The sequence below is a fragment of the Nocardioides sp. Root140 genome, assembly GCF_001426745.1.
In the GTDB taxonomy this organism is placed as follows: domain Bacteria; phylum Actinomycetota; class Actinomycetes; order Propionibacteriales; family Nocardioidaceae; genus Nocardioides.
Map to the genome: position 1 here is coordinate 854,323 of NZ_LMFI01000010.1, position 445,109 is coordinate 1,299,431.

The window sequence follows — 445,109 nt, forward strand, 5'->3', positions numbered from 1 at the left end:
CCGTCCATGTCGAGCCAGTCCTGATAGAGCACGACGGCCTTGTAGCCGGCCTTCTCGATGGTCTTGGTCCGCTGATCGAAGTGGACGTCGTCGTCGAACAGGAACCTCGGGCTGAAGTAGTCATAGGTGTAGCCGTTGTCCTGCAGTTCCGTCGAGCGATAGTGGATGCCTTGGTGCGCACGCTGCCAGTTCATCGCCTGGTTGTTGCTCCCGGTGCCTCCACCAAATGCCAAGCCGTGAACGAACTTCTGCGTCACGAAACCGACGTCGGCGCGAGACTTGCCCGTCTGCATGAGCTGCTGGACGCGCCCAAGGTGCGCATTGAGCTCGTCGTAGTTCGCCGACGACGGCGCCCGTGTCGACACCAGGGTGAAGTCGCCACGAGTCACGTAGCCCGGCCACTGGTAGTTGCCGTACCCGAAACCGGAAGTCCAGATGTGCCAGATGGTCCGCTGCATGCCAGCGGCGAACTGCGAGTAGGCATCCTCGAGACGCAGCTGATGCGTGCCGTTCCACGCGAACTGCAGGGCAGTGGTCTCCGACGAGAGCACCTTGTTCTCCAACTTGGCGCCGCCCGTCCAATAGCGGAACATGTCGACCTGGTTGTACTGGTTCCGGTTCTCAGCCTCGGGATAGTCCACATCCATCGCCGGCTCTGACATCTCGATCGGCTGGCCGTACGAGATCTGCGCTCGGGTCTCGATGCCCACCGAGTTCAGCCACTCCTTCATGGGCTGCAGCATCCGCTCGCGGTAGAGCTGGGTCATGACGTCCTGCCAGTCGTTGATGATCCGCTGGCGGCGGTCTTCGTCGCCGTCCAGCTTGTAGGTTCCAGCGGTCGCGACCCGGTGGTAGGGGTTGCTCCAGACATTGCCCACACCGTTGACGAGGAACAGGTAGGGCGTGATGTCGTAACCCTTACGTTCCTTGAACTCCGCGGCCATGTCCTCGGCCCACCAGGTGAACCCGTCGCCCGTGCTCATCTCGAGCGAGTCCATGAACAGCTGCACGTCGCCGTCCAGGATCTTGCGCCGCAGTGCGGGGTCGGCGAGATAGGGCTCTTCCCAGAACCTCCGCAGGGCATCCACCCCTCGCTCGTCGAAGTAGTTGGTGGCATAACTGGGCTCCGCGGACGGGCTGGAGGACTGGTAGGTCCCCTGGGTCCACAGGCCGAAGACCCGGTAGGTGCCGTCGGGGGGAGCGGTCCAGTCGAGATTCTGCGTCCACACATCGGCGCCCTGGGTGAGCTCGGGCACCAGGTCGATGAAGCTGTCCGGGTCGACAGTGTTTCCGTTCACGACCTTGTATGCGTAGGCACTGACGAACGTGGCGCCGGCCTTTCGCGCGTTCTGCCCCGGCGCCGGTAGCGCCGTCAACTTCTGGCCGGGGGCGACCGTGCCGGTTCCGAGGGTCAGGTTCTGCATGGCCGACTGGCTGGCCGGGTCCATCCCGGGCACGTTCGAGGTTGACCAGTTCGTGCCGGACGTGAGGTAGACACCCATGCCCAGGTCGAGGAGCTTGTTCATCATCAAGTTCCACTTGTGGGTCCACATCTCGGTGCCGTACGCATACACGTCGTTCGGCGCGGCGGTGTCGTCCTGCATGCACAGTTCGACACCCCTGAACCCCGCGTCATAGAGGGCCTGGATCTCTTCGAGCAGGGTCTCGTCGGTGGCCGAGGCGTCGCCCAACCACCAGCGCACGTCGGTGCTGAACACCCGGTCAGGGTCGACGTACTTGCCCTCGAGTTGCTGCTCGAACGAACGGTCCCCGGCGGCTACCGAGGCACCCGCTGGTTGTCCACCATACGGCTGCGACACCGCCGCGGACGTTCGCTGCGGTTCCAGGGCGGTGGCAGTCAGGGGCGTCACCACCGTCAGCGCCAGTGCGGCGGCGAGGAGCCACCTGGACGCTGATGCCGGCCTCGTGTCGGGTGTCCTCATGATGGCTGACCACTGACCCTTCTTCTGCTGGTGGAATGTCTACGAAATGATTCGTTTCAATTCACCGGCACAGTAGGCACTGGTGGATGTCGACCACAAGCAGTTGGCCGACATCGGTCACCTACGTCGATCGTTTCAAGACCGACGACCACGCCTGACCCGGCGCCGTCACGGACAGGCGGAGGAGGAGGCCCGTGGCAGCGCCGGTCGGTCAGACGAGAACTTCCACCGGCGCGACCGACAGCGCGTGGCCGAACCCGTCTATCACCGCGGTGAGGCCGGGGAGTGCCTCGCCGCTGATCGTGGTCACGCCGTCGCGGTCGGCCTCGATGAACGAGTCGACCACCAGGAACCCTTGTACGACGTGGCGGGCGCCCATCGACTGGAGCACCGGCCGCAGCGCGTAGTCGAGGGCGAGGGCGTGCGCCAGCGAGCCACCGGTGGCCAGCGGCAGCACCACCTTGCCGGCCAGTGCGAACTGCGGGAGCAGGTCCAGCCAGGCCTTGAGCAGACCCGTGTAGGCCGCCTTGTAGACCGGCGTCGCGATCACCACGCCGTCCGCCCAGGCCAGCTGCGCGATCGACTCGGCGATCTCCGGGTCCTCGGTGTTGCCGGCCAGCAGGGCATCCGCCGGCAGGTCGAGGACGCGCAGGTCACGAAGCTCGTGGCCGTCCTCCTCGACGGCAGCCGCGACGTGCGAGAGCAGCCGGGCCGACCGCGAGACCACCTTGGGTGAGCCGCTGACGGTGAGGATGCGGCTCATCGGGCTCCCCGCCCTTCCGGCCGGCGCCGCAAGGAGGCATCGGTGATCGCCGGGTGCTGCCAACCCTCGTCGGCCACGTTGTACGTCGTACCCGGCGGGACGATCTCGTCGATCCGGTCGAGGATGTCGTCGGTCAGCGTGATCTTGTCGGCGCCGAGCGCGGCCTCGAGGTGCTCGTGGGTGCGCGGTCCGATGATCGCCGACGTGACCGCCGGGTGCTGCAGCACGAAGGCGAGTGCCAGGTGGATCAACGTCAGTCCGTTCTCCTCCGCCAGGTCGGTCAGGTCGAGCACCGTCTCGAGCTTGCGGGCGTTGTCTGCCCGCGTCGGGTCGTGGCGGGCCGGCTGGCGACCGGCGCGCGTCGAGGTGGGTGCGGTGATCGCGTCGCGGTTGTAGCGGCCAGACAACCAGCCACCGGCCAGCGGGCTCCACGGCAGCACGCCCAGGCCGTACTGCTCGGCGACCGGCAGCACCTCGCGCTCGACGTGTCGCACCAGCAGGGAGTACGGCGGCTGCTCGGTCACGGGACGTTCCCTGCCCCGGGCGTGTGCGACGTGCTGCGCCTCGACGATCTGGGACGGCTGGAAGGTCGACGTACCGACGTAGCGGATCTTGCCCTGGTGCACGAGGTCGCTCAGCGCCCCGAGCGTCTCGTCGATGTCAGTGTCGGGCTCCGGGCGGTGCACCTGGTAGAGGTCGATCCAGTCCGTCTGCAGCCGGCGCAGGCTGTTCTCCACCTCACGGATGATCCAACGGCGCGAGTTGCCGAACTCGTTGACGTCCTCCCCCAGCCGGCCGTGGAACTTGGTGGCGAGGACGACGTTGTCGCGGCGACCCTTCAGCGCCTTGCCGACGATCTCCTCGGACTCGCCCTGGGAGTAGACGTCGGCGGTGTCGACGAGATTGATGCCCGAGTCCAGGGCCCGGTGGATGATCGCGATCGAGTCGTCGTGGTCGGGATTGCCGTGGCCGCCGAACATCATGGTTCCCAGCGTCAGCGGGCTGACCTTGAGGCCGGTGCGGCCCAGCGGTCGGTAGTCGGTCATGCGAGGTTCCTCTCGAGTGCTGTCTCAGCGGTGTAGAGGCTGTCCGGTCGGGACAGCCCGTAGTGGTCGCGCAGGGTGGTGCCGGCGTACTCACTGCGGAACAGGCCACGCTCGACCAGGATCGGCACGACGTGGTCGACGAAGGCCTCCAGCCCGGAGGGCAGGACGGCCGGCATGATGTTGAAGCCGTCGGCGGCGCCGGCGTCGAACCAGCCCTGGATCGCGTCGGCGACCTGCTCGGGAGTGCCGGTGAAGGTGCGGTGTCCGCGGCCTCCGCCGAGTCGCCCGATCAGCTGCCGCACGGTGAGGTTCTCACTGCGGGCCAGGGTGACGATCAGCGTGTAGCGGCTCTTCGCGCCCTCGATCTCGTCCTCGCCGGGGAGGTCGGCGGGCAACGGCCTGTCGAGCTGCAGTTGCTCCGGTGAGACGCGGAGGGTGCGGGCCAGCTGCGCGACGGCGTACTCGGGCACGATCAGCTCGTCGAGCTGCAACTCCTGGGCCAGCGCCTCGGCCTCGGTGGACCCGATCACCGGCACGATGCCGGGCAGGATCTTGATCGTGTCGGGGTCTCGGCCGGCGGCGGTGGTGCGCTGCTTGAGGTCGGCGTAGAACGCCTGCGCCTCCGAAAGGGACTGTTGCGCGGTGAAGACCGCTTCGGCGTACTTCGCGGCCAGCCCCTTGCCGTCCTCCGACGACCCGGCCTGCACGATCAGCGGGTGGCCCTGCGGGGAACGCGGGGTGTTCAGCGGCCCGCGCACCTTGAAGAACCGCCCCTCGTGGTCGATCGGGCGCACCTTCGCCTGGTCGCCCCAGACACCGGCCGCCTTGTCGAGCACGGCCGCGTCGTCGTCCCAGCTGTCCCACAGCTTGCGGGCGACGTCCAGGAACTCCGCGGCCCTTTCGTAGCGCTCGCTGTGCACCGGCTGGTCGTCGAGACCGAAGTTCTTCGCCGCCTCCGGCCCCGCGGTGGTCACCACGTTCCACCCGGCCCGGCCACCACTGGCGTGGTCGACCGAGGCGAAGCGACGGGCCAGGTTGTAGGGGTCGTTGTACGTCGTGGAGGCGGTGGCGATCAGGCCGATCCGCTCGGTGGCCGCAGCGATGGCGGTCAGCAGGACGGTCGGCTCGAGGGTGCCGCTCGGTCGTCGTCCGACCTGACCCCAGAGCACCGGTGAGTCGGCGAAGAAGATCGAGTCGAGCTTGCCGCGCTCGGCGATCTGCGCCAGCCGCTGGAAGTGCGCGATGTCGGTGTTGGACGTCGGGTCGCTCTCCGGCAGCCGCCATGACGCCTCGTGGTGGCCGGTGCTCATCAGGAAGGCGTTGAGGTGGAGCTGTCTTCTGGTCTGGCGGGTCATGCCGATTCCCTTCTCAGGTCGGACGCGGTGGTCTCGCCGACCCCGAGGGTGGCGAGCAGTTCCTTGCGGATCGCGGCGAACCGCGGGTCGGACGGGTCCCGGTCGCCGTCGAGGTCGATGACCTGCTCGACGGCGATGCGTCCGTGGTCGAGGACGACGACCCGGTCGGCGAGCTTGATCGCCTCGTCGACGTCGTGGGTGACCAGCAGCACGGAGGGCTGGTGGGCGCGGTGCAGCTTGCGCAGCAGCTCGTGCATCTTCAACCTGGTAAGGGCATCGAGGGCGCCGAACGGCTCGTCGGCGAGCAACAGCTTGGGGTCGCGCACCAGGGACCTGGCCAGTGCCGCGCGTTGCTGCTCGCCTCCGGAGAGCTCGTGAGGCCAGGCCCCCTCCCGCCCTTCCAGGCCGACCTCGCGGAGCGCCGTTCGACCGGCGTCACGGGCCGCCTTGCCGCGTTGGCCGAGGGTAGTGTTGTCGAGCACCCGGGCCCACGGCAGCAGACGGGAGTCCTGGAAGACCACGGCCCGCTCCGCCGGCACGACGATCCGGCCGCTGCCGGAGACCGCGCGGTCGAGGCCGGCCAGGGCTCGCAGCAACGTGCTCTTGCCGCAGCCGCTGGGGCCGAGGAGCGCGACGAACTCGCCCTCCTCGATGGTCAGGTCGACGCCGTTGAGCACGCCCTTCGGGCCGAAGCCGCGGACCAGGCTCTCGACGACCACGGGTGCGGTGGTGGGCCTCAGCCCAGAGTGCGCTGCCATCGCAGGGCCCTCCTCTCGATCAGGCGGACGGCGCCGTCGGAGAGCAGGCCCAGCAGTCCGTAGACGACGAGACCGACGACGATGATCTCGGTCTGTCCGTAGGTGCGGGCGAGCTCCATCATGTAGCCGATGCCGCTGGTGGCGTTGATCTGTTCGACGACGACCAGGGAGATCCAGGCGCCGGTGACCGCGAAGCGAAGGCCGAGCAGGAAGCCGGGCAGCGCACCGGGCAGGACCACACGTCGCAGGAAGTCGGTCCGCGACAGGTCCACGGTCTGGGCCAGCTCGACGTACCGCAGGTCGATCTTGCGCAACGCAGAGTGGGTCTGGAGATAGATCGGCACGAAGGCGCCGAGGGCGATCGTGTAGATCTTCATGTTCTCGCCGATGCCGAACCACAGGACCAGCAAGGGGATCAGGGCCAGCGACGGAATGGCTCGCTTGATCTGCACGGGCCCGTCGATGACCGCCTCGCCGAACCGGCTGAGCCCGCTCACGAGGGCGAGCAGCAGTCCGACGACCACCCCGAGGGCGAGGCCGTACGTCGCCCGCTCGGCCGAGACCTTGAGGTTGTCCTGGAGCCGGCCGTCGGCGATCAGCTCGCGAGCCGTCGACCAGACCGTCCACGGCTCGGAGAGGATGCGCGGGTCGAGGACGCCGGACCACGAGGCCAGGAACCACGCGCCCAGGAGGAGCAGCGGGCCGATCAGGCCCGAGAGCCTGATCGGAGCGCCGGGGCCCAGCTTGCGGGCGAGTGGCCGCTGGTCGACGGTGAGCTCGACCGGCTTGCCCTCGGGTGGCGCCACCTCGGGCGGGGTGATCACCGCGGTCACGAGATCTTGCCCGTCTCGTAGGCGGTGCCGCCGAGCTTCTCGAAGCGCCGGTCCCAGAGCACGGCGGCGTCGAACTCCTTCTGGTCGGTCTCGCGGGCCAGGAGGTCGACGGTGGCCTGGTGGTCCGTGATGTGCTGGCTCCAGTCCGTCGGGATCTCCGGGTGGCCGGTCGCCTTGATGAGGTACTCGCCGTCCTCCTTCGACAGGCCCTGGTCCTTCTCGTAGTAGCCCTCGAGCCATTCCTTGGGGTGCTCGTCGATCCACTTCTGCGCAATCGCCCACCGCTGCACGTACTCACGGATCGCGGCGGCCTTGTACTCGTCCTCGAGCGAGCTCTTCAGGACGTAGAGGTGGCTGGGATCGTCGCGCAGGCCATGGCGGATCGTGGTCGCGCCGTCCTTGCCGTAGTTGGCCAGGTAGCGCTTGATCTGGGTGCTGCCGAGCGGTGCCACGTCGACCTCGCCGGCGGCCAGCGCGGTCGCGTAGACGTCACCGGTGCTGGGCAGCTCGACGAGCTTCACGTCGTCCTGCTCGAGACCGGCCTTCTCCAGGACCCGCAGGATGAGCGCGCCCTGGGCCTGGCCCGGGCTGTAGGCGATCTTCTTGCCGCGCAGGTCCTCCAGCGTCTTCACGTCGGCGCCGGGCTTGATGCCGAGCTCGTAGATCGGGTGCTCGATGGGGTCCTGGCGGTACTTCGCGGCCACGATCTTCACGTCGAGGCCGGTCCAGTGGGCGTGGATCGGCGGGATGTCGGCCACCGCGCCGACGTCGAGCGCCTTGGCCCGGAAGGCCTCCGTGGTCTGCGGCCCGCCACTGATCTGGGCGAACTCGATGTCGAAGCTGAACTTGTCCTTCTGCCCGGACAGCTCGAAGGCGACCTCCGTGGTCGGGTCTCCGACGACCAGCTTGGTCTCCTTCGGCGCGCTGGTCGGCAGCGGCTCGTCGAGCCCGAGGTGCGGGCCGGCGGCGGCTTCGTCGCAGGCCCCGGTCAGTGCGAGCAGGGGGAAGAGTGCGGCCACGGCGATGAGGCGCCACGGGCGGATGGGTCGGGACATGGGTGTTCCTTTGCAGGTGCGTGCGGGAGAGGCGCCGTACGACGCCGGCGCGGGCGCCCTGCGTGAGTTCGCCCGTCGCCGGCGTACGGCGGAGAGAGGCCTGCGCCGCGACGGGTGCAGGCGGCCGGCTGACCAGTCGGAGTTGATGGTCAGCGGCGAGAGTGGACCGAGGGGTCAGCGACAGACCGCGCTGGCGACACCCATGAGGTCGACCGCGCGGCGCTGGGTGAGGAGAGCGCTGCGGTTCATGCCTCCATACAACAGTAAATTAGTAGTCTTTGTCGAGTTAAAGACCGGATCATGAGATCGACGTCCGGCATCCGACCCGGAATCCGTGCCGGACGGCGTACGTTGCACCGACATGACCACCCTCGCAGTGACCGGCTCGACCGGCGCCCTCGGCGGAACCGTCGCCCGCCTCCTCACCGATCTCGCACCGCGCCTGATCGTCCGCGACGCCTCACGGGCACCGACCCTCCCGGGCAGCACCGTCGCCGTGGCGTCGTACGACGACGCAGTGGCGGCCGAGACTGCGCTGCGCGGTGTCGACGTGCTCTTCATGGTCTCGGCGGCCGAGTCGTCCACTCGGCGCGCGGAGCACCGCACGTTCATCGCGGCGGCCGCAGCCGCCGGGGTGCGCCACATCGTCTACACGTCGTTCGCGGGTGCGGCAGCGGACGCCACGTTCACCCTGGGCCGCGACCACCACGACGCCGAGGCCGCGATTCGCGAGTCCGGCATGGACTTCACGCTGCTGCGCGACAACTTCTACCTCGACGTACTGCCATTCTTCGCCGACGATTCGGGCGCGATCCGCGGGCCCGCGGGGAACGGTCGAGTCGCCGCGGTGGCCCGCGCCGACGTGGCCGACGTCGCGGCCGTCGTGCTCCGCGCACCACACGAGCACCGCAACGTCGCGTACGAGCTGACCGGCCCGGAGGCGCTCACCCTCGACGAGGTCGCGGCCCGCGCCGGCATCGTGCTCGGCCGCGAGCTGCGTTACGAGGAGGAGACCCTCGGGGAGGCCTATGCCTCGCGGCGCGCGGCGTACGACGTCGGGCAGTGGCAGCTCGACGCCTGGGTGAGCACCTACACCGCGATCGCCGACGGCTCCACCTCACGTGTCACCGGCGATGTCGAACGGCTCACCGGCCACCCGGCCCGCACCCTCGAACAGGCACTCTCCTAGAGGTCCTCGCCGTCGGCGCGGCGCACGTAGCTGTGGCCGTCGGGCAGGAACTTCGCCATGTGTCCCTCGAGCATGCGGTGCGCGGCCTCGGTGTAGATGCGGTCGTGGATGGCCAGGTTGAGCGGCGCATCCACCGCGCGGGTGAAGTCGATCGCCTCGGACACCTTCAGCCACGGGGCACTCGACGGCACCAGCAGCACGTCGACCCGCTGGTCGGGCAGGGTCAGCGCGTCACCGGGGTGGTAGACCGACTGCCCCTCGGACTCCACGACGTAGCCCGAGTTGAAGAACCGCGGGAACTCCGGGTGGATCACCGCGTGCAGCTCCCCCACGGCGCGCACCGGCAGGCCGGCGTCGAACGACTGGCCGGGCTCCACCACGGTGACCCGCTCGGCGACATCGGGCGCGTGCTCACGGATCTGCGCGGCCACGGCCTCGATGGTGAAGATCGGCGCGTCGGTGGCCCTGAGCCGACTCGCGTCGTAGTGGTCGGCATGCTCGTGGGTGATCAGCACGGCGGTGGCTCCGTCGACCGCCGAGGGTTCGGTGAACATTCCGGGGTCGAACACCAGGGCCTGGCCGCCGGCCTCGAGACGGACGCAGGCATGACCGAACTTCGTGATGCGCATGGCCCCACATTACGACCGGCGGCGGCACGCTGACGGCCGAATCAATTTCGGCCCAGTGTCGATTTGCGCCGGGTTCGCGCGTCATCACGGTGACAGACTGACCAGCGGAGAGAGGATCACACCATGACCAGGTACGTCGTACTCCTGCCCGGCGACGAGGCCAGTTGGGAGAACGCCACCGAAGAGGCGCGCCAACAGGTCTACGGACTTCACGAGGAGTTCGCGAGGCAGCTGGCCGAGCGCGGGCACACGATCGTCTCCGGCGCCGAGCTGACGCACTCGCGGGAGGCCAAGGTCGTCCGCCGCAGCGGCGAGCAGGTCGAGATCACCGACGGTCCGTACGCCGAGAGCGTGGAGCAGCTGACCGGGTTCTACATGATCGACAGCGACGACCTCGACGACCTGCTCCAGGTGGTCGCAGTTCTCGCCCCGACCGGCGGCGACGAACCGGTCGACATGGCCCACGCGCCCATCGAGGTGCGGGCCACGACGCATGAGGCGTCGGAGTGAAGATCCTCGTGCTGCTCGCCGAGCGTGATCCCGATGCGTGGCTGACCGCCTCGGAGGCCGACCGCACGGCCGGCTTCGACGCGCATCGGGCGTTCGACAAGGCGATCAAGGAACGCGGCGAGATCGTCGCCGCGGCGGCACTCGACGCGACGTCCACGGCCCGCACACTGCGCGCCGGCGTGCTCACCGAGGGGCCGTACGCCGAGAGCGTGGAGCAGCTGACCGGCTTCTACCTGATCGACGTCCCGTCCGTGGAAGACGCCCTCGAGCTGACCCGCATCCTGCCGGAGAACTACACGATCGAGGTGCGGCCCGCCGTCAAGATCGAGGGCTACGACGAGGAGTGAACGACGTCCTGGCGCAGGTCTGGCGCGACGAGTGGGGCCGGTTGCTGGCCCTGCTCGTCACCCAGTACCGACGCCTCGACCTGGCCGAGGACGGTCTCGGCGACGCCTTCGAGGCCGCGGCACGCACCTGGCCGGGCGACGGCGTACCGACGAATCCGCCTGCCTGGCTGTTGACCGCAGCCCGTCGACGCATCCTCGACCGGCTGCGTGCGGAGGCCGTCGCGGCGCGCAAGCTGCCACTGCTGGCGGTCGATTCCGACGCGGAGGAGTTGGTGGACATGGACGAGGTGCCCGACGAGCGCCTGCGCCTCGTGTTGCTGTGCGCCCACCCCTCCCTGCCGCGCGAGGCGGCCGCCGCGCTGACCCTGCGGCTGGTGCTGGGCGTGTCGACCGCCGACATCGCCCGCCTCTTCCTGGTGAGTACGCCGACCATGGCCGCACGTCTCACGCGGGCAAGGAAACGGCTCGCGAACGAACGCTTCGAGGTGCCCGACGACCTGGCCGAGCGGGTCGGGGTCGTGGCCGACGTGGCCTACCTGGCGTTCACCGCCGGCTACGCGCCCGGGTCCGGCGCCGACGTGCTGCGCGCGGATGTGTCGGGTGAGGCGATCCGACTGGTGCGCGTGTTGCGCTCCCTGCTGCCGGGCTCGGGCGACTGGTCCGACCTCGACGCACTGCTGGCACTGATGCTGATCCAGCACTCGCGGCGCGACGCCCGGGTGGCCGACGGGGAGTTGGTGCTCCTGCCCGACCAGGACCGCACCCGATGGCACCGGGACGAGATCGCGGAGGCCCTGCAGCTGTTGCTCCCGTTGGCCATGCGGCCCGCCACCTCCTACCTGCTCCAGGGGTTGATCGCCGCCGAGCATGCGGTGGCGGCGACCGCGGCCGACACCGACTGGTCGCGGATCGCCGGCCACTACGCCGAGCTCGAGCACCTGACCGGGTCCCCCGTCGTACGCCTCAACCGGGCGATCGCCGTGGCCGAGGCGGACGGGCCGCTGGCCGGGTTGGCCGTGCTCGACGGGCTCGAGCTGCCCGGTCACCGCCTGCCGGGCGCGCGGGCCGAGCTGCTGTCCCGCGCGGGGCGGACCGAGGAGGCCCGCCAGGAGTTCGACCGGGCGATCGACCTGTGCGACAACGACGCCGAGCGCTCCCACCTCGTCGCACGTCGCGCAATGTCCGATACTCCCTGACGTTCCGGTCCACCGATCGGGATACTCCCTGACGTTTCGGTCCTCGCGTCAGGTGTGTCAGGCGGTGAGGCCACCGTCGACGACCAGCACCTGGCCGGTGATGTAGGTGTTGGCCGGGTCGGTCAGGAACAGCACGGCCCGCGCCACGTCGGAGGGCTCGCCGAGGCGGCCGGCCGGCGTACGACGCGTGATCTGGGTCAGCTGCGTCTCATCGAGGCCGTGGCTCATCTCGGTGCGCAGGTAGCCCGGCGCGACGCTGTTCACCGTGATGCCGCGCGAACCCAGCTCGCGGGCCAGGCCCCGGGTCATGCCGTCGAGGGCGGCCTTGGTCGCGCTGTACATCGAGAGCCCTCGGTAGCCCGACATCCCGACCACCGAGGACACGTTGACGATCGAGCCGGAGCGGCGGGCCAGCATCACGCGCGAGGCGGCGCGGGTGACGTACGCCGTGCCCTTGATGTTGAGGTCGACGACCTGGTCGATCTGGTCGTCGCTGAACAACGCGATCACGCCCTCGGGGGCGACACCGGCGTTGTTGACGAGCACGTCGATGCGCCCGCGGCGACGCGCGACGTCCTTCACCCAGGCGTCGGCGGCCGCGGAGTCGGAGACGTCGACCGAGGCGAAGCCGAAGTGGTCGGGGAACTCCTTGGCCCACAGGTCGACCTGGTCGGTGGCGGACCGCGAGCAGGTCTCGACGACGTACCCGGCGGCGAGGTAGGCCTCGACCAGCCCGGCGCCGAGGCCCTTGCTGCCGCCGGTGATCAGGGCGACGCGGGTCTCTTCGGGTGCGGTCACGGTTCCATCCTTCTCACTGTTTTCTGGCCCTGCGTGGCGATGGCCTCGACAAGGGTGATGCTGCGCGGGTGCCACGCGCGGGGCAGGTCGGCGACGGCGGCCTTGACCTGCCGTCGCAGTTCTTCCTCGTCGGTGCCGTTCACGGCGACGACCTCGGCCGCCACGATCGCACCGGTGAGCTTGTTGGCGCGACCGAACACCCGCGCCGCCGCCACCGAGGGCAGCGCGATGATCGCGTTCTCCACAGGCAGCGGGTGCACCTTGACCCCGCCGACGTTGATCACGTCGGAGTCGCGGCCACGGAACTCGACGCGGTCGCCGACGATCTCCACGAGGTCGCCGGTGGGCTTCCACGCGTCGTCGGCCGGGACGTCGGGGCGCCCCGCGTAGCCGAGCATTCCGGCCGTACGCCGGACGTGCAGCTCGCCGTCGACGATCTTCAGGTGGGCCTCGGGATTCTCGACGGAGACGAGCTTGTCGACGCCGAACCCGGCCCGGCCGTCACCGACCGAGACAATCGAGCCGAACTCGGTCGAGGCATAGACCTGCGAGATGCGCGCGGTCGGGAAGGTGCGCTCGAGGTCGGCCAGGAGGTCCGGTGGGATCGCCTCGCCGCCGAGGGTGATCTGCTCCAGCTCCGGGAGCTCGACGCCGCGGCTGCGAGCCTCGGTCAGCAGGAACCGCCAGTATGTCGGGGTGGCGCTCACACAGGTCACGTCGTGCTGCAGCAGCGCGTCGAGCCCGTCGCGCGGTTGACGCGGGAACGGCGCGACCAGGGTCGCCTGCGCGGCCACGACGTGCTGGAGCACCTGGATGCCGGCGAACTGCTGGGGCCCGTAGGCCAGCAGCCAGCGCTGGTGCGGTCGCGGGGCCACGGCCTCGACGGTGCGGGCCAGGATCTCCCAGTCGTGCCGGGCCGCCTTGGGCTCGCCGGTCGTGCCGGTCGTCCTGATCAACACCCGACCCGTCGCTTGTTTCGGTCGACCCGTCGCTTGTTCTGAAACTGGCGACGGGTCGATGAGAACTGGCGACGGGTCGATGAAGACTGGCGACGGGTCGGCGAGTTCGAGGAGGTCCGGGCGGCGGGTCACGACGAGCGTGTGGTCGAACGCGGCCAACTGGGGCAGGAGCTCACCGACAGGGGTGTCGGGCTGGTACTGGCAGGCCTCGACGCCGGCCAGCGCCGCGCCGGCCAGCAGCCGCAGGACCCACGCGGCGTCCGGCTCCACGATCGCGACCCGACGCACGCCTGCCAGACGAACTGGCGACGGGTCACCAACAACTGGCGACGGGTCGACACGAACTGGCGACGGGTCGGCGAAGGCGGCGGCCACGGCGTGGGCGTCACGCAGGAGCTCGGCATACGTCAGGGAACCCTCGGGCGTGACCACCGCGACCTGGTCGGGCGCGGCAGCCGCGGCACGCGAGAGGAGTCGGATCATGCGGGCGCAGCGACCTCGTAGAACGCCAGGATGTCGCCGACGGTCTGCGGCAGCTCATCACCGGAGGAGAACGGGTCGTTGCCGAACTCGTCCTCGAGCATGGCGGACAGCTCGGCCGCCTCGAGGGAGTCGAGCTCGAGCCCGTCGCCGTACAGGCCGGTGGTCGGGGAGACGTCGTCGGTGCTCTTGTCGGCACGCGTGAGGAACTGCGTGATCACCGCGAGGGTCTTGTCCTGATCGGTCACGGTCGGGCCTTCCTTCTGAGGGTCAAGTGTGTGGGTCACTGCGACGCCTTTGTCGCGGCGAGTATTCCGTAGCCGAGGGTGCCGTCGTTCCAGAACGCCTCGAGCACGTGCGTGGCCTGCACGAAGTCGGTGACGCCCTGTTCGCCGAGGAGGCCGGTGAGGGTGTCGGTGTGAGCGTCGACATTGGCACGCCACGCGGCGAAGGTGGGCAGGGTCTCGGCGGAGACGTCGGTCGCCTCCAGCACGGTCATGCCGAGCGCCTCGAGACGCGAGGCGTAGTCCTCGAGTGGCTCCATGTGCGCGTCGCCGAACGCGGCACGCAGGGTCGCGAAGTCGTGGCGCCGGTCGCGCACCTCGAGGAACGGGATCTCGCGCTTGCGGATGATGTCGCACAGCACCAGCCGACCCTCAGGGGCCAGCACGCGCACCGACTCCGACAGCAGGCCGGCCCGGTCACGCATCAGGTGCGAGGACTCCAGCGCCCACACCACGTCGTACGACGAGTCGGGCAGCCCGTTCGACGTCCCGTCACGCTGCTCGAAGCGGGCGTCGACACCGCGGGAGCGGGCCAGCGCGGTGGCCGCTGCGACTCCGCTGGCCGACGTCGTGATGCCGAGGACCTTCGCCCCGAGCTGCTCCGCCAGGTCGCACGACTGGCGGCCGGTGCCGCACCCGATGTCGAGCACGCGGTCGCCCTCGCCGATTCCGGCCAGCTCGAGCATCTCGGAGGTCAGCGCACCGGTCGCCACGTCGAGCGCGGTGGTCGGCGTCGCGAAGTGCCCGTAGTGGAACTCCTCGCCCATGATCAGCGTCCACGCCTCGTGCACGCGGTCATAGTGCGCGGCGGGCTGGGTGCTCATGCGGGTGCTCCTTGGCTGGTCGTGAGGCGGACTCTGGTTTCGAGATGGTCGCAGAACGACCTCCTCAACCAGCGGGGGTTTGTGGATATGGTGTCGCGGTGCGCCTCGCCCTTGCCGTCCTGATGATCGTGCTGCCCCAGCGCCTCAAGCACCTGCTGGCCCGTCATGTGCTGAAGTGGGACGTCGACCCCACGGCGTACATCGGGCGCAGCCTGGTCATGGTCCGCAAGGTCACCCTCGGGCCGGGCTCCAGCATCGGCCCGATGAACATCATCCGCGACCTCGAGGAGCTGCGGCTCGGGGAGGGCGCGAGCATCGCGACCCGCAACCGGATCGCCGGGATCCCGCTGGCCTCCACGGTGTTCAAGAAGCCGAACCGCAACCCGAGCCTGGTCCTCGGCGACTACGCGATGATCACGGTGGCCCACGAGCTCGACTGCTCCGACCTCATCGAGCTCAAGGAGTACGCCGTGGTGGCGGGCTTCCGCTGTTCGATCCTGACCCACAACCTGAACCTCGTGAAGGACCGCTTCGAGAGCAAGCCGGTGGTGCTCGGCGCGCGCAGCGTGGTGATGTCGAACTGCACCCTGCTCAGCAGCAGCGTGCCGGACCGCTCGATCATCTCGGCCGGCTCGGTCGTCACGACTCCGTTGACCACGAACCTGACGCTCTACCGCGGCAACCCGGCCGAGGCAGTCCGTTCGCTGCCGGAGAGCCTGAAGTTCTTCCACCGCGTGGGCCTGCAGGCGCAGATCGCCGACGAGGTCGCGGCGCTGAAGAAGGAGACGCTGCAGGGAGAGGTGTGAGTCAGCGGACAGCAAGCTGCAGGATCTCCTCGAACTTGTCGGCGCAGCCGTCGAGCGCGAACTCCTGCTCGGCCAGGAAGCGCGACTTCTCCCCGAGCTCGTCGCGCAGCTCCCGATCGGCGATGACCTCGCGCACCCACTCCGCAGCGGCCGGCAGCGACTCGGCATCGGGCGGCAGGACGCAGCCGTCGACCGACGCGATCATGCCGGCGGCCAGGTTCTCCGAGGGCATCAGGCCGAGCACCGGGCGTCCCGCACACAGGTAGGACAGCGTCTTGGAGGGTACCGAGAACGCGCCGGCGTCCTGCTCGAGCAGCACCACCAGAAGGTCGCCCGAGCCGAGCACCTCCGGCAGCCGGTCGTAGGGCTGGAACGGCAGCAGGGTCAGGGGGACGTCGAGGCGCGCCGCGGCGTCACGGAGCACGTCGACCGCGGGGCCCTCGTTGACCACCACGAGGCGCACCGGCTGGCCGCCGTCGATGACCTCACGGGCCAGGCCGACCAGCAACGCCGGGTTGTGCTTGAGGCCGAGCGTGCCGGAGTAGAGCAGCGTCTTCACGTCGTCGAGCTCGTGGTCGACGGCCCAGTCGTTCTTGCGGTCGACCGGGTAGATCTCGTCGAGCGGCGCCCAGTTGGGGATCACCGTCGTCTTGTCGGAGGTGCCCCACTGGCGGTGCACGTCGAGGAACGACTCGGCGATCACGACCACGGCTGCCGCGCGCCGGGAGCACCACTTCTCCCCGGCCTCAATCGCCTTGCCCACAAGGGCAAACCCACGCGAGAGCTGCTTGCCGGCGAACGACTTGATGGCCACCGCCTGCACGTCCTGGTGCCACAGCACCCACGGCGTGCGGCGTACGAGGAGGAACGCCGCGAAGACCACCAGGGTCGGGATGGGGGCGTTGGCCACCATCACCGTGTCGGGACGTTCGGCGCGGGCCAGCCGGGCCAGCTCGAGGCCGAACCGCAGCTCCTGGACGAGGCGGCGGGCGAAGGCGAGCTTCTCGATCTTCTCGCCCTGGCCGATCGGCCGGAACCGGAGCGTCTCCCCCGCCTCCGCGGCCAGGTGGCCCTTGCCCGAGCTGTAGGCGTCGCACCACGAGTGGGTCACGTCGTGGCCGCGCCCGGCCAGCTCGCGGCTGAGCTCGACCTGGAAGGGGTGTCCGGCGTAGTCGTGGACGAGGACGCGCATGATCAGCCGATCGAACGCTTCACCTGGTCGAAGACCCAGGCGTACGTCGAGGCGAGGCCGTCGGCCAGCGAGATCGACGGCGCCCAGCCGTAGGTCTCCTGGATCTGGGTGTTGTCACTGTTGCGGCCACGCACACCCTGCGGTGCGTCGAGCTTGTGGTTGCGCTCGCACCGGATGCCGGCGATGCCCTCGACGATGTCGACCAGCTGGTTGATCGAGACGAGCTCGTCGGAGCCGAGGTTGACCGGGGCGTTCGAGTCGCCGGCCAGGATCATCTGCGAGCCCTTGAGACAGTCGTCGATGTACATGAACGAGCGGGTCTGCTCGCCGTCGCCCCAGATCTCGATCTGGTGCTCGCCGGTGATCGCGGCGGTGGCGATCTTGCGGCACACGGCGGCCGGAGCCTTCTCGCGACCGCCCTCCCACGTGCCCTCGGGGCCGTAGACGTTGTGGTAGCGCGCGATCCGGGTGGTGAGCCCGAAGTCCTCTTCGAAGTGGCGGCACATCCGCTCGGTGAAGAGCTTCTCCCAGCCGTAGCCGTCCTCCGGCATGGCCGGGTAGGCGTCGGCCTCCTTGAGGGCGGTGATGTCGGTGTCGGTCTGCTTGTCCGCGGCGTACACGCAGGCGGACGACGAGTAGAAGTAGCGTTGCACGTCGTGCTCGCGGGCGGCCTGCAGCATGTGCGTGCTGGTCAGCACCGTCAGCATGCAGAGGGCCTTGTTGTTCTCGATGAAGCCCATGCCACCCATGTCGGCGGCCAGCATGTAGACCTCCTCGGCGCCCGCAGTCTGCGTCATCGCGGTGTCGAGCAGGGAGAGGTCGCCGACGACGTTCTCGGCGTCGGGGTGCACCTGGTACCACTCGGACTGCGGCTTCACGTCGACCGAGCGAACGGTCTTTCCCTGTCGCAACAGGTCGGCCACGAGGTGGCCTCCGATGAACCCGCCGCCACCGGCGACCAGGACATCCACGGGTTTCGACACGACAGCCCTCCAAGCGACTGGACAACGGTATGGAGAGGCCCCCGGCCCTCACGGAAGACTTCAACGACCCGGTTACCGGATGGTTATGCTTCTCGGGTTCACGAACCGGAAGGCTCCGTTCCCTGATGGCTGTCCAGACCTGCCCCGCCTGCCACTCGCGCGGACTGCACCCCTATCCGGTGTCCCGGCGCACCGGGCGACGCAACTTCCGCTGCACCTCCTGCGGCCTGGTCGGCTGGGGGCAGCGCGACGAGCTGGCGCCGGTCGAGACCGTCGGGCTCGACACGATCTCGGTCGAGCAACGCGAGGCGTGGTTCCAGCTCAAGCGCGACGGCGTCACCGCCGCCGCATGGGCCGAGACCCTCGACGAGCTGTCATCCCGCCTTGGTCTCGAGACAGGCGCCGGCCAGCCGAAGATCTACGACATCGGCGCCGGCGACGGAGCGTTCCTCGACTTCGCCAGGTCACGCGGGTACGACGTCGGGGGCAACGAGCTGCTCGAGGCGGCCATCGAGATCGCGCGTTCGAAGTTCGACATCGACCTCGACCTCGGCGACCTCTCGGCCCTCGACCTGCCTGCAGCGAACGACGCCGTGACCCTGTGGTGCGTGCTGGCCCACGTGCCCTCCCCCGACGAGCTCCTCGACGAGTGCTTCTCGCTGCTGAAGCCCGGCGGCGTGCTCTTCCTGCAGACGCCGTACCGCTGCACGATCGACGCGATGGCACTCGGCGCGCTCCGGGCCTCGCGCGGACGGGTCAGCCGCTGGGTCGACCGCCGCATCGCGCAGCACCACTGGCTCCTGCACACCCGCCGCAGCATGACCGTCGCGTTGGAACGCGCGGGCTTCGTCGACGTACAGGTCACGCCGCAGGCGCGCTACTCGCTGCAGGCCGCGCCCTACCTCGCCTCGCTCGGCCTCAAGGGACGCGGCGGCGAAGTCGTCTCCAAGGGCGTGGATCGCCTGCTGGACAAGGGATTGGCGCCACGCATCGTGCTCGACGTCTATGCCCGACGCCCGCTCGCGGCCACTCCCGGCCAGGCGCTGACCGCATGAAGCGGGCCTTCATCACCGGGATCACCGGCCAGGACGGCTCCTACCTCGCCGAGCTGCTCCTCGAGAAGGGGTACGACGTCCACGGGCTGGTGCGGCGCGCCTCGACGCTGAACCGCAGCCGCATCGACCACCTGCACGACAACCCGCACCTGACGCTGCACTACGGCGACCTGACCGACGGGGTCAGCCTGGTCAACCTGATCCACAAGATCGAGCCGCACGAGGTCTACAACCTGGGCGCGCAGAGCCACGTGAAGGTGTCCTTCGAGATGCCCGAGTACACCGCCTCGACCGACGCCGTCGGCACCCTCCGGTTGCTCGAGGCGATCCGCGCCGCCGGCATCGACTGTCGCTTCTACCAGGCCTCCACCTCAGAGATGTTCGGCGCGACGCCGCCTCCGCAGAGGGAGTCGTCGGCGTTCTACCCGCGGTCGCCGTACGGCGCGGCGAAGCTCTACTCGCACTGGGTGACGGTGAACTACCGCGAGGCCTACGACCTGTTCGCGGTCTCGGGAATCCTCTTCAACCACGAGTCCCCGCGGCGCGGTGAGTCCTTCGTGACCCGCAAGATCACGCTCGGCGCGGCCGCCATCAAGCTCGGCGTCAAGGACCGGCTCGACCTCGGCAACCTCGACGCGGTGCGCGACTGGGGCTACGCGCCGGAGTACGTCGAGGGCATGTGGCGGATGCTCCAGCGCGACGTGCCCGACGACTACGTCCTGGCCACGGGCGTCGGCACCTCGGTGCGCGAATTCTGCGCCGCCGCCTTCGCCCACGTCGGGCTCGACTGGGAGGAGCACGTCACCCACGACTCCCGCTACGAGCGCCCGACCGAGGTCGACGCGCTCATCGGCGACGCGTCGAAGGCCCAGTCGCTGTTGGGCTGGAAGGCCGCGACCCTGCCCGACGAGCTGGCGCGCATCATGGTTGACGCCGACCTGGAGAAGATGGCGCGGCTGATCGAGCGATGACCGGCCGCACGCACCTGGTCACCGGGGTCGGCGGGCAGGACGGCATCCTGCTGGCCCGGCACCTCCTTGCCGCGGGCGACCGGGTGATCGGCACGGTCACGACCCACGACGACCCTCGGCTGGCGGTCTACCTGCCCGGCGTCACCCTCGAGGAGCTCGACGTGCGATCGACCGCGTCCTTCGAGTCGCTGGTCCGCCAGCACCGCCCCGACGCCGTCCACAACCTGGCCGCACTGTCGTCGGTCGGCGCGTCCTGGGACTCCCCCGAGCTGACCGATGCGGTCAACCACCGGGCGGTGCTCGGGATGCTGTCGGTGATCAGCTCGTCCGGCATGGACTTCATCCAGGCCTCGTCGTCCGAGATCTTCGGCCCGGTCGAGGCCGGAGCCGTCACCGAGGACACTCCGCTCAACCCGGTCAGCCCGTACGGCGAGGCGAAGACACACGCCCACGTGGCCGTGGCCGAGGCGCGCACCGCCGGCGCCCGGGCCAGCAACCTGGTGCTCTTCGGGCACACCAGTCCCCTGCACGACGCGGGTTTCGTGCTGCCCACCATCGCCCGCCAGGCCGCCGAGGTCGCTCTGGGCCGGGCCGACGGGATCGCCCTGCGCGACCCGTCGGTGACCCGCGACTGGGGTGCCGCCGCCGACCACGTCCGGGCGTTCGCGCTGGCGGTGGGTGCGCCGTACGGCGAGTACGTGATCGCGACTGGTCGGACGCACCGCCTCGCCGACGTCGCGGCGTGGGCCCTCGAGGCAGCCCGCGCCGACCCGTCGCCAGTTCCGGACGACCCGTCGCCAGTTCCGGACGACCCGCAAAACTCACGACGGGTCGATCAGAACTCACGACGGGTCGTCCGGGCGTCGGGTGAACAGGCGCGACGAAACGACTTCGGCGGCGCGTACGGCGACTCGACGCGCGCCGCGACCAACCTGGGCTGGTGGCCGACGATCACCCTGCGCGAGACGATCGAGCAGATGGTGCGCGCCGAGCTGGCCAGACTCCGCACCGGAGTGGCCGACGCGGTGACCTACCTCGATCCGGTCTGACCGCCGAGCCATGCAACGAGGACGGCCGGTGGCTGGGTCAGGGGCGGTGGTTGGTGGCCTGGATCCCGAAGTCCGAGCGCAGGGCGCTCCTCTCGAGGAGGCGCTGCCACACGGGCCCCTGTGTCGACCAGTAGGTGAACACCTCGACGTGGAAACGCTCGGACAGCAGGTCCCGGATGGCTTCCTCGTCAACGCCCTGTCGCACGACGTGGTACTCGACCAGGTCGGACTCGACAGTCTCGTCGTACACCCCACGGAGCCGGCGGATCCGGGTGGCGAGGCCACGCGCGTAGTTGCCCTGCCCGAGCCGCCAGGCGAAGTAGGTGCCGCGGCTGGCCAGGTGGGAGGCGCGCGAGCGGCGCGGGTAGAACAGCGGGTCCTGGACGGAGAAGATCGCCCCGTCTGGAGCGATGAGGTCCTGGAGACGGTGGAAGAACTTGAGGTACTCGGGGATGTGGTGCACGACGCTGATCATCACCGCGAGGTCCCAGGTCTCGTCCTGGTCGAGCACGAACTCGCCGGTCTCGTCGTGGAACACCGACACCCGGTCATCGCCGGCGTACGACCTGCGCAGGTGGTCGGCGCTCGCCTCGCTGGCCTCGGTGACGGTCACCGTGGCACCGGCCGCCACGAGCACGTCGGTGAACGTGCCGTGCCCGGCACCGATCTCGAGCACCCGGCAGGCACCCGTGCGCGAGATGGCGTCGTGGACCAGGCCGGTCAGCCGTCCTTCGATGTCCTCGCGCAGCCGACGGTGCCGCAGGTGCGGCGATCCCTTGACGTAGTCATGCCCTGCCGCGTGCCCCGAATCCTGCGCACGAACGACACTGTCCCCGTTGTTCACGCCGTCAACAATTGCACATGCCAACCGCCGGGTACGCGGGAACCTGGAAACTCATACCCGTGAGTAGTCTTCCGCCATGAAGGAGCGCACCGCATGAGGGTCCTGGTCGACGCGCTGGCCGCCGACTTCGGTGGCATCCGGACCTACGTCGAGAACCTGCTGGCCAGCTGGGACGAACAGGCCGATGACTTGGGCGACCACCTGCTGGTGATGGTCCGGGAAGGCTCCGACCTCGACACCGGTCGGCACAGTCGTCACGAGGTGAGGATCCCGCGGCCCGGTCCGGTGGGCCGCCCGTTCAAGCAGTCCGTGGTCACCAGGAGACTGGTCACCGACTTCGGCGCGGACGCCGTCCTGGCGACGATGCCGTCCACCAGCCTCGTGCGCGTCGGCGTGCCCCTCGGCGTGGTCGTCCACGACCTCCGCCACGAGCTGCGCCCCGAGCAGTTCTCCCGCCCGCGCCGGCTGTTGCGCCGGGTCGCGTACGACCGGGCCTACGACCTGGCCGACGTGATCGTCTCGGTGTCGCAGCGGAGCCTCGACGACCTGTTCCGTCTGCACCCCGACCTGCGTACGACGACCGCGGCCGTCGTGCACCACGGAGCCGACCACGTGCTGGCGTGGCCCAGGCCCGAGCAGACGGGCCCCGCAGTCACGTTCGCGCACCACTCCAACAAGAACCCCGGCCTGGTCCTCGACGCCTGGGCCGACGGGCGACGTCGAGGGATGGCGATGCCGCCGCTGACCGTGCTCGGCACCGGCGGCCAGCGCACCGCCCTGGCCGCCCGGGTCGCCGAGCTGCGCCTGACCGACCTGGTCACCCTCGCGCCGTACCTGCCCGAGCCCGAGTTCCGCGCCACCATGGCCGGCGCGTCGATGATCGTCTTCCCCTCCGACTTCGAGGGCTTCGGACTACCGGTCGTCGAGGGCATGCTGCTCGGCATCCCGGTCGTGATCGGACCCGAGCCGGCCAGCCTCGAGGTCGCCGGCGGTCACGCCTCGGTGATGACGTCGTTCTCCGCACCTGCACTGGCCAATGCCGTCGTACGCGCCGCGGGCTTCGACGCCGACCGCCTCGAGGCGGCCCGCGCCCACGCCGCGGAGTTCACCTGGCGCCGCACCGTCCAGCAGACCCGCGCCGCCCTCCTAGCGTGCGGCGGCAGGTGACCCGGGCGTCGGGAACCAGCGCCACACCACGGCCGACTGGCCGCAGGTCCACATCGCGTTGACCACCCAGTAGACGAGCAGCGCCACCGGCACGACCCCGCCCGCGACGACCATGCCGACCGCGGACAACAGCGGCATCCACTGCTGCGCCTTGAGCATCGCCTCGGGCGCATCGGTCAGCACCGTGTTGGGCGCGACGAGGAACTTCTGGGTCACGAACGACAGGGCCGCCGCGGTGGCCGCGAGGCCAGCCACGACCAGCAGGTGCGTCGGCCCGCCACCGAGGTAGCCCCGGTCGGCCAGCGGCACGCCGACCAGCGTGGCCGCGCCCAGCGAGGCGACCAGACCGGAGCTCATCGCACCGACCGGCACACCGGCCGCGACGTCCGAGACGACCCGGTAGAGCGCGAACCAGATCGGCAGCTGCACCAGCAACGGCAGGCAGCCGAGACGTGAGACGCCGTGCTCGGCCGAGATCCGGCGCCGCTCGTCCAGGTAGGCCCGCATTCGTTCAGGGTCCTTGAGGTGGTCGCGATGCTGCTTGGCGAGCTCCTGCAGCTGAGGCCGGGCCCGCGCACCGGCGTGGGCCGTGCGCACGCCGTGCACCACCAGCGGCAGCAGGGCAAGGCGTACGACGACCACGACGGCGGCCAGGCAGACCAGCCAGGTGAGGCTGGACGTGGGTGCTGCGCCGAGGTGGGTGAGTGTGGTGTGGGCAGCGGCAACCACCGCTGCGAGGGCATGGGTCAACGGGTCGAGAAGAGACATGGAGTGCTCCAGGAGTTGGGATGGACGGACCTGACGGCTCGCGCGAGTGGCGAGGGTCAGGCGAGTCCGGGAGCACGTGGACGGATCGGGTGGTGGACGGGGTCGGTGACCCGGCCCAACGGCACGGGCGCGGCGTCACGACCGCGCGACGGCGAGGCGGCCAGCGCCCGGGCGGTGTGCCCGGCCATCGAGCTGCCGACGTGCGCGAGCGCCCCGACTGCGAGGGCGATGATGGCGAGCGCGACCGCCGCCAGGCCACCGTTCGACTCCGGCGTCGGGGCGAGCACGACAGGCGCCAGCAGGGCCAGGGCGGTGGCGACCAGCGACCCGATCAGCACGGAGGCACGCGCCCTGGCGTCGTCCTCCCGGTGGTTCATGCCGTCGAGCGTACGCCGGGGCGCAATCAGCCCCAGATGCCCGACTTGCCGACCAGCTTGCCCTTCATCGAGCTGGCCAGCTTCGGGAAGCGGCTGCGCAGCCGGCCGTACTCCTCCGGCAGGGCCAGCCGGGCACTCTTTGCCGCATCGCCCAGGAGCTCGCGGCTCTTCTTCTTCCACGACCTCCGTCGCCAGGCCGCAAAGGCCTCCGCGTCCGACGCGGCGAAGGCCGACGGCAGCGCCGAATCCTCGAGGCCCGCACTCGAGAGCCGGTAGGCCCGACGCAGCTGGCGAGAGATGCGCCTGCCCGACGAGTCGGTCCAGTAGGGGTACGCCGGCGCACCGCCGAGCGCCGAACGGTGCCGCAGCACCCGGTCGGCGTACTCACGGCACAGTGCGTCGACGGCCTCGCTCGAGCTGCGCAGCTCCGAGGTCGACCCGGTCTGGCGGGTCGACAGCTCGGTCGGGTTGTCAGGGTCGAACGCGTGGAAGTGGAAGAGCCGCAGCGGCTCGCCCGTGGTCAGCATGACGAGGCCGGACGAGTCGGCGCCGATCGGACGCTCGTGGAGGTTCACCACCGACACGTTGTAGCCGTAGTGGCGCAGGCTGCGGGCCTGGTAGAGCACGCTGCCGATGTCCATCCACTTCTGGTCGACGAACAGTCCCGAGAGGTAGTCGAAGAGGCACTCCTCCTTGAGGCGAGCCCACCACCAGTCGAGGAACTCCAGGGCCCGCCGGTCCCATGCGCCGAAGCCGAGGTTGTAGACGCCGACGGTGAGCAGGTGGCCCTGTGCGACCGGTCCCCCCTCGGGCAGCGGCTCGAGGAAGTGCGGGGTGAGCAGGATACCGCCGTCGCTGGCGTCGAGCTCCTTCGAGAGCTCCTCCATCGGCGCGGTGACGTAGGTGTCGGGATCGAGGTAGGCGACCTGCTCGGCCGTCTCGAGCACCCGCTTGAAGGCCAGCGGCTTGATCGCGGTGGCGAACTCGACGAGGTCGTAGATCATCGCCAGGTGGTCGACCTGCGCCTGGGGAAGGCCCAGGAACGCCGTGGAGACGAGGCGTACGCCGGGCAGGTCGGCGTGACTGATGTCGGGGAGCTCGGAGTCGTTCGCGCAGTCGATCAGCAGCACGACGAGCTCGGCGTCCGGGTGATGCTCGGCAAGGCTCTCGGCCAGCGACAACGCCTTCGGAAGGTAGTTGGTGGCGAGGATCGTGCAGTAGGTCAGGTCCGACATCGTGGCCTTCGCAGAAGAGTGGCGGTCGGCAGGTTCAACGACTGAGTCGAGGCCGGGATACGGGCATTTCGTGCGGCGTTCAACACGGTGATCCGGGCCACGTATGGGTGTTATGTTCCTGCGCGTGTCCACATCTGATGCAGTCCTCCGCGATCTCTACCTCGACCTCGTCAAGCGCAGCCTGACCGGCGCCCTGGCCGAGGACAACGACACGATTCTCGGTGGCGCACGCAGCGTCGGCACCGGCACTCTCGGTGAGCCGGGCCTCAACCGGGCAACCGCCACGCAGGTGCTCAAGCGTGGCGCGCACGCGGCCGGAAGGCTCGCGAACAGGTTCAACCTGGAAATCGCCTACAAGCGCCCGTACTCCCCCGAGCTGCGCGAGGTGGGGCAGGACTGGCCCTCGCGCTCGGAGTCGATGATCGGCCTGAAGCGGATGGACAACATCCAGGAGGCGATCGCCACGATCGAGGCCGAGGGTGTCCCCGGCGACCTGATCGAGACCGGCGTGTGGCGGGGCGGCGCGACGATCTTCATGCGCGCCAACCTCAAGGCGTGGGGCGACACCGCGCGCAAGGTGTGGGTGGCCGACTCGTTCCAGGGACTGCCCGAGCCGGATGCCGACCGGTATGCCGCGGACGCGGGCGACACCCACTACAAGTGGAGTGGTCTCGCGGTCGGCACCAAGATCGTCGAGCACAACTTCCGCAGGTACGACCTGCTCGACGACCAGGTCGAGTTCCTCGTCGGCTGGTTCAAGGACACCCTGCCGACCGCCCCGATCGACCAGCTCTCGCTCATGCGCCTCGACGGCGACATGTACGAGTCGACGATCCAGGCACTCGAGCCGCTCTACCCCAAGCTCGCCCCCGGCGGCTTCTGCATCATCGACGACTTCGGCAGCCACGCCTCCCAGGCCGGCCAGGCGGTGCTCGACTACCGCGCCCAGCACGGCATCACCGACGAGATCATCCAGATCGACGACTTCGGGGCCTACTGGCGCAAGAGCTGACTCCGGTCAGCCGCGACCGAGCCGCCGGTCGCGCTCTGCGGCGTGGGCGATGAACGCGTCGACGTCCTTGCCGGCGATCAGCGGGACGGCCTCGCGGACGTCCTCGTCGGGCCAGTCCCACCAGGCGATGTCGAGGAGCGCCTTGCGCTGCTCCTCGGGGAACCGGTAGGAGATCACCTTCGCCGGGTTGCCCCCGACGATCGCGTAGTCGGGCACGTCCTTGGTCACTACGGCGCCCGCGCCGATGATCGCGCCGTGGCCGATGCGGATGCCGGTGAGCACGATGGCGTTGTCGCACAGCCACACGTCCGAGCCGATCGACGAGTCCTCCGAAGGCATCGGGAAACCGTCCTTGCCGGCCCCCTCCATCTTCCAGAGGATGCGGTGCGGGTAGGTCGTCAACGCGTCCGTGGCGTGCCGTCCACCGAGCAGGATCAGCGCGTCACCGGAGATCGAGCAGTACTTCCCGATCGTCAGCTTCGTGTTGTCGTGGTCGAAGACCTTGATCATCGGCGGGCCGCCGTACGTGTGCTCCCCGACGGTCACCCGGCCGGCCTTGACCAGGCGGTTCAGGTTGGCGATGTTCTTGCCGATCACGGCGTCGCGGCCACGCAGCAGGGCGTATTTCACGAAGCGGAGGAAGTTCAGCACAGGTGGGGCCCCTTCACAGGTCGGTGTCTGTCTGGCCAACGAAGGCGGCCGGGGTGAGGTCACGCGTGCGTCGGGCGTGCCGCCCGCCCCGGGCACGACCCGTGTGGCCCCAGAAGACGGACCACCAGATTGCGGCGATCACGCCCTGACCGATCGCGCAGCCCCAGAACGCACCGACTGCCCCGTCGACCGCGGCGCCGGCCACCGTCAGCACCAGCAGGATCACTGTGCTGGCCACGTCGATCACCACGGTCTTCTGGATCGCGCGTACGCCGAGCAACCCGGAGCGCGGACCGGTGACCAGCGCCAGGAACACGATCTGCAGACCGGCCGGCAGCATCAACGGCTCGGTCACCTCCCAGGTCTCGCCGAGCACCGCACGACCCAGCCAGGTCGGCAGGAACAGCAGCACGAGCAGGTTCAGCACCGCCACCAGCACGGTGAGCACCGTCGTACGACGGGCATGGCGACGCAGCACGGCCCGACCGGCGTCGAGGTGCGCGATCTCGGCGATGCCGGCGGCCACCGACGCGGTCTGGAAGGTCATGAACGGCCGCACCAGCAGCAACGCGCCTCGCACGCCACCCAAGGCACGCGCTCCGGCGACGGCGGCGATCGCGACGGTCGTGGCCAGCGAGGCGCCGTACGTCGCGACGAACGAGAGCATGTAGCGCCAGGAGAAGCTCCACTTCGACCGGAGCCACGACAGGTTCGGGGTGATCCGGTGGTGGCGGTACTGCCAGAGGACCAGGAGCGCCGCGACGGCTCCGGTGCCGGCCCACGCCACCATGAACCAGGTGAGCGTCTGCCGGTCGAGCGCGAAGAGGGCCACGATCGCGGCGACGAGCAGGACCAGCCAGACCAGGTCGAGGGCCAGCGAGCGGGTCGGTCGGTGGGTCGCGAAGCCGAGATAGCGGCCGAGGTCGTGCAGCACGAGGAACGGCAGGCTCACCGCCAGGACCAGCAGGCCGTTGCGCAGGTCGGCGTCGAAGAAGTGCGCCACGAGGCCGCTGGCCAGCACCACCAGCGCGATCAAAGATCCGACCACGCTGGCCGACCCGATCACCGCTCCCGGACGCTCCACGGCCTCCTCGGGGTGCACCAGGACGGGCTCGCAGACCATCGCCCGGGCCAGCCCCTGGGCGGTCACGTAGACCATGAAGATGATGCCGAAGAGCCCGAAGGACGCGACGCCGAGGAAGCGTGCAGCCAGCACGGCGATCAGCAGGTTCGAGGCGCCCGAGACGACCTGGTCGATCGTGATCACGCTCAGTCGACGGCCCGCCGACCCCACCGACTGCTTGCTCTGACTCAAGCCATCCCTCGTTGTCCTCGGCCCCTGGCTGCGATCCTCCGGCAACGGACGGCCGCGGGTAGCGTAACCGAACACGTCTCCCGGACGTTTCCCTTACAACGCGCCTGATGCGGCGCGGCTACGCCCTTCACCATCGAGCACTGCCACCCGGAGGTTTCGCTTGTCGCCGTCAACACCCGAGGCGCGTGCCCACGACGGCGCAGTCCGCGAGTGGGCCACCCGGGCCGTCCAGTGGGATCCCGCCCGCAACACCATCAAGCGCGGCGTGCACCTTGCCGCCCGGGCGCGCGGCGTACGTCTGGAGCGCTCCGGCCGGGTGCCGGCGATCGCGAACCTCTACGCCGCCGGGTCGCCCAAGGCCGGCAGCCAGTGGATGAAGGCGCTCCTCGACCACCCCGTCGTACGCCGCCACACGGGGCTGTTCACGTTGCCCCAGCTCGACTACCAGCTGAAGCCCTCCAAGCCGTTCCCGGCGGGGACGTTCGTCCCGGGCCTCTACTTCAGCCACGACGAGTACCTCGCGATGACGCACCGCCACCCCTACCGCCTGATCTACATGTTCCGCGACCCGCGCGACCTCTTCGTCTCCGGCTACTTCTCCGCGATCGGCACGCATCGGCCGGTCGCCGGCTACGAGGACTTCCGTGAGGACCTGCGGTCGAAGCCGATCGAGGAGGGGCTGCTCGAGGTGATCCGCCTCGGCGGCTCGCGACTGCTCGAGATGGCCACCTGGCTCGATGTCGACGACCCGAATGTCGCGACGTTCAAGCTCGAGGAGGTCTCGGCCGATGCCCGCACCAACCTGTCCGCGATCTTCAAGCACTGCGAGATCGACCTCACGCCCGACGAGTTCGAGACCGTGCTGTCCGACGTCTCCCGCGAGGCGTTGCAGGTCAAGGACCTGGCCCAGCGCGACGCCGGGTCCGAGTCGCACTACCGCCTCGACCGCAAGACCTTCCGCGACCTGTTCAACGAGGAGCACTACGCGGCCGTCGAGGCCCTCTCGCCGGGCCTCGCCGAGCGACTGGGGTATCCCGCATGAACGGCCCCGGCATGACGACGTCCGAGCCCGCGGCGCCGCCCACGGCCGCGACCGGTGACGACCACTTCCAGCCCGGTGAGACGCTGGCCCGCCTCTATCCCGAGGCTGCGGTCGGCGGCTTCACCCGGCACGACGGCTTCGTCGACTTCTACACGCGGGTCAACGCCCTGCTGACGCCCGAGTCGGAGGTGCTCGACTTCGGCGCCGGCCGTGGCCAGTGGGCCCACGACCCGATGCCGGCCACCCATCTGGCGCTGCGGTCCTTCCACGAGCGGGTGCGCCGAGTGGTCGGCATCGACGTCGACACCGCCGTCATCTCCAACCCCACGCTCGAGGACGCCCTGGTCGTGCCCCCGGGCTCACCGATTCCGTACCCCGACCAGAGCTTCGACCTGGTGCTGGCCGACTACGTGCTCGAGCACGTCACCGAGGCCGACGCACCCGGTGTCGCCGCCGAGGTGCTGCGCGTGCTGAGGCCCGGCGGCTGGTTCGCCGCGCGTACGCCGAACAAGTGGGGACTGATCGGACTCGGCGCCCGGTCCGTGCCGAACCACCTGCACACCCGGGTGCTCTCCAGGCTCCAGCCCGGCCGCAAGGCGGAGGACGTGTTCCCGGTGGAGTACCACATGAACACCCGACGACACCTCGCACGGCTCTTCCCCGAGCCGAACCGGCTGGTCGTCTACGGCCACAGCTCCGAGCCGACCTACATGGGCAACTCCGTGCCGGCCTGGCGGGCCGCGCAGTTCCTCGACCGGCTCACCCCGCCCCGTCTGGCCTCCACCCTGATGGTGTTCGTCCAGAAGGCCTGACGCCGACAGGAGCGTGCTCCTAGAGCCGGGCCAGCGCCGCCAGCACCTGTTCCTTGCGCGGCGCCCCGGTCGCCCGGGTGACCTCCCGGCCGTGCGGGTCGAGGACCAGCGTGGTCGGCGTACGCAGGATGCCCACGCGGCGGACCAGCTCGAGGTGGTGCTCGGCGTCGACCTCGATGTGCTCCACCCCGGGGACGATACCGGCGATGTCGGACAGCACCCGCCGGGTGGCGCGGCACGGGGCGCAGAACGCGCTGGAGAACTGCAGGAGCGTGGCCTTCTCCCCCAGCGTGTGCTCGATGTCGGTGGCGTCGAGGATGCTCTCGACCCGCTCCTCCTCGACCTCGGGCGCGCCGTGCACCTTGTGCGTGCCGCGGAACCGGCCGTCGGCGTACGCCCGCCACACCCCGAACGCCAGGGCGAGGGGTACGACGACGAGCAGGACGATCTGGCCGGTGGTCACGTGAGCCTCAACCGACGTGCGCCGCCGGGTGTTCCCGGCTCAGCCACCGGCGAACGGCGGTAGGAACTCCACCGACTGGCCGGGTCGCACCCGCACGGTGTCCGGATCCTGCCTCCCCGCGGGCTCGTCGTCGACCAGCACCGAGCACACCCCGATGACCCGCTCGAGGGTGTCGGAATCGGGGTGCAGGGCCAGCGCGCGGGCCCGGACCTCGGTCAGCGTGAGCGGCCCTTCGACCGCGAGCACGTCCTCGTTCACGCCCGACGCAGCCCGCGCGGAGGCCCAGTAGCGCACGATGATCTGCGTCTCTCTCTGCGGCGACGCAGCGGAATCAGGGGTCATGACCGATATCCTTCCTTATCTGCGTCTGCGGATCACCACGTGGAAGGAGCGCCCGTGAGCACACTTCTCCTACTGACCAGCGCCCTCCAACCGTCAGCCGACGTGCTTCCGGGGTTGGCCCTGCTCAACCACCAGGTCCGCATCCTCCCCTCCGAGGGCAGCGCCCTGCTCGAGGCGCCCGACGCCGACCTGCTCCTGGTCGACGGGCGCCAGGAGCTGGCCCACGCGCGTGACCTCTGTCGCCTGATCCGCACGACCGGCTCCGACGCCCCTGTCCTGCTGATCACCACCGAGGGTGGCCTCGCGGTGGTCGCAGCCGACTGGGGCATGGACGACGTCGTGCTGCACACCTGCGGACCGGCCGAGCTCGAGGCCCGGATCAAGCTCGCCATCGGCAGGCTGGCCCAGCAGCGCGAGGCCGACGATCCCGACGCCCACGTGATCCGCAGCGGCGAGGTGGTCGTCGACGACGCGACGTACACCGCCAAGCTCGGCGGCCGCACGCTCGACCTGACGTTCAAGGAGTTCGAGCTGCTGAAGTTCCTGGCCCAGCACCCGGGTCGGGTCTTCTCGCGCCAGCAGCTGCTCCAGGAGGTCTGGGGCTACGACTACTTCGGCGGTACCCGCACCGTCGACGTGCACGTACGCCGCCTCCGCGCCAAGCTCGGACCGGAGCACGAGACGCTGATCGGCACCGTCCGCAACGTCGGCTACCGCTTCATGGTGCCGACCAAGGAGAAGGAAGACGCCGCACAATCGGCCCAGGAGTCCGCCGACTCCTGACCCGGGGTGGCTAGGGTCGCCCCATGACCTCCGCACTGCTGACCGAGATCACCGCGCTCGACGACGAGGTCCTGACCGCCCTGCAACGGATCCGCGCGGCGTGCGCGACCGGCGACCGGCAGGACCCGCTCGACGAGTCGGCCACCCTGCGCCTCAAGAACCGCGGACTCGAGGGCTCGCGCCTGTGGCTGATCGGCGACTCCGGCTTCGCCCTGCTGCACGACGAGGGCGTCGACCTCGCGGTGGCGCCCTCCGCACGCGGTGCCGGCTTCGGTACGACGCTCGCGGCCGAGGCCGCACCCCTGACACATTCGGCGTGGTCCCACGGCGACCACCCGGCGGCCGCCGTGCTCGCGAAGCGTCACGGCTTCGACCGCGCCCGCGAGCTGTGGGTGATGCGTCGTCCCGTCTCCAGCGAGCTGCCCGCATCCTCAAGCACGGTTGAGATCCGCGGGTTCCAGCCGGGCGACGAGGCCGAGCTCCTGCGGGTCAATGCGGCGGCCTTCGCGCACCACCCCGAGCAGGGTTCGATGGACGCCGAGAACCTCGCGGAGCGGATGGCCGAGCCGTGGTTCGACCCGGCCGGCCTGCTCGTCAGCTTCGACGGCGACCACATGCTGGGGTTCCACTGGACCAAGCGGCACTCCGCCTCCACCGGCGAGGTGTACGTCGTCGGCATCGCCCCGGAGGCGCAGGGGCGCGGCCTCGGGAAGGCGCTGACCCTGGCCGGCCTGGAGCACCTGGCCGACCGGCTCACGTCCGACGGAGAGGTCATCCTCTACGTCGAGTCCGACAACCTGCCTGCGCGGGCGGTCTACGAGGGGCTGGGCTTCACCCACGCGCCGAGCGACACGCACGTGCAGTACCGCCACCCGCACTAACGGAGGGCGATCGCCAGGCGCGAGGCGATGTCGGCGACCGCGGCCGGACCCGACGTACCGACCCCGACGGTGTTGAAGAACCCGTGCATCAGGCCCGGTTCGCGTCGGTGCGTGACCGCCACTCCTGCTGAGCGCAGGTGCTCGGCGTACGCCTCACCCTCGTCGCGCAGCGGGTCGAAGCCGGCGGTCACCACGTGGGCCGGGGCCACCCCGGCCGGGATCGTGCCGAGCAGCGGCGAGACCCGCGGGTCCTTGCGGTCCTCGTGGTCAGGCACGTAGCTCTCGAGCGCGAGCTCGATGAACTCGTCGGTGAGGAAGAACCCCTGGCCGAACATCCGCCGGCTCTCCGTGGTGCCGACACAGTCGGTCATCGGATAGACCAGCAGCTGCCACACGGGCGGAACGTCGTCGTCGACCGTGGCCAGTGCCACCGTCGCGGCCAGGTTGCCGCCGGCCGAGTCACCGCCGACCGCGATCCGGTCGAGGTCGACCTTGAGCGAGGACGCCCGCGAGACCACGGTGCGGAACGCGGCCACCGCGTCGTCGTACGCCGCGGGGAACGGCGCCTCGGGCGCCAGCCGGTAGTCGACGGAGATGAGCTGTACGCCGGACCGCTCGGCCAGGAAGCGGCAGGCCTGCTCGTGCGTGCTGTGCCCGCCGCCGTAGATGAAGCCTCCGCCGTGGAGGAAGACCAGCGTCGGTCGCTGCTCGGAGCCCAGCAGCGTCGTCGGGACGTAGACCCGCGCGGGGATCCCGGCGAGAGAGATGTGCGCGGTCGACCCGATCGGCTGGTTGCCGCCGACCAGGACGCTCTGCGCGGCCAGCCGCTCGCGGCCGTCGGGGATCGGCAGGGTCTCGGCGGCCGTCTCACGAGCCACCTTCTGCAGCCGCAGCAGCAGCTGCGTGTCGACGTCGAGGGTCGCTCCGTCGAGCACGACCGGCTTGCCGGCGAGCCGGCGCTTGACCCCTGCGGGGAGGCTCAGCGCACCGGCCACGGTCAGCTTCTTGAGGCGATCTTCCAGAGACATGTCGAGAAACCTACCCGCGGTACGCCGGATCCGTGCGTGACGCACACCACGCGGGACGTCCCCAGCCATTCCAGTCGCTCGTGGGTGGCTGGTGGCTCTTCATCGCGCTGCGAACAGCCACCAGCCACCAACCAAGCCCACCCCCGCTGGCCCTTCCTCCGTTCGGCCCTGTCCATCAGATCGGCGGAGGTCGCCGGTCCAGAATCTCATCAAGAGTCAGTTCGGGCGTGAGATGAAGCGGACGAACGAGGGTCCAGGCGCGCGGCATACGCGACGTTGCTGCCCGCGCACGGGCGGCATGCATGCGCGGCACCATGATCTTGGCCGCCAGTTCGCCCCGCACCGCGGCGAAGTACTCGAGTCCATGGTTGCGCAGTCGCTGCTCTCGCGTGTTGTCCCTTCCTCGCTGAGGATCCGCGTCGTGATGGATCCCGTCGTACTCCCCGACCACTCCGGCCACGCGGTCGAGCAGGTCGGGGCGGGCCAGGAATCTGCCGCTCGAGCTGTAGAGGGTCGGGTTGCACAGCGGCCGCGGCAACCCCGCGTCCACCTCCCAGATGAGACGCATCTGCACCTCTTGGCGCGATTGGGCACCCTCTGATGCCAGCTCCAGCGCGGCGCGGAGAGTCGGCATCCCCACTCGTCGGGGCGCGGCATCGACATAGACGCCGAAGCGGGCGAGCGAGGTGAACTGCGCGTGGCACGCCATGTCGATCACCTCGACCGCCAGGCGTACGTCGTCGCTGTGCCGCATCTCGTCCTGGATCGCTCGGTCAACGCTGGTGCAGCGGGCGCCCAGCCGGTGGACGATCTCATCTGGCCTGAATCCCTCGCGATGTACGCGCGCTCCTTCCAGCTCACGGCGATGGCGCCCGCGGGCAGCTACCACCGGTACAGGGAGTTCCCGCATGCGGTGGTCACGGCCGTCGAAGTACGGAGCACCGGCCAGGCGCAGGCTGGCCCATCCGGTGATCGCGGCGTCCGGGGGCAGCGCCGCCGCAACCTCGACGATGCGTTGGGTCGTCTCGTCGTAGATCGCGTCCGAGGGGACGAACCGGTTCGGCGACGTACGCCGCCAGTGCGGGCCACGCGACTGGCCGTATGTCGGGCCCCGCTGCCCCGACGGGTCCACGGCCACGGGTACGACGAATTGCGGGCGCGCGATCCGGGGCGGTGGATCGAGCATCCATGCGCCTTCGAGGGGATCCTTCGGCAAAGCCATGACGACGAGCATCTCCGAAGTCACGGGGTCGCGGGCCCGTCCTCCACAGGCCACGGTGGGCTGAGACTGCTCCACCGACAGATCCACCCCTTCGTTGGTGGCTGGTGGCTGTTCGCGGCGCCATGAAGAGCCACCAACCACCAACGAAGCCCGCGATCGCCCGACCGGGCGCTCGCCGACTGCCCGAGTGCGCGGGAATCCTTCGTCACCTGCCGTTCACCATGCGGTGCCACACTCGGTGGCATGACGCACGACAGCCTCCCCTCGCACACGGCCGGATCACTCGACGAGGGGCCTGTCGACGCCGGGCTCCGCGTGGTGGGAGGCAGTGAGACCTTTGACGTCGAGCCGCCGTACGTCCCCGGCAAGGGTGAGCTGCCCCTCGAGGACTTCCCCGACCGGTTCCTCGACCGCGAGCTCAGCTGGCTGCACTTCAACCAGCGGGTGCTGGAGCTCGCCGAGGACGAGGAGCAGCCGCTCCTCGAGCGGGCCCGGTTCCTGGCCATCTTCGCCAGCAACCTCGACGAGTTCTTCATGGTGCGGGTGGCCGGCCTCAAGCGCCGGATCGCCGCTGGAGTCGCCGTACGCGCGGCCAGCGGACACCTGCCGCGCGAGGTCCTCGACACCATCTGGGTCGGGACCAAGGAGCTGATGGCACGCCACGCGGCCGTCTTCGGCGACCAGATCGTGCCGGCGCTCAAGAACGAGGGCATCGAGCTGGTCCGCTGGGACGACCTCGACAAGGACGAGCAGAAGCAGTGCAAGCGGCTGTTCAAGGAGCGGGTCTTCCCGGTCCTGACGCCGCTGGCCGTCGACCCGGCCCACCCGTTCCCCTACATCTCGGGGCTCTCCCTCAACATCGCCGTGCTGGTGCGCAACCCGAAGACCAAGAAGGAGCACTTCGCCCGGGTCAAGGTGCCGCCGATCTTCAGCCGGTTCGTGCCCGTCGGCAACCAGCGGTTCGTGCCGCTCGAGGACGTCATCGGCGAGCACCTCAAGCGCCTCTTCCCCGGCATGGAGGTGCTCGAGGCGCACACCTTCCGGGTCACCCGCAACGAGGACCTCGAGGTCGAGGAGGACGACGCCGAGAACCTGCTCGCCGCCCTCGAGAAGGAGCTGCTGCGTCGCAAGTTCGGCCCGTCGGTGCGCCTCGAGGTCGAGGAATCGATCAACCCGCGAATCCTCGACCTGCTGATCTCCGAGCTCGGCGTCACCCCCGAGGAGGTCGTGCAGCTGCCCGGCCCGCTCGACCTGCGCGGACTCCACGACATCGCCGACCTCCCCCGCGAGGAGCTCAAGTACGCCGCGTTCGTGCCGAGCACCCACGAGCTGCTGGCCGAGGTCGAGTCCGCGAGCCCGGTCGACGTGTTCAAGGCCGCGCGCCGACACGACGTGCTCCTCCACCATCCCTACGACTCGTTCTCGACGTCGGTCCAGAGGTTCATCGAGCAGGCTGCCGCCGACCCGCACGTGCTGGCGATCAAGCAGACGCTCTACCGCACCTCAGGTGACTCGCCGATCATCGACGCCCTCGTCGACGCGGCCGAGTCCGGCAAGCAGGTGCTGGTGATCGTGGAGATCAAGGCCCGCTTCGACGAGTCCAACAACATCCGCTGGGCCCGCAAGCTCGAGCACGCCGGCTGCCACGTGGTCTACGGACTGGTCGGCCTCAAGACCCACTGCAAGCTGTCGATGGTGGTGCGCGACGAACCCGAGGGCATCCGCCGCTACACCCACATCGGCACCGGCAACTACAACCCGAAGACCGCCCGCCTCTACGAGGACTTCGGCCTGATCACCGCTGACCAGGCGATCGGCGAGGACGTCGCGCACCTGTTCAACAACCTGAGCGGCTTCTCGCGCAACGCGTCCTACGACCAGCTGCTGGTCGCGCCCGACAGCGTCCGCGAGGGCCTGATCGAGCAGATCCACGCCGAGATCGAGCACCACCTGGCCGGGCGCCCCGCGCGGATCCGGCTCAAGGCGAACTCGATCGTCGACGAGGCCACCATCGACGCGCTCTACCTGGCCTCGCAGGCCGGCGTACCCGTGCATCTCCTCGTGCGCGGCATCTGCGCCGCGCGCCCCGGCGTACCCGGCCTGTCGGAGACGATGGAGGTCCGTTCGATCCTCGGCCGGTTCCTCGAGCACAGCCGGGTCTTCGAGTTCGCCGGCGGCGGTACGCCGGTCGCCTGGATCGGCTCCGCCGACCTCATGCACCGCAACCTCGACCGACGGGTCGAGGTGCTGGTCAAGCTGCCCACCGAAGACCTGGTCACCCGCGTCGCCAACGTGCTCGACCTGGCGTTCGACGCCGACACGGCCGCCTGGACGCTCGGCTCCGACGCCGACTGGACCCGCACCGAGGGCACCCAGTCGCTGCACCAGATGCTGATCGCCCGCCAGCGCCGCAACAAGCGCTGAGCGTCTAGCAGGTGGCGAGCAGCACCGGCCCGGCGGCGAGGTTCGCCATCGGGTAGCCGTCGCGCAACGCCGTGGCGGTGAGTACGACGTCCGCGTCGTCGGCCTCCGTCGTGGGGTCGGAGAACACGTCGGAGTAGGCCACCATCTGACCTGGGTCCTCGGCCGTGGCCAGCGAGCCGCGTGAGGAAGCGTTGCGCTCGGCCTGGTCGTCGTCGGCGAATCGGAACACCACGGAGAGCTGCTCGTCGGCCGACAGCGCGACCAGGTAGCCCTTCAGTGGCGACACCCCGCCGGCGTCGTCGACCAGACCGTCGGCGACCGTCTGGGTCGCCTCGTCGGCCTGGCTCATCGAAAGCGCCTCGCAGGCGTAGTCCTCCAGGAACACTGTCGCGTCGAGCGGGTCGTCCTCGAGCGGGTCGGTGAGCGGGGTGACGTCGAGGCCGTCCTCGTCGCCCGTGACGGTCTTCATCGCGCTGCGCAGGTAGGTGGCCGAGTCGGAACCGACCAGGAGGCCCTCCTCCTCCACGAAGGCCACGCTCTGCAGCTCGTTGTTGGTGAGCCCGAGCGACGCGAGCACGTCGGGCCCGCCCTCCCACACGGCGCCGTCCATGCGCTTCGACGACGGCTCGGTGTAGCCGGCCCCCTTGAACGCGGAGGCGACGTCATCGAGATCACCGGGCAGCTTGACGACCACGACCATGCCCTCGCGGGAGTGGCCCAACAGCTCCCAGTCGGCGTCGAGCGGGTCGAAGCCGAGCTGTGCCTCGATGTCATCGGCCGACCCGGCGAGCGAGGAGACCGACAGGTCGCGGTCCGTGGCGGCGGTGTAGACGTCGGAGTCACCCACCTCGTCGCGCACCCGCTCCCAGTCGGTCCAGGTCACCCGCAGCGTGTCGTCCGGCAGCAGCGCGGCCGCCTTCTCGAAGTCGCTGTCCCGCGGCCACACGAACCAGCCGACCGCCGCCGCAACTGCGGCGATGACGACCACCACCACGGTGAACAGGGCGACACGTCGACGGGACATCCGGGAGAAACCACCTCACGCCTGGGCAACGGACGCGGACCGGTCCGCGCACAAGGACATACGCTAGCGGCATGCCGCAGGCCGACATCATTGCCGCCGGTGCCGTGATCGTCCGCAAGGGCGGGGACGTGCTCATGGTGCACCGCCCGAAGTACGACGACTGGTCCTTCGCCAAGGGGAAGGTCGACCGCGGGGAACACGTCACGGCGTGCGCCGTCCGCGAGGTGCGCGAGGAGACCGGACTCGACGTACGCCTGGGCCGGCCGCTGCCCGACCAGCACTACCGAGTCGGGACCCGCGACAAGGTCGTGCACTACTGGGTCGGCCGGGTCGTGGGCAGCGACGACGTGTCCGGCTACGCGCCGAACGACGAGATCGACGAGGTCCGCTGGGTCCCCGCCGACAAGGCCGAGCAGCTGCTGACCTATCCCCGCGACCGGGAGACGCTCGCGCTGGCCCGTGCCGCCAGGGGCCGTACGACGACCCTGGTGGTGCTGCGCCACGCCAAGGCCCGGGCTCGCTCCTACTGGCGCACCGACGACCGCCTGCGCCCGCTGCTCAAGGTGGGCGCGGCCCAGGCGGAGCGCATCGTGCCCGTGCTGGCGGCGTACGACGTCCGCAGGCTGGTGTCCTCCTCCTCCAACCGGTGCGTGCAGACGCTGCTGCCGTACGCCGACGCGACCGCACGCGACATCGACACCCGTGACGCCCTGAGCGAGGAGGACGCCACCGCCGAGGGCGTGCTCGACGTGGTCGACGCGCTCGTCGAGGGCGGCAAGCGCACGGTGCTGTGCACCCACCGACCGGTGCTGCCCGACGTCTTCTTCACCCTCGGCCTGGCCGATCCCGGGCTCGAACCCGGCCAGATGTTCGTCGTTCACCTGCGCGACGGCTCGGTGGTCGCCACCGAGTGTCATCTGGTGCGCTGAATCCGGGCTGAGTCAAGAGGCCCACGGGGCAGTTCACGTGATGGCCGTCTCTTCTCCGCCCACCGGCGACCAAAGGGCCGACCAGCGTTCACCGCTCGTTCACCGAGGCCGAGCAATCCGGTCACTTGGAGGGCTTTCACTCACTGGTGTCATCAACATCAAAACATCAGGAGCACTGAAGTGAAGCGCACTTCTTTCCGTAGCATCGCGGCACCCGCAATCGCGACGATCGCCGTCTTCTCCCTTGCTGCCTGCGGTGGGGGAAATGACAGCAACACCGACCTCGAGGGCGACGCCGGCGACACCTCCGTCTACGAAGGCCTGTCCGGCACCCTCGCCGGTGGTGGCGCTTCGTCCCAGGGCTCGGCCCAGGACGCCTGGATCGCTGGTTTCTCCACGGTCGCCAGCGGCGTGACGGTCACCTACGACCCGCAGGGCTCCGGCGCCGGCCGCGAGAACTTCATCTCCGGCGGCTACAAGTTCGCGGGCACCGACGCCTACCTCAGCGACGAGGAGGGCGAGCTGACCGAAGCCACCAAGACCTGCGGCACAGCGCCGATCCAGATCCCCAACTACGTCTCGCCGATCGCGGTCATCTTCAACGTCGACGGCGTCGAGAACCTCAACCTCGCGCCCGACGTGCTGGCCGACATCTTCGCCGGCAAGATCAAGAAGTGGAACGACCCGCGCATCGTCGCTGACAACAAGGACGAGAAGCTCCCGAACGCGGACATCCGCCCCGTGCACCGCTCCGACGAGTCGGGCACCACGGAGAACTTCACCGACTACCTCGACGCGGTCGCCAAGAAGAACTGGACGGCCGGTGTCGTCGAGACGTGGCCCAAGCAGTTCGGTGGCGAGGGTGCCAAGGGCACCGACGGTGTCGTGAAGTCCGTGACCGACGGTGAGAAGAACGCCATCGGCTACGCCGACGCCAGCAAGGCCGGCGACCTGGGCGTGGCCAAGATCAAGGTCGGCGACGCGTTCGTCGAGCCGTCCGCCGACGCTGCCGCCAAGATCCTCGAGGTCTCCCCCGAGGCCGAGGGCGCCGGCGACACCGCGATGATCTACGACCTCGACCACACCACCACCGAGGACGGCGTCTACCCGATCGTGCTCACGTCGTACCTCCTGGCCTGCCAGAAGTACGACGACGAGGCGACCGCCAAGCAGGTCAAGGGCTACCTGACCTACATCCTCTCCGACCAGGGCCAGACCATCGGCTCCGAAGAGGCCGGTTCGGCCCCGCTCTCCGACGACCTGCGCACCCGCGCCCAGGAAATCGTCGCCAAGATCGGATCCTGATCGCTCAACAGGCTCAGGGGGTCGGGCCCGAAGTCGGGTCCGGCCCCCAGTTTTGATTCCACCCCCCGTCCTGCAGTTCTTGGAGGTTCAGTGAGCACCATGGTCGACCCGGGCCCCGAGGCCCCCGAGGCCCCGCCGGTAGAGGCGAAACCGCCGACCCGCCTCGGCGACCTGCTGTTCAGCAAGGTCTCGCTGGTCTCCGGTCTCATCGTGATCCTCTTCCTGGCCGGGGTGGGCACCTTCCTGCTCATCCAGGGCCTACCCGCCCTCGACGCCTCCGGTGAGGCGACGTACGGCGAACCCGACATCTGGAAGTTCGTCGGGATGCTGCTCTACGGCACGATCTACGCGTCGTTGATCGCGATCGTGATCGTGACCCCGTTGGCCGTCGGCCTGGCGCTGGTCATCTCGCACTACGCACCCAAGGCGCTGGCCAAGCCGGTCGGCTACCTGGTCGACCTGCTGGCCGCCGTACCCTCGGTCGTCTTCGGCCTCTGGGGGCTCGAGGTGCTCGCCCCCAAGCTGCTCCCGGCGTACAAGTGGCTCAACGAGCACTTCAGCTGGATCCCGCTCTTCGACGGCTCGGTGAACTCGCGTTCGCTGCTGACCGCGTCGATCGTGCTGGCGCTGATGGCGCTGCCGATCGTGACCGCGCTGCTGCGTGAGATCTTCGCCCAGACCCCGCGGGCCCACGAGGAGGCCGCACTGGCCCTCGGCGCCACGCGGTGGGAGATGATCCGCCTCGCGGTCTTCCCCTACGCCCGCTCCGGCATGGTCGCCGCGATCCTGCTCGGCCTGGGCCGTGCCCTCGGCGAGACGATGGCGGTGGCCATGGTGCTCTCCGCGACCGGCACCGGCTACCTCACGCTGAGCATCATCTCGGCGGAGAACCCGAACACCATCGCCGCCTTCATCGCCAACAACTACGCGAACGCCTCGGGCGACAAGATCAACACGATGATCTTCGCCGGCCTCGCCCTGTTCCTCCTCACTTTCGTCGTCAACTTCGCGGGCCGCTGGATCGCCACCCGCGGCCAGAACAAGGGGTGAGGTCATGACCCACACCGAAATCGCCGCACCGCAGGAGATGGCCATCCGGGCCGGCCAGCTGCCGCGCGCCGCGACGCTGCTGACCGTGGTCTTCGCGGTCGCCATCGGTGGCGTCGCCGGAATGTTGCTCGGCTCCGGATTCGCCGTCATGGTGCTGCTGGCCTGGCTGGTGTTCCTGGTCAGCCTGACCGCCTGGTCCACGGCCGTCGAGGGACGCCGCAAGGCCACCGACCGCCTGGTCAACGCCCTGGTCTGGTCGACCTTCGCGGTCGCCATGATGCCGCTGCTCAGCCTGCTCTACACGGTGATCGTGAAGGGCGGCCCGGTGCTCACGCCGAGCTTCCTGCAGAGCGACATGACGGGCTTCGCCTCGCTCGGCCAGGGCGGTGGCATCTACCACGCGATCATGGGCACGATCATGGTCACCGCGATCGCCGCGATCATCGCGATCCCCGTTGGCCTGTTCACCGCGATCTACCTGGTCGAGTACAGCGCGGGCTCCCGCCTGGCGAAGGTGATCACCTTCCTGGTCGACGTGATGACCGGCATCCCCTCGATCGTGGCGGGCCTGTTCGCCCTGTCGCTGTTCATCGTGCTGACCGGCGACCCGCTGCCCCGCCTCGGGCTCGGTGGCGGTGTCGCCCTGTCGCTCCTGATGATCCCGACCGTGGTCCGCTCCGTCGAGGAGATGCTGAAGCTGGTGCCCGACGACCTGCGCGAGGCGTCGTACGCCCTGGGTGTGCCGAAGTGGCGCACCATCGTCAAGGTCGTGCTGCCCACCGCGGTGGCCGGCATCGTCACCGGCATCACCCTGGCCATCGCCCGCGTGGCCGGTGAGACCGCGCCGCTGCTGCTGATCTGCGGCACGTTCCCCGAGGCGAACTGGAACCCGTTCAGTGGTGCGGTCCAGACCCTGCCCGTCTACATCTACAGCTCGCTGAACGGCACCACCGACGCCAAGTACGGCGACATCTGGACCGACCGGGTCTGGGGCGCCGCCCTGGTCCTGATCATCATCGTGATGGCGCTCAACCTCATTGCCCGCATCATCGGCAACATCTTCGCCCCCAAGACCGGGCGCTGAACGTAAGGAATCTGCACACCATGGCCAAGAGCATCGACGTCAAGGACCTCGACATCTACTACGGCGACTTCCTCGCCGTACAAGGCGTCAACGTCCACATCAAGGCACGGTCGGTGACCGCGTTCATCGGACCGTCCGGTTGTGGCAAGTCCACCGTGCTGCGGTCGCTGAACCGCATGCACGAGGTGATCCCGGGCGCCCGGGTCGAGGGCAAGGTCGTCGTCGACGGCCAGTCCTTGTACGGCGCCGGGGTCGACCCGGTCGCCGTACGCCGGCAGATCGGCATGGTCTTCCAGCGGCCGAACCCGTTCCCGACGATGTCGATCTACGAGAACGTCCTCGCCGGCAACCGGCTCAACGCCCGCAAGCTGAAGAAGCCCGAGGCCGACACGATCGTCGAGAAGTCGCTGCGTGGCGCGAACCTCTGGAACGAGGTGAAGGACCGCCTCGCCAAGCCCGGCATGGGCCTCTCCGGCGGCCAGCAGCAGCGCCTGTGCATCGCCCGCGCGATCGCCGTCGAGCCCGAGGTGCTGCTGATGGACGAGCCGTGCTCGGCCCTCGACCCGATCTCGACCGCGGCCGTGGAGGACCTGATCCACGAGCTCAAGTCCGACTACACGATCGTGATCGTCACCCACAACATGCAGCAGGCCGCCCGCGTCTCCGACGACACCGGCTTCTTCAACCTGAAGGCGGTCGGCGAGCCCGGTCACCTGGTGGAGTTCAACCCCACCACCAAGGTGTTCTCCAACCCCGACGAGTCCGCCACCGAGGCCTACATCTCCGGCCGCTTCGGATAGTCCCTGACGTTTCGGCCCTTCCGTCGCGATACTCCCTGACGTTTCGGCCCTTCCGCCGCGATACTCCCTGACGTTTCGGCCCTTCCGCCGCGATACTCCCTGACGTTTCGGCCCTTCCGCCGCGATACTCCCTGACGTTTCGGCGCTTCCCTGAACGCTTGTCTCACGAGATCTTGCGCCGAAGGCGCAACAGGGCAACGCGCTCGGACTCGCCAAGGTTCCGTCGCTCTTCGACCGTGAAGGTCGGGATCCACCACCTCGGCAGCTCGGTCGTCCAGTGCCGACGGGACGGCGCCGCGAACTGCGCCCGTTCTCGCGTCGCCCGCATCCGACCGGCCAACGACTCGCGAAAAGTGGTCTCACCGCGACGCACCGTCAAGCATTCGAGCCCCACGTTGCGAAATCGCTCAAGCCGGGTAGCGTCGATGACCTCTCTGCCCGGTGCCAGATGGACGCCCCCGTCGTACTCCATGACCACTCCGGCGACCTCGTCCAGCAGGTCGGGCGTGCCGAGGTGATTGCCGTACCTGTCGAAGATGGGTCGATTGGCCATCGGCTTCGGAAGCTCTGCGTCGATCTGCCAGACCAGGCTTGTCCGCTGCTCCCAGGGCGACCATGAGTTTTCTTCCAGGAACGCGCTGGCCTCGCGCAGCTGGGGCGCCCCCGTCCATCCCGGATGCTCGAGCCCATGCGCGCAGATCTCGTGTGCCGTGACCAGGTCGGAGTACGCCGCCATACTGAACGCCACGGACGCTTCCCGCATGCTGGTCGCATATCGCATCTCGTGCGTCAGGGACCGCACCGGATCGGTCGTGACCACACCGTCGACGACCGTGAGATCTGTCGGCAAGAGCCGCTCCTCGACCACCACGAATCCTGGCTGGCTCCGGATGTTGCGGTCACCAGTCAATATCCGGATGGGCAGCTGGGTCGCACCGTCAGGTGCGTACCCGTCGAACCACACCGCGCCATACCAGCGCAGACTCGCCCACCCGGTGATGCCCGCCCCGAGCGGCATGACCACGCTCGCTTCCACGATGCGCTGCTCGGCCCGATCCCCGTCGACGTACGCAGGCACGTAGAAGCCACGCGATGAGCGACGCCAGCCCGGACCACGCGCTGCCTTCGCCGAAGGCCCACCCGGCCGCCCTACTCGGACCGGGAGGACCAGGCCATCCCGGTGAGCAGCCGGCCAGGGACACGTCAGATCACCACCGTGGGAGACGGCGTACGGCGGCCCTCCCCGCGCACCGATCGAGGGATGTGCTTCCTGTTCGCGCATGCACGGATGGTGCACCGAACCGGCAATCTCTCGCTCGCGTCATCCACAGGTACGCCGGCCGCACTGCGAGAACAACCTTGGTCGAGGGCCGAAACGTCAGGGAGTATCCCGAAGCTGGGGCCGAAACGTCAGGGAGTATCCCGAAGCTGGGGCCGAAACGTCAGGGAGTATCGAGAAGGGGGAAGCAGGTCAGCCGATGAAGATCTCGAGGGGGAAGTGGAGCAGGTAGTAGCAGATCACGGCGGCGAGGCCGGCCATCGGGAAGGTGAGCACCCAGGCCGTCACGATCGACTTTGCCACGCCCCAGCGCACGGCCGAGAAGCGCTTGGTGGCGCCGGCGCCCATGATCGCGGAGGTGATCGTGTGGGTCGTCGAGATCGGCGCGTGGAACGCGAACGCGGTCGTGTAGAGCACACCCGCACCGACCATCTCGGCGGAGAAGCCGCGCGGCGGGTCGAGGTGGATGATCCGGCGGCCGAGGGTGCGCATGATGCGCCAGCCACCGGAGTAGGTGCCGGCCGAGATCGCACCGGCGGCCGCGATGACCACCCAGAGCGGCAGCTCGTCACCGGCCGCGGCATGCCCGCTGGTGACCAGGGCCAGGAAGATCACGCCCATCGTCTTCTGCGCGTCCTGGAGGCCGTGGCCCAGGGCCAGGCCGGCCGCCGAGACGGTCTGCATCAGGCGGAAGCCGCGGTTGACCTTGTGGGGGTTGGCGCGACGGAAGAGCCACATGATCAGCAGCATCACCAGGAACGCGGCGACGAAGCCGAACAGCGGCGAGAGCACCATCGGTATGAGCACCTTGTCGATGATCGTCTTCCACGAGACCGTGGCGCCGCCCACGAGCGCGGCGCCGACGAGGCCGCCGATCAGGGCGTGGGAGGACGACGAGGGCAGCCCGAAGTACCACGTGACGAGGTTCCACACGATCGCCCCGAGCAGGCCGGCCATCACGATGACCAGCCCGTGTTCGACGTCGAACCCACTGGTGTCGATCACGTCGCTGACCGTGTGCGCGACCTCCTGGCCGAGCAGCGCGCCGACGAAGTTCATCACCGCGGCGAGGATCAGGGCGACGCGTGGGGTCAGCGCACGGGTCGAGACCGACGTGGCGATCGCGTTCGCCGCGTCGTGGAAGCCATTGGTGTAGTCGAACGCGAGGGCGACGACGACCACCGCGATGACAATCGCGAGTTCCATCCGGTCAGGACTCCTTGACCGCGATCTGCTCCACGATGTTGGCCACCGTCTCGAAGGCGTCGATCGCCTGTTCGAGCGACTCCACGATGTCCTTCAGCTTGATCACCTCGAGGGCTTCGTACTTGCCGCTGAAGAGGCTCGCGAGGGTACGGCGGTAGTTCTTGTCGCCGGCGTTCTCGAGGCGGTTGATCTCGATCCAGTACTCGTCGAGGTCCTTCATCGCCTGGAGACGCGGCATCGCGTCGGCGGTGAGCTCGGCGCAGCGCTGGAGCACCTCGACCTGCTTGGACAGCTCGGAGGGCAGGTGCTCCACCTCGTAGAGCAGGATGAGGTCGACGGCCTCGTCCATCTCGTCCATCACGTCGTCGAGCCCGGAGGCCAGCGAGTAGATGTCCTCGCGGTCGAACGGCGTCACGAACGTGCTGTTCACCCGCCGCACGATGGCGTGGGTGGTCTCGTCGCACGCGTGCTCGGCGGCACGCATGCGCTCGGCAACCTCTTCGCGGTTGCTGTCGGCACCGAGCATCTCGGCGAGGAGCGCGGCACCCCCGACGAGGTGCTGGGCTTGTTCGGAGAAGAGGTCGTAGAAGGAAGAATCGACCGGACGAAAGCGGAAAGCCACGGAAAACTCCTGATGAGGAGGACCTGAACGCTGAACATGCTAGGGCCAACGTCGGCGCGTCGCGCAACTTGACCCTTCAACGGCCCGGCGTGAACCCCCGCAGACGGAGGCTGTTCGTGACGACAAACACGGAGCTGAAGGCCATCGCGGCCCCCGCGAGCATGGGGTTGAGCAGCCCCGCAGCGGCCAGTGGGAGACCCGCGACGTTGTAGCCGAACGCCCAGAAGAGGTTCCCCTTGATGGTCCGGAGCGTACGGCGGGAGAGGCCGATCGCGTCCGCAGCGAGACCCAGGTCCTCCCGGACCAGGGTCAGGTCGCTGGCCTCGATCGCGACGTCCGAGCCGGAGCCCATCGCGATGCCGAGGTCGGCCCGGGCCAGCGCGGCGGCGTCGTTCACGCCGTCGCCGACCATCGCCACGACCCGGCCCTCGTCCTGCAGGCGGCGCACCTCGGCCACCTTGTCGGCGGGCATCACCTCGGCGACGACTCGGTCGATGCCGACCTGGGCCGCGACGGCGGAGGCCGACCGCGCGTTGTCGCCGGTGAGCAGGACCGGCTCCAGCCCGAGCTCACGGAAGCGGCGTACGGCGTCCGCGGACGTCGACCGCACGGTGTCGGCCACGACCACGACACCGCGGACCCGGTCGTCGACGGTGACGACCACCGCGGTGTGTCCCTTGGACTCGGCCTCGTCGAGGGCCGTCGCGAGTGCGCCGTCGACCGAAACCTTGCGCCCCACCGAGACGGCGCGGCCGTCCACGGTGCCGGAGACGCCGATGCCGGGCTGGTTGGCGAACCCGTCGACGGCGGGGAGCACGCCGTCGTACCCGGCGACGATCGCGCGGCCGACCGGGTGCTCGGAGCCGTCCTCGACGGCGGCGGCGAGCCGCAACACGGTGTCCTCGGACTCACCGGGGGCGGCCACGACCGACACCAGGGACATGCGCCCGTGGGTGACGGTGCCGGTCTTGTCGAGCACGACGGTGTCGACGCGACGGGTCGACTCGAGCACCTCCGGGCCGCGGATCAGGATACCGAGCTGGGCGCCTCGGCCGGTGCCGACCATCAGGGCGGTCGGCGTGGCCAGGCCCAGTGCACACGGGCAGGCGATGATGAGCACGGCGACCGCGGAGGTCAGTGCGAACGACAGGGGCGCGTCGGCGCCGATCCAGAAGCCGAGGGTGGCCGCGGCGATGGCGATCACGATGGGCACGAAGATCCCGGAGACCCGGTCGGCCAGTCGCTGCACGGGCGCCTTGCCGTTCTGGGCGTCCTCGACGAGGGTCGCCATGCGGGCCAGCTGGGTGTCGGCGCCGACCCTCGTGGCGCGCACGACGAGCCGGCCGCCGGCGTTGACGGTGGCCCCGGTGACCGCGTCACCCGGCCCGACCTCGACCGGCACCGACTCACCGGTGAGCAGGGAAGCGTCGACGGCCGACGTGCCGCTCTCGACCACGCCGTCGGTGGCCAGCCGCTCCCCCGGTCGTACGACGAACGCGTCGCCGACCACGAGCTGTGCGACGGGGATGCGGGTCTCGACGCCGTCGCGCAACAGCGAGACTTCCTTGGCGCCGAGCTCGAGCAGTGTGCGCAGCGCCGAGCCGGCACGGCGCTTGGCACGGTCCTCGAACCAGCGGCCGACCAGCAGGAACGTGGTCACGCCTGCGGCGACCTCGAGGTAGATGTTGCCGGTGCCCGACTCGCGGCGGGGCCGCAGGTCGAACGGGTGCACCATGCCGGGCGTGCCGGCGGTGCCGAGGAACAACGCGTAGAGCGACCAGCCGAACGCGGCGATCGTGCCGACGGAGACCAGCGTGTCCATCGTCGTGGTGCCGTGGCGCAGGTTGCGCCACGCGGCGAGGTGGAACGGCCAGCCGCCCCAGACCACGACCGGCGCGGCCAGGGTGAGCGAGGCCCACTGCCAGTACTCGAACTGGAACCGCGGCACCATCGCCACCACGATCACCGGGATGGTGAGGGCGGCGCTGATCAGCAGGCGCTGCAGGGAGGCCCGCGCCGCAGCGTCGGCGGCGTCCCCAGCGGCATCCTCAGCGGCATCCTCAGACACGGCAGGAGCCTCGTCGAGCGAGGTCGAGACCACGCCGTAGCCGGCGGCCTCCACCGTGGCCACGAGGTCGTCACGCGTGATCGTGTCGGCGAAGGTCACCTTGGCCTTCTCAGTGGCGTAGTTGACGCTCGCCTCGACCCCGGCGACCTTGTTGAGCTTGCGCTCGATGCGGTTGGCGCAGGACGCGCAGGTCATCCCCGAGATGAGGATCTCGGCCTCGGTCTGGGTCGACTCAGTGCTCATGGCCGTCTCCTTCCTCGGCGTGGTCGTCCTCGGCGGCACCGGCGCCCTGAACGGCGCCGACCGTGAACGCGACGCGGCGGACCGCGCCGTCGTGCTTGAACTCCAGGAACAGCCGGTGCGCACCAGAGGAGTCGGCGACCTCGAACGAGACCTGCGGGCCGGCCGGTCCCGCGAGCGGGTGCGCGTGGAGGTACTCGAACTTCCGGGCCTCGATGACGACCAGGTGGCCGTTGGCTCCGAGGTAGGGCTCGATGTCGGTGACCGGCTTGCCGTGGCGCGAGATCGTGAAGGTGACCTGGTCGTCGACCCGGGTCATCGCGACGGCGTACGGGCCGGTGCGTTGGAGCACGGTCGCGGCGGGCACGGACTCGGGCCGCGGGTGGTGGCCGCGTACGACCAGGGGCGCGGTGGCCACGAAGTTCTCGCCGGCGGTGGTGGCGTCGGCGTACACCTCGTAGGTGCCGGGAGCCAGGTCGAGGCGCGCGGTCCAACGACCGTCGGCGGACATCGTGGGGTGCACGTGCTGGAAGCTGGTCAACGCCGGCGTGCCCACCACGATCAGGTGCAGGCGCTTCTCGTGCACGACGTCGTAGTCGCGCAGCGGTTCGCCGTCAGCACCCACGAGGGTGAAGGCCACCCTCTTGTCGTCACCCGGGTCGACCTCGGGCCGCGCGAGCTCGAGCGTGTACGCCGGCTCGTGGCCGGCGTGCTCGCCGTCCCCCTCGTGGCTGTCCGAACCGCCCATGCCCTCGTGCTCCTCGGCCGCCACCTCGTCGGTGACGTCGGGGCCGGCGGCGCGGCCGACGTACACCGCAAGGCCGAAGACGACCGCCAGGCCGACCACGAAGGTCGCGATCCTCGTTCCGGTGCTCATGACAGCTGGTAGCCGGCTTCGGTCACGGCTGCCTCGACGGTCGAGCGGTCGAGCGGTTGGGCACTGGTGATGGTGACCTGCCCGGTCTCGAGGGTCACGTCGACGGCGTCGATGCCGGGGACCTCGAGCAGCTCTTCGGTGACGGACGCGACGCAGTGGCCGCAGGTCATGCCGGTGACGGTCCAGGTGCTGGTGCTGGTGCCTGTGGTGGACACGGTGCTCTCCTTCGACGGGACGGGGTCAGGAACGGACGAGGCGGGAGATGGCGTCGGTGGCCTCGCGGATCTTCTCCTGGGCCTCCCGGTCACCGACTCGGGCCGCGTCGACGACGCAGTGGCTCATGTGCTCCTCGAGCAGACCGATCGAGACGGCGTGGAGCGCCTTGGTCATCGCGGAGACCTGCGTGAGGATGTCGATGCAGTATTTCTCCTCCTCGACCATGCGCTGCAGGCCGCGGGCCTGCCCCTCGATCCTCTTGAGACGCTTGAGGTAGTCATCCTTGCGGTGGATGTAGCCGTGCTGGTGTTCGCTCATGAGAATAGGGTACCCCCCTAGGGTAAGCATCGCAAGAGCCGAAAAGAGCCGACTCCGTCGGGAGTCGGCTCGGGTCGGTGAACGACGGCAGGTCAGTCGGAGGGCGCAGGCGATTCCGGGGAGGAGGGCTCCGGCTCCGCCTCGACCGGAGTGACCCCGAGGATCAGGTCGATCTGCTCCTGGGTCAGTGACTCGTCGGACTCGCTGGCCGCGATGATCAGGCTGGTGGTGAGTTCAACCTCATCCAACAGCTCCTGGTCCTCGAGCGTGACGTCGAACTGGTCGTGCACGCGCAGCCCTCTCTCGTCCGAAGCGCCCCCGAGCCCGACTCTGGGCATGCCTCATGGACCATCGTGCCCTGTGTGGGGTGCTACGAAACGTAGGTGGCCAGCAAATGACCCAAAAATGACCCGAAGGCCCCACCCCCGCAGGGGGATGGGGCCTCCAGATGGAAGTCAGGTCAGGTGACCAGCTCCGTGTCGTGCTCGATCGATTCGATCAGAGCGGGCGAACGTTCTCCGCCTGCGGGCCCTTGGGACCCTGCGTGACGTCGAACTCGACCTTCTGGTTCTCGTCCAGCGACTTGTAGCCGTTGGTCTGGATGGCCGAGTAGTGCACGAAGACGTCGTCGCCGCCGTCCTCCTGGGCGATGAAGCCGAAGCCCTTCTCAGCGTTGAACCACTTGACGGTGCCCTGAGCCATTGCTCGTTACTCCTTTGTCGGGGCGAGAGGTCATCACTGCGACAACCCCGCATCAACTGCGGTGACACGTCGCTCCGACTCGTGGAGGCAGGCCCACGAAGAAGAAACGCCGTTGGATCACAAACTCCGCGGGCGTCAGCCATACTGGAACTTGCACCTGATGCAGACACGACACTACCAATCACGTACGGAAAAGAAACCGTCAAACCACACCGATTTCTCCGGATCCGGTGAACTCTTCGCAACAGCGGTGTAACGGGTCCCTCTGCGCTCAGGCCAGTGCCGGTGCGGCGTACGACGCAGGCGGCGGGCGATCGATCGTCGTACGCCGGGGTGCAGACGATCGCATGGCGCGGGATATCGTGTGCCACCGCGGAACAGGAATCGCCGAACGCTCGCGCGACGTCCTGACCCGAGGGCCCTTAGCTCAATTGGCAGAGCTCCGGACTTTTAATCCGTTGGTTGTGGGTTCGAGTCCCACAGGGCCTACCCGGGCACTGACCCGTCGTGAATTGTCCCGTCCGGAACAATTCACGACGGGTCAGTGCGTCTCACATACGCGTCCGTGCGGCATAACGTGTCGCCGAGTGACTAGTTTTGCCTGATATGGCCCCCTTTTCGCGAGAAGAGCCGGGCGAGACCGACTCGGGCGAGACCGTGGAGGCCTCCGTACCGGCCACCCTGGATCCGTTGACCGCACCCCTCGCGGAGGTACTCGGCGAGGCGCCGCACGCATCCACCGACACACATCTCTCGATCTTCGCCGAAGAGGCGGACCACGCCGAGGACGCAGAGGACGCCGACGAGGCGGACCACGCCGAGGCGGACGAGCCCGACGAGGCCGCGTCTGACGACGTCGAGCCGAACTCCGACTCCATGGTTGCCCCGCGCCCGACCGTCGCGGACCTGCCGATCGGCGTGGTCGACGTCGAGGACTTCAGTCCGTCGGCTCGCGTCGACGTCTTCGCGGCCCTGCGTGGTGACAGCGAACCAGTCGAGCCCGAGCCTGGATCACCCGAGCCCACGCCCGAGCCGGAGCCTGCGAGCGCCGGGCGTTTCGAGACCCTCGAGGAACTCCTGGCCTCGGCCACCCGGCGGTCCCACAGCCCGCAACCCGAGCCGGTCCGGGCCGCGGCCGAGGTCCAGCCCGACCCCGAACCCGAGCCGGTATCTGTCCCACCCGTACCCGAACCCGAGCCGGTGCCCGTCCTGCCCGAACCCGAGCCCGAACCCGAGCCGGAGCCCGTGCAGACCGCCGTGCTGCCCGCCGTGGTGGCTACCCCGTCGGAGAGCCCCACGGCGAGCATGCCCGTCGAGCAGAACGTCAAGCCGACCGTCGAGCCGGACCAGGAGAACGTCGACCTCTCACCACGAGGCAGCTCGAGAGCCCTCCTGCTGGCGCTGCTCGGGCTCGCAGCCGTGGCCACCGCGGCCCTGGCCTGGTGGGCCTCGCAGCACCCGTCGACGACCACGCTCGTGCTCGCCGGAGTGGCAGTCGTGGTCACGTTGGCGCTCTGGAGGGCGCACGGCCGGTCGGCGCCGTCGACGGTGATGATCGAGCGGGGCAACCTCGACATCCGGACCCGGGACAGCCATCACCGCTTCGACCTGGCCAGTCCGACGACGAAGTACGAGACCGTCGGCACACCCGGAGGTCGCGGCTGGAAGGTGCTGATCCACCGCACCGGCATGCCGCCGTACGTCGTCGACGCGAGCCTGGTCGACGCCGCCGAGTTCACCCGGGTGCTCGAGCGACTCCAGCGTCAGGAGACCGGGATCCAGTAGCGGCGCTTGCCGTTGCGGACGTCCTCGAACTCGCCACCGTTGCCCTCGATGGTGCGACGCGACCCGACGTTCGACTCGTCGCAGGTGACCAGCACGCGGTCGATGCCCAAGGACACGGCGATCGGCAGGGACAGCGCCAGGGCGCGCGACGCGTGGCCCTGACGGCGTCGGGACGGGCGTACGGAGTACCCGATGTGGCCTCCCTCCTCGAGCAGGAACGGGGTCAACGCGTGCCGGATGGCGAGGTAGCCGACGAACTCGTCCCCCTCGACAATCCACAGGAACGTGCAGTGCACCCGGTCCTCGGGCAGCACGGTCGCGGGGTCGGCCTGGGCCAGGCGGTCCGCGACCATCTGCTCGAACGAGGCCCGGTCGGTCGCCGGCCGCGGCCCGAAGAATCCGGACCCGTCACGGTGCGTGTCGCCGAACTCGTCCTCGGCGGTGCACCAGGAGGCGTAGTGGCGGTCTTCGGGCTGGACCAGTTCGATCATGGTGCGGATCAGATCACAGGCCATCCGTCGGGACAAAACCAATATTTGCCGAGACCAACCTCTACTGTGCAGCCATGTTCGACTACCGCACCGACGACCGCACGCCCGAGGAGATCGAGCGAGAGATCGAGGCGGCTGGCGGTCTGGCGCAGAGCACCCGCGAGCTGATCGATGCGGTGATCCGCAGCACCGTGCCCGACGACGAGCTGATCGCGGTCCGCAAGGAGATCGACGCGCTCACCGCCCGGTTGCGGACCAGCCAGCTGGCCGGCCCGTACGGCATCGCGGTCACGCCCGACGCCGTCGCACACAACCACGGCAACAGCGTGGTCGGGCTCCGCAACGCGATCGCCCCGCCCCTGACGATGCAGCGCTCCAGCGAGGGGCGGGCCTGGGCCGACTTCACCCTCGGCGCCGCCTACGAGGGGCCACCCGGACTCGTCCACGGCGGCGTCAGCGCCCTGATCCTCGACCAGGTCTGCGGAGAGACGGCCGCGGCCGGCGGGGCGCCCGGCATGACCGGGCGACTGACCCTGAGCTACCGACGCGGCACGCCACTGGGCGACCTGCACGCCGAGGGACGCATCGTGAAGGTCGAGGGCATCAAGACGTACGTCGAGGCGCACATCTCCGACGCCGAGGGACCCACGGTGTACGCCGAGGGCCTGTTCATCCTCCCGCGCTGGGCACGGGAGCTGACCGACCAGCCGAAGCCGTCGACGTTCGAGTAGCGCTCAGCCCGCGTCGACGTGGACGCCGCGCTTGCCCTGGTCGGTGAGACGCGCTTCCTCGGCGGCCACCTGCTCCAGCTCGGCACGACGCGCCTCGAGCATGGCGTCGAACTCGCCCGGCTCGCTGACGAGGTCCTTGGCGCCGCCACCGAGCCGCTCCAGCGCCACGCGGGCGAAGATCTGCTGCTCGGTGACCGTGCGCTCGGACCGGTCGTTGCCGATGAACGTGATCGCCCAGCTCAACAGGGCACCGATGCGGTTCTTGAAGCCGGTCAGGTAGATCAGGTGCACGGCCAGCCACATCAGCCAGGCGATCACGCCGTTCAGCTTCAGCTTGCCGACGCTGGCGACCGCGCGGAACTTGCTGATGATCGCCATCGAGCCCTTGTCGAAGTACTTGAACGGCGCCTGCGGGGCCTTGCCCTTGAGTCGGTGGTCGATCTCCTTGGCGGCGTACTTGGCGCCCTGGATGGCCACCTGGGCGACGCCGGGGAGGTTGTCGAGCGAGATCATGTCGCCGAGCACGAACACCTCGGGGTGGCCCGGCAGCGTCAGGTCGGGGTTGACCGCGATGCGACCGGCCCGGTCGAGCGGGGCTCCGCTCTGCTCCGACAGCGTCTTGCCGAGCGGGTTCGCCTGCACACCGGCGGCCCAGATCTTGGCGACCGAGTCGATGCGACGGGTGGTGCCGTCCTTGTCCTTCAGCTCGAGCCCGCGCTCGTCGACGCTGGTGACCATGGCGCCGAGCTGGACCTCGACGCCGATCTTCTCCAGCTCGCCCTTGGCCTTGGTGCCGAGCTTGGCACCGAACGGCGGCAGCACCTGGGGCGCGGCGTCGACGAGGATGATGCGGGCCTGCTTGGTGTCGATGCTGCGGAAGTCGCGCTTGAGGGTCTTGTGGGCCAGCTCGGCGATCTGGCCGGCCATCTCGACACCGGTGGGGCCGGCGCCGACGACCACGAAGGTCAGCAGGTGGTCGTAGGGCTCACCGCGGCTGGCGGCGTTCTCGGCCATCTCGAAGGCACCGAAGATGCGGCCACGCAGCTCGAGCGCGTCGTCGATGCTCTTCATGCCGGGGGCGAACTCGGCGAAGTGGTCGTTGCCGAAGTAGGACTGGCTCGCGCCCGCCGCCACGATCAGCGAGTCGTAGTGGGAGACCGTCTCGCGACCCAGCACGTGGTGGGTGACGGTGCGCGCCTCGAGGTCGATGCCGGTGACCGTGCCGAGAAGGACCTGCGCGTTGTCCTGCTTGGCCAGCACCTCACGGGTCGGCGGCGCGATCTCGCCCTGGGACAGGATGCCCGTGGCGACCTGGTAGAGCAGCGGCTGGAAGAGGTGGTGCGTGGTCTTGGCGACCATGGTGACCTCGACGTCGGACCGCTTGAGGGCCTTGGTGCCGAACAGCCCGCCGAACCCGGAGCCGATCACGACCACCTGGTGCTTGCCGTTGTTGCTTGCCATTCCCTACGGGCCTCTCTGTTTAACGCACGACGTCGATTGCTTGCCGTACCCCATGATCCCATCCGTCGGTCAATTCTCCGAACCGGGCCTGCACCGGAAAATTCGGCCAAGAAGATTGGTCGTTCAGGTTTCAACCGCCGAGATGCTGGGCAAGGGGAGGTCATGTGCCCCAATATGGGTGCGATCCCGAAATCGACGCTAGGTGCGCCATTGCCGTGAGCAGAGGTGAACTGACCCTCGAGTCCAGCCCGCGATCCGTGTCGGACGCGCGCCGCTGGGTCGCTTCGGCGTGCCATGACCTCGAACGGGAGGACCTCGTCGAGGCCGCCCAGCTGGGCGTCTCCGAGCTGGTCACCAACGCCCTGCTGCACGGCGCGCCCCCGATTCACGTGCGGGTGCGCGGCACCCATCGGCACCCGCGCATCGAGGTGCTCGACGGCTCGCGCACGCCACCCTCCCCGAACCACCGGATGACCCACGACGACGAGCTGCTGGCCACGATCGGCCGAGGCCTCGGCATGGTGGCGATGTCCTCTCATGCCTGGGGCGCCGAGCTGCTCGACGACGGCAAGGTGGTCTGGTTCGAGCCGGCCGTCGACCCCGTGGACGAGCCCGACCTCGAGGGCCAGGTCTATCCCTCGAACAGTCCCGCCACCGGCCAGCCGTCCATGATCCGGAGCGATGACGGTCTACGCATCGACTACCCGACCTTCCCGGTGCAGCTGTTCGTCGACTGGCGACGCCGGTTCCGGGACCTGCACCGCGAGCTGCGGCTCCTCTCACTGGCGCACGAGGACGACTACCCGGTCGCCAAGACCCTCACCGACCTGTTCGACCGGTTCTACGAGGAGGTGCAGCACACACTCGGCGTCGACGACATCCAGCGGGCGGTCGAGTCCGGGGTCACCACGGCGTCCATCCTCCTGGTCATCGCCCCCGAAGCACCGGCCGTCGTCGAGCAGATGATCGACGTCCTCGAGCTCGCCGACTCCTTCTGCCGCACCGAGCGCCTGCTCTCGCTCGCCTCCACCCACCAGCAGCGCGACTTCCAGAGGTGGTTCCTCGGCGAGCTGATCAGGCAGGCCAACGGCGAACCACCGGTGATCTGGACCGGCGACGACTCCGTCCACCTGCCGCAGCCACGCATCTCGTGAGGGGACAGCAGATCACCCCGTCGCAGCTGGCGGTGGTGTCGCTCGGGGGCGCGCTCGGCGCATGCGCGCGCTGGGCACTGTCGACCCGGTTCCCGGTGGGCGACGACTTCCCGTGGGTCACCCTCTGCATCAACGTCGGCGGCTCCCTGCTGCTGGCGCTGCTCCCCGCCCTGCTCGTCGTACGCCGCCACCAGCTGCTGCCACTCTTCCTCGGCACCGGGGTGCTCGGCGGGTTCACCACGCTGAGCACCTTCTCGGAGGAGACCCGGGCGCTGCTCGCGAGTGGCTCGTTCCTGGCCGTGCCCTACGTGCTCGTCACGGTGCTGGCCGCGGCGTTCGCCGTCGAGCTCGCCCACCACTGGTCGACGCCCGCGGCCCAGCAGCTGTTCGACGACGAGGAGGGCGACGAATGACCATGCTGCTCGTCGCACTCGGTGCGGCCGTCGGCGCACCCCTGCGATTCGTGGCCGGCCACCACCTCGACCGCGACGTGCCTCGCGGCACCCTGCTGGTCAACGTGGCCGGATCGTTCCTGCTCGGCCTGTTCAGCGGCCTCGCGCTGTCGGACCACGCCTGGGCGCTGCTCGGCGTGGGCTTCTGCGGCGGGCTCACCACGTACTCCTCGTTCGCCGTACAGACCTCGCGCCTCGGCGTCCGGCGCGGTACGGCGTACTCCGCCGCCACGCTGCTGGCGTCGCTGGCCGTGTGCGCCCTCGGCTACTGGAGTGTCCGGCCGTGACGCATCGGCCGTGAGGGCTCAGGCGTAGCCGAGGCCGTGCAGCTCGGCCTCGCCGATGCCGAAGTGGTGCGCGATCTCGTGGACCACGGTGATCCGCACCTCGTCGACCAGCTCCTCCTCGGTCTCGCACATCTCCTGCAGCGGGTTCCGGAAGATGAAGATGCGGTCGGGCAGCGCCGCCGAGTGGTTGGCCGTGCGCTCGGTCAGCGCGACGCCGTCGTAGAGCCCCAGGAGGTCGGGGTCGTCGGCGGGCGGCTCGTCCTCGACGAGCACGACGAGGTTGTCCACGAGCGCGGCGATCTCGTCGGGGATGTCGTCCAGCGCCCGGTCGACGAGCGCCTCGAAGGCGGTCCGGTCGAGCTCGATCATGCTGCCGGGTTGGTGGCCGTGACCACCCAGGTGTGGGCGACGGGGCGCACGGCGCCGTCCAAGAGGTGACGGCGCAGCTCGGCCCGGACCTCGTCGACCAGGGAGGCCCAGCCGTCGGGTCCGAGCGTGGGCTCGAGCTCGGCGCGAGCGGACTGTCCGGTGGTGGTCGCCAGGATCACCGAGAGTCGTTCCTCGACACCGTCGGTGCCGTCGAACCCGTAGTCCAGCGGGGCGTCCTGGGCGACGAGGTCGACGTCGGCCCAGCCGGCCCCGGTCAGGATCTCGCGCACCCGCTCGGGCTCGCCGAACGCCTGCGGTCCGGGGGCGCCTGCGTCCTCGCCCTCGCCCTCGTCCGGCGCCATCCGTGCGGTGAGCACCTCGGTGCCCAGGGTGAAGATCTCGTTCTCCCCCGAACGCCAGCAGACGAAGGCCAGTCGGGCTCCCGGAACACAGGCGCGGCGGATGTTGGCGAAGGCCGCCACCGGATCCGCGAAGAACATCACCCCGAAGCGCGAGACGACCCGTTCGAACCCGCCGGCCCCGCCTTGGAGCAGGTCCTCGGTCTGGGCGTCTGCCAGGAGCACCTCGGCCGCAGGCACCCGGCGCCGTGCGGCCTCGACCATCGAGTCGGAGATGTCGACGCCGACCGGCGTCGTGCCTGCCGCGTCCGCCAGTTCGAGCAACGTGCCGAAGCCGCAGCCGACGTCGAGGACCCGCTGGCCCGGAACGAGCTCCGCGGCCGCGATGACGGCGTCGGCCATCGGCGCCATGGTGGCGTCGAAGATCCGCGCGTTGGCCACCCATCCGACGCCCGTGCTGGACCAGCCCTGCCGCATCTCTTCGTTGTCCACGGTGACCAACCTAGGGGAACGAAAAAAGCGAGGCCCACGCTTTCGCGTGGACCTCGCACTCTGCGACCCCGACGGGACTCGAACCCGCGGCCTCCGCCGTGACAGGGCGGCGCGCTAACCAACTGCGCTACGGGGCCAGGTTGTGCTTCCCAGTTTCTCACTGCGAAGCCGCTGAACAATAACCCATGGTTGCCGGTGCCGCACAATCGGGCGGAAACCGCTGTTCAGCTGGTACCCCCAACGGGATTCGAACCCGTGCTACCGCCGTGAAAGGGCGACGTCCTAGGCCACTAGACGATGGGGGCTGGGACTGTGCCGCCCCCACGTCGTACGACGCACGGGCAGGCCGATACAGCATAGGGGCAGGCCCGGGAAGTCACCAAAGCGAGCGCGTTTTCACCGATCCCCCGGGTCTGGGGTAATCTTCTCCGCGGCCCGGCCAGGTAGCTCAGTTGGTACGAGCGACCGACTGAAAATCGGTAGGTCGGCGGTTCGACCCCGCCCCTGGCCACCACCTGAAGGCCGCAGCCCGGACTCCTCCGGACTGCGGCCTTCTTGCAGGTCCGGAGGCGTGAGCACGACCGCGCTGAGTGCGCGTACTCACCACGGTTGAGCCGCGCGGACGACGCGCGAACCGGCGCCGAGGCGCGACGATCAGGACATGTTCCGATACGCCGACCCCGAGGCCTGCCCGGCCTGCCGCGCCCCGATCCCCAGCGGGTGCCTGCAGTGCCCGCAGTGCGACACGCAGCTCACCGGCACGATCGCCCAGCGGCTCTTCCGCACGCTGACCCACGCCGACTCCCTCGTCGCCGAGCTCGCCGCACTCTCGGCGAACTCCACGGCAGCGCGTACGGCGGCGTACGCACCGCTCGGTCCAGATCCGGTGGGGGTCGGCGCGCTCCTCTCCGCACCTGCTGCTGCACCGGCGGGCTCGATGCTGCCGCCTGACCTGCCGACGTTCCCGAGCGCGATGCCGGGTCTGCCCGGGCGCCGGCAGCCGGGCACCGGTCTGAGCGGCCCGTCGGTCCCGAAGATCCTGCTCGGCCTGGGTGCGACCTGCCTGCTGGTCGCGGCGCTGGTCTTCCTCGCCGTGGCCTGGTCGGCCCTCGGGGTCGGCGGCCGCACCGGCGTCCTCGTGCTGCTCACCGCGACCGCCGGCGCCCTGACCTGGCTGATGGCCCGCAAGTCCCTGTCCGCGGGCGCGGAGGCGTTCATGGCGCTGGCCCTGGGTCTGCTCACCCTCGACGTCTTCGGCGCGCGCAGCGCCGGGTGGCTCGGCGACCTCGGCAGCCAGGGCTTCACTCTCGTGCTCGGTGTCGTGCTCGCGGCGGCCGGACTCGGCGGCGCGCTCGCCCTGCGCAGGAGCCCGGTCGGTGCCCTGATCACCGGTCAGGTCGTCGGTGCCCTCGGCGTGGGCCTGGTCGCCTCGGGCCTCCCGGAGGTCAATCCCGACGTCAACGCCCTGCAGGCGACCGTCAGCCTGGTTGCCGTCGGTGCGCTGGCACACGTCGTCCACCGACTGCACCTGCAGATCGCAGCGATCCTGCTGGCCGTCGGTGCCTCCATGATCTGGGTCTCGCTCGCCCTGCTCGGCCTCTCCCGTCTCGACTTCACGCCGACCTTCGCCGAGGTGTGGGGCGGCCTCGCGATCTGGCCGACCCTCGTGGCCGCCGCGATCGCCGCCGCACCCGTTGTCAGGCACCCAGCGATCGTCCGGATCCCAGTGGCCATGCGGGTCCTGAGCCTCGGCGTGGCCGTCGCACTCTTCTCCCTGGTCGTCACCCTGCCGTCCTTCGACGAATCCGCGACCCTGGTCTCGCTGGTCGAGCTGGCCATGGTCGCGGCCGCGTGCGCCGGAAGCTTCGTCGTCGCCCGACCCTGGCGCGCGGCACTGGCCGCGCCACCGGTGGTCGCCGCAGCGGGCCTGCTCGGTGCGGTCAGCGTGCTGGTCGGCACCGCGCTGAACGCTCTCCTGTCCGTCGGATTCGACGGGGCCGCAGCGACCGTCGCGCTGGAGCGACCCGACCTCGCCTGGCACTGGCCGCTGCTGCTGCCCGCCGGCACCCTCGGTGTCCTGCTGGCCGCCTGGTTCGTCGCCGGCCTCGTGCGTGATGTCCCGATCAAGCGGGTCGCCGTGCCGATCGCGCTGACGGTCGCAGCCTCGGCCGCCCTCGTCCCCGCCTTCTACGGCGTGCCGCTCGCCGTCGCGGTCGGGGTGCTCCTCGCGGGCGCGGCGGTGCTGGTCGGCCTCGGCGTCGCGGTCCACGGCGAGCTGCGCGTCGTCGCGCTGGTCCTGGCCACTCCTGTTGCCGGCCTGGCGCTGATGGCGTCGTTCCAGAGCGACGTGCTGACCGCCGTGACCACCGGGCTGCTCGGGCTGGCGGCCGTCGCCCTGTCGCTGAGCGCTTCGGCCGTGCTGCGCACCGTGGGTGACGTGCTGTTCGTGCCCGCTGCGGCCGTGTGCGCCTGGACCGTTCTCGACCTGGGCGGCACGGCACCGGAGTGGCGTTCACTGGCCGTGCTGCTCATCGCCGGCGCCTGGGCGATCCTCGGTGCCCGCATCGAGCGGGAGGTGCCGGCGGCGGCCACGGCACTGGTCGGCGTGGCCCTCGGACTCGGCGCCACGGGCAGCATCGACCAGACCTGGTTGGCGATCGACCTCACCGTCGCCGGTGTGCTGACCCACGTCTCCGCACTCGCCAACACGCACCGCCGGTTCCTCGGTTGGGCGGGCCTGGGGTTCATGGTGCTCGCCCAGTGGGTGCGGATGGCCGATGTCGGCGTCGAGACGCCCGAGGCCTACACGCTGCCGCTGGCGTCGGTGCTGGTCGCCGTCGGCGTCATCGGGATGCTGCGGACTCCGTCGTTGCGCAGCACGCGCGCCCTGGTGCCCGGCCTGGTGCTGGCCCTGGTGCCCTCGCTCCTGCTGTCGCTCTCCGACCCGGTCTCGCTGCGTGCGCTTCTCCTCGGCCTGGGCTGCCTCGCGGCCGTGGTGGCGGGCGTGGGCCTGCGCTGGTCGGCGCCGCTCGTGGTGGGCGCCTCCGTCGGGCTCGCGCTGGTGCTGCGGGAGGCGTCCTACGCCAACGACCTGCCGCAGTGGGTGATCATCGGCGGGATCGGTCTGGTGCTCACCGCGGTCGGCATCACCTGGGAGAGCCGTCTGCGTGACGTACGGCGGGCCAGCGCCTACCTGCGTCGCCTGCGCTGACCGCTCCCCCGGCGGACGGGCGGGACCGCCTAGGCTGCTGCGGGTGTGGTCGACATTCTCGGAGGTGCACCGGGCCCGTCCGGTCCGGGTCGTCGGGCGCGAGCGCCGCAGCGACTTCCTGTCCCCGTTCGTCGCGGTCGAGGTGGAGCTCGGCACCCATGACGTCCCCGGCCGCGTCGTGGCCGGCCTCACCGTCGGCGGCCACACCCTCGACGGCTGGTACGACGGCGGACGGAGACTGGCCGGCATCGACCTGGTCGACCCGCAGGGCAAGGTCACCCACCACCGCAGCCGCAGGCACGGGCGCCCACCGACGCCTCCGGACGCCCTCGGAGTGATGCTGACCGGACGCCAGCTGACCGTCCTGACCCGGATCGACGGCGTGTGGACGGCGCGGGCCCGGGTGGAGCTCGAGCACGATGTCGACCCGGCCGACGTGGCCCCGCACGTGGCGTGGCAGCCGCGCGCAGGAGACGCCCCCTCCCCGGTCGCGAGCTGGCGCTCGGGCACCACCGGGCAGCTCGGCCTGCGCGACGTGCACTTCGTGGCGAATGCGGACGGGTCGGCGTACCTGCGTGAGGGGCTGGCCTTCCTGACGATGACGCACGCCGGTCCCGGGTTCTTCGGCACGGCCCGCTGCGGCGTGTGGTCGTTCGACCCGACGACGTACGCGATCGAGCACTGCAGCGACCTGTGGTTCCGGCGGGACGGTGTGGTGCGCGGCGACCACGCCACCCACGTGGTCCGCGACGCCGACCGCTGGCTGGTGGCCACCAGCAGCTGGGCCACCTTCGACCACGCACCCGAGGCAGGTCGGAGCGTCGACATCGGGCTGGCCACCAGCGAGGCGAACCTGCTGACGGGAGAGCACGTGCTCGACACCGCACCCCTCGGCGTACCGACCGGGGAGCTGCCGGCCCCGGTGGTCGGCACCTGGGACCCGCACCTGACCCGGATCGACGGGCACTGGCACCTCGCCTTCGTGGCGGCGCGCAGGTTCTTCGACTTCTACCCGGCGCTGGCCCGCGCCGAGGTCGCCGGGAGCCTCGACGGGTGGCGCCTCCTCGGCGCCGCCAGCGACCGGCGGGCCACGGAGGGCACCGTGATCGCCCGAGTCGACGACCAGTGGCGGGTGCTGGCAAGCGACGGGCCGGAGGGCCGCTCCGGACAGCGCCGGCGGTTCCCGGTCTTCGATCTCGCGATGGACGAGGTCGGTGCACTGCCCGCCGAGCACCCGACCAACATCCCGTGGCCGTCGGTCCTTCCGCTCGACGACGGCGGGGCGCTGATGGTCACCTTCGACGGCACTCCGGCAGGTGGCGACCTCTGCGGCTACGGCACGCACGGCGACCTGGTCGTCCTGCGCGCCCCCGCGGCGCGAACCACGGCGCGAACCAATGGCGCCTCCGGTGCATCACACCTCGTGCAACCGCCTGAGAGACAGGAACGACCATGAACCGCATTGCCGCGATGGCCATCGCCTCGGCCGCCGTGATCGGCATCGTCGGCGGCACGTACGCCGCGACCTCGGGTGTCCTCGAGAGCGACGACGGGAACGGTTCCGCCGGCACCACCGGCACGGAGTCCTCCACCCCCGGCGACACCCAGAATCCCCCGGCCACGGACCAGCCGTCGGGGACCGCGTCGACCGAGACGCCCGGCACGGACGACGAGCCACTGCTCTACATGGTGGGCGGCACGATCCACGACGGTGACACCAGCGTGCAGGTCTCCGGGTTCCGGATCGGCGAGGTGTCCTCGCTCCAACGGGTGGCCGGTGGGTGGCTGGTCGTCTCGCGCACCTCCTCCCAGGACGCCCAGTTCAGGGCGGCCTTCGTGGACCCCTCCGGCGAGACCACACCGATCGGCGGCACGTTCGTCGGCACCTGGGACCTCAACGACAACCGCGACTCGTTCGTCGCGATGTACGACGGCGCCTACCAGGTCCGTGACGCCCGCTCGGGCAAGGTGCTGCAGACCATCACCGTCGACGGCGAGGGCGAACCGTCGGGCGAGGCCGCGTTCAGCGAGGACACCCTGGTGACGGCGTGGTTCGGCGACGACGGCCCCACCCTCTACGGCGTCGACTCCTACTCGGGTCGCCAGTTCAAGATCGTCGGCGACGTCTACCAGATCCGAACCGGGCCGGTCGAGGACCTGATGACCGCCTCTCGCACCGACGGCAAGGAGTGCCTGACCGGCGGCTCGATCGTCGACCCCGACGGGTGGTGGTCGCAGTGCAGGTTCCGCGGCTACGGCACCCAGGCCGACTACAGCCCCGACGGGACCCGCCTGCTCGCCGTACCGGCGGACACCGAGGGCATGGGCCCCGGCCGGTACGCCGTGCTCGACGCGAGGACCGGCAAGAAGATGACCACGTTCACCACCCCCGAACTCGGCCAGGAGGCCTACTGGGCCGGTGACGACGAGGTCTTCGTGCACGCCTTCAAGGACGCCGACTTCAACGGTGGCGTGATCTACCGGTGCTCGCTGTCCGGCTCCTGCGAGGTCGAGGTCAGCTCCGACCAGACGCTCGTCGTCGGCACCACCGCGTAACCCCCACCGGCTGATCTACCCGCCTCCCCACCGGCCCATCTACCCGCCTCCCACCGGCTGATCTACCCGCCTCCCCACCGGCTGATCTACCCGCCTCCCCACCGGCCCATCTACCCGCCACCCACCCCGACCAGACAGGGACGACCATGAACCGCACCGCCGCAATGGCCATCGCCTCGGCCGCCGTGATCGGCATCGTCGGCGGCACGTACGCCGCCACCGGACCCCTCGACGGCAAGGGCACCGGCGGGGCCGCCGACGACAGCACCGGCGAGCCGACCTCGCCGTCGACCGGCTCGACCGGCAAGCCGACGAAGGAGCCGTCCACGAAGCCTTCCTCCACGGCGACCGACAGCCCGAACGACCAGCCGGCGACCGGGCAGGGCGACCTGCTCTACATGCAGGGCGGGACCATCCACGACGGTGACACCGAAGTGCTGGTCTCGGGGTTCAGGCTGGGCGACGTGGCCGGCCTGCACCGGGTCGCCGGCGGATGGCTGGTCGTCGAGGGGACCAGCGACCAGGAGCCGTCGTACGACGCCACGTTCGTCGACCCGGACGGCGAGACCACCGAGATCGGCTCGTTCTTCGGTGCGTACGACGTCAACACGGACGGCGACTCGATCGTCGCCCAGTTCGACGAGTCCTCGCGCTACGAGGTCCGGGACGCCCGGTCCGGCAAGATCATCCAGGCGATGGACATGAAGGTCGACGGGACCCCCGACGGTGGCGCGTCTTTCGGCGTCGGCGACCTCGTGGTGACCGCCTGGCGCAACACCGACCAGTCGGTCAAGCTCGTCGGCTGGAACCTCTACGAGAACGCCAAGCTGGACCTCATGGACGGCATGCACGCCGTCGGGACGGCGCCACAGCGCAACATCGTGGCCGGGTTCGACGACCGGGACCCCGCCTGCCTCAAGGGCGGCTCGCTCTTCTCCGAGGCGCCGCTGTGGCGCAACTGCGACGTCCGTCCCTGGGGCATGCTGCCGCTGTTCAGCCCGGACGGACTGAGGATCCTGGGGATCCCGGACGACACCGAGGGCTTCGGACCCACCCGGTTCGAGATCCTCGACGCCCGCAACGGCAGGAAGAGCGGGTCTGTCAAGGCGCCCGAGTTCGCTGAACACGCCGAGTGGGCCACCAACGACAGCCTCTTCGTCACCGGCTACCAGGACACTGACATGAACGGTGGCGTGATCTACCGGTGCTCCCTCAGCGGCGGCTGCGAGACCGAGGTCGACTCCGACCAGGCCGTCGTGCTCGGCTCACCCGGCTGATCACTCGTGGGTGCGCAACAAGGGACGGACCGCGTTGCGGGCGGCGTGGATGCGTGACTTGATCGTGCCCAGCGGGGTGTCGAGCAGGCGCGCGATCTCGTTGTAGTCGAGCTCCTGCACGTCGCGCAGCACCAGCGGCTCGACCAGCTCGGGGTGGGTCGAACCGAGCACCTCGAGCGCCTCGAGCAGGTCGAGCCGGCTGCCGGCGATCACGCTGGTGGTGCGCGGGTCGGCGTGCACCGGCATCTCGTCGGTGGGCCGTTCGGAGGCCCGGCGCTTGAGGCTGCGGTACGTCGACCGCGCACTGTTCGAGGCCACCGCGTGCAGCCAGGTGGTGAACTTGCTGCGCCCGCCGAACGTGCTGATCTTGGTGGCGACCAGCATCAGGACGTCCTGGGCTGCCTCCTCGGCGTCCTCCGGATAGAGCAGCATGCGGCCGCAGATGCGGCGTACCCGCGGCTGGATCGCGGCCAGCAGGTCCTCGAGTGCCTCGCGGTCACCGGCCGCCGCACTGGCGGCCAGCTCCTCGAGGTCGGGCGGTTCGGTCGTGACACTGGACATGCGTTCCCCCTGAAGGCTCCCGGATGCTTCGTGCGGCACAATACCCATCGTGTCCCTGCCAGAGCTTCTCGGTCGACTCCAGCGGGTGGACCGCATCGGGGTCGGTGGGTTCGCCACCGTCTGGCTCTACCACGACGACGAGCTCGACTCCGACGTCGCCGTCAAGGCACTCGCCGAGAACTGGGCACAACGCTACGACGTACGCGACCGCTTCCTCGAGGAGGCGCGCATCCTGCGCCGCGCCGACTCCGACCACGTGGTGCGGGTCTACGACATCGGCGAGGCCGACGGCACGCCCTACTTCGTGATGTCGTACGCCGACCGCGGCTCGCTGGCCACCCTGCTCGAGCCCGGGCGCCCCCTGCCGGTCGACCAGACCGTCGACCTCGTCGACCAGGCCGCCGCCGGGTTGTCCGTGCTGCACGGACACGGCGTGATCCACCGCGACATCAAGCCGCACAACCTGCTGCTCAGCTCACGCGGCACTCCCCTGTCCTCGTCGGGGGGCACGAAGCTCCTGGTCGCCGACCTGGGCGTGGCCAAGGCGATGCTGCACGCCAGCGGACTGACCCAGGTGGTCGGCACCCCGGCGTACATGGCGCCCGAACAGGCCACCGGCGCCCCGCTCGACACCCGCGCCGACGTGCACGCCCTGGGCGCCGTGGCCTACCAGATGCTCACCGGGAAGCTGGCCCGCGAAGGCGGCATCGGGTCGCTGATCGACGCCAAGCCGCCGGTGGCGGCCTCGACCCTCGCGCCCCTGCCGCCAGCGGTCGACAGCGTGCTGTCCCGGGCCCTGGCCACGGAGCCCGACGACCGGTGGCCCGACGTCGGCACGTTCGCCACGGCCCTGCGCACGGCGCTCTCGGACCAGACCACGGTCCGGCGTACGCCGTTCGTGCCCGCGGCAGCCCCGCTGCCCGCCCGGTCGGCCGCATCGACGCCGGAACCGCTGCCCCAGCCACCAGACGCCTACCGTGCGGGCTCGTCGATGCGCGGCTGGGTGTTGGTCGTGACGTGCCTGATCGTGCTGGTGGCCACGTTCGGCGTGGCCTACGGTCTCACCCGACTGGTGGAGTGAGGCTCAGCCGTCGTTGTCGGCGCCGAGAAGCTCCATGACCTCGGACTCGCGGAAGCGGCGGTGACCGCCCAGGGTGCGGATCGAGCCGATCTTGCCGGCCTTCGCCCACCGGGTCACGGTCTTGGGGTCCACACGGAACAGGGCAGCGACCTCGGACGGCGTGAGCAGGTTCTCAGCGTCCGACTGGGGGGAGTTCATGAATCCTCTTTCGATGTGAAATGTCCGGGTTCTCCCCAGAGTTTGCCATAGCCAAGCGTCTGCCCCAAGCGGACGGCGCGCCCCGTGGTTTCCCCGTGGGGTGCGGCATTCAATACAGTGGAACGAGACCAGCGTCACCCTCGCCGGTCACGACACCCACGGCACCGCACCACCCCCGCGGAGCCACGCACAGAAAGGTCGCCATCCGTGACCCCCACACCCGACGTGTTCGAGACCGAGCACGAGCAAGTCGTCTTCTGCCACGACGAGCCCAGCGGACTCAAGGCCATCATCGCCGTCCACTCGACCGCCCTCGGCCCGGCCCTCGGCGGCACCCGTTTCTACCCCTACGCCACCACCGCGGACGCCCTCTCCGACGTGCTGAACCTCTCCCGCGGGATGTCCTACAAGGCCGCCCTGGCCGGGCTCGACCTCGGCGGCGGCAAGGCCGTCATCATCGGCGACCCGAACGCGATCAAGGGCGAGGCCCTGCTGCGCGCCTACGGCCGGTTCGTGGAGTCGCTCAACGGCCGCTACTACACGGCCTGCGACGTCGGCACGTTCAGCGTCGACATGGACGAGATCGCCCGCGAGTGCTCCTACGTCACGGGTCGCACCGTCGCCCACGGCGGTGCCGGCGACTCCTCCGTGCTCACGGCGTACGGCGTCTTCCAGGGCATGCGGGCAGCGGCCGAGGCGACGTGGGGCGAGCCCACCCTCGGCGGGCGCACCGTCGGCATCGCCGGTGTCGGCAAGGTCGGCCACCACCTGGCCCGCCACCTGGTCGACGACGGGGCCTCGGTGGTCGTCACCGACGTGTGGCAGCCCGCGATCGAGCGGATCCGCGACGAGCTGCCCGCGGTCAGCGTGGTCGACTCCACCGAGGCTTTGGTCGCCTCACAGCTCGACGTCTACGCACCGTGCGCACTGGGTGGCGCGATCACCGACGAGGTCGTCGAGACGCTGTCGGCGAAGGTGATCTGCGGCGCCGCGAACAACCAGCTCGCCCACTCAGGGGTCGAGAAGGCGCTCGCCGACCGCGGGATCCTCTACGCCCCCGACTACTGCGTGAACGCCGGCGGACTGATCCAGGTCGCCGACGAGCTCGAGGGCTTCGTCTTCGAGCGCGCCCAACAGCGCGCCAGCGGCATCCTCGACACCACCCGCGCGGTCTTCGAGACCGCGAAGGCCGACGGCGTGCCGCCCGCCATCGCGGCGGACCGGCTCGCCGAACGGCGCATGCGCGACGTGGGCCGCCTGCGCGGCCTCTGGCTGAACTGAACGCAACGGTTGAGTGCTCAGGTGGTTGCCAGGGCGGCCACCTGAGCACTCAACCCAAGGCGATCGCGTCAGTCGGGTCGCGAGTCGGACGACCAGTCGTCGTACTCGTCGTCCTGCTTCGAGTCCGGCTTCTGCTGGTCACTCTCGGCAGTGCTTCCGTGCAGTTCCTGGGCGAGCGCCCCGAAGTCCGTCTCGTGAGTGCGGTACTTCAGGTCGCGTGCGACCTTGGTCTGCTTGGCCTTGGCCCGGCCGCGTCCCATAGGATCGACCCCTTCGCGCGCTTGGCCGGGAATGCACGGCGGGCTACGCCGAGACTCCCGGACTATCTGGTCTATTTCTCGTGAGGACAACGCTACCTGAGCGATGGGTGTTCCCGCACATGCAGGTCCGCTAAATCGTCACGAACCCGCGGAAATCACCAGCCGGAGTGCTGACCGACCAGCTCGACGGACCCATTTCCGGCGCTCACCGAGCCGGCCACCCAGGCCCGGATGCCGAACCTGCCCAGCACCTCGATGGCCTTGTCGGCGTCATCGGGGGCGGTCAGCGAGACCATCCCGACGCCGCAGTTCAGGGTCTGCTCGAGGTCGGCCTGCGGCACGTTGCCCACCCGGCGTACGACGTCGAAGATCGGCTGCGGGGTCCACGTGGAGCGGTCGAGCGTGGCGTTGAGCTCTTCGGGCATGACCCGGGCCAGGTTGGCGGCCAGGCCGCCACCGGTGACGTGCGACATCGCGTGGGTCTCGGTCTCGTCGGCGAGCGCGAGGCACGCCTTGGCGTAGATGCGGGTGGGCTCGAGGAGCTCCTCGCCCAGCGCCCGGCCGAGCTCGTCGACGTGGCGGTCGAGCTGCCATCCGGCAGTGTTGAGCAGGACGTGGCGCACCAGCGAGTAGCCGTTGGAGTGCAGGCCTGAGGCCTCCATCGCGATGACCGCGTCACCGGGACGCACGCGTCCGGGGCCGAGCAGCCTGTCGGCCTCGACCACGCCGGTGGTCGCTCCGGCGACGTCGTACTCGTCGGGGGCCAGCAGGCCGGGGTGCTCGGCGGTCTCGCCGCCGACCAGCGCGCAGCCGGCCTCCACACAGGCCTCGGCGATGCCCTTGACGATGGCCGCGATGCGCTCGGGGACGACACGGCCGGTGGCGATGTAGTCGGTCATGAACAAGGGCTCGGCACCGCAGACGACCAGGTCGTCGACGACCATGCCGACCAGGTCGAAGCCGATCGTGTCGTGCTTGTCCATGGCCTGGGCGATGGCGACCTTGGTGCCGACACCGTCGGTGGAGGTGGCCAGCAGCGGACGCTCGTAGTTCTTGAGTGCGGAGGCGTCGAAGAGCCCGGCGAAGCCACCGAGGCCGCCGATCATCTCGGGACGACGGGCCTTCTCGACCCAGCCCTTCATGAGGTCGATCGCACGGTCAGCCGCTTCGATGGAGACGCCGGCCTGGGCGTAGGCGTTGCCGGCGGGCGACTCGACAGGTGACTCGGTGGGGGGCTGGGTCACTTCGGTTCCTTGTTCTCGTGGTCTGGTCGGTCAGGGACGGTCGAGGGCGTCCGCGGCCCCGCCACCGGCGAGCGAGGTGGCCAGGCCGTCGGCCTCGATCAGGCGTCCCTGGGCAGTGATCGGCAGCGTTGACGGCTCGAGCAGGCCCTTGCCGAGGTGTTCGGGGTCGGGCAGGGCCACCGGGTAGACGCCGTCGAAGCAGGCCCGGCACAGGTGGTCCATCGGCACCTGGGTTGCCTCGACGAGCTCGTCGAGCCCGATGTAGGCCAGGGAGTCGGCGTCGATGGAGCGGCGGATCTCGTCGGTCGAGAGGCCGTTGGCGATCAGCTCCGCGCGGGTGGCGAAGTCGATGCCGTAGAAGCACGGCCACTTCACCGGCGGACTGGAGATGCGGACGTGCACCTCCTTGGCCCCGGCCTCTCGCAGCATCCGCACCAGCGCACGCTGGGTGTTGCCGCGCACGATCGAGTCGTCGACCACCACGAGCCGCTTGCCCTCGATGATGTCGCGCAGGGGGTTCAGCTTGAGCCGGATGCCGAGCTGCCGGATGGTCTGGCTGGGCTGGATGAACGTGCGGCCGACGTAGGAGTTCTTGACCAGGCCGACGCCGTAGGGGATGCCGGACTCCTCGGCGAACCCGATCGCCGACGGGGTTCCGGACTCGGGTACGGGAATGACCAGGTCGGCCTCGGCCGGGAACTCCCGGGCCAGGCGGCGGCCGATCTCGACGCGCACACTGTGCACCCGGCGGCCGGTCATCAAGGTGTCGGGGCGGGCGAGGTAGACGAACTCGAAGAGGCAGTGCTTGGGCGCCGGCTCGGCGAACTGTCGCGAACGCAGGCCGTCCTCGTCGATGATCACCATCTCGCCGGGCTCGACCTCCCGGATGAACGAGGCACCGACGATGTCGAGCGCCGCGGTCTCGGAGGCGACCACCCAGCCGCGCTCGAGCCGTCCCAGCACCAACGGGCGGATGCCCTGCGGGTCGCGGGCGGCGTAGAGGGTGTTCTCGTCCATCCAGACGAAGCAGAACGCGCCGCGCACCTGCGGCAGCAGCTCCATCGCCTTCTCCTCGACGGTGCTGTCGGGGTGGTGGGCCAGGAGTGCGGTGACCACGCTGGTGTCGTTGGTGGAGGCCTCGGACTTGTGCACGTGCAGGTCGAGCTCACCGTCGAGCGCGGCGAGGTCGCCGACCTGGCGGGCCAGGTCGGCGGTGTTGGTCAGGTTGCCGTTGTGGGCCAGGGCGATCGAGCCGTGGGCGGTCGGCTGGAAGGTCGGCTGCGCGTTGGTCCAGGTGCTCGCGCCGGTGGTCGAGTAGCGGCAGTGGCCGATCGCGAGGAAGCCCTTGAGCGCCTCGAGCGTCGACTCGTCGAACACCTGCGAGACCAGGCCCATGTCCTTGTAGACCAGGATCTGGCGCCCGTTGCTGACCGCGATGCCGGCCGACTCCTGGCCGCGGTGCTGGAGCGCGAAGATGCCGTAGTAGGTGAGCTTCGCGACGTCTTCACCTGGGGCCCAGACTCCGAAGACGCCGCAGGCGTCCTGGGGACCTTGGTCCTGGGGGTCGAGGGCCATGGTGAGACGACCGTCGCCACCCTTGCGCATGTTGCTGTGCTGGGCCACGGCCCCCAGTCTAGGTGCCGACCGGCACGCGCGCAGAATCGCCCGGAGTGTGGCGGCGTCGGAGTTCGTGCGGGCGACGCGACCCGAATATGGTGGCTGCAGGGGGACCCCATGCCAGAGAACATCGAAGAGACCGACGAAGATGCCGCGTTCCTGCACGGCTTCGACCGGATTCTGTCCGGCGCCTGGTCGGCCCAGCTGCTCGCCGACTCGCTCCGGGTGCTCGCCGACGGGGTCTGCGAGGTGGCCGGCTTCGGCGTCGCGGCCCTCTCCGTGCTGAGGGACGCCGGACACCTCGAGATCGTGGCCGTCGCCGGCAACTCCGAGGCCGAACGCGAGCTCCTGGGCCTGACCCGGCCGATCTCCGAGCTCGAGAAGGACATCGCCGACTCGGTGGCGTGGGGCACCCTGCGCTTCGTGCCCCACGAGTACGTCCTCGGCCGCGAGGACGACATGGGGTGGGTGCCGACCTTCACGCCGCTGGAGCACGAGGACGCCTGGCATCCCCTTGACATGCTCTTCGCCCCGCTGCTCGACGAGGACGGTGAGGTGCGCGGCGTACTCACCGTCGACCTGCCGGTCGGCGGGCTGCGCCCGGGGCCGCGGCAGCAGTCGCTCCTGAGGCGGTACGTCGACGTGTCCTCGCGCGTGGTGGGCGCCCTGCTCGAACGCGAACGTGCCGCGGAGGAGCTGCGCCTGGCCGCCGCCGCACGCAACATCGTGCGCGTCGCGAGCGGGCAGCTCTCGCTCGACCAGCTCATCGAGACCTCGCAACCCGAGATCATCGACGGGTTCCGCGCGGAGGGCATGTGGCTGCACGCCTTCGACAACTTCGGGAGGGGCGCCGACGCGATCTACTCCACCGACGACCGTGAGGTCGTGCTGCCGCCCGAGCTCGTCGATGCCGCACACAGCGCCGCCCGGGCAGCCTGGGCGGCACAGCGGGTCATCGTCATCTCCCGGGAACGCCCGGCCGCCACGGGCATCGACCCGGCCGTCTTCGAGAGCACCCTGCGCTACTTCGAGTCGATCAACGTGGCCACCGCCCTTCTGGTCCCCCTCGGCGCCGGGGAGGAGTGCCTCGGCCTGCTGGTGCTGGTCCGCAACCCGGGATCCCGCGAGTGGCGACGCTCCGACGCCCGCTGGGCCCGTGAGATCAGCCAGGACCTTGGGCGAGCCATGTTCAATGCCCGCACCTTCGAGCGCGAGCGCAAGGTGCTCGAGGAGGTCCGGGCCCTCGACAGCTACAAGAGCCGCCTGATCGCGACGGTCTCGCACGAGCTGCGCACGCCGCTGACCGGGATCCTCGGCTACCTCGAGCTGCTCGAGGACGCGCAGGTCGGGCCCGACACGAGGCGCCAGCTCAACGTCGTCGAACGCAACGCCCGGCGGCTCGAGGGCCTCGTCGTCGACCTGCTCACGCTGTCGAGGGTGGGCGACCCGGCCCGACCGGTCTCGCCGCTGCCGGTCGACCTGCGCACGCTGGTCGCCAGTGCGGTCGAGCTGGTCGGCCTCGAGGCGGCCCGCCGGAACCTCAGGATCGACGTGGTGGCGCAGGAGCACGTGGTCGCCGCCGGGGAGTCCGCCGAGCTCGACCGGTTGTGCAGCAACCTGGTCAGCAACGCGGTGAAGTACTCCCACGACGGCGGCTCGGTCAGGATCACCCTCGGCGCGGACGCCGACTCGGTGACGCTCGCGGTGAGCGACGACGGGCTCGGCATCTCCGAGGCCGACCAGGCCAACCTGTTCGGCGAGTTCTTCCGCTCGACCAACCCCGAGGCACTCGCCCAGCCCGGAACCGGCCTCGGCCTGGCCATCGTGCAACGCATCGTGCAACGCCACCGCGGCCGCATCGAGGTCGACTCGGTGCTCGGCGAAGGCAGCACGTTCACGGTGACGCTGCCCCGCGCCTGAGCCCGTGGCCGTGCCCTACATCTGCTGTTCACCCGCGCGGATCGCCTCGCGGATGCGGGTGTAGGTGCCGCACCGGCAGATGTTGCGGATGCCGTCGAGATCGGCGTCGGTGACCGCCCGGTCCTCCCGGCGGGCCCGGTTCACCACAGCCACCGCGGCCATGATCTGGCCGGGCTGGCAGTAGCCGCACTGCGCGACGTCCCGCTCCAGCCACGCCTCCTGCATCGGGTGCAGGCCGTGCTCGCCGCGCTGGTCCTCGGCCGCGGTCGCCGGCAACCCCTCGATGGTGGTCACCTCATCGGTCTCCTTGACCGCTCCGACCGGCACCGAGCACGGGTTGAACGCGCGGCCGTTGATGTGCGACGTACAGGCCTTGCACACGTTGATGCCGCAGCCGTACTTCGGGCCGGTGACACCGAGCAGGTCGCGCAGCACCCACAGGAGGCGTACGTCGTCCTCGACCTCGACCGTGACCGATTCGCCGTTGAGGATGAAGGTCTGTTCAGGCATGACAGCTCCTCGTTTCAGTAGGTGTGGTCGAGGCCGTCGACGGGCGACTCGGGCACGGGTGGGATGCGGGTCTTCTCCTCGAAGGAGATCTGGTGGTGGTTGATCGGGAACTCCTTCGGCACGGTGCCTGTCGCGCGGGCATAGGCGCAGGCGACCGCCGCGAACGTGGCCGCGACCCCTGCCTCGCCGGCACCGCCGGGCTCCTCGGACGTCGAGGGCATCACGATCACCTCCACCTCGGGCGGGGTGTTCCACTGCCGCGTGTAGAAGTAGTTGTCCCAGCTGGCCTCCATGAAGTGCCCGTCGCGCAGGTGCAGGCTGGAGGTGAGGGCCAGGGCGATGCCGTCGTTGATGCAGCCCTGCATCTGGGCCTCGAGGCCGCGCGGGTTGATCGCCAGCCCGACATCGATGGCGAAGGTCACCTTGGTCACCCGCGGCCCGGTCACCGCGTCGCGCACCTCGCGGTTCACGGTCTCGGGGCGGGCGTCGATCTCGACCAGGCAGGCGCTGGCGCCCTTGTACTCCTTGTGGATGGCGATGCCCTGGGCGGTGCCGGCCGGCATGCTGCGTCCCCACTGGCCAACCTCGGCGACCTTGTCGAGCACGGCGCGCACCCGGTTGTTGCGCAGCAGCTTGCGCCGGAACGCGTAGGGGTCCTTGCCGACCTCCTTGGCCAGCATGTCGACCATCAGCTCGTTGGCGCAGCGCACGTCGGGCGAGTAGATGTTGCGCATGCTGCCGGTGTTGAAGCGCTGGTCGGTCTCGGCCAGCGTCTGCAGCACGACACCGAAGTTGTAGGGCACCTCCTGGGTGAGCACGAAGATCGTCTCGGCGAAGCCGAGGTTGCCCAGGTTGGTCGGCAGGGCGGCCAGGTTGGCGGTGATCAGCTCGCCGAGCCCGTGCCGGTAGTCGGTCTCGACACTCGTGTGCGACTGGTGGAAGGCGAGCACCTCGTTGCCGAGCAGGCTGGCCCGCACCCGCGACGTGCACAGCGGGTGGGCGCGGCCGGCGCGGGCGTCGTCGGCGCGGTGCCACATCAGCTTGACCGGCTTGCCCATCGCCTTCGAGATCTTCGCGGCCTCCATGGCCGCGTCGAAGAACAGGCGTCGGCCGAAGGAGCCGCCGGACTGCACGACGTTGACGGTCACCTTGTCCTGGGGCAGGCCGAGCTCCTCGGCGATGGCCTGCTGGGCGATCACCGGCGACTTCAGGCCGGCCCAGATCGTCGCTCCGTCGGGTCGTACGTCGGCGACCGCAGAGTTGGTGTCCATCGCGGAGTTGCTGCGGAACCAGAAGGTGAAGTCGGCCGAGACCGTCCGCGCCAACGGGTTCTTCGGCAGTGCCGGCATCGGCAGCTCCGCCTTCTTCATGTGGGCCAGCGCGTCGGCGTCGGACTGACCGGCGGCCGGCCCGTCGAGCCAGCGCACGTCGAGCGCACGCACCCCGTCGATGCACTGGCCGAACGTCTCTGCCCGCACGGCCACACCGGTGTCGATCATCACCACGTCTGTGACCCCCGGCAGCGCCAGCACGTCGGCCTTGTTGCGCACTGCGAGCGGCGTGCCGTTCAGGGTGGGCGCCCGGCAGACCATGGTCGGCAGGGCGTCGGCGACCTGGAGGTCCGTCGTGTACTCCTTGGTGCCGGTGACCGCGGCCAGGGCGTCGACGCGGTTCTGCGGGGTGCCGACCACCGCGAACTCGGCGTCGGCCTTGAGCGTGACGCTCACCTTCTTCGTGGTGGGACTGGCCGCCTTCGTGGCCAGCTCGCCGTACGTCGCCGTACTGCCGTCGGGGGCCTCGATGACGCCGGCCTTGGCGACCAGGCTGCCCACGGTCGAGCCGAGCAGGATCGCGGCCGCCTCGAGGAGCTGCTTCTTCGCGATCGCGGCGGCGACCCGGATCGGGGTGTACGTCGAGATGGTGGTGTTCGAACCGCCGGTGAGCTGGTTGAAGAGGAGCTCGGGCCGGGCCGGCGCGAGGGTCACGTGCACCTTGTCGACCGGGAGGTCGAGCTCCTCGGCGATGATCATCGCGGTCGACGTGGTGATGCCCTGGCCGACCTCGGCGCGAGGCAGCGCGAACGACGCCGTTCCGTCCTCGTTCATCGTGACGGTGATGAGGTTCGCGGTCGGCATGGCCGCATGTGTGAGCAGGTCGTTGAGGTCGTACAACTCGGCCGGCTGCGGCAGGGTCGGGATGTCGGCCCGGGCCGGGTCAGCGAGCAGGCCGAGGTCGACAGCCGCCATCAGCGTGGTGCCACCGATGACGTAACCGAGGAATCGACGCCGGCCGACGTCGTGACGGGCAAGTGCCGGGGCAGGCAGGGACTGGGGGTCGAGCACGTTGAGCCACCTCCGAGAGCTGTCCCGATTGCGCTGGGACCACACGCTCCCTCTCCGCACTCGACAGTGCCCGAGTGCGGCGGCTGGCGCCACCCCCCATCTCAGACTCTGACAGGGCGTGACACCAGGTCACTTCTCGTGTAACAAATGTGCCCGACCAAACGTGGCCCGGGGGCTCGGCCGGGTCAGCCTCCGAGGTTGCCCAGCAGCAGCGCCTCGGCCACGCAGACCCGCTCGAACTCGGCCAGGTGCAAGCCCTCGTTGGCGCCGTGGGCCCGGGTGTCGGGGTCCTCGACGCCGGTCACCAGCACGCTGGCCTGCGGGAAAGCCTCGAGGAACGCGGCGATGAACGGGATCGACCCGCCGACGCCCATGTCGACCGGGGCGGTGCCGTCCCAGGCCTGCTGGAACGCGTCGCGGGCCACGTCGTACGCCGGGCCGGTGGCATCGATCTGGGTGGCCTCGCCGGTGTCGACGACGGTGAAGGTGAGCTCGGCGCCCCACGGCACGTTCTTCTCGACGTGCGCGCGCAGGCACTCCAGCGCATTGGTCGTGGTGTCGCCGGGTGCGACGCGCAGCGAGATCTTCGCGCGGGCGGCGGCGACGAGTGTGTTGCTGGCACCGTCGACCTTGGGCGCGTCGAGTCCGGTGATGCTCAGCGCGGGCTTGGTCCAGAGGCGCTCGACGGCGCTGCCGCTGCCGATCCACTCGATGCCGGGCACCGCGCCCGACTCGGCACGCAGGCGGTCCTCGGGGTAGTCGACGTCGGCCGCCGGGCCGGCGTACAGGCCCTCGACGGCGACGTTGCCCTCGTCGTCGTGCAGGGAGGCGATCACCCGGCTGAGCGCGATCAGGGAGTCGGGGACCAGCCCGCCCCACATGCCGGAGTGTACGGCGTGGGTGAGGGTGCGGATCTCGATGTCGACGCGGACCAGGCCGCGCAGGCTGGTGGTCAGCGCCGGCACGCCGATGTCCCAGTTGCCGGAGTCGGCGATCACGATGACGTCCGCCTCGAGGCGGTGCTTGTACTCCTCGAGGAAGGCCGGCAGCGAGTCGGAGCCGACCTCCTCCTCGCCCTCGACGAAGACGACGACGTTGACCGGCAGCTCGTCACCGAGCACGCGCAGCGCGGCCAGGTGTGCGGCAATGCCGGCCTTGTCGTCGGCTGCACCGCGACCGTAGAGGCGGTCGCCCACCTCGGTCGGCTCGAACGGCGGGGTGTTCCACTCGGCGTGGTCGTTCTCCGGTTGTACGTCGTGGTGGGCGTAGAGCAGCACGGTCTTCGCGGCGGCGGCGTCACCGGTCTGCGCGGCCTTGGTGGCCACGACTGCAGGAGCCCCTCCGTCGGCGCTGAGGATCTCGGCCTCGAAGCCCTCGGCGGCGAACAGGTCGCGGGTCTTCTCCGCGCTGCGCTGCACCTCGGCAGCACGGGCCGGGTCGGCGCTCACGGACTCGATGCGGACGAGGTCTTCGAGATCGGCCCGGATCGCGGGCATCAACTCGGTGAGACGGGTACGAATGGTGTCGATCGTGGTCATGCCGAGCACCTTAGCGGCGCGGCCGACCAGGCGTCGCGGCGCAGGTCGCGATGGTCGGGCAGCCGCTCAGAGTCCGAACGCCGCGCGCATGTCCGGAGCGCCACGACCCTCGCCGAGGGGCTCGACACCGATGACCTCCGCCATGAACCGGGTCAGGGAGTAGTGCGTCAGGGGTGTGTCGACCACCTTGTGGGTCAGGCCGACGTGCAGCACCGCGGTGAGCACCGTGTTGTCCTGCAAGCGGTCGTCCTCGTCGGCGGTCACCACGACGGCGAGCCGGCCGCTCCTGAAGTCGTCACCGGCGAGCACCGGGGCCAGCTGTCGCTCCAGCCAGGCGTCCGCCTCGGTCAGGGACGCATCGTGGGCGTCGTGGGTCAGGTCGGGGATCAGGAGTCCGATGTCGGGGAGGGTGTCACTCGCGGCGTCGGCAGCGAAGGTGCTCAGGTCGGTGTCATCCTCCAGACACTGCGCGCGCTCCGCGGTGAAGTAGACCCACGGGTTGTGCCGCGCGGCGTACGACGGTTTCCCGACGGACTTCTCCGGGTGGTCCCACTGATGACAGTTCTCGGGCATCGACTCGGCGTACGTGTGCGCCGACTTCCCGGCTGCCAGGGCCTGCCCGAAGATCGACTGCGCCTGCCCCACCCTGCGGGCGTTGACGGACGGGGTTGCGTCGTCGGTGACTCCGAACGTCGACCCGCCGACGATGGCGAGGTAGTTGGGCTCGCTCGGATGCGCCCGGGCCCTCCAATGAGTGGCGTAGCCGTACTGGTCGGCCAGTGAGGCCAGGTAGGGCATTCCGGCGTGCATCTGGTCCAGGGTGTGGTTCTCCTCGATCACGACGAGGACCTTGGTCACCGGCGCGCTCACGGCCCCGTCCTGCGACGCAGGGGGGCGTGGCGGGCCCCCGTCGACCGGGGTCCCGGCCTCGTCCGCGCACCCCGCCAGGACCCCCATGGTCAGGCAGGCGGCGATCAGGGCCTTGGTGTGTCGGGAGCACGACCTCATGCGGACGCCGCCCTTCAGGTCGTTCGAGTGCTGGCTCCCACGGTATGCCCGGTCGACGAACCAGGTGCGGGAATCGGCACGGTCGGGACCCGCCGCTGGGCGCGCCGGACACGACGGGCGGACTCCACGAGGGGCTTGGTGGCGGAGTGGTACGTCACCCCGACCGCGAGCGAGGCGAAGAGCGCCAGCCACGGGTGGTCGACCTCGAGGTGGGGGTAGACCTGCCAGTGCGTCAGGTAGACCGCGAGCGAGCTGGTGGCCAGCACGCCGACCAGCCAGGCCACGGCCCGTGGCAACCGCACTGCCGGGATCCACAGTGCGATCAGCAGACCGACCCAGATCACGCGTTCTCGTGAGGGTTCACCGAAGAAGTCGACCACCGCGATCACGCCGAGCAGGCTGACCAGCAGCCGCTGCTGCAGCGTCGTGGCCCGGGCGGCCAACCAGCCGAGGGCGAAGAGCCAGAGCAGGTACGGCGTCAGGTAGTGGTCGATGTCGTCGGCGGTCCAGCCGGTGAGCATGAGGCGCAGCGCCATGGCCGCAGCGAAGACGCCCAGTGCGAAGCCGAAGGGGCTCCGGGCCTCGAGTCGGCGTACTCGCGGAGACGCGAAGAGAACCGCCACCCCCGCGAGGATCCACACCAGGCACTCGAGGAACCAGAACCGCCACCGGTCGTCCCACGTGTCGGAGCCGAACGCCCAGTTCAGGAACGTCACCGTGCTCAGGTCGTAGTCGCCGAAGAGCAACGTCACGGCGCCGATCCACAGCACGCTGGGCACCAGGACTGCCACCATCGCCCACCACATGCGGGCGGATGTCGTGGCGCTCGCACCGGCGCCGAGGTGGAAGCGGGCCAGGTTGTAGCCGGCCAGGATCAGCAGCAGGTGGGCGCCGCCGGTCAGGTCGAAGAGCTCGACGTGCGAGCCGACGATCAACACGGTCGAGACGGCCCGCAGCAGGACGGTGGTGTCGAGCGAGGTGCCCCAGCGACTCCGGTGCGCGGCGCCGGCGGCGATCTCACGAATCGGCAGGGTGTGCCAGTCGGACGGCAGCGGGTCGACCCGCTCCCCCAGGCGCACCGACATCTCGACGAACGACAGGGAGTCGGCGCCCAGGCCCGCGAAGCTGTCGTTGGCGGTCACGTCGTCGCGGTCCAGCACGCGGGCATAGAGGTCGCACAGGTCGGCGACGTCCACCCCCTGCGGGGCCGGCTCGTGGCCACGGGACACCGCGGCCAGCGCGCCGAGGCGCGGGTAGTCGGGCTTGCCACTGGGCGTGCGGGGCAGCTCCGCGAGCCGGTGCGCGCTCACCACCCAGGTCGGTACGGCGCACAGGCCCGCGGCCAGCTCGCGGGCCGGCCGCAGGTCGCGGCGACGGGTGACGAACACGTCGATGCTGCCCTCGACCCCCACGCAACGCGCGGTGATGCCGTGGCCCGCGAGGTGCGCCTCGACGTCGTCGAGGTTGACCCGGAGTCCGAAGACCTTGGTGAAGCGACTGCTGCGACCGACCACCTCGAACAGGCCGTGCGGCAGCTCGCGGGCCAGGTCGCCGGTGCGCAGCTCACCGGGCATCGCGTCGAGGGCCAGGTCGCGGGGGTGCTCGGCGTACCCCATCATCACGTTGGGTCCGGCGTAGACCAGCTCGCCGACGTCGCCGCCCGCGCCCTCGACGGGTTCGAGCCGGAGCGAGCCACCCGGGACGGCACGGCCCATCGCCTGCGGCCACTCCTCGGCGAGGTCCGGGGGCAGGTAGGCCATGCGCGCGGTGGCCTCGGTCTGGCCGTACATCACGTAGAAGTCCCAGCCGGAGCGACGGCCCGTGCGGTGGTAGCCGCGCACCCGCTCGGCCGCCAGCTTGCCGCCGGCCTGGGTGACGTAGCGCAGGCGGGGCAGGGGCCGGTCGGCGAAGCCGGTGTGGTCGAGCAGGTCGAAGGTGTGCGGCACCCCGGAGAGTCCGGTGACACCGGCCTGCTCGAACAGCTCCCAGAAGCAGCGGTCGACCACCGAGGTCTCGGTGAGCGCGACGGCTGCCCCGACGCTGAGGTGGCTGTGCAGGACCGAGAGGCCGTAGCAGTAGTGCAACGGCAGGCTGGTGATGCCGCAGTCGGCGTCGGTGAGGCCCAGGTAGTCGGCGATGCTCGCCGCGTTGCTGGTCAGGTTGTCCTGCGAGAGGCGCACCAGCTTCGGCGAGCCGGTCGACCCGGAGGTCGAGAGCAGCAGGGCCAGGTCGGGGTGCAGGTGGTGCGTGCTGCCGGCTCGGCGTACGTCGTCGACCGCCCCGCCCTCAGGCGCGCAGCGCACGACGATGTCGGGGTCCCACGCGCGGATCACCGCGGCGAGGTGGCCCTCGGCCCCCGGGACGACGGCCACCGGGCAGCCGGCAGCGAGCGCCGCGAGGTAGGACACCACGAAGTCGACGGTGTTGGCGCCGCTGAGCAGCACCAGCCGTCGGCAGTCGAGCCAGGCCTCCGCCCGCACGGCCACCCGGTCCGCCAGCTCGGTGTAGGTGACCTGCCCGTCGGCGGTGACCAGGGCGGCCCGGTCGCGGAACCGGGCGAGGTCGCCGAACGGATGACGCAGAGGGGACGGGCCGGAGCCGGTGATCGTCACGTCGCACGCTCGAAGACCGTGGCCGCGCCGTCGACGCTGATCCGGACCCGCTGCCCCTCGCCCGGCACGCGATCACCCCTGACCCGACAGAGCACCTCGTGGTGGTCGCCGACCGACAGGTGGAGGCAGGCGTCGTGACCGTAGAAGTCGAACCCGGCGACCGTCGCCTCGACCTCGCCGGCCTCGTCGAGGCGCACCTGCTCCGGGCGCACGAAGAGGTCGACGTCGCCGGCGGCCTGCCCCGACACCGGGAAGCGGCCGATCACGGAGTCGGCCACGCCGTCGGTGATCGTGGCCGGGAGGACCGACCCGCTGCCGACGAAGGAGGCCACGAACGGCGTGGCCGGGCGGCCGTAGACCTCCAGGGGTGCGCCCACCTGGACCACGCGCCCCGCGGACATGACGGCGACCACGTCGGCCAGCGACAAGGCCTCGTTCTGGTCGTGCGTGACCAGCAGGGCGGCCGCCCCGGTGGCCCGGACGGCGCGGACGACGGCGCGACCGGTGGCCTCACGCAGTGACGCGTCGAGGGAGGAGAACGGCTCGTCGAGGAGCAGCAGGGAGGGCTTGCGGGCCAGGGCGCGGGCCACCGCGACGCGCTGCTGCTGGCCGCCGGAGAGCTCGTGCGGCGAGCGCCGGGCGAGCGACGGGTCGAGGTCGAGCAGCTCGAGCAGCTCCCCGATGTCGGCCCTGCGGCGTTCAGGGCGGTCCAGCCCGAAGGTGATGTTGGCGGCCACGTCGAGGTGCGGGAAGAGCGCCCCCTCCTGCGGGACGTAGCCGACGTTGCGGTGGCGGGTCGCGACCTTCGACCTGCCGTCGACCAGCACCGGTCGATCGTCGAGGATGACCTCGCCGGTGTCACCCGGCATGAACCCGGCGATGGTGCGCAACAGGGTGGTCTTGCCGCAGCCCGAGGGGCCGAGCACGGCCAGCACCTCGCCGTCCGCGATGGTCAGGTCGACCCCGTCCAGGGCCCGGACGGGTCCGAAGCTGCGGGTGAGCCCGCGTACGTCGAGGACGCTCATGGCAGGACCGACCTTCCGGGGCGCTGCCCCTGCGTCGTACGGCTCAGGAGGTAGACCGCCGGCATCGAGATCACGATCATCAGCAGGGCGTACGGCGCCGCGGCGCCGTACGCGAGGGCCGAGGACTGCGACCAGAACTCGGTGGCCAGGGTCTTGGTCTCCAGCGGCGCGAGGAGCAGTGTGGCGGTCAGCTCGGTGGAGATGGCGATGAAGACCAGGGCGGCGCCGGCGCCGATGCCGGGCATCACGATCGGGACGGTGACCCGCCACGTGGTGGCCAGCCCGCTCACGCCGAGGGACCGGGCGACGCTCTCCAGGACCGGCGGCGCCTGCTCCAGCGAGGCGCGCACACTGACCACGGCCCGCGACATGAACATGATGAGGTAGGCCGCCACGAGCACGATCGCGGTCTGGTAGAGGCCTGTGGCGTATTCGATGGTGACCGTGATCAACGCCAGTGCGACCACGATTCCGGGAAGCGCGTTGGCGGTGTAGGTGCTGCGCTCGACCAGGGTGCCGGCCAGCGACGGGTGGCGTACGACGAGCAGGCCGACGGGCAGCGCCAGGACGACCGACAGCAGCGCACCCGCGGCGGCGTACGACACGGTCGTCACCGCGGTGGGCACCAGCTGGTCGAGCCCGTTGCCGGTCGAGGAGCCGACCTGCATCCAGTGGACGAGGCTGTAGATCGGCACGCCCAGGGCGAGGCAGGTCACCGCGGCGGGCACCGCCAGGGCCGGCCACCGCAGCCGACCGAGACCTGCCCGGTCGGCGGTGCGCGGGCTGCCGCTGCTCGTGCGCGCATAGCGCCGTCGGCCGCGAAGCCGCAGCTCGACCAGCAGCACGACGAGGCACAGCAGCACCAGCAGGGCGGACGACAGGTGGGCGGCGGGGCCGTTGAACGTGGTGTTGAACTGGTCGTAGATCGCGGTGGTGAAGGTCGGGAACCGAAGCGTCTTCAGGGCGCCGAACTCGGAGAACATGTGCAGTGCCACCAGGAGCGAGCCACCCAGGATCGCCGGGCGCAGCTGCGGCATCACGACCCGCAGGAACGTGGCAGCCCGGGTCAGGCCCACGGAGGCGGCGATCTCCTCGTGGGAGGGATCGAGGCCGCGCAGCGCAGCGCAGACCGGCAGGTAGACGAAGGGGAAGTAGGACAGCGTCACGATCATCACTGCGCCGCCGAAGCCCTCGACCGAGTGGGTCAGCGAGACCCAGCCGAAGCCGTTGACGAAGGCGGGTACGGCGAGTGGCGCGGTCAGGAGCACGTGCCACAGGCCGGCCAGCGGAAGATCGGTCCGGACCACGAGCCAGGCGCAGGCGACGGAGACCACGACGCTGGTCGCGACGCAGGCGACCATCAGGCCGAGGGTGTTGCGCAGCAACATGCCGATCCGTGGGCGGAACAGCTGCTCCCTGGCTGTGTCGGGGTCCACCGTGGCGGCGTACTGCACGACGTGGAGAAGCGGGATCAGCGCGAACAGTGCGACGGCGACTCCGATGAGCAGGAGCGCCACGGGTGCCCCGTCATGCACCCGCCGCGACGTGCGCGGCGGATCGACGGTGGTGGTCATCAGATCAGCCCGGCGCCCTGCATCAGCTCGATGACCTTGGGCCCATTGAGCTTCGAGACCTCGACCGTGGGCGGCTCCAGCTCGCCGAACGGCTTGACCAGGGGCTCGAGCTCCGCCGCCGGGTTGAGCGGGTACTCCAGCGCGTAGCTGTCGGCCAGGGCCTGCTGGCCGGTCTTGTCGACCAGGAACTTCACGAACTCCTGGGCGTCCTCCTGCTTGTCGCTGGACTTCAGGACGCCGGCGCCGGAGACGCTCACGAAGGCGCCCGGGTCCTGGTTGCCGAAGAAGTAGAGCTCGGTGTTGGCGCTGTTCTCGCCGGACTCCTTCTGGTCGCGGTACCAGTAGTAGTGGTAGGCGATGCCGGTCGGCGTCTCGCCGTCGTTGACCGACTGCATCACGATGTTGTTGCCGTCGTAGACCTCGCCGTTCTCGGCCAGGCCCACGAGCCATTCCTTGGTGGCGTCCTCGCCCTTGAGCTCGAGCACTGCGGAGACGATGGCCTGGAAGTCGGCACCGGTCGGCGAGAAGGAGACCTTGCCCTTCCACTTCGGGTCGGCGAAGTCGAGGATGCTCGTCGGCAGGTCCTCGGGAGCGATGTCGTCCTTGTTGTACATCACCACGGTGGAACGGGCCGCGAAGCCGGTCCAGTTGCCGCTGACCGGGCGGAACTGCTTCGGGGTCAGGGCGAGGGTGTCGGCCGGAAGGGGCGAGAACAGGCCTTCGGACTCGACCAGCGACATCGCCGGGGAGTTCTCGGTGAGGAACACGTCGGCCGGCGAGGCCTCCCCCTCGGTCACGATCTGGTTGGCCAGCTCGAAGTCCTTGCCGTTGCGCAGCTTCACGTCGATGCCGGTCTCCTTCTCGAAGATCGGCACGAGCTCCTCGAGGAGCTCCTCGTGCTGCGCGTTGTAGACGGTGATCGAGGGTCCGTCGTCCTCGCTGCAGGCGCTGAGCAGGCCGCTCAGCAGGAGCAGGGGTACGGCGGCGGCGACGAGGCGGGGCGACATGGCGTTCCAATCGACTAAGGTTCGGCTTACCTTATTGTAGGGAATCGCTTTGTCCGCAATGTGATGTGTTCGTCTCGTGGCGTGCGTAGGGTCGGGCCCGTGGCACCGATGATCCGGGCGGCCAGCCTGCGCGGCTTCGCTGCCCTCGTGACCGGACTCGGTGGCGACCCCGACGAGCTCCTCGATCGCTTCGACATCCCGCGCGAGGCCCTGGCCTCCGACGACGGCCTCGTCCCGATCACCGCGCACGACCTGATGCTCGACGTCGCGGCCCGCGAGCTCCGCTGCCCCGACCTGGGACTGCGCCTGGTCGACCACCAGGACCTGAGCATCCTCGGACCGCTGGCCGTGGCCATCGAGGCCTCCTCGACGGTCGCCGAGGCCCTGGACTGCGCCTCGCGGTTCCTGTTCGTGCACAGCCCCGCCCTGCGGATCGGCATCGAGCCCGACCCCCGCGGTCGTCGGGAGGTGATCGCGCTGACCTATCGCAAGGACCTGCGGGACTCGCCGTACTCGCCGCAGGCCATGGAGCTCGGCCTGGGCCTCTTCCACCACGTCGCACTCGCCCTGATCGGCTCGAGCGCCGGGGTGCGTTCGGTCGAGCTGCCGCACGCGCCGCAGTCGCCCGTGCAGCGTTACCTCGACTTCTTCGGGACGGACGTGAAGTTCGGCGCTGCCCAAGGGGCCATCCGGGTCGAGCGGAGGCTGCTGGACCGGCAGTTCGAGGGCGCCAACGAGGCGATCCGCCAACTCGCCCTCGACCACCTGACCAGCCGGCACACCGATCCCGAGCAACGGGTCACCACACACGTGCGACGAGCGCTCGCCGAGACCATCGGCACCACGCGGCCCGCGCTCGGCAACGTCGCCCGACTGCTCGCCGTCCACCCGCGCACGCTGCAGCGCCGGCTGGCCGACGAGTCCACCACGTTCGAGGAGGTGCTCGACGAGGTGCGTCGCGACCTGGCCCTGCGCCACGTCACCACCACCGACCTCCCCCTGGCCCAGATCGCGGCGATGTCCGGCTTCGCCTCACAGACCGGCCTGAGCCACGCCGTACGCCGTTGGGCGGGCACCAGTCCGCGCGAGCTGCGCCGGGCAGCTCGGGCCGCCTCGGGCAAACCGTCGAAGTTGTCGCGCTGAGGCAAGTTTTCCTCCGTCGCGGGACCCATCCTGTTCGGCGTACCGAAGAGGAGGCCATCCATGGCAACAGTCCAGCAGCAGTCCGACCGGCTCACCGGGATCGGCGCCCGCACCATCCCGGAGTTCGACGGGGTCCACGACGTGTGGCCCCGCGGCGAGCGCCTGCGTGCCGTGCGCGAGGCGGCCACGGCGTACAAGGCACGGTTCAAGGCCCAGGGCCAGGTCCGCGCGGTGAAGTCCGTCGACATCGCGGCCGCGCCGTACCCGGTCAACTACGCCTTCCACGACGCCGTGTCCGTGCCGACCCTCCCGCTCATCTCGATGATCAACCGGATGATCGTGGTGCAGTACGACGACTGGAACGACGTGCCGCGCACACTCGTCTTCGAGCCCACCGTGCCCGACGGATCGGCCGAGGCGCCGTTCTACCGCAACCTGCAGAAGATGATGGACAAGGTGCCCGGCGGCCGGCTGGCCGAGAAGCTCGTCCTCAAGTACTACAACGAGCCCGGCGACGTTCTCGCCAAGCTCGGTCTCGAGCCCACCGACATCGACTTCTGCACCTTCGACCACCTGCACGTGCAGGACCCCCGCATGATCCTCGGCTCCACCGAGGTCATCGAGGACGAGACCGCCCCGCGGCAGCCGCTGTTCGGTGACGCGAAGATGCTGGTCCACTCGCGCGAGCTGGCCACCCTGCAGTCGCTGCACCCGATGCAGTGGGCCTGGTACGTCGACGGCGGCCTGGGCGGCGTCGACCCCGACAAGTTCGTCACCTTCGACGGCGACGTCGAGCTGGGCCACGGCATCGCGCTGCTGTGGACCCCCGGTCACACCGACGGGAACCACTCCCTGGTGATCAACACCCCCGACGGTGTCTGGGTCTCCTCGGAGAACGGCATCTCGCTCGACAACTGGCAGCCCGAGCTGTCGAAGATCCCGGGCGTGCGTCGCTACCACGAGCAGCTCGGCCGGGAGATCTGCCCGAACGCCAACACGCTCGAGGACTCCCTCGACCAGTACGACTCCATGGTCAAGGAGAAGACGTTGGCCGACCCGTGCAAGGACGACCCGCGCTGGCTGCAGATCCTGCCGTCCACCGAGCTGGCGCCGTGGAAGCGGTTCTGGCCGGTGGTGCCCACCTACCTGCACGGCGGCATCGAGTACGGCGTGATCACCGCGGGTCACCGATGAGTGGCACCGGCGCGGTCGTCACCGGCGCGGGACGCGGGCTCGGCAAGCAGATCGCCCGCCTGCTGGTGGAGCGTGGCCACACCGTCCTGGTCACCGACGTGGACGAGGCCACCGCCCGGGCCACGGCCGAGGAGATCGGTGGCGGTGCGATCGCGATGGCCGTCGACGTGCGCGACGATGCGCAGGTCGCGGCGGCCCGCGACGCGATCGTGGCCCGGGCAGGGCGACTGGAGATCTGGGTCAACAACGCCGGGGTCCTGGTCACCGGGCCGGCGTGGGAGCAGAGCGCCGACACCCGCCGGCTGATGCTCGAGGTCAACGCGCTGGGCACCATCAACGGCACGGTCGCCGCGATCGACGCGATGCGCGACGAGGGCGGCCACATCGTCAACATCGTCTCGCTGGCCGGCCTCACCGCCGTACCGGGCGAGGCGGTCTACGCGGCGTCCAAGCACGCCGCCATCGGGTTCAGCCTCAGCACCCTCTCCGACCTGCGCCTGGCCGGCATCAAGGAGGTCGCGATCTCCTGCATCTGTCCCGACGGGATCTGGACGCCGATGCTGCACGACAAGCTCGACGACCCCGCCTCGGCGCTGTCGTTCTCCGGCAAGCTGCTCCGGCCCGAGGAGGTGGTGGCCGCGGTCGCCAAGGTGCTCGACAAGCCACACCCCGTCACCACGATCCCGCTGTGGCGCGGCCTGGTGGCGCGCCTCGCCGATGCCGTGCCGGCCGTGGGCCTGCTCTCGGCACCGCTGGTGGTCAAGCAGGGCCGACGGGCGCAGAGGAGGTTCCAGCGCAAGGGGCTCCCGATCGACGACTGACCCGCTGCCGCAGGGCTCAGGAGCCGGCGCGCACCTCGGCCAGGAACTCCGCGATCCGGCCGATCGCCTCCTCGAGCATCTGTACGTCGGGGAGCGTGACCAGCCGGAAGTGGTCCGGTGTCGGCCAGTTGAAGCCGGTGCCGTGGGTGACCAGGATGTGCTTGGCGCGGAGCAGCTCGATGACGAACTGCTCGTCGTCCTTGATCGGGTAGACCTCGGGGTCGAGCTTCGGGAAGCAGTAGAGCGCCCCCTTCGGCTCGACCGAGCTGACACCGGGGATCTCGTTGAGCAGCTTGTGGGCCAGCATGCTCTGCTCGAAGAAACGGCCGCCGGGTCCGATGAACTCCTCGATCGACTGGTAGCCACCCAGCGCCGTCTGGATCGCGTGCTGGGCCGGCACGTTGGCGCACATGCGCATGTTGGCGACCAGGGTCAGCCCCTCGAGGAAGTCCTCGGCGAGGTGCTTGGGACCCGAGACCATCAACCAGCCGGCCCGGTAGCCACAGACCCGGTAGGCCTTGGACAGACCGCTGAAGGTCAGGCACAGCACGTCGTCGCCGGTGTAGGCCGCGGTGTGGTGGTGGGTGGCCCCGTTGAACAGGATCTTCTCGTAGATCTCGTCGCTGAAGATGACGAGGTCGTGGCGCCGCGCGATGTCGACCAGCGCCTTGACGGTCTCCTCGCTGTAGACCGCCCCGGTCGGGTTGTTGGGATTGATGATCACCAGGCCGTGGGTGTTCTCGGTGATCTTCGACTCGATGTCCTCCAGGTCGGGCATCCAGTCGTTCTCCTCGTCGCACAGGTAGTGCACGGGAGTGCCGCCGGAGAGCGAGACCGCACCGGTCCACAGCGGGTAGTCGGGCGCCGGCACCAGGATCTCGTTGCCGTCGTCGATGAACGCCTGCAGCACCATCGAGATCAGCTCGGAGACGCCGTTGCCGATGAAGATGTCGTCGACGTGGGCGTGCTGGAGGCCGCGGCTCTGGTAGTACTGCGCGACGGCGGTGCGGGCCGAGAAGATGCCGCGCGAGTCGGAGTAGCCCTGCGCGTCGGGCAGGTGGTGCACCATGTCGGCCACGATGGCCTGCGGAGCCTCGAACCCGAACGGTGCCGGGTTGCCGATGTTGAGCTTGAGGATCCGGTGGCCCTGGGCCTCCAGCCGCTGTGCCTCGACGAGGATCGGCCCGCGGACGTCGTACCGGACGTTCTTCAGCTTCTGACTCTGCCTGATGGTGCGCATGCGGCATTCTCGCAGGCGACCCGTGTCGAGGTCGCGGGGGTTTCGCGTTGCGGGCTCGGTCGAGCCTCAGCCCAGGGGAAGGTACGGCGACAGGTCGGCACGCTCACCGCTGGCGCGGACCCGGCCCTCGTGCTCGGCGGCCGCGAACTCGAGCTCACCGGTGGCCAGGGCGATCCACGTCTCGGCGTCGAGCTCGACCACGGCGGGCGGCGTACCGCGGGTGTGGCGGACGCCGGGGATCACCTGCACCGCGGCGTACGGCGGCACGCGGACCTCGACGGAGTTGCCCGGCGCGCGTTCCTGCAGCAGCGCCATGAAGTGCTTGGTGAGCAGCCGGAGGTCGGAACCCTGGCGACCGGCGAGGGCGGCACGGACGGCGTCGGGGTCGGCCGGTGCGAAACGGTGAGCCACGTCGTCCAGTATCCGCCACCGGCCTCGCGGAGGTGTCGACAGGCATGGGCCATTCCCGGCAGGGTGATCCACGGCACACGGAAATCCCGTTCGTGCCTTCTCGGAAGGATCGCTCGTGACCCACCATTCCCGCTGGCTACGCACCACCGCGTTGCTCGGCGGCGCGGCACTCCTCGCGGCCACCGCCGCCCAAGCGCCCGCCACCGCCGACCCCGACGACGCCAACAACACCGACCGGAACAACAACAGCTCCCGCAAGCTCCGGGCCGCAGTCACCCCCGAGCACGTGATGGAGCGCATCGAGGCACTCTCCGACATCGCCGCCGCGCACGACGGCAACCGCGCCTCCGGGACGCCGGGCTTCGCCGCGTCGCGGGACTACGTGGTCGACACCCTCGAGGCGGCGGGCTACTCCCCCGTCGTCCAGGAGTTCGACTTCCCCTACTTCGCGCAGGTCACCCCGTCGACATTCGAGCGGGTCACCCCCGAGGCGACGACGTACGTCGAGGACACCGACTTCGGCCTGATGGACTACTCGGGCTCCGGCGACGTCACCGCGACCGTGCAGTCGGTCGACCTGAACCTGGGCGACCTGTCCGGCTCCACGAGCGGCTGCGAGGCCGAGGACTTCGCCGGCTTCACGGCCGGCAACATCGCGCTGATCCGCCGCGGCGGCTGCACCTTCGGGGTGAAGGTGCTCAACGCCGAGGCCGCCGGTGCGACCGGCGTCATCATCATGAACACCGGCACCGACCGCGCCACCGACGCGTTCAGCGGAACCCTCGGCGGGCCCGACGTGACGGTGCCCGCGGTCGGCACCAGCTTCGCGATCGGCCAGTCGCTCGACGTGGCCGGTACCAGCGTGCACCTGGCCACCTCGACGGAGTCGGAGATCAGGCCGACGTGGAACATCACCGCCGACACCAACCGCGGCAACGACGCCAACGTGGTGATGGCCGGTGCGCACCTCGACAGCGTGACCGACGGCGCCGGCATGAACGACAACGCCAGCGGCAGCGCCACGCTCCTCGAGGTGGCCGTGCAGATGAAGAAGGTGAAGCCGAGGAACACGGTGCGGTTCGCCTGGTGGGGCGCGGAGGAGGCCGGGCTGCTCGGCTCGACGCACTACGTCGCCGACCTCGCCGAGAACGACCCGGAGGCGCTGGACAGCGTGGCGGCGTACCTCAACTTCGACATGATCGGCTCACCCAACTACGGGCTCTTCGTGCTGGACGGCGACAACTCGCGCTTCCCGCCGCCCGACGCGGCCGAGGGCCCCGAGGGTTCGGGGGCCATCGAGGCGTTGTTCCACGGGTACTTCGACTCCCAGGGCCTGGTCTCCGAGGAGGCGGCCTTCACCGGCCGCAGTGACTACGGCCCCTTCATCGAGGCCGGAATTCCCTCCGGAGGTCTCTTCACCGGCCACGAGGCGGTCAAGACCGAGGCCCAGGCGGAGGCATGGGGCGGCACGGTGGGCGAGGAGTTCGACCCGTGCTACCACGCCGCGTGCGACGGCGTCGGCAACGTGAGCGTCGAGGCGATCGACCACAACTCCGATGCGATGGCGCACGTGATCATCACGCTGGCCGGGTCGACCCGAGGGGTGAACTAGGAGGTGCCCCCCGAGCGCCGGGCGACCACTCGGTAGAGGTGGGGATCCTCGTCCTGGTAGGGCGAGAGCCCGATGCCTTCCTGCTCCTCCAGCACCTCGAACGCATGCTGCTGTGCCAGGGCGGCCCCGAACGCCGGGCCGTCCTGGTAGCGGCGGTAGTGATGGCGGTGGACCTTCGGGTTCGCCTTGTCGTCTGCGGTCCGGAACTCGGCAGCGAGGACGTCGCCGGGCCGGGACAGCGCGTCGAGGCTCGACAGCAGGGCGTCCTGCGTCTCCTCCTCGAGGGAGTGCAGGAAGAACCGCAGGTAGAACATGACAGGTTCGTCGCCCGCCTCGGCGCGCGCCCTCCCCACGACGGATGCCAGCGCCTCGGTGTCGGCGACGTCGCACTCGTGGAAGCTCAGTCGGTCCTCGAGTCCGAGCTCGGCCGCCTTCGCCTCGGCACGACGGATGCCGCGCTGCGAGCGGTCGATCCCGAACACGCGACGACCGGCTTCGGCGTGCGCGACCGAGTCGCGCCCTTCACCACAGCCGAGGTCCACCACGATCCGGGGCACGTCGGCTCGTGCACTGACCGCCTCGAAGAAGGCCGACGGCGTCGAGAACCCGGTGTGCTCGTAGAAGTCGGCCCAGTAGATCTGCTGGGTCCATGCGCGGGGCATGAGGGCGTCCGCGGCGCGGGTCCGGCGGTCCCGGTCCCAGTTGAAGCCGGGCTGTGGTTCCCGCCAGCCCGTCCCGTAGAGCGCCTCGGCCACCCGCTCCGCACAGTTGGGCAAGAGGCCCGTGCTGCCGGCGAAGTCGATCTCGTGCACGCCGGTCCAGTCCGACGCGCGTACGTCGACCACACCCGAGACCCCGTAGGGAAAGCCGAGGACGTCGTGTTCGTCGAAGTAGGTGTGGAAGAGATCGACGTGGGCGTCCTTGTCACCTTCGATCTCGTTGGCGATCCGCAGGTGCGTGCCGTAGGCGAGCACCCGGAAGCCGGAATCGATCAGGGCGAACGCGATGTCGTGGAGCTCGCGGGCAGCATCGGCGCCGTTCCGGTGCCCGGAGACGTAGGCGAGGTCGATGTCGGAGTCGTGGCCGATCACACCGTTCTCGCGGACCGCCCCGAGCAGGGTCCCGTAGATGAAGAAGGCGTCGAGCCCGAACCTCTCGGAGACGAAGTCGCGCACTCGCCCGGCCTGCGTCATGGTGCGTCGCTGCCAGGCCGTGTCGAGGTTCTTCGCGACCTGGAGTGCTCCGGAACGTGAGAAGACGTGGTCTCCCGCCAGCTTGTCCTTGAGCTCCTGCAGTCGGTGGGGCCCGTTGCTGCGCGGCCGGTAGACCGTGCCGTGAGCGGCGATGGGCAGCGGGCGGCCGTCCACGACGACGGCGAGCCGGTCGTGGGTGCCGATGTAGTCCCAGAGCTCCTTGACCCGGAAGCGGAACCGCCGCACCTCGGCCCCCGGGACGCGGCGCTTCGCCGGGTCGGCCACCAGCGTGGTGACGAGGTCGGTCCTGTTCACGCGCAGGGTCACGGTCACCGCCGGCGTGCCCGGGGCCACGGCGATCCAGCCCTCGATCCAGCGCGGCTCGAAGTCCTCCACCATGCCGGTACGGACCACGGGCGCGGGTGGCGCCGGCTGCACGCGCTGGACGCCGAGGCGGCGGGCCGCACTCCCCAGCCGTCGACGGACCTGCCTGCGGATGCCGAGGTCACGCGAACGACGAGGTGATGCGGTCATGGATCTCCCAAGGACGGTGGTGGAGCGGACGCACGACAGGATAGGTGACGGCTCCGGTCCCTCGTTCGGCTCACGCGGGGCGCGCCGCGAACCTGGTGGCCACCGCGGCCACCCGCTCCCGCAGCTCGTCGGGCCCCTCGACCTCGAACGGAGCGTCGACCGAGGCGAGCACGGCCAGCGGCCAGAACAGGTCGTCGGCGTGCATGCGCATCAGGGTGGTCTCGCCGTCGTCGGACAGCTCGGCCCACCGACCCACGACCTGCTCGACCTCCTTGCGCGTGGCCGCGAACCGCACACGCACGTCGTACCTCCTGGGCACCTGCTTGAACCCGGCCTGCACGAACGCGAGCTCATCGGCGGCGGGGAGCTCGCGGGACAGGAAGCGGGCGCCGGTCAGCTCGACCGCGCCGATGCGGTCGACGCGGAAGCTGCGCCAGTCGTCACGGCCGCGGTCCCACGCGACGAGGTACCACCGCCGTCCGATCGAGACGAGGCGGCGCGGCTCGACGTGGCGCTGGGTCAGGTCGGCGTCCTTGGCGGTGTAGGCGAACCGCACCGTCTCGGAGTCGCGACACCCCTGCGCGAGCGAGGTGAGGGTCGTGGCATCGATGCTCGGGCCGTACGACGGGGCAGGCACGGTCTGGGTCTTGAGCGCATCCATGCGCCGACGCAGCCGTGGCGGCATCAGCGAGATGACCTTGGTCAGGGCCTGGAGGGACGTCTCCTCCAGCCCACCGACGGCACCGGCGGCCGCAGTGCGCAGCCCGACCGCGATGGCGACCGCCTCCTCGTCCTCGAGCAGGAGGGGCGGCAGCGTCGTCCCGACCTGGAGCTGGTAGCCGCCGGCCACCCCTCGGGACGCGTCGACCGGGTAGCCGAGCTCGCGCAGCCGGTCGATGTCGCGGCGCAGCGTCCTGGCGCTGACCTCGAGCCGGCCGGCCAGCTCGCCGCCGGGCCAGTAGCGGTGGGTCTGCAGGAGCGAGAGGAGGCGCAGCATCCGGGCACTGGTGTTCATGTCCTCCAGACTAATTCTGATAGCGGTCAGGAAGTGGCCTGAATGGTCGGAAGAGTGCTCCTCATGACGACAACAGACGCAGCACCCGTGATCGTGACCCGAGGCCTGACCCGGCACTTCACGGCACGCAAGCAGACGGTCGAGGCGGTTCGTGGCCTCGATCTGGAGATCGGCCAGGGCGAGCTGGTCGCCTTCCTCGGACCCAACGGCGCCGGCAAGTCCACGACCCTGCGCATGCTCACCACACTGATCCCGCCGACGTCGGGCACCGCCTCCGTCGCCGGGCACGACGTGGTCACCGAGCAGCACGAGGTGCGCCGCGCGATCGGCTTCGTCGGCCAGGGCAACGGCGCCGGCCACGTCCAGCGCGGTCGTGACGAGCTGGTCAGCCAAGGACGCGCCCACGGCCTGTCGCGGGCGCAGGCCCGCTCCCGCGCCGACGAGCTGGTCGAGGACCTCGACCTCTCCGCCGTCGCGGACCGCAAGGTCTCCACGCTCTCCGGCGGGCAGCGGCGACGCCTCGACATCGCGATGGGCCTCGTGCACCTGCCCCGGGTGCTTTTCCTCGACGAGCCCTCGACCGGGCTCGACCCGCAGAACCGGGCGAACCTGCAGGGGCTGGTCGAGAGGCTGCACGCCTCGACCGGTTCGACGATCGTGCTGACCACGCACTACCTCGAGGAGGCCGACGCGCTGGCCGAGCGGGTGATCGTGATCGACCACGGCACCGTGATCGCCGACGACACGGCGCACTCGCTCAAGTCCGGGCTGGGTGACCTCGTGACCCTCGGCCTGGTCGACGAGATCGACGCGACGGTGGCCGCCGAGCACGCAGCGCTCCTCGACGGCGCGGTCGTCGAGCGCACCGGCCGCATGGTCACGGTGCGCGTGGCCGGCGGCCACGAGCTGGCGCCCGGGCTGCTCGCCTCGCTCGAACGGCGCGGCATGGCGCCGCGCAGCATCGAGGTCACCCGCCCCACCCTCGACGACGTCTTCCTGGACCTGACCGGGCGCAGCCTCCGCGAGGCCCAGGAGAACGCCGATGCATCGACCCCGACCGACCACTCGAACGAGAAGGTGGAAGCAGCATAAGCACCGCAGTCCTGAACCCCACCCGCGTCCGGCAGGCGACGCCGGACAGTCCCGCCAACGGGTTCCTCGCCGACACGTGGAACGTGATGACCCGCGAGCTGAAGCCGGTGCTGCGGGAGCCGGCGTCCGTGCTCTTCGCGATGGTGCAGCCGCTGGTCTTCCTCGGCCTCTTCGCCCCGTTGCTGCCCGACACGCCCGACGGCTCGGCGCTGCAGTGGTTCGTGCCCGGCATCGTGGCGATGACCTGCTTGATGGGCGCCTCGTTCACCGGCGCGAACCTGACCAACGAGATGCTCACCGGCTCGCACGAGCGACTGCTGGTCTCGCCGCTGAGCCGGTCGTCACTGCTGGTCGGGCGAGCCCTGAAGGAGGTCGTGCCGATGCTGATGCAGACCGCGATCATCCTGCTGGTCGTGACGCCGTTCAGCTTCGACCTGCACCTGGGCGGCGTACTCATCGGAGTGGCGATCCTGTCGCTGTTCAGCGTCGGGGTCGGCGCGTTGTCCTTCGCGCTGGCGCTGGCCTCGAAGGACAACGAGTGGATCTTCTGGACCGTGCAGCAGACGCTGATCTTCCCGGTGCTGCTGCTGGCCGGCATCCTGCTGCCCCTCGACGGCGCACCGCGCTGGCTGGAGATCGCCTCGAACCTCAACCCGCTGACGTACGTCGTGGAGGCGGTGCGGGAGCTGTTCGCCGGCAGCTACCCGGTCGACTCGATCGCCGCCGGGTTCGCCGGCTCCGCGCTGATGGCCGCCTTCGGAATCGCGATCGGCCTGAAGGCGATGCGCAACTCGTCCTGAGCCCGGGCCGGTCAGCGAGAGACGAACAGGAGCTCGCGCTGCTGCAGGGCCTGGTAGAGGAAGCTCGTCCGGCCCTGCTCAGCGGGAGTGACTGTCACCGTCACCACGGGGCCGTCGGCGTCGACGTCCTCGACGTCGAGGTAGTCGCTGTACGGCGTCCGTGACACCGAGCTGGTCCCCTCGCGGTAGGTCTTCTCCAGCACCTCTGCACCGTCTCGTGCGGCGTCGGTCGAGTCGAAGTGGTAGGCCACGTGCACCTCGGCCTCACCGTCGTCGACCGACCAGCCGATGCCGACCGCGTCGAACGGGTCCTCCGGCACGGAACCCTCGAGCTGCTCGTTCAGCGCCTCCAGCTGTTCCGGTGAGGCCTGCGACCCGAGGACGGCGGAGGCGGGGTCCGCCCCACCCTCGACGCGGGTCAGCACCGCCGAGATCGCGCCCTCGTCGTCGAGGGCGTCGGCGACCGCGGCAAGGGAGTCGTCGTCGGCCAGGCTGTCGCCGCCCTCGAGCCAGGACTCGACCGCAGGGGTCGACGGGCTGAGCGCGATGTGGTCACCCTGCCTGGCCAGCCGGGTCGGGACGCCGAGCCGGTTCGCGGCGTTGACCGCATCGAGGTGGTTCTCGAAATCCTCCCCCTCGACGTCGGTCACGACGCCGTCGCCGACCTCGGTCAGGTCGCTGGAGAGAGTGTCGTCGTCGAAGTCACCGGTGACCACGGCGAAGCGGCCGGGCGGCACGCTGAGCTCCACGAAGCTGTCGACGTCGAGCACCGACCACCCGAGCAGCTCGGCGAACTCCTCCGGCGCGGCCGCCTGGAGGTTGAACGACTCCCCGAACGGCACGAACACCGGCGTGGGCGACTCGGAGGAGGCATCGGTGAGCCCGCTCAGCCACGGCGACGTCGCCTCACGGCTGCCGTCGGTGGGGACGTCGAGCCCGGCCGCCTCGGTGGCCGCCCGCAGGTCCGCGGTCTGCACCAGGACGTCGTCGTCCACGGCAGAGGCAGGGATCTCGGCCAACGCACCGCGGACGCTGTAGCCCTCGCTGAGGGACTGCGGCGACCGGTGCTTCTCGTCGCCATCGTTGCTCCCGTCATCGTCGGAGCAGCCTGCGACGAGCACCGTCGCGGCCACTGCCAGGACGGCCAGTCGCGCCGTCGTACGCCGGTTTCCCACGTGCTGCACCTCCGTGTCGGGTCCCGTTCGGGGTGTGCCCGGAACCGGACCGCTGGAAACCTCTCAGCCCAGGGCAGCGGGCAGGGTGGCGGCCCAGGCGGTGCGGATCTCGTCGACAGGCACCTCGAAACGTGCTTCCGGGTTCGGACCCTCGACCGAGAGCGTGGAGCCGCCGGTGCGACCGATCGGAGTCACCGGCACACCGTGCTTCTCGGCCAGGGCGACCAACGCGTCGGCGGACGCCTCGGGCACCGTGACGATCGCGCGGGCCGCGGACTCGGCGTACAGGTTGACGAACGCGTCACCCTGCACGGCGACCGCGGCTCCGATGCCGTTGCGCAGTGCCGACTCGGCCAACGCGATCGCGAGGCCGCCGTCGGAGAGGTCGTGGGCACTGGTGACCACGCCCACTGCCTCGACCAGGAGCGCACCGAGCGCCTTCTCTGCGGCGAGGTCGACGACCGGCGGGCGACCGCCGAGGTGGTCGTGCACGACGTGGGCCCACTCGGAACCGGAGAGCTCCTCACGGGTGGAGCCGAGCTGGAAGATGCGCTCGCCCTCGGCCACGAAGCCGGTCGGCGTACGACGGGTGACGTCCTCGATCACGCCGAGCACGGCGACCACCGGGGTCGGCAGGATCGCGGTCTCGCCGGTCTGGTTGTAGAGGCTGACGTTGCCGCCGGTGACCGGGATGCCGAGCTCGAGGCAGGCGTCCTTGAGGCCGCGGCAGGCCTCGGCGAACTGCCACATCACGTCGGGGTCCTCGGGCGAGCCGAAGTTGAGGCAGTCGCTGATCGCCATCGGCGTCGCGCCACCGGTCGACACGTTGCGGTAGGACTCGACCAGCGCCAGCTGCGCGCCGAAATACGGGTCGAGCTTGGCGAAACGGCCGTTGCAGTCGGTGGAGACCGCGACGCCGAGGTTGGTCGCGTCGTCGACGCGGATCATGCCGGAGTCGGACGGCTGCGCGAGCACGGTGTTGCCCTGCACGTAGCGGTCGTACTGGTCGGTGACCCAGGACTTGTCGCACAGGTTCGGCGAGGCGATCAGCTGCAGCAGAGTGGCCCTGAGCTCGTCGCCGGTCGTCGGACGGGCCAGCTTCTCGGCGCCGTCGGCCTGGAGGGCGTCCTGCCACTCGGGGCGGGCGAACGGCCGGTTGTACGTCGGTCCGTCGTGCGCCACCGACCGCGGCGGCACGTCGACGACGCGCTCGCCGTGCCAGTCGATCTCGAGGCGACCGGTGTCGGTGACCTCGCCGATCGCCACGGCCTCGACGTCCCACTTCTCGCAGATCGCCATGAACGCCTCGACATCGCCGGGCTCGACGACCGCCATCATGCGCTCCTGCGACTCGCTCATCAGGATCTCTTCGGGCGAGAGCGTGGAGTCGCGCAGCGGCACCCGGTCCAGCGAGCAGCGCATGCCGCCGTCACCGGCGGAGGCCAGCTCGGAGGTGGCGCACGAGAGTCCGGCTCCACCGAGGTCCTGGATGCCGGCGACCACGCGGGCCTGGAACAGCTCGAGGGTGCACTCGATGAGCAGCTTCTCCATGAAGGGGTCGCCCACCTGGACGCTGGGCCGCTTGGCCGGGCCGGTCGACTCGAAGGTCTCGGAGGCCAGGATCGAGACGCCACCGATGCCGTCGCCCCCGGTGCGGGCGCCGTAGAGGATCACCTGGTTGCCGACGCCCGAAGCCTTGGCGAGGTGGAGGTCCTCGTGGCGGAGCACGCCGATGGAGAGCGCGTTGACCAGCGGGTTGCCGGCGTACGTCGCGTCGAAGACGACCTCGCCGCCGATGTTGGGCAGGCCCAGGCAGTTGCCGTAGCCGCCGACGCCGGCCACGATGCCGGGCAGCACCCGGTGGGTGTCATCGGCGTCGAGCGGGCCGAAGCGAAGCGGGTCCATCACGGCGACCGGGCGGGCGCCCATGGCGAGGATGTCGCGGACGATGCCACCGACGCCGGTCGCCGCGCCCTGGTAGGGCTCGACGTACGACGGGTGGTTGTGCGACTCGACCTTGAACGTCACCGCGTAGCCCTGGCCGATGTCGATGACGCCGGCGTTCTCCCCGATGCCGGCGAGCATCTTGCCGACCGGCGTCTCCTGGGGAATCTCGGAGAACTGCTTGAGGTGCACCTTGCTCGACTTGTAGGAGCAGTGCTCGGACCACATCACCGAGTACATCGCCAGCTCGGAGCTGGTCGGACGGCGGCCGAGGATCTCGCGGATCCGGGCGTACTCGTCGGCCTTCAGACCGAGATCGGCCCACGGCTGTTCGCGGGTGGGGTCGGCGGCGGCTACGTCGACGGTGTCGAGGACAGGGCGGGGAGTCTCAGGCACGAGGCACATCCTAGGGCGCGTGGTTCGCACGTCACGCCCCGCACTCCGCGATGGTCGCCGCGACTCGCCCACACCCCGTCTGACCTGCATGAATTACAGATTTGTAGTTCAACCGAACCACTGTTACTGGTGTTACTTGTGTGGTTAGGGTGACGCAGTTCCTTCCCCATTGGAGACCAAGATGAGCCCCCTTTCCCAGCCTCGCAAGCGACTGCGGACCCTCTTCGTCAGTGGCCTCGTCGCGACCCTCGCCGGCTTCGGCCTGACCTCCGTCGCCGCGCCCGCACATGCCGACAACCGGGTCACCCCCGGCGACTTCACCGGCTACGGGTTCGACCAGTGCCTCACCCCGACGCAGTCCAAGATGGACGCCTGGATGGAGCACTCGCCGTTCTCGGCGGTCGGCATCTACATCTCTGGTGACTCACGCGCCTGCCGCACCCAGCCCAACCTGACCCCGAGCTGGGTCACGCGCCAGCTGGCCAACCGGTGGGTGCTGCTGCCGATCACACTCGGACCCCAGGCCGACTGCCTCGACCGCTTCCCGCGGTACGGCGACGACGAGACCATCAAGCCGAGCAGCTACCGGAGCTACCAGGCGGCGCGTGGCCAGGGCCGCCGCGAGGCGGACAAGGCGGTCGCCGCGGCGAAGCGCCTGGGCATCGTGCCGGGCAGCACGCTCTGGTACGACCTCGAGGGCTTCAACCACAACATCACGTCGTGCCGCGAGTCGGCGATCTACTTCCTGCACGCCTGGACCGGACGCCTGCACACGCTCGGCTACGTCTCGGGCGTCTACTCCAGCGCCGGCTCGGGCATCAAGATGCTCGACGACGCGCGGGTGAACCGGCCCGGCCGCTTCACCCTCCCGGACCGCATCTGGATCGCCCGCTGGGACGGCGTGGCCAACACCTCGACCGACTACATCCGCGAGGACGGCTGGCAGCCGCACCGCCGCGTCAAGCAGTACCGCGGCGGCCACAACGAGACGTGGGGCGGCACGACCATCAACATCGACAGCAACTTCCTCGACGTGGGCAAGGGCTCCTGGGCCAGTCGCCAGGGCCTGAGCTGCGGGGGCAAGGCAAACATCAACCTGTCGTCGTTCCCGGCGCTCAACAAGCGCCTCGCACCGTCGAACGTGGCTGCGGTGAAGGCGCTGCAGTGCCAGCTGACGCACGTGAAGCTGTACGCCGGGGCGATCAACGGAAGGTATGACACGCCGACCATCAAGGCGATCAACGCCTTCCAGCGCCAGCGTGGACTTCGCGTCGCGGTGACCTGGACCAAGCGCAGCTGGGTGATGCTCAACAGCACCGGCGCCTACCGCACGGTCAAGCGCGGCCACACCGGCCCTCCGGTGCGGCTGGCCCAGCGCGCACTGACCGCGGCCACCGGTCGCTACGTGCCCGTCACCGGCGTCTTCGACGCCCGGACCGAGGCGGTCACCAAGCTGTGGCAGCGCAACCTGGGCGGCGCCGACACCGGCGTGATGAACCGGACGGCCTGGTCCCGGCTGCGCGACGGACGCTACTGAGCACCGCTCCGCTGAAGGACCGGGCACGCTCGGACGTCGGCTGCGGGCAGTCAGCGAACGACGTGTCGGCCACCCGGGCCAAGGCGCTCATTTCAACCTGCAGTTCGCTCGCCGCGACGCTCCGGTCACGCTCAACGGACGCACCCGAGGCGTGAACTGTAGGTCGAAATGAGCAGACGACGCGTCACTCGGTGTCGTCCGGCGGCATCACGGGATTGTTCGTCTCAGAGGTTCAGCTCGCCGGGGGTCCGACGGTGAGGGCCACGGCGGTGAGTACGCCGACGGCGGCGACACCGGCCACGGCCCCGGCGAGCGGGTTGCGCAGCAGCCAGGCGGTGGGCTTCTCGAGGACCCCCGAGGGTCGTTCGCCACGCAGGCGCCACGTCGAGTCGAGGGCACCGGCCTTCTCGGCGTGACGGTCGAACCACACCGTCATGAAGGGCGGCACCGCACTCAACAGGCCGAGCACCAGCCGACCGAACGACCACTTCTGGTCGATCCAGACGACGACGGTGGTCAGGCAGTACGCGACGAAGACGATGCCGTGGACCATGCCGAAGATGCGGACGCCGAGTTCGGTGGTCTCCGTGACGTACTTGAGGAACATCCCGGTGAGCAGCAGCGCCCAGGTGATCGCCTCGGCGATCGCGACCCGGCGGAACAGGGTCAACGGGCTCACGCGAAGGCCCTCTCGACCAGGCCGGTGAAGAAGCCGAGCCCCTCGGTGCCGGGTCCGCACAGGTCCTCGACAGCGTGCTCGGGGTGCGGCATCAGGCCGACCACGTTGCCCGCCTCGTTGGTGATGCCGGCGATGTCGCGCAGCGAGCCGTTCGGGTTGCCGTCGAGGTAGCGGGCGACGACGCGCCCCTCCCCCTCGAGACGGTCGAGCGTCTCGGCGTCGGCGACGTAGGAGCCCTCGCCGTTCTTGAGCACGACGGTGACCTCCGCACCCTCGGCGTAGGACGAGGTCCAGGGGGTGCGGTTGTTCTCGATGCGCAGCCGCTGGTCCCTGCAGACGAACTTGCGGTGGTCGTTGCGGATCAACGCGCCGGGCAGCAGGTGGGACTCGCACAGGATCTGGAAGCCGTTGCAGATGCCGAGCACGGGCAGGCCCTTGCCGGCAGCGGCGACGACCTCGGTCATCACCGGGGAGAAACGTGAGATCGCGCCGCAGCGCAGGTAGTCGCCGTAGGAGAAGCCGCCGGGGAGCACGACCGCGTCGACGCCCTGGAGGTCGTGGTCGCGGTGCCACAGCGCGACGGCCTCATTGCCACCCAGGCGTACGGCGCGGCGCGCGTCGACGTCGTCGAGGGAACCGGGGAAGGTGACCACTCCGACCTTCATCAGGCGCGGCGCTTCCCGGGAGCGGCGTCACCCTCGATGTGGATGGCGTAGTCCTCGATCACGGGGTTGGAGAGCAGCGTCTCGGCGAGCTTGTGCACCTCGGCGAGCCTCTCCTCGGTGAGCTCACCCTCGAGCTCGAGCTCGAAGCGCTTGCCCTGGCGGACGTCGGCAACGCCGTCGAAGCCGAGACGGGGCAGGGCACCGTGCACGGCCTTGCCCTGGGGATCGAGGATTTCAGGCTTGAGCATGACGTCGACGACGACACGGGCCACGGGAGGCTCCTTGGTGCAAGGGGTTCGCGAACGGGGCCCAGTCTAGGGCCGCCCTGCCCCCGGCCCGACGGCGGCTCAGATCCGGGTTCGGCGGGGCAGGCATGATGGAGGCATGCCAGCACCCACCCCGGACCACGCGAACGCCATGGCTCTCGAGTTCCCGCAGTCACTCGCCGTCTACGACAAGTACGCCGACGCCCAGCGGGCCGTCGACTTCCTCTCCGACGAGGAGTTCCCGGTCCAGAACTGCATGATCGTCGGCACCGACCTCAAGCAGGTGGAGCGCATCACCGGCCGGCTCACCACCGGCAAGGTCGCGCTGGCCGGCGCGCTGTCGGGCGCCTGGCTGGGCCTCTTCGTCGGCCTGATCTTCTCGCTCTTCGGCGACGGCAACATACTCGCCATGATCGTGTCGACCGCCCTGATGGGTGCCGTGTTCGGCCTGGTCTGGGGTCTGGTCGGCTTCGCAGGCACCCGCGGCCGCCGTGACTTCTCCTCGGTCAGCGCGGTCGTCGCCACGAAGTACGAGGTGCTCGTCGAGCACAAGCACCTGCAGACCGCGCAGCAGATCCTTGCCCGCCTGCCCGGCGCGCTGCCCAATCCATTCGAGTGACCTGACCCGAGTGACCTGACCGGCCGCCCGGGTCAGTCGTCCTCGAGGAACGGGTCGCCGTACCACGGTGTCTGGGACGTCGAGTCGGCATCGTCGGCCCCGCTGTTCTCCGCCTGGGCGCCGAACACGGTCGCCGCGATCACGCTGGCGCTGGCGGTGAGGCCGGCAGTCATCAGGACCGTACGCCGACGCTTGCGCGGCGGCGGACCAGTGGGCGGCGGCTGAGCGGGGGTCGGTTCAGTCATGCCAGAGAGAGTTGCTCGCATTCCTTGGCGGAACCTGAGCAACAGGTGAGCGGAGCGCATGAAAAGTCGCCGGCCCGGGCAGACTGCGCGCGTGAACACCGTCAGCCGCTCTGTCACGGCACTCGCCCTGGTCGCCGTACTCCTCGGTTTCTCGTCTGCCTGTTCGGACCCCGAGACGGCTGCCGGCCGCAGCAGCGGGACGGGTGCGTCGGCGCCACCTGTCCCTGCGATCGGCGACACCGCCCGTTTCCTTGCCACCACCGCCGCTGAGGAGGCTGTGGTCGGAGTGCTCGCCTACGACCACCAGGACTTCGACGCCGCCTACACGGCAGCCGAGCACCTGCTGACCGAGCGGATGGCCACGGAGATCGAGAAGACTCGGACGACCTTGCGACCGATGGTCAGGAAGCAGCGAGCCAGCCAGGACGTCAGGGTCGTCGAGAGCGGCACGATCACCGGGCAGAACGACACCATCAAGGTGGTCCTGTTCATCGACCAGACGGTGCGCCGCGCCGGAGGCTCCACGAACCGCCAGTCGGCGACCGTGGTGGCCAGCATGGTTCACGACCACGGCGACACGTGGCTGGTCGACGAGCTGGACACGAACGCTTCTGATGCCTCCGGCATCCAGGACCCCGAACCCGGGCGGGCGGCCGCCGTCGACGCGGCCATCGAACTGGCGTCCGCGTTCACGAACCTGGACCACCGCACTCTCGACGCCGACACCCAGGCCGTGCTGGACCTGTCCACGGGCACCTTTCACGACCAGTTCAAGGGAAGTCTGCCCAGCATGAAGAAGACGGTCTCGACCGCCCGTTCCGTGTTCACGAGCGAGGTGACCGTTGCCGCTCTCGACAAGTTCACCGGCGAAGCACCCGGTGACACCGCGACGGTGCTGGTCGCCACCGAGGGAACCGTCACCAACACGAACGCGCCACAAGGTGTCGACCGCGACCAGCGCCTCCTCATCTCGTTGGTCAACGAGGACGGCGAGTGGCTGGCCGACGACGTGACGTTCGTCAGCTGAGCTCGCGCTTGAGGATCTTGCCGGTCGCGGTCATCGGCAGCGCGTCGACGTACTCCACGATGCGGGGGTACTTGTAGGTCGCCATCTGCTCCTTGGCCCATGCGATCAGCTCGTCCTCGCTGGTCGTCGCGCCCTCGTTGCGGATCACGAACGCCTTGATCTCCTCGCCGTGGCTCTCGTGGGGCACGCCGATGACCGCCGCGAGCGAAACCGCGTCGTGGGTCATCAGCACCTCCTCGATCTCGCGCGGGTAGACGTTGAAGCCACCGCGGATGATCATGTCCTTCGAGCGGTCGACGATGTAGTAGTAGCCGTCGGCATCCTTGCGGCCCAGGTCGCCGGTGCGGAACCAGCCGTCGTGGATCGCCTCGGCGGTGGCCTCGGGCCGGGCGTAGTAGCCCTTCATGATGTTGGGCCCCTTGACCGCGATCTCGCCGATCACGTCGTCGCCCGACCCGAGGTCGTTCCACTCGGGGTCGATCAGCTTCATCTCGACACCGGGGATGGGTACGCCGATCGAGCCGACGCGCACCTCACGACCCCACGGCGAGAAGCTCGCCACCGGCGAGGTCTCCGAGAGCCCGTAGCCCTCGAGGATCGTGACGCCGAACTTCGCCGCGAAGTCCTTGTGCACCTCGACCGGGAGCGCGGAGCCACCCGACGCGGCGACGCGCAGGTTGGCGGCGACGGCCGAGACGTCGACGCCCTCCTGGAGTGCACCGAGCAGGCCCCAGTACATCGTCGGGACGCCGGCGAAGAAGGTCACCTTCTCCTTCAGCATGAGCCCGAGGGCTGCCTGTGCCTCGAAGCGCGGCAGCATCACGACGGTGCCGCCGAACGCGAAGGCGCCGTTCTGGATCACGGTCTGGCCGAAGGAGTGGAAGAGCGGCAGCACGCACAGGTAGGTGTCGGGGTTGCCCGCGTCTGCGTTGAAGAGGTCGGCCGAGGCCATCGCGTTGGAGTGCATGTTGCGGTGCATCAGCTCAGCGCCCTTGGGCTGGCCGGTGGTGCCGGAGGTGTAGAGGATCACGGCCGTGTCGTCGGCGTCGGTGGCATGCGTCTCGAAGGCCGGGGACTTGCCGGCGAGTGCCTGGCCCAGGGTCTCGGCGCCCTCGATCGGCGAGGCCGCGGCAGGGTCGGCGGTGATCACGAAGAACCGCGTGCATCCGGGCGTCTGCTCGAAGCCGACCGATCCTTCCTGCGCCATCGGCAGGTCGGGGGTGCCCTCGAAACAGAAGTAGGCGACGGCGTCGGAGTCGTCGAGGTGGTAGGCGATCTCGCGGCCCTTGAGCAGCACGTTGAGGGGAACGACGGTCGCGCCGGACTTGAGGATGCCGTAGTAGACGATCGAGAAGTAGGGCAGGTTCGGGCAGCTGAGCGCGACCTTGTCGCCGGGCTTCACCCCGCGCTCGACCAGCAGGTTGGCCACCTGGCTGGCCGCGCCGTTGACCTGCGCGTAGGTCAGGCGGGTGTCACCGAGGATGATCGCGTCGCGATCCGGGTAGTCGCGCGCGGAGTCGTCGAGGAGCGAGGCGAGGTTCATGCCGCAGAACCTACCCGCCGGTTGTGCGCCCCGTCACAGGGTCGTCCACATGGTGTGCGGGTCAGCCCGCGCGCACCAGGTCGACACCCTTGTTGGCCAGCTCGTCGGCCCGCTCGTTGCCGGGATCGCCGGAGTGTCCCTTCACCCACACCCAGTGGATGGTGTGGCGGTTCACCTCGGCATCCAGGGCCTGCCACAGCTCGACGTTCTTGACCGGCTTCTTCGCCGACGTCTTCCAGCCGTTGCGCTTCCAGCCGTGGATCCACGACTTCATGCCGTTCATGACATACGACGAGTCGACGTGCAGCGTCACCTCGCAGGGCTGGGTCAGCGCCTTGAGGCCCGCGATGACCGCCTGCAGCTCCATCTGGTTGTTCGTGGTCAGTGGCTCGCCGCCGAACAGCTCGCGCTCGTGGCCGCCCGAACGCATCCACGCGCCCCAGCCGCCGATGCCGGGGTTGCCCTTGCACGCGCCATCGGTCCACATCTCCACCACGGGCCGTGCTTGCGTCGAAGGGGCGTCAGTCATGACGCAAACCCTATCCAGCGGCCTCCCCGGTTGAACCGGAGCCCGAGTGGGTAGGCAGCCGTCGCACTGCACGAGGACTCGACGGGGGACCACACATGAACGACGCAACAGGCCGACTGGCCGCTCTCTACTCGGACCCGGCGCGGGAGCGCAGGCTCGGCATCCGCTTCATGCTCGCGGCGATCGTCATGTTCGCGATCGCGGCGCTGGGTGTCTTCTCACTGGTCCAGGGCTCTTCCGTGGCGCGAGCCCTGGTCTGGATCGTGATCGGCGGTCTGGTCGGAGCACTGTGCGCCCTGCTGGCGCTCAACAACTTCATGCTCAGCCGCCGCACGGGCGAGGGCCTGCTGACCGTGGCGGTCGGGCAGGACGGCCTCGTCGGGCCCGAGCTGATCGGACTGCCGTGGTCCCAGATCACGCAGGTGACGGACACGGTGCACGGTGAGTCGAAGCGCGGCCGCACGCCCCGTTCCCTGACTGTCCGTGTCCGTGACCACGACGCACTCCTGGCGACCGTGCCGGAGAAGGTGCGCTGGCTGGTCGACCGCGGGGAGAACGGGGCGGCCCACGTCACCACCGGCCTGGGCGCCGTCACCGACGACGAGTACCGGGGGTTCCTGGACGTGCTCCGGACCGAGCTCGACCGTCGCCAGATCCCGCTCGTCGACGCCCGCGACTGAGCCGAGCCCTGAGGCCGACCCGGAGACCAGCCACTCACAGTGAGGCGAGCAGGCACCTGAGGATGCCGAGGGCACCCAGCGAGAGGCGAGCGTTGGACCCGCGGTAGTACGTCCAGGCGCTGATCGCCGGCGCCAGGGCCTGGCCGCGGGACCGGCGGTACGCCGCTTCGTCCAGGCCGACCGCGTCCCGGTAGACCTCGGACACCGAGACCGGGACGTAGCCCCACATGGCGTTCAGCTCGATCGCCGGGTCGCCCCGCCCGGCCGCACCCCAGTCGATGACGGCCGCGAGTCGTCCGTCACGGACCAGCAGGTTGCCCTCGTGCAGGTCACCGTGGAACCACGTCGGCTCGCCGTCCCACGCCGGGGCGTCCAGCGCGTCGGCCCACAGCGCCAGCACCGCCGACGGGTCGATCTCGGAGGTGTCGGCACGCGCCGTCCAGGTGCGCACCCACTCGTCGAGGGCCGACAGCGGACCACCACGGCCGAGGGTCTTCACCGGGCCACCCATCGCCGGCACGGCGCGGGTGGCCCGGGCGAAGGCGCCGAGACTGGTGGCCCACTCCTCGGGGTCGAAGGAGTCCTCGGTCGGGGTCTCCCCCTCGATCCACGGGACCACGGTCCAGTGCCAGGCGAAGCCGTCGCCCGGCTCCCCGAGCGCCACCGGTGCCGGGATCGGCAATGGCAGGTGCTCCGCGAGCCGGGGCAGCCAGGTGTGCTCCCACTCGCCCGAGCCGGCCACCCAATCGACCCGGGGCATCCGGACCAGCAGGTCGTCACCGAGGCGGAACAGCTGGTTGTTGGTGCCCACCGGGGGCAGACGTCGGAGCGGAAGGGCCGACCATTCCGGGAACTGGTCGGCCACCAGGCCGCGCACCAGCTCGTCACTGATCGTGATCTCGTTGTCGTGCATCCGGCCGGCCATCGCGGCACGAGACTAGCCGCACACCTCGAGCCCGGCACTCACAGCGAGGCGATCAGCGACCGCACCGTCGCCAGGGACTCCTCCGAGATGCGTGGACTGCTGTCGCGGTAGTACGTCCAGCCGCTGATCGACGGCGCCAGGGCATAGCCCCTGGCCCGGCGGTACGCCGCCTCGTCGAGGCCGACTTCTGCCCGGTACAGCTGCGCCACCGACGCGGGGAGGTAGCCCCACATGGCGTTCAGCTCGATCGCCGGGTCGCCTCGCCCGGCCGCACCCCAGTCGATGACGGCCGCGAGTCGACCGTCACGGACCAGCAGGTTGCCCTCGTGCAGGTCACCGTGGAACCACGTCGGCTCGCCGTCCCACGCCGGGGCCTCCAGCGCGTCGGCCCACACCGCCAGCACCGCCGACGGATCGATCTCGGAGGTGTCGGCACGCGCCGTCCATGTGCGCACCCACTCGTCCAGCCCGGACAACGGAGCACCACGCCCCTCGGTCTTCACCGGCGCACCCATCGCGGGCACCTCACGGGTGGCACGGACGAACCTGCCGAGGCTCACCGCCCATTCGTCGGGGTCGAAGGTCTCGGGGGTCGGGGTCTCCCCCTCGATCCACGGCACGACGGTCCAGTGCCACGGGTAGCCCTCCCCAGGCCGTCCGAGCCCGACGGGTGCCGGGATCCGCAACGTCAGGTGCGGCGCCAGCCGGGGCAGCCACCTGTGCTCCCACTCGGCCGACTCGGCCGCCCAGTCGATCCGCGGCATCCGCACGAGCAGGTCGTCACCGAGCCGGAAGAGCTGGTTGTCGGTGCCCTCCGGAGGGAGCCGACGCAGCGGGCGGCCCGCCCACTCGGGGAACTGGCCGGCGACCAGGCTCCGCACCAGGTCGTCGCCGATCTCGATCTCGTTCTCGTGCATGCGGCTCATGGCGGCCTACCCGAGCAGCCGCGCCGCCCGGCGCAGGTCGTCGCGCGCGGCCACCGGACCGAGCAGGCCCAGGCCCCAGCCGAGCGGACGACGCCAGCCCGGGGCGTACGTCGAGGCAGTCGCGCGCACCGTCGTACCGGCGCCGTTCGCGACGAAGTCGAGGGTGAGGTCGACGACGAGGCCGTGCCAGGTGCCACGCTCGGCCCAGCGCACGCCCGGCTCGAACACGGTGATCTCCATGCGCGGGCGCACTCCCGGCCAGGTGACGTCGTGCCAGGCCGTGCCCACTCCGGTCGGCCCGTCGGTGAGCAGCTCGACCGTGCGCAGGCTGGCCTGCCAGGCGGCCCGTCGTGCGGGGTCGCCGAGGTAGGCGAAGACGGCGTCCGGGGCCTGCGCGAAGTCGACCGAGACTGTGAACGTCACCAGGTCGTGCCGGTCAGCCGCTCGAAGGCCTCGACGTACTTCGAGCGGGTCAGCTCGACGACGTCGGCGGGCAGCACCGGGGGCTCCTCACCCGACGTACGGTCCCAGCCGGAGGCCGGGGAGGTCAGCCAGTTGCGGATGACGTCCTTGTCGAACGAGGGCTGCGCCTGCCCGGGCTGCCACTGGTCGGCCGGCCAGAAGCGCGACGAGTCGGGGGTGAGCACCTCGTCGGCGAGCACGATGGCGCCGTCGGCACGACGTCCGAACTCGAACTTGGTGTCGGCCAGGATGATGCCGCGGTCGCGGGCGATGGCCTCGGCGCGGCCGTAGATGTCGAGGGTCCTCTCGCGGAGCGCCGTCGCGTCGTCGGCGCCGATCGTGGCCACCACCGCGTCGAACGAGACGTTCTCGTCGTGGTCGCCGACCTCGGCCTTGGTGGCCGGCGTGAAGATCGCCTCGGGCAGACGGCTGCCGTCCTCGAGACCGGCAGGCAGCGCGATGCCGCACACCTCGCCGGAGCCGGCGTACTCCCGCAGGCCGGAGCCGGTCAGGTAGCCGCGCGCGACGCATTCGACCGGGAACATCTCGAGGGACTCGCAGATCACCGCGCGGCCCTTCACCTCGTCGGGCACGTCGGTCGAGACCACGTGGTGGTCGGCGCCGAGCTGGTCGAACCACCACAGCGACATGCGGGTCAGGATCTCGCCCTTGTCGGGGATGGTGGAGCTGAGCACGAAGTCGTAGGCACTGATCCGGTCGCTGGCCACCATCAGCAGGTTGCCGGCGAACTGGCCCTCGTCGATGCGGTAGAGGTCGCGGACCTTGCCGGAGTGGAGGTGCGTCGTTCCGGCGATGACGGGTGCGTCCGGGATGTTCAGCATGACCCGAGCCTATCCGCGCTCACCGGTGCAGCCACCACGACATCCGTCGGGTGATCCATGGCAGGAAGACGTAGGTCATCAGCGGCGTCATCACCATCACGGACGCGAGTACCCGCGGCACCAGCGGCCAGTCCGCGATCGAGTGGCCGACCACCCAGTTGGCGGCCAGGCTCAGCGGGAAGAAGACCAGGAAGATCGTCACCATCTGCTTCCAGCGAGGAGGCGCCGGCGGGGGCGGCTCTGAGTCTGCACCGTCGGAGACGTCGTACGTCGTGGGCTCGTCGAACCAGCCTTCGATACCGGTTCGGCGCTCGACGTGCGACTCACCGATCCGGCCCTGCGCGGCGGCGAGCCACCAACGGCGTTGCGCCGAGGCCTCCCACACCGCGAGGGCCGCCGCGTCCGCGAACCGGTAGAGCATGTGCCACTCGTCGGAGTCGATCGCCGGGCGGACCCAGCCGACCCCGAGGAATCCGTCGAACCGCTCGGCGAGCGAGGCGCCGGCCTCCACCCACGCGAGCATCTCCGCGTTGTGCTCGGGATCGATGTGGCGGGTGATGGAGACGGTGACGGCAGTCATGCCCCCAGAATGTCAGTCGTCGACCATCGTGCCGTCGTTGCAGCCGTAGAGCCGCATGAGTCGGGTGGCGTCGCGACCCGCGGCCATCGCGTCGCCCTGCTCCCAGATCTGCTCCGGCCACGCGCCCGTCGTGGCCATCTCGTCGAGAATCGCCCATGAGTGGCTCGCCTTCATGGCGTTCGCGGCCCGGTCGACCAGGGTGTCGTCGCCGCGGGCCTGGCCGGCCGCGTACTTGTCGAGCCACACGCAGGCCACCGTGCCGGTGAGCTTCGCGCCGAGCTGGTAGCGGTTGGTGGCGCCGTCGATCCGCACGGTCGTGGGGTCGAACCCGACGGGCGTCTTGACGTCGGAGAGCATCTCCGTGACCACCTCGGCCTGCTCGCCGGGAGTCACCACCTCCGGCGGCAGGCCGGCCGCGAACGCCTTCACGTCGACCGGCTGAAGGTCGTCGAGGAGGGCGCGGAACGCCTGCTCGTCCATGCCCGAACCTCGGATCTCGAGGAAGCCGTCGCCGTCGACCCCACGGATCACGGTGTGGTCGGTGGTGCCATACGCGAACATCAGGGCCGGCTCGCCCCACAGCCGGAGCTCATCGGGGTCACCGGCGTCGCCGCGGTCATCGACCCGGTCGTCGTGCTCGCTGGCCTTGCTCCAATAGACGTCCAGCTGCTGGCCGCCGTTCGCGAAGACGATCTCGCCGTCGGTGCCGTCGACCATGTTGATGACCCGCCAGCCCTCGAGGCCCAGCAGTGCCCGGTCGACCGGCCCCGGCACGGCGGCAGCGAACGCCGGGGCGTCACCGGAGGCGCCGTCGTCGTGAAGGAGGTACGCCGGCACGCCGGCGATCACCGCGATCGACGCGGCCGCTGCGGCCACCGTGATCCAGCGCGGACGGGGTCGCTTCAGGTGGCTCGGTGTGTCGATGACGTCCAGGACGGGCGTGGCCATGATTTCCTCCAGCAGCTCGGCCCGACCCTCGTGAAGCGGGAGCCCGCCGATCGTCTCGTCACTCAGCTTGTGGTTCATGCCCCCTCCTTCCGGGTGGGTTGTGGGTGTCTACTGGGGGAATGTCCGGGCGGCAGCGGATCGTTGCCGAGGATCTCGCGCAACCTCGACCTGGCCCGCGAGAGTCTCGGTCTGACCACCACCGTGGTGAGCCCCAGGACCTCTGCGATCTCGCGCGGTTCGAGCCCCTCCCAGAGATGGAGCTGGAGGACCTCCTGGTCGCGGCCGCTGAGCCGGGAGATGGCCGCGTTGACGTCGGTGCCCTGAACGACCCCGTCGGCGATGTCGGGCACCACCGTGGCCACCTGCTGACGGAGCCGCGTGCCGAGCTGGTGCCGCCGCCCCTCGCCGCGCCGGTGGTTGGCCAGCACCCGGCGTGCCACGCCGTACAACCAGGGGCGGGACTCGCCGCCGGTCGGCATGTGGGAGAGCCGGCGCCAGGCCACCAGGAACGTCTCGGCGGTGACGTCGGCGGCGTCCTCGGCTCGGTCCGCGCGACGCAGCGCGAACCCGAGCACGGCGTCGAAGTGCTCGGCGTACAACGCCCGGAACGTCTCGTCGCGGCCCTGCGAGAACTGGCTCATGACTCCCTCATGTCCGGGCAGGGCCACATCGTTGCACGCGCTCCGGGCCGCTAGTGTCTTGAGCATGCCCGTCGTGAAGATCAACGCAATCAACGTTCCCCCGCAGGCCCACGCCGAACTGGAGCGCCGGTTCGCCGCACGCGCCGGCACGGTCGAGAACTCCCCCGGCTTCCTGGGGTTCCAGCTCCTGCGGCCCACTGCCGGGGAGGAGCGCTACTTCGTGGTGACGCAGTGGACCGACGAGGAGTCCTTCGCTGCCTGGCGTGACGGCGACGCGCGCAGCGCGCACTCCGGCGAGCACGGAAAGCCCGTGGCGCAGGGCGCCGAGCTGCTGGAGTTCGACGTCGTGCTCGACGTCAAGCCCTCCACCTGACCCACACGCCCGGCCCGGATCACACGAGAAGGGGCCGCGACACACCGATCATCCGGTGAGTCGCGGCCCCTTCTGTGCCTGACCAGAGCCCTACTGGGTCTTGTCGGTCGGGGTCGTGTCGGCCGACTCCTCGTCCTCGGACCCCTCCGCCGGCTCGGTCTCCTCGATCGCGATCACGAAGTCGTCACCGTGCTCGGTGACACCCGCGACGACCGCGTCGTGGACCGCCTGGCGGGCGTACGCCGACCGCACGATCAGGGGATCCTGGGAGAGGTCCTTGACCAACGAGACGCACAGGCCGACCATCACGAACACGAACGGCACGGCCGCCACGATCGTGATGTTCTTCAACCCGTTCAAGGCCGTGTCGCCGCCGATCAGCAGCATCACCGCCGCGACCGCTCCGGTGGCCACACCCCAGAAGATGACCGGGGCCCGCTTCGGCTCGAGGGCGCCGTGCTGGGACAGCGAGCCCATCACGATCGACGCCGCATCGGCACCGGAGACGAAGAAGATGCCGACGAGGATGATCACCAGCACCGTGGCGATCGTCGAGAACGGCAACTGGTCGAGGGTGTTGAACAGCTGGGCCTCGGCCCCGCCCTCGAACACCTTCTTGCCGTCCATCTGGAACTTGATCGCGGCACCGCCGAAGACCGCGAACCAGACCAGGCTGACCAGGCTCGGCACCAGAAGCACGCCGGTCACGAACTGGCGGATGGTGCGGCCCTTCGAGATGCGGGCGATGAACATGCCCACGAAGGGGGTCCACGAGATCCACCAGGCCCAGTAGAAGACCGTGTAGTAGGTCAGCCAGGACTCGGTGTAGGCGCCCTGGCCGTTGACCCGGCCGGTCATCTCGGGCATCAGCCCGACGTACTCGGCCATCGCGCTGGGCACGAAGTTCAGGATGAACATGGTCGGGCCGACCACGAAGACGAAGACCGCGAGCACCAGGGCCAGCACCATGTTGATGTTGGAGAGGTACTGGATGCCCTTGGAGACACCGGAGACGGCAGACAGGATGAAGCAGATGGTCAGGAAGACGATGATGCCGACCAGCACCGCGTTGCCGACGTTGTTGATGCCGCCGACGACCTTGACGCCCTCCTTGATCTGGAGGGCACCGAGACCGAGGGACGCGGCGGAGCCGAACAGCGTGGCGAAGATCGCCAGCATGTCGATGACCTTGCCGATCGGGCCGTGCACGCGCTTGCCGAGCAGCGGCTCGAAGGCCGAGCTGATCAGCTGGAGGCGGCCCTTGCGGAACACGCCGTACGAGATGGCCAGGCCGACCACCGCATAGATCGCCCACGGGTGGAGCGTCCAGTGGAACAGGGTCTGCGCCATCGCCTGACGGGCCAGCTCGACCTGGGTGTCGCCGTCGGTGCCGGGGATGCCGGCGGGTGCCGCCGGGTCGGTCGCGTCGCCCGCGAAGAAGGTGAGCGGCTCACTGACGCCGTAGAACATCAGGCCGATGCCCATGCCGGCGGAGAACATCATCGCGATCCACGACGAGGTGCGGAACTCGGGCTCCTCGTCGTCGCGGCCGAGCGGGATGTGGCCGTACTTCCCGAGCGCCAGCCAGATCGCGAAGATCACGAAGCCCGAGGCGGTCAGCACGAAGAACCAGCCGAGGGTCTCCATGGTCCAGCTGAGGGCGTTCGTGGAGGCGGAGCTCAACGAGGCGGTGCTGACGAAGCCCCAGACCAGGAACCCGATCGCGATCGCCGCGGTGACGCCGAAGACCACCTTGTCGAGCTTCGAGGTGTCCTGGGCTTCCTCCAGGACGGGCGGGAAGTCGAGCGCCGGGTGGGACTGACCGCCGGCCGGGCCGGTGTCGGTCAACGACCGGGCCCGGTCGGTTGTCTTCTTCTGTTCCGGTGGATCTTGCTTCGTGGTCACGAGTGGGGCGCCTCCTCGGCGGTCAGGGGTACAGCCCTACGACCGTTTCAGTTCACACCCGATGTCGCAAGCCGGGATGTGCCCCGGGTCACATCGTCACAGGATGTCGCCGGGGGTGTACGCCGCCGCTTCGGGGTGCCGCTCCACGACCTCGGCCACACGTCGTACGACGGCCTCGGTCTGCGCCACTGCCGCACCCGTGAACGTGATCGGCTCCGCCACCAGGGCGGCGATCTGGTCCTTCGTGAGGCCCAGGCGCGGGTCGGCCGCGAGCCGGTCGAAGAGGTCGTTGACGGCGAGTCCTTGGCGCATCTCGAGCGCCACGGCGACGGCGTTCTCCTTGATCGCTTCGTGAGCCGTTTCACGCCCGACGCCGTTGCGCACGGCGCTCATCAGCACCTTCGTGGTGGCCAGGAACGGCAGGTAGCGGTCGAGCTCGCGCTGGATCACGGCCGGGAACGCGCCGAACTCGTCCAGCACGGTGAGGAAGGTCTGGAACAGCCCGTCTGCGGCGAAGAACGCGTCGGGCAGCGCCACCCGGCGTACGACCGAGCAGGACACGTCGCCCTCGTTCCACTGGTCGCCGGCGAGCTCGCCGACCATGGAGAGGTGGCCGCGGAGGATGACCGCGAGGCCGTTGACCCGCTCGCAGGAGCGGGTGTTCATCTTGTGGGGCATCGCCGAGGAGCCGACCTGGCCCTCCTTGAAGCCCTCGGTGACCAGCTCGATGCCGGCCATCAGGCGAATCGTCGTGGCCAGGTTGGACGGGCCGGCGACCAGCTGCACCAGGGCCGAGACCGCCTCGAAGTCGAGGGAGCGCGGGTAGACCTGGCCGACCGAGGTCAGCACGTTGTCGAAGCCGAGGTGGGAGGCCACCCGGGACTCGAGGTCGGCCAGCTTGGCGGCGTCACCGTCGAGCAGGTCGAGCATGTCCTGGGCGGTGCCCATCGGGCCCTTGATGCCGCGCAGCGGGTAGCGGGCCAGCAGCTCGTCGATGCGGGTGATCGCGACCAGCATCTCGTCGGCGATGGTCGCGAAGCGCTTGCCGAGCGTGGTGGCCTGGGCGGCGACGTTGTGGGAGCGGCCGGCCATCACGGTGGTCTCGTGCTCGGTGGCCAGGCGAGCCAGCCGGGCCACGGTGGCGACACCGCGGTCGCGCAGCGTCTCGAGGGACTGGCGCACCTGGAGCTGCTCGACGTTCTCGGTCAGGTCGCGAGACGTCATTCCCTTGTGGATGTGCTCGTGGCCGGCCAGCGCACAGAACTCCTCGATGCGGGCCTTCACGTCGTGCCGGGTGATCCGCTCGCGCTCCGCGATGGAGGCGAGATCGACCTGGTCCACGACCTTCTCGTAGGCCTCGACGACGCCGTCGGGGACGTCGATGCCGAGGTCCTTCTGGGCCTTGAGCACGGCGATCCAGAGCTGCCGCTCGAGCACGATCTTGTGCTCGGGCGACCAGATCGCGGCGAGGTCGGCGGCGGCGTAGCGGGTGGCGAGGACGTTGGGAACGGTCACGAGTCGACATTCTCCCACGTGAGCCGGAGCCTCCCGAATCACGTGCCTGCGGGAGAGACGGGCGTCGGGGCCGTTCCCTCAGTCGCGGGCGGAGGCGCCTTCGACGACACCGAGGGGCTCGGCGGCGATGTCGGAGCGCCGCTGCTGGCCGTCGAAGGTGATCAGGTCGGCAGCGGCGTAGGCGCGGGAGCGGGCGTCGTCGACGTCGTAGCCGAGAGCGCGTACGGCGAGCACCCGGCCGCCCGCCGTGACCAGCTGGTCGTCGACGATCGCGGTGCCGGCGTGGATCACGTCGACGTCGTTGACCCCGTTGGCCGCTCCGACCCCGGTGATCACGTCGCCCTTGGACGACGACTCGGGGTAGCCGGCCGAGGCCAGGACCACGGTCACCGACGCCTGGTCGCTGAAGCGGGGCGCCTCCACCTCGGACAGCCGGCCCTCGGCGGCGGCCATCAGCAGCGTGCCCAGCGGCGACTCGAGGGTGGCCAGCACGGGCTGGATGTCGGGGTCGCCGAAGCGCACGTTGAACTCGATCACCCGGGGGCCGGAGTCGGTCAGCGCCAGGCCGACGTACAGGCAGCCACGGAACGGGTCGCCGCGTCGCGCCATCTCGTCGAGCGTCGGCTGCACGACCGTGTCGATGACGGTGGTGGCCAGGTCGTCGGGCGCCCAGGTCAGGGGTGTGTAGGAGCCCATGCCGCCGGTGTTGGCGCCGCGGCCACCGTCGAAGATCCGCTTGAAGTCCTGGGCCGGGCGCAGCGGGTGGGCCGTCGCACCGTCGCAGACCGCGAAGAGCGAGACCTCGGGGCCGTCGAGGAACTCCTCGACCACCACGGTGCCGCAGGTGGCCGCGTGGGCCAGGGCCTCGTCACGGTCACTGGTGACGACCACGCCCTTGCCGGCGGCCAACGCGTCGTCCTTCACGACGTACGGCGCACCGAAGGCGTCGAGCGCGGCGGCGACCTCGTCGGCGTCGGCGCAGGTGAAGGAGCGGGCGGTCGGCACCTCGGCGGCCGCCATCACCTCCTTGCTGAACGCCTTGGAACCCTCGAGCTGCGCGGCCGCGGCCGACGGGCCGAAGCAGGCGATGCCCCGACCGGTCACGGCGTCGGCGACCCCGGCGACCAACGGTGCCTCGGGCCCGACCACGACCAGGTCGGCGCCGAGGCGTACGGCGAGGTCGGCCACGGCAGGCCCGTCCATTGGGTCGACCTCGTGCAGGGTGGCCGAGGCCGCCATGCCGGGATTGCCGGGAGCCGCGTGCACCTCGGTGACGGCGGGGTCCCGGTCGAGCGCGAGAACCAGGGCGTGTTCGCGGCCGCCGGTGCCGATGACGAGAGTCTTCACGGAGATCGATCCTAGGATGGCGCCACCATGTCGCTGCACTCACCCACACCCGGCACCCGCTTCGGGCGCTATTTGATCGAGGAGCGCATCGGCATGGGCGGCATGGGCGTGGTCTTCCGGGCCACCGACACCCGGCTGAACCGCACTGTCGCGCTGAAGGTGATGGCCGGCCGGCTGCAGGGGGCCGACGAGTTCACCCAGCGGTTCGAGCGCGAGGCCGACATCATGGCCCGCCTCGACTCGCCGCACGTCATCACGATCCACGACCACGGCGTCGAGGACGGCATCCCCTGGATCTCCACCCAGTTCGTGCGGGGCGGCGACCTCAGCGACCTGCTGCGCGCCACCGGGAGGCTGCCGCTCGACCGGGCCGCACAGATCTGCGCGCAGGTCGCCGGCGCCCTCGACGACGCGCACGCGGCCGGTGTGGTGCACCGCGACGTGAAGCCGAGCAACGTGCTGCTCCGCGACCGCGGCACCGAGCCGTTCGCCTATCTCTGCGACTTCGGCATCGCCCACGCCGGCACCACGGGCCTGACCCAGACCGGAGGCGTGGCCGGCAGCTGGGCCTGGCTGGCTCCGGAGCGGACGAAGGGCGACCCTGGCGCGCCGGCCTCCGACATCTACTCCCTCGGGTGCGTCCTGTGGGCCACGCTCACCGGGCACGCGCCGTACGGCGGCTCGGACGTCGAGGTCGCCCTGGCCCAGGTGCAGCAGCCGGTGCCGCAGTTCGTCGGCGACGATCCGGCGACCCGACGGGTCAACGCCGTCCTGTCGCGGGCGCTGGCCAAGGACCCGGCCCGCCGCTACGCGTCGGCCGCCGACTTCCGCACCGACCTGCTGTCGCTCACCCGGTTCGGCGACCGCACCCTCGTGGAGCCCACACCGTCGACACCGCACCGCGAGGACACCGGCACCGCCGTACGCTCCGGCACCGCAGGGGCTCCCCCGCGTCGACACGGCCGGCGACGGTGGATCCCGGTCGCGGTCGCCGTGGCCGTGCTGGCCGGCACGGGTACGGCGTACGCCGTGTGGCGCGACGACGCCCCACAGGACGACGAGAATGACCCCGCCGCGATCCTCGGCGACGTCGACGGAGACGGCAAGGGCGACCTCCTCGTCCGTTGGTACAACTACGGCGACTCCTACAAGGAGGGTCGCAACTTCCTGGTGCGCTCAACCGGAACGGGATTCACCGACCCCGAGCGGCAGCTGCAGCCGGAGGGCTATCTCGTGCGCGGCGACGTCGACGGGGACGGCCTCGACGACGTCCTGGGCATCAACGACAACCTGGAGACCAAGGGGCTCGACGTCGAGGTCATCACCGGCACCGACGACCGGTTCGACGCGGGGTTCCCCAGGCGGGGCAGACGCGACGACGCCTTCCCGCTGCTGGCCGACATCGACGGCGATGGCTTGGACGACCTCGTGCTCACCTGGGCACGAGACTCCTCATCGAGGGACTCCGTGCTGGAGATCGAGGTGGCGCTGAGCAGCGGCGACGACTTCGCCGACCCGGAGCCGGTGGCCACCCTGGAGAACTGGACCTCCTACGGCGAGCAGATCGTCGCCGGCGATGTCGACGGCGACGATCGAGACGACCTCGTGGTGCGCCGGGACGGGGTTCGGCCGGGGACCGACGCCGCGCCTCAGCTGCAGGTGTTGCTCTCCGACGGGTCCGGCTTCCAGACACCGTCGAATCCACGCAACACCCCGAAGAACGGCGTCGTCGCGACCCCTCTCGACGTGGCTGACGTGGACGGTGACGGTGCCGACGAGATCGTCACCCACCTGCGCGGCGCCCCCGGCACGATCCGGGTCCACGAGTTCGAGGACGACACCATCTCGGCCGGCGAGGACTGGGTGGTCGACCTCGTCGACGACCCCGACGACCCCTTGGACACCGCCATGATCGATGTGAACGGGGACGGCAGGGCAGACGTCGTGGTCCAACGTGCCATGACCGACACCGGCGTCCCCTTCGATGTCGCCCTCTCCACCGGGCAGTCCTTCGACTCACCCCTCCGCTGGGGCGAGATCGCCTGTCTCAACAAGGGCTGCGACGAGACCTTCTCGATGCTGACGAACAACATCACATGATCGCGTCGCTGCGGACCGCGAGCTCGGCGGCCGTATGGTTCAGTCCTGTGACCAGGACAATGGTTCTGGCGCCGTCGGCCGGGCATAGTGTCCCCGTGCTCGACGACACGTCTGGAAGACCGCGATGACCTCCGTGCCCCGCGTCGGGCAGAACTTCGGCCGCTATCGCCTCGAGCGCCTGCTCGGGCAGGGCGGTATGGGCATGGTGTTCCTGGCCACCGACACCCTCCTCCAGCGCCAGGTCGCCCTGAAGGTGATGTCGGGCAACATCGCCGGCCAGGAGGAGTTCCTCCAGCGATTCCATCGCGAGGCCAACGTGCTGGCCCGGCTGAACTCGCCGCACATCACCCAGATCTTCGACCACGGGGAGCACGACGGCGTCCCGTTCATCGCCACCCAGTACCTGCCCGGGGGCGACCTCGGCGAGCTGGTCCGGAAGCGCGGGCCGATGCCGGTCGCGATCGCCGTCGACCTCTGCGCCCAGGTCGCCGCGGCGCTCCACGACGCGCACCGCGCCGGCGTCGTGCACCGCGACGTCAAGCCGGCCAACGTGCTGGTCCGCGACCCCGACACGAACCAGCCCCGGGCCTACCTCTGCGACTTCGGCATCGCCCAGACCGAGCAGGAGGGGCTCACCGTCGCGGGTGGGGTGGCCGGCACGTGGGCCTACCTCGCACCCGAACGCTCCCTCGGCGCTCCGGCCACCCCGGCCAGTGACATCTATGCCCTCGGCTGCCTGTTCTGGGCAGCGTTGACGGGGCGCCCGCCGTACGGCGGCACGGACGTGCAGATCGCCCTCGCGCATCGCAACGCCCCGGTGCCGCGGTTCAACGGCACCGACGAGACCGCGGCGGCGGTCAACCGGTTCCTCGACCGGGCGATGGCCAAGGACCCGGCCCAGCGGTTTCCCACCGCGGAGGCGATGGGTCGGGCAATGACCGCGCTCGGCGGCTCCGCACGCACCGGGTTCGATCCTGCCGACGTCGACGAGTACGTCGCCAGGGTCGAGGCGCCCCGACGCACCCGGCGTCGTCGTACGCCGCTGGTGGTCGGCGCGCTCGCGCTCGCCGTACTGGCCGGCGGCGGCATCTGGTGGGCGCAGGCCGGCCCCGGAACCGACGGGGGCGGCGACGAGCCGACGGCCGAACCTGAACCGACGGTGGAGCCGGAACCCGCGCCGGTCGTGGGCGACCTCGACGGTGACGGCTACGGCGACCTCGAGCTCGAGAACGACGACTCCGCGGACATCCTCGGCCTCCGGTTCTCCGGCACCGCAGACGCCACGAAGATGCGCAGCGCGAAGGTCAGCCCGATCGACTCCCGGCAGATCCTGGCCGACTTCGACGGCAACGGCCTGCCCGACATCGGCAAGCAGGCTTCGGAGACCCTCACCGTCACCTTCGACTCCGGTCGCACGGCGGCGTTCCGGCTCACGACCGGTGAGGGCGACGACAGCGCGAGCCTGGTCGTGGCCGGCGACTACGACGGCGACGGCACCGACGACCTGGCGCTGGTCTTCGACGACCTCGACGACGGCCCTGCCCGCATCACGGTGCTGCTCAACCGCGGCAACCGCTTCGCCAAGGGCACGGTGTGGGCGGAGGTGCCGATCTCGACCTTCGACACGGACTTCGCGGTGGGCGACTTCGACGGGGACGGTGACGACGACCTGGCCGCGACCGTCGAGTCCGGGGTCCGCTTCCTCGGCACGACCTCCGACTACGACGCGCGCCTCACCCTGCTGCGCGCCGAGGGCACCCGCTTCGTGCCGGCCGCACGTGCACCCGAGTCGCCCGACCCGTACGACGTCACCCTCGGCGCCGCCGACGTCGACGGCGACGGCTCGTCCGAGCTGCTCGTCTACACCTCGGGGTTCGACGCCGATCGACTGCGCACCTGGCAGGCCGGGGACGAAGGCTTCACACCCGGCAGCATCACCCTCGACGCGGGCACGCAGTCGCAGTCCGTCCTGCTGGCCACCTCCGACGTCGACGGCAACGGGCACCCCGACGTGCTCCTCGTCCCGAAGGGCATGGGACGCCGCAAGGAGATCAGCGTGGCACTGTCCGACGGCACGACCTTCGGCTCCTTCTCCCGTTGGGCAGCGTGCACGCAGTGCGGCTACAGTCCATCACCCCTCGACTCCATCCGATGACGCGCGAAAGGGAGACCCGTGCCCCTGCCTCGCACCGGTGACCTCTTCGGCCGGTACCGGATCGACGCCCAGCTCGGAACCGGCGGCATGGGCGTGGTGCACCGGGCCCACGACACCGAGCTCGGCCGCACCGTCGCGCTGAAGGTGATGTGGCCGCACCTGGCCACCGACGAGGGCTTCCGCACCCGGTTCCTGAACGAGGCCACCACCCTGGCCAAGGTCGACTCGACCCACATCGTCGCGATCTACGACCACGGTGTGCACGACGACGTCCTCTACATCACCACCCAGTACGTCGAGGGCGGCGACCTCGGCGCCGTGCTCGAGCAACGCGGTTCGCTCCCGCGTGCCCTGGCCGCGAGGGTCTGCGTCCAGATCGCCGGGGCCCTGCACGACGCCCACCGGGCCGGCGTCGTGCATCGGGACGTGAAGCCGGCGAACGTGCTCCTCCGCTCCGCCGACTCGTCCGACACCACCGAACCGCAGGCATATCTCTGCGACTTCGGGGTGGCGCAGACCCAGTGGAGCCGGGGACTGACCATGACCGGGACGGTCGCCGGCACGTGGTCATGGCTGGCTCCCGAACGCGCCCAAGGCTCCCCGGGCACACCGGCCAGCGACATCTACTCCCTCGGCTGCGTGCTGTGGGCCTGCCTGAACGCCGGCGCAGCGCCGTACACCGGGCCCGACGTCGAGGTGGCCGCCGCCCACCTGACCGAGCCGATCCCGCAGCTGCCCGGCGACGACCCGCTCACCCGGCGCTTCAACGACCTCCTGGACCGCTCACTGGCCAAGCACCCGAAGGACCGGTTCCGGACCGCGGCGGCGTTCCGCGACCAGTTGCTGGCGGTGGCGCGTGCCGCAGACCAGTCCGGCGCCGCGACGACCACGACCGCACCGCGGAGACGGCGTGGCCGTCTGGTCGCCGCCGTGACCGCTGGCGCGCTGGTGCTGGGCGGCGCAGGGTTCGGCGTCCAGAGGCTGCTGGCGGCCGAGGACGAGCCGACCGCCGACCCCGGCCGCAGCTCCGCGGGCGGTGCCGACCGCCGACCCCTGGTCACGGGCGACGTCGACGGCGACCGGCTGGGCGACCTGATGTTCGACCGGGACCGGCCGGGCAGGACCTCGCTCGAGACCACCATGACCAGCACCGCCGACGGGTTCTCCCGGCCCCGGGGCAGGAAGGCCTCCAAGGGGTCGGTCTACCTGGGCGACGTCGACGGCGACCAGCGCCTCGACCTCGTCGACATCACCCGACTCGGCAAGGTCCAGGACCGCACGGACGTGCCGCTCTCGATCAAGGTCCGGCACGGGGGCAGTGAGACCACCACCCACAGGGTCACCGTGCCGAACACCGGGAAGTACGTCTGGGAGATGCTCGGCGACTTCGACGGTGACGGGCGCGACGACATCGGCCTCTCCACCGACCGGTCCCCGGGAGTGATCGAGCTCTGGGTCGTCCCGGCCACCGACGACGGCTTCGGCGAGCCCGTGTCCTGGGCCCGGATCCGGGGGCTGGGCAAGTCGGTCAGCAACGCGATGCTGCCCGGAGACTTCGACGGCGACGGAAAGTCGGACCTGGCCGTGGAGAGGTCCTACGGTTCGAAGGTCGCCAAGAGCGGCCTGCTGCTGATCCGGTCGAGCGGCACCGCCTTCGGCCAGCCCGGTCCGGCGCGGGTCACCCCCGAGAACACCTTCACCACCGGCAGCGTCGCGCCCGGCGACTTCGACGGCGACGGCACCGACGAGCTGTCACTCCTGGTGGACACGCAGGGCGACCAGGAGGTCCGCGTCTTCCGTGCGTCGGGCGACCGCTTCGACGCCGGCGAGTCATGGGTCGTCACGCCGCCCGGGATCGTCAACGGATCCTTCACCGACACCGTCGCCTCCGACGTGGACGGCAACGGTCGCGACGACCTGGTCCGGTTGGACCGGTGGAACACCGAGCCCTGGCAGATCGACGTGCTCATCTCCGAGGGCACCAACTTCGCGCAGCCGTCACACGCCACGGCGTTCGACTGCGCGAAGACCTGCGAGTGGTACAACGGCTCGATCATCGGGCCGTTCGCCCTGCAGTGACCCGGCCGGCCGGAGCCCGGGTCGTGGTCAGCTGTCGTGGACCACGATCGTCTGCTCGCGACCCGGACCGACCCCGACGCCCCAGAACGGTGCGCCGCTGAGCTCCTCGAGCGCCTTCACGTAGGCCTGCGCGTTCTTCGGCAACTCCTCGAAGGTGCGGCAGCCGGAGATGTCGCTCTTCCAGCCGTCGAAGTACTCGAAGACCGGCTTGGCATGGTGGAACTCGGTCTGCGTCATCGGCATCTCGTCGACCCGCTGGCCGTCGATCTCGTAGGCCACGCAGACCGGGATCTGCTCCCAGTCACCGAGGATGTCGAGCTTGGTCAGGAAGAACTCGGTCAGCCCGTTGACCCGGGTCGCGTAGCGCGCGATCACCGCGTCGTACCAGCCGCAGCGACGGGTGCGGCCGGTGCTCACGCCGATCTCGCCGCCGAGGCGCTGGAGCCGCTCGCCGTTCTCGTCGAACAGCTCGGTCGGGAACGGGCCCGAGCCGACCCGCGTCGTGTAGGCCTTGATCACACCGATCACCCGGTCGATGCGGGTCGGGCCGACACCGGCTCCGACGCACACGCCGCCGGCGACCGGGTTGCTGCTGGTGACGAACGGGTAGGTGCCGTGGTCGACGTCGAGCATCGTGGCCTGGGCGCCCTCGAAGAGCACGGTCTTGCCGTCGTCGAGCGCGTCGTTGAGGAGCAGTGTCGTGTCGGCCACCATCGGACGCAGCCGGTCGACGTACGACAGCAGCTCCTCGACGACGGCCTCCGCCTCGATGGCGCGGCGGTTGTAGACCTTGGTCAGCAGGTGGTTGCGCACGTCGAGCGCGGCTTCGACCTTCTGGGCGAGGATGCCTTCGTCGAACAGGTCGGCGACCCGGATGCCGCAGCGGTTGACCTTGTCGGAGTAGGCCGGCCCGATGCCGCGCCCCGTCGTACCGATCAGGTTCTTGCCGAGGAAGCGCTCGGAGACCTTGTCGATCGTCGAGTGGTACGACGCGATGACGTGGGCGTTCGCGCTGACCTTGAGGTCGGCGACCTCGACGCCGCGCTCGATCAGGCCGTCGAGCTCGCGGAAGAGCGCCTCGGGCGAGACCACGACCCCGTTGGCGATCACGCTGGTGGCGCCGGGGGTCAGGATGCCGCTGGGCAGCAGGTGGGTGGCGAACTTCTCGCCGTTGACCACGATGGTGTGGCCGGCGTTGTGTCCGCCGCTGGTGCGGACCACGAAGTCGATGCTCGTGTCCTGCGCCAACAGGTCGGTCGCCTTGCCCTTGCCTTCGTCGCCCCACTGGGCTCCGAGCACGATGATCGCGGGCACTTGGTTCTCCTTCGGTCGTTCGGACCTTGCGTCCCCGGCGCCGGGGTCCGGATCGCCAGGGAATGCAAAAGGCCCCGGCAACAGCGCACCGGGGCTCTTGCGCACACACGTTACCAAAGGCCGGAGGGGACCACGGGTAGTGTCGCCGACCGTGGACCCACTCCTTGTCATCACCAACGCCGACGCCGGATCCGGCGACCAGGACGCGCTCGAGACCGCCCTGGAGGTGCTGCGCGCCCGGGCGAGCGTCGAAGTTGCGGCCACCTCGAACCCCGGCGAGCTCGACGGGGTCCTCCACCGGGCCGGCTCCCGGCGCATCGTGGTGGCCGGCGGCGACGGCAGCATGCACGCCGTGGTCGCCGCACTGCACCGCCGCAACGAGCTGGCCGGCACGGTGATCGGCCTGATCCCGCTGGGCACCGGCAACGACTTCGCCCGCGGCAACGGCCTTCCCGTCGAGCCGGACGAGGCCGCACGCGTCGTGCTCACCGGCACACCCACGCCCACCGACCTGCTGGTCGACGAGTTCGGCGACATCGTCGTCAACAACGTCCACGTCGGGGCGTCCGCGCAGGCCGGGCGACTCGGCGCCGGCGTGAAGTCCGTGCTCGGCAAGGTGCGGATCGGTCCGATCGGCCTGGGCAAGCTGGGCTATCCGATCGGCGCCCTGATGGCCGCCGTACGACCCCACGTGCTGCACCTCAAGGTCGAGGTGGACGGCGTCGTGGTCAACGACCTCGACCAGCAGGTGCTGATGGTCGCGCTGGGCAACGGGTCCGACGTGGGCGGCGGCACGTCACTCAACCCCGACGCCGACCCGGCCGACGGCAAGGTCGACGTGATGGTCTCGCGGGCGGTCGGCCGCCTCGACCGGATCGCGTACGTCGCCCACCTCAGCCGCGGCGAGCACGAGGGACGCGACGACGTGGTCAGCCTGCGCGGCAGCCAGGTGACCGTGGCCGGCGACGAGTTCTGGGCCAGCGCCGACGGCGAGATCCACGGCCCCGAACGCCGCCGCACCTGGCGCGTGGTGCCCGGCGCCTACTCGTTGCTGCGGCCCGCGAAGTCGCTGGACTAGATCCAGCCGCGGCGTACCGCCTCGACGCCGGCCTGGAAGCGGGTGTCGACCCCGAGCTCGGTCATCAGGTCCGCCACCCGTCGGCGCGTGGTGCGAAGGCTGATGCCGAGGTTCCGGGAGATCTGCTCGTCCTTCGCGCCCAGCGCCAGCTGCTCGAGGAGGAAGCGCCGCAGGTCCGGTCGCGCGTGGCCCAGGTCGAGCTCCGGCACCGGGCTGGCCTGCTCCCACAACGACTGGAACCACAGTCCGAGCGCGGCGACCAGTGCCGACTGCCTGACCAGCAGCCGGGGCTCGTCGGCCACCCCGAGGGGCTCGGGCAGCACCGCGTGGGTCGTGCCGATCACGATCATCCGGGTCGGCAGGTCGGAGATCAGCCGGACCTGTTCTCCGGCCCGGGCCCGGGCGAGGAGGGCGTCGGGCGCCTCCTGCAGCGCGCGGGCGGGATAGATCGCACGTGACCGCCTGCCGGCCGCGACCGCGGACGCGATCACCCGCGCCATCGAGGACTCCCGAGGCAGCTGCCAGGCATCGGGGCGTAGCCACATCAGGTCGCCGCGACTGTTCGCGACCAGCGCCGAGAGCAGTGCCAGGGGGTTGCCCCCGGAGCTGACCTCGCCGTCGATGCGGTCGATGTCGGCGACCTCGTCGTCGGCGGGCCTGCTGGCGGCCGCGGCCAGGAAGGGGACGGCCGCCAGGAGTCCGTCGAGGCTCTCGCCCACTGCGGTCACGGTCGCGGCCTGTCGCTCGAGGACCTTGACGACGGCCTCGGCAGGACGGCGGACCAGCACCACGCCGCCGTCGAGGGCGACCAGCTCCGCGGCGATCAGGGGCTCGAGGCGCCGGCGCAGTTCCTCACCCGACAGGGCGAGTGCCGGACCCACCTCGTCGAGTGGCCGCCGGGAGAAGGGCTGCACCAGCCGGTACAGACGCTCCTCCTGACGGGTCAGGCCCAGCGCAGAGGGAACCGAAGTGGCGAGCGGTCGCGGCATGGTGGCAGTTTAGTGACAGCGGCATGCGTTAGCCACGTGGCAGGGACCGGCCACTGTCATCCTTGCTCTGGAATCTCTGTGTGGGGTCCCGACGTCGGCACCATCCAGGGTCACATCGCGGGGGATGTGATCATGGATGGCACCGCTGTGCCTGCGGACCCGCTCCGGTAGCGTTGGCGGCTCAGTCCAGCGCAGGAACCAGGAGCACACGCAGATGGCACGAGGCGGACCACAGAACCCGAGCGACTGGGTGACCCGCGCTGCCGACGACGCCGTGCGCCACGCCGGACCGGACGCCGAACTGATCACGGTGGCCTCCGGCATCAGCCCGTCGGGGCCCATCCACCTGGGCAACCTGCGCGAGTTCCTGACCGTCCACTTCGTCGCCGAGGAGCTGCGCGGCCGGGGCCTGGCCGTGCGCCACCTGCACAGCTGGGACGACTACGACCGGTTCCGCAAGGTTCCGGCAGGCGTCGACGAGGCCTGGAACGAGCACATCGGCCGCCCCCTGTCCGCCGTACCCGACCCCTGGGACTGCCACCCCAGCTGGGCCGAGCACTTCAAGGAGCCGCTCCGGGAGGCGCTCGCGGCGATGGGCTGCGAGATGGACGAGGTCAGCCAGACCGAGATGTACAACGCCGGCACCTACCGCGAGCAGATCCAGCTGGCTGCCCGCCGTCGTGGCGACATCGAGGCCGTGCTCGCGCGCTACCGCACCAAGGCCGCACCGGTCGCCGAGTCCGAGCAGGAGGCCGCCGCCCTGGCCGACTCCGTGACCGCCGACGACTCCGATGAGGCAGACGGCGCCACCGGCACCGCCGACGACCTGGCCCGCTTCCCGTTCAAGCCCTACTGCCGCGACTGTGGCCGCGACACCACCACCGTCACGTCGTACGACGACGACACCGCCGACCTCGCGTACACGTGCAGCGTGTGCTCGTTCTCGGGCGTCACCAACCTGGCCACCCAGGACGAGGGCAAGCTGGTCTGGAAGGTCGACTGGCCGATGCGCTGGGCCTACGAAGGCGTGAACTTCGAGCCCGCCGGGGTCGACCATGCCTCCCCCGGTTCCTCACACACCGTCGGCAAGGAGCTGGTGAAGACCATCTTCGGCGGGCGCGCCCCGTCGTTCTTCGGCTACTCGTTCGTCGGCGTGGCCGGCATGGCCAAGATGTCGTCGTCCAGGGGCGGCGTGCCCACCGCGGCCGACGCGCTCAAGGTGCTCGAGGCGCCGATCCTGCGTTGGCTCTACGTGCGCCGCCAGCCCAAGCAGGCCTTCAACGTCGAGTTCGGCGACGAGGTCCTGCGGCTGTACGACGAGTGGGACGCGCTGGGACGCAAGGCTGCCGACCCGGCCAAGCGGGACGCCCAGGTGCTCGCCTTCGAGCGCGCCTCGGCCACGACCACCGCCGGACGCCTGACCACACCGCCTGTGGTCGTGCCGTTCCGCACACTGGCCTCCGTGGCCGACGTGACCGCCGGGTCGGCCGACCTGATCAGCGACATCATCAGCAACGTCGGCCACGCGCACGACTCGGTCGACGACCTGCAGCCCCGTCTCGACCGGGCCATGGCCTGGACCGCCGGACGCGACCCCGAGGACCGCACCACGGTGCGCACCGCACCTGACGCCGACCGCCTGGCCGCACTGACCGCCGACGAGGCGCAGTGGATCTCGTTGCTCCTCGAGAACCTGCCGGCCTCACTCGACCTCGACGAGGTGACCTCGGTGGTCTACGGCGTGCCCAAGCTGGCCCACGGGCTGGCGGTCGACGACGCCCCGACCGACGAGGTCAAGGCCGACCAGAAGGCGTTCTTCAAGCTGCTCTACAACCTGCTGGTCGACAAGGACCGCGGCCCGCGGCTGCCCACGCTGATCGTGGCGCTGGGCCTCGACAAGGTGCGCACGCTCCTCGCCCCCTGACCCCGACCTGCACGTGTAACGCGGGGTTATGGTCGCTCCGCACGCGTCGTACGACGTGCGAAGCGTCAACACCACCGCTCAAGAGCCGCCGAGCGGGCGCGTTCAGCTCACCAGGAACACGGCCGGCAGCGCGATGAGCGCGACCAGCACGGAGGCCCCGGCGGCCATGGCGACCTCGCGGCCGCGCAGCGCCGAGAGGCACTTGCGGTCCAGGGCGTGGCCGAGCGCGAACATCGCGGCGGCCAGGGCGAGGGACTGCACCACGCCGGCGACGTCGAGCAGCTGGTCGGGCAGCGGCAGCCAGGTGCGGGCCACGGTGCCGAGGATGAAGACGGCCACGAAGGCGGGCATCAGCGGTGGGCGGACGGCGCCCTCGACCTCGGCGCCCCGTCGGCGGTCGGCCCACGTCAGCGCGGTGAGGACGGGTGCGAGCATCAGGACCCGGCCGAGCTTGACCACCACGGCCACCTGCAGCGCGGCCCCACCCAGCAGGCCACCGGCGACGACGACCTGGCCGACCTCGTGGATCGAGCCACCGGCCCAGGCTCCGGCTCCCACGACGTTCATCCCCAGCGCGGTGGCGATCGCCGGGAGCACCAGCATCGCCGTACTCCCGAACGCCACCACGAGGGCGACCGCCGAGGCGACGTCCCTCTCCTCCGAGCGGCGTACGCCGGCCACGGCGGCGACCGCGGCCGCACCGCAGATCGAGAAGCCGCAGGCGATCAGCAGCCGACGGCCGGGCGGTACGCCGAGCGCCCGCCCCAGGCACAGGCTGCCGGCGATGCCGCCGACCACCACGGCGACGATGACCAGCACCATCGCCCACCCGAGGGCGAACACGTCGGAGAGCACGAGCTGCAGGCCGAGCAGCGCGACGCCGATCCGCAGCACCCGGCGCGAGGCCACGGCGAGACCGGGGGCCGTGGCCGCCGAGGGCTGACGGAGGTTGCCGACCACGACACCGAGCACGATCGCGACGAGCACGGGGCTGAGCTGCGGGACGAGCCGGTGGCCGAGCAGCCCGGCCGCGCCACCCGCCGCCGCCAGCAGCAGACCGGGCCAGATCGTCGCGGGCCGCTGCGCGGTCGTCGACGGCGGGCTGGTCACGATGGCGTCGTTGAGGGAGGTCACCCTTCGAGGGTCGCGCCGGACGGTCGTTCCCGGTAGCCGTCATTTCGACATGGACTCATGCGCTGTTGATATGGCTCTGGGGCAGGTCATATCCTTCTTGCATGCCCACGGACCGTCCCGACCTCACCGCGCTCGAGCTGTTGGTGCGCGTCGGTGAGCTCGGGTCACTCGGTGGGGCGGCCCGAGCCCTCGACATGGCCCAACCCAACGCCAGCCGCGCCATCGCCCGCCTGGAGCGCCAGCTGCGCGTGGTGCTGGTGCACCGTTCGGCCACGGGATCCCGGCTCACCACCGAGGGGAGCGTGGTGGCCGAGTGGGCCCGCGAGGCCCTGGCCGGGGTCGATCGGGTCGTGGTCGGAGCCCGGTCGCTCGCCGACGACCACAAGCCGCACCTGACCGTGGCGGCCAGCCTGACCATCGCGGAGTACCTCGCTCCCAACTGGCTGGCCAGGCTGCGCCGGCACCACTCCGAGCTCCAGGTGAGCCTCGACGTCGGCAACTCCCACGACGTGCTCGACGCGGTGCTCGCCGCCCGGGTGCCCCTGGGTTTCGTCGAGTCGCCGTACGTGCCACGCACCGTCGGGTCGACGATCATCCGGCACGACCGACTGGTGGTGATCGTGGCGCCCGACCACCCGTGGGCGCGGCGGCGCCGGCCGGTCACCGCGGCCGAGCTGTCCGCGACCCACCTGATCCTGCGCGAGGCCGGGTCCGGCACCCGCGACACCCTCGAGGCGGCACTGGCCCGGGCAGGTCACCGGGTCAGCGAACTGGAGATGGAGCTGGCCAGCACCGCCGCGGTGAAGGCCAGCGTCGCTGCCGGCACGGCCCCGGCGGTGCTCAGTGAGCTCGCGGTCGCCTCGGAGGTGTCCAGCGGGTCCCTGGTCTCGGTGCCCCTCGACGAGGAGCTCGACCTCGGACGCCCCTTGCGGGCGGTGTGGCCGCGGTCGAGCCGGCCGACCGGCGTGGCCGCGGACGTCGTACGCATCGCCCGCAGCCGGCGCTGAAGGTCAGCCCAGCAGCTCGTCGTACGCCGTCGGGCTCGAGTCGCGCAGGAACTCCGAGCAGCGGTCCCACTCGGCCTGCTCGCCGATCGCCCGGGCGCTCTTGGCGAGGAGCGCCAGCGAGCGCAGGAAGCCGCGGTTCGGCTCGTGCTCCCACGGCACCGGGCCGTGGCCCTTCCAGCCGTTGCGGCGCAGCATGTCGAGGCTCCGGTGGTAGCCGACCCGCGAGTAGGCGTAGACGGTGACGTCGTCGGCGCCCTGCTCGACGGCCTGCTCGGCCATCGCGGCCCAGGCGAACGGCGACTCCGGGTGGGCGCGTACGACGGTCGCGGGCGGCGTGCCACCGACGAGGTCTGCGGCGGCGGGGTCTTCAGGGAGGTGGGTGGGCGGGGGTCCCGCCATCAGGTCCATGTGGCTCATGCGGCCAGCCTGTCACGCCCGCTCCCGGGACTCTGCCTCAGGACTGGAGGTCGAGGCTCTCGGTCAGGCGACGCAGCTCGGCCACGTGGGCGACGAAGGCGCGCCGGCCCTCCTTGGTGATGCCGGCCCAGGTGCGCACCCGCCCACCACCCGTGGGCTTGTCGAGCTTCACGTAGCCGGCATCGGCGAGCACCTTGAGGTGCTTGCTGACCACGGAGTCGGCCACGCCGAGACTGTCTCGAATCGTGGCGAACTCGGCCTTCTCCACGTTGACCAGCAGCGCGCAGATCTGCAGCCGGTTGGGCGCATGGATGACCTCGTTGAACTCAGGCCCGCCTGTCATCGCGCGACTCTGTCTGCCCGCAGGTCCGTGCGCAGGTCCGTGCGCAGGTCGGCGCGCAGCGCGGCGTCGTACGACCGGCCGGCGACGACGGTGAAGACGAAGACGAACCCGGCCACGCCGAGGACCACGCCCTGGGCCGGCTCGGCGATGATCAGCCACAGCAGGGAGCCGACGAGGCCGACGCCGAGAATCGTCAGCATCAGCTTGCTGCGCGGACCGACCGGGCTGCTGATCGAGATGCCGGTCATGTGCGCGTAGAGCCTGGCCAGGCCGAGGCTGGCGGCGATCACGACCAGTGCGAACGGCACCCGGAACCACGAGTCGCGGAGCTGCTCGAGGCCGTGGACCAGCACCATTCCGGTCATCAGCACCGCGAGCACCGGGTGGTGGAACCACGGCGTGACGAGCCGGTCGGCGAGGTCGGCGCGAGTGTCGCCGATGGCGTCCAGGGCCTCCGAGGCCTGCATCCGCTCATTGTTTTCCATGTTGGAAAGCCAATCACTTTCCGCAACGGAAAGCAATGGAGCACTATTCAAGGAATGGTTTGTGGGTGCAAGGGTGTTGAATCGAGTCGTGACCGACACCAACACCACTCCGGCCCAGGTCTCCGACGACGTCAGCCCGTGGCCGGCGCTCTTCGCCCTCTGCCTCGGCTTCTTCATGATCCTGGTCGACATGACGATCGTGAGCGTCGCGACGCCCGACATCATGAGCGACCTCGACGCCGAGGTGAACTCGGTGGTCTGGGTGACCAGTGCCTACCTGCTGGCCTACGCCGTACCCGTGCTGATCACCGGCCGGCTCGGCGACCGGTTCGGCCCCAAGCGGCTCTACCTGGCCGGGCTCACGGTGTTCACGATCGCGTCGCTGTGGTGCGGGTTGACCGGCACCGTCGAGATGCTGATCGGGGCCCGCGTCCTCCAGGGCTTCGGCGCCGCGATGATGGCCCCGCAGACGATGGCGATCATCACCCGCATCTTCCCGGCCGCCCGTCGCGGCCAGGCGATGTCGCTGTGGGGAGCCACCGCCGGTGTCGCCACCCTGGTCGGCCCACTGCTCGGCGGCGTACTGGTCGGCTCCCTCGGCTGGGAGTGGGTGTTCTTCGTCAACATCCCGGTCGGCATCGTCGCCTTCGTCCTCGCCCAGCGCCTCGTGCCCAATCTCGACACCCACCAGCACTCCTTCGACTGGCTCGGCGTCGCGCTCTCCGGCGTCGGCATGTTCTGCCTGGTCTTCGGCATCCAGGAGGGCCACCAGTACGACTGGTCCGGGATCACCGGCGTGATCACCGTGTGGCGGCTGATCATCGCCGGCCTCGTCGTGCTGGCCGTCTTCGTGTTCTGGCAGTCGCGCAACCGGCGCGAGCCGCTGGTGCCGCTGCGCCTCTTCCGCGACCGCAACTTCTCGGTCTCCAACCTGGCCATCTCGACGATGTCGTTCGCGATCACCTCGATCGGCTTCCCGTTCATGCTCTACGCCCAGCTGGTGCGCGACCTCTCGCCCACCCGGTCCGCACTCCTGCTGGTGCCGATGGCGCTGGTCAGCATCGTGCTCGCCCCCGGGGTCGGCAAGCTCATCGACCGGATCCACCCGCGCACCATCACCGCCCTCGGCTTCCTCGGCGCCTCGGCCTCGCTGTTCTGGCTCTCCCGCGTGATGACGCCCGACTCCTCGACGTGGGAGTTCATCGCACCGATGGCCCTCCTCGGCGCCGGCAGCGCCTGCGTCTGGGCCCCGCTGACCGCCACCGCCACGCGCAACCTGCCGATGAACCTGGCCGGTGCCGGTGCCGGCGTCTACAACGCCACGCGCCAGGTCGGCGCCGTGCTGGGCTCGGCGGCGATCGCCGTACTCATGGATGCCCGGCTCGCCTCTCACCTGCCCGGCGTCGACGCCGGCCCGGAGGCCTCCCTGTCGGGGTCACTGCCCGAGCAGGTGCACGCGCCGTTCAGCCAGGCGATGGCCGACGCGATGCTGTTGCCCCCGGCCGTCCTGCTGGTCGGCTTCGCCGCCGTCCTGTTCTTCGCCAAGCCCAGCCACGAACGCTGACCCCGCCCTCCCCCGTGTAACGCGGGGTTACCGTCGCTCCACACGCGTTCTGACACGGGCGAACCGTCAAGAGCACCGCCCAAGTGCCAGCGTTGACGGATCAGCCCGCCGTACGTTCCAGCCGCTTTCTGTCCACACGCAGGACTGTGCAGCGTTCATCCACAGGTCGCGCGTTCTCCTCAGCACGCACGGCGAGACACGTGGACGCTCACTGCATGCGCCCTGACCTCGCCATCCATGCAAACCTGCAACACGGACTCGTGACTCGCATCCAGGCAATGGCGGCCGGCTACACAGAACGCGAGCTGCGCACACTCACCGGTCACGGCGGCGCGTGGGTGACGGTTCGGCGCGGCGTCTATGTCGCCCGGAACACCTGGGAGTCGCTCGATGATCGTGAAGGGAAGCCCCGACTTCGAGTGCTCGCGGCGCACCTGACCATGAACCGACCGCACGCCGTCAGTCACAGGTCGGCCGGCTTGCTCCACGGGCTGCCGATGCTCGAGGTCCACGACACGTTGGTGCACGTCACTCGCCCGGGTGTCACCGGGTCCCGCACCGAACACGGCGTCAAGCATCACCTCGCCCACTTCGCCCCCGACCAGGTCGTCGACCTCAACGGCGTCCACGTGCTCGATCTCGCGCGCACGGCCGTCGACATCGGGCGAGAGCACGGCTATCGCCACGGCCTGGTCGCCTGTGACTCAGCCATGCAGCTGGGTGCCACCAAGAACGAACTCTGGACGGCAGTGGACGCGATGGAGCACTGGCCCCACGTCGTGCGATCCCGCAGCGCCGTCCAGGACTCCGACTCCGGAGCCGAGTCGGTCGGCGAAACGCTGGCTCGCGAACTCGTCCAGAGTCTTGGTGTCGGCCCCGTCCAGACCCAGTTCTCGGTGGTCACGAACGGGCACGTGTATTGGGTGGACATGCGAGTGGGTCGTCACCTGATCGAGTTCGACGGCAGAGTCAAGTACCGAGGCCGAGCGGAGGGCGGGGTGGCCAACCTGTCCGCGGGTGAGGTGGTGTGGGCCGAGAAGAAGCGCCAGGAATCGGTCTGCGCGGAGGGCTACGGCATGTCGCGCCTCATCTGGGCCGATTTCTGGGGAGATCAGCGCGCATCGGCCGCGGCGCGGGTGCGTCGCGAATTCGCGATCACGACGACCCGGTTCGGCACCGATCTGCCTCCCGGGTACGTGCCGATCCCTCGCCACCCCGTTCAGCGGTCTGCCTGAATTCGACCGGCGTCCGATGGAATGCGCCGTACACCGGCACTTGCGCGGTGCTGTCGACGGTTCGCCCGTGGCACAACGCGTGTGGAGCGACCGTAACCCCGCGTTACTTGCGGGGAGCGGGGGTCAGGAGAGGGAGGTGCCGGCGGAGCGCAGGTTCTCGCAGGCCTCGACCACGCGGGCGGCCATGCCGGCCTCGGCGGCCTTGCCCCAGGCGCGGGGGTCGTAGGCCTTCTTGTTGCCGACCTCGCCGTCGACCTTCAGCACGCCGTCGTAGTGCGCGAACATGTGCGCGGCGGCCGGGCGGGTGAAGGCGTACTGGGTGTCGGTGTCGACGTTCATCTTGATGACACCGAAGTCGACCGCGGCCGCGATCTCCTCGGGCGACGAACCGGACCCACCGTGGAAGACCAGGTCGAACGGCTTGGCACCGGGCTCGAGGCCGAGCTCGTCGACGACCGCCTTCTGGGCGATGTCGAGGATCTCCGGGCGCAGCTTGACGTTGCCGGGCTTGTAGACGCCGTGCACGTTGCCGAAGGTCAGCGCGGTCAGGTAGCGGCCCTTCTCGCCGATGCCGAGCGCCTTCACGGTGGCCAGCGCGTCGGAGGGCGTCGTGTAGAGCTTGTCGTCGATGGCGCCAACCACGCCGTCCTCCTCGCCGCCGACCACGCCGACCTCGATCTCGAGGATGATGCGCGCGGCGACACAGGCCTCGAGCAGCTCCTCGGCGATGACGAGGTTCTCGTCGAGGTCGATCGCCGAGCCGTCCCACATGTGGGACTGGAACAGCGGCTGCTCGCCACGCGCCACCCGCTCCGCGGAGAGCGCGACCAGCGGCCGGACGAAGCCGTCGAGCTTGTCCTTGGGGCAGTGGTCGGTGTGCAGCGCGACGTTGACCGGGTAGTTCTTGGCCACCTCGGCGGCGTACACCGCGAAGGCGACGGAGCCGGTGACCATGTTCTTCACCGACGGGCCGGAGAGATATTCCGCGCCACCGGTCGAGACCTGGATGATGCCGTCGGAGCCCGCGTCGGCGAAGCCCTGGAGCGCAGCGTTGAGCGTCTGCGACGACGAGACGTTGATGGCCGGGTAGGCGAAGCCGTCGGCCTTGGCCCGGTCGATCATCTCGGCGTAGACCTCGGGGGTGGCGATGGGCATCTCTGAGCTCCTCGATTGCGCTGCGGCGGTCGGCCGCCAGCCTAGCCTGCGACGAACGTGCGGTGACCTAAACCCCGAGCGGGGTGCCATGCGTCCTAGGAAGTGACAGGGTCGAAGAAACGAGAGGACCACCTCATGCGCAAGGCCGAACGCGACGCGGCGTTCAGTGAGTACGTCGCCGCACGCCAGGGCTACCTGCGCAGGTTCGCCTACACCCTGACCAGTGACTGGGGTCGAGCCGAGGACCTGCTGCAGACCGCGCTCACCAAGATGTACGTCGCGTGGCCGCGACTGCGCGACGACCGGGCCCACGACGCCTACGCGCGTCGGGTGATCCTCAACGCCCACATCGACGACCACCGAAGACCCGCGCGACAACGCGAGTCGCCGGGCCTCGACGGACTCGATGCACCCGCCCCGCCAGGCAGTGACCCCGACGACCGGTCCAGCCTGCTGGCGGCGCTCGACACCCTGCCGCCGATGCAGCGCAAGGTGGTCGTGCTGCGCCACTGGCTCGACTTCTCCGTCGAGCAGACCGCCCACGAGCTCTCGATCGCGCCCGGCACGGTCAAGGCCCACACCCACCATGCCCTGAACAGCCTGCGCGCCGCCCTGGGTGAAGAACTCCCCGAGATGACGAGGAACTGACATGCCTGACCTCCACGACCGCTTCGACACGCTCTTCGACGACGAGCCGCAGCACCGGCCCCTCGACGTACACCTCACCAACGGCCACAGGGCGCTGCGCCGGCGGCGCCTCTCGACGGGCGCGGCCGCCCTGGCCGTGATGACCGTGATCGGCGGCGGCGCGTACGCCGTCCAGGGTGACCCGGACAAGGGAAACGACCGCGACACCACCACCGTGGCGAGCCAGACCCCCGACACCACACCGCCCGACCCGAACCAGCAGATCGTCGAGACCTGCCACGAGGCCGACGGTCGCAACGGCGGCACCAAGTACCTCTGGCGCGGAGGTGCCCCCGAGGTGATGGCCTCGATCGTCACGTACGACGGCAACACCCGCGCCTACCTGCGCTCGGGCAACCAGAAGTTCTGGGGCGAGTGCTACATCGACAGGGGCAGCTCCGAGGCCTTCGTGATGCCCGCCTATCGGATCGCCCCCGACCCGCAGATCTCGAACCTCGGCTACGGATACGGCGTCGGCCAGGCCTGCGACCCGGACCGTGACGTGGTGCCCGGCTGCGGCAAGTTCGTCGCCACCCATGAGGGTCGACGTGACCCGGCCGTGGCGCGGGTCGAAGTGCGGTTCTTCGACGGCAAGTGGGAGAAGGTCGACGCCAACGAGGGCTACTACTACGTCGAGCACGTCGGCACCCTGCCCGACGACATCACCTGGGCCAAGGACGGCATGCCCCTGCGCAACGGCCAGAACATCGACGACGTGATCAACCGGATCAAGCTGTTCGACGCGGACGGCACGCTGATCGCCTACTGGGACGCCAGCCAGAACCGCAACGGCATCAACGCACCCAACGACGCGGGCGTCGGTGAGCTCGAGGACTACCCGATGATCCAGTCCAAGCTGGCCGGCCCCGACGGCGACCGCAACTTCCCTGGCTGATCCGGAGATTTCCCAACGCTCGTTGACAACCGTCGCCGACATCGCGCCGTACTCCTTGATGAACCACAAGGACCACGGACGGGGAGAGCACCATGGACGACCACCACGACATCTTGGACCGGCTCGAGGACGCCATCGGCGACGGCCCGGCCCATCGCCCGATCGACGCACGACTCTCCGCGGGGCGCGCGGCGCTGCGACGCCGGCGTGCTGCGGTCGGCGTGGGCGCCCTGGCCATGGCCGCGGTGCTCGGCGGCACGGCCTGGGTGGCCCTGCCCGGCAGTGACCCCCAGGTGACCAACCGCGACGACGCACCCGCGTTCGCCGGTGACCCGGAGGCCGACGCCGACACCGCCAAGCCGGTCCTCACTCCCGACCGGGTGATCTACCGGACCCCGGCACCGACGCCCCAGCAACGCGCGGAACTCCTCGGCGGGGGCAGCTTCCTGGCCTTCGCCTGGGAAGGCACGGACCTGCTGGTGCGGCCCGGCTGGACCTTCGTGCGCCGCCTCGACGGCTTCGCGAAGGGACAGGTGTCCGTCGCAGCGACCATGAGGTCGCCGCAGGGCGAGCTCAGCAACATCTTGATGCTCGCGCCCGGCAACGGCATCTGGTCACCCGCCAGGTCGGCCGACCGCCTCGAACCCTGGGCGAGACACCAGCTCAAGCGGCTGCGCGACGACGCCGCCGCGAACACCGACGACTCCGACATGCCCGGCACGGTCGACGGCTCGGGACTCGTCAAGATCACCGGAGAATCCCTTGCCCCGGTTGGGGAAACCACGATCCTCGACCAGCGGACCCAGCCCGACCTCCCAAACAACTTCGCGAAGGCGGACGACCCGAGCTGGGTGGCCCAGGTCCGCGACGACAGCGGCGCGGAGTGGTTCGTTCTGGTCCGCACTGTCGACGGTTCCGACGACTACATGGCGGTCCCGGCCGCCGACGCCGGCAACCCCTCGACCCTCGACGCCTTCCTCGACTGGGCCCGACCCCGCTACGAGTCCGAGGTCGGCGTGCGATGAGCCTGCTCACCGGGCTGACCGCTCGGCGTACCCGCCGCGAGGCGGAGTACGTCGAGTACGTCGCCGCACGTCAGGGCCAGCTGCGCCGCATCGCCTATGCGATCTGCGGCGACTGGCACCAGGCCGACGACCTGCTGCAGGTCGCGCTCACCAAGCTGTACGTCGTGTGGCCGCAGGTGCGCATGAACGAGAACCCGGACGCCTACGTGCGACAGATCCTGGTGCGCACCAACATCGACGAGCACCGGACCCGGCTGAGGCGGCCACAGACCGTCGAGCTGGACGAGGGCATGGACGCCACGGCCCCGACGGGCATCGGGCCCGAGGAACGCTCGGAGCTGTTCGACGCCTTGCAAGGCATGCCGGAGATGCAGCGCAAGGTCGTCGTCCTGCGGCACTGGCTGGGCCTCGACGTGCAGGAGACCGCCGACGAGCTGGGCATCTCGACGGGCACGGTCAAGAGTCACACGTCGCGCGGGCTCGAGGCGCTGCGCGCCCTGTTGGAGCAGACGACCTAGGGCATGCCCTAGCCGCGCCAGGCGGCGTCGCCGGAGAGGTCGGCGTACTCCCGGACCCAGGTGTGCATGGCGATCGCCGCCGCGGCCGAGGCGTTGATCGACCGGGTGGAACCGAACTGCGCGATCGAGAAGGTGCCGTCGACCACCTCGCGCGCGCTCTCGGAGAGGCCGGGGCCCTCCTGGCCGAAGAGGAAGCACACCTCACGCGGCAGCTCCATCGTCTCGAGGTGTGCGGAACCCGGCAGGTTGTCGATGCCCAGGAGCCGCACCGACCTCTCGTGCAGGTAGGCCGCCAGGTCAGCGGGCGTCGCGTGGTGCCTGACGTGTTGGTAGCGGTCGGTCACCATCGCGCCGCGACGGTTCCACCGCTTCCGGCCGACGATGTGCACCTCGGCGGCCAGGAACGCGTTGGCGGTGCGCACGATCGTGCCGATGTTGAAGTCGTGCTGCCAGTTCTCGATCGCGACGTGGAAGCCGTGCCGCCGGGTGTCGAGGTCGGCGACGATCGCCTCCATCGTCCAGTAGCGATAGCGGTCGACGACGTTGCGCCGGTCGCCGTGCTCCAGCAGCTCGGGATCGAGACGGTCGTCGTCGGGCCACTCCCCCTGCCACGGCCCGAGCCCCACCTCCTCGGGCCCGTGCGGCATCGGGTCGTACGGCGCCCGCGCCGGTTCCTCTTCAGCCTCGGGCTGCGCACTGTGATCGGCGTGTTCCACAGCCGAACGGTAGCCGCCCGCGCCGTACGACGGACCTGGCACCACTGGACGATTCACGCACCACTGGCCGCCTCACGCCCCAAAACTCCAAAAGTTACGCCCACGGACGGGTGTTCGTCCCGCGCAACCGGGTGGTTCGTACATGGTCCATTCGAGCCATCTTGACCCGGATCACGGAGATTGCACCTTCAACTGTCTGAGGGGTCCCCTACGGTTGCGGCCAGTGACATCGCCGGGATCGGGAAATCCGGGTGATGTCCGGCGACTTACATCACGACAGTGACGCGCCGGCGCAGCCGGGGGGACCGCAGATCAGTCTGAGCACGAGACACGTCCGGGGCACCTGCCACGGACACACTTGACCGTTGCGCACCCAGTGGGGGACCGCGCTGCGTGTCGGTCTCTTCGCGACCAGCACACTCGGGGCTCGACCGGACGACCACACGGCACCGCATACGTTCTTCAGTGACGCGTGCACACGGAACTGATCCTGGGGGGATCCCGTGGCAAGCTCTTCGGCGCTTCATCGCGCCCACATCGTTCGACGACTCCTGGCCCATCTGGCCGTCGTCCTCCTGATCACGCTGGCCGCCGTGGCCGGCCTGACCGCTCCGGCCTCCGCCGACGACGAGGGCGGCGCGGGCACCGGCGCAGACGGCACCGCCGCTGTCGACGCCGCCGCCGGCGAGACCGCCGCCGGCGAGGCCGCTGCCGACACGTCCACCGAGACGCCTGCCACCGAGGCCTCCGCGCCCGAAGAGGCTGTTGCGGAAGAGGCCGCGCCGGAGCCCGCCAAGGCCGACGCAGAAGACCCCGGACAGGCCGAGCCACAGCAGGCCGAGCCCGCCACCACTCCCAAGAAGTCCGCGCCGACCGCCCGCACCACCACGACGGTGTCGGCGCCCACGACGATCGAGACCACCGACTCCAAGGTCTGGGTGTGCAAGTACTCCCGCACACCCAGCGACAACGAGAAGGCGCAGACCGTCAACTCGGTGGCCTACAACGAGAACCGCGAGCCCGGCACCTGGGGCTTCGAGGACGCCCAGGGGTCCAGCTACGTCTACGGCTTCGACACCGGTGCGGCCTCGAAGCCGACCACGAACGACTGCCCGATCCTGATCGTCCCGCCGGCCGCTCCCACGTGGGGTGAGCCGACCTGTGCCAGCCCGCTCGGAACCTACGTCCTGGCGACGTACCCCTCGACGCGGGCCACCGTCTCGACGTCGGGCAGCCTGTCCCCGGGCGGCACCTTCACCGTCACCTACACCGTGATCCCGCCGTACCGCTTCCTGGTCACCGGCTCGACGCCCGAGACGACGGTGACCTTCAGTCACACGTTCACCACGCCGAAGAACTGTCCCGTGGTGATCGACGACCTTCCGACCGTCGACCCTGCCGACCCCTGCGGTACGGCGAACGACACCGTGACGCTCTCGACGTCGCCGAAGTACACCGGCATCGACAACGGAGACGGCACCGCGACCTTCACAGCCGTCGCGCCGAACGTGTTCCCCGGCAACGCCGCGACCTACACGGTCCACTACACAGAGAACACGGACGTCCCGTGCGTCACCGTGATCCACCCGGCCGCCCCGGTGGCCCAGCCGAGCACCTCGTGTGACGTGCCCTGGTCGATCTCGGTGGCCGACACCGACCACGTCGGCTACGTGATCTCGCCCGCCTCCAGCGGCACCGAGGCCACGACCGTCACGATCACCGCCACACCCGATGCGACGTACGCCTTCGGCCCGACAGCGGGCTGGACGGTGAACCAGGACGGCACGGCGACCTACCAGCACACGTTCGCCGCAGCAACGTCCTGCCTCGAGGTTCCGGCCGCACCCGTGCCGACCGCCCCGACCTGCTTCGACGACGGCTCCCTCAGCGTGACCGTCCCCGCCCACACCGCGGTGACGGTCAACGGGGAGCAGATCACGGACACGACCGTCTACGGCCCCGGCTCGTACGACGTGGTGTACACCGCCGAAGACGGCTACGTCTTCTCGGCCTCGTTCGTCGAGCTGTCGTCCAAGACGTACGACGGCATCACGGTGCTCGCGCAGACCGGTGACTGTGTCATCGACGTCCCGGCCCAGCCGGCCTCGCTCGATGCCTGCAACCCGGCCGGCACCACCACCAACGTCGCCTGGGACACCTTCCCGACGCTGGCCAACATCGAGTGGTCCGTCGACCAGGCCACCGGCCTTCGCCGGCGGCGCCACCGAGAAGCGCTACCCGCTGCCCGCCGACAACGGCATCATCTGCGCCGCACCCGTCGACCCCGACGTCCAGCAGTCCACGGGCTGCGACGTCCAGGGAACCCTGACCGTCCCGGCCACCGAAGGCGTCGTCTACGCCCTCGACGGCAAGACGATCACGGCCGGCACGCACACCGGTCCGATCTCCGGCACCCTGACCGCCACGGTCGAGACCGGCTACGAGAACACCGACGCCTACTGGGAGTTCGAGGTCGGCATCCCCGCCGCCCTCACCTGCCTCCAGGTGCCGCTGTCACCGGCGCCGGCCCCGCCGACCTGCTTCGACGACGGCTCCCTCACGGTGACCGTCCCCGCCCACACCACGGTCACCGTGGACGGCGAGGCAATCACGGGGACCACGGTCTTCGGGCCGGGCACCCACGAGGTGACCTACACCGCCGAGACCGGGCACGTGTTCAGCGACGGGGTCTCCGAGACCACGGCGCTGACCTACTCCGACCTCACCGTGGCGGCGGCGACCGGCAAGTGTGTCATCGACGTCCCGGCACAGCCGGTCTCCCTCGATGCCTGCAACCCGGCCGGCACCACCACCAACGTCGCCTGGGACACCTTCCCGACGCTGGCCAACATCGAGTGGTCCGTCGACCAGGCCACCGGCCGAGAAGCGCTACCCGCTGCCCACGGACAACGGCATCATCTGCGCCGCACCGGTGGACCCGGAGGTCACGCAGTCCACGGGCTGCGAGGTCGAGGGCACCCTGACCGTCCCGGCCACCGAGGGCGTCGTCTACGCCCTCGACGGCAAGACGGTCGCACCGGGGACGTACGCCGGTCCGCTGTCCGGCACCCTGACCGCCACGGTCCTCGCCGGCTACGAGAACACCGACGCCTACTGGACCTTCGAGGTCGACATCCCCGCAGCCCCGAGCTGCCTGGAGGTCCCGGCACAGCCGGCCGAGCTCGACGTGTGCAACCCGGGCAACGTGACGAACAACGTCAAGTGGGACACCTTCCCGACGCTCGAGAACGTCGCGTGGTCCGTCGACGAGGTCACCGGTGAGGCGGTCGCCACTGCGATCAACGGCGCGGCCTTCGGCCCCGGCGTCACCGAGGTGCGGTTCCAGCCCTCCGCCGACTCCGGCGAGGAGTGCACGCTCGAGCCGGGTGCGATCGAGTCGACGTGTGTCGACGCCGTGCCCTACCTCAGCTACGCACTGATCCTCGAGGAGGGCTACGTGGGACCGACCGACGTGACCATCACGTTCGTCAACCCCAGCGGCAAGGACTACGTCGTCACCGGGCAGCCGCTGTCGGGCAAGCTCCTGTGGCCGGGTGCCTCGGTGGATCCCGCCGGCTGGCCCGGCTGGGTGCGCAACCCGGACGGCAGCTACACGGAGACGACCGGCAACTACGCCTGGACCCGAGACGGAGTGAAGGTGACCTTCGAGGTCAACCCGCACTACGAGCTGGTCGTCGCGTACCCGCAGGCGACGACGGCGTGCGCCAACCCGCAGCAGCCCGAGACCGGGCCGGAGACGCACGACGGGCCCAAGACCGACGGACCCAAGACCCACGCGGCACCGAAGACCCACGACGGCGTCCTGCCCAACACTGGCGCACCTTCGGGTAGCGGCCTGTACGGCGTGGTCGGCGGACTGTTCGTGGTCCTCGGGGCCTGGCTGATGATGCGCGAGCGGAGGCGCCGCGCCTGATCCAGCCCGCACAAGCCCAGCGGCCCGTGTCCAAATGTCCCCCATTGGACACGGGCCGCTGTTTTCCCTGCGCATGAGTGCGCCCGGCCCGCGCTTGAGTGCGCCCGGCTAGGGTTGCGCGCGTGATCCCCGACCTCCTGCATCCGTTGCTGCTCGGCATCAGCTGGATGGACCCCGAGTGGCTGCTCGACAAGTTCGGCCAGGAGATGTTCTGGGTCAGCATCGCCATCGTCTTCGTCGAGTGCGGACTGCTCTTCCCGATCCTGCCCGGCGACTCGCTGCTGTTCAGCGTGGGCCTGTTCATCCACCGCTCCGGCGCCGGCGAGGCCGGCATCGACGTCAACATCGTGGTGGCCTGCGTCCTGCTCTCGGCCGCGGCCCTGCTCGGCAACATCACCGGCTACGAGATCGGCCGGGCGATCGGCCCGAAGATCTACGAGCACCGCGGCCGCTTCCTCAAGCAGGAGCACTTCACCAAGACCGAGGCGTTCTTCGACCGGCACGGTGCGAAGGCGCTGGTCCTGGGGCGCTTCGTGCCGATCGTGCGCACGTTCATCACGCTGGTGGCCGGTGTCGGCAAGATGGACCGACGACACTTCTTCCTCTGGTCGGCCGTCGGTGCCGTCCTCTGGGCCACCGGCATCACCGTGCTCGGCTACTTCCTCGGTGGCGTCGAGTTCCTGCAGCACAACATCGAGGCGGCGATCCTGGTGATCGTGGCGATCTCGGTGCTCCCGATGCTCTTCGAGTGGTGGCGTCACCGGAGTTCCAAGGATCCCGTCTAGCGCGGCGTGCGTTCCTTGAGCACGCCGAACGCCACCAGTCGTTCGTCGGTGTGGAAGAGCTCGGCACAGGTGGTCAGCGTGATCAGCTTCTGGCCCTGGCGCTGGTCGGGCTGGACGCCGCCCTTCTCGGGGTTCTTCGGGAGCGCATCGAGCACCCACCCGTCCTCGAACGACACCGTGAGGTCGTCGCCGCCGGTGGTCAGCACATAGGTGTACGTCGCGTCGCGGGTCTCGACGACGACCTCGTCGCCGGCCTCGAGATTGGGCATGTCACGCAGCGGTTCGCCGTGCGTGATGCGGTGGGCGGCCAGCGCGAAGTTGCCCGCCTCCCCCGGCCCTGCCGTGTCGTCGAAGTGCCCGAAACCCGACGACAGCACGTCGTCCGAGGTGCCCTCGAGCACCGGGATCACGTAGTCGTCACCGAACTCCGGGATGCGGATCAGCGCGCTGACGTTCCCCTCGGGCACCTCGACGACGTCGACGCTGTCGGCCTCCCACTTCTTCTCGACCTGCTTGACGATGCGGTCCTGGGCGCGGTGCGAGACCCAGTTGGTGCCCCAGAACTGCCAGGCCACCCAGCCGAGGACGGCCAGCCCACCGACGAGCAGCACGAGCCCGGCCCACCAGGTTCGGGAACGGCCGCGCGGCAGGGTCGTCGAGGTCATGCCGCGATTGTGCCCGACTACCCTGAAACGCATGGCACGCCCAGCGAAACGACTCGACGGCATTCCGACCACGATCTTCACCGAGATGTCCGCGCTGGCGGTCGCGACCGGTGCGATCAACCTCGGCCAAGGCTTCCCGGACGTCGACGGCCCGGCCTCGGTGGTCGAACGCGCGGTGACCGCCCTGCGCGCGGGAGAGAACCAGTACGCCCCCGGCAGCGGCATCCTCCCGTTGCGCGAGGCGATCGCCGCCCACCAGGCGCGGCACTACGGCCTCGAGCTCGACCCCGGCCACGACGTGGTCGTCACGACCGGCGCCACCGAGGGCATCGCCGCCGCGCTGCTGGCCTTCGTCGACCCGGGCGACGAGGTCGTCGTCCTCGAGCCCTACTACGACTCCTACCTGGCGATGATCGCCTTCGCCGGCGGCGTACGACGCCCGGTCACCCTGCGTGCTCCGGACTTCCGGCTCGACGTAGACGCGCTCCGGGCCGCGGTCACCGACCGCACCAAGCTCCTGCTGGTCAACACTCCGCACAACCCGACCGGCACCGTGCTGAACCGCGACGAGCTGCAGGCGATCGCCGACGTGGCGGTCGAGCACGACCTGCTGGTGGTCACCGACGAGGTCTACGAGCACCTGGTCTTCGACGACCACGAACACATCCCGTTGGCCACCCTGCCCGGCATGTTCGAGCGCACGGTCACGCTCTCCAGCGCCGGCAAGATGTTCTCCTTCACCGGCTGGAAGATCGGCTGGGCCACCGGTCCGCGCGATCTCGTGCAGGCGGTGCTGGGGGCGAAGCAGTGGCTGTCGTTCTCGAGCGGCACGCCGCTCCAGCCCGCGGTCGCCCACGCACTCGACCACGAGTCCGACTTCTATGTCGGGTTGACCCGCTCGCTCCAGGACCGGCGCGACCAGCTGTGCGCGGGGCTCGACAAGCTTGACGTCGACGTACGCGTCCCGGAGGGCACCTACTTCGTGACCACCGACGTACGCCGACTCGGCTGGGCCGACGGCGACGCCTTCTGCCGGGCCCTCCCCGAGCGCGCCGGAGTGGTGGCCATTCCGGGCCAGGCGTTCTACGACGACCTCGAGGAGGGACGGCACCTGATCCGCTGGGCGTTCTGCAAGGAGCCCGACGTCATCGCGGAGGGGATCGACCGGCTGTCCGCGGCGGACCTGCGCGCCTAGGTGCCCTGCTAGCGCTTGCAGAACTGCGTCGACGGCGGCCTCAGCAGGAGCACGACAGTGGCCACGCAGGCCGCCGTGACCACGAGCAGCACCGGCGAGCTGATCACCAGCACCAGGCTGAGCAAGCCGGCCACGGAGCCGGAGACGACGAGAGTGATCCGCGCCCAGTTGTGGCCGTTGAAGACGAACAACGCCAGCACGATCGCGACGGCCGACCATGCGGAGAAGACCAACGCCATCACGATCGAGGCGACCTTCAGCTGGCTGACGCTGACGCCGGACTCGCCGAAGCGGGAGTCACTCTCGTAGACGTCCTTGAGCAGATCGGGCGTCGTGAGCAGGCCGATCACGACGATCGCCATGCCGAGCAGCACGACACCGCTCATGATCCAGGTGATGATGCACGCCTGCAGCAGCTCACCCGGTCGCACCGGCCGGGCAGCCGGGAACGGCGGCATCGACTGCATCGACACCGGTTGCGTCGGATCGCTGGGACGGGTCGGCTGTGACTGGCCGAAGCCCTCGAAGGCGCGCGGTTCCTCCGGGGGCGGCGGTGGTGTCACCGACGAGGAAGGCTGCTCGGGTTTCCGGGCCGGTGGCTCCGGAGTGACGCCGTTGAACCAGTCGCGGGCCGGACGGGCCCACAGCAGCACGACCGAGACGGCGATCATCGACGAGAGGAACGGGCTGGCCACCAGGCCGGTGAAGAAGAGGGGCAGCACGAGCACGCTCAGCGCGATACGGGCGTGGTGGTTGCGCTGCAGGGCGAACCAGCCGAGGATCGCCGTGGCCGCCGCACAGGCGCCGGCCACGAGGGACGCGCCGTGCAGCATGGAGAGCGCCTGCTCGAGGTCGATGCCCATGCCCTTGAGCGGGTCCCGGGAGAGCGTCTTCGCGACGGCTTCGCGGTTCTCGATGGTGCGCAGCTGGGACACGTAGGTGAAGACGTTGACCAGCATGAAGAGCGATGCACCGACCGTCATCCATCCGGCCATGGTCACCTGGGGCGGTCTCGCGGGGGCGCTGCTCTGCGTCATGCGGCCCAGTCTCTCAGGGCGACCAACACGCACCTTCCGGCGGGCGTCAGACGATCCCGTGGTCGAGGGCGAAGCGGACGAGCTCGGGCCTGCGCCGGCAGCCGGTCTTGTCCCGGATCCTGTCCAGGTGCGAGTGCACGGTCTTCACACTCAGAAAGAGTCGTTCCGCGACCTGCTGGTCCGTGCATCCTGCCGCCACCAGGCCCAGCACCTCGATCTCGCGTGCGGACAGGCCGGTCTCCATGCGCACCCGGGAGGCCGCCGGCCCACCGGCCTCGACCGTCTCCTGCTGGTCGTCGCCGTCGCCCACGAGGCTGAGCACGAACGGACCGATCCGCACCCGGTCCGCGGCGGTGAGCAGTGCGCTCCCTTCGACTCTCTGACCGTTGAGGAAGGTGCCGTTGCGGCTGCCGGCGTCCTGGATCTCGAGCCCGTGCTCGGTGGACACGACGAACGCGTGCACGCGCGACACCGTGGCGTCGCCGGGCAGCCGTACGTCGCACTCGGCTGAGCGGCCGATACGGGCCGGGAGTCGCTCCACCTCCAGCAGATGGTGCTGGGTGCCGTCCTGGAGGCTCAACCGGATCATCGTTCCGATCCTGTCACACGCGACCCCGCCGACTACCCACATGTTTGGGGTCGATCCGCCCATGGCCGGGACCGGGCCGATGACCGAGGATGTGGTCCATGGAACGCATCGGCAGATACCGGATCAGCGGGATCCTCGGCGCGGGCGGATTCGGCACCGTCTACCGTGGCTCCGCCCCCGGCACCGGCGAGACCGTCGCGATCAAGGTGCTCAACCTGCCCGGTGACGGGCGGCTGCGGGCGATGTTCCGTTCCGAGGCCGCGGCGATGCTCCGGGTCGACCACCCGAACGTGGTGCGGGTGCGCGACGTGATCGACGATCCCGGGCTGGCCGCGATAGTCACCGACTACGTCGAAGGCGCCTCGTTGCGACAGGTGCTCAGGCAGCGCGGTCGGCTCGACGGACCCCAGTCCCTCGGCGTGCTGTACGGCGCCCTGCACGGCCTGGCCGCCGTACACGCCGCCGGCCTCGTGCACGCCGACCTCAAGCCGGACAACATCCTCGTGGACTCCAGCGGCACGTCCCGGCTGATCGACTTCGGGCTCGCCGGCCCACCGCGCCGCCTCGACGGGCCGGGCACGTGGTCGGGGACGCCGGCCTACATCAGCCCCGAACAGGTGGCCGGCAGCCACGTCGACGCGCGCAGCGACATCTACTCCACGGCCGTGGTCCTCTTCGAGCTGCTCTGCGGACGGCAGCCCTACAAGGGCGAGACGGCCGACCTCACGGCCCAGCTGCACCTCACCCAGCCGGTCCCGGATCCCCGGGCGACCGTGCCCGACCTCGGCGAGGACCTGGCCGGCATCTGCCTGCAGGACCTCGCCAAGGACCCGTCGGTGCGGCACCAGAACGCGACGGCCTTCCACAACAGCCTCGAGCACGCGGCCCGTGCGAAGTACGGCCCCGCGTGGCTGGCCGGTGCGAGCCTGGGCAGCGTGATCGGTGCCGTGATCGCGGCCCTGCCCGCCGGTGCCGGCATGCTCGGCACGGCGGCCGTGGTGGGTGGAGCGGCCGGTGCCGCCGGGGTCGCCGGGTCGGCAGGTGGAGCAATCGGCGTGGCGGGAACCGCAGGCGGCACGGCGGGTGGAGCTGCAGGTGGAGCCGCGGGTGGAGCGGCTGGCGGAGCGGCGGGTGGAGCCGCGGGTGGAGCGGCCGGCGGAGCTGCAGGTGGAGCTGCAGGTGCCGGTGGCGCCAGCGCCACGATCGGCGGCATCGGCGTCGCGAAGGTCGCCGCGATCGGCGTCGCCTCCGTGGTCGCCGCCAGCACCGCGGCCGGCGTCTACGTGGCCAACCGAGACGAGGACGGCCCGGCGACCCAGCAGGTCGCCGTGACGCCCGACGTGTTCGCCTACGCGACCGCCGACCAGATCGTGGTCATGAAGGACGGCAAGCGGGTCACCGCGGTGAAGACCGCCGCCATGCAGGCGTGGGAGGAGCCCGCGATGGCGTGGAGCGACGACGGCAGCCGACTGGCGGTGGCAGACGGCGCGACACTGACCCTGGTCGACGTCGACAAGGGCACCACGACACGGACCCCGTGCGCCGAGTGCGCGCCGACGGCCGCACTGCCCTGGGACGACAAGGTCATCACCGTGAACCAGGGCGTGACCTATCCGGCGCTCCAGCCGATGCAGTGGCGCCGGCTCGGAGCCCTCGACACCACGGAGACGTTCACACCGAGGGATTCGCTCGGGGTCAGTTGGTACACCGTCGCCGCCGCCGGCGACCAGGTGCTGGCCTCCGGCAACAACGAGGAGGAGGCAGGAGCCCACGGCGCGGCGGACCTCTACCTGTTCGACGAGGACGGCATCGCCACCCAGGTCGGCGACACCCTGGTCGGCAGCTCGGTGGGTGACATGGCGTACGCCGGCGAGACGGCGTACGGCGGTCCGCGCGCGGCCGTGGTGGCCTACGGCAGCGGCGGCGCCTGCACGCAGGGCGCCGAGGTGCTCCTGGTCGATCCCGCCAACCCTGCGAAACCTCTGGAGACGGACACCTCCGCGATGTTCCCCGAGTCCGCCCAGGACTTCATGTACATCGAGACCATCGACGACGTGTGGTTCGGGGACGACGGAGTGCTGCGCGCCAGCTCCCACCGCCTCGACTGCGACTGGGAGGCCGGCACGACGCCCGAGATCCCGATCCAGCAGTGGCGCCTCAACGGTGACACGTGGGTGCTCGACGACGGGCGGCCCGTGCTGGGTGCCCGCGACCTGCCCTCAGGTGCACACGTGGAGCTGGTCGCCGACTCCGGCGCCCCGCCGTCCGGCCAGTCCCAGGGTCAGCGGGCCACCGGAACGCTGACCCTGGTCGGTGACGACGGGAGCACCGAGGTGGCCGACGGCGTCATCGCAGTCTCGGCGCCCGCGCCGACACGGTGACAATCAGCCCGGACTCAGCCCGCTGTCAGCACAAGGCCGTCGTCGCCGACCGACACCGTCACCGAGCCGCCGTCGGCGACCTGGCCACCGATCAGCAGCCGGGCCAGCGGGTCTCCGATCGTGGTCTGGATCAGCCGGCGCAGCGGACGGGCGCCGTACGCCGGGTCGTAGCCCTGGTCGGCCAGCCAGGTCCTCGCCTCGTCGGTGACCGAGATCGTGATCCGGCGGACCGCCAGCCGCTTCTCGAGCAGCGCGAGCTGGAGGTCGACGATGTGGGTCAACGCCTCCTTGCTGAGCGACTCGAACATGACGATCTCGTCGAGCCGGTTGAGGAACTCCGGCTTGAAGTGGCCGCGTACGACGCCCATCACCGACTCGTGCTTCGCCTCCGGGGACAGCGACGGGTCGACCAGGAAGTTCGAGCCCAGGTTGCTGGTCAGGATCAGCAGGGTATTGCGGAAGTCGACGGTGCGACCCTGCCCGTCGGTCAGCCGACCGTCGTCGAGCACCTGCAGCAGGACGTCGAAGACCTCGGGGTGCGCCTTCTCCACCTCGTCGAGGAGCACGACGGAGTAGGGCCGACGCCGCACCGCCTCGGTGAGCTGGCCGCCCTCGTCGTACCCGACGTAGCCGGGAGGGGCACCGACCAGGCGCGAGACCGAGTGCTTCTCGGCGTACTCGCTCATGTCGATGCGCACCATCGCGCGCTCGTCGTCGAAGAGGAAGTCGGCCAGCGACTTGGCCAGCTCGGTCTTGCCGGTGCCGGTCGGGCCGAGGAACAGGAACGACCCGGTGGGCCGGTTGGGGTCGGAGACGCCAGCACGCGACCGGCGTACGGCGTCGCTCACGGCGTTGACGGCGGCCTCCTGGCCGATCAACCGCTGGCCGATCTCGGCCTCCATGTCGAGCAGGCGTGAGGTCTCTCCCTGGAGCATCTTGCCGGTGGGGATGCCGGTCCAGGCCTCGACGACGTCGGCGATCTGCTCGGCGCCGACCTCCTCACCGACCAGCGGCTCGATCTCGGCGGTCTCGGCAGCCTCCTCGGACTCGGCGGTACGGATCTGCTCCTCCAGTGCCGGGATCCGGCCGTAGAGGATCTCGCTGGCCTTGTCGAGGTCACCCTCGCGCTGGAGCTTCTCGGCCTCGCTGCGCAGCTGGTCGAGCTGGCGACGCAGCTCGCCCTCCCCCTCGCGTGAGGTCTTCTCGCGCTCCCAACGGGCCTCGAGCCCGCGGAGCTGCTCCTCGGAGTCGGCGAGGTCGGCGCGCAGCTTCTCGAGCCGCTCGACACTGGCCGGGTCGCTCTCCTTCTCGAGGGCGAACTGCTCCATCTTGAGCCGGTCGACCGAACGCCGCAGCTGGTCGATCTCCTCGGGCGACGACTCGATCTCCATGCGCAGCCGCGAGCTGGCCTCGTCGATCAGGTCGATCGCTTTGTCCGGCAGCTGGCGCCCGGTGATGTAGCGGTCGCTCAGGGTGGCCGCGGCGACCAGGGCGGCGTCGGTGATGCGGACGCCGTGGTGGGCTTCGTACTTCTCCTGGATGCCGCGCAGGATCTGGATGGTGTCCTCGACCGACGGCTCGCCGACGAAGACCTGCTGGAAGCGCCGTTCCAGGGCCGGGTCCTTCTCGATGTTCTCGCGGTACTCGTCGAGCGTGGTGGCACCGATCATGTGCAACTCGCCGCGGGCCAGCATGGGCTTGAGCATGTTGCCGGCGTCCATCGATCCGTCGCCGGTTCCGCCGGCACCGACGACCGTGTGCAGCTCGTCGATGAAGGTGACCACCTGGCCACCGGCGTCCTTGATCTCCTCGAGGACGGCCTTGAGCCGCTCCTCGAACTCGCCGCGGTACTTCGCGCCGGCCACCATCGCGGCCAGGTCGAGGCTGAGCACGCGCCGACCCTTGAGCGAGTCGGGCACGTCGCCGGCGACCACGCGCTGGGCCAGGCCCTCGACGACGGCGGTCTTGCCGACGCCGGGCTCGCCGATCAGGACGGGGTTGTTCTTGGTGCGCCGCGAGAGCACCTGGATGACCCGGCGGATCTCGGCGTCACGGCCGATGACGGGGTCCATCTTGCCGTCGCGGGCATCTGCGGTGAGGTCGACGGAGTACTTCTCCAACGACTCGTACGTCGACTCCGCGTCCTGGCTGGTCACCCGACGGTTGCCGCGTACGGCGGTCAGGCCCTCACGCAGTCCGTCCTCGGTGAGGCCGGCGTCGGTCAGGAGGGTACGGGCCTGGCTCTCGACGGTGGCCAGGCTGATCAGCAGGTGCTCGGTGGCGACGAAGTCGTCCTTCATCGACGACGCCAGGTCGATCGCGCCGGCCAGCACCCGGGTCAGCGCGGCGGAGGCGCCGGCCTGCTGCACGGTCGCACCGCTCGCGCTGGGCAAGGCGGCCATCGCCTGCTCGACCTTCAGGGTGAGTGTGTTGACGTCGGCGCCCGCCTTGGTGACCAGGTTGCGCGCGGTGCCCTCCTGGTCGCGCAGCAGCGCGACGAGCAGGTGCAACGGGTCGGTCTGGGAGTTGCCGGCCGTGGTCGCCGACACTTGCGCGGCCTCGATCGCCGCGCGGCTCCGGGTGGTGAACTTCTCGGCACCGAAAGTGCTCATAGGTCGAGGGCCCCCTCATGCGTGAGTGTGACGGCACCCAGTGTGTCCGTCATTCATCTCAACGCGCCAGAAGTTGAGTCTGTTCCACTCAACTTTGCCCTTCTCCAAATATTTTGACGTGTCTCAGGCGAGCACGGACGCCTCGTGATCCCCCTGCACCCCGGCCAGGGCGAGCACGCCGTCGAGCTCGGCGTTCACCACGTCGGGCGCCTCCTGGGCGACCATGTGGCCGATCCCTTCGAGGCCGACCACGCGGGCGTCCCCGACGAGGCGGGCCAGTTCGAGCTGGTCGGCGTACGGCACCAGGCGGTCGGCCTTCCCGGAGACGACGACCACGCGGGTCGGGTCGAGCGACGGCACGGCGTCGCGCTCGTCGTGGGTCATCACGGCCTTGAGCATCCGCCCGGCGACCGGCAGCGGCGTGTCCCACAGGCCCTGCGCGGTGACCTGCTTCGCCGACTCCGAGCGGCTGCCGACGGCGAGCAGGTTGCCGAAGAACAGGTAGGGCCCGACGCCGAGCAGGCGGGCCATCGGCCGCGGCATGAAGCCGAGCAGGGTCAGCATCGACACCGCGTGCCGGCGCACCAGGTGGTGCAGGGGCCGCATGGATTCCGGCAGGCCCAGGGCCATCGACTCCGAGAGCGGCCCCGCGGCGGTGCCGCAGAACAGCACGCCGTCGACCCGCGACGCGACGACCTCCGGGTGCCGTTGCGCCGAGGCCATGATCGTCATGCCGCCCATGGAGTGGCCGACCAGGACCAGACGACCCGTCGGCGCGGTCGCCGCCACCACTGCGTCCAGGTCGTCGGCCAGATGGCGCACGCCGCGCTCCCCCTCGCCCATGCCGATCCAGTCCGAGCGGCCGTGGCCACGCTGGTCGTAGTAGACCGAACGCACCGGCCTGCCGGCCAGGTGGCGACGCTGGTGACGCCACGCGCTGAGCTGGCAGGTCCACCCGTGCACGAACACGACGGTCACCTCGGCGTCGTCCGGCCCGTCGACCTCGACATGGAGCCGGGTGCCGTCACGCGAGACCACGGACACCTCCCGGCCGCCGTGCCCGGACGTGTCGGTGTGCGCGACGCGACCGTTGCCCGTGAAGTGTGCCCACACCAGCAGTGCGCCGACGCACACCAGTCCGAGTCCGCCCCCGGTCAGGCCGACGGCCGCGACCGTGCGGCCGTCGTACACCTGCGCCAGGGCGAACCCGACACCGACCACGATCATCGCCACCCACAGGGCGCCGATGGCCAACAACGCCACCAGCTCGACCAGTCGACGCCTCTGCGTCCGGACGTGCTCGCGTACAGACATGTGCTTGCTCCCTCGATCCGTCCGGCCCTCCCAGACACGGACTCCCACATTGCTTCGCAGTTCTGCTGCTGCCGCCGCTACTCCAGGTCGTTCGGCGCCTGGTGCACGGGCAGGTCCTCGGGCGGCACCTCTTCCTCCAGCAGGCAGGTGCGGCAGAAGTCCTCGCCGAACGGGGTCAGGTGGATGCTGCGGCGGACCAGCTTCGCCGAACGCACCGAGTGCATCGCAGCCAGGACGTCGGGCTGCGCCTCGACGACCTGGTAGTCGAGCGGGTCCTTCAGCTGCTCCTTCGAGAACCACACGAGGCCGAGCCGGAACAGGTTGTTGAGGTAGGACGGCACCTGGTCGACGTAGCGGGTGCCGGCCCGCGGACCGATCATGTTCAGGCCCGGCGCGATCAGCGTCGAGCTGACCATGCCCACCGCACCGCCCGTGCGTACGTCGACCATCGGCTGCGGACCGCTGCGCAGGAGCAACATCAGGATGCGGCCCTCGTCGGGGGCCAGCTCGGTCAGGATCCGGGCGTACGCCGGGTGGCCGGTGTCGTTGCTCCACACGTCGCGGGAGCGCTCGAGCAGCTTGGCGCCCTGTTCGCGCAACGAGCTGCGCAGGTCGGTGCTCTCGACATCGCGGTCACGCCCGTTGTGGAGCTCGACGGCCCTGCGGTCCGACGTACCACCGAGCGAGGCGGCGACCTGCTGGATGGCCTGGGGCACGGACTCGCCGGAGCTGACCGCCTTGGCGATGTCGGCGACGATGCCCGAGGCAGCGGCGGCGCCCTGGGCCAGCTCGACCGCGGTGTGCGGGTCGGTGGCCGCCTTGAGCATGCGACGCCCGGTGCGCAGCCCGGCGACCACGCTCCACTCCGCGGTGCGCACCCACGACGACGCGGCGATCCGGATCAGCCCGGGAATCGCGTCGAGCGCCGGCGACTGCTCATGGTCGGCCCGCTCCAGGCCCTTCTCGTCCGTCATCCTCCACCTACTCCGAAGATCGCGAGGTGGATGAACCCACCCGCCAGTCCCATGATCGCGCCGTGTGCGTAGAGCATCCACTCGTCTTCCTTGATGGCCGAGCGCATCATCTCGACGAAGTCGTCAGGGTGCAGCTCCTTGGTGCGCTGCGAGACCATCGCCCGGATCTTGTTGGACTGCTGCCTGCTGAACTCGGGGTCCTTGAACGGCGTCAGGGTACGCCCGACCGCCTCCTTGGCGAACGACTCCCGGATCCGGCGATAGTTGCCGCGCCCGATGACCACCTTGGCCGCGCCGAGGGTCGGTCCGGCGGCGCGGTCGATGGCCGGGCCGAGGGCCACCGCGAGCATCTGCCGGGTCCGGTCGCCGCGCGGTCCGTCGAGCAGGAAGTCGCCGATGCGCTCGAGGGTGATCACGTCGTCGGCGATGATCTTGGCGTAGACCTCGGCGGCCTCGTTCTGACGTCGCAGGAACAGTCCCTGGAACGTGATGCCGAACTTCTTCGTCGGCACGGTCGGCTCGAAGATCAGCCACATGCCCAGGGCGTTGGTGATCCAGCCGACCCCGATGCCGAGCACCGGGAGCAGCCACCACTGGTGGAACCAGTGGTCGGCGAACGCGACCGGGATGCCGAGCAGGAAGCCGAACAGCAACCCGAAGGTCACCATCATGTTCAGCTCCTTCTGCCCCACGTCCTTGAAGACGCGGACCACGAGCTCGGGGTGCGTGCGGAAGTGGTCGATGACCATGATCTTCGGGTCGAGGAGCTGGTCGATGTGCGTGCCGATCTCGTCGGTCACGGTCTTCACGACGGCGGGCAGCTGCGCCTGGACCCGTGCGATCACGGCCTTCTTCGCCGCGTTGGGCAGGTCGCGCCACAGGGCCGGGTGGCTCTCTCGCATGACCTCGTCGACCAGGGAGGGAATCTCCGGGGTGAAGATCTTCACGATGTGCTCGGCGATCTGGTCCGGCTCGAGCTGCTGGTAGAACTCGCCGGGCGTGCCGAGCTTGGCGATCGCCTTGTCGACCGCGATGCTGCCCATCTTCGCGGCACGCGCGGGCACGATGCCCTGCCAGCCCACCCCGCCCTGCAGGACGCCCGGCACCTCCTGGAGCTTTCGAGGGGCCAGGCGGGCCAGCTCGGCCATGCCCGGGATCTTGAAGCCGTGGAAGTGGATCGGGTAGAAGAGCATGATCAGGCCGGTCCAGTTGATCAGCCAGCCGATGACGGCCGTGAAGAGCGGGATCGAGACGAGCGCGACCCACTCCATGGGCTCGTCGACGTCCTGGAAGAACCAGTCGACGTGACTGAAGTAGTCACCCAGTGCGTCCAGCGAGTTCCTCACACCCTTACTCAGTCACCCGTCCCTGACGCGTGAGCCTATCCATGTGCAACAGTTCTTGTAACGATGTATCACGCACCGGGTTCCGGTCAGCAGCTCAACTCTTTTGCAGACGTGCGTACGCCGAGCGAGCTGAGGCGCAGTCCGCCGTCCAGAACGATCCCGTGGGTCTCGAGGTCGAGATCGCCGAGGGTGATCGCGTCCGGCCCCGGTTCGGTGCGCGCCTCGAACCCGGCGCCGAGTCCCATCGTGGTCCGTGGCGTGTGCAGTCCGCCGAGCCTGGCCCCCGAAGCAGCCAGCGTGACGTCGCCGAGGGTCACCGGCGCGGCGCTCCTGATGCGGATGCTCAGCAGGTCACCCACGAGGGGCAACTCCACGCGTGGCACCAGGCAGAGGTCGTCGAGGTGCGTCGTACCCATGCGCACCATCGCGGCCGCCGAGTCGCCGGCCAGCGCGTCGTCGTCCTCGACGATCGTGCCGACGGTGCCCACGCCGAGCACCATGCTGTCCGACGTGCCGCCGGAGCTGGCCATCGCGATCGGCTGGGTGCTGGTGATCACCACCGAGACATAGCCGAGCACGGCCAACGCTCCGATGCCCAGGCTGATCACTGTGGCCGGCCCGGTGACCAACAGGAAGCGCCACAGGCCGACGCCGCCGGCGCCTCTCACGTTCGTCATCAGTCGGTCCACGGCCATCAGTCAGTACACGATCGGGATGTTCTTGCAGCCCGCGGTGGCGGCGCTGGCGTGGAGCACCTCGATCTTCAGGTTCTTCAGGCTGAGCGGTCCCTCGATGACGGCGTCGTACAGCTCACCCTTGACGTTGTAGAGGTCACCCACGTCGGAGTCGATGCCGAAGAGTCGTCCGTTCGTCCCGGCATAGGTCTCCGGCGCGTCGAGCGGGTTGACCGCATCGACACCTCCCGCGTCCTTCCAGGTGGTGATGGTCTGCGGCGTCACCCCGAGCGCGACGTTCCCGCGGAGGACGATGCCGTTGCCGCTCGTGTTCGGAGCGCTCGACGAGGTCACGTTGCTCACGTCGAACTGCACGTTCTTCCCGCTGACGTCATTGACGTTGAGCTGGTTGTCGCGTGCGGTCAGGCGGATGGTCCAGTCCTGGCCGAGGATCGACTCGGTCTGCGAGACACAGAACCCGTCGAGGGTTCCGCCGGCGAACCCCATCCTCAGGGCGTACTTCGAGGCAGTCTGGGACGCGGCGTCGCGCAGCTGGACGGGCACGACGCCGATGCCGACGTTGGTGGTGCTCAGCTTCGCACTGCTGAACTGCGACTGCTTGCCCGAGAAGACCAGGCCGGCACCGAGGCCCATCACGGTTCCGGTCCACAGCTGGCTCACCATGTAGGCGAGCAGGCCCATGCCGACCAGGTTCATCCCGGCCGCCCGGCGCCAGCGCACCCCCATGCGGGGGGCCTCCTCCACGTCGTCGCTCACGGCGTGACCTGGATGTTCGTGTTGGGCAGGTTGAGCGTGGTGGGCGTGCCGGTGCAGTCGCCGCCCTTGTTGGTGTTCATGTAGTAGACCCACGCATCGAGCTCGAGGCCGGGGATGTCGTCGCCACTCGCGATGGACGCCAGGATGCTGCCCCACAGGCTGTCGTCTCCGGCCAGGGACCCCACGGAGGTGTTGATGCCGAAGATGTTGACCTTGATGTGCGTGTCGGCCCGCAGCCACAGATCGGTGTAGACACAGCCGTCGCCGATGTTCCAGCCGGCGCTGCCCTGGTTGGCCGGGTTGAAGGTGAGCTTGTACTCACCGGTGCCCGCGGCCGAGGGGTTGTCGGGCGTCGCCTGCGGCACCACCGTCATGTAGGCGTTCCGGTTGATCTGCAGGTTCTTCAACCGCATGTGCACGAGCATCGCGTTGTCATTCTTCGCGAACGAGGTCGACCAGCCGTTGTCCTGGTAGAGGGTGCGGTCGAACGGGCACGTGCCGAACGCGCCCCACTTCGAGCTGGTGGCGACGTTGCTCGGTCCGGCCGACTGCGTGCCGTCGGCAAACTTCAGGATCGTGGGCTTGGCGATGGTCGAGTCGTTGCGCTGGAAGGCTCCGCAGCTCGTGTACTTGCGGGTGAACTTGCCGTCGGGGAAGGTGATTCCGTCCGTGGTGAACGCGGTGCTGCTGCCAGTGGCGCCGCCGGTGCCGCCGTCGCTGTAGCCGATCCGCATGTGGATGGGCGCGTTGGGGATGCACGGCTTGACGGTGGTGCCGTTGCCGAGAGTGAGCGTGTTCCCCGTGACCAGGCCCGCGAGCGCCTGCGCGTCCCTGCCGCAGTCCGCCACGGCGGCGTGTGCCGCCTCAGGACCGCCCGAGCCGATCGGTTGCGTCCCGATCGCCTGCACGAAGCCGAACAGGGCCAGTCCCACGAGGAGCCGTTGCTTGCTCTTCGTCAGGTTCATCGATCGTCGGTGCCTTCGGCTGTCTCGGCAACCTCGGCGATCTCGCGCTTGCGAGTCCGGTCAGCCCTGGACTTGCGCGGCTTCTTCTCGCCCCAGGCCCAGATCATCGAGCCACCGAAGATCGCCAGGAGGGTGCCGATCAGGAAGCCACCCAGGTTGGCGGCGATGAAGGCAGCCAGGCCGAGCAGCACGCCGACGATTCCGACCAGGCTGCGGTAGAGCGGCGCGAACAGCGCGACCAGGGCGAACATGACCATGCCGCCACCGAGGATGTAGCCGGCCGAGGAGTTCCAGCCGCCACCGATCACCATCGTGATCGGCGAGCGGGCGAAGTGGATGATCACCAGGCCGCCCAGGGCGAGCCAGAGCGCACCCCAGAACGGACGAGTACGCCGGAACGCGCGGAACCAGCGGCGGGCCAGCCCGATCCCGCGCCACGTCCTGGTCGACAAGCTCGTCTTCGCAGTCGACTCCGTCATCTTCATCGCCTCAACGCTCATGATGCACAGTCCGCCTTCGTCAGCTCACGGGGCAGGACCCGGATCTTGAGGTCGGGCAGGTTGATGTTGCCCTTGAGGTCGATGCCGTAGGAGTCGCCGTCCAGGTTGGCGATCTGCATCAGCTCGGCCTGGAGACCGAAGGCTCCGGGCGTGCCGGGGTTGGGGTTGCCCTCGCCCATCGTGAGGGTGTCCGCCGACTGGCCCAGGGTCATCTTGGAGATGTTCTCGCCGTTGCCTGTCAGGGTGTTGCTGGCCATGAACAGCTGGTTCGCGGTGATCTTCTTGCTCGGGTCGGTGACCGTCCCGTTGACCGGCTCGCCGCCGGTGACGAGCAGCGAGACCGGCACCCCGCCGATGGTCTGCTTGGCGATCGCACAGAAGCCGAAGAGGTCGGCCTGCTGGAACCCGATCTGCGCCACGGCTGTCGACCCGCTCTGCTGGGCCTGCGAGCTGAGGTAGCCGGCGGCGTACTGGCCGACGACCCGGTCCGTGTAGATCTTGTAGGACTGGTTGGCCGACGTGAAGTTCACCGCCAGCACACCGCTGCCGACCATGCTGAACATGGCAGCGAGCGCAGCCACCCCGCCGAACAGCGGCGCAAGGGCGCGCCGCCGGGTGCCTCGACGCGTCGATTCGGCCTGCTCGACCATCGCATCGATGTTGCTACGCGCCGAGTCGAGTCTCCCTCCCAGGACCTCACCGACGCGCGACCGCACACTGCGGGCATTCTTGTGGCTGCTGCTCACTGCCATTCCCTCCCCAGGAAAAGATTGATCAGGCGCTCGCGGCGCTGCCGGACGTGCTGGCCGATGAGCTGCCGGACTTGCGCAGGGCCTTGCGCTCGGCGCGACGTTCCGCGCGGGCCGCGAACTTCGCGAGCTGCTTGTCGCTGTACGGCGCCCAGGCGAAGACCATGCCGGCCCCGACGATGCCGAGGAACATGCCGATCAGCCAGCCGCCGAGGTTGGCCAGTGGCAGCGAGGCCACCGACAGCATGGTCGCGATCAGGGCCGGGAAGTGACGCTGGGCGGGCAGCACGAAGGCGATCAGGGCCGCGGCGATCATGCCGCCGCCGAGGATGTAGCCGGACACCCCACCCACGCCGAGCTCGAGGGTCATCGCAGCCGAGCCGATCACCGGCTTGAGCACGAACCAGCCGCCGAGGGCCAGGATGATGCACCCCCAGAACGGGCGGGTACGCCGGAAGCGGTTGACGGAGTGGACGATCGAGCCGAGACGCGAACGCTCTGGGTCGGTGCCGGCGTGGTTCTGGTCGATCTCACGGTGGTTCGGGTCAGTGTCCGTGTGGTTCGGGTCGATCTCGTTCGCGACGCTCATGTGCTTCTCCAAAGTCATGCGGGGTGCTGCGACTGGTGCATTCGGGGGCCGCAGGTGGAGCGGGCGGGCCGGGGTCACCGGCCCGCCCGCTCCCTCAAGCGGTCATCGGGGCGTTGCCTGCAATCAGCAGGTGGCCGTGCTCCGCGAGACGCCGATCTCCAGCGAGCCGACGTCCAGCCCGTTGTTGAGCGTCAGCTGGTAGGCCGTTGCGTTGAGGTCGGCGAGCTTGACGGCCGACGCGGCCGCCTCGTCCGTGCCCTCGACACCGGTGGTGTCGTTCGTCTTCAGGCCGAAACCACCGACGTTGCTGGCGGCGACGTTCTGTCCGGTCTCGCCCGCGGCCACACCGATGGTGGTGGAGGGCAGGTTGGCGGTTCCGGTGTTGACCTGCGAGGCGTTGAGGTCGATGGTGCCGACTCCGACGGTGCCGGTGGGCACGCCGAGGGTCAGGCTCACCTGGCCGATGACCGGCAGGCTCTGGTTGACGGCCAGGCACATGCCGTCGAGGTAACCGTCCTCCAGCGTGACCAGTGCGGCCTCGGAGGCCTGACCGGTCGCGTCTGCCTCGTTCTGGGCGACGTCGGTGCTCGCCAGCGACATCTTCATGCCGTCTGCCCGAGCCGCGTCACCGCCGACCTGGAAGCCGCCGGCCGACGACACGGACGCCGACACCATGCCGGTGACGATGGCGAAACCGAGACCCAGGCTTGCTGCCGTGGCGGGGACCGTCACTGCTGCGAAGCGGCCGAGGCGCGTACGCCCCATACCCTTTTCCTTCATGCTTCCCTCCCAGGAAGAACACGACGATGGCACGCTCGCACCATCGGATGTCCCAACTCCCCTTGCACCCGGCGACATCGATCGCCGACCCCGAGAACGCTCCGCACCGGGCCTCCCAACCCTGCATGCGAAGTGGGCGACAAGCGCCCCGGTTCGTCATGACGTGGGACACCATATGTCCGAAACAACACCTTGTCGACAGATACCGTCCAAGGTCTTCCTGCTTTACGTTGGCCAGTTCATGTAAACCCGGCCACCCGGGAGTAGATTTCGCTCGACCCCTTGCCCCACCACCGAAATCAGGCACCCTCATGGCACTCCGCGACCGCGACTTCGGACGGGCAGGCAGATTCCTCGGCTTTGTGTTGATCGCCCTTGTGCTGTTGGCGATTCTCGTTCCCGTGGGAGCGTTCACCTTCTCCGTGAAGGTGCAGGGGCACAGCATGGAACCGACCCTCGAGCCGGGCGATCGCCTCTTCACCAACATCCTCGGACGCGGCGACATCGACCGCTTCGATGTGATCGAGGCCACAGTCGACGGCAACAAGGTGGTCAAGCGGGTGATCGGAGTTCCCGGCGACCGCATCGTCGTACGCCAGCGCGACCGCAAGCCCGTCGTACTCCTGCGGCCCGCGGGAGAGAAGGCCTGGCAGGAGGTCGTCAGCGACGCCTGGGCCAGCCAGTACGGCGACCGCGTCGGCCAGAAGTGCTGCTCGGCCGACGGCGTGATGGAGAACCGTGCGAAGGCGTTCACCGTGCCCGACGACCACTACTGGCTGATCGGCGACAACTGGGGAGGGTCCGACGACTCCCGGGTCTTCGGTGTCGTCGCCGCCGACGACATCGGAGCGATCATGAACCGCCGCATCCAGCCGTTCAGCCGGATGGGCACGGTCGACAACCCCGCGTCACTGGAGCCGGTCGACGAATAGGGTCGCTCAGCCCGGAGCGCTCACTCCGGGCAGGCGCTGGTGTCGCGCGGACACCTGACCACCTCACCGACGTAGCGGCGGATCGCCTGGGAGTAGTCGGCCGTGCCGACCGGCGCGTAGTAGAAGATCAGCGCGCCCGCCTGGTAGGTCACGCGCGTCTTCTCCATGGCGTCGTCGGCGAAGATGCGGTGGTCCTCGCGCAGCCAGGTCTCGGCCGGTGCCTGTCGGGACAGCGCGACCATGTAGAACGCGCCGTTGGTGCGCACTGACTTCGGCGAGTCGAGGTTGCTGACCACGCCGAGGAGCTCGAACTGCTCCGCGTCGGGGACGGTCACCGACTTCTCGAGCGCCTTGAGGGCGGCGGGGGTGAGCGTCGACCTGCGGGAGACGACCGTGGAGCGCTCCAGCAGGGTGGCCCGCCAGTCGACGTCGGTGCTCAGGTCGAGGCGCTTGGCGACCGCGGAGAGCCTCGGCGAGATGGGTGCCGTCGGGTCGACGACAGTCACGTAGTCGAGCGGGTCGTCGGAGTCGGGGACCAAACCACTGATCTTGCTGATCACGATCGGCAGCAGGAGTGCGAGCACGACGCCGGCGACGAGGCCGGCAGCGAAGACGCCGACCTCGCGGGTGCGGTCCCTCATCTCGCGGATGCCGGGATCTGGATGTGCTTGGCCATGGTGACCATCGCGTCGACCATCGCGACGCGGTCGAGATCGGTGGGGGTGATGATCTGGCTGAGGATGAACCGGACATACATGTCCGACACCACCTCGACGGCGGACGCGTCGGCCTCGGGCCAGCGCTCCATCGCGATGCGGGTGAGGGTGGCGCGCACCGGGGTGATGATCATGTCGGAACGGACGGTCAGCACCGGGACCAGCCCGTCGCCGCCGCCGGACCTGGCGTCGGTCACCATGCGACCGAGAAGGGCGTGGTCAGTGACCTCGTCGAGCATCCAGAGAAGCGCCCGGCGGATGCCTTCCTCGAACCTCTCCGAAGAGGCCAGACGGGTCTCGAGCTCGGCGAGGACGCGCTGGAGCTCCCTGTCGAAGAGGGCCAGGGAGAGCTGGTCCTTGGTGCCGAACTCGTTGTAGATCGTCTGTCGGCTCACGCCGACGTCCTCGGCGATGTCGGCGATGCGGACCTGCCCCCACGACGTGTGGGTGGCGCGCGCCCAGGCCGCGTCGAGGATCGACCCACGCAGCAACCCGTGCACCTTGTCCTTGAAGGACCCGGCACCCTTGGTGGGACCGCTCGACTCACTCATACGGCAACTTTACATGACCGCGCGAACGTCAAAGACTTCGACGCCCGAATGTCGGGGTCGCCGTGGTGCTCACGGCTTGTTGCGGCGCCACACCACGACCTGGCCGGTCGAGGGCGACCGGAGGACCGGCAGGTTGCCGGCCGCCGCGGCGCGAGAGCTGCCGAGGAGCCCGCGCAGGGTCTCGCGCAGACCCATGACCTCAGCGGCGAGCTCTTCGTTGCGCGCCGAGAGGGCGAGCACCTGGTTCTCCAGGTCGAGGATGCGGCGGACCCCCTCGATGCCGATGCCGTGGGAGGTCAGGTCGGCGATCACCCGCAGCATCTCGATGTCGTGGTGCGAGTAGCGACGCCCGCCGCCACCGGTGCGGCCAGGAGTGATCAGGCCCATCCGCTCGTAGGTGCGCAGCGTCTGGGGGTGCAGCCCGGCCAGCTCGGCGGCCACGCTGATCACGTAGACACCGACTGTGGGGTCGGGGGTGACCATGCTCAGACTTCCTCGAAGAGGCCGCCACGCAGCGGCTTGCCGACCATCGCGGCGCGGTAGGCCTCGACGGCCTCACGGGCCGCCGTGTCGAGTACGGCGGGCACCTGGACCTCAAGGGTGACCAGGAGGTCGCCGTTGGTGCCGTCGGCCTTGCGCGCACCCTTGCCGCGGACCCGGAACGTGCGGCCGTTCGGCGTACCGGCCGGCACCTTCAACGTCACCGGCCCGTGCTTGAGGGTGGGCACCTTGATCTCGGCACCGAGCGCGGCCTCGTCGAACCCGACCGGCACGTCGAGGGTGAGGTTGTCACCCTTGCGCCCGAACAGCCGGTGCGACGTGACCTTGACGTGCACGTAGAGGTCACCGGCCGGGCCGCCGTTCTCGCCCGGGGCACCCTTGCCGCGAAGGCGGATCTTCTGCCCGTCCTTGACCCCGGCCGGGATGCGGGCCTGGATCGAGCGCGCGGAACTGCCGCGGCCGGACCCGTGGCACGTGGGGCACGGCTCGTCGTACACGAGCTGGCGACCGCCGCAGGCCGGGCAGGTCTCGTTGAGCGTGAACGCACCGCCCGCGGTCGAGGCGACCATGCCGGCGCCCTCGCAGACCATGCAGATGTGGGGCTTCGTGCCCGGCTTGCCGCCGGTGCCCGAACAGCTCGGACAGGGCGCGTCACTGGTCAGCCGCAGGCTGATCGTGACGCCCTCCATGGCGTCCTCGAAGCTGATCGTCGCCGAGCTCTCGACGTCGGCGCCGCGCTGCGGCCGGGCCTGGCGTGGGCGCCCGCCGCCGAAGAGGTCACCGAACATGTCACCGATGCCTCCGCCGCCACCGCCTCCACCGCGCTGGCCGAAGAGGTCGCTGACGTCGAAGCCCCCACCGCCGCCACCGGTCGGGAACCGGGGCGCGCTGCGGATCTCGTCGTACTCCTTGCGCTTCTCGGGGTCGCCGACGACGTCGTAGGCCTCGGCCACCGACTTGAACTTCTCGTGCTTGGCACTGTCACCCGGGTTGGAGTCGGGGTGGTTGGCGCGCGCGAGACGACGGTAGGCCTTCTTGATCTCGTCGGCACCTGCGTCCTTCGAGACCCCGAGCTCCTTGTAGTAGTCCTTGCTCGCCCAGTCAGCCTTGCCGCTCACGCGCGCCTCCCTTCGTCAGTTCTCGATGTGTTCAGTGGTGGGTCAGCTGTCGGTGGCGTCGGACGCCGGGTCAACGACCAGCACCTGGGCCGCGCGCACGACGCGGTCACCGATCTTGTAGCCCGCCTTGGCCACCACCTTGACCGTGGTGACCTCGACCTCGGCGTCTTCTCCCATGTGGGAGAGGGCGTCGTGGAGCGACGGGTCGAAGGCCTCGCCCGGGGCGCCGTAGCGCACCAGGCCCTGGCCCGCGACGACCCGCTCGAGCTGGTCGGCGACGGCCCGGAAGCCTTCGTCGAGCGGCCCGTGCGCGCGGGCCCGGTCGATGTTGTCGAGGACCTCGGTGATCGGGGCCAACGCGGAGAACGTGGCATTCTCCTTGATCAGCTCACGGTCGCGGTCGACCCGTCGCTTGTAGTTGAGGAACTCCGCCTGCAGGCGCTGGAGGTCGAGCGTGCGCTCCTCCAGCTCCATGCGGGCGACGGCCAGCTCGTCGTCGGCCGGGTCGGGGCGCTCCCCCGACTGCTGGGGCTCCTCGACCTCCGACTCGTTGGCCATCTCGGCGGCCGCCTCGCCGAAGGAGTGGCCCGCGATGGGCTGCTCCTCGGGCGCGGCGGACTGCTCGGAGCGCTCCTCAGCAGCCGGGTCCTCGGGGGACTCGTCACCAGGGCCTTGGGTCACTTGGACTCACCCTCGGCGCCCTCGGCAGGCTCCTCGTCCACGATCTCGGCGTCGACGACGTCGTCGTCGGCCTCGCCGGTCGCGCCGGTGGTTCCACCGGCGGCGGCCTGGTCGGCCTCGGCGGCGGCGTACATCGCGGCACCCATCTTCTGGCTGGACTCACCGAGCTTGGAGACACCGGCCTCGAGCTCCTCGGCGGTGGCCTCGGCGTTCTCGAGGGTCGCCTTGAGCGCGTCGACGTCAGCCTGGACCTCGGTCTTCACGTCGTCGGGCACCTTGTCGCCGTTGTCGGCCAGGAACTTCTCGGTCGTGTAGACGAGACCGTCGGCCTGGTTGCGGGCCTCGACGGCTTCCTTGCGCTTGCGGTCCTCGTCGGCGTACTGCTCGGCCTCCTTGACCATGCGGTCGATCTCGTCCTTGGACAGGGCCGAACCACCGGAGATCGTCATCGACTGCTCGCGGCCGGACGCGTGGTCCTTGGCGGAGACGTGCACGATGCCGTTGGCGTCGATGTCGAAGGTGACCTCGATCTTCGGCACGCCACGCGGGGCCGGCGGAAGGCCGGTCAGCTCGAAGTTGCCGAGGCCCTGGTTCTGGGCCCACATCTGGCGCTCGCCCTGGGCGACCTTGATCTCGACCGACGGCTGGTTGTCGTCAGCGGTCGTGAAGATCTCGGAGCGCTTGGTCGGGATCGTGGTGTTGCGCTCGATGAGCGTGGTCATCACGCCGCCCTTGGTCTCGATGCCCAGCGACAGCGGGGTCACGTCGAGGAGCAGGACGTCCTTGACCTCACCCTTGAGCACGCCGGCCTGGAGCGCGGCACCCACGGCGACGACCTCGTCGGGGTTGACGCCCTTGTTGGGCTGCTTGCCGCCGAGCAGGTCGGTGACGACCTCGGTCACGGCGGGCATGCGGGTCGAGCCACCGACGAGGACCACGTGGTCGATGTTGGCGATCGCGACGCCGCCGTCCTTGAGCACCGACTGGAACGGCGCCTTGGTGCGCTCGAGCAGGTCGGCGGTGAGCTTCTGGAACTCGCTGCGGGTCAGCTTCTCCTCGAAGTGGAGCGGGCCGGACTCGCCGTGGGTGATGTAGGGCAGGTGGATCTGGGTCTCGCTCGAGCTGGACAGCTCGATCTTGGCCTTCTCCGCGGCCTCCTGGAGGCGCTGCTTGGCGATCTTGTCGGCACCGAGGTCGACGCCGTTGTTGGCCTTGAACTTCGCGATCATCCACTCGACGATCTTGTTGTCCCAGTCGTCGCCACCGAGGTGGTTGTCGCCCGAGGTCGCCTTGACCTCGACGACGCCCTCACCGATCTCGAGCAGGGACACGTCGAACGTGCCGCCACCGAGGTCGAAGACGAGGATGGTCTGGTCGTCGCCCTTGTCGAGGCCGTAGGCCAGCGCGGCCGCGGTCGGCTCGTTGACGATGCGGCTCACGTTGAGGCCGGCGATCTCGCCGGCTTCCTTGGTGGCCTGGCGCTGCGCGTCGGAGAAGTACGCCGGGACGGTGATGACCGCGTCGGTGACGGGCTCGCCCAGGTAGGCCTCGGCGTCGCGCTTCAGCTTCTGCAGGATGAAGGCGCTGATCTGCTGCGGGGTGAAGGACTTGTCGTCGATCTGGGTCGTCCAGCTCTCGCCCATGTGGCGCTTGACCGAGCGGATCGTGCGGTCGACGTTGGTGACCGCCTGACGCTTGGCGACCTCGCCGACGAGGACCTCGCCGGACTTGGCGAACGCGACCACCGACGGGGTGGTGCGGGCGCCTTCTGCGTTTGCGATGACGGTGGGTTCGCCACCTTCGAGGACGGCGACGACGGAGTTCGTCGTGCCGAGGTCGATGCCGACCGCTCGTGCCATGGGGAGTACCTCCGGTGTGTTTTTCTGGATTGGACTGTGTGTTTCTGGTGGTCCCGGGCGTCCTGGTCGGACCGTCCGGGGAGTCTGAGTGGGGCCCATCCTGCGCCGCCGCAGGAAGTGTGGCAAATAAGTTGAGTCGAATCAACTCAAGTTTGCTCACTGGGCCCAACACAGGACTTCGGGGGTTCATTCCCGACGCTTCAGGGAAGGAGCGTTCGGGAAGGCCGTCGCAATGTCCTAGGGTCGTCCGCATCTGATCGCACGAGGGGGAGGGTGCATGTTCACGTCGCTGCGCCCCGGCACCCTGGTCGGCGGGCGCTACCGCATCGAGGCCGTCGTGGGCTCCGGCGGGATGGGCGTCGTCCATTCCGCACGTGACGAGCACCTCAACCGTCGGGTCGCCCTGAAGGTGATGACCGGACACCTGGCCGAGGACCCGACGTTTCGCGAGCGCTTCGTCCGCGAGGCGGCCGTGCTCGGCCGTCTCGACTCCCCGCACATCGTGCAGGTCTTCGACCACGGAGACATGGACGGCCATCTGTGGATCGCGACCCAGCTCGTCGAAGGGGGCGACCTCGCCCGGCTCGTCGCAGAGCGGGGGCCACTGTCGCCGCGACTTGCCCGCCACATCTGCGCCCAGGTGGCGGACGCACTCCAGGACGCCCACGCGCGTGGCGTCGTCCACCGCGACGTCAAGCCCGAGAACATCCTGCTCGCGAATCCCGGGGCCGCCGAGCCCCATGTCTTCCTGACCGACTTCGGTCTGGCCCGCGAGATCGGCGACGACGTCACCGCCGTGCGCAGCACCGCCGGCACGTGGGACTACCTCGCCCCGGAGTGCGGCACCGGCCGGCCGGCCACCGCCGCCAGCGACGTGTACGCCGTCGGGTGCCTGCTGTGGACCTGCCTGACCGGGCGTCCGCCCTACGCCGGCACCATGGCGCAGGTCGCCCTGGCCCACGCCCGGAACGCGCCTCCGACACTGGTCGCCGGTCCGTCGGTCACCGCGGCCGACGCCAGTGAGCTGAACACCGTCATCACCAAGGCGATGAGCAAGGACCCCCAGCGGCGGCAGGCGTCCGCGGGCGAACTTGCCGCCGACGTGCGAGGCCGGGTCACCGGGCGGGCTCCCGGAGCGCGCCGGAGGCGTCGGAGCACGTTGTTGGCCGTGGCGGCAGTCGCAGCCACGATTCTCGGGGTCGGTCTGGCTCTCAACCTGCCCGATCCCGGCAACCCGCCTCCCCAGGCCGATGCCACACCACCGACCGATGAGCAGAGCGAGGCTGAGTCCGCGAACCCGGTCAAGGTGACCGGCCGCCCGATCACCGGCGACCAGGACGACGACGGCTTCGGAGACGTCTTCATGACCAGCGACGACTCGGTCAAGTCCGCGCGACTGATGGTCTCGGACGGGAAGTCGCTGTCCTCGGCGGAGACCTGGGCGCGAGGCGCCGACCTGCTGATGCAGGCCGATGTCGACGGCGACCGCACGTCGGACCTCCTGTCGATCGTCACCACGGGCTTCAACGACGCCTTTCGCGTCACGGTCACCCACGGCGGCACGAAGAAGGTCGAGAAGTCGGTCCTGAGAGCTCCCGGCGAGGCCCTCGACGTCAAGTCGGCACTCGGCGACTACGACGGTGACGGTCGCGACGACCTTGCGGTGGTCACGCAGAACGTCCGCTCCGGCGAGCGGGCACGGATCTGGGTCAGCCGCAGCACCGAGAGTGGGTTCGGCAGGCTCCGCACCTGGCGCGAGTTCGAGGCCGAGGAGGTCCGGCCGGTGCCGGGTGACTTCGACGGCGACGGCGACGACGACCTCGCGCTGGTGGCCGCCACCAGCATCAAGCTGCTGGAGTCCGACGGATCGTCCTTCGCCAGCGTCGGCGTCCAGGAGATGCCCCAGGAGCTCGGCCCGCTCGCGGCCGGCGACTTCGACGGCGACGGCACGGACGAGCTCGTCGGAGACAGCCAGGCCGGAGGAGCAATCATCGTGTGGCGACATGTCCGCAACCAGTGGAACGCCCGGGTGAGCAGCTCGGACGAGAGGGACCCCGGCGTTCATCAGAACGCGGCACCGGCGGTGGCCGATGTCAACGGGGACGGCCGGGACGACGCCCTCTTCCTGGCGGGCGAGCTCAACGATGCACCGAATCTCCTCGTCGCAGTCTCCAAGGGAAGCGCGTTCGCGAATCGGGAGACCTGGCTGCATCCTGCCTGGGACCGTGACCTGGCGTTCGTGGGAAGGACAGGCCAGTGAACGACCAACCAGGAGCGGGTTCGCAAGTGTTCGGACGTTTCGAGGTCGGCCGACGACTCGGCGCCGGTGGCATGGGAGCGGTCTACGTCGCCACCGACACACGCTTCGACCGCCTCGTCGCGCTCAAGGTGATGTCCGAAGACCTCGCGGGCGGCATCGAGTTCCGCAAGCGCTTCCGGCGGGAGGCCGACGTCCTCGCGCGTCTGGACTCCCCCCACGTCACCGCCATCTACGAGCACGGGGAGGACGACGGCACGCTCTGGATCGCCACCCAGCTGGTCCGGGGCGGCGAGCTGGGCAACCTTCTCCGGCTCCGTGGCCCACTCCCACCGCGCAAGGCCGTGCGCGTGTGCGGGCAGGTGGCCGAGGCATTGCGCGCCAGTCACTCGGCAGGGGTGTTGCACCGCGACGTCAAGCCCAGCAACGTGTTGCTCCGGGACCCCGACGCCGCCAACCTGCACGCCTACCTGTGCGACTTCGGCATCGCCGACACGAGCAACGACCGGTTGACGGCTGCTGGCGGGCTCGCCGGCACGTGGCAGTACCTCGCACCCGAGCGGGGTGGCGGCGCTCCCGCCACCCCGGCCACCGACATCTATGCCGTCGGCTGCCTGTTGTGGGCCTGCCTGACAGGCCATCCTCCCTACTCCGGCTCGGGAGTCGAGATCCTCGTCGGACACCTCGAAGGAGACATCCGACAGCTTCCGGGGGACGGACCCGAGCAGGCCGGGCTCAACGAGGTCCTGCGGCGCGCCATGGCGAAGGACCCGGCCGACCGATACTCCTCGGCGGCCGACCTTCGGGACGCCCTGGCCCGGCTCGAGGCCGAGCTGCCGGCGTCGATGCCCCCGCTGCGCCCCTCCGCTCCGTCCGAGCCCACAGCGCGACCCCGACGCCGTGGCCGCATGATCGGGGCCGCAGTCCTGGCGCTGTTGCTGGTAGGCGGTGGCATCGGCGCTGCATGGGCACTGCGTGATGACGACGGGGACCGCTCCGACGGCTCCGCCTCCCCCAGCGCGTCCGGCAGCCCGTCCGCCAGTCCGTCCGACGGGGGAACGTCGCCGTCAGCCGAGCCCTCCGCGTCCGCATCCGCGAAACCGGCCCCGCCGGTCCGCGATCCGTCCACCAAACAGGCGGTCACCTTCGACCTCAACGGCGACGGGAGAGGTGACCTGGCATTCCACGATGCGTTCGACGCGACGCCCGCTGTCATGATGGCGAACGGCGGCGGCTTCTTCGCCGCACCGGCACCTGTGCTCAGGAAGGGCCTGACGATGGTGGTGCGGGGCGACCTCGACGGTGACGGAGCCGAAGAGATCGTCGGCGTCGAGAAGGGTTCGGAATACTCTGCTGACGGCACCAAGGGAAACACGACGATGACCGTCACGGTCGGTTCGGCATCCGGTACGCCGCAGGTCCTGAAGGCGAGAAGCGCAATGGGTGTCCAGTCGGACTGGTCGGGCGGCGCGATGCTTGCCGATCTCGACGGCGACGGGCGCGACGACCTGGTGCTGGCCACCGCCAATGCGGAGTACGCCGAGAGCTTCGACGTCTGGGCCGCGATCAGCACGGGCGACGGGTTCGAGCGACTCAAGAGGTTGTACAGCGGGCCGGAGGTCGTCTCGCACGTCGAACCTGCCGATGTCGACGGGGATGGAGACGACGACCTGGTCCTGGCCGACGAGAGCGAAGGGAGCCTGGCCGTCCTCGAGTCGGGCGGAGGAACCTTCACGCCGACCGACTTCGAACAGACCCTCACCACCGTCGACGAGTTCATGATCGGCGACTTCAACGGCGACGGTGCCGACGACGTGCTGACCCTCGACGGCGTCGACAGCAAGGCCGTCGTCCTGCAGCGCAAGCGCGGTGCCTGGGATGCGCAGGTGTGGCTGACCGACAAGTCCGGGGCGTTCGGGGTCGGGTGGTCGCAACCGCGAGCCGCGATCAGTGACGTGAACGGAGACGGCAAGGACGACCTGGTGCAGTTCGCGGGCACGACCGATCCTCAGTCGCGCACGATCCGGGTGTTCGTCGCCTCACGCAAGAAGTTCGCGCCGCCGGTCGACTGGGGGAGCTACACCTGCGGGTGCGAGGACTACACGGCTCCCATCGCTCCGCGAGAGAACATGTGACCGATCCCTGCCCGATCGGTTGTCTGGACCAGCCCTTTCGGATGGTTCGCTGATCAGATCCCCCGCTTCGCCTGCTGTCGGGGCGAGCCCGGGGCAGGATCGCGAACATCCCTCCCGAAGCGAGGGCACTGTGCGAGTCCCCGGGGGGTCCCGGGGCGGGGACCACGCCAGGGGGTTCCAGCAGGAAGAGGGCTCCGCATGCGAGTCTCCGAGAATCACCGCCCCGCCCGGAAGCAGCTCGCCCGGGCCTCGACACTCACCGCGCTCACCATGTCGGCGGCACTGGCCTTGAGCGGGGTCGCCGTCGCCGACGACATCACCAACGACCTCGACCTGACCGTCGACACCGCCGCCGAGGTGCTGCCGCTCAACGTCGGCGGCGCGAACGGCACCACGTCGCTCTACGTGAAGCCACAGGGGGGCGACGGGAAGAACGGCTGCAACCTGACCGGCGGCACCGCACTGACCCTCGCCGTCTCGTCCTCGGACACCGCGGTCGCCACGGTCAGTCCGGCGTCGGTGACCTTCACCTCGTGCGGCACCGTCCAGCAGTTGACCGTGACGCCGGTGGCCGAGGGGTCGGCAACCGTGTCGGCCACCCAGGTGACCAACACCAGCCAGGGCTCGTTCAACATGTCGCCCGCGACCTTCACGGTCACGGTGGCTCCGCCCGCCAACTCCGCACCGTCCCTCTCGGCCTCCGGCATCGAAGGCGGCGCAAGCTACGCGAAGGGCGCCGTACCGGACGCCACCTGCGAGGTCGCCGACAACGAGGACGGCCCGTCGTCGTTCCCGGCCACACTCAGCGCGGTCACCGGCCCCTATGCCGTCGATGGCATCGGCACGCAGACCGCCAGCTGCACCTACACCGACGGCGGCGGACTGACAGCCTCCGCGTCAGAGACCTACTCGATCGTCGACCAGAGTGCTCCGGTCATCACCTACACGCTGGACCCGGCCACGCCGGACGGCGACAATGACTGGTACCGCTCCGACGTCTCGCTGACCTGGCACGTGTCCGAGCCCGAGTCGCCGGGCTCGGTGGCTCTCACTGGCTGCGTCGACCAGCTGGTCACCACCGACCAGTCGCTGACCGGCTACACGTGCTCCGCGACAAGTGCCGGTGGTTCTGCTGCCGAGCAGACCGTCAGCCTCAAGCGCGACGCCACAGCACCGGTCGTCGACAACGACGTCACGGTGTCAGGCACCGCGGGACACAACGGGTGGTACACCTCCGACGTGGCCGTGACGTTCACCGCGACCGACGTACTCTCCGGTCCGGCCAGCGCCAGCACGACGGCGACCTCCTCCGGCGAGGGCGCAGCGATCGAGGTGGCCAGCCCGGCCTTCACCGACGCCGCAGGCAACACCACGCCCACCGGCGCGGTCACGAAGTCCTACAAGGTCGACAAGACCGCGCCGACCACGCCGACCCTCGTCGGCGGGCCGGACGGCAGCTACTACTACGGCGACGACCCGTCCGCCCCGACGTGTGAGTCCACGGACGCCACGTCGGGCCTGGTCGACTGCGTGGTCACGGGAGGCGGGACGAGCGTCGGCACGCACAGCTACACCGCCACCGCCACCGACGTGGCCGGCAACTCGTCGACCTCGACACTCACCTACACGGTGCTGGCGTGGACCCTCACCGGCTTCAGGCAGCCGGTCGACATGGGCAGCGTCTGGAACACCGTCAAGGGCGGCAGCACCGTGCCCCTGAAGTTCGAGGTGTTCGCCGGGCCGACCGAGCTGACCGACACCGCGGTCGTCGCCAGCTTCCGCACCGCCAAGGTGAGCTGCACCTCCGGCACCGGCACCGAGGACCCGATCGAGATCCTGTCCACCGGTGGCACGTCCCTGCGCTACGACACCACCGGCGGCCAGTTCATCCAGAACTGGAAGACCCCGACCGGCGCCGGCACCTGCTACACCGCCACCATGACCACCCAGGACGGATCCTCGATCAGCGCCCGCTTCAAGCTCAAGTGAGCTAGGCGTCGACCTGGGCGACCACGGCGCCTCGATCGGTCCCCGCACCTTCTAGGGTGTGGGGACCGATCGAGACGACGTGCCAAGGGGGACGCTGCATGTTCGAGTCGCTGACACCGGGCTCCGTGGTCGGGCGCTACCGGGTCGAGGGAGTCATCGGCTCGGGAGGCATGGGTGTCGTGCACGCCGCGCGCGACGAACACCTCAATCGTCGGGTCGCGCTGAAGGTGATGTCCGGCCACCTTGCCGAGGACCCGACGTTCCGGGCCCGCTTCCTGCGCGAGGCGACGGTGCTGGGGCGGCTCGACTCCCCGCACATCGTCGAGGTCTACGACCACGGCGAGCAGAACGGTCACCTGTGGATCGCCACCCAGCTCGTCGAGGGCGGCGACCTCGGCCAGCTCATCGCGCACAACGGGCCGCTGCCCGCCGCCCTGGCGATCCGGCTGTGCACCCAGGTGGCCGACGCGCTCCAGGACGCCCACTCGCGGGGAGTCGTCCACCGCGACGTCAAGCCCGCCAACATCCTCGTCTCCTCCCCGGGCTCCGCGGAGCAGCACGCCTACCTCACCGACTTCGGCCTGGCCCGTGAGATCGGCGCCGACCTGACCGCCGTACGCGGCGCCACCGGCACGTGGGACTACCTGGCCCCCGAGTGCGGCTCCGGGCAGCAGGCGACCCCCGCGAGCGACGTGTACGCAGTCGGCTGCCTGTTGTGGACCTGCCTCACCGGGCACCCGCCGTACGACGGCACCGAGATCGAGGTCGCCCTGGCCCATGCCCGGCAGGCGCCACCCACCCTTCGCCCGGGACGAGGTCTGACGGCCCCGCTGGCGCGCCGGCTGAACGCCGTCATCGGACGGGCGATGAGCAAGGACCCCCTGCAGCGACAGGGATCCGCGGCCGAACTCGCTTCCGAGCTGCGCGCCGCCGGGACGGGTCTGCTGGCTGCTGCTGGCCAGCCCGGGCGTACGCCGGGCAGGCGCCGCGGCCTCCTGATCGGAGGCGTGGTCGCCCTGGTCGCGGTCCTCGGTGCGGCCATCGGGATCAAGGCGCTGACCTCGGACGACGCCCCGGCCGACGCAACCTCAGACGAGCGGAGCACCGCTCCCCCGGCCGACGAAGCCGCCGAACCGGTCGACAGGCCGATCACCGGCGACGTGGACGGCGACGGGTTCGGCGACCTCATCGTCAGCCACCTCGCCGACGTGGGACAGGACGTCGAGCTGTTGCGTTCATCGGACGGCACCACCCTCGGCGAGCCGCAGCCCTGGGCCGAGGAGGTCGGCGTCCCACTGCGCGGTGATGTCGACGGGGACGAGAAGTTCGACCTCCTCTCTGTCGAGACGGCCCCGGGGGCCGACCTGGAGTACCGCATCTCCGTGCTCCGGGACAGGGTCGACGGTGTCCAGAGCACCGACCTGGCAGCCCCGCGGGGGTCCAGCTCCCTCTATCCGGCGCTGGGCGACTTCGACGGGGACGGCAACGACGACCTGGCCTTGGCCAGCGACGGAAGCGTCACGGGCTCACAGGGCATCTGGGTGAGCCTCAGCACCGGTGACGGGTTCGCCGAGTTCACGCAGTGGTACACCTCCGACACCGAGGTGCCCCGACCGCTGCCCGGAGACTTCGACGGCGACGGCGACGACGACCTGGCCCTGCTCGACGGGGCCGACTCGCTGGGGTTGCTGGTCTCGAACGGCTCGCAGCTCACGGCCACGACGCCCCAGGGGCTGGCCCAGGCCTCCGGCCTCCTGGCGCCCGGCGACTTCGACGGCGACGGCACCGACGAGCTCGTCGGCGTCCCCTCGACCGGCACGGGAAGCGGGCTGGTGGTGTGGACCTACGCCGACGAGCAGTGGGAGGACGACGTGCGGGGAACCCTGCAGGCCGACACATTCGTCTCCAGCATCAAGGCCCCGTCGGTCGCGGACTTCGACGGCGATCGGCGCGACGACGTCCTCCTCTTCAGCGGCGAGTACGACGCGCCGTCGTACGACTTCAAGGTGGCCCTCTCGAGCGGCCTCGCCTTCGAGACCGAGGAGTCGTGGCGCGAGTACGCCCACGGCGTGGAGGACTACCCACACTCCGTCGGCCCTGCGCCGACCGAGTGAGCTTTCGCCGAACGGCCTGAGAGTTTCCGGTGAGGCGGCGTAGGGCAGTGTGGGCGCGTGCCTGAACAACCACAGCGCTTCGTCGTCGGCCAGCGTCTGGGCGCCGGCGGCATGGGAGCCGTCCACATCGCCACCGACACCCGGTTCGACCGCCTCGTCGCATTGAAGGTGATGTCGGACCACCTCGCGAGCGGGGAGGAGTTCCGGGAGCGCTTCCGCCGCGAAGCCGACGTGCTGACCCGACTGGACTCCCCGCACGTCACGACGATCTACGACCACGGGGAGAGCGACGGGCACCTGTGGATCGCCACGCAGTTGATCCGCGGGGGCGAACTCGGCGACCTGCTCCGGGCGCGTGGCCCGCTCCCGCCACACCGCGCCGTGCAGGTCTGCGGGCAGGTCGCGGAGGCGCTCCGGGCGACCCACGCGGTCGGCGTACTGCACCGTGACGTCAAGCCCAGCAACGTGCTGCTGCGCGATCCGGATGCGACCAACCTGCACGCCTACCTGTGCGACTTCGGCATCGCCGACACCGGGAACCGGCTCACCGTGGCCGGCGGTGTTGCCGGGACGTGGCAATACCTCGCACCCGAACGCGCCTCGGGCAGTCCGGCTGCTCCGACCACCGACATCTACGCGGTCGGGTGCCTGCTCTGGGCGTGCCTGGCCGGCCAGCCGCCGTACACGGGCTCCGACGTCGACGTGGCGATCGGCCACCTCGAGGGTGAGCTGCCCCAGGTGCCGGAGACCGGTCCCGGGCTTGCCGCCCTCAACCGCGTGCTGCGGCGCACGATGGCGAAGAACCCGGCCGACCGGTTCCAGACCGCGGCCGAGCTGCGGGCCGCGCTGGCCGCGCTCGAGGCCGAGATCCCTGCTGCCATGCCACCTCTGCGGCCGGATCCGCCCACTGCACCGCGCCCACCCGGGATGGATCCGAGCGGTCGGCGCGGTCGACTGATGGGCGTGCCGGCGCTGGTCGGCGTACTGGCGCTGGTCGGGGTGCTGGTCGCCGGTGGCATCGTGGCTGCACTGGCACTGCGCGGCGACGACTCCGGCAACAGCGAGTCCGCGACCCCCGGGGGCTCGACGAAGAAGGCAGTGACCGGCGACCTGACCGGCGACGGCCGGGGTGACCTGACCCTCCACGACTGGGACGGCGAGGCGATGCGGGCCGTCGTCATGGCCAGCACCGGCTCCGCGTTCGGTCCGACCGAACAGGTCATGTCGGGGGCCTTCTCGGTGATCAAGGGCGACATCGACGGCGATGGAACGCAGGAGCTGGTGGCCGTCGCACCCGGCTCGGGTGGCGGCGAGGTCACGGTCGCGTCCGTCGGCGGCAAGCAGCGCACGATGGAGGTGGGGGTCGACGACGCCGACCAGCCCGACTTCACCGAGGGCGCCATGATGGGCGACCTGACCGGCGACGGGCGCGACGACCTCGTGATCGCACCCGCGAACAACGCCACGGGTGACGACTTCGTGGTCTGGCTGGCGGTGAGCACGGGTGACGGGTTCGAGGACCTGCAGCGGGTGCACAGCTCCTCGGACGCCGTCGCGCAGGCGGTTCCCGCAGACGTCGACGGTGACGGCGACGACGACCTCGTGCTGGCCGAGCCCGATGCGGAACAGCTGGGGGTCCTGGAGTCCGACGGGAAGGCGCTGACCTCGACCGGGTTCGTGGCCACCAACACCACGGCCTACGACATCGTCGTCGGCGACTTCGACGGTGACGGTGCCGACGAGGTGGTCGAGGTCGACGGCGTCTCGCAGAAGATCGTCGTGCTCCGCCGCGAAGGCGACGCCTGGGACTCCGAGATCTGGCTCGACGACACGAAGGACGCGTTCAACCTGCTCGACTCGAACCCCAACACGTCGGTCTCCGACGTGAACGGTGACGGCAAGGACGACCTCGTGCGCTTCTCGGCCGGCGAGGGCCCCGTCGAGCGCCGGACGATGGTGTTCGTGTCGTCGGGCAAGGACTTCGCCGCACCCGCCGACTGGGGCAGCTACACGTGCGAGTGCGACGAGTACTTCGACCCGGTCGAGAGCTTCAAGAACTGATTCGACGGTCCGACCCCACTAGTGTCGGGCCATGCATGATCGCGGCAAGGAGATCGAGGACCGGCTCGGGCGTGTCATGGAGGAGCGGGTCAGACCCGCCATCCATCACGGGATCGCGGACCTCCGGGTCGAGGTGTGGCACGTGCCGCCTTCCCCCGACGGCACGGTCGGCGAGCCGGTCGCGTTCGACGTGGCGCGCGCGGCGACGTACGCCCCGGCTTCCGTCGGCGACCGGTGGGGACCGGCCTGGGGCACCAGCTGGTTCCACCTGGCCGGCACCGTGCCTGCCGATCCCGCGACCACTGACGTGGCGACGCCGGAGATCGTCTTCGACCTGGGCTGGTCGACCCGGCGCCCGGGCATGCAGGCCGAAGCGCTGGTCCACCGACCCGACGGCAGCGTCGTGAAGGGCCTCAACCCGCAGAACTCCTGGATCGCGGTGACGCCCGGCGAAGAGATCGACCTGTACGTCGAGGCGGCGGCGAACCCGACCATCGGCCCGGGCTACACGCCAACCAGGGAAGGCGATCGCGACACCTCGACCCGCGAACCGCTCTACCGCATCAGCCGGGCCGAGATCTGCACCCGCAACGTCGACGTCTTCGAGCTGAACGCCGACGTCGACGTGCTCGACGGACTCCAACGCTCTCTCGGTGAGGGCGATGCCCGCCGCTGGGAGATCCGCTACGCCCTGGAGCGTGCGGCCGAGGCCCTCGATCCCCACGACGTGGTCGGCACTGCTGCCGCGGCGCGTGCGGAACTGGCCGACGTGCTCGCGCGGCCGGCACACGCCAGCGCGCACCGCATCACCGCGATCGGGCACGCGCACATCGACTCGGCCTGGCTGTGGCCCGTGCGAGAGACCGTGCGCAAGGTGTCGCGGACCGTCGCGAACGTGACCCACCTGCTCGACACCACCGACGACCTGCGGCACTGCATGAGCTCGGCGCAGCAGTGGGAGTGGCTCGAGGAGAGTCGCCCCGAGCTCTTCGAGCGGGTCCGTGGCCATGTCGAGACGGGCCGGTTCATCCCGGTCGGCGGCATGTGGGTCGAGTCCGACACCAACATGGTCGGCGGCGAGGCGATGGCGCGACAGTTCGTGATGGGCAAGCAGTGGTTCATCGACAAGCTCGGCGTCGACTGCGAGGAGGTGTGGCTGCCCGACTCGTTCGGCTACACCGCCGCGCTGCCGCAGATCGTGAAGCTGGCCGGCTTCCGCTGGTTCCTCACCCAGAAGATCTCGTGGAACACGGTCAACAAGTTCCCCCACCACACGTTCTGGTGGGAGGGCATCGACGGCACCCGCGTCTTCACGCACTTCCCGCCGGCCGACACCTACAACGGCACCCTGGCCGCCAGCCAGCTCGCGCACACCGCGTCGAACTTCCGCGACAAGGGCATCGCCACGCGGTCGCTGATCCCGTTCGGCCACGGCGACGGCGGTGGCGGCCCCACCCGCGACATGCTCTCGCGCGCTCGTCGTACGGCCTCGCTCGAGGGCTCACCGCAGGTCGCCATCGAGTCGCCCGCCGAGTTCTTCACCGCCGCCGAGGGCGAGTACGGCGCCGCCGCGCCGGTGTGGTCAGGCGAGCTCTACCTCGAGATCCACCGGGGCACGTACACCTCGCAGGCCCGCACCAAACAAGGGAATCGACGCTCCGAGCACCTGCTGCGCGAGGCCGAGCTGTGGTCGACGTACGCCGACCTGCTCGGCCTGGTCGACTACCCCTACGACGAGCTCCGGGCGATCTGGAAGACCGTCCTGTTGCAGCAGTTCCACGACATCCTGCCCGGGTCGTCGATCGCCTGGGTGCATCGCGAGGCCGAGCTCGAGTACGCACGGGTCGCCGGTGAGCTCGAGGCGATCATCGAGCGTGCGATCTCCGCGTTGGCGGGTGCTGAGGCTGGTTCCGAGACTGGTTCTGGCGCTGGATCTGACGGGGCTGTGTTCGATGCTTCGCCGGTCGCCTTCCTGGGACGGGGTCTCGACACGCTCGCTGGCGCTCGCTACTCGACCAACGAGAGGAAACGCTCGACCACCGAGCCCGAAGGTTCGGTGCTGGAGAACGAGCACCTGCGGGTCGAGGTCGACGAGAGCGGCGTCATCAGGTCGATCCGCGACCTCGACGTCGGGCGCGAGGTGCTGCCGCCCGGCGGCGCGGCCAACCTGCTGCAGATCCATCCCGACTTCCCGAACAAGTGGGACGCCTGGGACCTCGACCGCTTCTACCGCAACCAGGTCACCGACCTGGCCGGGTCGGTGTCAGCAGGAACGGACGGGTCGCTCGAGGTGCACGGCGCATTCGGCGAATCGACGTACACGCAGGTGATCACGCTCGTCGGCGGCCGCGTCGACATCGAGACCACCGTCGACTGGCACGAGCGCGAGAAGGTGCTCAAGCTCGCCTTCGACACCGACGTGCACACCGACCGTGCGCGCTACGAGACGCAGTTCGGCCACGTCACTCGTCCCACGCACGAGAACACCACGTGGGACGCCGCCCGGTTCGAGGTCTGCGCGCACCGATGGGTGCAGGTCGAGGACGGCGGGTACGGCGTCGCGGTGGCCAACGACTCGACGTACGGACACGACGTCACCCGTCATCCCCGCACCGGTGGTGGCACCTTCTCCACGGTGCGCCAGACGCTGCTGCGGGCGCCTCGCTACCCGGACCCGGAGACCGACCAGGGCAGGCACACGTTCCGCTCGTCGCTCGTGCCGGGCGCGGGGGTCGCCGAGGCCGCGGCAGCCGGCTACGCGTTGAACCTTCCGGTGCGCCGGGTCGTCGGTGCGTCGGTGCCACCACTGGTCACCGTCAGTGGCGGGACGGCGTACGTCGAGTGCGTGAAGCTGGCCGAGGACCGGTCGGGCGACGTCGTCGTGCGCCTCTATGAGCCGCTGGGCGCACGGACCACGGTCACGCTGACGCCTGCCTTCGAGGCGTCAGCGGTGACCGAGGTCGACCTGCTTGAGCGACCGCTGCAGAACGATGCGCTGGCCGCGACAGAGCCGATCACGCTGACCCTGCGGCCGTTCCAGATCGTCACCTTGCGGTTGGCGCGCTCAACCGGATAGTCCGCGCAACGCCGAGAGGGCCGCGTTGTGCCCGCCCATGCCGTGCACGCCGCCGCCCGGAGGCGTGGACGCCGAGCAGATGAAGACGCCCGGAACCCCGGTGGAATAAGGGTTTCGCGCGATCCTGGGCCGCATCACGAGCTGGAGTCCGCCGTTGGCCCCGGCAGAGATGTCTCCGCCGACGTAGTTCGCGTTGTGCGCCTCGAGCCCGGCCGTGTCACGCACGTGCACGTGCCGGACCCGGTCGCGGAACCCCGGAGCGAACCGCTCGATCTGCGCCGTGATCGCCTCGGTGGCATCCCCGGTCCAGGCGTTCGGGACGTGCGCGTAGGCATAGATCGGGTTGAGACCGGAGTCGCCGCCGGAGCGCAGCGGGTCGACGAGGTACTGCTGGCCGAGCAGCACGAACGGCAGGTCGGGCATCTCACCGCGACCGACCTTCGCCTCACCGGCGACGATCTCCTCCAGGGTGCCGCCGAGGTGGACCGTCCCGGCCCTGAGCACGTCGGGGTTGGCCCAGGGGATGTCGCCCTCGATGGCGTAGTCGACCTTGAAGGCGGCCGGGCCGAATCGATAGCGCTGGTAGGCCTTCCGGGGGCCTGACGGGAGGTGGTCGCCCATGATCCGGGCGACCGCGTCGGGCGCCGTGTCGAAGATGAGGATGTCGGGGCCGCCCAGTTCGTCGTACGACGTGACGCGGACGCCGGTCTCGATGCGGGCGCCGGCGCGCTCGAGCTTGGCGACGAGGGCACGCGTGATCGACTCCGTGCCACCCTCGGCGACCGGCCACCCGTAGGCATGGGCGGCGGCACCGAGCATCAGGCCGACGGACGCGGAGAGCGGAGTCGTGAGCGAACCGAACTTGTGAGCCGCCATTCCTCCGAAGAGGGCCCGCGCTTCCTCGGTCTTCCAGCGTCGGACCGCCCACGGCGCCGGCAGCAGCGAGTGGAGGCCGAAGTGGGCGAGCTTGAAGGGGTGCTTCGGCACGTGCGCGATGGGCCGGAACACGTCGGTGGCGAGGGCGTCGAAGTTGCGGGAGATGCGGCCGAAGAGCCGCTGCCAGGCCGGACCGTCGACGCCGAGCCCGGCCGCCGTACGCCCCACGTCGCGCCAGAGCAGCCCGGCTCCGCCGCCGTCGAGGGGATGGGCGAGCTGGATCTCGGGCCACAGCCAGCGGAGCCCGAGCTCCTCCAGGCCCAGCTGCTGGAAGTACGGCGAGCCGACGCCGGTCGGATGGAATGCCGCGCACTCGTCGTGCAGCAGTCCGGGAACGGTCAGCTCGGAGGTGAGCGTGCCGCCGCCGACCCGATCCCTGGCCTCGAGCACGCGCACGTCGACGCCCCGTTCGGCGAGGGTCAGCGCGGCGGCGAGTCCGTTGGGCCCGCTGCCGACCACGACTGCATTGGTCACCCGAACAGCCTGTCACGTGGTTGGCTGTTCCCCATGAAGAAGCGCCTCGGGCCTGCCCTCGCCGTACTCCTGCTCATCACGCTGGCCGGGTGCGGGGGCCGACCATCCGAGGACGACCTGGCTGACGCGCTGCAGGACAAGGACAACAACTTCTTCGGATACCTGGGTGCGCGGTCGTTCGCAGAGGCCGACGACGAGGTCATCGACTGCATGGCGAAGGTCCTGCACGACTCCGACATCTCCGACGAGGGCCTGGAGCTGATCGCCGACGACAAGCTCGACAAGCCGCGCATCGCGGGCTCGATCTCGGCCGCTGACGACGGCGAGTTCTCCGACGACGACGTCAAAGCGCTCGCGAGGGTCCTGCCCGAGGTCATGGACTGCGCCGTCTGACGGCTCGAGCGATCGCACCCTGACCACGCGGAACAATTGCACGCGCGTGGTTGTCTAGTAGGCATGACTGTTCCCTCCCTGACGCTCAACGACGGCCACTCCATCCCGCAGCTCGGCTTCGGCGTGTTCCTGGTGCCGCCGGACGAGACCGCCGAGACCGTGACCTCGGCGCTGGAGATCGGCTACCGCCACATCGACACGGCGCAGATGTACGGCAACGAGAAGGGCGTCGGCGAGGCGCTGGCCGCATCGGGCATCGAGCGCGACGAGCTCTTCATCACCACCAAGCTCGGCAACCCGAACCACAAGCCCGACGACGTACGCCGCACCTTCGACCAGTCGCTGACCGATCTGGGGCTCGACCACGTCGACCTGTTCCTGATCCACTGGCCGCTGCCCACGCAGTACGACGGCGACTTCGTCTCCACCTGGAAGGCGATGACCGAGCTCACCAGCGACGGGCGGGCCAAGTCGGTGGGCGTCTCCAACTTCGAGCCCGACCACCTGGCGAAGATCATCGACGAGTCCGGCGTACTGCCGGCGGTGAACCAGATCGAGGTGCACCCACAGTTCGCCAACACGGCCGCCCGGACGGCCGGCCTCGACCGCGGCATCCTCACCGAGGCCTGGTCCCCGATCGGTCGCGGCGCCGTCCTCGACGACCCGATCATCGGCGAGATCGCAACCCGCCTGGGCAAGACCCCGGCGCAGGTGACGTTGCGCTGGCACATCGAACGCGGCGACATCATCTTCCCGAAGTCGATGCACGTGTCGCGCATGCAGGAGAACTTCGAGATCTTCGACTTCTCGCTCACGCCCGACGACGTGAACGCGATCAGCGCGCTCGATCGTGGCGACGAAGGACGGATCGGACCGGACCCGAAGGTCTTCGACCGGATCTGAGCTGTCTGGATCTGGTCACTCCAGCTCGAGCAGCTCGCCCCACGCCTGGAGGATGCGGGCCAACCGGGCCCGGTCGATGTCGGGCAGACCCTCCAAGAGCTGCTTCTCGTTGGCGTAGTGCGCCTCGACCGCGCGGTCGATGACCTTCCTGCCGGCCGGGCTCAGGACGATCGTCCTGGCTCGGCCGTCGTGCTCCTGCTTGCGGCGTACGACGAGGCCGCGGGCCTCGAGCCGGTCGACCCGCTTGGTGATCGCGCCCGACGTGACCATGGTGGAGGCGGCGAGGTTGCTCGGACTGAGCTCGTACGGCGACCCGCTGCGACGCAGTGCGGCCAGCAGGTCGAACTCGCCTTCACTGAGCCCGAACTCGGCGTACACCTCGATGAGACGCTCACGGACGGCGTCGGCCACGCGGTGCAGTCGGCCGATGACGCCCATCGGGGCGGTGTCGAGGTCGGGGCGTTCGACCGACCACTGCTCGATGATGCGACCGACGTGATCAGGTTCATTCGCCATGCCGGGAATATACCTTCCTTGGAAGCGATTATACTTTCCATGGAAACAATGTGGCGCACCGTGATGCTCACCGCAATCGCTCCCCTCGCGTGGGGGTCGACGTACTACGTGACCGGAGCCTTCCTTCCTCCGGATCGACCGCTGTTCGCCGCGCTCATGCGGGCGCTGCCGGTCGGACTCCTGCTGCTCGCACTGCGACCGACCCTGCCGACGGGGTCCTGGTGGTGGCGCAGCCTTGTGCTCGGCACCCTCAACATCGGCGCGTTCTTCGTGCTGATCTTCATCGCCGCCTACCGCCTGCCCAGCGGCATGGCCGCCACCCTGACCGCCACCGCTCCCATCGCGATGATGGCCGTCGCCTGGCTGTTGATCGGCGAGCGTCCGCGCTTCGCCTCCGTGCTCGGGGCAGTCGTCGGCGTGCTCGGCGTCTCCCTGCTGGTGCTCCGCGCCGGGTTCTCGGTCGACATGATCGGCGTCCTGGCGTCATTGTCCGCGGTGGCGATGTCGTCGGTCGGCTATGTGCTCCTGAAGCGCTGGAAGGCCCCGGTGGACCTGCTCACCCTGACCGCCTGGCAGCTCGTGGCCGGCGGGCTGCTGCTCCTGCCGGTGGCCCTCCTGGTGGAGGGTGCACCGCCCCGCGTGGACGGCCCCGCAGTGCTGGGCTTCCTCTACATCGGCCTGATCGGCACCGCGCTGGCCAACTACGTCTGGTTTCGCGGCCTGCAGCGGATGCCGGCCGCGTCGGTCTCGCTGATCGGCCTGCTCAACCCGGTGGCCGGAACCCTGCTCGGCGTCGCGCTGGCGCACGAGATCTTCGGCCCCGTGCAGGCGGCGGGCATGGCCCTGGTGTTGCTGGGCGTCCTGCTCGGACAGCCGGCGGTCGTGTCCGCCGTGCTCCGCAAGGTAGGTGGCGCGCGCCTTGATCCTGTGGCTGCCGTGCCCGTGACTGACCTGTCCGTGAGTGCCCTGCCGGTGACTGACCTGCCGGTGACTGACCTGCCGGTGACTGACTTGCCGGTGACTGACTTGCCCGCGACGGGCCAACCGCAGCCGGAGTCTTCCAGGCCCCCGCTGGCCGAGCCGGCCTACCGGTAGCCGAGCGTCAGATGACGGGAACCCGGTTGGCGTGCTCGGCAACCGTGAGCGCGAAGCCCTTCTCCACCGATGTGCCCTCGATGAGGGCGTCACCGATCGCCTCGTCGAGTCGGTGGGTGCCGTTCGTGTCGACAAGTCGGAAGAGGTTGTTCGGGGTCCGCCAGACATGGGTGCCTGGCCCGGGTTGTCGGACCTGGTAGCGCAGGTGGGTCTTGGCTCGATGGTGGAATCGGCCCAGTGGAGCGCAGTTGTGGGTGCCTGACTGGCCCGGCGGCGCGTCCTTGCCCAACTGCCCGTGCTGGAACGGCACCGGATGGTCGATGTCGACGTTGCGGCTGATCGTGGTGGCGTGCGGGAACGCATCGCGGGGACTGATCAGGTGGATGCGTTCACGCAACCACTGCGGGGTCTCATAGGCGTTCAGGGCGACCTTCTTGTTGAGGTCGATGACCGGACTGACCTTCACCTGGGCGTTGCCGAGCAGCTCGGCAAGGTGCTCGAAGAGGCGGGGACCTCCGCCGGCCTCGACGCGCGCGACTCCGTTGCCGACGCCAGCCAGGGCGGCGGCGTGCAGGTGGACGTAGACCACGGCCCGGGGGCGGGTCTTGGTCAGGTCGGCGCTGCGAAGGAGTTCGAGCAGGCGCTCGTTGATCCCGCGCAGCAGATCAGGGGCGGAGTGCTGGTCGCCGTGACCTGCGTCGTCGCCCTCGCTCCCCGGGGCACTGTCAGCGTGCGTGCTGCCGGACGCCGACTTGCTGTCGCCGTCTTCCGCGCCGTCCCCGTCGCCTTCGCTGTCACTGCCGGCAGGTTTCGCATCATCGACCGGCGTTTCTCCCTTGTCTCCCTCGTCGCCCTTGTCGCCGCCGAGGTCGCCCTGGTTCTCAAGCAGCAGCCTCAACAGTTCGGCGGGACGGGCCAGCCACCCAAAGGCATCGGAGCGAAGCCGGTCTCGGTCACGGTCGGTGCGCCCGGCCGCCTCGTCCTGGGCGGCGAGGATCGCAGCGATCCGGTCGATCATCGCGTCGACCCAGACCGCGTCACCGTGCTCGACCCGGGCGATCACATGCCGCAGACCGGCCTCGTCGACACGACCGACGCTCACGTAACGGCGGGCCCGTTCGGCACTGATCTTGTCGGCGTGTGCCTTCGGGTTGGCCTCGATCACCTTCGCCTCGAGCAGGTCGAGCACCCGGGCCGGCTGCTCCCCGGTCAGCGCCGCCGCGAGCGCTGCGTCGACGTACGCCGCCTCGGACGGGCTCAGGTCACGCGTGGCGCGAGCGATGCGGCGCGCCAGCCAGACCTCGGCCCGGCCGGTGTGGAGCGCCGCCCAGCACAACGGCAGCCGGTGCCGCAGGTCGAGGGCATCGGCAAGAAGCCAGCGCGTGGCGAGGTGGTGGGCCTGTCGACTGATCGCCAGCTCCGCGATGGAGAGGTCCTGCACCCGCGGTGTGCCCGCCCCACCGACGGTGACCAGGTGCGGCATGCCACGGTGTTGCCGATGCTCCGGCCACTCCTTCGGGTCGTCGGCGTGCAGGTCGGCCCACCGCAGGGCCAGCTCCAGGTCATGGACCTCGCACTCGCGGCGCTTGAGCAGCGTCTCCTCGACGAACAGCAACGTGCCGCCCGCATCGAGATCACTGAAGTCCGCCATGAACCCATTGAAGCCGTCACCACCGACAGTCCACCCGACTCCCTGACAGGATGGCGTGGTGCCAGCGATCCCGGACTACGTCACGCACTACCACCTGCCGGATCGTGGGCCCTTCCTCAATCTCTCCGAGCTCGACGAGCCGGCTCTGGCCGACGTACTCACGGAACTGGCAGCCGTGCCCGGTTCGGAACGGCGTTTCGGACCGCGCTACATGGCGCTGCGGCGCGCCACCGAGGAGCGCCTGTGGGCTCGGTTCGTCGAACGCGGCGGACGTCCCGAACGGCTGAGTCCGCACTACTTCGTGCTGGGTGAGTCCGCGTGGTTCAGGGGGTTGTACGCCGACGCGCGCGAGGTGCGCCTGCGACTCGACGAGCTGCCGCGCGAGCAGACCAGCTTCACCGTCCCGGACAGCGTCACGTCCATGGGCCTGCTTGCTGACTTCGGCATCGAGGTCACCCCGCGGGCCCACCACGGCGAGGTCTTCCTGCTCGACGAGCTCGAGAGCGTCGCAGCGCGGCACGGACTTCCCGACAGCCCCAGCCCCGAGGACTACGCGGGGCACCAGCACGGGGACTTCGAGCACTACGTCGAGGTGCAGGTCTGGACCGACAGGATCAGGGAGTGACGACGAGCGACTTCAAGCTGCGCTCGGTCGCCTTCGAGGCCTTCGGTCCCACGATCGTGAGCTCGATCGGACACGGCGCCGTACTGCCCGTCCTGGCCCTGCAGGCTAGGGACCTCGGCGCGGACGTGGGTACGGCGGCACTGGTGGTCGCACTACTGGGCGTGGGGTCGCTGCTGACCAGCCTGCCCGCCGGAGCGGTCGTCGCGCGGATCGGCGAACGCCGGACGCTGATCGCCTGCGGGCTGCTCGACTGCGTCGTCATGCTGATCGCCTGGCAGGCTTCGTCGGTGCTCCTGCTGTCGGTCGCGATGGTGCTCTCGGGGGCGTCCTGGACGGGGTTCCTGCTGGCCAGGCAAGGGTTCCTGATCGAGGCGGTTCCGATCACGCACCGGGCCCGGGCGATGTCCAGCCTCGGCGCCAGCCACCGGGTCGGCATGCTGGTCGGTCCGCTGATCGGCGCCGGAGTCATCGCCTGGCTCGGGCTCTCCGCGGTCTTCGTGCTGGCCGCGGTCATGTCGCTCGCCTCCGCGGTGATGGCCTCACTGATGCGCGACCTTGGCCACGAGTCGCGCGCCGAGCAGGGCGTCTCCGGTCACGCCAGCGTCGCGTCCGTGCTGCTCGCCCACCGCCACACCCTGCTGACCCTGGGCCTCGGGGTCATCGTGATCGGCGCCTCGCGCTCGATCCGCGGCACCCTGCTCCCCCTGTGGGCGGACCACATCGGGATGACCGGCTCCGAGACGTCACTGGTCTTCGCGGTGGCCGCCGCTGTCGACATCGTCTGCTTCATACCGGGTGGATGGCTGATGGACCATCGCGGCCGTTCGGTCGTCGCCGTGCCCGTCGTACTGGCGGTCGCGATCGGCGCCCTGGTGCTGCCGCTGGCCACGAACGAACCGGCGGTGCTGGCGGTCGCCGTACTCATCGCGGCCGGCAACGGCCTCGGCTCGGGCATCGTGATGACGCTGGGCGCGGACACCGCGCCTGCGGCCGGGCGCTCGCAGTACCTCGGCGGCTGGCGGCTTTGCGGAGACCTCGGCGGCACGTCGGGGCCCCTGTTGATCAGCGCAGTGACGCTGGTCGCGCCACTCGCGACGGCATCGGTCGTGTTCGGTCTGGCTGCCCTGGCCGGCACCGGTTGGGTCGGCTACTGGACCCGCCGACTCGACCAGAGGCGAGGGACCGGGATCAGCCCCCGTAGGTGACCTTGATGGCGTTCGACTTGAGCTTGCGGTCGCTGTCGACCACCCGCCACTCGATCTCGCCGGTCTGTGAGGTGTTGACGTAGGTGCTGAAGGTCGCGTCTGACACGTTGACGTCGACCGGGAAGTCGGCCCAGGCCCCGTCGTTGACCCGGATCTGTACGTCGAGCACGGCGCCCTCGCCCTGCGGATAGATGCCGGAGAGGTAGAGGTCCTCGCCCGGCGAGACCTGGAACGCCCCCTGGCTGAGGGTGATCTCCGCCTTCGGCTTCCTGGGCTTCTTGGTCGTCTCTTCGCTGGCCGTTTCGGAGGCCGCCGCGGACTCGGACTCCTCATCGTCGCTGGGCTCCAGCGTGATCAGGGGGTCGGACGCCCGCGTGGTGCGCTCAGGGTCGGGCATCACGAGGGAGTCACCGGCAGCCGGGTCGTCAGAGCCTCCGCCACCGCCTCCGACCCCGAGCACCTTCGTGCCGATGATCGCCGCGATCCCGGCGAGCAGGCCCACCACGACGGCAACGGCAACGAGAGCCACCAGGCCGTTGACGACCGGCTTGTCTTCGGAATCGCTCACGGGCTCGCTCTCTCGGGTCGAGGGGGACGGTGCCCATTGTTACAGGCCGATGTTGGATCCACAGATTTGAAAGCGACTCAGCCAAGGCCGCGTCTCCCAGGGCCCGCTCAGGCAGTGCCGTTCTAGAAGCCACGCCTCCACTGCACGTCGTCGACGATCTTCGTCGAGCGCCAGCCGCTCGGCGTGCGCGCGACGTCGTGGTGGTAGTAGCCACCCACCTCCCACAGCGACTCGTTCCCGTCCGGGTCGATCACCACCATCGGGTTGGTGAAGTACGCCGTCACGGCCGCCCGGTCCGGTCCCTCGAAGGCGCAGGAGATCTGGCCGAGCACGTGCTGGGTGCGCACGAAACCGGCCAGGCCCTTGGCGATCCACGGCACCACCTCGTCCGGCGGGCCGACCGGGCCGCCGGCACCGGAGTAGTCGAGGACGGCGTCCTCGGTGAACACCGTGTCCAGGTCGTCGAAGGACTTCGTGTCCACGGCACGGGTGTAGCGGGTCAGCAGGTCGGTGATCTCCTGGCGGTCGCTGAGCTCCTGAAGGTCCATGACCAGACTCTGGCACAGCGCCAGTGGGACTCGCTCTGGCATGAAACAAGAACACGTTCTAGTGTGGGGTCCATGCGATTCACCTACGCCGAGGCGATGACCCGCGCCGAGTACTACGCGCCCCTGGCGCAGGCCGCAGAGCAGGCCGGCTTCACGAGCATGACCGTGGCCGACAGCCTGATCTACCCGAAGGAGTCGGACTCGAAGTACCCCTACACCGACACCGGCGACCGGGAGTTCCTCGAGGACAAGGAGTTCATCGAGACGATGATCCTCTGCGCCCACCTCTTCGCGGTCACCTCGACCCTGCGGCTGACGCCGTTCGTGCTCAAGCTGCCGATCCGGCCGCCGGTGCTGGTCGCCAAGCAGGCGTCGTCGCTCGCATTCCTCTCCGGCAACCGGCTCGGCCTGGGCGTCGGACTGTCGCCGTGGCCGGAGGACTTCGACGTGATGGGCGTGCCCTGGGCCAGGCGCGGCAAGCGGATGGACGAGTGCATGGACGTCCTGCGTGGCCTGACCTCAGGTGAGTTCTTCGGGTACGACGGCGAGTTCTTCTCCTTCGACCCGCTCAAGCAGTGCCCGGCCCCCACCGAGAAGATCCCGCTGCTGGTCGGCGGACACAGCGACGCCGCGCTGCGCCGCGCCGCACGCTTGGGCGACGGGTGGATGCACGCCGGCGGCGACGGAGAGGAGCTGGAGCGGTTGCTGGGCCGACTGGCAGAGATCCGGAAGGAGGAGGGCGACACCCGCGACGACTTCGAGGTGCACGTGATCTCGTACGACGCCTACGACCCCGACGGCATCAAGCGGCTCGAGGACAAGGGCGTGACGGACTGCATCGTCGGCTTCCGGGTGCCCTACATCAAGGGACCAGACACCGAGCCGCTGGAGAAGAAGGTCCGGCACCTCCAGGGCTACGCAGAGAACGTGATCGGCAAGCTGTGAGCACAGACGCGTTCCAGCGGGCCATCGCCGAGGCCGAGCAGCTGATCCGCAACCCACCGTTCCCGATCAGCGAGCAGGACCTCGCCGAGGGCCTCGACTACCTCGCCGGCTCGATCCGGTCGTCGTTGCAGATGGCCTTCGACTACGACCTCGAGCACCCGGTGCTGATCAACCCGACGCACCAGTACGCCCGCCAGGGTCTCGACAATCCCGACGCGATCTACTTCAACGCCTACCTCGACTCCGGGGCGTCGTACGTCGTGTCCGGGGTGCGCGGCACGACCACCGACCTGTCCTTCCAGGTAATGGACGGCAGCTACTCGGACGCGGGTTTCCCCGCAAGCGTTGCGGCCTTTGACGACCGTGAGCTCGAGATCGGCGACGACGGGTCGTTCGAGTGGCGCTTCGGTCCGGAGCTCGGAGTCGGTAAGGGCGCGACGCTGATCGTGCGCGAGGTCTACGACGACTGGAACACCGAGGAGCGCGGCACCCTGCGCATCCAGCGGCTCGACACCGCCGGTGTGCCGCGCGGAGCACTGACGACCGACCGTGTCGACAAGCGGTACGGCGTCGCGGCGAAGATGCTGGTCGGCCGGATCAAGACGTGGTTCGCGTTTCCCGAGTGGTTCACCTACAAGGAGCCGGTCAACACGCTGACCGTCCCGGCCTCGACGCCGGGCGGCCTGGCCTCGCAGTTCTCCTCGATCGGCCACTACTCGCTGGCTGACGACGAGGCGATGGTGGTGACCGTGCCGGCCTGCGCCGATGCGCCGTACCAGGCGATCCAGATTGGCTCGCGGTGGTACGTCTCGACCGACTACGAGCACCACCAGACCTCACTGACCCGCGCCCAGTCGTACGTCAGGCAGGACGGGTTGCTGCGCTACGTGATCAGTGAGCGCAACCCGGGCGTCGCCAACTGGCTCGAGGCCTGTGGGCACCCGGAGGGCGTGATGATGCTGCGCTGGCAGCGGGTCGCGCGTCCGCTGGGCGCCGACGACGGACCACGGGTCGAGGTCGTGCCGTTCGACTCGTTGGCGACCCGCGGTGACCTCGAGGACCAACGCGTCACTCCCGACGACTACACAGCCCGCATCGAGGCCCGCCAGGTCGGCATCGCGCGCAGGATGATCAGCTGATCACTCCCGGTAGACCTGCACGATGCCGGGCCGTGGCTGGCCGTCGCCCAGGTAGGGGAAGTTGCTGACCACGTTCTCCGGGCTGGCGCCGCTGACCTCGCCCGGGTGCTGCACGGCGACCAGGACGGTGCGCTCGTCACCACTGATCACCGGACCGCAGCACTCGGCGCCTACCGGCACGGAGAGGAACTGCTTCAGCCTGCCGCGCTCCCGGCCCTCGAGCGGCAGCATGTAGAGGCCGTCGGCGAAGCCGAGCGTGCCGGGCATGCCGTCGGTGGAGATCCACAGGTTGCCGGCCTTGTCGAAGGTGACGTTGTCCGGGCAGCTGATCGGGCTGACCTGGTTGCGGTCGTAGCCGGCGAAGTACGTCGACGGGTCGGTCGGGTCGCCGGCGATCAACACGAGCTGCCACGTGAACGTGAGGGCGCCCGCGTCGTTGCGACGCTCGGTGATCTCGATGACGTGGCCGTGCTTGTTCGGTCCGCGTGGGTTGGCCTCGTCGACCTGGCCGGGCTGGCGGGCCGTGTTGTTGGTCAGGGCCGCGTAGACCTTGCCGGTCACCGGGTTGGCTTCGACGTCCTCGGGGCGGTCCATCTTGGTGGGGCCGACCAGGTCGGCCGCCTGGCGTGTCCAGACCAGCACCTCCTCGACTGTCCATCCGGGCACGTGGGAGGTGCCGTTCACCACCAGCGGGAGCCACACGCCGCTGCCGTCGTGCAGGCCGTCGTCCGAGCCGTCGCCGGTGAACTTCGCGACGTACAGGTCGCCCTCGGAGAGCAGCGTCAGGTTGTGCCGCAGGTTCCCGGGCTTGTACTTCTTGCGAGAGATGAACTTGTAGATGTAGTCGTTGCGCTCGTCGTCACCCATGTAGGCGACCGCACGACCGTCGTCGGCCAACCGGATCGTCGCGCCCTCGTGCTTGAAGCGGCCGAGCGCGGTGTGCTTGACCGGGGTCGAGGTGGGGTCCTGGGGATCCACCTCGACGATCCAGCCGAAGCGGTTGACCTCGTTGGGCTCGGTCGCCACCGAGAAGCGGGGGTCGACGCGCTCCCAACCGCGACCGGTCGAGGTGATCCCGTAGCGCTTGAGGTGCTGGTCGGGGTCGAGTGCGCCGGTGGTGTCGAAGTACTGGTTGAAGTTCTCCTCACCCGACAGCACGGTGCCCCATGGCGTGACGCCTCCGGCGCAGTTGTTCAACGTGCCGAGGACCTTCGTGCCGGTCGGGTCGGCGGAGGTCTTCAGGGCGTCGTGCCCCGCGGCGGGGCCGTCGACGGCGAACTCGGTCTCGCTGTGCAGCCGGCGGTTGCGGCGACCGTCCTGCTGGTAGCTCCACGGTGCACCGGCGCGCTCACGCCGCACCTCCACGATGGTCATGCCGTGGGCGGCCATCACGATCCGCAGCTGGTCGTCGGAGAGGTCGGCGGAACCGGCCACCCCGCGGAACATCAGCTCGTCGTTGGTGTACTCGTTGTTGAAGGCGAGGACGCCGCTGCGGCCGCCGCGCCCACGACCGTCGAGCAGCAACGCCGTGAAGTCGCAGTTGTAGCCGGCCTGGTTGCGCTGCGCCTCGACGTCCTGGTTGTCGAAGTCGAAGGCCGGGGCCTGACTCGTGATCGGGTCTCCCCAGGAGATGACGGGCGCCCAGGCGAATCCGCCCGGGACCACGAGTTCGTCGGTGGTGGCGGGGGTCGGCGCGATGCCGGTGAACCGCGAGAGGGGTCCACTGCCAGCCGCCGCCGCGCGCGCGGCCGGAGTGGCTGCCGCCGGGGAGATCGCGCCCCACCCAGTGGTGCCGAGTACGCCGGCCGCGGCCGCGCCCACCGCCCCCGCACGAAGGACGGAGCGACGTGACACCGCACGGGCCACGACCTGCTCGAAGTGCTCGTTGCCGGACTCGTTCGGCACGGGGTGGGCGCATGCGTCTCCGCAGCGGTAGAGACAGGTCATCGAGCTGCGACCGCCGGCGTGGGCCTGGTCGACGAAGGGCAGGAGCTTGCGAGGGGCCATGCGTGCACGATGGTGGCGGCGGTTGACGGCCAACCGGCACCCCGGTGGCGCAGAGGTGACCAGTTGGCGAATCACTCGACTAAAACTGAAACACGTTCTACTCTGGTCCGCATGAATCTCCTCCAGGACTCCGCATGAATCTCCTCCAGGACTCCGCATGAATCTCCTCCAGGACAAGGTGATCGTGCTCTCCGGCGTCGGGCCCGGCCTCGGCCGCGCGCTCGGCGAGGAGGCCGCGAAGATGGGCGCCGACCTCGTGCTCGCCTCACGCACCGAGAAGCGGCTGGAGAAGATGGCCGCGGTGGTGCACGAGCTCGGTCGCCGGGCGCTCGTCGTACCCACCGACATCACGGACGAGTCGCAGCGTGCGGCACTGGTCGAGGCGGCGCTGGAGGAGTTCGGGCGCGTGGACTGCCTGATCAACAACGCGTTCGGCATCCCGCCGATGGACCCGATCAGCACACTCTCGCTGGAGAGCCTGCGGGCCGCGCAGGAGACCAACGTGTTCGCGCCGCTACGTCTCTCGTCGCTCTTCGCGGACGCCCTTGCCGAGACTCCCACCAAGCCGGGCGGCTCGATCATCATGGTCAACTCGTGTGTCGTGCACAGCTCGCAGCCGGAGTACTCCGGCTACAAGCTCAGCAAGGGCACGCTCAAGCACCTCGCCTCGTCACTCGCGACCGAGCTCGGGCCGCGTGGCATCAGGGTCAACAGCGTCGCGCCGTCGTACATCTATGAGGACGTGAACAAGGCCTACTTCGACTGGCTGGCCTCCGAGGCCGGGGTGACGCACCAGGACATCTACGATGAGAAGGCCGCGCCCACCGACCTGAAGCGCCTGGCCACGCCCGACGAGGTGGCGAAGGCGACGCTGTTCTTCGCCAGCGACCTGGCCACGGCGGTGACCGGCACGATGCTCAACGTCGACTGCGGCGAGTTCCATGACAACTAGGGTCCGCGACGACGTCGGGTCGTACGACGACATCGCGGCCGCCGCGGTGCGCACGACGGGGCTCTCCGACTTCGGCGGCACCGACCACGAAGAGGGTCTGCGGATCCTCGTGGACGACCTGAACGCGCCCGCCGCCGGCCTCACCGGCGAGGGCAACTACATGCAGCGCTCGATGGTGAAGAGCGCGCTGGTGGGTCGACTGCTCTCGCAGCTCGGGTTCACGCAGAACCCGTCGTACGCCGAGGTGCCGGTCGAGCGGCCGGTCTTCGTGGTGGGCCTGCCGCGCACCGGCACGACCGCGCTGCACCGACTGCTCGCCGCAGACCCGCGACACCAGGGACTGGAGCTGTGGCTGACCGAGTTCCCCCAGCCACGGCCACCGCGCGCGACCTGGGCCGACAACCCGGTGTTCAACGGCATCAACGCGGCGTACGCCGAGCACCACGTCGAGAACCCCGAGTTCATGGGCATCCACTACATGGATGCCGCATCGGTCGAGGAGTGCTGGCGCCTGCTGCGACAGGCCGGGATGTCGATCGGCTACGAGTCGCTGGCCCATGTGCGGACGTACTCGTCCTGGCTGGCGAAGCAGGACTGGACGCCCGCCTACGAACGCCACAAGGCGAACCTGCAGCTGATCGGTCTCAACGACCCCGACCGGCGCTGGGTGCTGAAGAACCCGTCGCACCTGGTGGCGCTCGACGCGATCATGGCCGTCTACCCCGACGCGCTGATCGTGCAGACGCACCGTGACCCGGTGGTCTCGATCGCGTCGTCGTGCTCCCTGTCGGCCGAGGCTACGGCCGGATGGTCGACCACGTTCGTCGGCGACACCATCGGCCGCACCCAGCTCGAGATGCTGTCCCGCTCGTGGCACACCTTCGCGTCGGCGCGGACCAGCTACGACCCAGCGCAGTTCATCGACGTCGAGTACGCCGACTTCGTGGCCGACCCGGTGGCGACCACCCGACGGATCTACGAGGGCTTCGACCTGGGCTGGACGCCGTCGGTCGCGGCGGCCGTCGAGGCGATCGACGCCGAGTCCCGGCAGGGCGGCAAGCGACCCTCGCACCGCTACTCGCTGGACGACTACGGGCTGACCGAGGAGCAGGTTCGCGCCGCGTTCTGAGAGGGTGAACTTGGCCTGCGTGCATCTGGCTGCACGGAATTCACGCTCGTTTCCACAGGTCGCCGTACGACGCGTTGCCGGGGTGTTGACCGGTTCCTAGCGTCGTGGCCATGAGCGGATTCGAGATCGACCTCGACGAGATCGAGGCACTGCCCGGGCCGATGCGCACGCATCAGGACCTGCTGACGGGCGGCAGCAGCGTGCCGTCGCCGGACACCGGCGTCAACACCACCAACACCCGAGACGCCATCGACCGTGTCGTCGTCACCGTCGGCCTGTTCGCGGCCGATCTCGGGGTCTGCGCCGACGGCCTGGACGGCGTGGTCGACGTCGTGAAGGACGCCGACGGCCAGGTCAACTGGGTCCTGGACCAGTACGCGGCGGTGGCGTTCCGATGAGCATCAACCTGGTCGTCGACGGGTCGCCCGCCTCGTGCCGGCAGGCCGCCCACGACCTGCGCGAGCTGGGTGGCCGGGTCACCGCCGCCTCCGACATGCTCGCCCGCGCGATGGGTACTGCTGCCGGCTGCTGGACCGGCGAGAGCTCCGACGCGTTCACCGACTTCGTGAAGGAGCGCATCCACCGCGCCGACGGGGTGGCCGACGAGATCAACCTCTTCGCCGGCGCACTCGAGGGGTTCGGAGCCGGGCTGGCCGACGTGAAGGCCGAGATGAAGAGAGCCCGGGCGATCGCCGTGGCGGCCGACCTTCCGGTCAGCACCTCGCTGCCGGAGGTCGGCGAGGTCGCCCTCAAGCCCGGGCAGGAGGGAGCGCTCGACCATGCGGTCGGTGTGGCCACCCGGGCCCACGAGCACGAACACCGACTGCACGAGGCCCTGCTGCTCGCCCTGGGCCAGGTGAACACTCTGGTCTGGCAGGAGTTCGACTACAGCACCCTCGGCAAGGCCGCGTCCGGCGGTTCCGGCAGCAAGCTCGGTGACCTGATCCCCGACCTGCCTGATCTGTCCAAGGTCCCGGTGCCCGTGGGTCCGATCTCGCAGCCGACCATCGGTCTCCTCCAAGGTGGGTTCACCGTCGGCAAGGAAGTGCTCACCCGAACCTTCGACGCAGGCATGAACGAGCTGGAGCGGCGCTACGCCGACGGCTCCCTCGAGCGCGACATTCGCACGCTCTACCGCTACCACGGGGAAATCGTCGGCATAGGCGCCGGGCTCTACTTCTGCCGGGCCGCAAAGGACCGCCTCGCCTATGCACGATGCGTGAAAGCGACCCAGGATGCCGGGAAGGTGTACGGCAAGGCTGAGGGCGACTTCCTGTTCTGGGCGGCTGAACGTGCTGCCCGTTGACGTCCCCCGCGGGTGGCGGTCGACCAATCTGCCGGGGCCCGGCATCCTGCTCACCGTGTCGCCGGAGACCATGCCGCCGAGCGGGTTCAAGCCGGTGATCACGTTGACCTCGCGGGCCACGGACCTCCGGATGCGCGAGCACCAGGCCACCCTGCGCGAGCTCGTCGCGAGCACCTTCGACCGCGTCGACATCGAGGACTCGGACATCTACGACTTCCAGGGCGCCGACGTGGGCTACCTCCGGTTCTTCCACCGCACTCCGCGCCACGACGTGATCGTCGAGGTCTGGAGCTGGCTGCGCGAGAGCCGGGTCTGGTCGCTGGCCTGCAGCGCGGACCACCGCGACCATCCCGACTTCAGTGATCTCTTCGACGACGTGGCGGCCACGTTCGACCTCGACGGTGCATCGAGCGCTCGCACGGAGCCGTTACGAGGAAGGCGGACCGCATGACCAGTCCCCAGCTCACCGCCCGGTCGCGGTCACCCTGATCGTCGCGCCCTCGCGGGGCACGCTGGTGATGTTGCGGACCTTCGGTTCGTCCTCGCCCACCGCCTCCACGTCGAACGCCGCGAACACCTCACGCAGCACCGCCACGCCCTCCATCAACGAGAACCCGGCGCCGATGCAGCGCCGTACGCCTCCACCGAACGGGATCCAGGTGTTGGCCGCCGGGCCGACCCGGTTGCCGTGCGGTTCGAGGAAGCGGTCCGGGTGGAAGCGGCCGGCCTCGGCGTGGTTCTCCTCGCGGGCGTGGGCCAGGATGATCGACGGCCCGACCGTGACGCCCGCAGGAAGGTCGACCCCGCCGATCGTGGCCGGCCTCATCAACGTCCGGACCACCATCGGGATCACCGGGTGCAGGCGCATCGACTCCTTCAGCACCGCCTCCAACCAGGTGGTGTCGCCCTCACGGGCAGCGGTGCGGGTGCGGTCCAGCAGCTGCGGGTCGCGACCGACTTCGTGGAGCGCCCAGGCCAGGGCGGTCGCAGTGGTCTCGTGGCCGGCGAGCAGCAGTGTGACCAGCTGGTCGCGCAGCTCCTCGTCGCTGAGCCGGTCGCCCGCGTCATCGATGCGGATCAGCCTTGACAGCACGTCGGTGCGCTCGGCCAGGTCGGGTGCTTCGCGTCGTTCGGCGATCTCGGTGTAGAGCAGCCGGTCGAGGGCACGTTGGTTCTCGACCTGCGCCTTCCACGGCCCGTACTTCTGCAGCCTCGGCCATCCCCAGCCGAGCAGGATCACCGGGCTGATGTTGACGATCTGGTTCACCCGGGGGCGCATCGCGTCGAGCCGTTCGCCGTCGGTGACGCCGAAGACCACCCGCAGGATCACCTCGAGCGTGAGGGCGTTCATCCGGTCGAGGGAGCGGAAGGTCTCGCCGTCACGCCAGGTCGAGACCTCGTCGCGTGCGACGTCGGCGACCAGTGACTCGTAGGAGTGGAGCGCGGCACCATTGAACGCCGGCATCAACAGCTTGCGGGCCCGCTTGTGGTCGGCACCGTCGACCAGCAGCAGCGAGTGGTCCCCCATGATCGGGCCGAGCACCGCGTTTCCCTTGCCGGCATGGAAGAACTCCGGGTTCCCGGCGAAGATCTCGCGGGCCGCCTCGGGCCGCGCGAAGAGCACCAGTGGCTGGCTCCCCGGGATCAACCGCACCGTGAAGACGTCACCGAACTTGCGGTGCATCCAGGGCACGAACCGGTGCCGGAAGCGGAGCAGGCCGACACTCTGCGCGAGAGCCGGCCACGGCAGGCTGGGCGGCAGCTCGTCGCGGCGGAACTTCCTGCGACTGCCGGAGCGGAGCGTGGTGCGCGCCAGTCGCTCGTCGGTCAGCCTGGACACCTGCTGGTCGGTGAGAGCCATCCTTGGATGCTACAAGCGCGTTGCTACAAGCGCCCGATCTCGACCCGGAACGCCTTCGTGGGCTTCGTCTTCGCATCGGCACAGCTCGCCCGCACCGGATCGCCCGGGGTCTCGGTCACGGTCACCCGGTGCAGGGTCGTCGATCCGGCGACACGGTGCCGGAACACCACGCTGCTGGTCGTGGCCCGCGCCGAGCTCGCCTGGGCCGGCGGGCTGACCTCGACCAGCTCGAGACCGTCGACCCGGGTCTCCCCGAGGGCCTCCAGGAGGGCGATCTCCGCGGCCTGCACCGGCGGGTCGTAGGCCGTCCGGCCGCGCATGAGCGACGGCACGAGGCGGCCGGCGAGAGTCTCCGAGGCCACCCGTTCGGCCGACTCGACGTCGAGGCGACCGTAGGAGATGCCGTGCGGCAGGGTGAGCATGGCGCCGGCGAACCGGTGCCCGCCCAGGTGCGTGGTCTCCCAGGTCTCCTGGGGGTGCTCGGCACTCAACGCGGCCACGACGGGCCGGCCGAACTCCGCGCAGCACGCGTCGCGGCGTCCGTTGGTGCAGACCAGGAGCAGCGGGTGCTCGACTGGTTCGAGGCCCGACGACCGGCCCTCGGCGAGCCCGTCGAGATCGAGGTCGAGCAGGTCGTCGGCCACCTCGAACACGGTGGTCTCGAGCCACGCGCGACCCGGTGCGGCGTACCCGAGGTACACCCGGAAGGCCTCGGTCGTCGAGGAGCGACCGTGCCGCCTGATCAGCTGGACGCGTACGCCGGCCTCGGCGGCGGTCTCGGCGAGACCTGTCCGCACGTGCTCGGGCAGGCCGCTCTCGGCGAGGGCCTTGTTGCCCCAGGGGCCGGTCTGCTCGACCAGGAGGTACGCCGCGTCGACGGCCGCCGATCCGGCCAACTGCTCGTCGAGTGCACCGACCGAGCACCGGAACCGGTCGGAGGAGGCGTTCGCGGGGTCCGTCATGCGCCGAACACCCCGAGCCAGCAGTCGGCGAGCACGTCGAACCCTTGGGGCGTCGGGTGCACGCCGTCGCTGACCAGCGCGCGAGCCCCGTCCGACGACGCGGCCTGCGCCATCGGCCCGTCGGTGGCCACCAGGTCCGCGTCGAACTCCTGCGCCAGTCGGCGCACCATGGCGATCTTCTCGTCGAGGTCGGCCCGCCACGACCACTGCTCGTCGCGCACCGGCAGCAGGAACGGCTCGAGCACGATGATGCGCTCGACGCCGGCAGCGCGGGTGCGGACCAGCAGGTCGCGATATCCGGTCTCGAACCGGGACACCGGCGTCGGCTCCTGACGGGTGTAGCGGCGCCACATGTCGTTGACGCCGACCATGACGGAGACGACGTCCGGGGCGTGCGCGAGCACGTCGCGCCCCCAGCGCTGCTGCAGGTCAGGGACCCGGTGGCCGTTGATGCCGGTGTTCAGCACCTCGTGAGCGGGCAGGGCCGCGGCGACGCGGGCGACGTACCCGGTGCCGAGGTCGGTCGGGTCGGTGAGGTCGCGGCCGGCCGCCGTGATCGAGTCGCCGGTGAGAAGGAGCCTCACGCGTCGGCCCTGATCTCCATGGCAAGGTCGATGTCGATGACCTCTGACTTGGCGCCGACGGTGAGCTTGCGGGAGGCGGCCCTGCCCGAGTCGGCCCCGGCCGCGCTGACGATGTAGATGCCCGCCAGCGGCAAGGGCACGGTGAACTCGCCCTCGTCGTCGGCGTGGTCGGAGAGCACGAAGTCGCCGCCGCCCTGGTGCAGCGTGACCAGGGCTCCGGGGACGACCGCGCCACCGTCGGTGACCGTGCCCGACAGAGTCAGCTGTCGCTCCAGCGCGACGTCGTGCTGCAGCGAGCCACCACGGAAGTCGAGCACCTGTGCCTGCGGCGCCCAGCCACCGGCGTTGCCGATCAGGAGGTACTGCCCGGCGCCGGGCAGCGCCACCGAGAAGCGGCCTTCGTTGTCGCAGCGGGCCCAGTCGACCGGCCGGCCGTCCATGCGGGTGACCGTGACGATGGTGTGAGTCTGGCGGGGCACGTCGCCGCCGGGCAGGATCCGGCCGCGCACGACGGTCTCGCTGCGGTCTCCGGCGACCGCCACCGCCGGGACGCCCTCGCGTCCGGCAGCCACCGTCGAGGGCACCGGGATGCGGAGGATGACCAGGCAGGCGACGAAGCAGGCCAGCACGGAGAGCCAGAACATCAGCGTGAACGCGTGCTCGGCGGGAATCTGCCGCCCGGCGAAGCCGACCGTCATCGAGGTCAGGATCGCGGCGAGCACGGCACTGGACGTCGACCCGCCGACCGCCCGCATCAGCGAGTTGAGGCCGTTCGCGGAGGCGGTCTCGGTGATCGGCACCGAGGCCATGATCAGCGTCGGCATGGCCGCGAAGGCGAACGCCGTGCCGATGCCGACGAGCGTCGCCCCGATGATGATCTGGAGCACCGACTCGTGCACGAAGATGCGGAACACGTAGCCGCTGGCCATGATCGCGGAGCCGAGGAACATGGTGCTGCGCCCGCCGTACCGGGCGAGCAGGATGCCGGAGACCGGGGACAGCAGCACCATCACGAGTCCCGAGGGCACCATCGCCAGCCCGGCGGCACTGACGTCGAGGCCGAAGCCGTAGCCGGTGGCCTTGGGCAGCTCGAGCTGCTGCACGGTGAGCAGCATGTTGACGTACATCGAGAAGGCGATCAGCACCGACGCGACGTTGGTCAGCAGCACCGGCTTGCGTGCCGACGTACGCAGGTCGACCAGGGGCTCGCCGACCCGCAGCTCGTAGGGGAACCAGCCCGCCATCACGACGGCGGACAACGCGAGGCAGCCGAGCACTTCGGGGCTGGTCCAGCCCCACTGTCCGCCGTTGGTGACCGCGAGCAGGAACGAGGTGAGCGCGACCGAGAGGAGGACGGCGCCGCGGTAGTCGAAGCGCCCCGGAGAACGGACGTCGGACTCGTCGACGAGCAGGTAGACGCCGGCCGTGACCAGCACCCCGAACGACGCCGACACCCAGAACAGCGAGTGCCAGCCGAAGTGCTCGAAGAGTACGCCGGACAACGGGAGCCCGAGCGCACTGCCGATGCCGAGGGTGGCGCTCATCAGCGCGACACCGAAGCCGACCCGGGCGGGCGGCAGCTCGTCGCGCATGATGCTGATGCCGACCGGGATCATCGCCGCGGCGAAGCCCTGCAGCGCCCGGCCGATCAGGGCGGTCAGGAACACCGTGCCGATGGCCAGCATGAGCGAGCCCAGCACCATGCAGACCAGCGCGGTCAGGATCATCCGCTTCTTGCCGAACATGTCGGCCAGCCTGGAGACGATCGGGGTGGCCACCGCGCCCGTGAGCAGCGTGATCGTCACCATCCACGAGGCGTTCGCCTCGGAGACGTCCAGGATCTGCGGGATCTCGGGGGTGAGCGGGACGACCAGGGTCTGCTGCAGCGCGGCGAGCATGCCGGCCAGCGAGAGCACCGTGATGACCGCCCACGTGGGTGCCCGACGCGCGGCTGTGGTCAAACCCGGCTCCTGACGGTGGTGGTGGACACCCCGCAGTCTGCCAGCACCCGTCAGCCCCCGGCGATCAGTCCCGGAAGAGCCCAGGATCAGTCCCGGATGAGCCCGCGTCTGCGCCCGATCGCCGCGGCCTCGGTGCGCCCGGACGCGCCGAGCTTGCCGAGGATGTTGGACACGTGGACGCTGACCGTCTTCACACTGATGAACAGCTGCTTGGCGATCTCGCCGTTGGTGCGCCCGACCGCGACCAGGGTCAGGATCTCGGTCTCGCGGGGGGTCAGCGTGGTCGAGGCCGCCGACTCGGCCCGCACCGGCGTGGTGCCGAGCGACTTCAACGCGTCGAGGACAGGTTTGGCGCCGAGCGTCTGCGCGGACTCGCGGGCCAGGTCGGCCAGCTCGCGGGCTCCGGCCACGTCACCCGACGCCCGCAGCACCGACGCCAGGTGGGTGCGCGCCCAGGCCAGCTCGAGGGCGTGCCCGAAGTCCTCGAAGAGGATCACCGTCTCGCGCCAGATCTCGATGAGGTCGTCGACCGGCGGGGTGTCGATGCCGGCCAGCCAGCGGAAACGCAGGATCTCGGCGTCGAGCCGTTTGCCCCAGGCCCGCCCCTCGGGACCCCACAGCACCGCGGACTCCGCGGCCGCGTCGAGGACGCGGTGCCCGACGGCGAGCAGCTTCTCGGCGGTGGCGGCGTACGTCGCCCGTTCGTCGGTGCTCATCACCGGCACCGACGCCGAGAGGGCGGCGATGGTGACCGTGGACAAGCGCACCCGGGCCTGGAAGAGCTCGGGCCAGTTGGGGGTGAGCGTGTCGATGACCAGGTCGTGGGTGTCGACCACGGCCTGCGGCTTGGCGGCCCGTCCGAGCGCCTCGATCTCGACCGGCGCCGAGATGATCGCCAGCACCCCGTCGCGCGCCCAGTGCTTGCGCAGCCTGCGCAGCTCGGTCGCGTGCGCCCCACCGCGGGCGGTGAGGACGGCCAGCCGCAGCGCGACCAGCATGTCCTCGGCCATCGTCGGCGGCGACTGCCCGGTCATGTCGGTGAGCGCGAGCACCGACTCCCACATGCCGACCACGTAGGCGATCTGGGCGTGCTGGAACCGGCAGTCGAAGGCGTACGGCGCCCACGGCACGCCGGCCTCCTTGGCCCGTGCGGTGCCCCGGGCGAACGCCTCGCAGGCCTCGGTGAACCGGCCACGGTCCTGATAGGCGCGGCCGAGCAGATAGAGGGCGCGCAGCTCGGAGTTGATCGCACCGGTCTCGAGGCCGCGGCGTACGGCGTCCTCGAGGGCGACCTCGAGCTCTTCCATCGGCACTCGTTTGTCGAGGCCGACCATGGTCACCGTCACGTCGGCCGCGGTCTTCGACAGGCTGTGCGTCTCGGAGAGCGCGAGCGCCTCCATCGCGGCCTCGCGGGCGCGCTCCTTGGTGTCGCTGCCGAGCATCACCCGGGCGAAGATGGCCAGCAGCTTGGCCCGTCCGCGAGTCGGCTCGGTGGGGATGAGGGCATAGCCCTGCTCGGCATGCGCCTCCCAGTTGGCGTCGTTGTCGAACAGCTGGGCGGTCTGGGCAGCGGCCAGGTGCAGGTGGGCCAGCGCCTCGGGGTCGGTGTCGTCGGACAGGGAGGCCAGGTGTCGCTCGAGCAACGTCAGCCCGCGGTGGGGCTGGCCGACGGCGAGCAGGGCGTCGCTGGCCTTGACCACCAGGTCGGTCACGTCGATGTCGGCGGCGAGCTTCGGGTCGCTGGCGATCTCGAGGGCGTGCTCGTAGTGACGCGAGGCCTCTTGAGGCCCACCGACGGCCATCGCCTCGTCACCGGCACGGATGCTGGCATCAAGTGCGGTGGCGAAGTCGCGGGCCGCCCGGGCGTGGTGCGCGAGCTCGGCCGCCGTACCGCCGGCGCGACCGTCGCGCAGGGCCCCGGCGTACGACGCGTGCAGCCGGACCCGTTCGCCGGGGAGCAGGTCGTCGTAGATCGCCTCGGCCAGCAGGGCGTGGCGGAAGGCGTAGGCGTCGTCGCGCGAGGTGACCAGGACGTGGGAGTCGACCGCGGAGCGCAGGGCGCGGTCGAGGTCGCCCTCGGACACGCCACTGGCCTCGACGAGGAGGCGGTGGGAGACCCGGCGTCCGGCGACGGAGATGGCGCGCACCACCTGGCGGCCGACGTCGTCGAGCCGGTCGAGCCGGACCAGCAGCAGGTCGGCGAGGTCCTCGGGGACACGGGAGGCCCAGGTCGCGCCGACCAGCTCCTCGACGAAGAAGGCGTTGCCCTCGGCGCGGTCGACGATGTCGGAGACACCGGACTCGGTGAGGGTGTCGGGGTGCAGCTCGCGGATCAGCTCGCGCACGGCTGCCGGGCCGAGGGGGCTGAGCATGAGGCGCTCGACGCCGCGGATGCGGGACCACTCGGCAACCTGGGCACGCAGGGGGTGGCGGCGGTGCAGGTCTTCGGCGCGGTAGCTGACCACCATCGCGACCGGCTCGAGGAAGGGCCGGCTGCACAGGAAGCTGATCAGGTCGCGGGTGGACTGGTCGGCCCAGTGGGCGTCTTCGATCACCAGCAGCGTCGGGGCCTTCGCGGCGGCGGCCTCGAGCAGGGCGTGCACGGCCTCGAAGATGTCGGAGCGGTCGACCGAGCCCTCTCCGGCGTCGCCGCTGAGCATGCGGCGGCCGGGTTGGAGGCGGCCGAGGCCCGGGTGCATGCCGGCGACGGTGTCGACCACGTCGGGCAGGTCGGTGGCCAGGCGGCCCATCACCTCGGAGAACGGGAGGTAGGGCAGGGCGCTGTCGCCGAAGTCGAGGCAGTGGCCGGCGACGACCTGCCAGCCCTCGGCGAAGGCGACGTCGCGCAGCTCGGTCAGCAGGCGGGTCTTGCCGACCCCGGCGTCACCGGCCAGGAGCACGACATTCGGTTGGGCATTGGACTGGGCAGTGGGCTGGGCGTTCTGGCGCGCCTCGACCCTCGGCGGACGGACTCCGAGCATTTCGCTGAGCTCAGCGAGTTCGGTGTCGCGTCCGACGAGGGCCTGTTGAGTTCCGAGAGACGCCACGTCCCCCATGATGCCGGGTTCGTGGGTGGTTTCGCTCGCGGGTTTCACCCGCACGGTGCTCAACTCGCGATGTCGTCGTCCAGTGGGCGGCGTACTGAAGGGATTCGGTCCGCGTCGCGCAGCTTGCGACGACGGCGGACGGGCTTCCACAGCTCACGGTTCCGGTTGTTGCGGTAGTCGATCTCGGCGTTGGCGTAGTAGATGCTGTTCGTGTCCATGCCACAGAGACTGCGCGCCTGAGGTAGGCCACCACATGGGGCGTGAGCCCTAGGTGGGCTCCTGGGTGCCTCAGATCCGGGGGGTCAGATTCGCCGACCCGCCACCCATGTCTCCTGCACAAGTGGTACGCCGGGCCGGTAGGCCAGGTGCAGGTGGTTCGGGGCGTCGAGGACGGCGAAGTCGGCCCGGCTCCCGACCGTCAGCGTGCCGACGTCGTCGCGGGCCAGGGCCCCGGCTCCACCGCGCGTGGCGGCGTCGAGCGCCTGAGTCGGGGTCAGCCCCATCTCGCGTACGGCGAGGGCGATGCAGAACGGCATGGAGCTGGTGAAGCACGACCCGGGGTTGCAGTCGGTGGCGATCGCGATCGACACCCCGGCCGCCAGCAGGGCACGCGCATCGGGGAACGGGTGCTTCGTGGAGAACTCGACCCCGGGGAGCAGGGTGGCGATCGTGCCGCTCTGGGCCAGCGCGTCGACGTCGGCGCGACTGAGGTAGGTGCAGTGGTCGACCGCGGTGAGCCCGAGCTCGCAGGCGAGCTGCACGCCGGGGCCCTCTCCGAGCTGGTTGGCGTGCATGCGGCCCCGCAGTCCGGCGGCGATCCCGGCCCCGAGGACGGTGCGGGCCTGGTCGGCGTCGAAGGCGCCGGTCTCGCAGAACACGTCGACCCATCTGGCGTGTGGTGCCGCCGCGGCCAGCATCGGGCCGGTGACCAGGTCGACGTACTCCTCGGGAGTGGTGCCGTCGGGCACGACGTGGGCGCCGAGGAACGTGGTCTCGTCGGTGAACTGTCGCGCGACGGCCAGCGACCTGGCCTCGTCGAGGACGCTGAGTCCGTAGCCGCTCTTGATCTCGAGGGTGGTGGTGCCCTGCCGGCGCATCTCCTGCACCAGCCGGCCCACGTGGGAGGTGAGCTGTTCGTCGGTGGCGGCGCGCGTCGCACGCACCGTCGTACGGATGCCGCCGGCGGCGTAGGCCTCGCCGGCCATCCGCGCGGTGAACTCCTTGGCCCGGTCGCCGGCGAAGACGAGGTGGCTGTGGCTGTCGACGAAGCCCGGGATGACGGCCCGGCCGCCGACGTCGTACGTCGCGTCGGCTTCCGGTGCGTCGATCGCCGGGCCCACCCAGGCCACCTTGCCGTGCTCGACGACCATCGCCGCCCGGTCGAGGGTGGGCCGGTCGTGCTGCCAGGTGACCAGCTCGCCGATGTTGGTGACCAGGGTGCTCATCGGACTGCTCATCGGACTCCTTCGATCGCGGCCTGCAGTTCGTGGCCGATCTCGTGACGGGTGGCTGCGGTCTCGTGGAGCACGCCGTCGACCATCACCGAGCGGACGTCCTCGGCGACGGCTGCGAAGACCGCCGTCTCGGGGCCGGCGCCGGTGCCGGCGGTGCGCGGGCTGGTCAGGTCGAGGGTGACCAGGTCGGCGCGCTGCCCGACCGCGATGCGGCCGGCGTCGGGGAAGCCCAGGCTGGCGTGGCCCTCGTGGGTGGCGGCGTGCAGCAGGTCGATCGCCGTCCAGTGGCCGCGCTTCTGGGTGGCCAGGCGCTCGTCGAGCTCGACCGCGCGCATCTCCTCGAACGGGTCGATCACCGCGTGGCTGTCGGACCCGAGGGTCAGCCGGGCGCCGTGGTCGGCCAGGGCGCGGGCCGGTCCGACGCCGTCGCCGAGGTCCCGTTCGGTGGTCGGGCAGAAGCAGGCGCGGGCCTGTGACCCGCCGAGCAGGGCCAGGTCGTGGTCGGTGAGGTGGGTGGCGTGGACCGCGCTGGTCATCTCGCCCAGGGCGCCGGCACCCTCGAGCAGCTCGGTCGGCGTGCAACCGTGGGCGGCCAGGCACTGCTCGTTCTCGGCGACCTGCTCGCTGAGGTGCACGTGGAGGGGTTTGCCTCGTGCTTGGTGGGAAACGGTCGGGATCTGGTCCTTCGGGACGGCGCGCACGGAGTGGATCGCGGCACCGATGACGGTCGAGTCATCGCCCTTCAGTGCGTCCACACGCTCCGCCCAGCGGTCCGCGTCACCGTCGGAGTAGCGCACCTGCACGCCCTCGGGCTCCTTGCCGATACCGGACGCGAGGTAGCACGTGTCGAGCAGCGCGATCCGGATCCCGGCGTCCCTCGCCGCGGCGATCAGCGCGTGGCCCATCTCGTTCGGGTCGGCGTACGCCGTGCCGTCGGGCTGGTGGTGCAGGTAGTGGAACTCACCCACCGCGGTGATGCCCGCGGCGAGCATCTCGCGGTAGGTGGCCCGGGCCAGTTCGTAGTACGTCTCCGGGGTCAGGCGCTCGGCGACGGCGTACATCTGCTCGCGCCAGGTCCAGAAGCTGCCCAGGCCGCCCCGCGTGTGACTGCCCTGCGTGTGGCCGCGCAGGGCCCGGTGGAACGCGTGTGAGTGGCAGTTCGCCAGCCCCGGGAGGCTCAGCCCGGCCAGCCGGATCGGCCGCGCGTCCCCGTCGCCCGTGTGCCGGGGGAGTACGTCGACGAAGCGGCCGTCCTCGACCGTCACGACGACGTCGTCCTCGACCCGATCGCCGACCAGTGCCTTCTCCAGCAGGTAGGACGTGCTCACCCGGCCGCACCCTCTCCAGCCAGTCTTTCCAGCGTCGTGGCGAGTGCCTCGACGCCGACCAGGCAGTCGGCGGTCTCGGCGAACTCGGCAGGCGAGTGGGAGACCCCGGTGGGGTTGCGGACGAAGAGCATCGCGGTCGGGATGCCCGCGGCGGAGAGGACGCCGGCGTCGTGGCCGGCCTGGGTCGGGATGATCGGCCAGTCACCGACAGCGTGGCCGGTCGCGAGCCGCCTGGCCAGGTCGTCGTCGAAGTGCACCGCCCCGGAGACCGACTCCGCGGTCACCGCCAGCACTGTGCCGTCGAGTCCGGCCCGGTCGTGGCCCATCCGCTCGATCTCGGCCATCAGCGCCGCCAACGAGTCGTCGGTGGCGCAGCGCGCGTCGAGCCAGGCGGTGACCCTCGAGGGCACGGCGTTGGTGCCGTTGGGGACGGCCTCGATGCGGCCGAACGTGGCCCGCTCCCCCGACAGCCTGGCCTGCTTGTTGGCCGCCAGGGCGGTCATCGCGTAGGTCAGCATCGGGTCGTGCCGGTCCTCCATGCGGGTGGTGCCGGCGTGGTTGGCCTCGCCGGTGAAGTCGAAGCGGTAGCGCCCGTGGGGCCAGATCTCGCTGGCCACACCCACGGCCGCGCCACGGTCGACGAGGTCGCGGCCCTGCTCGACGTGCAGCTCGACGAAGACCCCGACGTTCTCGAGCAGGTGACCGGTGCCGAGCTCGGGCTCCAGACCGGCCGCCGACATCGCGTCGAGCAACGGGACGCCGGCGCGGTCACGCAGCTCCCGGGCCTGCTCGGGAGTGGTGGCACCGGTCATCAGGCGCGAGCCGAGACAGGCGAGCCCGAAGCGTGAGCCCTCCTCCTCGACGAAGGCGCCGATGCCGATGGGACGCGCGGGCACGAAGCCACGGTCGCGCAGGTGATCGATCGCCGCGAACGACGAGACCACGCCCAGCGGACCGTCGTACGCCCCGCCGTCGAGCACGGAGTCGAGGTGGGAGCCGGTGAGGACGCCCGGACCCCCCGCCGACGCGGCGCGCCACCAGCCGATCGTGTTGCCGTTGCCGTCGGACTCGACCTCGAGCCCGCGGGTCGCACACTGCTCGAGGAACCAGGCGTGGCACTCGCGCTCTGCGGATCCGAAGGGTTGTCGGAAGTAGCCGCCGCTGCTCGCCGAGCGTCCGATCGGGTCGAGGTCACGCCACAGCTGCTCGAAGGTCACCCCGACAGTCCACCGGTCGCGGGTCCCCGGGTCAACGCGGCCCGCCCGCGACGCGTCTCGGATCCGAGACGTGGGATGCTCCCGCCCATGGAGTTCAGTGAGGTCGTCCGACGACGGCGCATGGTTCGGCGGTACGACGACCGCCCGGTCGACCCGGCCGTGCTGGACCGGATGCTCGAGCACGCCACCCGCGCACCGAGCGCCGGATTCACCCAGGGCTGGGCGTTCCTGCGTCTGGACACCCCCGAGTCGGTGGCGCGGTTCTGGCGCGCCACCAGCCCCGACGAGGGCGCGAGCAACGACTGGCTGGACGGCATGCGCACGGCGCCGGTGGTGATCGTGCCGCTGTCCCACAAGGACGCCTACCTGACCCGCTACGCCGAGGAGGACAAGGAGTCCTCCCACCAGCGCTGGCCGGTGCCCTACTGGCACATCGACACCGGCATGGCGGCCATGCTGATCCTGCAGACCGCGGTCGACGAGGGCCTCGGTGCGTGCTTCTTCGGCATCCCCGACGGGTGCACGCAGTCGTTCCGCGACGAGTTCGGCGTACCGCCGGAGTTCAAGCCGATCGGCGCGATCACCGTCGGCCACCGGCTCCCCGACACCGGCTCGAAGGGATCGCCCTCGCGGCGCAGGCGAAGGGCAGTGGACGAAGTCGTGCACCGCAACGGCTGGTAGCGCATAGGGTCGCGCCATGGGAGACCCCAGCACGCCGATCGGGCGGCTCCAGGCACTGATCCGCATACCGACGGTGTCGTACGCCGACCGCGCGCGCACCGACACGACGGCGTTCGAGGAGTTCGCCCGGCAGCTGGCCGAGAGCTTCCCCCTGCTGCACGCGAAACTCGACAGGACCGTCGTGCTCGACCACGGCCTGCTCTTCCACTGGCGAGGCGCCAGCGACGCCAGGCCCGTCGTACTCATGGCGCACATCGACGTCGTCCCCGTCGAGGAGTCCGACACCTGGCAGCACCCGGCATTCGGCGCCGAGATCCACGACGGCGTGCTCTGGGGCCGGGGCACCCTCGACGACAAGGGCTGCCTGGCCGGCATCTGCGAGGCGGTCGAATCCCTGCTGGGGCAGGGATTCACGCCCGCGCAGGACGTCTGGCTCAGCTTCGGCTGCGACGAGGAGGTGATGGGCAAGGCCGCCCCCGAGGCGGTCCGCATCCTCACCGAACGTGGCGTCGAGCCGTGGTTCGTGCTCGACGAGGGCGGCGCCGTCGCCTACGACGCCTTCCCAGGTGTCTCGAAGCCACTGGCCGTCATCGGCGTCACCGAGAAGGGCATCACCAACGTCCGGCTCACCGTCGAGGGCCGCGGCGGGCACGCCAGCATGCCGACGAGGATGGACACCACGGCCCGTCTGGCCCGGGCCATCCTCCGGCTCGACCAGAGCCCGTTCCCCAGCTCGGTGCCCGAGCCCACGGTGGAGATGTTCCGACGCCTGGCGGCGCACCTGCCGCTGCCCCTGCGGCCGATCGCCCGCAACGTCGACCGGCTCAGGCCCGCGCTGGCCCGGGCACTGGTGGCGGCCGGCCCCGAGTCCGCCGCCATGACGCGTACGACGACCGTGGTCACCACGCTGAGCGGATCGCCGGCCAACAACGTGATCGCCTCGCGGGCCACCGCAGGCATCAACGTGCGGATCATGGTCGGCGACACCGTGGCCGGGGTGGTCGACCGGATCCGCACGGTGGTCAACGACAAACGGGTCAAGGTCGACATCGTCGAGAGCAACGAGCCGAGCCCGCTCTCCCCGACCGACGACGACGCGTTCCGGCTGCTCGAGGCCACCATCGCGACCACGTTCCCCGACGCGGTCGCGACGCCGTACGTGATGATGGGCGCGACAGACTCCCGCTTCTTCACCGCGATCTGCCCGCGGGTCTATCGGTTCGCGCCGTTCCGGATGACCAAGGCGCAACGCGAGTCGATCCACAGCTACGACGAACGCATCGGGGTGGACGACTACCTCGAGGGTGTCGGCTTCTACCGGCGCCTGGTCAAGGGAATCCGATGACGCAGCCGATGGCACCGGCGCAGCAGAAGGGCCCGGTCGTCCCCGGGCTGTGGGCGATCGTCGGCTTCCTGGTCTGCGTCGAGCTGGCCAGCGGCGTGCTGCAGGGCTACTACACGCCGATCTTCAGTGACATCGCCGACCACCTCGGCATCCGTGACGCCGACGTCAACTGGTTCGAGGCCGCCCAGCTGATCCTCTCCGCCCTCGTCGTACCGCTGCTGGCCCGCCTGGGCGACCTGATCGGCCACCGCAACGTGCTGCTCATCTCGACCGCGGTGACCGCGTTCGGCTCGTGGATGCTCGCTTTCTCGCCGTCGTTCACCACGTTCCTGATCGGCTGGGCGCTCCAGGGCGCGTACGTCGTGTGGTTGCCGCTCGAGGTCGCGATCATCCACCGCCGCACCGCCGCGTCGGGCCAGCAGACGGTGCTCACCCGTCGGGCCGCGGCGTTCCTCGTCGCGGCGCTCGAGACCGGCGTGATCATCGGCGCGCTGACCAGCGGCGCACTGGTCGAGGCGACGTCCATGACGTTCCTGCTGTCGCTGCCGGCGATCGTGGTCACCGCGTGCTTCTTCGTGATCTGGTTCGGCATCGAGGACGTCCGCGGCGTCTCGTCCGGCGGCGTCGACCTGCCCGGCCTCGGCCTGATCACACTCACCCTCGGGCTGGTGATGGGCGGCCTGATCGTGGTCCGCCTCCAGGGCGTCGACAGCCTGCTCGCGTGGGGCCTGATCGTTCTCGGTGCACTGAGTCTCGTGCCGTTCATCCGCTACGAGGCAGGCCAGTCCGAGCCGTTGATCGACGTACGCCTCTTCGCCCGGCCGGACCAGTGGCCGATCCAGCTCACCGCGTTCCTGTTCGGCATGTCGGTGCTCGGCGCGCAGATCCCGCTGTCGACGTTCGCCCGCACCGAACCCGCGGAGGCCGGCTACGGCCTCCGCGCCGACGCCGGCTTCGTGTCCACCCTGATCGGGTTGTACGTCGTCGCACTGGTGATCGGCGCGCTCACCCTGCCGCTCGTGGCGCGCGTGGTGGGTGCCCGCGGCGCGATGATCGTCGGCTGCCTGCTGGTGGCCCTCGGCTACGCCCTGTTCCTGCCGTTCCACGACTCCACCGCACAGGCGCTGATCAACATGGCGGTGGCCGGCATCGGCTCCGGCGCACTCGTGGCGGCGCTGCCCGCTGCGGCCGCGGCGGCCGCACCACCCGAGCGCACCGGCTTCGCCACCGGCATGACGAATGCCACCAAGACTGTCGGCGGGGCCATCGCTTCGGCGGTCTTCGCGATCGCGCTCTCGGCGACCGGATCCCTCGAAGGGCCTGAGGAGGGGCATGCCGCGCTCGGCGGCTACCTCACCGTATGGTCGGTGTGCGCCGCAGCCGCCCTGATCGCGGCACTGGCGCTCTTCGTCATCCCCAAGGAGCCCCAGGAGCCAGAGTGACCGATGAACGACGCCGGACCCACGTCCCTCGCCTTCCCGGCCCGCTCACCTTCCTGCTGGTCCTGATCGCCGCACTGCTGCTCCCCCTCGCCCTGGTGAGCAGCTGGACCGCAGCGGTGGTCACCGACACCGACGAGTACGTCGAGACGGTGACGCCGCTGGCCGAGGACCCGCACGTGCTGGCCGGCGTACGCCGCGAGCTCGAGATCGCAGCCGTCCGGGCGATGGCGCGAACTCCCGCGGCTGGCCAGCAGACCACCCAGGTCAACCGGGTGATCAAGCAGGTCACCTCCGACAGGCGCTTCCGCACCGTCTGGGCCAGCGCCAACCGCACCGTGCACCAGCAGGCGATCGCCGTCCTGGAGAACGACAACAGCAACGTCGACACCTCGGGCAGCTACGTCACCATCGACCTCGAGCCGCTGGTCACCTACCTCGAGCGCGACCTCGACCGGTCGGGCATCCCGACGCCGCGGGTGGCGGGCGCGACGTTCATCAACGTCATGAAGACCTCCGACCTGGAGAAGTTCCGCAGCGGCTACGTCGCGATCGACCGGCTCGGCTACTGGCTGCCGATCGCCTGGGTGGTGCTGGTGATCGTGCTGCTGCTGACCGCGCGCCGCCGCCTGGCGACGCTCGGCCGCCTGGCCGTCGGGTCGATCATCACGCTGTTGCTGCTCGCCGCCGTACTGTCCGTCGCGCGCGACCGGGTCGTCGAACGCTCGCCGGACGAGGACCTGCTCGGCGCGGTGTGGGACACGTTGGCGTCGTCGCTCTGGACCAGCCTGTGGACGCTGGTGATCGTCGCGGCCGCGACGCTGCTGGTGCGCATCGTGGTCGGTGTCGTGCTGAGGACGCGGAACCGGGGCCACGCGCTGCCCCGGTGACGCCCGAGAGGCCACCGGGGTTGCGCAGCACGCACCTCTTGCCCCCTCGGTCGCGCCCCAAACCCACGTAGTCTGGAGCCGGAGCTCCCGTCGACGAGGAGGTGGCGACGTGTCCGCGAGTGAGAACCAGCCCGAGGACCGACCCGAGAGAAGTACGCCTGAGGGCAGTGCCGCCGCGGCTGCCCGCATGCGCCAACCGCACCTGTGGGTCGACCTGCAGGTCAAGCAGGCGATGGAGCGCGGCGAGTTCGACGACCTGCCCGGCGCGGGCAAGCCGATCGACGACCTCGGCGAGCACCACGACCCCGACTGGTGGCTCAAGAAGCTGGTCGAGCGCGAGAAGATCAGCATCCTGCCGCCCGCCCTGGCGCTGCGCAAGGAAGACCTCGAGCTCGAGTCCGTGCTCGACAAGCAGGCCGGCGAGAAGCAGGTCCGCTCGACGCTCGAGGACTTCAACCGCCGCATCGTCAACGCCCGCCGGCAGCTCGAGGGTGGCCCCCCGGTGGTCACGGCCCTGCGTGACGTCGAGGCCGAGGTGGAGGCGTGGCGCACTCGTCGTACGGCGAAGCGCGAAGCTGCCGCGGCCCGTCAACGCGAGACGGACGAGGGTCGACGACGCTGGTGGCGCAGGGGCTGACCTACGACCCGTCGTCGGCGAGCCGGTCGATCGCCACTGCGCGTGCGAGGTCGTCGGCGGGCAGCCTGACCTCGCGGACGATCTCGGCGCCCTCGCGACGCCACACTTCGGCGGCACCGACCCCGCGCAACGCGGGCTTCTCCCAGTCGGCGTTGTCGATCACGACGTCGGCCAGCCCGACCGGATCGCACGTCTCGCGGTAGATCTCCTGGGCGCGCAGGTAGCGCTGCTGGTCCGGGTGCGCGAGGTCGGCCGGCGTGCCGTCACGCTCCGACATCCGGGCCACCGTCACCTCGGGCGGCACGTCGAGGTAGACCGCGAGGTCCCACCGGCCCACCAGCTCGGGACGCTGCAGGAATACCCCGTCGACCACGAGGATCCCCTGCGCAGGAACGCTGGCCGGCTGCGGCTCGACGTACGCATCGGTGTCGACGTCGTGCCAGACCGGGGTGTACGTCGACCCCGCGCCGGCACGCCACGGGTCGAGCAGCTCGCGGTGCATCGCGCGGTAGTCGAAGTGCCGGCCCCACACCGCTTCCGGCGTCCGCCCGAGCGCGTGGCGGTGCTCGCGGGGGTGGTGGAAGTGGTCGACCGACGAGCGCGCCACGGGCCGGCCGCGAGCCGCGAGCTCGTCGACCAGTGCCCGGGCGAAGTGCGTCTTGCCGGAGCCGTCCGGGCCGTCGATGCCGACCAGCACCGGCCGGCGTACGTCGGCGACGAGGTCGGCGACCGCTGCCACGACCTCCCGGGACTCACTCATCCCGTCATCCTGCCAGCAGTGCTGGCAGTGTTTCTGGAAGCGGTCAGGACTCCTGCATCGGGATGCGTACGTCGCGTTCGGCCGCGACCTCGGCGGCCAGCTCGTAGCCGGCGTCGACGTGGCGGATCACGCCCATGCCGGGGTCGTTGGTCAGCACCCGCTCGATCTTCTGCGCGGCCAGGTCGGTGCCGTCGGCGACGCAGACCTGCCCGGCGTGGATCGAACGGCCCATGCCGACGCCGCCACCGTGGTGGATCGAGACCCAGCTCGCGCCGGACGCGGTGTTGACCAGTGCGTTGAGCAGCGCCCAGTCGGCGATCGCGTCGGAGCCGTCCTTCATCGCCTCGGTTTCCCGGTAGGGCGAGGCGACGGAGCCGCAGTCGAGGTGGTCGCGTCCGATCACGATCGGCGCCTTGAGCTCGCCGGAGGCGACCATCTCGTTGAACTTCAGGCCGGCGCGGTGGCGGTCGCCGTACCCGAGCCAGCAGATGCGGGCGGGCAGGCCCTGGAACGCGACCCGCTCGCCGGCCATGTCGATCCACTTGTGCAGGCGGGCGTACTCCGGCTTCTCGTCGGCCGGGAAGAGCTCCTTGATCGCCCGGTCGGTGGCCGCGATGTCGGCCGGGTCGCCGGAGAGTGCGGCCCAGCGGAACGGGCCCTTGCCCTCGCAGAACAGCGGGCGGATGTAGGCCGGCACGAAGCCTGGGAACTCGAACGCCCGGTCGTAGCCGCCCTTGCGGGCCTCGTCGCGGATCGAGTTGCCGTAGTCGAAGACCTCGGCACCGGCGTCCTGGAACTCCACCATCGCCCGCACGTGCGTGGCCATCGAGGCCTGGGCCTCCTTGGTGAAGCCCTCGGGGTCTGCCTCGCGCCGGGCCTGCCACTCCTCGAACGGCACACCCACCGGAAGGTAGAACAGCGGGTCGTGGGCGGAGGTCTGGTCGGTGACGATGTCGATGGGGGCGCCCTGCTCGAGCAGCCGGGGCAGCAGCTCGGCCGCGTTGCCGAGCACGCCGATCGACAGCGGCTTGCGGGCGTCGCGGGCCTCGACGGCCAGCTCCAGGGCGTGGTCGAGGTCGCGGGCCTGCACGTCGAGGAAGCGGTGCTCGATGCGGCGGGTGATGCGGGACTGGTCGCACTCGATGCAGATCGCGACGCCGTCGTTCATGGTGACCGCCAGCGGCTGCGCGCCACCCATGCCGCCGAGTCCGGCGGTCAGCGTGATGGTCCCGGCCAGCGTGCCGCCCTCTCCGGCGATCGAGCTCGTCGAGATCTTGTCCGCCACCGCGGCGAAGGTCTCGAACGTGCCCTGCAGGATGCCCTGGGTGCCGATGTAGATCCACGAGCCCGCGGTCATCTGGCCGTACATCGTCAGCCCGAGGTCCTCGAGTCGACGGAACTCCTCCCAGTTGGCCCAGTCGCCGACCAGGTTGGAGTTGGCGATCAGCACCCGCGGCGCCCACTCGTGGGTGCGCATGACGCCGACCGGCTTGCCGCTCTGGACGAGCATCGTCTCGTCGTCCTCGAGGGTGCGCAGCGTGCGCACCAGGGCGTCGTACGCCTCCCAGTTGCGGGCCGCCTTGCCGGTGCCGCCGTAGACCACGAGGTCCTCGGGGCGCTCGGCGTTCTCGGGGTCGAGGTTGTTCATCAGCATCCGCAGCGGGGCTTCGGTCTGCCACGACTTCGCGGTCAGCTCGGTGCCGTGCGGCGCGTGGATCGGCAGGCGCGGGTTCTGCTCAGTCACTTGAGTTCTCCGATCACTGATTCGGCGGCGGCCAGCACCGCTCCGGACTGGACGAGCGAGACGGCGGTCTCGATCTCGGGCGAAAGATGGCGGTCGGGGCCGGGGCCCTGCACCCCCGCGTCGCGGAGGAGTCGTACGACGGCACCGGTGGCCGGCGACGGTTCGAGCGGGGCCCGCATGTCGAGCGCACGGGCGGCGGTGAGCACCTCGATGGCGACGACCCGGGTGAGCCCGTCGACGGATCGGCGCAGCTTGCGGGCGGCCGACCAGCCCATGGAGACGTGGTCCTCCTGCATGGCGCTCGACGGGATGGAGTCGACCGATGCCGGGTTGGCCAGGCGCTTGAGCTCGGAGACGATCGCGGCCTGGGTGTACTGCGCGATCATGTGGCCGCTGTCGACGCCCGGGTCGTCGGCCAGGAACGGGTTCAGCCCGTGGTTGCGCGCCTTGTCGAGGAACCGGTCGGTACGGCGTTCGCTGATCGAGGCGACGTCGGCGGCGATGATCGCCAGGAAGTCGAGCACGTAGGCGACCGGGGCACCGTGGAAGTTCCCGTTGGACTCGACCCTCGCGCCCTGGCCGTCGCTGGCCGCGAGCACGACGGGGTTGTCGACGGCACTGGCCAGCTCGCGGCCGGCCACCTGCGCGGCGTACTCGACGGTGTCACGGGCCGCGCCGTGCACCTGCGGCGAGCAGCGCAGCGAGTAGGCGTCCTGAACCCGGTTGCACTGTGTCCCATCTTCTGGGGAGCCGCGGTGCGAGGCGACGATGCCGGACTCGGCCATCAGCGAGGTCAGGTTGGCCGCCGACAGCGCCTGCCCGGGGTGCGGGCGGATCGCCTGCAGCTCGGGGGCGAAGACCCGGTCGGTGCCGAGCTGGCCCTCGACGGACATGGCGGCCGCGATGTCCGCCGTACGCAGGAGCATGCGCAGATCGGCGATCGCCATCACCAGCATGCCGAGCATGCCGTCGGTGCCGTTGATCAGCGCGAGGCCCTCCTTGGCCGCCAGCTCGACCGGCTTCAGCCCGGCGGCGGCGAGCGCGTCGGCGGCGGGCATCAGGGTGCCGGCGGCGTCGCGGACCTCGCCCTCGCCCATCAGCGCGAGTGCGCAGTGGCTCAGCGGTGCCAGGTCGCCGGAGCAGCCGAGGGAGCCGTACTCGTGCACGACCGGGGTGATGCCGTGGGTGAGCAGGTCGGCCATCAGCTGCGCGGTCTCGAGGCGGATGCCGGTGTGCCCGGTGGCCAGGGTCGAGAGCCGGAGCAGCATCAGCCCGCGGGTCACCTCGCGCTCGACCTCGGGGCCGGAGCCCGCGGCGTGCGAGCGCACGAGCGACTTCTGCAGCTGGGCCCGCATCTCGGTGGGGACGTGGCGGGTGGCCAGGGCGCCGAACCCTGTCGAGATGCCGTACGTCGGGGTCTCGCCGGCGGCCAGCTCCTCGATCACCTCGCGGGCCTGGTTGATCGCGGCCTGCGCGTCCTCGCCGAGGGTGACCGCGGCGCCGTCGCGGGTGACGGCGACGAGCTCTTCGAACGAAACCGGGCCGGTGCCCACGGTGATACCAACTGCGACGGTGTCCATGCCGACCATCCAACTCCGGTCCGGCACCCCCGACCAGTGCCTACCGCCGCCCACAGTCTCGAATCCCAGACTCCCCCTCCCTCCCCTCCGCGAACCGTGTGTCGTTGATGCGCGAACCGCGTGTCGTTGATGCGCGAACACCGGATTCTTGTTGCGCGACACAAATCTCGACAAGAAGGTGCAAGACCGGATCGGACGGGTACCGGACACCCTTGGGCGGCGCCTGCACCCCGGGCGCGCGCCACCCGCCAACAGGTTGGAGATTCCCGTGGAGACCAGCACGATCATCTGGATCATCGTCGCCGTAGTCGTCGTACTGGCGCTGGCGGCCGTGATCGCCGCACTGATCAACAAGCAGCGGGCCGAGTCACGTCGGGCCCGGGCCGACGAGTTGCGCCACGAGGCAGCCGGCCGGGCCGGCAGCCTTCAGAACACGGACCAGGAAGCGCGAGCCGCCCAGGCGGAGGCCGATCAGGTCCGACTCGAGGCCGAGCGTGCCGAACAGCGGGCCGCCGAGAAGCAGCGCGCCGTCGACCAGCAGCAGGCCGACGTCGAGGGCAGGGTGCGCGAGGCAGACCGCCTCGACCCGGACGTCGACCACAAGGCGAAGGACTACTCACCCACCACCCCGGACCCGACGCCCCAGCCGGGCTCGACCACCCACATGGGCACGACTCACTCCGCCGGAACGGGCGACCCGAGCCACGCGCCGCAGCACCCACAGGGCACCCTCGCGAATCCCGACGGCACGCTGACCTACCCCGACGGGAGCCTGCGCAACAGCGACGGCAGCCTCTTCGACCTCAACGGGCCCAATCACCGCGCCTGACGCCTGCGCCACGGTTGGTCAGGCGGGAGCCAGGGCCTCGTCGGCGTCGGCGTCGGCGTCGGCGGCAAGCTGCTCACGAGCGAGGCGCTCCTGCTTGACGGCCCAGACGATGCCGCTGATCCAGGCCGCGGCCAGGCCCGCGACGATCGCCCAGACCGTGGAGGTCTCGAGGCCGAGCGACTCGAGGATCGTGCGCGCGTTGGTGACCACGATCAGGCCACCAGCGGCCACGCCGAGCACGCGGGCGGGGAGGACCCGCACGAGCCAGGCGGCGATCGGGGCGGCCACGACGCCACCAGCGAGAAGCGCCACGGCGTAGCCCCACTCGATGCCCGACGAGCCGAGCGCGAGGATGAAGCCGAGCGAGCCGCCGACCGCGACCACGAACTCCGAGGTGTCGATCGAGCCGATCACCTTGCGCGGCTCGAGGCGACCCGAGGAGAGCAGCGACGTCGTGCCCACCGGACCCCAGCCACCGCCGCCGATCGCGTCGAGCGCGCCACCGAAGAGTCCCATCGGGGCCAGGAACGCGACCGACGGCCGCTCCTTGAACTGCGGACGGCGACCGCCGAGCACCAGGAATCGCCAGATCACGTAGGCACCGAGGACCAGCAGGATCCCGCCGACGATCGGCTTGGCCGCGTCACCGTCGAGACTGACCAGGAACGTGGCTCCAGCGAACGCTCCCACGAATCCCGGTACGGCGAGGATGCCGACCGTGCGCCAGTCGACGTTGCCGAACTTCGCGTGCGAGGCACCGGAGACCAGCGACGTGCCGATCTCGGAGAAGTGGACGGCGGCAGACGCGGCAGCCGGGGCGACACCCGCGGCCAGCAGCAGCGACGAGGAGGTCACGCCGTAGGCCATGCCGAGCGAGCCGTCGATGAGCTGCGCAAGCAGCCCGACGACGCCGAGGACGAGGAGTTTCCGCATTGCCGGAGTCCCTTCGATAGTGGATCAAGGTGATTGGCTTTGTTTATATAGTAGACCAGTAGAAATTATCACCTTGGTACACGTCAAATCGACGCGCCGATCGGCTCAGCCTGCCGCGGCCTGGGCCGGGGAGGCCCCGCGCAGGATGGCCCGTGCCGGTGCCACCGCGGCAACCACCGCGATGACCACGCAGGAGACCCCGATCGACAGCAGGCTGCCCCACGGAATCGTCAGGGGTACGTCGTGCAGACCGTCGGTCATCGGCGCGCGGAGCAGCACCGCCACCCCCACGGTGATCAGGCTTCCGAGGAGCAGTGCCACACCCGCGACGAGACCCGCCTCGAGCACCACCAGCCGGCGTACCTGCTGTTCGGTGGCGCCGACCAGACGCGTCGCGATGAACTCGTGACGTCGCTGGAGACTGCCCATCAGCAGCGTGTTCGCGATGGCGATCGCGGCGTACACCCCGCTCGGGCCGAGGACCACGACCATGCTCAGCACGTTGTTGGCCCGGGTTTCCTCGTCGCGGTCGGCCACCCACTGCTCCGACGCCAGCACCTCCGCGTCCGGAAGGTCCCGTGAGAGGTCGCTGACCATGGCCGCGGGAGTCACGCCGCTCGCTGGGTCCACGAACCAGGTGCCCGTGCCCTGTCCCCCGTGTTCCTCCGCCAGGCGGCGCGGCACCAGCACGGACTCCTGAAGGGTGTTGGCATCGTCGACGACGGCGACCACGGTCAGCTCCAGCCTGGCGTCGTCGCCGAAGGTGACCGGCACGACGTCCCCGAGCGACACCCCGGCATCCCAGGCGAAGCTGCGGCTCACGGCCATGCTCTTGCCCGTCAGCGCCGAGAGATCGCCCCTGTGGGCCCTGGTTCCTCGCCCGGCAGCCGCAGCCTCCGGGTCGATGCCCTCGGCGGTGTCGCCCGACTCGAGACCATCGGCACCGATGCCCATCGGCACGAGGAGTCCGGTGTCGGCCACCCCGACGTCGTCGCGTGCGGCGAGCTGCTCGCCGGTCCGTTCGTCGCCGCCGGTCACGACCACCGGCGCCTGGAGCTGTTGCCTGGTGACCCCGTTGTCCCAGTCCGCGGCGAAGCTGAGCGACAGGATGACCGTCCCCGCGATCCCCGAGATGGCCAGGATCGGCGCCGCGAGAGACGTCGTACGGCGTGGCATGGCGAGCACGTTCTCCCGGGCCAGGGCCACCAGCACGTTGCCGCGCAGACCGAGGGTGAGCAGCCGTACGAGCAGGGGCATCAGGAGGGGCCCGACGCAGACCAGGCCGATCACGAGCAGCTGCGGCACGAAGATGGAGAGCGCGAGGGCCAGCTCGGCGTTGCCGGCCCTGATGCCGACCAGCATGACCACTGCTCCCACCAGGCAGAGCAGGCCGGTCAGCGCCCGCCCGATGCCGATCCTGGACCGCTCGGCGGAGGCCTCCCGCATCGCCTGGATCGCGGGGATCCGTGCGGCTCGTCGGGCCGCGATCCAGGCTCCGACGAAGGCGACGGAGACTCCGACGCCGGCCGCGATCACCATCGGCCACCAGGGAGCAGCAAGGGGGATCTGCCCGGGCGCGAGTCCACGACGGTTCATCGCCCACAGCGCCACCGGCGTCAGGAGCCAGCCCAGCACACAGCCGGCGGCAGCTGCCGCCGCCGCGACGACCAGCGACTCCCCGCGCACCAACCGTTTCACCTGCCGGGGCGTGGCGCCGATCAACCGTAGGAGCCCCAGCTCACGCTGGCGTGCGGTGACCGCGAACCCGAAGGTGCTCGCCACGATGAAGATGGCCATGAATCCGGAGAAGCCGGCGACCACACCGAGCATCGCCATCGTGTCGTCGAGCGCCAGCAGGAGCTCCTCGTCGGCCGGGTCGACCGTGGCGGTGAACTCCTCCACCGACCAGATCAGCATCGTGCTGAGGGCGATCAGGGCCACGCCGAGGCCCAGGGCCACGAAGGATCCGGCGAAGAGCGCCCGGTTGCGGCGTACGTTCTGGCGGCTCAGTGACAGCATCATCGCTCGAGCTCGCTCATCGCAGCGGCGATCTGTGCGGCGTCCGCCCGGGCCAGGTCGCCGACCAGTCGGCCGTCCTCGAGGAACAGCACCGAGTCGGCGTACGACGCGGCCACCGGGTCGTGGGTCACCATGACGACGGTGAGACCGTCCCGCTCCACGGTCGCCCGCATCAGCTCGAGCACCTGTCGCCCGGTCGTGCGGTCCAGGGCACCGGTCGGCTCGTCGGCGAAGACCACCTCGGGGCGGGTCACCAGGGCGCGGGCAATCGACACCCGTTGCTGTTGTCCGCCGGAGAGCTCGGGCGGACGTCGACGGTGGTGGTCCTGGAGGCCGACCCTGGCCAGCGCCCCCATCACCTGCGCCCGTGTGGGCCGGTGACCGGCCAGCTTCAACGGGAGGGCCACGTTGTCGAACGCGGTGAGTGCCGGTAGCAGGTTGTAGGCCTGGAAGACGAAACCCATCGACTCACGCCGCAGCTCGGTGAGCCTGACCTCGGAGAGCCCGGCCAGGTCGATGCCGCCGATCGCGACGCGACCACGTGTGGGCCGGTCCAGCCCGGCCGCGCACTGCAGCAGGGTGGACTTGCCCGAGCCCGAGGGCCCCATGATCGCGGTGAACGTCTGCGGGGCGAAGGTGTGCGTGACGCCGCGGAGGGCGTCGACCGTCCCGGCGCGGGACTTGTACGTGCGGGTGATGCCGTCGATGACGACCGCGTGGGCGCGGGTCGGCAGGCTCTGCGGGGGAATCCTGGTCTGGGTCATGCGTCCAGCCAATCCGGGATCCGGGGCCCGCACGATGGCCCGGGCGAGAGGTCGGGGGTAGCGCCTGCGCTACCGACACGAGGGCCGCAGGGCCCCTAGGCTCGGCCCATGCGCCGACCGACGACTGCCTGGGCAGCCCTGGCCGGGAACCCCCTGCGCTTCCTGACGTCGTCATGGCCGTGGCGTTCCTGGGCCTACCTCGCGGGCTCGTCCCTCACCGGGCTCCTCGCGCTCGTCGTCTTCATCGCGCTCGTCCTGGTCGGGATCGTGACCAGCCTGTTGGTGATCGGCCTGTTCGTGCTGGCCTCGCTGCCACTCATGGGCGCCGTGGTGGGCACGCTCGAGCGACGCCGCCTGCGGTTGATGGCGCCGGGGCAGCCGCTTGTGCCGAGCCCACACCCGCCGATCGTCGGGAAGGGCGTGCGCGCCTGGTTCCGACAACGGAGGCGGGAGGAGGTGCCGCGTCGGGAGCTCGGCTACACGGTGCTGCTCGCCGTGCTCCTGTGGGTCATCGACCTGGTGCTGTCGGTCAATGCCGTCCTCATCACCGTGATCCTGGCGCTCAGCCCCCTGCTGGCCCGGTTCGACCAGGTCAACGTCCTGATGTGGCAGGCGAACACGCCGCTGGAAGCATTGCCGATCACGCTGGTCGGCGTACCGGTCGCGTACGTGGTGTTCGCCTACGCGTTGACGGCGGTCGCTGCTGGCCAGTCCGCGCTGGCGCGGATCCTGCTGGGTGCCACCGACGCACAGCTCGAGGCACAGGTCGGTGCGTTGCGTCGCTCGCGACTCGACCTGGTCGACGCCTTCGAGACGGAGCGGAAACGCATCGAGAGGCACCTCCACGACGGGGTGCAGCAACGCCTCGTCGCGCTGACCATGACGTTGGGCCGGGCCGAGCTCGACGTGCCCGACGGCCCGGCGCTCGACCTGGTGCGGCAGGCACACGGTGAGGCCGAGGCGGCCCTGGCCGACCTGCGCGAGGCCGTGCGCGGCATCCACCCGCGGGTGCTCGTGGACCTCGGTGTCGAGGCCGCGGTGCGGGAGGTCGCCGATCGCATGCCGATGCCGGTGTCGGTCGACATCGCACTCCCCCGGCGACTTCCCGCCCCTGTGGAGGCAGCGGCGTACTTCGTGGTCAGTGAAGCGCTCACCAACGTGGCCCGCCATGCCGACGCGCGGAGCTGCCGGATCACCGGCTGGATCCAGGGCGAGCAGTTCGTGCTGTCCGTCGCGGACGACGGTGTCGGGGGCGCCGCGGTCGGCCGCGGCAGCGGTCTCGCCGGTCTCGTCACCAGGCTGGACGCGCTCGGTGGCACGCTGGGCGTGGACAGCCCTTCGGGCGGCCCGACGCAGATCAGGATGGAGTGCCCGTGCCGAATCGATCCCTGAGGGTGGTGATCGCCGAGGACCTCGCCCTGCTGCGCGAAGGACTGGTCGGCATCGTCGAGCGGGGTGGCCACGAAGTGGTGGCGGCGGTCGACACGGCCGAGGCCCTGCTGGCCTGGGTGCACAACGACCCACCCGACGTGGTGATCACCGATGTCCGGATGCCGCCGGGCCACTCCGACGAGGGGCTGAGGGCGGCCGCCACCATCCGTGCCGAACACCCGGAGACGGGCATCCTGGTGCTGTCGCAGTACGTCGCCGACGCCTACCTCTCCGCACTGCTCGAGGCGACCGGGAGCGGGGGCACCGGCTACCTGCTCAAGGACCGGGTCGGCCACGTCCGCGAGTTCCTGGAGAGCCTCGACCGGGTCGCGGACGGCGGCATGGTGGTCGACCCCGAGGTCGTCAGGCAGCTGCTCGGACGACGGCGCGACGACGGGCCACTCTCGGGCCTCACCGCGCGTGAGCGCGAAGTGCTCGCCCTGATGGCAGAGGGGCGCACCAACGGCGGCATCGCCGGCGAGCTGGTGGTGAGCGAGGCCGCCGTCCGCAAGCACGTCGGCAACATCTTCGCCAAGCTCGACCTCGAGCCAGGCAGCGACCGCCGGGTCTCGGCCGTGCTGACCTACCTCCGCGGGTGATGTTCCTGCGCGGGTGACCGGATTCGGCGCTGCCGATCTGTGCCAGCCCAAGGCCTTCCGGTCGCATTCCCGCGCGGCAACACTCGGTGACGCCCCGCGCCGGCAATGACGCCGGCCACGTCCGAAGGAGAATGTTCGTGCATCCCATCAAGTCCGGGCTCGCCGCCACCGGCGGCATGCTCGCCCTGGCCCTGGCCATCGCTCCCGCCGTACCCGCCTCGGCCGAACACTCGGCCGCAGGCGACAGGACCACCCCGGTGGCCCAGGAGTCATCGAGCCTCAAGGCCTCCGAACAGTCGAAGACCGCCGCCGCGAAGTCCGCACTGGGCCTCGCCTCGGGTGAGCAGCTGACCGTCAGGTCGGTCATCAAGGACGCGAACGGCGCCACCCACGTGCGCTACGAGCGCACCGTCAACGGCCTGCGCGTGATCGGCGGCGACTTCGTGTCGCACAAGGCCGCCAACGGTTCGATCAAGGACGTGACCTACAACTTCGGCCGGAAGTCCGTGACGCCGGCGTCGTTCTCCCCGAAGGTGAGCAGCGCGACCGCGAAGGCGAAGGGGCTGGCGACCGCACAGGCCACCAAGGGCGAGAAGGCCTCGGCAGGCGAGCTCGTCGTCTTCGTGACCGCGCAGGGCCCGAAGCTCGCGTACGACGTGTTGACCACCGGCATCCGGGCAGACAAGGTCCCGACCCGACTCCACACGTACGTCGACGCCGACACCGGCGCGGTGCTCGCCACCGACGACGAGATCAAGACCGGCGAGGGACACGGCATCCACCTCGACAACGTCACCATCGAGACCCGGACCCACACGGGCGGTGGCTTCGAGATGCGCGACACCCACGGCAACACGGCAACCGACGTACACAACCAGGGCGACCCCAACACGGGCCAGGGCCCGGCCGGTGACCTGTTCCTCGACGCCGACGACGTGTGGGGCAACGGCTCCTACACCGACCGTGCGTCGGCGGCCGTCGACGCGATCTACGGCGCGACGAAGACGTTCAACTACTACAGCACGCAGCTGGGCCGCAACGGGATCTGGAACGACGGCCGAGGCGCACCCTCGCGGGTTCACTTCGCCGACGAGATGTCGAACGCGTTCTGGGACGGCAGCCAGATGTCCTACGGCGACGGTGTGAACAACGCCGCCCCGCTGACCGAGCTCGACGTCGCCGGCCACGAGATGAGCCACGGCGTCACCGAGAACACGGCACGACTGATCTACTCGGGCGAGGCTGGTGGCCTCAACGAGGCGACCTCCGACATCTTCGGCACCGCGGTCGAGTGGTACTCCAACGCAGCCTCCGACGTGCCGGACTACCTGATCGGCGAGCTGATCGACATCCGTGGCAACGGCACTCCGCTGCGCTACATGGACAAGCCCTCCAAGGACGGTGCCTCGCGCGACTGCTGGTCGTCGACGCTCGGCGGCCTGGACCCGCACTACTCGTCGGGGCCGCTGAACCACTGGTTCTACATGCTCGCCGAGGGATCGGGCGCCAAGACCATCAACGGGGTCAGCTACAACTCACCCGTGTGCGGCAGTGCCCCCGCAGTCTCCGGCATCACCCACCAGAAGGCCGAGAAGATCTGGTACCGCACCCTGTCGACGTACCTGACCTCGCAGAGCAACTACGCCGCGGCTCGCACCGGAGCGATCAAGTCCGCCAAGGACCTGTACGGCGCCACGTCCGCGGAGTGCAAGGCGGTCGAGGCGGCGTTCACGGCCATCTCCGTCCCGGCCGGCACGGAGAAGTGCGACGGCACCACCCCGCCTCCCGGCGGCACGCTGACCAACGGCGGGTTCGAGTCCGGCCAGACCGGCTGGACCGGCACCACCGGACCCATCACGAACAACAGCGGACGCCCGGCACACTCCGGCACGTGGAAGCTGTGGCTCGGTGGCAACGGCCAGACCGCGTCCGAGAACGAGTCCCAGACCTTCGCCGTCCCGGCCAGCGCGTCCTCCCCGACGCTGACGTACTGGATCCGGATCGACACGTCCGAGGGCTCGACCTCCACGCCGTACGACAAGGCGACAGTGCAGATCAACGGGGTCACCAAGCACAGCTACTCGAACGCGTCGACACCGAAGGGCTCGTACGTGCAGAAGTCGATCGACCTGTCGGCCTACAAGGGCACGAACGTGACCCTGAAGTTCGCGGCGACCGAGGACTCCTCGCTCCAGACCAGCTTCGTGATCGACGACGTGGCCACCAACTTCTGAGGCAACACTCCCTGACAGAACACCCCAAGGCCCTTGTGGTCGCCGAGGCAGCTCGGTGGCCACAAGGGCCTTTCAGAGCCAGCCGCGCCGGCTGGCCTGCAGCGCCAGCTGGAAGCGGCTGCGCGCGCCCAGCACCTCTTCGAGTCGCGAGATGCGTCGGCCCAGGGTGCGGGCACTGATGCCGAGGTCGCGGGCGATCGCCTCATCGGTGAGGCCGGCCGCAAGGTAGGCCAGCAGCTGGCGTTCCGCCTCGCTCGCGCCGTGATCGTGCACGTCGGACTCGGCCCCGAGGGGCACGCCCATCTGCCAGTAGCCCTCGAAGATCGAGACCATCGCGTCGAGCAGGCCGGACTCGTGGACGACGACGAGCGCGCGGCGCGACCCGACCTCTCCGGGCACCGAGAGGTAGCCGCGCTTGCGATCGAAGACGGTCAGGTTGATCGGCACGTTCGAGAACACCCTCGCTTCCTCGCCCGCTGCCATGCACTGCTGGACGGCGGCGAACCCGAGCGAGTCGTTGAACACGCTGACGCCGTAGAGGGCGCGCACGTTCACGCCTCGGTCGATCGCCTCGTGGAATCCCGGATGCACGGTGGGTTCGGGGATCTGCATGCCCGGCGGCAGCCGCCTGGGCGCCACCGGTCCGATGCACAGGGCGTCGACGGAGGTCACGGCGTCGTCCATGAGCTCACGTTCCACCGTGTTGATCGCGCACTCGTCGGTGACGATCTCGACGAAGCTCTGCCGGTTGGCGGCTCGCGTCCAGATCTCGGCGAGCACGGAGCCGGTCAGCCGCGCGGCGTCGATCGCCCTCGCGTGCTCGAGCGCCAGGCGCTCCAGGGGCAGCTGCGGGGCCAGCGCCCGGACACTGCCGCCGGACAGCTCGACCAGCCCGACCGACTCGAGAGCCGTGATCTCGGGCCGGACCATGCCGTCGTCGAGGGCAACGTGTCTGGCGATCTCACTCACGGTCGCATCACCGAGATTCACGGCGGCCTGGTAGATCGGTTCGGCGAGCGGCGACAGCGACGGTACTACCCGAGAGTCCATAGCAGTGTCCTACACCACATGTCCGGTTCGTGCACCCGCCGGAGCGTCGGGTCAGAGCGTCAAGGTTCCCCTGATCAGCGTCCTGGCGGCACCGCCGACCCACTGGTCACCGGACTCGTCGGTGGTGATGCGCACGTCGCCGGAGCGGCCCAGGGCGGTGCCCTGCCTGACGGTGTACGACGACGCCGCGAGGCCGGCACCGATCAGCCACACGGCGAACCCGGCGTTGAGGGAACCCGTGACCGGGTCCTCCGGCACGGCCAGCTCGGGGCAGAACGCGCGCACCTCGTAGTCGGCCGGACCACCCTCGGCGTGCGGCCCGATCACCCCGAGGTCGAGGTCCCCGATCGCCGCGTAGTCGGGCGTCAATGCCAGCACGTCGTCCGCACTGTCGAGGAGCAGGCCCATCCAGCCCGGCCCGTTGTCGATCCAGTTGACCGCGCGCACCCTCTCCGGCGCCACGCCGAGGGCACTCAGCGCGTGGTCGAGGGTGTCCTGGTCCACCTCGCCCGAGCGCAGGAACCCGGGAGCCCGGAAGGCCAGCACGTCGCCGTCCCGACGCAGCTCGACGAGACCGATGCCGCACTCCTGGACGACCATCTCGCTCGAGGCCGGCGTACCGCCAATCTCCAACCAGGCATGGGCGCTGCCCAATGTCGGGTGCCCCGCGAACGGGAGTTCGGCGGAGGGCGTGAAGATGCGCAACCGGTAGTCCGCGCGCGGGTCGGTCGGCGGCAGCAGGAAGGTCGTCTCGGACAGGTTGGTCCAGCGGGCGAAGGCGGCCATCTGCTCGTCGGTCAGGCCGGTGGCGTCGTGCACCACCGCCACCGGGTTGCCGGTCAGCGGAGCCGGCGCGAACACGTCCACCTGGGAGAAGTCGTACGTCGTCATGCGGTCAGCCTAGGAGGTCGCAGCCGTCTCGCACTCCAAGACATTTTCGTCCACATTTCGAGAATCAAACGGTCCGCCGTTGGACCGTGACGTTCACTGGGTGGGTGACACAGTCGTCCACCACCGACATCTCCGACGTACGCCGCTGGGCCATGCTCGCGGCCAGCACAGTCGCACAGGCCGCCGGCGCCGTGATGATCCATGGTCCCGCATTCCTGATCCCGGTGCTGCACGACCAGCGCGACATGAGCCTGGCCCGGGCCGGCCTGGTCGCGGCGTCGCCCACGATCGGCGTGATGCTGACCCTGGTCCTGTGGGGGCTGGTCGTCGACCGTTCCGGCGAGCGCTTCGTGCTGCTCTCCGGACTGGCCGGCACCACCGTCGCCGGCATCGCCGCCGTGCTGGTCGACAGCAGCGTCCTGCTCGCCGTGGCCCTGTTCTTCGCCGGGGCGGCCGCCGCGTCCACCAGCTCCGCCAGCGGACGCGTGGTGGTCGGCTGGTTCCCGGCGGGGCGGCGCGGCCTGGCGATGGGCATTCGCCAGATGGCCCAACCCGTCGGCGTGGGCGTCGCGGCGATCAGCATCGCCGTCATCGCCGACCGGCACGGCATCGCGGCCGCGCTCCTGGTGCCGAGCATCGCCTGTGGCCTGGCCCTGCTGGTGGTGGCGGCCGTGGTGATCGACCCGCCACGTCCCGAGCGTCGGGTCGGCGACGCGCCCAACCCGTATGCCGCCGACGGCTACCTGTCGCGGATCCACGGAGTGTCGGTGCTGTTGGTGGTGCCGCAGTTCATGGTGTGGACCTTCGCGCTGGTCTGGTTGGTCCAGGACCGCGACTGGTCACCCGCGGCGGCCGGCACGCTGGTGGCCATCGCCCAGCTCGTGGGCGCGTTCGGGCGGATCGCGGTCGGGCACCTCTCCGACGTCGTGGGCAGTCGGATGCGGCCCCTGCGGTGGGTCGCGATGGGGGCTGCGGCGAGCATGCTGCTCCTGGGCCTGACCTCCGGTGCCGACTGGTCGGTGGCCGTGGGCCTGATGGTCCTGGCCACCGCGATCACCGTGGCCGACAACGGGCTGGCGTTCACCGCGGTCGCCGAACGCGCCGGACCGTTCTGGTCGGGCCGGGCACTCGGCATCCAGAACACCGCCCAGTTCCTCGCCGCGTCCGCCGTACCCCCCATTGCCGGGCTGGCGATCACCGAGTGGGGGTACGCCGCGGCCTTCGCGACGTCCGCGCTCTTCCCGCTGGTCGCGATCGCGTTGGTGCCGGTGGCCGACGAGCGTGCGCTCAGCTGAGCGCACGCCTCGGCCGCAGAAGACTCAGAGGATGAGTCTGGCGAAGAACGCGAAGAAGATCGCCAGCACCACGAACAGCACGCCCAGGCATCCGTAGACCGCGAGCTGGGGCGTGCCCATCGGCGGCATCCAGGCCGACTGCTCCGGCGCGGCCGGGTCGTAGCGGATCGGGATCACGCTGCCGATCACCGGCGCGGAGAACATCGGGTCACGGCCGGGTGAGTCCCGTTCGACACCGTCAGGGGTGCGGTAGCGCCAGGTCACCAGGTAGCGCCGCTGGTTGTCGTTGCCGTTCCACGACTGCACCAGCTCGGCGCCGACCACCGTCGCCTCCGCCGGCACCCAGTCGCGCAGGCGGGTGCGATGCGCGCGGAAGCGGCGCGCCGCGATCACCGCGACCAGCACGAAGAACGCCAGCACGAGGACCATGAACACCTGCGCGATCGTCATGGCGGAAGCCTCGCAGGCTGCCCGGACTCACCGCCCACCGAGTCGGTAGGCACGGACCAGCGACTGCTCGAGAGTGTTGCCGTCCCGGTCTCCGACGCGCACCTTGAGCGAGACGAACTCCCCGTGGCGGGGGTGCCGGTAGTCCGCAGCGAACTCGCCGTCGCCGAGGGCCCGCGTGGGGGCGGCCGTCCACGTGGCGCCGTCGTCGTAGGAAACCCAGACCGACATCGTGCCGATCTCCCCGGCCACCGATCCACGCTGGTGCGTGGCCTTCAGGTGCAGGGTGACCTCCTCCCCTGGCCTACCCGTGTTCTCGAGGTCGAGCGCCGGCGTCGGGCTGTCCCGTCGAGTGATCCCCGGGTAGTCGACGTCGATCAACGGCAGCATCTGCTGGGCACCGTTCCCGGCCGAGCCGAAGGTCCACACGCTCCGGGTCCGCGTCGAGAGCCCCAGCACGGTGCCGTCGTGCTCGGTGTCGGCCTCCAGGCGGTAGGTCGCCCGCTCGCCGGGCACCGCGACGCCCCCGGCGAGGGTGCCGGCGCGCTCCAGCAGCAGCTCGTCGCCGCGATAGAGGCGCAGTGACTCCGCGCTGCCGGCAAGTCCCTTCATCCAGTGGCCGGCCGAGTCGGTCAGCCCGGCCAGGTCGAAGCGCAGCTGCCCACCCGCCGTGCGCTCGTTGAGCATCTTCCAGTTGTACGGCGTCGCGGTGTTGTTCGCGATGCCGGGAGACAGCGGGGCGGCGAGCCAGTTCTCGGTCACCTTCTGCCCCGGTCGGAACACCGTGCGGTCCCTGGCGAAGAGCAGGTCGCCGGGCATGTTGTAGAGGAACTGCCAGGCGGCGTACGTCGAGGTGTCGGGGTCGGCGGTGACGTACTCGGTGCGGGTGTAGCCCAGCTCGGGCACGTAGTCGGTGGCCGTCGGGGTGCTGCACGCGCAGGGTGCCCACGAGCCGTAGCGAAGGCGCCACCCGCGCTCGCCGGTGCCGGTGGTGTGGAACCGCGAGGAGATCGTGGCCAGGTCGCGTTCGCGTACGTCGTACTCGAGACGCCGGGGGATCTCCTGCTGCTCGACGAACGTCAGGCCATAGGCGTACGGCGTCCGCGGCGTCCCGGTCAGCCGGAGCATGGTCGGTGCGTGGCCGTGTGAGAGGCCACGCAGCCTCTCGCCCTCTGCCCGGTCGACCGCGAGCACCGGTATCGGTCCACCGACCCACGGATAGAACACGCCGTCCTCGGCCGAGTAGAGCATCACCATCGGCGCGCCCGCCTCGATGACTGCCCGCACCTGCTCGGCCCAGGTCATGGTCGCGGACTCCTGCACCAGTGCCACCGATCCCGCCAGCCGGAGGCCGCGCAGATCGGAGGCGGTGGCGTGGCCGGCGTCGACCACGCGCAGCGTCCGGCTGCCGTCGATCGCCGGCCCACCTTCCTGCACGGCGTTCACCGTGTGGTGTCCGCGACCGGTCACCTCCGAGGTCAGCAGCGGAACGCCGGTCTCCCACTGCGAGAGCAGCGCGAAGGGGGCGTCGTCGACGTGCTCGGTCGGCGCCACGGAGACCTGTGAGGGCTCGCCGTCGGTGTAGTTCCAGTACCACTCGTCGGAGGTCGCCAGGTTGGTGCCGGGTTCGCCTCGCTGCAACTTCATGGTGAGCTCGCGCGGTGTCGAGGTGCGTGGCGTGCGCACCTCGACCGGCGTGGCGTTGCGGGCATCGAGCGTCACCGTGGAGTTGGGTGCCTGCACCGACACCTTGGGGTCGTGGACGATGCTCTGCTCCTCGACGAACCGACCGCTGGCGTCGAACGTGGTGATCAGGCCGAAGAGGTTGTACTCGCCCTCGGGCAGCCGCAGGGTCCACTCGGTCTGGTCGCCGGTCAGGTAGATGTTGTCCGGGTAGTAGCGGTTGTCCTTGGCGAGGTACGGCGTGGCCCGCAGCCTCGCCGTCGCCGGGCGACCATGCGCGTCGACCGCCCGGAAGGTCACGTCGACGGTGTCGTCCTGCTTGAGGAAGCCGATCGTGGTCCGCAGCTCGAGCCCTTCGGCGCCAGAAGCACCCGAGGCACCAGAGGCGACGACGAGGCCGGAGAACTCGGCGGCCTCGACCTCGGAGACGTCCACGTGCACGGTCGCGTGTGCCTGCCCACCGGCCGGCACCGTCAAGGTCGCCGGCGTGACCGTGAGGACGTCGCCGTCGACCGGGTCGCCGTGGTCCTCGACCAGCGTCGTGGACAGGTCGAGGGTGACGTCCTGGTCCGACGTGTTGGTGTAGTTGAGCTGCTTGTCGGAGGTCAGCTGCCCGTCGACGAACGGCCGGGCGAAGTAGCCCATGAACTGCATGCCGGAGTCGACGTACACGTCCTGGCGGGAGGCACGACCGACGTCGATGACGCCCGCGCCACGGTCGAACGCGTCGCCCGACGTGGTCGGCCGGGCGGTCGAGGTCAGGGCCGCCTTCACCTGCACCGGCGTCCAGTCGGGGTGCTGTTGCAGGAGCAGTGCCGCGGAGCCGGCGACGTGGGGCGAGGCCATCGAGGTCCCCGTCATCGAGGTGTACGGCGAGGTGCCGGACCCGGTGCCGGCGGCGCGGGCGGCGACGATGCCCATGCCCGGAGCCATCACGTCGGGCTTGAGGGCGCCGTCGCCCATGACTCCGTTGCGCGACCCCGACCACTTCGAGTCGGTGCGCGAGACGGCGCCCACGGTCAGGGCGCTTGCCGCCGCCCCGGGAGCGGTCACGTCCATCGTGCCGGGCTGACCGATGCTGCCGTTGCCGGCGGCGACCACGAACAACGTGCCGTCCCGGCGGGTGAGCTCGTCGACTGCCCGGCTGATCGGGTCGTCGCCCTTGGTGACCGGACCACCCAGGCTCATGTTCACGACGTCGGCGTCGTTGGACGAGGCCCATTCCATGCCGTCGATCACCCACGACGCGGCACCCGCCCCCGAGTCGTTGAGCACCTTGCCGATCATCAGGTTCGCGTGCGGTGCGACGCCACGGTAGGCGCCGTCGGAGGCCGCCCCCGAGCCGGCGACGATCGAGGCCACGTGGGTGCCGTGTCCGGCCAGGTCGTTCACCGAGCCGGTCTCCGCGAAGTCGCGGGTGGCGCCGATGCGACCGCTGAAGTCCGGGTGCGTCGCGTCGATGCCGGTGTCGAGCACGGCGACCGTGGTCCCGTCTCCCTCGAGCCCGGCCTCCCAGGCCTCGGGTGCTCCGATCTGCGCAGTGCTGCGGTCGAGCGTGGCCTCGACACGGAAGTCGAGGGAGACCCTGGCCAACCCGGTGGCCAGTCGCGCTGGTGCCCTTCCTCTGCCACTGACGGTGCCGGCCACGTCAGCCCAGAACTGTTCGGCATGCGCCTTGGCGGTCGAGACGGCGAGCGCGTCGATGCTCTCGAGCACCCGGTCCTTGGTGGCGCCCCGAGGAGCGGTTTTCCGGGCCAGCGGGGCCCGGTCGGTCGCGGCCGCGGTGTACTCGACGATGACCGGGAGCGTGGCCCGGTGGGCGTCGTCGTACCCCTGGCGCACGAGCGAGCTGACGTTGAACAGCTCGGGGTCCAGGCGCCCGGCCGCGATCAGCGTCGAGGCCGGCCCGGGCTCGACGTGCACGTCTCCCCCGGAGGTGAACGTGTGATAGCCGCCGCGCGGGTCGACGCGGCGTACGACGGTGGCGTGCTGGGTGCCGTCGGGCGCGGTGTCGAGGCGGACCACGTCTCCGGTGACCAGGGTGACCGTCGCCGACGACGCGGTCTCCTGCAGGTCCGGTCCGGGGGCCCGCGCCGCACCGACGGCGCCCGAGCCGGCCGAAGCCAGGCCCAGGACACTGACCGGGCCGACGACGAGCACCAGGATGGTGGTGCGCCAGAACTGCGTTCCCCGCATGGCAGAGCTCCTCGGATCGACAGGTGCGATGTCGAGGACATTAGGGGCGGCGGGCGGGCCGTGGGGGCCCGTGCGCTGGCCAGAACGGACATCGCCACTATCGGCCAGCCGACGGGCTCAGCCGGGGCTCACACCAGGCCGCGTGCCCGGGCCTGCACCCCTGCCTGGAAGCGGCTGCGGGCGTCGAGCAGGTCCATCAGTCCCGCGACCCGGCGCCGCACCGTGCGGGCGCTGACCTGCAGCTGCCGCGCGATCGCGTCGTCGCCCAGGCCCGCGGTCAGCAGGGTCAGCAGGGGCAGGTCGACGAGGTGCCCCTCTGCCGCCCCGGTGGCGGAGGGTGCGTCACCGCCGAACGCCGACTCGAGGGGTACGGCGCGCTCCCACAACGCCTCGAACAGCATCACCAGCGCGTCGAGCAACGCCGACGGCCCGATCAGCAGGCCGGTCGAGCCGACCGACTCGGCGTCCATCGTCAACGGGATCAGCGCCACCCGGCGGTCCGCGATCGACATCTTCAACGGCAGCCCGGCCAGCACGCGCGCCTCCTCGCCGGCGTCGGCCGCGGCGGSGAGCCAGTCGAGCTGCCCGGGCACGTCGAAGGCAGCCGTGTCGTAGATGCCTCGGCTGCGGGCGCCGCGGGTGAGGTGCTCGATCTCGTCCTCGTTGACCCCGAGCGTCGAGACGTACGGCGGCCGGTCGAAGGTCAGCACCTCCTCACGGGCGCCCAGCTGCAGCTGTCGATAGCGTGCCTGGAGCGCCGAGCGACCGCGCACGATGTCGGCCACTCCGTAGCTGGGCTCCTCGCGCTGCTCGGCCCGGAACTCGTCCGCGATCGACCGGGCCGCCAGCACCGCGCGCTGCAGCTCGCCCTCGCGCTCGGCCACCAGCGCGTCGATGGCCAGGTCGGGTCGCACTGCGCGCACGAGGTCGTCGGGGTCCCGGCTGACCAGGCCGAGCGCTTCGAGCCGTCCGATCGCGGCCCCCACGTCGGTGACCTCCTGGCCGACGGTGGTGCTGACGTCCATCAGGCTGGCCTCGCCGAGCCGCACGACCGCGCGGTAGACGGCGGTCTCCTCGGCGCTGATCCCGAGAGCTTCGAGCATGCTTCCTGCCTCGCACGTGGCCGGGTGGGTGGCTGGATGCTCCACACTAGTGCCGGGCTCGCGGGAGTCCACGTCATTAAATCGCGCGCGGAAGGAGTGCCCGATGAGCCAGGTCCCAGCAGCCACTCGGACCCTCCAGGTGTTGCGCTTCCTTGCCGCGCAGCCAGGTCCGGTGCCGCTCGACCGCATCATCACCGGCGTCGGCCTCCCCCGCAGCACGGCGTACCACCTGGTCAACACGATGATCGACGAGGGCTTCGTGACGCACCTGGCCGAGGAGCGGCGCTACGGGCTGGGCGTTGCCGCCTTCGAGGTCGGCAGTGGCTACACCCGCCAGGCGCCCCTGCAGCGGATCTCGCGCCGCCCACTGGCGGAGCTCGTCGACCGCACCGGCCAGAGTGCGCACCTCGCGGTGCTGCACGGCCGCGACGTCCTCTACGTGATCGAGGAGCGGGCACCCGGCCGGCCGCCGCTGGTCACCGACGTCGGCGTACGGCTCCCGGCCCACCTGACCGCCAGCGGCCGGGCCATCCTGGCCGCGCTGCCCGCCGCACAGGTGCGCGCCGCCTACCCGGACCGCGCCGCGTTCGTCGACCGCCACGGCAAGGGACCGTCGGGTCCGCGCCAGCTCACGGCCGTGCTGCAGGAGACCCGCCAACGCGGGCACGCCACCGAGGACGGCGAGGTCACCCCGGGGTTCGCCAGCGTCGCCGCGGCGGTGCTCGACCACAACGACTACCCGGTGGCGGGCGTCGCGATCACCCACCCGGGCGCGGAGTCCTCCGAGGCGTACGTCGACGAGGTGCGCCGCACCGCGCAGATCCTGACCGTCCGACTGCGCGGGTGAAGGCCGACTGCGACCGGTCGGACCGTCAGTAGACCAGCGTCACCGTGGCCCGGCGGTTGCGGGCGCGACCACTGCTGGTGCCGTTGTCGGCGACCGGTTGCCGCTCACCCAGGGTCACGACCTGCGTACGGACCCGGCCGGGCAGGTGCAGGGCATCGCAGACCGCCTTGGCGCGGCGCAGGCCGAGGCCGCGGTTGTAGGCCTCCGAGCCCTGGCTGTCGGTGAAGCCGGTGCAGATCACGGTGGTCACCCGTCCGACCTTCGTGCCCACCGCGCGCAGATAGGCGGCATCCGAGCTGCGCAGCGACTGTCCGGACACGGAGAACGACGGGGCACGCAGCAGCGTGAACCGCTTGCTGACCACCCGGGTCGAGGCACGGTCACGCAGCGTCTTGCCCTTCGTGGTCCTCAGCACCATGCGTCCCTGGAGGACCTTGCCGCCCGGTGTGGCGGCCACGGCACGGCCCACCGCGTTGAGCGAGACCGTCACGTTCCTGCCCTTCGCCTGGCCGTGCCCGACGCGGGTGAGGGTGCCACCCACGTTGGCGAACAACGTCACCGTGCAGGACCGGGTCGTGGCACGTCGTACGACGCAGGTCGCCGGCACCCGGGCGGTCCGACCGGACGCAACCTTGGTGAAGCCGGGCAGCCGGAGCGTGGCCCGCGGGTTGTCCGCGCCCGGGTTCGGGGGCACGACAGTGCCCAGCACGGTGGGCGTGTACGTCGACTCGGCGGTCTGGTTGTAGGCGTCGATGAGGCGGTACTTCACGGCTGTCGCCCGGCCGGTCTTCCCGGCGTCCGGCACGAACGAGACCGTGGAGGTGGCGGTGTCGAGGAGATAGGTGCCCTGGGGGACCGAGACCGTGGTCGTCTCGACACCTCCGGCATCGACGAGCGTCACCGATCCGCCGGTCGGCGGGGTGAGCGCCACCGACTGCACGCCGGTCCCCGACGTGGTCAACGGCGACGCGACCGGCCCGGCCGGAGGCAGGACGGTCGGCGTGTAGGTGCTCTCGGCCTGCTGGTTCCATGCGTCGACGATGCGGTACGTCGCGGGGGTGGGCGTACCGGCGTACCCGAACAGCGGCGTGAACGTGATGACGCCGGTCGGCCTGTCGAGCTCGTAGGTGCCCTGCCCGGGAATCGTGATGCTGTCGGTGAGGGTGACCCCGTCGAGCAGGCGCACCTCCTGCTGTTCGCCGACGGCGACGGTGGCCGACTGGGCCCCGATGGCCTCGGAGGTCAGGGGGTCGGCGACCGGCGGGTTGGGCGCGTCGGCGATCGGGGCGAGCGCGGCGCCGCCCGAGTAGCCGAAGGCGTCGTAGCTTCCCCAGGCATAGACCTGCACGCCGAACTGGTGCGGAGCGCTCAGGGAGTGCTGGCCGAGACTGACACTGAGCTGGGCCACCGAGTAGTTGGTCCCGGCGACCTCGTTGAACTGCGCGGCATCCACCGGCGTCCCGTCGAGGGTCAGGGCCCCGAGGTCGCGGGTCTGCACCAGCACGTTGATCCACGGCAGCGTTCCTGCGCCCGACGAGACGATGTCGGGTGTGGCCAGGGTGTACGCCGTGAGGTGCTGTCCGATCGGGGTGACCAGCACCATGAGCGGGTCGCCCGCCGAGTTGTCGTACCCGGAGCCGTTGCCGAACTGGGCAACCAGGGTCGGCTTGCTGGTCTTGATGACCACGGCGTCGTTGCCCGGGGCGGTCGCACCGTCAGGCAGGACCGCCTCGTAGAACTCGCCGGCGTTCAGCGTGGCGACCTGGGTGTCGCCGATCGTGACGACGGTGCCGTCCTGGTCGGCCAGCACGCGGTAGGTGTCGCCCTTGGCCCGCGTCGCGAACCGGTTCGAGATGAACTCCGTGCCGAAGGCCGAGGTCGGCGGAAGCTGCTGGATGATCGGGTTGCACGCGGGAGAACCGGTCGGAATGTTCACGCATGCGTTGCCTCCGTACACCGCGACCGGCGCCGTGGCCGTCACGGTGGTGCCGGTGACGTCCTGGCCGTCGCCGGACGTGCCGAGCTGGTAGGTCTCACCCTTGTCGAGGGTGACGGTGAAGGGCACACCGGCGGGTCGGGCACCGACCGTGGTGTGGGGCGTGATCGTCACGTCGGTGTCGTCGGCCGACCCGATCACTGTCAGTCGGCTCGAGAAGCCGCCGATGTTCTGGGTGTAGCTCAGCACGCGGTACGACGTGCCGAGCGCATCGACCGGGGTCGCCTGGAAGCCGGTGGACGCGGCAGGGTGGATCAGCGCGCCGTAGACCGAGATCGGCGTGGTCGACGTGACCTTCACACCGGCGGCTTCGACGCCGTCGTTCGAGGTCACCATCAGCCCGGAGGGCAGATCGACCTGGGCGACCGTGCCGGACGTCACCGGGACGGTGGCGAGGACGGTTCCGGCGCGGTCGGCGACGGTGACGGTGCCGTCGCTGGTGGGCGACAGGTAGACCCGCGTCTGGAGCGGGTAGCCCGGCAGGTCCGGGAAGGCCACCCAGAAGTCGGTGCCGACCGTGTCAGGGATGTCGGGCAGTGGCGTGATCAGCGACGGACTGTCCGGATCCGGCGCGGCAGGTGCTGCCGTGGCCTGGCCTCCGATGAGCACCGGCACGAGGGCCAGAAGAAGGAGTGTGCAAACAGTTCGAGCAAGCCGGTTCATGTGTCCCCACACCCATTCATCGAGCACCGAAGCGGCGCTCCGCATACCCAAAATAGGGGACGTGGAGGGGTACCGCAGTCGAATGGACATACCCGCCCACACGGGCCGGAGTGACCTGAGCCAGCCCCTTTCGTTGTGCCCTACATGAAGTGGACGCCGAACCGTCACCACCTGCGACTCCTGCTCGCCGGAGGGATCGCCGCGGGGCTGGTCGCCAGCGCGATCACCGTGCCGACGTACTCCTTCACCCGGACGGCCTCGACGCAGCAGGCCTACGAGGACGCGCGACCGGTGCAGGCGGCCGACGGTCACTGGCACAAGCACGACCCGGCCCGCAAGAACGACCTCAGCCAGTCCGACGAGATCAGGCAGTCCGACGAGGTGAGTCCGAATGCCCGGTCCGCCGCCGCACAGGCCGACACCGCCGACCCGACCACCGCCGAGCAGGCGCGCAGGAACGCGGCGTACGCCGCCGGCAGCCGGTCCAGCACCGACCCCACGCTGGTCCGCGCGACTCTGCGCAGCCCGCGGCTGGCCGTGCCGGAGAACCGCTACGCCGTGGCCGGTGGCTGCTACACCCTGGCCGGCGCGCCGGTGCGGTTCCAGGCCACCGACCTCGGGGTGAACCTGCTCTACACCTCGAACTCTGCGTTCCTGACCGGCACCCGGTCGGGCGCGGTGACCGCGGCCGCGAAGCCGTCCGCCGACGCCGAGTGGATCACCCGCAAGACCTCGGCCGGCTTCACCTTCCAGCTGGCCGACGGCCGCTACCTCGCCGGCAACGGCACCATCACGGCCACGACCGCGAAGGCCTTCGCGTTGCGCACCACGACCGGTTGCCCGGCGTACCCCGAGGTCGACGTCGACGTCTCGGGCAACCCGCACGCCGGCACCACGTCGTTCCAGGAGGTGCGCGGCTACGTCGACGCCCACGTCCACGGCATGGCCTTCGAGTTCCTCGGCGGCAAGGTGCACTGCGGCCGGCCCTGGCACAAGTACGGCGCGCCGTACGCGCTGGAGGACTGCGCCGACCACAAGCTCACCGGAGGCAAGGGCGCGCTCCTCGAGGCGGTGCTCTCGGGCAACACCTCCCACGACCCGGTCGGCTGGCCGACCTTCAAGGACTGGCCGGCGCCGGAGTCGCTGACCCACGAGGGCACCTACTACAAGTGGATGGAGCGATCGTGGCGCGGCGGCCAGCGACTGATGGTCAACCTGCTGGTCGAGAACGGCAAGCTCTGTCAGGTCTATCCGATGAAGAAGAACTCCTGCGACGACATGGAGTCGGCCAAGCTGCAGGCCAGGGACATGCGGGCGATGGAGCGCTACATCGACGCGCAGTACGGAGGCCCCGGCAAGGGTTGGTACCGCATCGTCACCACGCCGTTCGAGGCGCGCAAGGTGATCAACCAGGGCAAGCTCGCGGTGGTGATGGGCATCGAGGTGAGCATCCCGTTCGGCTGCACGATGAAGCTCGACATCCCGCAGTGCAACCGGGCCTCGATCACCCGGCAGCTCGATGACCTCCACAACATCGGCGTGCGCCAGATGGAGCTGGTCAACAAGTTCGACAACGCGCTCTCAGGGGTGGCCGGCGACGAGGGCGCGGTCGGGGCCGTGGTGAACCTGGCCAACTTCCTCGAGACCGGCTCGTTCTGGAACATGAGGCACTGCGAGCCCGCCGACGGTGAGTCCGCGGACAAGACCCAGCTCGCGCTCCCCGACATCAGCGGCGGACAGCAGGACGCCCTGTTCGGTGCGGTCGCGCAGGTCGCCGGGATCGGCCTCCCGGCGCTGCCGCTCTACGGCACACCACTGCACTGCAACCAGCGTGGGCTGACCGACCTGGGCGGCTTCGCGATCGAGCAGCTGATGGCGAGGAAGATGCTGATCGACCCCGACCACATGAGCGTGAAGGGCCGCAGCGCCACCCTCGACCAGCTCGAGGAGGCACGCTACTCGGGCGTCGTGTCGAGCCACTCGTGGTCGACGCCCGACGCCTACCCGCGCATCTACAGGCTGGGCGGCTTCGTGGCGCCGATGGCCGGCGACTCCACCGGCTTCATGAAGAAGTGGAAGCGCCACCTCGGCTGGGCCGACAGGCGCTACTACTTCGGCTTCGGCTTCGGCGCCGACATCAACGGGCTCGCCGAGCAGGGCCAGCCGCGCGGGGCCGACGCCCCGGACAAGGTGACCTATCCCTTCGCCGGGCTCAACGGGGTCTCGATCGGCAAGCAGCACAGCGGCGAACGCGTCTACGACGTCAACGTCGACGGCGTGGCCCACTACGGTCTCTACCCGGACTGGATCGAGGACCTGCGGCGACTCGGTGGCGCCACCGACGGCGCGGCCATCGTCGAGGACCTGACCCGCGGCCCCGAGGCCTACCTCCAGACCTGGGAGCGCGCACAGGGCATCAAGCCCGACTCGTGCCGCAACCCCGGCCTGCGTCGTACGCCGACCGCGGTGAAGCGCCTCGTGCGCCCGGGCATGACCACCACCGCGGTGATGAAGGCGGTCGGTCAACCGTTCACGCGGCTCGGCACGACGTACGGCATCTGCGCGCGTACGTCGACCGAGCCCAACGTGCGCATGACGATCACATTCACCAGGGCAGGACGGGTCAGCTCGGTTCGCTGACCACCCGCACGAAGCCCCGGGTGCCGTCGACCTCGACGGTGGTGCCGGTCGGCAGCGCCCTCAGCGCGTCGGGCAGGCAGGTCACCGTCGGGATGCCGTACTCCCGGGCCAGGATCGCGCCGTGGCTGAGCACGCCACCGGTCTCGGTGATGAGGCCGGCGATGATCGGGAAGACGCTGGTCCAGCCGGGATCGATGTTGGAGGCGACCAGGATCTCGCCGGGCCGCACCGCGGAGAGGTCGGCCAGGGTGGGCACCACCCTGGTCGGGCCCTCGACCAGTCCGGCCGACGCGGCCAGCCCGGGCAGCGCGCCCTCGGGCAGGTCGCCGACCGGCGGGATCCGCCCCTCGGTCGGGACCTCGTCGAAGAGGAAGGTCGCGGGCAGCTTGTTGCCGTGCAGCGCCCAGTGCGCGCGCGCGTCCTCGACGTACGCCGCCAGCTCGGGGTCGTCGACCGGCCCTGACGTCGCGAGCAGTGACTCCAGCCGGTCACCGGTGAGCAGGAAGATGTCCTGCTCGTGCGGAAGCGCACCGCGGGCGACGAGGCGCCGCCCCTGCTCGAGCAGCAGCTGGTGCACGTGCGACAGGAGGTAGTCGAGGTGGTAGCGCTGGTTCTCGCGGTAGACCGTGTACTCCTGGCTGAGCCTCAACACCTTGGTCAGCACCCGCTTGCGGAGCCGCCCACTCAGGCCGCGACCCGCCGCCGCGAGCACCCGCTGTTCGGCATCGACCCGGCGCGTGGCCGCCTCGTGCTCGAACTCGGCGGGACTGGTGCCGGCCTCGACCGCGGCCACCTGGGCACGGACGAGGCTGAGCACGAGTGAGGGCTGCTCGGCCCACCGCTCGGCGGAGATCTCACGACTCGAGGACCGGTGGCCGTGGGTGGCGAGGAAGCCGTCGAACCCGGCCCAGAACGCAGAGTCGGCGGTGGCGTCGCGCACCTCGTCGTACGACGCGTCGGAGCGCAGTGCCTCGAGCAGCCCCGGCTCCTGGCGCACCGAGGCGCCCAGGTCGTAGAGGTCCTGGTTGATCTCGGCGGTGCGGGTGCCGGGCAGGCCGCTGATCAACCGCTGGAACGTGTCGGCCGGCTCCTCGGGTGCCCACGAGCGCAGCAGCTTGGCGAGCAGCGCGTGGATGATCGGCGCATGCTGGGCCATCCCCCAGCGGATCACCCGGAAGTGGTTGCGGCCGAGCTCGTGGATCAGGTCCAGTTGGCGCTGCCACTCCTCATGGGTGAGTGCCGCGAAGTCCTGGTCCATCAGCGGGACGACCTCGTTCTCGATCCTCTCGCAGTGCTGGTCCATGGCGCCCGGGTTGACCGTGATCGGCCCGCGGCCCTTGTCCTTGCGAGGTGCCCGCAGGGTGCGCAGCAACAGCTTCGGCTCGAACTTAGCGGTCCGCACCTTGTCGGCCCAGGTCGAGTCGAACCACGCGGTCAGCGGACCCTCGCGGTCGGCCAGCGGCACCGCGCGGGCCAGCTCGATCGCGTAGTCGCCGTTGAGGTAGATGTAGCCGTTGTGGCGGCGCAGCTTGCTCATCTCGACGATGCGCCTGCGGCCCTGGAGCTCGGCGACCTCGTCCATCTGGGGGCCGATGATCCACGGGATCATCAGGTCGTTGCCCAGTGGGGACACGTAGTCGGCGAGGTACTCGTCACCGAAGCGGCGGGTCCACACCTCCTTCGGCTCGCGCGGCGGAAGCCCCGTGATCGGCCGGTCCTGCAGCACGTAGAGGTGGCCGCCCTCGATCGCCCACTCGATGTCGCGACGCGCACCGATCGCGGCGGTGACGTCGTGCTCGAGCGTGTGCAGGGCCTTGAGGTCACGCTCCTCCAGGCAGCGCACGGCGCGGCGCTCGGCAGGCACCTCGCGTTCGGCGACCCCACCGATCCCGGTCGGGTGCAGCTCGATCTCCTTCGCGCCGATGCGCTCGGTGAGCACCTCGCCGGACTCCCGGTCGAGCACCAGGTGGTCAGGGTCGGTGCGCCCGGACACGACGGCCTCGCCGAGCCCCCAGGACGCGTCGATCACGATCTCGTCGTCGAAGGGACGGAGCGGGTTCTCGGTGAGCATCACGCCGGCCACGTCGGCCCGGATCATGCGCTGCAGGATCAGGGCGATGCCGGAGCGCTCGGTGGCCTGCTGCGACCGGTAGGCCTCGGCGCGGTCGGTGTCGAGTGCCGACCAGCACTCCTCGACGGCGGCGGCGAGGGCGTCGACGGAGTCGATTCCCATCACGGTCTCGTAGACCCCGGCGAACGAGGCGTCGGCCAGGTCCTCGGCCACTGCGGACGAGCGCACGGCCCACTGCGAACCGGGGAACTCGGCCGTCGCCTCGGCCCACCAGTCGGGCAGCGCCTCCTTGAGGCAGGTCGCCCGGGCCTCACTGTCCAGCGACACCGGCGCGGGCACCACCCAGGCCTCGGGCACGTCAAGCTCGGCGGCCAGCAGTCGCACCAGGCCGGCCCCCTTGCCGCCGATCAGCTCCAGGTCGGCACCACTCGCGGCGGTCAGTCGCGCGATCATCGACGACTCCCCTTCTTGGCCAGGGCGAACACCGGCAGCAGCCTGGGCAGTCGCTTGGCGATGCCGAGGGGGCTGACGTGGTGCGCGTGCTCGAGGACACCCACCCCTCGGCGTACGACCCCGTCGATCTCGGTCCGGAAGGACGCGTGGGTCTCCTCGATGAAGAGCTTGTTCTTCAGCAGGGGCACGCTGCCGAGCGCGGTGGCCTCGATGACGTACGCCGTACCGTCCTCGACGCTCACGTGCAGGGTGGCCGACTTCGGCAGGTGCGGGGCCAGCCACGTGTAGTCGATCTCGACGGCGGTGACGTGGCGGACCTGGCCGGCGTCGTAGACGAAGCCGACCGGCGTGCTGGTGCCGTTGATGTCCGTCCGGGTCGCGTTGAAGGAGAGGTCGGGGCCGAACTGGCACGCGATCCAGTCCCAGCCGGTGATGCCCTCCCACTCCCGCACGCCCCACGACTTGTCGCGCTGGCCGAGCCCGTCGATCACGTGCGTCACGCCGTCGAAGGTGGCCGTGCCGGTGACGGTGCCGGACTGCTCGAAGTGGTGCTGGATCTCGTCGGCGTCTCCGGGGAACCCGTGGTGGAAGTCGACGATCGGGGTGAAGGCGGTCCACGTCAGGTCAAGGCGGTCGCCGAGCTGGATCCGCCAGGACCGGCCGGCCTCGAGCATCGTGTAGGTGAGGTCGCCGACCTGCAGTCCGCCCTCGGGTGGGCCGTCGAGCTGGCCGGGTTCGACGGTGGTGCCGACCGAGGCGTAGACGTGCTCGGCCTTGCCGTCGCGCTGGGTCACCACGACCGCATCGGCCTTGCCTGATGCGGGATTGAAGCCGATCCGGGTGAGACCGAAGGTGCTCTCGTCGGTGGTGGCCCAGTTGAAGTAGAAGCTCTCCTGCCAGTCCGGGTCGGTGCCGGGCTGGTGGAGGTTCTCGTCCTGGAGAGTGATCACGGGGTGACTCCGAATGCTTAGTTGACAGTCGTCAATTAATGATGTGGCAACTGTGCTGCGTTAGGTTGACATCTGTCAAGTAACTTCCCCGATAGAGTTCCGCCCGACCAGAGGAGAGACCACATGCGGCCACGCACCGTCGAGGACCCACAGCTCCTCGACCTGCTGCTCGAGGCCTTCGCGGACCTCGGGTACGACGGCACCTCGGTGCGCGCCCTGTGTCGCCATCTGGGGGTCAGCCACAACATGATCCACCAGCGTTTCCAGTCCAAGAACGCTGCGTGGCATGCCGCGGTGGAGCACGCGTTCGCCACCCTGAACGCGGCGATGTGGGACCCCGAGCCCGAGGTCGACCCGGCCGACCCACTCGAGGCAATCCGCGAGGTGATGGTCCGCTTCGTCGATGCCACGATCGCCCAGCCGGCCCTGGCCAGGATCATCCATCAGGAGGCGGCTCGCCCCGGCCCGCGCTTCGACCACATGCTCACGCACCACATCGAGCCGGTGCAGCAACGCGCGATCGACGCCTTCGCCCAACTCCAGGACGCCGGTCTCGTGCGCTCAGGCCCGGTGCCCGCGGCGTACTTCTTCCTGAGCACGTGGGGCATCGGCGGCATGGCGTCGTCACAGCAGCTGGCCAGGCGCGTCGGCTTCCCCGGCGACGACCCCGTCGAGTCGGCCTACCTGGCCGTCGACATCCTGATCAGCGGGCTTCGAGCTTCTTCTTCAAGCCGTTGATCATCGACCCGACGGCCAATGACAAGCCCTGCTTGACGATCACGGCACTCGGCCCGGCGAACTTGGCCACCTCGACCGCGACGGTCCAGGTCAGCTTCGACCCGGTGGGCGTCGACTCGACGACGTAGTCCTCGGCGAAGCGGCGGATGCCGGGCTTGGTCGACTCGGTCACCGCGAACGTCATCCGCTCGTTCTCGTCCCAGCGGTAGAACTTCTCACGCACGGTCACCGCGCCACCGACGGTGACCTCGCGGATCGTGCCCACGCCGTACGGCCGCTCGCCCTGCCACCGCACCTTCGTGGCACCCGGCCCCCAGGAGACGACCGCGTCGTCGGCGGCGAGCGCCTGCCACAACGTCTCGACGGGCACGGGAACCTCGATCACCTTTGTGGTGATCGCCGGGGCGGTGCGCAGGAAGGCGTCGTCAGCGGGGTCGAGGGGATACCAGGTCATTGGGCGATCCTTTGCGAGCTGGAGGACGGAGTGACGACATCTTCGTCGATGCAGGAGCGCAGGAAGCTGGCGGCCCGGCGGAGGGCTCTGCGCGCCTCCGGCACGACTCGGTACATCGTGACGTAGGAGTGCACCTGGCCGCGCGAGACGATCAGCTTGTTGAGCACGCCGGCGCGGGTGAGGCGCGCGTGCAGGGCCACCGAGTCACCGGCGAAGCACTCGGTGCCGCCGACATGGGTCTGGATCGGCGGGAACGTGCGCAGCAGGCGCAGGCTCGTCGTCAGGGGTGAGAGGCGCGGGTCGTGGTAGTCGCCGCCACCGGGGTGGAAGACCTCGGCACAACGCGCCGCGAAGGTCGGGGTCAGCACGGGATCCGGCGCCTGCGCATCGCGGCGTACGGCCTCGGTCAGCGCCGGGTCGAGAAGCGGGGAGAACAGGGTGACGCCAGCCGGCATCGGTCGGTTCTGCTTGGCGAGCGTGACCAGCAGGCCCATCGCCAGGTGACCACCGGCGGAGTCGCCCGCCACCACGATCTGGTCGGCCGGGTAGCCCTGCTCGAGCAGCCAGTCGTAGGCCGCGAGGGCATCGTCGAGGGCTGCCGGGAACGGGTGCTCGGGAGCCCGGCGGTAGCCGACGGCCAGCACGGGCAGGGCGGTCAGCACCGAGAGCGGCTCGGTCACGCACCGGTAGGCGCGCGGCGAGGAGGCCACGTAGCCCCCGCCGTGGAAGTAGATGACGGCGCCGTCGTCGGCCGTGCGGGCGTTGCGGGCCCGCACCCACTCGCCCGAGAAGCGAGCCGTGGACACCGGCTCGACCTGGGCCGTTCCGGGCCAGCCGGCAAGCACTCCGCTGGCGGCGATGGCGCCACGCAGGTAGCGCAGCTGCGCGCCCTCGAGTCGCAGATGGTCGATCTGCGGCCGCACGACGAGCCGCGCACCGGCGACCACGGCCCTGCTGGTGAGGCTCGGCCCCAGCAGCTTGAGAAAGCGGTTCACTGCTCCGACTCCGCGCGGGCCTCGAGGTCGCGCACCATCTCGTGCACCCGGCGGTCGCGGGCGAGCACCCGGTCGACACCGGCGTTGAGCACCCCGCGGAACAGGGAGTACGGCACCCAACGGGCCGGGGCGACCGTGGCGGCGGCGCGGCCGGCGATGCCGTCGGCGATCGACTCGGCGGCGGCGTCGGCCGAGATGCGGTGGTTCAACGGCCAGCCGAGCAGCTCGTCGAGACGGCGGCCCATCGGGTCGTCGTCGAGGGTCGCGGTGGCCAGGGGTGTGTCCACGAAGCCGAAGTAGGCCACGCCCGCGCTGGCCCCGTGGGGCGCGAGCTCGAGCTTGAGGGCACGGCCGATCTGCTCGGCCGCCGCCTTGCTCGACATGTAGCCGACGCCCCCGACGCCGGGCGAGAAGGCGGCGCACGAGGCCACCACGACGACATGCCCCTTGGCCGCGATCACCGCGTCGAGCGCGGGCTGCACGGTGTTGAGCACCCCGGTCTGGTTGATCGCCACGACGCGGTCGTAGTCGGCCAGGTTCATGGTGCGGATCGTGGCCGGCGGCGGGGTCACCCCGGCGTTGGCGACCACGACGTCGAGCCGGCCGTGGTGCTCGACCACGCGGGCCACCGCGGCAGCCATGGCGTCACGGTCGGTGACGTCGGCGGTGATCGGCAGGACCCGCGCACTCCCCAGGCCCAGTGCGGCTTCCTTGAGGCCGACCTCGTTCACGTCGACCATCGCGACCGACGCACCCTGGTCGTGCAGTCGTCGGGCCAGGGCCAGGCCGATGCCCTGCCCCGCTCCGGTGATCAGCACGACCTTGCCGCGGACGTCGTACGCCGGCTTGCCGAAGAGGCCGCTCATGCCGGGACCCCTTCCTTCGCCACGCGTCGTGCGACGTAGTGGTCGAGGTCGACCGTGCTGGTGCGGGCCCGGAAGCCGGCGGAGAAGCCGGGGTAGTGGGTGAAGTTCCGACCGGTCGGGCTCAGGTAGTAGCTGTGGCAGCCGCCGGTGAGGAAGACCGACTTGCTGAGCCCCTTGTCGGCCCACTCGAGGAACTCCTGCTGCGCCTCGGCCGTCACCTCGAGTGAGCGAAGGTCGGCTCGTTCCATCTCGCGCAGGGCCTCGACGATGTAGTGCACCTGGTCCTCGATCGTGATCACCGCCGACGTGTAGACGCCGGAGTTCGGGCCGAGGATCAGGAACAGGTTCGGGAAGTCGTGCAGCGTCGTGCCGAGGTAGGCCGCCATCTCGCCCTCACGCCACCGGTCACCGATGCTGACGCCACCGCGACCGTGGACCAGGTCGAAGCCCGGGTGGTCGGTCATCCGGAACCCGGTGCCGAGAATGATCGTGTCGAGCTCGTGCTCGGTGCCGTCGGCCGTGACGATGCCGCGCTCGGTGATCTCGACGATGCCGTCGCTGACCACGGTGGCGTTGTCGGCGGTCAGCGCCGGGTAGTAGGCGTTGGAGAAGGTCGGCCGCTTGCAGCCCACGGCGTACGACGGTGTCAGGCGGGCCCTCAGCTCGGGGTCCTTGACCTGCTTCTTCAACAGCGCACGGGCCATCAGCTCGAGCGGCTTCTGCAGCTTCGGCTCGTGGATGAACCCGGGCACGAGCGCCTCGAAGGTGAACTCCCAGGCCTTGCGGGCGGCCTTCTGGGCACCGGGCACCCTGCGGTAGACCGTCTGTGTGACCTTGCTGACGGGGCGATCCGGGTGCGGCAGGATCCACGTGGGGGTGCGCTGGAAGACGGTCAGGTGACCGGCCTGTGGCTGCACGCGCGGGATGAACTGCACCGCGGAGGCGCCGGTGCCGATCACGCCGACCCGCTCGCCGTGCAGGTCGTGCTCGTGGTCCCAGGCCTGGGAGTGGAAGACGGTGCCGGTGAAGGTGTCGAGGCCCGGGATGTCGGGCACCGCCGGTGCACTGAACGGGCCGATCGCGCCGACCAGCACCTGCGCGGTCAGGTCGCCCGCGCTGGTGGCGATCCGCCACAGTTGCGCGTCGTCGTCCCACGAGGCGTCGGTGACCTCGGTGTGGAAGCGCACGTGGGGCAGCACGTCGTGGTCGACGGCGCAGCGGTGCATGTAGTCCTTCAGCTCGGACTGCAGCGGGTAGAGCCGGCTCCAGTTCGGGTTCGGCGAGAAGGAGAAGGAGTAGATCAGGGACGGCACGTCGCACTGGGCGCCCGGGTAGTCGTTGATCTGCCAGGTGCCCCCGACTGCGCCGGCCTTCTCGAGCACGACGAAGTCGTCGATGCCCTCCTGCTTCAGCCGGATCGCGGTGCCGAGGCCACCGAATCCGGCACCGATGATGGCGACTCGCACGTGTTGGCTCATCAGGTTCCCTCGCTTCACAGGTCGATGGTGAGGCTGTCGCCAGCGGCGCGCGAGACGCAGATCAGCATCGAGTCGTCGCGCTCGGCGGGCCGCAGCTTGGTGTCGCGGTGCTCGACGTCGCCCTTGAGGACGGCGTGCTTGCAGGAGCCGCAGAAGCCCTGCTGGCACGAGTAGCGCACGCCCGGCACCTCGCGACGGATCGCGGCCAGCGCCGACTCCTCGGCGCCGACCGGAACGGTCACTCCGGTGCGGGCAAGGTGCACCTCGAACGGGCGGCCGCCCACCACGGGCGGAGCGGAGAACCGCTCGCTGTGCAGCGACCCGGTCGGGTTCAGCGTCGGCTGCAGAACGCGCGCGGCATCGATCAGCGGGGTCGGCCCGCAGACGTAGATCGCGGCGCCCTCGTCGGCGCGAAGGAGCAGGTCGGCGACATCGGGCACGCCGAACTCGTCGTCCGGCCGGAGCTCGAGCTGCCCGCCCCCGAGACTCCGCAATTCAGAGAGGAAGGGCATCGTGGCGAGCGAGCGCCCGACGTACACCAGCTTCCAGCTGGCGCCGCGGCGTGCGGCCTCGCGCACCATCGGCAGGATCGGGGTGATGCCGATGCCGCCGGCGACGAACAGGTAAGACTCGACGTCGATGAACGTGAAGGCGTTGCGCGGCCCGCGCACGGTCAGCACGTCGCCCTGAGAGAGGCGGTGCATGGCCAGCGAGCCGCCCCCGCCCTCGTCGATGCGGCGTACGGCGATGCGGTAGCTGGTGCGGTCGGCCGGATCGCCGCAGAGGGAGTACTGCCGCTGCGCGCCCGAGGGCAGGAAGACGTCGAGGTGTGCGCCCGGCACCCAGGCCGGCAGCGACTCACCGTCGGGCCGGCGCAGGGTGAAGCTGACGACGTCGTCGACCTCGCGGGTGACCGCGTCGATGACGAGCTCGAGGTCGAAGCCGGTGCGGCGGACGGGCTTCGACCGCGAGAGGTACGGCGCGGCGGAGCTGGCCGCGAAGAGTGCGGAGTAGGCCTGGGCGCCCCTGGCCAGGGCCCGGAGCCCGCGTGAGGGCTCGCTGGATCGCTCGGACGTCATCGTCGCCATCAGAGACCGCTCGCGGCGGGCGACTGGGCGAGATAACGCACGGCCTTGTCGATCGGGCCCATCTGCGACGGGTGGAAGCCGGGACGGAGGTATTGCGGGATCTCCTTGAAGATGAACTTCAGGCCGGGCATGAGGCCCCTGCGGGTGTCCTTGACGAACGCGATCGGCCACGCCCACTTGGAGCCCTTGACGTTGGGGTCGTTGGCATACATCCAGCTGGAGGTGTAGAGCCACAGCGCGAGCAGTCCGCCCGAGGCGAGCAGCGCCGTACGCACCCGGCGGGCGTAGCTACCGTCGACGTACTGGAACACGTCGTAGGCGACGTTGCGGTGCTCCATCTCCTCGGCGCCGTGCCAGCGGAGCAGGTCGAGCATGGTCGGGTCGACACCGATCTCGTCGAACGTGCGGTTGTCGAGCAGCCACTCGCCGACGGTGGCGGTGAAGTGCTCGGCGGCGGCGTAGATGCCGAGGCGCTCGTGGAACCACGCCTCACCGGCGCGGCCCTTCAGGCCGTGGTCGCCGAAGACCTGGTCCATCAGGAACTCCATCAGCCGCATGATCTTGGGGATGTCGAAGCCGTTCTCCTGCAGATGGATCCGGAACGACTCGTGCGAGCTGGCGTGGGTCTCTTCCTGGCCGATGAAGCCGACCAGCTCCTCGGCCAGACGCGGGTCGTCGATCTGCGGCAGCGCGCGACCGAGCACGTCGGCCATCGCGCGCTCACCCTCGGGCAGCACCAGGTGCATGACGTTCCAGAAGTGCGTGGCGTAGGGGTGGCCGGGGATGTACTCGGTCGGCACGTCTGTCCAGTCGAAGGACACGTCTCGAGCGTGGATCGCCAGCGCTTCGTCGGAGTACGCCTGCTTCGTGGTTGACATCGTCATTCCCTCCAGATCAACGGGTCATCCGACTGTAACAAAGCAACACTTATTGTTGCAATGATTCAGGGAAGGTCGCGTATGCTCGTCGTCATGAAGGACGCCCTGAGCCGTGCCGTGACCGCGGTCGCCGACTCCGCGGGCCCTGACGACGCCGCACGCCGGTCGCCCGAGACCCAACGCATCCTCGACGCGGCACTCGAGCAGTTCGCCGAGTTCGGCATCAAGCGCACGACCATCGGCGACATCGCCCGCACGGCCGGCATCGACCGGGTGACGGTCTACCGCCGGGTCGGCAACAAGGACGCCGTGATCCAGGCCGTGGTCACCCGCGAGGCCAGCCGTCTCTTCGAGCTGGTCGCGGCCACCGCGCGTCGCGGCACCACGATCGAGGAGCGCGTCGAGCTCGGTTTCACCTCGATGATGGAGCAGGTGCGCGGCAACGCGATGCTGGCCCGCATGCTGCAGGTCGAGCCCGAGACCGTGCTGATGCAGCTCACGACCGACGGCAGCCTGCTGGTCACCGGCGCCACGGTGGCCACCCTCGGCTTCTTCGACGAAGCCGTCCAGGACGGCCTCCTCGACTCCACCGACGGCATGGAGGCCGCGGCCGAGCTCCTGGTGCGCATCGTGCACTCCTACATGCTCACCCCGCGCGCCCTGGTCGACCTCGACACCCACCAGAAGCTGCGTGACTTCGCCCGCGCCCACCTCGTGCCGATGGTGCTGCGCGAGATGTCCCAGCGCTGACCTCAGGGCGCGCTCAGAGCCCGTGCCGGACCCCGAGCACCTTCTTCATCAGGGGCATGACGTGACCGGCCCTCCGCAGGGTGATCAGCTCGAAGCCGGGCAGCGCGAACTTCTGGCGGACGACGCCACGCGGCCGGGCGAACTCACGCAGGCCGTCGGCGCCGTGGACCCTCCCAAACCCACTGGCGCCGACGCCTCCCATCGGCACCGCTCCCATGCCGGCAAAGGCGATCACCGAGTTGATGGTGACCTGCCCGGCGCGCACCCGATCGGCGATCTCGTCGCCGTGCGCACGTGAGAAGACCGACGCGCTGAGCGCGTAGTCGTGGTCGTTGACGAGGGTGACCGCCTCGTCGAGGTCGTCGACGCGGCGGAGCGTCACCGTGGGGCCGAAGGTCTCCTCGCGTACGGCGACGGCGTCCTCGGGCAGGTCGGTGATGACGATCGGCTCGATCAGGCGCTCACCGATCGAGTCGGGTCCACCCTTGAGGAACGTCGCCCCTCGCTCGACCGCGTCCGCGACGTGCCGGCGTACGACGTCGACCTGGGCCGGCATCGTCATCGGGCCGTAGGTCGCGCCCTTCCCCGTGCCCGGACGCACCCCCTCGAGCTCGCGCAGCAGGGCCGCCTCGAACGCATCGGCCACGTCCTTCACGACGTAGACCCGCTCGACGCCGACACAGGTCTGGCCGGAGTTGGTGAAGGCACCCCAGGCCACGGCGCGGGCCGCAGCCTTCACGTCGGCATCGGCGGCCACGATCACCGGGTCCTTGCCGCCGCACTCGAGGACGACCGGGGTGAGCGTCTCGGCGCACTGGGCCATCACCCGCTTGCCGGTGCGGGTCGACCCGGTGAAGCCGATCTTGTCGACTCCCGCGTTGCACAGTGCCGCGCCGGTCTCGCCGAAGCCGGTGACCAGGGACAGCACCCCGGCCGGCGCGTCGGGGTTGGCCGCGGCGAACGCGTCGACGTACCACCGACTCACGGCGGGCGTGAACTCGCTCGGCTTCAGCACCACCGTGTTGCCGGCCGCGAGGGCGAACGCCACGGCGCTGTTGGGCGCGTAGAGCGGGTAGTTCCACGGACCGATCACGCCGACCACGCCCAGAGGGTCGTAGTCGACGCGTGCGGCGTAGTTGGAGAACAGCGGCCCGGGGTTGACCTTGTGGGAGCGCAACACCTTGCCGGCATTCCCGGCTGCCCAGTGCAGGTGCTCGACCGTGAGCACGACCTCGAGCACGGCGTCGTCGAGGGGCTTGCCGTTCTCCCGGTGGATCAGGTCGGCGACCTCGTCGACGCGGCGCCACATGTGCCTGCGCCACGCGGCCAGTCGCGCGGCCCGGCCGTCGAAGCCCAGCTCACGCCACCACGTCGACGCGGTGCGCGCCGTGGCGACGACGGCGCGGACGTCGTCCTCGCCCATCACCGGGAAGGAGTCGACCAGCGCGTCGTCGGCGGGGGCGAGCGAGTCGAGGCTCACGCGTCGGCCAGGTCGACGGATCGGGCGTAGGAGTCACGCAGCTCGCGCTTGAGCACCTTGCCGGCGCCGCTGATCGGCAGCTCACCCACGAAGTCGAAGCTGCGGGGCGTCTTGTAGCCGGCGATGTGCTCGCGCGAGTGGGCCTGCAGCTCCTCGGCGGTCACGGTCTTCTCGGGCGCCAGGACGACGCACGCGTGCACGCGCTCGCCGTACTTCTCGTCGGGCAGGCCGATCACCGCGACAGCGGCGACGGAGGGGTGCTTGCTGAGCGCGCTCTCGACCTCGGCCGAGTAGACGTTCTCACCACCGGTCACGATCATGTCCTTGATCCGGTCGACGACGTAGACGAAGCCGTCGGCGTCGATGTAGCCGCCGTCGCCGGTGAAGTACCAGCCGTCGCGCAGGACGGCGGCGGTCTCCTCGGGCTTGTTCCAGTAGCCCTGCATGACGTGGCCGCCACGCACGCAGATCTCGCCGACCTCGCCGGCCGGAAGGTCGTTGCCCTCGGCGTCGACGACCTTGATCTCGGAGTGCGGAGCCGCACGCCCACCGGAGCGGAGGTACTGGTCGTGGTGGTCCTGCGGCAGCAGCAGCGTCGCCACGGGAGCGACCTCCGTCATCCCGTAGGCCTGGGTCATCCGGATGCCGGGGAAGGCGTCCATGGTGCGCTGCAGGACGCCCTCGGAGATGACCGAGCCGCCGTACAGCATGCGGTCCATCGACGACAGGTCGTAGTTGGGCACGTCCGGGTGGTCGACGAGCATCTGGATCATCGTCGGCACCAGCAGGACGTCGGTCACCCGGTGCGTCTGTACGGCGTTGAGCACCGCCGCCGGCTCGAAGAACGGCACCATCACGTGGGTGCCACCCAGGGCGACCTGGCCGGCCCACGCGGCGAGGTCGGCGAGGTGGAACATCGGCGCCGCGTGCAGGAAGACCGCACCTTGGCCGAGGAGCTCGCCGCTGGCCACGGTGCCCAACGCCGACGTGGTCATGTTGGCCTGGGTGAGCATCACGCCCTTGGGGAAGCCCGTGGTGCCGCCGGTGTAGAAGATGCCGGCCAGGTCCTCGCCGGAGCGGCGGGCGTCCTCGACCGGCTCGGCCTCAGTCAGCAGGGATTCGTAGGAGAGCATTCCCTCCGGCGTCGGGCCGTCGCCGCAGTGGATCAGCACGGTCAGCTCGGGACAGTTCGGCGTGAGCGCCGGTGCCATCGGCGCGAAGGCGTCGTCGATCAGCAGCACCTTCGTGCCGGAGTCCTTGAGCGAGTAGGCGATCTCGGCCGGGCTCCACCGGATGTTGATCGGGTTGACCACGGCGCCGGCCCACGGCACGGCGAGGAGGTACTCGGCGTACCGGTCGCTGTTGAGCGACAGCATGCCGACCCGGTCGTTGTCGACGACGCCCAACGACTGGAGGGCCCCGGCGAGCCGCGCGATGCGGTCACCGTGCACGGCGAAGGTCCGGACCCGGTCACCGAAGATGGTGGCGGGCTTGTCCGGAGTGGCCTGGATGGCGCGGTGCAGTCCTTGGGTGAGGTACATGTCGGTCTCCTGTGTCGCGATTCTCGGTGGTGGTCTCAGTTGCCGTGGAACTTCGGTGTGCGCTGCTGCGCGAACGCGGCCATCGCCTCGTTCAGGTCCGCACTGGGGAGGAACGCCGCGTTCCACGTCGAGACGTGGCGCAGACCGGCCGAGATCCGGTGCTCACGCTCCTCGTTGAGGACCTGCTTGGTGCCCTGCACGGCCAGCGGCGCGTTGGCGGCGATGTCGTTCGCCATCGCCCGTGCCCCGGCCAGCAGTTCTTCGTGGGTGTCGAACACCCGGTTGACCAGGCCGATGCGTTCGGCCTCGCCGGCGTCGATGTCCTTGCCGGTCAGGGACAGCTCACGCAGGTGGCCCTCGCCGATGACGCCGACCAGCCGGTGCAGACTGCCGACGTCGGCGACGATCGCCACCTTCGCCTCGCGCACGCTGAAGACGGCGTTCGCACTGGCCAGGCGGACGTCGGCAGCACTGATCAGGTCGACGCCTCCACCGATGCACCAACCCGAGACGGCCGCGATCACCGGCTTGCGGCAGGCAGCCACCGAGGTCACGGCAGCCTGCAGCCGCCTGATCTCGCCCATGAACCTGGTGCGCGCACGAGCCCGGGCGCCGGCACCCGGGCCGAGGGCCTCGACCCACCGCGGCATCATCTCGTGCAGGTCGAGACCGACGCTGAACGACTTCGCGTTGCCAGTGAGGACGATTGCGCGCACGTCGTCGTCGGCGTCCAGAGCTTCGAACACGAGCGGGAGCTCGCGCCAGAACGCCTCCCCCATCGCATTGCCCTTGCCCGGACCGAGCAGCGTCACCTCGGTGACGTGCCCGGTCTGCTCGACCCCGAAGGCCTCCATCAGGGGGCCAAGCGGTCGTGCGGGAATGATTCGGTGCTCACGATGAGCGGTCCTTCCGTCGGGGGTCAGAGCGAGCGCGCGATGAGTTCCTTCATCACTTCGTTCGCGCCGGCGAGGATGCGCAGCACGCGCACGTCGGTGTAGATGCGGGAGATCGGGTACTCGTCCATGTAGCCGTAGCCGCCGAAGAGCTGCAGGCAGCGGTCTGCGACCTCGGTGGCCCGGTCCGAGATCCAGTACTTCGCCATCGAGGCCTCGGTCGCGTCGAGCCCTCCGTCGATGTGCTTCTCGATGCACTGGTCGAGGAAGGCGCGGTTGACCCGCGAGATGGTCTCGCACTCGGCGAGCTCGAAACGCGTGTTCTGCAAGGCCATCAACGGCTTGCCGAAGGCGTGACGCTCCTTGGTGTAGGCCACGGTCAGCTCCACGGACTTCTCGATCTGCGCCTGGGCGAGGATCGCGGTGATCAGTCGTTCCTGCGGGAGCTGCTCCATCATCTGGTAGAAGCCGTGGCCCTCCTTGGGGCCGAGCAGGTTGGCCTGCGGGACGCGCAGGTCCTCGAAGGCAAGCTCCGCGGTGTCCTGGTCCTTCTGGCCCATCTTGGCGAGCACGCGGCCACGGGTGAAGCCGGGAGTGTCGTCGTCGACCTCGGCCACGATCAGGGAGATGCCCGCCGCGCCGTCCTCGTCACCCGTCTTGGCGGCGATCACCAGCAGGTTGCACAGGTGGCCGTTGGAGATGAAGGTCTTGGCGCCGTTGATGACGTAGTCGTCGCCGTCCTTGACCGCGCGGGTCTTGATCGCCTGGAGGTCGGAGCCGGTGCCGGGCTCGGTCATCGCGATCGAGAGCACCCACTCACCGCTGCACACCTTCGGCAGCCAGCGCTGCTTCTGCTCGTCCGTCGCGTACGCCGCGAGGTAGTGGGCCACGATCCCGATCGAGACCGCGAAGCCCATGGAGGTGTCGCCGGTCCGCACCTGCTCCTCGAGCAGCACGGCCTCGGCCGCGAACGACGCGCCGCCGCCGCCGTACTCCTCGGGCAGGGACATGCCGACCAGGCCGAGCTCGCCGGCCTTGAGGTAGGCCTCACGGCTGGCGTGGCCCTGCGCGCGGTGTTCGTCGGCTCGGGTGAGCACCTCCTTGCCGAAGTACGTCGCCGCGAGGTCGCGCACGGCCTCGAGGTCGTCGGTCATCCAGTCCGGTCGGGTGGAACGGGAAGTCGTTGTTGTTGGCACGGCGCCAATAGTGCCCTACTGTTGGCAGTCGGTCAACAAGAACTTCGAAAGAGCGAAAGCAGGCAGGCCAATGAACACCCGCGAGTACGCCGACATCACCTACGCAGTCGAGGAGCGGATCGCCACGATCACGCTCAACCGCCCCCAGGCCCGCAACGGCTACACGCTGACCATGGCCGACGAGCTCAACGACGCGCTCAACCGCGCGGACCACAACGAGGACGTGCGCGTCGTCGTACTCACGGGGACCGGTGACCACTTCTGTGTCGGTGCCGACCTGTCGGGTGGAGGGTTCGACGTCAACGAGGAGGGCAGCGACGCGGGGGCCTGGCAGGAACCTGCCGGGCGGTGCTCGAAGCGGGTCCACACGATGGACAAGCCGGTCATCGCCGCGATGCGGGGCGCTGCCGTCGGGGCAGGCGTGACCATCACGCTGGCCTGCGACTTCCGACTCGCCTCGACCGACTCGAAGTTCGGCTTCGTCTTCGGCCGGCGCGGCATCTTCCCCGAGGGCGGCTCCGCCTGGTACCTACCTCGTCTGGTGGGCATGACCAAGGCCCAGGACTGGATGATCAGCGGCCGGGTCTTCGGCGCCGACGAGGCGCTCTCCTCCGGCCTGGTCACCTCGGTCCACGCTCCGGAGGACGTGCTCGAGGCGGCGTACGTCGTGGCCCGCGACCTCCGCGACAACACCGCGCCGGTGTCCGTCGCCGTGATCCGCCAGATGCTGAACCGGCTCAGCGGCGAGGCCACCCCCTTCCCCGCCCACGAGGTCGACTCGCGCCTGATCGCCGGCCTGCCGACCAACGTCGACGCCATCGAAGGCGTGATGTCCTTCCTCGAGAAGCGCCCGCCGGTCTTCACCAACACCGTCACGAAGGACCTTCCGGAGTGGCTCCCCTGGCTCGACGAGAACGCGACAGGGCAGACTGCTCCGGGTGAACATGGCTGAGCCGAGATGGCGCCGACTGGGTGCGGACCAGCGCCGCGAGGAGATCCTCGCCTGCGCCCAGCGCCTGTTCACCGAGCGCTCGTACGCCGAGGTGTCGACCACCGACATCGCCCGTGAGGCGGGTGTCGCACGGGGGCTGCTCAACCACTACTTCGGCACCAAGCGCGACCTCTACCTCGAGGTCGTGCGCGAGGCGGCGACGGTTCCACTCGTGGCCGTGGAGTCGATCCCCGAGGGGCCACTCGACGAGCGGATCGCTGCGGCCGTGGTGTGGTTCCTCGACGCCTTGCAGGAGCAGGGCTCGAGCTGGATCAACGTCGGCGTCGGCCGCGAGCCCGATCTCGACCGCATCCTCGCCCGGGCCGAGAACGACTCCGTCGACCGCCTGATGCAGCTGCTCGGCCTCGACACCGAGATCGAGCACCGCAAGCAGGTGCGGGCCGTGATCCGCTCGTTCGGCCAGCTCGCCCGCGGCGCCGGGCGCGAGTGGCTGGTTCGCAAGGCCCTGACCCGCGCCCAGGTGCAGCTGCTGCTCACCGAGAGCCTGCTGACGATCATGCGCGACGTCCTGCCCAATGCCTTCGGGACCTCGCCGCCCCGCTCGGGTCAGGCGTAGAACGCGGGCGGTTCCCCCTGCCGGCAACGTGGTTACCAGCAAGTAGGATCACTCTCACACAGCGGGACCACTGACGCGGGAGCAGCCGCGGGAATAGGGTGCCCGAGAACAAGGTGCACAGCGATGCGCCCGGGTGTGCCAGAGGTTTGACGACGAGGAGCAGTTCTTTCATGCAGATCTTCGCCATTGTGGTGTCGTTGGCCGTCACGGTTGTCGCCGTGGTGCTGACCACCCGAGCAGTCCGGGCCATGCTCGGCACGATCCGGATCGGCCAGCCGGCGCTCGGTCGCACCGACCGACCGGCGGCCCGCACCGTGACCATGCTCAAGGAGACCTTCCTCCACACGCGCATGTTGCAGTGGACGTGGGTCGGCATCCTGCACTGGTTCGCCTACGCGGCCTTCCTGGTGCTGTCGACCGCGGTGCTGCAGGCGTTCTTCCAGCTCTTCAAGGCCGACTTCGCGTGGCCGATCATCGGCCACTGGGCGCTCTACGAATGGGTCTGCGAGTTCCTCGGCCTGCTCGGCGCCCTGGCGATCATCCCGCTCTCGATCTACCGCCAGATCAAGCACCCCAAGCGCCTGGGCCGCCAGAGCCGCTTCTTCGGCTCCACGATGTGGCAGGCCTACTTCGTCGAGGCGATGGTGTTCTTCGAGAGCATCGCGATCCTGTTCATCCGTGGCGCCGAATACAAGTACGTCGACCACGCCGAAGCGTCGCACTTCCCGATCAGCCAGCTGTTCAGCCACCTCTACCCGGACTCCAAGTCCTCGCTCGAGAACATCATCTTCTTCATCGCGATGCTGAAGATCGTCTCGGCGATGGCCTGGCTGATCGTGATCTCCTCCAACCTCACGATGGGTGTGGCCTGGCACCGCTTCACGGCCTGGTTCAACATCTGGTTCAAGCGCGACTCCTCCGGCCGTACGGCGCTCGGCGCACTGAAGCCGCTGACCTCCGGCGGCAAGGCGATCACGCTCGACGACATCGATGACCTCGACGAGGACTCCCGACTCGGCGTCGGCAGCATCACCGACTTCTCGTGGAAGGGCATCCTCGACTTCACCACGTGCACCGAGTGTGGCCGTTGCCAGTCGCAGTGCCCGGCCTGGAACACCGAGAAGCCGCTCTCCCCCAAGCTCCTGATGATGGGCCTGCGCGAGCACGCCTACGCCACCGCGGGCACGATCAACGCCGGCACCGAGGGCACCGACGGCTTCGATGCGGAGGCTGCCGAGAAGTCCCTGATCGGCAAGGCAGAGCCCGGCGAGGGCGGCACCGTCCAGGACTGGTTCTACAACCCCGAGGGTGCCGACTTCGTCATCGACGAGGACGTCCTCTGGTCGTGCACGTCGTGTGGCGCCTGCGTGCAGCAGTGCCCCGTCGACATCGAGCACGTCGACCACATCGTCGACATGCGCCGCTACCAGGTGCTGGTCGAGTCGAACTTCCCCGCCGAGCTCAACGGCCTCTTCAAGGGCCTCGAGAACAAGGGCAACCCCTGGAACATGTCCGCCACGGCGCGCATGGACTGGGCCAAGGACCTGCCGTTCGAGGTCAAGGAGGTCGGCAAGGACCTCGAGGACCTCGAGTCCGTCGACTGGCTGTTCTGGGTCGGTTGCGCCGGCGCCTACGAGGACCGCGCGAAGAAGACCACGCGCGCTGTCGCCGAGCTGCTCGACATGGCCGGCGTGACGTTCGGCGTACTCGGCAACGGCGAGACCTGCACCGGCGACCCAGCCCGCCGGGCCGGCAACGAGTTCGTCTTCCAGGGCCTGGCCCAGCAGAACGTCGAGACGTTCAAGGAGTTCAAGGTCAAGAAGGTCGTCTCGACCTGTGCCCACTGCTTCAACACCCTCAAGAACGAGTACAAGGACTTCGGCATCGAGCTCGAGGTCGTGCACCACACGCAGCTGCTGAACCGCCTCGTGCGCGAGGGCAAGCTGACCCCGATCAAGGAAGGTGCCGGCGCCGAGAAGCGGTCGATCACCTACCACGACCCCTGCTTCATCGGTCGTCACAACGGCGTCTACACCCCGCCGCGCGAGCTGCTCCAGATCCTGCCCGGTGCCGAGGTCAAGGAGATGCCCCGCAACTCCGAGAAGTCCTTCTGCTGTGGCGCCGGCGGTGCCCGCATGTGGATGGAAGAGACCATCGGCGAGCGGATCAACGTCAACCGCACCAAGGAAGCCGTCGCGACCGGCGCCGACCAGATCGCGGTCGGATGCCCGTTCTGCCGCGTGATGCTCTCCGACGGCCTCACCGCCGAGCAGGCCAACGGCGGTGCCCGCGAAGAGGTCGAGGTTCTCGACGTCGCGCAGATGCTGCTCGCGTCGGTCAAGGGCGAGGTCGCCACCCGCGTCCGCAAGCCCGCCGCCAAGAAGGAAGCGGTTCCGGCCGCGAAGCAGGACGCCGCGACCCAGGCCGAGCCTGCCGCCGGCGACGTCACCCAGACCGCCAACACGGTCACCGACACCGAGGACGTCGGCCCGGCCGCGAAGGCCTCGGGCGGCTCGTCCCTGTTCGACACCCCCGCGGACAAGCCGGCAGAGAAGCCTGCCTCGGGTGGCTCGCTCTTCGACACCCCGGCCGACGAGCCTGCTCCGGCCGCGGAGAAGCCTGCCACGTCAGGAGGCTCGCTGTTCGACGTCGCACCCGACGCCCCGGCGGAGAAGCCTGCCGCCAAGGCGGAGCCGAAGGCCGAGCCGTCCAGCGGTACGACGGATCTCGGCGCCGGTGGCTCGCTGTTCGACGTCGCGCCTGACGCCCCGGCGGAGAAGCCGGCGGCCAAGACCGAGTCGGCACCCGCCGAGTCGGCTCCGGCGCCCGACCTGGGTTCCGGTGGCTCGCTGTTCGACATCCCGGCCTCCGAGCCCGCGGCTCCCGCGGCGAAGTCGGAGCCCGCGGAGACCGAGCCGGCGAAGGCCGAGGCACCCACCGAGGCTCCGGCAGCACCTGCTGCCGCGTCGACCGGCACCGCGTCGACCAGCACCGCGTCGACGCCGAAGACCGACGTCGACCTCTCCAGCGGCGGCTCGCTCTTCGACATCCCCGCCCCCGAGGCGACCAGCGTCGAGAAGCCCGCAGCCCCGGCAGCGACTGAAGCTGAGGCGGCACCTGCCGCAGATGCCCCGGCCGACGAGCCCACCGAGGCACCCCCTGCCCCGGCAGCTCCGGCCGCCGCCTCGACCAGCACCGCCTCGACCAGCACCGCGTCGACGCCGAAGACCGACGTCGACCTCTCCAGCGGCGGCTCGCTCTTCGACATCCCCGCCCCCGAGGCGACCACCGTCGAGAAGCCGGCGGCAGAAGCCCCGGCCGAGACGACGACTGTCGCCGAGGTCCAGACCGAGGCACCCGCCGAGGTCGCGACCGATGTTGCTCCCGCCGAAGAGCCTGCTGACCCGGTGGAGCCGGCTGCAGAGGTTGCTCCGGCCGAGGAGCCTGCCGAGGCTGCTCAGGTCCCGGCAGCCCCCGCCGCTGCGACGTCCACAAGCGCGTCTGCGCCGACGACCGACGTCGACATCTCCAGTGTGGGCTCGCTGTTCGACATCCCGGCACCCGAGGCAACCACGGTCGAGAAGCCGGCAGCACCGGCCGATTCGGCCGAGGAGCCTGCCACCGACGAGGCACCGGCAGAGGCGGTCGCGAGTGCCGAAGCCGAGCCGGTCGCCGAAGCGGAGCCGGTCGCCGAAGCAGCACCTTCCGGCGCCGAGGTGTCACAGGCGGCCAGCGCGGCTTCGCCCGAGTCGGCCACGGAGACGGACCCGGAGACGATCCTCGACGCCGACTACGCACCGGCTGCAGAGGCCGACGTACCGGCGCCGGCGTCCGACGCCGGGGACAAGCCGGCCGAGGACGAGCCGGTCGAGGACGAGGGCGCCGAGGCACCCGCGAAGCCGAAGGGTGAGGAGAACACCCCGAAGCAGGCCAACATCAACGAGGCGAGCTCACTCTTCGACCTCTGAGGTAGCCGCAGCGCCACGATGGCACCGGATTCTTCCACCGACTGGAAGCGGTCCGGTGCCATCGTCAATTTCACGGGTCCTGCCCTTGACGCGATCACGCGGACCCCACGGTTGGCCCGGGTTCTGCGGCGGGTTGCCCCACGGGGGCTGGTTCTGGTCGGACACAGGGGCCTCCGGAGGTGTGGGCGCCCAGCCACTGAATGCGGCGACGCCCGCTGAGTGTCCTTCACGAAGCCGGTTTCAAACCCGATGACCTTTGACCGCAACGCTCGTTGGACGTCGCAGTGGGTTCGTCACACCCGAAAGGTGCCCCATGCGCTCTCGTCGCACGTTCACGGTCCTGTCCACCGTACTGGCCGGCCTCTCGCTCACCGCGGCCGCGACGCTGGCCCCGGCAGCAGCCACGCAGGCACCAGCGCCTGCGCCTGCGCTCGCCCGGGCCGCCGACACGTGGACGCCTCGCGGTGAGGACTACACCGACACCGTCACCCTCACGGACCTGGCCATCCCCATGTCGGACGGCGTGATCCTGCGCGGCGACCTCATGGTGCCCGCCGGCCCCGACGGGAAGGCGATCGACGAGAAGCTGCCCGTGGTCGTCACCATCACGGCGTACAACAAGACCTTCCAGCAGTACGGCGGCGGGCTGGCCGGCGGCGACGCGTCGTACCTCGTCAAGCGCGGCTACGCCCAGCTGACCGTCGACGCACGCGGCACCGGCAGCTCCGAGGGCACGTGGCAGGCGTTCGCAGCACGTGAGAACAAGGACGCCGGCGAGGTCATGACGTGGGCCCACGAGCAGAGCTGGTCCAACGGCAACACCGCGATGACCGGGCCGTCCTACATGGGGATCAGCCAGATCTGGGCGGGCTCTGCGCAGCCGCCCGGCCTCAGGGCACTGTTCCCGCAGGTGCCGGGCGCCGACGTCTACCGCGACGTCGTGGCCTCCGGGGGACAGCTCGACGTCGGGTTCATCCCGCTGTGGCTCGGCCTGGTCACCGGCACCGGGATCATCCCGCCGGCCGTGACCGCCAGCGACCCGGCCTCCGGCATCGGCGCCCTGCTCTCACACCTCAGCGGTGCCCTCACCTTCACGACTCCGCTGCTGCTCGACGCGGTGCTCGGCCAGGAGCCGGCGTACGACGGGGAGTTCTACGAGGAACGCAGCTCGATCAACGTGGTCGACAAGGTCAATGTGCCGACGTTCTTCGTCTCCGGCGAGTACGACCTCTTCCAGCGGGGCACCCCGCTGCTCTTCGAGAACCTGCAGCAGCGCGGCGTGCCGACCAAGATGGTCATCGGCCCGTGGGACCACCTGCAGGGCTCGTCGGGCGCCGACATCGACCAGGCCGGGTACGGCGAGCTCGGCGAGCTGCAGCTGCGCTGGTTCGACCACTACGTCAAGGGCATGCCCGACCCGACCCTCGACTCGGACATCGCGCCGTTGACCTACTACGAGCAGGGCTCCGGCGACTGGCGCACCAGCCAGAGGTGGATCGGCCCGCAGCTGCAGGCGACCAGCTACCGTCTTTCCGGTTCGGCCATCACCGGCGCGAAGAACGGCGGTCTCACCACGGGTACGCCGACCGCCGGCACCGCCGACGTACTGCCCCTCCCGGTGGCCGGCCTGTGCACGCGCTCGATGAACCAGTGGACCGCCGGACTGCCCAACGCGACCGGCCTGGCCAGCCCGTGCCTGGAGAACAACGCGCTCAACGACAAGGCGGGCGTCGTGTTCGAGACCGAGCCGGTCACCACGCCGGTGTCGATCCAGGGCCCGATCAACGCCCGGCTCTACGTGTCGAGCACCAGCGGCGACGGCATGCTGTCGGTGGCGGTCGAGGACGTCGCACCCGACGGCACCGTCTCTCGATTGACCGGCGGCTGGCAGGTGATCTCGTTCCGCGAGCTCGACACCTCGAAGTCGCGGTACCTCGACGGCAAGCTGATCCAGCCCTTCCACCCGTTCACCAGGGAGTCGAAGAGGAAGCTGCTCGGCGGCGCCGTCGAGCCGGTCGACGTCGAGGTCTTCCCGACCGGTGCGCAGATCCAGAAGGGCCACCGACTGCGGCTCGCCGTGCAGTCCTTCGACATCCCACACCTGCTGCCGACCCTGCCCGACCTGCTCGGCAGCCTGACCGTGATGAAGATCCACACCTCGGCGGCCTACCCCTCCGAGCTCACGTTGCCCACGATCAGGCCGTCCGCTTCCACCGCTGTCTCGCGGATCCGCAGGTAGCGCGCCCACCGAATGTGAGATCTGTGTCGGTCCCACAGCCGCTTCACGACACATTTCCCACTCCCGGCGCGCCATGACGCCACCGTGACACCAACTGATGTCACGAATGCCTTGACTTGACGTCATAGTGATGTCAATGTGGTGCGCATGGACATCACGCCGTACATCGACAGCCTCCGCCGGGACCTCGTGGCCGCGGCCGAGACCGGCGACGCCCAGGTGAAGGCGGCCGCCGAACGACTCGCCATGGCCCTCGACCCGGCCGCCCGGCTGGCGTTGATGGAGGCCATCTCCCACGCCGCCAACGAGATCACCGCCGAGATGCCGTCAGGCTCGGTCGACGTCCGCCTCAACGGCCGCGAGCTGGGCTTCGTCATCGACACCCCGATGGCCGCACCGGCCCCGCCGCCCCCTCCGCCGCCCGCCGCCGACGAGGTCGAGGAGGACGGCACCGTCGCCCGCATCACGCTCCGCATCCCCGAGTCGGTCAAGGCCCGGGCCGAGGAGAAGGCGGCCCGCGCCGGTCACTCGCTCAACACCTGGCTGGTCAACGTGGTCCGCACCGCGACCAGCGACGACAACGCGATCAACGTCGACATCGACCTCTCGAGCCTGCCGTTCCTCGGTGGTGACCCGTTCGGTCGTGGCCCCACCCGCGGCAAGCGCCGCATGACCGGCTGGATCTGAGCACCCAGCAACTCCCATCAAACAAACTCACGCTCCAGCGCGCAGGCTGGAGCGGTGGACGAACACACCCTGGAGAGATCATGGAACGCATCTTCGAGACCCCCGCCTCCGTCGAGCTGTACGTCGAACTCGGCCGGGGCAGCCTGAACGTCACCGCCGCCGACGTCGGCCGCACCACGGTCAGCCTCACCGGCAAGAACGCCGACCAGGTCAGCGTCGAACAGAACGGCGACGGCATCTCCGTCATCGCACCCAAGGAACGGAGCGGGTTCTTCGGCGGCAACGAGTCGCACGTCGACGCGGTGATCACCGTGCCGAGCGACTCGCGCCTGGTCACCAAGACCGGGTCCGCCGACCAGCACGCCGAGGGCCGCTTCGCACTCGGCAACCTCAAGTCCGGCTCCGGCGACGTGTCGATCGGTGAAGTCACCGGCGCACTCGTGATCAACACCGGGTCGGGCGCGGTCACCGTCGGGCAGTCCGGTGGCGACCTGCGGCTCAAGAGCGGCTCGGGCGACGTACGCATCGAGCACGCGGCCGGCACCGTCGGAGTCTCGACCGGCAGCGGTGACGTCACGATCGCCGAGTCCGAGGGGCCGGTGATCCTGAAGTCCGGCTCCGGCGACGTGGCCATCGGTATCGCGACGGGAGAGGTGACCGCGCAGACGGCCAGCGGCGACGTGACCGTCAAGGAGCTGGTGCGCGGCAGCCTCAACTCGAAGAACGCCTCCGGCGACATCCGCGTGGGCATTCCCGCAGGCATTCCGGTCTGGACCGACGTCAACACCGTCTCCGGCCGGATCGCCTCCGACCTGGCCGGCGCCGGTCAGCCCGACGGCGACCAGGACTACATCGAGCTCCGCGCCACCACCGTGAGTGGCGACATCACCCTCAAGCAGCTGTGAACCAGGAAGGCAGAAGACCATGGACATGACCAGCTACGACCTCGAAGCCAGTGCCCACCGCGTCATCGACGACCGGCTGGCCCGCGCCGCGCGACCCAAGGCGCCGGCAGGCAGCAGCGTCCGGGTTCCCGGACCGCGTCGCCGCCACGCGCTGGCCCGCCAGTTCCGCCGCATCGCCGACGCCCTCGACGCCTGAGTCAGGAGCGCATCGCGACGCCGTGCCGCCAGTAGCCCATGAAGGCCACCTGGTGCCGGTCGACCTCGAGCTCCTTGACCAGGGCCCGGCGCAACGTGGTGACGACCTTCGACTCCCCCGCGATCCAGGCGTAGAGCCCGGCCAGGTCGTGGCCCACCACGACCGCGTCGCTGAGGTCCTCCCCGGACGAGGAGTGCGTCGGGGTCTCCCACAGGTCGGGGTCGACGGCCTCGTCGGCCACGAACTCGACCACCGGCGCCAGGCCGAAGTGCTCCCGGACCGCGGCGATCTGCAACTCCCCGTGGGTCGCACCCTCGCGCGGCAGCCAGATCAGCTCGACGCCGTCGGGCCCGTCCAGCTCCTGCACGTCGGCGGCCACGGGCACCTCGATGAACGCCGTGCCCACTGCCGAGACCGGCAGGTCGTGCAGGATCGAGGCGATCGCCGGCAGGGCCGTCTCGTCGCCGACCAGCAGCAGGTTGCGCGCCGTCCCGGGCTCGAACTCGATGCCGCCGAACGGTACGCCGCGGCGCGGGGCCAGGGTCACGAGGCGGTCGCCGACCTTGGCCGAGGCGGCCCACGCGGACCCCGGTCCGGTGGCACCCTCCGCCAGGTGCAGCACGAAGTCCACGACCAGGCGGGTCTCCGCACCGGATCCGCGCACCTCGCGCACGGTGTAGGTGCGGAGGTGTCCGCGCTCCTCGGTCGGGATGTCCATCCAGGTGGCGAACCACGACTCGTCGGCGCCCTCGAACGACGCCAGCTCGCCGGCGTCATTGGGGAAGACCAGCTTGATCCGCTGGTCGTAGACCGGGCCGTCGACGCCGAAATCGGCCAGCTCCGGGCTGGCCAGCTCGACCCGCAGGAAGGTCGGCGACAGGCGTTCCACCGCGCTCACCTCCACCTCGGCGAGGATCATCGGCAGCTGCTGGGCAGTCGTGGTCATGAGTCGGTCCTTCCGTGGTGGCGGCCCCTCGGGACCACCATGGGGGTGTGGGAGATCGGGTCGTTGATCACACGGCTCTCGAGGCCGAAGACGGTGCGCACCGTCTCCTCGGTGACCACGTCATGCGGACTTCCCTCGGCAGCCACTGTTCCCTCGCGCATCGCGACCAGGTGGTCGGCGTACCGCGCGGAGAGGTTGAGGTCGTGGAGCACCATCACGATCGTGGTGCCGCGACTTTGGTTCAGGTCGGCGAGCAGGTCGAGCATCTCGACCTGGTGGGCGACGTCGAGGTACGTCGTCGGCTCGTCGAGCAGCAACAGGTCGGTGCCCTGGGCCAGGGCCATCGCGATCCACACCCGCTGGCGCTGACCGCCCGAGAGCTCGTCGACGAACCGGTCGGCCAGGTGCGTCGTGTCGGTCAGCTCGAGGGCCTCGGCCACTGCTCGCTCGTCGTCGGGGCTCCACCGGCGGAACGCACCCTGGTGCGGGTGACGTCCACGACCGACGAGGTCGACGACACTGACGCCCTCCGGCGAGATCGGGTTCTGCGGCAGCAACCCCAGGGCCCGGGCCACCTTCTTGGTCGAGGTCTTGTGGATCGCGTGTCCGTCGAGCAGCACGGAGCCCGCGGTCGGCTTCAGCAGCCGGGCCATGCCACGTAGCAGCGTGGACTTGCCGCACCCGTTGGCACCGACGATCACCGTCACTGCCTGGTCGGGCACCCGCACCGACAGCTCGGAGACGACCGGGCGGTCGCCGTACCCCAGGGAGACGGAGTCGGCGACGAGGCGGGCACCGCCGGGTTGCGTGGGAGTCGGCCCGGGAGTCGTGTTCACGGCAATCTCCTCACGCTCGACGTGTGCGGGCTCGATCAGGGCAGTCATCATGCCTTCCTTCCGGCGCGGCCGACGGCCAGCAACCACAACAGGAACGGTGCGCCGAGGGCGCCGGTCACGACACCCACGGGGTAGTTCACGTCCGTGAGCATGTAGTCGGCCGCGTAGTCGGCGGCCACGACGATCACGGCACCGACGAGCCCGGCGCCGACCAAGGTGGCGCGTCCGCGGTTCAGGAACCGGGCGATCGGCCCGGCCAGGAACGACACGAACGCGATGGGCCCGGCGGCCGCGACGGCCGCGGCCACCAGGATCACGGCGAGCAGCAGCAGGAGGTCCACGCGACCGGGGCGTACGCCGAGTGCCGCGGCGGTGTCCTGCCCCAGCTCGGTGATGCGCAATGCGCGGGCCACCCAGAACACCAGGGGCAGCAGCACCGCGAACGCCACCGCGAAGAACCTGACCGTCGGCCAGTCGACCTGGTTCAGGCTGCCGGTCATCCAGAGCAACGCCAGCTGGGCGTCGTAGGTGTCGGCGCGGGTGAAGAGGTACTGGATGACCGACATCAGCCCGGCCGCGACGCCGATGCCGACCAGCACGAGGCGGTAGCCGAGCAGGGTGCCGGCGACGAGTCGCACCAGGATCGCGACACCGATCGCACCGGCCATCGCGGCCACGCTGATCCAGTTGCCGGTCTGGTCGAGCGCCACGATCGCGAAGACGGCGGCGGCGCTGGCACCCGTGCTGACGCCGATGATGTCGGGGCTGGCCAGCGGGTTGCGAAGAGTCGTCTGGAAGACCGCGCCACCGACGCCGAACGCGACGCCCACGAGCACGCCGAGGAGCGCCCGCGGCAGCTTCACCTCCATCACGATGTAGGAGGCCACCGGGATCTCGGTGCCGGTGATGATGCGGAAGAAGTCGGGGATCGTGATCGTGTAGTCGCCGAGCAGGACACGGGCGCCGAACACCACCACCAGCAGGGCACCGAGGCCGGCCAGGACCAGGCCCGAACGGCGTGCCGGCCTGCGTCGCGCGCGTCGTACGACGGTCACGTCGACGTCACGCTCGGGGGCCAGGAGTGCGGTCATCACAGGCCTCCCATCCGGCGGCGGCCGATCATCCAGAGGAAGACGGGGACGCCGAGCACGGCGGTCATGATGCCGACCTGCACCTCGGTCGGCGGCAGGATCACGCGTCCGACGACGTCGGCGGCGAGGGTGAGCACGGCGCCGTACCCGACGCTGAACGGCAGGATCCGTCGGTAGTCGGAGCCGACCACCGACCGGACCAGGTGCGGGATGACCAGTCCGACGAAGGCGACCGGGCCGGCCAGGGCGGTGGCCGTGCCGGCGAGCAGCACGATCGCCAGCCCGATCACGATGCGGTCGAGCACGACCCGGCGGCCGAGGCTGCGGGCCAGGTCGTCGCCGAGGGCGAGCAGGTTGAGCAGCCCGGCGCCGGTGAAGGCGAGCACGGCGCCGAGCACGAGGAACGGCAGACCGGTGAGGAGCACGTCGAAGTCGCGCCCTCCGAGCGTGCCGACCTGCCAGAAGCGGAAGACGTCGAGGGTCTTGCGGTCGGTGAGGAGGATCGCGGAGATCCAGCTGCCGAGGGCGGCGGTCAGTGCGGCACCGGCGATGGTCAGCTTCATCGGGGTGGCACCGTCACGGCCGAGCGACGCGATGGCGTGTACGGCGAGGGCAGCGACGGCAGCTCCGGCGAAGGCGAACCAGAGGCGCCCCTGGAGGCCGTTGATGCCGAGCCAGGAGATGGCCAGCACCATCGCGAACGAGGCGCCGGCGTTGATGCCGAGGATGCCGGGGTCGGCCAGCGGGTTGCGGGTCAGGCCCTGCATGCAGGCACCCGCCAGGGCCAGGGCGGCGCCGACGGCCAGGCCCAGGCAGGTGCGTGGCCACCGGGCAAGGGCGATGCCGTGGTCGACGTGGCCGGGGTCGAGGACAGCGGCCGGGGAGATGGTCACGCTGCCGATGAGCATGGAGCAGGTGGCGACGACGACCACCGCCGCGATCATGATCGCGACGGCGGTCGTCGTACCGGTCGGAACCGGTCCCATCCGGCCGGCTGTGGCGGTCCTTCCGGAGGGGGTCGCCAGGGTGGTCACGAGCCGGCGACAGCCTTGGCCACCTGCGGCATGAAGTGCTCCATGGCGTAGGGGATCGACAGCGGCGTCGGCGACGAGAGGCCCAGCGCGTCGGTCTTGTTGGTCGAGGCCAGGACGTGGCCGTCCTTGATGCCGGGGATCTGGCCCAGCAGCGGGTCGGCCTCGAACTTCGCCAGGTCGCCGTCGGTCTCGGCGTACGTGATGAAGACGTCAGCCTCGAGCTCCTTGCCGCGGTCGGCGGAGAGGGTGCCGTAGAACTGGCCGGGCTTGCTGAGCTCCTCGATGATCGGGGCGTTCACCATGCCGGTGTCGGTGAGCAGCAGCGGGCGGTTGTCCGCGACGGTGTAGTAGTCGATCTTCGACATGTCGGTGGTCGCCAGCGAGGTGAAGATGAACGACTTGCCGACGATGTCGGGGTTGTCCTTGCCGGCCTGGGTCAGCGAGGCCTCGGTCTGCTTCTTGACGTCGGCCGCGATCGCCGTACGACCCAGCGCCTTGCCGACCAGGTCGAGCGAGTCCTGCCACGACGTGAGCCACGGGTCGCCGGGGAAGGCGACGACGGGGATGCCGCCGTTGATCTTGGAGAGCTTCTTGTAGTCCTTCTCCGTGATGCCGGAGTTGGTGGCCAGGATCAGGTCGGGCTGGAGCTGGGCGATCTCCTTGAACGGCACGCCGTCGGTGTCGCTGAGGCGCTCCGGCTGCTCGCCGCCGAGCTCCTCGAGCTTGGCGTCGAACCACGGGGTCGAGCCCTGGTCGTTGCCGCCCCAGCTGATGTCGGTGGCACCGATCGGCACGATGCCCAGCGAGAGCGCGGTGTCCTGGTCGGTCCAGCCGAGGGTGACGACACGCTTGGGCTCGGCGTCGATCGTGGTCTCGCCGTAGGCGTGCTCGACGGTGACCGGGAAGGCGTTGGCGTCGGGCTCGGTGACGACCTTGGAGTCGTCCTTCTCCTCGCCGTTGGCGGAGCCGGTGGCGCAGGAGGTCAGGGACAGGGCCGCTGTCGCCAGCAGGGCGGCGAAGAGGGTGCGGGGGCGCGTCATACTGCGTCCTCTCGGGAAGTTAGGGCATGCTTATTAAGGTCACCCTAACTCCGGCCCCCCGGAATTACGCAAGTGGGATCTGCCGTTAATCCGCCGTGACCCGCACCACAGTGTCGGACCACGCACAGACCGGCGCGCTCAGATCTCCGTGCGGTGGAAGTTCTGGAAGGACTTCGACGGCGTCGGTCCGCGCTGGCCCTGGTAGCGCGAGCCGTACTTCTCCGAGCCGTAGGGATGCAGCGACGGCGAGGTGAGCCGGAAGAAGCAGAGCTGGCCGATCTTCATTCCCGGGTAGAGCTTGATCGGCAGCGTCGCGACATTGGCGAGCTCGAGCGTCACGTGGCCACTGAAGCCGGGGTCGACGAAGCCGGCGGTGGCGTGGGTGAGCAGGCCGAGCCGGCCCAGCGACGACTTGCCCTCGACGCGGGCCGCGATGTCGTCGGGCAGCGTGACCACTTCGTACGTCGACCCGAGCACGAACTCGCCGGGATGGAGGATGAACGGGTCATCGCCCTCCGCCTCGATCTCCCGGGTCAGGTCGGACTGGTCGGCCGCCGGGTCGATGTGCGGGTAGCGGTGGTTCTCGAAGACCCGGAAGAACCGGTCGAGGCGGAAGTCGATGCTGGAGGGCTGGACCATTGCCGGGTCGTAGGGCTCGACGGCGATCCGCTTCGCGTCGATCTCGGCCAGGATGTCGCGGTCTGAGAGGAGCACCCGGACAACCTACCGTCCCCAGCTTTGGCGGTCAGGCAGGTCCGCGACCAGAATGGCCGCATGACCTTCCAGCGGTACGTCGCCCTGGGCGACTCGTTCACCGAGGGCGTCGGAGACCCCGACCCTGCCCGCCCCAACGGCCTGCGCGGCTGGGCGGACCTGGTGGCCGAGCAGCTCGCCGTACAGGATCCCGACTTCACCTACGCCAACCTCGCCATCCGTGGTCGCAAGCTCGACGGCGTGCTCGCCGAGCAGATCGAGCCGGCAGTGGCGATGCGGCCCGACCTCGTGACGATCTACGCCGGCGGCAACGACATGCTCCGCCCGAAGGTGGACCTCAACGGCCTCATCAGGCGGTACGACGACGGCCTCGGCAAGCTCGCTGCCACCGGTGCCCACCTGGTGCTCTGGACCGCCCACGACCCGAGTGCCTCACGGTTCTACGCGCCACTGCGCGGCCGGTTCGCGATCTACAACGAACTGGTCCGCGAGCTGGCCGACTCCTACGACGCCACGCTGATCGACTTCTGGCGATTGAGGGAGTACCAGGGCTGGGGCCTCTGGTCCGACGACCGGCTGCACATGAACTCGGCCGGCCACCAGCGGATGGCGATCGAGGTGCTGAACCGCCTCGGCATCACCCACGCACTCGAGGTGCCGGACCCGGCGCCTGCCCCGGTGTCCGTGCCGCGCCGGGAGGCCCTGGGCGCGAACCTCCGGTGGACCCGCACCGAGGCCCTGCCATGGGCGCATCGCCGCCTGACCGGCCGGTCCTCCGGTGACACGGTGAGCCCTCGTCGCCCGGAACTCGGTCCGGTCGAGTAGCATCTTCCCCGTCCGACACTGCTCCGCGTGGACCCTTCCATGCGAGCCGGCCGGACACTGCGGACGTAGCTCAGTTGGTAGAGCGCGACCTTCCCAAGGTCGATGTCGCGAGTTCGAATCTCGTCGTCCGCTCCATTTTCTCTTCTTCGCTCTCTTCTTCTCCTTCTCCTCCTCCCCACGAACCGCGTGTTCTTGATGCGCGAACCGTGGACTCTTGAGCGCCCAACCGTGGATTCTTGACGCGGTCCACCAAGAACCCACTGGTCGAAGCGCGACAACCCACGGTTGGCGCATCAAGAATCCACGGTTCGCGACGGATGAATTACAGGTTTGTAATTCGTACGGCGTGTCGCTGCGATGTTTCTCATGTGACTGATGGGATACTTGACGATTCGTGTGATCTCTGGGAAGAGTGGTGCGTGGCCCACTCCCGAGCCCATCGAGGTCTTCCCCATGAATCGCCGTCGAAGTGCCGCCATCGGCACGTTCGCCATGGTCCTGATCAGCTACCCCCTCACGTCGGGCGCGAGTGCCACGACCGCCTCCCCCTCCACGACCGCGAAGCCACCCGCCGCGCCGGTCCTCCCGCTCAACGCCACCGCGGATCTCGGCAAGGTCACCCCGGAGATGCAGGCCGAGATCGACCGCGTGCTGGCCGAGGGCCGCACCGTCGCCTCCCGCCAGGTGGCCCGCACCGACGCGGCCACCCTGGTCAGCAGCCAGGTGCGCTGCGCCGACCTCGAGGGCCAGCGCTACTGCCTGGGCACCGGGTGGACCGACGAGCCCGAGTCCGAGGTGCAGGCCGAGGCCACCGCCAGCACCCGGGTCGGCCTGGGCCGGACCACCGCGCGGACCGCCGCCACTGAGTCCACCGGCGACCTGACGTTGGCCGACCAGCTGCGCCAGCGCGCCGCACTGCCGACGGCCCAGCGCCAGAAGGTGGAGCGTGCCGAGCTGGTCACGGCGGCCCGGTCGGTCGCCAAGGTCTGGCTGTTGCGCCACCAGCTCCAGGGCAAGCCGCTGCCGACCGGCTTCGTCGAGCGGCACCCCGAGATCCACGCCGACGACTCCCCCCTCAGCGCCCGTACGACGACCGCGACCGCAGGCACCACGACGGCGGCGCCGGCCCGCAAGACCTCCGCGGACTACCCCGAGGCCTTCAAGATCCTCGACGAGCGCCGGGTCGCCGAGCAGACCAGGACCTACTGGTGCGGTCCGACCTCGATGCAGATGATCGGATGGGGCTGGCGGGGGTACCGCAACTCCCAGATCTACTGGGCCAACAGGCTCGGCACCACCAGCAGCGGCACCGCGATCAGCGAGATGGTGCGGGTCACGAACGCGTACACCGGGTTCGACAACCCGAAGCGCGCCGGCACCTACGTCGTCCTCGACGTCGGCAACTGGACCTGGGGACAGTGGTGGCTGCTGCAGATGCGGCACATCTACGACTACCGCGCACCGGTGATCCTCCACCCGATCCTGCTCAAGCGGTTCTACCCCTACCTCGATGACGACGCGAGCGGTCACTTCCAGGTCGGTCGCGGCTACGACAAGAACGGCAGCCGAGGCCGGCTGCTGAAGTACTTCGAACCGTGGAACCAGCAGCGCTTCGACCCGTCGGAGCCGTTCATCTCGCGCAACCAGACCCGCTACGCCTACCGGTCCTACCGCGCGAACCTGGCCCACTCGATGCACAACATCGGCGTCTGATGCGGGCACGCAGCATCACGGTCGCCGTCCTGCTCGCCGCGACGCTCAGCGCGTGCGGTGGCGGTGGTGAGGACGACGAACCGCAGGGCATCGCCGACCCCTCCGACACGGGGAGCAGCAGGACGACGGACGAGCCACCGACCGACGGCTCCACCCCGGACGGCTCCGACACCGACAAGGCGCCGGCCGACACCAGCCCCGAGGCCACCCGCAAGCTCCTCGACTGGCAGCCGGTGACCGGCACCGGTCAGAGCATCGTGCGCGACGCGGAGTGGACCCTGAGCACCGACGAGGCCCGCTCGCAGGCGACCCTGGACGGCCCCAGGCCGGTCACCATTCCCGCCGGGGCGGGGCGTCAGATCTCCGACACGTTCCTCACCGACTCCTCGGCCGTCGTGGTCGCCCAGGACAAGGCGGAGACGAAGCCGCAGCTGATCACGCAGGTCGACCTCGCGTCCGGGAGGAAGACCACTCTCACCGATCCCGCGCCCGGCCCCGGCGGCCCGTTCGCGGCGTACGGCGACACGTTGGCCTATGCGACGTACACGCCCGGCAGCGACTACTGCCTGGCCACCGTCGACCTCGCCGCAGGGTCCGGAGCGAAGGGCTACTGCGCACCCAGGCGGCACGGGTTCACCAACGTGTCGGTGAGCCCCGAGGGCACCTCGATGATGACGTTCGACGCGAAGCGTCCGGTGGCCTGCCGCACGCTGGTCGATGTCGAGGGCGGCGAGGTCACCCCGATCGACGGCGTCGAGGAGTGCAAGGGCTGGGACGTGCTGGCCACGCCGTCCGGCCACGTCTGGTCGACGATCCCGAAGGAGAACCGGATCGAGGTGGGCGACATGCACGCCTCGGTCGACGGGACGACGTACGACCTCGGTGAGGCCACGACCGGATCCCTGCTCTGGTGCGGCGACTCGGCGTACTTCTCGCGCGACCGCGGCGCCGACGGCAACGCGGCACTGTTCCGCTGGACCCCCGAGGCGACCCTCGAGCTGGTCTACGAGGCACCAGGCAAGGGCGACTCGTTCCTGGTCACCCCCACCTGCGCCGGCAACGTCCTCACGATCGAGGCCTACGGCGAGGGCGGCGACGAGACCGTGTCGGCTACCGTGCCCGGATGAGAGAAGGGACGTGAGCACGCGATGAGTCCGGACGTCACCGACGAGCAGATCCAGGCGCTTGCCGCCAGCGCCAAGCCCTACAGCCTGGCCCAGCTCCACTGGGGCCCGGAACGCCACCGGGCAGATGCCGACACGATCGAGCGGGAGCACCAACGGCGCATGGTGTCGTTGCGCGCGGAAGGCGTGATCGCGATCCTCTGCCCGGTGTCCTCCGACACCGTGGCTGGCGTGGCGATCATGACCGAGACGCCCGAGCGGGCCCGGGAGATCATGGCGGCCGACCCGTGCGTGCAGGCCGGAATGATGACCTGCGAGATCCTCCCGTGCGCCGGCTTCCCGGGCGACTCACTGCCCGGGTGAGCGGATCAGGCGGTCACGCCTAGGCTTCGGTCATGGCTGAGTTCGCCGGGTTCCCCGTTGCCGCACTGGACTTCTTCGACGACCTCGAGGTCGACAACACCAAGTCGTTCTGGGAGGCGCACAGACAGGTCCACGCCGAGTCGGTCAAGGCACCGATGGTCGCCCTGACCGCCGCACTGGAGCCCGAGTTCGGCACCGCGAAGGTGTTCCGCCCCTACCGCGACGTACGGTTCGCGAAGGACAAGACGCCGTACAAGACCCACCAGGGCGCCTTCGTCGGGGTCGCCCCGGCCACCGGGTGGTACGTCGAGGTGTCGGCGCGCGGCGTACGGACCGGCGGCGGGTTCTACGAGGCCAGCGCGCAGCGGTTGGCCGCCGTGCGCGACGCGATCGACAACGAGCACACCGGCAAGGAGCTCGAGAAACTCCTTACCAGGTTGAGGAAACTCGGCTGGAGCATCGGCGGCGACACCCTGAAGACAAAGCCCCGCGGCTACGACGCCGATCACCCGCGGATCGACCTGCTGCGGCACCGTTCGCTCACCCTCGGCCGCGACCACGGCTTCGAGCCGGTGATCCACACGCCCGAGTTCGCCGACGTCGTACGCCGGGACTGGCGCGAGCTGCGACCCGTCGTCGAGTGGATCGCAGCCCGCACCGACACCCTGGAGTGAGTCAGCGGTACCAGCGCTCACTGCTGACGATGGCGGCGAGCTGCTCGGAGGTCAGCGGAGGCTCCACGGCCACGATGCCGTCGGACCCCTTCTCGGCACCGGTGTTGAGCGCCATCGAGTAGAAGCGGTAGCCGTCGACGCCCCAGTAGGACGCGTCGTTCGAGACCTGGTTGGCCGGCCCCATGCCCTCACCCCACTGGGGAACACGGTTGTCCTTGCGCAGGTAGGAACCGTTCGGCGTCTGCTCGCAGTTCGCTGACTGCGCGCACTCGTCGTCGATCGCGATCGGCTCGTAGCCCTTGTCGAGCCGCCACTGCGGGTTGTACTCGTCGATGTAGATCGAGACCGACGCACCGTCGACGGTGAAGTTGATGCGGTCGGCAGGACTCTGCGGGTCGTCGGTGTCGTGGCGCACGGTCAGGTCGGTGACGGTGACACCGGCCGGCAGCAGTCGGCGTAGGACCGCCTCCATCTGGCCGGTCGGGATCAGCTGCCGCTGGGCCTGCACCTCGGGTGCGGCGGCCACGTCGGGCGACGTGAAGTCGTCGCGCGCAGACGAGGCCGCCGGCGTCGCGTCCTCGAGGAACTGGGGTACGACGAACGCGCCGGCACCGATGACGCCAACGGCGGCCACCGACGCGATCGTCGTACCCACCCGTCGGCGCTGCCTACGGGTCCGGCCGCGGGCGATGCCACCCGCGACAAGCGTTTCGACGTCCGGGGTGAGGTCCCCGGTCGCCCGGTGCAACAGGTCCTGGACGCCAGGTTCGTGGTGATTGGTCATGAGGGTTCCTTCAGGGGATGAGCAGATCGGGGAGTGACGTGCCGAGGACGTCCCGGATGCGGGACAGGGCGCGCATGCTGCGATTGCGCACGGCCCCGGGGCTCACGCCGAGCCGGTCGGCCACCTCGGCGACGGAGACGTCGTCGAGGTAGCGCAGCACCAGCACCGCGCGGTCCATCGGGTCGAGCGCATCGAGCGCGGCGGCGAGCGAGAGCCTCAGGCTCGGGTCACCGTCGGGCGTTCCCTGTTCCGGCAGCTCGCCGACGGGCCGCTCGTGCGAGCTGCGCCGGCGCTGATGGTCGATCCAGGTGTGGACCAGCGCCGTGTGTGCGTAGCCGGCCGGGTTCTCGAGTCGTCGACCGAGCTTCCGGGTCCAGCGCACGTACACCTTGGCGAGGGTGTCCTGGACCAGGTCCTCAGCCCGATGGGCGTCACCGCACAGCAACCAGGCCGTGCGGTAGAGGTGAGGGGTCCGCAGCACCGCGAACTCCTCGAACTCCTGGTCCTTCGACATGTCACTCCTTCGGACAGTTGGCGTCACCCCTCATGACGCATCGACCTGCCCGATCTGTCACAGACCCCTTTTCTACTCCTTCAGGAGCAGCTACTCCTTGCGGAACGTCGCCATGGTCCGCTCGACCTCCCAGTGCGCGGCCATGGAGGCGATCAGCCCGTCGTCGGTGAGCCGGTACGTCGCGATCAGGTCGGTGTCGGCGAGCGTGCCGTCCTCCATGCGGGTGCTGAACGTGCCGATGTTGGCGCAGGCGTTGCCGTTCGCGAACGAGTCGCGGATGGTGAAGCGGAACTCGGCGACCGGCGCGATGGCCAGGTCCCAGAAGGCGGCGATCGCCTCCTTGCCACGATGGCCCTTGCCCTCAGCGTCGAAGAACGACGGTCCGACCGGGTCCTCGAGCAGCGCGTCGTCGGCGAAGAGCGCGAGCCACTCCTCCTTGGCCTTGCGCGACACGGCGTCGTAGGAGCGCTGCGAGAGGCGGCGGGCGGGGTGGTCGCCGTCCGGCGCCTCCCAGGTGATGGCGTCTGACTCGATCATGTCCGGCATCGTACGCCGCAACTGCAACGTGTTCTAGTTCCGGGTCGCGACAAGATCACATCCGGTCGCAGCCGACGTTCTCCCACCGTTCACCGCGTCGTCGGATCGGGATGCCACGGTCGCACCATGGCACGCAAGAAGAAGATCGTCCTGCACATCGGCCCCAACCCGTCGGAGCTCGCGCAGGCGCACGACGCTCTCGCCGCCGAGGCGCCGCTCCTCGAGACCGTCGGGTACGCCGTCGCCGGCGCGACCGGAGACCAGTTGGACGCCGCCGCCCACGAGATGCTCCGCAGCCACAAGTCGGCTGGCCTGAAGCGCAAGGACGTCGAGGGCTCCTGGGCTGCCGCCTGCCGGCGCATCGCGAAGGCGAAGGTCGACGCGGTCGTCAGCCAGCCCCGCTTCTGCACCGCGGACGGCGCGCAGATCGCACTCATCGTCGACGCGCTCGCCGGTCTCGACGTACACGTCGTGGCGACGCCCGAGGAGGGCGAGGAGCCCGACGAGCTGGTGGCCCGCTGGTCGAAGCACCTGAAGCCGGGCCGCACGCACGTCGCACCGCTCAGCGCGGACGCGGCGGCCGTCGACCTCGCCGAGGAGCTGGTCGGCATCGCGCTGTGCCTGCAGCAGCGGGACCTCGACGCGAAGATCACCAAGCTCAAGCAGCGTCGAAAGCTGGTGCGCCACCGACTCGCGCTACGTGAAGCCTCCTGAGGACATCAAGGATCCACGGTTCGAAGCACAAGAATGCACGGTTCGCGACGCAAGAATGCACGGTTGGTCAGCGCCGCCAGGCGTCAGTGCGGCTGCCAGGCGTCCTCGTCGGCCGTCCGGGAGGTGACCGCCTTGGGCAGCTTGCCATCAGCGAGCTGGGCGATCGAGACCTCTTCGAAGACGTCGCGCAGGGAGCGGCGGGCCGCGATCCAGACGTGCTGGAGCACCGACGCCTGCTCGTTGTAGGTGACCGCCTCGGGACGCAGTCCGTAGACCGAGACCAGCGGACCGTCGACGGCCCGGATCACGTCGGCGACGCTGACCTTGCTCGCCTCGCCACTGAGCCGCCAACCACCGGACTGGCCGCGCTGCGACACCACGACCCCGGCCCGACGGAGGTCGGCCAGGATCGCCTGGAGGAAGCCGTGTGGGATGTCCTGTCGTCGTCCGAGCTCTTCGGCGCTCACCGGGGAATTGTCGGTTCGCCCGGCCATCTCGATGAGGGCGCGCAGGGCGTAGTCGGACTTGGCAGAGACTCGCATGTGGCCAGTCTCTCAGATAGTTGAGCGAAGAACTCGACCATCCTCCAGGTGACGTGACGGGTCTCGCCTTGCATCCGGACGGATCGCAATCCATAATTAAGTTACTGACGAGTAGAAGATCAGCCTCGTCGCTTCCCTTCACATGGAAAAGGTGGGTCAGTGAGCCACTACAAGAGCAACCTCCGCGACATCGAGTTCAACCTCTTCGAGGTCCTCGGCCGAGACGAGATCCTGGGCCAGGGTCCGTTCGCCGATGTCGACTCCGAGACCGCGCGGGCGATCCTCTCCGAAGTCGAGCGCCTCTCCCGCGAGGAGCTCGCCGCGTCGTACGTCGACAGCGACCGGAACCCGCCGGTCTTCGACCCCAAGACCAACACGGCGCCGATCCCCGAGTCGTTCAAGAAGAGCTACCAGGCCTGGGCCGACGCCGAGTACTGGCGCCTGAGCATCCCCGCCGAGCTCGGCGGAACCCCCGCCCCGTCGACCCTGAACTGGGCGATCGGCGAGATGGTGCTCGGCGCGAACGCCCCGATCTGGATGTACGGCGCCGGCCCGGCCTTCGCCGGCGTGGTGTTCAACAACGGCAACGAGCGTGACAAGAAGATCGCCCAGCACATCGTCGACCGCCAGTGGATCACCACGATGGTGCTGACCGAGCCCGACGCGGGCTCCGACGTGGGCGCCGGCCGCAGCAAGGCCACGCTGAACGACGACGGCTCGTGGAACATCACCGGCGTCAAGCGCTTCATCACCTCGGCCGAGAACGACATGACCGAGAACATCATGCACCTCGTCCTCGCCCGCCCCGAGGGCGTCGAGGGTGTCGGCGGACCGGGCACCAAGGGCCTCTCGCTCTTCCTCGTCCCGAAGTTCCACTTCGACCACGAGACCGGCGAGCTGACCGGCGAGCGCAACGGCGCCTACGTCACCAACGTCGAGCACAAGATGGGCATCAAGGTGTCCAACACCTGCGAGCTCACCTTCGGCGACCCGCAGGTCGGTGGCGGCGAGGCCGCCCAGGGCTGGCTGCTCGGTGAGGTGCACAACGGCATCGCCCAGATGTTCCAGGTCATCGAGAACGCCCGCATGATGGTCGGCACCAAGGCCATCGCGACGTTGTCGACCGGCTACCTCAACGCGCTCGAGTACGCCAAGGAGCGCGTCCAGGGTGCCGACCTGAGCCAGGCGGCCGACAAGACCGCCCCACGGGTCACGATCACCCACCACCCCGACGTACGCCGGTCACTGATGACCCAGAAGGCGTTCTCAGAGGCGATGCGTGCGCTGGTGCTCTACACCGCGTCGTACCAGGACAAGGTGATGATCGCCGAGGCCAACGGCGAGGCCGACTCCAAGGAGGCCAAGCTGGCTGCCGCGGTCAACGACCTGCTGCTCCCGATCGTCAAGGGCTACGGCTCCGAGCGCTCGTGGGTGCTGCTGGGCACCGAGTCGCTGCAGACCTTCGGTGGCTCGGGCTTCCTCCAGGAGTACCCGATCGAGCAGTACGTTCGTGACGCCAAGATCGACACGCTCTACGAGGGCACCACCGCGATCCAGGGCCAGGACTTCTTCTTCCGGAAGATCGTCAAGGACCAGGGCCGCGCGCTGGGCCACCTGGCCGCCGAGATCGAGTCGTTCATCAAGAACGCCGAGGGTGACGCCGACGGCCGTCTCAAGGTCGAGCGCGAGCTGCTCGCCAAGGCCCTCGAGGATGCCAACGCCATGGTCGGCACGATGATCAACGACCTGATGTCGGCCGACGCATCGACCGAGGGCGGCGACCTGCGCAACATCTACAAGGTCGGCCTGAACACCAGCCGCCTGCTGATGGCGCTGGGCGACGTGGTCTGCGGCTGGCTCCTGCTCAAGGGTGCCGAGGTGGCACTGGGCAAGCTCGCCGGCGACGTGTCGGAGAAGGACCGCCAGTTCTACACCGGCAAGGTCGCCGCGGCGCAGTTCTTCGCGCAGAACAACCTGCCGAAGCTCTCCGCCGAGCGCGTGCTCTCCGAGAGCGTGGACCTGTCGCTGATGGACCTCGACGAGGCCGCCTTCTGAGGGACTGCCTGACCGCACGAACCGCCTGACCGCACGAGACAGGGCCGCAGCGAATCCGTTCGCTGCGGCCCTGCTCTGCGTCGGGTGGGGCTGCTTCGGCGCAGAAGGGGTACGGATACGTACGTCGAGCAAAGGGAGCAACTCATGGGTATCGGACTCGGAATCGTCCTGCTGGTGATCGGGTTGGTGTTTGCCCTGGGCGCCATCGACCTGCCGGCCAGCATCGACGACGTGGTGGCCAGCGAGACTCTCGGCTGGATCCTCGTCGCGGTGGGGGTCCTCGCGATCGTGCTGGCCCTGGTGATGAACGCGCAGCGCTCGCGCACCACGCACGTGGTCGACGACCGTCGTCCGCCGCCGCAGGTGTGATCCGCACCGCTCAGCGGCGTACGGCCTTCGACGGCGAGCGCCGTGTCCAGGCTCGCAAGAGATGGGGTCAGGAACCAATGCGGCGAGCGGGTCCCGGGCAACTACCATGGGGGCAACCCGGACCCCCTCAGTGAGGCCCTCGCTTGCTCGCGCTCGTCGCCGCCCATTTCGCACTGGCCGCGCTGTGCCCTGCCCTGGTGCGGTTCCTGGGTCGCCGTACGTTCCTGGTCGTCGCCGTCGTCCCGCTGATCACCTTCGTCTGGGCGCTCTCGCTGACCGCACGGGTCACCGACGGCGAGACGCTGACCCAGGACGTCGAGTGGCTCCCGAGTCTCCACTTCGACCTCGCCCTGAACCTGGGCGTCCTGCAGTGGCTGATGACGCTGATCGTCAGTGGCATCGGCGTGCTGGTGCTGGCCTACTGCGCGTGGTACTTCGAGGACGACGACCCGTCCCTGGGCCAGTTCAGCGGCGTCTTCGTCGCCTTCGCCGGTGCGATGCTCGGCCTGGTCCTCTCCGACGACCTCCTGCTCCTCTACGTCTTCTGGGAGCTGACCACGGTCTTCTCCTACCTGCTGATCGGCAACGACCCGGCCAGGCGCGCGAGTCGACTGGCCGCCATGCAGGCCCTGATCGTCACCACCCTCGGCGGACTGGCAATGCTGGTCGGCATCCTGATGCTGGGCCAACTGTCGGGCACCCACCGGGCAAGCGAGCTGGTGTCGCACCCCCCGGACGGCACGGTGGCCACGGTGGCGGTCGTCCTCATTCTCGTCGGGGCACTGAGCAAGTCCGCGCTGATCCCGTTCCACTTCTGGCTTCCGGGCGCCATGGCGGCCCCCACGCCGGTCAGCGCCTACCTCCACGCCGCGTCGATGGTGAAGGCCGGCGTCTTCCTGGTCGCGCTGCTGGCCCCCGCGTTCGCCGACGTACCCGGGTGGCGGGCCACGGTGCTCACCCTCGGCGTGCTCACCATGCTGCTGGGCGGATGGCGGGCGCTACGGCAGTACGACGTCAAGCTGCTGCTCGCCTACGGCACGGTCAGCCAGCTCGGCTTCCTCCTGGTGATCTTCAGTGTCGGCACCCGCAACACCGCGCTGGCCGGCCTCGCCATGCTGCTGGCCCACGCCCTCTTCAAGGCCACCCTGTTCCTCGTGGTCGGCATCATCGACCACAACGCCGGGACCCGCGACCTGCGTGAGCTCTCCGGGGTCGCCCGGAAGATGCCGGTCGTCTTCGTGGCCGCCACCGTGGCCGCGGCCTCGATGGCCGGGCTGCCGCCCCTGCTCGGCTTCGTCGGCAAGGAGAGCGTCTTCGGCGCGCTGGTCGAGGACACCAACGCGGCCGTGGTCGCCGGGGTGGTCCTCGGATCCGTGCTGACGATGGCCTACAGCCTGCGGTTCATGTGGGGCGCCTTCGGCACCAAGCCCGGGGTCGCGGAGACCTCTGTCGAGCCGGTCGCTGCCGGTTTCGCGGCGTCCCCGGTGATCCTGGCGGCGCTCACCCTGGCCCTCGGTTTCCTCGGGCCGGGCCTGACCCACGCCTTCGAGCCGCACCTCGACCAGTTCCCCGAGACGGACCACCACGCAGAGCTCGCCCTCTGGCACGGGCTCGAGCTCCCCCTGCTCCTCTCCGCCGTCGCCGTGGGCGTCGGGCTCCTCCTGTTCTGGAAGCGCCGCCTCTTCGCCCAGCTGCAGGCACTCACTGCCTCGACCTGGAGTGCCGAACGGGTCTACCGCGCCGGCATGAGGGCCGTGGACCGCAGTGCGGTCGAGGTCACCGGTCTGACCCAGCGCGGCTCCGTGGCGGCGTACCTCGCGTTCATCCTGCTCGTCGTCCTGGCACTCCCCGGGGCGGTGATGGTGATCAACCTGACCGACGACCTCGACGTCGTGCTGTGGGACTCCCCGGCCCAGGGCGTGGTCGGTGCCCTGGTCGTGGTCGCGGCGATCTTCACCGCCCGCTCGCGGCGCCGGCTCCGCGCGGTGATCCTGGTCGGCACCACCGGCTACGGCACCGCCATGCTCTTCCTGCTCCACGGCGCCCCCGACCTGGCCCTGACCCAGATCCTCGTCGAGACCACCAGTCTCGTCGTCTTCGTGCTGGTGCTGCGCCGTCTTCCCGAGTACTTCACCGACCGGCCGTTGAGCGGACGGCGCTGGCTCCGGATGCTGCTCGGCCTGGCCGTGGGGCTGGCCGTGGCCGGCTTCATGCTGCTGGCCACCAACGCCCGCAGCGGCGACCCGGTCTCGGTCGACTACCCCGAGCCCGCCCTGGCGTACGGCGGCGGCCACAACATCGTGAGCGTGATCCTGCTCGACATCCGGGCCTGGGACACCATGGGCGAGATCTCGGTGCTGGTCGCAGCCGCGACCGGCGTGGCGAGCCTGATCTTCCTCGACACGCGCCTCTCGGGCATCCGCCGGGTGCGCGAGATCCCCTATCCCGAGACGGTGGAGAAGCTGCCCACGTCACCTGGTCGCCGCGTGTGGCTGCCCGGGCCCCGCACGCTGAGCCCGGACCGTCGCTCGATCATCTTCGAGGTGGTCACCCGACTGATGTTCCACACGATGGTGGTGCTCTCGATCTACCTGCTCTTCGCCGGCCACAACCACGTCGGCGGCGGCTTCGCGGCCGGCATGGTCACCGGGCTGGCGCTGATGGTGCGCTACCTCGCCGGGGGCCGCTACGAGCTGGACGAAGCCGCACCCGTCGACGCGGGCATCCTGATGGGGACCGGCCTGTTCGTCGCGACCGCCGCGGCGCTGGCCCCGATCGCCTTCGGTGGGGTCGTCCTCCAGAGCGCCCAGATCGACTTCCACCTCGGCCCGCTCGGCGACCCGCACCTGGTCACGTCGGTCTTCTTCGACCTCGGCGTCTACCTGGTCGTCGTCGGCCTGATCCTCGACCTGCTGCGCACGTTCGGCTCCCGGCTCGACCGCCAGATCCTCAGCGAGGAGCGCGCGGCAGAGAGCGCGGCCGCCGGAGGTGTCCGCCTGTGAACGCGAACCTGACCCTGATCCTGACCGCATCGTTCCTCTGCGGCACAGGCGTCTACCTCATCCTGGAGCGCAGCCTGACCCGGGTCCTGGTCGGCCTGCTGATGCTCGGCAACGGCGTGAACCTGCTCTTCATGGTCGCCTCCGGCCCCGCCGGCGAGCCGCCCATCATCGGCTCCGCGCACGCCGAGGACATGAGTGACCCACTCCCGCAGGCCCTCGTCCTCACTGCGATCGTGATCGCGCTCGGCACCACCGCGTTCCTGCTCGCGATGGCTCACCGCAGCTGGCAGCTCAACGGCCACGACGACGTGCAGGACGACGTCGAGGATGCCGCGATCCGGTTGCTCGCCCAGGCCGACGAGGCCTCCGACAGCCACGACCTCTCCCAGGAGCTCACCACGGACGACCCCGGTGAGGACACGTTCGAGGAAGAGGGAGCAACCACATGAGCGTCGACACGACCACCCTCATCCCGCTGCCCGTCGTACTCCCCCTGCTCGGGGCCGGCCTCACCTTGATGCTCTCCCACCGGCCCCAGGCGCAGCGGTTGGTGACCATCTCGATCCTCACGAGCGTCGTCGCGATCGCCTCGATCCTCGTCGTGGAGGCCGACCGCAACGGCCCGCAGGTGCTGTGGATCGGCGGCTGGGCCTCCCCGCTCGGGATCGCGCTGGTCGCCGACCGGCTGTCGGCACTGATGCTGCTGGTCTCCGCGGTCGTCACCCTGCTGGTCCTGCTCTACTCCCTCGGCCAGCGGATGACCGACGACCAGAAGGAGGCGCCGGTCTCGATCTACCACCCGACGTTCCTGGTGCTGGTCGCCGGAGTCTCCAACGCGTTCCTCGCCGGTGACCTGTTCAACCTGTTCGTGTCCTTCGAGATGCTGCTCTTCGCGAGCTACGTGCTGCTGACCCTGGGCGGCACCGAGGCGCGCATCCGGGCCGGCACGATCTACGTCGTGGTGAACATGCTCTCCTCGAGCCTGTTCCTGATCGCGCTCGCCGCGGTCTACGCCGCGACCGGCAGCCTCAACTTCGCCCAGCTGGCCGTGCGCCTGGACGAGGTTCCCGACGGCACCAGGCTGATGCTGCAGCTGCTGCTGCTCACCACCTTCGCGATCAAGGCGGCCATCTTCCCGCTGTCGTTCTGGCTCCCCGACAGCTACCCGACCGCCCCGGCACCGGTCACCGCGGTGTTCGCCGGATTGCTGACCAAGGTCGGCGTCTACGCGATCCTGCGCGTCCAGGTGCTGCTCTTCCCCGACTCGCCGCTCTCCGGGCTGCTGATGTGGGCCGCGCTGCTGACCATGGTCATCGGCATCCTCGGCGCCGTCGCCCAGTCCGACATCAAGCGCATGCTCTCCTTCACCCTGGTCAGTCACATCGGCTACATGGTCTTCGGGATCGGGCTCGCGACCCAGGCCGGCACCTCCGGGGCGATCTTCTACGTCGCCCACCACATCACCATCCAGACCGCGCTCTTCCTCGTCGTGGGCCTGATCGAGCACCGAGCCGGGAGCACCGGCCTGATGCGGATGGGCGGCCTGGCCCGGTTGTCACCGCTGCTGGCGGTCCTCTTCTTCGTCCCGGCGATGAACCTGGCCGGGATCCCGCCGATGTCGGGATTCATCGGCAAGGTCGGCCTGCTGCAGGCGGGCCTGGCCGTCGGGACTCCGCTCTCCTACGCCCTGGTCGCGGCGGGTGTGGTGACCAGCCTGTTGACCTTGTACGCCGTCGCGAAGACGTGGGGCCTGGCCTTCTGGCGCACGCCCGAGCAGGCGCACGAGATGATGCGCGCCCTGCCCGGTCTCGAGGACGACCTCGACGACAGCCACCACCAGCACGGCTTCGTGATCCACCGCCAGCACGTGCACGTCGGTGGCACCGCGTTCGGCACCCAGGAGCTCGCCGAGGCCCGCCGGGTGGTCGACGAGGACCAGCCCGACCGTGACCTGCACCAGCGACTCGAGGACGGCTCGCTGCCGGCGCGTCTGCCGCTGGGCATGGTGCTGCCGACCGCGGCGCTGATCGCGTTCAGCCTGGCCCTGACAGTCGTCGCCGGACCGCTCTACGGCTACACCGACCGTGCCGCGCACGACCTGCAGGAGCGTACGCCGTACATCTCGTCGGTGCTGGGGGACGACAGATGAGCCCGACCCGCATGCCCCGCCACCGCACCCTGCAGGTGCCGGTACTGCTGTGGCTGACCCTGGTCTGGCTGATGCTGTGGCGCGACTTCAGCCTCGGGAATGCGGCATTCGGCTTCGTCGTCGCGCTCGCGGTCTGCCTCTTCTTCCCACTGCCCCCGTTGCGGATGCACCTGCGGGTGCGACCGCTCCCCCTGGCATGGCTGGTGCTCCGCTTCCTCTGGGACGTCGTCGTCTCCAGCCTGCTCGTGGCCAGGGCGACCCTCGGCCCGACGAAGAACCTGCGCAACGCCGTCGTCGAGGTGAACCTGAAGACGCCCTCCGACTTCGTGCTGACGGTGGTGGCCGAGATGATCTGCCTGATCCCGGGAAGCCTCGCGGTCGAGGCCCGGCGCTCGACCCACACGCTCTTCTTCCACGCCTTCGACGTCCGCGACGAGGCGGGAGTCGAGGTCTTCCGGCAGCGGGTCCTCGCCCAGGAACGCCGTGTGGTCAAGGCGTTCGGGACCCGCATCGACCACCTCGAGGAGGCACCCGCATGACCGTCGTCCTCTACATCTGCGCCGGCATGCTCGGCCTGGCCTCCCTCCTGCTGCTGGCCCGCATGACGATGGGCCCGACGATGCTCGACCGGACCGTCGCCCTCGACGTGCTCACCGCGGTCGGCATCTGCGCCCTCGCGCTGGAGGCAGCCCTGAACCGCAACACCACGACACTGCCGATCCTGTTGGTGCTGACCCTGTTGGGCTTCGTCGGATCGGTGAGCATCGCCAGGTTCAGCCGTGGCAGTGACGACATCGATGCGGAGGATCCCTGATGAGCTGGACCACCGTCGCCGACGTCATCGCCGCCGCCTGCATGCTGAGCGGCGCGACGCTCGCGCTGATCGCGGCCATCGGTGTGCTCCGCCTGCCCGATCTCCTGAGCCGGATGCACGCCGCCACCAAGCCGCAGGTGCTCGGGCTGCTGCTGGTGCTCACCGGCCTCGGCTTCCGGCTCCGTGACCCCGAGGCGATCGGGATCCTCGTGCTGGTCGCGCTCTTCCAGCTGGTCACCTCACCGGTGGCCAACCACATGGTCGGTCGGGCCTCGTTCCGTGCCGGACAGGTCGAGGTCGACCGTCTGATCGTCGACGAGCTCAGCGACTGCCTGCCCCATATGGACGAGCCCCGCGGCGCCCCCTGATCTGTCGCCAACCGCGTCCTCTTGATGCGCGAACACTGGGTTCTTGACGTCCGAACCGTGGGTTCTTGCGGTCTCGGGGATCAAGAATCCACGGCTCGCGCATCAACGATGCGGTGTTCGCGCATCAAGAATGCGGTGTTCGCGCATCAAGAATGCGGTGTTCGCGCATCAAGAATCCACGGCTCGCGCGCCAAGGGGGAGCACCAGGTCGGCCTCGCCGTCGGGCGTGATCCGGACCGGCACACCCCAGTCCTGCTGGTGCATGTGGCAGGCCGCACCCTCGCCACCGTCGGCGTCGCAGGACGCGGCACGCGCGGCCACGTGCAGGACCCCCTCACCCACCATGGAATCGAGCTCGAGGGTGCGCACGAGATCGGTGGTGCGTCCGTCGCCGCCACGGATCAGGGACGGCGGCGTCGCGGTCACGATCAGCTGACTGGACGGGCCGAACCTGTCGTCGACCTTCTGCCCGGGCGGCGGCGTGAACGGGACGCGCAGCTCGACCGTCGCGCCGATCTCGGTGACCGGCCGCTGGGTGCGGGCCTCGAAGCCCGTGTCGGCGCCGGTCGACTCCAGTGACACCTCGACGACGCGGTGCGCGGCCGACTCGACGACGTACGCCGTGCCTCCGTCGACCAGCAGGCCCGACGGCTCGCCGAGCCCGGTGGCGATCGTGGTCAACTGACCCGTGGCCGGGTCGAAACGGCGCAGCGCGCCGTTGTAGGTGTCGCAGACGCCGATCGTGCCGTCGGGGAGTACGGCGACGCCCAGTGGGTGCTGGAGTCGTGCGTCGTCGCGCCCGCCGTCCTTGAAGCCGAAGTCGAAGAGGCCGTGGCCGATGGCGGTGTGCACCTCCCCCGCGTCGACGTACCGCAGTGACGAGGTCTCGGCGTCCGCGAGCCAGAGCCGCTCGCCGTCGGCCGCCAGTCCGCTGGTCTGCGCGAACCAGGCATCCTCGAGTGGTCCGTCGAGCAGGCCTTCGTTCGTCGTACCTGCGGCGACCGCGACGTCACCGGTGCGCGGGTCGAAGGTCCAGAGCTGGTGGATGCCGGCCATCGCCATCCAGACGTTGCCCTGCCACCAGGCGACGTCCCACGGGCTGGAGAGCCGCTCGACGCCGTCGCCCTGCATGGCCTGGGTGCCGTCGCCGGCCAGCGTGCGGACCTCGCCGGTGGCAAGGGTGAGGCCGGCCAGCCGGTGGTTCACGGTGTCGGCGACCACCACGTCGTAGCCGACCTCGGCGGCCACGTCGTCGGGCAGGAGGCACAGCCCGTTGGGCTCGCGGAAGCCGTCGAAGCGGCGTACGACGACCTCGCCGTCGAGCTCGACGACCTGGTGGTGGCCCGCGTCCGCGACGAGGAGGTGGCCGTCGGGCAGCGCGATCGCCCTGGCCGGGAAGCGGAGGTCGGTCTGCTCCGGCTCCGGCGGGACGTACGGCGAGTCGCCCGGCTGCAACGTGCCCTTCGCACCGTGCGTCTCGACGAGCTCACGGACCATCGCGGAGATCGCATGGGCATGGCCCTCGCCGGCGTACTGTGCGACGACGTAGCCCTCGGGGTCGATGAGCACGAGCGTCGGCCAGGCCCGCGCGGTGTAGGCCTGCCAGGTGACCAGCTCGGGGTCGTCGAGCACCGGGTGCGCCACGGCGTACCGCTCGACCGCGGCAGCGAGGGCGTCGGGATCTGCCTCGTGCACGAACTTCGGCGAGTGCACCCCGATGATCACCAGCTCGTCGGCGAACTCCTCCTCGACCTCGCGCAGCTCGTCGAGGACATGCAGGCAGTTGATGCAGCAGAAGGTCCAGAAGTCGAGCAGGACGATGCGGCCGCGCAGGTCGCGCAGGGTCAGCGGACCGTCGGTGTTCAACCAGCCGCGGCCCCGGAGCTCGGGGGCGCGGACGCACGGACGGCTTCCCATGCCGCCCATTGTGACAAGCGGCTCAGAGGCCGGACGCCGTCGGGTGCCGCCGATAGGCTCGGCCCCATGACTGACGAGCAGCGACTTGCCGGATACGTCGAGGCCTGGTGGCAGGCGATCGGCGACTTCACCACCCTGTTGGAGGAACTCGACGAGGTCGACTGGAAGCAGGCGACCGACCTGCCCGGCTGGAACGTCCAGGACGTCGCCGCGCACACCGCCCACCTCGAGGCGATCCTGGCCGGTGCCCCCGAGGAGACCATCGACATCGGCGAGCCCGAGCACGTCACCGGGCTGATGGGGCTCTACACCGAGCAGGGCGTCGTGGCCCGGCGCGACCGCACGCCCGACGCGCTGATCGACGAGATCCGCCAGTCCACGACGAAACGCCGCACCGAGCTGCTCGCGGACCCGCCGACCGACGGCAAGGCCAAGCCGTCACTGGTCTTCGGCGGCGTCCCGTGGGACTGGAACACCCTGTTGCGCAACCGGCCACTAGACGTGTGGATGCACGAGCAGGACGTCCGCCGGGCCACCGGTCGCCCCGGCGACATGGACACCTCACCAGCGCGTCACACCACCGACTACATGCTCGAGGCGCTGCCGATCATCGTCGGCAAGCGGGTGGCCCCGGCGACCGGCACGACGGTCGTGATCGACGTGGTCGGCAGCGAGGAGAAGGCCGTGTCCGTCGGTGACGACGGTCGGGCCTCCGTGGTCGACGTGCCGTGGAACCCGACGTCCCGGATCACCATGGGCCGCGAGGCGTTCATCGTGATGGCTGGCGGTCGTCGTACTCCCGAGGGCATCGAGCTGCACGGCGACGCCGCCCTCGGCCAGGCCGTGGTCGACGCGTTCCGGACCACGCCGTGAGCTGGGACCTGTCGCAGATGCCCGGCCAGGCAGGCCGCACGATCCTGGTCACCGGTGTCACCAGTGGGCTCGGCACCCACACCGCCCGCGAGCTCGCCCGACGCGGCGCCCGCGTGGTCCTGGCCGCCCGGTCCGCCGACAAGCTGGCTGCCACGCGTGCCGCGCTGCTCGAGGAACTGCCCGAGGCCGCGTTCGAGGAGCTGGTCGTCGACCTCTCGTCACTGGAGTCCGTACGCCGGGCCGCCGCCGAGGCCGAGCGGTTCGGTGCACTCGACGTGCTCGTGCACAACGCCGGCGTGATGGCCACGCCCGAGCGCCGTACCGTCGACGGCCTCGACCTGCAGATGGGCACCAACCACTTCGGCCCGTTCCTGATGACCGGCCTGCTGCTGCCCCAGCTGATCGCCTCGGGCGACGGTCGCGTGGTCAGCGTGGCCTCCAACGCGCACCACCTGACCAAGGTGGCGCCGTTGTGGGACCCGCGCGAGCCGCAGGGCAGGTACAAGCGCTGGGTGGTCTACTCGCAGTCGAAGCTGGCGAACCTGCTCTTCACCTACGAGTTCGACCGTCGGGCCCGGGCAGCCGGCATCCCGGTGCGGGGCCTGGCCGCGCACCCCGGGTACGCCGCGACCCACCTGTTGTCCTACGGCCAGACGCTGAAGGGATCCGGCGGGTTGACCAGCATCCTGGACGCCGCGATGAAGGCCGGTGCCCAGTCCGCGGAGATGGGTGCCCTGCCCACGCTGATGGCGACCACCGACGACCTTCCCGGCGGCACCTACTGCGGACCCGGCGGCCTGCGCCAGATGCGTGGCCTGCCGCGGGTCGTCGGCTCCAACCGGCTCTCCCGCGACGAGGAGAACCAGCGCCGCCTCTGGGAGATCTCGGAGAAGACCGTGGGCCTCACCTACCCCTTCTAGATAGTGCGGCCCAATTGGGTCAATGCCCCGCCTACTCGGTCCGATCGGACCTAGTGTGCGGCCTACTCGGTCCGATCGGGCCGGAGCGCCGAGTGCTCGCCAAGGTGCCCGATGCCTCGGGCCGCCTCGCGCTCCGGGGCGGCCCTCGGTGGTCGCGGCCGTCGCGAACAGGCGCCGAGAGACGCAGTTTGGCTCTGACGGAGCCGTGTACGGGTCCAAACTGCATCTCTCGCGGTGGGCGCCGCCGGAGGTGCGTCGCCCCGGAGGCTCGTCCCAAATTCAGCAGCCTCCTAGACGTGGCGGCGGGACTGCACGATCCGGAAGCGCGAGGCGACGTACGCCCCATCGGTGTAGGACGCGTTCGCGGCCGGGTTGGCGCCGGTGCCGTGGAAGTCGGAGAACGCGGCCGACTGGTTGACGAAGACACCGCCGAGCAGGTTCTCGCTCAGCGCCACTCCGGCATCCAGAGCGGCGTCGCGCATCGACGCGATGACGGCGTCGTCGGTCGAGTAGACCGCCGCGGTCATTGCGCCGTGGCGCTGCACCGTGTCGCGGAACAGGTCGATCGACTGGGCGGTGTCGGCGGTCGAGATCAGGTAGGCGACCGGCCCGAAGCACTCGCTCTCGTAGACGTCGGAGTCGTCGGCGCTCAACCCGACCAGCGTGGGCGTGCGCACCGTCGCGTCGGCGTACGCCGGGTGGGTGACCTCGCGGGACGCGACCAGCACGTCACCACGCTCACCGGAGCCCGCGCCGGCCAGGCGCTCGAGCACGCCGGGGTTGACCACGCCACCGAGCAGCTCGACCGCGCGCGCGTCGTCGCCGAGCAGCTTGCCGAGGGCAGCCTCGATGCCGGCGGACACCTCGGCCGGACTCTTGGTGCCCTCGTCGGTCGCGATGCCGGCCGAGGGCAGGTAGATGTTCTGCGGGGCGGTGCACATCTGGCCGGAGTAGAGGGCGAACGAGAACGCCAGGTTCGCGCACATCGCGCCGAAGCTCGACGTCGAGTCGACCACGATCGTGTTGACGCCGGCCTTCTCGGTGAAGACCGTGGCCTGGCGGGCGTTGAGCTCGAGCCAGTCGCCGAACGCGTTGCCGCCGGTGAAGTCGATGAGCCTCACCGCGTGGTGCAGGGCGAGGTTGGAGGCGAGCTTGTCGGCCGGGTCCTCGGCGGCGAGGGTGACGAGATTGGCGTCGAAGCCGGCCTCGGCGAGCACCTCCCGGCAGACCTGCACGGTGATCGCCAGCGGCAGCACGGCCTGCGGGTGCGGCTTGACCACGACCGGGTTGCCCGTGACCAGCGACGCGAAGAGCCCGGGCCAGGAGTTCCACGTCGGGAAGGTGTTGCAGCCGATCACCAGTGCCACGCCGCGGGGCACAACGGTGAAGGTCTTCTCCATACGCAGCGGCTCGCCGCGACCGGGCTTCTCCCACAGCGCCGTCGCCGGGGTGCGGGTCATCTCGGCGTGCGCGTAGGCGATCGCCTCGAGGGCACGGTCGAGGGCGTGTGCGCCACCGGCCTGGAAGGCCATCACGAATGCCTGGCCGCTGGTGTGCTGCACCGCGTTGGCCAGCTCGAAGACGCGCGCGTGCAGCCGGTCGAGGATCTCGAGGCAGACGCCGGTGCGGGCGTCGGGGCCGGCGTCGCGCCAGGCCTTCATGCCTGCCGCAGCCGAGGCGAGCAGTGCCTCGACGTCGTGGGCGCGCGGGTAGCTCACCCCCAGGTCGAAGCCGTACGGCGACCGCTCGGTCGCCACCGTTCCCTCCGCACCGGGTGTGGTCAGCGGGAAGTCCGTGCCGAGCCACGCGTCGAAGGCGGCCTTGCCCTCGGCGGCGGCGTTCTCGCCGTAGACCTTGGGCGAGGGCGACTCGTTGAACGCGGAGTAGTAGCCCCGGCTCACGCATGCCGCCTTGGCCTGGTCGAGGCGCTCGGAGTGGCGGGCGAAGAACTCAGTCTGTGACACCATCCCGCCACTGTGGCACACGAGTGTAAGACCGCCAACTCAGGCACTGGTGGCCAGTAGCCTGCCGCCCATGCCCCTCCTGCGTCCGATCAGTCCCGGCGACCACGCGTTCGTCCTGGACCTCAACCACCGCAACGTCGAGCTGCTCTCGCCGATGGACCAGACCCGCCTCGACACGCTCCTCGGCTGGGCCGACCGCGCCGACATCATCGAGCACGACGGAGAGCCCGCCGGCTTCGTGATGACCTTCGCCCCGCGGTCGTCGTACGACTCGGAGAACTACCTGTGGTTCACCGGGCACTACGACACGTTCTACTACCTCGATCGGATCGTGCTCGACCAGCGCTTCCGCCGCCTCGGCCTGGGCAGGCGGGTCTACGAGGAGCTCGAGCGCGTCGCGGCGGCGTACGACCGGATGGTGCTGGAGGTCAACATCGACCCGCCGAACCGACCCTCCCTCGACTTCCACCGGCGTCGCGGCTACGACGAGGTGCACCGCCTGGGCAGGGCGCACGTGGTGGCGCTGATGGCGCTCGAGCTGGCCGCCCGGCCCCAACCACGGAGCGGAAAGTAGCGGCGCGGGAACCCGATGATGGGGCAGACTCGTCCCATCACTCCCGCCGCACTCCGCGGTTGAAGCCCGGTCATTGCGGGTAGAGGGGCGCCGTCGCGTTGGGCGGCGCTGATGAAGGGGATCTTCGTGAAGACCAAGTGGATTGCGGTCACCGCGGTCGTGGCGGCTGCCGTGGTGGCACTGGTGGCGGTGCTCGCCCTGGGCCTCATCGGAGGCGAGGGAGACAGCGAGGCGTCGGCCGGCAAGGCCGCCAGCCCCTCCGGCGGATCGACCACGGACGACACCGACGACCCGGACCCGGGCTCCGACACCGACCCCGAGGACCCTGCGTTCAAGGCGGCCGAGAGCAGGACCGTCGAGGACAGCCTCTACCCCAACGTCGGCGACCCGATCGTCGACTCGCTCCACTACGGCCTCGACCTGACCTGGGACCCCGAGGGCAAGAAGCTGACCGGCAAGGCCGAGGTCGCGTTCCGGGCGACGGCCACCCAGCAGGAGTTCCAGCTCGACTTCGGTGAGGGGCTCGAGGTCACCGCAGCCACGCTCGACGGCACGGATGTCGATGTCTCCCACCCGGGCAAGGACCTGGTCGTCAAGGCCCCGGTGACGAAGGGCCAGAAGTACCTCCTCGTCGTCGAGTACGACGGCACGCCGGTTCCTGCCGACGCACCGACGACGCGCAGCGACTTCTCCACGACCGGCTTCACCATCACCGACGACGGCGACGTGTGGACGATGCAGGAGCCGTACGGCGCCTACACGTGGTACCCGGTCAACGACCAGCCCGCCGACAAGGCGTTCTACGACTTCACCATCACCACCCCCGCCCCGCGCATGGGCATCGCCAACGGCACGCTGACCTCCCAGAAGGAGGTCGACGGCAACACCGTGAGCACGTGGCACCTCGACAGCGCCGCGTCGTCCTACCTCGTGACCCTGGCGATCGGGGAGTACCAGAAGACCGAGGACGAGTCGGCCAGCGGAGTGCCGCTGACCTACTGGACCGAGGTCGGCGACGACCGCGCACTGAAGGCGATGCGCTACACCCGCGAGGCCGTCGACTTCCTCGAGAAGAAGCTCGGGCCGTTCCCGTTCACCTCGCTCGGCTCGGTGGTCGTCGACTCCGAGAGTGCGATGGAGACCCAGCAGATGATCACCTACGGCAACAGCGACTACACGCTCTCGCCCGAAGTGGTCGTCCACGAGATCGCGCACCAGTGGTACGGCGACATCACCTCGCCCAGCGACTGGAAGGACGTGTGGATCAACGAGGGCATGGCGATGTACATCCAGGGCGTCTTCGAGGCCGAGCAGACCGGCCGCACCATCGACGAGGTGATGGACGACTGGGCGACGTACGAGACGCAGTACCGCGCCACCGCCGGCCCGCCCGGCAACTACGACCCGCGCACGTTCGGTGAGAGCAACATCTACTACGGCCCCGCCCTGATGTGGGACGAGCTGCGCAAGAAGGTCGGCGACGACCGGTTCTGGGCGATGGTCCGCAAGTGGCCGACCGTCCACGAGCAGGGCAACCCCACCCGCGAGCAGTACCTCGACTGGGTCGAGCAGGAGACCGGCGAGGAGCTCACCGACTTCTTCGACGCCTGGCTGATGGGCACGAAGACCCCGAAGCGCAGCTGATCCCACGCTGCTGACAGCGACTGCGCTGACAGCGAACGGCGGCCGGTCTCCCTTGTGGGAGGCCGGCCGTTTCGCTTTCGTGGGGGCATGAAGATCCTGGTGCTGGGTGGCACGGTGTTCCTCTCGAAGGCGGTCGCGGCCGCGGCGGTGACGCGGGGCCACGAGGTGACGTGCGCCTGTCGGGGCACGTCGGGCCGGGTGCCCGACGGTGCCCGCCACGTCGTGCTCGACCGCGACTCGCCCGACTGGTCAGCCCTGGAGACCACCGAGTTGTTCGACGCAGTCGTCGACGTGGCCCGCCACCCGTCCCGGGTGAGGGACGCGGTGGCGACTTTCCCCAGCGCCCATTGGGTTTTCGTGTCCACGATCAACGTCTACTCCGACGACTCGATCCCCGGTGGCACGCCCGACACCCTGCCCTTGCACCAGCCGATCACCACCGACGAGGATCCGATGTCCGGGCCCGAGGTCTACGGCGCGATGAAGGTCGCCTGCGAGCAGGTCGTGCGCACAGGTGCATCCTCGTCGACCGTGATCCGGCCGGGCCTGATCGTGGGCCCGGGTGACCCCAGCGGCCGGTTCTCCTACTGGCCGCCGCGGGTGGCCGAGGCCGGTGAGGTGCTGGCACCCGGCTCCCCCGACGACCCGGTGCAGGTGATCGACGTGCGTGACCTGGCGGAGTGGATCGTCACCTGTGCCGAGCAGCGCACCACCGGCATCTTCGACGGCACCGGACACATCACCACGCGCAGCGCGTTCCTCGACGAGGTGGCCCGCGGCGTCGGCGCCCAGCCGTCGTGGACGTGGGTCGGCCAGGAGTTCCTCGCCGAGCAGGACGTCGACCCGTGGTCCGGCGACCGCGCGCTGCCGGTCTGGCTCCCGCTTCCGGAGTACGCCGGCCTGATGTCCCACGACGTGGCCGCGTCGTACGCCGCCGGACTGCTGACCCGACCGTTGGCCGACACCGCGCGCGACACGCTGGCCTGGCTGCGCGCCACCCCCGACGCGACGACCACAGGTCTCAGTCGCGAAGACGAGTCCGCGGTGCTGCACGCCTGGCATAACCTCGGCGAGTGACCTCGACGCGTCTCTCCGCACACCAGCTGATCGACCTCGTCCTCGACGACCGGTCGTGGGCCTCGTGGGACACACCGCCGGCACGCCGCGACGTCGGCGAGGAGTACGCCGCACAGCTCGCGGCCGCTGCTGGGAAGGCCGGCACCGACGAGTCCGTGATCACCGGCGAGGGCCGGATCCGCGACCGCCGGGTCGCCGTGCTCGCCGGCGAGTTCGGCTTCCTGGCCGGGTCCATCGGGCGCGACGCCGCGGACCGGCTCGTGGCCGGCATCGAGCGCGCCACCGCCGAGGGACTGCCGTTGCTGGCCGCCCCGATCAGCGGCGGGACCCGCATGCAGGAGGGCACCCCGGCGTTCGTGCAGATGGTGCGGATCAGCGCGGCCGTCGCCGCCCACAAGAACGCCGGCCTCCCCTACCTCGTCTACCTGCGCAACCCCACCACCGGCGGCGTGATGGCCTCGTGGGGTTCGCTGGGCCACGTGACCGTGGCCGAGCCCGGTGCACTCACCGGCTTCCTCGGGCCGCGGGTCTACGAGGCGCTCTACAGCCGGCCGTTCCCCGAGGGCGTGCAGACGGCGGAGAACCTCCACGCCCACGGCATCATCGACGCCGTCCTGCCGCCCGAGGCCCTGGCCGACATCGTCGACCGGGCGCTCAACATCCTGCTCGCCCCGCGCCACGGCATCGCCGCGGTGCCCGACCCGGTCGACGACCCGATCCCCGACGTCGACACGTGGGACGCCGTACGACGCTCGCGCAACCCGGAGCGCCCCGGCGTACGACGCCTGCTGAAGTACGCAGCCACGGACGTCGTGCCGCTCAACGGCACCGGCCAGGGCGAGGCCGACCCCGGGCTCCTGATCGCGCTGGCCCGGTTCGGCGAGGCACCGTGCGTCTTCCTCGGCCAGGACCGTCGCGGGCAGACCACCGACCACCCGATGGGACCGGGCGCGCTGCGCGAGGCACGCCGCGGCATGCACCTCGCCGTCGACCTGGGACTGCCGCTGGTGACCGTGATCGACACCCAGGGTGCGGCCTTGTCCAAGGAGGCCGAGGAGGGCGGGCTGGCCGGAGAGATCGCTCGTTGCCTGGCCGACCTGGTCACGCTCGAGGCACCGACGCTGTGCCTGATGCTCGGCGAGGGCAACGGCGGTGGCGCCCTGACCTTCCTGCCGGCCGACCGGGTGATCGCGGCCCAGCACGCCTGGCTCTCGCCGCTCCCGCCCGAGGGAGCCAGCGCCATCGTGCATCGCGACCTCGACCACGCTGCCGAGATGGCACGCAGCCAGCAGGTGCACGTGATCGGCCTGCACCAACGCGGCATCGTCGACCGCATCGTGGCCGAGAAGCCGGACGCCGCGGAGGAGCCGGAGGAGTTCTGCCACCGGGTCGGCGGCGTGCTCGAGTTCGAGCTGGCCCGGCTGCTCGACTCCGGGCCGGGGTCACCGGCCGAGCGCACCGCCCGCTATCTCTGAGCCTCGATCACCGGCTACCGGGCGTCCCGGATACTGGGGCCATGAGTGAACCGGCAACCTCCGCGCCCCGAGTCGACCTGCTCCGTGGGCTCATCGAGGGAACCACCGACCCTGCCGAGGCCGAGCAGAGCCTGCGCGAGATCCAGGCCGAGCTGGCCGCCTTCCGGCTCGAGTACTCCTGCGGCATGGAGGAGGTCGCGACCAAGATCAACATCCTGCGCCAGGAGTTCGAGCAGACCCAGGACTTCGGGCCGATCGAGCACGTGAAGACCCGGCTGAAGTCGATGGACAGCCTGGTCGACAAGATGCGGCGCATCGACTGCCCGCCCGACCTGGTCACAGTGCGCGAGCGGATCCGCGACATCGCCGGCATCCGGGTCACCTGCGCGTTCGTCGAGGACACCTACCGCGTCGCCGAGATGCTGACCCGCCAGCCGGACCTGACCGTGCTGGAGACGAAGGACTACATCGCCACCCCGAAGGCCAACGGCTACCAGAGCCTGCACCTGATCGTGGAGGTGCCGGTCTTCCTCTCCGACCGCTCGATCAACGTGCCGGTGGAGCTGCAGATCCGCACGATCGCGATGGACTTCTGGGCCAGCGTCGAGCACCGCATCTACTACAAGTACGACGGCGCCGTGCCCGACGACCTGCAGCAGGCGCTGCTGACGGTGGCCAGCACGGCGTCCGACCTCGACGGCCAGATGGGCCGGCTGCGCGACGAGATCCAGTCGCTGGCCACGTCGGAGTGACGCTCAGACCGACCGCACGGCGTCCCTGAACTCGACGACGTCGGCGAACCTGTCGGCCGGGTCCTTGGCCAGCGCGCGGGCCAGGATCGCGTTGAGCCTCGCGACCACCGGCTGGTCGCCGGTCAGCTCCGGCACGGGAGCGGAGATGTGCGCGCTCATCAACTGGTAGTCGCCGGTGCTCCAGGCGTACGGCGCCTCGCCGACGAGCACCGCCCACAGCAGGCAGCCGAGGGCATAGACGTCGCTGGCCGTGCTGGCCTCGACACCGTGGTGCAGCTCCGGTGCCATGTACGACGCCGTACCGAGCATCCCGGAGGCCTTGGTCAGGTCGGAGTCGGCCGTCCGGGCGATGCCGAAGTCGGCGAGGTAGGCCCGCACCTGGCCGTCGCGACGGCTGAGCAGCACGTTGGCCGGCTTGATGTCGCGGTGCACCAGGCCGGCCGCATGCGCGTCGACGACACCGGAGGCGACCTGCGCGACGAGGTCGAGGGCCGTGGCCAGGGGCGGGGTCCCGTTCGCGCGGAGTGCGGCGGCAAGGTCACCGTCGGGGATCAGCTGGGTGGCGGTCCACAACAGTCCGTCGTGCTCGCCGTGGTCGTGCACCTGGACGACGTACGGCGAGCGCAGTGCCGCCTGGGCCCTGGCCTCACGGGAGAAGCGCGCCCGCATCACCGGGTCGTCGGCATGGCGCCGCGACATCACCTTGAGCGCCACCGGGCGGTCCAGGGAGAGCTGGGTGGCCTCGTAGACCACGCCCATGCCCCCGTGTCCGAGGGTGCCCTCGATGCGGAAGTCGCCGAGCACCGAGCCCGGCCCGAGGGCAGAGGTGTCGAGGGCGGCGGCGGCCGGCCGTGAGGCGGAGGCACGGGTTGCGGACATGACTCCACCCTCGTGAAATCGGGCACGCGCCACATCCGTACGCGTACTCAGGTCGCCAGGGAGTACTCACTCAACCGGTGCGGCGTACCGAACTCTGGGGGTGGAAGGGCCGACAACTCGGTCATAGAGTGATCTGGGTCACACACACCAGACCCCGGGAGCAACCATGCCGATCGAGCGCCGCACCCTGCTCAAGGCCACCCTCGCCGCAGCCGCAGCCGGACCTTTCGCGGGCCTGGTCGCCGCGCCTGCCGGGGCGCGCACGTCCGCACGACCGTTGGGGCTGGTGCCGATCAAGGACCATCGCGACGGAATCGTGCGCCTGCACCTGCCCCGGGGCTTCAACTACCGGTCGTTCCACGACACCGAGTTCCCGGTGGTGCTCGACGACGGCACCCATCTGCCGGGCAGGCACGACGGGATGGGAGCGTTCGTCGGCCCCGACGACACGGTCGTGCTGATCCGCAACCACGAGGTGAACGGCCCCGGCGCACCACTGGGCCCCGGCCCTCTCTACGACCCGATGACTGCCGGAGGGACCACCACCATCCAGGTCACCAAGCAGGGCGAGGTACTCGCCGCACACAACAGCCTCGCCGGGACTCAGATGAACTGCAGCGGCGGAATCATGCCCTGGGGCGCGTGGGTCACGTGCGAGGAGACCGTGAACGGCCCCGACGTCGGCGCAGACTTCACCGGTGCTCCCAACACCAGCCTGACCAAGCGACACGGCTTCGTCTTCGAGGTGCCGTTGCACGGGGCAGCGACCGCAGAGCCGATCACCCGAGCCGGGCGCTTCGCACACGAGGCGGTGTCGTTCGACCCGACCGAGGGCGTCCTCTATCTCACCGAGGACAACTTCGGCTTCCCGTCAGGCTTCTACCGCTACCGCCCGCGCACGAACCCGATGACGAGCGGCTCCCTCGACAACGACGGCACCTTGGAGATGCTCGCCGTCGTCGGCACACCCAACGCGCACCTCGAGGCCAATCAGGTCCAGGGAACCACCTACCCCGTCGCCTGGGTGCCGATCGCCGACCCCGACCCGTCCTTCCCCTACACGCCCGGCCAGCCGGCGCCCACCACCAACGACGAGGCCATCTCGTACGTCGGCGACCAGGGTCGCGCCCAAGGTGCCGCCCTCTTCTCCCGCTGCGAGGGACAGGTGTACGACGACGGCGTCGTGTACTTCACCGCAACCCAGGGCGGCGGCCTCGCCGCGCCGTACCCCTCAGGCCCGGCGCCGACCGGGTTCGGCAACGGCACCGGGCAGGTGTGGGCCTACGACACCAAGGCGCAGACACTGACCTGCATCTTCCAGTCCCCCGACGACGACGTGCTCGACTTCCCCGACAACATCACCACCAGCAACGACGGCACCCTGGTCATCTGCGAGGACAGCGCCGGCGACAACTTTCTGCGCGGTCTGACCCGTGACGGCGAACTGTTCGACATCGGCCTGAACAGGTTGCGCAGCAGCTCGGGCGCACCGCGGTTCGGCGACGAGTTCGCCGGGTCGACGTTCAGCCCTGACGGCCACACGCTCTTCGTGAACATCCAGGCTTCACGAGGCATGAGCTTCGCGATCTGGGGTCCGTGGGCGTCGATCGGAGTCTGACGCCGCCGGCCGCTCAGCCGGCCCGGCGGCGGTTCGCCTCGACCACCTGCTCCGTCGTACGCCGGGAGGGGTCGGGCACCGGGACCGCCGCGAGCAGCCGCTGCGTGTAGGGGTGCGAGGGTGTGCCGAAGACCTGCGCGACCGGTCCGCTCTCGACGACCTCCCCGTGTCGCAGCACGGCCACCCGGTCGGCGACCGAGTTGACGACCGCCAGGTCGTGGCTGATGAAGACGCAGGCGAAGCCGAACTCCTTCTGGAGGTCCCGGAACAGGGCGAGGACGTCGGCCTGCACCGACACGTCGAGGGCGCTGGTCGGCTCGTCGGCGATCATCAGCCGCGGCTTGAGCACGAGGGCGCGCGCCATCGCGATCCGCTGGCGCTGACCACCGGAGAGCTCGCGCGGGCGGCGGCGGGCGACCTCCGCCGGCAGCCGGACCGCCTCCAGCAGCTCGGCGACCCGGGCCGCGCGTTCGGCCGGCGTACCGACACGGTGGATGTCGAGCGGCTCCCGGATGCTGGCACCCACCGACATCCTCGGGTCGAGGGAGGCCTCCGGGTCCTGGTGCACGAAGGCCAGGTCCCGGCCCAGCTCGCGGCGACGCGCGGCCGAGGCGGCGAAGAGGTCCTCACCGTCCAGTCGCACGGTGCCGCCGGCCAGCGGCACGAGCCCGGCGGCGAGTCGGCCGAGCGTCGTCTTGCCGGAGCCGGACTCGCCCACCAGGCCAAGGACCTCTCCGGGCGCGAGGTCCAGGCTGACCTGCGTGACTGCGGGGAAGGCGCGGCCCCTGCGCGACGACCCGTAGGCGACGGAGACGGACTCGTAGGAGAGCGCCGGGTGCTCCGCCGGCGCTTCGGGACCCGGCACCGAGTGCACGTAGTCCCCGGCCTCGGGCAGGGTCAGCACCGAGTCGAGGAGCTGCCGCGTGTAGGCGTGCTCGGGCGCCCGGAAGAGCTCGGCGGTCCCGCCAGACTCGACCACGTCTCCCTGGCGCAGCACGACGACCCGGTCCGCCACCTCGGCGACGACTCCCATGTTGTGCGTGATCAGCAGGATGCTGGTGCCGGTGTTCTCACGGATGCGACGCAACAGGGTGAGGATCTCCGCCTGGACGGTCACGTCGAGGGCCGTGGTCGGCTCGTCGGCGAGCAGGAGCTCCGGCTCGTTGGCCAGCGCCAGGGCCAGCACGACGCGCTGCTTCTGGCCGCCCGAGAGCTGGTGGGGGTAGTGGTCGATCCGGCGCTCCGGCTCGGGGATCTCCACCTGCTCGAGCAGCGCGAGGGCCCGCGCCCGGGCGTCGCGGCGGCTGATCGACCCGTGCGCGCGCAGGACCTCCCGGAGCTGCCACCCGATGGTGCGCACCGGGTTGAGCGCGGTCTGCGGCTCCTGGAAGACCATCGCGATCCGTCGACCGCGCACTTGCGAGAGCTCGCGCTCGGAGAGCCCGAGGAGCTCCTGGTCGTGGAAGCGGATGGAACCGGAGGCCCGGGCACCGGGAGGGAGCAGGCCGAGTACGGCGCGGGCGGTCATCGACTTGCCCGAGCCGGACTCGCCGACCAGGGCGAGCACCTCGCCCTGGCGGATGGAGACCGAGATGTCGTTGACCGCCGGGCGGGGCTGGGCGAACGAGATCGCCAGTCCCTCGATCGTCAGGACGTCACGCGTCCCGGTTTCTTCGGTGCTTCCGACGGGGTCAGTCACGGTGGGCCTCCGACAGGGACTGGGAGATGAGGAGCAGGCCGAGCACGAGGACCAGCACCAGGGCCAGGGGTCCGAGTGCGAGGAACGGGGCGTCGTACATCAACGTCGTGCCGTCCTTGATCAGGGAACCCAGGGACGGGTTCGGCGCCTGGACGCCGATGCCGAGGAAGCTCATCGCCGCCTCGATGAAGACGGCCACCGACATCGACACCGCGAGCTGCACGGTGAGTGGCTCCAGCGAGTTGGGCAGCACGTGACGACGCAGCACCCACAACGGTCCCGCGCCGGCCACCTGTGCGGCCTCGACGTACGGCATCTCGCGCACGGTGCGCACCGACGTACGCACCAGCCGGCCGAAGACCGGGATCTCCAGGGCCACGATCACGATCGCGATCGTCCACACACCGGGGCCGATGAAGGCGGAGAGGGCGATGGCGAAGATCAGCGTCGGGAACGCGAGCACGACGTCGAAGATCCGCTGCGTGAGCACGTCGGCGACGTTCCACCAGGCAGTCAGGAGTCCGGTCAGGACGCCGATCGCGGCACCGACCGGCACCGCCACGAAGACCACCAGCAGGTCGAGGCGGATGCCGCTGAGCGTGCGTGACAGCACGTCGCGGTTGACCTCGTCGGTGCCCAGCCAGTGCGACGGCGACGGCCCCACGAGGTTGGCCCCCTCGATCTGCTCGAGCGGGCCGTACGGCGCGAGGAGCGGGCCGACCAGCCCGAGGAGGAGCACGAAGCCGACGAGGCCGAGACCGGCCAGCGCCTTGGGCCGGGTCAGCTGGCGAGACGTGGTCATCGGGCACCCCCGATCCGGATCCGCGGATCGAGCCACGCCTGCAGCACGTCGGTGAGCAGCTGGGTGACCACGAAGACCGCCACCGACAACAGCAGGAGCACCTGGACCACGGGGTAGTCGCGCCCGGAGATGGCCAGCTCGATCAGGCTGCCGAGGCCGGGCCAGGTGAAGATCTGCTCGACCAGCACGGCACCACCGAGCAGGGTGCCGACCTGGATCCCGAGCACGGTCACGGCCGACGGGAGGGCGTTGGGCAACGCGTGGCGCACCACGAGACGGGTCCGCGAGACCCCCGCCGCCCGGGCGGTCGTGATGTAGGGCTGGCGCAGCTGGGAGCGCAGGGCCTCGGTGAGGAACCGGCTGAGGCCGGCCCACACCGGCAGCGCCAGGCAGAACGCCGGGAGCAGGAGGTACTGCACGGAGATGTCGGGCCGGGCCAGGTATCCCTCGGGTGGAGTGCCACCGGAGGGCAGCAGTGGGAAGACCACCGCGAAGACCAGCACGAGCAGCAGGCCGCTGGCGAAGGTCGGCAGGGCCAGCCCGATGGTGTTCACGGCGTTCAGGGCCGCGTTGAGCCAACGGCTGTCGCGGATCACCGCCACCAGCGAGGTGACCAGGGCCAGGACCAGTGCGATCAACAGGGCCGCGACGGTGAGCACCACCGTGTTCAGGGCACCGTTGCGCAACAGGTCACCCACGTCGCCGCCGATGCGGTAGGACTGGCCGAGGTCGAGGCGGAACAGGCCACCCAGCCACGAGACGTACTGCGACCAGAACGGCTTGTCGAGGCCGAGGTCGGCGCGGATCGCGTCGCGGGACTCCTGGGTCGCGTCCTGCCCGGCCAGGGCGTCCACCGGGTCGCCCGGGATCAACCTCAGCATCAGGAAGATCAGGAACGAGGCGGCGAAAAGCACGCCCACGGCCGACGGGATCCGGCGTACGAGATAGGACAGCATCACTGGTCCTTCCAGGCATCGCGGGCGATGAGCTCGGTCCGCTTGGTGTAGTCGATGTCGTGGATCGCGCTGGTGGTCACCAGCCGGGGCCAGAACGTGACGAGGTCGGTCAGCCACACGTTGTCGACCATGTCGGCGTTGAGTCCGGCGTACGCCCGCTTGGCCTTCGGCCCGTCCGGGGCGGCGGCCGCCCATGCCTGGTCGGCGTGCGCGGCATAGCCGGGCGACAGGAAGTTGGAGGCGTTGTGCTCCGCGTTGAACGGGTAGGCGCTCACCGGCAGGGTGGCCGGGGTGTACTGCGCGTAGGTGTGGCCGAAGATCCAGAGTCCGTCGTAGTCGGCGCCGACCAGGCGTTGGTACATCTGCGCGTACTCCACCGGCTCGAGGTCGACGGTGATGCCGACGTCGTCGAGGTTGGCCTGCACGATCTGGGCCACGGCCTCGGCCGTGGGGTCGCCCGCGATGTACTGCAGGGGCAGGGAGGCGACCGAGCCGAGTCCGTCGACGAGCTCCCTGGCCTTGTCGACGTCCCGGTCGTAGTGGTGCGCCGCCTTCTCGTCGTACGCCGGGGAGCCGGGCGACCACGACAGGTTCTGGGCGATCCCCTCGCCGCGGTAGACCTCGTCGAGGATGCGCTCGCGGTCCACCGCGAAGGCCACGGCCTGGCGCAGCCGCACGTCCTTCAGGTCGGGGTTCTTCAGGTTGAAGCCGACGTAGGTCTGCTGGGTCGCGCCCTCGAAGTCGAGCACCTCGTACTTCGGGTCCTTGCTGAACGTCTCGGCGTCACGGGCGGTGGCGCCGAGCAGGAGGTCGTACTGCCCGGACCGGATGCCGGCCGCCTGGGCCTGCGGGTCCGGGACGATCTTGACGTCCACCCCGTCGAGGTGCGGCTTGCCGCCCCAGTAGTCGTCGTTGCGGCTGAAGGAGATCTCCGAGTTGGGCTTCCACTCGTCGAACCTGAAGGCGCCGGTGCCGTTGTAGCCGGTGCCGGCCTTGACCTGGCTGAAGGTGTCCTTGTCGACGATCGGCACGATGTCGAGCAGGTCGAGGATGTTGCTCAACGGGCGGTCGAAGGTGAGCGTGATCGCGTGCGGGTCCGAGGTGTCGAACCCGGTCACCGCCGCCGCCGTGCGCTGCAGCTGCACCGCCCACTTCGGGTCGGCGATGGTCCGGATCGAGAACTTCACGTCCTCGGAGGTGAACGGCTTGCCGTCGTGGAAGCGCACGTCGTCGCGCAGCTCCAGGTGGATCGAGCGGCCGTCCTTGGCGACCTTCCACGAGGTGGCCAGCGCGGGTCGGGCCTCGAGGCTGTCGTGGGGGTATTCCACCAGCGAGTCGTAGACCAGCCCGATCACGGCGTTGCCGCCGTTGCTCGACTGGCCGAACACGGAGGCGGGGATCAGGTCGGTCAGGGCCGCGACGCGCAGGGTGCCCCCGTCGACGGGCTCCCCGGACGAGCGTCGGCGCGCCTGCTCGCCCACGGCCGACGTGCACGCGCTCAGCAGGCAGAGCGCCACGGCCGCGGTCAGCAGGCGGAGCCAGGCTTGGCGGTGTGGGACGTTCACGTGGTTCCTCTCGAGGGTGGAGCCGGTCAGGCCGTCGTACGACGGGTGGCGCGGGGCCGGCGGTGCGTGGGCAGGGCGGCCAACGGGTCGTCATAGACCGGGCCGAGTGCGATGGTGCAGGCGGCGAGGGCCTGGATCTCGGTTCCGAAGCGGGTGAACGAGAGCTCGATCGGCGGCAGCGCGGTGGCCGATCCGAAGGCGGACACCACCTCGTCGAGCACGCCGGGGAAGCCGGTGAACGCCTGGCCCACCAGGATCATCCGATCGGGGTTGACCATGTCGCGGACCACGGCGGCGATCTCGCCGAGCAGTCGGGCCCGGTCGGCCAGGAGACGCCGGGCCGCCGGGACCCCGTCGGCCGCGACACGGTGCACCTCGTCGATCTCGGCCCGGGGCACGACGCCGGCGTCGTGTGCCAGGCGGGCGACGGTGTGGTCGCTGACCGCTGCCTGGAAGCACCCGGTGCGGCCGCAGCCGCACGGCACCGTGGAGCGGGTCGGGAAGTGGGCCAGACTGGCGACCCGCGAGACCTCGGTCTGCTCACCCTTGTCGGCGGCGACTGCGAAGCCCGCGGTGTTGCGGGCGTAGAGGTAGGCGGTCACCCCGCCGGTTCCATGGCGCCGGTGGATGAACTCGGCCGCGGCCACGGCCGCGATGTGGTCCGAGGTGGCCACGTCGAGGCCGAGGACCTCCTGGAGCTGTTCGGCGGTGCGGTTTCGGTCGAGACGGAGCTCTGCGAAGGGAGCAACCAGCCCGGCGGCCAGTGGCACCCTGCGGGGCAGGTCGCGCAGCATGTCGATCACCTGCTCCCCCACCCAGGTGAAGTCTGGAACGTCGTGGGGTTCGCGCTCACGGGTGCGGCTCACGATCACCTGACCGGCCAGGTCACCGAGCGCGACGGTCAGGAGTCGGGTGCCCAGGTGGACCCCGACCACGACGTACTCCTCCGGGTCGACCTCGACCGGAAGGCCGGGCCGGCCGGTCGCGCCGACGGTGACGAGGTCCGGTCGTTCGCGCAGCACGCGCCCCTCCACCAGTGCGTTCACGTTGCGGGTGACCGTGGCCGGGCTGAGTCCGGTCGCCCGGACCAGCTGCTCCCGGGTGACCACACGTCCCCCTCGGACCTGCTCCAGCAACCGGCCCGAGGCGGAGCCGAACCGGCCGCGGGCCAGGGTGACGAACGGTGACCGGAGCATTGACCCCCCTCGTTTCTTAAATTCCTATGGACTTACTCATATTAAGCACCCGGCAAGCGCCTTCCCGGCATCCCGCCACCATCCGGACGCCTTCGGGTCATGGTGACCGGAAGCCTTGAGCGGGGCTCCTCGGCGACTCATGGTGAAGTCACCCATCGCATCCAGGAGGACTTCATGACCATCAGCATCGACCGCCCGCAGACCGGGATCGCCGTCCAGAAGCTGGGCGGTCGCATCGGCGCCCGCATCGACGGCGTGACGCTGGGCGCCGGCCTCGGTGACGAGACGGTTGCCGCGATCAGGGCCGCACTGCTCGAGCACAAGGTGGTCTTCTTCCGGGGCCAGCAGCACCTCGACGACGAGGGCCACATCGCCTTCGCCGAGCAGCTCGGCTCGCTGACCACCGCCCACCCGACCGTCAACACCGGCAGTGCTCGCGTGTTCACCCTGACTGCCAACAAGGGGATGGCGGCCAACAGCTGGCACACCGACGTCACGTTCGTCGACCGGATCCCTGCAATCAGCATCCTGCGCGGGGTAGTCATCCCCGAGTACGGCGGCACCACGAACTGGGCCAACACCGTGACGGCGTACGACGCCCTGCCCCCGGCGCTGCGTGCGCTCGTCGACAACCTGTGGGCCGTGCACACCAACGACTACGACTACGCCGCGCAGGCAGAGAACGGGGTCGCCATCGAGCAGCAGGACAAGCTGTTCACCCGCTCCGACTTCGTCTCCACCAAGTTCGAGACCGAGCACCCGGTGGTGCGGGTGCACCCGGAGACCGGCGAGCGCTCCCTCGTGCTGGGCCACTTCGTGAAGCGGTTCGTCGGCTTCAACCAGAAGGAGTCGGCGATCCTGTTCAACCTGCTCCAGGACCGTGTGACCAAGCTGGAGAACACCATCCGGTGGACCTGGCAGCAGGGTGACGTGGCCATGTGGGACAACCGCGCCACCCAGCACTACGCGGTGGCGGACTTCGACACGCAACCACGCGAGGTACGTCGCATCACGGTGGCCGGTGACGTCCCCGTGAGCATCGACGGGCGCCGCAGCAACCCGATCACCGGCGACGCCGGGACGTTCTCCGACGTGGCCGCTCTCGTCAGCTGACCCTCGCAGCGACTGCCACGACAAAGGGCGCGCTGACCTCCCACGCAGAGGTCACCGCGCCCTTCGGCGTTCAGCAGGTCAGAACAGCAGGGCGCTGGCCGGGTCCTCGAGGATGCCGGCGACGTCGGCGAGGAAGCGTGAGCCCTTCTCTCCGTCGACGTGGCGGTGGTCGAACGACAGCGCCAGCGTGGTCACGTCGCGCACGCACAGCTCGCCGTCCGCGTCGACCCACGGCTTCTTCTTGATGGAGCCGAAGCACAGGATCGCGGACTCGCCCGGGTTGATGATCGGCGTGCCCGCATCGACCCCGAAGACACCCACGTTGGTGATCGTGAAGGTGCCACCACTCATCTCGGCCGGCTGGGTCTTGCCCTCGCGCGCGGTCTTCGTGAGCGCGTTGAGGCCCTCGGCGAGCTCGAGCAACGAGAGCTGTTCGGCACCCTTGACGTTCGGCACGACCAGGCCACGCGGCGTTGCGGCGGCGATGCCGAGGTTCACGTAGTCCTTGAACACGACCTCGCCGGCCGGCTCGTCCCAGAACGAGTTGATCTCCGGCGTACGCCGCATCGCCAGCATCACCGCACGGGCCAGCACCAGCAGCGGCGAGACCTTGACGTCCTTGAACTCGCGACGCTTCTTGAGGCGGTCGACGAACTCCATGGTCGAGGTGACGTCGATGGTGACCCACTCGGTGACGTGCGGGATCGTGAACGCGGAGTTCACCATCGCCTGGCCCATCATCTTGCGGACGCCCTTGATCGGCTCGCGTCGCTCCCCACCTGCAACGGCCGCCGAGGCACTCCCGCTGGTTGAGGAAGGCACGCCGCCTTCGTTGGTCGAGTAGCGAGCGCCAGCGAGCGTATCGAGACCCGCACCACTCGCCGCGGCCTGCACGTCGTCACGCGTGACCGTGCCGTTGGGTCCAGTGGCGCGCAGCGCGGCCAGGTCGACCCCGAGATCCTTGGCCAGCTTGCGCACCGGCGGCTTGGCCAGGGCGCGTACGGCGCCCGGATCGGTCGCCGAGGCGGGCACGAAGGCCGGCGTCTCGAACTGCGGGGACACGGCGGACTGCGACGGAACGGCCGGCTCGTCGGCCTCGACCACCGGCTCGGACTGCGCACCGCCGGGCGCGAAGGCACCCTGCAGCTGCATCTGGGTGGCCGCCGCCGACTCGGTCGACGGGGAGGCCGAACCCTTGCGGGGACGGCGAACCGGGCCACGCTCGGCCTTCATGCGGCCGACCAGGCTCTCGCCCTCGCCGCCACCGCTGGCGGCCGGGTTGGAGAGGTCGATCTCGCCGATGTCGCGGGCCGGGGCCTCGCCGGACGGGGCCGCCGGGGCCGGGGCCTCGTCGGGGTCGCCGACGGAGATGATCGGGGTGCCGACCGGGATCATCTCGCCCTCGGGCACCAGCAACGCCAGCACCGTGCCGGCGTACGGCGAGGGCAGCTCGACCAGCGACTTGGCGGTCTCGATCTCGACGATGATGTCGTTGACCTCGATGACGTCGCCGACCTTCACCTTCCAGGCGACGATCTCGGCCTCGGTGAGGCCTTCACCGACGTCGGGCAGCTTGAACTCAGCCATGCTCAGAACTCCAGGGATCGGTCGACGGCGTCCAGGACCCGGTCGAGGTCGGGGAGGTAGTCCTCCTCGATGCGGGACGGCGGGTAGGGGGTGTCGAACCCGCCCACGCGCAGCACCGGCGCCTCCAGGTTGTAGAAGCACTTCTCGGTGATGCGTGACGCGACCTCGGCACCCATGCCGAGGTTCACGTGCGCCTCGTGGACGATGACGGCGCGGCCGGTGCGGCGTACGGAGTCGAGGACCGGACCCATGTCGAGCGGCGAGAGCGTGCGCAGGTCGATGACCTCGAGCGACTTGCCCTCGGTCGCCGCGGCCTCGGCCGCCTTCATCGCGGTCTTCACGGTCGGCCCGTAGGCCAGCAGGGTGAGGTCGGTGCCGGTCTTGACCACGCGCGAGGTGAACAGCGGCTCGGGGGTGATCGACTCGTCCAGCTCGGCCTTGTCGGCGTGGTACTGGCGCTTCGGCTCGAGGAAGATCACCGGGTCGTCGCAGGCGATGGCCTGCTGGAGCATCCAGTAGCCGTCGACCGGGTTCGAGCAGGCCACGACCTTGAGGCCGGGGGTGTGCGCGAACTGCGCCTCCGGCGACTCTGAGTGGTGCTCGACCGCGCCGATGCCGCCACCGAACGGGATGCGGATGACCATGGGCATCTTGGTGTTGCCCTTGGAGCGGAAGTGGATCTTGGCGACCTGGCAGACGATCTGGTCGTACGCCGGGTAGACGAAGCCGTCGAACTGGATCTCGACGACCGGGCGGTAGCCGCGCATCGCCATGCCGACCGCGGTGCCGACGATGCCGGACTCGGCCAGCGGCGAGTCGATGACGCGGTCCTCGCCGAAGTCCTTCTGGAGGCCGTCGGTGATGCGGAAGACGCCGCCGAGCCGGCCGACGTCCTCACCCATGATGAGGACCTTGGGGTCGTCTTCCATCGCCTTGCGCAGCCCCATGTTGAGGCCCTTGGCGAGGGTGATCTTCTGGGTGCTCATGAGTGGGCCTCCTCGAAACCGGCGGTGTAGGCCGCGAAACCGTCACGCTGCTCGGCGAGCTCCGGGGGGATCTCGTCGTAGACGAAGTCGAAGATCGCGTGCGGGTCGGGGTCGGGCAGTGCCTTGCAGCCCTCGCGGAGCCGGACGCCGAGGTCGTCGGCCTCCTGCTTGACCGTGTCGAGGAAGCCGTCGTCGACCAGACCGTTGCGCTTGAGGTAGGCCTCGACGCGGGCGATCGGGTCCTTCAGCTTCCAGTGCTCCACGTCGGCGGAGAGCCGGTAGCGGGTCGGGTCGTCGGTCGTGGTGTGCGCACCCATGCGGTAGGTGTAGGCCTCGATGAGGGTCGGGCCCTGTCCGTCGCGGGCCCGCTGCAGCGCGGCCTTCGTGACGGCGTACGTCGCGAGGACGTCGTTGCCGTCGACGCGGACGCCGGGGAAGCCGAAGCCGAGAGCCCGCTGGTAGAGCGGGATGCGGGTCTGTCGCTCGATCGGCTCGGAGATCGCCCACTGGTTGTTCTGGCAGAAGAACACGACCGGCGCGTTGTAGGACGCGGCGAAGATGAAGCCCTCGTTGACGTCGCCCTGTGAGGACGCGCCGTCACCGAAGTGGGCGATCACGGCGGCGTCGCGCTCGGGGTCACCCGTGCCGACGACGCCGTCGCGCTGCATGCCCATGGCGTAGCCGGTGGCGTGCAGCACCTGGGCGCCGATCACGATGGTGTACTGGCCGAAGTTGTTGTCGTTGGGGTTCCAGCGGCCGTGGTCGACCCCGCGGAAGAGACCCAGCAGGTCGAGCGGGTCGACCCCGCGGCACCAGGCGACGCCGTGCTCGCGGTAGGTCGGGAAGACGTAGTCCTGCGGACGCAGGGCGCGGCCGGCGCCGATCTGGGCGGCCTCCTGGCCGAGCAGCTGTGCCCAGATGCCGAGCTCGCCGTGGCGCTGGAGCGCGGTGGCCTCGGTGTCGATGCGGCGGGTGAGGACCATGTCGCGGTAGAAGCCGCGCAGTTCCTCGGCGGAGAAGTCCATGTCGAACTCTGCGTGGTGGACACGCTCTCCCTCGGGCGTCAGGAGCTGGACGAGCTCCGGCCCTCCGTCCTGCTGTGAGGGACCGAAGACCTCGACGAGGTCTGGCCCGAACTCTGCATGGGACACGTGTGCACTCCTTCTCTTCGCCGGCCTGCGGGGTCACCGAGGCAGGGTGTGGGAACCGCGTCACGAACGCGTCGAAGTGGTGGTACGGCGTGGACGTGACGGTCTATCCGGCACCGGGAACCGTCTGTGACGGGAACCACACTGCCGTTCTCTCAAGGTACCCGTCCAGTCGGCCCCCTCGCCAATCGAGCGGTGCCTGCCCCAGACCCGCCTCAGGCCCGGGAGCGCCAGAGCAACCAGACGAAGTACGGCGTACCGATCAGGGCGGTGACCATGCCGGCCGGCACCTGGTCGGGTGCGATCACGTTGCGTCCCAAGGTGTCGGCCAGGCTGACCAGGAGCGCTCCGAGGAGCATTGCCACCGGGAGCACCCGGATGTGTCGGGAACCGACGACGGCGCGGGCCGCGTGCGGGGCCACCAGGCCGGTGAAGACCACCAGGCCGATGGCGGCGGCCGAGGCGGCGGTCAGCACGACGGCGACCACCAGGAGGAGCAGCCGGGTCCGCTCCAGGGACAGGCCGAGCACCCGCGGGGTGTCGTCGTCGAGGGCCATCACGTCGAGGTCGTTGCGGTGGCGCAGCAGCAGCGGGAGTCCCACGAGGACGACGAGAACGAGCGGGACGACCTGGTCGTAGGTGCGGCCGTAGGTGGAGCCGTTGAGCCAGGTCAGCGCGAGCTGGGTGTCGTAGGGGCTGGCGCTGATGATGATGAACGCGATGAGCGCCTGGCCGACGGCCGCGACACCGACGCCGACCAGCACGAGCCGGATCGAGTCCAGGCCGCCCCGCCACGAGACGGCGTACACGATCACGAAGGCGACGGCTGCCCCGACCAGCGCCGCTGCGTTGATCGTCCAGAGCGCGGTGGTCCCCACGAACGAGATGCAGGTGACCGCACCCACACCGGCGCCCGCGGTGACGCCGAGCAGGCCGGGCTCGGCCAACGGGTTGCGGCAGACGGCCTGGGTGGCGCAGCCGGCGAGGGCCAGCGCCGCGCCCGCGAAGGTGGCCGCAATGAGACGCGGGGTCCGCTCCTCGAGCGTGTAGTGGACGACTGGCCCCGCGTTCCCGGTGAGCCAGTGGGTCACGTCGCCGAGCAGGAGGCGGTCGTCACCCATCAGCAGCCAGCCGTTGCCTGCGAGCAGGCCGAGGACGGTCGCACCGACGAGGAGCACCGACAGCCCGACCACGAGCAGCGTCGTGAAGCGGAACGGGGACCCGGGGCGGGTGCGCGCGGAGGGCGCGTCGGGCACCGTGCCACCCTGGCGGAAGGTGCGGGCGATGCCGACGAGGACGATCGCGCCGAACATGGTGGTCGCGACGCCCGTCGGCACCCCGGGCCCGAAGGTCCCGGTCGGCACGAGTCGCATCAGGACGTCGGCCAGGACCACCAGGACGATGCCGATCAGGCCCGAGAGCGGCAGCAGCACGCTGTGCTTGTGCACGTCCTTGATCCACGGTCCGGAGAGCCGTGCCAGCACGGGGGCGCACAACCCGATGAAACCCATCGGGCCGGCGACGGTCACGGCGAGGCTGGCCAGCAGGACGGCGATGAGTACGGCGGCCAGCTGCACGAGCCGCACGTTGACGCCCAGGCTGGACGCGGCGTCGTCGCCCAGGCTGATCAGGTCGAGCTGTCGGCTCAGCAGCATCGCGACGAGCACCACGACGACGACCGCCACCGCCCCCTGCGCCGGGGCGTCGATGCTGATCTGGACCAGGTTGCCGTTGCCCCAGGCGAAGAGGCTCTGGGTCTGCTCCTCGAAGAGCAGCAGAAGCAGTCCGGTCAGGGAGCCCAGCGCCAGCGCGAGTGCCGACCCGGCCAGCACCAGGCGCGCCGGACCGGAGGCTCCGCCGGACAGGGCCAGCACGATCCCGGCGCCGAGCAGGCCGCCGAGGAAGGCGACGCTGCCCTGCAGGAACAACGGCAGCGAGATCCCGAGGGCCGCGACCAGGGTGGCCGCGAACCAGGCTCCGCCATTGATCGCGAGGGTGTCGGGCGAGGCGAGGGGGTTGCGGGTGACCGACTGGAGCAAGGCTCCCGAGACGCCCACGGACAGCCCCACGACCAGGCCCGCCAGCAGGCGTGGGAGGCGTGAGCCCATGAAGACGTCACGGGTCAGCTCGTCCCCGCGCCCGAGCGCGAGCTCGAGCAGGTCGCCGAAGCCGATGGCGGACGTGCCCTGGGTCAGGTGCACCGCACTGGCGGCGAGGGCCACCAGGACCAGCACCCCGAGGCCGGTGAGACTGCGCAGGGTCACGACCGGTGGATCACTTCGTCAGGTTCGCGACGATCTGGTCGACGAACTCCTGCGCCGAGACCGGTCCGCCGAACGTCCACACGCCCTTCTCGAGCGGGTAGAGATGGCCGCTGGTCACGAACTCGAGCTCGTTCCAGATCGGGTTCTTCTCGAGCTGGTTGCCGAAGACGTCGTCAGCCTCGACCGGGCTGTTGTAGAAGAACCGCACGCCGTCACCGAGTGAGGTGAGGCCCTCGGGGTCCGTGGTGCCCAGACCCCAGTCCTTGTCGACCTCGCCGGTCCACGCGTTCTCCAGTCCGAGACCCTCGGCGAGGTCGGACATCAGCGAGCCCTTGCCGAACAACCGAATGGTGACGTTGCCACCCTCGGCCCAGCCGTCAGCCATCGCGAACGTGGCGCCGGCGGCGTCGCTCTCGGCGATCGCCTTCTTCCCGGCCTCGAGCGAGGCCTCTAGGTCGCCGATGATCTTGTCGGCCGCCTCGGTCCTGCCTACCGCTTCGGCGATGGTGCGAACGTTCTCCTTCATCAGGTCGAGCTGTCCGGAGCCGTCGGCCGTGTCGAGCACGATGACCGGCACGTCGCGCTTCTCGAGCTGCTTGACGATGGCCTCGGGACCGGAGCTGTCGGTGATCACCAGCTCGGGGCCGGTCTTCATGATCTCGGTGAAGCTGGGCTCGCTGCGCTTGCCGACGTCCTGGACGGAGTCGTCGACCTGCGCGTTCGCCACCCACGCGTTGTACTCGTCGCCGTCCGCGTGGGCGACCGGCATCACGCCGAGGCTGACCAGGGTCTCGGTCTGCATCCACTCCAGCGACACCACCTTGGTTGCGGGGTGGTCGAGCTCGACGGTCTTGCCGCGAGCGTCCTCGACCGAGACCGGACCGCCGGTCGCGACGGAGTCCTCCTGCTCGTCCTTGGCGGGTTCGGTGCTGCCGCAGGCGGAGAGGGCCAGGGCCAGCGGCAGGCAGGCGAGTGCGAGCGCGCGCGATGTCTTCACGGTGGTGCCTTTCGGGGGTGGGTGGGTCAGGCCATCTGGGCCAGGCGACGCTCGGTGCGGTGCACCGGGTGCACGGAGACCCGTGAGGTGGCCGGGTCGCGGTGGATCGCGACCGGGAGTCCGTAGACCGCGGAGACACGCTCCGAGGTGAGGACGTCTGACGGAGCGCCCGTGGCCTGGACGGCTCCGTGGTGGAGCAGGGTCACGACGTCGGCGACGTCGGCGGCCTGGTTCAGGTCGTGCAGCACGACCCCGACCGCGACACCGTGGTCGTCGGCCAGGTCGCGCACCAGGTCGAGCAGCTCGACCTGGTAGCGCAGGTCGAGGTGGTTGGTGGGCTCGTCCAGCAGGAGCACGTCGGTCTGCTGCGCCAGGCAGCAGGCCAGCCACACCCGCTGGAGCTCGCCACCGGAGAGCTCGTCGACGCCACGGGTCGACATCTCGGCGACTCCGGTCACCTCCATCGCCCAGGCGACGGCGGCCGGCCCCTCGGGGTCGCGGGCCTTCCACTTGCCGCGGTAGGGGTGGCGACCGAACTCGACCACTTCGGCGACCGGGACCCCCGAGGGCACCGGTCGGTTCTGTGAGAGCAGGGTGATCACACGGGCGAACTCGCGCTTGCCCAGCGTGGAGACGGACTCCTCGCCCAGCGAGAGCGTGCCCCGGTCGATCTTGTGCAGCCGGGCCATGGCGCGCAGCAGGGTCGACTTGCCGCTGCCGTTCGGCCCGACCAAGGCGTGGACCCGCCCGGGATCGACGGTGAGCGATGCAGCACGGACGACCGTGCGGTCGTAGTAGGAGAGGTCGAGGCCTTCGCCACGGAACTGCGCACTCTGCATGAGGTCAGGGTAGCCTAACCTCACTTGACCGGTCATCAGGGCGTCCGAATGCCGGCGGCTCAGTCGCAGCCGGCCTCGCCGAGGTCCTCGTGGCTGCGATGGCTGGCCGGCTCGACCTGGAAGGTCGCGTGGTGCAGCTGGAAGTGGTCGACGGCGCAGCCCTGGAGCCGGTCGAGCATGCCGCCGACGCCGATCTCGGCGAGTGCCTCGTCGGTGACGGTGATGTGCGCGGAGAGGCTCGGCAGGCCACTCGTGATGGTCCAGGCGTGCAGGTCGTGGACATCGGTCACGCCGGGCACCTCGACCAGGTGTCGTCGTACGTCGGCGAGGTCGAGGCCGGCCGGCGCGATCTCGAGCAGCACCACGAGGGACTCCTTCAGCAGCACGAACGACCGCGGCAGGATCATCACCGCGATCAGAAGCGACGCTATCGGGTCGGCGCGATGGAAGTCGGTGGTCAGGATGACCACGCCGGCGGCCACGGCGAGCACCGATCCGACCAGGTCGGCGAGGACCTCGTTCGCGGCTCCCTTCAGGTTCAGCGAGCCGGTGTCGGAGCGGTTCAGGATCACCATCGAGACCGCGTTGGCCACGAGGCCGACCGCCGCGAAGGCGATCATCGGGCCGGCTTCGACGTGGGTCGGATCGGCCAGACGACTGATCCCGGCCCAGGCGAGATAGCCGCAGACGCCCAACAGGACAAGGGCATTGACCAGCGCCGCCAGGATCTCGGCGCGGTGGTAGCCGAACGTCGAACGCGGCCCGGGTCGCAGTGTGGCGACGTACGACGCCCCGAGCGCGAGCACCACGGCGGCGGCATCGGTGGCCATGTGACCGGCGTCGGCGAGCAGGGCGAGCGAGCCGGTGACGAAGGCGCCGACAACCTCCACGACCATGACGGAGGCGGTCACCGCGAGCACGATCCTCAGCCGCTGGCGGTCCTCCGCCCGGCCGCTCGCATGACCGGTCGAGTGTCCGTGACCGTGTCCGTGGCCCATCAGCGGTCCCGATGACGCACGACGGCGTCGACGGCGTGCTCGGCCTGGTTGAAGGCGACCTCGACGAGCTCGAGGGCGTGGTCGTTGGCCAGCCGGTAGTAGACCCGGTTGCCCTCCTGGCGCGTGGAGACGACCCGGCTCATCCGCAGCTTGGCGAGGTGCTGGGAGACCGCGGCCTGCGACTTGCCGACCTCCTCGGCCAGCACGCCCACCGACTGCTCGCCGTCGCGCAGCGCCATCACGATGCGCACGCGTGTCGCGTCGGCGAGCAGGGAGAAGATCTCGACGGCCACGGGCAGGTGCGCGTCGAGCTCTTCATCCGTATATGCGTGCATGCGCATATAGTCGCACACCCGTCGACCTGTCGCCAGTTCATGTCGACCCGTCGCCAGTTTCAGAAGCTCACGACAGGTCAACCGAAACTGGCGACAGGTCGAGCGGAATTCACGACGGGTCGATCAGACGCGGGCGCGCAGGATGCGATGGACGGCGAACGCGACCGCGAAGGACAGCAGCGAGGCGATCGCTGCGGTCAGCGTGACTCCGGAGTCGAAGGCATGCGAGGCCGAGGCCAGCAACGCGTCGGCCGATGCCGGGGGCAGTCCGCCGGCAACCTCCACGGCTCCCCCGAGGGTGGCCCGAGCCTGCTCGGCGTCCGGGCCAGAGACGGTCACCGGCACGTCGATGCCCTGACGGTAGGCCAGGTTCAGCAGGCTGCCGAGGACTGCCGTGCCCAGCACCGCACCGATCTCGTACGCCGTCTCCGAGACCGCAGAGGCGGCACCGGCCTTCGCCGGCGGAACCGCACTGAGCGCAAGGTCGTTGGACACCGTCTCGGACATGCCGACGCCTGCACAGACCAGCACGAAGCCGATCAGGAGCACGGCGCCTGAGCCGGTGTGCCCCATCGCGGAGACGGCGGCATAGCCGGCCGCATTCAGCAGCACGCCCGCCACCATCACCCGCGCCGCGCCGAAGCGCCGCACCATCGGCACCGCACCGAGGCCGAGCACGACGGTCACGACCAGGCCGGGAACCATCATCAGGGCGGCATCGAGCGGCGAGTGCCCGGCGATCAGCTGCAGGTGCTGGGCCAGGAAGTAGATGAAGCCGACGAGCGCGAAGACGCTGACCAGGTTCACCACCAGCGACACCGAGAACACCGGGTTCGCGAACAGGCGGACGTCGAGCATCGGGTTGCTGCGCCGCAGCATGCGGCGCACGAACCCGATGCCGCAGGCGATGCCGACCAGGACCCCCATCAGCGTCAGCTCGTCCAGTCCGTGGGTGGCCACCGACTTGATCGCGAAGACCGAGGCGGCCAGCGCCACCGAGACCAGGGCGATGCCGGCCGGGTCGACCGGACCGGGGTCGGGGTCGCGTGACTCGGGGAGCAGCCGCATGCCGAGCACCAGGAGCGGCACGAGGAGTGGCACGGCGATCAGGAAGATCGAGCCCCACGAGAAGTGCTGCAGCAGCCAGCCGCCGACCACGGGACCGAGCGCGGCGCCCGCGGAGAAGCCGGCCATCCAGATCGCGACGGCGGTCCGCCGCTCGGCCGCGTCGGTGAAGATGTTGCGGATCAACGAGACGGTGGCCGGCATCAGCATCGCACCGAAGACGCCGAGCAGCGCACGGGCCGCGATCAGCCAGCCCGCACTCGGCGAGAAGGCGGCCATCACGGAGACCGCCGCGAAGCCGGAGGCGCCCCACAGCAGGATCCGGCGCCGGCCGATCCGGTCGCCGAGGCTGCCCATCGTGACCAGGAGAGCGGCCAGCACCAGCGGGTAGATGTCGATGATCCAGAGCAGCTGGTTGCCGGTCGGACCCAGCGACCGCGACAGGGACGGTACGGCGAAGCTCAGCGCCGTGTTGTCGATCGAGACCAGCAGCACGGGCAGCATCAGGACGGCCAGCGCCACCCACCGGGAACGGCGGGAGAGCTGGTCGGGGGCGAGCGGGAGCTGGTAGATCGTCACCCGCACAACTGTACCGTCTGGACGGTACAGTTACTAACCCACGCGATGGTGATCTCCGCCTCCACGCCGTGGTCGATAGGGTCGCCCCATGTCCCGTCCTCCCAAGGCCCGCGAGTCGGCGCTCGCGGCGTACTGCGAGCTGCTGCGCAGCGAGGGCGAGCGCGCAACCACGATCGACAAGGTGGCCGCCCGGGCGGGGATCTCCAAGGGCGGGGTGCTCTACCACTTCCCGAGCAAGGAGGCGTTGGCCGAGGCCGCACAGGCCAGGTTCCACGAGGAGTGCGAGCGCGACCTGGTCACGATGGCGCAGGCGCCCGAAGGGCCGTCACGCCATTACGTGCGCACCTCCTGGACCAGCGGCAGCGACCTCGACACCTACTACACGGCCATGGTCCGCCTGGCCCAGTCGTCCTGGCAGCCGGCCATCGACGAGCTCGAGAGGGTCCACGCGGCCTGGCTCGACCTGATCCGCTCCGAGGTCGGGGACCGGCACGCCGCCGAGGCGATCATGCTGATCGGCGAGGGCCTCTACCACCACTCGTCCATGCCGGGCGAGTGGTCGCGCGCCACCTTCGCCCGCTCGCTGGACCAGCTGCTCGACCAGGTCGACCGACTCAAGGCCTGAGTCGGCGCTCGGTCAGAGCTTCTCGCGTCCGTGCGGCGAGGTCCATCCGCTCAGGTCCGGGCCCTTCGGCACGATGCCCGACGGGTTCACGTCGGTGTGCACCACGTAGTAGTGCTGCTTGATCTGGTCGAAGTCGATCGTCTCGCCGAAGCCGGGCGTCTGGAACAGGTCACGCGCATAGCCCCACAGCGCCGGCATCTCCACGAGCTTGTTGCGGTTGCACTTGAAGTGCCCGTGGTAGACCGGGTCGAAGCGAGCCAGCGTCGTGAACAGGCGTACGTCGGCCTCGGTGATCGCATCGCCCATCAGGTAGCGCCGGTCGGTCAGCCGCTCCTCCAGCCAGTCCATCGCCGTCCAGAGCCGGTCGTACGCCGCGTCGTACGACTCCTGAGAGCCGGCGAAGCCACACCGGTAGACGCCGTTGTTGACCTCGGTGAAGACCCGCTTCATCACCGACTCCATCTCCTCGCGGAGGTCGTCGGGCCACAGGTTCGGCGCATCGGGGCGGTGGTGGTCTCGCCACTCGAAGAAGAGGTCGTGGGTGATCTGCGGGAAGTCGTTGGTGACCACCCCCTTGGTCGGCACGTCGACGATCGCCGGCACCGTGATGCCGCGCGGGTAGTCGGGGAACCGTGCGAAGTAGGCCTGCTGCAGGCGTTCATACCCGAGCACCGGGTCGACACCGCCGGGGTCCAGGTCGAAGGTCCAGCTCCGCTTGTCGTGCGTGGGTCCGGGCAGGCCGAGCGAGATGACGTCCTCGAGGCCGAGCAGTGAGCGGACGATGATCGAGCGGTTCGCCCACGGGCACGCCTTGGCCGCGACCAGGCGGTAGCGGCCGGGCTCGACCGGCCAGACCTGGACGTCGCGCGGGCTGTCCTTGCTGCCGCTCGGGAACGTGTCGTCCAGCGGGTCCGCGGAACTCTCCCCGGCGAGGATCCGGTCGGGGATGTAGTTCATGTCGCGGGTGAACTCCTTGCCCTTCTCGACATAGGCCTGGCTCTGGTCGGTCACGGCACTCCTCCTGAAAGTTGCTTCTTCAACCATAGTCGGCGCAGGCGTGGCCGGTGAACTCACAGGCAGCGTGAGTGCGGCGGTCAGTGCGGGAAGGTGCCGGCCAGGTCGACCAGGCGGTCGTTCGCCTCGGGCTCGCCGATGCTGACCCGGGCACCCTCGCCGGCGAACGGGCGCACGACGATGCCGGCCTCGTCCGCAGCGGCGGCGAAGTCGGCGGTCTTCTCGCCGAGCGCGAACCAGACGAAGTTGCCCTGGGCGTCGGGAATGTCCCAGCCGGCCTCGCGCACACCCTCGACGACCCGTGCGCGTTCGCCGACCAGCGTCTCCACCCGGTCGAGCAGTTGCGGCTCGGCCTTCAGCGAGGCGATGGCCGCGGCCTGGGCGACACCGGAGACCCCGAACGGCAGCGAGACAGCGCGCAGGGCGGCGGCGAGCGGCGCCTGCGCCACGGCGTACCCGACCCGGAAGTTGGCCAGCCCGTAGGCCTTGGAGAACGTGCGCGTGACCACGACGTTGGGGAACTCGCGGTAGGTCGCCAGCCCGTCGACGGCGTCGTCCATGCGCACGAACTCGACGTACGCCTCGTCGACGACGACCAGCACGTGCGAGGGCACCTTGGCCAGGAACTCATGCAATGCCGTCTGGGTGACGGCGGGGCCGGTGGGGTTGTTCGGGGTGCAGACGATGACGACCTTGGTGCGGTCGGTGATCGCGGCAGCCATGGCGTCGAGGTCGTGCTCGCCGGTCGCGGTGACCGGCACCTGCACCGACGTGGCCGCGGCGGCGGTGACGGCGATCGGGTAGGCCTCGAACGAACGCCAGGCGTAGACCACCTCGTCGCCGGGGTCGCAGAACGACTGCATGATCTGGTAGATCAGCGCGACCGATCCGGTGGCCACGGAGAGGTCCTCGACCGGTACGTCGAAGTGCTCGGCGAGTGCGGCGTACAGCTCCACGCAGCCCATGTCGGGGTAGCGGTTCATCTGGCCGACCACGCCCATCGCCGCCTCGACCACACCGGACAGCGGCGGGTACGGGTTCTCGTTCGAGCTGAGCTTGTACGTCGTGAAGTCGGGGCGCGGCACGGGCGGCTTGCCGGCCACGTACGCCGGGATGTCGCCGACGTTGGCGCGTGGCTTGGGGGTCGAGGTCATGGCCGCAGGTTAGTACCCCGCGCGGCTGCGTCGTTTCCGGTGCTTGTGGCGCCACGGCTGGAACACCAGGATCAGCACCAGCCCGAGCCCCACCCCGAACGCCGCCCCGGTGACGTTGTCGACGATGTCGGTGACGTCGCAGGCCCGGTCGATGCGGGCCACCTCGAGCTGGGTCTTCTCGATCACCGCGGAGTACACCGCGAGCGCGACCAGACCCAACGGGGTGAGGATCCAGCCGGCCCGCCACCGGGCCACCGAGAGCACCAGCAGCGCGCCGGCAGGGATGAACAGCGCGGTGTTGAGGGTGCGCTGACCGGACTCGAAGATCCAGAAGCCGTCGGGGGCCGGGCCGCCGATGTCGGTCGAGCAGGTGGCCATCCGCGCGTCTTCCGGAATGGCCAGGTCGACCGCGTCGAGAGGCGTGAGCGTGACCAGGCCGATCACCGTGATCGCCCACAGGAAGCCGGCGATGGAGAAGGCGGAGACCCAGCCGAGCGGCTTGAGCAGGGCGAGCGCCAGGAGCAGGAACACGACGGCGGAGGCCACGGTCCCGAGCACCATCGCACCGGTACCGCCGAACTCATTCACCCGCCAGAGGTTACAAGCCGGGCCCCGAAACGCCGATCCTGTGTGTCCGCGTTGACGCCTTGTCTAGGCTGAGGCCGTGAAGTTCCTCGCCTGGCTCCTGACCAACGCCGCTGCGCTGGCTGTCGCGGCATGGCTCCTGGACGGCATCAGCTTCGAGGGCTCCGACTGGCAGGCGAAGATCCTGCCCCTGCTGCTGGTGGCCCTGATCCTCGGCCTCGTGTCGATGTACGTCGAGCCGGTGGTCAAGTTCCTCTCGATCCCGTTCATCATCTTGTCCATCGGCCTCTTCCTGCTGGTGATCAACGCCCTGATGCTGATGCTGACCGCCTGGATCGCCGACAAGGTCGACATCGGCTTCCACGTCGACGGCTTCTGGAACGCACTGTTCGGCGGCATCATCATCACGCTGGTCTGCGGCTTCATCGACGTGGCCGTGCTCGAGGACGACTGATGGCGTTGCCGCTCCCGCGCACCCCCGGCACCTACCGCGTCGCCCTGGTCTGCCTGGGCAACATCTGCCGCTCCCCCATCGCCGACGTCGTGGTCAACCACCGGCTCGACGAGGCCGGGCTGGCCGACCACGTCCACGCCGACAGCTACGGCACCGCCGGCTGGCACGTCGGCAAGCCGATGGACCCACGCTCGGCGGCGGTCCTGACCACCCACGACTACGACGCCACGCAGCACCGGGCCCGGCAGTTCGACGCCGACGTCGTGTCGTCGTACGACCTCGTCCTGGCGATGGACCACGACAACGTGAGTGACCTCGCCGCGATCGGGGTCCCCGCCGACCGCCTGCGCCTGTTCCGCGACTTCGACCCGACACCCGGCGACGGCGTCGTCCCCGACCCCTACTACGGCGGCGACGACGGTTTCCGCGACGTGCTCGCCATGGTCGAGCGCACCGCACTCGGCATCACCCACGCACTGCAGCAGGAGGTCGTCCCTTCATGACGCGCAACTCCGCCACCGCTCGCAAGGCCGAAGAGCTCCTCGACGTCCAGGTCGTGGCCACGGCGCCGGTCGCCGGCGGTGACATCTGTACGGCGACCAGGCTCAAGCTCTCCGACGGACGTTCGGCGCTGATGAAGACCCACGTGCACCCGCCCGAGGGGTTCTTCGCCGCCGAGGCCCGCGGGCTGCACTGGCTGGGCGAGTCCGGGGGCGTCGCCGTCCCCGACGTGCTGGCCGGCGACGCCGACTGCCTGATCATTTCGTTCGTCGAGACCGGGAAGCAGACCCCCGACGCCGCGGTGGAGTTCGGCCGCGCGCTGGCCGCGACGCATGCCGTCGGCGCCACCGGCTTCGGCGCCGACGCCGACGGCTTCATCGGGCGACTTCCGATGCGCAACACCGCAGCCGACACGTGGGCGGAGTTCTACGCCACCCGCCGACTGTTGCCCTACCTGAAGCTGGCCCGCGACCGTGGTGCGATCGACGAGTCCGGTGCGAGGGGCATCGAGTCGCTCGTCGGACGACTCGCCGACCTGGTCCCGGTCGAGCCCCCGGCCCGACTGCACGGCGACCTCTGGAACGGCAACGTGCTGTGGGGCACCGACGGACACATCCACGTGATCGACCCCGCGGCGTACGCCGGTCACCGCGAGGTCGACCTGGCCATGCTCTCGCTCTTCGGCATGCCCCACCTGCCGCGTGCCCTCGACGCCTACCACGAGGCCGCGCCGCTCGCCGACGGCTGGGAGGACCGGCTCGGATTGCACCAGCTCTTCCCGCTGCTGGTCCACGCATGCATGTTCGGCGGCGGGTACGGCGCCCGCGCGGCCAGCGTCGCGGCGCGCTACTGAGCGCGATTCTCAGCCACGCCTCAGGAGTCTTTGGCACAGTGGTGTCGTGAACAGTGCTGCACCCAAGCCCCACGTCCTCGTCGTCGACGACGACCGGGCCGTCCGTGAGTCCCTCCGGCGCTCCCTCGAGTTCAACGGATTCACCGTGTCGATGGCCGAGGACGGCGCGCAGGCCCTGGCCGGGATCGGCAACCTGCGACCCGACGTCGTCGTGATGGACGTGATGATGCCGCGGCTCGACGGCATCGAGGCGACCCGGGCACTGCGCACTGCGGGCAACGACGTACCGATCCTCGTGCTGACCGCGCGCGACGCCGTGGGTGACCGCGTCGACGGCCTCGACGCCGGCGCTGACGACTACCTCACCAAGCCGTTCGCACTCCAGGAGCTCCTGGCCCGGCTGCGCGCACTGCTGCGCCGCGTCGTACCCCACGACGAGCTGGTCGACGAGACGCTCGCGTTCTCCGACCTGACCCTCGACCTGGCCAGCCGCGAGGTGCGCCGCGGCAAGCGCGCCATCGAGCTCACCCGCACCGAGTTCGCGTTGCTCGAGATGTTCATGCGCCGCCCCAAGCGGGTGCTGGAGCGCTCGTTCATCCTCGAAGAGGTGTGGGGCTACGACTTCCCCACCACCGCGAACTCCCTCGAGGTGTACGTCGGCTACCTGCGCCGCAAGACCGAGGCCGAGGGCGAGGCCCGGCTGCTGCACACGGTGCGCGGGGTGGGCTACGTGCTTCGGGACTCCCCGTGACGGGCAGCCGAATCTGATGGGCCGACTCTGATGGGCCTGTCGCCGCGCGAGCCGAGCCGGTGGCACTACCGCCGCAGCCTCGCCAGCCGGGTCACCCTGCTCACCACGTTCGCGGTGGGCCTGACGGTCGCCGTACTCGCCCTGGGTGCCTACGTGACCGTGCGCATGCAGATGCAGGCCAGCCTCGACGCCTCACTGATCGACCGGGCCCAACGCGCCTCTCAGGCTCCGACCCTGTCCGAGCTGACCGTGGAGATGCGCTGGCCGTCGTGGGCGTTCGGCGCCGCCGACGTCCGCATCGCGTTCATCCGCCAGGACGGCAAGACCTGGTCGATCGACGACGGCCCGGTACTCAAGCTCGGTGGCGACGAGATCGACGTCGCCAGGGGCGACGCACACAGCTCGATCCGCACCATCGAGGCCGGTGACACCCGCTACCGCGTGGTGACCGTGCCGACCCGCGACGACGGTGTGGCGCTGGTGATCGCCCAGTCGCTCGACTCCCAGGAGACCGTGCTCGGGCGCCTCGGCATCGTGATGCTGCTCTTCGGGGTGGCCGGCGTGATCGCTGCCGGAGTGGCCGGCTGGGGCGTGGCCCGCAACGGGCTCCGGCCAGTACGCCGGCTCACCTCGGTGGTCGAGGAGATCGGCCGCACCGAGGACCTCACCCCCATCGAGGTCGAGGGCAACGACGAGATCGCCAGGCTCTCCTCGGCGTTCAACACCATGCTGGCCGCGCTCGAGGCCTCCCGCGAACGGCAACGCCAGCTGGTCGGCGATGCCGGCCACGAACTGCGCACGCCGCTGACCTCGCTGCGCACCAACCTCGACCTGCTGCTCCAGGCCGACGCGTCCGGCGGCATGCCGCCCGAGGCCCGCGCCGAGCTGCTCGACGACGTGGGCGCCCAGATCGAGGAGATGACCAACCTGATCGGCGACCTGGTCGAGCTCGGCCGCGACGAGCACGCGCCGCACCAGGTCGAGCTGGTCGATCTCAAGGAGGTGCTCGACCGGGCCATCACGCGGGTACGCCGTCGCGCGTCGAGCATCGACTTCGACGTCGAGGCCGAGGACTGGTGGGTCACCGGCGAGTCGGCCGCTCTCGAGCGCGCCGTGATGAACCTGCTCGACAACGCCGCCAAGTGGAGCCCTGCCGACGGCACGGTGACCGTCCGCCTGGCAGACGGTGTGCTGACCGTCGCCGACCAGGGCCCCGGCATCTCCGAGGCCGACCTCCCCTACGTCTTCGACCGCTTCTACCGATCCACGGAGTCGCGGTCGATGCCCGGCTCCGGCCTGGGGCTCTCGATCGTGCGGCAGACCGCTGTGCGCCACTCGGGGTCGGCCGAGGCGAGCACTCTCCCCGACGGCGGCGCCTGCCTGACGCTGCGACTGCCCGGACGCACCCTGCAGCAGGTCTGACCCGGTGCGCTTCCCTGACCCGGCCACGTCCACGGTGGCCTTCACCGACGTGGCCGGCGAGATCTGGTCCCGCGCCACGACCGTGCAACCCGCACCGTCCCCGCGCGTCGTGCTGCTGCTCGCCGTGCTGGCGCTTGCGCTCGTGGTGCACCCACTCAGCTGGCACTGGGTGCGCCACCTGGTCACCGTCGTCCACGAGGCCGGCCACGCGTTCGTCGCCGTCCTCGTCGGCCGACGGCTCTCGGGCATCCGGGTGCACTCGGACACGTCCGGGCTGACCGTCTCGCGCGGGAAGCCGCGCGGCCCCGGCATGGTGGCCATGCTGTGCGCCGGCTACCTCGCGCCTGCCGCCCTGGGCCTGCTCGCGGCGCTGATGCTGGCGAACGGCCGCGCCTTCGGCCTGCTGTGGCTCCTGGTCGCCCAGCTCGTGGTGATGTTCGTGCAGATCCGCAACTGGTACGGCGCACTCGTGCTGCTGGTGATCGGCTCTGCCCTGGTGGGAGTCTCCTGGTATCTCTCCGACACCCTCCAGTCGGCCCTCGCCTACCTGATCGCCTGGGTCCTGCTGCTCGCCGCGCCGAAGCCCGTCGTCGAGCTCATGCGCGAGCGCCGCGGTCGCCGTACCGGCTCGGACGCGGACCAGCTGGCGCGCCTCACGCCGTTCCCCGCAGGCTTCTGGATGGTGGTCTTCCTGCTGGCGAACGTCGCCGGCCTCGCCCTGGCCGTCGCCACGCTGTTCTGACCTGAACGTCTGACCGGGACGTCTGACCTGGACGTCGATCTGGCCCGACAGGCCGCGGATGAGGGGTTTCCGGGCCGAACATTCACGGCATGATGTCGGCCATGAGCGATGAGAACGCGGGAGACGACTCCAATCCCACGACGGCGATCCGCCCCGGCGCGCGCAAGCACCAGCAGGCCGAGCCGACCCAGCCGTACGCCGCCCAGCCGTATGCCGACCAGCCGCCGGAGCCCGCGTCCCCCGAGGCCGAGCCCAGCGTGGCTCACGCGATCAACGATCCCGGGCCCGACCACGAAACCTCCCCCGTGCCTCCCGCCCAGGCGCCCCAGCAGGCGGCGTACGACGGTCGCCACGCGCACCAGCCCGGTCCCTACGCGCCGCCCCAGGACCAGGCGTCGCCGGCCCCGCAGAGCCAGTTCGCCCCGCCCCAGGATCCTGGCCACCCGGGTCAGCAGGGCCAGTTCGCACCGCCCGGACAGGCCGCCCAGCCCTACGGCCAGGGCCCGCAGCACGCCCAGCCGTGGGAGGCACCCCCGCCGTACCCGACGGGCTATCCCCAGCCGGGGCACCAGGCCCCCCTGGGCCCGCCGACCGAGCACCGACAGACCGGTGGGAGCGGGCGCGGCAAGACCGGCATCGGCCTGCTCGCGGGTGCGCTGATCCTCGGAGCGGCCGCCGGCTTCGGCGGCGGCTATCTGCACGACGAGACCTCCGGCGGCGGAGACGGCAAGGTCGACGCCGGCCAGATCGACATCGCCGGCCTCAACCTCCAGGACCTCGTCTCGGTGCAGAACGTGGCGGAGAAGACCCTGCCGTCGGTGGTCAAGATCGAGGCCTTCGGGGCCTCCAGCGGCAGCACCGGTTCGGGGATCATCATCAGCGACGACGGCCTCATCCTGACCAACTACCACGTCGCCTTCAACGGCATCGAGGGCGACACCACCGTCTACTTCGACGACGGCAGCAGCACCACCGGGTCCTTCGTCGGGGCCGACCCCGACATGGACATCGCGCTGATCAAGGCCGACGACGTCTCCGGCCTGACCCCGATGAAGTTCGGCGCGGCCGAGGACCTGAAGGTCGGCCAGGCAGTTGTCGCGGTCGGCTCGCCGTACGGCCTCGAGTCGACCGTCACCGCCGGCATCATCAGCACCGTGAACCGCCCGGTCAACGTCGCCGGCATGGAGGCCTCGCAGGAGGCCATGGTCTACCCCGCACTGCAGACCGACGCCGCGATCAACCCCGGCAACTCCGGCGGCGCACTGGTCAACATCAAGGGCGAGCTGGTCGGCATGAACTCCGCCAACCGTACGGCGTCCAGCAACACCGGCTCCGAGGGCGACCTCGGCTCGATCGGCATCGGCTGGGCCATCCCGGTCAACGTCATCGCACCGATCGTCGAGGAGCTGAAGAACGGTGACGAGCCGACCCACGCGTGGTTGGGCATCATTCCCGGCAACGCCCGCGAGTCCGGAGTCGCGCAGGGCGCCACGGTCGAGGACTTCACCAGCGACAGCCCCGCCGAGGAGGCCGGCCTGAAGCAGGGCGACGTGGTCGTCGCCGTCGACGACTACCCGATCGCCCAGGGCCTCGGCCTGGTCACCACCGCCCTGCAGTACCGCCCCGGCGACAAGGTGAAGCTGCGGGTGCTGCGTGACGGCAAGGAGCAGACCTTCGAGGTCACCCTGGCCGAGAAGGGCCGCCTCTTCGACGACCTGTGAGGCCGGGCATGCAGTGAGCCGTGCAGTCGGCCGTGCCGTGAGCGCAGCGCCGGCGGAGGCCGGGTCGTGCCGCACAGGACCTCCGCCGCCCCAGTCCAGGCCCGGCCCCGGCTCAGTCGAAGACACGGGTCAGGCGCTCGGCCTTGAGGCGAGACTCGGCGTACTCCTCGTCGACGTCCGAGCGCACGGTGATTCCGCCGCCGGTGCCGAGGCGCCAGCGTCCGTCGCCGCTGGTGGTCAGGCTGCGGATCACGACGCCGAGGTCGGCCCGACCGTCGCCGGAGATCCAGCCGAAGGCCCCTGAGTAGACGCCGCGCGACGAGTCCTCGACGTCGCTGATGATCTCCATGGTGCGCAGCTTGGGCGCGCCGGTCATCGAGCCGGCCGGGAACAGCGCGCGCAGGGCCCCGATCGTGGTGATGTCGTCGCGCAGGTGGCCGCGCACGGTCGACACGAGCTGGTGCACCGAGCTGTAGGTCTCGACGTCCATCAGCACCGGCACCTCGACGGAACCGACCTCGCAGACCATGCCGAGGTCGTTGCGCAGCAGGTCGACGATCATCAGGTTCTCGGCGCGGAACTTCGGGTCCGTGGCCAGCAGCCGGCGCTGCCGCTCGTCGTCCTCGGCGCTCTCCCCTCGCGGAGTGGTGCCCTTGATCGGCTTGGTCTCGATCGCCCGGTGCCGGTCGACGGTCGCGTAGCGCTCGGGTGACGAGCTGAGCAGCCAGGCACCCTCGTGCTGGAGGAACCCGGCGTACGGCGCCGGGTTGAGCGCGCGCAGTCGCAGGTACGCCGACACCGGGTCGAGCCCGGACTCGATCGCCAGCCGGTAGGTCAGGTTCACCTCGTAGGAGTTTCCCGCGTGCAGCTCCTCCTGCACCCGCGCGAACTCCGCCGCGTACTCCCCCGGCACCTCGGTGGTCGAGGCCTCCTCGGTGGTGGAGAACGACGAGGCCTCCTCGGTGGTTGAGGAGCGAGCGCCAGCGAGCGTCTCGAAACCACCACTCCCCGACACATCCACCTCGGGATGCTCGAAGATCCGCACGTTCCTGGTCCGCATCCAGACCGCGGTCGGCATCGGGTCGTCGGCATCGACGGACGCCGGCAGGTCCGGACGGCTGGCGTAGCCGAAGTAGCCGACCCAGTGCACGTCGGCGCCGTCGCCGGCCGACTCCGCCTCGAGTGCGGCGAAGATGTCGTCACCGACCACCTCACGCGTGCCGGCGGCGACACGGTGCACGAGGCCGGTGCGGGCGTCGTACGTCAGCGAGACGTCGTCCTCGTCCAGCCAACCCAGGATCGAGCGGCGTCCCGACCAGGGCCGAGCGCCACCACCGTCGAGCCAGAAGCAGCGGTCGTGGGCGGCGGCGATCTCGAGGAAGTGCGGCACCGGGTCGGTCATGTCCGCCCCAGGAAGTTCGCCACGAGCTCGGCGCCGTACCGGCTGAGGATCGACTCGGGGTGGAACTGCACGCCGTGAAGGGGAAGCGTGCGATGCCGGACCCCCATGACGACCTCCGGCTCACCGGGCTCGCCGTCGCAGGTGGCGGTGACGACGAGGTCGTCGGGCAGCCGGGTCGCGGCCAGCGAGTGGTAGCGCACCACGTCGAACGACGCGGGCAGCCCGGCGAAGACGGACGTGCCGTCGTGCCGGACCGAGGCCACGTCACCGTGGGCCGGGGTGATGCGCTCGACCGTGCCGCCGTACGCCGTGACCAGGCCCTGCATGCCCAGGCAGACGCCGAGCACCGGCGTCGTGCCGGCCAGCAGCACGTCGTTGCCGACCGCGAAGTCGGCCGGGTCGGACGGGTGGCCGGGACCGGGCGAGAGCACGACATGGCTGAAGCCGAGCAGGTAAGCCGCGGACGTGGCGTCGTGCTGCACGACCTCGGGCAGGGCCCCGGTGACGGCGGCGACGAGGTGGACGAGGTTCCACGTGTAGGAGTCGTGGTGGTCGACCACCACCACGTTCGTCACCGCATCGATCACATGCGCAACCTACTGGGTGAGGACCTAGCGCGTCAGCGCCAGACATTTCGGCCGGACGCGCTCGGAGCGTTGTTCACCGCACGCGACGAACTCCTCCAGTCGCCGCTGCAGCCGGCGCACCTCCGCCCGCTTGCCCGGGTCGGCGTAGGAGTTGGTCTGCTCGAACGCGGAGTCCCGGTAGTCGTAGAACTCCCAGGCGTAGTCGGTGCCCTGCCAGTCCGGGTCGAGGTCGAGCCGCACCAGGAGCGCGTCCCGGCTGCGGATCGCGACGTACGACGGGATCATGTCGATCGTGCCGCCGGAGTAGACCCGGTCCGGGTCCAGGCCGAGCGAGGGCGCGTAGGTGTGCTCGAAGAACGCGTGGCGCGAGCCCTTCGCGGTCTGCTCGAGCAGGCTGGGCGCGAACGACGTGCCCGAGCGCCAGGGCTCCGGCTCGAGGCCGGCGAGGTCCTCGAAGGTGGCGGCCAGGTCGATGTTGTTGACCACCTGCGGGCGGGTGCCGGCCTCGATCGACGGCCCGACCACCAGGAGCGGCACGTGGGCGTCGGAGTCGTAGGGCGCGCCCTTGCCGCGCTCGAGGTCGTGCTGCCCGAGGTGGAACCCGTTGTCGGAGGTCAGCACCACGTAGGTGTCGTCGTCGACGGCCGCCAGGATCCGCTCGACCATGCGGTCGATCGAGGCCACCATGCGGGCCCGGTTGCGCAGGTCGACGACCGCGTCCTCGGGCCGCAGCGTGGTGGTCGTCGGCTTCCAGCCCGGGGCCGGGGTGCCGTCGGCGTGCACCGGCAGGTTGTCGGACTGGTCGTCGCCGAACCCGACCAGGTCGTCGAGATCGAGGTCGCTGCAGTCCACCCGACCACAGTTGCCCAGCGGCCCGGCGTGGCCGGTACGGTCGCGCATCGCCGGCGGGAATAGCGGCTCGTCCGGCCACGGGGTGTCACCGTCGACCCGGTTGTGCGGACCGTACGGCGCCACCTCGAGGTAGAACGGCGCGTCGTCGGGGGTGTGGCGCTCGATGAAGTCGAGGGCCAGGTCCTCGGTCACCGTGCCGGCGTACGCCGCGTCCTTCACCTCGTCAGTCGCCGACGCGGGAGGGATCGCATGCTCCCGGACGCGCAGCTCGCCGTCCTCGACGTACGAGCTGGCGAAGCCCCAGCCGTCGTACGCCGAACCGAACAGCGCGTTGAACTCGCTCCAGCCGGCCGGCAGCTCGAGGTCGGCCATGCCCGGTTCGAACTGGTTCAGGTACTTGCCGACGAACCCCGTCGTGTAGCCGCTGTGCTTCAGGTGCGCGTTGACCGAGCGTTCGGGGTTGCCGTAGGCGGAGAACGCCTCCCAACCGCCGATCGGGCCGTAGGGGTTGGGCAGGTTGGCGGTGTTGGTCAGCACGCCGGTCTGGTGCGGGTACTGCCCAGTCATCAGGCTCGACCGCGACACGCAGCACAGGGAGTCGACCACGAACGCCCGGTCGTACGACGCACCCTGCTGCCGCATCGCCTCGGCCGAGCGCATGGTCTGCAGCAGGTCGAGGGAGAAGTCGTCCATCAGCACCAGCACGATGTTGGGGCGGGCCGGGATCTCGACGGGCGCCGCGATCGTGGTGGAGGGGCCGCCGGGCGCGTCGGCGTCAGCGACGGTGCCCTGATGGCGTCCGGTGACGACGACGGCGGCGACCAGGATCGCCAGGAGCGCAAGGGACAACACCCGGAACCGCACTGCAAACCCCCGTCTGGTTCGAGCCTCTGCCCTATAGACGTCGGTGAGGCCCGAAAGGTTGCGCCGGGGGGCGCCCGGGTTGGCTGAGGCTCAGGTCAGGAGTTCGCGCATCAGGTCGTGGATCAGGTCGTAGCCGTTCTCGGTCAGGATCGACTCGGCGTGGAACTGGATGCCCCGGAAGTGCGGCCCGCGGACGAGGTGCACGTCGCCGGTCTCGGGGTCGGCCTCGACCGTGACCCCGTCGGGGGCCTGGCCCTCGACCCGTCCGACGAACGTGTTGTAGAAGCCGACCCGTTCGGTGCGGCCGTCGATCGAGACAGGTGACTGGGTGCCCTGGAAGACGATGTCCTTGTAGGCAAGGGAAATCCCCAACCGCTGGCACAGCGTCTGGTGCCCCAGGCACACGGCGAGGAACGGCTGCTCGGCGGCCAGGAGCGCGTCGACCGCGGTGCGGAACGTGGCGATCTTGGGGTGGTCGCCGTCGCGCGGGTCACCAGGGCCGGGGCCGACGATGACGAGGTCGAACCCGTCGAGCACGCCCGGCGCGTAGTCCTCGTGGCGGACCACGGTCGAGGTCATGCCGAGCACGGTGAGCACGTGCCGCAGCATGTTCACGAAGTCGTCCTCGCCGTCGAGGATCACCGCCGACTTCCCCTTCAGGGCCACGTCGGGCGCAGACCCTTCCTGGTCGGTCAGCCAGAACTTCGAGAGCCGCTGGTTGCGGGCGTTGAGGGCGATCAGCACGTCCTCGTCGCGGGCCAGCTCGCCCAGGCTCTCCGGGGGCGCGGCCGCGGGAGGCACCAACCCGAACGCGCTGAGGATGCCACCGGCCTTGGCGTGCGTCTCGCGCACCTCGGTGGCCGGGTCGGAGTCGCGCACGAGGGTGGCTCCGGCGACCACCCGGAGCACGCCCTCGGTGCTGACGTCGGCGGTGCGGATGACGATGGGGCTGTCGAGGGTCGGCTGGCCCTCGCCGTCGCGCCCGAAGAGCGCCAGCGCCGCGCCGTAGTAGGCGCGCCCCTCGGGCTCGTAGGCCGCGATCAGCCGGCAGGCGTTCTCGACGGGTGAGCCGGTGAGCGTGGCGGCGTACATCGTGTCGCGCAGCACCTCGCGCGGGTCGCGGTCGGTGCGGCCGGCGAGGAGGTACTCGGTGTGCACGAGGTGCGTCATCGGCTTGAGGAACGGGCCGAGCACCTGGCCGCCCTCGTGGCAGATGTCGCACATCATCTTGAGCTCTTCGTCGACGACCATGAAGAGCTCGTAGATCTCCTTCTCGTCGGCGAGGAACTCCAGCAGCTGAGCCTTGGTCTGCTCCTGAGGCTGCGCCTGCTTGGGCAGGTGGAAGGTGCCCGAGATCGGGTTCATCCGCACGTCGCCGCCCTGGATGCTGACGTGCCGCTCCGGGCTCGCCCCCACCAGGTAGCGGTCGCCGGTGAAGAAGACGTAGGTCCAGTAGGCACCGCGCTCGCGCTCGAGCAGCCGGCGCAGCACGGTCAGGGCCTGGTCGTCGCCCCAGCCGCGGGCCTTGGCACGGTAGTTGCGGGCCACCACGAGGTTGGCGCCCTCACCGTTGCCGATCTCGTGTGCGATGACCTTCTCGACCACACGGGTATAGTCGTCGTCGCTCGAGTCGAAGCCGCCCGGGTCGTCGAACTCCACCGGTACGTCGGGCAGGGCGGCCAGCAGGTCGGCGTACGCCACGTGTTGCTCGAGGTCGATGTCGACCACGACCAGCGGCGTGCCGTCGTCGATCGCGTCGAACCCGCGCTCCCGGACCTGGCGGTAGGGCACGGCCACCAGCCGGTCGAACTGCCGGCCGTCGACGGGGATGCCGGTCTCGAGCGGCACGTCGAGCAGGCTCTCCACGACGGTGCGCCGGCCGCCGACCAGCGACAGGGTCGCTGCGTCCTTCTGGCGGACGATGGCCCAGGCCTCGTGGCCCCGCAGCTCCTCCAGCGCAGCGCGCGCATCGGTCGGGGCGGCAGGGTTCTCGGGCATGGCGAGACTCTACTGTCTCCTGGTTGAGTGCTCAGGTGGTGCCCAGGGCAACCACCTGAGCACTCAACCTGCGCGCTTCACCAGCGGGACACCGAGAGCGATCAGGTCCGCCATGACTTTACCCGGTTCGTCGCGGATCTCGACAGCGGCACATCGCACAATCAATCGCGTGGGGGTGGTGATCCTTCGTTGTCGCCGCATGTCCGCGGAGTACTGCATGACGTCCAGGTGGAAGGCACCGTCGACTTCCAACACCACCACCCGACCATCGGGGAGGTCCCACTCGCAGTCCGTCCATCTCCGCTTTCCTGCGCGGTCGACGCGGGCTCTTTGCCTGTGCGGCGGCACGACGCCGTAGGAGCGGCAGGCTCGCCGTACGTCCATTTCGGCAACCGACTGTGCCCCACCCGCCAAGTCGAGAAGAGTGGCCCGGAAGTCACGGGACCGGCGCAAGGGATTCATCGTGGCCAGACATGCGCCGAGTCGATCCGGGGTGGTCAGACCCTGTTGGACCACGGCGGCCAGAGCACCCTGCGCCGTGCGCTTGCTCCGATCGTAGGCGCCGAAGAGCAGAACTGCCGGCTCGAGACGCAGCAGCGGAAGCGTCACCGGTGCCAGCCACTTCTGGATGGGCCTTCGAGTCCGGACGATGTGCAACTCGGGAACCTTCTCGAAGGAGAGCGAGTCGTCCACGACCACCGTGACGAGGTCGCGATCCCAGTTGCGAAGGCCGTGCACCTTGGCCGCGGTGAGCCCACCGACGGCCGACCCCGGGCCGCAGTGGAGCACTCCGAGCCACAACCGCTGCTCCCAGTTGAGTGGGCCGGTGGTCGTGGTGAGGACTGACTCGGTGCGCCAGCACCATCGGCCGGCAGAGACGTTGGCGCGCACCGCGGCACGAGTCACGCCGAGGGCGTACAGCTGACTGCGGGCCAGGACTCCGTGCTGCAATCCGGCCAGGCTTGACCATGGCTCATCCATGCAATCGATTCTGCGATGGCATGGGACCGGTCTCGCCGGTCATCCACAGGCGCCGAGGTTGAGTGCTGAAGTGGTTGCTAGGGCAGCCACTTCAGCACTCGACCTGGATCAGAGCGCGCGGAGGATGTCCTCCACCCGGTCCTTGGCGTCACCGAAGAGCATCTGGGAGTTGTCCCGGAAGAACAGCGGGTTCTGGACGCCGGCGTAGCCCGACGCCATCGACCGCTTGAACACCACGACGTGCTCGGCGTTCCACACCGTCAGCACCGGCATGCCGGCGATCGGGCTGGAGGGGTCCTCCGCGGCGGCGGGGTTGACGGTGTCGTTGGCACCGATCACCAGCACCACGGTGGTCTCGTCGAAGTCGTCGTTGATCTCGTCGAGCTCGAGGACGATGTCGTAGGGCACCTTCGCCTCGGCGAGCAGCACGTTCATGTGACCGGGCAGGCGACCGGCGACCGGGTGGATCCCGAAGCGTACGTCGACTCCCTTGTCCCGCAGCTTGGAGGTCAGCTGTGCGACGCCGTACTGCGCCTGGGCGACGGCCATGCCGTAGCCGGGGGTGATGATCACCGACTTGGCGTGGGTGAGCAGGTCGGCAACGTCCTCGGCGTTGGTCTCGCGGTGCTCGCCGTAGTCGGTGTCCTCCGAGGGGCCGGCCTCGATGCCGAAGCCACCGGCGATCACCGAGATGAACGAGCGGTTCATCGCGGTGCACATGATGTAGGACAGGTAGGCACCGGAGGAGCCGACCAGCGCGCCGACGATGATCAGCAGGTTGTTGTTGAGCAGGAAGCCCGACGCGGCCGCGGCCCACCCGGAGTAGCTGTTCAGCATCGAGACGACCACGGGCATGTCACCGCCGCCGATGGAGGCGACCAGGTGCCAGCCCAGGGCCAGCGCGACGATGGTGACCACGATCAGAAGCCACAGCTGCGGGTCGATGACGAACCACACGGTCAGTGCCGCGAAGAGCACCAGCGCACCGAGGTTGATGAGGTTCTTGCCCGGCAGGACCAGGGGCGCGGACTTCATCTTCGCCGACAGCTTGAGGTTGGCCACGATCGAGCCGGTGAAGGTGACCGCACCGATGAAGACGCCGATGAAGACCTCGGCGGAGTGGATGCCGAGCAGGTCGGCGTGCTCGAGCACCTTGGCGTCGAAGCGGTGCGGGTGTGCCTCGATGTGCAGGTAGCCGTTCCAGCCGACGAGTACGGCGGCGAGACCCACGAACGAGTGCAGCAGGGCGATCAGTTCAGGCATGCCGGTCATCTCGACCGTGCGTGCCAGTTGCAGGCCGACCAGGGCGCCGACGATGACCGCGGCGATCAGCAGGCCGAGACCGAGGCCCTCGATGTCCTTGTCGATGGCGAGGACCACGGTGGCGACCAGGGCGATCGCCATGCCGGCGATGCCGTAGTAGTTGCCGGCCTTGGCGGACTCGTGCTTGGACAGCCCGGCGAGGGCAAGGATGAAGAGCAGGGCGGCTACGACGTACGCAGCGGCCGATGCGGATTCGATGCTCATGATTTCTCAGCTACCTATCAAGACCTGGAGAACATGGCGAGCATGCGGCGAGTCACCGCGAAGCCACCGAAGACGTTGATGCTGGCGAGCAGGATCGCCACGAAGGACACCGCGGTGATCGTGCCGTCGTACTGACCGATGGTCTCCAGCGCGCCGACGACGATGATTCCCGAGATCGCGTTGGTCACCGACATCAGCGGAGTGTGCAGCGCGTGGTGCACCTTGCCGATCACGTAGTAGCCGATCACGACGGCCAGGGCGAAGACCGTCAGGTTCAGCTGCAGCTGCGCCGGCGAGGCCGCGACCAGCAGGAAGAACAACAGGGCTGCGCCGCCGACGATCGCGGAGGTGCGCGCCGGGCTGGCCGGCTTCTTCTCCTCCTTGACCGCAATCTCCGCGGCCGGGGCGGCGGCCGGGGCGGCCGAGACCTGCACCGGCGGCGGGGGCCACGTCGACTCACCGTTGCGTACGACGCAGATCGAGCGCTGCACCACGTCGTCGAAGTCGAGGACCAGCTGTCCGTCCTTCTCCGGCGTCATCAGCTTGAGGAGGTTGACCAGGTTGGTGCCGTAGAGCTGCGAGGCCTGCGCGGGCAGACGGCCCGCGAGGTCGGTGTAGCCGATGATCGTCACACCGTTCTCGGTGGTGACCACCTCACCGGCGACCGAGCCCTCGACGTTGCCGCCGGACCCGGCAGCCATGTCCACGATGACGCTGCCCGACTTCATCGAGGCGACCATCTCGGCGGTGATCAACCGGGGCGCGGGGCGTCCCGGGATCAGCGCGGTGGTGATGGCGATGTCGACGCCCGGCATGGTCTCGGCATACAGCGCCGCGGCGCGGGCGTTGTAGTCGTCGCCCATCTCCTTGGCGTACCCGGTGGCCGACACCTCGGCCTCAGGGTCCTCGACCGCGAGGTACTCACCACCCAGCGACTTCACCTGGTCGGCGACCTCGGGACGCGGGTCGGTGGCCTTGACCACCGCGCCGAGCGAACCGGCGGCCCCGATCGCGGCGAGACCGGCGACACCGGCACCGGCGACCAGCACCGTGGCCGGCGGGACCTTGCCTGCAGCGGTGACCTGGCCGGTGAAGAACCGCCCGAAGACGTGGGCGGCCTCGACGACGGCACGGTAGCCGGCGATGTTGGCCATCGAGCTCAGCACGTCGAGCGACTGGGCGCGCGAGATGCGCGGCACCGCGTCCATCGACAACGCCGTGATCGGCCGCGAGGTCAGGTCCGCCACCACCGACTCGTCCAACCGGGCATTCAAGATGCCGATCAGCGTCGCGTTCTGACGCAGCTGGTCGAGCTGGGCATCCGCCGGGGCGTTCACGCCGAGGACGATGTCGCCCTCGAACGGATCGCCGATCTTCGCACCGGCCTCGACGTACGCCTCGTCCGCGAAGCTGGAAGCCGAACCGGCCCCCGACTCGACGATCACGTCGTAACCGAGCTTGAGCAGTTGGCCAACGGTGGCCGGGGTGGCAGCGACACGGGTCTCCCCGGTCTGTGCCTCCCTGATGACGCCGATGATCATGTGATCACTCCGATTCCATGCTGATGACGACCACGCAGTCTGTGGCGACGTACGCGATGCTGGCAGCATTCCGCATGGGTAGCGGAGTCCTGCCGGGTGGTTGGCAATCTAGAGCCCGGGCGCCCAATATGCGGGCAACCATCCCAGCATGCGGATCGTGAGTCGCGCCTCAGCGCCCGATTCGGTCAGTGGCCCTTGAGGCCGAAGCGCTCCCACCACCGCAACAACGGCCCCGGCGCCCACCAGTTCCATCGGCCGAGCAGCTTCATCGTCGCCGGCACCAGCAGGGCACGTACGACGCTCGCGTCCAGCAGCAGGGCGACCAGCATGCCGATTCCGATCATCTTCATGAACACGATGCCGCTCAGGCCGAACGCACCGATCACGATCGCCAGCAGCAGCGCCGCGCTGGTGATGATCCGTCCCGTCTTCTGCAGTCCGGTGGCGACCGCCTGGTCGTTGTCGTGGGTGAGGTCCCACTGCTCCCGCACACGGGAGAGCAGGAAGACCTCGTAGTCCATCGAGAGGCCGAAGAGGATGGCCAGCATGAGGATCGGCTGGGTGGCGTCGAGGTAGCCCTGGGACTCGAATCCGAGCAGCCCCTCCAGGTGACCGTCGGCGAAGATCCAGGTCACCACTCCGAACGACGCTGTGATCGAGATCGCATTCATCACGACCGCCTTGACCGGCAGCACCACCGACCCGAAGGCCAGGAAGAGCAGCAGCAGCATCACGCCGATCACGATCAGGCCCATCCACGGCAGGTGGCTGCCCACGGAGTCGAGCAGGTCGACCGTCGAGGCGGAGAGCCCGCCGACCTGCACCGACCCACTGCCCGGCTCGACGTCCCGGATCCGTTCCACCACGTCCTGGGAGAACTGGGACTGGCTGTTGCCCCGCCAGGTCGCCCTCAACAGCGTGACGTCGCCCTTGTCGGCCACCGGCTCCACGGTCACCGGGGCACGCATCCCCTCCACCTCGCGGACGTACGCCGCCACGTCGGCCTTCGACGTGCCGTCGAGCAGCAGGTTGGCGCTGGAGGTCTCGGGACCGAAGTCGGTGTTGAGCTTGTCGGCGGCGACGTGCGCGGGCGCGTCGGAGGGCAGCACGCGGTAGTCCACGCTGCCCCACTTGACGCCCAGGAACGGGGACGCGATCGCCAGGAGGGCGACGGTGACCAGCACGGTCACGACCACCGGGCGCCGCATCACGCCGTGTGCCAGTCGGGCCCAGGCGCCGTGGTCACTGCCCACCGAGACCGGCCGGTGCCGGCGCCACGGCAGGCGACCGCCGTCGACCCGGCGTCCGAGCAGTCGCAGCACCGCCGGAAGAACCGTCAGCGCGGAGACCATCGCCACGATCACGGCCGCCATGCCGCCGTACCCCATCGACTTGAGGAAGCTCTGCGGGAAGACCATCAGCGAGCTGAGGGCGGCCGCGACCGTCAGCCCCGAGACGAGCACGGTGCGTCCGGCGGTGGTCATGGTCGTCCTGATCGCGGTCGCCGAGGCGTCGGGGTCGTCAGCGGGGAGGCGGCCAAGCTCCTCGCGAAAGCGGCTGATGATGAAGAGGGCGTAGTCGATCGCCAGGCCGAGCCCGATCAGGGTGATCACGTTGACGGAGAAGACCGACACCTCGGTGAACACGGTGAGCAGCCGGACCACGGCCAGCGCGCCGATCACCGCGATCGCTCCGACCAGCACCGGCATCGAGGCGGCGACAAGGCTGCCGAAGATCAGCAGGGAGAGCAGCAGCACGAACGGCGCCGAGATGGTCTCGGCCTGCGCAAGGTCCTTCTCGGTGATGTCGTTGACGTCGCCGTACACCGCGAAGGCGCCGGCCACGTCGGTCTTCAGCCCGTCGGCCTCGAGGTGCGGCTCCAGCGCGTCCCAGCTCTCGAGGAGCTCGTTCTGGGTGTCGCCCTCGAGAGAGATCGGCACCTGGACGGCGTGCTTGTCGTGACTGACCAGGGCCTCCGACGGGGTGTCGTAGTAGTTCACGATCCTGGTCGTGACGGTGGGCAGGTCGGCCACCATGTCGCGCACCGCGGCCTCGAACTCCGCGTCGTCGACGGTGAGGTCGTCGCTGGAGTAGATCGCGACCACGTCGACGGTCTGGTTGCCGAACACCGCCCGTTCGTGGGCGAGTTCCTTCGAGGACTCGCTGGCGGAGTCGTCGAAGCCACCCTGGGAGAGCGAGTCGAAGACGCCGGCCCCGTAGGCGCCCGCGCCGAACACCGCGAGCACGCCGATGACGAGGATCTGCACTGCCCTGCGGGCGACGATCGCACCCCAACGCTCCATGACGGCCATCCCTTTGTGACGAGGTGTCAGACTAGTTAACGCCGTTAACTGTAAACAGTGTAAACTCGTCGCGTCAACCGCCCCCGGGAGGAAATTCGTGACCATGGCCAAGGACCGCCGCGAACGCCACCGGCAAGCGACCCTCGACGAGATCGTGGCCGCCGCGCGCGCGATCCTGGCTGAGGGAGGCGAGCTGTCGCTGCGGGCTGTGGCCCAACGGATCGGGATGACCGCGCCCGCGCTCTACCGCTACGTCGAGTCCTACCAGGACCTGCTGCGCGTGGTCGCGATCGGCATCGACAGCGCCATGTCGGCGGAGTTCCTCGAACCGGCCCGCGACGCCCACCCGGTCGACGACCCCGCGGCCCGCATCACCGCCGCTGCAGTTGCGTTCCGTCGCTGGGCACTCACCGCGCGCAACGAGTTCTCCGTCGTGTTCGCGAACATGGACGTCGCCTCACTGTGCATGGACCCGACCCTGACCGAGACCACGCTGACCAAGGCCTCCGCCTCGGGAGCCCTGTTCAACGACCTGCTGGTGCAGATCTGGCAGAAGTACGACACCCCGTTCCCGCCACTGAACGAGCTGGACGACGACCTCGTGCAGATCCTGCGCGACCCGATCATGCCCGACGTCCCACTCGAGATTCCCGACGAGATGCGCGGGCTGCTGTGGGTCTTCACCCAGTCGTGGGCCGCCCTCTACGGGACCGTCACGCTCGAGGTGTTCGGACACCTCGACCCGCGGATGATCGAGAGCGGTGTGCTGTTCCGCCAGATGTTCCGCACCCAGGCCACGCTCCTCGGCCTCGCCGACGAGCTCGACCGGCTCGAGCCGCTGATCGTCACAGGGCTGAACGTCACAGGGCTGCGCGCGACATGACCTCGTCGACCCAGACCGGCACCAGCTCGCCGGCCTTGCCGTGCCGCGCCTCGTCGAAGAACGACGTGCCCTCACTGGGCACCAGGTTCAGCTCGAGGGTGCGCGCGCCACATGCCTTGGCCATCTGCACGAACCCGGCCGCCGGGTAGACCGCCCCCGACGTACCGATGGAGACGAAGAGGTCGGCGGCCATCAGCTCGCGCTGGATCCGGTCCATCTCGTAGGGGATCTCGCCGAACCAGACCACGTCGGGCCGCAGCTCGCTGACCCCGCACCGCGGGCACGGCGGGAAGTCGCTGAGCTCGTCGGTCCAGTGGGAGCGCCTGCCGCAGCCTCGGCACAGGGCCGACAGCAGCTCGCCGTGCATGTGCAGCACACGGCGCGAGCCCCCGCGCTCGTGCAGGTCGTCGATGTTCTGGGTGACCAGGAGCAGGTTGTCGCCGATCACCTCTTCGAGGCGGGCCAGCGCGAGGTGCGCCGGGTTCGGCTCGACTCCGGCCAACGCGGCCCGGCGGTCGTCGTAGAACTTCTGCACCATGGCCGGTCGGGCGTCGTACGCCTCGGGGGTCGCGACGTCCTCGACGCGATGGCCCTCCCAGAGGCCGTCGGCGTCGCGGAACGTCGGCACGCCGCTCTCCGCGGAGATTCCGGCACCGGTCAGCACGACGACATTCACCCCTGCACCATAGAGGGAACGGGCGAAGCGTCACCGCCGTTTCAGGATGCGTACGACGAGGTGTCGCGCGGCCACCGGCCCGACGGTGCTCACTTCTCGGCGAAGGTGTAGCTCATCGTGTAGTTCGTCAGGTCCACCTCGGTGGCGGTCACCTCCAGGCTCTTGTCCTCGCCCGCCACCGTGAGGGAGCAGGTGATCGTGGCGCCTTCCTCACCGGGCAGGTCGGGGCACTCGAGGGACTGCGGCGCCTCGCCGAACTTGCTCTCGGCCTGGGTCGACAGGTCCGCCTCGATCGACTCCGCGGTCTGGCCGAACTCCTTGGCGGCGTCCTCCATCTGCACGTCGAGGCCGAAGTCGTCACCCGAGACCTCGCTGACCTCGACCTGCCCGTCGACGACGAGGTAGTAGCCACTGGCCTCGCTCGTGCGCGTGCAGGTGGCGGTGGCGCCCTTCTCACGGTCGACGTCGGGGCACTCGAAGCCGCCCTCGGCGAGGTTGTCGACCTCGCTCTCGAGCGCCGTCTCCGCCTTGGCCGCCACGTCCTTGCCGGCGATCACGTCCTTGTCGTCGCCCCCGCCGCCGTTGCCGCCGCCGTCGTCCGAGCAGCCGGCCAGCGCCACCACGGCGATCGCTGCCAGTGTGGTCGTGAGCGTCATCGTGCGCATGGAAGTCCCCTGGTGTCGGTGAGTCACGCCCCACCCTTCCCGACTCCCGCAGAATCATGCGTACGCCGTACCCGGAGCGGAGCGATTCGGTCGCTGGACGATGTTTCAGTGTCCCGAGGACGGGTACGGGCCGGAGCACACAACCCCGATCGAGGAGTCCCCATGAGCGGAGAAGTCCGTGTCGACCCGCCGTCCCTGCGGCGACTGGCCACCGAGCTCGACGATGTCATCACCCTCCTGGCTGCAGCACAGCAGTCAATTTCCGACTCAGACACCCAGGCCGATGCGTTCAGCCCTTCGGGCCAGCCGCTGGCCTACGCCTTCCTCGGCGCCATCGAGTACGCCGGCAACGATGCCTACGAGCAGGCCGCCCAGGTCGCCTCGATCCAGCGCCGCCTGAACCGGACCGCAGACCAGTGGGAAGAGGCCGAGGAAGCCTCGACCGTACGAGTCATCCGTTGACCCCGCACACCACCACCCCAACGACTGAGGAGCGAATGTGAGCATCGGCGAAGGCGTCGACGCAGGAGTAGAGGCAGCCGTCCGCGTCAACCAAGGGTTCTGCATCTACGCAGGCTGTTTCCCGATCAACGTGCTCCCGCCACCCCTGTCCATCGTCGCGGACCTTGCCCTCACCCAAGCCGCCAAGTCGTTCCCGGCGATCGGCGACGGTGGAACCCTCGGCCGTCACGGCATCGTCAAGCGGCGCGGAACGCTCGGCGGGCTCAACAAGAACCCGGGCCTCAAGTTCAACAACGGCACTGCCTGGATCATGAGTGACGGGCTGGGCGCGCCCTTCGCGGTCGGCGAGGCAGCCGACAAGTGGTTCGATGCCGCGGACAAGCTCTCGCAGGCCCGCTCGCGCCTGGAGCAGCTCACCTCCAGCCTCACGTCGGACCAGTGGTCGGGTGACGACCGCGAGGCGTTCAACAAGGAGCTCGGTGAGCTGGCCCAGCAGATCGGGGACGCCGAACTGTTCGCCACCATCGTGGGATGGTCCCTGGTCGCCGGCGTGGTGCCCCTCGGCGCCTGGCCCCTCGGCTGCAGCATCGTGGGCGTCATCCAGTTCGCCAACGCGAGCCTCTTCTACGCGGCCGTCGCCAGCATCGTCGGAAACCTCGGCCCGTCCGAGGTCATCTACGCCGAAGGCCTGGCCACGGCGGTCGCCTGCAACCGCAGCCTCAAGATCGGCTCCTACGTTCTCCTCGGAGTCCTGTCTGCGGCGGCTGCCGGCATTGTCGGCGGGGCCCTCATCAATGCCGGACAGCAGGAGAGCCACGGCGACGAGGATGCGTGGACCGACCTGGCCCGGGCCACGGTCGAGATGACCATCGAGCAGGGCGTGAAGAACCTGGCCGGGAGCGGCATCGAAGCACTCAGCCCGTGGCCGGTCGACCTCGGCAACCGGATTGCGAACCCGGAGGACTACCTGGGGAAGAACAACGACCCCATCCAGGAGGGGGTCGACGATCACCTGGGCGAGCACGCCGAGGACGCCGGCAACAAGGGCGGCGACATCCTGTTCGGCGAGGACAAGCCGGACAGCGGTCCCTACAGCGGCTGACTGCGACAGTGGGAGCCCCGGTCCACCGAGCTTTCGGTGGACCGGGGCTCCTGCGTGGTCGGGGCTCCTGCGTGGTCGGGGCTCAGGCCAGGATCGCGAGCACGAGCGGCACCGGCGACACGATGATCAAGAGGGCGAGTACGACGCGCGCACATCGACCGCCGGCCGATTGGGACCGTGGGTCGCGGACGAGGCCGGTGCCTGCCGCCGCTCCGTCTCGGCGGCTCGGGAACACGCGGTCCAACAGCCGACTCAGCGTGCCGAGGACGGTGTCGTACCAGAACTCGAGGAATGACTCGAGGGCGACGATGTAGCCGATGGAGACAGCCGGGTCGCGTCGAACTCCCAGCAGGAAATGCCCTGCCGTGGAGCCGTGCCTGACTGCCAGCCGAGCCTCGACGAAGAGGCAGACCACGGCACCGAGGATCCCGATGCCGATGCCGAGTCCGATGAACAGCGTGGAGCGATCGTCGTCGGACTCAGCGAGAAGGATCCCGAGGCCGAGCCAGAACACGAAGAAACCGGCCAGGGCGATCCAGTCGAGCAGCCCCGCCGTCCAGGCACGCAGGCCGGAGACGGGTTCGCCGTACGGGGCGCCGGTCGTGGTCGTCGAGGGTGGTCCGCCCTGCCACTGAGGCGGCGGTGGCGGGTAGGACATCGCCGTACCTCAGCCGGCGCTGCCGGGACGGTCGCCCCGCTTCGACGGGTTGTACTGCTGCCGCAGCCGGGCCACCCGGTCGAGCTCCTCGCCGCTGAGGCGGAACGCGCCCATCATCTCCTCGCGGAACCGACCGAGCTGCCTCTGCGCCTCTTCGGGGTCGGGCATCTCCGGCGTCTTGACGCCCAGGTTGTTGACGATCTCCATGGTCTGGTCGCGCAGGTGCTCCACGGCCTCCGCGATCGCGGCCTTGACCTCGCGCGAGAGGATGCCGGACGTCAGCCGAAGGGCACGCGGATCGAACTCGAGGTCCTGGATGCCGCGTTGGGTCCAGGTCACCCGGACCTTGCCCTCGGCCCCGAACCCCTCACCGACCAGTTCGGCGAGCTGCGGCTCGATCTTGCGGAACTCGCCTAGCTTCCGCTCGTTCTCCTGCATCTCCTGTTCTGCCTGCTCGAGATAGCGATGAAGCTGGTCGTGGAATGACATCCGAGAAATCTCCAAAACACGGGGTGGGCATTTTCGTCTTCACCGTACCGCGCACCCGCGACACACAAACCCGTGTGTACAAGGCTCAGAGGACGAATGAGTACAGCAGGACCGCAACGGCAAAGAGCAGCATCCCCAGGCAGTTGAGCCAGAACTCCTGCTTGAGGAACCTTGCCTTGACGTGCGCGTATGTTGCCGCCAGGAAGTAGGCGATCACACCGACATTCGCCGCGAGACCGACGCCCTCGACCTTGATGCCGATGAGCAGTCCAGCGACTGCGAGGAGCTTCACGCAGATCAGCACCCACCACCACTCGCGTGGGAGGTTCACGCCGTCCAGGCAGTCGCGGATGAACTTCGGCGGGCGAATCGACAGGATCGCGTCACCGAACAGGGCTGCGGCGAGGAGCGTCGTGGGCCACCAGGGCTCCGGAAGCACGGACATCACTTTCCTCTCGGGGTTGCGATGTAGGTGAAGACGGCGTGCATGTCCTCGAGCGACTGCTCAGCGGCGACGCCTCCCCTGGCGGCGGAGGCGCGGATCGCGCCGAGGTAGGCGAAGTAGATCGCCTTCGCCGCGACCGGAACGTCCTGGGAGCCCATCCCGGACTCCTGCAGGACGACGGAGAACTCGCGAACGAGGTCGTCCGCCAGGCCGTGGAAGAGAGCCGAGTCGTGATCACCACTCGTGAGGATGGCGCTGTACTCGCGCGACAGCTGGGCGTCCTCCGCGAAGATCTCCAGGAAGGGTGCGACGACCTCGAGAATGCGATCCGCCGGGTTGCCGCCGGGCCCCGATGGGGCCTCCGGAACGCCGTCACGCCTGCGCCCGACGTGGATCTGCTCGATCGACCTGTCGAACATCGCGACGAGCAGCTGGGCCTTGTCGCCCACAGTCATCACGCTGCCGACACTGACCCCGGCGTCCGTCGCGATGTCCCGGACCGTCGTCGCCCGGTAGCCGCGCTCGCGGAACAGCCGCTCCGCGGACGCCATCACCTTGTCGTGGGTGGCCTGTCGCAGCTCGTCGCGGGTCACCACGGTGCGACCATCCTTGAATGAACACGTTCACTGAACATGTTCAGACAATAGGTGCGAGCCCCTGACCCGTCAAGGCGTCACGCACGGGACGTGCGATGGCGTCGTGCGCGTGGGCGACCCCGCACGGACCCCGAAGCGTCCCTCCTCGGCGGCAAGCCCGCGCACCAAGGGTCACCTGGTGGCCGCGGTCCCAGAGTTCCACCGCCGCCCACGAGCCGATCAGCCCGGTGCCGCCGACCACCAAGACCTTCGCCTTGCTCACCGCTCTCCCAGTCTCCCGCTCTCGATCACCGAGGGTGAGCGCGTCAGACGCCGTACCCGCCGTCAACGTCCAACTTCTGCCCGGTGATGAAGTTCGCGCGATCCGAGACCAGAAAGGCAACGGCCTCGGCGATGTCGTCAGCAACACCGAAACGTCGGAGGGGGATGTTGCCACGCGTGATCTCCAAGGCACTCGGCTCGAGTTCCCCGCTCGAGATCAGGCGCTCTGCCATGCCGTCGGTGAGCATGCCGGGACCGACGCTGTTGAACCGGACCCCGAACCGACCCTCCTCGGCGGCAAAGCCACGCACCAGCGATTCGACGGCAGCCTTGGGACCGGCAGACATGCCGTCCCGGACGGGATAGCGCGAGGTGGCAGCGGTCGTCACGGCAACGACGGTCCCTGAGGAGGAACGCAGCGCCGGCAGCGACGCCGAGATCAGATTGAAGAACGCCGCGACCTCGGCGTTGAGCGCCTGACCGAATTGGCCCGGGCTGACCTTGGAGAGATGGATCATCGGAATGTGGGGGCCAGCGGAATGCACGACGGTGCGCACACCGTCCCAACCTTCACCGACATCCTTGACATAGGCCGCCGTCGCCTCGGGATCCTGCAAATCGATGGCGTCGGCGCGCGCGGTCGCACCGAGGGATCGGAGCTCCTCCACCAATGCGTCTGCCGCATCGGTGCGGCTGCGATAGGTCAGTGCGATTCTGGCGCCGGGGGCTGCGAGCTTGCGACAGATCGCGGCACCGATGCCGCCGGTGCCACCGGTCACGATGATTGCACCGGGCGTGTTCGACGTGGACATGGTCATCCCCTTCGGGTGTTGACGGATCGCAGCAACATGTGACCCAGAGCTGCGTCTGAGTGGGTCAGGGTCGACTGATCTGTCGGGACGCAATGAGCCAAGTCCCATCGATCTGCACGAACCGGTCGCGGTAGACGCCCATCGATTGCAGTGCGGGCATCTCCCGGCCATGCGTGTAGTAGTGCCAGTACGCCATGGACGTTGCCTCGTCGGGTCCCGGGTCGACGGACACGGTGGTGATGACGTGGAACGTTCCTGTTCCGGGGCCCTGGATCCCGGCATCGCGTCTTTCCTGCGCGCCGATGAGGGCACTCTCGCGGCCGGTTCGGACTTGGGCTGGAAGGTCGATGTCCGGCGACGCAGGCATCTCCCAGGTGAAGTCTTCTGCAAGCAGCGCGCCGTACTCCTCAAGCGTTCCGAGGTCGGCCGCCTGGGCCAACCTGGCGACCAAGTCGGAGATCAAGACGACATGCGCTGCGCGTTCGAGCAGGTCCACTTCAACGTCCCTTCGAGGATTCGACTCATCCGTGTCACATCCAAGCAACGCCTGACACTGGAGTCGTGCCCTCTCCCACTCATCGAGAAGCAGAGTCCCCGTGTGGGGTACTTCGCCGCCAGGCTCGGCCCCACCCGTCCTAGCTCAGATCGTGCGTCAAATTCAGCAGATGTCCGATGAGCGCGAGATTCGGACCCTCCTCGCCACCATCTACCTGCTGGAAGACGAGGACCGTCAGACCTCTGACCTGCGGGTTTCGACAGGCTCAACCACCGGCGGCGATCAGTAGTACCAGGGAAACTCGGACCAGTCGGGGTCGCGCTTCTCGAGGAACTGGTCGCGACCCTCGACGGCCTCGTCGGTCATGTAGGCCAGGCGGGTGGTCTCGCCGGCGAAGAGCTGCTGGCCGACCAGGCCGTCGTCGATCATGTTGAAGGAGTACTTCAACATCCGCTGGGCGGTCGGGCTCTTGCGGTTGATCTTGCGGCCCCACTCGAGGGCTTCCTTCTCGAGGTCGGCGTGGTCGACGACCCGGTTCACCGCACCCAGTGCGTGCATCTCCTCGGCGTCGTACTCGTCACCGAGGAAGAAGATCTCGCGGGCGAACTTCTGCCCGACCTGCCGGGCGAGGTACGCCGACCCGAAGCCGCCGTCGAACGAGCCGACATCGGCGTCGGTCTGCTTGAAGCGGGCGTGCTCGCGGGAGGCGAGGGTGAGGTCGCAGACCACGTGCAGGGAGTGGCCGCCGCCGGCCGCCCAGCCGTTGACCAGGCAGATCACGACCTTGGGCATGAAGCGGATCAGCCGTTGGCACTCGAGGATGTGCAGGCGACCCAGCTTGGCCTTGTCGATCGGGTTCGGCGGGGCACCGGCGTCGACGTGGCCGTCGGTCTCGTACTCGTAACCCGCACGGCCACGGATCCGCTGGTCGCCGCCCGTGCAGAAGGCCCACTTGCCGTTCTTCTCACTGGGCCCGTTGCCGGTCAGCAACACGCACCCGACGTCGGCCGACGTGCGCGCGTGCTCGAGGACCCGCAGCAGCTCGTCGACCGTGTGCGGCCGGAACGCGTTGAGCACGTCGGGGCGGTCGAAGGCGATCCGCACGGTGCCGTGCGCCTTCGCGCGGTGATAGGTCAGGTCGGTCAGGTCGTCGAAGCCGGGCACCACGTCCCACGCCTCGACATCGAAGATTTCGGAGACTCCGTCGATCGCGCTCATGCGCGCAGGCTATCGGCCCCGTGGAATGCGCGTTCCGCCCGTGCTGTTGTAGAGGCATGACACTTCAAGGTGAGTACGAGCCCAGCGCTGCCGAATGGGTCCGCAACCAGGTCTCCGCCTACGAGGCCTCCGGCGGCGAGGAGGCGAACACGCTTGCCGACGGCCGGCCGATCGTGGTGATCACTTCACGCGGCCACAAGTCCGGCAAGCTGCGCAAGAACCCGGTGATGCGGGTCGAGAAGGACGGCGTCTACGCGGCCGTCGCCTCCAAGGGCGGCGCACCCGAGCACCCCGAGTGGTTCCACAACTTCGTCGCCGACTCTCACGTCGACCTGCAGGACGGCCCCGAGCCGCACGAGTACGTCGCCCGCCTGGCGTCCGACGACGAGCGTGCCGAGTGGTGGACACGCGCGGTCGACGCGTTCCCGCCGTACGCCGACTACCAGCAGAAGACCGACCGCGAGATCCCGCTGTTCCTGCTCGAACGGGTCTGAGCCAACCGTGCCCTAGGAGCGGGAGATGCTCACGGCCAGGCCGACGAGGTGGCTGAGGCGGGCGAGCTCCGACTCGAGGATGTCGGGTCCGCCGCGGCGTCCGATCAGGATCAGCTCGTCCGACATCAACGGCGCGGCCGCGAGCAGGTTGTTCTCGTCGCCCGAGGGCACGATCGTGGCCCGGTCGACGTCGTGCCACTCGACGGTGTCGGGTGCCGCTGGGGTGCCGTGCACACGGACCACCCCGTCCGGCGTACGACGCACGCGCGCACCCCAGTCGGCCCGGAACGTCAGGGGCAGCAGGTCGACGAGGCGGTTCAGTGCCTGTGTCGGGTGCGAGGTCAGCTCTTCGACGGCCTCGAGGTCGAGCACCAGGTTGCCGCCCGCGGCGTAGCGCGAGATCCACACGACCTGCACGCCGTCGAGCTGGTTGCACGCCGAAACGATCGAGTCGGGCATGCTCCCCGGCGCCATCTCGAGCAGCACGTCGTCGACCGCGGTGCCGTCGTGGCGGTGCTCGACGATCTCGATCGCCTCGATGTCACCGCCGGCCTCACCGATCGTGGTCGCCAACCGTCCCAGTGAGCCGGGGACGTCAGGCAGTTCGACACGGAGCAGGAACGGCATGACTCGACTGTATCGGCCCGGTGTTTCGGCAACATTGCCGTTTCACGCGCTGGCTTTCCTCCCGAGGGGGAACACCTCCACCGCTTCATGGCGCGGTCGGCGTCGCGGGCCCTCCCCGAGATGGGACTCGAAGAGGGTGATCTCGTGCGCGGTCCAGGTCGGGCCGGCGTACGCATCGAGCAGGCGGACCCAGTTGGAGACCTCCGCCGGTCGGCCCAGGCGGGCCAGCGTGACGTGTGCCCGGAACCGCCCGCCGTCGACCTCGGCTCCGGCCTTCGCCGCTGCGGCGCGGGCCCCTGTCGCCAGTCGGTCCAGCTCGATGCGGGCGGCATCATCGCCTTCCACGCCTGCCCACAGCACGCGCGCCCGGTCAGGGCCCGGGAAGGCTCCGCCGCCGGCGATCCGGAGGTCGAACGGCGTACGCCGGTGCGCGGCGCGACCAAGCCGTTCGACCAGGTCGTCGAGGTGCCGCTCGGCCAGGGCCGGACTGAACGCCAGGGTGAGGTGCCACTGGTCGGGCACGGTCCACCGGAAGTCGGCCGCCTCACGCCGCGGCTCGAGGAACTCCTCGAGGTCCTCGAGCACCTCCGCCGGCGGCACCACCGCCACGAACACCCTCACCCAAATCACGATAGTCCCTGACGTTTGGGCCCTCAGGACGCGATAGTCCCTGACGTTTCGGCCCCTCGCGGGACCGGAACGTCAGGGACTATCGCCATTCAGGGGCCGAAACGTCAGGGAGTATCGAGAACTACAGCCCCAGATCGCGGCCGATGAGCTCCTTCATGATCTCGTTGGAGCCGGCCCAGATCTTGGAGACGCGGGCGTCGCGCCAGGCGCGGGCCACGCGGTACTCGTTCATGAACCCGTAGCCGCCGTGCAGCTGGACGCAGTGGTCGAGCACGTCGTTCTGCACCTGCGAGGACCACCACTTCGCCTTGGCGGCGTCGATCGGCGAGAGCTCGCCCTTGTCGTGCGCCACGACGCACTGGTCGATGTAGGACTCGGCCACCTCGATCTGGGTGAACAGCTCGGCCAACAGGAACTTGTTGTGCTGGAACGAACCGATGCCCTGGCCGAACGCCTTGCGGTCCTTGGTGTACTGCAGCGTCTCCTCGAGGATCTGCTTGGCGTGCGCGACGTTCGAGATGGCGCAGCCGAGCCGCTCCTGCGGCAGCTTCTGCATCATGTGGATGAACCCGCCGTCGAGCTCACCGACGATGTGGTCGTCACCGAGGCGGATGTTCTCGAAGAACAGCTCGGCGGTGTCGGACTCGTCCTGGCCGACCTTGTCGAGCTTGCGGCCGCGACTGAAGCCGTCGGCGTCGGCGGGGATCGCGAACAACGTGATGCCGCGGGCACCCTTCTCAGGCGAGGTGCGTACGGCGGTGATCACCAGGTCGGCCGAGTAGCCGTTGGTGATGAAGGTCTTGGAGCCGTTGATCACCCACTGGTCGCCGTCGCGCACGGCGGTGGACTTCAGCCCGGCGAGGTCGGAGCCGCCGGACGGCTCGGTCATGCCGATGGCCAGCAGGACCTCACCGGCGGCCACGCCCGGGAGCCACTTCTGCTTCTGCTCCTCGGTGCCCAGCTCGACGAGGTACGGCGCAGTGATGTCGGCGTGGATGCCGAGGCAGGAGCCCAGGGCCGCGTTGACCTTGTTGAGTTCCTCGAACAGCACCGCGTTGAAGCGGTAGTCGTCGGCGCCGGCGCCGCCGTACTCCTCGGGGATGGAGAGGCCGAGGAATCCCTGCTTGCCGGCCTCGAGCCAGAACTCGCGCGGCAGCGCCTTGTTGGCGGCGTGCTCCTCGACGTTCGGGATGACGGAACGCTCGAGGAACTCGCGCACGGAGGCGCGGAAGGAATCGTGGTCGGCGTCGTAGATGGTGCGCTTCATGCGCCCGATCCTACCTGCTGGTAACCGGACTGCGCCCTGTGCGTTCGCACCAAGGACCCGGGCGAAATGGTGCCGTCAGCACACCCCTGGGGTCACCGCACCGGGATCAGCCGAGCGGGACGACCTGGTCGTCGGCGGGCGCCTGAGCGTCGACCTCTTCGTCGTAGTTGGTGAACGTGAACTCACCGGGCTCGTCGCCCTCGCTGGTGCTGAGCTTGAGGATGTGGTGCTTGCCGTCGACGGCGATCCACGCAGTGCTCGACTCGCCGTTCTCGTCCTCCGACTTGATCTCGACGGCGTCCTGCCCGTCGATCTCGGTCACGTCACCGACCGTCGCCTTCTTGTCGTCGTCGGTGTCGTTGAACTCGTCGAGCATCTGGTCGAGGTCGCAGACCTCCGCGAAGTCGTTGTCCGCAGGGAGCTTGGCCCACTTGTCGCCCAGCACGGCGATGATCTGCGGAGCAGTGTCGCCCGCGCTGGCCGTCCAGAAGGCCTCGTCGGCCTTCAGGAAGGAGTCGGTGCCGGTCGAGATGATCTGTGCCTGGCCACCGTTGATGGTCATCGTGCCGGTGCAGCGACCGTCGACGTCGGTGGTGAGGTCGAGCGCGGTCTCCTGGCCGTCGTTGGTGAAGTTGCCGGTCATGGTCAGCGAGGAGACGTCCTGCATGTCCTTGATGGTCGCGTCCTTGATCTCCTCCGCCGACTGGTCGGCGAAGCTCTTGCTGCCGCCGTCGGAGTCGTCGCCGGAGTCGTCGCCGCAGCCGGCCAGTCCGAAGGGAGCCAGCGCCGCGAGTGCCACAAGCGCCACGGCCTTGTTGGGGGTCCGCATGATGGATTCCTCACTGTCGTGGCCGCAGGGCCGATTCCGATTCAGGGCGACTATAGGTCCACACCCGGGTCTGCCGCGCGCAGCCTCTGCTGCAGACCGCTCGGCCGCACCGCCCGCCTGGCCACCCCGAGACGGACGGCGGCCTCGCTGCCGACCACGACCACCTTCTCCTTCGCACGGGTCACGGCGGTGTAGAATAGCTCGCGGGTCAGCAGCCGGGACTCCTCGTCGGGCAGCAGCACGGTGACCACCGTGGCCTGGCTGCCCTGCGCCTTGTGGATCGTCATCGCGTGCATGGTCTCGACCGCGTCGAGGCGGCTCGGCGCGAAGTCCAGCAGCCCCTCGGCGCCCCGCAGCACGACCCTCAGCGCGCCGTCGGACGCACGACGGATCACGACCCCGGTGTCACCGTTGTGCACGCCGAGCCCGTAGTCGTTGGCGGTCACCAGCACCGGGCGCCCGACGTACCAGGTGTCGTAGAGCGGGTCGCCGGTCACCTCGGAGAGCCAGGCCTCGACCTGCCGGTTCCAGTGGCGTACGCCGTACGGCCCCTCACGGTGGGCGCAGAGCAACCGGTGCTCGTCGAGCGCGGTCAGGGCGGCCTCCGCGTCACCCGCCTCCGCATGACGACGTACGGCGAGCGCGGCGTCGGTGATCGTGGCGCGCAGGGCACTGGCCGGGTCCTCGGCGGTGACGAACTCGACCTCGCCGGAGCCGGAGCCAGTGACCTCGCCGGAGCCCGAGCCCGCCTGCAGGGCGGCCACCGCGTCGTCGTCGCGCCCGTCGCGCAGCGCCTCGGCCAGCCTGATGATCTGCTCGGTGGAGCGGTGGTTGTCGCGCAGCGCGATCACGGTGCCGTCGTCAGGCAGCCCGAGCACCAGGTCGTTGAGCACCGCACCGGCGTCGACGGAGGCGAGCTGGTCACGGTCGCCGACCAGGACCAGCCGGGCCTCGGGACGCACGGCCTCGAGGAGCCGGGCCATCATCGTCAGCGACACCATCGACGTCTCGTCGACGACGACGATGTCGTGGGGCAGCCGGTTGGCGCGGTGGTGCCGGAAGCGGGTGCCGTTGTCGTGGCGCGAGCCCAGCAGGCGGTGCAGCGTGGACGACGTGAGGCCGGCCAGCCGGGCCCGGTCCTCTGCGGGAAGCTTGGCGGTCTCCGCCTGCACGGACTCCTGGAGCCGGGCCGCGGCCTTGCCGGTCGGGGCCGCCATCGCGATGCGCACCTGCTGGCCGTTGGACTCGGCCTGCTCGATCAGCACGGCGAGAAGTCCGGCAACGGTCGTGGTCTTGCCGGTGCCGGGTCCGCCGGTCAGGACGGTGGTCCACTGCCGGGCAGCCCGGTCGACGGCGGCGGCCTGCTCGGCGTACCCGCTGTCGGGGAAGACCCGGGCCAGCGCGGCCGTGAGGGCGGGTTCGTCCACGACGGGGGCGGGCAGCGCGCGCCGGGCCACGAGGTCGTCGCAGACCTGCACCTCCTGGCGCCAGTAGCGGTCGAGGTGGAGGAGCCCGAACTCCCAGTGCAGCACGCCGGCCGCCACCAGCGGACTCGCCTCGATCGCCGCGACCCACGCGGTGACGTCGGGCCAGTCGAGCTCGGGGTCGATCTCTGCGGCGTCGGCCGGCGCCAGGCAGACCGACCCGTGGCGCACGGCGCGGGTGACCAGGGCGACCGCGAGCAGCACGGTCTCGTCGGGCTCACCGCCGAGCGCACCCAGCCGGTTGGCCACGTGCACGTCGGCAGCGGTCAGCACACCGGCGTCGTTGAACGCCCGCAACAGGCCGTCGGAACGCCGGGCCAGGTGCCGGTCGTAGCCGTCGACCAGGTCTGAGGTCGTCATGCGCGGGCTCCGTCCAGCAGGTCGCTCAGGTCGGTGACCAGGTCGATCGGCGGGCGCCACGAGAAGACGCCCGTGGGATGGCCGTCGTACGACGGGGTGTCGGCGCCGCACATGCCGCGCAGGTAGAGGTAGAGCACGCCCCCGAGATGGGTCGCCGGGTCGTAGTCGGCCAGGCGCCACCGCAGGTAACGGTGCAGGACCACGGCATAGAGCAGTGCCTGCAACGGGTAGTCGGAGTGGCCCATCGCCGCCTCGAGCGCCTCGCGCCGGTAGTCGGCGGAGGTCAGCGGTTCGTCGAAGCCGCCGAGCCAGTTGGTCTTGTAGTCGACGATCAGGAAGGTCGGACCGACCCGGAGCACGACGTCGACCGATCCGGTGAGGTAGCCGCGGAGGTCCTGGCCGCCGAGGTTGGGGTCGGCCAGCGCGTCGGCGTACGGCAGCAGTGGATCTTCGGCGGACAGGTGTCGCCGGAGCAGCGGCGCGATGTCGCCGAGGGTGACCGGCGCACCCGGCAGATCGCCCTCGTCGCCGCCGGAGAGCGGGAGCTCGAACTCGAGCTCGCAGAGCCGGTCGGTCATCGGGATGTCGCGCAACGTGACCGGCCCGGCCAGGGGGCCGAGCGGGCTCTCGCACACCGTCTTCAGGGCCTCGGCCAGCGCAGCCGCGTCGAGGTCGACCGGCCACCGGACGAGCTGCTCGACCACCCGCTCACGCAGCTCGGCGACGAGGTCCTCGGCCGACGGGTCGGCGGTCTCGAGCACGGCGTGCACCAGGGAGCCGAAGGTCGCGCCGACCGGCAGGTCGCCCATGGGTGAAGGGACTTCCGGCCCGTCGCCGTGCCGCACGGGCACCGGCTCGATGGCGTCGGGCTCGTCGGTTCGGGGCGTCTCCTCGGGTTCGCTCCCGACACCGGGCAGGGTGGGCTCGGCGGTCTCGACACTGCTCAGGGCGGAGTACGACGTCCGCCGCCAGTGGGTGTCGACGGTGCGGCCGAACGAGCGTGCCGAGAGCTCGTCGGACGGCCGGGCCAGCTCGGCGGCGGCCAGCTGGGCCGGCACCGCGGGTGCCCAGCTCGGCCCGCCGCGCTGCTGCCAGGCGTCGAAGAAGGCCTGGGTGGCGTCGTCGTCGGACAGGGCCACGTCGGCCGGCACCACGCTGGTGCCGGGACCACGGCCGATCAGCATGCGGTGCAGCGCCGAGGTCTTCGCGTTGTTGGACGGCGCCCACCACGTGACGACCTGTGACTTGGCGCGGGTCATCGCGACGTAGAGCAGTCGCAGTGACTCGCCGAGGTCCTCCGCCCGGGCGCGCGACACGTTGGCCCCGCGACCGGGTCCGTCCTTGCCGACGTCGATCGAGCGATGTTCGTCAGACTCCGCATGGAACAAGGGGATGGAGGGATCGAAGGAGTACCTGTCGGCCACGAACGGCAGGTGCACGACGGGATATTCGAGCCCCTTGCTGCCGTGGATGGTGACCAGCTGCACCGCCGCGGCGTCACTGTCGAGGCGACGAGTGCGCTCGGAAGCGACCTGCACCTTGTCGTCGGCCATCTGCGCGCGCAACCAGGTGAGCAGGGCGACCAGGCCGAGCCGGTCGACCAGCGCCGCCTGGTGCATCGCCTGCGCGACGTGGCGCAGGTCGGTCAGGTGGCGCTCGCCGTCGACCCGGGCGAGCACGCGCGCATAGAGTCCGCGGATCACCGCCGCCTCCATGACCGCGGCGACCCCACGCAGGCTGAACAGCTCGGCCCACTCGCGCATCGTCGCGGCCACGTCGTCGGTGATGTCGGGGACCGTGTCGAGCTCGACTGCCGAGCGACCGAGGAACGACGTGAGGGCACCGCTGCGCACCCGGCTCGAACGGTGCGGTTGCTCGAGCGCCTCGAGCAGGGTCAGCCACTCGACCGCAGCCGGGGTGCCGAAGACGCTGCCGCCCCCGGCAACCACCGCGGGCACACCGATCTCGTGCAATGCCTCGCGCACCATCTGCAGCGACTTGCCGGTGTGGGCCAGCACGGCCACGTCACCGGGCTCGATCGGGCGGCCGTCGTACGTCGCGCCGGAGGTGAGCAGGTTCTTGATGTCGTGGGCGCAGTCCTGGGCGATCAGCGGACGGATCCGGCCGACCGCCACACCCCGGTTTCCCTTGGCCCGGAACTGCTCGCGGCGCACGACCCGCACCCGGAAGGGGGTGTCGTCGGGGGCACCGACCAGGCGTTGGTCCTGATGTGAGGACGCTGCCCCCACAGGTCGTACGACGATGCGCGGGTCGCCGAGCTCGGCACCTTCGAGGACGGCCTGCAACGACGAGAGCAGGGGCTGGTCGGAGCGCCAGTTGGTGGCCAGCGTCTTGCGGGTCGTGGCGGTCGCCGCGGCGGCCAGGTAGGTGACCACGTCGCCCCCACGGAAGGCGTAGATCGCCTGCTTCGGGTCGCCGATCAGCACCATGCGGGCGTGGCCGGTGAACGCCCGGTCGAGCACCTGCCACTGCACCGGGTCGGTGTCCTGGAACTCGTCGACCAGCACGACCTTCCAGCGCTGGCGCATGCGGGCGCGGGCCGGGGCGTCGTCCGCGGTCAGCGCGTGGGCCAGCTGGGAGAGCAGGTCGTCATAGCTGAGCACCCCGAGCCGGCGCTTGCGGCGGTCCATCTCGGCGCGCACCGCGGTCGCGAAACCGACCCGACGGCCGGCGCCGGTGGTGCGCTCCGCCTCGGCAGGCTCGAGCCGGGCCTGCGGGTCGTTCACCGCGGCGCGGGCCAGCTCGAGGGCCTCCGACCGGCTGAAGAGGGGGCCGTCCTCGGCGTCCGCGAAGCCACGCAGGTAGAGGTCGTCGACCACCTCGATCAGCAGGTCGTCGAGGTCCTCGACCAACCGGGCACTGGAGTCGGTGTCGCCGGCCACCCCCAGGCTGCGCAGCACCAGCTGGCAGAACTGGTGGGTGGTCGCGATGGTGGCCGCGTCGAACGATCCGAGCGCCTCGCGCACCCGGTGTCGGCGTACGGCGACCTCCTCGGCGCTGCCGGTGAGCAGCAGGTCGACCAGGTCGTTGGCCTCCCGCGCGGCGTCGGGCGTCGACAGCGCGCGCTCGGCCTCGACCAGCTGCCCGCGCACGCGCTCGCGCAGCTCCTGGCTGGCGGCTCGTCCGAACGTGACCACCAGCATCTCGTCGAGCCGGGCCTCCCCCTCGGCGACGAAACGGGTGACCAGGGCGCCGATCGTCCAGGTCTTGCCCGTGCCGGCACTGGCCTCCAGGAGGGTGGTGCCGGTGGGCAGCGGGTCGGTGATGTCGAAGGCCTCGAGGTCCTCGTGGAACAGGTCGCTCACAGCGGCCCCACCTTCTCGGCCCCGGTCAGCAACGGCGACCAGACCCGCCACGCGAACTGGCCCAACCGGTGCGGCTCGTCGTTGAAGTCCTCGTCGGCCCGCGGCGCCCCGGTCAACACCGAGATCGCCGCCTGCTCGCCGTACAACCTCACGTGGGCGGGGTCGTCGTGCTCGCCGGGTACGGCGAACGCGCGGCCACGGTCGGTCTGCCACTCGCGGTCGGCGATCTCGACCGGGTCCTTCGGGTCGCCCATGCGTGAGCGCACGCTGGCCTCGGCGTAGGCAAGGCCGGTGCGCAGGGGCAACGGGATCGGCTCGCGCAGCCCGCGGTCGTGGATGTCGACCAGCTCGCGCAGCCACTCGACCGCGCGGTGGTCCAGCGGCCCGGCCAGTGCGTGGGCCGGACCCGCCTTGCCCTTGCCGACCGCCGAGGCGACCCAGTGCTCGTCGGGGTGCGATGCGCTGAGGGCGAGCAGGTTGATCCACGACATGAGCCGTTGCCGGGCGCGCAGGGAGGAGTAGGTGACGCTGACGATCCGGTTGCCGCGCACGCCGGGCACGGTGCCGGTGAGCCGGCGTCCGTCGCCGAGGTCCACGTCGACGTCGAGGCTGCGCGGGCTGCCCTGGCGAAGCTGGTCGGTCTTCTGCACGAGTGCCTGCACGTCGGTCACGACCGCACGGAGGGTCCGCTGCCCCAGCTGTGCGGGAGGGAGGAGGCCGCGCAGCTGCTCGGCGGTCATGCTCGAGACCGGGTCGAGCCCGTCGAGCACGTCGCTCAGCAGGCGGTCACCGACGCCCCACTTCTCCAGGCCGTCGAGCTCGATCGGGATCGCGTCGCGGGTCTCCTCGGCCTCGAGCGGTGAGGCCACGTCGAGCCGGCGCCGCAGGAAGGAGCGCGCGGGGTGGGTGAAGAACTGCTGGAGGTCGGCCAGCGACACGTTGTCGGTCGGCCGGGCGGCCAACGGCTCCGTCACGAGCGGCCCGGGCGCGGAACGGGGGGCCAGCGAGGCCCGGGCCCCGGCCTCGGCGGCGGTGTCGAAGGTGAAGGTGCGCTCCGGGTCGGTGAGCCCGGGCAGCACCAGGTTGCGCCGGTCGAAGGGTTGCAGCGGGTGGTGCACGCAGAGGTCGGCGTCGGGCGCGATCCGCGAGACCGCGTCGATCAGCTCGCCCAGGGGCACCGCCGGAGGTCGGACGGCGCCGGTCTGCTCGTTGGCTCCGGTGTAGGTGACCACGAGTCGTTCGGTCGCGGCCAGCACGGCGTCGAGGAGCAGCTGCCTGTCTTCACTGCGGGCGTCGCGTTCGCCGGTCTGTGGGTTGCGGGCCAGCACGTCGTCGCCGTCCACGTGCCCGGTGCGCGGGAAGACTCCGTCGTCGAGGCCGACCAGGCAGACCACCCGGTGCGGCACGGAGCGCATCGGCACCATCGTGCAGACGGTCAGCGTGCCGGTGCGGAAGTTGGCGCGGGTGGGCCGCCCGGAGAGCCGGTGGGTGAGCAGGTTGCGCACGTCGGCCAGTCGCAGCTGGGTGGTGTCGCCGTCGCCGACCGCGTCACGGATCATCGCCAGCTCGCGCTCGAACTGCGCCACCTGCCACGCGTCGTCGCGCTCCACGTCGGTGAGCGCGAGCACACCGTCACCGAGGGCACCCACCCAGTCGTCGACGGTGCTGGCCGCCGCCATCGCGAGGAAGACGGCCTCGAGGCGGTCGACGTACTCGGCGAACCTGCCGACCAGGTCGATGTCGCCCGAGGAGACGTCGTCGACCGGCAGGGCCGCGCCGAGCCAGGTGTGCTCGCCCTCGGCCATCGCGACGCCGAGGAGCACGCGGTCGAGGCCGGCCCGCCAGGTGTTCTGGCCGAAGCGTTCGAGGGCGTAGTCGGCCCGCGAGGCGGCGTCCATGCCCCAGCGGATGCCGGAGGCCTCGACCCAGCGCGCCACCTGGTCGAGGTCGTCGTCATCGACCGCGAAGCGGTGCCGCACCGGCGGGCTGGCGAGCAGGTCGAGCACCTCGGTCGCCGCGACCCGGCCGCCGGCGATCTCGACGAGCCGGGCGGCGACCGCGAGCAGCGGGTTCGTGCTGGCCAGTGAGCGGTCGGCCAGGCGCACCCGCAGCCGGTGCGCCGGGTGGCCCTTGCCGCCGGCAACCTCGCCCAGGCCGAAGCCGGCCTGGATCAGCGGGGCGTAGGTCTCGATGTCGGGGCACATCACGAGGATGTCGCGGGGCTCGAGCGTCGGGTCGTCGGCGAGCAGCCCGACCAGCACCTCGCGGAGCACGTCGACCTGCCGCGACGGGCCGTGGCAGGCGTGCACCTGCACGGTGGAGTCGACCAGGCCCGGCACGGGATCCGGCAACGCGTTGCCGCGCAGGCCGGCCTGGAGCCGACCCAGGATCGAGTCGCTCGCCGGCAGGGTGCCCACAGGCGGCTCGTCGTCGGCCGGCACGAGCGCGAGCGTGCGCTGGAGCTCGCGGGAGTCGCGGCCGAGCGAGGCGAGCAGGGGGTCCTGCACGAGCTCGGCCGAGCGGTCCGCGGTGCGCGCCACGGGTCCGGCCGCCGACACCTCGACCAGGTCGTCCCACAGCGAGGTCGATGCCTGCGGCAGCCAGAGGTGGACGTCGCGCAGCTCACCGAGGGCACCGAGCAGCTCCGCCTCGGTCCGCGGCAGGCGGGTGTGGCCGAACAACGAGAGCCGGGCGGGCAGGTCGAGTCCGTCGCCTCCGGCGCGAAGGGCGGCAAGGGTCTCCACATGGCGGACGTCGGGTGGCGCGATGTCCTTGGCCGCCACGACGCACCGCCACAGCTCCGCCTGCCAGGCCAGGTCGCCGTCGAGCGGACCACCGCAGCCGTCGGTGTCGTCGCCGTCGCGCCAGTCGGTCAGCAGCTGCGGCCGCTGCACGGCGTACGACGCGAAGAGGCCGGCGATCCGTCGAGCCACCGAATAGCGACGACTCTGGCGCAGCTCACCCTCGGCACCACCGACCCCGTGACCGAGGTGCGTGGCGAGGGTGACGCACCACGTCTCGTCGAGGCTGGCGTCGATCACCTCGAGCACGGTCCAGACCAGGCGATCCGGGTCCCACGGGTCGTCCCGGTCGCGGCCGAGCAGCATGGAGACCAGCGAGTGGGGGCTCAGGAAACGCACACCCGCACAGACCCCGTCACCGCCGCGGGCGCCGACGCCCAGGCGGTGCGACAACCGCTGCGTGAGCCACCGCTCGACGCCACGGGCCGGCACCACGACGATCTCCTGCGCGAAGGGGTCCGGGAGCGGCTCCGACAGGAGGTCGGCCAGGCCGGACGCCAGCAGGTCCGTCCGTTCGGCGCGATGAATGCGGAGGCTCACGCGGGCTACCCTTACACACGTGTCAGACACCCGCCGCCGTATCGGTTCGCTCGCCGTCGTCGGTGTCCTCGCCCTGAGTGCTGCGCTGCTCGGTGGGTGTGGTGGTGATGACGCAGGCATCAGCGACAAGGACCTCGCGAAGGCCCTGCTCACCGCGGACGACCTCGGGCCGGACTTCAAGATCTCGCCTGACGACGACGACCACGACGATGACGGCGACGGTCCCGACTGGGGTTGCCTCCTCGACTTCAAGGACGACGCCACCGAAAAGGACGACGACGGCGACGACATCGAGGTCGAGATCGAGGCCAGCGCCGACCCGGGCATGCCCGCGGTCTTCCACGTGATCTCCAACGCCGAGAACGCCGAGCAGGCCCGCGCGCTGCTGAGCGAGCTCGGCTCCCAGGTCGACGACTGCGACAAGGTCGACACCACCGAGGACGACACCCGCTGGCAGTTCGACGTCGACTCCGACCGGGTGGCCTGGGCGGACGGCGTCAACCAGCAGATCAACGTGCTGGCCGAGGGCCACGCCACGGTCTCGGGGGTCGAGCTCCCGATCTCGTTGTCGTTCACGGCCGTGCGCGTCGACACCGCGGTCTCGCTGGTGATGTTCGTCGACATGGCCAGCGACATCGACCGGGCCCGACGCGACGTCGTACAGGTCGTGGTCGACAGGCTGACGGCCGCCCTCGACGGCGAGGACCAACCGGCAGATGCCGGGGTCCTCGAGGACTACCCGATCGGCAAGGAGTATGCCGACCTGCTCGGCGGCGCGGACGCCTGAGCCGGGGTTGAAGAAGCCGTCCGGCGGGTAGCCTGCCGCCATGACTACTCGGGGACTGGTGGCGCTGCTGGCCGCCACGATGCTGACCCTCACCGCCTGCGGCGACCAGACGGACCCGCCGAAGGACCTCGGCGCGGCGATGGGCGACCCGGCGATCCCGCCGTACAACCCCGACGAGCCGCTGGACGACGACCAGCTCGCCGAGGTCCTCGTCAACGCCTCCGACGTGGGCCCGGAGTTCAAGGAGCGCACCCAGAAGTCGCCAGAGAACGACTCGTTCGGCTGTCTTGCCAGGATCGACGACATCGACGACTTCGGGACCCCGGACAACTACCGCGAGATCGTCTTCAACGGCTCCTCGAAGACCCAGCAGTACACCAGCATCTTCGCGTCGGTCGCGTCCTTCGACCAGTCGGACACCACCGACGAGTCGGACAACGACGCCGCCCTCCTGACCTGGGGCAAGATCGACCAGCACATGAAGGCCTGCACGAAGGTCCGCACGCGTGACAAGCACGGCCGGGTGCAGGTCGACCTGACGTACGACGACTCGCTCGACGTCTCCGCCGACGGACAGTCCAGCCTGACCGGCAAGGGCTTCTACACCTACGACGGCAAGCGCTATCCGCAGGTGGCGACGTACACGGTCGTGTGGGCGGGCAACGAGATCATCACCATCGCCGCGTTCGGGGAGCGACCGGACGTGCTGTCCCGCATCCAGCCGCTCGCGAAGGCGTCGGTCGAGCGGCTCAACGCCCTGGAGAGCGCGGCCCAGTAGGCCGCGGCCAGCTCACGGGCTCAGGAGCGGAACAGCGCCGGGAGGATCGACAGGGTCTGCGCGCGCAGGGTCTCGAGTGCGTCTTCCTCGCCGTGCACGTGGGCCAGCAGCGCCCTGACGAACACGCCGTCGACCATGGCGTACGTCGTGGCGGGGGTGAACGCCGGCTCGGCGCCGGTCAGCTCGGAGTAACGGGTGACGATGCGCCAGATCATGTCCTCGAGCAGCCCGTCGATCACCTTGACCTGCTCGCGGAACTCCTCCTCGAACATGCTCTGACCGCGCAGGTCGTACCAGAGGCGGTGCATGGGCGCCTCGTCACGCAGCGTCTCGACCAGCTTGTCGATGAAGCCGGCGACCAGCTCGTCACCGGTGGTGGCGGTGGCGACGACGTCGTCGTACCGCTTCGAGCACTTCGTCTTGTAGTAGCGGACGCAGTGGATGATCAGGTCGGCCTTGCTGTTGAAGTAGTAGTGCACCACTCCGTGGGAGAACTCCGAGTGCTGGGCGATCTCGCGCAGCGAAGTGCGGGCATAGCCGAGCTCGCCGAGGGTGGTCAGCGCGGACTCCGCGAGCTGGGTACGCCGCTCGTCGTACTTCTCGTCACGCGTGCGGGGCGTGCCCCGCTTCTTTCCCACCGTCTCCGTCACGGGCTCATCGTATCGGTGCCGTTCGGAAGTGTCCCTACCCAATCTTGACGATTGTCAAGGACATTTGCCTCGAATTGCTTGACGTTTGTCAAGTCACCTCCCAATCTGAAGGAGGACTGCCAGACTGGGCAGGACGAGCTTCCTTCCCCTTTTGTTGGAGTATTTGTGACACCTTCACCCGCCGTGATCCACGGCCAGGCGGGACAGTTGAGCCGGGCGATCGCCGACCAGCTCGACGTCCTGGGCGTCCCGTTCACGCTCCTCGAGCCGCAACGCGACGACGCCGACAACCTGGCCGCGCAGTTCACCGGTGCCACGGTGGTGATGAACCTGTTCGGGCCGTTCGCCGACACCGGCCACACCGTGGTGGAGGCCGCCCTGCGCGCCGGGTGCCACTACCTCGACGCCTCCGACGAGATGGACTGGCTGGTCAAGGCGCGTGAGACCTGGCACCAGCAGTTCGTCGACGCCGGCCTGGCCCTGGTTCCCGGCCTGGCCCAGCCGTTCGCGACGAGCGAGATCGCCGCCCAGCTCTCACTCGAGACGCCGGGGGCCGAGCTGCTCGACGTGATGCTGCTCTGGCAGGGCGCCTCGGCACCCTCCTCCGCGCTCCAGCTCCAGCGCGTGGTGAAGGAGAACGGCTTCGACCTGGCCGACGTCCTGTCGTGGCCGATGGACCGCACCCTTCACGTGCGCCTCCCCGAACACACCGAACCCGGCCTGGCGATCCGCCTCGACGACTCTCCCCACTGTCTGTGGTTCGGCCAGGACGACCGCGTCACCGAGCTTCGCGCGTACGGCGGCGCTGCCGAGCGCTCGTCACTTGTCAGCCTGATGAGCCACCCCTCGGCCGAGCATGCGGTCGCCGAGGGTCGCAGCCCGCTGGCCATGGACCAGACGGTCGACGCGTCGATCGACTCGGTCTGGTCCATGGGCTCCGGTCGCCGCACCCACGTGGTGCTGGCCGGCACGTGTCCCTACGCGCAGACCGCAGTGCTCCACGCGGCGGCGACCCGTGCCCTGCTCACCGGCGGCGCGACACATGCCGGGTTCGGCTCCGGCTCCCAGGCCTTCGGGCACCGCTTCCTGCTGGATGCCCTCCAGGAGGCCGGCGTCATCGAGCCGCCGGTGGTCACCATCGGCGCCTGAGGGCGGTACCTACGCAGGCACTGCCTGGTCCGACGCATCGACTCTTTCGGTTTCAGGTCTACGCGCATCCGGCAGGAACTTGGCGGCGCCGTTCACGGCGACGACACACATCGCCATGCTCAGGAACGTCGCAGCCCAGACGATGCCGCTCGAGAACTCGGACTCGTCGAGATGCAACGCGATGATCACCGGAGACCCGAGCCCGAAGTTGGCGCCGAAGAAGGTCACCGGGAACAGCACGAACAGGCCGAGCAGCCCCCAGGCCGTCTCGACCCGTCGCCAGAGCTGTACGGCGACCACGGTGAAGATGACCACCTGGGTTCCCTCCAGCACGCCGATGATCAGCGGGTAGTTCACGATCCGCAGCTCATAGGGGCCGTAGTAGGTGTAGACGTCGGTGCTCGTGCCGATCACCTCGAAGACGCACGACGCAGCGATCTCGGCGAGCCAGACGAGGAAGAGGTTCTTACGGCCGAGAGTGCCCCGGTAGATGTGTCCTCCGGCGTACAGGCAGGCGCTCGCGTAGAGGATGATGTAGCCACTGTGCGACCAGTTCGGCTGGACCACCCCGAACGCAGTGAAGTGGGAGTACATCGCGCCGGGCTGACCGTTCTGGGCGTCGTAGAACCACAGGTCGAAGGCCACGTCGTACAACGGTTCAGCGAAGGCGGCCACGCCCGCCGCAAGGCAGGCGATGAAGTAGAAGGGTGTCCCTTGGCGCATCCACAGCCGTACGGCGATGGCCAGCATCACCAGGACGATGGCCCAGCTGGCCCAGGTGAAGATGTCCTGCCAGAAGAGGCTCAGTTCGTGCTCCATGACATCGTTCGGCATACGACCCATGTGGTTGCTCCTTGTTCAGGGTGGTCGCGACGACCTGTCGCAACGTTGTTCGATCGGGACCAGGGCGAATCAAGATCAGGGGTTCAGCAGCCCGCCGACGCACGTGGTCAGGCCGTCCAACTGGAGGGCACTCAGGTCCTCCAGGACGCACTTGGTGGTGCCCTGGACCTTCGTGAGGGTTTGCGTGACCGTCCCGACAGGATCCTTGACGGTCTTCTCAACCGTCTTGGTGAGGGTCGTGACCGGGTCGGGCCTACCCGGGGGCGCGGGAGTGGCCGGGTCCGCCGGGGACTCCGTGCCCGGGTCGGTGCTGCCCGCGGTGGGCGCCTGGCTGGTCGGGGTGGTGGGGTCGCCGGGGGTGCTGGTGTTGTTGCCGGAGGCTGCCTGCGGGGAGCCGACCTTGCCGCCGTTGGTGGGGCGGGTGAAGGTGTACGTCGGCGGGATGTAGACCGCGGAGGTGGTGCTGTTGGGCACCGAGGTGTAGTCGCCGTCCATGTAGGCGTTCATGATCCGCAGGACNGTGAAGGTGTACGTCGGCGGGATGTAGACCGCGGAGGTGGTGCTGTTGGGCACCGAGGTGTAGTCGCCGTCCATGTAGGCGTTCATGATCCGCAGGACCAGGTCGACGTACTCCTGGGAGTGGTTGTAGCGGTAGACCGCGGAGCGCTGGCCGGCCTCGGTGGAGAGGTCGTCGTTGCCCGAGCAGAGGTAGACCGCGGCGGCCAGGGCGGCGTCGTCGATGTCTTGCGGGTTGCGCTTGGCGTCACCGTCGGCGTCCACGCCCACGACCGACCAGGTCTGCGGGATGAACTGCATCGGGCCGACCGCGCGGTCGTGCTTGGCGTCGCGGTCGTACTGGCCGGCGTCGGTGTCGAGGATCGCCTGGGTGTTGTTGGAGCCGTTSAGCGCGATGCCGTAGATGCCGGGGCGGGAGATGCCGTCGGTGCCGAGGGTGTTGTTGCCGTAGCGGCCGTGGTCGGACTCGACGCGGCCGATGGCGCCGACCAGCTGCCACGGGATGTGGCAGGTCTTGTCGGCGGNGGGGCGGGAGATGCCGTCGGTGCCGAGGGTGTTGTTGCCGTAGCGGCCGTGGTCGGACTCGACGCGGCCGATGGCGCCGACCAGCTGCCACGGGATGTKGCAGGTCTTGTCGGCGGCGTTGATGACCGTGGCGGCGCGCTGGTAGGCGGCCAGGGCGGCGGASGGGATGCCGTTGGTGGAGGCGGTCTGGACGATCTTGTCGCCGGACCCGCGGGGCACGCCGAGGCCGATCTCGCCGGGCTGGGAGTAGCTGGCCGGGTCCTCGATCGCCTGCGACGGCACGGTGACGGCGCCCTCGTCGCTGGTGGACGGGGCCGCAACGCTGGCCGCGCCGGTACCGGCGCTGACGAGACTCGCCGTCCACGCCGCCGACACGACACCGAGGACCACGAGAGCGGCGCCCCGATCTGCGTGGCGTCGTGCCCGTCGAGTGATGGTGCGTGCTCCGGACCGACGAGGTCCTTGGATGTGCCTGCTCATAGTTGCTTCCCTTTCGCTGCCGCACTCTCAGCGTCACGGAAGTGTGGTGTGAGCCACATCGCTCGGGAGGAGGAGATCCCTCACCCGAAGAGGCAGGGCCGGCGCCGGTCAGCTGACGGTCGTGCCCGCCACGCACGCGATCGCCTGGGCCCGGTTGGCCACGCCCAGCTTGCGCAGGATCTGCTTGACGTGGGACTTCACCGTGTCCTCGGTGATCACCAGGCGTGAGCCGATCGCTCGATTGCTGGAGCCCTCGACGATCAGGTGCAGGACCTCGACCTCGCGGGTGGTCAGCTCGGAAAGGACCTCCGGAGCAGCCGGCAGTCTGCCACTGACTCCCAGCAGGTCGGTGCCCGGGGCAGGGTCCATCGTGTCGAGTGCGGACCCCAGCACCGACTCGACCTGCGCGCGCTGGTCCCGGACCCGCTCGAGCAGCACGAGCCGTTCGTGGATCCGGGTGAGCCCCTCGGCAAAGGCCCACAGGACGTCACGATCGACCTGGTCCACGCGCCGCGACGTGGGGAAGTGGTCGGCATGGAGGAATCCGCCGACCGACCCCGCAGCCATCAAAGGAGCCACCACGTAGGAGGTCGACTGCCCCGACTCGATGATGATCTGGCGGTGCACGGTCGCGCTTCCGGTGTCGTAGACCGCTGCCGGCCGACGTTCCGTCAGCAGCAGGGTCTCGGGCGTGTCCCCGCGCAACGCGATACCGGTTCCGATCCACTCGGAGAACCACGACGAGTCGCTCTCGGTGAAGAACGCCGTGCTGGGCACCCACGAACCGTGGTCGACCCGGGAGAGGACCACCCGCCCGAAGTCGCAGCGGTTGACGATCTCCTCGCAGACGGACTCGAGCATGTCGACCGAGTTCGGCAGGGTGCGCAACCGGGAGAGTCCGTCGCCGACCGACTCCAGGCGACGGGTGCTCGAGAGCAGCTCCTCCTGCTGGAGCTCGAGCACCAGCTGCTGCAGGTCCAGGGCCAGCAGGTAGAGTCGACGCGCGGTCAGCTCGTCGACGGGAGCCGACAACTCGGCCCGTTCGGTGCAGAAGCGGGCCAACCTGGACAGGCGCGCCGGCGAGGTCCGGTCGCACCCGGGGTCGGTGACACCGGGGTCGGGGACCATGGTGTCGGGGTCCGCGTGCAGTGCGTCGGTCAGGTCAGCACACAGCTCGGCAGCACGCCGGCGGAGCCCGCGGTCGAAGTGCGTGTGCCCGCCGCGACGCGGCAGGGCGAAACTCACCGCTCGGGAACGGTCGCCCGGGATCATCGGCGCTCACCTGCCGCGAGGTACTGGGCGATCGCCTGCGAACGATTGGTCGCCTTCATCTTGCGGAGGATGTGCTTGACGTGCGACTTCACCGTCGTCTCCGAGACTGTCAGGCGGTCGGCGATCTGGGCGTTGGTCGCCCCACCGATCAGGAGCGCGAACACCTCGCGCTCCCGCGTCGTGAACCGGTCCTCGATCCGGGCCGGCCCCAACTCCCCGGTCGCGGGCGCGTTGCTCCTCGGACTGGGCACGGCGAGGGTCACCGGAGAGCTCGTCAGGTCCTCCACCGCCTGCTCGGCCGCAGCCAGGGCCGACTTGATGTGCTGCTTCTGGGCCATCAGCTTGTCGAGGAGGGCAAGTCGCTCGAGGATCAACCCGACTCCGTTGGCGAATGCCCGCACCGCGGCGACGTCGCTGTCGACGATGGAACGCCCCGAGGCGTCGGTGTCGACGTGGAGCAGCCCGAAGACCCGGTCTCCGGTCAGGATCGGGGCCACGATGTACGACGCACTGCCGCCGACGTCGTGGAACGGCGCGAAGGTGCGCGACTGGACCGCGGTGTTGCGCACCAGCGCCGGTGCCCTGCGGCGCAGCGCCTCGGCCTCGACCATGCCGCTGGCCAGTGCGATCCGGTTGCCGCGGAGCAACTCGGCCATGGCCTGGTTCTGGTCGCTCCCCGAGTCGGTGGCGTGCCAGGCGACGGGGAGCCACGACGAGTCCTCGACCCGCGACACGAGCACCCGGTCGAAGTCGCACCCCCAGGCGAGCTCGGAAGCGGCCGAGCGCAGGACCTCATCGACGGTCCGCGCGTTCTGCAGCCGCTCGAGGGCTACGTTGACCCGCCGGGCAGCCAGAAGTGGCTGCGCCATCAGGTGCTGGACGGTGTCGGTGACTGCCGCGACCTCACCGGCCAAATCGGCCAACGACGTCGGGGCGTCCGTGGCCCAACGTTCCGCGGCCCTCTCCAGGACCTCGACGTCGGGTGAGCCCGGTGGCAGGTGCGAGACGTCGAGGAGGGAGCGGATCGTGGCCGAGAGTCGGACCCTGCGCTCGTCGATGTCCACCGGCGACAGCGCCGGAGGGGAGTCCGCAGTTCGTGCCATGAGTCGCACCCTTCGAGGCCACTGAAGTTACTTACCGTTTACTTTCTGTTTACAGTTTCAGTGAGGAAGGTCATACTGTCAACCAGTAAAGGCGCCAAAACCCGACACTAGGTTACGTCGGCGAAGATTGGGAATCTCTCCCAAATGGTTAGCCCCGTATTTACTTACAGGGTCGCCCAGCCGCCCCGAACGACGTTGGGCGGCGTGATCAAGGAGCCGAGGAGTCAGATGTCTGTCCCGCCAGATCCGGGGTTCGTAGAGCACAACGACCCACCACAGCCCGAAGTCACGGCCGACGAGAAGGACTTGTCCCTATCCGGCCTCTCCCGGGTGGACGTACGTCGAGCGGTCGGACTCACCCTCACCGCTCTGCTGGTCGTGGGCGTGCTGGCCAGCGCCTTGCTCGCCTGGCAGGCCCGGGGTGAGGAGACCTCGCCGACGGACGGCCGCGCGGCCGGACGCGACGCCGCCGTCCAGGCCGCGACCGACGGGTTGAAGGCCTTCCACACGATCGACTACCGCGACCTCGACGGGTTGATCGACACGTGGTCCGACGTCACCGCCGGGCAGCTGCACGCGATGGTCGGCAAGGGCGAGAAGGCCGTGTTGCGCGACCTGAAGAGGTCCCGCACGGTGTCCACCACCGAGATCGGGCGCATCGCCCTCAGCTCGTACGACGCCGACGCGGGCGAGGCACGTGCGGTGGCCCTCGTCACGATCCAAACGAAGAAGAAGGGCACCGAGAAGACCACACGGGTCACCGAGTTCCTGTGCTTCGTGGAGCGTGGATCCGACGGCTGGAAGCTGTCGGCGATGCAGAGGCTGGGAGGTCAGTCGTGAGGTTCCGGCCCCCGCAGTCGACAGGCGCCCTCGCCGTCCTCGCCATCCTCGTCCTCCTGGTCACCGGGCTCGGGGTGGCCCTCGCGGTCAGGGGAGGTGACGATCCCGAGTCGGTGGAGAACGTGGCGTTCCTCGACGACGGGACGACCGAGCTCGTGATCCAGGACGTCGAGCAGCTCGTGAAACAGGTCTTCTCGATCGACCCCAAGCGCGTGCGCACCACGCGTCGCGCAGCCGAGGCTGCACTCGTTGACGAGGCGATCAACGAGTACGACCGCCTCTACAAGCCCTTCCTGGCCCAGGCCAGGAAGGGCGGACTCAGTCTCACCACCACCCCTCGCGCCATCGGGGTCGTGGAACTCACCGGTGACGACGGGCGCCTGCTCGTGCTGGCCGAGCAGACGGCCACCTCGCCGGACGGCCGGAGCACGACAGGCGAGGCCCGCTTCGAGCTCGACGTCGTCCAGCAGGGTGGAACGTGGAAGGTCTCCGGGATCGAGCTGCTGTGAGGGGGTCAGCCCGCACCGAGGGCCGACAGCCCGATCAGCGCCTCGTCGTACTCCCGGCGCACCCGAGCCACCAGCTCGTCGACGGCAACGACCTCACGGATGCTGGTGACTCCGTGTCCCGCACTCCACACACTAGGGTCGGCCACGAGCCGTTCCTGCTGGAAGTCACCTGCGCTCACCGGCCCGGCCTCACGGCCTTCCAGCCACTGGGCGAGCAGGCTGGCCGGGAGTCCGCCCACCTGGTCGCTGAGCCGGACGTCGTCCATGCTCGCCTCCACGACGGCGGAGCGGTACTCCTGCGACGCGAGGCTCTCACGGGTGGCGATGAACGGGGTGCCCATGTAGGCGAGGTCGGCACCGAGCACCCGGGCGGCGAGCAGCGCCACGCCGTCCGAGACCCCACCCGCAAGGACCACCGTTCCGGCGAAGAACTCACGCACGGCGCGCACGAAGGCGAAGGGATTGGCCGCGCCGGTCTGGCCCCCGGCGCCAGCCGAGAGCAGCACGAGCCCGTCCACACCGGCGTCGGCAGCCTTGCGGGCCTGGGCCAGCGTGGCGACATCCGCATAGACCTGACATCCCGAGGCGTGCAGGGTCTCGAGCACCGGGGTCGGCGAGCCGACACTCGTGATCACGAGCTCGATTCCGTGCTCCACCAGGCAGGCGGTGTCCTCGTGAAGGCGAGCGTTGGTCCGATGCACGACGAGGTTCGGGGCGATGGGTGCCGCCGGGGCGTCAGCCAGGTCGCGCCTCATGCCGGACAGCCACGTGTCCAGCTCCGCCACGTCGCGGGCGTTGTGCGTCGGGAAGGACCCGATCACGCCGTTGCGGCACGCCGAGACGACCAGCTCGGGGCCGGAGACCCCGGTCATCGGGGCGGCGACCAGGGGGACGGTCAGACGACGTCCGAAGTCGGTGGTGGCGGTGCTCATGCGGACCTCCAGGCAGCAGAAGTAAATGGTGGGCGGCATGACAGTAGGAGCCTCGCCGTACCGTTGATTCCCCATCCTAACCGAAAAGTAAATCTTGAGTAACCTCACGATCATCTGTTTGGATGGTTGCGGAGCATGATCAGGGGAGACCGGAGATGGTAGTGACAGCACGGCCGGCGCCGGCCGCACCTCGACGACGTCCTCGAGACCGCAAGCAGCAGATCATCGCCGCAGCGGGCGACCTCTTCTACCGCCACGGCTACGCCAACGTGAGCACCGGCCAGATCGCGGAGTCCGTCGGCATCACGGCCGGGGCCCTCTACCGCCACTTCTCGAGCAAGCAGGACCTGCTGGCCCACGCACTGACCGACGCGTTCGAACGCGGCACGGACGCCGTCGGGGATGGCGAGCCACCGCCCCTCGAGGACATGGTCGCCGAACTCGCCACGACGGCCGGCGTACGCCGCGACCTGGGCGTTCTGTGGAGCAGGGAGACCCGACACCTCGAGAGCGGGCGCCGAGCAGAGGTGCGGGCGCGCTTCTTCGCGTTCGTGGCGCGGTTCGCCGCACAGCTGCACGCCAGGCGGCCGGAGATCTCGCTCGATGACGCGGACCTGCTCTCCTGGTGCGTCCTCGCGGTGCTGACCAGCCCCTCGTACCACCGCACCCCGATGTCGGAGAGCGGGGTCAAGGACCTCCTGCAGCGCAGCGCCCTGGCGGTCGCGTCCGCGCCGATCCAATCCACGCCCATCGACTCGGCCACAGCGGGCGCCAGGGTGCGAACCGGCCTGCAGCCCCACTCGCGCAAGGAGGCGATCCTCGCAGTCGCCACCCGGCTCTTCAACGAGAACGGCTACCAATCGGTGACCATGGACGACATCGGCGCCGAGGTCGGCATCACGAGCACGGCCGTCTACAAGTACTACCCGAGCAAGGCCGACCTGCTCTCGGCGACCATCGCCCGCGCCTCCGTGCCCCTGCAGCTGGGCCTGAACAATGCCCTGGCCGCGGCCTCGACCCCCGAGGAAGCGCTGCACAAGGCCCTGGCCGCGTACGTCGACTTCGCCATGGTCCACCACGACCTGCTCGGCATCCTCGTCTCCGAGGTGGGCAACCTCCCGAGCGACCATCGCCACGACGTGCGCCGGTCTCAGCACGACTACGTCGCGGAGTGGGTGCGCCTGCTCACCGAGACCCGGCCCGAGCTCAGCACGCCCCAGGCCCGCTACCTCATCCAGGCGATGCTCACCGTGGTCATCGACACCTGCCGCACCCAACACCTCAGGGAACGGCCGAGCCTTCCCGAGGACCTGCGCCTGGTCACCACGCGAATCCTCGCCGTCGAGCTCTGACGCCCTGTTCGTCCGGCCCGGGCACGCGGGGGTCAGCGTTCGCGGAAGCCCTCGAAGGACTTCTGCGCCGATTGGGAGCCCAGGACGGAGGCCTGGCTGAGGGCCTCGAGCTCGAGGGACGACTGCAGGGTCCCGCCCGTGCTGGCGTTGAGCAGCCGCTTGGTCATCGACATCGCCATCCGCGACTGGGCAGCGAGGCGGTGGGCGAGCCCGGTCGCGGTCGACAGGGACTCCTCGGCACTGGGGACCACGAAGTTGACCAAGCCCAGTCGCTCGGCCGTGCCGGCATCGATCTCGTCCGCGAGCAACATCAGCTCCTTCGCCTTCTGCATGCCCACGAGCCGCGGCAGCAGATAGGCACCACCGAAGTCGGGGACCACACCGCGCCGCAGGAAGACCTGGCAGAAGCGGGCGTTCTCGGAGCACACGATGAGGTCGCACGAGAGGGCCAGGTTGAACGCGCCGCCGTAGGCGATGCCGGCCACGCTGGCGACCACCGGCAGCGGACTGTTCCAGATGGTGAGGGCAGCACGCTGGTAGGAGCGCATGAAACGGATCATCGCGTCGTCGTCGCGGCTCAGTCCCGCCTCGAGGACTCCTTCCGCGTCGCCACCGGAGGAGAAGTGCTCGCCCTCGCCGGTCAGGACCATGGCGTGCACCCGGTCGTCCCGCTCCGCTGCCACCACCTCGTCGCACAGCTGCTCCGCCGTGGAGGCACCGATCGAGTTGATCCGCGAGGGTCCGGACATGGTGAGCACCCTCACCGGGCCGTCGTCACGGACCAGGATCTCGGTGCTCATCGTCGGCTCTCTTCCAACTCGATCAGCGCCACCGGCACGTCGACGTGTCGCGAGCGCAAGTACTCCCCCAGGCCCTTGGCCTGCGGGTCGGGTCGGGCGGTCTCGGCGACGCCGGCGCCCAGGAGGCCCACGACGACGAAGTTGAGGGCGTTGAGCCGGGGCAGCGCCCATCGCCGGATCTCGAGGTCTGCGGCCTCCGGCAGCAGCTCGCGGAACCGCTCCACGGTGAGGTGGGCGTCGAGCCAGGCGAAACCGCGCTCGTCCTCGGTCCAGATGCCGACGTTGGCGTTGCCCCCCTTGTCGCCCGAGCGCGCACTGCACACCGTGCCGAGCGGGACCCTGCGGGTCTCACCCGCGATCGCTGTGACGTCGGTCCCGAGGGCCGACACCGGCTGGGACTCCACGGGGGTGGCGGTGGGTCCGTGCGGCACCACTCGTCTGGTGCCGTCGGGCAGCACCACGCTGTGCGTCACCACGTCGAGAGGCACGAGCGTCGGCCAGTAGACGCCGTACGCGCTGGCGTCGGCGGGCGGTGTCGTGGTGTGGAACCCGGCGTACCCGCCGACGGCGAGCTCCATGGTCGCGTTGGCGAACCGTCGCCCCACCTTGTTCTTGTCCGCCGACTTGACGGTCACCCGGAGGTGGGCGGTGGCCTGCTCGTTGGTCTCCGCGTCGGGGCGGTCGAACCGCAGGAGCCGTACGTCGACCTCGTCGAACGTGTCCTCCCCACCGAGGACGTCGAACAGCTGCGCGCGCGCCCAGTCCGCCTTCGCCTCGATGTCGAGGCCGGTGAGCACGAGCGTCATGGTGTTCCGGTAGCCACCGAGCTGGTTGATCGCGACCTTGAGGTCGGGCGGTGGCGCGGTGCCGGTGGCTCCGGAGATGAGCACGCGGTCGGGGCCCTGCTGCTCGAGGCGGAGGGTGTCGAAGTGTGCGACCACGTCGGGGTTTGCGTACGCCGGGGACTGGATCTCGTAGAGCAGCTGGGCCGTGACCGTGCCCGGAGAGACATGGCCGCCGCTGCCGACCTGCTTGGTGATCACGACCTGACCATCGGCAGCCACCTCCGCGATCGGGAACCCGGGACGGCGTTTGTCGGGGACGGCCGGCAGGCGCGAGTAGTTGCCACCCGTCGCCTGGGGCCCGCACTCTATGACGTGGCCGGCCGCCACCGCGCCGGCGAGGGCGTCGTAGTCGGTCCGGTCCCAGCCGTGCCACCACGCGGCGGGCCCGACGACCAGAGAGGCGTCGGTGACCCGGGGGCACACCACGATGTCGGCGTCGGCCCGGAGGGCGTCGACAATGCCCCACGCGCCCAGGTAGGCGTTGGCGGTCACGGCCTTGGTGTTCGAGTCGGCCAGCACCTTGCCGGTGTCGAGATGGGTCAAGGGATGTCCGGCCGCGACCAGCTCCGGCAACCGGTCGGTGAGGTCGTCTCCCTCGATCCACGCGATCCGCGGGGACAGCCCCAAGGTGGCGGCCAGCTCGTGCAGCCGATCGGTCAGGCCCTCCGGGTTGAGCCCCCCTGCGTTGCTGACGACCTTGATCCCGCGATCGAGGCAGGTCCCCATCACCCGCTCCATCTGGGAGAGGAAGGTCTTCGCGTAGCCACCCGAGGCGTCCTTCTGCCGCGCCTTCCAGAGGATCAGCATGGTCAGCTCGGCGAGGTAGTCGCCGGTGAGCACGTCGACATCGCCGCCCTCGAGCACCTCCCAGGCGGCGGCGACCCTGTCGCCGTAGAACCCCGAGCAGTTGGCGATACGGACCGGACGACGATCGTTCACGAGATCTCCTTGGCCAGCAGTGAGGGCGGCCGCCCGTCGGAAGGTGCTCCGGCGAACGCTTGGGCGATGGACATCCATTCGGCCGCCGCGTGCCCGCGGACGACCAGGTCGGTGTCCGCCACGTGGCGGCGCTGGGTGACCACGAAGCAGAAATCGAGCGCGGTGCCCGTCACGGACTGGGCGGCATCAGGTGGACCCCAGGTCCACCGGTCCCCGTCGGGCGCCGCCAGGTCGATGCGGACCTCCGCCTCGGGCGCGGGCCTTGCGCGGAGCACGTAGCTGAAGGCGCGTGTCCTCACCCCCAGGTGAGCGATGTGTCGAAGCCGGCTGGTGGGCACGCACTCCACGCCGAACGTGTCGGAGATGTCGAGACCGTGCGCCCAGGTCTCCATGAGGCGTGCCGTCGCGCAGCTCATCACGCTCATGTCCGGGCCGTACCACGGCACCCGATCGCGCGCTTCGGCCTCACCGAGGACCTTCAACAACGTCGCACGGGAGTCGGCGAACCAGTCCGCCAGGTCCACGACCGGTGTCTCGCGGAAGCGCTCGGCCACCCGATCGGGGAAGTCCGGCCCGAGGGCCATCAGTGTCTCGGCCTCGCGTCGGAACCGGTCAGGCTCGGTGATCGCGATGATGGCCGCCTCGTCGAAGAACGCCAGGTGGCTCACCTGGTCACGCACCGCCCAGCCGGCTGCCGGTGTGGCCAGCTCCCACTCGGAGGCGCTCAGGCCCAGAAGGAGCCCGGCCAGGTCGGTGGTCTCGGCCGCCAGGTCGGTCACCATGTCATTCAGGGTCACGGCGGTCATCGTCCCTCCCATTGGGGTGCTCGCTTGTCGCGGAAGGCCGCCGGGCCCTCCTGGGCGTCGGCGCTCAAGTAGACGGGTTCCCAGATGCGCTCCGCCTCGTCAAAGGCTTCCGCGAGGGGCATCTCTGCGATCAGCCGGGCGGTGCGCTTGCCGGCCATCACCGAGAGCGGCGCATTGGCGGCGATCCGCTCGGCGAGCTTCTGGGTCTCCTCGACCAGGTCGTCCGCGGCAACCACCTTGTTGACCAGGCCGACCTCGCGGGCGCGCTCGGCACTCATCATGTCGCCGGTCAGAAGGATCTCCATGGCCACCCGCGGCGGCACCAGCCAGGAGAGCGGAGCGGCCCACGGGGCACCGCGACCGACCTTAACCTCACTGATCGCGAACCTCGCGGTGTCTGAGGCAATGCACAGGTCAGCGGTCTGGGCGAGCAGGAAGCCACCGGCCAGGGCCACCCCGTTGACGGCGGCGATGGTCGGCTTGGAGACCTCGATGTTGCGGCCGAACTGAGGCACGAAGTCGATCGGCGGGACCGTCAACGCGTTGTCGGCCATCTCCTTGAGGTCGCCGCCGGCGCAGAACGCCTTGTCCCCGGCGCCGGTCAGCACGAGCACCTTGGCGGCATCGTCGGAATTGAAGCGCCTGACGCCGTCGAAGAGGCCGTCGCGGACCTCCTTGTTCAGCGCGTTGCGGGCCTCCGGACGGTCGATGGTCAGCCAGGCGACGCCGTTGCGCACTTCGTAGGTGACGCTCACGACTCCTGCTCCTCCACCACCGCGAGAACGGTGCCGAGCTCGACGGCCTGTCCGACCGAGACGTCGATCTCGGAGACGCTGCCGTCGACCGGGGCAGAGACGCTGTGCTCCATCTTCATCGCCTCGAGCACGACGACGGTCTCGCCCGCCTTGACGGCGTCACCCGTCTCGACCGCGATCCTGACGACGGTGCCGGGCATCGGCGCGAGCAGGGATCCGGGGGCGCTCTGCGAACCCGGTTCCGGGAACCGGGGCGACTCGATGAGCGTCGTTGCACCAAGCACACTGTCGACGAACGCGATGTCGTCGACGCGACGCACGGTGCAGGTACGGCGCACGCCGCCGACCTTGAGGTCCACCACGTCCGGCGATGCATTGAGCACGGTCGTCCCGGGCTGGGCCTCGCCGTTGACACTGACCTCGATCGCGCCCCGCGAGTAGCGGTAACGCACGTCGTACTCATCACCGTCGAAGCCGTAGACGGCCTCCTGGAAGCCGCTCGGCACATTGCGCCAGCCGGTCGGCACGTGTTCGAGGACGCGCGCGGTCTCACGGCGGGAGGCCTGGTCGGCCAGGGCGGCCGCGATCGCGTGGACGGTGACCGTCTCCGGAGCCCGCCAGGACTGCGCGAGCGTCATCGGGTCGTGTCGACCGAGGTAGCCGGTGTCGATGGTCCCGGCCGCGAACTCGGGCTCGCGGAGGATGCCGACCAGGAGCTCACGGTTCGTGACGACCCCGTGGAGGCGGCTGTCGGCCAGCGCCCGGGCGAGGGTACGCCGGGCGTCGTCGCGGCTGGGGCCGTGTGCAATCACCTTGGCCAGCATGGCGTCGTAGTGCACGCTGATCACCGAGCCGTCGACCACCCCGGCGTCGACCCGAATGCCGGGGAGGTCGGGCACCGAGAAGCCGTGCACCGTGCCGGTGGCGGGCAGGAAGCCTGCGGCAACGTCCTCGGCGTAGAGACGCACCTCGATCGCGTGCCCGTTGATGGTGGCGTTGAGGGCCTCCTCGGGCAGGGGATTGCCCTCGGCGACCAGCAGCTGCAGACGGACCAGGTCGAGGCCGGTGATCATCTCGGTGACCGGGTGCTCCACCTGGAGACGCGTGTTGACCTCGAGGAAGTAGAACCGGCCGTCGGAGCCCATGACGAACTCGGCGGTGCCGGCGCCGACGTACCCGATCGCCTTGCCTGCGGCGATCGCCGCAGTGCCGAGCTCCTCACGGAGCGCCTCGTCGACGACCGGTGACGGCGCCTCTTCGATGATCTTCTGGTAGCGACGCTGAATCGAGCACTCACGCTCGAACAGGTGGACCACGTTGCCCTGGGTGTCGGCGAAGATCTGCACCTCGATGTGGCGAGGCGAGTCCAGGAAGCGCTCCAGGAAGATGGTGCCGTTGCCGAACGAGGTCACGGCCTCGCGACGCGCGCCCTCGACGGCTTCCAGCAGTCCGTCGGCGTCGTTGACGATCCGCATGCCGCGGCCACCACCGCCGTACGCCGCCTTGACGAGCACCGGGTAGCCGATGTCCGAGGCCACCCTGGCGGCCAGGGCTTCGCCGTCGATCGACGCGTCGTCGGAGATGGTGACCTGCGGAAGAACCGGTACGCCGGCGTCCGCCATGATCTTCTTGGCCTCGATCTTCGAGCCCATGCTGTCGATCGCCTCGGGAGGAGGACCGACGAAGATCACGTCGGCCTTGGCGCACTCGCGAGCGAAGTCGGCGTTCTCGGAGAGGAAGCCGTAGCCCGGGTGGATCGCGTCGGCGCCGGTGGCCTTGGCCGCCGCCAGGACGAGATCGGAGCGGAGATAGGTGTCACCGGGCGAGGTGCCGGGGAGATGGACGGCCTCGTCCGCCTCGTGCACCCACGGCGCGTCGGCGTCGGCGTCCGAATAGACAGCGACGCACGCGATGTCCAGGTTGCGGGCCGTGCGAATGATGCGCGAGGCGATCTCGCCCCGGTTCGCGATGAGCAGCTTGCTGATGGTTGCCATGGGTTCCGTTCTCACATTCGGAAGACGCCGTAGCCGCGTCTGCCCTCGATGACCTGGGTGTGCACCGCGGAGAGCGCCATTCCAAGCACTGTGCGGGTGTCGCGCGGGTCGATCACGCCGTCGTCGTACAGCCGTGCGCTGGTGAAGAACGAGTGCGACTCGGCGGTGATCTGCTCCTCGATCTGCTTGGTCTTGATCGCGTCGGCCTCGAGGTCGAACTCGCGGCCGGCGGCCTCGGCGGCCTGCTTGCCCACGATCGAGAGGACGCCGGCGAGCTGCGAACCACCCATCACTGCGAGCTTCGCGTTGACCCAGGTGAACATGAAGCGCGGGTCGTAGGCGCGGCCGGACATGCCGTAGTTGCCGGCACCGAAGGAGGCTCCGATGTTGATCGTCAGGTGCGGCACCGTGCTGTTGGTGACGGCGTTGATCATCTTCGCGCCGTCCTTGATGATGCCGCCCTGCTCGTAGTCCTTGCCGACCATGAAGCCGGTGCAGTTCTGCAGGAAGACCAGCGGGATGTCGAGCTGGTTGGCCAGCATGATGAACTCGGTGCCCTTCTGGGCCTCCTCGCTGAACAGCACGCCGCGCGCGTTGGCCAGGATGCCCACCGGGTAGCCGTGGATCGACGCCCAGCCGGTGACCAGGCTGCTGCCGTAGAGCGGCTTGTACTCGCTGAAGCGCGAGCCGTCGACCACGCGGGCCAGGACCTCCTTCGGGTCCACCGGCACCCGGAAGTCCGCGGCTGCGATGCCGAGCAGCTCGTCCTCGTCGTACAACGGCGCGTCCGGCTCGTGGCTGGGAGCCGGGCCGTGCTTGCGCCAGTTGATCTCCGACATGATCTGCCGGCCGATGCGCAGGGCGTCGCGCTCGTCGACCGCGAAGTGGTCGGCCAGGCCGGAGACCCGGGCGTGCATGTCCGCGCCGCCGAGCTCCTCGTCGTCCGACTCCTCGCCGGTCGCCATCTTGACCAGGGGCGGTCCACCGAGGAAGACCTTGGCGGCTTGGTCCACGAGCACCGCGTAGTCGCACATGCCCGGCACGTAGGCGCCACCGGCGGTCGAGTTGCCGAACACGAGGGCCAGGGTCGGAACACCCATGCCGGAGAGCTCGGAGAGACCCTGGAAGATCTTGCCCGCGGCCACGAAGAGCTCGGACTGGGTCGGCAGGTCGGCACCACCGGACTCGACCAGGTTGATGACCGGCAGCCGGTTGGTCTTGGCGATGTCGAGGGCGCGGAGGTTCTTGCGCAGCGTGTAGGGGTTCATCGTTCCGCCGCGGACCGTCGGGTCGTGGGCAATGATCACGCACTCGACACCGGAGACGACGCCGAGGCCGGTGACGATGCTGGCGCCGACGGTGAACTGGGTTCCCCAGGCCGCCAACGACGAGAACTCGAGGAACGGCGCGTCACGGTCGAGCAGCAGCTCGATCCGCTCCCGGGCCAGCATCTTTCCGCGGGCGCGGTGCCGGTCGCCGTACTTGGCCCCGCCACCGGCTCGCGCCAGGTCCAACTGCTGCTCGAGCTCCGCGAGAGCCGCCTCCTGGACGGCGCGGTTCTCCTGAAACTGATCGCCGCGGGGGTCCACGGCCGTACGCAATGTCGTCAACGTCTTTTCCTCCTGCTGTACGGCCACCGGAACCGGTCGGCCTCACACTGGAAATGGTCTCGATTTCGCCGAACGTCGGCGTCGTCGTCGGGGAGGTTGTTACCCCTCCCAAAGGGGGGGATCAGCGGCTGTCCAGCACGAGGTTGACCGCCAACACGACGGCCCACGTGGCGAAGAGCAGGCCGATCAGGAAGCACGACCTGGCGCCCCGCTTCAGTGAGCGGAGCTCCTTGTCCCGTCGGGCCATGGACGGTCGTTCGGGGACGAGCTCCTCGACGTTGCGCAAGCCCCACAGGCTCAGTGACACGAAGCCGGCTGCGACGAGGGCACTGATCAGGACCGGGGTCATCGGTCTTCCAGGGTCCCGGGGCTGACACCGGCGTCGGCCGGCGGCTCGTCGGCGTTCTTCGGGCGGTAGTCGTCGGCGTACTCGACGTCGGCGTCCTTGATCTCGTCCTTGAGCCACTCTCGCCAGGCCTTGAGTGCTGCCTCCGAGCGGGCTGCGTCCGCGACCTGGTCCTTGACCCTGGCGAAGGGCATGGCCCGCCCGGGAGTCACCGCGACGACCCGGCCGACGTTCCAGCCGTAGGGCGTCTTCACGGGTCCGAAGACGCGGCCCTTGCCCGCTGCGAACGCCGGCTCGGCGAACGCCTCGTCGAGCTCCGCCGCGGTGACAGTGCCCAGGTCACCGCCCTTGTCGCGGGTCGCGTCGTCGAGCGAGACCTTGCGTGCCACGGTCGCGAAGTCCGTCCCGCCTCGTACTGCGGCAACCACCGTGCGGGCGTCCTTGCGGTTGCTCACCACGATGTTGCTCAGGCGACGCTGCTCCGGGAGGGCGAACCTCGACGGGTCGTCGTCGAAGTAGGACCGCACGTCGTCGGCGCCGACTCCGTCGACCGCGTCCTGGGTGATCTCCCGGAAGAGTAGGGCGATCGCCTGCTGGCGCTTGATCTCCTCGAGTACGTCGTCCTCGCTGATCCCGAACTTCGCCAGCAGCTGGTTGAAGTCCTTGCGCGGGTCGGCCAGCTGCTCCTCGAGCATCGCGGCGAGCGTGTCACGGGCGGACTTGTCGGAGATCACGATGTCGTACTCCTCGGCGGCATCGTCGAGGATGAGGCTGACCGCGACGGCCTTGGCGGCGTCTCGCTGGAAGGTGTCCTGGGCGTCGGCCGCGGCGGGCTTCTGGATTCCGTACAGGGCACCGAGCGCGTCGACCCGCTCGTCGAGGTCGTGCTGGGTGATCACTTGGCCGTCGTACTCGAGGACGGCGTCGTCGGGCAGGCCGGTGAACATGCGGTAGCCGGCACCCGCGCCGACGGCGACCACCGCCACCAGGGCGACGAGTGCCCCGACCCGGGTTCGCGTGCGTTGCGGCAGGGAGAGCTTGGGGATCTTCACAGCTTCACCTTCATTCGAGTCGGTTCGGTCTGGTTGACTGCGGGCGCGGCCACCGGCGTCGGGGAGGTGGTCAGTCGCATGACCTGTGCGGCCAGGAGCGACAACCCGACGGTGGCCGCGAGGAAGAGCCCGAAGTCACGAATCACGGCCAGCCCCGAGACGATCAGTGCCAGGTAGCCGGACGCAGCGGCCGCGGCGGCGACCAGGACCGCCCGGCGTACGACGACGCTCCGTGGGCCGACTCGCCCGGCGCCGAGCAGGACACTGAACTCGCAGGCCGTGGCGGTGGCCAGGCAGCCGAGGGTGACCGTCAACGGCGTGAGTGAGACTCCCAGGAACCAGGCACCCGCCAGGCCCCAGCCGGTCGCCAGTGATGCGGCGCCGACCGCACGGAGGGCGTCGGCCCGTCGGCGGAGTCCGATGAGCAGCACCAGGCCGGCCGCACCGATCCCGGCGAGGCTTGCCAGGTAGCGGTCCTGCGACACCAGCTCGTAGCTGCGTCCGGTCACGACCGGGAGCCCGGCGAGATCAACGGTGGTGCCGTCCGGTGGCGGCGGGAGCGCTTCGCGCAGGTCCCGGAGCAACTGCTGCTGCTCGCCCACGTCATCGAGCTCGATCCCGAAGCTGAGCACGGCCTGGCGCCGGTCGTCGCGAATCACGGAGCTGCGGAGGTAGTGAGGCATCTGGTCGAGCCCGGCCTGGATCTGGGAGACCGTGGGGTTCTCACCGAGGAAGGCCAGGAGCGAGGGAGGGCTGGCCACGGGGTGCAGCCGATCCCCGAAGCGGCGCAGCGTGATCTCCTGTGCACGGTTCATCCAGGCCAGGTTCGCGGGCGTGAGCACGTCGTCCCCGCGGACGAAGACCTGCACCTCACCGGCCGAGCCCAGCACCCCTTCGGCGTACGTCGCGTCGTCGAGCTCCGGGACGCCCTGGGCCAGCTGCTCCGGCTGGGCCGCGATGTCGAGGTGCGGCAGTGCCAGCCACCCGACCAGCCCGATCGCCCCTGCGCCCATCAGGACGCCGAACCGTGCGAGCGGCGACAACGCCCTGCCGCGCACCGGCACAGCGGCCGGCTCGAGGGTCGCCTCGGGCACGTCGGGCAGTTCCGCGGAGCGCGGGGCCAGCTTGCTGATCAGCAGGCCGAGGGCCACGGCGATGAGGACGCCGGTGGCCAGTGCGATGCCGAGGTCTCGGACGAAGGGGACCGGGGAGATCGCCAGCGACAGGAAGCCCGCCGCTGCGGCGACGGCAGTCACGATGACCCGGCGACGGTCGGCGCCGCGGAGCAGGTACGCCGGGAAGTCGCTGCCGGTGCCCATGATGATCGGCAGGAACGCCACCACGCCCAGGGACAGGGGGTGGTCCAGCCAGCCGAACAGCGCGAGCGTGATCGCGGTCGCGCCCAGTGTGGCCACCAACGGAAGGAGCCGTGCCCGGCGACGGGAGAGCCACGGGAGGAAGGCGTAGCACGCCCCGATCAGGACCAGGGCTACCGAGCCCAGGAGCGGGATCTCGTGCCGCAGCATCCCTCCGAGACCCGAGGCGATCACCGGCATGCCGGTGACGGTCACCTTGGTGGTCTGGAGCCCGGCGTCCCCGACCGCCTTCTTGGTGCGCTCCACGAGTCGTTCGGTGGCCGCCTGGTCGAGGCCCTCGCGGGGCCGGACGACGATGGCGATCGCATTGGGACGGGGCACGACGAAGCGCCACTGCTGACGCGGCTCGCCCTCCTCGTCGAAGACGACCGCGCGGACGAAGCCGGGGTTGCGCAAGGTGGGCAGGCCAGCGGGCAGGCCCTTGGCGAGCAGGCTGCCGTAACGGACGTCGAACTTCGCGACCGCCGCGTCCGCCGCCTTGGTCGCCTCGGCCTTGCTCGCTCCGGCCGCCCGGGCACGTTGCTCGGCGTCCGCTCGCAGTCCGTCGCGGCGGCCGGAGATCGTGGCCAGCATGTTCTGGGCCTGGCCGGCGACCTGGTTGAGCACGGTGCCGGGGCCGTAGACGACGGCGACGTCGGGCAGGCGGGAGAGTTCCCCCTCGAGCCCGACCAGCGCGGTGATCTGTTCCCGACCGAGCAGTCCTCCGGACTTCTTCGACTCCGCAACCACGACGATCGGGTCGCCCCCGAACGAACGGGCGGCTTCGAGACTCGCCTTCTGGCTCGGGTCGTCCAGCGACAGGAAGGAGGCGCTGGTGGTGTCCGTGCGCACCTGGCTCAGACCGATGCCCACCATCGCGATCGCCATCGCGATGAGCACCAGTCCGAGCAGGCGACGCAACGGAGTCACGGTTACCGTCCGTCCCTCTCCACACGCGGGTAGTCACCCTTGAACGGACCGGGAGTCGCTCCGGTGCCGGGTGCCGGGTAGGGGTTGGTGTAGTTCCCCAGCAGTCCGTCGGTCGAGATCGGCAGGCCCGGCGAGTGGGTGTTCACCAGCGGGGTCAGTCGCAGGTAGTAGGCGCCGCTCTCGTCGCGGTAGTTGAGCACCGCGTTGAAGTTGGCGAAGTACGCCGCCAACTCCGGACCGTAGGGCTTGACGTAGGCGAGCATCGGGTTGACGTCGGCCAGGGTCGCCTGGGCCGTCGGGATGATCGACTGCAGGTCCTTGCTGATCGTCGGCACCCGCTTCAAGGTGGCCGGGGCCTTGTCCAGCACGCCCGACATCGAGGGAAGCATGCGGCGCAGGTCGGTGGTGGTGGACGGGAGCTCGCGCAGGGCGAGGGAGAGATCCGGTCCGGCGGCCCGCAGGTCGGTGGCGACCGGCAGGAGCGCCGTTGCCAGCGATTCCAGCGAACCGGACGCCGTCGATGCCGTGTCGAGGACGCCAGGCGCCAGGCGCAGGGTGTCCTCGATCGCCTGTCGCTGCCCCGCGGTGGAGGCCGTGAGCCGGTTCGCGTTCTTCACCAGGCTGGCGATCTGTCCCTGACCGGTGTCCAGTGCCGCGAGGACCTGGGTGGTCTCGCGGGCCAGCGCCGTCAGGTCGGATGACTGGGCGGCGATGGCATCGAGGGCGGTGTGACCCTCGCGGCCGAGGTTGCCCATGCCGGTCAACAGCGCCGCCGTGTCGGACTTGGTCCCGGAGGTGCCTTCACCGAGCGAACGGAGCAGGCTCCTCAGGTCGCCGCGGGTCTGCTCGTCCACGCTGGCCAGGACGTCACGGAGCTGCACACTCGGCTCCACGGCGTCCTCCGGGAGTTCGGTGCCGGAGGGCAGCTCGGCCCCCTTGCCGTCGGTCAGGGCGAGGTAGGTCTCGCCGACGAGCGAGCGTTCGGCGAGCCGGAGCTGGGCACCCTCGTGAAGGGGGGCCTGCTCGTCGTCCAGGGCGAACTCGACCTCCAGCCCGCCACCGTCGAGGCGCTCGACCGAGCGGACCTGTCCGACCCGGACGCCCGCGATCTGCACCTGTCCGGCCATGACCAGGTTGTCGACGTCCTTCATCTTCACCGTGGCGGTGTACTCGCCGGAGTCGATGAAGGGGCGCTTGGCACCTGTTCCGGAGTAGAAGAAGTACATGATCATCGCGACCGCCGCGAAGAACGCGACCAGTGCCAGGGTCCGCCCGGCAGTCGCACCGATTCCGAATCTCATCAGTTGTCTCCTCGGCCCTGGTCGAGCTTGTTGGGAAGGACAGCGGCGCCGGGGAGCGGCACCATCAGGTGACCGCGGATGATGCCGCCGTTGGCGTCACCGGCACCGAAGACCGACGAGGTGTTGTAGACGAACGCGTTGATGTCGGTCAGGTAGTTCATGACGGTCAGCGTGTCGTGGTCCAGGCGCCCGGTCACCGTGCGCAGGGTGCGCAGCGACGTGCCGGCGTCGGCCACGGTCGGTCGCAGGTCGGCGATGACGCCGGTGGCCTTGTCGAGCACCGGCTTGGCGGAGTCGAGCGTGTCGCCCAGGTTGCCGATCGTCGACTGGAAGCGGGTCAGGGCGGGCGGCAGGTCCTTCGAGGCCTTGTCCAGGTTGTCCAGCGTCGGGTCGAGCTGTGTGGTGAGCTCCTGGGTGCTGCCGAGGGCACGACGGAGTTGGACCGTGAGCCCGGGGACCTCCTTGAGGCTGGCGCGCAACGCCTTGTCGCTGCCAGCCAGGACCGACAGGGTCTGCTCGGTCGACGACGCGAGCCTGGTGATCCGCTCGTCGTTGGATCCGACGGCCTGGGAGATGTCGCCCAGGGCCGTGACCAGCGTCGCGATCCGCTCCTTGCGGGTGGCCAGTTCCTTGACGACCGGCTGCAGGGAGTCCAGCGTGTCGGAGGTGGCACCAAGTCCCGGTGGAAGGTTCTGCGGGGCCCGTGCCAAGGCCACGTCGGACTCGAGCAGCAGGTCGGTCAGTGCTGACTGAGAGCGCTCGTCGAGGTGGCCGAGGATCTCATCGGCCTGGATCGGTCGCTTGGTCTGGGTGACCGGCAGGACGTCACGTTCGGTCATCCGGCCGGCCGACTTGGTGCCCGGGTTCAGCTCCAGCTGCATCTCGTTGAGCGGGTTCTTCGGACGGAGCACCGCTTGGGCGTTCTTGTAGATGTCGTAGTTGCCGTCAAGCCTCATCGTGACGACAGCCGTGCCGTCGTCGGTCGCCTCGGTCTGCGTCACCGCGCCGACCTTGACCCCGGCGATGGTCACGCTGTTCTGGCTCTCGGGGTTCAGGCCGGGAACCTGCGCGAACTCCGCCTTGACGATGGTCTGGTCACTCCACGGGGCGCTCCCGCCCAGGTAGGACTTGATGATCACTGCGGACAGGACGCCCAGCACCATCAACACGGTCAGTGCGCCCACGTCGCGACCCAGACCGGGGACGGTCTTCAGTCGCTCGATGTGGGCCGCGAATCGGCCTTGCGTACTCATCGTGTGCTCCTCGAGACAAGGGGAAGCTGGAGGGAGTCCAGCCCGGCCTTGGGCAGGATGGGATCGGCGGACGGGGGCGACGTACCGAGCGGAGGCTTCGGCTCACCCTCGTTGGCGCCCTCCTCCGGACCGGCCGGCAGCAGGAAGCCCGCCGACTCCAGGTACTGGATCAACGACTTGCTGATCACCCCACCCGGGGTGTTGACGCCGACACCGGCCATCAGTCGTCCCATCGCACCGTTCTTGTCGTGGAACTTGAAGACGTCGGCGGTGTCGGAGAGCAGGTAGCCGACCTCTTCGTAGAGGAGGTTGTCGTTTCCTCCACCCTCGTAGAGGCCCTTGCCCTTCCAGGACGAGTTGACCGCCTTCTTGACCGGCCCGTTGAGCCGGTTGAGGACGGGCCCCTTGAAGTCGTTGAGGACTCCGGTCGCGTCGATGCTGGTCGGCACGAGGTCCTTGACCAGGGGCCGGGCGTCGCGGACTACCACCCGGGCGTCGGCGATCACCGGACGCGCGGTCTCGAGCACGGTGTCGAGCTCGGCCAGCACCGGGTCGAGCTCACGGGCCGCCGGCCGGAACGACTTCGCGGTGGTGCCCAGCTTGTCGAGCGTACTGTCGAGGTCGGCAAGCCCGGCCCGGGTCACCCGCATCGTCTCGGGACCGTTGTCCAGGGTCTCTGCCAGAGGGGTCCTCGAGTCGGCCAGGGCGGACGACACGGTGCCGAGGTCGGTCAGGATCGAGTCCAGCTGTCCGCTCTCGCTGTTGAGGGCGGCGGAGGTGTTGCGCAGCCCGTCGACCACACGTGTCAGGTCCGTGGCCGGAACCGTTCCGCGCAAGTGCGAAAGCACCTCGCTCGCGGGTTCCAGCGTTCCTGGACCGTTGGTGAGCAGCCTGCGCAGCTCCCGGTCACCTGCCCTGTTCATGGTCCGGTCGAGGTTCTTCACCGTCCCCTTGACCGCGTCCGAAGCATCCGGCGTGACGGCGCTCAGGACCCGGTCCAGCTCGACGGGTACCGTCGTGCGCTTCACCGGGATGGTGCTGCCCTCACGGACGTCACCTTCCTCGCCGCCGGGCACCAGCTCGACGTAGTAGGTGCCGCCCAGGACCAGGGTGGGACGCACGTTGGCGCTGGGCGCGGTGCCGAGCTTGTCGCGGGTGCCGTCGTGGAGCTTCATCTCGACGACGGCCCGGTCGCCCTCGGATCGTTCGACACCTGTCACGGTGCCGACCTCGACGCCGGCCAGCTTCACGACGCTCTGGTAGGGCACGAGCTTGTAGGACGCCGAGAACTCCGCCTGCAGGTTCTCCCCCGAGGCGAGGGTGGTCTCGACCTTCGGCCGGTTGAAGGCAAGCAGGGCGAATCCCAGCAGGAACACCATCACCATCACCCCGGCCGCCTTCGGCGTACGTGGCTTGAGGCTGGAGGCAAATGATCGGGCACTCATCGGGTCACCCCTTCGGGCAGGCCCGGGGGCAGGCCCTGGGCACGGTCGTATTGGGCAACACCCGGTCGCGGGTACTGGTTCTGCGGAAGGTTCCCGGAGCGGAGGAGTCCGCCGGTCACAGTGTTCACACCGGGTGTGACACCGAGCCGTGCGTAGCGCACACCCGGGTTGGGTCCCTGCGAGACGAAGCTGGCGCCGCGCAGGAACAGCTGCGCCATGTCGGTGGAGTAGCGCGACAGCACGCGCAACGGCGTGAGCAGGTCGCCGACCGCCTGCCGCACCTCGGGCACCAGGGGACGGGCATCGGACAGGGTCCGGGTCAGGTCGTCGACTGCAGGCAGGGCCAGCTCGGACACACCGGGCACCTGGTGGGCGACCGGGACGGCATCCACCAGGAAGCCGCGAAGATCCTTCTCCGACTTCCCGAGTGCCTTGGCACCGGGTTCGAGGGCGACCATCGCCTCCCGGGTGCGAGACAGGGGCGCCTGCAGGCTGTCCATTGCCTGGTCGACGTCGTCGAGCGTGCCGGGGAGGCGGCGTACGGTCTCGCGCAGCGGCGTTCCCGAGTCGGTGGAGATCGCGGTCAGGGTCTGGTCCGACTGCCGCACCAGCTGTGCGATCTCCGACTCGCGCCCGTGGAAGCGCGTGGCCAGCAGGTTGGCGCCCTGCAGCAGCTCCGCGAGATCCGCGTCGGGGTCGGCGAGGGCCTTCGACACGGCGCCCACGTCGCCCAGCAGGTCAGGGGCCTCGGCAAGGAACGCCTTGAGATCCGTGCCGTGGCCGGCCGCTCCCCCGCCGACCTCGCGCAAGGTCCGCGTGGCGGCGGCGCGGGTCTTGGGGTCGAGCACGTTGAGCAGCTGGTGCAGGTCCGCCGAGTCCTCGGTCTGTGTCACCGGGATGGGTTCGCCCGCCAAGCCACCAGCCTTGCTGGTGCCGGGGTCGAACTCGACGAACTTGGTGGCCAACGCGGAGAGGTCCCAGACCGCCGCGGTGGCGTCCTTGTAGACGTCGACGTCGCCGTCCAGCTCCAACGTCACCAGGGCCGCGTCGTCCTTGTACTCGACGGCCTTGACCCGGCCGATCCTCTTGCTGTTCTGGCGGACGGCGTCGTTGGCACGCAGGGAGTGCACGTCGGAGACGAGGGCCTGAACCTCGGTCGTCTTCGCGAACGGCATGCCGGTCTGTGCCTTGAAGGTCAGGAACAGGACACCGGCGAGCACGACGAGCACGACGATGCCTGCCCGGAACGCGACCGATCGCGCCAGGAAGTCGGGGGTCACCTTGACAGTCACTTCAAACCTCCGAGAAGTTGTTCGAGCAGCGCGTTCTCCTGAGGCTGGGAGAGGCCGGTGGCACTCTTCTCCGTGCTCGGCGGCGCCGAATCGCTGGTCGGTGGTGCCGTGTTCTTCGGAGCGCCGGGGCGGCCCGGCAGCGGGACCTCGGGTGCCGCGGGCACGGGCAGTCCGTGCAGGATGTCGTCCGGAAGGGCCGGCACGAGACCGGCGGCGGTGTCGCCCAGCGCGTTCGGCGACAGCGGGACCATCGCCTTGAAGTAGTGGCTGATGGCGTCGTAGTCGCTGGTCGCCATCGACCAGCCCTTGACGAACTCGAGGAGGTCGGTCAGGTGCTGGCCGCTGACCGCCCCCGTGGTGAGTCGCTCCGCCGCGGCGCTGGTGGGCACCAGGTCCCGCGCCGTCGGGCGGAGGGCCGCGGCGACCGGGCCGGCCTGGGCGAGCAGCTCGTCGGCCTTCTTGAGCACCGGGGGCAGCGACGCGAGGGCCGGATCGGCCGCGTCCGCGAAGCGCTGTAGCTCACCACTGATGTCGACCAGGTCGTCAGTCACCGGACGGAGGGAGCCAAGGGTGCGGGTCGCCGGGTCGGCGACGCCGGCCAGCTCGGCCAAGGCCGCCCGGGAGCTGGAGATCGTGCCGGGCAGACGCTCCAGGGCGCTCTGCAAGGTCTCGCGTTCGGCGGCGACGATGCCCAGGGCATCGGTGGTCGAGCTGACCAGGTGGTCCAGGCTGCGACCCTTCTCGGTGCCGAGGGCCGAGGCGACGGGTTGGACGTTGTCGACCAACTGGCCGAGCAGCTCGTTCTGACCCGACAGGATCGCGGCGAGGTCGCGGCTCTGGGTCATCGCCGGCCCGAGCGCGGCGATGGCGGCGTCGGTCTGCTCCCCCTGGCCCTTCAGGGCCTCTCCGGACTCCGTCACCAGGGCAGCGAGTGCCGCCGAGGTCGGTGTGTCGAGTGAGCCGAGCACGTCCTGCAGGTCGACGACGCGTGCCGTGTGCTTCTGCGAGATCACCATCGGGTCCTCGAGCTCCGGAGAGTCGGGGCTGCCCCGGTCGAGCGCGATGAACCGCTCGCCGAGGAGGTCCTGGGTGGTGATCGTGGCGGTGACGTCCTCGTGCAGCGGGAGGACGGAACGGTCCAGCACCATCTCGACCTCGGCCTTGCCGTTCTCGAGGTCGATGTCGGTGATGCTGCCGACCTGGACGCCGGCGGCCTTCACCACGTTGCCGGCCACCAAGGGGCTGGCGTCGCTGAACACCGCGGTCACCCGGACCTGGTCGTCGGCCACGTCGTCACTGACGAAGTGGTTTCCGACCATGGCCAGGCCGACCACACCCACGCCGACGGCGGCCAGCTTCTTGGGGTTCGGCTTCATCGGATCTCACTTCCGTTCGCGTCGGTCCACGGCTGGTTGACCGGTTGGCCGGGTGCCGGGCGCGGGTTCTGACGTGCGGTGGGCAGGGGAACAGGGGTCTCGTTGAGGGCGCTGGTCCCGGGGGCCAGGAGACCGGCCCAGGTGTGGCCCGCACCGTCGTAGGGCGCGAAGGCCTGGCCCCAGTTGAAGAGGCCGCCCACCGCCTCGGGGGTGTAGGGGCGGAGGAACGAGATGGCCGGTCCGAGGTCGCCGACGAGGTCGTCGGCAGTGGGGAGGACTGCGTGACTGGTGTCCAGGAGCTCGGGCGTCTGCTCGAGCAGCTCGTCGGCCGAGGACAGCAGGGGACGCAGCTGCGCCACGGTCGGCCGAAGGTCGACGAGGGTCGGCGCCAGGTTCTTGCTGACGCCGGGCAGGTGACTGACAGCCGGGCGCAGGTCCTCGAGCAGGGCGACGGTCTCGGTGGACGCACCGGGCACCTTGTCCAGCGTGTTCTGCGCGGTCCTCAGGGTCCCGGGCAGCTTGTTCAGCGTGCTCGAGAGGTCTTCCTGGTGCCCGGCGATCGCACCCGTGGCAGCATCCAGGTCGGAGACCGTCGACGCGATCGACTCCCGGCGCGAGGCGGCGACGTCGGTCATCCGGCTGAGCTCCTTGACCAGCGACCTGATCGCCGGGCCGTCCTTGCCGACCGCGCGGAGCACCTCACCGAGGGCGTCGACGGTGCCGGCCGCACCACGGATGGTGCGCCGCAGGTCGTCCTCGTGCCCGTCGACGCTCTTGTCCAGCTGCCCGATCAACGAGGTCAGCCGCTTGCGGGTCGGGGCATCGAGGGTGGACAGGACCTGGTCGACCTCGACCTGGTGCGACTTCGCCTCCAGGTAGGAGCCGTCGGGGACACGGGAGTTCTTCTCGGGTCCCGGGTAGAGGGTGAGGACCCGCTCGCCGACGGCGGAGACCCACTCCACGCGTGAGGTGGTGCCCTCATGGATGGGGCCGAAGTCGTCATCCAGGGAGATCGTCACCACGGCCTTGCCGTCCTTCACCGCGAGGTCCTCGACCTGGCCGGCGTGGTGGCCGTTGATCCACACCGGAGTGCGCTCGGACACCTGGGCGGCCGAGGGCATCACCATCTTCACCTCGTAGTCGTCGTCGCCCGCCATGGTCACGCCGCCGACGACGACGGCAGCCACCGCGAGGGCGCCCAGAAGAGGTTTCGCACGCATTGCCATCAGTCCATCCCGAGCGGGCCGACGGAGTCGCCGGAGAGGAACTGACGCACGAACGGCATGTCGGAGTTGAAGGCTTCCTCGGTCTCGCCGTAGTGGATCAGCTTCCCGCCCCACACGACACCCACGTAGTCGCTGACCTTGCGGGCGGTGCGGATGTCGTGGGTGACCAGGACGTAGGTGCCACCGTGCTCGGCGTGCATCTTGAGGATCAGGTCGTTGAGCAGGCTGGTGCGGACCGGGTCCAGACCCGAGTCGGGCTCGTCGAACATCACGACGCTGGGGTTCAGCACCAGTGCGCGAGCGAATCCGGCTCGCTTCTTCATGCCGCCGGAGACCTCACCTGGATACTTGCCGACCGCTCGGGTCAGGCCGACCTCCTCGAGGTGGCCCATCACGATCTTGCGGATCTCCGACTCACGCTTGTCGGTGTGCTTGCGCAGCGGGAACGCCACGTTGTCGTAGATGTTCATCGACCCGAACAGGGCGCCGTCCTGGAACAGCACGCCGAAACGCTTTCGGATCTCCTGCCGCTCCTTGGCAGAGATGCCCCAGATGTCCTGGCCGAACACCTCGACCACACCCGAGTCGGGTTCGAGCAGGCCGACGATGTGCTTGAGCAGCACGCTCTTGCCGGTGCCCGACGGGCCGAGGACCGTGGTGATCGCGTCGTCAGCGAAGTCGATGTTCAGCCCGGTCAGCACGTCGAAGGAGCCGAACGACTTCTTGACGTTCTTGATGTTGACGCTGTGCGTCACACCGTCCGCGTGGTCTGCCACGATGCCGTTGCTGTAGATGTCCTCATAGGACCTGGTCTCACCCTCGAGAGTGAGCTGCTGGTGGGACATGACGAGATTCCTTTCGGGAAGACGTGGGTGCCGGGGCCGGCGCGCTAGAAGCTGATGGGCGCGCGGGAGAGGGCGCCGAAGAAGAGCTGCTGGAAGACCGCGCCGAGCACGCTGACGATGACGAGGTTGATCACCATCGACTTGGCGGTGGCCTTGCCGACGCCCACGGGTCCACCGCTGGCGTTGTAGCCGTAGTAACAGGCCACCAGGATGATCAGGATGCCCATGATCGAGCCCTGCAGGAGCGAGAGGATGAGGTCCTGTTGGGTGGTGAACGACCAGAACACCGACAGGTAGCCTCCGGCCGAGACGCTGTGGAACACATGGACGTTCAGGTAGTACCCCAGGATGTACATCAAGCCGGTGCCAGTGACGAACATGAACGGGGTCACGATGACGATTGCCAGGATCCTGGTGGTGACCAGGTAGGCCCGGGAGTCGAGGCCCATCACCTCGAGCGCGTCGATCTCCTCGCTGATTCGCATCGACCCCAGCTCGGCGACCAGGCCGCAGCCGACCTTGGCCGACAGGATCCAGCCCCACATCTCCGGGGCCACGGTGTAGTCGCCGGTCGAGCTGAACACCGCGGTGTAGCCACCGGCGCCGAGCTGGGCGAGCAGGTAGTGCGCCTCGAGCGCGATCTCCGCGGCGAGCATGCACATCATGAACCAGATGATGAAGGTGCTCTTCAGGATGATGATGCCGGCCTGGCGCAGCACCTCGGTGCCGTAGTGGCGGACGTCGGGGAGGCTCTTGAACACCCCGAAACTGAACGTGGCGATGCTGCCGAGGTCCGCAAGAAGTGAGGAACCGTCGCTGTATCCGCCCATGCCGCCGGCGCTGGCGGCGCTCGGCTGGTTGTCGTCCTCGTCCTCGCCCTCGTCGGACCGGTGCGTGGCATCGTGTGTCGTGGTTGTCATGGGAGCCCCTACCTACTGATCAGCATCTCGGGGTTGAGCCCGAGCATCGTGGCGTTGACGATGAAGTTGAAGACCCAGACCGCGGCGAACGAGAGCACGACGGCCTCGTTAACGGCCCGGCCGACGCCCTCGGCGCCGCCCTTGGCGGTGAGTCCCTTCTGGGCGGAGACGATCCCGATGAACAAGCCGATCAGCATGCACTTGACGTTCGTGCCGACCAGTTCGGGAACCGTCATGGAACCGAGCAGGTTGCCCAGGAAGGCGCCCGGCGAGGTCGTGCCCAGCGTGGTGGCGGAGATCATCGCCATCGACATGCCGAGGAGGCTGCCGAGGATGTTGAAGCCCACCATCATCACGGTGATGGCGATGACGCGCGGCAGCACCAGAGTGCGGATGGCGTCGATGCCGAGCACCGTGAAGGCGTCGAGCTCCTCGCGGATCTTGCGCGCGCCCAGGTCGGCGGTCATGGCCGTCCCCATCACACCTGCGACGGCCATGCCGGTCGCGAAGGGGGAGATCTCGCGCAGACTGGCGAACACGAAGTAGGTGCCGAGCCGGTTGCCCGCGCCCAGCAGGCTGACCAGGTCGTAGGCGTAGTTGGCGATCAGGAACGAGAAGCCACCGACGGCCAGGGTCACGGGGAGCCAGCAGAACCGCAGCATGTGGTACATCTCGTCGCGGGTGGCCCCCCAGTAGCCGCGGGGCTCCTTGATCGCGGTCTTGACGAGGTAGCCCAGCAGCTGCCCTCCCTCGCCGACGTCGACCAGGACCCGACGTACGCCCGACGGCGACTTGTGCATCACCCGTCCGCTGAGGGTCAGCGGCCGGGTGATGTCGGAGTTGTCCTCGGACGCCGGGCGTGCCTCGGTGTCGACACTCACCGGAAGTCTCCCTCGGCCATCTGGTGGTCGAGGTGCCGGAACTCACGCTGGAAGTAGAGGACGGCCGGGCGGTCGTCCAGGTCCACCTCGATCACTCGGGCGACCAGGATGGTGTGGTCACCGCCGTCGTAGCGCTCGTGCGCCTCGCACTCGATCAGTACGGCGGCGTCCAGCAGAACAGGCACACCGCGGTGGTCCGGCAGGAACTCGCCGCCACCGAACTTGTCGACCCCCTTGGTGGAGAACCGGTTGATCAGGTCGATGTGGGCGGCGCCGGCGATCTGGATCGACCACTGGTCGTTCTGGAGGAACGCGTCGTGGCACTGGGCCGTCTTCGCGAGGCAGACCAGGACGAGGGCCGGGTCGAGTGAGAGCGAGCAGAAGGAGCTCGCCGCGAAGCCGCGGGGCTCGCCGTCCGGCCCGGTCGTCGTCATGAGGGTGACGCCGCTCGGGAAGGCCGACATCGCCTCACGGAACTTCTCGGGGATGTTGCTGACAGGGGTGGCGGTGCTGGTCACGATGCGCTCCGTTCGTGGGCGGGCAGGGCCTGCTCGTCATGGGGGATGGCGTTGAGTGGCTCGTCGGCCAGCTCGTGATCGAGTCGTGCGGCCTTGGCACGCAGGTAGCCGAGGTTGTGCTCGTTGGGCGCGACCTGGAGGGGCACTCGCTCGGAGATGGTCACGCCGTAGTCGGAGAGCCCGTAGAACTTGGCCGGGTTGTTGGTCATGAGGCGCACCGACGTGATGCCCAGGTCGCGGAGGATCTGGGCGCCGACGCCGTATTCCCTGCTGTCGACCGGCAGTCCGAGCGCCAGGTTCGCGTCGAGGGTGTCGAGGCCCTCCTCGTCCTGCAGCTGGTAGGCCTGCAGCTTGTGGCTCAGGCCGATGCCGCGGCCCTCGTGCCCTCGCAGGTAGACCACGACGCCGGTGCCGTGCTGTCCGATCCGCTCCAACGCCAGGTTCAGCTGCTCACCGCAGTCGCACCGGCGGGCGCCGAACACGTCGCCGGTCAGGCATTCCGAGTGCACCCGGACCAGCACGTCGCGCATCCCGTCGGGGTTGCCGTGGACGAATGCGACATGCTCGGTCCCGTCCACGTCCGAGCGGTACGTGCTGGCCCGGAAGACGCCGTACGGCGTGGGCACGGCGGCGGTGGCCGTGCGCTTGACGAGGGTCTCCCGGCGCATCCGGTGGCGGACCAGGTCCGCCACCGAGAGCAACACCATCTGGTGCTCGCGGGCGAACTCCAGGAGGTCCGGCATCCGTGCCATGGTGCCGTCGGGGTTCGTGATCTCGGCGAGCACGCCGGCCGGCTGCAGCCCGGCCAGCCGGCAGAGGTCAACTGCGGCCTCGGTGTGTCCCGAACGCTGCAGGACGCCGCCGGGGCGGGCACGGAGAGGAAAGACGTGTCCGGGCCTGCTGAACTGCTCGGCGCCGACTCCCGGGGTGGCCAGGGCCCGCGACGTGATCGCGCGATCCGCAGCCGAGATGCCCGTGGTGGTCACGCCCTTGAGGTCCACCGAGACGCTGAACGCAGTCCCCCGGGGATCGCTGGCCGCCTCGACCATGGGAGGCAGGTCCAGCTCGTCGAGACGATCGCCGGCCATCCCCACACAGACGAGCCCACTGGTGTGGCGGATCACGAAGGCCATCGACTCGGCCGTCATGTGCTCGGCCGCATAGATGAGGTCGCCTTCGTTCTCACGGTCGCTGTCGTCGAAGACGACCACGCCGCGTCCGAGCCGCAGCTCTTCCAGTGCAGCCTCGACGCGCACCTGGCCGTCGTACTGCTCGTCGGTGTGGGGATCCATGGTTCTTCGCCTCGTTCGCTCTCCTGGTGGAAGGGACGGTCAGGCCGGCGTGCTGAGCACGATCGCGTAGGCCTTGTTCTCCACGCCGCCGGAGCGGTCGACGGAGATGTACTTCTGCTCGGTGTACTCGTCGAGTGCGTCGGGGCCGCCCTCGCGACCAAGGCCGCTCTGCTTGTAGCCGCCGAAGGGGTACGCCGGGTGCAGCACGTGCCAGTCGTTGACGAAGACCATTCCGGCCTCGAGCTGGCGGGCCACATCGAGCGTCCGGGCCTCATCGGTGCCCCACACTCCGGCCGACAAGCCGTAGTCGGTGTCGTTGGCGATGGCGACGGCCTCTTCGACGGTGTCGTAGGTGAGCACCGTCAGGACCGGACCGAAGACCTCCTCGCGGGCGATCTTCATGTCGTTGGTGACATCGACGATCACGGTCGGCTCGACGAAGTTGCCGTTCGCGAACTCCGCTCCACTGGGCGCGCCACCGCCGACGGCCACCTTGGCGCCCTGGGACTCAGCGGCCTCGATGTGGGCGAGCACGCGGTCCCGCTGGTCCCCGGTGATCAGCGGCCCGATGTCGGTGGCCGGGTCCAGCGGGTCGCCGATGGTCATCGTGCTGACCCTGGCGACCAACCGCTCGATGATCTCGTCACGCTTCGACGAGGGCACCAGCAGGCGGGTGCCCGCCTCGCAGGCCTGGCCGTTGTTGGCCATGCAGGCGTAGATGGAACCGTCGATGGCGACCGAGAGGTCGGCGTCGTCGAGGATGATGTTCGGGCCCTTGCCGCCGAGCTCGAGGGTCACCTGCTTCACCGTGTCGGCCGATGCGGCCAGGATGCTCTGGCCCACGGACGTCGAGCCGGTGAAGGCGACCTTGCGTACGTCGGGGTGGGCGCTCAGCCGGGCACCGGCGTCCTCGCCGTCGCCGACGACCACGTTCAGTACACCCTTGGGCAGACCGGCCGCCTCGAATTCCTTCATCAGCTCGAGCGCGATGAGCGGTGCGTGCTCGTCGGGCTTGAGTACGACGGTGTTGCCGGCCAGGAGCGCGGGTGCGACCTTCCAGACAATGGTGAGCATCGGGATGTTCCACGGCACGATCGCGCCGACGACGCCGAGCGGCTCGCGCCGCAAGATGCCCTCCGCAGGGACCGGGCCGATCGCCGGGCCGGCCTTCTCGAACTCGTAGTCAGCCGCCTGGGCCGCGATGTACTGCATCTGCGCCACGGAGAGGCCGATGTGCAGGGCACCGGTGATGCGGATGGTGGCCCCGTTCTCACGGGTCTGCAGCGCGGCCAGCTCCTCCAGCCGGGCACCCATGCGCAGCGCCGTGTCGTTGATCAGCGCGGCCCGCTCTGCCGGCGGGGTGTTGCGCCAGGTGCCCTCGGCGTGCGCTGCCTTGGCTGCTGCGACCGCGGCGTCGACCTCGGCCACCCCGCCCTTGGCGACCGTGGCCACCAGCTCGCCGGTGGCGGGGCTGCGGATCTCGTACTTGTCGGCGGTGTCGACCCACTCGCCGTTGATGTGGAGGTTGTAGTGCGGAGTGCTCATTGGACTGCTCCTGTTTTCGAAGTTGCGGGGTTTGTCGTGCGGGTCAGCCGACCTGGCGGTCGCGGCCTTCCCAGAACGGGAGGCGCAGCGTCTTCTTGTCGACCTTGCCGGCCGGGTTCACCGGCAGCTGGTCGATGAAGTCGACCGTCTTGGGCGACGGGATCGATCCGAGCTCGGCCTTCACGTGGGCCTGGATCTCCTCGGTCGTGACGGTCTGACCGGGCTTGGTCACGACGAAGGCGTGGACGGCCTCGCCCCACTTGGGATGGGGCACGCCGATGACCGCCGAGCCGGCCACCGCCGGGTGGGCGAGGATGACATCCTCGACCTGCCGCGGGAAGACGTTGAACCCGCCGCTGACGACCAAGTCCTTCTTGCGGTCGACGATGTAGAGGAAGCCGTCCTCGTCGAGCCGCCCGATGTCGCCGGTGTGGACCCAGCCGTCGCGCAGTGCCTCGGCGTTGCGCGAGGAGTCGACGTACCCGAGCATCTGTCCGAGCTGGCGCGAGCAGACCTCGCCGACCTCGCCGATGGGCAGCTGGTTGTCGTCATCGTCCTGGATGCTCACGTCGACGAACGGGATCGGGCGTCCACCGGAGGCGAGCCGGCGCACGTCTTCCTCGGTGTCGACGCGGTGGTCGACCTTGCGCATGCACGACACGTAGCCGGGCTCCGTGCCGGCGTACGTCTGGATGAAGATCTGCCCGAAGACCTCCAGCGCATCCTTGAGCCGCTCGGGTGCGATCGGGGAGCCCGCGTAGATCATCGTGTTCAGCGACGACAGGTCGTAGTCGTCCCGGTTCGGGTGGTCGACCAGCAGGTAGATGATCGTGGGCACCACTGCGGTGGCGGTGACCCGGTGGGTGGAGATCGCCTTCAGCAGTCCGTCCACCTCGAGGCCCGGCAGCATCACGTTGGTGCCACCTCGGATGAACGTCGGCATCACGAAGATCTGGGTGAAGTGGGTCAGCGGCGCACCGTGCGCGAACACCTCGCCGTAGCGGGTGTCGCCGATGTCGAGGCTGGAGGTGATGCTGTAGTGGGCCCAGGTGAAGTGCGACTGCACGACACCCTTGGGCTCACCGGTGCTGCCCGAGGTGAAGAGCACGTAGCACTCGTCGTGCTCGTCGATCTCGACGTCGGGGCGGCCCGCGGGCTGCTTCTCGACGAGCGTGCCGAAGTCGTGGTCGGCGGAGTCGGAGGGGTCTCCGCCGACCCGGACGTAGGTGGTCAGTTGCGGCAGGTCGTCCCGCAGCTGCGCCACCACGTCGTCGAAGGAGGCGTGGTAGATGAGCGTGGTCGCCTCGGTCTGGTCCAGGTTGGCCTGCTGCACCGATGCCGAGGCTCTGGTCGGCATCTGCACCAGCACGGCGCCTGCCTTCCAGATGCCGTGCTGCGACGGGATGAACTCCAGGCTGTTGGGCAGCAGGAGTCCGACCCGGTCGCCCTTCTCGACGCCGAGCGAGACGAGCGCCGAGCCGATCCTGTCGGAGAGGTCGCGCAACTCGGTGTAGGTGACGGAGCGGTCACCGTCGACGACGGCGGTGCGGTCCTGGTAGTTCGTGCACGCCCTGTCAAGGACGTCCGGCATTGTGCCCCACATGACTCCTGCTTTCCTGCGATTCGCGGGCGGTCGACGCGCATCCGGTGTCGGCAATCTCCGCGGTTCTGTGATGTGTGCCACGAACCTAAAACGGGGGTGAGGACGGTCACGACCTTCCCGAGGATGAAGCCCCTGCCCCCTTGGGGTGAGGCCCCTCTCCTCCCCGGAACGGGCTACCGAACTGCCCCGGGAGAGGTGGTCGTCTCGGCCTCCTTGGGCGCGCCCATGCGCGGCTGCTGGGTCAGCAGGAGCTGAGAGGCCCACCACAGGGCAGTGGCCGCCAGCCCGACGCTTGCGAATGCGCTGAGGAAGAGCAGCCAGTCGCTCGGGTTCGCCGAGGAGTTCTGCAGGATCACCGTCGGGAACCCCGCACCCAGGACGTCGAATGCGAAGTTGCACGGGAAGAGCGCGAACAGCGCAAGGTGGTGCACCTGGCGGGTGGCCTTGAGGCTCAGCACCGCGGCCAGCACCGCGAACCCGGTGATCTGGGTTCCCTCCATGAAGGCGATGAAGAGTGGGTAGTCCAGCACTCGCCACGGCGACTCGCCGTAGTAGACGTAGAGGTCGAGGTTGATTGCGGTGATCTCGAAAGCGGCGGTCGTGCACGTGGTCAGTGCCGCGATCCTGAAGATCCGCGCCCTGGTCGTTCCCCTGCTCAGCGAGCGGTAGAGGACGAGGGCCGGAAGGCCGAACACCATGACGTACGCCGGCATGACCCAGACCGGTTGTGGCAGGCCGAAGCTGGTGAAGAGCGTCCACTGGTCGCCGTTGTCCAGCCAGTGCAGGTGGTAGGCGATGTCGTACATCGGCTCGATGAGGCTGCCCGTGGCAACGGCCAGGACCAGGACGACCGGCAGGATGGAGCGTTCGTCACGCGCGATCCTGACCGCGTAGGCCAGGAGGATCGCAGTGCCGGCCCAGAGCACCAGCGTCGCGACCGTCTGCATGGTCGTGTTCAGGGGCAGGTCGTACGGCGGCGAGGGGGGTTGGGGAACGCTGACGGAGAGGAGCATGGGCTTTCCTTCTGACAGGTCGGGGGATGCCGAACGGCCGAAGACAGAGATGTCTCCGGCCGTCGGCTGGCGGCGGTGTCAGCCGAGGGAAGCCGGGTCGAAGCCCTCTTCCCAGTAGTGCGGGGTGATCAACGGAAGGCCCAGCTGCTGGAAGACCGGGTTCTCGTTCACGAACGACGAGTCCAGGATGATCTTGCCGTCCTCGTTGAACTCCAGGAACGTGGAGCCCTTGCTGGTCAGCGTCTTTCCCTCGACGGGGAACCCTCGGTAGGTGTCGGCGCCCTCGACCTTCCAGTCCCAGTGGAAGAACAGGTGACCGTTGCCCTCGAAGGCGTCGGTCACGGTGACGGACTGGACGCCCAGACCGTTGTCGAGGTCCTTGTTGGTGAAGATCGCCAACTGCTCGGTGAACTCCGAGTCCTGGGAGATCGTGTCGCCCAGATGGTCGACGACCATCCGGGTCTCGATGCAGAACTCCTCGGAACCGGCGTACAGCTCGCGGTGGGCGCTCAGGTCGTTGTGGCGGGTCTCGGCCCACTTCTTGGCGAATTCAAGGTTCGTCATGTCAGCGCCTCTCAGACGTTCGCGGGGGTCTTGGCGGCGAATGCGACCTTGCTCGCACCCGGTACGCCGACGTCGGCCAGGATCGAACCGGAGTCCCACCACGACGACTCACGGACGATGCGTCCGTCGTCGTCGTACTGGTGGAAGGTGTGGCCCTGGGCGAAGAAGGGCTTGTCCTCGACATCGAAGCCGATGAAGTTGGTGCAGTCCTCCGGGGACCACTCCCAACGGATCAGGCCGCTCTTGTGGTCACCGATGTAGCCGCGGATGCGGAAGTTGTGCACACCGAGACCGTTCGTGCGGTCCTTGTTGGCGTACAGCGTGAAGATCCGGCCGAGGTCGCCCTTGTCACGGATCTGGTACTGGTCGAGGATCGGGTCCTCGAACACGAAGTCGTCGGCGTACATCGCACAGATCGCCTCCGAGCTGTCACGGAACGCCTTCAACCACTTGACGGCAAATGCGTAGTTCATGGTTTCTCCTTGTCTGGTCCAGCTGCTGGGTCCGTCGGTCCATGTGAGACGAACCACACGACATCGACCGTAGGAGCGACCGCGCTGGCGGACTTCCCCCCGCGGGAGGATCCCTACTGCTCTTCGGAGGGGCGCCCGGTCCGGCAGAGCGACGAGACAGCGCGGTTGCACCCCTTGGGAGATGCAAGACCCCACTTGGGGGTGACGCGCCCGCCACTCGTGCCGTCCTACCGTCGATCCGGGTCGTGACCAGACCCACCGGCACCGCCCGAGCAGCACCGCTGGGGCCCACACCTGGAGGTACGACGTTGAGCACGTTCAAGGACGCTGACGAGGTCTATGCCTACATCGGCAAGGCCATGGAGGCCTGTGTCTCCGACCCGAAGTTCGTCGAGGCAACCAAGGACGGCACGCTCGTCGTCCTGATCAAGCAGACCGACCCGGAGTCCTACATCCTGGTCGACTTCCCCGGCCAGAAGGTGCTCGTGGGGGATGCGGCAGCAGCCGCGTCCTCGACCGTGCAGCTGCGGATGAGCTCGGACAACGCGAACCGGTTCTGGCAGGGGAAGCTCAACTTCACCCTTGCCATGGCGCAGCGCAAGGTCAAGCTCGACGGCAAGCGCACCACCGCCATGGGCCTGCTGCCCCTGACCGGGCCGATCTTCGAGACCTACAAGGCCATCCTCACCGAGGCCGGCCGCGAGGACCTGCTCGTCGGCTGACGGCCGTTCCTCTCCCTCTGCCACACGGCAACGACACGACTGGAGCCACCATGACTGAATCAATCACCGAAGCCGAGTTCGACAAGGTCTTCGCAGAGGCCGAGAAGCTCTCGGAGTTCTTCCGAGAGATCGGCCCGAAGTACGACACCGAGAACACGTTCGCCTACCCGTCCATCGAGGCGTTCAAGAAGAGCGGCCTCGGGGCCCTCCCCGTGCCCAAGCAGTACGGCGGCATGGGCGGCGACCTGCTCGCCACGTCGAAGGTGGTCAGCGAGCTGTCCAAGGGCGACTCCGCGATCACCCTCGCCTACAACATGCACTACATCATGGTCGGCATCACGATGGGCCTGATGAGCGAGACCCAGAACAAGTACTGGCTGGGTCGGGTGGCCGACGGCGACATCATGTTCGGCCCGTTCTCCGAGCAGCGCGCCGGCTTCAGCGGCCTGGCCGATATGAAGGCGATCCCCCAGGAGGGCGGCGGCTGGAGGCTCTACGGCAAGAAGACATGGGGCACGCTCTGCGAGGCCGCCGACATCATCACCACCAACGCCACCATCACCGACGCCGACGGCAACCTTCCGGAGAACTTCGAGGACCGGGTCAACGCCGAGTCCTTCTTCATCGGTGAGTTCCAGGTCGACGAGAACGGCCAGGGCGACGGCATCAGCATCGTGAAGACATGGGACGCCCTGGGCATGCACGCCACGGGCACCCAGACCATCGTCTTCGACGGCTACTACGTGCCCGAGGACGGCTTCATCTGCGAGTGGCGCTCCGGCGCGTTCGGCGTACTCGAGTGGGCGTCGCTCATGTTCGCCAGCATCTACCTCGGCATGCAGTCGCGCATCCTCGAGGAGTCCCGCGCGGTCCTGTCCAAGAAGACCCTGGGTGCCGTCTTCGGCGCCACGGTTGCCGCGGACGTCAAGGTGTCCAACGTCGGGCACATCATCGACGGCGTCGGTGACATGGCCTCGCGCTACGAGCTGTCCCGCCGAGTGCTCTACCGCACCTGCACCGAGGTCACCGAGGGGTACGACGACAACTGGCCCATGGAGCTCAGGTTCCCCTACATCGGGCTGGCCAAGACCTTCATCGCGGACAACGTCATGCACATGAGCCGGCACGCCATGAGCATGGTCGGTGGCTCGTCCTTCAAGAAGGGCGCCATCTTCGAGCGCCTCTACCGCGACTCGGCCGCCTCCATGTTCCAGCCGCTGAACGCGGACCAGTCGCGCACGTTCATCGGTGAGCAGCTGCTCGCCCCGGAGGAGCTCGAGGACTGATCCGCCCCCCGATCCGCCCGGCCGTCGCAACCGCTCCCGACTCTGCGACGGCCGGGCGTTCTCCATTTCCGGCCCCGTCCCAAGCCGGCTCAACCCCAAGGGAGGACACACCCACCTCCCCGGGACGATGTGGCCGGTCCCCCGGATCCGTAGCGTCATAAGCCCAAACATCCTCAACAGGTGGTGATCAAGATGGAGACAGAAACCGCTCCGGAGGTCCTTCTCGATCGGCTCCGTCGTGAGCTGCTTCGTCTGGCCAAGGCCGAGGAGGAGATCGCTCTCTCCGAGTCCGCGAACGTGCACTACTGGGAGCCCTCGCCGCTCTCCGCAATCGCGCACCGCGCCGCGGCGACCCTGCTTCGCGAGAACGCGAGCCGGATCGGCGGGACCGCCGCATGAGTGCGACCGCTACCGTGCGTGGGACGAGGTCTGTCTGGCACACGGTCACGCTGCCCGTCGAGGGGCTCTCCCGCGAGGTCGAACGCCTGCGCCGGAACGGCGCGGTCATCACCGGCAGTCGCCGTACGGCAGACGGCTACGTCCTCACGTACGTGGTGTGACGCGATGTGGTGGTGGTTGGCCCTGGCCATTGCGAGCGAGGTCGCCGCGACTCTGTCGCTGCGGGCCTCGGAGTCCTTCACCCGTTTGGTGCCGTCGGTCTTCGTGACGATCGGTTACGCAATCGCCTTCTACGCGCTCTCGAAGGCCCTCACGAACGGCATGACCGTCGCGACGGCGTACGCCGTCTGGTCGGGGATGGGCATGTTCGTGATCGCCGCACTCGGCACCCTGCTCTTCAAGGAGCAGCTCAGCCTCACCCAGGTGGCCGGGCTCGCCCTGATCGTGGTCGGCATCATCGCGTTGCAGTTGGGCGCCACCACGGCCCAGGCCTGAGTCCGGACCGGGCGCCCGTCACGGCGTGCGTGCGAGGCTGAACGCATGGACGTCCTGAGCAGTCGGATCCTGCTGCACCCCACGAACCCGCCACGGAGCCACGCGTTCTATCGCGACACGCTCGGCCTGGCCATCCACCGGGAGTTCGGGACTCCGGGCAACCCCGGCGTGGTGTTCTTCCTGGGCAACGGCCTGCTCGAGGTCAGTGGCCAGGCAAACGAGCCGCCGCAGGGCATCGCCGTCTGGATCCAGGTCCGCGACCTCGAGGCCGAGCAGCGGCGGTTGCGGGACGCCGGAGTTCGCATCGTTCGTGAATCCCGTCGGGAGCCTTGGGGACTGCAGGAGATGTGGATCGAGGACCCCGACGGCGTCCGCCTCGTGCTGGTCGAGGTTCCGGCGGACCATCCTCTTCGCAAGGACACCCGGTAGCCGACGACCGGTCAGGTCGTGGTGCCCGCGGACGCCGCCGGGACGCGGGCGGTGAACTCGAGGATCGTCCGGCTCACCAGCCGGGGATCGTCGTACATCGGCACGTGACCGACCCCGCGAAGTGGCACCAGCTCGGCGTGCGGGATGAGGTCCCTGTAGACGCGCCCGTAAGGTTCGTAGGGAATGGTCCGGTCGGCCACCGGCCAGACCAGTCGCACCGGACAGGCGCTGTCGATGTCGAACCTGTCGATCGATCCGTGCTGGTCGATCCACCTGAGCAGCCCCTCGAGCAGCAGACAGGCGCGCGTCTCCTCCACCATCTGCAACGCGACGTCGTTCGGGATCAGGTCCCCTCGCTCGAGTGCCAGGCCGAGGGCGGCACGTCGCAGTCCGGGCCGTGACATGAGGTTCCGGGTCGACGACCACTGCGCACTCCGCCGGGTCAACCGCATCAGCCGGACGATCCGCTGCTGGGCGGCCCGGGTGTCCCAGGCTCCCGCCGGCGAGAACGCGACCACCGACATGGCCCGGCCTCGCTGGGCCAGCTCACAGGCGACCCAGCCGCCCAGGGAGTTCCCGACCAGGTGGGCACGGTCGATCCCCTGCCGGTCGAGCATCTCCTCCACCGCGTCCGCGACGGGTCCGATCCCATGGGCTCCCGCGACGAGGCCGGGGCCTCCGAGGTGACCGGCCAGGGTTGGCGCGAGGACGGTGTGCTGCTCCTCCAGGGCGGGCACCACCGGTCGCCAGATCTTCCAGGTCATGTTGATGCCGTGGAGCAGGACCAACGGGCTTCCGCCCCCGCCCCGGTGCATCTCGAGCCCAGGTGACTCGGGCGTCGCGGTCACCGCAGCCACCTGGCGGCTCCGGCATCCGGTCCGGCGAGGGCCAACACCTCGGTGAAGCCGTCCTCGAGGGAGGACAGGAACAAGTCACCGTCGGTGAACGCGGCCGCGTCGTAGTTGACCCCGATGCAGCAGGTCGCCAGGTGCGACACGAGAGTGATCATCGCGGGGCAGCCCGGCAGCGGCGCGAAGGGATAGAGGCGTTCGACCCTGGTGCCTGCGAAGTGGACCTCCTCGCGGGCACCGGGAACGTTGCTCGCCTGGAGGTCGCTGCTCCTGGCCATGTCACCGGCGATCTGCGCGATCACCGAGGCCGGCAGCCGGGCCAGCAGCGGGGCCAGCACCCTGATGTTGTCGAGCGCTGGCTCCTGCCGTGCGGTCCGGACCAGCTCACCGATCGCCTCGATCCGCTCCCGGGGGTCAGTCACGCCCACCGGCCCGGCGAGGCGCGCGGTGGCGAAGCGGTTGCCGCCACCGCCGTCGCCGTCGCGGCGTACCGAGATCGGGATCGCCATCGGGATCGCGTCGACCGGTGCGCCGAACCCCTCGTGGTAACGGCGGTAGCCGCCGAGGAGGGCGGCGATGTAGGCATCGTTCAGCGAGCCACCTGCCGCCTTGGCCGCGGCCCGGAGGGAGGCCAGGTCGACGTCCAGGGCGGCATAGCGCCAGTTCACGCTTCGCCCGGCCAGCAGGGGCGAGGGGGCGGCGGGTGGCGGCGAGAGGACCCGCTGCAGGGAGAGCCCGTAGCGGACGCCGTCGAGCAGGGACTTCCCCGGATCGGCGACGACCCGTCGTGCCGCGGCACCGGCCCGGCGTACGACCGAGGGTGCGGAGCGGGCCGAGTCGAGGGCCTGTGCACCGAGAGCGCCCCATGCGGTCATCCCGCCCCGTTCCGGGCGGGGACCTGCGCGCTTGGTAGTCGGCAGAGAGGAGTGCAGCATCTTCATCAGCTGCAGCGTTCCGACCCCGTCGGTCGAGGCGTGGTGCAGCTTCAGAACGTACGCCGCCCGACCGTCGGGCAGGCCTTCGAACAGCGTTGCCTCCCACGGCGGACGACTGCGGTCGAACGGGCTCATCGCGATCTGCTCGGCCGCGGAGAACAGGTCCTTCCAGGTGGCACCCGAGCGGAGGGTCGAGCGTCGCAGGTGGAAGTGCAGGTCGAACTGGGGATCCGGCGACCAGCGCGGTGCGGCCAGGCCGAACGGCGGTTCGACCACGCGGTGCCGCAGTCGCGGCACCCCCACGAGCGCGTGCTGGTGCGTGGCCACGAAGTCGGCCCAGTCGGGGGCCCGGTCGAGCACCTCGAGCGCGATCATGGTGGACTTCAATGCGGGATCCGCCTCGGCCCGCCACATGACTGTCTCGATGGGGTTCATCGCAGGGTCCTGGCCCCATCCGTCCTGGGCGATGGCCGTGGCGTTCACGAGGTCTCTCCTTGTGCACGGCCCGACGGAAGGGCCGGCAGGTCCGGTCGACCCGGCCAATGGGCGAGGGTCTGGACGAACTGGTCGCGTACGTCGCTGACGTGTCGCTCGATCGACTCGACTCTCCAGTCGGTCGTCTGCACCGGCGGGAGTACGACGACTTCGACGACCCCGGGGCGCAGCGTCTGGGCTCCGCGCCACATGACGTCGCCGGCACCACGCAACACGATCGGCACCATCGGCACCCCTGCCTGCATGGCGATGTGGAAGGCGCCCTTCTTGAATGGACCGAGGCGCGGTGTCGGCGACCGCGTGCCCTCGGGGGAGAGCGCCAACGAGACCCCCTCGTCGCGGATCTTCGCAATCGCCGGGGCGAGCGCCCGCTTGGCCTTCTCGACGTCGCCCGTGCGCTCGACGAACGCGACGCCGGCGATCTGGAACAGCTGGCCGAAGCCGGGGATCTTCCTCGCCTCCGCCTTGGCGACCCCGGTCCAGCGCTGGCGGAGCAGCTTCATCACGATGACCGGGTCGAGCTTGCTCTGGTGATTGAAGACGAACACGCAGGGCCGTGCGCCCCAGAGGTGCTCGTGTCCCTCGATCACGTCGACGGTCACGCCGGCCAGCGCGAGGCCGACGTCGGACCCGACGCTGCCGGTGATGTCGAAGACCTGCGAGCGGGACCGGTTCAGCAAGCCCAGCCCGATGCCGGCCCCGAACGCGGTGGCGAAGGCGCCGTAGAAGCCAGCGGTCCGTGCGATGTCCTTCACGCTCGGGCGACCAGTGCGGGGCACGCAGTCCAGGACCGCCCAGCCGCGCTCGCCGGCCTCGGCGCGCAGGCCCGGCTCTGGAGAGACCGCGACGGCGTTGCCGACGGCGGAGAGGAAGGGGATGTCCTCGGTTCCGTTGCTGTAGGCGTGGGAGCGGGCCAGATCGAGGTTCTCGACGGCGGCCAGTTCCGTGACGGCGTCCGACTTGCCCCTGCCCCACAACGGAGCGCCCAGGACCCGCCCGGTCATCACCCCGTCGTCGACCTCGAGTCGGGTGCAGAGGGTGTGCTGGGCGTCGAGTGCGTCGGCCATCGGCTGCACCTGGAACCTCGTCGCCGAGGAAGCAAGGACGACGGTGTGGCCCATGTCGTGGTGCGCCTTCACCAGCTCCCACACCTCGAGGTGCAGTCGACCCGCAATGCTCTCCTTGAACAGGGTCTCGCCCAGCTCGATCAGCTCGACCTCGGTCTTGCCGGCCCAGGCCCGGCAGCTGAGCTCGAGCAGGCTGAGGAACTCGGCAGCGGTGTTGACGCCACGGAAGCCGGCCCACACGGTCTGGGCGAGTTCGCTGAGGCCGATCTCGCGGCCACGGACCCGGTGTCCGTAGAACGCCGACGCCGAGAATCCAGTGATCACGGTGCCGTCGTAGTCGAAGAACGCGCCGATCTCGGGGCCTCCAGGGCCCGCGTAGATCTTCCGGAGGAGGGTGTCGAGGCTCATCACGTCTCGCGCTCCTTCAGGATCTCTTCCTCGAGATCGGCGATCCGGCTCATCCGGGCGAGGACGTCCGTCACTGTGGCGGCGAACTCGACCCGCGCCCGGCGTACGGTCTCGGCGTCGCCCTCGACGAGGCCACGGTGCCTGGCCAGTTTCAGCGCGGTGGCGTAGAGCTCTCGGGAAACGGAGTCGGCGCGGTGCAGACGCCCCTGCAGCCACATCTGGTGACCGAGACCGAGGCACTCGACCAGCAGTGCCTCCTCGTCCAGGGGGATGCCGGGCTCCTTGCTGAGCAGCGCCTCCGCGACCACGAGCTGGGCGTCGAAGAACGAACGGAACGCGCGGTGGGCGACCAGCACCTTCGAGGAGGCTAGGAGGTTCGCCAGCCCACTCTCGGTGCCGGCCCTCTCGAACCAGTCGGGATCGAACAGCTCGCACTCCGCGACGACGTCAGCCCGGAACTGCCTGGTGGTCGGGAAGAAGAACTCGAACTTCAGCAGGTCGCGCAGCCGCACCGCCTCGGCGTACGCCTCGTCACGCGGGTTCGTGTCTTCCTCGCCGTCGCCCACGTGGAGCAGCGCGAGCTCGACGATGGCCCGCGTCACGAGATGGTGGATCGCCCCGTTCCGGTAGAACGCGGCGACCCGGTGCTGACCCGGCGAGACCGACCAGACCGGCTCGGGGCCCCCCGAGTAGAGCGTGGTGACCCCCGACTCCACGAGCTTGTCCAGCGTCTCGAGGACGGCGTCGTCCGAGCGGAGCACGTCGGCCGGCCCGGCGAGACCGCGCGAGTCCAGGTAGTCGAGGAGCGGGAGTGCCACCCGACGGATCTCGGCCAGCGTCAAGGCCCGGTGATGCGTACCCAGAAGTGCGAACGTGACCAGGGCCGTGGGAGTCATCAGGGTCGCGCGGTTGATGCCGTCGCAGATCCGGAACGCCACCTTCTCCAGCTGCGCATTTCCCTCGCCGGCGTCGGCGAGTGCCTCTCTCAGTGAGAACGGCTCCCCGAACTGCACCCATGCATTGCCGCTGTTCCTCAGCTGACCACGGACGTAGCGGGCCAGCCAACGACTGCCCTCGGCGGCCTTCTTGGCGCCACCCTGCTCATCGGAGAGCGCGCCCACCTCGGACATGTGGTCGTAGACGATCGACACCGGGACCAGCTGGACGTCGTCGGTCCGGTTCTCCCGGAGCGCGCGGGTCAGGTAGGAGAGCAGCCCGAACTTCGGCGGCCGCAGCTTCCCGGTGCGGGTCCGCCCGCCCTCGATGTACCACTCGAGGTTGAACCGCTTGGCCGCCAGATGGGCCAGATACTCACGCAGCGCCAGCTTGTAGGCGCCGTCGTTGGCGTTGGCCCGGCGGATGAAGACCATTCCGGCGCGTTTGCCCAGCGGACCGATCGGCCAGATCGCCATGTTCGCGCCCCCCAGCGTGTGGTTGCGCGGGAAGTCGTGGGTGTGCAGCACCTCGCCGAGCACCAGCGGGTCGGCGTACGAACGATGGGCGGGCAGGAAGATCAGGGCACTCTTCTTGTTCAGCGCCCGGAGCGGCTCGAGGCTGTCCTGGTCGACGTGGACCTTCCACGCACGGGAGTGCATCGGGGAGAGCACCGTTCGGTAGGCGTCGATGGCGGCCGGGCTCTGGACGGCGACCAACTCGGTCAGGCAGTCCTGCACCTCGTCGAAGACCGCGTCGTACGTCGTGCCCGTCTCGGCCGCGAAGGCGCGCACCTTGTCGCGCAGTCGCGCCGAGGAGGCGATCTGCTCCGCGACGCGACGCGGCACCTTGTAGCGGTCGCCGATCAGGCGTCGTTCGGCCCGATCGCTGGACAGGATCGCCGCGTGCCTGATGAATTCCTCCATCGAGTCGCCGCCCTGGTGTTCCTCCGCGAAGCGCCTGCGCAGGTCGGCCAGGGTGGCCGCCTCCCCGACGACGATGGTCACCGCTCCGGGGACACGTCGCGCCAGCAACGGCTGGGCGACGGGCCAGGGTCGCAACGGTGTGAGATGGCCGAGCACGTCGGTGGCCCGGCGGGTGCTGCTGCCCGGCGCGGCGACCCAGGCCACCCGCGCCGGCACCAGCAGGGCCTCTTCGTCGAACTGCTCCGCCAGCCACCCGTCGTCGACTCCCCGGACGCACGAGCCGGGATGCGTCTCCCGTGCCCACTCGGTGACGAGTCGTCGCTCGGTGCGTGAGCGCACGTCGTGGAGCACGACGACCGGCCGCGTCGTGACGGTCATCCCTTGGCCGCCTTCACGTACGCATCGCGCAGGATCCCCTTGACGAGCTTGCCTGTTGGCGTTCTCGGGAGGCTCTCGGAGAAGTCGATGCTCCTCGGCACCTTGAAGTGCGCCATCCGGTCACGCACGAACGCGAGAAGCTCCTGCTCGAGTGCGGGCCCGGTCTCGACACCCGGAGCCGGTTGGACGACGGCCTTGACCTGCTCCCCCATCTCGTCGTCGGGAATGCCGAAGACCGCGAGGTCGAGCACCTTCGGGTGCAGGGCCAGGCAGTCCTCGACCTCTTGCGGGTAGATGTTCACACCACCCGAGATGATCATGAACGCCTTGCGATCGGTGAGGAACAGGTAGCCGTCCTCGTCGACGTAGCCGATGTCACCGATGGTCGTCCACGTCTCGTGGTCAGGGTGCTGGGAGGCCCGGGTCTTGTCGGGGTCGTTGTGATAGGCGAACGGCATCGTGTCGCGCTCGAAGTAGACGGAGCCGACCCGGCCGGCGTCCAGCACCTCGCCGTCCTCACCGCAGATCCGCAGGGTTCCCAGGCCCGCCTTGCCGACCGAACCGGGCCTCTCGAGCCACTGCTCGGAGTTGATCAGCGTCAGGCCGTTGCCCTCGGTGCCGCCGTAGTACTCGTGCAGGACCGGACCCCACCAGTCGATCATCTGCTGCTTCACGTCCACCGGGCAGGGCGCGGCCGCGTGGATCGCGCAGGCCAGCGTCGAGACGTCGTACGACGCACGCACGTCGGGGTCGAGCTTCAACATGCGCACGAACATGGTGGGCACCCATTGGCTGTGGGTGACGCCGTACTTCTCGACGGCCTCCAGGGACCGCACCGCGTCGAACTTCTTGCCGAGCACCAGGGTGCCGCCGAAGTAGTGGACGATGCCGCCGAAGCGAAGCGGCGCCGCGTGGTAGCCGGGTGCCGGTGAGTAGTAGACGGTGTCGGGGCCGAAGCCGTACATCGGACCGAAGACCCCGGCGAAGGGGTCGCCGGGCTCGCTGACGAGGTGCTCCGGCAGCGGTGGCTTGACGCCCTTCGGCTGGCCGGTCGTGCCCGAGGAGTAGAGCATGTCGGCGCCGCGGCGCTGATCGGCGAGCGGCTCGGCAGACACCTTGGCCAGCGCGTCCTCGAAGGAGTCGTGTCCGCGGATGGCGCCGCCGAACGCGAGCCGCAGCTCGATGCCCGGGCTCTGCGCGACCAACGCCTCGGCCAGGTCGGACACCTCAGCCGATGCGACGAGGGCACGGGCACCGCAGTCCCGCACGATGTAGCCGGCCTCGTCGGCCGACAGGTTGTAGTTGACCCCGGTCACGTACAGCCCGGAGCGCAGTGCGGCCCAGTAGGTCACGAAGAGCTCGAGGGAGTTCGGCGTCAGGAAGGCGACGTGGTCTCCTCGTCGCAGGCCTGAGTCGTGGAAGACCCGGGCCAACCGCGCAGTGGCCTCGTCGAGCTCGGCGTAGGTGAGTGAGGCACCCGTGTCGGCGACGACGATGGCGGTCTTGTCCGGGGTGGACGTGGCGAAGGTTCCTGGGTACACGCTCTCTCCTGCCTGGGTGACAAGGCTGCCGGGAGGTCCTCGGCCGGCGCTCGCGGACCTCCCGGCAGGTGCAGCGAGACCAACGATGGAGCACCGACTGGGGCGGGCGGATCACCCCCAGGAAGCAAATGCCTCCTCCCGCCGGGCCGGGCGAGGAACGGCTGGGACAGGGTCGGCTTCACCGGAATCGCGGCGGTCGGTCGCGTCAGCCGGGAATGCGTCAGTAGGACCTCGGCAGCCCCAGCGAGTGCTGCGCGACGTAGTTGAGAATCATCTCCCGGTTCACCGGGGCAATGCGCAACACGCGAGCCAGGCCCCACAGCGGGATGAGTCCGTATTCGGTCGCCACCCCGTTGCCCCCGTGGCACTGGATTGCCGCGTCGAGCGCGGCCAGCGCCGCCTCGGCCGCGAGGTACTTCGCCATGTTGGACGCCTCACCGGCGGGCAGCTTCTGGTCATGGAGCCAGGCTGCCCGTGCCGTCATCAGGGCAGCAGCGTCGATGTCGATCCGGGCGGCGGCCAGCGCGTGCGCCACTGCCTGGTGGGAGCCGATGGGCACCCCCCAGACGGACCGGCTGTTCGCATACTCGGCGGCGCGGGCGAGCGCATACCGACCGATGCCGACCAGGAGTGCCGCACCGGTCACCCGTTCGGGATTGAGGCCGTGGAACACCTGCTTGAATCCGGCGCCCTCGACGCCGATGAGGCGATCGGCCGGGACGCGCACGTCGTCGAAGAACAGGGTGAACTGACGCTCGGGCAGGCTGACCGCGACCGGCAACGGTTGCGCCACCAGACCCGGAGCATCCGTGTCGACCACGAAGAGGGAGAGCTCCGCGACACCGGTCTCCGGATCGGTACCGGTGCTTGCCACGACCAGCACGGCGTCGGCGACGTCGATGCCGGAGATGTAGTGCTTCGTTCCGCTGAGGACGTACTCGTCGCCGTCGCGTCGGGCCGTGGTGGCGAGGTCATGCGCGTTCGAACCGGCCTCGGGCTCGGTGATCGCGAAGACGACACGGCCCTGGCCGCTGGCGAGCCGCGGCAACCATTGACGACGTTGCTGTGGTGTGCCGAACTCGGCGATCACCTCCCCGCTGATGGCACTGGCCACGAGCAGCAGGAGCAGTGGACACCCCGCCGCAGCGGTCTCCTCCACCACGACGGACAACTCGGCGAGACCGGCCCCGCCCCCGCCGTACTCCTCCGGGATGTTGATGCCGATGAACCCGCGCTCACCCAGCGCGAGCCACAGCTCCTCGGTGAACTCCCTTGCCTCTGCCTTCTTCGTGTAGTAGTCGTTGCCGAAGCTGCCACTGATTCCCGCCACTGCTGCCCGCAGTGCACGGTGCTCTTCGCTGGTCTGGAAGTCCATCGAGTGCTCCTGGGGTTCAGCCGGCAGCGATGCCGGCCACGACGGTCGCGCGGGCGGCCGCGCTGAGCGGGTACGGCGTGTAGAGGGTGAAGCGGTCGATGACCTCTCCGAAGCGACGGCTGATCTCGGCAGCGACCTCACTGGGACCACCGACGACGGCGAAGGCGTTCAGCACGTCGTCGTCGACCAGATCGTCCATCTCGGCCCACCGGCCCGCGACGGAAAGTTGGTGCAGCTCCTCGTGGAGCCCCTCCCAGCCGTGCAGCTGGAGGACCGATCGGTACGCCGGGGTCGCACCGTAGAACGCGATCTGGTGCCGCACCGCCGCGATCCCCGCGAGCAGCTCCTCCTCGGATGCGCCGGTTGCCACCATGCCCGGGTAGGCGATCACGAAGGAGGCCCGGTCACGCCGGTTGGCATCGAGCGTGCCCTCGATCAGGGGCAGCGTGGTCTCACGCAGGTAGCGCTCTGTCGTGAAGCCGTGGATGAAGATCCCGTCGGCGACGGAAGCAGCGACCTCAGTCATCCGCGGGCCCACGGCTGCCAGGAACACCGGCGGTCTCCCCCACGGGTGGTGTGCCGGAGTGAACATCGGGGTCATCAACGTGTGGTTGTAGAAGTCGCCGCGGAAGTCGAGGCGGTCACCCGACTCCCAGCTGTCCCAGATCGCATGCAGTGCGCCGATGAATTCGGCCATTCGCGCGGTCGGCCTCGACCAAGGCATTCCGTAGCGCCGCTCGATGTGTGCCTTGACCTGTGTGCCGAGCCCGAGGACGAATCGCCCACCGCTGAAACCCTGAAGGTCGTGGGCGGACGAGGCAACCGTCATCGGGCTGCGTCCGAACGCGACCGCCACCGCGGTCCCCACCGTCATCTCCCGGGTGTGCTCGGCAGCGATCAACGGCGGAAAGAACGGGTCCCGTCCGACCTCGGTGCTCCAGACACCGTTGAAACCGCACGCCTCCGCAGTGGACAGTTGGTCGATGAGAGTCGGCAGGTCGCCACCCTCGGAGCCGTCGATCTGGCCGCCGATGTTGGCGTCGACCTTCATGCTCCCGATCCCTCGGAGACGGTCTCGGCCAGGGAGGCCGGCGGGCGGAAGCGGGAGCCGTACTGCTCGGCCAACTGCTCAGCGCGCGCCACGAACCCGGGACGTCCGCCGTCGAACTGGTCGAGGAACCGGAGGACCCCACCCGTCCACGCAGGGAAGCCGATGCCGAGAAGGGAACCGACGTTGGCATCCGACGGCGCCTCGATCACGCCCTCGGAGTGGGCGGCCCACGCCTCGAGAACCTCGGCGAAGAGAAGCCTGTCGGCCAGGTCCCCCACCGTCGGAATGTCGTCACCCGGGGGGAAGGCCTCCGTGAGGCCGGGCCAGAACCCGGTACGTCGTCCCTTCTCGTCGTAGTCGTAGAAACCACCACCGCCCGCGCGCCCCACGCGTCCGAGGTCGATGAGCCGGTCGAAGGTCGTGTGGCCGGGATGGGCCTCCCATTCCTGACCGGCGACCGTCGCAGCAGACCGCGCCTCCTCGCGTACGTCCCGCGGCAGCGTCAGGGTCAGCTCGTCGAGGAGCTGGAGCGCCCCCGCGGGGTAGCCCGCCTGCAGGGAGGCCTGCTCGATGCTGGCCGGGGCGACCCCCTCACCCACCATGGCAACGGCCTCGTTGAGTCGAGAGATGATCACGCGGCTGGTGAAGAAGCCACGGCTGTCATTGACCACGATCGGCGTCTTCCCCAGCTGCAGCACCAGGTCAAAGGCCTTGGCGAGAGTGGCGTCGGAGGTGGCTTCCCCGCGAATGATCTCCACCAGCGGCATGCGATCCACGGGAGAGAAGAAGTGCACGCCTACGAAGTCCTCCGGGCGCCGCACCGAGGCGGCGAGTGAGGTGATCGGGAGGGTGGACGTGTTCGAACCGAGAACCGTGTCCTGCCCGACCACGCCCTCGACCCTGCCGAAGACCTCGGCCTTCAGCTCCGCGTTCTCGAAGACTGCCTCGATGACGAAGTCCACGTCAGCGAGATCCTCCACGCGGTCAGAGACGGTGATCCGGTTCAGCAGCGCGTCCTGGTCAGCCTGGGTGCGCTGTCCACGACTCACGGCCTTGGCCTCGACCTTCTCCGCATGGGCGCGCCCCTTCTGCGCGCCGGCCAGTGTCGTGTCGACCAGGACCACGTCGATGCCGATCTTCGCCGATGCGTAGGCGATTCCGGCGCCCATCATTCCGGCGCCGACCACGCCGATCCGCCTCGCCCGGTACGACGGCTGATCGTTCGGCCGGCTGGCACCCCCCTTGATCGCCTGGAGGTCGAAGAAGTTCAGGTTGATCAGGTTCTTCGAGATCTGGGCCGTGGCGAGCTCCACGAAGTAGCGGGTCTCGATCAGGCCTGCCGTGTCGATGTCGACCTGGGCACCCTCGACCGCCGCGGCCAGGATGGCGCGCTGGGCGGGGGCCGGAGCACCTCCGGTCCTGGCCCGGAGCGTGGAGGCGAGGAAGGGAAGATCCGCACTCAGGGCGCCCCTGGTCGGAGTGCCGCCCGGGATGGCGAAACCCTTGGCGTCCCACGGTTGCGCGGCGTCGGGGTTCTCGACGATCCATTGCCTGGCTCTCGACAGCAGCTCGTCCGCCGACTTCACCAGCTCGTCAACCAGGCCGAGCTCCTGCGCCTGCTGCGGACGGAACCGCCTGCCCGACAGCAGGACGTCGTCGAGCGCCTTGCGCACTCCGAGGAGCCGCACAGTTCGAATGATGCCGCCGCTGGCGGGCAGGAGGCCCAGACCCACCTCCGGCAGACCCAGTTGCACCCTCGGCGAGTCCAGCACCACCCGGTGGTGGGTCGCGAGTGCCAGCTCGAGGCCTCCGCCGAGCGCGGATCCGTTGATCGCAGCGACGACCGGGCGGCCGAGACCTTCGAGCAATCTCAGCTGGCCCTTGAGGTGGTTGAGGTGCTGGGTGAATCGGGTGGCGTCCTCGGGTCCGAGGGCCACGATCTCCTCGAGGTCACCTCCCGCCACGAAGGTGGACTTGCCTGAGGTGATGACGACTCCGGAGATCGAGTCCCGTTCCGCCCGCAGGCGCTCCACCGTCTCCGCCAGCTCCGCGACGAAGCGCGCGTGGACGGTGTTCACGCCCTGGGTGGGGTCGTCGATGGTGAGGACGACAATGCCGTCGTCCTCCTTGCGCCAGGTGAAGATCGGCTGATCGCCGGATGTCGGAACGCTGGTCACGTGCTTCTCCTCAGTGGTTTCTGGAGTGGGGTCCGGCCGGGTCACAGGCGCTCGATGATGGTGGCGATCCCCATGCCGCCGCCCACGCACAGGGTCACCAGGGCACGTCGCTCCTGCCGAAGCTCGAGCTCGTCGAGGACGGTCGAGACGAGCATCGCTCCGGTCGCCCCTAGGGGGTGCCCCATCGCGATGGCACCGCCATTGACGTTGACCTTCTCGGCCGGGATCTTGAGGTCCTTCATCCACTTCAGCACCACCGACGCGAAGGCCTCGTTGAGCTCGAAGAGATCGATGTCGGCCAGCGTGAGGCCCGCGGTCGCCAGGACCTTCTCGGTGGCCGGCTTCGGGCCGGTCAGCATGATCGTCGGGTCGGCGGCAGTGATCGCCGTGGCCACCACACGACCCCGCGGCTCCAGGCCGAGGTCCCGACCGACCTGCTCGCTGCCCAGGAGCACCAGCGCGGCCCCGTCGACGATCCCTGACGAGTTGGCGCCTGTGTGCACGTGGTTGATCCGATCCACCGTGTGGTACTTCTGCAGGGCGACCGCGTCGAACCCCAGTTTGGTCCCCGGGACCTCGAAGGACGGCGCCAGTTCACCGAGCGAGGCGACCGTCGACTCCGGGCGCCGGTGCTCGTCGTGATCGAGAACGAGCACACCGTTCTGATCCACGACGGGTACGACGGAGCGCTTGAACCGGCCTTGGGACCACGCCGCCTCGGCGCGCTGCTGGGACGTCACCGCAAAACCGTCGACGTCTTCCCTGCTGAAGCCCTCAAGGGTCGCGATCAGGTCGGCGCCGATGCCCTGGGGCACGAAGTGGTGGTCGTAGGTCGTGGTCGGGTCGGTGAAGAGCGCCCCGCCGTCCGACATCATCGGCACGCGCGACATGGACTCCACTCCACCTGCCAGGACCATGCGGTCCCAGCCGGAACGAACCTTCGCTGCGGCGATGTTCGTGGCCTCCAGGCCCGAGGCGCAGTAGCGGTTGATCTGGACGCCGGCAACGGTCTCCGGAAGCCCCGAGACCTGCGCGACCGCCTTGGCGATGTCACCGCCCTGCTCGCCGATCGGGGTGACGACACCGAGAACAATGTCGTCGATCACGGAGGGATCCAGCTCGGGCAGACGGCCCCGCAGCTCATCGACCAGGCCTGCCACCAGGTCGACCGGCTTCGTTCCGTGAAGTGCGCCCTTCTTGCCACGCCCACGGGGCGTCCGGATCGCCTCGTAGATCATCGCCTCGTGCGTCATGCGTGCTCCTTCGTCGGTCGGCCCGAACGACGCTAGAAGGCGGCCTGCGCGACGGCATCACCCTCCGGGGGGAGGTTGCGGCACCCGCCGGGTGGGAGCTTGCCGGAAAGGAGGGCCCAGAGCGACCGAGCTCGGGTCAGTCGGGCCGCGGCGCGGGGAGCACGACCTCCCACGGCTCGACCGGACCCGGGTGCACGACGAACAGCGAGTGCACCCGGGCCTCGGTGGCAAGGAGGGACAGGTGCCTCTCCGGATCGCGCAGCGCCACCTTGGCCAGCAGATGCCGCCACTCGTGGGCGACCTGGCCCTCGGTGACCGGCATCCGCAGGGCCGGGTCGGCCTCGGTGACGACGCGGGCCCGGTCGAAGTTGTAGCCCCTCGCGTCGGCCTCGTCGGCGATGCCGTGCAGGTACGTCGCCACGGCGGCGACCGGATCGTCCGTAGCCCGGAACCGGGTGAGCTGCGGGTGGTTGCGATAGCCCTCGGTCAGGCCTCGCAGCACCTTCTGGGCCAGCAGGGTCTCGCGCCAGCAAGCGACCAGGCCCTTCACGTCGAGCTGCTCCGGGTGCAGCGACCAGACCCGCATCAGTCGGCCCTCGCCAGCCGGTAGCGCATGAACGCGGGTGCGGCGATCGCCGCTGCGATGGTCAGCACCACGACGAGTACGCCCCCACCTGCCGCCGCGGTCGCCGTACCGGCCATGGCCGCGGCGCCCCCGTGGGCGACGTCCGCGATGCGCGGGCCGCCGGCGACCACCACGATGAAGACGCCCTGGAGCCGTCCGCGCACCTCGTCGGAGGCGGCGCTCTGCAGCATGCTCTGCCGGAACGCCGCCGAGACCATGTCGGCCGCACCTCCGACCATCAGCATCGCGATCGCGGCGCCGAGCATCACGCCGCCGCTCCCGTTGGCGAACCCGACGAAGAGGCCGAAGAACGCAATCGCCAGCCCCCACACGAGAATCGCGATGATCACTGCCCTCCCCTGCCGCTCGACGCGGGAGACCCAGCCGGAAAAGACGCCGCCGATCACCGCGCCGGCGGGGATGGCCGCGAAGAGCAGTGCGAAGGCGATGCCACCGTTGCTCGGGCCGCCGAAGTCGCTGTCCGCCATCTCGGGGAAGAGGGCGCGCGGCATGCCGAAGACCATCGCGATGATGTCGACGACGAACGACATCATCAGCACCGGGTGGCCGCGCAGGTAGGCCAGCCCGTCGATGACCGAGCGCAGGCCCGGGGTGCTGGTCACTCCCTCGATCGGCAGCGCCGGCAGGGCGACCACCGCCGAGAGGGTGGCGAAGAGGGTCACCGTGTCTGCCAGGTAGAGCCAGGCGTAGCCGAGCACCGGGATCAGCGCGCCGCCGATCATCGGGCCGGCGATCGCGCCGGCCATCATCACGGTCATGTTCAGGGAGTTGGCCGCCGGGAGCAGCCGCATCGGCAGGATCTTGGGCAGCACGGCGCTGCGAGTCGGCTGGTTGATCGCGAAGAAGGCCTGCTGCACGGCGAAGAGGCCGAGCAGGAGCCACACGTTCTCGTTGCCGAGGGCGGCCTGCACGCAGAAGAGCCCACTGGTGACGATCAGCCCGATCGTCGTGCAGAGCAGGAGCGTCCGCCGGTCCATCGCGTCGGCGAGCGCGCCACCCCAGAGCCCGAAGACGACCAGGGGCACGAGGCCGAAGACTCCGGTTAGGCCGACGTACGCCGAGGAACCGGTGATCGCGTAGATCTGGGCCGGTACGACGACCACGGTGAGCTGGGCACCGATGACGGTGATGATGTTGGCGATCCAGAGCCGACGGAAGTGGTCGTTGCGCAGTGGCGCGGTGTCGGCCATCAGTCCCCTCAGCACGAGTGACGACGCTACCCGCCGACCTGTCGCCAGTTCTTGCCGACCTGTCGCCAGTTTTGAGCGACCCGTCGCCAGTTCTTGTCGACCCGTCGCCAGTTTTGAGCGACCCGTCGCCAGTCTTGAGCGACCGTCGCCAGTTCTGCGCCAGAGCCGAAACTGGCGACAGGTCGATCGAAAGTAGCGACAGGTCGATCAGGGCCTAGAATCTGCCGGTGACCAAGCCGCCCGCCCCTTCCGACCCCACCCTCGACCGGATCGACCCGGACGAGCTGGCGACCGCGGTGAAGGTGCTCGGCCAGCTGCACGAGCTGCCCACGGACCACCCCGACGTGACAACGGTCAAGCACGCCGCCTCCCACATGTACAAGGCGCTCAAGCAGGCCCGTCGGCTCCGCAAGCGCGAGGCCGAGGCCGCCGCCGACCGGGCCGTCATCGAGGCCACCGCCACCGGGTCGAGGATGCGGATCGACGACGAGACCCAGGGCATCCCGCTGGTCTCGAACGCCGCCGGCGCCTTCGCGGGCGAGCTGCTCAAGCCGCGCGGCTGCTACATCTGCAAGACCGACTACACGCTGGTCGACGCCTTCTACCACTGGCTGTGCCCCGCCTGCGCCGCCATGTCGCACGCCAAGCGCGACCAGCGCACGGACCTGACTGGCAAGCGCGCGCTGCTCACCGGCGGCCGCGCCAAGATCGGCATGTACATCGCCTTGCGGCTGCTGCGCGACGGCGCGCACACCACGATCACGACCCGCTTCCCGAAGGACGCCGTACGCCGCTTCGCCTCGCTCGAGGACAGTGGCGACTGGCTGCACCGGCTCAAGGTCGTCGGCATCGACCTGCGCGACCCCACCCAGGTGATCTCGCTGGCCGACGACGTCGCCGCCGACGGTCCGCTCGACATCATCATCAACAACGCCTGCCAGACCGTACGCCGATCGCCCGGCGCCTACAGCCAACTCGTCGAGATGGAGTCCGCACCACTCCCGACCGACCTCGAGCTGCCCGAGATGGTCAGGTTCGACCACATCTCCGAGGCGCACCCGGCAGCCATCGCCGGCGCGTTGAGCAGCGACGCGGTCGCGCACCACGAAGGCGAGACCCTCGAGCACGCGAGGGCCGCCCACACCGCGGCCAGCCTCACGTCGCTCGCCCTCTCCGCCGGGAACGCCTCCCTCGAGGCGCACCTTGCCGGCACCGCCGTCGACGCCGGTGGGCTGCTGCCCGACACCCAGACCAACAACTCCTGGACCCAGGTCGTCGACGAGGTCGACCCGCTGGAGCTGCTCGAGGTGCAGTTCTGCAACTCGATCGCGCCGTTCCTGCTGGTCTCACGGCTGCGGCCGGCGATGCGTGCCGCCGTACAGGCCGGTGCCCGGAGGGCGTACGTCGTCAACGTGTCGGCGATGGAGGGGCAGTTCTCCCGCCGCTACAAGGGCGCCGGTCACCCGCACACCAACATGGCCAAGGCGGCGCTGAACATGATGACCCGCACCAGCGCGGGCGAGATGTTCGAGACGGACAAGATCCTGATGACCGCGGTCGACACTGGCTGGATCACCGACGAGCGGCCGCACCAGGAGAAGCTGCGCATCGCCGCCGAAGGATGGCACGCACCGCTCGACCTGGTCGACGGCGCGGCCCGGGTCTACGACCCGATCGTGCTGGGCGAGTCCGGCGAGGACCTCTACGGCTGCTTCGTGAAGGACTTCAAGCCCAGCCCCTGGTGAGGCTTCCGCTCGATCGCCTGACGATCGAGTCCGACTCCCGTACGGTTCGGGAGTGCTCCGTTCGTACGTCGTCCTCGCCCTGGCCGTGGCCCTCTCAGGCGCCGGCCCATTGTTGCCCGGCGGCCACGCGGCACCGGCCTCAGCAGTCGCAACGACGCCTGCCGCGGCACCCGTCCACTCGGTGTCCGTCGACGGCACGGGCGTGGCGATGTATCCCGCGTTCGATCCGTCGGTCGAGCGCTACGGCGTGACCACGACCGCCGGCACCGAGGGACGGGTCACGGTCACCGCGACCACCTCCGACCCGCGCGGAACGGTGCTGGTGAACGGCCGTCCGACCACGGGCAGCCGCACCATCACCGGCCTGGCCGAGGGCGACGAGATCTCGGTGATCATCGACGACTCCGCCGGCCACGCCGTCCACTCGCTCATCCACCTCCCCGCGGGCTTCCCGACGCTGGAGCGGACCACACCGGTCAGCGACCAGGTGACTCCCGGGCACGTGCTGCTGACGCTCTCCCGGTTCACCAGCGGACCGTTCTTCGAGACCGCGGTCGACCGCAACGGCGTCCCGGTGCACGTGCACACCGAGACCACCTCCTCGATCGACTTCAAGCGGCAGCCCAACGGCAGCCTGTCGTCGTCGCGGGCCTCGGCGGTCTCCCCCGGCCGCAACGGGCAGGCGCTGGTCGAGCTCGACGAGGCGCTGCAGCCGCTGCGCACCCACGAGACCGAGGGCCTGGTCAACACCGACCCGCACGACTCGATCCTGGCCGCCGACGGCAGCACCTACCTGCTCGCCTACGAGCGGAACCCGGCCACCCAGATGACCGACGCCGTGATCCAGGGCTTCGCCCCCGACGGCGAGCTGATGTTCGACTGGAACTCCGCCGACCACGTCGACATCGACGCCGAGACCGTCGAGCACGACGCCGGCGAGAAGGCCGACTACGCCCACATCAACTCGATCGTGCTCACCGCGGACGGCAACCTGCTGGCGTCGTTCCGGCACTTCAGCTCGGTCTTCAAGATCGCGCTCGAGACCGAGGACGGCCACGCGCAGGGCGACGTGCTGTGGCGGCTCGGCGGCCACCGCAGCGACCTCGACTTCGTCGATGACCCCTACTACGGGCCCTGCGCCCAGCACACGGCGAGCGAGCTGCCGAACGGGAACATCCTGATCTTCGACAACGGCTCGTACGGCGGCGGCTTCGACGAGTTCTGCATCAACCCCGACGACCCCGCAGGCCCGGAGGTCGCGCGGCCCTTCACCCGGATCACCGAGTACGAGATCGACGAGACCGCCGGGACGGCCCGGTTGATCTCCTCCTTCACCGAGCCCGATCGCGGGGCGCTCTTCGCCGGCGGCGTCGCCCAGCTTCCCAACGGGAACAGGCTGATCGGCTGGGCGTCGTCGCGCGCGGTGACCGCCACCGAGCTGTCCGCGACCGGCCAGAAGATCTGGGAGCTGCGCGACACCAACCCCCTGGTGAACGACCGGCTCTTCACCTACCGCGCGCACCTGGCCGCGATCGCCGACACCGAGGCACCCGTGGCGACCCTGCGTGGTCCGGTCGAGGGGTCGACGTACGTGCAGGGGCAGCGGGTCCCGGTCACGACCGACTGCACCGACCGCGGCGGCTCGTCGCTGGTCACCTGCCGGGTCACCGGGGCCTCGGACGGACTGCTCGCGACCTCCACGGCCGGCCACCACACCGTGCGGCTCACCGCGGTCGACGGCGCCGGGCACACCGTCGTCCGCACCATCGGGTACGACGTGCAGGCCGCCCAGCCGGACACCCAGGTGAAGAAGAGCACCGCCGCCCGCTACACCGGCATCGACGTGTACGGCGGCGCGGAGCGGCAGTCGATCACCCACCGACTGCTCAAGGCGGGACGGACCGGCATCAGCCAGGTGCGCCTGGTCAACGACGGCGCCAAGGCCTACCGGTTCCGGCTGCGCGGAACCGCGGGCAGCAAGCGGTTCGCCGTGGACTACTACGTGGGTTCGCGCCGGGTCACCCCCGCGGCAGTGGCCGGCACGTTGACGACGCCCTGGCTGCGGCCGAGCCAGGGGTTCGTGGTGAAGGTCCGGATCACGCGGACGGCGTACGCCCGACCCGGCGACCACCGCACGTTCACGGTGCGCGGCACCTCGGTGGCGCCGTACCCGCGAAGCGACACGATCGGAGTCATCGCGACCACTCGCTGAGGGTGACACGCGCGGCTCGACCTGGTTGACGGCGCGGGTCTACAACCCGATCGTGCTCGGCGGGGTCGGGCGAGGACCTCTTCGACTACTTCGTGAAGGACTTCAAGCCCCCGCCCCTGGTGAGAATGATGAATCACCTGGCGACGAGGACATCCGTCTGCGGCAGTCATAATGCTTTCGAAGAGGAGCGACTCGCCCGAGATTGCTGCGAGGGCCTCACTGAAGCAGTCGACCAGGTTGTGACCTGCTGCCTGGGCGCGCCTCTTCCCGAGGCGCGCCAGGCATCATTAGGCGCGCGTGCCTGTGTTCGTGAAGCGGCGCGATGACCGCATTCTTGTGCTCCATGAGCAGATCGAAGTCCGGTGACGAGTCGGCCCTGGTGTGCCTCGATGACGTTGGCGGCCCCGACCAAGGTGGCCGCCGAGATCGACGACTCGCCCGCGCGTTGCGCCAGGACATTGGCGAGATCGGCCGCATCGCTCTCACCATGCACAATTGCGACCAGAGCCGAGGAGTCGATGATCACGCGGAAGCCCATGCTCGTCGTCCCAGAGAGTCTCCGCCCCGGGACGATCATCGATCACCTGCCGGGATCGGCCACGTTCGATGATGCGGTCGATCTCATCACGCTTCGTGGCGCCGCGGGCGGCCGCCTTCAGTCTGGCCGGCCTCTCCCGTGCCGGGCGGTCTGTCTCAGGGTCCTTGATGTCGAGTGCGATGCAGCGCAAAAAGCAAGTGCCTACGTTATGGTCAGCGCACCCTACTCGGAGGTTCTGCCCAATGCGTAAACCCAAATTTTCTCGCGGCTTCGCGTTGCGGTGGACAGCGGCAGCCGCCGTCTTGGCCTTGGTGATCGGCGGCGCTCAGGCGGCCGGAGCCGACCAAACTCAAGAGGCAGACGGCAGTTCCAACCAGACAATCGTTATATCGGGCGAACTTCCCGCCGGCGTGAAAGCGCAAGACGTTGAGGTGTATCTCCTGCCCAAGGACAAGGATCTGCGGGACGCGGCGGTGGGAACGACTCTGCGCGCGCTACCGTTCTCCGCGGCGACTGTGAGCATGAAGGGTCGCTCGTTCACGGTGTCGGCTGGGCCCGATCAGGCGCCGCGCGCAGCGTTGGACGACCAAGGGGTGGCGTTCCTCAACGTCATGGTGTTCACAGACCGTGGCACCTACCAGTCGAACTCCAGTGTTCGCGCAGTGGTCGATCACCGTGGTCAGGCTAAATGGGTCGACACCGCGGAGGAATTGGTACGAGTCCGGGGCGTGGCGGCGCGGCAAGCTACTCCGGGTGGTCTGCTCTTACAACGGCTCAACGACGACACCGGCAAGTCTGTAATGCTCACAAAGTTCTCACTCCTTCCGGGGAGTTCGGCCCGGGCCCGTTCCGGCGACCCCACGCCCTACCCTGGGTGCTCATATCGCAAGAAGGGCGAACGCGTACGGTCGGCGACGATCGGCACCACGTACCCGGTCGGCAACGACACGGCAACGATGGTCGTGAACTCCTCCACCGGGGCCTCCTATGGGGTCGCGTCATCCTTCCACGACCCCGGAGAGGCATGGGGGGCCTTCAAGGCCGGCAGTTCCAAGCACACCAGTTCGGGATGGGGGTTCCAGTGGGCAGGGTCAAACCGGGGTAGGAGCTATCGCAAGGGCGTCGAGTACGGATTGTTCGAAACCTGGTGCGCCCGGGGTTGTGCAGGGTGCCTTCGTCAGTGGTTTCCGACGGGGGAGACTGGGGGCACAAGTGCTAACCGACTGACGACCCGGCCGAATTGGACGAAGTGCGCCCGGGTCGCGCGGGGCAAGTGGTGGCGAGACAAGTCGGGCGAGTCGGCATACAGCTACGGTGCGGCAGTTAAGTTCGCCAGCGTGATCGGCATCGATCTGTCAATCAGTCGGCAGTACAACAGTAGCCAGAAGATCTTGTACACCCTTCGAGCGAAGCGGCGCATGTGCGGGTCGAACACCTGGCCATCAAACGCCGGGAAGGTGATGTCGCGCAGGTGACCAGCCGCGCGGCCGCGGGCACCATGCGCCGCACCGCACGCGCGACAACTACGGGTCCCGGTCTGGGGATGGCACAGGTGTTCTCAGCCCGGGACGGCGGGCCGGCACCACGCCGACCCCCACCCCTTGACAGTGAGGTATGCACGATGTTCGCGCGTGAGACCCGCTCCGCCGCCAAGCGCCGAGGAGCCTTGACTGTGGCAGTGCTGTGCGTCACCGCGGTGTTGGCGGGATGCGGCCCGAAGGAGGTCCCGACGGACGGCCCCAGCGTTGGCGCCGGTCCCTTGGTAACAGCGTTCCAAGACGGTGGCACCTCGGTCCTACCGCCACGCGAAGTACATGGGGTGTGGCGTGCAACCTTCGGCAGTTTGCTCATCTGTGCCCCCGTGCAGGTCACAATCACGGGGGTGAAGCCTCACTACAAGGTTGGGAAACCTGTGAATGCGGAGTTTTGGGTGCGCACTGTGCCCGGCACACAGGATCGACCAGACCCGCAAGGAATGTGGTCTCCACTGGGGTCGGACACCCGGACGCCCGCAGACTTGGCGAGACGGGGGCAATTGGCCTCGAAGTCGCTGGTGGCAGCGCAGGGTGCCCGAGTGGATCAGAGGTGCGATGAGTCCCCGGATGCCCCCTTCACCGAGATTTTGACCGTGCTATCGGCGGATGATGCCGGCGTGTGGGTCGACCGAATGGACGTGGAGTACGAGGCCGACGGGCAGGATCACGCGATGCGCGTGAACTGGGCCTATGTTGCTTGCGGTTATCTCATCGCCGATCCCGAGGTCTGTTGAGCCTCACTCGGAACGCGCGAGGCTAGTTGCACCTAGCCGCCACGTTGACGACACCCTGGCTAGGCCCGGGTCCGGCGCACCGCACCCTCACGGTCCGGGGCACCTCGGTGGCGCCGTACCCGCGAAGCGACACGGTGGGAGTCATCGCGACGACCCGGTGAGTGGCCACGGCCCTTGCCGCAATCGAGCGTAAGCGGTAACTTACCGTTCGTGACCACTTACGTAGTTGATGCCTGGGCGGCGCTGGCCGATCCGAGCAGGCGCGAGATCTTCGCCCGCCTCTCGACCCGACCCCGTTCGGTCACCGACCTGGCCGGGGAGCTGCCGATCAGTCGACCGGCGGTCTCCCAGCACCTGCGCGTGCTCAAGGAGGCCGCCCTGGTGCGAGTCCGCGCCGAGGGCACCCGCCGGATCTACTCCGCAGACCCGAACGGGCTGCAGGCGATGCGCGCGGAGCTCGAGTCCTTCTGGGGCGCGGCACTGACCAATTTCAAGCAGCTCGCCGAGGCCACCACCCACGAAACGCCGGAATTGTGAACAGCGATGAAGAGGAGCAACTGATGACGCACGCACAACAGGAAGAGACCGTCCGGCTCGGGATCACCGTCGCGGTGTCCGCAGAGCGGGCCTTCCAGGTGTTCACCGAACAGTTCGACCAGATCAAGCCCCGAGAGCACAACCTGCTCGCCCCGGAGGCGATCGCGGAGACGGTCTTCGAGACCCGGGTCGGCGGCTTCGTCTATGACCGTGGCGAGAACGGCTCGGTGTGCCGATGGGCACGCGTGCTGGCCTTCGACCCTCCCCACCGGTTCGTGATCAGCTGGGACATCTCACCGACCTGGCAACTGGTCACTGACCCCGCCCACGCCAGCGAGGTCGAAGTGACCTTCACCCCGGAGGGCCCCACCCAGACCCGGGTCGAGCTGGAGCACCGGCACTTCGAGCGTCACGGCGAGGGCTGGGAGTCGGTGCGCGACGGTGTCGTCGGCGACGGCGGCTGGCCGCTCTACCTCCAGAGGTACGTCGACGCACTCGGGGACTGATCGCTGCCTCGTCGCTGCTTGATCGGGAGATGTACAAGAACTCTTGTGCAATCCGGAGGTCGTGCCTAGCGTCCTGCGCATGACCTCCATCGAGACCCTTCGCGCGGTGCACCACCCGACCCGCCGACGCATCATGGAATACCTCGGAGTGCACGGCCCGAGCCAGGTCACCACCCTGGCCGGCGCGCTCGACGAGCAGGTCGGCAGCATCAGCCACCACCTGCGCATGCTCGAGCGCGTCGAGATCGTCGAGCGGGCGCCCGAGCTCTCCACCGACGGCCGCACCAGCTGGTGGCGCACCCCGCCGGACAACACGATCACCTGGTCGGTCGACGACTTCGCCGACAACCCGGCCGACCGCATGCAGGCCAAGGCCGCGGAGAAGCTCAACGTCGAGTTCCAGATCGGCAAGCTCGCGGCGTGGAAACGCAGCAAGGACCGGGCCGACGCCGTGTGGCGCGAGGCCGCCTTCAGCTCCGACACCTCCACCCTGGCCAGTGCCGACGAGCTCGCCGAGCTGTCGGGACTGCTGCAGGAGACGGTGCGCGCCTGGGTCGCCTCGATCGACAGGACCGACGGCCGCGAACGCCAGCCGGTCTTCGTCTTCGCCCACGGCTTCCCGACCAGGCCATGAGCACCCCCGCCGCTCCCACGACCACCCCTCCGGTCGCGGCACCGCCCTTCGCGCGTGACCGCCTCGTCCACGCCTGGGTCCTGGTGAAGTCGCTCTCCGACGCAGGCGACGCGCTCTGGACGATCGCCCTGGCCTGGACCGCCGTACAGGTCGCCAGCCCGGCCATGGCCGGCATCGTGGTCGCCGCCGGCACGATCCCGCGGGCCGTCGTCCTGCTGGTCGGCGGAGTCGTCGCCGACCGATACGACTCCCGCATGGTGATGGTGCTCGCCAACGCCGTGCGCGTCGTCGTGCTGGTCGCGACCGCGGTCTGGGTGACCGCCACCGGTCCCTCGATCGAGGTGCTGCTGGTCGCCGCGATCGCGTTCGGCATCTCCGACGCGGTCTACGAGCCGGCCGGCTCCACGATCAGCCGCCAGATGGTCCGGCCCGCAGACCTGCCGGCGTACGGCGGGCTGGCCCAGACCGGCAGTCGTCTCGGCACCATGGGCGGCTCCGCGGTGGGCGGCTTCCTCGTCGCGCACCACGGCATCGAGGGCAGTGCTTCCGTCGACGCACTCACCTTCGTGGGAGTGGTGGCCTTCCTCGTCATCTGGTTGCGGCCGCGCCATCCGCTCGACCGCGCCGAGGCCGAGCCGGTGCTGCGCAGCATCCGCAGCGGCTTCGGACACCTGGGTCGTACGCCGGTCACCCGGACGCTCGTGCTGGCGCTCTCCGGCCTCAACCTCGCGGTCACGCCGGCCCTCGGCCTGGGCATTCCGCTGCGCGCCTCGGCCGAGGGGTGGGGCGCCCAGGCTGTGGGGCTGCTCGAGGCGCTGGTCGGGCTCGGCGCCGCCGTGGGGGCCCTCGCGATGCTGCGCTGGCGCGTGCGGTTCCCCGCCCGGATCGGGTTCATCTGCCTGGTCGTGCAGGGGCTCTCGATACCGCTCCTGGGACTCGGTCCGTTGTGGTTGGCCGGTGCCGCCTGCTTCGTGATCGGGGTGACCGCGGGTGTCGCCTCGGCGCTGCTCGGATCGGTCTTCGTGGCCACCGTGGACGGCGCCTACTTCGGCCGGATGGTCTCGATCCAGAAGCTCGGCGACGACGTGTTGATGCCCGTCGCGATGGTCGCGTTCGGCGCGCTGGCCGGACTCACGTCGGTCGCGACGGCGCTGTGCGTCTTCGGCATCTCGATGGGGCTCCTGATGCTGTGGCCTCTGAGCAGCCGGGTGCTGATGTCGCTGCGCCTCGGCGACTGAGCGGCCCGTTGCGTCGCCGTACGACGGCACTTGTGCGGTGGTGCTGACGGTTCGCCCGTGTCATGCCGCGTGTGGAGCGACCGTAACCCCGCGTTACTCGTGGTCGGGGAGGTCGGCGCGCAGCTTGTCGAGCCGGGCTCTGAGCAGGTCGGTGCGGTGGGCGTTGCCGTGCAGGCCGACGTAGCGCGAGCCGAACACGGCAAGCAAGGCGTCGTCGAGGCGGCGTACGGCGCCGGCGGGGTACTTGTAGCCCATGCGTGCGTCGATCGAGTCGGTGTCGATCGAGGTGAGCAGCCCGGCCAGCTCGTCGAGCGACGTGATGCCGAGCTCGAGCAACAGGCCCGAGACCCACGCGTAGTGGTCGCCGCGCGACCAGCCGACGTCGGCGTACTGCGTGTTGAGGAAGGTGGCCAGCTCCTTCGCGTCGATGCGCGGGTCCTCCTCGTCCGCCTCGTCGCGCTCCTCCGTCACGGTCGCACGCAGCACGTCGCGGATCCGGGAGAACTCCTTGTCGGCAAGCTCGAGGAGACCGGCGGCCAGCGTGAAGCGACGGTCGAGGTCGGGCGCGTGCTCCTCGGGGATCTTGCCCTTGTAGCGGATGTCGTGCTCGAACTCGGCCCATGCGTGCTGCAGCACCGTGCGGATCTGCACGGACGCGTTGTGGCCGAGCAGCTCGCTGGCGTCGTCGTCGCGCACGGTCACCAGCACGTGCCGGCTGGAGTAGCCGAAACGTCCTTCGCTGGCAGTCTCCTGGCCCAGGTCGCGGTCGTCGAGGATGACCAGCTCGTCACCGAGCACGTCGGCCACCGCGGCCACGTCGGCGTGGACGTAGGTGATCACGCGGACCCCGACCACGTCGGTGATCTCCGTGGCCGGATCGACACCCTCGGCCAGGCGCTCGACCTTCGCGGCATAGGAGGCCACCGACTTGGTGCGCCCGGTGACGCTCAGGTAGTTGATGCCCGCGTCGTCGAGCTGGGTGGTGATCAGGTCGACGTACCGTTCGGTGATCGGCACGAGCGAGGGCTGCACGTCGGCGTACTGCTGCACGGCAGCGGCGGCCGCTGACGTGGCGCGACGACGCCGGGGCTTCCTGGACATGCCCCCCAGACTGCCAGAGACCCCGGCCCGGCGCGCGGTCGACGCGTGCCCGTGCGCGACCGGACGGCCTATCGGCGCGGCCTCCTGGCCAGCTGTGAAGCGCCGCCGTGCAACGCGGTCAGCAGCGTGGCGAACGCCGTCTCCTCCTTCTCCCCGCGCTGGAAGGACGTGAGGTTGAGCAGGGGCTTCATCCGCTGCCGCGTCGTGGAGTGGGCGTAGGTGAACTCCTTGAGTCCGTCCTCGCCGTGGATCCGCCCGAAGCCCGAGTCGCCGACGCCGCCGAACGGCAGGGAGGGCACCCCGGCGAAGGCGATGACCGAGTTGACCGAGGTCATGCCCGAGCGCAGTCTCTGGGCGAGCTCCGCCCCGCGGGCCTTGCTGAACACGGCGCCGCCGAGGCCGTACTTGCCGCCGTTGGCCAGCTCGACGGCCTCGTCCATGTCCTTGACCCGGGTCACCGTCACCGTCGGCCCGAAGGTCTCCTCGGTGATCGCGAGGGAGTCCTCGGGCACGTCGACCAGGATCGTGGGCTGGATGAAACGGTCACCGACGGCGTCCGCGCCGCCGATCACCGCACGCCCTCCGCGGGACAGGGCGTCGTCGATGTGGCTGCGCACCACCCCGATCTGGCTCTCCATCGTCATCGGGCCGAGCTGGGCTCCGACGTCGGCGCGTACGCCGTCCGCGGCCTTGGTCAATGCCGTGAGGAACACGTCGTAGACCTTGTCGTGCACGTAGATCCGCTCGACGCCGACACAGGTCTGGCCGGCGTTGGAGAACGCACCCCACGCGGCAGCATCGGCCGCGGCAGCAAGGTCGGCGTCCTCGTCGACGAGCAGCGCGTCCTTGCCGCCGGCCTCGATCACCACGGGCGTGAGGTTCTCCGCACAGGTGGCCATCACCTTCTTGCCCGTGGCCGCGGAGCCGGTGAAGGCGAGCTTGTCGATGTCGGCGCGGCACAAGGCTGCGCCGGTCGGACCGACCCCGTGCACGCAGGTGAGCAGCGACTGCTCGGGCAGCACCTCGCTGAGGCTGTCGGCCAGCCACTGACCGACGCCCGGCGTGTGCTCGCTGGGCTTGAAGACGACCGCGTTGCCGGCCGCGAGGGCGTAGACGATCGACCCCATCGGGGTGAAGACCGGGTAGTTCCACGGACCGATCACGCCGACGACACCGAGGGGCTTGTACTCCAGCTCGGCGAGCTGGTTGGCCATCAGCAGCCCGGCGTTCACCTTGCGACGACCGAGCACCTTCTTCGCGTGGCCGGCGGCCCAGGCCAGGTGGTCGATGGCCAGCCCGATCTCGAGGATCGCGTCGGCGTGCGGCTTGCCGGTCTCCTCGTGCACGACCTGGGCGAGCTGGGCCATGCGTCGGGTGATCACCCCACGCCACTGGGCCAGGACCTCCTTGCGGCCGTCGTACCCGATGGAGACCCACCAGGGAGTGAGCGCACGAGCCCGCTGTACGGCGACCGCGATCGAGTCGGCGTCGTCGACCGCGTAGGTGCCGACCACGTCTCCCGTGATCGGGTTGAGGGATTCGAGCTTGTCGGTCATCACTGCTCCTTCGAGGTGGCCCGGCCGCGGATCAGGTCCGCGGCCTTCTCGCCGATCATGATCGTGGGGGCGTTCGTGTTGCCGCGCGGCACCATCGGCATCACGCTGGCGTCGACCACGCGCAGGCCCTCGATGCCCCGCACCTTGAGCTCGGGGTCGACCACGGAGCGCTCGTCGTCACCCATCGCACAGGTGCCGACCGGGTGGAAGAGGGTCTGCGAGTTGCCGCGGATGTGCTCGATCAACTGCGACTCGTCGGGGTCGGACATGGCCGGCAGGGCGGGCCCGGCGATGAGTCTGGCCAGCGGTCCGGTGCGTGCGGTCTCCAGCAGCCGCTGGGCCCCGGCGACCATGGCGTCGAGGTCAGCCTGGTCGTCGAAGTAGGCCGGGTCGATCTCGGGATGCCAGCGTGGGTTGGCCGAACGCAGCCGGATCTGGCCGCGGCTCGCGACATTCACCAGGGTCGGGGCCAGCGTCACCTTGCGTGTGGTGACCTCGTGCAGGCCGTTGTCCCAGAAGCCGGTCGGCGCGATGTGCGCCTGCAGGTCGGGCGCCACGAGATCGTCGCGGGTGCGCCAGAAGCCGCCGCCCTCGCCGACGTTGGAGACCAGCGGCCCGGTGCCGCGGGCCTTAGCGCGGGCGAAGTTGCCCAGGGTGTTGTGGTCGGCCAGGTCGGTGGTGTCGCGGGTGTGGAACATCAACGGCGTGACCGGGTGGTCGTGCAGGTTCTGCCCGACGTTCGCCAGGTCGGTGAGCACGTCGATGCCGGTCTCGCGCAGGTGTGAGGCCGGACCGATTCCGGAGAGCATCAGCAGCTGGGGCGAGTTGACCGCCCCGCCACACAGCAGCACCTCCCCGTCGGCGTACGCCTTCTGCGGGCCGTCGGGTGTCACGTAGGCGACGCCCTTCGCGCGGCCGCCCTCGACGATGATCCGCTCCGCGAAGGCACCGGTGCGGATCGTGAGGTTCGGCCGGTCGGCGGCCGGGTCGAGGTAGGCGCGGGCCGTCGACCACCGACGCCCGTTGCGGCAGGTCACCTGGTAGAGGCCGACGCCCTCCTGCTCCGGGCCGTTGAAGTCGTCGGTGGGCTTGAAGCCCGACGCCACGGCCGACTCGACCCAGGCCTCGGTGAGCGGGTGGGTGTAGCGACGGTCCTCGACGTGCAGCGGCCCGTCCTGCCCGTGGAACTTCCCACCCAGGCGGGTGTTTCCCTCCGCCTTGCGGAAGTAGGGCAGCACGTCGTCGTAGCCCCAGCCGGTGGCGCCGTAGTCGTCGCGCCACGTGTCGTAGTCGGCGCGGTTGCCGCGGATGTAGATCATCGCGTTCATCGACGAGCAGCCGCCGAGCGCCTTCATCCGCGGCCAGTCACCGCGTCGGTTGTGCAGCTGCTTCTGTTCGCTGGTGCGGTAGTTCCAGTCCCACCTGGTCTTGATCAGCGTCGCGAAGGCGGCCGGGATCGAGATCTCGTCGGCGTCCGCCGGTGGTCCGGCCTCGAGCAGCAACACTGTCGTGTCGACATCCTCCGACAACCGGTTGGCGAGCACTGCGCCGGCGCTGCCGGCACCGACGATGACGTAGTCGAAGGTCTCCACACCTTGGAGACTAGGGGCGTGCTCGGATGGTCACAATGGCCTGTCCGCGGGGTCACCGGCGTCCGACCACCACCGTGGCGCCGAGCTCATCGTCGTGGGCGACCTCGGGGGCCAGCCCGCAGGCAGCGAAGTGAGCGCTCAACCGTGCGGCCTGTCGCTCACTGGTCTCGACCAGGACGACGCCACCGGGTGCCAACCAGTCGCCGGCCTCCTCGGCGACTCGGCGGGCCGGGACCAGGCCGTCTCCCCCGCCGTCGAGAGTCACGGCGGGCTCGTGGTCGCGCGCCTCGGGAGGCAGGAAGGCCAGGTCGTGGGTCGGCACGTACGGCGTGTTGGCGAGGAGTACGTCGACCCGGCCGCGGAGCTCCTCTGGGAGGGCGTCGAAGAGATCGCCTTGATGCACCTGGGCGTCGGGGAGGTTGCGCCGAGCGCAGGCCACCGCACGCGGTTCGATGTCGGCGGCGTGCAGCTCCACCCCGGGCACCCGGTCGGCGAAGGCGAGGCCGAGCGCCCCCGAGCCACAGCAGAGATCCACCACCAGCTTCGCTCCCGGAGCCGCGGCGACCGCGGTCTCGACCAGGAACTCGGTGCGCCGACGCGGCACGAACACCCCGGGCTCGACGGCGACCCGGAGTCCGCAGAACTCCGCCCAGCCCACGACGTACTCGAGCGGTTCACCGGCGACCCGGCGCGCGACCAGGGACTCGAGGTCGGCGCCCGACTCGAGCAGGATCGCGGCCTCCTCCTCGGCGTACACGCAGCCGGCCGCGCGCAGCCGTGCCACCAGGTTCGCGACGCCCTCCGTGGTCGCCGGCAGCCGGACCATCCAGAGGTCGATCGGATCCTCCGACTCGAGGGTGAATCCGTGGCGCTCGTAGAGGCGACGGGCTGCGCTGCCGTGCAGGACGTTGACCCGGACCTGCTGGCCGTCGGCGTCGGCCCGCTCCAGCAGGGAGTGGAGGACGGCGGATCCGAGCCCACGGCCCTGGACCGACGGGTCGAGGTAGAAGTGCTCCAGCCACGGCCCGTCCTCGGCCGGCCGGAGCGCGACGCACCCCACGAACGCACCGTCGGCCTCGATGACCCACGTGTGCTGCGGGACCAAGGAGTCCCGCAGGCGCTGGCGGACCCGCTGCTCGTCGAACCGCCCCAACCGCTCCAGGTCCGGGCGCATCACCACGGCCCGCAGCTCGGCGATCGGCTCGACGTCCTCCGGTCGCGCGGGGCGCAGGGCCCACTCCGTCGGCTGTGTGCTCGCGTCCATGCCTCGATCATCTCAGGCACGGCGCGGCGAGTCGTAGGCTCGAGTGCATGCGAGGGCGAGCGCTGGGGATGGCGGTGGTCTCGGCCGTGCTGCTGGTCGCCGGCGGGTGCGCCGACGACGGCGCGGACACTCCCACGGCCAGGCCGACCGCGTCGATCTCGTCACCGTCGCCCACGAGCTCCCACACCAGCGCCCCTTCGGGGCCATCACCGAGCCCGTCGAAGCCTCCGGCCCTCGGCACCGTGCCTCCTCCCTGGCTCGGCACGCGGGTGCTGCCCACCACCGGCGACGGGTACGGCGAGCAACGGCCGACCCCTCCCGCATTGCGCAACCGGCGGTTCACGCTCCCCGACACGCTGCCGATGCTGCCCGGCACAGGATTCAAGGCCGTGGTCACGGATCCCGCACCAGCACAGGTGATTGCGCGTTCCACCTGGGCTCCGGGGTGCCCGGTCGGAGCGAGCCGGCTGTCGTGGATCCGGTTGACCTTCCGCGGCTTCGACGGCGAGCGCCACACCGGCGAGCTGTTGGTCAACAGCTCGGTCGACGACCAGCTGGTGGAGGCGTTCCGCGCCCTGTGGGACGCCGACTTCCCGATGGAGCAGCTGGCGATCACGACCGTCGCCGAACGGGACGCCGACCCGACCGGGGACGGCAACGGCACCGGCGCGTTCAACTGCCGTCCGACCACCGGCGGGTCGTCGTACAGCCAGCACGCCTACGGCCTGGCCGTCGACGTCAATCCCTTCCAGAATCCGTATGTGCGGAGTCAGAATCCCTATGAGAAAGGGGATCTCGTGCTCCCCGAGCTCGCCACGTCGTACCTTGACCGGGCCGCCGTACGCCGCGGCATGATCACGCCGGATGGTCCGGTGGTGAAGGCGTTCGCCGCGATCGGCTGGGGCTGGGGCGGCGCCTGGAACTCGCTGAAGGACTACCAGCACTTCAGCCAGAACGATCGCTGACCGACGCAACTTCCGGTATCCCTTCCGCGTCTTCCCTTGTGAGAGGACAGTTGGGTGGAGGGAAATGCCATGGGTCGCAGGGTCGGGAGGGCAGCCGTCGGGCTGATCGCCCTTGCCCTGCTTGCGACGGCCGGGTGCGAGACCGAGCCGCAGATCGGCGGTCCGGACCGGCCGATAGAACTCGTCGACGCACCCAGCGTCGTGACCCTCGCCTTCGCCGGCGACGTGCACTTCCCCGGACACCTCGCCGGGCTCCCGGGCAGTGACGACTCCACGCTGGGGCCGATGAGTGAGCAGCTGGCGGCGGCCGACGTGGCGATGGTCAACCTCGAGAGCGCGGTGCTCAGCGGCCCGGGTCAGCGCGACACCAAGGAGCTCGAACGTCGCGACTCCCGCTACTGGTTCCGTACCTCACCGGCGGCGTTCGACCTGCTCGACCGATCGGGAGTCGACGTGGTGACCATGGCCAACAACCACGGTGCCGACTACGGCCGCGCCGGGTTGCTGCAGACCCTGCGCACTGCGGCGCGGGCGCCGGTCGCCGTGGTCGGGGTGGGCCGCGACAGCCGCGCCGCCTTCACGCCCCACCGGGTGACCGTGAACGGCACGCCCTTCGCCTTCTTCGGCGCCGACGGCACCACCCGCGAGGGAGCGAACCCGGTGTGGGAGGCCGGAGCGGCCACCCCCGGCATCGCCGCCGCGCGTTCCGACCGACCCGCGCAGCTCCTTGCCGCCGTACGCCGGGCCAGCGTCCGCGGCGACGTCGTCGTGGTCTACCTGCACTGGGGCACGGAGTACGCCACCTGTCCCGACGGTCGCCAACAGGCCCTCGCGACCGCGCTCTCCGAGGCCGGCGCCGACATCGTGGTCGGCAGTCACACCCACCAGCTGCAGGGGTCAGGCACCCTCGGCGGCACCTACGTGGCCTACGGGCTCGGCAACTTCCACTGGTACAACTCGGGCCAGCCGCTGACCGGCGTACTCACCCTGCGGGTCGAGGACGGCGTCGTGGCCGGCGACGACTGGGGTCCGGCCAGCATCCCGGCGGAGGGCGGCCAACCGGCCCCGCTCGGCGGTGGCCGGGCCAGCACCGCCGTCTCGACCTGGCGGACACTGCGCTCCTGCACCGGTCTGTCACCTCTGCCGGGCGTCGACGCCGGGCTGCCGCAGTACGCCGCCACCGTGCAGCCGATCGGCCCTGAGCTGCGCGCCCGCCTGCGCAGCAGCCACCGCGCCGGTTGCCCTGTCCCGTTGCGGGATCTGCGCCACCTCCGCATCCCGTACGTCGGGTTCGACGGCCGGGTGCACCGTGGCGAGATGGTGGTGCGCGCGGACCTGGCCGACGACGTCGTCGGCGTCTTCCGTGAGGTGTACGCCGCGCGCTGGCCGATCGCCCGGATGCGCCTGATCGACGACTACGCAGGCGACGACGCCCGCTCGATGGCGGCGAACAACACGTCGGCGTTCAACTGCCGGCTGGTGGCCGGGCAGGGCACGTGGTCGGAACACGCGTACGGCGCGGCGATCGACCTGAACCCAGTGCAGAACCCCTACGTGCGCCGTCAGGGCATCGAGCCGGCGAGCGGTCGCCCGTTCGCGGCGATCGACCGCTCGCGCGGCGCGACGGTGCCGGCCGGAGCGATCCGGTCGGGCGACCCGGTGCACCGGGCGTTCACCCGGATCGGCTGGGTGTGGGGCGGCGTCTGGCCCGAGCCCGACTACCAGCACTTCTCCGCCCCCTGACCGCCTCGTACGCCGCCCGCCCGGCCAGCGCGCTGGCGCTCCGCTCCGGCTTGCACCCTCGAACCGCGTGCTTCTGATGCGCGAACCGTGTGTTTTTGATGCGCGAACACCGGGTCCTTGGTGGCTCGGTGGTTGAGGAAGTCGCGCCCCGTGCCTGTCTCGGAACCACCCCTAGAAAATAGTTCGAGGAATCTTCTCCGGGACCTGTGGACAACCGGTTTTGGGGGTGTCGGCTGTCGGTGGTGCCTGATGCAATGGACCCATGATCGAAACCGATGCAGGAGCCCAACCCTTCGAGGTCGACGACCTCGAAGGGCGGTCCTGCTCGACCTGATCACCGACGCCAAGGACACCGCCTGGCGTGCCGAACGCCGCAAGCTCCGCCTCGCCTACCAGTTGTGTGTCACCAACCCGGCCGGGCCCGGTGTGGACCCGGCGACGTGGGGTGACGGGATCCCCGGACTGGCCGACTACGACCAATCTTTGGGTGGTGAAGGGACACCGTTGGTTGCGGCGTTCGTGACCGAGTCCTGGGCCACCGCCACCGCCGTGTCCTCCTGGACCGCGAAACGGCTGCTGGCCAACACGTTGGACCTGCACCACCGCCTCCCGAAGACCTGGGCTGCGGTCGATGCGTTGGAGTTGGAGGCGTGGCGGGGCTGCAAGATCGCCGAAGACACCCACGACCTCTCCGCCGAGGCCGCNCCGGGCCGGCATTCCCGTGGTGGTCTCCATCGCGTTCGCACCTGGGCTGCGGTCGATGCGTTGGAGTTGGAGGCGTGGCGGGGCTGCAAGATCGCCGAAGACACCCACGACCTCTCCGCCGAGGCCGCCGAGTGGATCGACACCGAACTCGCCCGCCTGGGCAGGTACGGGATCCCGACCATCGAGAAGACCATCCGGTCGGCGATCGCGAAGTTCCACCCCGACAAACTCGACAACGACCCGTCCCCGGTGCCCGGGAAGGACCAGTGGGACGTCACCATCGACCACAACGCG

General features: G+C 69.8%; 398 protein-coding genes, 5 tRNA genes and 2 pseudogenes (1 of these 405 running past the window's edge). 161 read left to right on the top strand and 244 right to left on the bottom strand.

Annotated features, from left to right (window positions below; all coding sequences use genetic code 11):
• From ASD30_RS14465 to ASD30_RS14495, 7 genes are all read right to left on the bottom strand, one after another.
• Positions 1–1,943, bottom strand: the 5' portion of a protein-coding gene (locus ASD30_RS14465) for a glycosyl hydrolase (protein WP_156393653.1). It extends 1,393 nt beyond the left edge of the window; the window shows 1,943 of its 3,336 coding nt (coding positions 1–1,943); the start codon lies at positions 1,941–1,943; its stop codon lies off the left edge, out of view.
• 211 nt (positions 1,944–2,154) lie between these two features.
• Complete coding sequence (gene ssuE, locus ASD30_RS14470) at positions 2,155–2,706, bottom strand: NADPH-dependent FMN reductase (RefSeq protein WP_056682663.1); 552 nt, start codon at positions 2,704–2,706, stop codon at positions 2,155–2,157.
• Positions 2,703–3,752: an aldo/keto reductase gene (locus tag ASD30_RS14475; RefSeq protein ID WP_056682667.1), complete on the bottom strand. Its 1,050-nt coding sequence runs from the start codon at positions 3,750–3,752 to the stop codon at positions 2,703–2,705. Before ASD30_RS14475 ends, ssuE begins: the two co-directional genes overlap by 4 nt.
• Positions 3,749–5,107 carry an LLM class flavin-dependent oxidoreductase gene (locus ASD30_RS14480; protein ID WP_056682670.1) on the bottom strand — a complete coding sequence of 453 codons (1,359 nt, stop codon included), beginning with the start codon at positions 5,105–5,107 and terminating at the stop codon, positions 3,749–3,751. The genes ASD30_RS14475 and ASD30_RS14480 overlap by 4 nt, the downstream gene beginning before the upstream one ends.
• Positions 5,104–5,865 (bottom strand): ABC transporter ATP-binding protein, encoded by a 762-nt coding sequence (locus ASD30_RS14485; RefSeq protein WP_056682673.1) that lies wholly within the window; start codon positions 5,863–5,865, stop codon positions 5,104–5,106. Before ASD30_RS14485 ends, ASD30_RS14480 begins: the two co-directional genes overlap by 4 nt.
• Positions 5,844–6,689, bottom strand: a complete 846-nt coding sequence (locus ASD30_RS14490) for an ABC transporter permease (protein WP_235532590.1) — start codon at positions 6,687–6,689, stop codon at positions 5,844–5,846. The genes ASD30_RS14485 and ASD30_RS14490 overlap by 22 nt, the downstream gene beginning before the upstream one ends.
• Before the next feature lie 5 nt (positions 6,690–6,694).
• Positions 6,695–7,753 (bottom strand): ABC transporter substrate-binding protein, encoded by a 1,059-nt coding sequence (locus tag ASD30_RS14495; protein WP_056682676.1) that lies wholly within the window; start codon positions 7,751–7,753, stop codon positions 6,695–6,697.
• A 361-nt stretch (positions 7,754–8,114) separates the two neighbouring features.
• Here ASD30_RS14495 and ASD30_RS14500 point away from each other — a divergent pair, with 361 nt between their 5' ends.
• A complete protein-coding gene (locus ASD30_RS14500) occupies positions 8,115–8,942 on the top strand; it encodes an NAD(P)H-binding protein (RefSeq protein ID WP_056685025.1) in 828 nt (275 codons plus the stop codon).
• On the opposite strand, the gene ASD30_RS14505 is transcribed toward ASD30_RS14500, so the two are convergent.
• Complete coding sequence (locus tag ASD30_RS14505) at positions 8,939–9,571, bottom strand: MBL fold metallo-hydrolase (RefSeq protein ID WP_056682679.1); 633 nt, start codon at positions 9,569–9,571, stop codon at positions 8,939–8,941. The genes ASD30_RS14500 and ASD30_RS14505 overlap by 4 nt on opposite strands.
• 123 nt (positions 9,572–9,694) lie before the next feature.
• On the opposite strand from ASD30_RS14505, the gene ASD30_RS14510 reads away from it, so the two are divergent.
• From ASD30_RS14510 to ASD30_RS14520, 3 genes are read left to right on the top strand one after another with little or no spacing between them, the layout of a single operon-like run.
• Positions 9,695–10,081, top strand: a complete 387-nt coding sequence (locus tag ASD30_RS14510; protein WP_082563844.1) for a YciI family protein — start codon at positions 9,695–9,697, stop codon at positions 10,079–10,081.
• Positions 10,078–10,428 carry a YciI family protein gene (locus ASD30_RS14515; protein WP_056682681.1) on the top strand — a complete coding sequence of 117 codons (351 nt, stop codon included), beginning with the start codon at positions 10,078–10,080 and terminating at the stop codon, positions 10,426–10,428. The genes ASD30_RS14510 and ASD30_RS14515 overlap by 4 nt, the downstream gene beginning before the upstream one ends.
• Positions 10,425–11,624 (top strand): RNA polymerase sigma factor, encoded by a 1,200-nt coding sequence (locus ASD30_RS14520; RefSeq protein ID WP_056682683.1) that lies wholly within the window; start codon positions 10,425–10,427, stop codon positions 11,622–11,624. The genes ASD30_RS14515 and ASD30_RS14520 overlap by 4 nt, the downstream gene beginning before the upstream one ends.
• 57 nt (positions 11,625–11,681) lie before the next feature.
• Here ASD30_RS14520 and ASD30_RS14525 read toward each other — a convergent pair whose 3' ends face one another.
• From ASD30_RS14525 to ASD30_RS14540, 4 genes are read right to left on the bottom strand one after another with little or no spacing between them, the layout of a single operon-like run.
• Positions 11,682–12,422: an SDR family NAD(P)-dependent oxidoreductase gene (locus ASD30_RS14525; RefSeq protein WP_056682689.1), complete on the bottom strand. Its 741-nt coding sequence runs from the start codon at positions 12,420–12,422 to the stop codon at positions 11,682–11,684.
• Complete coding sequence (locus ASD30_RS14530) at positions 12,419–13,864, bottom strand: AMP-binding protein (RefSeq protein ID WP_056682692.1); 1,446 nt, start codon at positions 13,862–13,864, stop codon at positions 12,419–12,421. Before ASD30_RS14530 ends, ASD30_RS14525 begins: the two co-directional genes overlap by 4 nt.
• Positions 13,861–14,109, bottom strand: a complete 249-nt coding sequence (locus ASD30_RS26910; RefSeq protein ID WP_056682699.1) for a phosphopantetheine-binding protein — start codon at positions 14,107–14,109, stop codon at positions 13,861–13,863. The genes ASD30_RS14530 and ASD30_RS26910 overlap by 4 nt, the downstream gene beginning before the upstream one ends.
• A 35-nt stretch (positions 14,110–14,144) precedes the next feature.
• On the bottom strand, positions 14,145–14,969 hold the full coding sequence (locus tag ASD30_RS14540; RefSeq protein ID WP_056682703.1) for an SAM-dependent methyltransferase: 825 nt from the start codon (positions 14,967–14,969) through the stop codon (positions 14,145–14,147).
• Between the two features lie 98 nt (positions 14,970–15,067).
• Here ASD30_RS14540 and ASD30_RS14545 point away from each other — a divergent pair, with 98 nt between their 5' ends.
• Positions 15,068–15,775: a hypothetical protein gene (locus tag ASD30_RS14545; RefSeq protein WP_056682705.1), complete on the top strand. Its 708-nt coding sequence runs from the start codon at positions 15,068–15,070 to the stop codon at positions 15,773–15,775.
• A gap of 1 nt (position 15,776) precedes the next feature.
• Here ASD30_RS14545 and ASD30_RS14550 read toward each other — a convergent pair whose 3' ends face one another.
• On the bottom strand, positions 15,777–16,967 hold the full coding sequence (locus ASD30_RS14550) for a glycosyltransferase family 4 protein (protein WP_056682706.1): 1,191 nt from the start codon (positions 16,965–16,967) through the stop codon (positions 15,777–15,779).
• Between the two features lie 2 nt (positions 16,968–16,969).
• Positions 16,970–17,950 carry an NAD-dependent epimerase/dehydratase family protein gene (locus ASD30_RS14555; protein WP_056682707.1) on the bottom strand — a complete coding sequence of 327 codons (981 nt, stop codon included), beginning with the start codon at positions 17,948–17,950 and terminating at the stop codon, positions 16,970–16,972.
• Between the two features lie 125 nt (positions 17,951–18,075).
• On the opposite strand from ASD30_RS14555, the gene ASD30_RS14560 reads away from it, so the two are divergent.
• From ASD30_RS14560 to ASD30_RS14570, 3 genes are read left to right on the top strand one after another with little or no spacing between them, the layout of a single operon-like run.
• Positions 18,076–19,005 carry a class I SAM-dependent methyltransferase gene (locus tag ASD30_RS14560; RefSeq protein ID WP_056682710.1) on the top strand — a complete coding sequence of 310 codons (930 nt, stop codon included), beginning with the start codon at positions 18,076–18,078 and terminating at the stop codon, positions 19,003–19,005.
• Positions 19,002–19,976: a GDP-mannose 4,6-dehydratase gene (gene gmd / locus ASD30_RS14565; RefSeq protein ID WP_056682715.1), complete on the top strand. Its 975-nt coding sequence runs from the start codon at positions 19,002–19,004 to the stop codon at positions 19,974–19,976. The genes ASD30_RS14560 and gmd overlap by 4 nt, the downstream gene beginning before the upstream one ends.
• Positions 19,973–21,025, top strand: coding sequence for a GDP-mannose 4,6-dehydratase (locus tag ASD30_RS14570; RefSeq protein ID WP_056682718.1), 1,053 nt, complete (start codon positions 19,973–19,975; stop codon positions 21,023–21,025). Before gmd ends, ASD30_RS14570 begins: the two co-directional genes overlap by 4 nt.
• A 37-nt stretch (positions 21,026–21,062) precedes the next feature.
• On the opposite strand, the gene ASD30_RS14575 is transcribed toward ASD30_RS14570, so the two are convergent.
• Positions 21,063–21,869, bottom strand: coding sequence for a class I SAM-dependent methyltransferase (locus tag ASD30_RS14575; protein WP_200951155.1), 807 nt, complete (start codon positions 21,867–21,869; stop codon positions 21,063–21,065).
• 93 nt (positions 21,870–21,962) lie between these two features.
• Between ASD30_RS14575 and ASD30_RS14580 the strand changes: the two genes are divergently transcribed.
• On the top strand, positions 21,963–23,036 hold the full coding sequence (locus ASD30_RS14580) for a glycosyltransferase (protein ID WP_056682721.1): 1,074 nt from the start codon (positions 21,963–21,965) through the stop codon (positions 23,034–23,036).
• On the opposite strand, the gene yidC is transcribed toward ASD30_RS14580, so the two are convergent.
• Genes yidC through ASD30_RS14595 form a run of 3 tightly spaced genes read right to left on the bottom strand, consistent with a single transcriptional unit; the run spans position 23,016 to position 25,416 of the window.
• Positions 23,016–23,804: a membrane protein insertase YidC gene (yidC, locus tag ASD30_RS14585; RefSeq protein WP_056682724.1), complete on the bottom strand. Its 789-nt coding sequence runs from the start codon at positions 23,802–23,804 to the stop codon at positions 23,016–23,018. The two genes, ASD30_RS14580 and yidC, sit on opposite strands and share 21 nt — an antisense overlap.
• Positions 23,805–23,860: 56 nt before the next feature.
• On the bottom strand, positions 23,861–24,181 hold the full coding sequence (locus ASD30_RS14590; RefSeq protein WP_056682728.1) for a hypothetical protein: 321 nt from the start codon (positions 24,179–24,181) through the stop codon (positions 23,861–23,863).
• A gap of 26 nt (positions 24,182–24,207) precedes the next feature.
• The gene (locus ASD30_RS14595) at positions 24,208–25,416 is read right to left on the bottom strand and encodes a hypothetical protein (RefSeq protein ID WP_056682731.1); all 1,209 of its coding nucleotides are present in this window, start codon (positions 25,414–25,416) and stop codon (positions 24,208–24,210) included.
• Between the two features lie 124 nt (positions 25,417–25,540).
• Here ASD30_RS14595 and ASD30_RS14600 point away from each other — a divergent pair, with 124 nt between their 5' ends.
• A complete protein-coding gene (locus tag ASD30_RS14600; RefSeq protein ID WP_200950123.1) occupies positions 25,541–26,428 on the top strand; it encodes a TylF/MycF/NovP-related O-methyltransferase in 888 nt (295 codons plus the stop codon).
• A 6-nt stretch (positions 26,429–26,434) separates the two neighbouring features.
• On the opposite strand, the gene ASD30_RS14605 is transcribed toward ASD30_RS14600, so the two are convergent.
• Both ASD30_RS14605 and ASD30_RS14610 read right to left on the bottom strand, forming a co-directional pair.
• A complete protein-coding gene (locus ASD30_RS14605) occupies positions 26,435–27,079 on the bottom strand; it encodes a CatB-related O-acetyltransferase (RefSeq protein ID WP_056682734.1) in 645 nt (214 codons plus the stop codon).
• Between the two features lie 13 nt (positions 27,080–27,092).
• Positions 27,093–28,394: an oligosaccharide flippase family protein gene (locus ASD30_RS14610; protein WP_162250973.1), complete on the bottom strand. Its 1,302-nt coding sequence runs from the start codon at positions 28,392–28,394 to the stop codon at positions 27,093–27,095.
• Positions 28,395–28,554: 160 nt separating this feature from the next.
• Here ASD30_RS14610 and ASD30_RS14615 point away from each other — a divergent pair, with 160 nt between their 5' ends.
• A complete protein-coding gene (locus ASD30_RS14615) occupies positions 28,555–29,436 on the top strand; it encodes a sulfotransferase domain-containing protein (protein ID WP_056682742.1) in 882 nt (293 codons plus the stop codon).
• On the top strand, positions 29,433–30,248 hold the full coding sequence (locus ASD30_RS14620) for a class I SAM-dependent methyltransferase (RefSeq protein WP_082563848.1): 816 nt from the start codon (positions 29,433–29,435) through the stop codon (positions 30,246–30,248). The genes ASD30_RS14615 and ASD30_RS14620 overlap by 4 nt, the downstream gene beginning before the upstream one ends.
• A 19-nt stretch (positions 30,249–30,267) precedes the next feature.
• Here the strand turns inward: ASD30_RS14620 and ASD30_RS14625 are convergent, their stop codons facing one another.
• Together ASD30_RS14625 and ASD30_RS14630 are read right to left on the bottom strand one after the other, a co-directional pair.
• Positions 30,268–30,711: a TlpA family protein disulfide reductase gene (locus ASD30_RS14625; protein ID WP_056682745.1), complete on the bottom strand. Its 444-nt coding sequence runs from the start codon at positions 30,709–30,711 to the stop codon at positions 30,268–30,270.
• Between the two features lie 39 nt (positions 30,712–30,750).
• Positions 30,751–31,053 carry a MoaD/ThiS family protein gene (locus ASD30_RS14630; RefSeq protein ID WP_056682747.1) on the bottom strand — a complete coding sequence of 101 codons (303 nt, stop codon included), beginning with the start codon at positions 31,051–31,053 and terminating at the stop codon, positions 30,751–30,753.
• A 54-nt stretch (positions 31,054–31,107) separates the two neighbouring features.
• Here ASD30_RS14630 and ASD30_RS14635 point away from each other — a divergent pair, with 54 nt between their 5' ends.
• Complete coding sequence (locus tag ASD30_RS14635) at positions 31,108–31,836, top strand: response regulator transcription factor (protein WP_056682750.1); 729 nt, start codon at positions 31,108–31,110, stop codon at positions 31,834–31,836.
• A 23-nt stretch (positions 31,837–31,859) separates the two neighbouring features.
• Positions 31,860–32,717: a mycothiol synthase gene (gene mshD / locus ASD30_RS14640; RefSeq protein WP_056682753.1), complete on the top strand. Its 858-nt coding sequence runs from the start codon at positions 31,860–31,862 to the stop codon at positions 32,715–32,717.
• Here the strand turns inward: mshD and ASD30_RS14645 are convergent.
• Together ASD30_RS14645 and ASD30_RS14650 are read right to left on the bottom strand one after the other, a co-directional pair.
• Positions 32,714–33,745, bottom strand: coding sequence for an alpha/beta hydrolase (locus ASD30_RS14645; protein WP_056682756.1), 1,032 nt, complete (start codon positions 33,743–33,745; stop codon positions 32,714–32,716). The two genes, mshD and ASD30_RS14645, sit on opposite strands and share 4 nt — an antisense overlap.
• Positions 33,746–33,920: 175 nt before the next feature.
• A complete protein-coding gene (locus ASD30_RS14650; RefSeq protein WP_156393655.1) occupies positions 33,921–34,979 on the bottom strand; it encodes a hypothetical protein in 1,059 nt (352 codons plus the stop codon).
• 231 nt (positions 34,980–35,210) lie between these two features.
• Between ASD30_RS14650 and ASD30_RS14655 the strand changes: the two genes are divergently transcribed.
• Entirely contained in the window at positions 35,211–37,391 is a 2,181-nt protein-coding gene (locus ASD30_RS14655; RefSeq protein WP_082599602.1) for an RNA degradosome polyphosphate kinase, read from the top strand.
• A 4-nt stretch (positions 37,392–37,395) separates the two neighbouring features.
• Here ASD30_RS14655 and ASD30_RS14660 read toward each other — a convergent pair whose 3' ends face one another.
• Complete coding sequence (locus ASD30_RS14660; protein ID WP_056682764.1) at positions 37,396–38,415, bottom strand: hypothetical protein; 1,020 nt, start codon at positions 38,413–38,415, stop codon at positions 37,396–37,398.
• A 71-nt stretch (positions 38,416–38,486) separates the two neighbouring features.
• Here ASD30_RS14660 and ASD30_RS14665 point away from each other — a divergent pair, with 71 nt between their 5' ends.
• The 5 genes from ASD30_RS14665 to pstB all read left to right on the top strand — a co-directional run bounded on the left by ASD30_RS14665 (position 38,487) and on the right by pstB (position 43,583).
• Complete coding sequence (locus ASD30_RS14665; RefSeq protein ID WP_056682766.1) at positions 38,487–39,344, top strand: NUDIX hydrolase; 858 nt, start codon at positions 38,487–38,489, stop codon at positions 39,342–39,344.
• Positions 39,345–39,524: 180 nt separating this feature from the next.
• Positions 39,525–40,649: a phosphate ABC transporter substrate-binding protein PstS gene (pstS, locus tag ASD30_RS14670; protein ID WP_056682769.1), complete on the top strand. Its 1,125-nt coding sequence runs from the start codon at positions 39,525–39,527 to the stop codon at positions 40,647–40,649.
• Between the two features lie 99 nt (positions 40,650–40,748).
• Entirely contained in the window at positions 40,749–41,699 is a 951-nt protein-coding gene (pstC, locus tag ASD30_RS14675) for a phosphate ABC transporter permease subunit PstC (protein ID WP_056685040.1), read from the top strand.
• 4 nt (positions 41,700–41,703) lie between these two features.
• Entirely contained in the window at positions 41,704–42,783 is a 1,080-nt protein-coding gene (gene pstA / locus ASD30_RS14680; RefSeq protein WP_056682772.1) for a phosphate ABC transporter permease PstA, read from the top strand.
• A 20-nt stretch (positions 42,784–42,803) separates the two neighbouring features.
• Positions 42,804–43,583, top strand: a complete 780-nt coding sequence (pstB, locus tag ASD30_RS14685) for a phosphate ABC transporter ATP-binding protein PstB (protein WP_056682775.1) — start codon at positions 42,804–42,806, stop codon at positions 43,581–43,583.
• Positions 43,584–43,746: 163 nt separating this feature from the next.
• Here pstB and ASD30_RS14690 read toward each other — a convergent pair whose 3' ends face one another.
• The 9 genes from ASD30_RS14690 to ASD30_RS14730 form a co-directional block, all read right to left on the bottom strand.
• Positions 43,747–44,619 (bottom strand): hypothetical protein, encoded by an 873-nt coding sequence (locus ASD30_RS14690; protein ID WP_235532591.1) that lies wholly within the window; start codon positions 44,617–44,619, stop codon positions 43,747–43,749.
• Between the two features lie 435 nt (positions 44,620–45,054).
• Entirely contained in the window at positions 45,055–46,068 is a 1,014-nt protein-coding gene (locus ASD30_RS14695) for an inorganic phosphate transporter (protein ID WP_056682781.1), read from the bottom strand.
• A 4-nt stretch (positions 46,069–46,072) separates the two neighbouring features.
• Positions 46,073–46,690, bottom strand: a complete 618-nt coding sequence (locus ASD30_RS14700; protein WP_056682784.1) for a DUF47 domain-containing protein — start codon at positions 46,688–46,690, stop codon at positions 46,073–46,075.
• 76 nt (positions 46,691–46,766) lie between these two features.
• On the bottom strand, positions 46,767–49,001 hold the full coding sequence (locus tag ASD30_RS14705) for a heavy metal translocating P-type ATPase (protein ID WP_056682787.1): 2,235 nt from the start codon (positions 48,999–49,001) through the stop codon (positions 46,767–46,769).
• The gene (locus tag ASD30_RS14710; RefSeq protein WP_056682790.1) at positions 48,991–49,875 is read right to left on the bottom strand and encodes a hypothetical protein; all 885 of its coding nucleotides are present in this window, start codon (positions 49,873–49,875) and stop codon (positions 48,991–48,993) included. The genes ASD30_RS14705 and ASD30_RS14710 overlap by 11 nt, the downstream gene beginning before the upstream one ends.
• Positions 49,872–50,090, bottom strand: a complete 219-nt coding sequence (locus ASD30_RS14715) for a heavy-metal-associated domain-containing protein (protein WP_268788295.1) — start codon at positions 50,088–50,090, stop codon at positions 49,872–49,874. Before ASD30_RS14715 ends, ASD30_RS14710 begins: the two co-directional genes overlap by 4 nt.
• Before the next feature lie 25 nt (positions 50,091–50,115).
• On the bottom strand, positions 50,116–50,409 hold the full coding sequence (locus ASD30_RS14720; protein ID WP_056682793.1) for a metal-sensitive transcriptional regulator: 294 nt from the start codon (positions 50,407–50,409) through the stop codon (positions 50,116–50,118).
• Between the two features lie 92 nt (positions 50,410–50,501).
• A complete protein-coding gene (locus ASD30_RS14725; protein ID WP_056685047.1) occupies positions 50,502–50,699 on the bottom strand; it encodes a hypothetical protein in 198 nt (65 codons plus the stop codon).
• A gap of 208 nt (positions 50,700–50,907) precedes the next feature.
• Positions 50,908–51,111, bottom strand: coding sequence for a cold-shock protein (locus ASD30_RS14730; RefSeq protein ID WP_045548871.1), 204 nt, complete (start codon positions 51,109–51,111; stop codon positions 50,908–50,910).
• 416 nt (positions 51,112–51,527) lie between these two features.
• On the opposite strand from ASD30_RS14730, the gene ASD30_RS14735 reads away from it, so the two are divergent.
• Both ASD30_RS14735 and ASD30_RS27190 read left to right on the top strand, forming a co-directional pair.
• Positions 51,528–51,600 (top strand) — tRNA-Lys (locus ASD30_RS14735).
• Positions 51,601–51,717: 117 nt separating this feature from the next.
• Positions 51,718–52,896 (top strand): hypothetical protein, encoded by a 1,179-nt coding sequence (locus ASD30_RS27190; protein ID WP_056682796.1) that lies wholly within the window; start codon positions 51,718–51,720, stop codon positions 52,894–52,896.
• Here the strand turns inward: ASD30_RS27190 and ASD30_RS14745 are convergent.
• Positions 52,875–53,387, bottom strand: coding sequence for a GNAT family N-acetyltransferase (locus ASD30_RS14745; protein WP_056685050.1), 513 nt, complete (start codon positions 53,385–53,387; stop codon positions 52,875–52,877). The two genes, ASD30_RS27190 and ASD30_RS14745, sit on opposite strands and share 22 nt — an antisense overlap.
• A 74-nt stretch (positions 53,388–53,461) precedes the next feature.
• Between ASD30_RS14745 and ASD30_RS14750 the strand changes: the two genes are divergently transcribed.
• A complete protein-coding gene (locus tag ASD30_RS14750; protein ID WP_056682798.1) occupies positions 53,462–54,118 on the top strand; it encodes a PaaI family thioesterase in 657 nt (218 codons plus the stop codon).
• 3 nt (positions 54,119–54,121) lie between these two features.
• Here ASD30_RS14750 and ASD30_RS14755 read toward each other — a convergent pair whose 3' ends face one another.
• Complete coding sequence (locus ASD30_RS14755) at positions 54,122–55,579, bottom strand: NAD(P)/FAD-dependent oxidoreductase (RefSeq protein WP_056682800.1); 1,458 nt, start codon at positions 55,577–55,579, stop codon at positions 54,122–54,124.
• Positions 55,580–55,794: 215 nt separating this feature from the next.
• On the opposite strand from ASD30_RS14755, the gene ASD30_RS26645 reads away from it, so the two are divergent.
• The 3 genes from ASD30_RS26645 to ASD30_RS14770 are packed head-to-tail and all read left to right on the top strand — an operon-like array spanning position 55,795 to position 57,472.
• Positions 55,795–56,733: an ATP-binding protein gene (locus ASD30_RS26645; protein ID WP_162250975.1), complete on the top strand. Its 939-nt coding sequence runs from the start codon at positions 55,795–55,797 to the stop codon at positions 56,731–56,733.
• Complete coding sequence (locus tag ASD30_RS26915; RefSeq protein ID WP_056682803.1) at positions 56,730–57,146, top strand: fluoride efflux transporter FluC; 417 nt, start codon at positions 56,730–56,732, stop codon at positions 57,144–57,146. The genes ASD30_RS26645 and ASD30_RS26915 overlap by 4 nt, the downstream gene beginning before the upstream one ends.
• Positions 57,143–57,472: a fluoride efflux transporter FluC gene (locus ASD30_RS14770; protein ID WP_056682808.1), complete on the top strand. Its 330-nt coding sequence runs from the start codon at positions 57,143–57,145 to the stop codon at positions 57,470–57,472. Before ASD30_RS26915 ends, ASD30_RS14770 begins: the two co-directional genes overlap by 4 nt.
• 18 nt (positions 57,473–57,490) lie before the next feature.
• On the opposite strand, the gene ASD30_RS14775 is transcribed toward ASD30_RS14770, so the two are convergent.
• From ASD30_RS14775 to ASD30_RS14790, 4 genes are all read right to left on the bottom strand, one after another.
• Entirely contained in the window at positions 57,491–57,841 is a 351-nt protein-coding gene (locus ASD30_RS14775) for a metallopeptidase family protein (protein ID WP_056682810.1), read from the bottom strand.
• Positions 57,838–58,692, bottom strand: a complete 855-nt coding sequence (locus ASD30_RS14780) for a class I SAM-dependent methyltransferase (RefSeq protein WP_056682813.1) — start codon at positions 58,690–58,692, stop codon at positions 57,838–57,840. The genes ASD30_RS14775 and ASD30_RS14780 overlap by 4 nt, the downstream gene beginning before the upstream one ends.
• A gap of 63 nt (positions 58,693–58,755) precedes the next feature.
• A tRNA-Asp gene (locus tag ASD30_RS14785) sits at positions 58,756–58,829 on the bottom strand.
• Positions 58,830–58,921: 92 nt separating this feature from the next.
• Positions 58,922–58,997, bottom strand: a tRNA-Glu gene (locus tag ASD30_RS14790).
• A gap of 132 nt (positions 58,998–59,129) precedes the next feature.
• Between ASD30_RS14790 and ASD30_RS14795 the strand changes: the two genes are divergently transcribed.
• The 5 genes from ASD30_RS14795 (at position 59,130) to ASD30_RS14815 (ending at position 65,736) form a co-directional block, all read left to right on the top strand.
• A tRNA-Phe gene (locus ASD30_RS14795) sits at positions 59,130–59,206 on the top strand.
• 147 nt (positions 59,207–59,353) lie between these two features.
• On the top strand, positions 59,354–61,903 hold the full coding sequence (locus ASD30_RS14800) for a zinc ribbon domain-containing protein (RefSeq protein WP_056682816.1): 2,550 nt from the start codon (positions 59,354–59,356) through the stop codon (positions 61,901–61,903).
• A 43-nt stretch (positions 61,904–61,946) separates the two neighbouring features.
• On the top strand, positions 61,947–63,359 hold the full coding sequence (locus ASD30_RS14805) for a hypothetical protein (protein WP_156393657.1): 1,413 nt from the start codon (positions 61,947–61,949) through the stop codon (positions 63,357–63,359).
• Positions 63,356–64,459: a hypothetical protein gene (locus ASD30_RS14810; RefSeq protein ID WP_056682823.1), complete on the top strand. Its 1,104-nt coding sequence runs from the start codon at positions 63,356–63,358 to the stop codon at positions 64,457–64,459. The genes ASD30_RS14805 and ASD30_RS14810 overlap by 4 nt, the downstream gene beginning before the upstream one ends.
• 146 nt (positions 64,460–64,605) lie before the next feature.
• On the top strand, positions 64,606–65,736 hold the full coding sequence (locus ASD30_RS14815) for a PT domain-containing protein (protein ID WP_156393658.1): 1,131 nt from the start codon (positions 64,606–64,608) through the stop codon (positions 65,734–65,736).
• Here the strand turns inward: ASD30_RS14815 and ASD30_RS14820 are convergent, their stop codons facing one another.
• Positions 65,737–66,297, bottom strand: a complete 561-nt coding sequence (locus ASD30_RS14820; RefSeq protein ID WP_056682828.1) for an RNA polymerase sigma factor — start codon at positions 66,295–66,297, stop codon at positions 65,737–65,739. It lies immediately after the preceding gene.
• A gap of 49 nt (positions 66,298–66,346) precedes the next feature.
• Here ASD30_RS14820 and ASD30_RS14825 point away from each other — a divergent pair, with 49 nt between their 5' ends.
• Complete coding sequence (locus ASD30_RS14825; RefSeq protein WP_162250976.1) at positions 66,347–67,378, top strand: serine/threonine-protein kinase; 1,032 nt, start codon at positions 66,347–66,349, stop codon at positions 67,376–67,378.
• A gap of 3 nt (positions 67,379–67,381) precedes the next feature.
• Here the strand turns inward: ASD30_RS14825 and ASD30_RS14830 are convergent, their stop codons facing one another.
• Positions 67,382–67,576 (bottom strand): BldC family transcriptional regulator, encoded by a 195-nt coding sequence (locus ASD30_RS14830; protein WP_056682834.1) that lies wholly within the window; start codon positions 67,574–67,576, stop codon positions 67,382–67,384.
• Between the two features lie 207 nt (positions 67,577–67,783).
• Here ASD30_RS14830 and ASD30_RS14835 point away from each other — a divergent pair, with 207 nt between their 5' ends.
• A complete protein-coding gene (locus tag ASD30_RS14835; RefSeq protein WP_056682836.1) occupies positions 67,784–68,857 on the top strand; it encodes a Glu/Leu/Phe/Val dehydrogenase dimerization domain-containing protein in 1,074 nt (357 codons plus the stop codon).
• Positions 68,858–68,925: 68 nt separating this feature from the next.
• Here the strand turns inward: ASD30_RS14835 and ASD30_RS14840 are convergent, their stop codons facing one another.
• The 3 genes from ASD30_RS14840 to purF all read right to left on the bottom strand — a co-directional run bounded on the left by ASD30_RS14840 (position 68,926) and on the right by purF (position 71,966).
• Positions 68,926–69,117 (bottom strand): DUF3073 domain-containing protein, encoded by a 192-nt coding sequence (locus ASD30_RS14840; protein ID WP_056682838.1) that lies wholly within the window; start codon positions 69,115–69,117, stop codon positions 68,926–68,928.
• Positions 69,118–69,272: 155 nt separating this feature from the next.
• A complete protein-coding gene (gene purM, locus ASD30_RS14845) occupies positions 69,273–70,361 on the bottom strand; it encodes a phosphoribosylformylglycinamidine cyclo-ligase (protein WP_056682841.1) in 1,089 nt (362 codons plus the stop codon).
• Between the two features lie 30 nt (positions 70,362–70,391).
• Positions 70,392–71,966 carry an amidophosphoribosyltransferase gene (purF, locus tag ASD30_RS14850; RefSeq protein ID WP_056685053.1) on the bottom strand — a complete coding sequence of 525 codons (1,575 nt, stop codon included), beginning with the start codon at positions 71,964–71,966 and terminating at the stop codon, positions 70,392–70,394.
• A 129-nt stretch (positions 71,967–72,095) separates the two neighbouring features.
• On the opposite strand from purF, the gene ASD30_RS14855 reads away from it, so the two are divergent.
• Positions 72,096–73,898: a sensor histidine kinase gene (locus ASD30_RS14855; protein WP_056682843.1), complete on the top strand. Its 1,803-nt coding sequence runs from the start codon at positions 72,096–72,098 to the stop codon at positions 73,896–73,898.
• A 15-nt stretch (positions 73,899–73,913) separates the two neighbouring features.
• Here the strand turns inward: ASD30_RS14855 and ASD30_RS14860 are convergent, their stop codons facing one another.
• From ASD30_RS14860 to ASD30_RS14895, 8 genes are all read right to left on the bottom strand, one after another.
• Entirely contained in the window at positions 73,914–74,408 is a 495-nt protein-coding gene (locus ASD30_RS14860; protein ID WP_056682847.1) for a (2Fe-2S)-binding protein, read from the bottom strand.
• A gap of 14 nt (positions 74,409–74,422) precedes the next feature.
• Positions 74,423–76,750, bottom strand: a complete 2,328-nt coding sequence (locus tag ASD30_RS14865; protein WP_056682850.1) for a molybdopterin cofactor-binding domain-containing protein — start codon at positions 76,748–76,750, stop codon at positions 74,423–74,425.
• 185 nt (positions 76,751–76,935) lie between these two features.
• Positions 76,936–78,288, bottom strand: coding sequence for a dipeptidase (locus ASD30_RS14870; protein ID WP_056682853.1), 1,353 nt, complete (start codon positions 78,286–78,288; stop codon positions 76,936–76,938).
• Between the two features lie 66 nt (positions 78,289–78,354).
• Positions 78,355–79,158: an alkaline phosphatase family protein gene (locus ASD30_RS14875; protein ID WP_235530157.1), complete on the bottom strand. Its 804-nt coding sequence runs from the start codon at positions 79,156–79,158 to the stop codon at positions 78,355–78,357.
• Positions 79,159–79,310: 152 nt separating this feature from the next.
• A complete protein-coding gene (locus ASD30_RS14880; RefSeq protein ID WP_082563851.1) occupies positions 79,311–81,908 on the bottom strand; it encodes an AMP-binding protein in 2,598 nt (865 codons plus the stop codon).
• Positions 81,905–82,933 carry an ABC transporter ATP-binding protein gene (locus tag ASD30_RS14885; protein WP_056682858.1) on the bottom strand — a complete coding sequence of 343 codons (1,029 nt, stop codon included), beginning with the start codon at positions 82,931–82,933 and terminating at the stop codon, positions 81,905–81,907. Before ASD30_RS14885 ends, ASD30_RS14880 begins: the two co-directional genes overlap by 4 nt.
• Positions 82,930–84,507: an ABC transporter permease gene (locus ASD30_RS14890; RefSeq protein WP_082563852.1), complete on the bottom strand. Its 1,578-nt coding sequence runs from the start codon at positions 84,505–84,507 to the stop codon at positions 82,930–82,932. The genes ASD30_RS14885 and ASD30_RS14890 overlap by 4 nt, the downstream gene beginning before the upstream one ends.
• Positions 84,507–85,514 (bottom strand): iron ABC transporter substrate-binding protein, encoded by a 1,008-nt coding sequence (locus ASD30_RS14895; RefSeq protein ID WP_056682860.1) that lies wholly within the window; start codon positions 85,512–85,514, stop codon positions 84,507–84,509. Before ASD30_RS14895 ends, ASD30_RS14890 begins: the two co-directional genes overlap by 1 nt.
• Positions 85,515–85,622: 108 nt before the next feature.
• Between ASD30_RS14895 and ASD30_RS14900 the strand changes: the two genes are divergently transcribed.
• Genes ASD30_RS14900 through ASD30_RS14910 form a run of 3 tightly spaced genes read left to right on the top strand, consistent with a single transcriptional unit; the run spans position 85,623 to position 88,672 of the window.
• Positions 85,623–86,657 carry an AraC family transcriptional regulator gene (locus ASD30_RS14900; RefSeq protein ID WP_056685059.1) on the top strand — a complete coding sequence of 345 codons (1,035 nt, stop codon included), beginning with the start codon at positions 85,623–85,625 and terminating at the stop codon, positions 86,655–86,657.
• 60 nt (positions 86,658–86,717) lie between these two features.
• Positions 86,718–87,851 carry a hypothetical protein gene (locus ASD30_RS14905; RefSeq protein ID WP_056682863.1) on the top strand — a complete coding sequence of 378 codons (1,134 nt, stop codon included), beginning with the start codon at positions 86,718–86,720 and terminating at the stop codon, positions 87,849–87,851.
• The gene (locus ASD30_RS14910) at positions 87,848–88,672 is read left to right on the top strand and encodes an SDR family oxidoreductase (RefSeq protein ID WP_056682866.1); all 825 of its coding nucleotides are present in this window, start codon (positions 87,848–87,850) and stop codon (positions 88,670–88,672) included. The genes ASD30_RS14905 and ASD30_RS14910 overlap by 4 nt, the downstream gene beginning before the upstream one ends.
• 16 nt (positions 88,673–88,688) lie before the next feature.
• Here ASD30_RS14910 and ASD30_RS14915 read toward each other — a convergent pair whose 3' ends face one another.
• Positions 88,689–89,912, bottom strand: a complete 1,224-nt coding sequence (locus ASD30_RS14915) for a pyridoxal phosphate-dependent aminotransferase (RefSeq protein ID WP_056682869.1) — start codon at positions 89,910–89,912, stop codon at positions 88,689–88,691.
• A gap of 66 nt (positions 89,913–89,978) precedes the next feature.
• On the bottom strand, positions 89,979–90,323 hold the full coding sequence (locus ASD30_RS14920; RefSeq protein WP_056682873.1) for a sterol carrier family protein: 345 nt from the start codon (positions 90,321–90,323) through the stop codon (positions 89,979–89,981).
• A gap of 115 nt (positions 90,324–90,438) precedes the next feature.
• Between ASD30_RS14920 and ASD30_RS14925 the strand changes: the two genes are divergently transcribed.
• Positions 90,439–91,935: a M28 family peptidase gene (locus tag ASD30_RS14925; RefSeq protein ID WP_056682876.1), complete on the top strand. Its 1,497-nt coding sequence runs from the start codon at positions 90,439–90,441 to the stop codon at positions 91,933–91,935.
• Here the strand turns inward: ASD30_RS14925 and ASD30_RS14930 are convergent.
• Together ASD30_RS14930 and ASD30_RS14935 are read right to left on the bottom strand one after the other, a co-directional pair.
• Entirely contained in the window at positions 91,932–93,662 is a 1,731-nt protein-coding gene (locus ASD30_RS14930) for a class I SAM-dependent methyltransferase (protein ID WP_056682879.1), read from the bottom strand. The genes ASD30_RS14925 and ASD30_RS14930 overlap by 4 nt on opposite strands.
• Positions 93,663–93,732: 70 nt before the next feature.
• The gene (locus ASD30_RS14935; protein WP_200951157.1) at positions 93,733–94,677 is read right to left on the bottom strand and encodes a helix-turn-helix transcriptional regulator; all 945 of its coding nucleotides are present in this window, start codon (positions 94,675–94,677) and stop codon (positions 93,733–93,735) included.
• A 63-nt stretch (positions 94,678–94,740) separates the two neighbouring features.
• On the opposite strand from ASD30_RS14935, the gene ASD30_RS14940 reads away from it, so the two are divergent.
• Positions 94,741–95,769, top strand: coding sequence for an ATP-binding cassette domain-containing protein (locus tag ASD30_RS14940; RefSeq protein WP_056682882.1), 1,029 nt, complete (start codon positions 94,741–94,743; stop codon positions 95,767–95,769).
• Between the two features lie 11 nt (positions 95,770–95,780).
• Positions 95,781–96,569, top strand: a complete 789-nt coding sequence (locus tag ASD30_RS14945) for an ABC transporter permease (RefSeq protein ID WP_327152744.1) — start codon at positions 95,781–95,783, stop codon at positions 96,567–96,569.
• Between the two features lie 11 nt (positions 96,570–96,580).
• Here the strand turns inward: ASD30_RS14945 and ASD30_RS14950 are convergent, their stop codons facing one another.
• Positions 96,581–97,753, bottom strand: coding sequence for a hypothetical protein (locus ASD30_RS14950; RefSeq protein ID WP_235532592.1), 1,173 nt, complete (start codon positions 97,751–97,753; stop codon positions 96,581–96,583).
• A 54-nt stretch (positions 97,754–97,807) separates the two neighbouring features.
• Positions 97,808–100,084, bottom strand: coding sequence for a phosphoribosylformylglycinamidine synthase subunit PurL (gene purL, locus ASD30_RS14955; protein ID WP_235532593.1), 2,277 nt, complete (start codon positions 100,082–100,084; stop codon positions 97,808–97,810).
• Positions 100,085–100,265: 181 nt separating this feature from the next.
• Here purL and ASD30_RS14960 point away from each other — a divergent pair, with 181 nt between their 5' ends.
• The gene (locus tag ASD30_RS14960; RefSeq protein ID WP_056682893.1) at positions 100,266–101,621 is read left to right on the top strand and encodes a glycoside hydrolase domain-containing protein; all 1,356 of its coding nucleotides are present in this window, start codon (positions 100,266–100,268) and stop codon (positions 101,619–101,621) included.
• Positions 101,622–101,853: 232 nt separating this feature from the next.
• On the opposite strand, the gene ASD30_RS14965 is transcribed toward ASD30_RS14960, so the two are convergent.
• Genes ASD30_RS14965 through purS form a run of 3 tightly spaced genes read right to left on the bottom strand, consistent with a single transcriptional unit; the run spans position 101,854 to position 103,237 of the window.
• Positions 101,854–102,300: a DUF3817 domain-containing protein gene (locus ASD30_RS14965; protein WP_056682897.1), complete on the bottom strand. Its 447-nt coding sequence runs from the start codon at positions 102,298–102,300 to the stop codon at positions 101,854–101,856.
• Positions 102,297–102,965, bottom strand: a complete 669-nt coding sequence (purQ, locus tag ASD30_RS14970; RefSeq protein WP_056682900.1) for a phosphoribosylformylglycinamidine synthase subunit PurQ — start codon at positions 102,963–102,965, stop codon at positions 102,297–102,299. Before purQ ends, ASD30_RS14965 begins: the two co-directional genes overlap by 4 nt.
• Positions 102,965–103,237 carry a phosphoribosylformylglycinamidine synthase subunit PurS gene (gene purS, locus ASD30_RS14975; protein ID WP_056682903.1) on the bottom strand — a complete coding sequence of 91 codons (273 nt, stop codon included), beginning with the start codon at positions 103,235–103,237 and terminating at the stop codon, positions 102,965–102,967. The genes purQ and purS overlap by 1 nt, the downstream gene beginning before the upstream one ends.
• A gap of 112 nt (positions 103,238–103,349) precedes the next feature.
• Between purS and ASD30_RS14980 the strand changes: the two genes are divergently transcribed.
• Positions 103,350–103,850, top strand: a complete 501-nt coding sequence (locus tag ASD30_RS14980; protein ID WP_056682906.1) for a general stress protein — start codon at positions 103,350–103,352, stop codon at positions 103,848–103,850.
• Between the two features lie 32 nt (positions 103,851–103,882).
• Here the strand turns inward: ASD30_RS14980 and ASD30_RS26650 are convergent, their stop codons facing one another.
• Complete coding sequence (locus ASD30_RS26650; protein WP_156393660.1) at positions 103,883–104,095, bottom strand: hypothetical protein; 213 nt, start codon at positions 104,093–104,095, stop codon at positions 103,883–103,885.
• 91 nt (positions 104,096–104,186) lie between these two features.
• Here ASD30_RS26650 and ASD30_RS14985 point away from each other — a divergent pair, with 91 nt between their 5' ends.
• A complete protein-coding gene (locus tag ASD30_RS14985) occupies positions 104,187–105,122 on the top strand; it encodes a hypothetical protein (RefSeq protein ID WP_056682911.1) in 936 nt (311 codons plus the stop codon).
• Here ASD30_RS14985 and ASD30_RS14990 read toward each other — a convergent pair.
• Both ASD30_RS14990 and rnhA read right to left on the bottom strand, forming a co-directional pair.
• A complete protein-coding gene (locus ASD30_RS14990) occupies positions 105,115–106,665 on the bottom strand; it encodes a long-chain-fatty-acid--CoA ligase (protein WP_056682913.1) in 1,551 nt (516 codons plus the stop codon). The two genes, ASD30_RS14985 and ASD30_RS14990, sit on opposite strands and share 8 nt — an antisense overlap.
• Positions 106,666–106,726: 61 nt before the next feature.
• The gene (gene rnhA, locus ASD30_RS14995) at positions 106,727–107,194 is read right to left on the bottom strand and encodes a ribonuclease HI (RefSeq protein ID WP_056682916.1); all 468 of its coding nucleotides are present in this window, start codon (positions 107,192–107,194) and stop codon (positions 106,727–106,729) included.
• Positions 107,195–107,289: 95 nt separating this feature from the next.
• Here rnhA and ASD30_RS15000 point away from each other — a divergent pair, with 95 nt between their 5' ends.
• The gene (locus ASD30_RS15000) at positions 107,290–107,874 is read left to right on the top strand and encodes a hypothetical protein (RefSeq protein ID WP_056682919.1); all 585 of its coding nucleotides are present in this window, start codon (positions 107,290–107,292) and stop codon (positions 107,872–107,874) included.
• Positions 107,875–107,908: 34 nt separating this feature from the next.
• Here the strand turns inward: ASD30_RS15000 and ASD30_RS15005 are convergent, their stop codons facing one another.
• Genes ASD30_RS15005 through ASD30_RS15035 form a run of 7 tightly spaced genes read right to left on the bottom strand, consistent with a single transcriptional unit; the run spans position 107,909 to position 113,198 of the window.
• Positions 107,909–108,799, bottom strand: coding sequence for an aminoglycoside phosphotransferase family protein (locus ASD30_RS15005; RefSeq protein ID WP_056682921.1), 891 nt, complete (start codon positions 108,797–108,799; stop codon positions 107,909–107,911).
• Positions 108,800–108,837: 38 nt separating this feature from the next.
• Positions 108,838–109,725 (bottom strand): aminoglycoside phosphotransferase family protein, encoded by an 888-nt coding sequence (locus ASD30_RS15010; protein ID WP_082563853.1) that lies wholly within the window; start codon positions 109,723–109,725, stop codon positions 108,838–108,840.
• Between the two features lie 6 nt (positions 109,726–109,731).
• Positions 109,732–110,148 carry an SRPBCC family protein gene (locus ASD30_RS15015; protein ID WP_162250978.1) on the bottom strand — a complete coding sequence of 139 codons (417 nt, stop codon included), beginning with the start codon at positions 110,146–110,148 and terminating at the stop codon, positions 109,732–109,734.
• Positions 110,145–111,029 carry a phosphoribosylaminoimidazolesuccinocarboxamide synthase gene (locus ASD30_RS15020; RefSeq protein ID WP_056682930.1) on the bottom strand — a complete coding sequence of 295 codons (885 nt, stop codon included), beginning with the start codon at positions 111,027–111,029 and terminating at the stop codon, positions 110,145–110,147. The genes ASD30_RS15015 and ASD30_RS15020 overlap by 4 nt, the downstream gene beginning before the upstream one ends.
• A 19-nt stretch (positions 111,030–111,048) precedes the next feature.
• Entirely contained in the window at positions 111,049–111,609 is a 561-nt protein-coding gene (locus tag ASD30_RS15025) for an antibiotic biosynthesis monooxygenase (RefSeq protein WP_056682933.1), read from the bottom strand.
• 12 nt (positions 111,610–111,621) lie between these two features.
• A complete protein-coding gene (locus tag ASD30_RS15030; RefSeq protein ID WP_056682938.1) occupies positions 111,622–112,635 on the bottom strand; it encodes a hypothetical protein in 1,014 nt (337 codons plus the stop codon).
• The gene (locus tag ASD30_RS15035; RefSeq protein ID WP_056682941.1) at positions 112,632–113,198 is read right to left on the bottom strand and encodes an RNA polymerase sigma factor; all 567 of its coding nucleotides are present in this window, start codon (positions 113,196–113,198) and stop codon (positions 112,632–112,634) included. Before ASD30_RS15035 ends, ASD30_RS15030 begins: the two co-directional genes overlap by 4 nt.
• A gap of 64 nt (positions 113,199–113,262) precedes the next feature.
• On the opposite strand from ASD30_RS15035, the gene ASD30_RS15040 reads away from it, so the two are divergent.
• On the top strand, positions 113,263–113,571 hold the full coding sequence (locus ASD30_RS15040) for an antibiotic biosynthesis monooxygenase family protein (protein WP_056682944.1): 309 nt from the start codon (positions 113,263–113,265) through the stop codon (positions 113,569–113,571).
• Between the two features lie 90 nt (positions 113,572–113,661).
• Here the strand turns inward: ASD30_RS15040 and ASD30_RS15045 are convergent, their stop codons facing one another.
• From ASD30_RS15045 to purD, 3 genes are all read right to left on the bottom strand, one after another.
• The gene (locus ASD30_RS15045) at positions 113,662–115,476 is read right to left on the bottom strand and encodes a BCCT family transporter (RefSeq protein WP_235532594.1); all 1,815 of its coding nucleotides are present in this window, start codon (positions 115,474–115,476) and stop codon (positions 113,662–113,664) included.
• 96 nt (positions 115,477–115,572) lie between these two features.
• A complete protein-coding gene (gene purB, locus ASD30_RS15050; protein WP_056682947.1) occupies positions 115,573–116,991 on the bottom strand; it encodes an adenylosuccinate lyase in 1,419 nt (472 codons plus the stop codon).
• A gap of 78 nt (positions 116,992–117,069) precedes the next feature.
• Positions 117,070–118,338 carry a phosphoribosylamine--glycine ligase gene (gene purD / locus ASD30_RS15055; RefSeq protein ID WP_056682950.1) on the bottom strand — a complete coding sequence of 423 codons (1,269 nt, stop codon included), beginning with the start codon at positions 118,336–118,338 and terminating at the stop codon, positions 117,070–117,072.
• A gap of 27 nt (positions 118,339–118,365) precedes the next feature.
• Between purD and ASD30_RS15060 the strand changes: the two genes are divergently transcribed.
• The 3 genes from ASD30_RS15060 (at position 118,366) to ASD30_RS15070 (ending at position 124,672) form a co-directional block, all read left to right on the top strand.
• The gene (locus tag ASD30_RS15060; RefSeq protein WP_056682955.1) at positions 118,366–120,438 is read left to right on the top strand and encodes a serine/threonine-protein kinase; all 2,073 of its coding nucleotides are present in this window, start codon (positions 118,366–118,368) and stop codon (positions 120,436–120,438) included.
• A 124-nt stretch (positions 120,439–120,562) separates the two neighbouring features.
• Positions 120,563–122,593, top strand: coding sequence for a serine/threonine-protein kinase (locus ASD30_RS15065; RefSeq protein ID WP_056682957.1), 2,031 nt, complete (start codon positions 120,563–120,565; stop codon positions 122,591–122,593).
• A gap of 18 nt (positions 122,594–122,611) precedes the next feature.
• On the top strand, positions 122,612–124,672 hold the full coding sequence (locus tag ASD30_RS15070; RefSeq protein ID WP_056682960.1) for a protein kinase domain-containing protein: 2,061 nt from the start codon (positions 122,612–122,614) through the stop codon (positions 124,670–124,672).
• Between the two features lie 27 nt (positions 124,673–124,699).
• Here the strand turns inward: ASD30_RS15070 and ASD30_RS15075 are convergent, their stop codons facing one another.
• Positions 124,700–125,986, bottom strand: coding sequence for an adenylosuccinate synthase (locus ASD30_RS15075; RefSeq protein WP_056682963.1), 1,287 nt, complete (start codon positions 125,984–125,986; stop codon positions 124,700–124,702).
• Positions 125,987–126,137: 151 nt separating this feature from the next.
• Between ASD30_RS15075 and ASD30_RS15080 the strand changes: the two genes are divergently transcribed.
• Complete coding sequence (locus ASD30_RS15080; RefSeq protein ID WP_056685068.1) at positions 126,138–127,064, top strand: diacylglycerol/lipid kinase family protein; 927 nt, start codon at positions 126,138–126,140, stop codon at positions 127,062–127,064.
• Here ASD30_RS15080 and ASD30_RS15085 read toward each other — a convergent pair.
• Positions 127,061–128,053, bottom strand: coding sequence for a hypothetical protein (locus ASD30_RS15085; RefSeq protein WP_056682967.1), 993 nt, complete (start codon positions 128,051–128,053; stop codon positions 127,061–127,063). The two genes, ASD30_RS15080 and ASD30_RS15085, sit on opposite strands and share 4 nt — an antisense overlap.
• A 214-nt stretch (positions 128,054–128,267) precedes the next feature.
• Between ASD30_RS15085 and lysS the strand changes: the two genes are divergently transcribed.
• Positions 128,268–129,977, top strand: a complete 1,710-nt coding sequence (gene lysS / locus ASD30_RS15090) for a lysine--tRNA ligase (protein ID WP_056682971.1) — start codon at positions 128,268–128,270, stop codon at positions 129,975–129,977.
• Positions 129,978–130,079: 102 nt separating this feature from the next.
• Here the strand turns inward: lysS and ASD30_RS15095 are convergent, their stop codons facing one another.
• Positions 130,080–131,111 carry a YeiH family protein gene (locus tag ASD30_RS15095; protein WP_056682974.1) on the bottom strand — a complete coding sequence of 344 codons (1,032 nt, stop codon included), beginning with the start codon at positions 131,109–131,111 and terminating at the stop codon, positions 130,080–130,082.
• 101 nt (positions 131,112–131,212) lie between these two features.
• Between ASD30_RS15095 and ASD30_RS15100 the strand changes: the two genes are divergently transcribed.
• Positions 131,213–132,118, top strand: coding sequence for a LysR family transcriptional regulator (locus ASD30_RS15100; protein ID WP_056682976.1), 906 nt, complete (start codon positions 131,213–131,215; stop codon positions 132,116–132,118).
• Between the two features lie 3 nt (positions 132,119–132,121).
• On the opposite strand, the gene ASD30_RS15105 is transcribed toward ASD30_RS15100, so the two are convergent.
• The 3 genes from ASD30_RS15105 to ASD30_RS15115 are packed head-to-tail and all read right to left on the bottom strand — an operon-like array spanning position 132,122 to position 133,363.
• Positions 132,122–132,535, bottom strand: a complete 414-nt coding sequence (locus ASD30_RS15105) for a DUF3151 domain-containing protein (protein ID WP_056682979.1) — start codon at positions 132,533–132,535, stop codon at positions 132,122–132,124.
• 37 nt (positions 132,536–132,572) lie between these two features.
• Positions 132,573–132,878: a transcriptional regulator gene (locus tag ASD30_RS15110; protein WP_056682982.1), complete on the bottom strand. Its 306-nt coding sequence runs from the start codon at positions 132,876–132,878 to the stop codon at positions 132,573–132,575.
• Positions 132,875–133,363: a hypothetical protein gene (locus ASD30_RS15115; protein ID WP_156393661.1), complete on the bottom strand. Its 489-nt coding sequence runs from the start codon at positions 133,361–133,363 to the stop codon at positions 132,875–132,877. Before ASD30_RS15115 ends, ASD30_RS15110 begins: the two co-directional genes overlap by 4 nt.
• An 88-nt stretch (positions 133,364–133,451) precedes the next feature.
• On the opposite strand from ASD30_RS15115, the gene ASD30_RS15120 reads away from it, so the two are divergent.
• A complete protein-coding gene (locus ASD30_RS15120) occupies positions 133,452–134,927 on the top strand; it encodes a DHA2 family efflux MFS transporter permease subunit (RefSeq protein WP_056682989.1) in 1,476 nt (491 codons plus the stop codon).
• 66 nt (positions 134,928–134,993) lie between these two features.
• On the opposite strand, the gene ASD30_RS27975 is transcribed toward ASD30_RS15120, so the two are convergent.
• Positions 134,994–135,242, bottom strand: coding sequence for a HofP DNA utilization family protein (locus ASD30_RS27975; protein WP_442938239.1), 249 nt, complete (start codon positions 135,240–135,242; stop codon positions 134,994–134,996).
• Between ASD30_RS27975 and ASD30_RS15125 the strand changes: the two genes are divergently transcribed.
• On the top strand, positions 135,143–136,162 hold the full coding sequence (locus tag ASD30_RS15125; RefSeq protein WP_056682991.1) for a type IV toxin-antitoxin system AbiEi family antitoxin domain-containing protein: 1,020 nt from the start codon (positions 135,143–135,145) through the stop codon (positions 136,160–136,162). The genes ASD30_RS27975 and ASD30_RS15125 overlap by 100 nt on opposite strands.
• 123 nt (positions 136,163–136,285) lie before the next feature.
• Here ASD30_RS15125 and fbaA read toward each other — a convergent pair whose 3' ends face one another.
• A complete protein-coding gene (fbaA, locus tag ASD30_RS15130) occupies positions 136,286–137,317 on the bottom strand; it encodes a class II fructose-bisphosphate aldolase (RefSeq protein ID WP_056682994.1) in 1,032 nt (343 codons plus the stop codon).
• A gap of 135 nt (positions 137,318–137,452) precedes the next feature.
• Between fbaA and ASD30_RS15135 the strand changes: the two genes are divergently transcribed.
• From ASD30_RS15135 to ASD30_RS15150, 4 genes are all read left to right on the top strand, one after another.
• Complete coding sequence (locus tag ASD30_RS15135) at positions 137,453–137,965, top strand: SigE family RNA polymerase sigma factor (protein ID WP_056682997.1); 513 nt, start codon at positions 137,453–137,455, stop codon at positions 137,963–137,965.
• A gap of 1 nt (position 137,966) precedes the next feature.
• On the top strand, positions 137,967–138,899 hold the full coding sequence (locus ASD30_RS15140) for a hypothetical protein (RefSeq protein WP_056683000.1): 933 nt from the start codon (positions 137,967–137,969) through the stop codon (positions 138,897–138,899).
• A gap of 92 nt (positions 138,900–138,991) precedes the next feature.
• Complete coding sequence (locus ASD30_RS15145) at positions 138,992–139,924, top strand: hypothetical protein (RefSeq protein ID WP_056683003.1); 933 nt, start codon at positions 138,992–138,994, stop codon at positions 139,922–139,924.
• The gene (locus ASD30_RS15150; RefSeq protein ID WP_056683006.1) at positions 139,921–140,442 is read left to right on the top strand and encodes a SigE family RNA polymerase sigma factor; all 522 of its coding nucleotides are present in this window, start codon (positions 139,921–139,923) and stop codon (positions 140,440–140,442) included. The genes ASD30_RS15145 and ASD30_RS15150 overlap by 4 nt, the downstream gene beginning before the upstream one ends.
• An 8-nt stretch (positions 140,443–140,450) precedes the next feature.
• On the opposite strand, the gene ASD30_RS15155 is transcribed toward ASD30_RS15150, so the two are convergent.
• Positions 140,451–141,089, bottom strand: a complete 639-nt coding sequence (locus ASD30_RS15155; protein ID WP_056683009.1) for a TrmH family RNA methyltransferase — start codon at positions 141,087–141,089, stop codon at positions 140,451–140,453.
• A 572-nt stretch (positions 141,090–141,661) separates the two neighbouring features.
• Between ASD30_RS15155 and ASD30_RS26920 the strand changes: the two genes are divergently transcribed.
• The 3 genes from ASD30_RS26920 (at position 141,662) to ASD30_RS15170 (ending at position 145,877) form a co-directional block, all read left to right on the top strand.
• Positions 141,662–144,142, top strand: a complete 2,481-nt coding sequence (locus ASD30_RS26920; RefSeq protein WP_056683013.1) for a hypothetical protein — start codon at positions 141,662–141,664, stop codon at positions 144,140–144,142.
• Positions 144,091–145,092, top strand: a complete 1,002-nt coding sequence (locus ASD30_RS15165) for an LPXTG cell wall anchor domain-containing protein (RefSeq protein WP_056683016.1) — start codon at positions 144,091–144,093, stop codon at positions 145,090–145,092. Before ASD30_RS26920 ends, ASD30_RS15165 begins: the two co-directional genes overlap by 52 nt.
• 122 nt (positions 145,093–145,214) lie before the next feature.
• Positions 145,215–145,877, top strand: a complete 663-nt coding sequence (locus ASD30_RS15170; RefSeq protein WP_235532595.1) for a DedA family protein — start codon at positions 145,215–145,217, stop codon at positions 145,875–145,877.
• On the opposite strand, the gene ASD30_RS15175 is transcribed toward ASD30_RS15170, so the two are convergent.
• Complete coding sequence (locus tag ASD30_RS15175; RefSeq protein ID WP_056683019.1) at positions 145,874–146,542, bottom strand: class E sortase; 669 nt, start codon at positions 146,540–146,542, stop codon at positions 145,874–145,876. The genes ASD30_RS15170 and ASD30_RS15175 overlap by 4 nt on opposite strands.
• A 31-nt stretch (positions 146,543–146,573) precedes the next feature.
• Here ASD30_RS15175 and ASD30_RS15180 point away from each other — a divergent pair, with 31 nt between their 5' ends.
• The gene (locus ASD30_RS15180; RefSeq protein ID WP_056683023.1) at positions 146,574–147,737 is read left to right on the top strand and encodes a pyridoxal phosphate-dependent aminotransferase; all 1,164 of its coding nucleotides are present in this window, start codon (positions 146,574–146,576) and stop codon (positions 147,735–147,737) included.
• Between the two features lie 8 nt (positions 147,738–147,745).
• On the opposite strand, the gene ASD30_RS15185 is transcribed toward ASD30_RS15180, so the two are convergent.
• Complete coding sequence (locus ASD30_RS15185) at positions 147,746–148,774, bottom strand: hypothetical protein (RefSeq protein ID WP_156393663.1); 1,029 nt, start codon at positions 148,772–148,774, stop codon at positions 147,746–147,748.
• A 46-nt stretch (positions 148,775–148,820) separates the two neighbouring features.
• Positions 148,821–149,363, bottom strand: coding sequence for an FHA domain-containing protein (locus ASD30_RS15190; protein ID WP_056683029.1), 543 nt, complete (start codon positions 149,361–149,363; stop codon positions 148,821–148,823).
• Positions 149,364–149,461: 98 nt separating this feature from the next.
• Here ASD30_RS15190 and ASD30_RS15195 point away from each other — a divergent pair, with 98 nt between their 5' ends.
• Positions 149,462–151,744, top strand: a complete 2,283-nt coding sequence (locus ASD30_RS15195) for a serine/threonine-protein kinase (protein WP_056683032.1) — start codon at positions 149,462–149,464, stop codon at positions 151,742–151,744.
• Positions 151,745–151,758: 14 nt separating this feature from the next.
• Here ASD30_RS15195 and clpB read toward each other — a convergent pair whose 3' ends face one another.
• From clpB to ASD30_RS15250, 11 genes are all read right to left on the bottom strand, one after another.
• Complete coding sequence (gene clpB / locus ASD30_RS15200) at positions 151,759–154,356, bottom strand: ATP-dependent chaperone ClpB (protein ID WP_056683034.1); 2,598 nt, start codon at positions 154,354–154,356, stop codon at positions 151,759–151,761.
• 123 nt (positions 154,357–154,479) lie between these two features.
• Positions 154,480–155,670, bottom strand: coding sequence for an alpha/beta fold hydrolase (locus ASD30_RS15205; protein WP_056683036.1), 1,191 nt, complete (start codon positions 155,668–155,670; stop codon positions 154,480–154,482).
• Between the two features lie 77 nt (positions 155,671–155,747).
• Positions 155,748–156,644: an Abi-alpha family protein gene (locus ASD30_RS27195; protein WP_056683039.1), complete on the bottom strand. Its 897-nt coding sequence runs from the start codon at positions 156,642–156,644 to the stop codon at positions 155,748–155,750.
• Positions 156,641–157,990, bottom strand: coding sequence for a hypothetical protein (locus ASD30_RS15215; protein WP_156388721.1), 1,350 nt, complete (start codon positions 157,988–157,990; stop codon positions 156,641–156,643). The genes ASD30_RS27195 and ASD30_RS15215 overlap by 4 nt, the downstream gene beginning before the upstream one ends.
• A gap of 86 nt (positions 157,991–158,076) precedes the next feature.
• Entirely contained in the window at positions 158,077–158,667 is a 591-nt protein-coding gene (locus ASD30_RS15220) for a hypothetical protein (protein WP_156393664.1), read from the bottom strand.
• A 21-nt stretch (positions 158,668–158,688) separates the two neighbouring features.
• Positions 158,689–159,441, bottom strand: coding sequence for a DUF6230 family protein (locus ASD30_RS15225; protein ID WP_056683049.1), 753 nt, complete (start codon positions 159,439–159,441; stop codon positions 158,689–158,691).
• Entirely contained in the window at positions 159,438–160,406 is a 969-nt protein-coding gene (locus ASD30_RS15230; protein WP_056683052.1) for a hypothetical protein, read from the bottom strand. Before ASD30_RS15230 ends, ASD30_RS15225 begins: the two co-directional genes overlap by 4 nt.
• Entirely contained in the window at positions 160,403–160,885 is a 483-nt protein-coding gene (locus tag ASD30_RS15235; protein WP_200951158.1) for a DUF6114 domain-containing protein, read from the bottom strand. The genes ASD30_RS15230 and ASD30_RS15235 overlap by 4 nt, the downstream gene beginning before the upstream one ends.
• A 17-nt stretch (positions 160,886–160,902) precedes the next feature.
• Complete coding sequence (locus ASD30_RS15240) at positions 160,903–161,556, bottom strand: DUF6230 family protein (RefSeq protein WP_156393665.1); 654 nt, start codon at positions 161,554–161,556, stop codon at positions 160,903–160,905.
• A gap of 124 nt (positions 161,557–161,680) precedes the next feature.
• Positions 161,681–162,244, bottom strand: a complete 564-nt coding sequence (locus ASD30_RS15245; RefSeq protein WP_056683058.1) for a DUF6114 domain-containing protein — start codon at positions 162,242–162,244, stop codon at positions 161,681–161,683.
• 123 nt (positions 162,245–162,367) lie between these two features.
• Positions 162,368–163,024, bottom strand: a complete 657-nt coding sequence (locus tag ASD30_RS15250; RefSeq protein ID WP_156388724.1) for a DUF6230 family protein — start codon at positions 163,022–163,024, stop codon at positions 162,368–162,370.
• Between the two features lie 311 nt (positions 163,025–163,335).
• Here ASD30_RS15250 and lepB point away from each other — a divergent pair, with 311 nt between their 5' ends.
• Positions 163,336–163,956, top strand: coding sequence for a signal peptidase I (gene lepB / locus ASD30_RS26925; RefSeq protein ID WP_056683064.1), 621 nt, complete (start codon positions 163,336–163,338; stop codon positions 163,954–163,956).
• A gap of 20 nt (positions 163,957–163,976) precedes the next feature.
• Here the strand turns inward: lepB and ASD30_RS15260 are convergent, their stop codons facing one another.
• The 6 genes from ASD30_RS15260 to dnaK all read right to left on the bottom strand — a co-directional run bounded on the left by ASD30_RS15260 (position 163,977) and on the right by dnaK (position 169,382).
• The gene (locus tag ASD30_RS15260) at positions 163,977–164,597 is read right to left on the bottom strand and encodes a hypothetical protein (protein WP_056683069.1); all 621 of its coding nucleotides are present in this window, start codon (positions 164,595–164,597) and stop codon (positions 163,977–163,979) included.
• Positions 164,594–165,223 carry a TetR/AcrR family transcriptional regulator gene (locus ASD30_RS15265; RefSeq protein ID WP_056683072.1) on the bottom strand — a complete coding sequence of 210 codons (630 nt, stop codon included), beginning with the start codon at positions 165,221–165,223 and terminating at the stop codon, positions 164,594–164,596. Before ASD30_RS15265 ends, ASD30_RS15260 begins: the two co-directional genes overlap by 4 nt.
• A gap of 69 nt (positions 165,224–165,292) precedes the next feature.
• Positions 165,293–165,706: a heat shock protein transcriptional repressor HspR gene (locus tag ASD30_RS15270; protein ID WP_056683075.1), complete on the bottom strand. Its 414-nt coding sequence runs from the start codon at positions 165,704–165,706 to the stop codon at positions 165,293–165,295.
• Between the two features lie 2 nt (positions 165,707–165,708).
• Positions 165,709–166,842, bottom strand: coding sequence for a molecular chaperone DnaJ (dnaJ, locus tag ASD30_RS15275; protein WP_056683077.1), 1,134 nt, complete (start codon positions 166,840–166,842; stop codon positions 165,709–165,711).
• Positions 166,843–166,884: 42 nt separating this feature from the next.
• Positions 166,885–167,523, bottom strand: coding sequence for a nucleotide exchange factor GrpE (gene grpE, locus ASD30_RS15280; protein ID WP_056683080.1), 639 nt, complete (start codon positions 167,521–167,523; stop codon positions 166,885–166,887).
• Positions 167,520–169,382, bottom strand: coding sequence for a molecular chaperone DnaK (dnaK, locus tag ASD30_RS15285; protein WP_056683083.1), 1,863 nt, complete (start codon positions 169,380–169,382; stop codon positions 167,520–167,522). Before dnaK ends, grpE begins: the two co-directional genes overlap by 4 nt.
• A gap of 277 nt (positions 169,383–169,659) precedes the next feature.
• Between dnaK and ASD30_RS15290 the strand changes: the two genes are divergently transcribed.
• The 6 genes from ASD30_RS15290 (at position 169,660) to ASD30_RS15315 (ending at position 183,014) form a co-directional block, all read left to right on the top strand.
• On the top strand, positions 169,660–171,642 hold the full coding sequence (locus ASD30_RS15290) for a serine/threonine-protein kinase (RefSeq protein ID WP_056683086.1): 1,983 nt from the start codon (positions 169,660–169,662) through the stop codon (positions 171,640–171,642).
• A 26-nt stretch (positions 171,643–171,668) separates the two neighbouring features.
• On the top strand, positions 171,669–173,774 hold the full coding sequence (locus tag ASD30_RS15295) for a protein kinase domain-containing protein (protein WP_056683089.1): 2,106 nt from the start codon (positions 171,669–171,671) through the stop codon (positions 173,772–173,774).
• Positions 173,775–173,972: 198 nt separating this feature from the next.
• Positions 173,973–175,763: a PxKF domain-containing protein gene (locus ASD30_RS15300; RefSeq protein WP_056683091.1), complete on the top strand. Its 1,791-nt coding sequence runs from the start codon at positions 173,973–173,975 to the stop codon at positions 175,761–175,763.
• Positions 175,764–175,861: 98 nt separating this feature from the next.
• A complete protein-coding gene (locus tag ASD30_RS15305; RefSeq protein ID WP_056683094.1) occupies positions 175,862–177,877 on the top strand; it encodes a serine/threonine-protein kinase in 2,016 nt (671 codons plus the stop codon).
• A gap of 57 nt (positions 177,878–177,934) precedes the next feature.
• Positions 177,935–179,938 carry a serine/threonine-protein kinase gene (locus tag ASD30_RS15310; RefSeq protein ID WP_156393666.1) on the top strand — a complete coding sequence of 668 codons (2,004 nt, stop codon included), beginning with the start codon at positions 177,935–177,937 and terminating at the stop codon, positions 179,936–179,938.
• Positions 179,939–179,969: 31 nt separating this feature from the next.
• Positions 179,970–183,014: an alpha-mannosidase gene (locus ASD30_RS15315; protein WP_056683100.1), complete on the top strand. Its 3,045-nt coding sequence runs from the start codon at positions 179,970–179,972 to the stop codon at positions 183,012–183,014.
• On the opposite strand, the gene ASD30_RS15320 is transcribed toward ASD30_RS15315, so the two are convergent.
• Positions 183,003–184,424: a phytoene desaturase family protein gene (locus ASD30_RS15320; protein WP_056683103.1), complete on the bottom strand. Its 1,422-nt coding sequence runs from the start codon at positions 184,422–184,424 to the stop codon at positions 183,003–183,005. The genes ASD30_RS15315 and ASD30_RS15320 overlap by 12 nt on opposite strands.
• Positions 184,425–184,457: 33 nt before the next feature.
• Here ASD30_RS15320 and ASD30_RS15325 point away from each other — a divergent pair, with 33 nt between their 5' ends.
• Both ASD30_RS15325 and ASD30_RS15330 read left to right on the top strand, forming a co-directional pair.
• Positions 184,458–184,817 carry a hypothetical protein gene (locus tag ASD30_RS15325; protein ID WP_056683106.1) on the top strand — a complete coding sequence of 120 codons (360 nt, stop codon included), beginning with the start codon at positions 184,458–184,460 and terminating at the stop codon, positions 184,815–184,817.
• Positions 184,818–184,880: 63 nt separating this feature from the next.
• A complete protein-coding gene (locus tag ASD30_RS15330; RefSeq protein WP_056683108.1) occupies positions 184,881–185,720 on the top strand; it encodes an aldo/keto reductase in 840 nt (279 codons plus the stop codon).
• 15 nt (positions 185,721–185,735) lie between these two features.
• Here ASD30_RS15330 and ASD30_RS15335 read toward each other — a convergent pair whose 3' ends face one another.
• Complete coding sequence (locus ASD30_RS15335; RefSeq protein WP_056683111.1) at positions 185,736–186,236, bottom strand: MarR family winged helix-turn-helix transcriptional regulator; 501 nt, start codon at positions 186,234–186,236, stop codon at positions 185,736–185,738.
• Between the two features lie 39 nt (positions 186,237–186,275).
• Here ASD30_RS15335 and ASD30_RS15340 point away from each other — a divergent pair, with 39 nt between their 5' ends.
• Positions 186,276–187,331, top strand: coding sequence for a DMT family transporter (locus ASD30_RS15340; protein ID WP_082563859.1), 1,056 nt, complete (start codon positions 186,276–186,278; stop codon positions 187,329–187,331).
• Positions 187,332–187,338: 7 nt separating this feature from the next.
• On the opposite strand, the gene ASD30_RS15345 is transcribed toward ASD30_RS15340, so the two are convergent.
• Entirely contained in the window at positions 187,339–188,982 is a 1,644-nt protein-coding gene (locus ASD30_RS15345) for a DUF222 domain-containing protein (protein ID WP_056683115.1), read from the bottom strand.
• A gap of 58 nt (positions 188,983–189,040) precedes the next feature.
• On the opposite strand from ASD30_RS15345, the gene ASD30_RS15350 reads away from it, so the two are divergent.
• Positions 189,041–189,607, top strand: coding sequence for a hypothetical protein (locus ASD30_RS15350; RefSeq protein ID WP_156393667.1), 567 nt, complete (start codon positions 189,041–189,043; stop codon positions 189,605–189,607).
• Positions 189,604–190,812, top strand: a complete 1,209-nt coding sequence (locus ASD30_RS15355; protein ID WP_082563860.1) for an MFS transporter — start codon at positions 189,604–189,606, stop codon at positions 190,810–190,812. The genes ASD30_RS15350 and ASD30_RS15355 overlap by 4 nt, the downstream gene beginning before the upstream one ends.
• Here ASD30_RS15355 and ASD30_RS15360 read toward each other — a convergent pair.
• Both ASD30_RS15360 and ASD30_RS15365 read right to left on the bottom strand, forming a co-directional pair.
• The gene (locus tag ASD30_RS15360; RefSeq protein WP_056683121.1) at positions 190,796–191,380 is read right to left on the bottom strand and encodes a hypothetical protein; all 585 of its coding nucleotides are present in this window, start codon (positions 191,378–191,380) and stop codon (positions 190,796–190,798) included. The two genes, ASD30_RS15355 and ASD30_RS15360, sit on opposite strands and share 17 nt — an antisense overlap.
• Before the next feature lie 122 nt (positions 191,381–191,502).
• The gene (locus ASD30_RS15365) at positions 191,503–191,928 is read right to left on the bottom strand and encodes a nuclear transport factor 2 family protein (protein WP_056683123.1); all 426 of its coding nucleotides are present in this window, start codon (positions 191,926–191,928) and stop codon (positions 191,503–191,505) included.
• 72 nt (positions 191,929–192,000) lie between these two features.
• On the opposite strand from ASD30_RS15365, the gene ASD30_RS15370 reads away from it, so the two are divergent.
• Positions 192,001–192,873, top strand: a complete 873-nt coding sequence (locus ASD30_RS15370) for a TIGR03619 family F420-dependent LLM class oxidoreductase (protein WP_056683126.1) — start codon at positions 192,001–192,003, stop codon at positions 192,871–192,873.
• Positions 192,870–194,012 (top strand): hypothetical protein, encoded by a 1,143-nt coding sequence (locus ASD30_RS15375; RefSeq protein WP_056683129.1) that lies wholly within the window; start codon positions 192,870–192,872, stop codon positions 194,010–194,012. Before ASD30_RS15370 ends, ASD30_RS15375 begins: the two co-directional genes overlap by 4 nt.
• Here ASD30_RS15375 and ASD30_RS15380 read toward each other — a convergent pair whose 3' ends face one another.
• A complete protein-coding gene (locus ASD30_RS15380) occupies positions 194,013–196,019 on the bottom strand; it encodes a PhoX family protein (RefSeq protein WP_056683131.1) in 2,007 nt (668 codons plus the stop codon).
• 157 nt (positions 196,020–196,176) lie between these two features.
• Here ASD30_RS15380 and ASD30_RS15385 point away from each other — a divergent pair, with 157 nt between their 5' ends.
• The 5 genes from ASD30_RS15385 to ASD30_RS15405 all read left to right on the top strand — a co-directional run bounded on the left by ASD30_RS15385 (position 196,177) and on the right by ASD30_RS15405 (position 199,857).
• A complete protein-coding gene (locus tag ASD30_RS15385) occupies positions 196,177–196,971 on the top strand; it encodes an SDR family oxidoreductase (protein ID WP_056683134.1) in 795 nt (264 codons plus the stop codon).
• Positions 196,961–198,100, top strand: coding sequence for a sulfotransferase family protein (locus tag ASD30_RS15390; protein ID WP_056683137.1), 1,140 nt, complete (start codon positions 196,961–196,963; stop codon positions 198,098–198,100). The genes ASD30_RS15385 and ASD30_RS15390 overlap by 11 nt, the downstream gene beginning before the upstream one ends.
• Positions 198,101–198,210: 110 nt before the next feature.
• A complete protein-coding gene (locus ASD30_RS15395; RefSeq protein WP_056683140.1) occupies positions 198,211–198,498 on the top strand; it encodes a hypothetical protein in 288 nt (95 codons plus the stop codon).
• Positions 198,495–199,406: a WXG100 family type VII secretion target gene (locus tag ASD30_RS15400; RefSeq protein ID WP_056683143.1), complete on the top strand. Its 912-nt coding sequence runs from the start codon at positions 198,495–198,497 to the stop codon at positions 199,404–199,406. Before ASD30_RS15395 ends, ASD30_RS15400 begins: the two co-directional genes overlap by 4 nt.
• A gap of 55 nt (positions 199,407–199,461) precedes the next feature.
• Positions 199,462–199,857 carry a hypothetical protein gene (locus ASD30_RS15405; RefSeq protein ID WP_156393668.1) on the top strand — a complete coding sequence of 132 codons (396 nt, stop codon included), beginning with the start codon at positions 199,462–199,464 and terminating at the stop codon, positions 199,855–199,857.
• A 12-nt stretch (positions 199,858–199,869) separates the two neighbouring features.
• Here the strand turns inward: ASD30_RS15405 and ASD30_RS15410 are convergent, their stop codons facing one another.
• From ASD30_RS15410 to ASD30_RS15445, 9 genes are all read right to left on the bottom strand, one after another.
• Positions 199,870–201,267, bottom strand: coding sequence for a cytochrome P450 (locus ASD30_RS15410; protein WP_082563861.1), 1,398 nt, complete (start codon positions 201,265–201,267; stop codon positions 199,870–199,872).
• A gap of 23 nt (positions 201,268–201,290) precedes the next feature.
• Positions 201,291–202,229 carry a sucrase ferredoxin gene (locus tag ASD30_RS15415; RefSeq protein WP_056683149.1) on the bottom strand — a complete coding sequence of 313 codons (939 nt, stop codon included), beginning with the start codon at positions 202,227–202,229 and terminating at the stop codon, positions 201,291–201,293.
• Positions 202,226–202,813: an SGNH/GDSL hydrolase family protein gene (locus tag ASD30_RS15420; RefSeq protein ID WP_056683151.1), complete on the bottom strand. Its 588-nt coding sequence runs from the start codon at positions 202,811–202,813 to the stop codon at positions 202,226–202,228. The genes ASD30_RS15415 and ASD30_RS15420 overlap by 4 nt, the downstream gene beginning before the upstream one ends.
• Positions 202,810–204,774 carry an MFS transporter gene (locus tag ASD30_RS15425; protein ID WP_200950080.1) on the bottom strand — a complete coding sequence of 655 codons (1,965 nt, stop codon included), beginning with the start codon at positions 204,772–204,774 and terminating at the stop codon, positions 202,810–202,812. Before ASD30_RS15425 ends, ASD30_RS15420 begins: the two co-directional genes overlap by 4 nt.
• 86 nt (positions 204,775–204,860) lie before the next feature.
• Positions 204,861–207,821 (bottom strand): helix-turn-helix transcriptional regulator, encoded by a 2,961-nt coding sequence (locus tag ASD30_RS27850; RefSeq protein ID WP_162250981.1) that lies wholly within the window; start codon positions 207,819–207,821, stop codon positions 204,861–204,863.
• 59 nt (positions 207,822–207,880) lie between these two features.
• On the bottom strand, positions 207,881–208,039 hold the full coding sequence (locus ASD30_RS26655) for a hypothetical protein (protein ID WP_156388729.1): 159 nt from the start codon (positions 208,037–208,039) through the stop codon (positions 207,881–207,883).
• Positions 208,040–208,123: 84 nt separating this feature from the next.
• Positions 208,124–209,266, bottom strand: coding sequence for an imidazolonepropionase (hutI, locus tag ASD30_RS15435; RefSeq protein ID WP_056685079.1), 1,143 nt, complete (start codon positions 209,264–209,266; stop codon positions 208,124–208,126).
• Positions 209,267–209,274: 8 nt separating this feature from the next.
• Complete coding sequence (locus ASD30_RS15440; protein ID WP_056683156.1) at positions 209,275–210,603, bottom strand: formimidoylglutamate deiminase; 1,329 nt, start codon at positions 210,601–210,603, stop codon at positions 209,275–209,277.
• Positions 210,600–211,820 (bottom strand): allantoate amidohydrolase, encoded by a 1,221-nt coding sequence (locus ASD30_RS15445; protein ID WP_056683160.1) that lies wholly within the window; start codon positions 211,818–211,820, stop codon positions 210,600–210,602. The genes ASD30_RS15440 and ASD30_RS15445 overlap by 4 nt, the downstream gene beginning before the upstream one ends.
• An 87-nt stretch (positions 211,821–211,907) precedes the next feature.
• Here ASD30_RS15445 and ASD30_RS15450 point away from each other — a divergent pair, with 87 nt between their 5' ends.
• The 5 genes from ASD30_RS15450 to ASD30_RS15470 all read left to right on the top strand — a co-directional run bounded on the left by ASD30_RS15450 (position 211,908) and on the right by ASD30_RS15470 (position 216,812).
• Positions 211,908–212,501, top strand: coding sequence for a nitroreductase family protein (locus tag ASD30_RS15450; RefSeq protein WP_056683163.1), 594 nt, complete (start codon positions 211,908–211,910; stop codon positions 212,499–212,501).
• A gap of 16 nt (positions 212,502–212,517) precedes the next feature.
• Positions 212,518–213,846, top strand: a complete 1,329-nt coding sequence (locus ASD30_RS15455) for a M20/M25/M40 family metallo-hydrolase (RefSeq protein ID WP_056683166.1) — start codon at positions 212,518–212,520, stop codon at positions 213,844–213,846.
• Positions 213,843–215,288 (top strand): MFS transporter, encoded by a 1,446-nt coding sequence (locus ASD30_RS15460; RefSeq protein WP_056683169.1) that lies wholly within the window; start codon positions 213,843–213,845, stop codon positions 215,286–215,288. Before ASD30_RS15455 ends, ASD30_RS15460 begins: the two co-directional genes overlap by 4 nt.
• Complete coding sequence (locus tag ASD30_RS15465) at positions 215,285–216,175, top strand: hypothetical protein (protein WP_056683174.1); 891 nt, start codon at positions 215,285–215,287, stop codon at positions 216,173–216,175. Before ASD30_RS15460 ends, ASD30_RS15465 begins: the two co-directional genes overlap by 4 nt.
• A 109-nt stretch (positions 216,176–216,284) precedes the next feature.
• On the top strand, positions 216,285–216,812 hold the full coding sequence (locus ASD30_RS15470) for a J-domain-containing protein (protein ID WP_056683177.1): 528 nt from the start codon (positions 216,285–216,287) through the stop codon (positions 216,810–216,812).
• A 1-nt stretch (position 216,813) separates the two neighbouring features.
• Here ASD30_RS15470 and ASD30_RS15475 read toward each other — a convergent pair whose 3' ends face one another.
• From ASD30_RS15475 to hutH, 3 genes are read right to left on the bottom strand one after another with little or no spacing between them, the layout of a single operon-like run.
• Entirely contained in the window at positions 216,814–217,572 is a 759-nt protein-coding gene (locus ASD30_RS15475) for an AAA family ATPase (protein WP_056683179.1), read from the bottom strand.
• Positions 217,573–217,615: 43 nt separating this feature from the next.
• Positions 217,616–219,316 carry a urocanate hydratase gene (gene hutU, locus ASD30_RS15480; RefSeq protein WP_056683182.1) on the bottom strand — a complete coding sequence of 567 codons (1,701 nt, stop codon included), beginning with the start codon at positions 219,314–219,316 and terminating at the stop codon, positions 217,616–217,618.
• Positions 219,313–220,896, bottom strand: coding sequence for a histidine ammonia-lyase (gene hutH / locus ASD30_RS15485; protein WP_056685082.1), 1,584 nt, complete (start codon positions 220,894–220,896; stop codon positions 219,313–219,315). Before hutH ends, hutU begins: the two co-directional genes overlap by 4 nt.
• 268 nt (positions 220,897–221,164) lie before the next feature.
• Between hutH and ASD30_RS15490 the strand changes: the two genes are divergently transcribed.
• Positions 221,165–221,725, top strand: a complete 561-nt coding sequence (locus tag ASD30_RS15490) for a hypothetical protein (RefSeq protein ID WP_056683185.1) — start codon at positions 221,165–221,167, stop codon at positions 221,723–221,725.
• A gap of 18 nt (positions 221,726–221,743) precedes the next feature.
• Here ASD30_RS15490 and ASD30_RS15495 read toward each other — a convergent pair whose 3' ends face one another.
• The 3 genes from ASD30_RS15495 to ASD30_RS15505 all read right to left on the bottom strand — a co-directional run bounded on the left by ASD30_RS15495 (position 221,744) and on the right by ASD30_RS15505 (position 225,441).
• On the bottom strand, positions 221,744–222,658 hold the full coding sequence (locus tag ASD30_RS15495) for a sulfite exporter TauE/SafE family protein (RefSeq protein ID WP_056683188.1): 915 nt from the start codon (positions 222,656–222,658) through the stop codon (positions 221,744–221,746).
• 105 nt (positions 222,659–222,763) lie between these two features.
• Positions 222,764–224,680, bottom strand: coding sequence for an FtsX-like permease family protein (locus ASD30_RS15500; protein ID WP_056683191.1), 1,917 nt, complete (start codon positions 224,678–224,680; stop codon positions 222,764–222,766).
• Positions 224,677–225,441 (bottom strand): ABC transporter ATP-binding protein, encoded by a 765-nt coding sequence (locus tag ASD30_RS15505; protein ID WP_056683193.1) that lies wholly within the window; start codon positions 225,439–225,441, stop codon positions 224,677–224,679. The genes ASD30_RS15500 and ASD30_RS15505 overlap by 4 nt, the downstream gene beginning before the upstream one ends.
• A 108-nt stretch (positions 225,442–225,549) precedes the next feature.
• Between ASD30_RS15505 and ASD30_RS15510 the strand changes: the two genes are divergently transcribed.
• The 3 genes from ASD30_RS15510 to ASD30_RS15520 all read left to right on the top strand — a co-directional run bounded on the left by ASD30_RS15510 (position 225,550) and on the right by ASD30_RS15520 (position 229,705).
• Positions 225,550–226,833 (top strand): sensor histidine kinase, encoded by a 1,284-nt coding sequence (locus ASD30_RS15510; protein WP_056683196.1) that lies wholly within the window; start codon positions 225,550–225,552, stop codon positions 226,831–226,833.
• A complete protein-coding gene (locus tag ASD30_RS15515; RefSeq protein WP_056685085.1) occupies positions 226,815–227,471 on the top strand; it encodes a response regulator transcription factor in 657 nt (218 codons plus the stop codon). The genes ASD30_RS15510 and ASD30_RS15515 overlap by 19 nt, the downstream gene beginning before the upstream one ends.
• A gap of 137 nt (positions 227,472–227,608) precedes the next feature.
• Positions 227,609–229,705 (top strand): M4 family metallopeptidase, encoded by a 2,097-nt coding sequence (locus tag ASD30_RS15520; RefSeq protein ID WP_082563972.1) that lies wholly within the window; start codon positions 227,609–227,611, stop codon positions 229,703–229,705.
• A 72-nt stretch (positions 229,706–229,777) separates the two neighbouring features.
• Here the strand turns inward: ASD30_RS15520 and ASD30_RS15525 are convergent, their stop codons facing one another.
• Positions 229,778–230,755 carry a helix-turn-helix transcriptional regulator gene (locus ASD30_RS15525; protein WP_056683199.1) on the bottom strand — a complete coding sequence of 326 codons (978 nt, stop codon included), beginning with the start codon at positions 230,753–230,755 and terminating at the stop codon, positions 229,778–229,780.
• Positions 230,756–230,806: 51 nt separating this feature from the next.
• Positions 230,807–231,646 carry a PhzF family phenazine biosynthesis protein gene (locus ASD30_RS15530; RefSeq protein WP_056683202.1) on the bottom strand — a complete coding sequence of 280 codons (840 nt, stop codon included), beginning with the start codon at positions 231,644–231,646 and terminating at the stop codon, positions 230,807–230,809.
• A 104-nt stretch (positions 231,647–231,750) separates the two neighbouring features.
• Here ASD30_RS15530 and ASD30_RS15535 point away from each other — a divergent pair, with 104 nt between their 5' ends.
• Positions 231,751–232,941, top strand: a complete 1,191-nt coding sequence (locus ASD30_RS15535; RefSeq protein ID WP_235532596.1) for an MFS transporter — start codon at positions 231,751–231,753, stop codon at positions 232,939–232,941.
• A 24-nt stretch (positions 232,942–232,965) separates the two neighbouring features.
• Here ASD30_RS15535 and ASD30_RS15540 read toward each other — a convergent pair whose 3' ends face one another.
• From ASD30_RS15540 to ASD30_RS15550, 3 genes are all read right to left on the bottom strand, one after another.
• Positions 232,966–233,391: a DUF3592 domain-containing protein gene (locus ASD30_RS15540; protein WP_056683205.1), complete on the bottom strand. Its 426-nt coding sequence runs from the start codon at positions 233,389–233,391 to the stop codon at positions 232,966–232,968.
• A gap of 27 nt (positions 233,392–233,418) precedes the next feature.
• Entirely contained in the window at positions 233,419–237,267 is a 3,849-nt protein-coding gene (locus tag ASD30_RS15545) for a S8 family serine peptidase (RefSeq protein WP_056683208.1), read from the bottom strand.
• A 128-nt stretch (positions 237,268–237,395) separates the two neighbouring features.
• The gene (locus tag ASD30_RS15550) at positions 237,396–238,370 is read right to left on the bottom strand and encodes a helix-turn-helix domain-containing protein (RefSeq protein WP_056683211.1); all 975 of its coding nucleotides are present in this window, start codon (positions 238,368–238,370) and stop codon (positions 237,396–237,398) included.
• Positions 238,371–238,473: 103 nt separating this feature from the next.
• Here ASD30_RS15550 and ASD30_RS15555 point away from each other — a divergent pair, with 103 nt between their 5' ends.
• The gene (locus ASD30_RS15555) at positions 238,474–239,217 is read left to right on the top strand and encodes an IclR family transcriptional regulator (RefSeq protein ID WP_056683214.1); all 744 of its coding nucleotides are present in this window, start codon (positions 238,474–238,476) and stop codon (positions 239,215–239,217) included.
• A 25-nt stretch (positions 239,218–239,242) separates the two neighbouring features.
• Here the strand turns inward: ASD30_RS15555 and ASD30_RS15560 are convergent, their stop codons facing one another.
• The gene (locus ASD30_RS15560; protein ID WP_056683217.1) at positions 239,243–241,828 is read right to left on the bottom strand and encodes an OmpA family protein; all 2,586 of its coding nucleotides are present in this window, start codon (positions 241,826–241,828) and stop codon (positions 239,243–239,245) included.
• A 192-nt stretch (positions 241,829–242,020) separates the two neighbouring features.
• On the opposite strand from ASD30_RS15560, the gene ASD30_RS15565 reads away from it, so the two are divergent.
• Entirely contained in the window at positions 242,021–244,516 is a 2,496-nt protein-coding gene (locus tag ASD30_RS15565) for a hypothetical protein (RefSeq protein ID WP_056683220.1), read from the top strand.
• Here ASD30_RS15565 and ASD30_RS15570 read toward each other — a convergent pair.
• Together ASD30_RS15570 and ASD30_RS15575 are read right to left on the bottom strand one after the other, a co-directional pair.
• Complete coding sequence (locus tag ASD30_RS15570; RefSeq protein WP_056683225.1) at positions 244,500–247,040, bottom strand: PEP/pyruvate-binding domain-containing protein; 2,541 nt, start codon at positions 247,038–247,040, stop codon at positions 244,500–244,502. The genes ASD30_RS15565 and ASD30_RS15570 overlap by 17 nt on opposite strands.
• Positions 247,037–247,990, bottom strand: coding sequence for a DUF7064 domain-containing protein (locus ASD30_RS15575; RefSeq protein ID WP_056683228.1), 954 nt, complete (start codon positions 247,988–247,990; stop codon positions 247,037–247,039). Before ASD30_RS15575 ends, ASD30_RS15570 begins: the two co-directional genes overlap by 4 nt.
• Positions 247,991–248,113: 123 nt before the next feature.
• On the opposite strand from ASD30_RS15575, the gene ASD30_RS15580 reads away from it, so the two are divergent.
• Entirely contained in the window at positions 248,114–248,728 is a 615-nt protein-coding gene (locus tag ASD30_RS15580) for a TetR/AcrR family transcriptional regulator (protein WP_056683231.1), read from the top strand.
• Here ASD30_RS15580 and ASD30_RS15585 read toward each other — a convergent pair.
• The 6 genes from ASD30_RS15585 to ASD30_RS15610 are packed head-to-tail and all read right to left on the bottom strand — an operon-like array spanning position 248,694 to position 254,487.
• On the bottom strand, positions 248,694–249,182 hold the full coding sequence (locus tag ASD30_RS15585; protein ID WP_056683235.1) for an SRPBCC family protein: 489 nt from the start codon (positions 249,180–249,182) through the stop codon (positions 248,694–248,696). The two genes, ASD30_RS15580 and ASD30_RS15585, sit on opposite strands and share 35 nt — an antisense overlap.
• On the bottom strand, positions 249,179–250,177 hold the full coding sequence (locus ASD30_RS15590; protein ID WP_056683239.1) for an alpha/beta hydrolase fold domain-containing protein: 999 nt from the start codon (positions 250,175–250,177) through the stop codon (positions 249,179–249,181). The genes ASD30_RS15585 and ASD30_RS15590 overlap by 4 nt, the downstream gene beginning before the upstream one ends.
• The gene (locus ASD30_RS15595) at positions 250,174–251,043 is read right to left on the bottom strand and encodes a short-chain dehydrogenase/reductase (protein WP_056683242.1); all 870 of its coding nucleotides are present in this window, start codon (positions 251,041–251,043) and stop codon (positions 250,174–250,176) included. The genes ASD30_RS15590 and ASD30_RS15595 overlap by 4 nt, the downstream gene beginning before the upstream one ends.
• Positions 251,040–252,521 carry a flavin-containing monooxygenase gene (locus ASD30_RS15600; RefSeq protein WP_056683245.1) on the bottom strand — a complete coding sequence of 494 codons (1,482 nt, stop codon included), beginning with the start codon at positions 252,519–252,521 and terminating at the stop codon, positions 251,040–251,042. The genes ASD30_RS15595 and ASD30_RS15600 overlap by 4 nt, the downstream gene beginning before the upstream one ends.
• Positions 252,522–252,535: 14 nt before the next feature.
• Positions 252,536–253,600: a PDR/VanB family oxidoreductase gene (locus ASD30_RS15605; RefSeq protein WP_200951159.1), complete on the bottom strand. Its 1,065-nt coding sequence runs from the start codon at positions 253,598–253,600 to the stop codon at positions 252,536–252,538.
• 8 nt (positions 253,601–253,608) lie between these two features.
• Positions 253,609–254,487 (bottom strand): metal-dependent hydrolase, encoded by an 879-nt coding sequence (locus ASD30_RS15610; protein WP_056685093.1) that lies wholly within the window; start codon positions 254,485–254,487, stop codon positions 253,609–253,611.
• A 93-nt stretch (positions 254,488–254,580) separates the two neighbouring features.
• Here ASD30_RS15610 and ASD30_RS15615 point away from each other — a divergent pair, with 93 nt between their 5' ends.
• On the top strand, positions 254,581–255,237 hold the full coding sequence (locus ASD30_RS15615; RefSeq protein ID WP_162250983.1) for a TetR/AcrR family transcriptional regulator: 657 nt from the start codon (positions 254,581–254,583) through the stop codon (positions 255,235–255,237).
• A 13-nt stretch (positions 255,238–255,250) separates the two neighbouring features.
• Here the strand turns inward: ASD30_RS15615 and ASD30_RS15620 are convergent, their stop codons facing one another.
• The 4 genes from ASD30_RS15620 to ASD30_RS15635 form a co-directional block, all read right to left on the bottom strand.
• Complete coding sequence (locus ASD30_RS15620) at positions 255,251–256,717, bottom strand: aldehyde dehydrogenase family protein (protein WP_200951160.1); 1,467 nt, start codon at positions 256,715–256,717, stop codon at positions 255,251–255,253.
• The gene (locus ASD30_RS15625; RefSeq protein ID WP_056683257.1) at positions 256,714–258,258 is read right to left on the bottom strand and encodes an acyl-CoA synthetase; all 1,545 of its coding nucleotides are present in this window, start codon (positions 258,256–258,258) and stop codon (positions 256,714–256,716) included. The genes ASD30_RS15620 and ASD30_RS15625 overlap by 4 nt, the downstream gene beginning before the upstream one ends.
• Positions 258,259–258,293: 35 nt before the next feature.
• Positions 258,294–259,112, bottom strand: coding sequence for a crotonase/enoyl-CoA hydratase family protein (locus tag ASD30_RS15630; protein WP_056683260.1), 819 nt, complete (start codon positions 259,110–259,112; stop codon positions 258,294–258,296).
• 65 nt (positions 259,113–259,177) lie between these two features.
• A complete protein-coding gene (locus tag ASD30_RS15635; protein WP_056683263.1) occupies positions 259,178–260,305 on the bottom strand; it encodes an acyl-CoA dehydrogenase family protein in 1,128 nt (375 codons plus the stop codon).
• Between the two features lie 112 nt (positions 260,306–260,417).
• Here ASD30_RS15635 and ASD30_RS15640 point away from each other — a divergent pair, with 112 nt between their 5' ends.
• The 7 genes from ASD30_RS15640 to ASD30_RS26660 all read left to right on the top strand — a co-directional run bounded on the left by ASD30_RS15640 (position 260,418) and on the right by ASD30_RS26660 (position 269,910).
• Positions 260,418–261,299 carry an enoyl-CoA hydratase-related protein gene (locus ASD30_RS15640; RefSeq protein ID WP_056683266.1) on the top strand — a complete coding sequence of 294 codons (882 nt, stop codon included), beginning with the start codon at positions 260,418–260,420 and terminating at the stop codon, positions 261,297–261,299.
• Positions 261,292–261,915, top strand: a complete 624-nt coding sequence (locus ASD30_RS15645; protein WP_056683269.1) for a TetR/AcrR family transcriptional regulator — start codon at positions 261,292–261,294, stop codon at positions 261,913–261,915. The genes ASD30_RS15640 and ASD30_RS15645 overlap by 8 nt, the downstream gene beginning before the upstream one ends.
• 170 nt (positions 261,916–262,085) lie before the next feature.
• A complete protein-coding gene (locus tag ASD30_RS15650; RefSeq protein WP_082563866.1) occupies positions 262,086–265,883 on the top strand; it encodes a heterodisulfide reductase-related iron-sulfur binding cluster in 3,798 nt (1,265 codons plus the stop codon).
• A 313-nt stretch (positions 265,884–266,196) separates the two neighbouring features.
• Positions 266,197–268,122 (top strand): CocE/NonD family hydrolase, encoded by a 1,926-nt coding sequence (locus ASD30_RS15655; protein ID WP_056683272.1) that lies wholly within the window; start codon positions 266,197–266,199, stop codon positions 268,120–268,122.
• Between the two features lie 147 nt (positions 268,123–268,269).
• On the top strand, positions 268,270–268,809 hold the full coding sequence (locus ASD30_RS15660) for a toxin-antitoxin system HicB family antitoxin (protein WP_056683275.1): 540 nt from the start codon (positions 268,270–268,272) through the stop codon (positions 268,807–268,809).
• 80 nt (positions 268,810–268,889) lie between these two features.
• Entirely contained in the window at positions 268,890–269,714 is an 825-nt protein-coding gene (locus tag ASD30_RS15665; RefSeq protein WP_056683277.1) for a DUF4097 family beta strand repeat-containing protein, read from the top strand.
• Positions 269,715–269,739: 25 nt separating this feature from the next.
• Positions 269,740–269,910: a hypothetical protein gene (locus ASD30_RS26660; protein WP_162250984.1), complete on the top strand. Its 171-nt coding sequence runs from the start codon at positions 269,740–269,742 to the stop codon at positions 269,908–269,910.
• A 1-nt stretch (position 269,911) separates the two neighbouring features.
• Here ASD30_RS26660 and ASD30_RS15670 read toward each other — a convergent pair whose 3' ends face one another.
• The 6 genes from ASD30_RS15670 to dcd form a co-directional block, all read right to left on the bottom strand.
• Positions 269,912–270,856, bottom strand: coding sequence for a siderophore-interacting protein (locus tag ASD30_RS15670; RefSeq protein ID WP_056683280.1), 945 nt, complete (start codon positions 270,854–270,856; stop codon positions 269,912–269,914).
• Complete coding sequence (locus ASD30_RS15675; RefSeq protein ID WP_082563867.1) at positions 270,853–271,740, bottom strand: ABC transporter ATP-binding protein; 888 nt, start codon at positions 271,738–271,740, stop codon at positions 270,853–270,855. Before ASD30_RS15675 ends, ASD30_RS15670 begins: the two co-directional genes overlap by 4 nt.
• Entirely contained in the window at positions 271,740–272,783 is a 1,044-nt protein-coding gene (locus ASD30_RS15680) for a FecCD family ABC transporter permease (RefSeq protein ID WP_056683285.1), read from the bottom strand. The genes ASD30_RS15675 and ASD30_RS15680 overlap by 1 nt, the downstream gene beginning before the upstream one ends.
• A complete protein-coding gene (locus ASD30_RS15685) occupies positions 272,783–273,769 on the bottom strand; it encodes a FecCD family ABC transporter permease (RefSeq protein WP_056683287.1) in 987 nt (328 codons plus the stop codon). Before ASD30_RS15685 ends, ASD30_RS15680 begins: the two co-directional genes overlap by 1 nt.
• A 44-nt stretch (positions 273,770–273,813) precedes the next feature.
• Positions 273,814–274,857, bottom strand: coding sequence for an ABC transporter substrate-binding protein (locus tag ASD30_RS15690; protein ID WP_056683289.1), 1,044 nt, complete (start codon positions 274,855–274,857; stop codon positions 273,814–273,816).
• Positions 274,858–274,995: 138 nt separating this feature from the next.
• The gene (gene dcd, locus ASD30_RS15695; RefSeq protein WP_056683292.1) at positions 274,996–275,571 is read right to left on the bottom strand and encodes a dCTP deaminase; all 576 of its coding nucleotides are present in this window, start codon (positions 275,569–275,571) and stop codon (positions 274,996–274,998) included.
• Positions 275,572–275,631: 60 nt separating this feature from the next.
• On the opposite strand from dcd, the gene ASD30_RS15700 reads away from it, so the two are divergent.
• The 6 genes from ASD30_RS15700 (at position 275,632) to ASD30_RS15725 (ending at position 280,270) form a co-directional block, all read left to right on the top strand.
• A complete protein-coding gene (locus ASD30_RS15700) occupies positions 275,632–276,396 on the top strand; it encodes an SGNH/GDSL hydrolase family protein (RefSeq protein ID WP_056685100.1) in 765 nt (254 codons plus the stop codon).
• A 59-nt stretch (positions 276,397–276,455) separates the two neighbouring features.
• Positions 276,456–276,531: transfer RNA gene (locus ASD30_RS15705), tRNA-Gly, on the top strand.
• Between the two features lie 318 nt (positions 276,532–276,849).
• Positions 276,850–278,109: a C39 family peptidase gene (locus ASD30_RS15710; RefSeq protein WP_056683295.1), complete on the top strand. Its 1,260-nt coding sequence runs from the start codon at positions 276,850–276,852 to the stop codon at positions 278,107–278,109.
• Positions 278,109–279,236 carry a hypothetical protein gene (locus ASD30_RS15715; protein ID WP_056683299.1) on the top strand — a complete coding sequence of 376 codons (1,128 nt, stop codon included), beginning with the start codon at positions 278,109–278,111 and terminating at the stop codon, positions 279,234–279,236. The genes ASD30_RS15710 and ASD30_RS15715 overlap by 1 nt, the downstream gene beginning before the upstream one ends.
• Positions 279,237–279,257: 21 nt before the next feature.
• Positions 279,258–279,596 carry a hypothetical protein gene (locus ASD30_RS15720; protein WP_056683302.1) on the top strand — a complete coding sequence of 113 codons (339 nt, stop codon included), beginning with the start codon at positions 279,258–279,260 and terminating at the stop codon, positions 279,594–279,596.
• Positions 279,597–279,628: 32 nt separating this feature from the next.
• On the top strand, positions 279,629–280,270 hold the full coding sequence (locus ASD30_RS15725) for a DUF2461 domain-containing protein (protein ID WP_056683305.1): 642 nt from the start codon (positions 279,629–279,631) through the stop codon (positions 280,268–280,270).
• Position 280,271: 1 nt separating this feature from the next.
• Here the strand turns inward: ASD30_RS15725 and ASD30_RS15730 are convergent, their stop codons facing one another.
• The 3 genes from ASD30_RS15730 to ASD30_RS15740 all read right to left on the bottom strand — a co-directional run bounded on the left by ASD30_RS15730 (position 280,272) and on the right by ASD30_RS15740 (position 282,105).
• Positions 280,272–281,054 (bottom strand): hypothetical protein, encoded by a 783-nt coding sequence (locus tag ASD30_RS15730; RefSeq protein WP_056683308.1) that lies wholly within the window; start codon positions 281,052–281,054, stop codon positions 280,272–280,274.
• A gap of 10 nt (positions 281,055–281,064) precedes the next feature.
• Entirely contained in the window at positions 281,065–281,568 is a 504-nt protein-coding gene (locus tag ASD30_RS15735; RefSeq protein WP_056683310.1) for a SigE family RNA polymerase sigma factor, read from the bottom strand.
• Positions 281,569–281,658: 90 nt separating this feature from the next.
• Positions 281,659–282,105 carry a nuclear transport factor 2 family protein gene (locus tag ASD30_RS15740; protein WP_056683313.1) on the bottom strand — a complete coding sequence of 149 codons (447 nt, stop codon included), beginning with the start codon at positions 282,103–282,105 and terminating at the stop codon, positions 281,659–281,661.
• Between the two features lie 126 nt (positions 282,106–282,231).
• Here ASD30_RS15740 and ASD30_RS15745 point away from each other — a divergent pair, with 126 nt between their 5' ends.
• Positions 282,232–282,819: a hypothetical protein gene (locus ASD30_RS15745; RefSeq protein WP_056683315.1), complete on the top strand. Its 588-nt coding sequence runs from the start codon at positions 282,232–282,234 to the stop codon at positions 282,817–282,819.
• An 83-nt stretch (positions 282,820–282,902) separates the two neighbouring features.
• Here the strand turns inward: ASD30_RS15745 and ASD30_RS15750 are convergent, their stop codons facing one another.
• On the bottom strand, positions 282,903–283,361 hold the full coding sequence (locus tag ASD30_RS15750; RefSeq protein WP_056683318.1) for an RrF2 family transcriptional regulator: 459 nt from the start codon (positions 283,359–283,361) through the stop codon (positions 282,903–282,905).
• Positions 283,362–283,520: 159 nt separating this feature from the next.
• On the opposite strand from ASD30_RS15750, the gene ASD30_RS15755 reads away from it, so the two are divergent.
• The 8 genes from ASD30_RS15755 to mnhG all read left to right on the top strand — a co-directional run bounded on the left by ASD30_RS15755 (position 283,521) and on the right by mnhG (position 292,118).
• Positions 283,521–285,416 (top strand): acyl-CoA dehydrogenase, encoded by a 1,896-nt coding sequence (locus ASD30_RS15755; RefSeq protein ID WP_056683319.1) that lies wholly within the window; start codon positions 283,521–283,523, stop codon positions 285,414–285,416.
• Between the two features lie 144 nt (positions 285,417–285,560).
• Positions 285,561–285,785 carry a DUF6458 family protein gene (locus ASD30_RS15760; protein ID WP_082563868.1) on the top strand — a complete coding sequence of 75 codons (225 nt, stop codon included), beginning with the start codon at positions 285,561–285,563 and terminating at the stop codon, positions 285,783–285,785.
• A gap of 143 nt (positions 285,786–285,928) precedes the next feature.
• The gene (locus ASD30_RS15765) at positions 285,929–288,787 is read left to right on the top strand and encodes a Na+/H+ antiporter subunit A (RefSeq protein WP_056683322.1); all 2,859 of its coding nucleotides are present in this window, start codon (positions 285,929–285,931) and stop codon (positions 288,785–288,787) included.
• Positions 288,784–289,236, top strand: coding sequence for a Na(+)/H(+) antiporter subunit C (locus tag ASD30_RS15770; protein ID WP_056683325.1), 453 nt, complete (start codon positions 288,784–288,786; stop codon positions 289,234–289,236). The genes ASD30_RS15765 and ASD30_RS15770 overlap by 4 nt, the downstream gene beginning before the upstream one ends.
• Positions 289,233–290,936 (top strand): Na+/H+ antiporter subunit D, encoded by a 1,704-nt coding sequence (locus tag ASD30_RS15775; RefSeq protein ID WP_056683328.1) that lies wholly within the window; start codon positions 289,233–289,235, stop codon positions 290,934–290,936. Before ASD30_RS15770 ends, ASD30_RS15775 begins: the two co-directional genes overlap by 4 nt.
• The gene (locus ASD30_RS15780; protein WP_082563869.1) at positions 290,933–291,475 is read left to right on the top strand and encodes a Na+/H+ antiporter subunit E; all 543 of its coding nucleotides are present in this window, start codon (positions 290,933–290,935) and stop codon (positions 291,473–291,475) included. Before ASD30_RS15775 ends, ASD30_RS15780 begins: the two co-directional genes overlap by 4 nt.
• Positions 291,472–291,750, top strand: coding sequence for a monovalent cation/H+ antiporter complex subunit F (locus ASD30_RS15785; protein ID WP_056683331.1), 279 nt, complete (start codon positions 291,472–291,474; stop codon positions 291,748–291,750). The genes ASD30_RS15780 and ASD30_RS15785 overlap by 4 nt, the downstream gene beginning before the upstream one ends.
• Positions 291,750–292,118, top strand: a complete 369-nt coding sequence (gene mnhG / locus ASD30_RS15790) for a monovalent cation/H(+) antiporter subunit G (protein WP_056683334.1) — start codon at positions 291,750–291,752, stop codon at positions 292,116–292,118. Before ASD30_RS15785 ends, mnhG begins: the two co-directional genes overlap by 1 nt.
• A gap of 168 nt (positions 292,119–292,286) precedes the next feature.
• Here the strand turns inward: mnhG and ASD30_RS15795 are convergent, their stop codons facing one another.
• A complete protein-coding gene (locus ASD30_RS15795) occupies positions 292,287–294,035 on the bottom strand; it encodes an NHL domain-containing thioredoxin family protein (RefSeq protein WP_082563974.1) in 1,749 nt (582 codons plus the stop codon).
• A gap of 66 nt (positions 294,036–294,101) precedes the next feature.
• Here ASD30_RS15795 and ASD30_RS15800 point away from each other — a divergent pair, with 66 nt between their 5' ends.
• Together ASD30_RS15800 and ASD30_RS15805 are read left to right on the top strand one after the other, a co-directional pair.
• On the top strand, positions 294,102–294,908 hold the full coding sequence (locus tag ASD30_RS15800; RefSeq protein WP_056683339.1) for a maleylpyruvate isomerase N-terminal domain-containing protein: 807 nt from the start codon (positions 294,102–294,104) through the stop codon (positions 294,906–294,908).
• On the top strand, positions 294,905–295,828 hold the full coding sequence (locus ASD30_RS15805) for an oxidoreductase (protein WP_235532597.1): 924 nt from the start codon (positions 294,905–294,907) through the stop codon (positions 295,826–295,828). Before ASD30_RS15800 ends, ASD30_RS15805 begins: the two co-directional genes overlap by 4 nt.
• Positions 295,829–296,118: 290 nt before the next feature.
• On the opposite strand, the gene paaN is transcribed toward ASD30_RS15805, so the two are convergent.
• Positions 296,119–297,795, bottom strand: coding sequence for a phenylacetic acid degradation protein PaaN (gene paaN / locus ASD30_RS15810; protein WP_056683343.1), 1,677 nt, complete (start codon positions 297,793–297,795; stop codon positions 296,119–296,121).
• A gap of 67 nt (positions 297,796–297,862) precedes the next feature.
• On the opposite strand from paaN, the gene ASD30_RS15815 reads away from it, so the two are divergent.
• From ASD30_RS15815 to ASD30_RS15835, 5 genes are all read left to right on the top strand, one after another.
• The gene (locus tag ASD30_RS15815) at positions 297,863–298,366 is read left to right on the top strand and encodes a GNAT family N-acetyltransferase (protein WP_056683346.1); all 504 of its coding nucleotides are present in this window, start codon (positions 297,863–297,865) and stop codon (positions 298,364–298,366) included.
• 126 nt (positions 298,367–298,492) lie between these two features.
• Positions 298,493–300,010: a M1 family metallopeptidase gene (locus ASD30_RS15820; protein WP_156388734.1), complete on the top strand. Its 1,518-nt coding sequence runs from the start codon at positions 298,493–298,495 to the stop codon at positions 300,008–300,010.
• A gap of 87 nt (positions 300,011–300,097) precedes the next feature.
• A complete protein-coding gene (locus ASD30_RS15825) occupies positions 300,098–301,087 on the top strand; it encodes an NAD-dependent epimerase/dehydratase family protein (RefSeq protein WP_056683350.1) in 990 nt (329 codons plus the stop codon).
• Positions 301,084–302,562, top strand: a complete 1,479-nt coding sequence (locus tag ASD30_RS15830; RefSeq protein ID WP_056683353.1) for a carboxyl transferase domain-containing protein — start codon at positions 301,084–301,086, stop codon at positions 302,560–302,562. Before ASD30_RS15825 ends, ASD30_RS15830 begins: the two co-directional genes overlap by 4 nt.
• Before the next feature lie 41 nt (positions 302,563–302,603).
• Complete coding sequence (locus tag ASD30_RS15835; RefSeq protein WP_082563870.1) at positions 302,604–303,314, top strand: GTP pyrophosphokinase; 711 nt, start codon at positions 302,604–302,606, stop codon at positions 303,312–303,314.
• A gap of 3 nt (positions 303,315–303,317) precedes the next feature.
• On the opposite strand, the gene ASD30_RS15840 is transcribed toward ASD30_RS15835, so the two are convergent.
• Positions 303,318–304,193 (bottom strand): serine/threonine-protein kinase, encoded by an 876-nt coding sequence (locus ASD30_RS15840; protein WP_056683356.1) that lies wholly within the window; start codon positions 304,191–304,193, stop codon positions 303,318–303,320.
• Positions 304,194–304,359: 166 nt separating this feature from the next.
• On the opposite strand from ASD30_RS15840, the gene ASD30_RS15845 reads away from it, so the two are divergent.
• Positions 304,360–305,811, top strand: coding sequence for a PhoX family protein (locus ASD30_RS15845; protein ID WP_056683359.1), 1,452 nt, complete (start codon positions 304,360–304,362; stop codon positions 305,809–305,811).
• A 13-nt stretch (positions 305,812–305,824) separates the two neighbouring features.
• Here ASD30_RS15845 and ASD30_RS15850 read toward each other — a convergent pair whose 3' ends face one another.
• From ASD30_RS15850 to ASD30_RS15870, 5 genes are read right to left on the bottom strand one after another with little or no spacing between them, the layout of a single operon-like run.
• Complete coding sequence (locus ASD30_RS15850; RefSeq protein ID WP_056683362.1) at positions 305,825–307,510, bottom strand: dipeptide ABC transporter ATP-binding protein; 1,686 nt, start codon at positions 307,508–307,510, stop codon at positions 305,825–305,827.
• Positions 307,503–308,312: an ABC transporter permease gene (locus tag ASD30_RS15855; protein ID WP_056683365.1), complete on the bottom strand. Its 810-nt coding sequence runs from the start codon at positions 308,310–308,312 to the stop codon at positions 307,503–307,505. Before ASD30_RS15855 ends, ASD30_RS15850 begins: the two co-directional genes overlap by 8 nt.
• A complete protein-coding gene (locus ASD30_RS15860) occupies positions 308,309–309,268 on the bottom strand; it encodes an ABC transporter permease (protein WP_056683368.1) in 960 nt (319 codons plus the stop codon). The genes ASD30_RS15855 and ASD30_RS15860 overlap by 4 nt, the downstream gene beginning before the upstream one ends.
• Positions 309,268–310,833: an ABC transporter substrate-binding protein gene (locus ASD30_RS15865; protein ID WP_056683373.1), complete on the bottom strand. Its 1,566-nt coding sequence runs from the start codon at positions 310,831–310,833 to the stop codon at positions 309,268–309,270. Before ASD30_RS15865 ends, ASD30_RS15860 begins: the two co-directional genes overlap by 1 nt.
• 26 nt (positions 310,834–310,859) lie before the next feature.
• A complete protein-coding gene (locus ASD30_RS15870; RefSeq protein WP_056683376.1) occupies positions 310,860–312,029 on the bottom strand; it encodes an ROK family transcriptional regulator in 1,170 nt (389 codons plus the stop codon).
• 174 nt (positions 312,030–312,203) lie between these two features.
• On the opposite strand from ASD30_RS15870, the gene ASD30_RS15875 reads away from it, so the two are divergent.
• Positions 312,204–313,142: a TauD/TfdA dioxygenase family protein gene (locus tag ASD30_RS15875; RefSeq protein WP_056683378.1), complete on the top strand. Its 939-nt coding sequence runs from the start codon at positions 312,204–312,206 to the stop codon at positions 313,140–313,142.
• Positions 313,143–313,220: 78 nt separating this feature from the next.
• Here ASD30_RS15875 and ASD30_RS15880 read toward each other — a convergent pair whose 3' ends face one another.
• The 9 genes from ASD30_RS15880 to ASD30_RS15920 form a co-directional block, all read right to left on the bottom strand.
• Positions 313,221–314,729: a dihydrolipoamide acetyltransferase family protein gene (locus ASD30_RS15880; protein ID WP_082563872.1), complete on the bottom strand. Its 1,509-nt coding sequence runs from the start codon at positions 314,727–314,729 to the stop codon at positions 313,221–313,223.
• A gap of 2 nt (positions 314,730–314,731) precedes the next feature.
• Positions 314,732–315,715, bottom strand: coding sequence for an alpha-ketoacid dehydrogenase subunit beta (locus ASD30_RS15885; protein ID WP_056683381.1), 984 nt, complete (start codon positions 315,713–315,715; stop codon positions 314,732–314,734).
• Complete coding sequence (gene pdhA / locus ASD30_RS15890; protein ID WP_082563873.1) at positions 315,712–316,866, bottom strand: pyruvate dehydrogenase (acetyl-transferring) E1 component subunit alpha; 1,155 nt, start codon at positions 316,864–316,866, stop codon at positions 315,712–315,714. The genes ASD30_RS15885 and pdhA overlap by 4 nt, the downstream gene beginning before the upstream one ends.
• A 212-nt stretch (positions 316,867–317,078) precedes the next feature.
• Positions 317,079–319,127: an iron ABC transporter permease gene (locus ASD30_RS15895; RefSeq protein WP_056683384.1), complete on the bottom strand. Its 2,049-nt coding sequence runs from the start codon at positions 319,125–319,127 to the stop codon at positions 317,079–317,081.
• 10 nt (positions 319,128–319,137) lie between these two features.
• The gene (locus ASD30_RS15900; RefSeq protein ID WP_056683387.1) at positions 319,138–320,124 is read right to left on the bottom strand and encodes an ABC transporter substrate-binding protein; all 987 of its coding nucleotides are present in this window, start codon (positions 320,122–320,124) and stop codon (positions 319,138–319,140) included.
• Positions 320,125–320,150: 26 nt separating this feature from the next.
• Positions 320,151–320,963, bottom strand: coding sequence for an ABC transporter ATP-binding protein (locus ASD30_RS15905; protein ID WP_056683391.1), 813 nt, complete (start codon positions 320,961–320,963; stop codon positions 320,151–320,153).
• A gap of 59 nt (positions 320,964–321,022) precedes the next feature.
• Positions 321,023–321,961, bottom strand: a complete 939-nt coding sequence (locus tag ASD30_RS15910) for a cation diffusion facilitator family transporter (protein ID WP_056683393.1) — start codon at positions 321,959–321,961, stop codon at positions 321,023–321,025.
• The gene (locus ASD30_RS15915) at positions 321,961–322,296 is read right to left on the bottom strand and encodes an ArsR/SmtB family transcription factor (protein WP_235530127.1); all 336 of its coding nucleotides are present in this window, start codon (positions 322,294–322,296) and stop codon (positions 321,961–321,963) included. The genes ASD30_RS15910 and ASD30_RS15915 overlap by 1 nt, the downstream gene beginning before the upstream one ends.
• Positions 322,297–322,419: 123 nt before the next feature.
• Positions 322,420–323,940, bottom strand: a complete 1,521-nt coding sequence (locus ASD30_RS15920) for an MFS transporter (RefSeq protein WP_235532598.1) — start codon at positions 323,938–323,940, stop codon at positions 322,420–322,422.
• 88 nt (positions 323,941–324,028) lie between these two features.
• On the opposite strand from ASD30_RS15920, the gene ASD30_RS15925 reads away from it, so the two are divergent.
• Positions 324,029–324,565 (top strand): TetR/AcrR family transcriptional regulator, encoded by a 537-nt coding sequence (locus ASD30_RS15925; RefSeq protein WP_056683398.1) that lies wholly within the window; start codon positions 324,029–324,031, stop codon positions 324,563–324,565.
• 12 nt (positions 324,566–324,577) lie between these two features.
• Here ASD30_RS15925 and ASD30_RS15930 read toward each other — a convergent pair whose 3' ends face one another.
• From ASD30_RS15930 to ASD30_RS15940, 3 genes are read right to left on the bottom strand one after another with little or no spacing between them, the layout of a single operon-like run.
• Entirely contained in the window at positions 324,578–325,609 is a 1,032-nt protein-coding gene (locus ASD30_RS15930) for a glutathione S-transferase family protein (protein WP_056683401.1), read from the bottom strand.
• Between the two features lie 50 nt (positions 325,610–325,659).
• Positions 325,660–326,733 carry a histidinol-phosphate transaminase gene (gene hisC / locus ASD30_RS15935; RefSeq protein WP_056683404.1) on the bottom strand — a complete coding sequence of 358 codons (1,074 nt, stop codon included), beginning with the start codon at positions 326,731–326,733 and terminating at the stop codon, positions 325,660–325,662.
• 9 nt (positions 326,734–326,742) lie between these two features.
• Positions 326,743–327,321 carry a VanZ family protein gene (locus ASD30_RS15940; RefSeq protein WP_056683407.1) on the bottom strand — a complete coding sequence of 193 codons (579 nt, stop codon included), beginning with the start codon at positions 327,319–327,321 and terminating at the stop codon, positions 326,743–326,745.
• Between the two features lie 76 nt (positions 327,322–327,397).
• Here ASD30_RS15940 and ASD30_RS15945 point away from each other — a divergent pair, with 76 nt between their 5' ends.
• The 7 genes from ASD30_RS15945 (at position 327,398) to ASD30_RS27780 (ending at position 333,762) form a co-directional block, all read left to right on the top strand.
• Positions 327,398–327,772 (top strand): phage holin family protein, encoded by a 375-nt coding sequence (locus ASD30_RS15945; protein WP_056683410.1) that lies wholly within the window; start codon positions 327,398–327,400, stop codon positions 327,770–327,772.
• Positions 327,772–328,275 (top strand): low molecular weight protein-tyrosine-phosphatase, encoded by a 504-nt coding sequence (locus tag ASD30_RS15950; protein ID WP_056683413.1) that lies wholly within the window; start codon positions 327,772–327,774, stop codon positions 328,273–328,275. Before ASD30_RS15945 ends, ASD30_RS15950 begins: the two co-directional genes overlap by 1 nt.
• Positions 328,272–329,126, top strand: a complete 855-nt coding sequence (locus ASD30_RS15955) for a fructosamine kinase family protein (protein WP_056683416.1) — start codon at positions 328,272–328,274, stop codon at positions 329,124–329,126. The genes ASD30_RS15950 and ASD30_RS15955 overlap by 4 nt, the downstream gene beginning before the upstream one ends.
• 46 nt (positions 329,127–329,172) lie before the next feature.
• On the top strand, positions 329,173–329,877 hold the full coding sequence (locus ASD30_RS15960) for a response regulator transcription factor (protein ID WP_056683418.1): 705 nt from the start codon (positions 329,173–329,175) through the stop codon (positions 329,875–329,877).
• A 30-nt stretch (positions 329,878–329,907) separates the two neighbouring features.
• Positions 329,908–331,299 carry a sensor histidine kinase gene (locus ASD30_RS15965; protein WP_056683422.1) on the top strand — a complete coding sequence of 464 codons (1,392 nt, stop codon included), beginning with the start codon at positions 329,908–329,910 and terminating at the stop codon, positions 331,297–331,299.
• Positions 331,300–331,303: 4 nt separating this feature from the next.
• The gene (locus ASD30_RS15970) at positions 331,304–332,041 is read left to right on the top strand and encodes a M50 family metallopeptidase (RefSeq protein ID WP_235532600.1); all 738 of its coding nucleotides are present in this window, start codon (positions 331,304–331,306) and stop codon (positions 332,039–332,041) included.
• 101 nt (positions 332,042–332,142) lie between these two features.
• The gene (locus tag ASD30_RS27780; RefSeq protein WP_082563977.1) at positions 332,143–333,762 is read left to right on the top strand and encodes a S1C family serine protease; all 1,620 of its coding nucleotides are present in this window, start codon (positions 332,143–332,145) and stop codon (positions 333,760–333,762) included.
• A 112-nt stretch (positions 333,763–333,874) separates the two neighbouring features.
• Here ASD30_RS27780 and pabB read toward each other — a convergent pair whose 3' ends face one another.
• The 8 genes from pabB to ASD30_RS16015 form a co-directional block, all read right to left on the bottom strand.
• Positions 333,875–335,164 carry an aminodeoxychorismate synthase component I gene (gene pabB, locus ASD30_RS15980; protein ID WP_056683428.1) on the bottom strand — a complete coding sequence of 430 codons (1,290 nt, stop codon included), beginning with the start codon at positions 335,162–335,164 and terminating at the stop codon, positions 333,875–333,877.
• Positions 335,161–335,751, bottom strand: coding sequence for an anthranilate synthase component II (locus tag ASD30_RS15985; protein WP_056683431.1), 591 nt, complete (start codon positions 335,749–335,751; stop codon positions 335,161–335,163). Before ASD30_RS15985 ends, pabB begins: the two co-directional genes overlap by 4 nt.
• Before the next feature lie 24 nt (positions 335,752–335,775).
• On the bottom strand, positions 335,776–337,452 hold the full coding sequence (locus ASD30_RS15990) for a sulfatase-like hydrolase/transferase (RefSeq protein WP_156393671.1): 1,677 nt from the start codon (positions 337,450–337,452) through the stop codon (positions 335,776–335,778).
• A 105-nt stretch (positions 337,453–337,557) separates the two neighbouring features.
• On the bottom strand, positions 337,558–339,465 hold the full coding sequence (locus tag ASD30_RS15995; RefSeq protein ID WP_056683437.1) for an anthranilate synthase family protein: 1,908 nt from the start codon (positions 339,463–339,465) through the stop codon (positions 337,558–337,560).
• Positions 339,466–339,528: 63 nt separating this feature from the next.
• Positions 339,529–340,446 (bottom strand): hypothetical protein, encoded by a 918-nt coding sequence (locus ASD30_RS16000; protein WP_056683441.1) that lies wholly within the window; start codon positions 340,444–340,446, stop codon positions 339,529–339,531.
• A gap of 108 nt (positions 340,447–340,554) precedes the next feature.
• The gene (gene pntB, locus ASD30_RS16005; protein ID WP_200951161.1) at positions 340,555–341,973 is read right to left on the bottom strand and encodes a Re/Si-specific NAD(P)(+) transhydrogenase subunit beta; all 1,419 of its coding nucleotides are present in this window, start codon (positions 341,971–341,973) and stop codon (positions 340,555–340,557) included.
• A 17-nt stretch (positions 341,974–341,990) separates the two neighbouring features.
• Complete coding sequence (locus ASD30_RS16010) at positions 341,991–343,514, bottom strand: Re/Si-specific NAD(P)(+) transhydrogenase subunit alpha (RefSeq protein ID WP_056683448.1); 1,524 nt, start codon at positions 343,512–343,514, stop codon at positions 341,991–341,993.
• Positions 343,515–343,699: 185 nt separating this feature from the next.
• Entirely contained in the window at positions 343,700–345,817 is a 2,118-nt protein-coding gene (locus tag ASD30_RS16015) for an MMPL family transporter (RefSeq protein ID WP_056685122.1), read from the bottom strand.
• 103 nt (positions 345,818–345,920) lie between these two features.
• Here ASD30_RS16015 and ASD30_RS16020 point away from each other — a divergent pair, with 103 nt between their 5' ends.
• On the top strand, positions 345,921–346,700 hold the full coding sequence (locus ASD30_RS16020; protein ID WP_056683451.1) for a TetR/AcrR family transcriptional regulator: 780 nt from the start codon (positions 345,921–345,923) through the stop codon (positions 346,698–346,700).
• Here ASD30_RS16020 and ASD30_RS16025 read toward each other — a convergent pair.
• Together ASD30_RS16025 and ASD30_RS16030 are read right to left on the bottom strand one after the other, a co-directional pair.
• Positions 346,678–347,376: an NAD-dependent deacylase gene (locus tag ASD30_RS16025; protein WP_056683454.1), complete on the bottom strand. Its 699-nt coding sequence runs from the start codon at positions 347,374–347,376 to the stop codon at positions 346,678–346,680. The two genes, ASD30_RS16020 and ASD30_RS16025, sit on opposite strands and share 23 nt — an antisense overlap.
• Positions 347,377–347,465: 89 nt before the next feature.
• The gene (locus ASD30_RS16030; protein WP_056683458.1) at positions 347,466–348,041 is read right to left on the bottom strand and encodes a DUF4333 domain-containing protein; all 576 of its coding nucleotides are present in this window, start codon (positions 348,039–348,041) and stop codon (positions 347,466–347,468) included.
• 162 nt (positions 348,042–348,203) lie between these two features.
• Here ASD30_RS16030 and ASD30_RS16035 point away from each other — a divergent pair, with 162 nt between their 5' ends.
• On the top strand, positions 348,204–348,503 hold the full coding sequence (locus tag ASD30_RS16035; RefSeq protein WP_056683459.1) for a type VII secretion target: 300 nt from the start codon (positions 348,204–348,206) through the stop codon (positions 348,501–348,503).
• Between the two features lie 37 nt (positions 348,504–348,540).
• Positions 348,541–349,605, top strand: a complete 1,065-nt coding sequence (locus ASD30_RS16040) for a hypothetical protein (RefSeq protein ID WP_056683462.1) — start codon at positions 348,541–348,543, stop codon at positions 349,603–349,605.
• 82 nt (positions 349,606–349,687) lie between these two features.
• On the opposite strand, the gene ASD30_RS16045 is transcribed toward ASD30_RS16040, so the two are convergent.
• The 7 genes from ASD30_RS16045 to ASD30_RS16075 form a co-directional block, all read right to left on the bottom strand.
• A complete protein-coding gene (locus tag ASD30_RS16045) occupies positions 349,688–350,263 on the bottom strand; it encodes a hypothetical protein (protein WP_056683465.1) in 576 nt (191 codons plus the stop codon).
• A gap of 9 nt (positions 350,264–350,272) precedes the next feature.
• Positions 350,273–350,752, bottom strand: coding sequence for a YbaB/EbfC family nucleoid-associated protein (locus tag ASD30_RS16050; RefSeq protein WP_056683467.1), 480 nt, complete (start codon positions 350,750–350,752; stop codon positions 350,273–350,275).
• Positions 350,753–350,837: 85 nt separating this feature from the next.
• A complete protein-coding gene (locus ASD30_RS16055; RefSeq protein ID WP_056683471.1) occupies positions 350,838–351,197 on the bottom strand; it encodes a DoxX family protein in 360 nt (119 codons plus the stop codon).
• Positions 351,197–351,793, bottom strand: a complete 597-nt coding sequence (locus tag ASD30_RS16060) for a TetR/AcrR family transcriptional regulator (RefSeq protein WP_056683474.1) — start codon at positions 351,791–351,793, stop codon at positions 351,197–351,199. The genes ASD30_RS16055 and ASD30_RS16060 overlap by 1 nt, the downstream gene beginning before the upstream one ends.
• 305 nt (positions 351,794–352,098) lie before the next feature.
• Positions 352,099–352,866: an SDR family NAD(P)-dependent oxidoreductase gene (locus tag ASD30_RS16065; RefSeq protein ID WP_156393673.1), complete on the bottom strand. Its 768-nt coding sequence runs from the start codon at positions 352,864–352,866 to the stop codon at positions 352,099–352,101.
• Positions 352,867–352,930: 64 nt separating this feature from the next.
• Positions 352,931–353,362 carry a nuclear transport factor 2 family protein gene (locus ASD30_RS16070; protein WP_056683480.1) on the bottom strand — a complete coding sequence of 144 codons (432 nt, stop codon included), beginning with the start codon at positions 353,360–353,362 and terminating at the stop codon, positions 352,931–352,933.
• A 282-nt stretch (positions 353,363–353,644) separates the two neighbouring features.
• Positions 353,645–354,580: a 1,4-dihydroxy-2-naphthoyl-CoA synthase gene (locus ASD30_RS16075; RefSeq protein WP_056683483.1), complete on the bottom strand. Its 936-nt coding sequence runs from the start codon at positions 354,578–354,580 to the stop codon at positions 353,645–353,647.
• Between the two features lie 56 nt (positions 354,581–354,636).
• On the opposite strand from ASD30_RS16075, the gene ASD30_RS16080 reads away from it, so the two are divergent.
• Entirely contained in the window at positions 354,637–355,074 is a 438-nt protein-coding gene (locus ASD30_RS16080) for a nitroreductase family deazaflavin-dependent oxidoreductase (protein WP_056683487.1), read from the top strand.
• A 12-nt stretch (positions 355,075–355,086) separates the two neighbouring features.
• Here ASD30_RS16080 and ASD30_RS16085 read toward each other — a convergent pair whose 3' ends face one another.
• From ASD30_RS16085 to recC, 7 genes are all read right to left on the bottom strand, one after another.
• Complete coding sequence (locus ASD30_RS16085; RefSeq protein ID WP_056683490.1) at positions 355,087–355,701, bottom strand: ACT domain-containing protein; 615 nt, start codon at positions 355,699–355,701, stop codon at positions 355,087–355,089.
• Between the two features lie 42 nt (positions 355,702–355,743).
• On the bottom strand, positions 355,744–356,322 hold the full coding sequence (thpR, locus tag ASD30_RS16090) for an RNA 2',3'-cyclic phosphodiesterase (protein ID WP_056683494.1): 579 nt from the start codon (positions 356,320–356,322) through the stop codon (positions 355,744–355,746).
• A 130-nt stretch (positions 356,323–356,452) separates the two neighbouring features.
• Positions 356,453–357,598 (bottom strand): acyl-CoA dehydrogenase family protein, encoded by a 1,146-nt coding sequence (locus ASD30_RS16095; protein ID WP_056683497.1) that lies wholly within the window; start codon positions 357,596–357,598, stop codon positions 356,453–356,455.
• Between the two features lie 106 nt (positions 357,599–357,704).
• A complete protein-coding gene (locus ASD30_RS16100) occupies positions 357,705–358,427 on the bottom strand; it encodes a hypothetical protein (protein WP_056683500.1) in 723 nt (240 codons plus the stop codon).
• 50 nt (positions 358,428–358,477) lie between these two features.
• Positions 358,478–360,271 carry an exodeoxyribonuclease V subunit alpha gene (recD, locus tag ASD30_RS16105; protein WP_056683503.1) on the bottom strand — a complete coding sequence of 598 codons (1,794 nt, stop codon included), beginning with the start codon at positions 360,269–360,271 and terminating at the stop codon, positions 358,478–358,480.
• Positions 360,268–363,597 carry a UvrD-helicase domain-containing protein gene (locus ASD30_RS16110; protein WP_235532601.1) on the bottom strand — a complete coding sequence of 1,110 codons (3,330 nt, stop codon included), beginning with the start codon at positions 363,595–363,597 and terminating at the stop codon, positions 360,268–360,270. The genes recD and ASD30_RS16110 overlap by 4 nt, the downstream gene beginning before the upstream one ends.
• Positions 363,594–366,938, bottom strand: coding sequence for an exodeoxyribonuclease V subunit gamma (gene recC, locus ASD30_RS16115; RefSeq protein WP_056683506.1), 3,345 nt, complete (start codon positions 366,936–366,938; stop codon positions 363,594–363,596). Before recC ends, ASD30_RS16110 begins: the two co-directional genes overlap by 4 nt.
• A gap of 19 nt (positions 366,939–366,957) precedes the next feature.
• Between recC and ASD30_RS16120 the strand changes: the two genes are divergently transcribed.
• Together ASD30_RS16120 and ASD30_RS16125 are read left to right on the top strand one after the other, a co-directional pair.
• Complete coding sequence (locus ASD30_RS16120; RefSeq protein WP_056683509.1) at positions 366,958–367,725, top strand: hypothetical protein; 768 nt, start codon at positions 366,958–366,960, stop codon at positions 367,723–367,725.
• 40 nt (positions 367,726–367,765) lie between these two features.
• A complete protein-coding gene (locus tag ASD30_RS16125; RefSeq protein ID WP_156388742.1) occupies positions 367,766–368,503 on the top strand; it encodes a hypothetical protein in 738 nt (245 codons plus the stop codon).
• A 20-nt stretch (positions 368,504–368,523) separates the two neighbouring features.
• Here ASD30_RS16125 and ASD30_RS16130 read toward each other — a convergent pair whose 3' ends face one another.
• Entirely contained in the window at positions 368,524–369,153 is a 630-nt protein-coding gene (locus ASD30_RS16130) for a TetR/AcrR family transcriptional regulator (RefSeq protein ID WP_056683516.1), read from the bottom strand.
• Between the two features lie 165 nt (positions 369,154–369,318).
• On the opposite strand from ASD30_RS16130, the gene ASD30_RS16135 reads away from it, so the two are divergent.
• Positions 369,319–370,302, top strand: a complete 984-nt coding sequence (locus ASD30_RS16135; protein WP_162250987.1) for a DUF5938 domain-containing protein — start codon at positions 369,319–369,321, stop codon at positions 370,300–370,302.
• Between the two features lie 9 nt (positions 370,303–370,311).
• On the opposite strand, the gene ASD30_RS16140 is transcribed toward ASD30_RS16135, so the two are convergent.
• The 4 genes and pseudogenes from ASD30_RS16140 to ASD30_RS27855 form a co-directional block, all read right to left on the bottom strand.
• Complete coding sequence (locus tag ASD30_RS16140) at positions 370,312–371,145, bottom strand: hypothetical protein (RefSeq protein WP_056683523.1); 834 nt, start codon at positions 371,143–371,145, stop codon at positions 370,312–370,314.
• Positions 371,146–371,220: 75 nt separating this feature from the next.
• Positions 371,221–371,664, bottom strand: a pseudogene (locus ASD30_RS27555) (hypothetical protein); the annotation flags it as partial.
• A 1,110-nt stretch (positions 371,665–372,774) separates the two neighbouring features.
• Complete coding sequence (locus tag ASD30_RS27560) at positions 372,775–373,938, bottom strand: helix-turn-helix domain-containing protein (RefSeq protein WP_056683529.1); 1,164 nt, start codon at positions 373,936–373,938, stop codon at positions 372,775–372,777.
• Positions 373,935–375,041, bottom strand: a complete 1,107-nt coding sequence (locus ASD30_RS27855) for a LuxR C-terminal-related transcriptional regulator (RefSeq protein ID WP_082563877.1) — start codon at positions 375,039–375,041, stop codon at positions 373,935–373,937. The genes ASD30_RS27560 and ASD30_RS27855 overlap by 4 nt, the downstream gene beginning before the upstream one ends.
• A gap of 306 nt (positions 375,042–375,347) precedes the next feature.
• Here ASD30_RS27855 and ASD30_RS16160 point away from each other — a divergent pair, with 306 nt between their 5' ends.
• Together ASD30_RS16160 and ASD30_RS16165 are read left to right on the top strand one after the other, a co-directional pair.
• Entirely contained in the window at positions 375,348–375,881 is a 534-nt protein-coding gene (locus ASD30_RS16160) for a hypothetical protein (protein ID WP_156388744.1), read from the top strand.
• The gene (locus ASD30_RS16165) at positions 375,878–376,390 is read left to right on the top strand and encodes a hypothetical protein (protein WP_056683538.1); all 513 of its coding nucleotides are present in this window, start codon (positions 375,878–375,880) and stop codon (positions 376,388–376,390) included. Before ASD30_RS16160 ends, ASD30_RS16165 begins: the two co-directional genes overlap by 4 nt.
• A 5-nt stretch (positions 376,391–376,395) precedes the next feature.
• Here ASD30_RS16165 and ASD30_RS16170 read toward each other — a convergent pair whose 3' ends face one another.
• Positions 376,396–377,322, bottom strand: coding sequence for an NAD(P)H-dependent flavin oxidoreductase (locus ASD30_RS16170; protein ID WP_056683541.1), 927 nt, complete (start codon positions 377,320–377,322; stop codon positions 376,396–376,398).
• A gap of 155 nt (positions 377,323–377,477) precedes the next feature.
• Between ASD30_RS16170 and ASD30_RS16175 the strand changes: the two genes are divergently transcribed.
• Positions 377,478–378,674 carry a TetR/AcrR family transcriptional regulator gene (locus ASD30_RS16175; RefSeq protein WP_056683544.1) on the top strand — a complete coding sequence of 399 codons (1,197 nt, stop codon included), beginning with the start codon at positions 377,478–377,480 and terminating at the stop codon, positions 378,672–378,674.
• Positions 378,675–378,706: 32 nt separating this feature from the next.
• Here ASD30_RS16175 and ASD30_RS16180 read toward each other — a convergent pair whose 3' ends face one another.
• From ASD30_RS16180 to ASD30_RS16300, 25 genes are all read right to left on the bottom strand, one after another.
• Entirely contained in the window at positions 378,707–379,474 is a 768-nt protein-coding gene (locus ASD30_RS16180) for an enoyl-CoA hydratase/isomerase family protein (protein WP_056683548.1), read from the bottom strand.
• Positions 379,471–381,258: an acyclic terpene utilization AtuA family protein gene (locus ASD30_RS16185; protein ID WP_056683551.1), complete on the bottom strand. Its 1,788-nt coding sequence runs from the start codon at positions 381,256–381,258 to the stop codon at positions 379,471–379,473. The genes ASD30_RS16180 and ASD30_RS16185 overlap by 4 nt, the downstream gene beginning before the upstream one ends.
• The gene (locus tag ASD30_RS16190; protein ID WP_156388745.1) at positions 381,255–382,064 is read right to left on the bottom strand and encodes a TIGR03084 family metal-binding protein; all 810 of its coding nucleotides are present in this window, start codon (positions 382,062–382,064) and stop codon (positions 381,255–381,257) included. Before ASD30_RS16190 ends, ASD30_RS16185 begins: the two co-directional genes overlap by 4 nt.
• Entirely contained in the window at positions 382,061–382,819 is a 759-nt protein-coding gene (locus ASD30_RS16195) for an enoyl-CoA hydratase/isomerase family protein (RefSeq protein ID WP_056683557.1), read from the bottom strand. Before ASD30_RS16195 ends, ASD30_RS16190 begins: the two co-directional genes overlap by 4 nt.
• On the bottom strand, positions 382,816–384,813 hold the full coding sequence (locus ASD30_RS16200) for an ATP-binding protein (RefSeq protein ID WP_056683559.1): 1,998 nt from the start codon (positions 384,811–384,813) through the stop codon (positions 382,816–382,818). Before ASD30_RS16200 ends, ASD30_RS16195 begins: the two co-directional genes overlap by 4 nt.
• Positions 384,814–384,824: 11 nt before the next feature.
• A complete protein-coding gene (locus ASD30_RS16205) occupies positions 384,825–386,414 on the bottom strand; it encodes a carboxyl transferase domain-containing protein (RefSeq protein WP_082563879.1) in 1,590 nt (529 codons plus the stop codon).
• Positions 386,415–386,544: 130 nt separating this feature from the next.
• Complete coding sequence (locus ASD30_RS16210) at positions 386,545–386,772, bottom strand: hypothetical protein (protein ID WP_056683566.1); 228 nt, start codon at positions 386,770–386,772, stop codon at positions 386,545–386,547.
• Positions 386,769–387,821, bottom strand: coding sequence for a peptidyl-prolyl cis-trans isomerase (locus tag ASD30_RS16215; RefSeq protein WP_056683569.1), 1,053 nt, complete (start codon positions 387,819–387,821; stop codon positions 386,769–386,771). Before ASD30_RS16215 ends, ASD30_RS16210 begins: the two co-directional genes overlap by 4 nt.
• Positions 387,818–390,106, bottom strand: coding sequence for an RND transporter (locus ASD30_RS16220; RefSeq protein ID WP_082620982.1), 2,289 nt, complete (start codon positions 390,104–390,106; stop codon positions 387,818–387,820). Before ASD30_RS16220 ends, ASD30_RS16215 begins: the two co-directional genes overlap by 4 nt.
• Before the next feature lie 2 nt (positions 390,107–390,108).
• Positions 390,109–391,407, bottom strand: coding sequence for an MlaD family protein (locus ASD30_RS16225; RefSeq protein WP_056683572.1), 1,299 nt, complete (start codon positions 391,405–391,407; stop codon positions 390,109–390,111).
• Positions 391,407–392,660 carry an MlaD family protein gene (locus ASD30_RS16230; RefSeq protein WP_056683575.1) on the bottom strand — a complete coding sequence of 418 codons (1,254 nt, stop codon included), beginning with the start codon at positions 392,658–392,660 and terminating at the stop codon, positions 391,407–391,409. The genes ASD30_RS16225 and ASD30_RS16230 overlap by 1 nt, the downstream gene beginning before the upstream one ends.
• Complete coding sequence (locus ASD30_RS16235) at positions 392,657–394,105, bottom strand: MlaD family protein (protein ID WP_056683578.1); 1,449 nt, start codon at positions 394,103–394,105, stop codon at positions 392,657–392,659. Before ASD30_RS16235 ends, ASD30_RS16230 begins: the two co-directional genes overlap by 4 nt.
• Positions 394,102–395,397 (bottom strand): MlaD family protein, encoded by a 1,296-nt coding sequence (locus ASD30_RS16240; RefSeq protein ID WP_056683582.1) that lies wholly within the window; start codon positions 395,395–395,397, stop codon positions 394,102–394,104. Before ASD30_RS16240 ends, ASD30_RS16235 begins: the two co-directional genes overlap by 4 nt.
• On the bottom strand, positions 395,394–396,773 hold the full coding sequence (locus ASD30_RS16245) for an MlaD family protein (RefSeq protein WP_056683585.1): 1,380 nt from the start codon (positions 396,771–396,773) through the stop codon (positions 395,394–395,396). The genes ASD30_RS16240 and ASD30_RS16245 overlap by 4 nt, the downstream gene beginning before the upstream one ends.
• Complete coding sequence (locus ASD30_RS16250; protein WP_056683588.1) at positions 396,770–397,993, bottom strand: MlaD family protein; 1,224 nt, start codon at positions 397,991–397,993, stop codon at positions 396,770–396,772. The genes ASD30_RS16245 and ASD30_RS16250 overlap by 4 nt, the downstream gene beginning before the upstream one ends.
• A gap of 5 nt (positions 397,994–397,998) precedes the next feature.
• The gene (locus ASD30_RS16255; RefSeq protein WP_082563881.1) at positions 397,999–398,844 is read right to left on the bottom strand and encodes an ABC transporter ATP-binding protein; all 846 of its coding nucleotides are present in this window, start codon (positions 398,842–398,844) and stop codon (positions 397,999–398,001) included.
• A gap of 44 nt (positions 398,845–398,888) precedes the next feature.
• Complete coding sequence (locus ASD30_RS16260) at positions 398,889–399,764, bottom strand: ABC transporter permease (protein WP_056683591.1); 876 nt, start codon at positions 399,762–399,764, stop codon at positions 398,889–398,891.
• Between the two features lie 8 nt (positions 399,765–399,772).
• Positions 399,773–400,645 (bottom strand): MlaE family ABC transporter permease, encoded by an 873-nt coding sequence (locus ASD30_RS16265; protein WP_235530134.1) that lies wholly within the window; start codon positions 400,643–400,645, stop codon positions 399,773–399,775.
• Positions 400,642–401,163, bottom strand: a complete 522-nt coding sequence (locus ASD30_RS16270) for a flavin reductase family protein (RefSeq protein ID WP_200950087.1) — start codon at positions 401,161–401,163, stop codon at positions 400,642–400,644. The genes ASD30_RS16265 and ASD30_RS16270 overlap by 4 nt, the downstream gene beginning before the upstream one ends.
• The gene (locus ASD30_RS16275; protein WP_056683594.1) at positions 401,160–402,455 is read right to left on the bottom strand and encodes a bifunctional 3,4-dihydroxy-2-butanone-4-phosphate synthase/GTP cyclohydrolase II; all 1,296 of its coding nucleotides are present in this window, start codon (positions 402,453–402,455) and stop codon (positions 401,160–401,162) included. The genes ASD30_RS16270 and ASD30_RS16275 overlap by 4 nt, the downstream gene beginning before the upstream one ends.
• 39 nt (positions 402,456–402,494) lie before the next feature.
• Complete coding sequence (locus ASD30_RS16280) at positions 402,495–404,000, bottom strand: aldehyde dehydrogenase family protein (RefSeq protein ID WP_056683597.1); 1,506 nt, start codon at positions 403,998–404,000, stop codon at positions 402,495–402,497.
• A 43-nt stretch (positions 404,001–404,043) separates the two neighbouring features.
• On the bottom strand, positions 404,044–405,591 hold the full coding sequence (locus tag ASD30_RS16285) for an acyl-CoA synthetase (RefSeq protein WP_235530135.1): 1,548 nt from the start codon (positions 405,589–405,591) through the stop codon (positions 404,044–404,046).
• 185 nt (positions 405,592–405,776) lie between these two features.
• A complete protein-coding gene (locus ASD30_RS16290) occupies positions 405,777–406,616 on the bottom strand; it encodes a hypothetical protein (protein ID WP_056683603.1) in 840 nt (279 codons plus the stop codon).
• A 78-nt stretch (positions 406,617–406,694) separates the two neighbouring features.
• On the bottom strand, positions 406,695–407,180 hold the full coding sequence (locus tag ASD30_RS16295; protein WP_056683606.1) for a hypothetical protein: 486 nt from the start codon (positions 407,178–407,180) through the stop codon (positions 406,695–406,697).
• Positions 407,181–407,191: 11 nt separating this feature from the next.
• Positions 407,192–407,653: a nuclear transport factor 2 family protein gene (locus ASD30_RS16300; RefSeq protein WP_056683609.1), complete on the bottom strand. Its 462-nt coding sequence runs from the start codon at positions 407,651–407,653 to the stop codon at positions 407,192–407,194.
• A 308-nt stretch (positions 407,654–407,961) separates the two neighbouring features.
• Between ASD30_RS16300 and ASD30_RS16305 the strand changes: the two genes are divergently transcribed.
• The 6 genes from ASD30_RS16305 (at position 407,962) to ASD30_RS16325 (ending at position 410,984) form a co-directional block, all read left to right on the top strand.
• Positions 407,962–408,375 carry an SCP2 sterol-binding domain-containing protein gene (locus ASD30_RS16305; RefSeq protein ID WP_056683612.1) on the top strand — a complete coding sequence of 138 codons (414 nt, stop codon included), beginning with the start codon at positions 407,962–407,964 and terminating at the stop codon, positions 408,373–408,375.
• A 50-nt stretch (positions 408,376–408,425) separates the two neighbouring features.
• Complete coding sequence (locus tag ASD30_RS16310; protein WP_056683615.1) at positions 408,426–409,661, top strand: acyl-CoA dehydrogenase family protein; 1,236 nt, start codon at positions 408,426–408,428, stop codon at positions 409,659–409,661.
• A 192-nt stretch (positions 409,662–409,853) separates the two neighbouring features.
• Complete coding sequence (locus ASD30_RS16315) at positions 409,854–410,060, top strand: hypothetical protein (protein ID WP_156388746.1); 207 nt, start codon at positions 409,854–409,856, stop codon at positions 410,058–410,060.
• Entirely contained in the window at positions 410,057–410,221 is a 165-nt protein-coding gene (locus ASD30_RS26670; protein WP_156388747.1) for a hypothetical protein, read from the top strand. The genes ASD30_RS16315 and ASD30_RS26670 overlap by 4 nt, the downstream gene beginning before the upstream one ends.
• Before the next feature lie 4 nt (positions 410,222–410,225).
• Positions 410,226–410,555 (top strand): DMT family transporter, encoded by a 330-nt coding sequence (locus ASD30_RS16320; RefSeq protein ID WP_056683622.1) that lies wholly within the window; start codon positions 410,226–410,228, stop codon positions 410,553–410,555.
• A gap of 45 nt (positions 410,556–410,600) precedes the next feature.
• Positions 410,601–410,984, top strand: a complete 384-nt coding sequence (locus ASD30_RS16325) for a VOC family protein (protein WP_056683624.1) — start codon at positions 410,601–410,603, stop codon at positions 410,982–410,984.
• Positions 410,985–410,995: 11 nt separating this feature from the next.
• Here the strand turns inward: ASD30_RS16325 and ASD30_RS16330 are convergent, their stop codons facing one another.
• From ASD30_RS16330 to ASD30_RS16380, 11 genes are all read right to left on the bottom strand, one after another.
• Complete coding sequence (locus tag ASD30_RS16330; protein ID WP_056683627.1) at positions 410,996–411,832, bottom strand: alpha/beta fold hydrolase; 837 nt, start codon at positions 411,830–411,832, stop codon at positions 410,996–410,998.
• Positions 411,829–413,253, bottom strand: a complete 1,425-nt coding sequence (locus ASD30_RS16335; RefSeq protein ID WP_200950088.1) for a wax ester/triacylglycerol synthase domain-containing protein — start codon at positions 413,251–413,253, stop codon at positions 411,829–411,831. The genes ASD30_RS16330 and ASD30_RS16335 overlap by 4 nt, the downstream gene beginning before the upstream one ends.
• Complete coding sequence (locus ASD30_RS16340) at positions 413,250–414,740, bottom strand: HAD-IB family hydrolase (RefSeq protein WP_156393674.1); 1,491 nt, start codon at positions 414,738–414,740, stop codon at positions 413,250–413,252. The genes ASD30_RS16335 and ASD30_RS16340 overlap by 4 nt, the downstream gene beginning before the upstream one ends.
• Complete coding sequence (locus ASD30_RS16345) at positions 414,740–416,977, bottom strand: glycerol-3-phosphate 1-O-acyltransferase (protein WP_056683633.1); 2,238 nt, start codon at positions 416,975–416,977, stop codon at positions 414,740–414,742. The genes ASD30_RS16340 and ASD30_RS16345 overlap by 1 nt, the downstream gene beginning before the upstream one ends.
• Positions 416,974–418,518 carry an acyl-CoA synthetase gene (locus tag ASD30_RS16350; protein ID WP_056683635.1) on the bottom strand — a complete coding sequence of 515 codons (1,545 nt, stop codon included), beginning with the start codon at positions 418,516–418,518 and terminating at the stop codon, positions 416,974–416,976. The genes ASD30_RS16345 and ASD30_RS16350 overlap by 4 nt, the downstream gene beginning before the upstream one ends.
• A 220-nt stretch (positions 418,519–418,738) precedes the next feature.
• Positions 418,739–419,893: an acyl-CoA dehydrogenase family protein gene (locus ASD30_RS16355; RefSeq protein ID WP_056683639.1), complete on the bottom strand. Its 1,155-nt coding sequence runs from the start codon at positions 419,891–419,893 to the stop codon at positions 418,739–418,741.
• A gap of 16 nt (positions 419,894–419,909) precedes the next feature.
• Positions 419,910–420,944: a TIGR03617 family F420-dependent LLM class oxidoreductase gene (locus ASD30_RS16360; protein ID WP_056683642.1), complete on the bottom strand. Its 1,035-nt coding sequence runs from the start codon at positions 420,942–420,944 to the stop codon at positions 419,910–419,912.
• Positions 420,941–423,121 carry a 3-hydroxyacyl-CoA dehydrogenase NAD-binding domain-containing protein gene (locus ASD30_RS16365; protein ID WP_235532602.1) on the bottom strand — a complete coding sequence of 727 codons (2,181 nt, stop codon included), beginning with the start codon at positions 423,119–423,121 and terminating at the stop codon, positions 420,941–420,943. The genes ASD30_RS16360 and ASD30_RS16365 overlap by 4 nt, the downstream gene beginning before the upstream one ends.
• Before the next feature lie 41 nt (positions 423,122–423,162).
• Positions 423,163–424,374, bottom strand: a complete 1,212-nt coding sequence (locus ASD30_RS16370) for an acetyl-CoA C-acetyltransferase (protein WP_056683645.1) — start codon at positions 424,372–424,374, stop codon at positions 423,163–423,165.
• A gap of 136 nt (positions 424,375–424,510) precedes the next feature.
• On the bottom strand, positions 424,511–424,960 hold the full coding sequence (locus tag ASD30_RS16375; RefSeq protein ID WP_056683648.1) for a pyrimidine dimer DNA glycosylase/endonuclease V: 450 nt from the start codon (positions 424,958–424,960) through the stop codon (positions 424,511–424,513).
• Complete coding sequence (locus ASD30_RS16380) at positions 424,960–426,225, bottom strand: MFS transporter (protein WP_235532603.1); 1,266 nt, start codon at positions 426,223–426,225, stop codon at positions 424,960–424,962. The genes ASD30_RS16375 and ASD30_RS16380 overlap by 1 nt, the downstream gene beginning before the upstream one ends.
• Before the next feature lie 212 nt (positions 426,226–426,437).
• Between ASD30_RS16380 and ASD30_RS16385 the strand changes: the two genes are divergently transcribed.
• The 8 genes from ASD30_RS16385 to ASD30_RS16420 all read left to right on the top strand — a co-directional run bounded on the left by ASD30_RS16385 (position 426,438) and on the right by ASD30_RS16420 (position 435,889).
• Positions 426,438–427,955 carry an SDR family NAD(P)-dependent oxidoreductase gene (locus tag ASD30_RS16385; RefSeq protein ID WP_056683653.1) on the top strand — a complete coding sequence of 506 codons (1,518 nt, stop codon included), beginning with the start codon at positions 426,438–426,440 and terminating at the stop codon, positions 427,953–427,955.
• Positions 427,956–428,007: 52 nt separating this feature from the next.
• Positions 428,008–430,167 carry an aryl-sulfate sulfotransferase gene (locus tag ASD30_RS16390; protein WP_156393675.1) on the top strand — a complete coding sequence of 720 codons (2,160 nt, stop codon included), beginning with the start codon at positions 428,008–428,010 and terminating at the stop codon, positions 430,165–430,167.
• A 780-nt stretch (positions 430,168–430,947) separates the two neighbouring features.
• A complete protein-coding gene (locus ASD30_RS26675; protein WP_156393676.1) occupies positions 430,948–432,180 on the top strand; it encodes a hypothetical protein in 1,233 nt (410 codons plus the stop codon).
• Between the two features lie 560 nt (positions 432,181–432,740).
• Positions 432,741–432,974 (top strand): hypothetical protein, encoded by a 234-nt coding sequence (locus tag ASD30_RS16400; RefSeq protein WP_156393677.1) that lies wholly within the window; start codon positions 432,741–432,743, stop codon positions 432,972–432,974.
• A gap of 210 nt (positions 432,975–433,184) precedes the next feature.
• A complete protein-coding gene (locus ASD30_RS16405; protein WP_056683661.1) occupies positions 433,185–433,511 on the top strand; it encodes an ArsR/SmtB family transcription factor in 327 nt (108 codons plus the stop codon).
• A 23-nt stretch (positions 433,512–433,534) separates the two neighbouring features.
• Positions 433,535–434,017, top strand: coding sequence for an SRPBCC family protein (locus ASD30_RS16410; RefSeq protein WP_056685143.1), 483 nt, complete (start codon positions 433,535–433,537; stop codon positions 434,015–434,017).
• Between the two features lie 61 nt (positions 434,018–434,078).
• Positions 434,079–434,651 carry an ArsR/SmtB family transcription factor gene (locus tag ASD30_RS16415; RefSeq protein ID WP_442938242.1) on the top strand — a complete coding sequence of 191 codons (573 nt, stop codon included), beginning with the start codon at positions 434,079–434,081 and terminating at the stop codon, positions 434,649–434,651.
• The gene (locus ASD30_RS16420; protein ID WP_056683665.1) at positions 434,648–435,889 is read left to right on the top strand and encodes an MFS transporter; all 1,242 of its coding nucleotides are present in this window, start codon (positions 434,648–434,650) and stop codon (positions 435,887–435,889) included. Before ASD30_RS16415 ends, ASD30_RS16420 begins: the two co-directional genes overlap by 4 nt.
• A 93-nt stretch (positions 435,890–435,982) precedes the next feature.
• On the opposite strand, the gene ASD30_RS16425 is transcribed toward ASD30_RS16420, so the two are convergent.
• From ASD30_RS16425 to ASD30_RS27580, 5 genes are all read right to left on the bottom strand, one after another.
• The gene (locus tag ASD30_RS16425; protein WP_056683668.1) at positions 435,983–436,990 is read right to left on the bottom strand and encodes a GTP pyrophosphokinase; all 1,008 of its coding nucleotides are present in this window, start codon (positions 436,988–436,990) and stop codon (positions 435,983–435,985) included.
• 68 nt (positions 436,991–437,058) lie between these two features.
• Positions 437,059–438,546 carry an aldehyde dehydrogenase family protein gene (locus ASD30_RS16430; protein ID WP_056683671.1) on the bottom strand — a complete coding sequence of 496 codons (1,488 nt, stop codon included), beginning with the start codon at positions 438,544–438,546 and terminating at the stop codon, positions 437,059–437,061.
• Positions 438,546–440,138, bottom strand: coding sequence for a GMC family oxidoreductase (locus ASD30_RS16435; RefSeq protein WP_056683673.1), 1,593 nt, complete (start codon positions 440,136–440,138; stop codon positions 438,546–438,548). Before ASD30_RS16435 ends, ASD30_RS16430 begins: the two co-directional genes overlap by 1 nt.
• A 52-nt stretch (positions 440,139–440,190) precedes the next feature.
• Positions 440,191–441,402: a putative protein N(5)-glutamine methyltransferase gene (locus ASD30_RS27575; protein WP_082563883.1), complete on the bottom strand. Its 1,212-nt coding sequence runs from the start codon at positions 441,400–441,402 to the stop codon at positions 440,191–440,193.
• A gap of 7 nt (positions 441,403–441,409) precedes the next feature.
• A complete protein-coding gene (locus ASD30_RS27580; RefSeq protein ID WP_235532604.1) occupies positions 441,410–441,643 on the bottom strand; it encodes a hypothetical protein in 234 nt (77 codons plus the stop codon).
• Between the two features lies 1 nt (position 441,644).
• Here ASD30_RS27580 and ASD30_RS16445 point away from each other — a divergent pair, with 1 nt between their 5' ends.
• The 3 genes and pseudogenes from ASD30_RS16445 to ASD30_RS27585 all read left to right on the top strand — a co-directional run.
• A complete protein-coding gene (locus ASD30_RS16445) occupies positions 441,645–442,367 on the top strand; it encodes a M15 family metallopeptidase (RefSeq protein WP_235532605.1) in 723 nt (240 codons plus the stop codon).
• Between the two features lie 69 nt (positions 442,368–442,436).
• Positions 442,437–444,110 (top strand): CapA family protein, encoded by a 1,674-nt coding sequence (locus ASD30_RS16450; RefSeq protein WP_056683677.1) that lies wholly within the window; start codon positions 442,437–442,439, stop codon positions 444,108–444,110.
• 765 nt (positions 444,111–444,875) lie between these two features.
• Positions 444,876–445,109: pseudogene (locus ASD30_RS27585) on the top strand (hypothetical protein); the annotation flags it as partial.

Coding starts and splice junctions, on each gene's coding strand:
- ASD30_RS15315 (WP_056683100.1), top strand. CDS start 179,970: ATGCATGATCGCGGCAAGGAGATCGAGGACCGGCTCGGGCGTGTCATG.
- ASD30_RS16125 (WP_156388742.1), top strand. CDS start 367,766: ATGACTACTCGGGGACTGGTGGCGCTGCTGGCCGCCACGATGCTGACC.
- ASD30_RS16020 (WP_056683451.1), top strand. CDS start 345,921: ATGGCCAAGGACCGCCGCGAACGCCACCGGCAAGCGACCCTCGACGAG.
- ASD30_RS15460 (WP_056683169.1), top strand. CDS start 213,843: ATGACGCAGCCGATGGCACCGGCGCAGCAGAAGGGCCCGGTCGTCCCC.
- ASD30_RS16320 (WP_056683622.1), top strand. CDS start 410,226: ATGTGGTGGTGGTTGGCCCTGGCCATTGCGAGCGAGGTCGCCGCGACT.
- ASD30_RS16375 (WP_056683648.1), bottom strand. CDS start 424,960: ATGCGGGTCTGGTCGCTGCACCCGGAGCAGCTCGACGTGAAGGGCCTG.
- ASD30_RS15555 (WP_056683214.1), top strand. CDS start 238,474: ATGAGCCAGGTCCCAGCAGCCACTCGGACCCTCCAGGTGTTGCGCTTC.
- pstB (WP_056682775.1), top strand. CDS start 42,804: ATGGCCAAGAGCATCGACGTCAAGGACCTCGACATCTACTACGGCGAC.
- hisC (WP_056683404.1), bottom strand. CDS start 326,733: ATGACCTCGACCCCCAAGCCACGCGCCAACGTCGGCGACATCCCGGCG.
- ASD30_RS15115 (WP_156393661.1), bottom strand. CDS start 133,363: ATGGAAAACAATGAGCGGATGCAGGCCTCGGAGGCCCTGGACGCCATC.
- ASD30_RS15395 (WP_056683140.1), top strand. CDS start 198,211: ATGAGCGGATTCGAGATCGACCTCGACGAGATCGAGGCACTGCCCGGG.
- ASD30_RS15680 (WP_056683285.1), bottom strand. CDS start 272,783: ATGACCGCACTCCTGGCCCCCGAGCGTGACGTCGACGTGACCGTCGTA.
- ASD30_RS15785 (WP_056683331.1), top strand. CDS start 291,472: ATGACCGTCGTCCTCTACATCTGCGCCGGCATGCTCGGCCTGGCCTCC.
- ASD30_RS15910 (WP_056683393.1), bottom strand. CDS start 321,961: ATGGGCCACGGACACGGTCACGGACACTCGACCGGTCATGCGAGCGGC.
- ASD30_RS14770 (WP_056682808.1), top strand. CDS start 57,143: ATGACCATGCTGCTCGTCGCACTCGGTGCGGCCGTCGGCGCACCCCTG.
- ASD30_RS15140 (WP_056683000.1), top strand. CDS start 137,967: ATGCCTGACCTCCACGACCGCTTCGACACGCTCTTCGACGACGAGCCG.
- ASD30_RS16325 (WP_056683624.1), top strand. CDS start 410,601: ATGGACGTCCTGAGCAGTCGGATCCTGCTGCACCCCACGAACCCGCCA.
- ASD30_RS14720 (WP_056682793.1), bottom strand. CDS start 50,409: ATGAGCGAACACCAGCACGGCTACATCCACCGCAAGGATGACTACCTC.
- ASD30_RS15250 (WP_156388724.1), bottom strand. CDS start 163,024: ATGAAGGAAAAGGGTATGGGGCGTACGCGCCTCGGCCGCTTCGCAGCA.
- ASD30_RS15400 (WP_056683143.1), top strand. CDS start 198,495: ATGAGCATCAACCTGGTCGTCGACGGGTCGCCCGCCTCGTGCCGGCAG.
- ASD30_RS15825 (WP_056683350.1), top strand. CDS start 300,098: ATGAAGATCCTGGTGCTGGGTGGCACGGTGTTCCTCTCGAAGGCGGTC.
- ASD30_RS14830 (WP_056682834.1), bottom strand. CDS start 67,576: ATGAACTCCCCCCAGTCGGACGCTGAGAACCTGCTCACGCCGTCCGAG.
- ASD30_RS15690 (WP_056683289.1), bottom strand. CDS start 274,857: ATGACGCGCCCCCGCACCCTCTTCGCCGCCCTGCTGGCGACAGCGGCC.
- ASD30_RS14570 (WP_056682718.1), top strand. CDS start 19,973: ATGACCGGCCGCACGCACCTGGTCACCGGGGTCGGCGGGCAGGACGGC.
- ASD30_RS15585 (WP_056683235.1), bottom strand. CDS start 249,182: ATGACCTGGTATCCCCTCGACCCCGCTGACGACGCCTTCCTGCGCACC.
- ASD30_RS15965 (WP_056683422.1), top strand. CDS start 329,908: ATGGGCCTGTCGCCGCGCGAGCCGAGCCGGTGGCACTACCGCCGCAGC.
- ASD30_RS16315 (WP_156388746.1), top strand. CDS start 409,854: ATGGAGACAGAAACCGCTCCGGAGGTCCTTCTCGATCGGCTCCGTCGT.
- ASD30_RS15955 (WP_056683416.1), top strand. CDS start 328,272: ATGACGCGCAACTCCGCCACCGCTCGCAAGGCCGAAGAGCTCCTCGAC.
- ASD30_RS14885 (WP_056682858.1), bottom strand. CDS start 82,933: ATGAGCGTCCTCGACGTACGCGGGCTCACCCGCAGCTTCGGACCCGTC.
- ASD30_RS16100 (WP_056683500.1), bottom strand. CDS start 358,427: ATGCGGACCCCCAACAAGGCCGTGGCGCTTGTGGCACTCGCGGCGCTG.
- ASD30_RS14665 (WP_056682766.1), top strand. CDS start 38,487: ATGCCGCAGGCCGACATCATTGCCGCCGGTGCCGTGATCGTCCGCAAG.
- ASD30_RS14485 (WP_056682673.1), bottom strand. CDS start 5,865: ATGGCAGCGCACTCTGGGCTGAGGCCCACCACCGCACCCGTGGTCGTC.
- ASD30_RS27560 (WP_056683529.1), bottom strand. CDS start 373,938: ATGATCCCGGGCGACCGTTCCCGAGCGGTGAGTTTCGCCCTGCCGCGT.
- ASD30_RS16015 (WP_056685122.1), bottom strand. CDS start 345,817: ATGGAGCGTTGGGGTGCGATCGTCGCCCGCAGGGCAGTGCAGATCCTC.
- ASD30_RS15615 (WP_162250983.1), top strand. CDS start 254,581: ATGAAGGACGCCCTGAGCCGTGCCGTGACCGCGGTCGCCGACTCCGCG.
- ASD30_RS14480 (WP_056682670.1), bottom strand. CDS start 5,107: ATGACCCGCCAGACCAGAAGACAGCTCCACCTCAACGCCTTCCTGATG.
- ASD30_RS15860 (WP_056683368.1), bottom strand. CDS start 309,268: ATGCTGTCCTATCTCGTACGCCGGATCCCGTCGGCCGTGGGCGTGCTT.
- ASD30_RS15475 (WP_056683179.1), bottom strand. CDS start 217,572: ATGAGTGAGTCCCGGGAGGTCGTGGCAGCGGTCGCCGACCTCGTCGCC.
- ASD30_RS15020 (WP_056682930.1), bottom strand. CDS start 111,029: ATGCTGAACATCCCGGACGCACCCGTCATCGCCGGAACGACGCACCTC.
- pstA (WP_056682772.1), top strand. CDS start 41,704: ATGACCCACACCGAAATCGCCGCACCGCAGGAGATGGCCATCCGGGCC.
- ASD30_RS15220 (WP_156393664.1), bottom strand. CDS start 158,667: ATGACGAACGTGAGAGGCGCCGGCGGCGTCGGCCTGTGGCGCTTCCTG.
- ASD30_RS15410 (WP_082563861.1), bottom strand. CDS start 201,267: ATGGCTCTCACCGACCAGCAGGTGTCCAGGCTGACCGACGAGCGACTG.
- ASD30_RS14910 (WP_056682866.1), top strand. CDS start 87,848: ATGAGTGGCACCGGCGCGGTCGTCACCGGCGCGGGACGCGGGCTCGGC.
- ASD30_RS16410 (WP_056685143.1), top strand. CDS start 433,535: ATGACGCACGCACAACAGGAAGAGACCGTCCGGCTCGGGATCACCGTC.
- ASD30_RS15800 (WP_056683339.1), top strand. CDS start 294,102: ATGACTGACGAGCAGCGACTTGCCGGATACGTCGAGGCCTGGTGGCAG.
- ASD30_RS14840 (WP_056682838.1), bottom strand. CDS start 69,117: ATGGGACGCGGCCGGGCCAAGGCCAAGCAGACCAAGGTCGCACGCGAC.
- ASD30_RS15595 (WP_056683242.1), bottom strand. CDS start 251,043: ATGAGCGGCCTCTTCGGCAAGCCGGCGTACGACGTCCGCGGCAAGGTC.
- ASD30_RS14630 (WP_056682747.1), bottom strand. CDS start 31,053: ATGACCCCTGATTCCGCTGCGTCGCCGCAGAGAGAGACGCAGATCATC.
- ASD30_RS15270 (WP_056683075.1), bottom strand. CDS start 165,706: ATGGTCACCCCCGACCCCACAGTCGGTGTCTACGTGATCAGCGTGGCC.
- lepB (WP_056683064.1), top strand. CDS start 163,336: ATGGCACTCCGCGACCGCGACTTCGGACGGGCAGGCAGATTCCTCGGC.
- ASD30_RS14990 (WP_056682913.1), bottom strand. CDS start 106,665: ATGAACCTCGCCTCGCTCCTCGACGACTCCGCGCGCGACTACCCGGAT.
- ASD30_RS15260 (WP_056683069.1), bottom strand. CDS start 164,597: ATGAGGGACCGCACCCGCGAGGTCGGCGTCTTCGCTGCCGGCCTCGTC.
- ASD30_RS15135 (WP_056682997.1), top strand. CDS start 137,453: ATGCGCAAGGCCGAACGCGACGCGGCGTTCAGTGAGTACGTCGCCGCA.
- ssuE (WP_056682663.1), bottom strand. CDS start 2,706: ATGAGCCGCATCCTCACCGTCAGCGGCTCACCCAAGGTGGTCTCGCGG.
- ASD30_RS14620 (WP_082563848.1), top strand. CDS start 29,433: ATGAACGGCCCCGGCATGACGACGTCCGAGCCCGCGGCGCCGCCCACG.
- ASD30_RS14820 (WP_056682828.1), bottom strand. CDS start 66,297: ATGTCCAGTGTCACGACCGAACCGCCCGACCTCGAGGAGCTGGCCGCC.
- ASD30_RS15600 (WP_056683245.1), bottom strand. CDS start 252,521: ATGAGCCAACACGTGCGAGTCGCCATCATCGGTGCCGGATTCGGTGGC.
- ASD30_RS16420 (WP_056683665.1), top strand. CDS start 434,648: ATGAGCACCCCCGCCGCTCCCACGACCACCCCTCCGGTCGCGGCACCG.
- ASD30_RS16260 (WP_056683591.1), bottom strand. CDS start 399,764: ATGACAACCACGACACACGATGCCACGCACCGGTCCGACGAGGGCGAG.
- ASD30_RS15885 (WP_056683381.1), bottom strand. CDS start 315,715: ATGAGCACCCAGAAGATCACCCTCGCCAAGGGCCTCAACATGGGGCTG.
- ASD30_RS15175 (WP_056683019.1), bottom strand. CDS start 146,542: ATGACCTCGACGACCCTGCCGCGCGGCCGTTCCCGAACCTGGTGGGCC.
- ASD30_RS15185 (WP_156393663.1), bottom strand. CDS start 148,774: ATGACGCAGAGCAGCGCCCCCGCGAGACCGCCCCAGGTGACCATGGCC.
- ASD30_RS15370 (WP_056683126.1), top strand. CDS start 192,001: ATGCGATTCACCTACGCCGAGGCGATGACCCGCGCCGAGTACTACGCG.
- ASD30_RS16310 (WP_056683615.1), top strand. CDS start 408,426: ATGACTGAATCAATCACCGAAGCCGAGTTCGACAAGGTCTTCGCAGAG.
- ASD30_RS15025 (WP_056682933.1), bottom strand. CDS start 111,609: ATGACTGCCGTCACCGTCTCCATCACCCGCCACATCGATCCCGAGCAC.
- ASD30_RS14775 (WP_056682810.1), bottom strand. CDS start 57,841: ATGATCGAGCTCGACCGGACCGCCTTCGAGGCGCTCGTCGACCGGGCG.
- ASD30_RS15735 (WP_056683310.1), bottom strand. CDS start 281,568: ATGTCGAAGGACCAGGAGTTCGAGGAGTTCGCGGTGCTGCGGACCCCT.
- ASD30_RS16285 (WP_235530135.1), bottom strand. CDS start 405,591: ATGCCGGACGTCCTTGACAGGGCGTGCACGAACTACCAGGACCGCACC.
- ASD30_RS15340 (WP_082563859.1), top strand. CDS start 186,276: ATGGAAACAATGTGGCGCACCGTGATGCTCACCGCAATCGCTCCCCTC.
- ASD30_RS16230 (WP_056683575.1), bottom strand. CDS start 392,660: ATGAGTACGCAAGGCCGATTCGCGGCCCACATCGAGCGACTGAAGACC.
- ASD30_RS16360 (WP_056683642.1), bottom strand. CDS start 420,944: ATGAAGGTCGACGCCAACATCGGCGGCCAGATCGACGGCTCCGAGGGT.
- ASD30_RS14870 (WP_056682853.1), bottom strand. CDS start 78,288: ATGACCACGATCGACACCATTCGTACCCGTCTCACCGAGTTGATGCCC.
- ASD30_RS14940 (WP_056682882.1), top strand. CDS start 94,741: ATGACGACAACAGACGCAGCACCCGTGATCGTGACCCGAGGCCTGACC.
- ASD30_RS15195 (WP_056683032.1), top strand. CDS start 149,462: ATGGAACGCATCGGCAGATACCGGATCAGCGGGATCCTCGGCGCGGGC.
- ASD30_RS15950 (WP_056683413.1), top strand. CDS start 327,772: ATGGCGTTGCCGCTCCCGCGCACCCCCGGCACCTACCGCGTCGCCCTG.
- ASD30_RS14915 (WP_056682869.1), bottom strand. CDS start 89,912: ATGCGCACCATCAGGCAGAGTCAGAAGCTGAAGAACGTCCGGTACGAC.
- ASD30_RS16075 (WP_056683483.1), bottom strand. CDS start 354,580: ATGAGCGCGATCGACGGAGTCTCCGAAATCTTCGATGTCGAGGCGTGG.
- hutH (WP_056685082.1), bottom strand. CDS start 220,896: ATGGACACCGTCGCAGTTGGTATCACCGTGGGCACCGGCCCGGTTTCG.
- ASD30_RS16200 (WP_056683559.1), bottom strand. CDS start 384,813: ATGGCAACCATCAGCAAGCTGCTCATCGCGAACCGGGGCGAGATCGCC.
- ASD30_RS15630 (WP_056683260.1), bottom strand. CDS start 259,112: ATGGAGGCCTTCGGGGTCGAGCAGACCGGGCACGTCACCGAGGTGACG.
- ASD30_RS14505 (WP_056682679.1), bottom strand. CDS start 9,571: ATGCGCATCACGAAGTTCGGTCATGCCTGCGTCCGTCTCGAGGCCGGC.
- ASD30_RS15725 (WP_056683305.1), top strand. CDS start 279,629: ATGGCTGAGTTCGCCGGGTTCCCCGTTGCCGCACTGGACTTCTTCGAC.
- ASD30_RS14860 (WP_056682847.1), bottom strand. CDS start 74,408: ATGCCTGAACAGACCTTCATCCTCAACGGCGAATCGGTCACGGTCGAG.
- ASD30_RS16355 (WP_056683639.1), bottom strand. CDS start 419,893: ATGGACTTCCAGACCAGCGAAGAGCACCGTGCACTGCGGGCAGCAGTG.
- ASD30_RS15505 (WP_056683193.1), bottom strand. CDS start 225,441: ATGACCCAGACCAGGATTCCCCCGCAGAGCCTGCCGACCCGCGCCCAC.
- ASD30_RS16345 (WP_056683633.1), bottom strand. CDS start 416,977: ATGACCGTCACGACGCGGCCGGTCGTCGTGCTCCACGACGTGCGCTCA.
- ASD30_RS16245 (WP_056683585.1), bottom strand. CDS start 396,773: ATGAAGCCGAACCCCAAGAAGCTGGCCGCCGTCGGCGTGGGTGTGGTC.
- purQ (WP_056682900.1), bottom strand. CDS start 102,965: ATGAAGGTCGGAGTGGTCACCTTCCCCGGTTCCCTCGACGACGTCGAC.
- ASD30_RS14560 (WP_056682710.1), top strand. CDS start 18,076: ATGGCTGTCCAGACCTGCCCCGCCTGCCACTCGCGCGGACTGCACCCC.
- ASD30_RS16275 (WP_056683594.1), bottom strand. CDS start 402,455: ATGGATCCCCACACCGACGAGCAGTACGACGGCCAGGTGCGCGTCGAG.
- ASD30_RS14815 (WP_156393658.1), top strand. CDS start 64,606: ATGAACCGCACCGCCGCAATGGCCATCGCCTCGGCCGCCGTGATCGGC.
- ASD30_RS15835 (WP_082563870.1), top strand. CDS start 302,604: ATGAGTGAACCGGCAACCTCCGCGCCCCGAGTCGACCTGCTCCGTGGG.
- ASD30_RS15715 (WP_056683299.1), top strand. CDS start 278,109: ATGCGGGCACGCAGCATCACGGTCGCCGTCCTGCTCGCCGCGACGCTC.
- ASD30_RS26655 (WP_156388729.1), bottom strand. CDS start 208,039: ATGGACACGAACAGCATCTACTACGCCAACGCCGAGATCGACTACCGC.
- ASD30_RS15570 (WP_056683225.1), bottom strand. CDS start 247,040: ATGATCGCGCGACTGACCGCCGCGAGTGGTGCCGACCTGGAGCTGATC.
- ASD30_RS14960 (WP_056682893.1), top strand. CDS start 100,266: ATGAGCCCCCTTTCCCAGCCTCGCAAGCGACTGCGGACCCTCTTCGTC.
- ASD30_RS15815 (WP_056683346.1), top strand. CDS start 297,863: ATGCCCCTCCTGCGTCCGATCAGTCCCGGCGACCACGCGTTCGTCCTG.
- ASD30_RS15300 (WP_056683091.1), top strand. CDS start 173,973: ATGCGAGTCTCCGAGAATCACCGCCCCGCCCGGAAGCAGCTCGCCCGG.
- ASD30_RS15415 (WP_056683149.1), bottom strand. CDS start 202,229: ATGACGGACCCCGCGAACGCCTCCTCCGACCGGTTCCGGTGCTCGGTC.
- ASD30_RS14580 (WP_056682721.1), top strand. CDS start 21,963: ATGAGGGTCCTGGTCGACGCGCTGGCCGCCGACTTCGGTGGCATCCGG.
- ASD30_RS15545 (WP_056683208.1), bottom strand. CDS start 237,267: ATGCGGGGAACGCAGTTCTGGCGCACCACCATCCTGGTGCTCGTCGTC.
- ASD30_RS14540 (WP_056682703.1), bottom strand. CDS start 14,969: ATGAGCACCCAGCCCGCCGCGCACTATGACCGCGTGCACGAGGCGTGG.
- ASD30_RS14890 (WP_082563852.1), bottom strand. CDS start 84,507: ATGACCACCACCGTCGATCCGCCGCGCACGTCGCGGCGGGTGCATGAC.
- ASD30_RS15650 (WP_082563866.1), top strand. CDS start 262,086: ATGCAGATCTTCGCCATTGTGGTGTCGTTGGCCGTCACGGTTGTCGCC.
- ASD30_RS16010 (WP_056683448.1), bottom strand. CDS start 343,514: ATGATCATCGGCGTCATCAGGGAGGCACAGACCGGGGAGACCCGTGTC.
- ASD30_RS15675 (WP_082563867.1), bottom strand. CDS start 271,740: ATGACTGCCCTGATCGAGCCCGCACACGTCGAGCGTGAGGAGATTGCC.
- ASD30_RS16030 (WP_056683458.1), bottom strand. CDS start 348,041: ATGCGCACGATGACGCTCACGACCACACTGGCAGCGATCGCCGTGGTG.
- ASD30_RS27780 (WP_082563977.1), top strand. CDS start 332,143: ATGAGCGATGAGAACGCGGGAGACGACTCCAATCCCACGACGGCGATC.
- ASD30_RS14810 (WP_056682823.1), top strand. CDS start 63,356: ATGAACCGCATTGCCGCGATGGCCATCGCCTCGGCCGCCGTGATCGGC.
- ASD30_RS15645 (WP_056683269.1), top strand. CDS start 261,292: ATGGCTGAGCCGAGATGGCGCCGACTGGGTGCGGACCAGCGCCGCGAG.
- purF (WP_056685053.1), bottom strand. CDS start 71,966: ATGCGCAAGGGTGGCGACGGTCGTCTCACCATGGCCCTCGACCCCCAG.
- ASD30_RS26650 (WP_156393660.1), bottom strand. CDS start 104,095: ATGACTGAACCGACCCCCGCTCAGCCGCCGCCCACTGGTCCGCCGCCG.
- ASD30_RS14530 (WP_056682692.1), bottom strand. CDS start 13,864: ATGATCCGACTCCTCTCGCGTGCCGCGGCTGCCGCGCCCGACCAGGTC.
- ASD30_RS15610 (WP_056685093.1), bottom strand. CDS start 254,487: ATGTCAACCACGAAGCAGGCGTACTCCGACGAAGCGCTGGCGATCCAC.
- ASD30_RS14905 (WP_056682863.1), top strand. CDS start 86,718: ATGGCAACAGTCCAGCAGCAGTCCGACCGGCTCACCGGGATCGGCGCC.
- ASD30_RS16045 (WP_056683465.1), bottom strand. CDS start 350,263: ATGTCCTACCCGCCACCGCCGCCTCAGTGGCAGGGCGGACCACCCTCG.
- ASD30_RS14900 (WP_056685059.1), top strand. CDS start 85,623: ATGATCCGGGCGGCCAGCCTGCGCGGCTTCGCTGCCCTCGTGACCGGA.
- ASD30_RS15035 (WP_056682941.1), bottom strand. CDS start 113,198: ATGAGCCAGTTCTCGCAGGGCCGCGACGAGACGTTCCGGGCGTTGTAC.
- ASD30_RS15605 (WP_200951159.1), bottom strand. CDS start 253,600: ATGACGTCCGAGCGATCCAGCGAGCCCTCACGCGGGCTCCGGGCCCTG.
- ASD30_RS15740 (WP_056683313.1), bottom strand. CDS start 282,105: ATGATCGAGTCAGACGCCATCACCTGGGAGGCGCCGGACGGCGACCAC.
- ASD30_RS15205 (WP_056683036.1), bottom strand. CDS start 155,670: ATGTCTGTACGCGAGCACGTCCGGACGCAGAGGCGTCGACTGGTCGAG.
- ASD30_RS26675 (WP_156393676.1), top strand. CDS start 430,948: ATGCGTAAACCCAAATTTTCTCGCGGCTTCGCGTTGCGGTGGACAGCG.
- ASD30_RS15455 (WP_056683166.1), top strand. CDS start 212,518: ATGGGAGACCCCAGCACGCCGATCGGGCGGCTCCAGGCACTGATCCGC.
- lysS (WP_056682971.1), top strand. CDS start 128,268: ATGGCACGAGGCGGACCACAGAACCCGAGCGACTGGGTGACCCGCGCT.
- ASD30_RS15795 (WP_082563974.1), bottom strand. CDS start 294,035: ATGGGAAGCCGTCCGTGCGTCCGCGCCCCCGAGCTCCGGGGCCGCGGC.
- ASD30_RS15005 (WP_056682921.1), bottom strand. CDS start 108,799: ATGGCCGGCCGGATGCACGACAACGAGATCACGATCAGTGACGAGCTG.
- ASD30_RS16175 (WP_056683544.1), top strand. CDS start 377,478: ATGGTAGTGACAGCACGGCCGGCGCCGGCCGCACCTCGACGACGTCCT.
- ASD30_RS15700 (WP_056685100.1), top strand. CDS start 275,632: ATGACCTTCCAGCGGTACGTCGCCCTGGGCGACTCGTTCACCGAGGGC.
- ASD30_RS14550 (WP_056682706.1), bottom strand. CDS start 16,967: ATGCGCGTCCTCGTCCACGACTACGCCGGACACCCCTTCCAGGTCGAG.
- ASD30_RS15010 (WP_082563853.1), bottom strand. CDS start 109,725: ATGAGCCGCATGCACGAGAACGAGATCGAGATCGGCGACGACCTGGTG.
- ASD30_RS15325 (WP_056683106.1), top strand. CDS start 184,458: ATGAAGAAGCGCCTCGGGCCTGCCCTCGCCGTACTCCTGCTCATCACG.
- ASD30_RS15925 (WP_056683398.1), top strand. CDS start 324,029: ATGTCCCGTCCTCCCAAGGCCCGCGAGTCGGCGCTCGCGGCGTACTGC.
- ASD30_RS15345 (WP_056683115.1), bottom strand. CDS start 188,982: ATGGCGGACTTCAGTGATCTCGATGCGGGCGGCACGTTGCTGTTCGTC.
- ASD30_RS15880 (WP_082563872.1), bottom strand. CDS start 314,729: ATGGCTGAGTTCAAGCTGCCCGACGTCGGTGAAGGCCTCACCGAGGCC.
- ASD30_RS15245 (WP_056683058.1), bottom strand. CDS start 162,244: ATGAGCGTCGCGAACGAGATCGACCCGAACCACACGGACACTGACCCG.
- ASD30_RS15665 (WP_056683277.1), top strand. CDS start 268,890: ATGGAACGCATCTTCGAGACCCCCGCCTCCGTCGAGCTGTACGTCGAA.
- ASD30_RS15625 (WP_056683257.1), bottom strand. CDS start 258,258: ATGTACCTCACCCAAGGACTGCACCGCGCCATCCAGGCCACTCCGGAC.
- ASD30_RS15655 (WP_056683272.1), top strand. CDS start 266,197: ATGCGCTCTCGTCGCACGTTCACGGTCCTGTCCACCGTACTGGCCGGC.
- ASD30_RS15930 (WP_056683401.1), bottom strand. CDS start 325,609: ATGGTTGAAGAAGCAACTTTCAGGAGGAGTGCCGTGACCGACCAGAGC.
- ASD30_RS15510 (WP_056683196.1), top strand. CDS start 225,550: ATGCGCCGACCGACGACTGCCTGGGCAGCCCTGGCCGGGAACCCCCTG.
- ASD30_RS15905 (WP_056683391.1), bottom strand. CDS start 320,963: ATGCAGAGTGCGCAGTTCCGTGGCGAAGGCCTCGACCTCTCCTACTAC.
- ASD30_RS14495 (WP_056682676.1), bottom strand. CDS start 7,753: ATGTCCCGACCCATCCGCCCGTGGCGCCTCATCGCCGTGGCCGCACTC.
- ASD30_RS15105 (WP_056682979.1), bottom strand. CDS start 132,535: ATGAGCCACATGGACCTGATGGCGGGACCCCCGCCCACCCACCTCCCT.
- ASD30_RS14510 (WP_082563844.1), top strand. CDS start 9,695: ATGACCAGGTACGTCGTACTCCTGCCCGGCGACGAGGCCAGTTGGGAG.
- ASD30_RS16190 (WP_156388745.1), bottom strand. CDS start 382,064: ATGACCGCCGTGACCCTGAATGACATGGTGACCGACCTGGCGGCCGAG.
- ASD30_RS16000 (WP_056683441.1), bottom strand. CDS start 340,446: ATGGATGAGCCATGGTCAAGCCTGGCCGGATTGCAGCACGGAGTCCTG.
- ASD30_RS15390 (WP_056683137.1), top strand. CDS start 196,961: ATGACAACTAGGGTCCGCGACGACGTCGGGTCGTACGACGACATCGCG.
- ASD30_RS15720 (WP_056683302.1), top strand. CDS start 279,258: ATGAGTCCGGACGTCACCGACGAGCAGATCCAGGCGCTTGCCGCCAGC.
- ASD30_RS14660 (WP_056682764.1), bottom strand. CDS start 38,415: ATGTCCCGTCGACGTGTCGCCCTGTTCACCGTGGTGGTGGTCGTCATC.
- ASD30_RS15500 (WP_056683191.1), bottom strand. CDS start 224,680: ATGATGCTGTCACTGAGCCGCCAGAACGTACGCCGCAACCGGGCGCTC.
- ASD30_RS15685 (WP_056683287.1), bottom strand. CDS start 273,769: ATGGGACCGGTTCCGACCGGTACGACGACCGCCGTCGCGATCATGATC.
- ASD30_RS16290 (WP_056683603.1), bottom strand. CDS start 406,616: ATGCTCCTCTCCGTCAGCGTTCCCCAACCCCCCTCGCCGCCGTACGAC.
- fbaA (WP_056682994.1), bottom strand. CDS start 137,317: ATGCCCATCGCCACCCCCGAGGTCTACGCCGAGATGATCGACCGGGCC.
- ASD30_RS14590 (WP_056682728.1), bottom strand. CDS start 24,181: ATGAACCACCGGGAGGACGACGCCAGGGCGCGTGCCTCCGTGCTGATC.
- ASD30_RS16235 (WP_056683578.1), bottom strand. CDS start 394,105: ATGAGTGCCCGATCATTTGCCTCCAGCCTCAAGCCACGTACGCCGAAG.
- ASD30_RS15875 (WP_056683378.1), top strand. CDS start 312,204: ATGACCATCAGCATCGACCGCCCGCAGACCGGGATCGCCGTCCAGAAG.
- ASD30_RS15155 (WP_056683009.1), bottom strand. CDS start 141,089: ATGCCGCACGGGCCCGAGGAGGTGGGGCTCGGGCCGTGGCAGGGGGAG.
- ASD30_RS15855 (WP_056683365.1), bottom strand. CDS start 308,312: ATGACCACGTCTCGCCAGCTGACCCGGCCCAAGGCGCTGGCCGGTCTC.
- ASD30_RS16250 (WP_056683588.1), bottom strand. CDS start 397,993: ATGCGTGCGAAACCTCTTCTGGGCGCCCTCGCGGTGGCTGCCGTCGTC.
- ASD30_RS14710 (WP_056682790.1), bottom strand. CDS start 49,875: ATGAGCACCGGAACGAGGATCGCGACCTTCGTGGTCGGCCTGGCGGTC.
- ASD30_RS16170 (WP_056683541.1), bottom strand. CDS start 377,322: ATGAGCACCGCCACCACCGACTTCGGACGTCGTCTGACCGTCCCCCTG.
- ASD30_RS15330 (WP_056683108.1), top strand. CDS start 184,881: ATGACTGTTCCCTCCCTGACGCTCAACGACGGCCACTCCATCCCGCAG.
- pntB (WP_200951161.1), bottom strand. CDS start 341,973: ATGAGCATCGAATCCGCATCGGCCGCTGCGTACGTCGTAGCCGCCCTG.
- paaN (WP_056683343.1), bottom strand. CDS start 297,795: ATGGTGTCACAGACTGAGTTCTTCGCCCGCCACTCCGAGCGCCTCGAC.
- ASD30_RS15640 (WP_056683266.1), top strand. CDS start 260,418: ATGAACACCCGCGAGTACGCCGACATCACCTACGCAGTCGAGGAGCGG.
- ASD30_RS16095 (WP_056683497.1), bottom strand. CDS start 357,598: ATGAAGCGCACCATCTACGACGCCGACCACGATTCCTTCCGCGCCTCC.
- ASD30_RS16425 (WP_056683668.1), bottom strand. CDS start 436,990: ATGTCCAGGAAGCCCCGGCGTCGTCGCGCCACGTCAGCGGCCGCCGCT.
- ASD30_RS14895 (WP_056682860.1), bottom strand. CDS start 85,514: ATGTCGCCCCGCCTCGTCGCCGCCGCCGTACCCCTGCTCCTGCTGAGC.
- ASD30_RS16340 (WP_156393674.1), bottom strand. CDS start 414,740: ATGAGCCTCGACACCCTCCTCCGGAAGATCTACGCGGGCCCTGGAGGC.
- ASD30_RS15915 (WP_235530127.1), bottom strand. CDS start 322,296: ATGCACGCATATACGGATGAAGAGCTCGACGCGCACCTGCCCGTGGCC.
- ASD30_RS26670 (WP_156388747.1), top strand. CDS start 410,057: ATGAGTGCGACCGCTACCGTGCGTGGGACGAGGTCTGTCTGGCACACG.
- ASD30_RS15385 (WP_056683134.1), top strand. CDS start 196,177: ATGAATCTCCTCCAGGACAAGGTGATCGTGCTCTCCGGCGTCGGGCCC.
- ASD30_RS27575 (WP_082563883.1), bottom strand. CDS start 441,402: ATGGACGCGAGCACACAGCCGACGGAGTGGGCCCTGCGCCCCGCGCGA.
- gmd (WP_056682715.1), top strand. CDS start 19,002: ATGAAGCGGGCCTTCATCACCGGGATCACCGGCCAGGACGGCTCCTAC.
- ASD30_RS16255 (WP_082563881.1), bottom strand. CDS start 398,844: ATGTCCCACCAGCAGCTCACTCTCGAGGGTGAGACCAGGTCCTATGAG.
- rnhA (WP_056682916.1), bottom strand. CDS start 107,194: ATGACTGACGCCCCTTCGACGCAAGCACGGCCCGTGGTGGAGATGTGG.
- ASD30_RS14755 (WP_056682800.1), bottom strand. CDS start 55,579: ATGGCAAGCAACAACGGCAAGCACCAGGTGGTCGTGATCGGCTCCGGG.
- ASD30_RS16180 (WP_056683548.1), bottom strand. CDS start 379,474: ATGAGCACCGAGATCCTGGTCCGTGACGACGGCCCGGTGAGGGTGCTC.
- ASD30_RS15240 (WP_156393665.1), bottom strand. CDS start 161,556: ATGGTCGAGCAGGCCGAATCGACGCGTCGAGGCACCCGGCGGCGCGCC.
- ASD30_RS14475 (WP_056682667.1), bottom strand. CDS start 3,752: ATGACCGACTACCGACCGCTGGGCCGCACCGGCCTCAAGGTCAGCCCG.
- ASD30_RS14650 (WP_156393655.1), bottom strand. CDS start 34,979: ATGCTCGTCGTCATGGCTTTGCCGAAGGATCCCCTCGAAGGCGCATGG.
- ASD30_RS15230 (WP_056683052.1), bottom strand. CDS start 160,406: ATGAACCTGACGAAGAGCAAGCAACGGCTCCTCGTGGGACTGGCCCTG.
- ASD30_RS27195 (WP_056683039.1), bottom strand. CDS start 156,644: ATGACGGACGAGAAGGGCCTGGAGCGGGCCGACCATGAGCAGTCGCCG.
- ASD30_RS16210 (WP_056683566.1), bottom strand. CDS start 386,772: ATGACCCCGGTCCTGATCAGTGCCCTCGTCGCAGCCGGCTTCGTGTCA.
- ASD30_RS15180 (WP_056683023.1), top strand. CDS start 146,574: ATGGCACGCCCAGCGAAACGACTCGACGGCATTCCGACCACGATCTTC.
- hutI (WP_056685079.1), bottom strand. CDS start 209,266: ATGAGCACCCTGGTCACCAACATCGGCGAGCTGGTCACCTGGCAGCAC.
- mnhG (WP_056683334.1), top strand. CDS start 291,750: ATGAGCTGGACCACCGTCGCCGACGTCATCGCCGCCGCCTGCATGCTG.
- recD (WP_056683503.1), bottom strand. CDS start 360,271: ATGACGACCTCAGACCTGGTCGACGGCTACGACCGGCACCTGGCCCGG.
- mshD (WP_056682753.1), top strand. CDS start 31,860: ATGACCTCCGCACTGCTGACCGAGATCACCGCGCTCGACGACGAGGTC.
- ASD30_RS15030 (WP_056682938.1), bottom strand. CDS start 112,635: ATGAACCACAAGCTGAGTGACGAGACGATCGGCGGGCTCCCGCTTCAC.
- ASD30_RS15530 (WP_056683202.1), bottom strand. CDS start 231,646: ATGACGACGTACGACTTCTCCCAGGTGGACGTGTTCGCGCCGGCTCCG.
- dnaK (WP_056683083.1), bottom strand. CDS start 169,382: ATGGCACGAGCGGTCGGCATCGACCTCGGCACGACGAACTCCGTCGTC.
- ASD30_RS15145 (WP_056683003.1), top strand. CDS start 138,992: ATGGACGACCACCACGACATCTTGGACCGGCTCGAGGACGCCATCGGC.
- ASD30_RS15870 (WP_056683376.1), bottom strand. CDS start 312,029: ATGCTCCGGTCACCGTTCGTCACCCTGGCCCGCGGCCGGTTCGGCTCC.
- ASD30_RS14705 (WP_056682787.1), bottom strand. CDS start 49,001: ATGAGCACTGAGTCGACCCAGACCGAGGCCGAGATCCTCATCTCGGGG.
- ASD30_RS14930 (WP_056682879.1), bottom strand. CDS start 93,662: ATGACCGCATCACCTCGTCGTTCGCGTGACCTCGGCATCCGCAGGCAG.
- ASD30_RS15845 (WP_056683359.1), top strand. CDS start 304,360: ATGCCGATCGAGCGCCGCACCCTGCTCAAGGCCACCCTCGCCGCAGCC.
- ASD30_RS27190 (WP_056682796.1), top strand. CDS start 51,718: ATGGCCCCCTTTTCGCGAGAAGAGCCGGGCGAGACCGACTCGGGCGAG.
- ASD30_RS14500 (WP_056685025.1), top strand. CDS start 8,115: ATGACCACCCTCGCAGTGACCGGCTCGACCGGCGCCCTCGGCGGAACC.
- ASD30_RS14645 (WP_056682756.1), bottom strand. CDS start 33,745: ATGTCTCTGGAAGATCGCCTCAAGAAGCTGACCGTGGCCGGTGCGCTG.
- ASD30_RS14750 (WP_056682798.1), top strand. CDS start 53,462: ATGTTCGACTACCGCACCGACGACCGCACGCCCGAGGAGATCGAGCGA.
- ASD30_RS15450 (WP_056683163.1), top strand. CDS start 211,908: ATGGAGTTCAGTGAGGTCGTCCGACGACGGCGCATGGTTCGGCGGTAC.
- ASD30_RS15525 (WP_056683199.1), bottom strand. CDS start 230,755: ATGGACTCTCGGGTAGTACCGTCGCTGTCGCCGCTCGCCGAACCGATC.
- ASD30_RS14595 (WP_056682731.1), bottom strand. CDS start 25,416: ATGTCGGACCTGACCTACTGCACGATCCTCGCCACCAACTACCTTCCG.
- ASD30_RS15150 (WP_056683006.1), top strand. CDS start 139,921: ATGAGCCTGCTCACCGGGCTGACCGCTCGGCGTACCCGCCGCGAGGCG.
- ASD30_RS14935 (WP_200951157.1), bottom strand. CDS start 94,677: ATGAACACCAGTGCCCGGATGCTGCGCCTCCTCTCGCTCCTGCAGACC.
- ASD30_RS26660 (WP_162250984.1), top strand. CDS start 269,740: ATGACCAGCTACGACCTCGAAGCCAGTGCCCACCGCGTCATCGACGAC.
- ASD30_RS15190 (WP_056683029.1), bottom strand. CDS start 149,363: ATGATCCGGTTGAGCCTCCAGGACGGCACCCAGCACCATCTGCTGGAG.
- ASD30_RS15040 (WP_056682944.1), top strand. CDS start 113,263: ATGCCCGTCGTGAAGATCAACGCAATCAACGTTCCCCCGCAGGCCCAC.
- ASD30_RS15565 (WP_056683220.1), top strand. CDS start 242,021: ATGAAGTGGACGCCGAACCGTCACCACCTGCGACTCCTGCTCGCCGGA.
- ASD30_RS16140 (WP_056683523.1), bottom strand. CDS start 371,145: ATGGGTCGTATGCCGAACGATGTCATGGAGCACGAACTGAGCCTCTTC.
- ASD30_RS16295 (WP_056683606.1), bottom strand. CDS start 407,180: ATGACGAACCTTGAATTCGCCAAGAAGTGGGCCGAGACCCGCCACAAC.
- yidC (WP_056682724.1), bottom strand. CDS start 23,804: ATGTCTCTTCTCGACCCGTTGACCCATGCCCTCGCAGCGGTGGTTGCC.
- ASD30_RS14745 (WP_056685050.1), bottom strand. CDS start 53,387: ATGATCGAACTGGTCCAGCCCGAAGACCGCCACTACGCCTCCTGGTGC.
- ASD30_RS15730 (WP_056683308.1), bottom strand. CDS start 281,054: ATGACCAATCACCACGAACCTGGCGTCCAGGACCTGTTGCACCGGGCG.
- ASD30_RS16085 (WP_056683490.1), bottom strand. CDS start 355,701: ATGCCGTTCCTGCTCCGTGTCGAACTGCCTGACGTCCCCGGCTCACTG.
- ASD30_RS15290 (WP_056683086.1), top strand. CDS start 169,660: ATGTTCACGTCGCTGCGCCCCGGCACCCTGGTCGGCGGGCGCTACCGC.
- ASD30_RS16300 (WP_056683609.1), bottom strand. CDS start 407,653: ATGAACTACGCATTTGCCGTCAAGTGGTTGAAGGCGTTCCGTGACAGC.
- ASD30_RS16225 (WP_056683572.1), bottom strand. CDS start 391,407: ATGAGATTCGGAATCGGTGCGACTGCCGGGCGGACCCTGGCACTGGTC.
- pstC (WP_056685040.1), top strand. CDS start 40,749: ATGGTCGACCCGGGCCCCGAGGCCCCCGAGGCCCCGCCGGTAGAGGCG.
- pabB (WP_056683428.1), bottom strand. CDS start 335,164: ATGACCGACCCGGTGCCGCACTTCCTCGAGATCGCCGCCGCCCACGAC.
- ASD30_RS15265 (WP_056683072.1), bottom strand. CDS start 165,223: ATGAGTGAGTCGAGCGGTCCCACCAAGGGTGCCGGGTCCTTCAAGGAC.
- ASD30_RS15495 (WP_056683188.1), bottom strand. CDS start 222,658: ATGCGGAAACTCCTCGTCCTCGGCGTCGTCGGGCTGCTTGCGCAGCTC.
- ASD30_RS15335 (WP_056683111.1), bottom strand. CDS start 186,236: ATGGCGAATGAACCTGATCACGTCGGTCGCATCATCGAGCAGTGGTCG.
- ASD30_RS15660 (WP_056683275.1), top strand. CDS start 268,270: ATGGACATCACGCCGTACATCGACAGCCTCCGCCGGGACCTCGTGGCC.
- ASD30_RS16080 (WP_056683487.1), top strand. CDS start 354,637: ATGACACTTCAAGGTGAGTACGAGCCCAGCGCTGCCGAATGGGTCCGC.
- ASD30_RS15670 (WP_056683280.1), bottom strand. CDS start 270,856: ATGACCACGACTGCCCAGCAGCTGCCGATGATCCTCGCCGAGGTGGAG.
- ASD30_RS15060 (WP_056682955.1), top strand. CDS start 118,366: ATGTCGCTGCACTCACCCACACCCGGCACCCGCTTCGGGCGCTATTTG.
- ASD30_RS15635 (WP_056683263.1), bottom strand. CDS start 260,305: ATGACCGACGACCTCGAGGCCGTGCGCGACCTCGCGGCGACGTACTTC.
- ASD30_RS14655 (WP_082599602.1), top strand. CDS start 35,211: ATGACGCACGACAGCCTCCCCTCGCACACGGCCGGATCACTCGACGAG.
- ASD30_RS15100 (WP_056682976.1), top strand. CDS start 131,213: ATGCCCACGGACCGTCCCGACCTCACCGCGCTCGAGCTGTTGGTGCGC.
- ASD30_RS16065 (WP_156393673.1), bottom strand. CDS start 352,866: ATGTCCACGTCGAACACGCCCGGTGCAATCATCGTGACCGGTGGCACC.
- ASD30_RS15580 (WP_056683231.1), top strand. CDS start 248,114: ATGCGGCCACGCACCGTCGAGGACCCACAGCTCCTCGACCTGCTGCTC.
- ASD30_RS14800 (WP_056682816.1), top strand. CDS start 59,354: ATGTTCCGATACGCCGACCCCGAGGCCTGCCCGGCCTGCCGCGCCCCG.
- ASD30_RS15745 (WP_056683315.1), top strand. CDS start 282,232: ATGGCACGCAAGAAGAAGATCGTCCTGCACATCGGCCCCAACCCGTCG.
- ASD30_RS15000 (WP_056682919.1), top strand. CDS start 107,290: ATGAACGACGCAACAGGCCGACTGGCCGCTCTCTACTCGGACCCGGCG.
- ASD30_RS16430 (WP_056683671.1), bottom strand. CDS start 438,546: ATGACCGACAAGCTCGAATCCCTCAACCCGATCACGGGAGACGTGGTC.
- ASD30_RS14855 (WP_056682843.1), top strand. CDS start 72,096: ATGCCAGAGAACATCGAAGAGACCGACGAAGATGCCGCGTTCCTGCAC.
- ASD30_RS16035 (WP_056683459.1), top strand. CDS start 348,204: ATGAGCGGAGAAGTCCGTGTCGACCCGCCGTCCCTGCGGCGACTGGCC.
- ASD30_RS16370 (WP_056683645.1), bottom strand. CDS start 424,374: ATGACGCACGAGGCGATGATCTACGAGGCGATCCGGACGCCCCGTGGG.
- ASD30_RS16450 (WP_056683677.1), top strand. CDS start 442,437: ATGGGTCGCAGGGTCGGGAGGGCAGCCGTCGGGCTGATCGCCCTTGCC.
- ASD30_RS16055 (WP_056683471.1), bottom strand. CDS start 351,197: ATGTCCGTGCTTCCGGAGCCCTGGTGGCCCACGACGCTCCTCGCCGCA.
- ASD30_RS16280 (WP_056683597.1), bottom strand. CDS start 404,000: ATGAGCACTCCGCACTACAACCTCCACATCAACGGCGAGTGGGTCGAC.
- ASD30_RS15125 (WP_056682991.1), top strand. CDS start 135,143: ATGCGCCCTGACCTCGCCATCCATGCAAACCTGCAACACGGACTCGTG.
- ASD30_RS15235 (WP_200951158.1), bottom strand. CDS start 160,885: ATGACGGAGTCGACTGCGAAGACGAGCTTGTCGACCAGGACGTGGCGC.
- ASD30_RS15750 (WP_056683318.1), bottom strand. CDS start 283,361: ATGCGAGTCTCTGCCAAGTCCGACTACGCCCTGCGCGCCCTCATCGAG.
- ASD30_RS14730 (WP_045548871.1), bottom strand. CDS start 51,111: ATGGCTCAGGGCACCGTCAAGTGGTTCAACGCTGAGAAGGGCTTCGGC.
- ASD30_RS15305 (WP_056683094.1), top strand. CDS start 175,862: ATGTTCGAGTCGCTGACACCGGGCTCCGTGGTCGGGCGCTACCGGGTC.
- ASD30_RS15110 (WP_056682982.1), bottom strand. CDS start 132,878: ATGACAGGCGGGCCTGAGTTCAACGAGGTCATCCATGCGCCCAACCGG.
- ASD30_RS16050 (WP_056683467.1), bottom strand. CDS start 350,752: ATGTCATTCCACGACCAGCTTCATCGCTATCTCGAGCAGGCAGAACAG.
- ASD30_RS14695 (WP_056682781.1), bottom strand. CDS start 46,068: ATGGAACTCGCGATTGTCATCGCGGTGGTCGTCGTCGCCCTCGCGTTC.
- ASD30_RS27855 (WP_082563877.1), bottom strand. CDS start 375,041: ATGGCACGAACTGCGGACTCCCCTCCGGCGCTGTCGCCGGTGGACATC.
- ASD30_RS15540 (WP_056683205.1), bottom strand. CDS start 233,391: ATGACGATCGCGCAGGTGTTCATGGTCCTCGTGCTGGCGTTCTTCGTG.
- clpB (WP_056683034.1), bottom strand. CDS start 154,356: ATGAGCACTTTCGGTGCCGAGAAGTTCACCACCCGGAGCCGCGCGGCG.
- ASD30_RS15995 (WP_056683437.1), bottom strand. CDS start 339,465: ATGCCCGAGAACCCTGCCGCCCCGACCGATGCGCGCGCTGCGCTGGAG.
- ASD30_RS15380 (WP_056683131.1), bottom strand. CDS start 196,019: ATGGCCCCTCGCAAGCTCCTGCCCTTCGTCGACCAGGCCCACGCCGGC.
- ASD30_RS15760 (WP_082563868.1), top strand. CDS start 285,561: ATGGGTATCGGACTCGGAATCGTCCTGCTGGTGATCGGGTTGGTGTTT.
- ASD30_RS15840 (WP_056683356.1), bottom strand. CDS start 304,193: ATGTCCGCAACCCGTGCCTCCGCCTCACGGCCGGCCGCCGCCGCCCTC.
- ASD30_RS15085 (WP_056682967.1), bottom strand. CDS start 128,053: ATGCCGCGACCGCTCGCCACTTCGGTTCCCTCTGCGCTGGGCCTGACC.
- ASD30_RS15710 (WP_056683295.1), top strand. CDS start 276,850: ATGAATCGCCGTCGAAGTGCCGCCATCGGCACGTTCGCCATGGTCCTG.
- ASD30_RS15365 (WP_056683123.1), bottom strand. CDS start 191,928: ATGGACCTTCAGGAGCTCAGCGACCGCCAGGAGATCACCGACCTGCTG.
- ASD30_RS14980 (WP_056682906.1), top strand. CDS start 103,350: ATGCCAGCACCCACCCCGGACCACGCGAACGCCATGGCTCTCGAGTTC.
- ASD30_RS15775 (WP_056683328.1), top strand. CDS start 289,233: ATGAGCGTCGACACGACCACCCTCATCCCGCTGCCCGTCGTACTCCCC.
- ASD30_RS15780 (WP_082563869.1), top strand. CDS start 290,933: ATGAGCCCGACCCGCATGCCCCGCCACCGCACCCTGCAGGTGCCGGTA.
- ASD30_RS15065 (WP_056682957.1), top strand. CDS start 120,563: ATGACCTCCGTGCCCCGCGTCGGGCAGAACTTCGGCCGCTATCGCCTC.